Origin of the sequence: Reyranella sp. (assembly GCF_004297405.1) — a bacterium.
Classification (GTDB): domain Bacteria; phylum Pseudomonadota; class Alphaproteobacteria; order Reyranellales; family Reyranellaceae; genus Reyranella.
The window spans coordinates 168,406-523,909 of sequence record NZ_SCVC01000021.1 but is presented as its reverse complement, the minus strand read 5'-3'; the positions used below and the strand labels follow the sequence as shown (position 1 = coordinate 523,909).

General features: G+C 64.5%; 341 protein-coding genes, 1 tRNA gene, 2 pseudogenes and 3 riboswitches (1 of these 347 cut by a window edge). Of the genes and pseudogenes, 145 read left to right on the top strand and 199 right to left on the bottom strand.

Annotation, left to right across the window (positions count from 1 at the left end):
- The coding region (locus EPO50_RS16160; protein WP_296345790.1) for a hypothetical protein at positions 1–297 on the bottom strand (297 nt) is incomplete at its 3' end.
- 305 nt (positions 298–602) lie between these two features.
- Here EPO50_RS16160 and EPO50_RS16155 point away from each other — a divergent pair.
- Complete coding sequence (locus tag EPO50_RS16155) at positions 603–884, top strand: PepSY domain-containing protein (RefSeq protein WP_296345788.1); 282 nt, start codon at positions 603–605, stop codon at positions 882–884.
- Positions 885–1,217: 333 nt separating this feature from the next.
- Here EPO50_RS16155 and EPO50_RS16150 read toward each other — a convergent pair.
- Together EPO50_RS16150 and EPO50_RS16145 are read right to left on the bottom strand one after the other, a co-directional pair.
- Positions 1,218–1,436 (bottom strand): annotated as a pseudogene (locus EPO50_RS16150) (hypothetical protein); the annotation flags it as partial.
- Entirely contained in the window at positions 1,393–1,656 is a 264-nt protein-coding gene (locus EPO50_RS16145) for a hypothetical protein (RefSeq protein WP_296345786.1), read from the bottom strand. The gene EPO50_RS16145 and the pseudogene EPO50_RS16150, both read right to left, overlap by 44 nt.
- 146 nt (positions 1,657–1,802) lie before the next feature.
- On the opposite strand from EPO50_RS16145, the gene EPO50_RS16140 reads away from it, so the two are divergent.
- Together EPO50_RS16140 and EPO50_RS16135 are read left to right on the top strand one after the other, a co-directional pair.
- A complete protein-coding gene (locus EPO50_RS16140; RefSeq protein ID WP_296345784.1) occupies positions 1,803–1,985 on the top strand; it encodes a ferritin-like domain-containing protein in 183 nt (60 codons plus the stop codon).
- 78 nt (positions 1,986–2,063) lie between these two features.
- Complete coding sequence (locus EPO50_RS16135) at positions 2,064–2,537, top strand: hypothetical protein (protein ID WP_296345782.1); 474 nt, start codon at positions 2,064–2,066, stop codon at positions 2,535–2,537.
- Between the two features lie 92 nt (positions 2,538–2,629).
- Here the strand turns inward: EPO50_RS16135 and EPO50_RS16130 are convergent, their stop codons facing one another.
- The 9 genes from EPO50_RS16130 to EPO50_RS16090 form a co-directional block, all read right to left on the bottom strand.
- A complete protein-coding gene (locus tag EPO50_RS16130) occupies positions 2,630–3,088 on the bottom strand; it encodes a carboxymuconolactone decarboxylase family protein (RefSeq protein WP_296345780.1) in 459 nt (152 codons plus the stop codon).
- A 47-nt stretch (positions 3,089–3,135) separates the two neighbouring features.
- Entirely contained in the window at positions 3,136–3,561 is a 426-nt protein-coding gene (locus EPO50_RS16125; RefSeq protein WP_367268044.1) for a hypothetical protein, read from the bottom strand.
- A gap of 103 nt (positions 3,562–3,664) precedes the next feature.
- A complete protein-coding gene (locus EPO50_RS16120; RefSeq protein ID WP_296345778.1) occupies positions 3,665–4,426 on the bottom strand; it encodes an SDR family oxidoreductase in 762 nt (253 codons plus the stop codon).
- 39 nt (positions 4,427–4,465) lie between these two features.
- Positions 4,466–5,218, bottom strand: a complete 753-nt coding sequence (locus tag EPO50_RS16115) for an SDR family NAD(P)-dependent oxidoreductase (protein ID WP_296345776.1) — start codon at positions 5,216–5,218, stop codon at positions 4,466–4,468.
- Between the two features lie 11 nt (positions 5,219–5,229).
- Positions 5,230–6,015, bottom strand: coding sequence for an alpha/beta hydrolase (locus EPO50_RS16110; RefSeq protein ID WP_296345774.1), 786 nt, complete (start codon positions 6,013–6,015; stop codon positions 5,230–5,232).
- Positions 6,016–6,481: 466 nt separating this feature from the next.
- Complete coding sequence (locus tag EPO50_RS16105; protein ID WP_296345772.1) at positions 6,482–8,608, bottom strand: ATP-binding protein; 2,127 nt, start codon at positions 8,606–8,608, stop codon at positions 6,482–6,484.
- A 97-nt stretch (positions 8,609–8,705) separates the two neighbouring features.
- Positions 8,706–9,059 carry a response regulator gene (locus EPO50_RS16100; RefSeq protein ID WP_296345770.1) on the bottom strand — a complete coding sequence of 118 codons (354 nt, stop codon included), beginning with the start codon at positions 9,057–9,059 and terminating at the stop codon, positions 8,706–8,708.
- An 81-nt stretch (positions 9,060–9,140) separates the two neighbouring features.
- The gene (locus EPO50_RS16095; protein ID WP_296345768.1) at positions 9,141–9,797 is read right to left on the bottom strand and encodes a response regulator transcription factor; all 657 of its coding nucleotides are present in this window, start codon (positions 9,795–9,797) and stop codon (positions 9,141–9,143) included.
- 265 nt (positions 9,798–10,062) lie between these two features.
- Complete coding sequence (locus EPO50_RS16090; protein ID WP_296345765.1) at positions 10,063–11,598, bottom strand: winged helix-turn-helix domain-containing protein; 1,536 nt, start codon at positions 11,596–11,598, stop codon at positions 10,063–10,065.
- A 183-nt stretch (positions 11,599–11,781) separates the two neighbouring features.
- Between EPO50_RS16090 and EPO50_RS16085 the strand changes: the two genes are divergently transcribed.
- The gene (locus EPO50_RS16085; protein ID WP_296345763.1) at positions 11,782–12,297 is read left to right on the top strand and encodes a GNAT family N-acetyltransferase; all 516 of its coding nucleotides are present in this window, start codon (positions 11,782–11,784) and stop codon (positions 12,295–12,297) included.
- A gap of 59 nt (positions 12,298–12,356) precedes the next feature.
- On the opposite strand, the gene EPO50_RS16080 is transcribed toward EPO50_RS16085, so the two are convergent.
- Positions 12,357–13,274 (bottom strand): MBL fold metallo-hydrolase, encoded by a 918-nt coding sequence (locus tag EPO50_RS16080; RefSeq protein ID WP_296345762.1) that lies wholly within the window; start codon positions 13,272–13,274, stop codon positions 12,357–12,359.
- A 282-nt stretch (positions 13,275–13,556) separates the two neighbouring features.
- Between EPO50_RS16080 and EPO50_RS16075 the strand changes: the two genes are divergently transcribed.
- The 14 genes from EPO50_RS16075 to EPO50_RS16010 all read left to right on the top strand — a co-directional run bounded on the left by EPO50_RS16075 (position 13,557) and on the right by EPO50_RS16010 (position 32,671).
- Complete coding sequence (locus tag EPO50_RS16075; RefSeq protein ID WP_296345760.1) at positions 13,557–13,943, top strand: aldehyde dehydrogenase family protein; 387 nt, start codon at positions 13,557–13,559, stop codon at positions 13,941–13,943.
- A 595-nt stretch (positions 13,944–14,538) separates the two neighbouring features.
- Positions 14,539–16,221: a dihydroxyacetone kinase family protein gene (locus EPO50_RS16070; RefSeq protein WP_296345759.1), complete on the top strand. Its 1,683-nt coding sequence runs from the start codon at positions 14,539–14,541 to the stop codon at positions 16,219–16,221.
- Between the two features lie 104 nt (positions 16,222–16,325).
- Positions 16,326–17,468, top strand: a complete 1,143-nt coding sequence (locus tag EPO50_RS16065; RefSeq protein WP_296345758.1) for a CaiB/BaiF CoA-transferase family protein — start codon at positions 16,326–16,328, stop codon at positions 17,466–17,468.
- 257 nt (positions 17,469–17,725) lie between these two features.
- Positions 17,726–18,361 carry an FkbM family methyltransferase gene (locus EPO50_RS16060; RefSeq protein ID WP_296345756.1) on the top strand — a complete coding sequence of 212 codons (636 nt, stop codon included), beginning with the start codon at positions 17,726–17,728 and terminating at the stop codon, positions 18,359–18,361.
- Positions 18,362–19,190: 829 nt separating this feature from the next.
- On the top strand, positions 19,191–19,976 hold the full coding sequence (locus EPO50_RS16055; RefSeq protein WP_296345754.1) for a response regulator transcription factor: 786 nt from the start codon (positions 19,191–19,193) through the stop codon (positions 19,974–19,976).
- Between the two features lie 136 nt (positions 19,977–20,112).
- Entirely contained in the window at positions 20,113–21,498 is a 1,386-nt protein-coding gene (locus EPO50_RS16050; RefSeq protein WP_296345753.1) for a sensor histidine kinase KdpD, read from the top strand.
- A 98-nt stretch (positions 21,499–21,596) separates the two neighbouring features.
- Entirely contained in the window at positions 21,597–23,060 is a 1,464-nt protein-coding gene (locus EPO50_RS16045; RefSeq protein ID WP_296345751.1) for a mannose-1-phosphate guanylyltransferase/mannose-6-phosphate isomerase, read from the top strand.
- Positions 23,061–23,173: 113 nt separating this feature from the next.
- The gene (locus tag EPO50_RS16040; RefSeq protein WP_296345750.1) at positions 23,174–23,806 is read left to right on the top strand and encodes a polysaccharide biosynthesis/export family protein; all 633 of its coding nucleotides are present in this window, start codon (positions 23,174–23,176) and stop codon (positions 23,804–23,806) included.
- A 113-nt stretch (positions 23,807–23,919) separates the two neighbouring features.
- The gene (locus tag EPO50_RS16035) at positions 23,920–26,100 is read left to right on the top strand and encodes a polysaccharide biosynthesis tyrosine autokinase (protein WP_296345749.1); all 2,181 of its coding nucleotides are present in this window, start codon (positions 23,920–23,922) and stop codon (positions 26,098–26,100) included.
- Positions 26,097–27,320: a glycosyltransferase family 4 protein gene (locus tag EPO50_RS16030; RefSeq protein WP_296345747.1), complete on the top strand. Its 1,224-nt coding sequence runs from the start codon at positions 26,097–26,099 to the stop codon at positions 27,318–27,320. The genes EPO50_RS16035 and EPO50_RS16030 overlap by 4 nt, the downstream gene beginning before the upstream one ends.
- Positions 27,298–28,521, top strand: a complete 1,224-nt coding sequence (locus EPO50_RS16025; RefSeq protein ID WP_296345745.1) for a glycosyltransferase — start codon at positions 27,298–27,300, stop codon at positions 28,519–28,521. Before EPO50_RS16030 ends, EPO50_RS16025 begins: the two co-directional genes overlap by 23 nt.
- A 94-nt stretch (positions 28,522–28,615) precedes the next feature.
- The gene (locus tag EPO50_RS16020) at positions 28,616–30,127 is read left to right on the top strand and encodes an undecaprenyl-phosphate glucose phosphotransferase (RefSeq protein WP_296345743.1); all 1,512 of its coding nucleotides are present in this window, start codon (positions 28,616–28,618) and stop codon (positions 30,125–30,127) included.
- Positions 30,128–30,161: 34 nt separating this feature from the next.
- A complete protein-coding gene (locus tag EPO50_RS16015) occupies positions 30,162–31,334 on the top strand; it encodes a glycosyltransferase (protein WP_296345741.1) in 1,173 nt (390 codons plus the stop codon).
- On the top strand, positions 31,334–32,671 hold the full coding sequence (locus EPO50_RS16010) for a hypothetical protein (RefSeq protein ID WP_296345740.1): 1,338 nt from the start codon (positions 31,334–31,336) through the stop codon (positions 32,669–32,671). The genes EPO50_RS16015 and EPO50_RS16010 overlap by 1 nt, the downstream gene beginning before the upstream one ends.
- 81 nt (positions 32,672–32,752) lie before the next feature.
- Here EPO50_RS16010 and EPO50_RS16005 read toward each other — a convergent pair whose 3' ends face one another.
- Genes EPO50_RS16005 through EPO50_RS15990 form a run of 4 tightly spaced genes read right to left on the bottom strand, consistent with a single transcriptional unit; the run spans position 32,753 to position 37,462 of the window.
- Positions 32,753–34,288, bottom strand: a complete 1,536-nt coding sequence (locus tag EPO50_RS16005) for a lipopolysaccharide biosynthesis protein (protein WP_296345738.1) — start codon at positions 34,286–34,288, stop codon at positions 32,753–32,755.
- Positions 34,254–35,225 (bottom strand): GDP-L-fucose synthase, encoded by a 972-nt coding sequence (locus EPO50_RS16000; RefSeq protein ID WP_296345736.1) that lies wholly within the window; start codon positions 35,223–35,225, stop codon positions 34,254–34,256. Before EPO50_RS16000 ends, EPO50_RS16005 begins: the two co-directional genes overlap by 35 nt.
- Positions 35,191–36,282 carry a GDP-mannose 4,6-dehydratase gene (gene gmd, locus EPO50_RS15995; RefSeq protein WP_296345734.1) on the bottom strand — a complete coding sequence of 364 codons (1,092 nt, stop codon included), beginning with the start codon at positions 36,280–36,282 and terminating at the stop codon, positions 35,191–35,193. The genes EPO50_RS16000 and gmd overlap by 35 nt, the downstream gene beginning before the upstream one ends.
- A gap of 16 nt (positions 36,283–36,298) precedes the next feature.
- On the bottom strand, positions 36,299–37,462 hold the full coding sequence (locus EPO50_RS15990; RefSeq protein ID WP_296345733.1) for a glycosyltransferase family 4 protein: 1,164 nt from the start codon (positions 37,460–37,462) through the stop codon (positions 36,299–36,301).
- Positions 37,463–37,668: 206 nt separating this feature from the next.
- Here EPO50_RS15990 and EPO50_RS15985 point away from each other — a divergent pair, with 206 nt between their 5' ends.
- Positions 37,669–38,820 carry a hypothetical protein gene (locus EPO50_RS15985; RefSeq protein WP_296345731.1) on the top strand — a complete coding sequence of 384 codons (1,152 nt, stop codon included), beginning with the start codon at positions 37,669–37,671 and terminating at the stop codon, positions 38,818–38,820.
- A 13-nt stretch (positions 38,821–38,833) separates the two neighbouring features.
- Here the strand turns inward: EPO50_RS15985 and EPO50_RS15980 are convergent, their stop codons facing one another.
- Positions 38,834–39,589: an FkbM family methyltransferase gene (locus EPO50_RS15980; protein WP_296345729.1), complete on the bottom strand. Its 756-nt coding sequence runs from the start codon at positions 39,587–39,589 to the stop codon at positions 38,834–38,836.
- Between the two features lie 307 nt (positions 39,590–39,896).
- On the opposite strand from EPO50_RS15980, the gene EPO50_RS15975 reads away from it, so the two are divergent.
- The 5 genes from EPO50_RS15975 (at position 39,897) to EPO50_RS15955 (ending at position 45,926) form a co-directional block, all read left to right on the top strand.
- Positions 39,897–41,165 (top strand): outer membrane beta-barrel protein, encoded by a 1,269-nt coding sequence (locus EPO50_RS15975; RefSeq protein WP_296345727.1) that lies wholly within the window; start codon positions 39,897–39,899, stop codon positions 41,163–41,165.
- 31 nt (positions 41,166–41,196) lie between these two features.
- A complete protein-coding gene (gene galE, locus EPO50_RS15970) occupies positions 41,197–42,195 on the top strand; it encodes a UDP-glucose 4-epimerase GalE (protein ID WP_296345725.1) in 999 nt (332 codons plus the stop codon).
- A gap of 109 nt (positions 42,196–42,304) precedes the next feature.
- On the top strand, positions 42,305–43,144 hold the full coding sequence (gene panB, locus EPO50_RS15965; protein ID WP_296345723.1) for a 3-methyl-2-oxobutanoate hydroxymethyltransferase: 840 nt from the start codon (positions 42,305–42,307) through the stop codon (positions 43,142–43,144).
- A 44-nt stretch (positions 43,145–43,188) separates the two neighbouring features.
- On the top strand, positions 43,189–44,826 hold the full coding sequence (locus tag EPO50_RS15960; protein WP_296345721.1) for a GMC family oxidoreductase: 1,638 nt from the start codon (positions 43,189–43,191) through the stop codon (positions 44,824–44,826).
- Positions 44,826–45,926: a phospholipase gene (locus EPO50_RS15955; RefSeq protein ID WP_296345719.1), complete on the top strand. Its 1,101-nt coding sequence runs from the start codon at positions 44,826–44,828 to the stop codon at positions 45,924–45,926. The genes EPO50_RS15960 and EPO50_RS15955 overlap by 1 nt, the downstream gene beginning before the upstream one ends.
- Here the strand turns inward: EPO50_RS15955 and clcA are convergent.
- The 12 genes from clcA to cbiE all read right to left on the bottom strand — a co-directional run bounded on the left by clcA (position 45,923) and on the right by cbiE (position 58,448).
- Complete coding sequence (clcA, locus tag EPO50_RS15950) at positions 45,923–47,290, bottom strand: H(+)/Cl(-) exchange transporter ClcA (RefSeq protein WP_296345718.1); 1,368 nt, start codon at positions 47,288–47,290, stop codon at positions 45,923–45,925. The two genes, EPO50_RS15955 and clcA, sit on opposite strands and share 4 nt — an antisense overlap.
- A 49-nt stretch (positions 47,291–47,339) precedes the next feature.
- On the bottom strand, positions 47,340–48,083 hold the full coding sequence (locus EPO50_RS15945) for an ABC transporter ATP-binding protein (protein ID WP_296345716.1): 744 nt from the start codon (positions 48,081–48,083) through the stop codon (positions 47,340–47,342).
- On the bottom strand, positions 48,080–49,060 hold the full coding sequence (locus tag EPO50_RS15940; RefSeq protein WP_296345714.1) for an iron ABC transporter permease: 981 nt from the start codon (positions 49,058–49,060) through the stop codon (positions 48,080–48,082). The genes EPO50_RS15945 and EPO50_RS15940 overlap by 4 nt, the downstream gene beginning before the upstream one ends.
- The gene (locus EPO50_RS15935) at positions 49,057–49,890 is read right to left on the bottom strand and encodes an ABC transporter substrate-binding protein (protein ID WP_296345713.1); all 834 of its coding nucleotides are present in this window, start codon (positions 49,888–49,890) and stop codon (positions 49,057–49,059) included. Before EPO50_RS15935 ends, EPO50_RS15940 begins: the two co-directional genes overlap by 4 nt.
- 59 nt (positions 49,891–49,949) lie before the next feature.
- The gene (locus tag EPO50_RS15930) at positions 49,950–52,154 is read right to left on the bottom strand and encodes a TonB-dependent receptor (RefSeq protein ID WP_296345710.1); all 2,205 of its coding nucleotides are present in this window, start codon (positions 52,152–52,154) and stop codon (positions 49,950–49,952) included.
- A complete protein-coding gene (locus tag EPO50_RS15925) occupies positions 52,151–52,885 on the bottom strand; it encodes a methyltransferase domain-containing protein (protein WP_296345708.1) in 735 nt (244 codons plus the stop codon). Before EPO50_RS15925 ends, EPO50_RS15930 begins: the two co-directional genes overlap by 4 nt.
- 217 nt (positions 52,886–53,102) lie before the next feature.
- Positions 53,103–53,307, bottom strand: a riboswitch (cobalamin riboswitch).
- Positions 53,308–53,332: 25 nt separating this feature from the next.
- Positions 53,333–53,977: a 5,6-dimethylbenzimidazole synthase gene (bluB, locus tag EPO50_RS15920; protein WP_296345706.1), complete on the bottom strand. Its 645-nt coding sequence runs from the start codon at positions 53,975–53,977 to the stop codon at positions 53,333–53,335.
- On the bottom strand, positions 53,965–55,287 hold the full coding sequence (locus tag EPO50_RS15915) for a cobyrinate a,c-diamide synthase (protein ID WP_296345704.1): 1,323 nt from the start codon (positions 55,285–55,287) through the stop codon (positions 53,965–53,967). Before EPO50_RS15915 ends, bluB begins: the two co-directional genes overlap by 13 nt.
- Positions 55,284–56,072 carry a uroporphyrinogen-III C-methyltransferase gene (cobA, locus tag EPO50_RS15910; RefSeq protein WP_296345702.1) on the bottom strand — a complete coding sequence of 263 codons (789 nt, stop codon included), beginning with the start codon at positions 56,070–56,072 and terminating at the stop codon, positions 55,284–55,286. Before cobA ends, EPO50_RS15915 begins: the two co-directional genes overlap by 4 nt.
- Positions 56,069–56,830, bottom strand: a complete 762-nt coding sequence (cobM, locus tag EPO50_RS15905; protein WP_296345700.1) for a precorrin-4 C(11)-methyltransferase — start codon at positions 56,828–56,830, stop codon at positions 56,069–56,071. The genes cobA and cobM overlap by 4 nt, the downstream gene beginning before the upstream one ends.
- Positions 56,827–57,228, bottom strand: a complete 402-nt coding sequence (locus tag EPO50_RS15900; protein WP_296345698.1) for a cobalamin biosynthesis protein — start codon at positions 57,226–57,228, stop codon at positions 56,827–56,829. Before EPO50_RS15900 ends, cobM begins: the two co-directional genes overlap by 4 nt.
- Complete coding sequence (cbiE, locus tag EPO50_RS15895) at positions 57,207–58,448, bottom strand: precorrin-6y C5,15-methyltransferase (decarboxylating) subunit CbiE (RefSeq protein WP_296345696.1); 1,242 nt, start codon at positions 58,446–58,448, stop codon at positions 57,207–57,209. The genes EPO50_RS15900 and cbiE overlap by 22 nt, the downstream gene beginning before the upstream one ends.
- Before the next feature lie 14 nt (positions 58,449–58,462).
- Between cbiE and EPO50_RS15890 the strand changes: the two genes are divergently transcribed.
- The gene (locus EPO50_RS15890) at positions 58,463–59,218 is read left to right on the top strand and encodes a cobalt-precorrin-6A reductase (protein WP_296345694.1); all 756 of its coding nucleotides are present in this window, start codon (positions 58,463–58,465) and stop codon (positions 59,216–59,218) included.
- On the opposite strand, the gene cobJ is transcribed toward EPO50_RS15890, so the two are convergent.
- The 9 genes from cobJ to EPO50_RS15845 all read right to left on the bottom strand — a co-directional run bounded on the left by cobJ (position 59,188) and on the right by EPO50_RS15845 (position 69,004).
- A complete protein-coding gene (gene cobJ / locus EPO50_RS15885; RefSeq protein ID WP_296345692.1) occupies positions 59,188–59,934 on the bottom strand; it encodes a precorrin-3B C(17)-methyltransferase in 747 nt (248 codons plus the stop codon). The two genes, EPO50_RS15890 and cobJ, sit on opposite strands and share 31 nt — an antisense overlap.
- On the bottom strand, positions 59,931–60,689 hold the full coding sequence (locus EPO50_RS15880) for a precorrin-2 C(20)-methyltransferase (RefSeq protein ID WP_296345691.1): 759 nt from the start codon (positions 60,687–60,689) through the stop codon (positions 59,931–59,933). The genes cobJ and EPO50_RS15880 overlap by 4 nt, the downstream gene beginning before the upstream one ends.
- Complete coding sequence (locus EPO50_RS15875) at positions 60,686–61,318, bottom strand: precorrin-8X methylmutase (protein WP_296345688.1); 633 nt, start codon at positions 61,316–61,318, stop codon at positions 60,686–60,688. Before EPO50_RS15875 ends, EPO50_RS15880 begins: the two co-directional genes overlap by 4 nt.
- Positions 61,311–62,549 (bottom strand): precorrin-3B synthase, encoded by a 1,239-nt coding sequence (gene cobG, locus EPO50_RS15870; protein WP_296345685.1) that lies wholly within the window; start codon positions 62,547–62,549, stop codon positions 61,311–61,313. The genes EPO50_RS15875 and cobG overlap by 8 nt, the downstream gene beginning before the upstream one ends.
- Before the next feature lie 9 nt (positions 62,550–62,558).
- Complete coding sequence (gene cobN, locus EPO50_RS15865) at positions 62,559–65,882, bottom strand: cobaltochelatase subunit CobN (protein WP_296345683.1); 3,324 nt, start codon at positions 65,880–65,882, stop codon at positions 62,559–62,561.
- 5 nt (positions 65,883–65,887) lie between these two features.
- Positions 65,888–66,922, bottom strand: coding sequence for a cobalamin biosynthesis protein CobW (gene cobW / locus EPO50_RS15860; RefSeq protein WP_296345680.1), 1,035 nt, complete (start codon positions 66,920–66,922; stop codon positions 65,888–65,890).
- A complete protein-coding gene (locus EPO50_RS15855; RefSeq protein ID WP_296345819.1) occupies positions 66,919–67,296 on the bottom strand; it encodes a DUF1636 domain-containing protein in 378 nt (125 codons plus the stop codon). Before EPO50_RS15855 ends, cobW begins: the two co-directional genes overlap by 4 nt.
- Positions 67,297–67,315: 19 nt before the next feature.
- The gene (locus EPO50_RS15850; protein WP_296345678.1) at positions 67,316–67,942 is read right to left on the bottom strand and encodes a HupE/UreJ family protein; all 627 of its coding nucleotides are present in this window, start codon (positions 67,940–67,942) and stop codon (positions 67,316–67,318) included.
- Between the two features lie 125 nt (positions 67,943–68,067).
- Positions 68,068–68,261: riboswitch (cobalamin riboswitch) on the bottom strand.
- Positions 68,262–68,305: 44 nt separating this feature from the next.
- Positions 68,306–69,004, bottom strand: coding sequence for a HupE/UreJ family protein (locus tag EPO50_RS15845; protein ID WP_296345676.1), 699 nt, complete (start codon positions 69,002–69,004; stop codon positions 68,306–68,308).
- An 81-nt stretch (positions 69,005–69,085) separates the two neighbouring features.
- Here EPO50_RS15845 and cobO point away from each other — a divergent pair, with 81 nt between their 5' ends.
- A complete protein-coding gene (gene cobO, locus EPO50_RS15840; RefSeq protein WP_296345675.1) occupies positions 69,086–69,697 on the top strand; it encodes a cob(I)yrinic acid a,c-diamide adenosyltransferase in 612 nt (203 codons plus the stop codon).
- A gap of 29 nt (positions 69,698–69,726) precedes the next feature.
- A complete protein-coding gene (locus EPO50_RS15835; RefSeq protein ID WP_296345817.1) occupies positions 69,727–71,187 on the top strand; it encodes a cobyric acid synthase in 1,461 nt (486 codons plus the stop codon).
- On the opposite strand, the gene cbiB is transcribed toward EPO50_RS15835, so the two are convergent.
- Positions 71,171–72,145, bottom strand: coding sequence for an adenosylcobinamide-phosphate synthase CbiB (gene cbiB / locus EPO50_RS15830; protein WP_296345673.1), 975 nt, complete (start codon positions 72,143–72,145; stop codon positions 71,171–71,173). The two genes, EPO50_RS15835 and cbiB, sit on opposite strands and share 17 nt — an antisense overlap.
- Between cbiB and cobD the strand changes: the two genes are divergently transcribed.
- Together cobD and EPO50_RS15820 are read left to right on the top strand one after the other, a co-directional pair.
- Positions 72,144–73,145, top strand: a complete 1,002-nt coding sequence (cobD, locus tag EPO50_RS15825) for a threonine-phosphate decarboxylase CobD (protein ID WP_296345671.1) — start codon at positions 72,144–72,146, stop codon at positions 73,143–73,145. The two genes, cbiB and cobD, sit on opposite strands and share 2 nt — an antisense overlap.
- A gap of 7 nt (positions 73,146–73,152) precedes the next feature.
- A complete protein-coding gene (locus tag EPO50_RS15820) occupies positions 73,153–74,979 on the top strand; it encodes a sulfatase-like hydrolase/transferase (RefSeq protein WP_296345669.1) in 1,827 nt (608 codons plus the stop codon).
- A gap of 15 nt (positions 74,980–74,994) precedes the next feature.
- Here EPO50_RS15820 and EPO50_RS15815 read toward each other — a convergent pair whose 3' ends face one another.
- Positions 74,995–76,482, bottom strand: a complete 1,488-nt coding sequence (locus EPO50_RS15815) for a YdiU family protein (RefSeq protein ID WP_296345667.1) — start codon at positions 76,480–76,482, stop codon at positions 74,995–74,997.
- Positions 76,483–76,500: 18 nt separating this feature from the next.
- Positions 76,501–76,860 carry a hypothetical protein gene (locus tag EPO50_RS15810; RefSeq protein ID WP_296345666.1) on the bottom strand — a complete coding sequence of 120 codons (360 nt, stop codon included), beginning with the start codon at positions 76,858–76,860 and terminating at the stop codon, positions 76,501–76,503.
- 77 nt (positions 76,861–76,937) lie between these two features.
- Here EPO50_RS15810 and EPO50_RS15805 point away from each other — a divergent pair, with 77 nt between their 5' ends.
- On the top strand, positions 76,938–77,876 hold the full coding sequence (locus EPO50_RS15805; protein ID WP_296345664.1) for a histone deacetylase family protein: 939 nt from the start codon (positions 76,938–76,940) through the stop codon (positions 77,874–77,876).
- A gap of 4 nt (positions 77,877–77,880) precedes the next feature.
- On the opposite strand, the gene EPO50_RS15800 is transcribed toward EPO50_RS15805, so the two are convergent.
- From EPO50_RS15800 to EPO50_RS15785, 4 genes are all read right to left on the bottom strand, one after another.
- Positions 77,881–78,594, bottom strand: a complete 714-nt coding sequence (locus tag EPO50_RS15800; RefSeq protein ID WP_296345662.1) for an MgtC/SapB family protein — start codon at positions 78,592–78,594, stop codon at positions 77,881–77,883.
- Between the two features lie 47 nt (positions 78,595–78,641).
- Positions 78,642–79,967 (bottom strand): AAA-associated domain-containing protein, encoded by a 1,326-nt coding sequence (locus EPO50_RS15795; protein ID WP_296345660.1) that lies wholly within the window; start codon positions 79,965–79,967, stop codon positions 78,642–78,644.
- Between the two features lie 11 nt (positions 79,968–79,978).
- Positions 79,979–81,727: an ABC transporter permease subunit gene (locus EPO50_RS15790; RefSeq protein ID WP_296345658.1), complete on the bottom strand. Its 1,749-nt coding sequence runs from the start codon at positions 81,725–81,727 to the stop codon at positions 79,979–79,981.
- 309 nt (positions 81,728–82,036) lie between these two features.
- Positions 82,037–82,321, bottom strand: a complete 285-nt coding sequence (locus EPO50_RS15785) for a metal/formaldehyde-sensitive transcriptional repressor (protein ID WP_296345656.1) — start codon at positions 82,319–82,321, stop codon at positions 82,037–82,039.
- Between the two features lie 278 nt (positions 82,322–82,599).
- Between EPO50_RS15785 and EPO50_RS15780 the strand changes: the two genes are divergently transcribed.
- Together EPO50_RS15780 and EPO50_RS15775 are read left to right on the top strand one after the other, a co-directional pair.
- Positions 82,600–84,846 carry a carbohydrate porin gene (locus tag EPO50_RS15780; RefSeq protein WP_296345654.1) on the top strand — a complete coding sequence of 749 codons (2,247 nt, stop codon included), beginning with the start codon at positions 82,600–82,602 and terminating at the stop codon, positions 84,844–84,846.
- Positions 84,847–84,883: 37 nt separating this feature from the next.
- Entirely contained in the window at positions 84,884–85,579 is a 696-nt protein-coding gene (locus EPO50_RS15775) for a hypothetical protein (RefSeq protein WP_296345630.1), read from the top strand.
- A gap of 7 nt (positions 85,580–85,586) precedes the next feature.
- On the opposite strand, the gene EPO50_RS15770 is transcribed toward EPO50_RS15775, so the two are convergent.
- Genes EPO50_RS15770 through aqpZ form a run of 3 tightly spaced genes read right to left on the bottom strand, consistent with a single transcriptional unit; the run spans position 85,587 to position 88,810 of the window.
- Positions 85,587–87,674 (bottom strand): adenylate/guanylate cyclase domain-containing protein, encoded by a 2,088-nt coding sequence (locus EPO50_RS15770; protein ID WP_296345629.1) that lies wholly within the window; start codon positions 87,672–87,674, stop codon positions 85,587–85,589.
- A 33-nt stretch (positions 87,675–87,707) separates the two neighbouring features.
- Complete coding sequence (locus EPO50_RS15765; protein WP_296345627.1) at positions 87,708–88,073, bottom strand: hypothetical protein; 366 nt, start codon at positions 88,071–88,073, stop codon at positions 87,708–87,710.
- A 50-nt stretch (positions 88,074–88,123) separates the two neighbouring features.
- On the bottom strand, positions 88,124–88,810 hold the full coding sequence (gene aqpZ / locus EPO50_RS15760; RefSeq protein ID WP_296345815.1) for an aquaporin Z: 687 nt from the start codon (positions 88,808–88,810) through the stop codon (positions 88,124–88,126).
- Between the two features lie 197 nt (positions 88,811–89,007).
- Between aqpZ and EPO50_RS15755 the strand changes: the two genes are divergently transcribed.
- Genes EPO50_RS15755 through EPO50_RS15735 form a run of 5 tightly spaced genes read left to right on the top strand, consistent with a single transcriptional unit; the run spans position 89,008 to position 94,458 of the window.
- A complete protein-coding gene (locus EPO50_RS15755) occupies positions 89,008–90,642 on the top strand; it encodes an ABC transporter substrate-binding protein (RefSeq protein ID WP_296345626.1) in 1,635 nt (544 codons plus the stop codon).
- A gap of 9 nt (positions 90,643–90,651) precedes the next feature.
- A complete protein-coding gene (locus EPO50_RS15750) occupies positions 90,652–91,668 on the top strand; it encodes an ABC transporter ATP-binding protein (protein WP_296345624.1) in 1,017 nt (338 codons plus the stop codon).
- Positions 91,665–92,651 (top strand): ABC transporter ATP-binding protein, encoded by a 987-nt coding sequence (locus tag EPO50_RS15745; RefSeq protein WP_296345623.1) that lies wholly within the window; start codon positions 91,665–91,667, stop codon positions 92,649–92,651. The genes EPO50_RS15750 and EPO50_RS15745 overlap by 4 nt, the downstream gene beginning before the upstream one ends.
- Positions 92,651–93,577: an ABC transporter permease gene (locus tag EPO50_RS15740; RefSeq protein WP_296345621.1), complete on the top strand. Its 927-nt coding sequence runs from the start codon at positions 92,651–92,653 to the stop codon at positions 93,575–93,577. Before EPO50_RS15745 ends, EPO50_RS15740 begins: the two co-directional genes overlap by 1 nt.
- Positions 93,578–93,585: 8 nt before the next feature.
- Positions 93,586–94,458 (top strand): ABC transporter permease, encoded by an 873-nt coding sequence (locus EPO50_RS15735; protein WP_296345619.1) that lies wholly within the window; start codon positions 93,586–93,588, stop codon positions 94,456–94,458.
- A 4-nt stretch (positions 94,459–94,462) separates the two neighbouring features.
- On the opposite strand, the gene EPO50_RS15730 is transcribed toward EPO50_RS15735, so the two are convergent.
- The 6 genes from EPO50_RS15730 to EPO50_RS15705 are packed head-to-tail and all read right to left on the bottom strand — an operon-like array spanning position 94,463 to position 100,229.
- Positions 94,463–95,191 carry an ABC transporter ATP-binding protein gene (locus EPO50_RS15730; RefSeq protein ID WP_296345617.1) on the bottom strand — a complete coding sequence of 243 codons (729 nt, stop codon included), beginning with the start codon at positions 95,189–95,191 and terminating at the stop codon, positions 94,463–94,465.
- Positions 95,188–95,913: an ABC transporter ATP-binding protein gene (locus EPO50_RS15725; RefSeq protein ID WP_296345615.1), complete on the bottom strand. Its 726-nt coding sequence runs from the start codon at positions 95,911–95,913 to the stop codon at positions 95,188–95,190. The genes EPO50_RS15730 and EPO50_RS15725 overlap by 4 nt, the downstream gene beginning before the upstream one ends.
- Positions 95,903–96,889 carry a branched-chain amino acid ABC transporter permease gene (locus EPO50_RS15720; RefSeq protein WP_296345613.1) on the bottom strand — a complete coding sequence of 329 codons (987 nt, stop codon included), beginning with the start codon at positions 96,887–96,889 and terminating at the stop codon, positions 95,903–95,905. The genes EPO50_RS15725 and EPO50_RS15720 overlap by 11 nt, the downstream gene beginning before the upstream one ends.
- A complete protein-coding gene (locus EPO50_RS15715; protein ID WP_296345611.1) occupies positions 96,886–97,749 on the bottom strand; it encodes a branched-chain amino acid ABC transporter permease in 864 nt (287 codons plus the stop codon). The genes EPO50_RS15720 and EPO50_RS15715 overlap by 4 nt, the downstream gene beginning before the upstream one ends.
- 28 nt (positions 97,750–97,777) lie before the next feature.
- A complete protein-coding gene (locus EPO50_RS15710; protein ID WP_296345609.1) occupies positions 97,778–99,034 on the bottom strand; it encodes an ABC transporter substrate-binding protein in 1,257 nt (418 codons plus the stop codon).
- Positions 99,035–99,092: 58 nt separating this feature from the next.
- The gene (locus tag EPO50_RS15705) at positions 99,093–100,229 is read right to left on the bottom strand and encodes a mandelate racemase/muconate lactonizing enzyme family protein (protein WP_296345608.1); all 1,137 of its coding nucleotides are present in this window, start codon (positions 100,227–100,229) and stop codon (positions 99,093–99,095) included.
- A 59-nt stretch (positions 100,230–100,288) separates the two neighbouring features.
- On the opposite strand from EPO50_RS15705, the gene EPO50_RS15700 reads away from it, so the two are divergent.
- The 4 genes from EPO50_RS15700 to EPO50_RS15685 are packed head-to-tail and all read left to right on the top strand — an operon-like array spanning position 100,289 to position 104,105.
- A complete protein-coding gene (locus tag EPO50_RS15700; protein WP_296345606.1) occupies positions 100,289–101,302 on the top strand; it encodes an NADP-dependent oxidoreductase in 1,014 nt (337 codons plus the stop codon).
- A gap of 8 nt (positions 101,303–101,310) precedes the next feature.
- Positions 101,311–102,498: a CaiB/BaiF CoA-transferase family protein gene (locus EPO50_RS15695; protein ID WP_296345604.1), complete on the top strand. Its 1,188-nt coding sequence runs from the start codon at positions 101,311–101,313 to the stop codon at positions 102,496–102,498.
- 9 nt (positions 102,499–102,507) lie between these two features.
- Positions 102,508–103,569: an SDR family oxidoreductase gene (locus EPO50_RS15690; protein ID WP_296345602.1), complete on the top strand. Its 1,062-nt coding sequence runs from the start codon at positions 102,508–102,510 to the stop codon at positions 103,567–103,569.
- Complete coding sequence (locus tag EPO50_RS15685) at positions 103,566–104,105, top strand: HutD family protein (protein ID WP_296345600.1); 540 nt, start codon at positions 103,566–103,568, stop codon at positions 104,103–104,105. The genes EPO50_RS15690 and EPO50_RS15685 overlap by 4 nt, the downstream gene beginning before the upstream one ends.
- Positions 104,106–104,114: 9 nt before the next feature.
- Here EPO50_RS15685 and EPO50_RS15680 read toward each other — a convergent pair whose 3' ends face one another.
- Entirely contained in the window at positions 104,115–104,396 is a 282-nt protein-coding gene (locus tag EPO50_RS15680; RefSeq protein WP_296345598.1) for a hypothetical protein, read from the bottom strand.
- Positions 104,397–104,486: 90 nt separating this feature from the next.
- Between EPO50_RS15680 and EPO50_RS15675 the strand changes: the two genes are divergently transcribed.
- Genes EPO50_RS15675 through EPO50_RS15665 form a run of 3 tightly spaced genes read left to right on the top strand, consistent with a single transcriptional unit; the run spans position 104,487 to position 106,646 of the window.
- Positions 104,487–105,410 carry a 2-dehydropantoate 2-reductase gene (locus EPO50_RS15675; RefSeq protein WP_296345597.1) on the top strand — a complete coding sequence of 308 codons (924 nt, stop codon included), beginning with the start codon at positions 104,487–104,489 and terminating at the stop codon, positions 105,408–105,410.
- A 7-nt stretch (positions 105,411–105,417) separates the two neighbouring features.
- Positions 105,418–106,164, top strand: coding sequence for a substrate-binding domain-containing protein (locus tag EPO50_RS15670; protein ID WP_296345595.1), 747 nt, complete (start codon positions 105,418–105,420; stop codon positions 106,162–106,164).
- A 2-nt stretch (positions 106,165–106,166) separates the two neighbouring features.
- Positions 106,167–106,646 (top strand): peroxiredoxin, encoded by a 480-nt coding sequence (locus EPO50_RS15665; protein WP_296345593.1) that lies wholly within the window; start codon positions 106,167–106,169, stop codon positions 106,644–106,646.
- Here EPO50_RS15665 and EPO50_RS15660 read toward each other — a convergent pair.
- Together EPO50_RS15660 and EPO50_RS15655 are read right to left on the bottom strand one after the other, a co-directional pair.
- Complete coding sequence (locus EPO50_RS15660) at positions 106,630–107,922, bottom strand: aminotransferase class III-fold pyridoxal phosphate-dependent enzyme (RefSeq protein ID WP_296345591.1); 1,293 nt, start codon at positions 107,920–107,922, stop codon at positions 106,630–106,632. The genes EPO50_RS15665 and EPO50_RS15660 overlap by 17 nt on opposite strands.
- Before the next feature lie 15 nt (positions 107,923–107,937).
- Positions 107,938–108,288, bottom strand: coding sequence for a hypothetical protein (locus EPO50_RS15655; RefSeq protein WP_296345589.1), 351 nt, complete (start codon positions 108,286–108,288; stop codon positions 107,938–107,940).
- A gap of 49 nt (positions 108,289–108,337) precedes the next feature.
- Between EPO50_RS15655 and EPO50_RS15650 the strand changes: the two genes are divergently transcribed.
- Positions 108,338–109,000: an HAD family phosphatase gene (locus EPO50_RS15650; protein WP_296345587.1), complete on the top strand. Its 663-nt coding sequence runs from the start codon at positions 108,338–108,340 to the stop codon at positions 108,998–109,000.
- Positions 109,001–109,018: 18 nt separating this feature from the next.
- Entirely contained in the window at positions 109,019–109,405 is a 387-nt protein-coding gene (locus tag EPO50_RS15645; RefSeq protein ID WP_296345585.1) for a RidA family protein, read from the top strand.
- A gap of 4 nt (positions 109,406–109,409) precedes the next feature.
- Here the strand turns inward: EPO50_RS15645 and EPO50_RS15640 are convergent, their stop codons facing one another.
- Positions 109,410–110,111, bottom strand: coding sequence for an SDR family NAD(P)-dependent oxidoreductase (locus EPO50_RS15640; protein ID WP_296345583.1), 702 nt, complete (start codon positions 110,109–110,111; stop codon positions 109,410–109,412).
- An 80-nt stretch (positions 110,112–110,191) separates the two neighbouring features.
- Here EPO50_RS15640 and EPO50_RS15635 point away from each other — a divergent pair, with 80 nt between their 5' ends.
- On the top strand, positions 110,192–110,863 hold the full coding sequence (locus EPO50_RS15635) for a DsbA family oxidoreductase (protein ID WP_296345581.1): 672 nt from the start codon (positions 110,192–110,194) through the stop codon (positions 110,861–110,863).
- On the opposite strand, the gene EPO50_RS15630 is transcribed toward EPO50_RS15635, so the two are convergent.
- From EPO50_RS15630 to EPO50_RS15615, 4 genes are all read right to left on the bottom strand, one after another.
- The gene (locus EPO50_RS15630; RefSeq protein WP_296345578.1) at positions 110,860–114,096 is read right to left on the bottom strand and encodes an AsmA family protein; all 3,237 of its coding nucleotides are present in this window, start codon (positions 114,094–114,096) and stop codon (positions 110,860–110,862) included. The two genes, EPO50_RS15635 and EPO50_RS15630, sit on opposite strands and share 4 nt — an antisense overlap.
- A 62-nt stretch (positions 114,097–114,158) precedes the next feature.
- Positions 114,159–115,814, bottom strand: a complete 1,656-nt coding sequence (locus tag EPO50_RS15625) for an iron ABC transporter permease (protein ID WP_296345576.1) — start codon at positions 115,812–115,814, stop codon at positions 114,159–114,161.
- Between the two features lie 10 nt (positions 115,815–115,824).
- A complete protein-coding gene (locus EPO50_RS15620) occupies positions 115,825–116,817 on the bottom strand; it encodes an ABC transporter ATP-binding protein (RefSeq protein WP_296345574.1) in 993 nt (330 codons plus the stop codon).
- A 2-nt stretch (positions 116,818–116,819) separates the two neighbouring features.
- Entirely contained in the window at positions 116,820–117,824 is a 1,005-nt protein-coding gene (locus EPO50_RS15615) for an extracellular solute-binding protein (protein ID WP_296345572.1), read from the bottom strand.
- Between the two features lie 331 nt (positions 117,825–118,155).
- On the opposite strand from EPO50_RS15615, the gene EPO50_RS15610 reads away from it, so the two are divergent.
- Positions 118,156–119,664, top strand: coding sequence for an ABC transporter substrate-binding protein (locus tag EPO50_RS15610; protein ID WP_296345570.1), 1,509 nt, complete (start codon positions 118,156–118,158; stop codon positions 119,662–119,664).
- On the opposite strand, the gene EPO50_RS15605 is transcribed toward EPO50_RS15610, so the two are convergent.
- The 5 genes from EPO50_RS15605 to EPO50_RS15585 all read right to left on the bottom strand — a co-directional run bounded on the left by EPO50_RS15605 (position 119,661) and on the right by EPO50_RS15585 (position 123,874).
- On the bottom strand, positions 119,661–120,134 hold the full coding sequence (locus EPO50_RS15605; protein WP_296345569.1) for a YaiI/YqxD family protein: 474 nt from the start codon (positions 120,132–120,134) through the stop codon (positions 119,661–119,663). The two genes, EPO50_RS15610 and EPO50_RS15605, sit on opposite strands and share 4 nt — an antisense overlap.
- Before the next feature lie 111 nt (positions 120,135–120,245).
- A complete protein-coding gene (locus tag EPO50_RS15600; protein ID WP_296345566.1) occupies positions 120,246–120,812 on the bottom strand; it encodes a hypothetical protein in 567 nt (188 codons plus the stop codon).
- Positions 120,813–120,887: 75 nt separating this feature from the next.
- Positions 120,888–121,994, bottom strand: coding sequence for an enolase C-terminal domain-like protein (locus tag EPO50_RS15595; protein ID WP_296345564.1), 1,107 nt, complete (start codon positions 121,992–121,994; stop codon positions 120,888–120,890).
- On the bottom strand, positions 121,994–123,529 hold the full coding sequence (locus EPO50_RS15590; protein WP_296345563.1) for a carboxylesterase/lipase family protein: 1,536 nt from the start codon (positions 123,527–123,529) through the stop codon (positions 121,994–121,996). The genes EPO50_RS15595 and EPO50_RS15590 overlap by 1 nt, the downstream gene beginning before the upstream one ends.
- A gap of 9 nt (positions 123,530–123,538) precedes the next feature.
- Complete coding sequence (locus tag EPO50_RS15585; protein WP_296345561.1) at positions 123,539–123,874, bottom strand: MmcQ/YjbR family DNA-binding protein; 336 nt, start codon at positions 123,872–123,874, stop codon at positions 123,539–123,541.
- A gap of 91 nt (positions 123,875–123,965) precedes the next feature.
- Here EPO50_RS15585 and EPO50_RS15580 point away from each other — a divergent pair, with 91 nt between their 5' ends.
- Both EPO50_RS15580 and EPO50_RS15575 read left to right on the top strand, forming a co-directional pair.
- Entirely contained in the window at positions 123,966–124,691 is a 726-nt protein-coding gene (locus EPO50_RS15580) for an ABC transporter substrate-binding protein (RefSeq protein WP_296345559.1), read from the top strand.
- A gap of 27 nt (positions 124,692–124,718) precedes the next feature.
- The gene (locus tag EPO50_RS15575) at positions 124,719–125,411 is read left to right on the top strand and encodes a hypothetical protein (RefSeq protein ID WP_296345557.1); all 693 of its coding nucleotides are present in this window, start codon (positions 124,719–124,721) and stop codon (positions 125,409–125,411) included.
- Here EPO50_RS15575 and EPO50_RS15570 read toward each other — a convergent pair.
- From EPO50_RS15570 to EPO50_RS15535, 8 genes are all read right to left on the bottom strand, one after another.
- Positions 125,408–126,151 carry an amino acid ABC transporter ATP-binding protein gene (locus tag EPO50_RS15570; protein WP_296345555.1) on the bottom strand — a complete coding sequence of 248 codons (744 nt, stop codon included), beginning with the start codon at positions 126,149–126,151 and terminating at the stop codon, positions 125,408–125,410. The two genes, EPO50_RS15575 and EPO50_RS15570, sit on opposite strands and share 4 nt — an antisense overlap.
- On the bottom strand, positions 126,138–126,785 hold the full coding sequence (locus EPO50_RS15565; protein WP_296345553.1) for an amino acid ABC transporter permease: 648 nt from the start codon (positions 126,783–126,785) through the stop codon (positions 126,138–126,140). The genes EPO50_RS15570 and EPO50_RS15565 overlap by 14 nt, the downstream gene beginning before the upstream one ends.
- The gene (locus EPO50_RS15560; protein ID WP_296345551.1) at positions 126,782–127,465 is read right to left on the bottom strand and encodes an amino acid ABC transporter permease; all 684 of its coding nucleotides are present in this window, start codon (positions 127,463–127,465) and stop codon (positions 126,782–126,784) included. The genes EPO50_RS15565 and EPO50_RS15560 overlap by 4 nt, the downstream gene beginning before the upstream one ends.
- Before the next feature lie 19 nt (positions 127,466–127,484).
- On the bottom strand, positions 127,485–128,288 hold the full coding sequence (locus EPO50_RS15555) for a transporter substrate-binding domain-containing protein (RefSeq protein ID WP_296345549.1): 804 nt from the start codon (positions 128,286–128,288) through the stop codon (positions 127,485–127,487).
- 14 nt (positions 128,289–128,302) lie between these two features.
- Positions 128,303–129,094 carry a transporter substrate-binding domain-containing protein gene (locus EPO50_RS15550; protein ID WP_296345548.1) on the bottom strand — a complete coding sequence of 264 codons (792 nt, stop codon included), beginning with the start codon at positions 129,092–129,094 and terminating at the stop codon, positions 128,303–128,305.
- Positions 129,095–129,131: 37 nt separating this feature from the next.
- Positions 129,132–129,578: a ribose 5-phosphate isomerase B gene (gene rpiB / locus EPO50_RS15545; RefSeq protein ID WP_296345546.1), complete on the bottom strand. Its 447-nt coding sequence runs from the start codon at positions 129,576–129,578 to the stop codon at positions 129,132–129,134.
- Positions 129,575–130,324 (bottom strand): FadR/GntR family transcriptional regulator, encoded by a 750-nt coding sequence (locus tag EPO50_RS15540; RefSeq protein ID WP_296345544.1) that lies wholly within the window; start codon positions 130,322–130,324, stop codon positions 129,575–129,577. The genes rpiB and EPO50_RS15540 overlap by 4 nt, the downstream gene beginning before the upstream one ends.
- Positions 130,325–130,406: 82 nt before the next feature.
- The gene (locus EPO50_RS15535) at positions 130,407–131,726 is read right to left on the bottom strand and encodes a histidine-type phosphatase (RefSeq protein WP_296345542.1); all 1,320 of its coding nucleotides are present in this window, start codon (positions 131,724–131,726) and stop codon (positions 130,407–130,409) included.
- 105 nt (positions 131,727–131,831) lie between these two features.
- Between EPO50_RS15535 and EPO50_RS15530 the strand changes: the two genes are divergently transcribed.
- Together EPO50_RS15530 and EPO50_RS15525 are read left to right on the top strand one after the other, a co-directional pair.
- Complete coding sequence (locus tag EPO50_RS15530; protein ID WP_296345540.1) at positions 131,832–132,212, top strand: hypothetical protein; 381 nt, start codon at positions 131,832–131,834, stop codon at positions 132,210–132,212.
- Positions 132,213–132,268: 56 nt separating this feature from the next.
- Positions 132,269–134,125: an ABC transporter ATP-binding protein gene (locus tag EPO50_RS15525; protein WP_296345539.1), complete on the top strand. Its 1,857-nt coding sequence runs from the start codon at positions 132,269–132,271 to the stop codon at positions 134,123–134,125.
- 1 nt (position 134,126) lies between these two features.
- Here the strand turns inward: EPO50_RS15525 and EPO50_RS15520 are convergent, their stop codons facing one another.
- Complete coding sequence (locus tag EPO50_RS15520; protein ID WP_296345538.1) at positions 134,127–134,552, bottom strand: OsmC family protein; 426 nt, start codon at positions 134,550–134,552, stop codon at positions 134,127–134,129.
- Positions 134,553–134,665: 113 nt separating this feature from the next.
- Between EPO50_RS15520 and EPO50_RS15515 the strand changes: the two genes are divergently transcribed.
- Both EPO50_RS15515 and EPO50_RS15510 read left to right on the top strand, forming a co-directional pair.
- A complete protein-coding gene (locus EPO50_RS15515; protein ID WP_296345536.1) occupies positions 134,666–135,589 on the top strand; it encodes a hypothetical protein in 924 nt (307 codons plus the stop codon).
- A 1-nt stretch (position 135,590) separates the two neighbouring features.
- The gene (locus EPO50_RS15510; protein ID WP_296345534.1) at positions 135,591–136,565 is read left to right on the top strand and encodes a tripartite tricarboxylate transporter substrate binding protein; all 975 of its coding nucleotides are present in this window, start codon (positions 135,591–135,593) and stop codon (positions 136,563–136,565) included.
- Positions 136,566–136,682: 117 nt separating this feature from the next.
- Here the strand turns inward: EPO50_RS15510 and EPO50_RS15505 are convergent, their stop codons facing one another.
- The 5 genes from EPO50_RS15505 to EPO50_RS15485 form a co-directional block, all read right to left on the bottom strand.
- Entirely contained in the window at positions 136,683–136,901 is a 219-nt protein-coding gene (locus EPO50_RS15505) for a hypothetical protein (RefSeq protein ID WP_296345533.1), read from the bottom strand.
- 77 nt (positions 136,902–136,978) lie between these two features.
- A complete protein-coding gene (locus EPO50_RS15500; RefSeq protein ID WP_296345532.1) occupies positions 136,979–137,884 on the bottom strand; it encodes a carbohydrate ABC transporter permease in 906 nt (301 codons plus the stop codon).
- The gene (locus EPO50_RS15495) at positions 137,877–138,833 is read right to left on the bottom strand and encodes a carbohydrate ABC transporter permease (RefSeq protein WP_296345530.1); all 957 of its coding nucleotides are present in this window, start codon (positions 138,831–138,833) and stop codon (positions 137,877–137,879) included. Before EPO50_RS15495 ends, EPO50_RS15500 begins: the two co-directional genes overlap by 8 nt.
- Before the next feature lie 77 nt (positions 138,834–138,910).
- Entirely contained in the window at positions 138,911–140,239 is a 1,329-nt protein-coding gene (locus tag EPO50_RS15490) for an extracellular solute-binding protein (RefSeq protein WP_296345528.1), read from the bottom strand.
- Between the two features lie 47 nt (positions 140,240–140,286).
- On the bottom strand, positions 140,287–141,339 hold the full coding sequence (locus EPO50_RS15485) for an ABC transporter ATP-binding protein (RefSeq protein WP_296345526.1): 1,053 nt from the start codon (positions 141,337–141,339) through the stop codon (positions 140,287–140,289).
- Positions 141,340–141,547: 208 nt separating this feature from the next.
- Between EPO50_RS15485 and EPO50_RS15480 the strand changes: the two genes are divergently transcribed.
- From EPO50_RS15480 to EPO50_RS15460, 5 genes are all read left to right on the top strand, one after another.
- Complete coding sequence (locus tag EPO50_RS15480; protein ID WP_296345524.1) at positions 141,548–141,946, top strand: DoxX family protein; 399 nt, start codon at positions 141,548–141,550, stop codon at positions 141,944–141,946.
- A 101-nt stretch (positions 141,947–142,047) separates the two neighbouring features.
- The gene (locus EPO50_RS15475) at positions 142,048–143,031 is read left to right on the top strand and encodes a tripartite tricarboxylate transporter substrate binding protein (protein ID WP_296345521.1); all 984 of its coding nucleotides are present in this window, start codon (positions 142,048–142,050) and stop codon (positions 143,029–143,031) included.
- Positions 143,032–143,058: 27 nt separating this feature from the next.
- A complete protein-coding gene (locus EPO50_RS15470) occupies positions 143,059–143,397 on the top strand; it encodes a Lin0512 family protein (RefSeq protein ID WP_296345519.1) in 339 nt (112 codons plus the stop codon).
- Positions 143,398–143,411: 14 nt separating this feature from the next.
- Positions 143,412–143,756 (top strand): Lin0512 family protein, encoded by a 345-nt coding sequence (locus EPO50_RS15465; protein WP_020698164.1) that lies wholly within the window; start codon positions 143,412–143,414, stop codon positions 143,754–143,756.
- Positions 143,757–143,775: 19 nt separating this feature from the next.
- The gene (locus tag EPO50_RS15460; protein ID WP_296345517.1) at positions 143,776–144,561 is read left to right on the top strand and encodes a glutathione S-transferase family protein; all 786 of its coding nucleotides are present in this window, start codon (positions 143,776–143,778) and stop codon (positions 144,559–144,561) included.
- On the opposite strand, the gene EPO50_RS15455 is transcribed toward EPO50_RS15460, so the two are convergent.
- From EPO50_RS15455 to EPO50_RS15425, 7 genes are all read right to left on the bottom strand, one after another.
- Positions 144,558–144,782: a hypothetical protein gene (locus tag EPO50_RS15455; protein WP_296345515.1), complete on the bottom strand. Its 225-nt coding sequence runs from the start codon at positions 144,780–144,782 to the stop codon at positions 144,558–144,560. The two genes, EPO50_RS15460 and EPO50_RS15455, sit on opposite strands and share 4 nt — an antisense overlap.
- A gap of 76 nt (positions 144,783–144,858) precedes the next feature.
- Entirely contained in the window at positions 144,859–145,383 is a 525-nt protein-coding gene (locus EPO50_RS15450; protein WP_296345514.1) for a UGSC family (seleno)protein, read from the bottom strand.
- A 27-nt stretch (positions 145,384–145,410) separates the two neighbouring features.
- The gene (locus EPO50_RS15445) at positions 145,411–146,466 is read right to left on the bottom strand and encodes a hypothetical protein (protein ID WP_296345512.1); all 1,056 of its coding nucleotides are present in this window, start codon (positions 146,464–146,466) and stop codon (positions 145,411–145,413) included.
- 82 nt (positions 146,467–146,548) lie between these two features.
- Positions 146,549–147,463 carry a LysR family transcriptional regulator gene (locus tag EPO50_RS15440; RefSeq protein ID WP_296345510.1) on the bottom strand — a complete coding sequence of 305 codons (915 nt, stop codon included), beginning with the start codon at positions 147,461–147,463 and terminating at the stop codon, positions 146,549–146,551.
- Positions 147,464–147,476: 13 nt separating this feature from the next.
- On the bottom strand, positions 147,477–148,565 hold the full coding sequence (locus tag EPO50_RS15435; protein WP_296345508.1) for an LLM class flavin-dependent oxidoreductase: 1,089 nt from the start codon (positions 148,563–148,565) through the stop codon (positions 147,477–147,479).
- Between the two features lie 13 nt (positions 148,566–148,578).
- Positions 148,579–149,052 carry a tripartite tricarboxylate transporter substrate binding protein gene (locus tag EPO50_RS15430; protein WP_296345814.1) on the bottom strand — a complete coding sequence of 158 codons (474 nt, stop codon included), beginning with the start codon at positions 149,050–149,052 and terminating at the stop codon, positions 148,579–148,581.
- Positions 148,997–149,545, bottom strand: coding sequence for a tripartite tricarboxylate transporter substrate binding protein (locus tag EPO50_RS15425; RefSeq protein WP_296345506.1), 549 nt, complete (start codon positions 149,543–149,545; stop codon positions 148,997–148,999). The genes EPO50_RS15430 and EPO50_RS15425 overlap by 56 nt, the downstream gene beginning before the upstream one ends.
- 106 nt (positions 149,546–149,651) lie before the next feature.
- Here EPO50_RS15425 and EPO50_RS15420 point away from each other — a divergent pair, with 106 nt between their 5' ends.
- A complete protein-coding gene (locus EPO50_RS15420; protein WP_296345504.1) occupies positions 149,652–151,265 on the top strand; it encodes a gamma-glutamyltransferase family protein in 1,614 nt (537 codons plus the stop codon).
- Between the two features lie 9 nt (positions 151,266–151,274).
- Here EPO50_RS15420 and EPO50_RS15415 read toward each other — a convergent pair whose 3' ends face one another.
- Positions 151,275–152,867 carry an ABC transporter substrate-binding protein gene (locus EPO50_RS15415; protein WP_296345502.1) on the bottom strand — a complete coding sequence of 531 codons (1,593 nt, stop codon included), beginning with the start codon at positions 152,865–152,867 and terminating at the stop codon, positions 151,275–151,277.
- A gap of 145 nt (positions 152,868–153,012) precedes the next feature.
- On the opposite strand from EPO50_RS15415, the gene EPO50_RS15410 reads away from it, so the two are divergent.
- From EPO50_RS15410 to EPO50_RS15360, 11 genes are all read left to right on the top strand, one after another.
- The gene (locus EPO50_RS15410) at positions 153,013–154,608 is read left to right on the top strand and encodes an ABC transporter substrate-binding protein (RefSeq protein ID WP_296345500.1); all 1,596 of its coding nucleotides are present in this window, start codon (positions 153,013–153,015) and stop codon (positions 154,606–154,608) included.
- A 90-nt stretch (positions 154,609–154,698) separates the two neighbouring features.
- Complete coding sequence (locus EPO50_RS15405) at positions 154,699–155,634, top strand: ABC transporter permease (protein WP_296345498.1); 936 nt, start codon at positions 154,699–154,701, stop codon at positions 155,632–155,634.
- 83 nt (positions 155,635–155,717) lie between these two features.
- Positions 155,718–156,485: an ABC transporter permease gene (locus tag EPO50_RS15400; protein ID WP_296345812.1), complete on the top strand. Its 768-nt coding sequence runs from the start codon at positions 155,718–155,720 to the stop codon at positions 156,483–156,485.
- The gene (locus EPO50_RS15395; RefSeq protein WP_296345496.1) at positions 156,482–157,459 is read left to right on the top strand and encodes an ABC transporter ATP-binding protein; all 978 of its coding nucleotides are present in this window, start codon (positions 156,482–156,484) and stop codon (positions 157,457–157,459) included. The genes EPO50_RS15400 and EPO50_RS15395 overlap by 4 nt, the downstream gene beginning before the upstream one ends.
- The gene (locus tag EPO50_RS15390; RefSeq protein WP_296345493.1) at positions 157,452–158,429 is read left to right on the top strand and encodes an ABC transporter ATP-binding protein; all 978 of its coding nucleotides are present in this window, start codon (positions 157,452–157,454) and stop codon (positions 158,427–158,429) included. Before EPO50_RS15395 ends, EPO50_RS15390 begins: the two co-directional genes overlap by 8 nt.
- 15 nt (positions 158,430–158,444) lie before the next feature.
- Positions 158,445–159,659, top strand: a complete 1,215-nt coding sequence (locus EPO50_RS15385) for an adenylate/guanylate cyclase domain-containing protein (RefSeq protein WP_296345491.1) — start codon at positions 158,445–158,447, stop codon at positions 159,657–159,659.
- 68 nt (positions 159,660–159,727) lie between these two features.
- The gene (locus EPO50_RS15380; protein ID WP_296345489.1) at positions 159,728–160,210 is read left to right on the top strand and encodes a Dps family protein; all 483 of its coding nucleotides are present in this window, start codon (positions 159,728–159,730) and stop codon (positions 160,208–160,210) included.
- Positions 160,211–160,340: 130 nt separating this feature from the next.
- Positions 160,341–161,666, top strand: coding sequence for an ABC transporter substrate-binding protein (locus EPO50_RS15375; RefSeq protein ID WP_296345487.1), 1,326 nt, complete (start codon positions 160,341–160,343; stop codon positions 161,664–161,666).
- Between the two features lie 54 nt (positions 161,667–161,720).
- The gene (locus tag EPO50_RS15370; protein WP_296345485.1) at positions 161,721–162,647 is read left to right on the top strand and encodes a carbohydrate ABC transporter permease; all 927 of its coding nucleotides are present in this window, start codon (positions 161,721–161,723) and stop codon (positions 162,645–162,647) included.
- A 16-nt stretch (positions 162,648–162,663) separates the two neighbouring features.
- Complete coding sequence (locus tag EPO50_RS15365) at positions 162,664–163,515, top strand: carbohydrate ABC transporter permease (RefSeq protein ID WP_296345484.1); 852 nt, start codon at positions 162,664–162,666, stop codon at positions 163,513–163,515.
- A gap of 4 nt (positions 163,516–163,519) precedes the next feature.
- Positions 163,520–164,614, top strand: coding sequence for an ABC transporter ATP-binding protein (locus tag EPO50_RS15360; protein WP_296345482.1), 1,095 nt, complete (start codon positions 163,520–163,522; stop codon positions 164,612–164,614).
- Between the two features lie 22 nt (positions 164,615–164,636).
- Here the strand turns inward: EPO50_RS15360 and EPO50_RS15355 are convergent, their stop codons facing one another.
- The 13 genes from EPO50_RS15355 to EPO50_RS15295 form a co-directional block, all read right to left on the bottom strand.
- Complete coding sequence (locus EPO50_RS15355; RefSeq protein ID WP_296345480.1) at positions 164,637–165,335, bottom strand: substrate-binding domain-containing protein; 699 nt, start codon at positions 165,333–165,335, stop codon at positions 164,637–164,639.
- A gap of 15 nt (positions 165,336–165,350) precedes the next feature.
- Positions 165,351–166,196, bottom strand: coding sequence for a 5'-nucleotidase, lipoprotein e(P4) family (locus EPO50_RS15350; RefSeq protein WP_296345478.1), 846 nt, complete (start codon positions 166,194–166,196; stop codon positions 165,351–165,353).
- On the bottom strand, positions 166,193–167,167 hold the full coding sequence (gene add / locus EPO50_RS15345) for an adenosine deaminase (protein WP_296345476.1): 975 nt from the start codon (positions 167,165–167,167) through the stop codon (positions 166,193–166,195). Before add ends, EPO50_RS15350 begins: the two co-directional genes overlap by 4 nt.
- Complete coding sequence (locus tag EPO50_RS15340) at positions 167,164–167,976, bottom strand: phytanoyl-CoA dioxygenase family protein (RefSeq protein ID WP_296345474.1); 813 nt, start codon at positions 167,974–167,976, stop codon at positions 167,164–167,166. The genes add and EPO50_RS15340 overlap by 4 nt, the downstream gene beginning before the upstream one ends.
- Positions 167,973–169,292 (bottom strand): thymidine phosphorylase, encoded by a 1,320-nt coding sequence (deoA, locus tag EPO50_RS15335; protein WP_296345472.1) that lies wholly within the window; start codon positions 169,290–169,292, stop codon positions 167,973–167,975. Before deoA ends, EPO50_RS15340 begins: the two co-directional genes overlap by 4 nt.
- Positions 169,293–169,297: 5 nt before the next feature.
- Positions 169,298–170,089, bottom strand: coding sequence for a purine-nucleoside phosphorylase (locus EPO50_RS15330; protein ID WP_296345471.1), 792 nt, complete (start codon positions 170,087–170,089; stop codon positions 169,298–169,300).
- Positions 170,086–170,481, bottom strand: coding sequence for a cytidine deaminase (locus EPO50_RS15325; protein WP_296345469.1), 396 nt, complete (start codon positions 170,479–170,481; stop codon positions 170,086–170,088). The genes EPO50_RS15330 and EPO50_RS15325 overlap by 4 nt, the downstream gene beginning before the upstream one ends.
- 1 nt (position 170,482) lies before the next feature.
- Positions 170,483–171,403: an ABC transporter permease gene (locus EPO50_RS15320; RefSeq protein ID WP_296345467.1), complete on the bottom strand. Its 921-nt coding sequence runs from the start codon at positions 171,401–171,403 to the stop codon at positions 170,483–170,485.
- A 3-nt stretch (positions 171,404–171,406) separates the two neighbouring features.
- Complete coding sequence (locus EPO50_RS15315) at positions 171,407–172,519, bottom strand: ABC transporter permease (protein ID WP_296345464.1); 1,113 nt, start codon at positions 172,517–172,519, stop codon at positions 171,407–171,409.
- Complete coding sequence (locus EPO50_RS15310) at positions 172,516–174,045, bottom strand: ABC transporter ATP-binding protein (protein WP_296345462.1); 1,530 nt, start codon at positions 174,043–174,045, stop codon at positions 172,516–172,518. The genes EPO50_RS15315 and EPO50_RS15310 overlap by 4 nt, the downstream gene beginning before the upstream one ends.
- Positions 174,033–175,049, bottom strand: coding sequence for a BMP family ABC transporter substrate-binding protein (locus EPO50_RS15305; RefSeq protein WP_296345460.1), 1,017 nt, complete (start codon positions 175,047–175,049; stop codon positions 174,033–174,035). Before EPO50_RS15305 ends, EPO50_RS15310 begins: the two co-directional genes overlap by 13 nt.
- Before the next feature lie 72 nt (positions 175,050–175,121).
- A complete protein-coding gene (locus EPO50_RS15300; RefSeq protein ID WP_296345458.1) occupies positions 175,122–176,621 on the bottom strand; it encodes an amidohydrolase family protein in 1,500 nt (499 codons plus the stop codon).
- A gap of 50 nt (positions 176,622–176,671) precedes the next feature.
- Positions 176,672–178,123: an amidase gene (locus tag EPO50_RS15295; RefSeq protein WP_296345456.1), complete on the bottom strand. Its 1,452-nt coding sequence runs from the start codon at positions 178,121–178,123 to the stop codon at positions 176,672–176,674.
- A 133-nt stretch (positions 178,124–178,256) separates the two neighbouring features.
- On the opposite strand from EPO50_RS15295, the gene EPO50_RS15290 reads away from it, so the two are divergent.
- Together EPO50_RS15290 and EPO50_RS15285 are read left to right on the top strand one after the other, a co-directional pair.
- On the top strand, positions 178,257–179,477 hold the full coding sequence (locus EPO50_RS15290) for a CaiB/BaiF CoA-transferase family protein (protein ID WP_296345454.1): 1,221 nt from the start codon (positions 178,257–178,259) through the stop codon (positions 179,475–179,477).
- A 10-nt stretch (positions 179,478–179,487) separates the two neighbouring features.
- Positions 179,488–180,447, top strand: a complete 960-nt coding sequence (locus tag EPO50_RS15285; RefSeq protein WP_296345452.1) for a tripartite tricarboxylate transporter substrate binding protein — start codon at positions 179,488–179,490, stop codon at positions 180,445–180,447.
- Here the strand turns inward: EPO50_RS15285 and EPO50_RS15280 are convergent.
- Genes EPO50_RS15280 through EPO50_RS15260 form a run of 5 tightly spaced genes read right to left on the bottom strand, consistent with a single transcriptional unit; the run spans position 180,434 to position 185,577 of the window.
- Positions 180,434–180,796, bottom strand: a complete 363-nt coding sequence (locus tag EPO50_RS15280; RefSeq protein WP_296345449.1) for a nitrile hydratase accessory protein — start codon at positions 180,794–180,796, stop codon at positions 180,434–180,436. The genes EPO50_RS15285 and EPO50_RS15280 overlap by 14 nt on opposite strands.
- Entirely contained in the window at positions 180,786–181,445 is a 660-nt protein-coding gene (gene nthB, locus EPO50_RS15275; protein ID WP_296345448.1) for a nitrile hydratase subunit beta, read from the bottom strand. The genes EPO50_RS15280 and nthB overlap by 11 nt, the downstream gene beginning before the upstream one ends.
- A complete protein-coding gene (gene nthA, locus EPO50_RS15270; RefSeq protein ID WP_296345446.1) occupies positions 181,442–182,089 on the bottom strand; it encodes a nitrile hydratase subunit alpha in 648 nt (215 codons plus the stop codon). The genes nthB and nthA overlap by 4 nt, the downstream gene beginning before the upstream one ends.
- A 24-nt stretch (positions 182,090–182,113) precedes the next feature.
- The gene (locus EPO50_RS15265) at positions 182,114–183,337 is read right to left on the bottom strand and encodes an MFS transporter (RefSeq protein ID WP_296345444.1); all 1,224 of its coding nucleotides are present in this window, start codon (positions 183,335–183,337) and stop codon (positions 182,114–182,116) included.
- Positions 183,334–185,577: an arylsulfatase gene (locus EPO50_RS15260; protein WP_296345442.1), complete on the bottom strand. Its 2,244-nt coding sequence runs from the start codon at positions 185,575–185,577 to the stop codon at positions 183,334–183,336. The genes EPO50_RS15265 and EPO50_RS15260 overlap by 4 nt, the downstream gene beginning before the upstream one ends.
- Before the next feature lie 86 nt (positions 185,578–185,663).
- Here EPO50_RS15260 and EPO50_RS15255 point away from each other — a divergent pair, with 86 nt between their 5' ends.
- From EPO50_RS15255 to EPO50_RS15230, 6 genes are read left to right on the top strand one after another with little or no spacing between them, the layout of a single operon-like run.
- Positions 185,664–186,428, top strand: coding sequence for an alpha/beta hydrolase (locus EPO50_RS15255; protein ID WP_296345440.1), 765 nt, complete (start codon positions 185,664–185,666; stop codon positions 186,426–186,428).
- 5 nt (positions 186,429–186,433) lie between these two features.
- Complete coding sequence (locus EPO50_RS15250; protein ID WP_296345439.1) at positions 186,434–187,153, top strand: DNA-3-methyladenine glycosylase I; 720 nt, start codon at positions 186,434–186,436, stop codon at positions 187,151–187,153.
- 3 nt (positions 187,154–187,156) lie between these two features.
- On the top strand, positions 187,157–187,903 hold the full coding sequence (locus tag EPO50_RS15245) for an aspartate/glutamate racemase family protein (RefSeq protein ID WP_296345437.1): 747 nt from the start codon (positions 187,157–187,159) through the stop codon (positions 187,901–187,903).
- Between the two features lie 9 nt (positions 187,904–187,912).
- Positions 187,913–188,755 (top strand): fumarylacetoacetate hydrolase family protein, encoded by an 843-nt coding sequence (locus EPO50_RS15240; protein WP_296345435.1) that lies wholly within the window; start codon positions 187,913–187,915, stop codon positions 188,753–188,755.
- Complete coding sequence (locus tag EPO50_RS15235) at positions 188,739–190,007, top strand: MFS transporter (protein ID WP_296345434.1); 1,269 nt, start codon at positions 188,739–188,741, stop codon at positions 190,005–190,007. The genes EPO50_RS15240 and EPO50_RS15235 overlap by 17 nt, the downstream gene beginning before the upstream one ends.
- Positions 189,979–190,818 (top strand): nitroreductase family protein, encoded by an 840-nt coding sequence (locus EPO50_RS15230; protein ID WP_296345432.1) that lies wholly within the window; start codon positions 189,979–189,981, stop codon positions 190,816–190,818. The genes EPO50_RS15235 and EPO50_RS15230 overlap by 29 nt, the downstream gene beginning before the upstream one ends.
- On the opposite strand, the gene EPO50_RS15225 is transcribed toward EPO50_RS15230, so the two are convergent.
- The 7 genes from EPO50_RS15225 to EPO50_RS15195 form a co-directional block, all read right to left on the bottom strand.
- Positions 190,815–191,270 (bottom strand): GNAT family N-acetyltransferase, encoded by a 456-nt coding sequence (locus tag EPO50_RS15225; protein ID WP_296345430.1) that lies wholly within the window; start codon positions 191,268–191,270, stop codon positions 190,815–190,817. The genes EPO50_RS15230 and EPO50_RS15225 overlap by 4 nt on opposite strands.
- Complete coding sequence (locus EPO50_RS15220) at positions 191,267–192,397, bottom strand: zinc-dependent alcohol dehydrogenase family protein (protein WP_296345428.1); 1,131 nt, start codon at positions 192,395–192,397, stop codon at positions 191,267–191,269. The genes EPO50_RS15225 and EPO50_RS15220 overlap by 4 nt, the downstream gene beginning before the upstream one ends.
- Entirely contained in the window at positions 192,397–193,143 is a 747-nt protein-coding gene (locus tag EPO50_RS15215; RefSeq protein WP_296345426.1) for an SDR family NAD(P)-dependent oxidoreductase, read from the bottom strand. The genes EPO50_RS15220 and EPO50_RS15215 overlap by 1 nt, the downstream gene beginning before the upstream one ends.
- Before the next feature lie 86 nt (positions 193,144–193,229).
- On the bottom strand, positions 193,230–193,571 hold the full coding sequence (locus tag EPO50_RS15210; RefSeq protein ID WP_296345424.1) for a helix-turn-helix transcriptional regulator: 342 nt from the start codon (positions 193,569–193,571) through the stop codon (positions 193,230–193,232).
- Positions 193,561–194,013 carry an SRPBCC family protein gene (locus EPO50_RS15205; protein WP_296345422.1) on the bottom strand — a complete coding sequence of 151 codons (453 nt, stop codon included), beginning with the start codon at positions 194,011–194,013 and terminating at the stop codon, positions 193,561–193,563. The genes EPO50_RS15210 and EPO50_RS15205 overlap by 11 nt, the downstream gene beginning before the upstream one ends.
- Positions 194,014–194,080: 67 nt before the next feature.
- Positions 194,081–194,941, bottom strand: a complete 861-nt coding sequence (locus EPO50_RS15200) for an NAD(P)-binding domain-containing protein (RefSeq protein ID WP_296345420.1) — start codon at positions 194,939–194,941, stop codon at positions 194,081–194,083.
- Positions 194,942–194,953: 12 nt separating this feature from the next.
- Positions 194,954–195,721 (bottom strand): SDR family oxidoreductase, encoded by a 768-nt coding sequence (locus EPO50_RS15195; protein ID WP_296345418.1) that lies wholly within the window; start codon positions 195,719–195,721, stop codon positions 194,954–194,956.
- Between the two features lie 108 nt (positions 195,722–195,829).
- Between EPO50_RS15195 and EPO50_RS15190 the strand changes: the two genes are divergently transcribed.
- The 4 genes from EPO50_RS15190 (at position 195,830) to EPO50_RS15175 (ending at position 203,064) form a co-directional block, all read left to right on the top strand.
- Positions 195,830–196,162 (top strand): helix-turn-helix domain-containing protein, encoded by a 333-nt coding sequence (locus EPO50_RS15190; protein ID WP_296345417.1) that lies wholly within the window; start codon positions 195,830–195,832, stop codon positions 196,160–196,162.
- An 80-nt stretch (positions 196,163–196,242) separates the two neighbouring features.
- On the top strand, positions 196,243–199,614 hold the full coding sequence (locus EPO50_RS15185) for a DUF2126 domain-containing protein (RefSeq protein ID WP_296345415.1): 3,372 nt from the start codon (positions 196,243–196,245) through the stop codon (positions 199,612–199,614).
- A gap of 67 nt (positions 199,615–199,681) precedes the next feature.
- The gene (locus EPO50_RS15180) at positions 199,682–202,180 is read left to right on the top strand and encodes a circularly permuted type 2 ATP-grasp protein (protein WP_296345413.1); all 2,499 of its coding nucleotides are present in this window, start codon (positions 199,682–199,684) and stop codon (positions 202,178–202,180) included.
- A 5-nt stretch (positions 202,181–202,185) separates the two neighbouring features.
- Positions 202,186–203,064, top strand: coding sequence for a transglutaminase family protein (locus tag EPO50_RS15175; RefSeq protein WP_296345411.1), 879 nt, complete (start codon positions 202,186–202,188; stop codon positions 203,062–203,064).
- Between the two features lie 3 nt (positions 203,065–203,067).
- On the opposite strand, the gene EPO50_RS15170 is transcribed toward EPO50_RS15175, so the two are convergent.
- Entirely contained in the window at positions 203,068–203,928 is an 861-nt protein-coding gene (locus EPO50_RS15170) for an isocitrate lyase/PEP mutase family protein (RefSeq protein WP_296345409.1), read from the bottom strand.
- A gap of 191 nt (positions 203,929–204,119) precedes the next feature.
- Between EPO50_RS15170 and EPO50_RS15165 the strand changes: the two genes are divergently transcribed.
- From EPO50_RS15165 to EPO50_RS15140, 6 genes are read left to right on the top strand one after another with little or no spacing between them, the layout of a single operon-like run.
- Positions 204,120–205,487 (top strand): MFS transporter, encoded by a 1,368-nt coding sequence (locus EPO50_RS15165; RefSeq protein WP_296345408.1) that lies wholly within the window; start codon positions 204,120–204,122, stop codon positions 205,485–205,487.
- Positions 205,488–205,514: 27 nt separating this feature from the next.
- On the top strand, positions 205,515–206,714 hold the full coding sequence (locus EPO50_RS15160; protein ID WP_296345406.1) for an acyl-CoA dehydrogenase family protein: 1,200 nt from the start codon (positions 205,515–205,517) through the stop codon (positions 206,712–206,714).
- Positions 206,715–206,735: 21 nt separating this feature from the next.
- Entirely contained in the window at positions 206,736–207,161 is a 426-nt protein-coding gene (locus EPO50_RS15155; RefSeq protein WP_296345404.1) for a VOC family protein, read from the top strand.
- Positions 207,162–209,045: an alpha/beta hydrolase domain-containing protein gene (locus EPO50_RS15150; protein ID WP_296345402.1), complete on the top strand. Its 1,884-nt coding sequence runs from the start codon at positions 207,162–207,164 to the stop codon at positions 209,043–209,045.
- 11 nt (positions 209,046–209,056) lie between these two features.
- Positions 209,057–209,821: an alpha/beta fold hydrolase gene (locus tag EPO50_RS15145; protein ID WP_296345400.1), complete on the top strand. Its 765-nt coding sequence runs from the start codon at positions 209,057–209,059 to the stop codon at positions 209,819–209,821.
- 12 nt (positions 209,822–209,833) lie between these two features.
- The gene (locus EPO50_RS15140; RefSeq protein WP_296345398.1) at positions 209,834–210,898 is read left to right on the top strand and encodes a ketopantoate reductase family protein; all 1,065 of its coding nucleotides are present in this window, start codon (positions 209,834–209,836) and stop codon (positions 210,896–210,898) included.
- Positions 210,899–210,904: 6 nt separating this feature from the next.
- On the opposite strand, the gene EPO50_RS15135 is transcribed toward EPO50_RS15140, so the two are convergent.
- The 4 genes and pseudogenes from EPO50_RS15135 to EPO50_RS15120 all read right to left on the bottom strand — a co-directional run bounded on the left by EPO50_RS15135 (position 210,905) and on the right by EPO50_RS15120 (position 213,212).
- On the bottom strand, positions 210,905–211,264 hold the full coding sequence (locus tag EPO50_RS15135) for an enoyl-CoA hydratase-related protein (RefSeq protein ID WP_296345396.1): 360 nt from the start codon (positions 211,262–211,264) through the stop codon (positions 210,905–210,907).
- Positions 211,265–211,323: 59 nt separating this feature from the next.
- Positions 211,324–211,698 (bottom strand): annotated as a pseudogene (locus tag EPO50_RS15130) (enoyl-CoA hydratase-related protein); the annotation flags it as partial.
- Positions 211,699–211,701: 3 nt separating this feature from the next.
- Complete coding sequence (locus tag EPO50_RS15125; RefSeq protein WP_296345395.1) at positions 211,702–212,505, bottom strand: glutathione S-transferase family protein; 804 nt, start codon at positions 212,503–212,505, stop codon at positions 211,702–211,704.
- Positions 212,506–212,510: 5 nt separating this feature from the next.
- Positions 212,511–213,212, bottom strand: a complete 702-nt coding sequence (locus EPO50_RS15120; protein ID WP_296345393.1) for an SDR family NAD(P)-dependent oxidoreductase — start codon at positions 213,210–213,212, stop codon at positions 212,511–212,513.
- A gap of 148 nt (positions 213,213–213,360) precedes the next feature.
- On the opposite strand from EPO50_RS15120, the gene EPO50_RS15115 reads away from it, so the two are divergent.
- The 4 genes from EPO50_RS15115 to EPO50_RS15100 are packed head-to-tail and all read left to right on the top strand — an operon-like array spanning position 213,361 to position 216,241.
- On the top strand, positions 213,361–214,104 hold the full coding sequence (locus EPO50_RS15115) for an SDR family oxidoreductase (protein ID WP_296345391.1): 744 nt from the start codon (positions 213,361–213,363) through the stop codon (positions 214,102–214,104).
- 3 nt (positions 214,105–214,107) lie between these two features.
- Positions 214,108–214,713, top strand: coding sequence for a 2-hydroxychromene-2-carboxylate isomerase (locus EPO50_RS15110; RefSeq protein WP_296345389.1), 606 nt, complete (start codon positions 214,108–214,110; stop codon positions 214,711–214,713).
- A 29-nt stretch (positions 214,714–214,742) separates the two neighbouring features.
- The gene (locus EPO50_RS15105; RefSeq protein ID WP_296345387.1) at positions 214,743–215,264 is read left to right on the top strand and encodes a helix-turn-helix domain-containing protein; all 522 of its coding nucleotides are present in this window, start codon (positions 214,743–214,745) and stop codon (positions 215,262–215,264) included.
- Positions 215,261–216,241 carry a nitronate monooxygenase family protein gene (locus tag EPO50_RS15100; protein WP_296345385.1) on the top strand — a complete coding sequence of 327 codons (981 nt, stop codon included), beginning with the start codon at positions 215,261–215,263 and terminating at the stop codon, positions 216,239–216,241. The genes EPO50_RS15105 and EPO50_RS15100 overlap by 4 nt, the downstream gene beginning before the upstream one ends.
- A gap of 2 nt (positions 216,242–216,243) precedes the next feature.
- On the opposite strand, the gene EPO50_RS15095 is transcribed toward EPO50_RS15100, so the two are convergent.
- The gene (locus tag EPO50_RS15095; protein ID WP_296345383.1) at positions 216,244–216,690 is read right to left on the bottom strand and encodes an Lrp/AsnC family transcriptional regulator; all 447 of its coding nucleotides are present in this window, start codon (positions 216,688–216,690) and stop codon (positions 216,244–216,246) included.
- 139 nt (positions 216,691–216,829) lie between these two features.
- Here EPO50_RS15095 and argG point away from each other — a divergent pair, with 139 nt between their 5' ends.
- From argG to EPO50_RS15055, 8 genes are all read left to right on the top strand, one after another.
- A complete protein-coding gene (argG, locus tag EPO50_RS15090) occupies positions 216,830–218,089 on the top strand; it encodes an argininosuccinate synthase (protein ID WP_296345381.1) in 1,260 nt (419 codons plus the stop codon).
- Positions 218,090–218,297: 208 nt separating this feature from the next.
- Positions 218,298–219,884, top strand: a complete 1,587-nt coding sequence (locus tag EPO50_RS15085; protein WP_296345380.1) for a TIGR04028 family ABC transporter substrate-binding protein — start codon at positions 218,298–218,300, stop codon at positions 219,882–219,884.
- The gene (locus EPO50_RS15080) at positions 219,884–220,828 is read left to right on the top strand and encodes an ABC transporter permease (protein ID WP_296345379.1); all 945 of its coding nucleotides are present in this window, start codon (positions 219,884–219,886) and stop codon (positions 220,826–220,828) included. Before EPO50_RS15085 ends, EPO50_RS15080 begins: the two co-directional genes overlap by 1 nt.
- A complete protein-coding gene (locus EPO50_RS15075) occupies positions 220,825–221,694 on the top strand; it encodes an ABC transporter permease (RefSeq protein WP_296345378.1) in 870 nt (289 codons plus the stop codon). The genes EPO50_RS15080 and EPO50_RS15075 overlap by 4 nt, the downstream gene beginning before the upstream one ends.
- The gene (locus EPO50_RS15070; RefSeq protein WP_296345377.1) at positions 221,691–223,349 is read left to right on the top strand and encodes an ABC transporter ATP-binding protein; all 1,659 of its coding nucleotides are present in this window, start codon (positions 221,691–221,693) and stop codon (positions 223,347–223,349) included. Before EPO50_RS15075 ends, EPO50_RS15070 begins: the two co-directional genes overlap by 4 nt.
- The gene (locus tag EPO50_RS15065; RefSeq protein ID WP_296345375.1) at positions 223,346–224,380 is read left to right on the top strand and encodes a putative FMN-dependent luciferase-like monooxygenase; all 1,035 of its coding nucleotides are present in this window, start codon (positions 223,346–223,348) and stop codon (positions 224,378–224,380) included. The genes EPO50_RS15070 and EPO50_RS15065 overlap by 4 nt, the downstream gene beginning before the upstream one ends.
- Complete coding sequence (locus tag EPO50_RS15060) at positions 224,377–224,952, top strand: CMD domain protein (RefSeq protein ID WP_296345373.1); 576 nt, start codon at positions 224,377–224,379, stop codon at positions 224,950–224,952. Before EPO50_RS15065 ends, EPO50_RS15060 begins: the two co-directional genes overlap by 4 nt.
- On the top strand, positions 224,949–225,566 hold the full coding sequence (locus tag EPO50_RS15055) for an alkylhydroperoxidase domain protein (RefSeq protein WP_296345372.1): 618 nt from the start codon (positions 224,949–224,951) through the stop codon (positions 225,564–225,566). The genes EPO50_RS15060 and EPO50_RS15055 overlap by 4 nt, the downstream gene beginning before the upstream one ends.
- Positions 225,567–225,585: 19 nt before the next feature.
- Here EPO50_RS15055 and EPO50_RS15050 read toward each other — a convergent pair whose 3' ends face one another.
- Both EPO50_RS15050 and EPO50_RS15045 read right to left on the bottom strand, forming a co-directional pair.
- Positions 225,586–226,575 (bottom strand): tripartite tricarboxylate transporter substrate binding protein, encoded by a 990-nt coding sequence (locus EPO50_RS15050; RefSeq protein ID WP_296345371.1) that lies wholly within the window; start codon positions 226,573–226,575, stop codon positions 225,586–225,588.
- Between the two features lie 96 nt (positions 226,576–226,671).
- On the bottom strand, positions 226,672–227,055 hold the full coding sequence (locus tag EPO50_RS15045; RefSeq protein ID WP_296345369.1) for a hypothetical protein: 384 nt from the start codon (positions 227,053–227,055) through the stop codon (positions 226,672–226,674).
- Positions 227,056–227,244: 189 nt separating this feature from the next.
- On the opposite strand from EPO50_RS15045, the gene EPO50_RS15040 reads away from it, so the two are divergent.
- A complete protein-coding gene (locus EPO50_RS15040) occupies positions 227,245–227,637 on the top strand; it encodes a RidA family protein (protein WP_296345368.1) in 393 nt (130 codons plus the stop codon).
- 70 nt (positions 227,638–227,707) lie between these two features.
- On the opposite strand, the gene EPO50_RS15035 is transcribed toward EPO50_RS15040, so the two are convergent.
- The 8 genes from EPO50_RS15035 to EPO50_RS15000 all read right to left on the bottom strand — a co-directional run bounded on the left by EPO50_RS15035 (position 227,708) and on the right by EPO50_RS15000 (position 235,731).
- Complete coding sequence (locus EPO50_RS15035; RefSeq protein WP_296345366.1) at positions 227,708–228,133, bottom strand: hypothetical protein; 426 nt, start codon at positions 228,131–228,133, stop codon at positions 227,708–227,710.
- Positions 228,134–228,154: 21 nt separating this feature from the next.
- Positions 228,155–229,771 (bottom strand): GMC family oxidoreductase, encoded by a 1,617-nt coding sequence (locus EPO50_RS15030; protein ID WP_296345364.1) that lies wholly within the window; start codon positions 229,769–229,771, stop codon positions 228,155–228,157.
- A gap of 43 nt (positions 229,772–229,814) precedes the next feature.
- Entirely contained in the window at positions 229,815–230,789 is a 975-nt protein-coding gene (locus EPO50_RS15025) for an ABC transporter ATP-binding protein (protein WP_296345362.1), read from the bottom strand.
- On the bottom strand, positions 230,782–231,771 hold the full coding sequence (locus EPO50_RS15020; protein ID WP_296345360.1) for an ABC transporter ATP-binding protein: 990 nt from the start codon (positions 231,769–231,771) through the stop codon (positions 230,782–230,784). Before EPO50_RS15020 ends, EPO50_RS15025 begins: the two co-directional genes overlap by 8 nt.
- A complete protein-coding gene (locus EPO50_RS15015; protein WP_296345358.1) occupies positions 231,768–232,661 on the bottom strand; it encodes an ABC transporter permease in 894 nt (297 codons plus the stop codon). Before EPO50_RS15015 ends, EPO50_RS15020 begins: the two co-directional genes overlap by 4 nt.
- Positions 232,662–232,671: 10 nt before the next feature.
- Complete coding sequence (locus EPO50_RS15010; RefSeq protein ID WP_296345356.1) at positions 232,672–233,619, bottom strand: ABC transporter permease; 948 nt, start codon at positions 233,617–233,619, stop codon at positions 232,672–232,674.
- Between the two features lie 29 nt (positions 233,620–233,648).
- Positions 233,649–235,250 (bottom strand): ABC transporter substrate-binding protein, encoded by a 1,602-nt coding sequence (locus tag EPO50_RS15005; RefSeq protein WP_296345355.1) that lies wholly within the window; start codon positions 235,248–235,250, stop codon positions 233,649–233,651.
- A gap of 88 nt (positions 235,251–235,338) precedes the next feature.
- The gene (locus EPO50_RS15000; protein WP_296345353.1) at positions 235,339–235,731 is read right to left on the bottom strand and encodes a VOC family protein; all 393 of its coding nucleotides are present in this window, start codon (positions 235,729–235,731) and stop codon (positions 235,339–235,341) included.
- 56 nt (positions 235,732–235,787) lie between these two features.
- On the opposite strand from EPO50_RS15000, the gene EPO50_RS14995 reads away from it, so the two are divergent.
- A complete protein-coding gene (locus EPO50_RS14995; RefSeq protein WP_296345351.1) occupies positions 235,788–236,573 on the top strand; it encodes an aldolase/citrate lyase family protein in 786 nt (261 codons plus the stop codon).
- Positions 236,574–236,613: 40 nt separating this feature from the next.
- Here the strand turns inward: EPO50_RS14995 and EPO50_RS14990 are convergent, their stop codons facing one another.
- Positions 236,614–238,266, bottom strand: coding sequence for a thiamine pyrophosphate-binding protein (locus tag EPO50_RS14990; protein WP_296345349.1), 1,653 nt, complete (start codon positions 238,264–238,266; stop codon positions 236,614–236,616).
- 63 nt (positions 238,267–238,329) lie between these two features.
- On the opposite strand from EPO50_RS14990, the gene EPO50_RS14985 reads away from it, so the two are divergent.
- The 3 genes from EPO50_RS14985 to EPO50_RS14975 are packed head-to-tail and all read left to right on the top strand — an operon-like array spanning position 238,330 to position 242,032.
- A complete protein-coding gene (locus EPO50_RS14985) occupies positions 238,330–239,799 on the top strand; it encodes an FAD/NAD(P)-binding protein (protein ID WP_296345348.1) in 1,470 nt (489 codons plus the stop codon).
- Positions 239,800–239,813: 14 nt separating this feature from the next.
- Positions 239,814–241,409, top strand: coding sequence for a GMC family oxidoreductase (locus tag EPO50_RS14980; RefSeq protein ID WP_296345346.1), 1,596 nt, complete (start codon positions 239,814–239,816; stop codon positions 241,407–241,409).
- Positions 241,406–242,032 (top strand): GyrI-like domain-containing protein, encoded by a 627-nt coding sequence (locus EPO50_RS14975; RefSeq protein WP_296345344.1) that lies wholly within the window; start codon positions 241,406–241,408, stop codon positions 242,030–242,032. Before EPO50_RS14980 ends, EPO50_RS14975 begins: the two co-directional genes overlap by 4 nt.
- Here the strand turns inward: EPO50_RS14975 and EPO50_RS14970 are convergent.
- Entirely contained in the window at positions 242,029–243,006 is a 978-nt protein-coding gene (locus EPO50_RS14970) for a tripartite tricarboxylate transporter substrate binding protein (RefSeq protein WP_296345342.1), read from the bottom strand. The genes EPO50_RS14975 and EPO50_RS14970 overlap by 4 nt on opposite strands.
- Before the next feature lie 61 nt (positions 243,007–243,067).
- Here EPO50_RS14970 and EPO50_RS14965 point away from each other — a divergent pair, with 61 nt between their 5' ends.
- Together EPO50_RS14965 and EPO50_RS14960 are read left to right on the top strand one after the other, a co-directional pair.
- Positions 243,068–244,234, top strand: coding sequence for an acyl-CoA dehydrogenase family protein (locus EPO50_RS14965; RefSeq protein ID WP_296345340.1), 1,167 nt, complete (start codon positions 243,068–243,070; stop codon positions 244,232–244,234).
- A complete protein-coding gene (locus tag EPO50_RS14960; RefSeq protein ID WP_296345337.1) occupies positions 244,234–244,674 on the top strand; it encodes an ion channel in 441 nt (146 codons plus the stop codon). Before EPO50_RS14965 ends, EPO50_RS14960 begins: the two co-directional genes overlap by 1 nt.
- A gap of 12 nt (positions 244,675–244,686) precedes the next feature.
- Here EPO50_RS14960 and EPO50_RS14955 read toward each other — a convergent pair whose 3' ends face one another.
- From EPO50_RS14955 to EPO50_RS14935, 5 genes are all read right to left on the bottom strand, one after another.
- Positions 244,687–245,379: an alpha/beta hydrolase gene (locus EPO50_RS14955; protein ID WP_296345336.1), complete on the bottom strand. Its 693-nt coding sequence runs from the start codon at positions 245,377–245,379 to the stop codon at positions 244,687–244,689.
- A 73-nt stretch (positions 245,380–245,452) separates the two neighbouring features.
- The gene (locus EPO50_RS14950) at positions 245,453–246,871 is read right to left on the bottom strand and encodes a cytochrome B6 (protein WP_296345334.1); all 1,419 of its coding nucleotides are present in this window, start codon (positions 246,869–246,871) and stop codon (positions 245,453–245,455) included.
- 108 nt (positions 246,872–246,979) lie between these two features.
- A complete protein-coding gene (locus tag EPO50_RS14945) occupies positions 246,980–248,821 on the bottom strand; it encodes an ABC transporter ATP-binding protein/permease (protein WP_296345332.1) in 1,842 nt (613 codons plus the stop codon).
- The gene (locus EPO50_RS14940) at positions 248,822–249,619 is read right to left on the bottom strand and encodes a class II aldolase/adducin family protein (RefSeq protein ID WP_296345330.1); all 798 of its coding nucleotides are present in this window, start codon (positions 249,617–249,619) and stop codon (positions 248,822–248,824) included.
- 69 nt (positions 249,620–249,688) lie between these two features.
- Positions 249,689–250,429 carry a sulfite exporter TauE/SafE family protein gene (locus EPO50_RS14935; RefSeq protein ID WP_296345328.1) on the bottom strand — a complete coding sequence of 247 codons (741 nt, stop codon included), beginning with the start codon at positions 250,427–250,429 and terminating at the stop codon, positions 249,689–249,691.
- Between the two features lie 93 nt (positions 250,430–250,522).
- Here EPO50_RS14935 and EPO50_RS14930 point away from each other — a divergent pair, with 93 nt between their 5' ends.
- Positions 250,523–251,410 (top strand): LysR family transcriptional regulator, encoded by an 888-nt coding sequence (locus tag EPO50_RS14930; RefSeq protein ID WP_296345325.1) that lies wholly within the window; start codon positions 250,523–250,525, stop codon positions 251,408–251,410.
- On the opposite strand, the gene EPO50_RS14925 is transcribed toward EPO50_RS14930, so the two are convergent.
- The 18 genes from EPO50_RS14925 to EPO50_RS14840 all read right to left on the bottom strand — a co-directional run bounded on the left by EPO50_RS14925 (position 251,407) and on the right by EPO50_RS14840 (position 281,510).
- Entirely contained in the window at positions 251,407–251,886 is a 480-nt protein-coding gene (locus tag EPO50_RS14925; protein ID WP_020698253.1) for an Lrp/AsnC family transcriptional regulator, read from the bottom strand. The two genes, EPO50_RS14930 and EPO50_RS14925, sit on opposite strands and share 4 nt — an antisense overlap.
- A 33-nt stretch (positions 251,887–251,919) precedes the next feature.
- A complete protein-coding gene (locus EPO50_RS14920; RefSeq protein ID WP_296345323.1) occupies positions 251,920–252,192 on the bottom strand; it encodes a hypothetical protein in 273 nt (90 codons plus the stop codon).
- Positions 252,193–252,319: 127 nt separating this feature from the next.
- Entirely contained in the window at positions 252,320–253,273 is a 954-nt protein-coding gene (locus tag EPO50_RS14915; RefSeq protein WP_296345321.1) for a TAXI family TRAP transporter solute-binding subunit, read from the bottom strand.
- A 71-nt stretch (positions 253,274–253,344) separates the two neighbouring features.
- Positions 253,345–254,121, bottom strand: a complete 777-nt coding sequence (gene soxA, locus EPO50_RS14910; RefSeq protein ID WP_296345319.1) for a sulfur oxidation c-type cytochrome SoxA — start codon at positions 254,119–254,121, stop codon at positions 253,345–253,347.
- A complete protein-coding gene (gene soxZ, locus EPO50_RS14905; protein ID WP_296345317.1) occupies positions 254,118–254,438 on the bottom strand; it encodes a thiosulfate oxidation carrier complex protein SoxZ in 321 nt (106 codons plus the stop codon). The genes soxA and soxZ overlap by 4 nt, the downstream gene beginning before the upstream one ends.
- On the bottom strand, positions 254,438–254,881 hold the full coding sequence (locus EPO50_RS14900) for a SoxY-related AACIE arm protein (RefSeq protein ID WP_296345316.1): 444 nt from the start codon (positions 254,879–254,881) through the stop codon (positions 254,438–254,440). The genes soxZ and EPO50_RS14900 overlap by 1 nt, the downstream gene beginning before the upstream one ends.
- Complete coding sequence (soxX, locus tag EPO50_RS14895; RefSeq protein WP_296345314.1) at positions 254,882–255,310, bottom strand: sulfur oxidation c-type cytochrome SoxX; 429 nt, start codon at positions 255,308–255,310, stop codon at positions 254,882–254,884.
- 4 nt (positions 255,311–255,314) lie between these two features.
- Positions 255,315–256,577: an NAD(P)/FAD-dependent oxidoreductase gene (locus EPO50_RS14890; protein ID WP_296345312.1), complete on the bottom strand. Its 1,263-nt coding sequence runs from the start codon at positions 256,575–256,577 to the stop codon at positions 255,315–255,317.
- A 6-nt stretch (positions 256,578–256,583) separates the two neighbouring features.
- Positions 256,584–256,892, bottom strand: a complete 309-nt coding sequence (locus tag EPO50_RS14885) for a cytochrome C (RefSeq protein WP_296345310.1) — start codon at positions 256,890–256,892, stop codon at positions 256,584–256,586.
- On the bottom strand, positions 256,892–259,060 hold the full coding sequence (locus EPO50_RS14880; RefSeq protein ID WP_296345308.1) for a molybdopterin cofactor-binding domain-containing protein: 2,169 nt from the start codon (positions 259,058–259,060) through the stop codon (positions 256,892–256,894). The genes EPO50_RS14885 and EPO50_RS14880 overlap by 1 nt, the downstream gene beginning before the upstream one ends.
- A gap of 16 nt (positions 259,061–259,076) precedes the next feature.
- A complete protein-coding gene (locus EPO50_RS14875) occupies positions 259,077–259,526 on the bottom strand; it encodes a (2Fe-2S)-binding protein (protein ID WP_296345304.1) in 450 nt (149 codons plus the stop codon).
- Positions 259,527–259,618: 92 nt separating this feature from the next.
- The gene (locus tag EPO50_RS14870) at positions 259,619–260,947 is read right to left on the bottom strand and encodes a membrane dipeptidase (protein ID WP_296345302.1); all 1,329 of its coding nucleotides are present in this window, start codon (positions 260,945–260,947) and stop codon (positions 259,619–259,621) included.
- Positions 260,948–261,066: 119 nt separating this feature from the next.
- Complete coding sequence (locus tag EPO50_RS14865; RefSeq protein ID WP_296345300.1) at positions 261,067–275,526, bottom strand: autotransporter-associated beta strand repeat-containing protein; 14,460 nt, start codon at positions 275,524–275,526, stop codon at positions 261,067–261,069.
- A gap of 363 nt (positions 275,527–275,889) precedes the next feature.
- The gene (locus tag EPO50_RS14860) at positions 275,890–276,960 is read right to left on the bottom strand and encodes a TlpA disulfide reductase family protein (RefSeq protein ID WP_296345298.1); all 1,071 of its coding nucleotides are present in this window, start codon (positions 276,958–276,960) and stop codon (positions 275,890–275,892) included.
- 70 nt (positions 276,961–277,030) lie between these two features.
- Positions 277,031–278,665: a thiamine pyrophosphate-requiring protein gene (locus EPO50_RS14855; RefSeq protein ID WP_296345296.1), complete on the bottom strand. Its 1,635-nt coding sequence runs from the start codon at positions 278,663–278,665 to the stop codon at positions 277,031–277,033.
- A gap of 16 nt (positions 278,666–278,681) precedes the next feature.
- Positions 278,682–279,863, bottom strand: coding sequence for a VWA domain-containing protein (locus EPO50_RS14850; protein ID WP_296345294.1), 1,182 nt, complete (start codon positions 279,861–279,863; stop codon positions 278,682–278,684).
- Positions 279,864–279,881: 18 nt separating this feature from the next.
- Complete coding sequence (locus EPO50_RS14845) at positions 279,882–280,730, bottom strand: MoxR family ATPase (protein WP_020698268.1); 849 nt, start codon at positions 280,728–280,730, stop codon at positions 279,882–279,884.
- 81 nt (positions 280,731–280,811) lie between these two features.
- Positions 280,812–281,510, bottom strand: a complete 699-nt coding sequence (locus EPO50_RS14840; RefSeq protein WP_296345291.1) for a cytochrome b/b6 domain-containing protein — start codon at positions 281,508–281,510, stop codon at positions 280,812–280,814.
- Positions 281,511–281,698: 188 nt separating this feature from the next.
- Between EPO50_RS14840 and EPO50_RS14835 the strand changes: the two genes are divergently transcribed.
- Positions 281,699–282,154, top strand: a complete 456-nt coding sequence (locus EPO50_RS14835) for a cytochrome c (protein ID WP_296345288.1) — start codon at positions 281,699–281,701, stop codon at positions 282,152–282,154.
- Between the two features lie 183 nt (positions 282,155–282,337).
- On the opposite strand, the gene EPO50_RS14830 is transcribed toward EPO50_RS14835, so the two are convergent.
- The gene (locus EPO50_RS14830) at positions 282,338–282,988 is read right to left on the bottom strand and encodes a TetR/AcrR family transcriptional regulator (protein WP_296345286.1); all 651 of its coding nucleotides are present in this window, start codon (positions 282,986–282,988) and stop codon (positions 282,338–282,340) included.
- Between the two features lie 861 nt (positions 282,989–283,849).
- Between EPO50_RS14830 and EPO50_RS14825 the strand changes: the two genes are divergently transcribed.
- From EPO50_RS14825 to EPO50_RS14815, 3 genes are read left to right on the top strand one after another with little or no spacing between them, the layout of a single operon-like run.
- Complete coding sequence (locus EPO50_RS14825) at positions 283,850–284,311, top strand: hypothetical protein (RefSeq protein WP_296345284.1); 462 nt, start codon at positions 283,850–283,852, stop codon at positions 284,309–284,311.
- A complete protein-coding gene (locus EPO50_RS14820) occupies positions 284,308–285,504 on the top strand; it encodes a tetratricopeptide repeat protein (protein ID WP_296345282.1) in 1,197 nt (398 codons plus the stop codon). The genes EPO50_RS14825 and EPO50_RS14820 overlap by 4 nt, the downstream gene beginning before the upstream one ends.
- Positions 285,505–285,972, top strand: a complete 468-nt coding sequence (locus EPO50_RS14815) for an MmcB family DNA repair protein (RefSeq protein WP_296345280.1) — start codon at positions 285,505–285,507, stop codon at positions 285,970–285,972.
- Here the strand turns inward: EPO50_RS14815 and EPO50_RS14810 are convergent.
- From EPO50_RS14810 to EPO50_RS14790, 5 genes are all read right to left on the bottom strand, one after another.
- Complete coding sequence (locus EPO50_RS14810; RefSeq protein ID WP_296345278.1) at positions 285,965–288,058, bottom strand: peptidase domain-containing ABC transporter; 2,094 nt, start codon at positions 288,056–288,058, stop codon at positions 285,965–285,967. The two genes, EPO50_RS14815 and EPO50_RS14810, sit on opposite strands and share 8 nt — an antisense overlap.
- Before the next feature lie 188 nt (positions 288,059–288,246).
- On the bottom strand, positions 288,247–289,533 hold the full coding sequence (metK, locus tag EPO50_RS14805; RefSeq protein WP_296345276.1) for a methionine adenosyltransferase: 1,287 nt from the start codon (positions 289,531–289,533) through the stop codon (positions 288,247–288,249).
- Positions 289,534–289,737: 204 nt separating this feature from the next.
- Positions 289,738–290,163, bottom strand: coding sequence for a helix-turn-helix domain-containing protein (locus tag EPO50_RS14800; protein ID WP_296345274.1), 426 nt, complete (start codon positions 290,161–290,163; stop codon positions 289,738–289,740).
- Between the two features lie 234 nt (positions 290,164–290,397).
- Positions 290,398–291,906 carry an apolipoprotein N-acyltransferase gene (lnt, locus tag EPO50_RS14795; protein WP_296345272.1) on the bottom strand — a complete coding sequence of 503 codons (1,509 nt, stop codon included), beginning with the start codon at positions 291,904–291,906 and terminating at the stop codon, positions 290,398–290,400.
- Between the two features lie 13 nt (positions 291,907–291,919).
- Positions 291,920–292,756 (bottom strand): hemolysin family protein, encoded by an 837-nt coding sequence (locus EPO50_RS14790; RefSeq protein ID WP_296345270.1) that lies wholly within the window; start codon positions 292,754–292,756, stop codon positions 291,920–291,922.
- 164 nt (positions 292,757–292,920) lie between these two features.
- On the opposite strand from EPO50_RS14790, the gene EPO50_RS14785 reads away from it, so the two are divergent.
- The gene (locus EPO50_RS14785) at positions 292,921–293,751 is read left to right on the top strand and encodes an aldo/keto reductase (protein WP_296345268.1); all 831 of its coding nucleotides are present in this window, start codon (positions 292,921–292,923) and stop codon (positions 293,749–293,751) included.
- Positions 293,752–293,754: 3 nt separating this feature from the next.
- Here the strand turns inward: EPO50_RS14785 and ybeY are convergent, their stop codons facing one another.
- The 6 genes from ybeY to EPO50_RS14755 form a co-directional block, all read right to left on the bottom strand.
- Positions 293,755–294,246 (bottom strand): rRNA maturation RNase YbeY, encoded by a 492-nt coding sequence (gene ybeY, locus EPO50_RS14780; protein ID WP_296345267.1) that lies wholly within the window; start codon positions 294,244–294,246, stop codon positions 293,755–293,757.
- Positions 294,215–295,144, bottom strand: coding sequence for a PhoH family protein (locus tag EPO50_RS14775; protein WP_296345810.1), 930 nt, complete (start codon positions 295,142–295,144; stop codon positions 294,215–294,217). The genes ybeY and EPO50_RS14775 overlap by 32 nt, the downstream gene beginning before the upstream one ends.
- 47 nt (positions 295,145–295,191) lie before the next feature.
- Positions 295,192–296,616, bottom strand: coding sequence for a tRNA (N6-isopentenyl adenosine(37)-C2)-methylthiotransferase MiaB (gene miaB / locus EPO50_RS14770; RefSeq protein ID WP_296345265.1), 1,425 nt, complete (start codon positions 296,614–296,616; stop codon positions 295,192–295,194).
- 44 nt (positions 296,617–296,660) lie between these two features.
- The gene (locus EPO50_RS14765; RefSeq protein WP_296345264.1) at positions 296,661–297,542 is read right to left on the bottom strand and encodes a 1-acyl-sn-glycerol-3-phosphate acyltransferase; all 882 of its coding nucleotides are present in this window, start codon (positions 297,540–297,542) and stop codon (positions 296,661–296,663) included.
- Positions 297,526–298,377: a GNAT family N-acyltransferase gene (locus EPO50_RS14760; protein WP_296345262.1), complete on the bottom strand. Its 852-nt coding sequence runs from the start codon at positions 298,375–298,377 to the stop codon at positions 297,526–297,528. The genes EPO50_RS14765 and EPO50_RS14760 overlap by 17 nt, the downstream gene beginning before the upstream one ends.
- A 66-nt stretch (positions 298,378–298,443) precedes the next feature.
- Positions 298,444–298,881 (bottom strand): Fur family transcriptional regulator, encoded by a 438-nt coding sequence (locus tag EPO50_RS14755; protein ID WP_296345808.1) that lies wholly within the window; start codon positions 298,879–298,881, stop codon positions 298,444–298,446.
- Positions 298,882–298,927: 46 nt separating this feature from the next.
- Here EPO50_RS14755 and EPO50_RS14750 point away from each other — a divergent pair, with 46 nt between their 5' ends.
- Positions 298,928–299,170 carry a sulfurtransferase TusA family protein gene (locus EPO50_RS14750; protein ID WP_296345260.1) on the top strand — a complete coding sequence of 81 codons (243 nt, stop codon included), beginning with the start codon at positions 298,928–298,930 and terminating at the stop codon, positions 299,168–299,170.
- Here the strand turns inward: EPO50_RS14750 and EPO50_RS14745 are convergent, their stop codons facing one another.
- Both EPO50_RS14745 and tsaB read right to left on the bottom strand, forming a co-directional pair.
- Positions 299,171–299,644, bottom strand: coding sequence for a GNAT family N-acetyltransferase (locus EPO50_RS14745; RefSeq protein WP_296345258.1), 474 nt, complete (start codon positions 299,642–299,644; stop codon positions 299,171–299,173).
- On the bottom strand, positions 299,641–300,351 hold the full coding sequence (tsaB, locus tag EPO50_RS14740) for a tRNA (adenosine(37)-N6)-threonylcarbamoyltransferase complex dimerization subunit type 1 TsaB (RefSeq protein ID WP_296345256.1): 711 nt from the start codon (positions 300,349–300,351) through the stop codon (positions 299,641–299,643). The genes EPO50_RS14745 and tsaB overlap by 4 nt, the downstream gene beginning before the upstream one ends.
- Here tsaB and ddpX point away from each other — a divergent pair.
- On the top strand, positions 300,350–300,907 hold the full coding sequence (gene ddpX, locus EPO50_RS14735; protein ID WP_296345254.1) for a D-alanyl-D-alanine dipeptidase: 558 nt from the start codon (positions 300,350–300,352) through the stop codon (positions 300,905–300,907). The genes tsaB and ddpX overlap by 2 nt on opposite strands.
- Positions 300,908–300,925: 18 nt before the next feature.
- Here the strand turns inward: ddpX and EPO50_RS14730 are convergent, their stop codons facing one another.
- The 6 genes from EPO50_RS14730 to EPO50_RS14705 form a co-directional block, all read right to left on the bottom strand.
- Complete coding sequence (locus EPO50_RS14730) at positions 300,926–301,891, bottom strand: glucosaminidase domain-containing protein (RefSeq protein ID WP_296345252.1); 966 nt, start codon at positions 301,889–301,891, stop codon at positions 300,926–300,928.
- A gap of 274 nt (positions 301,892–302,165) precedes the next feature.
- Positions 302,166–302,711 carry a NifU family protein gene (locus EPO50_RS14725; RefSeq protein WP_296345250.1) on the bottom strand — a complete coding sequence of 182 codons (546 nt, stop codon included), beginning with the start codon at positions 302,709–302,711 and terminating at the stop codon, positions 302,166–302,168.
- 302 nt (positions 302,712–303,013) lie between these two features.
- On the bottom strand, positions 303,014–303,496 hold the full coding sequence (locus EPO50_RS14720; protein WP_296345249.1) for a universal stress protein: 483 nt from the start codon (positions 303,494–303,496) through the stop codon (positions 303,014–303,016).
- A gap of 37 nt (positions 303,497–303,533) precedes the next feature.
- Positions 303,534–304,379 (bottom strand): TIGR02186 family protein, encoded by an 846-nt coding sequence (locus EPO50_RS14715; RefSeq protein ID WP_296345246.1) that lies wholly within the window; start codon positions 304,377–304,379, stop codon positions 303,534–303,536.
- Positions 304,376–305,302, bottom strand: a complete 927-nt coding sequence (locus EPO50_RS14710) for a sulfite exporter TauE/SafE family protein (RefSeq protein WP_296345243.1) — start codon at positions 305,300–305,302, stop codon at positions 304,376–304,378. The genes EPO50_RS14715 and EPO50_RS14710 overlap by 4 nt, the downstream gene beginning before the upstream one ends.
- Before the next feature lie 8 nt (positions 305,303–305,310).
- A complete protein-coding gene (locus EPO50_RS14705) occupies positions 305,311–306,351 on the bottom strand; it encodes a DUF2333 family protein (protein ID WP_296345242.1) in 1,041 nt (346 codons plus the stop codon).
- A 96-nt stretch (positions 306,352–306,447) separates the two neighbouring features.
- Between EPO50_RS14705 and EPO50_RS14700 the strand changes: the two genes are divergently transcribed.
- Both EPO50_RS14700 and EPO50_RS14695 read left to right on the top strand, forming a co-directional pair.
- Positions 306,448–307,401, top strand: coding sequence for an alpha/beta hydrolase (locus EPO50_RS14700; RefSeq protein ID WP_296345241.1), 954 nt, complete (start codon positions 306,448–306,450; stop codon positions 307,399–307,401).
- 10 nt (positions 307,402–307,411) lie between these two features.
- Positions 307,412–308,548 (top strand): MFS transporter, encoded by a 1,137-nt coding sequence (locus tag EPO50_RS14695; RefSeq protein ID WP_296345239.1) that lies wholly within the window; start codon positions 307,412–307,414, stop codon positions 308,546–308,548.
- On the opposite strand, the gene gloB is transcribed toward EPO50_RS14695, so the two are convergent.
- Complete coding sequence (gene gloB, locus EPO50_RS14690) at positions 308,545–309,321, bottom strand: hydroxyacylglutathione hydrolase (RefSeq protein ID WP_296345237.1); 777 nt, start codon at positions 309,319–309,321, stop codon at positions 308,545–308,547. The two genes, EPO50_RS14695 and gloB, sit on opposite strands and share 4 nt — an antisense overlap.
- Before the next feature lie 84 nt (positions 309,322–309,405).
- Here gloB and EPO50_RS14685 point away from each other — a divergent pair, with 84 nt between their 5' ends.
- From EPO50_RS14685 to EPO50_RS14665, 5 genes are all read left to right on the top strand, one after another.
- Positions 309,406–310,182, top strand: coding sequence for a class I SAM-dependent methyltransferase (locus tag EPO50_RS14685; RefSeq protein WP_296345235.1), 777 nt, complete (start codon positions 309,406–309,408; stop codon positions 310,180–310,182).
- 23 nt (positions 310,183–310,205) lie between these two features.
- Complete coding sequence (locus EPO50_RS14680; protein WP_296345233.1) at positions 310,206–311,138, top strand: DUF1932 domain-containing protein; 933 nt, start codon at positions 310,206–310,208, stop codon at positions 311,136–311,138.
- Complete coding sequence (locus EPO50_RS14675) at positions 311,128–311,616, top strand: YbaK/EbsC family protein (protein WP_296345231.1); 489 nt, start codon at positions 311,128–311,130, stop codon at positions 311,614–311,616. Before EPO50_RS14680 ends, EPO50_RS14675 begins: the two co-directional genes overlap by 11 nt.
- Entirely contained in the window at positions 311,609–312,076 is a 468-nt protein-coding gene (locus EPO50_RS14670; protein WP_296345229.1) for a GNAT family N-acetyltransferase, read from the top strand. Before EPO50_RS14675 ends, EPO50_RS14670 begins: the two co-directional genes overlap by 8 nt.
- Before the next feature lie 77 nt (positions 312,077–312,153).
- On the top strand, positions 312,154–312,990 hold the full coding sequence (locus EPO50_RS14665; RefSeq protein WP_296345227.1) for an arylamine N-acetyltransferase: 837 nt from the start codon (positions 312,154–312,156) through the stop codon (positions 312,988–312,990).
- Here the strand turns inward: EPO50_RS14665 and metW are convergent.
- Both metW and EPO50_RS14655 read right to left on the bottom strand, forming a co-directional pair.
- Positions 312,987–313,592, bottom strand: a complete 606-nt coding sequence (gene metW, locus EPO50_RS14660) for a methionine biosynthesis protein MetW (protein WP_296345225.1) — start codon at positions 313,590–313,592, stop codon at positions 312,987–312,989. The genes EPO50_RS14665 and metW overlap by 4 nt on opposite strands.
- On the bottom strand, positions 313,589–314,755 hold the full coding sequence (locus EPO50_RS14655) for a homoserine O-acetyltransferase (RefSeq protein ID WP_296345806.1): 1,167 nt from the start codon (positions 314,753–314,755) through the stop codon (positions 313,589–313,591). The genes metW and EPO50_RS14655 overlap by 4 nt, the downstream gene beginning before the upstream one ends.
- Before the next feature lie 72 nt (positions 314,756–314,827).
- Positions 314,828–314,903, bottom strand: a riboswitch (SAM riboswitch).
- Positions 314,904–315,005: 102 nt separating this feature from the next.
- Between EPO50_RS14655 and EPO50_RS14650 the strand changes: the two genes are divergently transcribed.
- From EPO50_RS14650 to EPO50_RS14635, 4 genes are read left to right on the top strand one after another with little or no spacing between them, the layout of a single operon-like run.
- Positions 315,006–315,857 carry a chorismate mutase gene (locus EPO50_RS14650; RefSeq protein ID WP_296345224.1) on the top strand — a complete coding sequence of 284 codons (852 nt, stop codon included), beginning with the start codon at positions 315,006–315,008 and terminating at the stop codon, positions 315,855–315,857.
- 24 nt (positions 315,858–315,881) lie between these two features.
- Positions 315,882–316,970, top strand: coding sequence for a histidinol-phosphate transaminase (hisC, locus tag EPO50_RS14645; RefSeq protein WP_296345221.1), 1,089 nt, complete (start codon positions 315,882–315,884; stop codon positions 316,968–316,970).
- Positions 316,967–317,851, top strand: coding sequence for a prephenate/arogenate dehydrogenase family protein (locus EPO50_RS14640; protein ID WP_296345220.1), 885 nt, complete (start codon positions 316,967–316,969; stop codon positions 317,849–317,851). The genes hisC and EPO50_RS14640 overlap by 4 nt, the downstream gene beginning before the upstream one ends.
- Positions 317,848–318,423, top strand: coding sequence for a gamma-glutamylcyclotransferase (locus EPO50_RS14635; protein WP_296345218.1), 576 nt, complete (start codon positions 317,848–317,850; stop codon positions 318,421–318,423). Before EPO50_RS14640 ends, EPO50_RS14635 begins: the two co-directional genes overlap by 4 nt.
- Here the strand turns inward: EPO50_RS14635 and EPO50_RS14630 are convergent.
- The gene (locus EPO50_RS14630) at positions 318,374–319,003 is read right to left on the bottom strand and encodes a TetR/AcrR family transcriptional regulator (protein ID WP_296345216.1); all 630 of its coding nucleotides are present in this window, start codon (positions 319,001–319,003) and stop codon (positions 318,374–318,376) included. The two genes, EPO50_RS14635 and EPO50_RS14630, sit on opposite strands and share 50 nt — an antisense overlap.
- 198 nt (positions 319,004–319,201) lie before the next feature.
- Between EPO50_RS14630 and EPO50_RS14625 the strand changes: the two genes are divergently transcribed.
- The gene (locus tag EPO50_RS14625) at positions 319,202–320,356 is read left to right on the top strand and encodes an aminotransferase class I/II-fold pyridoxal phosphate-dependent enzyme (RefSeq protein WP_296345215.1); all 1,155 of its coding nucleotides are present in this window, start codon (positions 319,202–319,204) and stop codon (positions 320,354–320,356) included.
- Here the strand turns inward: EPO50_RS14625 and EPO50_RS14620 are convergent.
- Both EPO50_RS14620 and EPO50_RS14615 read right to left on the bottom strand, forming a co-directional pair.
- Positions 320,353–321,345, bottom strand: coding sequence for a proline racemase family protein (locus EPO50_RS14620; RefSeq protein ID WP_296345213.1), 993 nt, complete (start codon positions 321,343–321,345; stop codon positions 320,353–320,355). The genes EPO50_RS14625 and EPO50_RS14620 overlap by 4 nt on opposite strands.
- A complete protein-coding gene (locus tag EPO50_RS14615; protein ID WP_296345211.1) occupies positions 321,342–322,511 on the bottom strand; it encodes an acyl-CoA dehydrogenase family protein in 1,170 nt (389 codons plus the stop codon). The genes EPO50_RS14620 and EPO50_RS14615 overlap by 4 nt, the downstream gene beginning before the upstream one ends.
- A 57-nt stretch (positions 322,512–322,568) precedes the next feature.
- Between EPO50_RS14615 and EPO50_RS14610 the strand changes: the two genes are divergently transcribed.
- A tRNA-Gly gene (locus EPO50_RS14610) sits at positions 322,569–322,643 on the top strand.
- 43 nt (positions 322,644–322,686) lie between these two features.
- Positions 322,687–324,042 carry an enoyl-CoA hydratase/isomerase family protein gene (locus EPO50_RS14605; RefSeq protein ID WP_296345209.1) on the top strand — a complete coding sequence of 452 codons (1,356 nt, stop codon included), beginning with the start codon at positions 322,687–322,689 and terminating at the stop codon, positions 324,040–324,042.
- Positions 324,043–324,049: 7 nt separating this feature from the next.
- On the opposite strand, the gene EPO50_RS14600 is transcribed toward EPO50_RS14605, so the two are convergent.
- Genes EPO50_RS14600 through pyrC form a run of 7 tightly spaced genes read right to left on the bottom strand, consistent with a single transcriptional unit; the run spans position 324,050 to position 330,988 of the window.
- Positions 324,050–324,712: an ABC transporter ATP-binding protein gene (locus EPO50_RS14600; protein ID WP_296345207.1), complete on the bottom strand. Its 663-nt coding sequence runs from the start codon at positions 324,710–324,712 to the stop codon at positions 324,050–324,052.
- Positions 324,709–326,241, bottom strand: a complete 1,533-nt coding sequence (locus EPO50_RS14595) for an ATP-binding cassette domain-containing protein (RefSeq protein WP_296345205.1) — start codon at positions 326,239–326,241, stop codon at positions 324,709–324,711. The genes EPO50_RS14600 and EPO50_RS14595 overlap by 4 nt, the downstream gene beginning before the upstream one ends.
- Before the next feature lie 14 nt (positions 326,242–326,255).
- Positions 326,256–327,221: a branched-chain amino acid ABC transporter permease gene (locus EPO50_RS14590; protein ID WP_296345203.1), complete on the bottom strand. Its 966-nt coding sequence runs from the start codon at positions 327,219–327,221 to the stop codon at positions 326,256–326,258.
- Positions 327,125–327,715, bottom strand: a complete 591-nt coding sequence (locus EPO50_RS14585; RefSeq protein ID WP_296345201.1) for an ActR/PrrA/RegA family redox response regulator transcription factor — start codon at positions 327,713–327,715, stop codon at positions 327,125–327,127. The genes EPO50_RS14590 and EPO50_RS14585 overlap by 97 nt, the downstream gene beginning before the upstream one ends.
- A gap of 23 nt (positions 327,716–327,738) precedes the next feature.
- Positions 327,739–329,085 carry an ActS/PrrB/RegB family redox-sensitive histidine kinase gene (locus EPO50_RS14580; protein ID WP_296345199.1) on the bottom strand — a complete coding sequence of 449 codons (1,347 nt, stop codon included), beginning with the start codon at positions 329,083–329,085 and terminating at the stop codon, positions 327,739–327,741.
- A gap of 4 nt (positions 329,086–329,089) precedes the next feature.
- Positions 329,090–329,887 carry an NUDIX domain-containing protein gene (locus tag EPO50_RS14575; protein WP_020698322.1) on the bottom strand — a complete coding sequence of 266 codons (798 nt, stop codon included), beginning with the start codon at positions 329,885–329,887 and terminating at the stop codon, positions 329,090–329,092.
- A 42-nt stretch (positions 329,888–329,929) separates the two neighbouring features.
- The gene (pyrC, locus tag EPO50_RS14570) at positions 329,930–330,988 is read right to left on the bottom strand and encodes a dihydroorotase (RefSeq protein WP_296345195.1); all 1,059 of its coding nucleotides are present in this window, start codon (positions 330,986–330,988) and stop codon (positions 329,930–329,932) included.
- Between the two features lie 49 nt (positions 330,989–331,037).
- Here pyrC and EPO50_RS14565 point away from each other — a divergent pair, with 49 nt between their 5' ends.
- From EPO50_RS14565 to EPO50_RS14540, 6 genes are all read left to right on the top strand, one after another.
- Entirely contained in the window at positions 331,038–332,093 is a 1,056-nt protein-coding gene (locus EPO50_RS14565) for a serine hydrolase (protein WP_296345193.1), read from the top strand.
- Complete coding sequence (locus EPO50_RS14560; protein ID WP_296345191.1) at positions 332,090–332,980, top strand: alpha/beta fold hydrolase; 891 nt, start codon at positions 332,090–332,092, stop codon at positions 332,978–332,980. Before EPO50_RS14565 ends, EPO50_RS14560 begins: the two co-directional genes overlap by 4 nt.
- Positions 332,981–333,080: 100 nt before the next feature.
- The gene (locus EPO50_RS14555) at positions 333,081–334,151 is read left to right on the top strand and encodes an HlyD family efflux transporter periplasmic adaptor subunit (RefSeq protein WP_296345189.1); all 1,071 of its coding nucleotides are present in this window, start codon (positions 333,081–333,083) and stop codon (positions 334,149–334,151) included.
- The gene (gene rbbA, locus EPO50_RS14550; RefSeq protein WP_296345186.1) at positions 334,148–336,898 is read left to right on the top strand and encodes a ribosome-associated ATPase/putative transporter RbbA; all 2,751 of its coding nucleotides are present in this window, start codon (positions 334,148–334,150) and stop codon (positions 336,896–336,898) included. Before EPO50_RS14555 ends, rbbA begins: the two co-directional genes overlap by 4 nt.
- A 2-nt stretch (positions 336,899–336,900) precedes the next feature.
- Positions 336,901–338,013 carry an ABC transporter permease gene (locus tag EPO50_RS14545; RefSeq protein WP_296345184.1) on the top strand — a complete coding sequence of 371 codons (1,113 nt, stop codon included), beginning with the start codon at positions 336,901–336,903 and terminating at the stop codon, positions 338,011–338,013.
- Between the two features lie 82 nt (positions 338,014–338,095).
- Complete coding sequence (locus EPO50_RS14540) at positions 338,096–338,812, top strand: MBL fold metallo-hydrolase (RefSeq protein ID WP_296345183.1); 717 nt, start codon at positions 338,096–338,098, stop codon at positions 338,810–338,812.
- 10 nt (positions 338,813–338,822) lie between these two features.
- Here the strand turns inward: EPO50_RS14540 and EPO50_RS14535 are convergent, their stop codons facing one another.
- Positions 338,823–340,010 carry a glycoside hydrolase family 5 protein gene (locus EPO50_RS14535; protein WP_296345181.1) on the bottom strand — a complete coding sequence of 396 codons (1,188 nt, stop codon included), beginning with the start codon at positions 340,008–340,010 and terminating at the stop codon, positions 338,823–338,825.
- A gap of 74 nt (positions 340,011–340,084) precedes the next feature.
- On the opposite strand from EPO50_RS14535, the gene EPO50_RS14530 reads away from it, so the two are divergent.
- Positions 340,085–341,275, top strand: a complete 1,191-nt coding sequence (locus EPO50_RS14530) for a hypothetical protein (protein ID WP_296345179.1) — start codon at positions 340,085–340,087, stop codon at positions 341,273–341,275.
- Here the strand turns inward: EPO50_RS14530 and EPO50_RS14525 are convergent, their stop codons facing one another.
- A complete protein-coding gene (locus EPO50_RS14525) occupies positions 341,276–342,256 on the bottom strand; it encodes a tripartite tricarboxylate transporter substrate binding protein (RefSeq protein ID WP_296345178.1) in 981 nt (326 codons plus the stop codon).
- Between the two features lie 83 nt (positions 342,257–342,339).
- Between EPO50_RS14525 and EPO50_RS14520 the strand changes: the two genes are divergently transcribed.
- Complete coding sequence (locus EPO50_RS14520) at positions 342,340–343,800, top strand: MFS transporter (RefSeq protein ID WP_296345176.1); 1,461 nt, start codon at positions 342,340–342,342, stop codon at positions 343,798–343,800.
- A gap of 89 nt (positions 343,801–343,889) precedes the next feature.
- The gene (locus EPO50_RS14515; RefSeq protein WP_296345174.1) at positions 343,890–345,104 is read left to right on the top strand and encodes an MFS transporter; all 1,215 of its coding nucleotides are present in this window, start codon (positions 343,890–343,892) and stop codon (positions 345,102–345,104) included.
- Positions 345,105–345,107: 3 nt separating this feature from the next.
- On the opposite strand, the gene EPO50_RS14510 is transcribed toward EPO50_RS14515, so the two are convergent.
- Entirely contained in the window at positions 345,108–345,389 is a 282-nt protein-coding gene (locus EPO50_RS14510) for a hypothetical protein (RefSeq protein ID WP_296345172.1), read from the bottom strand.
- A gap of 162 nt (positions 345,390–345,551) precedes the next feature.
- Here EPO50_RS14510 and EPO50_RS14505 point away from each other — a divergent pair, with 162 nt between their 5' ends.
- Complete coding sequence (locus EPO50_RS14505; RefSeq protein ID WP_296345170.1) at positions 345,552–347,021, top strand: FAD-dependent monooxygenase; 1,470 nt, start codon at positions 345,552–345,554, stop codon at positions 347,019–347,021.
- Between the two features lie 74 nt (positions 347,022–347,095).
- Complete coding sequence (locus EPO50_RS14500; protein WP_296345168.1) at positions 347,096–347,473, top strand: STAS/SEC14 domain-containing protein; 378 nt, start codon at positions 347,096–347,098, stop codon at positions 347,471–347,473.
- A 13-nt stretch (positions 347,474–347,486) separates the two neighbouring features.
- Here the strand turns inward: EPO50_RS14500 and EPO50_RS14495 are convergent, their stop codons facing one another.
- From EPO50_RS14495 to EPO50_RS14485, 3 genes are all read right to left on the bottom strand, one after another.
- Positions 347,487–347,942 (bottom strand): nuclear transport factor 2 family protein, encoded by a 456-nt coding sequence (locus tag EPO50_RS14495; protein ID WP_296345166.1) that lies wholly within the window; start codon positions 347,940–347,942, stop codon positions 347,487–347,489.
- Positions 347,943–348,029: 87 nt separating this feature from the next.
- Positions 348,030–348,476 carry a copper chaperone PCu(A)C gene (locus EPO50_RS14490; protein ID WP_296345163.1) on the bottom strand — a complete coding sequence of 149 codons (447 nt, stop codon included), beginning with the start codon at positions 348,474–348,476 and terminating at the stop codon, positions 348,030–348,032.
- Between the two features lie 9 nt (positions 348,477–348,485).
- Positions 348,486–349,133 (bottom strand): hypothetical protein, encoded by a 648-nt coding sequence (locus EPO50_RS14485; protein ID WP_296345161.1) that lies wholly within the window; start codon positions 349,131–349,133, stop codon positions 348,486–348,488.
- 173 nt (positions 349,134–349,306) lie between these two features.
- Between EPO50_RS14485 and EPO50_RS14480 the strand changes: the two genes are divergently transcribed.
- Positions 349,307–349,639 (top strand): hypothetical protein, encoded by a 333-nt coding sequence (locus tag EPO50_RS14480; protein ID WP_296345159.1) that lies wholly within the window; start codon positions 349,307–349,309, stop codon positions 349,637–349,639.
- Positions 349,636–350,205, top strand: coding sequence for a thermonuclease family protein (locus EPO50_RS14475; RefSeq protein ID WP_296345157.1), 570 nt, complete (start codon positions 349,636–349,638; stop codon positions 350,203–350,205). Before EPO50_RS14480 ends, EPO50_RS14475 begins: the two co-directional genes overlap by 4 nt.
- Positions 350,206–350,217: 12 nt before the next feature.
- On the opposite strand, the gene EPO50_RS14470 is transcribed toward EPO50_RS14475, so the two are convergent.
- Both EPO50_RS14470 and EPO50_RS14465 read right to left on the bottom strand, forming a co-directional pair.
- The gene (locus EPO50_RS14470; RefSeq protein ID WP_296345154.1) at positions 350,218–350,667 is read right to left on the bottom strand and encodes an SET domain-containing protein; all 450 of its coding nucleotides are present in this window, start codon (positions 350,665–350,667) and stop codon (positions 350,218–350,220) included.
- A gap of 77 nt (positions 350,668–350,744) precedes the next feature.
- A complete protein-coding gene (locus EPO50_RS14465; protein ID WP_296345151.1) occupies positions 350,745–351,611 on the bottom strand; it encodes an isocitrate lyase/PEP mutase family protein in 867 nt (288 codons plus the stop codon).
- A 164-nt stretch (positions 351,612–351,775) separates the two neighbouring features.
- Between EPO50_RS14465 and EPO50_RS14460 the strand changes: the two genes are divergently transcribed.
- A complete protein-coding gene (locus tag EPO50_RS14460) occupies positions 351,776–353,362 on the top strand; it encodes an ABC transporter substrate-binding protein (protein ID WP_296345150.1) in 1,587 nt (528 codons plus the stop codon).
- 18 nt (positions 353,363–353,380) lie between these two features.
- Here EPO50_RS14460 and EPO50_RS14455 read toward each other — a convergent pair whose 3' ends face one another.
- Together EPO50_RS14455 and EPO50_RS14450 are read right to left on the bottom strand one after the other, a co-directional pair.
- Complete coding sequence (locus EPO50_RS14455; RefSeq protein WP_296345148.1) at positions 353,381–354,094, bottom strand: LytTR family DNA-binding domain-containing protein; 714 nt, start codon at positions 354,092–354,094, stop codon at positions 353,381–353,383.
- Positions 354,082–355,170 carry a sensor histidine kinase gene (locus EPO50_RS14450; protein WP_296345146.1) on the bottom strand — a complete coding sequence of 363 codons (1,089 nt, stop codon included), beginning with the start codon at positions 355,168–355,170 and terminating at the stop codon, positions 354,082–354,084. The genes EPO50_RS14455 and EPO50_RS14450 overlap by 13 nt, the downstream gene beginning before the upstream one ends.
- A gap of 225 nt (positions 355,171–355,395) precedes the next feature.
- Here EPO50_RS14450 and EPO50_RS14445 point away from each other — a divergent pair, with 225 nt between their 5' ends.
- On the top strand, positions 355,396–355,504 hold the beginning of the coding sequence (locus tag EPO50_RS14445; RefSeq protein ID WP_296345145.1) for a Calx-beta domain-containing protein. The gene runs 3,383 nt beyond the window's last position; only the first 109 of its 3,492 coding nucleotides appear in the window; the start codon lies at positions 355,396–355,398; its stop codon lies beyond the right edge, outside the window.

Sequence of the window (355,504 nt, the reverse complement as noted above, 5' to 3'; positions counted from 1 at the left end):
ATTCGGCTTGTCACGTTCCTGTTGCTGGCCCGGCGGCCCACCCGCGCCCGGATTGAGGCATTCGTATTCCTTCTCGCGAGGAAGGCCAGACGGCGATGGCTTACGACTCGTGCCGGACGCCCCTTTCGACGATTGCTGTGGGCGGCCCTTTTTGGCCTGGCCGGGAGCATCTTTCGACGGGTGGCCAGAAACGCCATGGTCGCGCTGCTCATCGCGCCGGCTTTTATCTGCCTGGTCGGATGCGCTGTATCGGCCATAAGCGCGCTTGATGTCCGGCCGCGCCTTATTGCCAGCCATGGATCATCCTCCACTGAGCACAATGGCAATGGAGAAAATGAGTGACGGCGGACTTGGTTGCGACCCGGCGGCACATCGGCGGGACGAAAGCGTGCTCACACGACAAAAGCCCCGCACCGGGATCACCGGGCGGGGCTTCGACATATGAGGGAGATGGGACAGGCTATTTCAGGGTGGCCTCCTGGCCAGCGGGGAGCTACCTGCGCGACAGCGTGCGACCGGCGGACAGTGGCGCCTCACAGACACATGATCGCAACCCCTTCAACAGCGCTCAGTTGTCATGAGATCAACAGAAGGAGGCACGAATGAAACTCATGCTGCCGACGATCCTCGCCGCCGCGATCGCCCTGCCGGCAACGATAGCGATGGCCAAGGACCGCCCGATCACCGATGCGGAACGCCCAAAGCTCGAGGCCGCACTCAAGGAGGTGGGCTGCAGTGGCGGCAAGATGGAGTTCGACGACGACAAGGCCGCCGCCCATCCAAACGGCAAGTTCGAAGTCGAGGAGTCGACCTGCCAGGAAGGGAAGAAGTACGACCTGACCTTCGATGCAGACTTCAAGCTCCTGACCAAGAAGCCAGATTAGCGACATAAGAAAGGGCCCGCGGGGGAGCGGGCCCTTTCCTTTCTCGGGGGAGCAGTTCGCAGCAGCAATGGATGACAACTGCCCGAATACCGACCCAATGCACGACCACGCTGAGAGGTTGCACGTCCTGCTACGATTCCCGTGGTAGTCCGGTAGAGATCGGAATCGGGAGAGTGGGCCCGCCCACCCCACTGGAACGGGCCCTCCCAAGTACTCCAAACTTGGGCCCTTCGGTCCCGCGAGGGACGCAGACCGAAGAAGACAAGCGAACGCACCGCCCGCTCCGCGGTTGCATGCAGGCCTAAATGCGCTCCCAACCCGCTGAGTTGAGGGTCGATCCCCGCGATCACCCTGACCGCGCTTCGCCACTGTCTTAGCCTTGCGCCGAAGATCGGCGGCCAGCGACCGGCCGACATCCTCGACTTCCTTGAACGAGGTGCCGCGCGCGTTGCGCCGCACGAACAGCTTGTTGATGCCGGTGTCGATCAGTTCACGCTTGGCCGCTTTCCTACGCGCGGTTTTCTTGCGAGGGGCCTTCTTCTTTGCTGCCATTGGGTTCCTGCCCTCTTGGGTAAGTTCTGCACCAGGCGATCCCGAGTGCCGTCGGTAGAAACCCGTGGACACCCGGCGACATGATCAAACGAAGATGGTTCAGCCTGATCAGCGCAGCCGCGCGGAAATCCGGCCCTCGGTCCCCTTGCACGATGGCCCGCAGGACATCGGCTTCCTCAGTGGTGAGGATCTCGATTTCGACGGACCTCGAGCTGGCCATTCGACATCTCCTAAAACCAGAGACCTTCAAACTGCGGGTCGCAACCCAAAGAAGGACATTGAACGAAGGCCCAGGTCCTCGGTTGCGCCCTTGCGCACAAATGCTCGAGACGGCTTGCAACCCTTTGAGCACTAAGCTCCAGAACGATGCTGGCCGAACTGCGCGACGACAACCGACAGCTCCTCTCGATTCTGCGCCAGCAACACAGGCTTTGCGAGGAGCATGGCGATGCCGCCACGATGAGCCTAGTCGACGGCTGGATCGGCGAGACAGAGAGCCGGATCTGGTTCCTGTTCGAAAGCGGCCAGGCTTCGGGTGGACATTCCTGACGATCCGATACCTTTGGACAGGGTCATCGGTGCCTTCGACCAATCGACCGCCGTGCCTCTGCCCGGTAGGAGGCACGGATGGATCCCGCCTATATCTCCACCCTGGCCGCATTGACCGGATCTGCGATCGGCGCATTGGCATCCTTCGCCACCACATGGACCACGCAGGCATCGCAGGCACGCGCCACCCAGCGGGCGCAGGAGCGAGCCCATCGGGAAGCGCTTTATGGCGAATTCATACGGGAAGCCTCGCGGCTCTTTGTCGACGCCTTCGAGCATGACCTTGAGGATCCAGCGAAGCTCGTGTCCCTTTATGCGATCGTGAGCACGATTCGCCTCTTCGGCGGACCAGGTCCCCTGCGGGAGGCCGAAAAGGTGATGTCACAGATCGGCGCGACCTACTTTGCGCCGAACAAGGATGTCCGCCTGTTTGCCGAGATCGCTCCCGCCGGCGAGCTCGATCCGCTCTTCGCCTTCAGCGCGGCGTGCCGGGCCGAACTCCAGTCCCATGGCGACAGGCACCCGCGAAGCTTCCTGCAGACGAAGGGCTGATTTCCGACGCGCCCGCATGCCGCAGCAACCACATCTGCCCAACCGCGCAACGAAGGTGCGGTCCCGAAGACCGCACCCATATCGCTTGCTGCTCAGGCAGCCTTGCCCCCCTCGACCGGGTGGATCCAGCGCAAGCCGACCTGGACGCGGTTCCAGACGTTGATCGCACCGATCAGCAGCGTGAGATAGGCGATCTCGGTCTCGTTGAAGTGGCCCTTGAGCAGCTCGTAGTCCTCATCGGGCGCGCCGGCGTCTGCGATCCTGGTCAGCCTCTCCGTCCAGTTGAGCGCGGCGCGCTCGCGGGCGGTGAACAGCGGCGATTCCCGCCAGGCATTCAGCAGGTGGATACGCATGTCGGTCTCGCCGTGCTTAACGGCGTCCTTGGCATGCATGTAGATGCAGTAGCCACAGCCGTTGATCTGCGACGCGCGCAGCTTCACCAGCTCGGCCAGGCCATGCTCGAGGCCACTCTTCTCGATGGCTGCCTCGACAGCGATCATGCCTTTGGTGCCCTCGGGCGCCACTTGGAAAATGTTCATGCGTGGCTTCATCGGACTTCTCCTTGCAGTTGGTTGTGATGAGTGGTGGAAGGTGCGCGTTACAAAGACGTGCGGGCACTCTCGGCGGCACGAGCCGACTGAATGGCCCAGAGGGTCAGAACCGTGCCGACGAGGGCGGGAAAAGTGACGGCGGGAAAATCCCGCGCGAGAACCGACGGGCCGCAGATGCCGACGGCGACTTCCCAGAAATGGAAGAGGGCGTGCCCCCAGAGCCAGAGCGTGGGCGTCGTCCAGAGGATGACACGGAGCCCGGGCAGGAAGGCTCCAGCCAGGAACGCAGTGCCCACGAACAGGAAGATCAGCCCTATATCGCGGACGAAGTGCTGGTTGAACGGGCCCGTCGTCGTCACGCCCGGCACCGCCAGGTACCAGGCTTCGGGCGACCAGAGCATGAAGATGCCGTTGGCCTCGGCGGCGACACCGAGAGCGGCCGCAACTCCAAGACAGATTGTCTTCAGCATCATCTGACTCCTCGTCTTCAGAACGGTCGGCCGCTCCGACCTGGCGTAGATCTCGCGAATCTCGCGGATCTAGGCACATTGTGGACGTTCCCCTTTGCCCATCGGGTTACCGCTTCGGCGGCGGCGGCACGTGGGTCAGCCACCAATCGAACTCGGTACCGCCCAGCCGCGCGTTCTCACCGGGCATGAGGGACCCATCGTCGAGCCTGACGCCGAAGTAGAGAGCTTCGGGATCTGCGACGATGCGGCGGGGGTCCTTGTCAAAGGCGAGGACGCGGCCGACCAACTCATCGATGGAGAAAGTCTTCGGTCCGGCGACCTCGATCGTGCCGTTCGCAGGCGCCGCCAGGGCGGCCTCGGCCACGGCGGAGGCGACATCCTGGGCAGCCATGGGTTGGAACAGAGCGTGCGGAAGCCGCACGTCGCTGCTGTTGCTCCCCGATTGCGCGATGCTGCGCAGAAACTCGAAGAACTGGGTCGCGTGAAGCAGCGTGTAGGGAATCGGAGAAGCCTTGATCTGGCTTTCCTGTGCCTGCTTGGCGCGGAAATAGCCGCTGGCCTGCAAACGGTCCGTCCCGACGACGGAGAGCGCCACGTGATGCGCTACGCCGGCTTTCACCTCGGCCGCGGTCAAGTTCTTTCCGGCCGTCTGGAAGAAGTCCATCGCCGCCTTATCCTCGAAGGACGGCGAATTCGCGACATCGACCACGACCTGGGCACCGGCCAACGCCGCATCCAGTCCCTCACCCGTGATCGTATTCACGCCGGTATTCGGGGCGGCCGCGATCGTCTCGTGACCCTTGCCCTTCAGGATATCGACGACCTTCGAACCGATAAGGCCGGTTCCGCCGATGACGACAATCTTCATGACGACTTCTCCTTGTTGATGCGTTGATGCGCTGATTGGTCAGGTGAGCGCGAGGCCACCGTCGACTCCGATCACCTGTCCGGTGATCCAGCCCGAGCCGGGCTCGGCGAGTCGGATGATCCACCACGCGACGTCTTCGGGCCGGCCGCGCCGCCCGAGCGGGATCTGTTGCCGCTCCTGATCTTCGATCGCTGCTGCCTGCTCCGACGACAGTCCCATCATCCCGGTCAGCGCGCCCGACTCCGTAGGACCGGCCGCAACGGCATTGACACGAATGCCGCGCGGCGCGAGTTCGAGAGCCCAACAGCGTGTGAGGTGCTCCAGTGCCGCCTTGCTCGCCGCGTAGTGCGAGAGACCAGCGCCGGGCTTCTGACCGAATGTGCTGGAGACATTGATGACCGCACCCTTCTCGGCTTCGAGATAAGGCAGCGCGGCGGCCGTCAGCAGGCTTGGACCGACGACATTCACGGCGAAGATCCCTGTGATGGCCGTGGCACTCACATCGGCCAGGGGAAGGATCGCGCCCGCTCCGGCATTGTTGACCAGAACGTCCAGCCGGCCCCATCTCTCGACCGCCATTGCGATCGTCCGCGCGGCGTCCTCGGGCCTCGCAACGTCGGCCACGAACCCTTCTATGTTGGGATGGTCCGCGACGGCTTCATCGAGCTGCGCACGACGTCGTGCCGTGACGAGCACCTTAGCCCCTCGCGTCGCACATCCGAGCGCCGCCGCACGGCCAATGCCGGAGCTTCCGCCGGTGACGATGACGACCCTGCCGGTCAGCGTTGACATGGGATTTCCCTTCACTGCGCCGTGGTGGCGTCTTCGATGAGGGAAGCGACCTTGTCGGGGTGCGAGACCATCAGGGCGTGGGACGCGCCGTCGACCGCGACGATCCTTCGGGCCTTCGCTCGTTCCGCCATGAACTTCATGACGGCGGCAGGAATATTCTGATCGCCCGAGCCGTAGATCACGTAGGACGGCAGGCGCTTCCAGGCGGGGTCGACTGCGCGTTCGGCGAGAGCCGCTTCCGTCACCGGCCGCTGCGTCGCCGCCATGAGGGCCGCCTGTGGGATTGGCAGATCTGCCGCGAACTGCGCGTGAAACTTCGCCGACGCGATGTAGAGGTCCTGGCCGCCGCCCGGCAACGCGACCGGAGCCAGCGCATCGCCGAGGGTACTGCCGGGAAACCTCGCTGACAGGTCCAGGCTCGACTCGCCGGCATCAGGCATGCAGCCCGCGACATAGACCAGAGCCCTGACATTGGAGTTGCCATTCGCCGCCTCGGTGATGACGGAACCGCCGTAGGAATGGCCGACCAGGATCACCGGAGACCAGATCGCTTTCACGACGGCGGAGACATTGCCAGCATCGCCTGCGACGCCACGCAGTGGATTGCCGGCGGCGATCGCCCGGTATCCGCGCGTGCCGAGCGCGGCAATGACGCCATTCCAGCTCGACGACTCCGCGAAGGCGCCGTGCACCAGCATGATCGTCGGCAGGGGCTGCACGGCCGGCGACTGTGCCTCGGCATGAGTGGCCAGTCCGGCGGCAGCGGCCACAGACGCAACCAAGAGCAGCTTTCGCATTTCACCTCCTCGACGGCCTGACCGACCAACTGGGCGGAGAATGGTCGAAGGCGTTCTGCGCGCCCATTCATCCGAGGATTCGGTGAGCTAATCCCAGGGTTTAATCCGACCACACCTTCCGGCGGATGGTTCGCGCGCGACGCAGGAGCGCAAATGCTCGCAAGAGCGACGCATCACGCGCACCGCTCGTCACCCGCACAAGGAATCACGAAATGCCTACGACCAAGGGATCACTGGCGATGCCCACCATGCCAGCGCCTGTGTCGAGGTGATGTCCGTCCGTTACAATGGGACGATCCACGACTTCATGATGCTCAATCCTGTCGCCGAAACGCCGGCAACGCGTGCTGCCGTCGCGGAGGCCTGCCGGTACCTGCGTGCAGTGTTCGCCAGGCGGTGATTGAGCATGAGCACGGCGGGGCGGTCGTTCATCCCGCCGGTCGCCTTCCGCCGACATCGTCAGACATCAGTCCTGCGCCTGCATCTCGGCTTTCGAACCGACCGCCCCTTCCTGAATGGCCGGAAGAGCGAAGGAAAAGTGCGCCCCACCCGCGGGCTGGTTGACGGCCCGGATGTACCCTCCATGCGATCTGATGATGGACTGGCAGATCGCGAGGCCGATGCCGACGCCGCCCGATTTGGTCGTGAAGAAACTCTCGAAGACACGTCCCAGCGCTTCGTTGGCGATACCGGGGCCGGAATCGCGGACCGAGAGCTCGACCGAGTCGCTGTCGACGGCCGTGACGGAGACGTTGATCCGTCGGTCCGGCCCGTCCCCCTGCGAGATCGCCTGTATGCTGTTCACGAGCAGGTTGACGATCACCTGCTGAAGCTGCACGCGATCTCCAAGCACCATCGGCAATCCCGGCACCGCATTGATCGACCAGGCAATGCCCCGGGACTCGATTTCATGGCGCACGAAGGCCAGCGCTTCCTCCGCCACTTCGTGGAGATCGAGCGTGTTTCGCTCCGGCTCCTTTCGCGCCGCCAGACTCCGGATACGCTGGATGATGTCGTTGGCGCGATAGGCGCTCGACACGATCCGGTTCGTGAGGTGCTTGACCTTGCCCACGTTCGGATCGCCACGCTCCAGCCACCGAAGGCAGGTCTCCGCATTCGTCACAATGGCCGCGAGCGGCTGCTTCACCTCGTGAGCGATGGAAGTGGCAAGCTCGCCCAGGGTTGAAATCCGGGCCGCATGAGCATAGTCCGCCTCGAGACGCTGGAGTTGAGCCTCGGTGCGCAATCGCTCGGTGATATCGAGCATGGTGATGAACGTCATGTCGAGTTGCTCGGGCGGCGTGGAATAGGTCACCGAGAACACCACGTCCCTCACCCGGCCATCGAACGTGAGGACCTTGGTCTGTTCGATGTAGTTACGTCGCCCCTCGAAGTGGGCGGTCATGACACGCTTCGCCATGTCGGGCGTTGCGGTGAACAGATAGCGGACCGGGCGAATGAGGTCCGCCGCGCTTCGACCGCCGAACAGCGCCACGGCCTCGCGATTGACCTCCGTCACCCGGACGACGTCCTTGGCCAGCTCGACCAATTCAGCATGGGCGTCGAGGAAGGCCGCAATGTCGGTCACGCCTTCCGACCTGAGCCGATCGAAGACTTCGCCTGCCGCGCGCGCATCGACCTGCCAGAGCGCGGTCGGCATGTGATGGATCAGCTTGCGATAGCGATCCTCGCTGGCATGCAACTCCCAAGCGGAACGGTCGTCGCTCAGGATGCCGTTGATCATGAGGTAGATCGTGTTGGTGCGACTTTGATCCAAGGAGCGCCAGGCCGCGACGGAGGCGTTTCGGAAAAGGCCTTCGGCCTGCAGGGCGCGGGTCTGCGTGATCCGCCATGATTGCTGTGCCAGCACCGTCGCCAGCAGTTCCACCAAGATAGGACGGCACTGCGGTGGCCAGAAATTCAGGATTGGCTGCGCCAGCATCGTCATGCGGTCCGCATTGCCGCCGAAAAGGCGCACCGCCTTGTCGTTCACGTTGACGATCCGGCAGCGCGCGAGCAGTTGGTCCAGCCGACCGGGATCCTGGGCAAACGGCGATCCCATATCGTCACCCGCAAGCACAACGATCCGCTCCAGGTCGTCACGCACCTCGGCGACATCGAGTTCCCAGCAAGCCGCCGTGGCGCGATGCGGCTCGGCGAGTTCGGCATGGCCTGTCTTCGCCACGCCGAGACTGATGCCCTTGCCATACTCCACGATGTCGTGTGGCAGGCCCGACGTCTGGTATCGGACCGTCTGCCTGACCGATGTGGTAATCGGCACCCCGGCGGCAGTTTGCCGACGGACAGGGCCTTGCCACGTCCCTTCCCGCAGCAACTGCCGCCAGTGACCTTCTTCCAGATCGTGTCCGGAGAAAAGTTCGTCCAGCCGATGGCCGACTACGGCCAGGGCGGGCCAGCCATAGATCGCTTCGGAAGCAGGGTTCCAGTACCGGATGACGCCCTCCGGATCGCAGACGATGACACTCTCCGAGGCCAGGTCGGCCAGCCCCGTCTCGGTACCGGCGCCCACAGTGCTCTCGCCTGCCGAGGCTGGCGTGCCGCGCTGATGGGAAAGGCCCTGGTTGTGCAACATCTCGTCACCCCCTGCTCGCGACGAGGAAACCTCCGTATCGCGATCGCTTGATGAATCCGTTCACAGACACAGGCGCGGAGCCCTCAGGTAGCTGGCACTACAGCGCCAACGCCGCGTTCAGATGCCGAGTCAGGAGCTCTTCGCTCACCGGCTTGGTCAGATATGCAAAAGCGCCACCTGCGATCGCTTCCGACTGGCTTTCCACTTCCGTCGACGATGTGATGACGATCACCGGGAGCCGCGATCCACGAGCCTTCAGCTCCCGGATCAAGCCCATGCCGCTCATGCCGGGCATGCGCAGGTCCGAGATCAGGCAGTCGAACGTCCCTGGTGAGTAGGCCGCGAGAAACGATTCCGCCCGCTCGAAGGTCCGGCAATCCATGGACAGCACCTGAAGAAGCTCCGACAGGGCGTCACGCATTGCTTCGTCATCGTCGACGACCGCAATCACGGGGAGGCTGGGCAAACCGATGATCCTCGTTGATGGGGCTCGCACGAGCCCGATTGATGCCGCCTGATGGCTTTCCTGTGCTCAGATACGATGTTCGGCCGGCCGATCGGCCCGCAATTGGGCCGGCAACGCCTCCCAGGCGCGGACGAGCTCTCCGACCGACGTCGTCTGCATCTTCCGCATCATGTTGGCGCGATGGACTTTCACCGTGATCTGACTGATCCCGAGGTCGAACGCGATCTGCTTGTTCAAGCGCCCGCGCGCCACTTCCTTCATGACCTGGCGCTCGCGCGCGGTCAGCGTGGCGAAGCGGTTTGCTTGAGTCCTGATGATACGGGTTACAGCGCGCTGGGCGATGTCGCGCTCGATCCCGAGCTTGACCGCGTCCAGCACCGCCTGGCCTCGAACGGGCTTCGTCAAGAAATCGATCGCCCCCGCCTTCATTGCCTGGACAGTCATGGGAATATCGCCATGGCCGCTGACGAAGATGACGGGCTTCGCATCGCCGCTCGAGGCCAGTTGGTTCTGGAGATCTAACCCGCTCAGGCCGGGCATACGCACGTCCAGGACGAGACAACCGGGCCGATCGGGCAGATCCGCCTCGAGCAGCTCGCGGGTCGAGCCAAAACTGACCGCATCGAGCTCCACCGATTCCATCAATTCGACGAGAGCCAGCCGAACCGCCTCGTCATCGTCGACAACGATGACAAGCGGTGCTTCCGCGCCAGAAGGCGCCATTCTAGACGCGGGTTGCGCCCCGCCGCTGCCCTGTGCCCGCACAGCGCGAGCCGATCCATGGTCGGCTTTCCATGACGAGATTGGCCGGCTTTCCGAAAGAGCTTCCGTATACCCGGGCATGGTACGTCCTCATCGCAGGATGGCCCGCATTGGCGGAACTCGCGCGGCGAGTCGGGCGGGCTGGAGGATGGAACCTTAGGGAAGCAGCCTGCCGAGGTCGCTAAGGAGCTTGCTAAGACTTGCTAAAACGACAACGTACGATCACTCACGCCTCCGGCACCGCGAGCAGCCTCAGCCCGCGATGCATGCGGTCATGACAGGCGAGATAAGTCGGATCGTCGGAGAAGACCTGCGCGCGCAGGTGATCAATCGTGAGATCGAAACCGCCCATCGCCTCGCACCATGAATCGAGCGTCCGGCGCGCCTCGATCAGGCGGCCGGCATGAGCGAGCGCGGCGACCAGAAAGGTCATGGGATAGACGAGGCTCGGGCACAGGTCAGTGCCCTGCACGAAATACGGGATCGCGAGTTCGTCGCGCCCATGCCAGAAATGATATTGCCCCAGGAAGTGGTGCCAGAGGCCAACGCCCCGATCGCGCGGACAAAGCGTCAGCGCATGTTCGAGCGGCGTGCGCATCTCCTCGAGCTGCCCCGTCAGGAAGTGAATATGGCCGATATAGGCCAGGCACTCCGCATCGCAGGGATCCAGGGAGAGCCCACGCTGAAACGCCGTGAGGGCTGCTTCGAACAGGCCCTGCCGCAACCTGACATACCCGCGACAGAACCAGGCTCGCGGCCAGTCCGGTACTCGCGCGACCGCCTGCATCGAAAGTTCGTCGGCGCGGCGCACCTCGGGCACCATGGCGGCATTCGAGCGCGAGGCCCGGAGATCGGTAGTCGCGCGGATGTTGCCCGCGACGATCGCATAGGCCAGTCCCGCCATTGCCGAAGCGTTCAGCGGATCATCGACCAGCGCCTGTTCGAAGCGCTGCCTCGCCTCGTCGAGGTCCTGGTGGACCAGCAGGCCCCGATTGAGAGCACTCCACCCCCGAAAGACCGACTGGGCGACGCGCGCGGCGCCCTCCAGTTCGGGAGGCCGGGCCGCTTCGCGGTCGACCAGCTCCGTGACGACGCCATGGCACAGCCGGCTCGCGATCTCGCTCTCGATCACGGCGAGCCCGACATGCCGATGCTCGAACCGGTCCGCCCAGATTGTGGCGCCGCTCGATGAATCGTCGATCATCACGACGACCTGCGCATCACGATGGCCCGGCCGCACCGCGGTCCGAAGCACGTAGCGGGCAGCCGGCTCGCCCGAAGCCGACGCCTTCCCCGCCGCCGCATCATCGAGACTGTCGCTTTCGGCCGGCATGCCGACCACCACGAAGCCCGGAATGCGGGACAGGTGAACGGCGAGGTGCCGGCGAATCTCGGCTGCGAATGTCCGCGACTTGTCGTCGTTCGGCAGGCACTGGACGGGTGAAACAAGGATGGACATCCCGTGCACGACCGGCCGGCCCGCCGGCGTCACGACGTCGATCAGCCCGCCGGGCTCGCCCTGAGTGATCTCGACCGGCATGACGAAGCGATAGCCGCGCCCGTGTTCGGTGCGGATGTAGCGATCGGGATCGCCGTCCGTGCGCAGCACGCGGCGCAGCGCGGCTATGTGCACGGTGAGATTGTTTTCCGCAACCACCCGATTGCCCCACGCGGCCTGCAGAAGATCGTCCTTCGAGACGAGTTCCCCCGCACGCCTGAGCAACAGCATCAGCAGATCCGTCGCCCGGGAATTCAGCACCACCAGGTCACTCTGCCTCTCGAGGCGGCGACTAAGCGTATGGAAGACAAACGGGCCGAAGGCGAAACTCGAAGGTTCCCCCATGAAATCGATCCAATTAGCAGATTTTAGCAACTCTATCGCAGCGTCTCTCGATTACACCATAGAGAGTAGCGGGAGAACGGTCAGCTGCTCGCGAGGCGAACGATGAGTGACGAATTGCAGATCAGGTCCCTGATGCGCACGGACCTGCCCGAACTGCTGCGACTGATGGAAGGCATCGTCACTTACGAGCGAGGGACGAGATTCCGGCTGACTGAAGGTGAATTGCTACGCCGCGGGTTTAGCGATCGACCCGAGTTCGGTGCCTTCGTCGCCGATCGCGGCGATGGCCGACTCGGTGGTATGGCCGTGCACTACGAGATCCCGTTCATGCACACGTTGCAGCCATTGCTGATGATGAAGTGGCTGTTCGTCGATCCCGACTTGCGCAGCGCAGGCGTTGGCCGGCTATTGATGCAGCGCATGGCGCGTCATGCACGGGAAACGGGCCATGACAAATTCTGCTGGTTCGTGCTGAAGGACAATGCGCGTGCCCAGGCATTCTATCGCGGGGTCGGTGCAGCGCCTGACCCGGATTGGGATCGCTGGATGCTCGGAACCGACGCGATTACGTCTCTTGCGAATGACGAGAAAGGGCCCGCTGGCAAAGCGTACGGCTGATCGGTTCGCCGGGCGCAGCTTTGAAACTGCGCCCGGTCCGGCCTTAAGCGAACGGGGGCTCAGTAGTCCCAGAAGACCGGGACCCAGCGGAACGCGTCGCCATCGACCGCCACCCGGCCGACGGACGGAAACGGCAGATGGGTGGCCACCAATTGCTCGCCCGAAGCTGCCAGCTCCTGCAGCAGCCGAATCCGGACGCGCGCCGATTCCTCGGGATCGTGTTCGAAACCGTTGTACCAGTCGGGATGATCGAATCCGACCGCGAATATGGCGTCGCCGGCGAACGTCAGGGCCTCGCTGCCGGAAGCGATGCGAACGACGCTGTGACCCGGCGTGTGGCCGCCGGTGCGACGGACGACCACTCCTGGCGCCACCTCGTGCTCCTCGTCGAATTGCCGGAGCTGGTTGCTGTAGGCTTTCGCGAACCGATTGGCGGCAGAGCGAAGGGCGTCGGGAAAACCGGGCGGCATGTGGACATGGCTGAAGTCGGGCGACTCCCAGAACTTGACCTCGGCGGCCGCCACATGGATCCGCAGGTCCGGACGAAGCTTGTCCTTGAAGTCGTCCTCGAGGAGCCCGCCAATGTGGTCCATGTGCATGTGGGTGAGGACCACGTCTGTCACGGACGCAAGGTCGATCCCGGCGGCCTCCAGACGTTGAGTCAGCTTCCCGGCCCGTGACAGGTTCAGGTTCGGGTCGGCCCCCAGCCCGCTATCGACCAGGATAGTCTGATTGCCGCTCCGGACCACGAGCACGTTGAGCGCCCAGTCAAAAGCGTCCGGCGGCAGGAACATGTCGTTCAGCCAGGTCGCGCGCGCAGCGGCGCCGACATTGTGTCCCAGCATCTCGGTTGGAAGCGGTAGCACGCCGTCGCTGATCACCAGCACGTCGACCTTGCCGATCCGCACGGCGTAGCGCGACGGAACCAGCTCTTCGGTGCCCGGCCTACCGGGGCGTGGTGCGATATCCAAGCTCATGTCTGTTTCCTTCTGATCACCGCTCTACACACGGCTCAACGACGCTACGGGCAGCCGTCCGTACGATCGATTGGGTCGAGGGATAAGGCGAGCGATACCTTGATTTAGGTCCTGTTCGTCATGCAGGGAGGCATCGGCTACGCCTATCGGGACGCTGAGACCGACGGCTGGCGCGACCAGTCAGGCAGAGACCGCCGCAGCAAGGAGCGCTGACGACGCCGCAACCTATGCATTTCTCGAACCCACGATCACCAACCTCGACATCGATGTCATCGTGTTGTCGTGCGAGCAGACGGAGCGAAACGTCGGCCTGCAACTCAGGCTCTATCCTTCCAAGCCAGGCCCCTGTGTTCGTCGCACTCGGCTTCGGTCGATCTACAAGAAGGCGTGTTCTCGCTCATCGCCGGCGCCGGTAACGCGGCCGTCGAGGCACTCGTCGATCATCCGGCCATCAAGGCCGTTGCCTTCACCGGCTCACAGGCCGGCGGCATGGCGCTGGTTCGCCGGGGGCAGCAGCGCCCCGAACCGATCCCCGTCTTCACCGAGATGACTAGCGTAAACCCCAACTTCGACATGCCGCATGCGGTCGCATCGCGCGGCGCTTGGCGGGCTCTCGGGAAGCAACGAGATTTCCCACGTCGAGGGGAGCACGACCCACCGGTCCAATAGCGAGAGCGAGGCTCTGAGCCTGACCGAGCGAAGGGGCGAACTTTCTTTGCACGCGCTGATGGAGACATTCGGTGGTCGGGCGGCTGACGGATTGGACCGACAGAAGCTGAGTGCCGACGACGCCGCGAATTGCCTCTGGCGGAGGTTCGTCTCCGACCTCGAGCGCTAACAGCGAACTGACCGGTGCACCGTCCAGGCAGCAAGAAATTCCCTGTTGTCGACGCAAAATTCCCTGTTCTCGGGTCTGGAAACTCCCTGTTCCGAGCGACGGGTGTTGCACGGCAACAATGCTGCAGAAGCCGGCGGCACGGGCGCCTTTCGAGTCCTGTCCACTCTCGGCTAACTCGTTTTCCCTGCAATTTCCCTGTTAAACAGGGAATCGCTCGGAGAATAGTTCGCGCGCGACTGGCTGCACCGCCATTTGCCGCCGCTCAAGCGGCCCTTTCGAGAAAGTCGAAAGAGGATCGCTCCATCCAGGCATCCGGCCGTTCGAGACTTTGGGAAAGTAGCGACTTACCTCGCGGCAAGACCTTGCAAAGTTCCCTGTTAATCTCCTTGCTAACAGGAAAGTCGCCGCGGAGAGGTATCGAGTCTCGTGAAAAAGTTGATCAACGATCCTCGCGCCGTCGTTCGCGAAATGCTTGAAGGCCATGTCGGCCTGCACGCCGGGCAGACTCTACTGGCCGATGAGAACGTGGTGCTGCGTGCCGACCTGGAACCACCGGCAGCACGACAGGTCGCCATCATCTCCGGTGGCGGCAGCGGACATGAACCCGCGCACACGGGCTATGTCGGTGCCGGCATGCTGCACGCCGCCGTAGCAGGCGATGTCTTCACCTCGCCGTCCACCGACGCCGTGCTGGCCGCCATCCGCGCCGCCTCTGGACCCGCCGGCGCCCTGCTGATCGTGAAGAACTATACGGGCGACCGCCTGAACTTCGGTCTGGCCGCCGAACTGGCGCGCGCCGAAGGCATTCCCGTCGAGACCGTCGTGGTCGCCGACGATGTGGCGTTGCGTGACACGGTGGCGCCGGAACGGCGGCGTGGCCTCGCGGGAACCGTGCTGGTGCACAAGGTGGCCGGCGCCGCATCGGCCGCGGGCCTCGATTTGGCAGCCGTCGCGGCGGAGGCACGTCAAGCAGCCTCTGCATTGGGTACGATGGGCGTGGCCCTCGGAGCCTGCACTGTTCCAGGCGGCAGCGCGGGCTTCACGCTTGCGGCCGACGAGATGGAACTGGGTCTGGGCATTCACGGAGAAGCAGGCGTGCGGCGCGCCAAGCTGGTGTCGGCGGACGAGATCGTCGATCAATTGCTGGCGTCGATCCTCAGCGACCTCGCGCCGTCGCCCGGTGCACGTACGGCGTTGCTGGTGAACGGGCTAGGCGGCACGCCGCCAATGGAGCTGGCCATCGTCGCACGCAAGGCTCTGGCCCAGCTGCGCGCCTCCGGCTTGCACGTCGCGCGCGCCTGGTCGGGAAACCTGATGACGGCCCTGGAGATGCCGGGCGTCTCGCTCAGCCTTCTCATCGTTGACGACTCACGATTGGCACGATTGGACGCCGCTACTGCAGCGCCGGCCTGGCCGGGGCAGGGTCGCCTCGCGGATGCCCTGTCCCTTCAACCGGCGCCTCCGGCGCCTGCGCCCACGACACCGATCCTCACGCCGACAAGGGCCGGCCGCATCATGCGTCAGTCGGCCCTGAAGGCTGCCGAGGCGCTGGCGGCGGCCGAAGTGCAGCTCACGGAACTGGACGCCGTCGCCGGCGACGGTGATCTCGGCCTCAGCATGACTCGCGCCGCCTCAGCGATCCGAGCCATGCCGGCGTCCGATTGGGCCACGCCATCCACGGCATTGAAACATCTGGCAGCTGCCCTCGGGCGCGCCATTGCTGGCAGCTCCGGCCCCTTCTACGCGACGGCCCTGGTCCGCGCCGCGCGTGGCCTGTCCGACGATCCCGGCCCGCAGGACTGGGCCGAGGCACTCGATGCCGCAGCCGCCGCGATTGCCGAGCTGGGTGGCGCCAAGCCCGGCGATCGCACCATGCTTGATGCGCTGGTGCCTGCCGCAACGGCCTTCCGCGCCGCTCTCGAAGCCGGCAGGACGCCTGCTGACGCATGGGTCGAGGCCCTCGACGCCGCTCGTGATGGGACGGCGGCGACGGCAGGCATGTATCCTCGCGTGGGTCGTGCGGCCTACCTCGGCGATCGCGCGCTCGGCCATCCTGACGCCGGCGCCACGGCGTTGACCATCTGGCTGACCGCAATAACGCCCACCTGACCTGACCACTCGCAGGCCGACATTGAAGCGGCGCGAACGATGACAATCGGTCCAGCCTCAGGGCAATGTCGCGAGAGGAAGACAGAGCACGAGAAGGAACGATTGTGACACTACCGCTCGAAGGAGTTCGCGTTATCGAAGTGGGTCAGGCACTGGCCGGGCCTCTCGCCGGCGTGCTGCTGGCCGACATGGGTGCCGACGTCATCAAGATCGAGAAGCCGGATGGCGGTGACGATGCGCGCATCTGGGGCCCTCCGTTCGGCCCGGATGGTGTGACCTCGCTCTACTTCCACAGCCAGAACCGCAACAAGCGCTCCGTCGTCCTCGACCTGAAGCTGGCGGCCGACGTCGAAGCGCTGCATCGTCTCTGTGAGAACGCCGATATCCTGATCCAGAATCTCCGGCCAGGTGTCGTCGACGAAATCGGCATCGGCCCGGATACGATGCTCGAGCGTCATCCGCGGCTCATCTATTGCTCGATCTGGGCCTTCGGTTATCAGGGGCCGATGCGCATGAAGCCGGGTTTCGATCCACTGCTGCAGGCCTATGGCGCCATGATGAGTGTCACCGGTCGGCCCGAAGATCCGCCGACCTTCTGCGGTGCCTCGATCAACGACAAGGCGACGGGCATGTTCTGCACGATCGGCGCGCTGGCGGCATTGCGGCTGCGCGATCGCACGGGCAAGGGCTGCCTCGTCGACACTTCACTGTTCGACTCGGCCGTGCATTGGGTCGAGGGGCAACTCAACAACTATCTCTCGGACAATCAGCCACCCAAGCGGCATGGCACTGGTTCCGGCGCCATCGTTCCTTACCAGCTCTTTGAAACGACCGACGCTCCGGTTTGCCTCGCAGCGGGCAACGATCGCCTGTGGGCGCGGTGTGCCAAAGTGCTGGGCCATCCGGAATGGGGAACGGATCCGCGCTTCGCCACGAGCGCGCAACGCGTGCGCAATCGCGCCGAACTGGTGCCGTTGATCGCGTCGGTAATGCGCCACAAGAGCCGCGCGCACTGGCTGGCAGCCCTCGAAGAAGCGGGCGTGCCCTGCAGCCCAGTGAACGATATCTCCGAACTCGCCGCGACCGAACAGTTGGCTGCGGCAGATCTGGTGCATCAGCTTCCCGATGGTGGTCCTCGCGTCGTTGGTCTGCCGATCTCCTTCGATCGCAAGCGCCCGCGTTCGACACGCCCGGCGCCAACGCTCGGCCAGCATACGCAGGAAGTGCTGGGTCGTCCGGCAAAGTAGCGATCGGCAAATTGAGGACCAGCGCGCGAGGACGGATAATTCTTGTCTGTCCCCGCCACCTATTGATCACACACCGCCGCGCTCCAGACAGCTAGCATCTCCGCCTGCTTGAAACAGCCGTGGAGATGACCTTGACGTCGATCGACGCGAAGGGACCGGAGCATGGCCCGACGATGAAGGGCCGCCTGAAGGACGTATTACGTCCTTTCGCTGCGGCTCTGCCTTCATTCTCGGGATTGCCGTCGTGGGCCCGCACCATGCGCGTGCTGCAGCACCACGGCTTCGCGCCGCAGACAGTCTTCGACATTGGCGTCGGCTATGGCACTTTCCCGCTCTACCGTGCGTTTCCGAACGCGTTTTATCATTTGGTCGACCCGGCACGGGAGTCCTACGCCTACATGCAGCGCCTTGCGAAGCAATTGCGCTGCGAGTTGCACGCAGTCGCGCTAGGGGATCGCGACGGCGATGCCGCACTCGAGGTACGTGGCGACATCCAGGAGTCGACTCTTCTCGAAGAGGTCGGGCCACGGCGCGTGCGACGAATCGATCGCGTCCCGTTGCGCCGCTTCGACAGCCTGTTTGGACCGATTACCGGTCCGTCGCTTTGCAAGATCGACGTGCAGGGTGCCGAACTCATGGTGCTTGCCGGTATGACAGGCCGGCTCGCCGAGATTGATGCGCTGGTCATCGAAACCAGCACGATCGCCACAGTGAAAGGCGGCGCTGAAGTGCGCGACGTGGTGAGCTTCCTCGGCGATCACGGCTTCGTCCTTGCCGACATCGTCGGATTGCGCCGGCGTCCGCTCGATGACGCCACCGCGCAACTCGATCTGCTGTTCGTGCCACACGATAAAAACTTGCGCGCTGACCGACGGTGGGCTGCGTCGGCTTGAACATCTAAGTCGCAGGCGTGCTCACAAGAGTCGTTGCCGTATCGGGGACACCCAAGACTTATCATTGCGCGTTCAGTGGCCAATCTGTGATCGCCCGTCGCGAAGTCGGGCGCCTCTTGCCCTGTTGCTGTGCAGACGCAACATCGCATCTGCGTCGCAAGCCAGAAGGACGCCGCCGCAAACTCCTGCGACGAGTTGTCAAGCCTCCTGCATGCAACCGGAATGATTTCGGTGTCGTTTCTTCGTTCGTGGGGCATGATGCCGTAAACCCGCCATATGGCGGCTATAATCGTCGTAGGTGTGGAATTTTCTGGAAACGGGATGAGGATCACGAACCTGGTGAAGCAGACCGTGGGGGTCGGATTGCTGCTCTTGTCGGGGTGTGAGGTAGCTCGCTCGGCACGTGATGATCTCGCCCGTCTGACGGGCCCCTCAACAGCGCCTTCGCAGGTGCGAAAGAATACTCCGCCGAAGCCGCAGCCAGCCGCACAGGCAGCCAGCGTTCAGGCGGCCAGCATACGGCCCGGCGCTTCGACATCGACGGTCGAGGCGTCGGCCGCTGCAGCCCCATCGGACCGCGTTGCGGCCGCTCAGGGAACAGCCGTAGCGGTGCCGGGGACAGACGACGCAGCAGTCCTGCGTACAGGTACCAGTGAAAGGGAGCTCCGGGCGATGCTCGGCCCCCCAACAAGCGAGGAGGACCATCCGCCGGGTAAGCAGTGGCGGTATCAGGACGGCAAGTGCACGATCGACATCCAGCTCTACCCGGATGTCGAGACCAAACAGTTTGGAACTCTTGCGTACAAGGTGAAGAGCGATGACAACACAGATGAAGGCAGACGTCTCTGCGTGGCCCAGCTCCAATCCCGTGTTCAAGCCCGTCGTTGACGGCGAGAGTGAGGGGAAAATTCGCGTCGTCTTTGCTGAGGATGATGACGATTTCCGGGAAGCCGTGAGCTGCGAGCTCGCCGACTATGGCTTCGACGTAATTCCTTTCGCCGACGGCAAATTCCTGCTCGATGCTTTCGCTCAGGGGATCGATGCCGATATCATTCTGCTCGACTGGAGCATGCCCAGCGTGTCGGGCATCGACCTGTTGCCAAAGCTTCGGCATATGGGCGTCGTCCTGCCGGTCGTATTCCTGACCGGTCGCACACTACCTGCCTACGAAAAGGAGGCGTTCGACCGCGGAGCCCTCGACTTCGTCGACAAATCGCGCGGGGTACCGATCCTCGCGCAGCGCCTGCGCTTGATCGCCGATTCGCATAAGAAGTCAGCTGACCCTGAGTTCGAAGGTAACTTCCACTGCGGCCGGTTGCTGTTGAAGCCTGGCATCAGCCGTGCTTACTGGGACGACGCTGACGTCAACCTGACGTTGACCGAGTTCAAGATCGTGCATTTGCTCGCCTCGAGCATCGGCACCTATGTCACGTACCGCGCCGTCTACGATTGCATGCACTACGTGGGCTTCATCGCGGGGAGCGGCGAGAATGGCTATCGAACAAACGTCCGCTCCTGCATCAAGCGGATCAGAAACAAGTTCCGAGCCATCGATCCCGATTTCGGCGAAATCGATAACTATCAATCCTTCGGCTACCGCTGGGGTAAAACCTAGTACAGCAACGCGAGGTTGGCGGCCGGCACTACGCCGGCTCGCCGCCTCGCTGACACTGAAGCTCATCGTCCTCGTCGGCATCTTCCTGGCTCTGCCCGTTGTGCTCTATGGGCAGTTCGAAAGTGCCGATAGCCAGATGCGCGCACTTGTGACGCGTGCCATCCAAGACCGCTCCGCCCTGATCGCCGAGGCGCTGACGCCGATCCTCAAAGAGACCGATCCGACGGCGCCGATGGCGCTGAACTATGAGCTCGCCAAGTACGGCAGCGACGGTACGGTCCTCAAGCTGATGTTCCAACCGCCGGCCGACAAGGCGACCGGACGGTTCTATCTCGTTGGTTCAGCGCCAGCGATCCGTCCCGAGGCGATAGCCGCCGAACTCGACGAGCTGCGTCAGCGCGGCATCCTGCAGCGCCTTTCCGAGGCCTGCATGTGGGATGCGTCCAACGAGATCCGCTACAAGCAGGCCGACGGTTCGATCGAACTTTTGACCTCGATCATCCCGATTCGGGCGCGCGGCAATTGCTGGGTGCTCACCTCCACGCACGTCACGTCGGAGTTCCTCAACACGTCGATCGGCCGGCCCTACTGGGAAACGCGCGAGATCCGGGTCGCTGCTGCAATCTATCTGGTGGTCGCTGTGCTTGCCTTACTGATTGCGATCAGCATCCGGCTGAGCCTCGGCCGGTTCCGCAATGTTGCCAACGAGATCAGCCAGGGCCGCATCGGCGATTCTGCCTTCACCCGGCAGAACGTCGTTCCCGAACTCTCGAGTGTGGCGCGCGATTTTGACAAGCTGGTGCACGAACTGCGCCGCGTGTCGCGACAGATCCGGCAATCGGCCGAGGACAATGCGCACTCGTTCAAGACGCCGCTCGCCGCCGTGCAATCGGCACTGCGACCGGTGCGCCGCGCGGTGCCCGAGACGGACCAACGTGCCCGACGGGCGCTGGAGATTGTCGACTCCTCCCTCGCCCGCCTGCTCGCCCTGGTCAACGCCGCGCAACACTACGATACGGCGACGGCCGATTTGATCGAAGCACCACGCGTGCCGACAGATCTGACGCAGCTTGTCGGCGACGCAGCGCGGCACTTCCGTGAGATCCTGGCCGCACGTGACATCAGGCTGATCCGCCGGCTCGACGAGCGTGCGATGGTCCGCGCTGGCCACGGCATGCTCGAAGTGGCCCTGCAGAACGTCCTCGAGAATGCCATCAGCTTCTCGCCCCAAAGCTCAGCCATCATCGTAACGCTCACGGCCAACGACGAGACGGTGGAGCTGCAAGTCGACGATCAGGGACCCGGCATCGATCCTGCCAAGGTCGATCATATCTTCGAGCGCTACTTCTCCTCACGGCCCGAGGTCGGGATCGGGTCGGACGGAGCGGTCGAACATTCGGGGCTGGGCCTATGGATCGTACGGCGCAATATCGAAGCCCTGGGCGGTCAGGTCAGCGCCGTGAACCGCCTCGGCGGCGGCTTGTCGATCGTCATCGTCCTGCCACGTAACGGCCACCAATAAAGGCTCGAAAGCGCGGTCTGCGAGACACAGCTTGATCACTGGTCGGCGCAGTGGGCGCTCCTTAGCTTCGTGCAAGCAAATGCCTCGCGCGGAGTTCCATGGACACCATCCCCGACCTCGGCCGCTTTCATCAGCAGGGTTCGGCCCAGATTCATCCCGTCATCCTGTCCGGCGGTGCCGGCACACGCCTGTGGCCACTGTCGCGCGCATCCTATCCCAAGCAACTTCTGAAGCTGGTCTCTGATCGCACGCTGCTCCAAGAAACGGCAATGCGCGGACTGGTTGATGTCGGGTTCGCCGCGCCTGTTGTCGTCTGCAACCTCGAGCATCGCTTCCTGGTCGCCGACCAACTCGAAGAGGTCGGCATAAAGCCGCAGACGCTGCTGCTGGAACCTCTGGCACGCAACACCGGGCCGGCAATCGCCACCGCCGCGCTATGGCTGCTGCGACAGGATCCCGAAGCGCTGATGCTGGTGCAGCCGTCCGATCATGTGATCGCGACACTGCCGCCGTTTCATCAGGCCGTCATGCAGGGCATGGCGGCGGCTCGAGCGGGACGCCTCGTCACCTTCGGCATCAAGCCAAGTCGGCCCGATACCGGTTACGGCTATATCCAAGGCGGCACGCCACTCGAAGGCAACGATGGTGTGCTCGATGTCGAGCGCTTCGTCGAGAAGCCGGATCGCGATACGGCACAGCGCTTCGTCGACAGTGGCGCATTCTTCTGGAACAGCGGGATCTTCCTCCTGGGCGCCCGCGCTTATCTGGACGAGCTGGCGAGCATCAATCCCGCCATGCTCGACGCGTGCCGCACCGCTCTCGAATCGGCTCGCGGCGAAGCAGATTGCCATCACCTCGATGCCGAGGCCTTCGGGCGGGCGCCGGCACTGTCGATCGACCATGCCGTGATGGAGCATACAGACCACGCTGCCGTGGTTCCCGTCGACATGGCCTGGAACGACGTTGGTTCGTGGCCCGCCCTGCATGGCGTCGCTACGGGCGATGCCGACGGCAACGTGATCCAGGGTGACGTCGTGCAGGATGGCGTCAGCAATTCGTATCTGCGATCCGAAGGCCGTCTGCTGGCAGCCGTCGGCCTCGACGGCATCACGGTCGTCGCGACCGACGACGCCGTACTGGTCGCCGGTGCCGACTCTGCAGGCGCCGTCTCGCGCATCGTCCAACGTCTGCGCCGTGAGAACAGGTCTGAACCGCTCAGGCATTCGACCTGTCACCGGCCCTGGGGCAACTACCGCACCATCGATGCTGGCAATCGCTTCCAGGTAAAGCACATCTCCGTGAAGCCGGGCGGCAAGCTCAGCCTGCAGAAGCACTACCATCGCGCCGAACATTGGGTCGTGGTGCATGGCACGGCCATCGTCCAATGCGGCGAAGAGCGCCGGCTGCTGCACGAGAACCAGTCCATCTACATCCCCATCGGCACGGAACATCGTCTCGAGAATCCGGGAAAGCTGACGCTGGAGCTGATCGAAGTGCAGTCCGGCGGCTATCTCGGCGAGGACGATATCGTGCGCTTGTCCGACAACTACGGCCGCGTCTGATGCTTTTTGAAGGCAATGCCCCGGATTGGTCACACCCTCCGACTGCCCTGGGCGGTATCTCCAGCGTTGTTCCTCGGAGGGACGCCTTTTCAATCCTCGATTGAGGTGAAGCCATGTCGACCAATATCGTCGCCGCCTCGTTCCGCGTTTGCGGCATCGTCTGCGCTCTCGGTGTGCTTGCTGCCTGCGAGAGCGATCCCACACCGATCGTCAATGACTCTCAGAGTCTCAACCTTGCACCGACCGGTCGTACCGGCGGCAACGGCGGCCTAGGCGCGGTCTCCAGCGACTATCGTCTCGGTCCCAATGACCGGACGCGCATCACCGTGTTTGGCCAACCGAACCTGACGGGCGAGTTCATGCTCGATGGCAATGGCTCGGTCGCCTTCCCACTGATCGGCAACATCAATGCCGACGGTATGACGCCGCGCGAACTGCAGCAGGCGATCGCAGGCAAACTCGACCCTGACTATCTGCGCAATCCCAGCGTCAGCGTCGAAGTGCTGACGCGCCGTCCCTTCTATGTGCTGGGTGAAGTCCAGAAGCCCGGCAACTACCCCTATGTCACCGACATCACGGCGCTGAACGCCGTGGCGATGGCCGGCGGCTATACCTACCGCGCCAAGACCACCGAGTTCTACATCAAGCGCCTCGACAAGGAGGGCAAGATGGTTCGCGTCGTCGCTAAGCCCGAGACCATCGTCCGTCCCGGTGACACCCTCGAAGTTCGCGAGCGGTATTTCTAATGGATCATGGCTCCGGCGCTCCCTCTCAGCTTCCGCGGCGGCGCACGGCTCTGCGTGCTGTGCCGCCGCCCGGGAGATATTTGCCGGAGGCACAACCGTTTCGCCTTCCACCGATGCCGGAGCCGGATGGTCTCGGTGAAACCTTGCGCAAGCTGTGGCGGCACCGCAGTCTAATTCTTGCCTGCACGATCGTACTCGGCGGCGCGGCTGTCTTCGCCGCCTGGTCAATGCCTTCCTATTATGTGTCGGAAGCCCGCGTTCTCGTTGGCCTCCAGGCGCCGCGTGTGCTCAACGTCGAATCCGTCCTCGCTGACGTCAGCCCGGATGCCGAACGCGTCCAGAACGAAGGCTTCATCCTGCAGTCGCGCGCCATCGCGCGGCAGGTCATCGACCAGCTCCAGCTCCGCGACGATCCCGAGTTCAATCCGGCTCTGCGCAAGCAATCGAGTTGGGCGCGTTTCACCGACCTCAACAATCTTTTGCCTGAGCCGCTCAAGGCATGGCTGGGACGCACGCCGGCCAAGGAAACGCCGGCCCTCAGCGCCGAGGACAGCGACAACCGCATGATCGACACGCTGCTGTCGCGCGTCGATGTGTCGACGCTCGGCCGCTCGCATGTACTCAGCGTCAAGGCCGAGGCGCAGAGCCCCGCGATGGCAGCCAATCTCGCCAACGCATTGGCCGAGCGCTATCTCGACTATCAGCGCCAAGAAAAAATCAGCTCGATGGACCGGATCGACAAGTTCCTCATGGGTCGCATCGCCGAGCTGCGCGAGCAAGTGACGAAGTCGGATCAGGCAGTCGAGGACTATCGCCGCAAGAATGAGCTCTACAAGAGCACCGGAAGCGGCGTCACAGCCCAGCAGCTCAATGAACTCAACAGCCAGCTCATCGCGGCCCAGACCGCCAAGGCCGAGGCCGATTCGCGGCTCGCCGAAGCACAAGAGATGCGCAAGGGCGGGTTGGGCGGCGAGAGCGTGCCCGACGTCCTGCGTTCACCGCTGATCGGAGCGCTGAAGCAACAGCTTGCGGATTCCGAGCGTCGGGCAGCGGAGATGGCGGCATCGCTCGGCGCCCGCCACCCCTCGATGGCCAAGGCACGCGCCGAAGTGGGCAACATCAATGCCCGCGTCAATGCCGAGGTCGCCAAGATCATCGATGGTCTGGCGCGCGAGGCGCGGACCACAACGGCTCGCTATGATGCCTTGTCCCAGAACTTCGAGCGCCTGAAGCAGCAGATGGGTGCGGTGAACGACAAGTCCATCCAGCTCGAGGCGCTGGAACGCGACGCCACCGTGAACCGCAACCTCCTCGAAGCGATGCTGGTGCGCGCCAAGCAGACAATGGGCACCGAGAACATTCTCGACGCCAATGCCAAGCTGGTCTCGGCCGCAGCCCCGGCGCAAGCACCCAGCTACCCGCCCAAGAGCCTGATCGCGCTGTTGGGAATCGCCGGCGGCCTGATGGTGGGAGCAGCGATCGCCCTGATGCGCGAAAGTGGCGATCATACCTTTCGCCGCGCCGACCAAATCGAAGCGATGACCGGCCTACCTGTCATTGCGATGATCCCCCAGATCAGCGGCCGCACGCCGCCTGCCATGCAGGTGCTGCGTCAGCCGACATCCATCTATAGCGAGGCGCTGCGTCGCCTCCATATCGGCGTCGAGTTGTCGGAGACCGCCGAGTCGCCGCGCACCATCATGTTCAGCTCGGCCACGCCGTCGGAAGGCAAGTCGGTGATGGTGTCTTCGCTCGGCCGGCTGCTGGCCAGCAACGGCAAGCGCGTGCTGCTGATCGACTGCGACTGGCGTAGCCCACGGTTGCACCAGATCTTCCACTGCGGCAATCGAGCCGGTCTCGCCAGCCTGCTGACCGACAAGCCGGCAAGCCTCGACGAGGTTATTCATCACGACGCGCTTTCCGGCCTCGATGTCATGCCGGCCGGCCCTTGGAACCCGCGCCAGGCCCATCTGCTGAGCTCGGATCGCATGCGCCAGCTGCTCGACGCCTTGGCCTCGCATTACGAGTTCGTACTGCTCGACACCCCTCCCACACTGGTCACGGCCGATGTGCTGGCCCTGTCCCGCCTGGTCGAAAAGGTCGTGTTCGTCGTGCGGTGGGGCCATACGCGGCAGGAGAGCGCTCTCGAGGCACTGAAGCAGATCGTCGACGCCCAGGGCAGCGTCGCAGGTGTCGTGATGTCCCGAGTCGTCGCCAAGCAATATCGGCAGTACGGCTATCTCGCACCTTTCTACGAGTCTGCGCGGTCGACCCGCGCGAGCTTTCGCTCATGACCCCCGCCTCAAACGTCCTGTTCGTCTCGCGCTATTTCTGGCCCGAGCTCATCGGGTCAGCGCCGTTCAGCACCGACATTGCCGAATGGCTGACCCGACACGGGCGGCGCACGACAGTGGTGAGCGGCTTGCCGCACTATCCCGAACCGGAGGTCTTCCCGGCCTACCGTGACGGGAAGTGCCGGCGCGAGATCGTGGGCGGCAGCGCGGTCGAACGGTTGCCTGTCGGCGCACCAAGCGGCGGCGGCGCTCGCGCACGCATCGCCAATGAAGCCGAGTTCCTGCTGCGCGGCCTCGCGGCCCTGGTGACCGGTCGCGTCGACCGCCATCCCATCGTGCTGGCGCTCTGCCCGTCGATCCTGTCCGTGGCTCTCGGGATTGCCTCCAAGCGACGCAACGGTGTCTGTGTCGCCGTGGTGCACGATATCCAATCAGGCCTCGCCGAGAAGCTTGGCATGACGGGCGGTGGCAGTGGCCTTGCACGCCTGATGAGGACCTGCGAACGGCTCGTGCTCAATCGCACCGATCTCGTGGTGGTCCTGTCCGCCGAAATGAAGGACCAGCTCCGCCGCATCGGCGTGACCGTGCCCATCGAGGTCGTGCCGCTTTGGGTCGATACCGACCAGATCAAGGTTGTCGAACCCGTCGCACGCAGCTCTGTAAAAGTGCTCTACAGCGGGAATCTCGGCCGCAAGCAGGGGCTGGGCCAGATCGTCGACCTGGCTGCCGAACTCGCGGTGAGCCGCCCCGATATCGAGATCATCCTGCGGGGCAATGGCAGCCAGGGCCGCGAACTCGCCGCCGAAATCGCCCGTCGGCGTCTCGCGAACGTACATATCACCGAGCTGCAGCCGAACGAGGCGCTGGGGCCTGCGCTCTCGGCCGGAGATATTCATCTGGTGCCGCAGAATCCCGAGGCAGCCGCTTTCGCCGTGCCGTCCAAGGTGTTCAACATCATGGCGGTCGGCCGCCCCTTCGTCGCCACGGCGCTACCGGGCAGCGTGCTCTGGGAGCTGCAGCGCGAGAGCGGTGCTTTCCTTTGTGTGCCGCCCGGCGAGCCGTTGGGTTTTGCCGAAGCCGTGCTACGTCTGGCCGACGATACCTGGCTGCGCCAGGAACTCGGCCGCCGCGGCCGCGAATTCGTCGAGCTGAACTATGCCAAGCCGCGTGTCCTGGGCGCATTCATGAGCCGGCTCGATGCCCTCACCGCGCAACGGTGAGACTGTGTCGCGCCGCGTTCTGGTCTTCGAGCCGGATGCAGAGGGCCATTCGCAAGAGTGGCTACAGCATCTGATCGAGTTCGCAGCGGCTGACCGCGCCCGGCCGGCGATCTCCGTGGCAGCACCGGAAAAACTGTGTCTCGCACTTGCTCGATCGCTTCCTGCCGAGGTGATGGGAAGGGTCGAATTGCGGCCGCTCTCACCACAGGAACTGCGCTGGTGTACCGACCGGCGGCTTACGCTTGCAGCCCTTGCACGCTGGTGGACGATGCGGCGGCATCTTCAACAGAGCGGCGCCGACAGCGGATTCTTTCTTTCGCTCGACCTCCTCGCCCTGCCTTTGGCGCTTGGTCTCGGCGCCAAGGACAAAACAGTGTCGGGCATCCTGTTTCGACCTTCCGTGCATTACGGCAGCTTCGATGGTCATTGCACGCGCGGTGGCGAACGCTTGCGCGACGTGCGCAAGAATCTCTTCTATCGGTTGATGCTGCGTAATCCTGCGCTCGATCGGGTTCTCTCGCTTGATCCGTTCTTTCCTGCCTATGCTGCGCGACGCTACGCCAAAGGCCACAAGGTCGAGCATCTGCCGGATCCGACGCATCCGGTCGCGACCACGGTCCCGGCGGGCAATGACAACGGTCCGAAATCGAACGGCCGCACGACCTTTCTGTTGTTCGGTTACCTGACTGAACGCAAAGGCCCCCTGGTCGTTCTCGACGCGCTCGAACGTCTTACTCCTTCAACCGCCGCCAAGGTCGGCGTCGTGCTGGCTGGCCGTGTCGACCCGGCGTTGCGCAGCCGCCTCGAGGAGCGTTGCGCGCATCTTTCGACACTTCATCCGCGACTTTCACTGAGCATCGAAGACCGACGCCTCGACCAGGCGGAACTCGAGAGCCTGGTTCAACGCAGTGACGTTGTGCTGGCGCCCTATCAGCGCTTCGTCGGCTCGAGCGGTGTGCTGCTCTGGGCCGCTCGTGCCGGCAAGCCCGTGTTGGCGCAAGCGTACGGCCTCGTCGGGCACCTGACACGCGAACATCATCTCGGTCTCTCCGTCGATTCATCTGACCCTGTGGCAGTCGCTGCCGCGATCACACAAATGGCACAGGTCGGTCCATCATCGTTCATCGACCTCTCCGCTGCCCAAGCCTTCGCAGCTTCACAAACGCCACAACGCTTCGCCGCGACCGTGCTTGCCGCCTAGGCTGTGAAGCGGCCTCAGCATGATCACAACACATGCGCGAGCAGGCGTAGACAATCACCCCATATCGTCGAGACCCGCCCGTACGGAGCCTCTGATGAATTCTCGCTACAAGTCGCAATCGGCCGCTATGCCGATGGCGCATTCTCTCCCCGACGTCGTTACTGATGCCGTCGACACGACGGCACCCGTACTCGGTGCCGGTGGCCGCACGATCTCGGAAGCGATCGTGACGCGCCTCGTGGCGACGTTCGACGGTGCATGCATTCTCGGAGCTGGCGTCGCCGCTCTGCAATGGCGCGGCGCGACCATCGACTGGCGTCTCGAAGTCCTCGTCGTGTTGCTCGGCACCGTGCTCGGCCTCAACTTTCTGCACCTCGCTGGCGCGCATCGCTTCGCGCAGTTTGCCCATCTCGACAGCTCATTGGGACGCATGCTGCTCGGTTGGCTGGGGACCCTCTTCGTGCTGTTCCTGGCAGCCCTGTTCATCGAACCCATCAATGCCGCCGATGGCTCATGGATCGCGGCTTGGTTCGCGGGCAGCATCACCCTCTTGGGTGCAGGCCGCATCTTCCTGCGCCGACGGATGCAACGTTGGGCGCAGGAGGGCCGCTTGGGTGAGCGCATCGCGGTCGTCGGCGCCGGGCCGGTCGCTCAGCATCTGTTGCGCGATCTGAACGGCACCTCGGCAACCTCGAACCTGCGAGTTGTCGGCGTCTACGATGATGAAGCGGGAAACCTGCCGCACCGCTGCATGGGTCACGACATCCTTGGCCGCGTCGACGATCTGGTCAATGACGTCCGCCGCCACGGCATCGACACGGTAATCGTTGCATTGCCACTCGGCGCCGATCGCCAACTCGTCGAGACGCTGAACAAACTCGCCCTTGTGCCGGTCGATGTTCGGCTTTGCCCCGACGTTTTTGGTCTTCGGCTCGGTGCCGTCTCCGTGAGCCATATCGGCGGCCACACATTCCTCAATGCCATCGATCGGCCGCTGCGCGACTGGCGATGGATTGCTAAGGGCATCGAGGATCGGCTGATCGCGGCCGGTATCGTCACCTTGATCTCGCCGCTCCTGCTGGCGATTGCCATCCTGATCAAGCTCGATAGCCCAGGGCCGGTGTTCTTCCGCCAGAAGCGCTATGGCTTCAACAACAGGCTGATCGAGGTGTGGAAGTTCCGCACCATGTACCACGAGAAGAGTGACGCGAACGCCGAGCAGCTCACGCGGCGCGGCGATCCTCGCATCACTCGCTTCGGCGCCTTCCTGCGCCGTACCAGCCTCGACGAGCTTCCGCAATTCCTGAACGTGCTGCGCGGTGACATGTCGGTCGTCGGCCCGCGCCCGCACGCTACGGCCGCCAAAGCTGGCACTCTCCTCTATCAAGAGGCGGTCAAGTACTACGACGCCCGTCACCGCGTGAAACCGGGCATCACTGGTTGGGCCCAGGTCAATGGTTGGCGAGGCGAGACCGACACCGTCGAACAAATACGGAAGCGTGTCGAGCATGACCTCTACTACATCGAGCATTGGTCGATCGGCTTCGACCTCAGAATCATCTTCCGCACCGCGTTCGGCGGCTTCACCGGTCGCAACGCCTTCTGAAGAGCGGCTGGGTCGGCCACCGCGCTGCCTGTGGTTGACGCTCGCGGACCCCGAGCCACGCCACAATGGTCAGTTCATCTATTCGGGTGGCTTGATCGATGCGATGCGCTCGGCCGGCAGCGAAGTCGAGGTGTTAGGCCTGCGCCGCGCCGAGTCAAATAAAGGCAACGGCTGGCGCGAGGATCACATCGTCTGGTGGCTGCCAGACGACACGCCACATTCACGTTGGGGAAGCCTCGCTTCCGCGCTGCCGCACACCGCTTATCGTTGCCGCACCTCGGGCATGCGCCGCACGCTCGATGAGCTGCTGCAGTACGGTGATTGGGATGGCGTCGTTTTCGATGGCATTTCGGTGGGCTGGGCGCTGCCGCGTGTGCTCGACTTCTATGCCGGCCGACCCAATCGGCCGCGGCTGATCTACGTCTCGCACAATCATGAAGAAAGCGTGCGAGCGCAGATCGCCGAAAGCCAGCCACTGTTCTTGAAACGTCAGGCCGTGCGTCTCGACGCGCTCAAGGTGTCGTGGTTGGAGCGCGACCTGGTCGACGCGGTCGATTTCGTTACCGCCATCACACCAGAAGATCTTTCCCTCTATCGCCGCCGCCGCTGTGACAAACCCATGGGCGTGCTGACGCCAGGCTATTGCGGCCGCCGCATTGAGAAACGGCAGCTCTCGGAGGACCTGCCGCGCCGGGCCGTCATCGTCGGCAGCTACGACTGGATTGCCAAGCGCATGAACCTGGCCGAGTTCGTCGGCATCGCCGACCCGATGTTCGCCGAAGCGCATGCCGAGTTGCAGGCCGTCGGCAGCGCCGATGAGACCTTCCTGGCTCAACTTCGCCAGAAGGCCAATGCCACCGAATTCACCGGCACCGTTCCGGAGATCGGGCCCTTCCTCGACAATGCCCGGATCGCCATCGTGCCCGAGCGCAACGGTGGCGGCTTCAAGCTCAAGGTGCTGGAGTATGTCTTCAACCGCGTGCCTGTCTTCGCACTGACGGGGTCCTTCGCAGGTGTACCCCTGCGCCACAACGACAGCGTCATGCTGTTTCCCGACCACGCCGCTTTGGCACATGGCGTGCTCGAAGCAATCGACGACCTTGACTTGCTGAACCGTCTGCAGGAACGCGCCTTTGCGGCGTGCCGCGATCAGTTCGACTGGTCGAGCCGTGGCCGCCAGATCTTGTCAGCGATCGCCGAGCCGTGATGACAGCAGAAGCGATAGGCCTGGAGACTCCTGCGCGACGCCTGACCGGAATCGATCTGGCATTGATCGCGCTCTTCCTGATCGGCCTCTATCTCGGCGTTTCTCTCCAGATCACTTCCAAAATTCCCCTCACCTGCGCTCCATCGGGCTTTGCCGGCCTGATCATGCTGTGGCGCCGACGAGACGATATCCAGCCCCGTCATCTCGCTGGCCTTCTGGGGGTGGTCGCGCTCTATCTCGTCTCGATCCTGATTGCGACCGACCTCGCCTTCCTCAGCAAGCGATTCACTGGCCTCGTGCAGCTCACTTATGGGCTGGTGATCGGCTATGGCCTGTTTCTGACCTTGCTTCGTGCGGAGCGGCGACAGATCGCCGGGATTTTGCTGGGTTTCTGTATCTTCATCATCATCGGCTGCGTTCTGGAGAATCATACAGGTCTGCGCGCGATCAGCGACAGGGTACGCGAGAAGATCTACGACTCGGGCGTCGTCTATGATGCCGATCTCCGCGACCAACTCCTCTATGGTCACATCAGACCGAAGCTGTTCACCTCCGAACCCTCGGCCGTGACCTTCGCCTACACGCATTACTGTGCGGCCTGGCTGGTGGTGAGCCCGTGGCGCTGGAAGCTCCCGATCTATCTCGGACTCGTGGGCCTCGCGATGATCGTGCTGCCAGGCCCGACCCTCGTCCTGATGTTGCTCCTGATGATCCCCTACCTCATCCTGCTCTCCGGAGCGAACCGTCGGCGCTCACCGACGCGAATCGTGGGCATGATCGCGCTTTCCGTAGTGGTGCTGGGCATTACCGTAGCTGTGGGGCAGTCGCTGTTCGCCGCCCGCCTGGCCGAGCTGTCGCGCGGCGAGGATGCGAGCTTCTTCTATCGCTTCACCGGACCGATGTTGGTGGCCTTCGACATCTTCCGTCACTTCCCCGTGGCCGGCGCAGGCCTCACCGGCGAATCCTTCATCACGGACAATGTGATGAACGTCTACATGAACTCGCCGTCTTTCCAGGCCGCCTGGCGCATCAGCCGAATCGGCGACGTGTTGACCAACTATTTCTGGCTGCACTGGATCTATCTCGGCCTGGTGGGGGGCGTGATCATGTTCGCGGCGCTCTCCGTGTGGCTGCGGATGCTGGGTGTACCGAGCGTTCTCTACTGCTGGGCTGTATGGCTGATCCTGGGGCAGGCTTCGGGTTCCTACGTTGGCCCCAAGACCTGGGCCGTGCTGCTGATCGCCGCTGGCACCTCGATCCTGAGCACACGCGCAACCCGCGAACAGCTCGCCATGTCGCGCTGGCAATCTCTCGTCCCTCCGAGGTTCGCGACATAATCCGATCGGCATATGGATGTCGCCTTCGCCCCCAGACGGGCCAGCCTCTCACGCCACCTGCGGGTCGACCGCCAGGGGCGGCTAAGGCTCGAGAACGGCGCGCCGGCGTCGGATGAGGATGGCAGCGTGGTGGGCGGCTGAGCGGATCTCGCGCCGCGTTTCCGGCCACAGCAGCAACACCAGCACAATGACCGCGGAGGCGGCCGCCCCGACGGCCGTCACGGATTCCACCGATAGATTGCGCGGCACAACGGCTCGCACAAAGGCCACGGTAACCGCCGCGGCAAGCGCCGCCGAAGCCGGTGGCGCGATGGCCCGCCATACGTGGATGTTCCGTACCGGGCCATGCCGCGTGGCAAGCCAGAAGGAGAGCGGCGTACGCAGCGCGAGACCGGCAATCGCCAGCGCCGCGGCGACACCCACCCCTCCCCAGGGCAGGCCCGCGACGATCGCCAGCAGGCAGAGCCCGGCATCGATCAACGTCGCCCGCAGCAGCTCGGCTGTGCGACCTTGCGTCATGTAGAGCAAACCCATCGACATCAGCACGGGCAGGAAGATCGCCGACACGCTGAACAGCGCAGCGAGCGGCACGGCAGCCGTCCACGAGGGACCAAACAGGATCTCGACCATCCAGTCAGACGTCAGCGCAGCAACGGCGAAGACCGGCATGGTGAGCAGGCCGAGCTTCTGCACGATCTGGCGGAACATCGCGCGGTAGCGCTCCGGCTGGTCGACGAGACGGCTCAGGGCCGGCATGCCGGCGGAGTAGACCGGTGCGTTGATGGTGTTTATCGGCAGCAGCAGCAGCCGCGTCGTGCGTTCGTAAAGGCCGAGTGCCGCCGGCCCCCACAGCCAGCCGATCATCACCTGGTCGAAACTGCGCGCCACGGCCGTGGCGAGGCCACTGCCGGTAACGGACGCGCCATACCGCAGCAGGTCGCCCAGCTCTGGTGCAGCCGCAGGCCGCGCCGGCCGCCAGCGGCAGACGATCCAGCTTCCGATCATAAGGACGCCCGGCGTGACGAGGCGCTGGGCGACCAGGGCCCAGTAGCCCTCACCCGCCAGAGCAAGGCCGATGGCCGTCGCGTACCCTGCGTAGTCTGCCGTAGTCTCCAGGCCAGCGATGGCGGCAAACCGCATCTGGCGGCGCAGCAGCGCCCAATGCTGCACCGTGAGGCCACTCATCACAAAGCCGAGGGCAAGCCAGCGGGCCACCGGCGCGAGCTCCGGCTGACCGTAGAAGGCCGCCAGCAGCGGCGCCGCCAGGACAAGGGTGACCGCCAGCAACGAGCCGGCGGCAGCATTGATCCAGAACAGGGCCGAGACCTGTGCCTGCGTCAGGTTGGCTTTCTGAATTGTGGCCGAGGAAAGGCCGAGCTCCTTCAGGAGGTCGAGCACAAGCCCAACCGCGGCGACCATCGCCAGCAGGCCGAAGGCGGATGGCGGCAGCAGGCGCGCCAGAACAACGAGCGTGGCTAGCTGTCCCACGACACGCACGGCCTGCGCACCCATGAGCAGCGCGCCGCCGCGGCGAGAGCGCCGACTTAAATCGGCGTCGAGATGGCCTGTCGCGAGCTCCGCCTCAGGCGACGGCGCGTCGCTTCTCGGAAGCGACATTGTCTACATACCAGCGGTAGGTCGCCTCGAGACCGGCCTGCAGAGGCGTGCGCGCCTTCCAGCCGAGCGAGGCTGCATAGGACGTATCGATCATCTTGCGCGGGGTGCCGTCCGGCCGCGACGTGTCGAAGCGGATGCCTCCCTTGTAGCCGACGACCTTACAGATCAGCTCGACAAGATCGCGGATCGGCACGTCCGAACCCTGCCCGAGGTTGACGATCCCCTCGTCCGAAAAGTGCTGCATCAGGTAGACCATGCCGTCGGCGGCATCGTCGACGAACAGGAACTCGCGGCGAACCGCACCCGTTCCCCAGACCTCCATCGTCGGCGCCTGGGACAGCTTGGCCTGGTGCGCCTTTACGAGCAGGGCCGGCACGACGTGGCTCTGCATCAGGTCGAAATTGTCACCCGGGCCGTAAAGGTTGGTCGGCATGACGGAGATGAAGTCGCAGCCATATTGCCGGCGGTAGGCCTGACCGAGCTTGATGCCGGCGATCTTGGCGACGGCATACCACTGGTTGGTCGGCTCCAGAGCACCCGTGAGCAACGCCGATTCCGGGATCGGCTGCGGCGCCAGCCGCGGGTAGATGCAGGACGACCCCAGCAGCATCAGCTTCTCGACGCCGACGCGACGCGACGCTTCGACGACGTTCGACTGGATCATCAGGTTGTCGTAGATGAACTCGGCCGGTCGCGTGTCATTGGCATAGATGCCGCCGACCCGCGCTGCTGCCAGGAACACGGCCTGCGGCTTCGCCTCGCGCATCCAGCGCTCGACCTGATCGGGGTGGCGCAAGTCCACAGTATCGCGCGGCGCCACGACAATCTCGCAACCCTCGCTCTGCAGGCGGCGCACAAGAGCGCTACCTACCAGGCCGCGGTGACCCGCGACCCAGACTCGCTTATTGCGCAGCGTGTAGCGTGGGGTACTGGGCATAACGCTCTCCCATTCCTTTCAAGATGACACGGTCGGCTTCGACCATCTCGGCCACGAGTTGCGGGAAGCTGGTGCGATGGCGCCAGCCAAGCTTGCTGATGGCTTTCGCCGGATCGCCGAGGAGAAGATCGACTTCGGTCGGCCGGCGATAGGCCGGATCGAGGGCGACCAGCACCTCGCCGGTACGTTTGCAGCAGCCGCGTTCGTCCTCGCCTGTCCCTTGCCACTCGATGGTCCGGCCGATCTGGCCGAAAGCAAGCTCGACGAACTCGCGCACCGTGTGGGTCTCCCCGGTGGCGAGTACGTAGTCGTCGGGTTCCTCCTGCTGAAGGATGCGCCACATGCCTTCGACATAGTCGCGAGCATGACCCCAGTCACGCTTGGCATCAAGGTTGCCGAGATAGAGGCGATCCTGATAGCCGCGCTCGATGGCGGCGACGGCTCGCGTGATCTTGCGGGTCACGAAGGTTTCGCCGCGGATCGGCGATTCGTGGTTGAACAAGATCCCGTTGGAGGCGTGCATGTTATAGGCTTCACGGTAGTTCACCGTGATCCAGTAGGCATAGAGCTTCGCTACCGCGTAGGGACTGCGCGGATAGAAGGGAGTCGCCTCGCGCTGCGGCGTCTCGTGCACCTTGCCGAACAGCTCGGACGTCGAAGCCTGATAGAAACGCACACGATCCTGCATCTTCAGGATACGGATCGCCTCCAGCATGCGCAGCGTTCCGAGAGCATCGGTATTGGCCGTGTATTCCGGCGTCTCGAAGCTCACCTGCACGTGGCTCTGGGCAGCAAGATTGTAGACTTCGGTCGGCTGGACCTCGTTCAGCAACCGGAGCAGGTTGGTCGAATCGGTCATGTCGCCGTAGTGAAGAAACAGGCGAACGTCGCTTTCGTGGCGGTCGCGATAGAGATAGTCGATGCGCTCGGTGTTAAGCGAAGAAGAGCGCCGCTTCACGCCATGCACCACGTAGCCCTGGCCTAACAGGAAGTCGGCGAGATAGGCGCCGTCCTGGCCGGTGATACCGGTGATGAAGGCGATTTTGTCCTTGGACATGCTGATGACCTTCCGTTCAGGAAAAGACGATCTGTTCAGCGACGCGGTCCCAGGAATAGGAACCGATCGCATGACGTTGTGCGGTGGTGGCCATGCGTTCCAACCGCCGGGGGTCGGAGAGCGCGCTCAGGATGGCCTCCGCGAGAGCTGTGGGTTCGGCGCGATCGACCAGGAAGCCGTGGCGGCCACCATCGACCAGTTCGGGCAGGCCGTTGCGGCAGAGGCCCATCACCGGTGTGCGTGAGACCATGGCCTCGAGATAGACCTGGCCCCAGGGATCGTTGAGCATGGGCTGCACGAGCAGCGTCGACTGGCGGTAGAGATTCTGCAGCTCCACCCATGGCAAGTGCGCCCGCAGCTCGACGCCGGGCTGCGCATCGACGAAAGCACGGCTGCGCTCGTCGCCAACGATGGTGAGCTTGAGATCCGACCGCTGGCGACGCGCCTCCGCGAACGCCTGCAGCAACAGCAGGCCGCCCTTGGCCTGGAAGAGATGCTTGGCAACGAAGAGCAGCGCCGGTCGAGAGAAGTCCTTTGGGCCGAACCAAGGCTCGATCGCACCCATCCCCGACCCGACCGCCGTCACGCGATCGGCCGGCAGGCCATAGTGAGCGATCAGATTGTCCCGGACATAGGAGCCGAAAGTGAAGACATGAGTGAGGCCGGCCAGCGCCTCGCGCTCGGCCGTTTCGAAGGCGTGCAGGGCTTTGCCGGAATAGCGGTCGGCATGCACGTGATGGCGGCGCGCCAACTCCCAACTATGGTCGCAATAGAGATAGTGCCGGGTGCCGCGGATGAGATCACATGCCGGCAGATCGAGTGTGCCCGTGTGAAGTACGTGACGCACACCGAGTGCTTCGGCTTGCCGTGCCACCTCATGCGCCATGAGGCGACGCGCCCGCAAACTACGTAACACCTGTTCACTTGAAATCGGCCGTCCATAACCGCTCAGCATGTCGCGTAGTGCGACGCCGAGCTTGGCCGCCTTTCCGAGCTTCGGATTGATCGCTTCGACAGTGACTCCCAGACGCTCCATCGCACTCGACACGTTGGCCGGGGCGCCGGACCACGAACGCAGATCACGTGGATTGCCGAATACGCAGCTTACGGCCACACGGTCGAAGCGCGGCGAGCGATCGGCAAGATGCGTCTCGTGAGCATGGATGACAGCGGTGTTCATGTGGGTACATCGAAGCACTGCGCATCGTGCTGCGGCTAGTGATTAACCTGTGACTGTCCGGACGCGTCACGAGCAACGACACAGATTGGTCACGCTGTAAACGCTACGCTTCTCCGATACTCCGCGCTGGAGGCGAAAGCATGCACGGATCGGTCGACATCCAAGATCAGAAGGTGACCGTCGATTGCACAAACGACAATGACAAAATGGATAGCATACGCGTCACGAATACTGACGGACGCGAGCTGGTGTTCTTTTGTCCTGATGTCACGGATGCGAGCACGCTGAAGCGCGTGCAGCAGTTCACTGATCATGGCTATCGCGTCACCGTGTTCGGCTTCCGTCGCCATCGCTACAACAGCTCGTATCAGCCGACATGGCCGCATGTGCCGCTCGGCCTCACCAGCGACGGCCGCTATGGCCAGCGGCTGGGTGCCTTGCTGCGCGCCATTCCCACCATCATCGCGCATCGTCGACAACTGAAGACAGCCTCTGCCTATTATGCGCGCAACATCGACCAGCTCGTGCTGGCGATGCTGGCGCGGCTCATTACCTTCTCGCGGGCGCCACTCACTTACGAAGTGCTCGATATCCCACCCATCCTGATCCGTGACGGGATGGCGTCACGCCTGATCCGCGCCGTCGAGCGGCTATGCCTGCGCGACACACGGCTTCTGGTTCTTTCCTCTCCGGGTTTTCATCGCGCCTTCTACGAAGCTATCCAGCGCTACCACGGCGACTGGTTCCTGCTGGAAAACAAGCTGCATCCGTCGATCTCGCGTCGCGCGGAGGCACCGATGCGCAGTGATCGCGGCCAGCGGCCCTGGGTGGTCGGCTACTTCGGCTTGATCCGCGGTGAAGAGACGTTCGACCTCATGACGCGCCTTGCCAAGAGATTGGAGGGCCGCGTCATCTTCAAGTTCCGTGGCGTGCTGACGACTGTCGATCAGGCGCGCTTCGATGAGGCTCTGAGACGTCATCCCAATATTGTCTATGGCGGCCCTTATCTGCCCCACCAGGACCTCGAAGAAATGTATGACGAGGTCGATTTCGCCTGGGCCCTGGACCTCGAACACACCGACCATAATTCGCGCTGGCTGATGCCTTGCCGCTTCTACGAAGCAGGTTACTTCGGCGTCCCTTGCCTCGCGGTGCGCGGCTTCGAGGTCGGTTCAGTTCTCGAACAGCACAAGATCGGTTGGACCTTCGACACGCCTCTCGAAGATTCGCTGGTCCGCTTCTTCGAGACGTTGACGCCCGACGAGTACGATAGCGTGCTAGGCCGCCTTGGCGCGTCGCCGCGCAGCATGTTCGTCGCCGGGGAGGATGTACACCGACTTTGCGGGATGCTTACCTAGAGAGGAGACCTCTCTAGGACGCAACGACACGCCGATTGACCATCACACAGTCGAACTCGACCAACCGCAGCGCCGCGTCGCGGCTCACGGCGTACATGCCGGTGATGTCGAAGCCCAATCCATCGAGGTGGCGTAACGTGTCCAGGTAGCCCGGCATCCCCTTGTAGATGCCGAGAACCGACGCTTCGGTCTGCAGCGCCCGCACCGTCTGCAGGCTATCGCCCGCCCCCCGCAGCACCTCGATGTCGAAGCCCTGGGTGTCGAGCTTGAGGTATGGCCGATCGAACCCAAGGCGTTCCCGCAGCATCGGCAACACGACATCGAGCGTGCGTACCGTTACGGCCTCCTTGGCGCAGGGCACATTGAGCTCCGAGAATTCCTGTACCTGGCGATGATCGGGTTCGAGAAAGGAGCTGAACTGATCGGACACCATGACGTTGATGGCCATCTGCTCATCGCGGGCGCCCAGCGCATAGCCTTCGATGTGCCAGTTGGCATCCTCGCGTGCGCGGGCCTGCAGCAGTTCGACATGGCGCGCCACCGGCTCGAACGAGACGATGGTCCCTTCGTAGAAAACGCGATCGCGCAGGAAGTCCCGGTACTGGCCGACATTGGCGCCGACATCGAGTACGCAGTCGATGTCCAGTCGCGTCAGCAGCTCGCGCAGGTGCAGTGCGAAGTCGCGTTCACGCATCTCGCGCAACGGTACGATGTCATAGCCCAGCGACCGACTGACCTTGAGTACAGAATCCTTGACGATCTTGAGCATGAACGATCTCCGGGCGGGGAACAGGAAGGCGAACATTCGCCAAGCCCGAGCAGAACAACAGTGATCAATGGGTGGTCCTAAGTATCGGTCTAACTCCTTGCATTTTCAGCGAATTCGCCGTGACCAGTTGGTGATCGTGACATCCCCAGATTGAGCGCGATGGCTAGTCGATTTAACAAGCGCGTATCGTATTGAGACTGTTCTGCGCTGATGGTTGAATGTCGCGCTCGGCCAAAGCAATGGAGTGAGTATGACCACAAGATGTGGCGCAAGAGCTCTTTGGGGTGCGGCCGTTCTACTTTCAATCGTGAACACAGGTGTAGAAGCGCAGCAGATGCCGGGCAGCCCCGGGCTGCCCCAGCAGCGTCTCGAACGCCAGGACGAGCGTACGGAGTCCGCCCGCGAAGCGGAGAGCTACGATGCGAAGGGGGTGCGGGTTGGCAGTTTTCTGCTCTTTCCCGCGCTCGAGCTTGACGAAGTCTTCAACGACAACGTTTTCGCCCAATCTGCAGGAAGCGGCCCCACCGCGAGCTTCATTCAAGTGATCAAGCCGACGCTGGAGCTGCGTTCCACCTGGGCAACCCACATGCTGAACGTCTATGCCCGTAGCGCCATTGGCTTCTATACCAATGCGTCGGCCCTGGACTATCAGGACGTCTCGGTGGGGACCGACGGCCGCATCGACATTCAGCGCAACTGGAATATCTACGGTGGCTTTTCGTTCAATCGAAAGCATGAGGATCCCGGCCTTCCCAACACGGTGACCGGACCGACCAACGTCACGATTTACAACCAATTGTCCGGCAACGCGGGTTACTACCAGAAGGTCAACCGTTTCAGCACTCGCGCGGAGTTCTTCGTCGACAACTACACCTACTTCGACAACGGCCTTGGCCTTGCCGAGGGTGTCGTGCCCAACACCGACCGTAATCGCACCGAGCTGCGCGAGTCTCTACGCTTCGGCTACGAGTTCCTCGATGGCTACGAATTCTGGGTGCGAGGCAGCCTGAATCAACGCATGTACAACACGGCTGTCGACGCAACAGGTTTCGCGCGCAATTCCAATGGTTGGGACATTGTGGGCGGCATCACCCTCGATCTCGGCGGCCTGATTTCCGCCGAAGCCTTCGCCGGTTATCTGCAGCAGAACTACGTGAACCAGGGCACGCCGCCTTTGCAGGGTCCGATGTTCGGCCTGCTGGCACACTGGAATCCGCTGAAGGAGCTCTGGTTTAGACCCTACGTCAAGCGCACGGTGAACGAGGCCGCGTTCGTCGGCGATTCGGGCTATCTCAATACGTCGATGGGCTTCACCACCACCTACAATCTACAGCCCAACGTCCAGCTCGGCGGCCTCGCCGACTACACCATCGCGGACTATCAGAGCTTCCAGAGTTTCTCGTCCACTAGTCCGCGCTATGACCAGTACGTCACCCTAGGCGCCAGCATCATGTACACGCCCGTGCGACAGTTCTTCGTCGGGCCGAGCTATCAGTATGTCTACCGGACATCCAATCAGCCCGGCCTGAATTATTCGCAGAACGTCATCATGCTGCGCCTCGGCGCGCGTCTGTAACAACTCAGCTTTAACGATTGGATTATGTAACGTGTTCGAGCCCCCTATTCCCGGACCGGTCCTGGTGACCGGCGGTGCTGGCTACATCGGTAGCCACGTCTGCAAGGCATTGGCCGAAGCCGGTGTGCAGCCGATATGCCTCGACACTCTCGAGAAAGGTCATGACTGGGCCGTACGCTGGGGGCCACTCGAACGCGGTGATATCGGCGATGGTCGCTTCGTCGAAGAGGTCTTCGTGCGCCACAAGCCGCGCGTTGTGATCCATCTCGCGGGCTACATTGAAGTCGGCGAGTCTGTCACGCAGCCTCAACGCTACCTGCACAACAATGCCGGCAAGAGCCACGTGCTGATCGGCGCCGCCGTGCGCCATAGCGTCGAGGCTTTCGTCTTCTCCAGCACCTGTGCCGTCTACGGCCTGCCGCAAACCGAACAGCTGGCAGAGTCCCATCGCCTCGCGCCGATCAATCCCTATGCCTCCTCCAAGGCGAGCGTCGAACAAGCCCTGGCCGCTGCCGCGTGGCGCGGTCTGCGGGCGGCCTCGCTGCGCTATTTCAACGCTTCGGGCGCCGATGCCGGCGGCCTGATCGGCGAAGCGCACGATCCCGAAACGCACCTCATTCCGCTCGCCATCGACGCCGCCCTGGGACTACGCCCTTGTCTCGTCGTGCACGGTTCCGACTATCCGACCGAGGATGGGTCCTGCGTGCGTGACTATGTGCATGTGACGGACCTGGCCGATGCCCATCTGCGCGCCGTGCGCTGGCTGTTGCTCCAAGGCAAGACCGGACGGCACGATGCCTTCAATCTCGGCTCCGGCATCGGCTATAGCGTCAGGCAGGTCGTCGATTGCGTCGGCAAGCTCGCCGGCCAGCCTGTGCCCCATGTGTTCGGCGCCCGCCGGCCGGGCGATTCGCCGCGCCTGGTCGGGGCCATCGCCAAAGCCCAGGAGCAGCTCGGCTGGATCCCCCAGCGCGGCCTCGAAACGCAGATCGAGGATGCTTTGCGCTGGCGCCGTGCATTGATGCGCTGAGCACCCGCCCGGCGGCTCCGGGCTTCGACTGGCGGCATGGACGGCGATTTTGCCTTTTGGCGGCCATGCGGACATGGGAAACCAGGGTTCCACCAGCCCGCAGGTCAAAATGAGCGCCGTCAAAGCCGCCAAGAGAATCAGCACGCCACAGATCCGTGCCCGCAAGGGTCAGGAGCCGATCGTCTGCCTTACGGCCTATACGACCGAGATGGCCCGCCGGCTCGATCCCCATGTCGACCTGCTGCTGGTCGGCGACTCGCTCGGCATGGTGATCTACGGCTTCGACAGCACTCTGCCCGTCACCCTCGACATGATGATCGCCCATGGGGCGGCCGTGGTCCGCGGCGCCTCGCGCGCCTGCGTGATCGTCGACCTGCCGTTCGGCAGCTATCAGGCGAGCCCGGAGCAGGCCTTCCATAGTGCGGCACGCGTCATGGCCGAGACCGGCGCCAGCGGCGTGAAGCTCGAAGGTGGCGAAGCGCTCGCCGAGACGGTGCGATTCCTGACCCAGCGTGGCGTGCCGGTTTGCGCCCATGTCGGCTTGATGCCGCAGGCGGTGAACGTGGCCGGTGGCTTCAAGGCCACAGGACGATCCGACGAGGAGGCCCGGCAGGTTACGCGCGACGCCGAGGCGATGGCCGAGGCCGGCGCCTTCACGATCGTCCTCGAAGGCACGCTCGAGCCCGTAGCCAAGGCGATTACCGAGGCGCTGCCGATCCCCACGATCGGCATTGGCGCGTCGCCGGCCTGCGATGGCCAGATCCTGGTCATCGACGACGTCCTGGGTCTGTACAGCGAGTTCACGCCGAAGTTCGTGAAGCGCTATGCCGAGATCGGAAACCAGATCTCCGAGGCCGCCGCCAGCTATGCAGCCGATGTGCGAGCACGGCGATTTCCTGCAATGGAGCATTGCTTCCTGCCCAAATCCGGTGGTCAATCACGCTCATAAGAAACGGGGCTCAGAGAGCCGACCTGGGGCGGAAAAGAGCGGGAATGGACAGCTTTGACTATGTGATCGTGGGTGCTGGCTCCGCTGGCAGCGTACTGGCAAGCCGGTTGAGCGAAGATCCGAACGTCACGGTCTGCGTCCTCGAAGCCGGCCCCCGGGACTGGCATCCCTTCATCCATATTCCGGCCGGCTTCATGTACACGCTGGTCGATCCCAAGGTGAACTGGCTCTACAAGTCCGAACCCAGCGAATGGACCGGCGGCCGCGCCATCTCGGCGCCTCGCGGCAAGACTCTGGGTGGTTCGAGCTCGATCAACGGCCACATCTACAATCGCGGCCAGCGTCTTGACTTCGACGGCTGGGCGCAGCGCGGCAATCGCGGCTGGGGCTATGCCGACGTTCTCCCCTACTTCCGGCGCAGCGAACGGCGCATGGGCGAGGCCGATGCGGCCTTCCGTGGCAGCGACGGCAATCTGCCCATCACCGATCTCGAATGGCGCGACCCCCTGTGCGAGGCCTTCATCGAAGGCGCGGTCGAGATGGGAATCCCGCGCAACCGCGATTACAACGGCACGATGCAAGCGGGCGTCAGCTACGTGCAGCGCATCGTGAACAATGGCCGGCGCGTCAGCGCCGCCCGCGGTTTCCTCCATCCCGCGATGAAGCGGCGCAATCTCACAGTGAGCACCAATGCGCACGCCACGTTGATCGTTCTCGAAGGAAAACGCGCCGTCGGCGTGCGCTACCTGAAGGGTGGCCGCGGCGGCGCGCCGGTCGAGGTACGGGCGAACAAGGAAGTCATCTTGTCGGGTGGCACGGTGAATTCACCGCAGCTCCTGCAGCTTTCGGGCATCGGCCCGGCGCCGCTGCTGCGGTCGCTGGGCATCGACGTGAAGCACGAACTGGCCGGCGTCGGCGAGAATCTGCGCGACCACTACGCGCCGCGCTTTGTCGCGCGCGTCAAGAATGCCATCAGCATCAACGAGCGCTCCAAGGGCCTGCGGCTGGTCGGCGAGGTGTTGAAATACGCCGCGACGCGACGCGGCATCCTCTCGCTCAACCCGACCCTGATCTACGTTTTCTGGAAGTCCGACGAGCGGGTCGACAACTATGATCTGCAGCTCACCTTCACGCCGGCGAGCTACAAGGAAGGCGTGCAGTCGACCCTCGACGACTTCCCCGGCATGACCATCGCCTCCTGGCAGCAACGTCCCGACAGCATCGGATATGTCCGCGCCCGCTCGGCCGATCCGTTCGAACATCCCATCATCCAGCCGAACTATCTGGGGGCGGAAAGCGACCGTCAGGTGCTGCTGGCCGGCATGAAGCTGGCGCGCCGCCTGCTGGGCTCCCGGCCGCTCAGCAAATACTACGATCGCGAGGAGTTTCCCGGTTCGCAGGCACAGTCGGATGAAGATCTGATGGCGGCCGCCAAGGAACGCGGCACCACAACCTTCCATCTCATGGGTACCTGCCGCATGGCGCCCGACAGCGACCCCACGGCCGTCGTCGATGATCAGCTACGTGTCCGCGGCCTCGAGGGGCTGCGCGTGGTCGATGCCTCGATCATGCCGACCATGCCGTCCGCCAACCTCAATGCCTCGGTATTGATGATCGCCGAGAAGGCCGCCGACATGATCCGCGGCCGGCCAGCCCTCGACGCCGTGCTCCTGAAAGACTGATGGCCGACGCTGCCACCGAGCCCGCCATCGACGCCATCTCCGCGTTGGTGCCCGCGACATTGCGCGCGCTACATGCCATCGAGTTCGCGAGCCGTCACCTCTCGCCAACCTCCCTGCCGCGAATCATCGACGCCCTTGCCGGCCGCAACGACGACCTCGCTCCGGCCCTCGCCGCATCTCGGGCACTGGAGTGGCCCGGCCGGCTCGCCCCCGTGCGCGACCATCTCGAACGTGCCGCCGAAGCCGCTGGCGAGGCACTGGCCGGCATACTCGCCGCCCCCGATGCGTCTCAGCCCATTATCGCTGCTTATCGCAGCCTGCGTGGCTATGCCCGTGCCTGCGAGTCGCTCTATCCCCTGGCGGCGCATCTGCGGCCGGTCAGCCATTTCTTTCTCGAGCAGCCGGCGCGCGCCGATACCGCACTGGTAGATCGTATTGCCGCGGCCGACCCGACACGCGAAGGCGTGGGTTTCATGCATGTCGGCGGGCCGTCTGGAACGCGGGGCGCCTTCTCGCTCTATGTACCTGAGTACTACGATTCGAGCCAAAGCTGGCCGCTGGTCGTGGCCCTGCATGGCGGCAGCGGCAATGGCGGCGCCTTCCTCTGGAGTTGGCTGCGCGAAGCCCGCACACGGGGTTTCATCCTGATTGCTCCGACGGCTGCCGGCTCAACCTGGTCTCTGATGGAGCCCGAGGTCGACGGCCCGCGCATTGACCGCATGGTCGAAGACGTCGCCAACGAGTGGAACATCGACGCCTCGTACAAGCTGCTGACCGGCATGAGCGACGGCGGCACTTTCAGCTATGTGCTGGGTCTGCGCGGTGGTTGCCAGTTCACGCACCTCGCCCCTATCGCCGCGAGCTTCCATCCCCTGCTGATGACGTTCGCGGATGCGACGCGCCTCCGCGATTTGCCGATCCATATCGTGCATGGCGCACAGGACTGGATGTTTCCGCCGGAAATGGCGCAAGGCGCGGAGCGCACCTTGAAAGAGGCTGGCGCCGCCGTGGTCTATCGTGAGATCGCCGATCTCTCCCATACCTATCCGCGTGACGAGAATGCGCGGATCCTCGACTGGTTCCTGCCAGATAAGGCCTAAGGCCGTGGCGGGTCGTCGACGCCGACCGGTGCGGAAGCGCCAGCCCGTGACGGCGGCATGGCTTGGCCAGAGAGCCGCAACGTGCGCTCCAGCAGCAGCTCGTAGATCGGCCGGCCACCCAATGCCTGCGCCACGGCATTGGACGTCATGCAGGTCACGATCAGCGGCAGGATCAGCGCATAACCACCAGTCAGCTCCGCCGCCAATACAACGCCGACTAACGGCGCGCGGACGGTGGCGGCGAACAAGCCTCCCATGGCGGCAATGGCGAAGGCTGCACTGGTGAGTGGCGGCGTCGGCAACGCGGCCTCGACCAGCAAGCCAATGATCAGGCCGAGTGCCGTCGCGAGGGTCAGCATCGGCGAAAAGATGCCCCCCGGCACGCCCACCGGATAACTCACCATCGCGCCAATAAAGCGGAGCACGACGAGCACGGCCAAGGTTGCCAGCGGCAGATGGCCGGCGACCAGCCCTGGAATCAACAGCTCTCCGCCACTGACCGCCTGGGGCAGGATAAGAGCAAGTGCACCCACCACGGCGCCGACGACCAGTGCCGGCACGAACGGCACCTTTCGGAAGGTCTTCGCCGTCCAGTCCAGCATGAAGAGGATGGTGCGATTGAACAGCCAACCGACGCCTCCCAGCAACACACCGAGGGCAAGAAAGGCCGGCAGCATGGACAAGGGCATCTCGGCATTGTCGAGCTTCAGCTGAGGCGCCGTGCCTCCCACCAGTTCCATCGCGATCGCGCTCGACGCCGAGGCGATAATCACGGCGGTGTAGGCGCGAAACGTATAGGCGAACTGCTTGCGCGTTTCCTCGATGATGAACAGGATGGCCGCCAGCGGTGCATTGAAAGCCGCCGCAAGTCCTGCCGCCGCGCCGGCGGCGAGAAGGCCGCGCAGCTCGGTTGTCTGAAATTTCAAGCGCTCGGCAATCGCCGCGGCGATCGAGGCCCCCATGTGGATGGTCGGCCCTTCGCGACCGGCGACCAGCCCCGACGACAGCGACAGAACACCGGCGACGAACTTTACGGGCAGGATACGACGCCAGCGGACCTCGCGCAGGCCCTCCATGGCGCCTTCGATCTCCTGAACACCGCTACCCGCTGCCTCGGGGGCGATCCGGCGAGTCAGGAAGAAGGCAAGAACCAGAATTGCCGAGGCAATAGCGGCCGCCAGCAGAATGGCGCCGATACCGTGACCGAAACGCGCCACTATCCACGATGGCCAGACCATCAACGTGTCGACCACGAGGTGGAAGGCCGCCCCAACCACGCCGGTGAGAGCACCGCAGATCGCGGCAAGGAGGTAGAACAGGCCGTCGGAGATCGGCGCCCTTGCTGGTCGATCTCCTGCTGTCACACGCGCCCTCCAATGATGGCCGGCAATAATGCCCGTCGATCTCGTTCTGTCAAAGGCGGGCGCGCAGCAGCCAGCCGTCATCGGTCTGTAGTCGCTCGAACCGAACACCGAATACGGCATCGAGTTGCGGATCGTCGAGCAGGGCTTGCGCCGGCGCATCGGCCACGACCGTCCCGCGGTCGACCAGCACGATGCGGTCGAAGAAGCTGAAGGCGAGATCAAGATCGTGCACGACCACGATCGAGAGACGATCGCGGCCGCGCGCGGCCAAGGCCTGGATCACGTCCAGCCGATGACGAATATCGAGACTGGCCGCGGGCTCATCCGCCAGCAACACCGGCGGATCGACGACCAGCACCATTGCCAGCAGCACCCGTGCCCGCTCACCACCCGACAGGGTCGACCAGCGTCGATGCCCCAACCCCGAGAGTTCGAAGGCGGCGATGGTCCTGTCGACAGCCTCCTGCGGCACCCTTTCGCCGCGTTCCGCCCCCAGCCGCACCAACTCGCCGACGCTCAAATCCCAGTGCGGATCGAAATGCTGCGGCACGAATCCCAGCGCATGGGCGCGCGCCGCATGCGAAAGCGAGGCGAGGTCGCGGTCACCCAACAGTATCCGGCCAGAGGTCGGCGTCTCGATGCCCGCCATCACCTTCAGCAGAGTCGATTTGCCCGCACCATTGGGGCCGATGACGGCAATGGACCCGGTCGGCCCCAAGGACAGCGACAGGCCATCGAGCAAAGTGGCATTCCCGCGCTTCACCGTGAGCTTGTCAGCGACGAGCGCGGTCATGTGCGCAACCTGCGAGCCAGCAGCAGAATGAAGAACGGCCCGCCCGCGACTGCGGTCACGAGGCCGAGCGGAATCTCCGCCGGCGGCAGAGCCGACCGTGCGATAGCATCGGCCACGGTGACGACGATGGCACCCACCAGAGCCGAAGCCGGCAGCAAGGGCCGATGCAGCGGCCCCACCAGCCAGCGCGCAATATGAGGCGAGGCAAGGCCCACGAAGGCCACGAGACCACCGAACGCCACGGCGGCAGCGACCACGACCGACCCTGCCAGCACCGCCAGCATGACGAAACGGGTCACGTTGAGCCCGAACGACGTCGCCATGGTCTCGCCGAGCCCCAGTATGTCGAGGTTGCGCGCCAGCACGAGAGTGAGGCCGAGGCAGGCCGCCGAGATCGCCGCCATCAGGCCCAGCACAGGCCAGCTCGGAGTCTGCACACCACCCAGCACCCAACTCAGCACGATCTGCAGGCTCACCGTCTCGTCCGAGAGCGCCAGCATGAGGAAAGAGCGCAAAGCTCCCAGGATCGCAGCCATGGCGACACCTGCCAGCAACATGCCGGCGGCATCGACCGCGCCGGAGACGCGCGAGATGCCGATCACCAGGATCGTAGCGCCCCAGGCACCGGCAAAAGCGAGTACCGGTAGGAGCAGCGACTGCGGCACGGCGAGCGGCACCAGCAGCGCCAACGTGGCGCCCAGCGCCGCACCGCCAGCCGAGCCCAGCAGATAGGGTTCGGCCAATGGGTTACGAAAGACACCTTGGAAAACCGTGCCGCCCAACCCCAATAGAGCCCCGACCAAGGCGGCGGCCAGCACGCGCGGAATGCGCCACTCGACCAGCAAGCGCGCCCCGAGCGATGGATCGCCAGCGATCGCCCGAAGCACGTCTCCCGGCGAAGCCCAGTCATGACCGGCGCAAGCAGCGACGATGATCGCCAGCAAAAGCGCCAGAGCGAGAGACGCCCAAACCCTCATTGCTTGACCGTCGCCAGCGGATGCAGCACCGCCGCAAGCTTCTCCACACCGGCAATCGTACGCGGTCCGGGGATCAGCAACTCGGCGCGGACAACGGTGAAGGCCCGACCGCCACGAACCGCGCGCATATCGGCCCAGCCCGGCCGAGCGATCAGCTCTTTCAGGTCCTTGTCGCTGCCAGCGAACAACAGCACGTCGGGATCGGATTTCAGCACCGCCTCGGGAGAAATCTGCGCAATAGCGCCGCTGTCCAACGCGAAACGGCCGCCGGCCATCAGCACGGCATCCCCCGTGTAGGTGCCGGGGCGGGCGATCAACAGCAGGCCGTTGCCCAATCGGCCGGTGATCATCACCACGCTCGGCCGCGGCAAGCCTTCGACCTGCTTCTTGACCTTGTCGAGCCTGGCCTGCAGTTCCGCCGCCAGCGCTTCGCCACGCTCCGGCACGCCACATATTTTCCCGAGCAGCCGGATGTTATCGAGAATTTCCGGCACGCGACGATGCAGCAGTACCAGCACCGGAATGCCGAGCCGTTCCATCGGTTCGACGAGCTGGTTGGCGGCCTGGCGAGCCGGCGTCACCACCACGAGATCAGGCTTGCGGTCGACTACGGCATCCACCGAGAAGCCGAGTCGGCCACCAACCAGTGGCTTGCCCAACACCTCGGGCGGAAACCGCGTAAAGGCCTCGATGCCGACGATTCGATTGGCAAGACCGAGCGCTGCCACCATTTCGGTGTTGGAGGCGAAGATCGTCACGATACGCTGCGGTGGCGACGGTACGGTGACTTCACGACCGAACGCATCGCGGACCGTTATGGGTTCCGCCACAGCGTTCGCACTCGAGAGTGCGAACGCTGTCACCAGAAGCGCAAGCCCTGCCCTCCGCATCAGAACCGGAACTGGAAGCCCATGATGAACTCACGGCCGGCCAGCGAGGTGCCGCAGGCGCCGTTCTGGTTGGCCTGAATGGCCACGCACGGGACCTGGTCCTGGGCGATGAAGATCGGATGAGCGTTCACGTTGAAGATGTTGTTCACCGCGGCGAAGATTTTCACGCCCCTGTAGACCTCGACCTCGCCGCGCATCTTCCAGATCCAGAACGGATCCTTCTGATAGACCGTCGTGCTGCGGATCTGGCCCGGGAAGAAAACCGGGGAAAGGCTCTCCTCGGTGTTGTACCACATCGGACCGCGCAGAATGCCGAGAAGCTGGAAGTTCCAGGGTATTCTGGTGCCGGTCTGGCCGAACTGCGTGCCGATATCCATACCGTACTGGTTGATGCGCGTGGCCATGTTGGAGCCAGCCGCCGCCGGCGCACCATAGTCGACCATCTTGAAGTTGTAGTAGCCGTTGCCGAAGACCTTCCAGTTCCAGCTCTCCTCGAAGGGCAGCTTGAAGCTTCTCACCAGGTCGGCCTCAGCCTGGAACTCGAGGCCCTGGACCACGATGTTGGCCGGATTGTTCTGATAGATCTGGATCGTGCGGCCGCCGACAGAGGAGGCCGTAACCGCCGAGATGCGATTGGCAATCGTGTTCTGGAACACCACGGCATCGAAGCGGCCACCATCCCAGGTGAGGGTGGTCCCCGCCTCCATCTGCTGAGCGGTTTCCGCGCTCAGTCCGGGATTGCCGAAGATCGTCGTGCCAATTGGCGTGATCGTGAAGTTGGCGCCGAGTTCGGTAGCCGTCGGGGCGCGGAAGCCCGTCGAAGCGCCCGCGCGGAAGCCCAGCCAGTCGGTCGCCTGGAACGTCGCTCCGGCCATCCAAGTCGTGACCTGGTAGTTGGTGCTGCCGGCGATCAAGGTCGGCGAATAGGGCGTCCAGTCGAGCGCCGTCGTGCCAAAGGTCTGACGGATGCCGCCACGTACGACGAGACGGTCATCGATCAGGCTCTGCGAGTCTTCCAGGTAGAAGGCGAAGACGTTGTCCGTCTGGTTGTTGTCCTGCGGCGAGGTCTGCGTCACCGCCGCGCCACCCACCCGGTTGCGGTCGGACCGCAGCCAGCTTCTTTCCCAGTCGACGCCGACCAGAAGCTGGTTGCCTTTCCAAACATTGAAGCTCGGCTGGAAGCGCGTTCCCACGACGTCGAGCTGGCGCCGGTTGTAGTCGGTAAAGGTCCGGTTCGGGATGGTGTTGAGGGCGCTCAGCGGTGAGGGATTGTTCAGCGCGTCGACATCGTTGACGTAGTAGGCCTGGAAGAAATAGTTGGCCACCTTGTCCGGCGTGTTGCCGGTGATGCTGATATCGAAAGACGCATTGGTGCGGGTATCGAAGGCGAAGATGTTGGCCGCCGAACCACGGAAGCCGGCATTGTAGATGCCGTCCGTGCGCGCCGTCATGTCGATGCGGTTGTTTTCGTTGATCTGATAGCCGAATGCACCGGTGGCGCTGAAGCGGGTCCAGGCCGTGTTCTCTTCAGACTTGCCGCCGGGAATGGCGTAGTTGTTGCGCGTGCTCGACGCAACGCCACCGTAATAGTCGAAGCCGCCCTTCGTGACACCGCCATACTGGCCTTGGCCTTCGAAGAGATCCCAGGAGCCGGCGGAGCCCTCGATGAAACCACCGGGTGCGGTGCGGCCATTCTTAAGGATGATGTTGATGACACCGCCCATGTTCTGGCTGCCGTAGACCACGGAGCTGGGTCCACGCACGATCTCGATGCGCTGGATATCAGCATTCGACAGTTTGGAGACGTTGGCCGTGCCAGCGCGATGGCCATTGATCAACACGAGCACCTGGCTGCGGAAATCGCGGCCCTGGCCCTCGGTCTGCGCGCCACGGATATTGATCGAGGTCTGACCGGGCGTCCATTCGCTCATGAAGCCCACGGCGTTTTCCGACAGGAGTTCGGCGACCGAACGCGCTGTCGACTTCTCGATGCGATCCTGGTGGATGATCTGCACCGTGCCGGCAATGCGATTGATCGGCTCGTAGCGGCCGGTCGCGGTGATGAAGCCTTCAGGCAGCGTATGCGTGGCGTCCTTCGCCGGTGCTGGCGTCGGCGCCTGCCCTTGCGACTGATCCTGGGCGATGGACGGGACCGAGGTGAAGGCAATGCTCCCCCAGACGAGCGAGGCATAGAGCCGGTTCATTTATTCCCCCAAACAAGAACGGCAGTTCTTCTGAAAATGTCGAGACGAAAGCCCTGGCTGGTGCGCTTAGCCTTGCTGGCGAGGTGCGCATGCAGAAGGGTGCGGCGTTCATCGGCGCCGGACCAACCGAGACGGGTGGCCATCCAATGCGCGAGCTGGTCGAGGTCGGATACGATGCCCGTGAACGTCCAATCGACGAAGGCCGCTTCCTGCGGCCGCGACGCTGATGACAATCCCCGCATCACGATATCGATGCCGGGCGTCTCGTCCTCGCGATGCCACTCCGACGGCAGGCATCCCGCGAAGCATAGGCCCTTGGGGCCAGCATGCGCCGGCACGACCCAGACGATGGTGTTGCGAGCCCAAGCCCGGCAGCGCGCGAGAAAGGCTTCGGGCTGTTCGAAGAACGCCGGCATGGTCGCTGCGAGCACCGTGTCGTGTGCAGCGGTGGCGACATCCGCCTCTGCCCAGCCGGCCTCGACGACGCGCGGCGGGTTCTTCAAACGCACAAGACGACGACGCATTGTCGGTGACGGTTCGACGGCCGTCCATGGCAGCGCCGGATCACGCAGAGCCGCGCCAAGCTGGCCGCCGCCGGCGCCGACATCGAGCAGCTCGCCGACCGTGGGCACCATGCGACGCACCAGCGGCGCGATCTTTGGCACGTAGTCCGACGCGTCGATCGCCGACGCATAAAGCTCAAGCGGGTCGAGAGTGATTTCAGCGTGCATTTACGAAACTTCTAGTATGTTATGTTATAACATAACTATCACTCGAAATCACAAATGGCGATGAGTAAGCGCTTGTGGTGAAGCATAAATTCGTCACGTCAGACTCGCGGCGTACGTCTCGACGTCACTGCGAACCGTAGCCTTCCCGTGTCGTGCCGCTTCAGGCGGCCGACGACAGATCGGTTGCTACATCGGAACACCCCGCCCAATGCGTTCGCGCGTGACCGCGGCTGGTGGCAGGTCTCCTGGCTTGCGGGTCGCAGCCTTCGCCCGCCTTCCCAGGAACCTCACGGTGCCCAGTGGCATCTTGGTCGAAAGCTCGCCGCTCACAGTTGCGGGGGCAGCCACGGAATTGCTCGCCGAAGCGAACGCACCGCATTCCCTATTGATCCCTTGCGGGAACCACCGCCGACTGTTCTGGCAGTGGAGCTGAAATGCGTCAAGGCGTCAGCGTGTGAACACGACGTCCTTGAGGTCGCTGCGTACCTCCCAGTGGTGCCGCTCCAGTTCGGGATCGAGATGCTCCTCAGCCGGAAAGCCAAGACAGAGATAGGCGACGAGGCTCCAGCCGGCCGGCACGTCGAGTACGCGCGTCACAGCTTTGGGATCGAGAATCGAAACCCAGCCCATGCCGATGCCGTCGGCGCGCGCGGCGAGCCACAGTGTCTGGATCGCCGCGACGACCGAGTAGTGCAAGGTCTCCGGCATGGTCTGTTGACCGAGCCCGCTGCCGCTATGGGTGCCATCGTCGGAAAAGACAGCAAGATGCACGGGGGCTTCCTTCAGCCCGGCGAGCTTCAAGCCGGCATAGATCGCGTGCTTCTCACCGGCATAACCAGCCAATGCCTTCTCGTTGGCTTGCGTGAAGCTCTCGACTACGGCGCGCCGACGATCAGGTGAATCGACATGGACGAACCGCCAGGGCTGGCTGAGCCCGACCGACGGCGCATGGCTTGCGATTTCGAGCAAGCCGTCGATCCGCTCGCGCGCCACCGGATCGGTGCGGAAGCGTCGCACATCGCGCCGCCACAGAACGAGATCGCGAAACTCCTTACGAAAGGCGGCGTCGAAGTCGGGTGTCATGTCTGCCATCTATCGATTGCGTGAAAGAAAGTGCCACTCACCGAACGACGGCGGGCCCCCGCTTCAGCAACGGCACCACCCGTTGCATCGCGGCAGTCGACCAATGGTTCATCACCCACCGACTGGATGCTGGCATAATGGAACTCATGTCCCGCGATCTCGGTTCCGGCATTTCCCAAGACATTATCGGCCAGAAGCTTCGCACGGCGATAGCCGAGATGGAGTCGTCGCTTGGCGAAGGACGATTCGAGCCGCAGTAACCCCGCCATCGCATGATGCACGCCGCCGGCATCTTCGAGCCCCTGCCCCAGCACCATGTAGCCGCCGCATTCGCCATGGATGGGCACCGACCTGGCCGCGTGCGCGCGCAGACCGTCCATGAACCGATTGGCGGCCGCCAAAGTGCCTGCATGAAGCTCGGGATAGCCACCGGGCAACCACACGGCGTCAGCGCTGGCGTCGGGCGCCTCGTCGGCTAATGGCGAGAAGGGCACGATCTCGGCGCCAGCCATGCGCCAGCTCTCGAGCAGATGCGGATACATGAAGGTGAAGGCGCGATCCTGCGCCAACGCAATCCGCTGCCCCGGCGGCGATAGTCCTGCGGTGCTGCCTGCTGCGGGCAGTGTAGCCGGTCGTGCGGCGGCCTCGATGGCAGGGAGATCGAGCGAAGCCTCGACAGTGTCGGCAAGCACGTCGAGGCGTTGGGGAACGTCGGCCATCTCGACAGCCTGCACCAGACCGAGATGGCGTTCGGGCAGAGCGAAACGATTGTTGGTCGCGATGGCGCCGAAGAGCTTCAAGCCTTCGCGCTCCAGCGACGGCGCGATCGTGGCGAGATGCCGGGGACTGGCCACGCGATTGAGGATGATGCCGGCCACGGTGATGTCATCGCGATAGCGCGCCAAGCCGGTAGCGACAGCCGCGGCGGTCTCCGCCTGCCCCGATACATCGAGGACCAGCACGATCGGCCAGCCCGTCAATGCTGCAAGATCGGCCGTTGCACCGCGTGCGGTCTGGCCGACAGACGCGACGCCGTCGAACAGGCCCATCACCCCCTCGACCACGACCAGGTCGGCGGCGTGGCGCTGCACCAACCCCGCGAGCGTCGGCGGCGCCATCGACCAGGTATCGAGATTGAAGCTGGGCTTGCCCGCCGCCACGCCATGGAAGGCGGGGTCGATATAATCGGGGCCACACTTGAAGGTCTGCACGACATGGCCGCGGCGGGCGAGCGCGCGCATCAGGCCCAACGCGATGACGGTCTTGCCCGCGCCGGACCGGGCGGCAGCAACGATGAAGCCGCGCGGGCCACCGCTCATTGCCAGCCGACCATCGACGACAGGAGCTCCTTGCGCAAACCTGCAATGGCGCCAATGACAACAATAGAGGGCGAGCCAATGCCCTCGCGCGAAGCATCGGCGGCAAGCGTGCCCAACGTGCTTTCGACGACTCGCTCGGCGCCGGTCGTCGCGGATTGAATGAGAGCGGCCGGCGTGCCGGCGGAAAGCCCGCCTCGCGCCAGGGCGGCTGCGATCTCCGGCAACTGTGCCATCGGCATGTAGAGGATGAGCGGCTGGCCAAGCCGCGCCAGTGCCTCCCAATCGGCGGCAGAGCGGCCATCCTCGGCGCGATGGCCCGCCGCCAGTACCACGGCGTGGTTGGTGTCGCGCGAGGTCGCAGGAATACCGACAAGAGCCGTGCCGGCGAGGCCAGAGGTAAGGCCCGGAATCACGCGAAAGCGAATACCCGCTGCGTGGAGCGCCAACGCCTCGTCCCAGCCACGTCCGAAAACGAAAGGATCGCCGCCTTTCAAACGCAGCACGCGACGTCCAAGGCGCGCCCGCTCAATCAGGATTTCATTGATATCGCGCTGGTGCGGGGATGGCCGTCCACCGCGCTTGCCGACCTTGATGAACTCTGCGTCCGTTCGCGCGAGCTTCAGAACTCGCGCATCGACCAGCGCGTCGTGGACGATATCGTCGGCCTTCGACACAGCATGCCAGGCCAGGACCGTGAGCAGGCGCGGATCGCCGGGACCGGCACCGGCCAGCCACACTTCGCTTGCCGGGAAATCGGGAAGATCGGGGAAATCGTCGAGGATCATACGCCACGACCACGGAAACGGCGCTGATAGGCGGCGTCGTAGAGCGCGCTGTTGCGGAAGTCGCGCGCGCCCAGGACCTTGCCGACCACGATCAACGCCGTGCGCTCGATCGGGTTCTTGGCCACCTCAGCGGCGATGGTGCCCAGGGTGGCGCGAATGATGCGCTCATCCGGCCAGCTCGCGCGGTAGACCACAGCGGCCGGACAGTCGGCGCCGTAGTGTGGCACCAGTTCGGCCACGACCTTGTCGAGCACATGGATCGAAAGATGGATCGCCAAGGTCGCGCCCGTCGCGCCGAACGCCTGCAGGGCTTCACTCGGCGGCATGGCCGATGCACGGCCCGAGGTGCGCGTCAGCACCACCGACTGCGCAAGCTCCGGCAAGGTAAGCTCCTGGCCGAGCGCAGCGGCGGCGGCGGCAAAGGACGGCACGCCCGGCGTGATCGTGTAAGGAATGCCCTCTTCGTCCAGGCGGCGGAGCTGCTCACCGAGCGCGCTCCAGACCGAGAGATCGCCCGAGTGGAGCCGCGCCACGTCACGCCCCTGCTTGGTGGCCGCACGGCACGCCGCCACGATCTCATCGAGCGACATCGGCGCGGTATCGACGATCTCCGCTCCCGGCGGGCAATGATCGAGCAGCGCCTGCGGCACCAGCGAACCGGCGTAGAGGCAAACCGGGCAGCGCGCGATCAGGTCACGGCCACGCACCGTGATCAGGTCGGGAGCACCTGGGCCCGCCCCGATGAAATGAACAGTCAACGTCCTTCTCCAATAGCAATGGCGCAGGTCGCGCGCTCCGTGGCGACGCGTGTGCCGAGCAGCCGACCTTCACGGCCTGCCACTACGAGCGCCGACGCCTCCGCGATCGACGGCAGCCCCTTGGCTTCCAGCACGAGTTTGGATCGCGTGAGCACGCGGCCTGCAACCTTGTCGAGATCGAGCGCCGTGCAGGCGACCAGCTTCACCGAGAGCCGCTGTGCCGCCTCTGGAAACGCAGGCTCCCTCGCCTTCTCCGACTCGGTGGCAATGGCGTCCAGCCGTTCGACAGCAAGGTCGAACATACCGAGCGCCATGCGCACGACCCGCTCGATTTCGTCGGCTGACGTATCTCGCCGGCATCCCACACCCGCCACGATCATGGCTTCCTCGCCCGCCACTGGGTGACGGGAGTTGCGTGACGCCAGACGAAGACATTGCCGGCGCCGGCGTGGCCAGCTTTGGCGACCTGCAGCCGCGTGATCTCGCCACCATGCTTCTGGAAGCAGTCGATCAGCCGCGCCTCCGACTGCAGCGACACAGCATTGGCTACCAGACGCCCGCCGGGTTTCAGGGCAGTCCAGGCGGCGTCGAGCAGGCCGGGATCGGAGAGGCCACCGCCGACAAAGATCGCATCGGGTGTCGGCAATCCTGCAAAGGCCTCCGGTGCGGCGCCCCGCACGATCTGCAGGTCGGGTGTGCCGAGTGCTGCAGCATTACGGGCAGCACGAGCGGCTCGCTCCGCACCCTCCTCGATGCCAATCGCGCGCATCGAGGGATGACGCAGCAGCCATTCGATGGCGATGGAGCCCGCGCCCAGTCCGACATCCCAAAGAAGCTCGCCCTGTCGGGGCGCCAGCGACGAGAGCGTCACGGCGCGGATGTCACGTTTGGTGAGCTGGCCATCGTGCTCGAACAGCGCATCGTCGAGGCCAGGCGCCAGGGTCACGACTTGCGCCTCCGCCGAGGCGACGACGTCGAGAGCAATGATGTTGAGGGGCACGACGTCGGTGAAGGCGAAGGCGTCAGCCGTCGTCGTCCGCACGCGTTCCTTGGGTCCGCCGAGTGACTCCAGCACCGTCAGCGTCGAGGCCCCCATGCCACGCGCCACTAAAAGCGCCGCAAGCTTCGCCGGCGTTCCGCCATCCCACGACAACGCCAGGAGACGCGCCCTGGGCTGAAGATGGCGCACGACATGCTCCAGGGCCCGCCCATGCAGGCTCACGGGGGTCACGTCCTGCAGCGACCAGCCGAGCCGCGAGGCAGCCAAGCTGAAAGACGAGGGATGCGGCAGGCAGATCGTTTCCTCGACGGCAATCGAGCGCATCAGCATGTCGCCGACGCCGTAATGAAACGGATCGCCGCTGGCCAGCACCGCCACGGGCCGACCGCGCTGCTTTTCGATTTCGGGCAACACCTTGCCGATCGGACTCGGCCAGGACACCTGGCGGCCACGGATCAACTCGCCTGCCAGGGCAAGGTGACGCTTGCCGCCAAGCACAAGTTCGGCCGAGGAGATGAGCTGCCGCGCGACTGGCGACAGACCGGCCACGCCATCCTCACCGATCCCGACAATGGACAGCCAGCGCGTCGCCGGGCAGGTTGCGCCCTCAGCCGTCATCGATCGATCCTGCAATGCGCGTTCTCATTCTCGGCGGCACCACAGAAGCCGCGTCGCTTGCCCGGCAGCTCGCCAACGGCACCCACTTCGAGGCGACTCTGTCGCTGGCTGGCCGCACATCGGCGCCCGCCGCTCAGCCGCTGCCGACGCGGATCGGCGGCTTTGGCGGTGTCGAAGGTCTGGTGCGCTATCTCGAAGCCGAAAAGATCGAGACGGTTGTCGACGCCACGCACCCCTATGCCGCGCAGATGTCGGCGCATGCCGTTGCCGCCTGCCGACAGACCGGCCTGCCGCTTGCGTCGCTGACGCGCGCGCCCTGGACCGAACAAGCTGGCGATCGCTGGCAGCATGTGTCGAACACCGAAAGCGCCGCGATGGTCTTGGGGGAACCTCCGCGTCGCGTGTTCCTCACCATCGGCCGCCAGGAGCTTCCCGTCTTCGCGTCCGCGCCGCAGCACCACTATCTGGCGCGCCTGATCGATGCACCCAAAGGTGAACGCTTGCCGCCCGACTTGGTGCTGCTTCAGGCACGCGGACCATTCGACCTCGCGGCCGAAACGGCGCTGATGCGCGATGAGCGGATCGACGTGGTGGTCTCCAAGAATGCCGGTGGTGACCCGACTTACGCCAAGATCGCCGCGGCCCGCACCCTCGGCCTGCCGGTGATCATGATCGCGCGACCTGACAAGCCTGCTGGCCATGTCGTGACCAGTCCGGCGCAGGCCGTTCAGTGGCTCGATCATGTGCGGCGCTCGCTGCGCGGCGTGTAGATCCAGCGGCCGACCTGCCGCGTGGTGCTGGCGCCGATGATCACCAGCGTCCGCATATCCGCCACGGATGCATCGGCTGCACCGAGCGTCGTTGCCACGACCTTGGCCTCGGCTGTGCCCGCCGCCCGCACGAACAGCACCGGCGTGGCGGCATCCTTCAGCTTGCGCAGCAGATCGAAAGCCTGGCCGAGCTGATGCGGCCGCGCCTTGGAGGCGGGATTGTAGAGCGCGATCACAAAATCGCCTTCGGCCGCCGCCGCCAGACGCCGTTCGATGGTCGTCCACCCCTTGAGATTGTCGGACAGCGAGATCGCGCAGAAATCGCCGCCGAGGGGTGCGCCGACTTCCGCCGCCGCCGCCAGCATGGCCGTCACGCCGGGCTCGACCTTGATGTCGAGCGTCCGCCACGCCGGATCGCCAGCCTCGACGGCCTCGAACACGGCCGCCGCCATGGCGAAGACGCCGGGATCGCCGCCAGATACCACCACGACCTGCCGGCCCGCCGCGGCCAGTTCCAGCGCGTGACGCGCACGGTCGAGTTCGACACGATTATCCGAAGCGTGGCGGCATTGATCGGCGCGGATCGCCGGAACGCGATCGAGATAGGGTCCATAGCCAACGAGATCGGTGGCGCGATTGAGGGCGGCGCGCGTAGCCGGTGTCATGAGGTCTGCCTTGCCCGGCCCGGTGCCGACCACGACGAGCGAGCCGGTCACAACGCTCTCCCTTGGCCGGGAATCAGGATCATCGCGAAATAGGCGCCAGCGGGCTCACCACACTCGGCCAGCGGCAGGATGCGTTCTTCCTGCATGGTGCCGCGCTCGACATAGACGGCGCGCGACAGCAGGCCGGCCGCCTCGACGGCGCGTCGCACCTTTCCCAGGTTGCGGCCCACTTTCATGATCACCGCGGCGTCGGTCAGACGCAGGCGATTGGTAAGTTGCGTCTCCTCGAGCGTCCCCGGTAACACGGCGAGCGTGTCATTGCCCCAGGTGATCGGCAGATTGGCGCGCGTCCAGCAGCCGGACATTCCAGTGACGCCTGGCACGACCTCGACCGGGAAATCCGCCGCCAGCCGCCGCCACATATGCATGAAGGAGCCGTAGAAGAACGGATCGCCCTCGGCGATCAGGCCGATCGATCGGCCTTGTTTCAGAAGCGACGCCAGCCGCTCCGCCGACTCGCGATAGAAACCCGCGATCAGGCTCTGATAGTCGGGATGCTCGGCCGGGATCTCATCCGTGACGGGATATTCCAGCCGCAGTTCGGTCCGTCCCTCACCCATCAAGGGCGCCACGATGCGCCGGGCGTTACCCTGCGAGCCCTTCTTGGCGAAGAACGCGACGATATCGACCGCGCGCACCAGTCCGGCGGCGCGCAAGGTGAGATAGCGTACGTCACCCGGCCCGACCCCAATGCCATAGAGCGTGCCGGCTTTGGCAGTACCGGCGAGACTGTCGAGGCTTGTCATTCGATATCGCTGGCGAGCGCGTTGACGGCAGCCACGGCCATAGCGCTGCCGCCTTTGCGGCCGCGCACGATCAGGAACGGCACGCGACCATCAGCCGCCAGCGCTTCCTTGGATTCCATCGCACCGACGAAGCCTACCGGCAGGCCGATCACGGCCGCGGGCTTAGGGGCGCCGGCGTCGAGCATTTCGAGGAGGCGAAACAACGATGTTGGCGCGTTGCCGATCGCAACGACGGCGCCGGCCAGGCGGTCACGCCACAACTCCATCGCTGCGGCCGAGCGCGTGTTGCCAATCTTCCGCGCCAACTCCGGCACTGTAGGATCGTCGAGGGTGCAGACAACGTCGTTTTGGGCAGGGAGGCGCGAGCGCGTGATGCCGTTGGCCACCATCTTGGCGTCGCACAGGATGGGCGCACCGTCTCGTAGGGCCTGCCGTGCGTCCCGGGCGAAGGCCTCGGACATCGCGATATCGCGCACGATCTCCGGCATGCCGCAGGCATGGATGATGCGCACCGCGACGCGCTCCTCGACGGCATCGAAGCGGCCGAGGTCCGCTTCAGCACGAATGATCGCGAAGGAGCGGCGATAGATTTCCGCGCCGTCCCGAACGTAGTCGCGTGGCTCAGCCACAGAATGCCTCCGAGAATATCGACTCGAGATCGTCGGCATCGACCAGCCGTTCGACCGGTCCTCGCGTCGTCGCATGACGTATCACTTGATACCGACCGGCATTGCCCACCAGCACGAGGTCCGACGGCGCCGACCGCGCGCATCCCTTGGCGCAGCCCGAGACATGGATGGAGCCTGTGAAGCCTTTTGCCGAGGCAAGCCTGGCCATGCGCCGTGCATCGCCGCGCGCATCGACGCTGCTCGACGTGCAATCCGGTGCGCCGGGACAGGCTTCGATCCGCAGGATGGGATCGTCGTCGCGCACGATCAGGCCAATTGTCTCCGCGCCGTCCAGCAGAGCGCGTCCTGCTGCATCATCGCGGACCGCCATGTAGAGCGTGCGCCACGGCGACAGGCGCAATTCACGTGCGCCCGCTGTTGCTGCGAGATCGGCAAGACGGTGGAGCTGGATCGCCTCGAGACGCCCGAACGGTGCGGCAATGCCGGCGCCGCCCTGAACGAGACCGAGAACGCGGCCGCCGGTCGTCTCGAAGGATGGCAGCTTTGAGAGCAATGGCGACACGGCCGCTTGCACCCGAGCCTGATCCACTCCCGCTAAATCGCGCAAGCGGCGGTGCGGTGCGCAGTCGAGAAAGGCATGCATCACCGTCGAAACCACAGTCACCGCCGCGTCCGGCGCACACGCTCCCAGCCAACGCGTACCCTCGCGTGTATCGAGGCCGACGGCGAAGTTTTTGCCAACAGCACGCAGGCAGATATCGGCACGCTCGCCCGCGATGGAAACCGGGCCACCATCGTCGATCGACAGGCCGAACTTCGTCGGGAGGTCGAGCAAGCGCCGGTCGCCGGCGAGCAGCGCTTCGACGGCGATCGCGATCCTGCGCACGTCCGATCCGACACCGGCAAGCGGCGCCACCATGACGTTACGCACAGCTTCCGTTTCGGCATCGCTGTCGACGAGCCCCAGGCGGCCGAGTTCGGCCTGCAGCTCGGCCAGAGCCTCTTCCTCGAGGCCGCGGATCTGCAGATTGGCGCGGCGCGTCAAGTCGATATGGCCGTTGCCCAACCGCTCGGCGAGATCGGCCAGGGCCCGCGCCTCGTCGAGCGAAAAGACGCCGGTGCGCGGACGCACGCGCACGATCAGCCCGTCGCCGCTCTGCATCGGTCGCAGAACGCCGGGGCACCATCCCTTTACGTCGCTTCTGGCTTCTATGGCCGCTGCCATGCTCATTGTCCGGTCTTATTCAACCGCCCGCGCCGGCTCCGCAAGTCCGATTGCCCGTACCAGTTCACGCTCCACGGCATTGCGCCGCGTTACCCAGAGACCACGCTCCAGCGCATCGCGCAGCCGCCCTGCAATAGCGGCTGTGGCGGCCGGATTGCGCGCCATCATGGCGTCCAGGACCGCCTCGTCGGCGATCAGGGCCGCATGGGTCGCATCGAAGAGCGGCGCCGGCACCGCTTCGGCCGTGGCGGCAAAGGCGTAGAGCGCGTCGACCGACTGGGCGATCTCCGCCACGCCGCGATGGCCGTGCTCCAGCATGCCGCCAATCCACCGCGGATTGGTGAGCCGCCCCCGCACGATGCGCGCGATTTCCTCGGCCAGACGACGCGCCTTGGGCTGCTCGGACCGGCTGGTATCGAGATGATAGAGCTCGGGTTCGTTGCCCAGCAGGGCCGCCGCGGCGGCGAAGCCCCCGGCGAAATCGGCGACACCGTCGCCGTCCAGGATGTCGCGCTCGCGATCATCCTGCGGATGCACCAGAATCTCGGCTTCCGACACGCGGCTGCGAAAGCCCACGCCGGCGTCGCGCACGCTTTCGGCGCCGCCATAGGCGTGGGTCACGGTGGCGAGATAGGCCTCGCCCAGGTCGGCCCGCGTGCGCCAGTCGCCATCGAGCGCCAGGTCGGCCGCCTGCGCACCATAGCTTCCCGGCGCAGAGCCAAAGACGCGCGCAAGATCGGCGCCTTTGCGATGGGCTTCAGCTAGCGGGTTGTCTTCCGCCGGCTCGTCGAGCGCCGCCACCTTGCGCACCGCCATGTCGAACAGCGCGATCTGCGCCTCGAAGATGTCGCGGAACAGACCGGAGATGCGCAGCGTCACGTCGATGCGAGGCCGGTCGAGGGTGGCAAGCGGCATCACCTCAATGCCGGTAACTCTGCCGGACACCGCATCCCATGTCGGCTTCACGCCGAGATAGGCCAGCGCCTGCGCGAGATCGTCGCCGCCGGTCCGCAGCGAGGCCGAGGCCCAAAGGTCGATCACCAGGGCGCGCGGATGGTCGCCATGATCCTGCAGGTAGCGCCGCACGACTTCCGCCGCCGCGCGTGTGCCGATGGCTGCAGCGGTACGGGTCGGAATGGCCCGCGGATCGATCGAGGTGAGATTGCGCCCGGTCGGCAGCACGTCGGCACGGCCGCGCGTCGGCGCGCCGGCAGGACCAGGCGCGACACGCCGGCCGTCGAGAGCCGCGATCAAGGCACTGCGCTCACGTCCCGCAGAAGCGCGGACCGCGGCTTCCTGGCCTGTCGCCTGGGCAAGCGCACTCACCCTCGCCTCATCCGGCGTACGGCCAAAGATGTGCAGGCCGTCGCGAATGCTGAGTTCCTTGATGTCGCAAAGCTGCGCGTCGAGCTTGGAAATGGCCTGGCGATTGGGTTCGTCCTTCATCAACCCGCACTCGGCGGCGAGCCCGTTGCTCCAGGCACGCTCCACGATCTCGTCTTCGAGGAAGCGCAAACGTCGGCGATCGAGTCCATCAGCCGCGGCATATTCCTCGATGATGCTTTCCATCTCGGCCAGCGCGCCGTGCAAACCGGCGGCACTGAGCGGCGGGGTCAGATGGCCAATCGTCACGGCGCCCAGGCGGCGCTTGGCCTGCACGGCCTCGCCGGGGTTGTTGACGATGAAGGGATAGACGACCGGCAACGCGCCCAGCACGGCCTCGGGCCAGCATTCCGCCGACAGTGCCAACGCCTTGCCGGGCAGCCATTCCAGGGTGCCATGCGTGCCGAGATGAACCAGCGCGTCGATGCGTTCCTGCTCGCGCAGCCAGGCGTAGAGCGCGACATAGGCGTGGCTCGGCGGGCAGCTCGTGTCGTGATAGCCCGACTTGCGATCGAGGCTCGTACCGCGATCGGGTTGCAGCAGAACCAGCACCTTGCCACAACGCAGCACCGGCAATCGGAAATCCTGCGCCGGCTCGCCCCAGGTCTCGACGAGATCGCGCTGCAGGCTCGGCGGCAGCTCGGCACGCCATTCGTTGTAGCGCGCCAGAGGAATATCGATGTGATCGACGGCGCCTGCCAGCAACCGCTCGACATCGGCTGGCTGCCACGGTTCGGTGCCGACATCGTAGCCTTCGTCGTGCAGCAAGGAGATGATCTCGATCACGCTGGCGGCCGTGTCGAGCCCGACGGCATAGCCGGTGCGGCCACCGCGAGCCGGGTAATCGGAGAGAACCAACGCCAGCCGGCGATCATGGCGCGACTTGATCCCGAGCTTCGCCCAGGCCGCGCCAAGGCGCGCGACATAGTCGATGCGATCGGGATGAGGTGCGTGATGCACACTCGCGAACTCGAGGCGTGGATCGACCGCCGTCTCGGCCTTGAAGGAGATGGCGCGCGCCAGCAACCGCCCGTCGAGCTCGGGCAGGACGACGTTCATTGCCAAGTCCGATGGCGACAGGCCACGCGGCGAGCCTTCCCAGGCCTCGCGCGTGCTGCCCGACAGCACGACCTGCAGTACCGGCGCATCGGCAGCATCGAGCACGGTCGTCTCGTCCTGGCGCAACGCCGAAAAGGCCGTGGTGTTCAGGATGATCTTTGGTGAACGCTCTCGGATCAGCCGATCGAGATCGGCCTGGATCGCCGGATCCTTGAGGCTGCCGACGGCTACCGCGAAAGCCGAGAGCCCTTCGCGATCGAGTGCCTGCGACAGCGCCTCGATGGGCGCCATATCCGCTGCCATCAGGTTGGCGCGATAGAACACGACCATCGCCGCGGGACGGCCGTCGGCGGGCGGTCCGATGACGGAGAGAGCACCGACCGGCTGGGGTGGCTCCCCAATGAGATCGCTTCCCAGCAGATTGGCGGCATAACGTAGCGCCTGGCGCAAATTCTCCGTACCGCCCGCCCGGAAGTAGGCATCCAGGCCCGCAAGCTTTTCGGCCGCCAAAGTCGAAACAGCGGCAAGGCGCGGATCTGGCCGGTCGTCGCCAGGCAGGGCCGCGAACAGTATGCCCTTGTCGCGTGCCAGATCGCCGATGCGCTCGAAGCCGTAGCGCCAATAATCGAGGCCGCCCAGGCCGCGCACGATGACGAGCCGTGCGTCGGACAATACGCGATCGACATAGAGATCGACCGACATCGGATGCCTGAGCTTCTTCAGGCTGGCGAGCCTCAAGGTCGGCAGCAGATCGACGTCGTGGCGCCAGGCCGCCGCCAGCGCCGAGAGGTCGCTGTCCGAAAAGGACAGCACGACGACCTCCGCCGGCGACTGGCCGAGGTCGATGGCGGTCTCGACTTCTTCGAGGCTCGCCAGCTCGGTCGCGAGGACGTGCATTTGGCCTACCCTGCGAGAAGCGTCCGGATCGCCGCCTGGTCGAAACCCTTCTCACCGATGACGACGAGGCGGCCCTGGCGCTGCTTGCCGTCCGGCCAGCGGCGATCGAACTGATGCTGAATGCGCGCGCCGACGCCCTGCACGAGCAACCGCATCGGCTTGCCTTCGATGTCGACGAAGCCCTTCATGCGCAGCACATCGTGCGTCTCGGCCGCTTTCACCATGCGCTCAACTAGCTGCTGCGGCGAGGCGAAGACCGGGAGATCGATGATGAAGGTGTCGAAATCTTCATGATCGTGCTCGCCTTCGAGTTCATGATGCGAAGGCCGCGCCTCGAGGTCGGCTTCCGCCGCGGCGCCAAGACCCAAAAGCACCTTCACCGGCACCTGGCCGTTGCGCGCCTCCACGAGTGCAACAGCGCGCGGCAAAGTCTGGCTGATCTGATCGATCACCGACTTCTTCTCGGCGGCATCGATGAGGTCGGCCTTGTTCAGAATGACGAGATCGGCACAGAGGAGCTGATCCTCGAACACTTCTTCCAAGGGATTGTCGTGATCGAGCGAGTCGTCGGCCGCACGCTGACGGGCGATCGCCTCGGGATCGTCGGCAAAGCGGCCGGCCGCCACCGCGGCGCCGTCGACGACGGCCACCACTCCATCGACCGTGACGCGCGAGGCGATCTCGGGCCAGTTGAAGGCCTTCACCAGCGGCTTGGGCAGCGCGAGGCCCGAGGTCTCGATGACGATATGCTCGGGCGGCACGGGCCGGTCGAGCAGCCCCTTGAGGGCCGGCACGAAATCGTCCGCGACGGTGCAGCAGATGCAACCGTTCGCCAACTCGACAATCGCGTCCTCTGGGCAGCTCTCGATACCGCACCCCTTCAGAATTTCGCCGTCGATGCCGACATCGCCGAATTCGTTGACGATGACCGCCAGACGGCGGCCGCCGGCATTCTCCAGCACGTGACGAACCAGTGTCGTCTTCCCGGCCCCGAGGAAACCGGTGACGATGGTGCACGGTACTTTGGCAAGCGTACTCATGGGGACTCCTTCAGGGCTATCGGCGGGACACGCGCTATGGTGTTCTTTCGGATGTGTTCGGGACGCTCGCGCCACACGGGCAGGCCGAGTTCATGGGCGCTGTGCTGGCGGGCAAAAGCGAGAATGTCGGGGGCGTGCTGCTCAGGATCGAGATTGCCGATCACATAGGTCCACTTGCCCGGAGCGGCGACGGCAGCGCTGCAGCTTCGCGAGCAGTTGGACAGACATTCGACGCCGATGACGGCGACACCTTCGCCAACTTCTGCCGATCCATGTTCAATCGCCGCCAGGAGACGCGCACCGGGCCGCGGCTCACCGGCGGATATGTCGCCATTGCCGCGACACGTCACGCAAACATAAAGCGTGGAAGACATCGTCATGTAGCGATTCCGATCAGGCTGCGAGGCCAGCTGCAGACGCAGCAACCGCACCGCCGATCAGCGCAACCGCAGTGCCCGCCGCCGAAAGCGCTAGGGTGCGGGCCCGACTGGCAAGGCGCTGAGCCGCGAGGCACGCGCCAAGACCGATCGCGGTCTGCACGATGAAGAGACCCGCGAGATAGGCCACGATCGGCGCAGGCTCCGCCCCGACGATCGATTCGCCCAGCGCATGGCCGTGTATCAGTCCCGCGACGGCGAACAGAGCAACCGCAAGCACTGGCGAGATCACGATGCGCAGGATCAGGAGTGCGCCGATCCCCAGTGTCGCCAGGCCAACCAGCAATTCACCACCCGGCAGATCGATCCTGCCGAGATGCATCGCAACGCCCGCCATCATGGCCGCACTGAACGCCAGAACGGGCGCCACGCCGCGGCCAGCGATGCCCGCCAGAGCGCCGACGCCGACAATGGCGGCCAGATGATCGAGGCCGATGATGGGATGGGCGAGCCCCGACAACAGGCCCTGCACAAAAGTCTGCGGCAGGTCACCATCCATTGCATGGTGCGCATAGGCGGGCACCTGCCAGGCGAGCATGAGAAAAGCTGTCAGGATGGCCGTTCGCCGGATCGGGGTCGTCATCGCCTGCCTCCGTCGTCGCGAGCCCGACTGGACTCGTCTCGCTGCCGTCTCCGACGGAGCCCGCCTCCGGTCAGGACCGGATGTCGGGTGGACCTCGCTCCCGGCGGTTCCCCGCGCCAGGACTCGGATGCGGCACTTTCGACGGCAGGTTTCCTGGCTCTCGGCTCTCCGCCTCAGGCCACCTTCCCGGTTTCCCAGTGGTATCAAGGCCTTCGGCTTGCCGATTACAGTTGCGGGGGCAGCCTCGGATTGGGGCCTAAACCCGTCACCGTGTTCCCTTTTGATCCCCTCGCGGGGCACCGTCCTGCGCTTGATACGGGTCGCGGTGAAGCGCCGTCAACGGGAATCGAGCCGCAGCAACCCTCAGCTGAAGAGGCCGATCGAGTTGGCCGCGGCGACGGCGCCCGCCACAGTCACCACGGCGCCAATGAGGGTCAGTCCCCGAATCTGAGTCGGCCGACCGGAGATCTTGATCGCGAATGCACAGGCGATCGCGCCGACGCCAATCTGGACCAGGAGCATGCCACCGATATAGGCCAATAACGGTGCCGTTGGCGCTTTGGCGATTGATTCGCTCAACGAGTAGCCATGGAAGAGACCCGCGATGGCGAAAAGAATGGATGCAATCTGCGGATGAATCGTCTGTCGCCGCACGACCAGTGCGCCGATACCGATTGTCGTCAGGGCGACCACTGTCTCGTCGAAGGGAAGCGTGGCGGGACTGATCTGGATGGCCACGCCGATGATAGAAGCTGCGCTGAAAGCCAGTAGCGGAACGAGTCCTCGCGCAGCGATACCCGCCAGGATGCCAATGCCGACAATTGCCGCCAGGTGATAATATTCGAAGATCGGATCGCCCACACCCGAAGCCAAGCCCTCCGCAAAGGTACGCGGCAGTTCTTCGTCGACGGCAGATTGGCCGAAGGCGACGCTTTGAAGGGCGACCATTAACACGGCCGCCAGCATGCCCATTCGACGGACCGATGCCGACATAGCCTCCCCGATTTTTGCAGCGAGCCTTCCCAATCTCACCGTTGTTCTTTTGATACGGGTGATGGCCAAGAGCCGTCAACAATCTTCGGTCTACCTTGCTGTCGTGTGCCCCGGCGATCATTCTGTACTCCCATCGCACAGCAGGCAGCCATGACGATCGAACAGGACGAAGAAGCTCGCCATAAAGCAAAAATGGCCAACCGAAAGGCCATCCAGGACAAAGAGGTTGCCCTCAAGACTGTCGAGAAGGGCCTCCTCGTCGTCCACACCGGCAAGGGCAAAGGCAAGTCGACAGCAGCCTTTGGTCTGTTGCTACGCGCCATCGGTCGAGGTCTGCGTTGCGGTGTCGTGCAGTTCGGCAAGGGTGCCTGGCAAACCGGGGAGAGGCTTGCCGTCGAACGGTTTGGCGATCAGGTGCAGTGGTTCACACTAGGTGAAGGCTTCACCTGGGAAACCCAGGATCGCGAGCGCGACGTGGCAGCCGCCGAGCGCGCCTGGGCGAAGGCACTGGAGCTGATGGCCGATCCGTCGATCCGCTTCATCGTGCTCGACGAACTCAATATCTCACTGCGCTACGACCACCTCGACATCACCAAGGTCGTGGCCGCCCTGAAGGCGCGGCGTTCCGACCAGCATATCGTCGTCACCGGCCGCAACGCCAAGCCCGAGCTCATCGAGGCAGCCGACCTGGTGACCGAGATGACCTTGGTGAAGCACCACTTCGCGGCCGGCGTAAAAGCCCAGGAAGGCATCGAGTTCTGATGGCCGAAAGGACCACCGCGCGCGCCCTGATGATCCAGGGTACGGGCTCCGATGTCGGAAAGTCGTTGCTGGTCGCGGCCCTGGCCCGCGCCTACACGCGGCGCGGTCTCAAGGTGCGGCCGTTCAAGCCACAGAACATGTCGAACAATGCGGCCGTCACGGCCGATGGCGGCGAGATCGGACGTGCCCAGGCGCTGCAGGCACGCGCGGCCGGCATCGCGCCCAGCGTCCACATGAATCCGGTGCTCCTGAAACCCCAGAGCGATGTCGGCGCGCAGGTGGTGGTGCAGGGCCGCGTCGTCGGCAATGCCAAGGCACGCGAATACCAGACGATGAAACCAGGATTGCTGGGTGCCGTGCTGCAAAGTTTCGGCAAGCTCGCCGCCGAAGCGGATCTTCTTCTGGTCGAAGGCGCAGGCTCGGCTTCGGAAGTAAACCTGCGTGCGGCCGACATCGCCAATATGGGATTCGCCCGCGCCGCTAACGTGCCCGTCGTGTTGGTCGGTGACATCGACCGTGGCGGCGTGATCGCAAGCCTGGTCGGCACCAAGACAGTGATCGATCCTGCCGATGCCGCCATGATCGTAGGCTTCATCGTCAATCGATTCCGTGGTGATCCCGCTCTGTTTGCCGATGGCATGAAGCTGGTCGAGCAGCATACGGGATGGCAGGCGCTGGGATTGGTCCCCTTCTTCGAGGACGCCCACCGGCTGCCTGCCGAAGATGCCCTCGGCCTGCCGAACAACGTCCGCACTGCCAGCGGCGCAGTTCGCATTGCCGTGTTGGCCTATCCGCGTATCGCCAACTTCGACGACTTCGATCCACTGCGGCAGGAGCCGGAGATCGACGTGGTGTTCGTGCGCCCCGGCGAAGCGATCCCCGGTGATGCCGCACTCGTCATCCTGCCGGGCTCGAAGGCGACCATCGCCGATCTCGCGGCCCTGCGTGCCGCGGGCTGGGAGATTGATTTGCGCGCGCACCTGCGCCGTGGCGGGCATGTGCTGGGAATCTGCGGTGGCTATCAGATGCTCGGCCGCCATATCGCCGACCCTGATGGCATCGAAGGCCCGCCCGGCAGCGTCGAGGGGTTGGGCTTGCTCGATGTCGAGACCGTGCTAGGCGGCGACAAGGTGCTGGTCGAAGTCACAGGCCAGACGGAAGCAGGCGGCGTCCCCTTCAAAGGCTACGAGATGCATATCGGCCGCACGACCGGCGATATGCGACCGCTGCTGACGCTGGACGGCGGAGGCAGCGACGGCGCCGTCGACGAGAGCGGACGGATTGCCGGCTGCTATGTTCATGGGCTGCTGGCCGACGACCGGCAGCGTCGCCACTGGCTGCAAAGGATCGGCGCGGCCAGCACGGGCTTCGACTACGAAGCCGGCATCGAAGTCACGCTCGATCGCCTGGCCGAACACATCGAGCAGCACATCGATCTCGACCGGCTCTACGCGTTGGCGCGCGCGCCCGATCTCACGCCAGCACGATGATGGCGGCCAACAAAGCGATGACCGCGATTTGTATGCCGCAGGCCGTGCGATAGAGCTGCAACGCAGCGCGGATGTCGTTGGCCGTCAGCTCGGCCCGACCATCACCCATCCAGCGATCATCGACCGTCACGCCACCGTAGATGCGCGGACCGGCGAGCCGGATACCGAGTGCGCCCGCCATGGCGGCCTCCGGCCAACCGGCGTTGGGCGAGCGATGATGCCGGGAATCACGACGCACAGCCGCCATCGCATTCGCCGGCGAACAGCCCGGCAGCAATGCCGCCGCCGCGATCAACCAGAGGGCCGTCAGCCGCGAGGCCGGCAGGTTCACCAGATCGTCGAAGCGAGCGGAGGCCCAGCCGAAGGCGCGATAGCGATCGGATTTGTGACCGACCATGGAATCGGCCGTGTTGACCGCCTTGTAGGCCAACGCGCCCGGCAGGCCCGCCACGACCATCCAGAAGAGCGGCGCCACGACGCCGTCGGAAAAATTCTCGGCGAGGCTCTCGATCGCCGCACGGCAGATGCCGGCTTCGTCGAGGGCCTCGGTATCGCGGCCGACGATACGCGAGACCATGTTGCGCCCACCGACCAGCCCGTGCTCATCGAGCCCGCGCGCTACATCTGCAACATGCGCGGCGAGGCTCCGTTGCGCGATCAACGAACTCGCCAGCAGGCCGCAGAGCAGCGCACCAAAGAGATCGTCGAAGATGTCGTCCAGCAGGTCCGCCACGAAGACACCCACGGCGATGCTCGAGCCCAGAAGCACGAGAAGCAGGACGACGCCCATCCCGCGGCGTTGCTCGAACGAGGCCGTGGGCGAATTCCACGCGTCGTCGGCCCATGCTATGAGCCGCCCGATCCAGGTCACTGGATGGCCGATCGCACGATAGAGCGGGTCGGGATATCCAACGGCCGCTTCGATGGCGACGGCGACAAGGGCAAGACCGGCGAACATGAATGCTCTGCCTAACACGGCGCTTGCACTCGGAAAACGGGTAGAGCATGGCGGCGACTTGTCCGCGGTCCGCGCCCGCTTTCCCGACGCGCCGGAGCCCTGGATCGACCTGTCGACCGGCATCAACCCGGTGTCCTATCCCGTGCCGGCGCCGTCTGCAGAAGCATGGGCACGACTGCCCGAACGAGCCGAGGAAGAGGCTCTGATTGCTGCCGCCGCCCGTCGCTATGGCGTCTCCCACCCGGCCACGATCGTCGCCGCCCCCGGCACGCAGGCCCTGATCCAGATGTTGCCGCGCGTCCTGCCGCCGAGCCGGGTGGCCATCATCGGCCCGACCTATGAGGAGCACGAAATCTGCTGGCGCCGGCAGGGACACGAAGTCTCGACCGTCACCGATCCCGATCAGGCGAAAGAGGCCGAGGTCGTGGTGGTGGTCAATCCAGACAATCCCACGGGCCGCCTTCTGGCCGCCGATGAATTGCCGTCTCCGTCCAAGCTGCTGGTGGTCGACGAAGCCTTCATCGATCTCCTGGCGCCGGCCAGCAGCCTCGCGGGCAGTTTGCCGCCGCGCACGATCGTGCTGCGTTCCTTCGGCAAGACCTATGGCCTGGCCGGCCTGCGCCTGGGCTTCGCCATCGCCGGCCGCGAGCTTGCCGAGAGGCTGCGCGGCGAACTTGGTCCCTGGGCAGTTTCAGGTCCCGCATTGGAGATCGGTCGAGCGGCACTCGACGATGATGCCTGGCTGAGCGCAACGGCAGAGCGCCTGACGGCGGATCGCCAGCGACTCGACGACGTTCTCCTCGAGGCAGGCTGCGCCATCAAAGGCGGTACGCCACTCTTCTGCCTTGCCGAACATTCCGAAGCGCCGGTCATGGTCGAGCGGCTTGGCCATCACGGCATCCATGTCAGGAGTTTCCGACAACAGCCGACCTGGCTGCGCTTCGGCCTGCCCGGCAGCGATGCTGCCTTCGAACGCCTTCGCACCAGCTTCAACGATTGAGGATCCCGTGGCTCGTTCTTCACGCAGAACCTTTATCAAAGCCGCCTCGGCCGCTGCAGCCGCTTCGACGGTCGCGGCCTGCGATGCCCCGGCGACCAATACGGCGCAAGGCGTACGCATCACCGGCGGCACGGAGTCCAAATTTCCATCTGCCGATGCGCCAGGGTCGAACGACGGCGGCTACAACATTCTCTTCATCTTGACGGACCAGGAACACTATATGGGTCCGCGCTGGCCGGTGCCGCTGCCGGGACACGAGCGGCTGCGTCGTACCGGCACTTTCTTCGAGAATCACCAGATCGCCGCCGACATGTGCTCGGCCTCGCGGGCGGTGATCTATACCGGCCTGCACATGCCGCATAACGGCATCTTCGACAATGCCGGCGTGCCCTACATGAAGAGCCTGGACCCCAAGCTGCCGACCATCGGCAAGGTCCTGCGCAAGCTCGGCTACTACACGGCCTACAAGGGCAAGTGGCATCTCAACGGCGCGATGGCGATGGAGAACCATCCCGACGACATCAAGGCGCTGTTCGAGACCATGATGGATCGCGACTACGGTTTCTACGACTACACCGGCGTCGGCGACTTCATCGAAGGCGCTCGGGGTGGCTATCAGTACGACCAGATCACGACGGCGCAGGCAGTGCAGTGGTTGAAGGCCAAGGGCCGGCCGATGGCCGACAAGCGCCAGCCCTGGTATCTCGCGGTCAACCTCGTCAACCCGCACGATGTGATGTGGGTGAACACCGACACGCCGGGCCAGCCCCCGCAGCAGGCGGTCGAGGCCAAGCTGAGCATCGCCTTCCCGCCCAACGATGCGCTCTACAAGCGGCAATGGAACGAGATCCCGCTGCAAAAGACCTGGCAGCAATCGCTCGACACGCCCGATCGCGTGCCGGCGCACCGGATCTATTATGCCGCCAACGGCATCCTGACGGGATTGATCCCGCAGGAGGAAAGCCGGGTGCGGATGCGCCAGAACTACTATTTCAATGCCGTCCGCGATGTCGACCAGCAGATCGTGCAGTTGCTCGACCAGCTCGACCGGCTGAGCCTCACCGACAACACCATCGTCATCTTCACGTCGGACCATGGCGAATTGCTGGGCTGCCACGGCGGCCTGTCAGGCAAAGGGACGACGACCTATCGCCAGCAGAACCACGTGCCGATGCTGGTGGTACATCCCGCAATCAAGGGCGGACAGCGCTGCGTCGAGACGACATCGCATCTCGATTTCGTGCCGACGATCGTCTCGTTGACCGGCAAGCCGACGGCGCCGGTGGCCGACGTCATGACGCGGATGAAGGGCCAGGACTTCTCGCCGCTACTGCGCCAGCCGGTGAATCCCGACTTCACGCAACGCCGTGGCGGCGTGCTGTTCTGCTACAGCCAGCTCATGGTGCACGATCCGCAGTTCACGAAGACGCTCTACGAGACCCTGCAGAACAAGTCGATCGCGCGGTCAGCGCTGTTCCGCACGATCGAAACCTTCCCGGTCAATTGGCCGCTGCGTGTCTGCATCCGGTCGATCGTCGACGAGCGCTACAAGTTCAGCCGATACTTCTCGTTCCGCGGCTTCAACACGCCAGCGACATTGGAAGAACTGCGCACGAAGAACGATCTCGAACTCTATGATTTGCGCAACGACCCCGACGAGATCGTGAACCTCGCCTACGACTTCGACCGCAATCGCGACCTCATCGCCGCGATGAACGCCAAGCTCAATGCCTTGATCGCGCGCGAGATTGGCGTCGACGACGGCAGCTTCATGCCGCTCAAGGACTGGATCAACTGGAACGAGGCAAGGCCGGAATCCGCCGTCAACATCTGAGACGGCGACCGATCCTCACGTGCCGCAGAACGTCCGATAGACGCGCTGATCTGGCGGCGGCGGTTCCTCGTAGGCTGCAAATTCGGATCGTGCCTCGTAGGGCTTAGCGAGCACGGTCAGCAGTTCCTCGAAGGGGGCGTAGTCCTCGCGCTCCGCAGCGGCAGTAAGAGCCGCCTCGACGCGATGGTTGCGCGGGATATAGACCGGGTTGACCGCATCCATCGCCGCCTTGCGGGCGGTGCCATCCATCGGATCGGCCGCCAGCCGCTGACGCCAGCGCACCGCCCAGTCGTCGAACGCTTCCGGCTTGTTCCCGAACAGGCTGCGGATCGTGGCGTCGGCAGCGGGATCGGCCGCCGCATCGCCCAGACGACGGAACGCCAGGGTAAAATCGGCCTGGCCATCGGTCAGGGCATTCAGGAAGGCCTGTGAAAGCTCGGAGTCGCCTTCCTGTTCGGTGGTCAGGCCCAGCTTGGCGCGAAGGCCACCCGTCAGCGCCTCGACGTAGTGGCCGCGGAACGTCGGCAGCACTTCGTTGGCGATCGCGAGCGCGGCGTCGCTGTCCTCGGCCAGCAATGGCAGCAACGTCTCGCCAAACCGCGCCAGGTTCCAGTGCGCGATGCTCGGCTGATGGGCATAGGCGTAGCGGCCCTGCTGGTCGATCGAGCTGAACACCGTCTCGGGATTGTAGGCGTCCATGAAGGCGCAGGGACCGTAGTCGATCGTCTCGCCGGCAATCGAGCAATTGTCGGTGTTCATCACGCCATGGATGAAGCCAACCAATAGCCACTTGGCGACCAGCGACGCCTGACGGGCGATCACCCGCTCGAACAGGACGCGATAGGGCTGGTCGGAGTCGCGTGCCTCCGGGTAGTGGCGCGCAATCACATGGTCGGCCAGCAGGCGCAGCGCTTCGGTATCGCCGCGCGCGGCAAAGAACTGGAAGGTGCCGACGCGGATATGGCTCGACGCGACACGGGTCAGCACGGCGCCAGGCAGCTCGCCGTCCCGCCAGATCGGCTCGCCGGTCGTGACCGCCGCCAGCGAGCGTGTGGTCGGAATGTTCAACGCCGCCATGGCTTCGCTGACGATATATTCGCGCAGCACCGGCCCCACGGCGGCGCGGCCATCGCCTCCACGCGAAAACGGCGTGCGGCCCGATCCCTTGAGCTGGATATCGCGGCGCTGGCCGTCACGGTCGATGACCTCGCCCAGCAGGATGGCGCGGCCATCGCCGAGCTGCGGCACGAAGTTTCCGAACTGATGGCCGGCATAGGCGAGCGCGATCGGCTCCGAGCCCGGCGCGACGCGGTTGCCGGCCAGCATCTCGACACCTTCCGGCGACGCCAGCACCTCGGGATCGAGGCCAAGCTGGAAAGCCAGCGCCCGATTGAGCTTCACCAACCGAGGTGCTGCGACCGGAGTCGGTGCCAGCCGGGCATAGAAACGCTCCGGCAGCTTGATGTAGCTGTTGTCGAAAGGCAGGCCGGCCGGGTTCGCCATGGTTTACTCGCGGTGGGTTTACTCGTCGTAACGGGCAGTCGTGATGCCGCTGGCTCGGTCGTAGTGCAGCGAGATCTTCTGCAGAGTGCAGAGGTTCAGATATTGCCATACGGCGGGCGCGCCATCGTCGGCAAAGCTCACCTTCAGATCACCCATGCAATAGTCGGTGGGCGCGCGATAGGAGACTTCCCGAGCTTCGCCCGGCTTGATGACCGGTGGCCGCAAGAAGTTGGGGCCCCAGAAATTGAGCTGGGTCGGCGACACGGAAAGCTGGCTAATCGGGTAACCCGTGGCATTCTTCAACCGGAACATGGTTTCTTGGGCAAACGCCTCCCCCGAACCGAGGACCAGGGCGGCAACAGCCAGACTGCGCAACATGAACAATGAACCTCACGAGGGAAGAAGCGTTGCGGTCGACTCTGTCGCAGATCGTCGAACCGCGCTAGAGGGGCCCTATGACGCTGTTGATCAGCCATCCATCCTTTCTCGAACACGACACTGGCGACTACCACCCCGAGCGACCGGACCGGCTGCGCGCGGTCATGGCCATCCTGGCCGACGAGGAATTCGCCGGCCTGAGACGTCTCGTGGCGCCCGAAGCCACCATCGAGCAACTTACGCGCGTCCATCCGCAGGGCTATGTCGATGCCATCCTGGGCATCCGGCCACCGCCCGGTGAGCTGGTCCACATCGACGCCGACACGGTGATGAGTGCCGGCAGCGCCAATGCCGCCCGCCATGCGGCGGGCGCCGTCGTGGCGGCGGTTGACGGTGTTCTGGGCGGCGCAGCGCGGACCGCCTTTGCCGCCGTCAGACCGCCGGGCCATCACGCGACGCCGGATGTCCCCGGCGGTTTCTGCCTCTTCAACAACGTCGCGATCGGCGCGCGGCATGCGCAGGCAGCCTTCGCCGTCGAACGTGTGGCGATCATCGATTTCGACGTTCATCACGGCCAGGGAACTCAGGCCGTCGTCGAGCCGGAACCGACGCTCTTCTACGCCTCGACGCACCAATATCCGCTCTATCCCGGCACCGGCTTTCCGCGCGAGCGTGGCATTGCAGGCAACGTGGTGAACGTGCCGCTGGCCGCCGGCAGCGGCAGCGCCGAGTTTCGTACGGCCTGGGGCGAGCGCATCCTGCCCGCGCTCGACGGCTTCGCGCCCGAGCTCGTGATCGTCTCCGCCGGCTTCGACGCGCACCGTCGCGATCCGCTGGCGCAGCTCGACATCGAGACCGAGGATTTCGTCTGGCTCACCGAAGAGCTGCTGGCCATCGCCGGACGCCATGCCGGCGGCCGCCTCGTCTCGGTGCTCGAAGGCGGCTACGACCTCGCCGCTCTCGCCGAATCGGTCGCCACGCACGTGCGGACGTTGATGGCGGCCGACGCCGCCTGACGGTTCAGGACTCGGGGATGGCGCGGTCGATCTGCCAGGTCGCCGCGCTGACATGCGACTCGAGGCTGAGCCGGCCGACGATCTGTTCCAGCGCCGCATCGTTGCGCTTCGCCGCCACAGCCTGCGCCGTCACCATGACCTTGGACGTATCGGGAATATCCTCGCTGTCGAGACGGCGAAGGCCGAGGCCCGCCTGGGACAGCGCATGCAGGAGCAGGGAGCGCATATGCGCCTCCTCCGCGCCACGACAGGCGATCTCGACCGTGTAGTAGGTTTCCGAGTCGGTCGAGGTCAGCAGCCTGAAGTTCATGCGCCGCACCAGCGGCCGCAGGAAGAGATTGGTGCCGATCACGAAGACGGCGGCGAGGATGCTCGGACCACCATGACCCGCACCCGCCAGGGTACCGACCATGGCCGAGCACCAGAGCGTCGCTGCGGTGTTCAGCCCATGGACGTTGACGCCTTCGCGCAAGATCACGCCCGCGCCCAAAAAGCCGATGCCGGTCACGACCTGGGCTGCGACGCGCGTCGGATCGCCCTGGCCGACTAGGCCGGAGAACACGACGAAGCCCGCCGCGCCCAGCGCCACGAGGGCGTTGGTGCGCAGGCCGGCCATCTTCTGGTGCCACTGCCGCTCGAAGCCAATCGCGGAACCCAGCACCAGGGCGAGCGTAAGGCGCAGGGCGGGATCGCCCAGGGCCACAAGATCAAAGGACATGGCCCCTCCATGATCGGGGCAGGTTGCAATTTGATGACAGCCCGCGTTCAGGCCGGGTTGTCGAGGCTGAAGACGCCGGTTGCCTCGTCGTAGGCGAAGGCCTCGGCAAAGCGGCCCCACGAGATGGCGGCGCGCAAGGTCTGCTCGGCGAACTGTTCGGACATGTGATCCTCGAGCTCGTCGCGGAAGCGGCTGGCCGGTGCGCGATGCGCGCCGCGCTCGTCGAGCACCCGCTTGATGTGGCCGGCGAGCGGCACGTAGGCCAGGAGATGCTGGGCGAACAGCCGCTTGCGATCATCGGGATCGAGATCGACGAAGCGGCGTCCTGCCTCGGTCAGCTTGATGTCGCCTTCGGCCAGCTCAGCGAAGCGCAGGAGCTGCAAGGTTTCGGCGATCGGGAACAGGTCGTCGATTTCCATCTGCAAGGTCTCCGCCAGCGCAGGCAGGTCGGCGCGGCCGCGGTAGGGGTCGCCCGCCACGGCTTCGAGAAATCCGGCCAGCAGATTGGGCGAGAGGTGCGGCAACAGCATGGAGATGCCGCTGCCGGCGAAGGCACCCGGTGCCTTTCCCGCCGGCCGTGCCGTCATCAGCGCATAGATGTCGTCGACGAGTTGACGGAAGGTCGGATCGAGGCGATTGCGCGGCTGCGGCAGGGTGACCGGAATCTCAGCCACGAGGCGCCCGGGATTGGACGAGAAGACAAGGATGCGGTCCGACATCAGCACCGCCTCCTCGATATTGTGCGTGACCAGCAGGATCGACGAGATCGGCATGCGCCCCTCGCCCCAGAGATCGAGCAGGTCGGTGCGCAAGGTCTCCGCCGTCAGCACGTCGAGCGCCGAGAAAGGCTCGTCCATCAGCAGGAGTTTGGGGTGAACGACCAGCGCCCGCGCCAACCCGACACGCTGGCGCATGCCGCCCGACAGTTCCTTCGGATAGGCGCTCTCGTAACCGTCGAGGCCGATCAGATCGATGGCTGCGAGGGCCCGCCGATGCCGTTCAGCGGGCGCAATGCCCTGCGCCTCCAGGCCGATTTCGACGTTCTCCTGCACGGTAAGCCACGGAAAGAGCGCGAAAGTCTGGAACACCATCGCGACGTCGCCAGCTGGCCCCGCCACCGGCCGGCCGGCGATCGACACCTGGCCCTCGCTGGCCGGCAGGAGGCCCGCGATGATGCGCAACAGCGAGGACTTGCCGCAGCCGGAGCGACCGAGCAGTGAGACGATCTCATTGTTGCCAAGCGTCAACGAGATGCCGTCAAGAACGAGCAGGTTCTCGCCGCTGCCCTTGGGATAGAGCTGCCGCACTTTGTCGACGACGACCAGGGGCGACGGAGACGGCGCCAGCGGCCGCGTGAGGAGGTTGGTGTCCATTGTCGTCTCCTTCAAGTCAGGCGGAAGCGTCGTTCGGCGAGGCGATAGAGCGGTCGCCAGACCAGGCGATTGCAGGCGACGACCATGATCGACATGACGGCGATGCCGAGGACGACGCGCGGATAGTCGCCCGCCTCCGTCGCCTGCGCGATATAGGCGCCGAGCCCGGAGGCTTCGAGCTTGGTATCGCCCCAGCTCGCGACCTCGGCCACGATGCTTGCATTCCACGAACCGCCCGAGGCCGTCAGCGCCCCCGTCACGTAGTACGGCAGGATCCCCGGCACGATGACCTTGCGCCACCACTGCCAGGAGCGCAGCCGGAACAGGGAAGCGACCTCCCGCATGTCGGTCGGAAAGGCGCTGGCACCGGCAATCACGTTGAAGAGGATGTACCACTGCGTGCCCAGGATCATGAGCGGGCTGAGCCAGATGTCCGGATCGAGCTTCCACGACACGATGGCGACGACGGCAATCGGAAACAGCACGTTGGCCGGGAATGCCGCCAGGAACTGTGCAATCGGTTGCACGCGTGTGGCGATCCCCGGACGCAGGCCGATCCAGACGCCGATCGGAACCCACACGAGACTGGCGAGCGCGATCAAGACGGCGACCCGCAGCAGCGTCAGGAAGCCAAGGCCCACGGCCTTCGCAACGTCATCGAGCGTGAGCGTCTGATCGGCGAACAGCACGATCCGCCACAGTGCCCAGGCGACGGCGATCAGCACCACGGCCAGCCACACGAAATCGGCTCTCCGCCCAGCACCAACCGGTCCCACCCGTTGCGGCGACGGCGCACGACGCGGTGCGACGGTGGTGATGTGCGCCGACAAGGCACCGATCAGGGCGGAGACTCGGCGGATCAGGCGACCGCGTCGCCACAGGTCATAGACCCAGGAACGCGGCCGTTGCTGCGCGGCGGTCTGCTCGAAGCGGAATTTATCGGCCCAGGCAACGATGGGGCGGAACAGGAGCTGGTCGTAAGCCAGGATGACGGCCGCCATGGTGCCAACGGCCATCAGCACGGCCGCTACATCTCGTTGCGCGATGGCAAGTGCCAGCCACGAGCCAATACCCGGCAGCTTGATCGTGGTGTCGCCTACCGTGATCGCCTCCGAGGCGACGACGAAGAACCAGCCACCCGACATTGACATCATGGTGTTCCAGATCAGGCCGGGCGCGGCGAACGGGACTTCGAGTCGCCAGAAGCGCAGCCATGGCGAAAGCTGGAAGTGACGTGCCGCTTCGTCGAGGTCACCCGGCACGGTCCGCAAGGACTGATAGAAGCTGAAGGCCATGTTCCAGGCCTGGCTGGTGAAAATCGCGAAGATCGCCGCGCATTCAGCGCCAAGCTGGCTCTGCGGAAACAGGCCGATGAAGAACACGACGGTGAACGTCAGAAAGCCCAGCACCGGCACGGACTGTAGGATGTCGAGAGCCGGTAGGATCACCAGCTCGGCGCGGCGGCTCTTGGCTGCAAGTGTTGCCACGACGAAGGTGAAGACCAGCGATGCCACGATGGCGGCGAACATGCGAAGGGTCGTGCGCAGCGCATAGTCTGGCAGATTGGCCGGATCGAGCGTCACGGGATCGCTGGCGAGCCACGCTGCCGGCGCGACCATGCCGCGCGCGCCATGTGCGATGGCGACGAAGACACCGGCGATCAGGATGAAGATTGCGAGGTCGTGGAAATTAAGCCACAGCCGCGCTCCGCCCAAGCCGAGCGGTGTCGGAAGCCGGCTCTTTTCCTTGCGGTTGTCCATACTTGCCCCCTCAGCTCGCCGCCGCGCGGCAAACTAGAGGACAGATGTTGCGAATTGCCTTCATCCGCGCCTCCTTCAGATCGGATCGTGTGTTCGACCCGGGCGGCGCGACCTGAGGAGAGCCTAAAGCAGCAGGCTGGTCCTCGGGATCTCGATCTCCCGGGCAAGAATCCCGGCCGTCGTCACGGTCGCAGAGCGACTGTGGCAATCGGACGAGGTGTTGCTAGATCGCGGGTTCATCGAATCCCTTACGGTTGCTTTCGTGCGGCCCAATACGCCTCGGCCGGAGACCGGTCAAGTGCAGTAGCGTCACTTGAAGTACGAATGAACGATCTCGACGAGTTCCTCTGCCGCCTGCACGCGCATGTCATCGCGCTTGGACGTGCGATTGACGAAGTTCTCCAGAATATGGTCCTCGATCACCTCGGCGATGAAGCCGTCAAGCGCGCCGCGGCACGCTGCCGCCTGCTGCAGTACGGACGAGCAGCTCGCATCTTCCTCGAGTCGCCTTTCGACGGCATCGAGCTGCCCCCGGATACGCCGCACACGCATCAGGAGTTTTCGCTTTTCCTTTTCTCGCAGGGTGTCCGACATTCTGCTTGATCCTATCCTGGAGGGGGGTATATACGCCTCATCGGCGCGACCTGTCCATTTGCCGGATGGGGCACACCGAATCCACCCAACAGCAAGGTCCCGATGAACCCGCGATCTAGCAGCAACTCGACGGAAGGACATAGTCGTCGTTCGACTGGTCCTGATGTCGACGCCGGCATGAGCGGCGGCGTGGGTTCTCGAGGGTCGGCCTGACCTGACCTCCTCCTGATCCGCGCCCCTCCCGGTCGGTGCAACCGATCTGATTGAAGGAGGCGCGGATGACCATCGTCCGCAAGATCAGCCCAACCGTGTTTCCGGGCATCCCCGTTCTCTCCTGTTACTGGAAACTGCGTCCTGACGGCCGCCTGGAGTGCATCTGGCAACGTCTGCCCAGAAGGATCGGCAACGTCGTGCGGCTCAACGACCGGCGCGTTCCGGTCACGTTACACAAGAGCGTAACTGCACCCGACGAAGATCGGCTACAGCACGAAGATGCGGAACCGGGCCGCAAGGCGCATAATGGGGCGAGAACAATGAAGAAGGCAGCCAGGGCAACACATAAGGTTCTGGGCAGGCTGGCGGCCGCCGCAACGGCGCTCGCCGCCCCATCCATTGCTTCGCCTGCCTGGGCAGCAGATCCGGAGCTGCCGCGTTCGGGCTTCTATGTCGGCGGCCATGTCGGTTACCTGTTTGGCAATGCGACGGCGACCTTCGCCGATCCTATTGGCGTCGCGACGGCTGGTGGCACGTCCCCCTATGGCACCTTCTTCGGCGGCGTGCAGGCGGGCTACGAGCACTATTACTCGCGCCTGATGCTGGGCCTCGAAGTCGACATGTCCTTCCCCGGCGCCGAAGACCTGGCGCAGGTCCTGTCCTATCGCGCGACGGCCGCGGGAACGGCTAACCAGCAGCTCGAGTATCTCGCGAGCCTGCGTGGCCGCATTGGCTATGGCATTGGTCCCTGGACGCCCTTCGTCACCGGCGGCATCGCCTGGGCAAGCACGCGGTCCAGTCGTACGGACCTCACCACCGGCAACGAGGATGCGAGCCCCAGCAATATCCGGGCGGGCTACGTCTTGGGTGCCGGCATCGACTACAAGCTCGACTCGAACTGGTCGGCGCGTGCCGAATATCTCTACACCAGCCTGCCGCTCAACGGCTTCGTTTTCGCCACGCCGGCCCGCTACGATTCTCTCTACGACCTGCATCGCATCCGGTTGGGCCTGAACTACAAGTTCGGGGCCAAAGAAGACTCCAAGTCCGAAAGGCCCGATCGTGGATTCGGTTCGTGGGAAATCCACGGGCAGACGACCTTCATCTTCCAGGGCTATCCGCCGTTCAACGCCGCCTACTCCGGCGCCAACAGCCTGCCGCCAGAGGGTCAGAGCCGCGAGACCTGGACGGCCTCGGCCTTCCTCGGAATCCGGCTCTGGCAGGGCGCCGAGCTCTACTACAATCCCGAGCTGCTGCAGGGTTTCGGCGTTGCCAATACGACCGGCGCCGGCGGCTATCCCAATGGCGAGGCACAGAAGTCCAACTTCCCCTACCCGCGCTACAACACCTCGCGGCTCTTCCTGCGCCAGGAGATCGGTCTTGGTGGCGAACGCGAGAAGGTCGCGAGCGACTATGGCCAGCTCTCGGGTGAGCGCGACGTGTCGCGAGTGACTTTGCAGATCGGCAAGTTCTCAGTGAAGGACGTCTTCGACGGCAATACCTATGCCGAAGATCCACGCATGGATTTCCTCAACTGGTCGATCTGGGCGTCGGGCGCCTTCGACTATCCCGCCGACCGGCTGGGCCTCACCTGGGGCTTCCTGGCTGAACTCAACCAGCCCAACTGGGCGGTACGCGCCGGCTACTTCCTGGTGGGCAACGAGCCCAATGCCAACACCTTCGATCTCGCGCTCTTCTCGCGCGGCGGCTATGTCGGCGAGCTCGAGTTGCGCTACCGCCCGTTCGATCGGCCGGGCGCCATCCGCTTCGGCGCCTGGATGAACAGCGTCTTCTCCGGTTCCTACAATGAAGCGGTGGCGTTGGCGCTCGCGAACGGCGTTGCGGCCGACGAAACGATTGCCCAGACCCGGCAAGGCCGCACCAAGTTTGGATTCTACGTCAACCTCGAACAGGAGCTGACCGACGACATCGGCCTGTTCAGTCGCTTCAGCTGGAACAACGGCAAGTCGGAGATCGTGGCCTTTACCGACATCGACACCAGCCTGTCGCTCGGCGTCTCGATCAAGGGCACACGGTGGGGCCGCGAGCAGGATCGCATCGGCATCGCCGGCGCCTGGAACTCGATCTCCGGCGACCACAGCAGCTTCCTGGTCGCCGGCGGCCTCGGTGTCCTGGTCGGCGACGGCAACCTCACCTATGGCTCCGAAGGCGTCGTCGAAGCCTACTACGCCTTTCAGATTGCCAAGGGCATTACCGCCACCGCCGACTACCAGTTGCTGGTCAACCCTGCGTACAACACCGTGCGCGGCCCGGTGCATGTCTTCAGCGGCAGGTTGTCGGCACGCTTCTGACACTGGAGCGCAATAGAGCTCGACGATAGTCGGCGACATGCACAAGTGTGTCGCCGGCATCGTCGCCGGATTTCTCCTGGCGTCGAGTTTGTTGTTCTCGCCGTCGATGGGACAGGCTGCTGGCGGCGCACACATCGTCGATGATTCGGAAGTTGAAACGCCAGGCGGATGCCACCTCGAAATGTGGGTGACGCGCTTCATTCCCGGCGACGGTTACGCCAATTTCGAACCAGCTTGCACACCTGTCAAAGTCCCCTGGCTAGAAATCGCCGTCGCCTATCAGCACTACTGGGACCAGATCATCGGTGCGCCCCTGCTGGGCCCGCAAATCAAGATCAACCTCCAAAGCGATACCGAGGGTGTCGGCGTTGGTCTGGGATTCAACGCAGCGGTCAATCTCGAGACGGGGAGCGTGAACCTCGGATCGATCATTGGCCTGGTGACGATCCCCATCGGCAAGAACCTCCGGATCAACATCAACGGCGGCTGGAGTTATCTCGCTGGCGACCAGCCCAACGCTTTCTTCTGGGGTGGACAGGCGGAAGTCGATATCGGTGGAGATATCTCCCTCATGCTGGAGGCTTTCGGTCGCCATCCCGGAACGATCGGCAATCAGATGGGCCTGCGCTACACGCCGAACAACGGTCGGTACGATTTCGACCTTCTGGTCGGCACAACCTTCGACGACACCAATACACTGTTCGCCACGATAGGCGTGACCATCCGATTCTAGAGAGAGCTTACTTCCGGTCCATGTGCCAGGTACCGTCCCAGCCAGCCGGCATGCCGTCTCGCAGCAGGGCTTCGCAGCGGCCGATGAAGACTCGGCACGGCGCATCCGACTCGCGCAACGCGGCGGCCGACCGGAACGCAGCAAGGGCCTCGTCGAACCGGCCGGCAACATAGGCTTCACGCGCCGCATCCCACCGAGCGAGGAACGCCGCATGCTCCGGAGCACTGGCAATCTCCCCCAGCGGTTCGTGCACATCGTGCGCCTCGGTCGTGCCTACGGCGACAACGCGGTCGATATGGCGCCACACGAAAAGCTCGGCGGTCGGCTGGGCGACCTCGCCGCTCGCCAGAATTTCCGTGCCATAGACCTTGTTCATGCCTTCGAGCCGCGACGCCTGGTTGGCAACCTGCCCCACCAGCGTGTAGTTGATGCGTTCGCGGGCGCCGACATTGCCGACCACGGCTGGCCCGGTATGCAGGCCGAAGCGCGTGCGGAAGCCCGGCCGGCCGCGCTCACGCCATTTCTCGGAAAGCTCGCGGCCAGCGGCGGCGGCCTGCAGCGCACCGCGGCAGGCATTGGCGATGTGATCGGGATCGGGCACCGGCGCATTCCAGAACGCCATGATGCTGTCACCGATATACTTGTCGATCATGCCGCGATTGGCCGAGATCGCCGAGCCCAGCGCCTCGAAATAGCGCGACAGGCGGCTGGTCAGCAGCTCCGGCTCCATCGTTTCACTCAACATCGAGAAGCCCTCGATGTCGGTGAACATCACGGTGATCTCGCGACGTATGCCCCCGACGCCCGACGTCGAGGGTGAACGCATGATCTGATGGACAAGATCCTTCGACACGTAGCGGCCGAAGATTTCCAGCCCCTCGCGCATGCGTTCGACGGCGTCGGACAGGCGCACGATCTCGGTAATGCGGCTCTCGACCGGCGTCTGATCGGAGAAGTCGAGCTGGCGAATCTGGTCGGTCTTGACGGCAATACGGGCAAGCGATCGCGACACCAGGATCGACGCCACGAATGCCGCCAGGATGGCAAGCAGGACCGTTATGGCCGCAGCGCCGGCGGCGCGCTCGACCAAGGTACGCGAGTCGGCGTTGAGTTCCGACAACGGCACGGCAACGGCAATCACAAACCGCTGGCCGAGCGTCTCCTGCATGCGATGCGTGATGACGCGGTAAGCGCGATCCGCCACCTGTACTTCGCGATCGAACTTTGTGTCGGTCGAGAGGGCCTGCCTGATCGACTGACGCAACCGCTCTCGCACCGCGGCGTCCCCGGGCAAGCAACCCGGCGTATCGGTCGCACAGGGTTCGGATTCGATATCGACCGAGCCAGGACCGGTCCCGATCATGATCACCGAGTTGCTGGTGATCTTGTAGGCAGTCAGAAGCTGGGACAGGGTCGACAAGGTGAAGTCGAAGCCGACGACCCCGTGGCCATCGCGCAGGGGAACGCCAGCGGATATCCCCTTATCGTTTGTCTGAGCGAAACGATAAGGCTGAGTCAGGATCGGCCCATGCACCTTCATCGCCTCGATGTACCAAGGACGTGTGCGTGGATCGAAGTCGGTCAGGCGTTCCTTCGCGGGGCCGTGTTTGCCGTCCGGCGCATAGAACCACCAGCTCTCCCGCCCATCGGCGATGATGCGCACGATGAGCGATTCGCCATCGGGAGCGTCGAATTCGAGGCGCTGGGCAATCGAGAAGGAGCCCAACCGGCCAGCGTAGATGAAGCTGCCGTCGTCGTAGCCGACGAAGCCGGCCTGAACCACCGGATGCCGGCCAAGCATCGCGATGAGCTGCCGCCGACGCTCTTCGTCGATCATCGGGTTTTCGGTGGCATTGAAGCTCGGACCATCGGCCAGCGTCTGGCCAACCGAGACGACAGTGCGCAGCCCCTCCGTCATGAAGCGCTCGACCGCCATTTCGAGCGCGGCGACACGCTGGTTGGTACCGCGCTGCTCCAGCGAATTGACCGAGCGCCAGCCAAGCCAGAGCAACGCCAGAGCGAGCGGCAGCACAATCAGCGCCATCAGCGTCAGGATGGTGACGCTGAATGAAATAGACCGACGAACTTGCTTCATCTCACTCGATGCTGGAGGCAATACCCTGCCGGGCTATTCCCTCACCGCCGCCCACTTGCAGCCGAGATTCTGCGTCGTGACGGTCAGCATTCTTGGCTGGGACGCAACATTGGCCACGATGTTGAGGTTCATGCGCCCCAGATCGAAGTCACCAGTATAGACGCCATTGGCCCGCTGCTTCAGCTTCACGTTGATGCCGCCTGCCGATTTGATCTCGGCCTGACCGTTCACCATGTGGAACGTGTGCTCCCGTGTGAATGATGGATCGGCCGAGATGCAGCCCTGGATGTTCTTGGGGTCGGCCTTCAGCCAGAACTTCACATCCGCGTCCTGCGCCGAGGCGGCCACAGGAACCGCTCCCACAAGCGCGAGAGCGGCAAGCTTTGCAATCTTCATCATTCGGTCTCCCTCCGGTCCCGCCAACACTCTACAGCGGCGGAACCGCGCCGTCAGTCTTTACGGCCGAGCAACCCATAAGCAAAGCCGGCAATCAGGCCACCGACAATCGGCGCCACCCAGAACAGCCAGAGCTGCGAAATCGCCGCCCCTCCGACGAACAGCGCCGGCGCCGTGCTGCGCGCGGGATTAACCGACGTGTTGGTGACGGGAATGCTGATCAAGTGGATCAGCGTGAGACAGAGGCCGATCGCGAGGCCCGCCATCGCCGGATGGGCCTTCTTGTCCGTGGCGCCGAGAATGACGGTGACGAACCCGAAGGAGAGGACGATTTCGATCACCAGAGCCGCGGTCATTCCGTACTTGCCGGGCGAATGGTCGCCGTAGCCATTGGTGGCAAAGCCGCCAATATCGGCACCGGCCTTGCCGGTTGCGACGACATAGAGAATGGCCGCTCCCGCGATACCACCCAGGACCTGCGCGATCACATACTGGATGACTTCGCTCCAGGGAAAGCGACCGCCGGCAGCAAGGCCAACCGTCACGGCTGGATTAAAGTGCCCCCCCGACACGCCGCCGACGGCATAGACCATCGTGAGCACGGTAAGGCCGAAGGCGAGCGCGACGCCAGCGAAGCCGATCCCGAGCTGGGGAAAGGCCGCAGCGAGAACCGCACTTCCACAGCCGCCGAGCACCAGCCAGGCGGTTCCAAGAAACTCAGCATAGAGACGATTGGCGATGGGCATCTTCAGTTCCCCCGAACATTAAACGACACCAGACATCCCACTCCCCCGAGCCGAGTTTAGCATTCTTTTCCGCCAAGTTCTTCAACCGTGTGGATGACTTGCCGCGCTGCACAAGCGAAGCGTCACCGAACCGAAACTCGGCGGTCATGAAAGCGTCCTAGCGTCCGCTCCTCATCGAAGGAGTTTGCGCCATGTTCCTGCGCCGCCGCTTGATCGCCGCCTCGGGCCTCGCCGCTACCAGTTTCGCCCTCCCCCGAGTCGCCATCGGCCAGACTGATCAACGGCCGAGCGTCACCATCGCCGTACAGCAGATCGCCAACAGCGCCGCGCTGGAGCCCTTGCGCGAGCAGTCGAATGTCGGCCAGCGCGCCTTCTCCTTCCTCTTCGAAACGCTGATCATGTCGAACCTGCTCGGCAAGCTGGAGCCCAAGCCGGGCCTCGCCGAGAGCTGGAAGCGGATCGACGACCGCACCGTGGAGTTCAGCCTGCGCAAGGGCGTGAAGTTCCATAATGGCGACGAGCTTACGGCCGACGACGTAGTGTTCACCTTCAGCCGCGACCGCATGTTCGGCCCCGACTACGACATCGCCTCGACCAAGACGCTGTTCACCTCGGTGCTGATCCGCGACGCGAACCAGGGCAAGAACCTGCCGCCGGAAGTGCCGGCTGTGGCCAAGCGGCTGTTTCCGGCGCTCGAGAAGGTCGAGGCTGTCGACAAGTACACCGTGCGCTTCACCAACCGCACACCCGACGTCACGCTGGAAGGCCGTATCGGACGGTTGGGCAGCGACATCATCTCCCGCCGTGCCTACGAGGAAGCCAAGAGCTGGCTCGACTGGGCGCGCGCACCGGTCTCCACTGGTCCCTACAAGGTGCGTGAGTTCCAGCCCGACCAGGTGCTGGTGATGGACGCGCACGACGACTACTGGGGTGGCCGACCGCCGCTCAGGAGCGTGCGCCTGGTGGTGGTCCCGGAGGTCGCAACCCGCATCAACGGCCTGCTGGCCGGCCAGTTCGATTTCATCTGCGACGTGCCGCCCGACCAGATTCCCGGTATCGAGAAGAACCCGAAATTCGAGGTGCTGGGCAGCACGATCGTCAATCACCGCATTACGGTGTTCGACAAGAACCATCCGCGTCTCGCCGACCCGCGCATCCGCCAGGCCTTCACCCACGCAATCGACCGTCAGGCGATCGTGGAAGCGCTGTGGTCGGGCCGCACCCGCGTGCCGGCGGGTCTGCAGTGGGAATTCTACGGGCCGATGTTCGTCGAGAACTGGACGGTGCCGTCCTTCGATCTCGCCAAGGCCAAAGCGCTGCTGAAGGAAGCAAACTACAAGGGCGATCCGATCCCCTATCGCCTCCTGAATAACTACTACACCAACCAGGTCTCGACGGCGCAGGTGCTGGTCGAGATGTGGCGCCAGGCCGGCCTCAACGTGCAGATCGAGATGAAGGAGAACTGGCAGCAGGTCTTCGACACCAACAGCCCGCGCGCCGTGCGCGACTGGTCGAACAGTGCCGGCTTCAACGATCCGATCTCCTCGATCGTGGCGCAGCACGGCCCGCAGGGGCAGCAGCAGCAGGTCGGCGAATGGACCAACGAGGAGATGAACAAGCTCTCCGTAGCCCTGGAAGTCGAAACCGACATGCAGAAGCGCCGGGCGATGTTCAAGCGCATGCTTGAGATCTGCGAGCGCGAAGATCCCGCCTATACGGTGCTGCACCAGAACGCGACGTTCACCGCCAAGCGCAAGGACATCAAGTGGAAGGCCTCGCCGTCCTTCGCGATGGAGTTCCGCAACACCAACTTCGCCAGCAACTAGGTATTGGCGATGAGCGCTCCCCTCGTCGCCCTGCGCGGCCTTACCGTCGATTTCGAGAATGGCGGGCGCATGTCGCGCGCCGTCGACGGCGTCGATCTCGAGATCGCGCCTGGTGAAGCGCTGGGCATCGTGGGCGAATCGGGTTCGGGCAAGAGCGTGACCTGGCTGGCAGCGCTCGGCCTGCTGCCAGCGAAGGCACGTGTTGCGGGCTCCGTCCGGCTCGAGAAACAGGAGCTGATCGGCGTACCGGCGCGCGTGCTCGAGGACGTGCGTGGCAAGCGCATCGCGATGATCTTCCAGGACCCGTCGAGCTGCCTCAATCCGGTTCATCGCATCGGCTGGCAGCTCGTCGAGGCGTTGCGCCTTCATCGCGGCCTCCATGGAAAGGCGGCCGAGGCCGAGGCGCTGCGTCTGCTCGATCAGGTCGGCATTGCCGACGCACGTCGACGCCTGCAGGACTATCCGCATCTCCTTTCCGGCGGCCTGAACCAGCGCGTGATGATCGCCATGGCGCTGGCAGGCCAGCCCGACCTGCTGGTGGCCGATGAGCCGACCACGGCACTCGACGCCACCATCCAGGCGCAGATTCTGGCGCTGCTGGGCAGCACCCGCCGCGATACGGGCATGGCGCTGATTCTGATCAGCCACGATCTCGGCGTCGTCGCCGAGAATGTCGATCGGGTCGCCGTGATGTATGCCGGTCGCCTGGTCGAAGAAGCGCCCGGCACCGATCTGTTCGGCGCGGCGCGTCATCCCTACACGCAGGGCCTGCTCGCGGCCCTTCCCTCTCTCATCGGTCCGCGCCGACGGCTCGCTGCGATCCCCGGGACGGTGCCCGATCCGTGGAACGTGCCGGCCGGTTGTCGCTTCGCCCCACGCTGCCCGGTCGCCGAGATGCGCTGCACCAATGTGCCGCCGCCCGCCCGCTCCGTGGGCTTCCGCCATGTCGCGACCTGCCATCGGCAGGTCGAGGCCGGTTACTCGGTCTGGTCCTTGCCGCAGGCGTTGCCACAGGCGGCGGAATGAGCGCGCTGCTCGAAGCCACCGATCTTCGCCGTCACTATCAGGTTCGCGCCGGAAGCGGCCTCTTCACCGCCAAGGCAACATTGCGCGCCGTCGATGGTGTTTCGCTGACGCTCGCGCCGGGACGAACTCTGGGCCTTGTGGGCGAGTCCGGTTGTGGCAAGTCGACCACCGGCAAGCTCGTGCTGGGGCTGGTGCCGCCGAGTGCGGGGACGGTGCGCTATCGCGGCGAAGCTCTTCCTGCCGTCGGCACGCCGGTCTGGCGGGCGCTACGTCGACGCATTCAAATGGTCTACCAGGATCCGCTGGGCGCCCTCGACCGCCGGTTGCCCGTCGGCCGGCAGATCGAGGAACCGCTCGCCATTCACGAGCAGACCACGCCGGCAGAGCGCCGCGACCGCGCCCTTGCCGCCATGAATAATGTCGGTCTGCAGCCGCACCAGTACGACCGCTATCCGCACGAACTGTCCGGTGGCCAACGTCAGCGCGTCGTGCTGGCGCGTGCCCTGATGACCGGTCCCGACCTGCTGGTGTGCGACGAGCCGATATCGGCGCTCGATGTCTCGATCCAGGCGCAGGTCGTGAACCTGCTGCTCGACCTGCAGGAGCAGCTCGGCATCGCCTATCTCTTCATCAGCCACGACCTCAAGGTGGTGCGGCAGGTGAGCCACGATGTGGCCGTGATGTATCTCGGCCGCATCGTCGAACAGGGCGAAGCCGAAAGCCTGTTCGCAGCACCGGCGCATCCCTATACGCGTGCCCTCGTCTCGGCGATCCCCACCATCGGTCCCCGCCGCGAACGTCTATTGCTGCAGGGCGATCCGCCCAATCCGGTGAACGTGCCATCGGGCTGCGCCTTCCATACGCGCTGCCCCTTCGCGACCCCGCAGTGCCGTGCCGAGACGCCGACCTTGCAGCCGATGGCCAACGGCCGACTGGTCGCCTGTCATCGCGTTCATGAACCCGCGCTGCAGGTCGCTGCCTGATGCTGACGTTCGTCATCTCGCGCCTGCTGCGCGCCGGTCTCACCATCCTGTTCGTGATGACCTTCGCCTTCATCGTGCTGCGACTGTCGGGCGATCCGGCACTGCTCATCATGTCGGTCGATGCACCGCCCGAAGCGGTGGCCGCCTTTCGCGAAGCCTGGGGCCTCAATCGCCCGATCTGGGAACAGTATTTCTCCTATATCGGCCATGCCTTCACCGGCGATTTCGGCAAGTCGATGCGCGACGGACGGCCCGCCATCGACCTGGTGATGGAGCGCGTGCCCGCGACCCTTGCCATCACGATGCCGGCACTGGCCCTCAAGATCGGCCTCGGGATTCCGGCGGGCATCTATGCCGCCCTGCATCGCAACTCGATGGCCGACCGGCTGACCATGGCCGCTTCCGTGGCGGGCTTCACCATGCCGAGCTTCGTACTGGCCCTGCTGCTGGTCCTGGTCTTCGCCGTCCAGCTCGGCTGGCTGCCGGCGAGTGGCAGCGGTTCGCTCGACCATGCCATCCTGCCCATCATCACGCTCGGGACCGGTGGCGCTGCCATCATGGCGCGTTTCACACGCTCGGCCATGCTCGAAGTACTGGGCCAGCCCTATATCCGCGCGGCTTCGGCCAAGGGCGTGAACTGGCACCGCGTCGTCTCGCGCCACGCGCTCCCCAACGCCGCCATTCCCACCGTGACCATCGTGGGCTTCATGGTGGGCAGCCTGGTGGCTGGCGCCGTGGTCGTCGAAAGCGTCTTCGCCTGGCCGGGCATCGGTCGGCTGCTGGTCTCCGCCGTCGCCAACCGCGACCTTGCCGTGGTGCAGGCCATCCTGATGGTAATCGCGACCTGGATGGTGGCCGCCAACTTCACCGTCGACCTCGCCTATGGCTGGCTCGATCCGCGCGTGCGCAACGCGACGGCGCATTGAGGACCGTCATGGCCATTGCAGAGCACGCACCCGAAACGATCTCCCGTCGCCGTCGATTTCTCAAGCTGCCGGTCGGCGTCTCCCTGGCATTGGGCTGGCTCGGGCTGATGATCGTGGTCGCGTTCGGCGCCGAGCTGTTGACGCCCTATTCCTTCACGGCACTCGATCTCAAGGCACGCCTATCGCCGCCGCTGCTGATGGGTGGCAGCTTGGCCCACCCGCTGGGTACCGACGAACTCGGCCGCGACGTGCTTTCGCGGCTCATCGTGTCGATCCGCATGAGCCTGCTGATCGCCCTGTTTGGGACCATCATCGCCGCCAGTCTCGGCACTGCCCTTGGCTTCCTGGCTGCCCATTTCCGCGGCAAGGTCGAGCAGCTCGTGCTGATGGCGATCGACTTTCAGGCCAGCATGCCGTTCATGATCATCGCCCTGTCGGTGCTGGCCTTCTTCGGCAACAACCTCGTGCTATTCATCGCGCTGATGGGCTTCCATTCCTGGGAGCGCTATGCCCGCATCGCGCGCGGCCTCACCCTGGCCGCCAACGAGCAGGGCTACGCGGCAGCGGTACGTCAGCTCGGTGCCGGACCCGGCCGCATCTACGGCCTGCACATCCTGCCCAACATCGCCTCGACCCTGATCGTCTCGATGACGCTCACTTTTCCCGAGATCATCCTGCTGGAGAGTGGCCTGTCCTTCCTCGGCCTCGGCGTACAGCCGCCGCTGACCTCGCTCGGCAACATGGTGGGCTATGGCCGGGAGTACATCACGCGCGCGCCCTGGATAATGCTGGCGCCAGCGAGCGCCATCGTCGTGACGACGCTCTCGATCAGCCTGTTGGGTGACTGGCTGCGCGACCGGCTCGATCCGACTCTGCGCTGATCGCCTATTCGACGCCGAGATAGATTCGCTGGACGTCAGGGTTGTCGAGCATCGCTTTGGCTGGCCCTTCGAGCACCGTGCGGCCGACCTGCAGGACATAGGCATGGTCGGCGGCTTCGAGGGCGAGATCGACCGACTGCTCCGCCAAGAGGATCGTCTGGCCGGCTTTGTGGAGGGCGGCAAAGCTGTCGTACATCGTGTCGACGATGGCGGGCGCCAGACCAAGGCTAGGCTCGTCGAGCAACAGCAGTCGCGGCTCGCTCATCAGGGCCCGGCCGACCGCCAGCATCTGACGCTCGCCGCCCGACATGGTGCCGGCCTGCTGCAGCCGCCGTTCCTTCAGTCGCGGAAAGACGCCGTAGACGCGATCGAGCAGGTCGGGAATGCGCTTGCGGTCGGCGAGCGGCGTGGCGCCGAGCAGCAGGTTGTTCTCCACGCTCTGCTGGGTGAACAGCCGCCAGCCTTCCGGCGAAAGCGCGAGCCCCTTGCGGACGATCGCATAGGCCGGTTGGCCGGCAATGTTCTCGCCGGCGAAGTTCACTTCACCCTTCGAGACTGGCACGATGCCGGCGATGGCATTCAAGGTCGTCGTCTTGCCGGCGCCATTGGAGCCCAGCAGCGCCACGACCGAACCCTGGGGCACTTCGAGCGAAACATCGGCGACGCCGATCAGGTCGCCGTAGCGCACCTCGAGATGGCTGATCTTGAGCAATGTGGGCGGCGGCTGGCTCATCCGTGCCGTACCTTGCGACGACCGAGATAGGCTTCGATTACCATCGGATCGCTCGTCACCTCGCGCGGCGTGCCGCGCGCGATCTCACGGCCCTGATGGAACACCACGACACGCTTCGCGAGCGACACGATCACTTCCATGATGTGCTCGACGATCACGATGGTGATGCCACCGCCGTGGATGCGCCGCACCAGCTCGATCGCCTCGCGCACTTCGGTCGGCGTCAGGCCCGCCATCGCCTCGTCGAGCAGCAGCGCCTTGGGCTCCGAGGCAAGGGCGCGCGCGATCTCCAGGCGTTTGCGGCCGGGCGTGCCGAGGCTCCGCGCCGGTGCATCGGCGAACAGGCCGAGTCCGACTCTGTCCAGCACCGCCCGCGCCTTGGCCCGTGCGTCCTTGGCATTGGGATGGCGCAGCAGCGCGCCGATCATCGCATTGTCGAGGACCGTCATGGATTCGAAGGTGAGCGGCACCTGGAAGCTGCGTGCGAGGCCGAGCCGCGCCCGCGCTTCCGGTGGCTCCCTGGTCACATCGGCACCAGCGAAATGCACGCTGCCCGAAGTCGGCGGTAAGTCGCCGGTCAGGCAGTTGAAGAAGGTCGATTTGCCCGCACCGTTCGGTCCGATCAGCCCCAGGATGTCGCCCTCCTCGACCGTCACCGAGGCATTGTCGACGGCCTTGAAGGCGCCGAACGCCTTGGTGATGCCGCGGGCGTCAATCAGCATGGCCGTCCACCGTCTTCGAGGCACGGGGCGCCGTCGGCCGCCGCCGATCGAGCAGGGAGAGCAGGCCGCTCGGCAGGAAGCGCGCGATGATCACGATGATCGCACCATAGACCACGAAGGTGAGGCCTGCGCCCTGCCCGCCGAGATAGCTGTTCGAGAGTTCCTCCAGCGGCACCAGGATCAGCGCGCCGACCAGCGGACCAAAGAGCTGGCCGGCACCGCCGAGTGCGGCCATCACCACCATCTTGACCGAAATCAGGATGCCGAAGCCCGACTCTGGATCCACGAAGCCGAACATGGTGAGGTAGAGTGAGCCGGCAAGCGCGGTGAAGGCCGCGCTCAGCATGTAGGCATAGAGCTTGTAGCGACCGGCCGACACGCCCAGCGAGCGCGCGGCACGTTCACTGTCCTTGATCGCGCGCAGATAGAACCCCATGCGGCCGCGTTCGATCATGTGCGTCAGCCAGAGCAGGCCCGCTAGGACAGCAAGAAAGATGTAGTAGTAAGGCGTCGCCGAGATGAAGGAGAGATCGAGCACGCCCCGCGGCACTGGCGGCCCGCCGAGACCCTGCGCACCGCCCAAGAACTCGGACGTCGAACTCAGCACGCGCACCAGCTCGGCGACAGCGATGGTCGCCATGCTGAAGTAATGGCCGGAGAGCTTCAACGTCGGCACGCCGATCACGGCAGCAACGAGAACGCTTAACGCCATACCGATCGGCGCCCCGGCAATCGGCGGCAGGCCGAGATGCGTATAGGTCACGACGGCCGAATAAGCGCCGATGCCGAAGAAGACGGAGTGGCCGACCGAAACCTGGCCGGCATAGCCACCGACGATGTTCCAGGCGGAGGCACCGATCGCCGCCAACAGGACCAGTGCCCCGAGCCGCGCCCAGACAGGCGATCCTGCGACCACCAGCGGATAGGCGAGCACCAGCACCACGAGCACGATCTGGAGCAGGCGGTAGCGCGTCATGCCTTCCCCATCAGGCCCTGTGGCCGGAACCACAGGACCAGTACGAACAGGATGTAGACGATGACGTCCTTGTAGACGGGGCCGATCAGATAGGCCGACAGCGACTCCACGACACCGATGACGAGGCCAGCGACCAGCGCGCCCAAGACGCTGCCGAAGCCGCCGAACGACACAGTGACGAAAGCCACGATGGCGAGCGTCTCACCGACCGTCGGCGAGGTGTAGAAGAAAGTCGCGATCAACGCGCCGGCAATGCCCGTCGCGGCACCGGCCATGCCCCAGGCCAGCGCCTGCATGCGCTGCGGCCGTATCCCCATGAGCTGGGCCGCCGTCGCATCCTCCGAGACGGCCAGCATGCGGCTGCCGATGGCCGTGCGCGTCAGCAACAGGTGGAGCAGCAAAGTAACCACCAGGCCGACGACGCCGGCCAGGACCCTCGCGCCCTCGAAGCGGATGCCCGCCAGGATGAACGAGTGGCCGACCAGATCGTCGGGCAGCGTCTTGAAGTTGGCGCCAAAGGTCCAGAGCGCGCCATAGCGCAGGAACAGCGCAAGGCCGAAAGTTCCCAGGATCTGCGCCAGCATCGGGCCGCGCATGATGTGGCGGACCAGCAGGAAATAGCTCGCGATGCCCAAGGTTGCGATCAGCATGGCGGCAGCCGGCACCGACGCCCACGGGCCGCCGCCCAGCGCCGTCCAGATCATGACGGCGGTGTACATGCCCAGCATGACGAAGTCGCCGTGAGCGAAGTTCACGACGTTCATCATGCCCCAGATCAGGGTGAGGCCGGACGAGAAGAGCGCGTAGACCGCGCCCAGCAGCAGGCCGCTGACCACGACCTGCACGAGGGTCATCGACATCGCGGGACGCTTCCCGCCGCGACCGTGCCTACCAGCCCTTGTAAGGCAGGATCAGCTCGTGGGTGGCGCGCGATTTCGGCCAGACCGATACGTAGTTGCCGTTGCGCATCTGCGTGATCAGCGTCGAGGCCTGCACATTCTGGCCCTTGTCGTCGAACTTCACGCCGTCATAGCCCGCCACGAGCTGTTCCGGCTTCATCTCGACGGCGCGGAGCGCATCACGGATCTTCGCGGGATCGGCGGAGCCTGCGTTGTTGATGGCCTCCGCCATCACAAAGAAAGACTGCAGCACGCGCGCCGAGACGTCATCGAGGCCGTCGCCGCCAGTCTTCTTCTTGTAGAGCTCGTCGAGGATGGCCGCGACGCTGCCCGGCTTGCCGGCGGCAAAGACCGAGCGGCTGATCAGCCCCTCGGTGACCGAACCCATCGCCTTCACGAAGGCCGGATCGTTGAAGCCACCATCGTCGGCGATCAGGATCGCCGGTTTCCAATTCAGCTCCTTCATCGTCTTCGCGTAGAGGATCGCGTCCGACGTGTAGGAGATGAAGATGACGACGTCGGGGTTCTTCTCCTTGAGTTGCAGCACCTGCGGCTGCACGTCGGTGGAGTTGGCCGAATAGGCGATCTTCTGCGTGACCGGCAGGCCCGCCTTGCCGAAGGCATCTGCCAGCACGCTGGAGACCGAGTTTCCGTACTCGGTGTTCTCATGGACGATCGCAATTGAATCGACTTTGCGGCCCGCCGCCTTTTGCTCATTGAGGAAGGTCGAGTAGGCCTTGGCGAAGTCGGCGGCGACCGGCGTCGTGCGGAAGAACCACTTGAAGCCGCGCTCCGTCAGATTGGCGGCAACGGACTCGGCGTTGAGAAAGGGAATGCCGTAGCGCTCCGCGACGGCGCTCGCCGTCAGCGTGATGCCCGACTGGTAGCAGCAGATGACGGCGGCAACCTTTTCCTCAGTGATGAGGCGCAGCGTCTGGTTCTGTCCGGCCGCGGGCGTACCCTGGTTGTCGGCGATCACCATCTGGATCTTGGCGCCCTTGAGGCCCGGCAATCCGCCACCTTTCGCCAGCGGCATCACCTTGGCGAGTTCGGCATTGCCGTTGTTGATGATGTCGGCCCCCATCTCGAAGGCCATCTTGGCGTAGTTGCCGGTGCTCGCGGAGTTGCCGCTCAAGGGATAGACCGCACCGATTTTGACGACCTGCTGGGCGCCGGCGGTCCCGCCAAGTCCCAGAAGAGCAAGCGCGGCAAACGCCGCCACAGTCCGACGCATAGCCTTGATCATTGATGTCCCCCAGATCAGACGTGCCCGCACAACGAAAGTCTGGCACGCCCCTAGGCCATCAGCAAATCCGGTAACGCTCGACGGCGGCAGGATCGAGTTCGACGCCCAGCCCCGGCCCCTCGGGTAGCAGGACATGCCCGGCTTCTAGCCTGGGTGGCGTATTCAGCAATTGCGTACGGAGTGCATTGTCGCTCATGTCGTATTCCAGCATCTGCGGATAAGGCGGATGCTCGGTGTGCGGCGAGGCCGGCAATGACGCGATGAAATGGCAGGCTGTCGCCAGTCCGACGCCGCCACCCCAGACATGAGGCGCCAGTCGCAGGTTCTGTGCCAGTGCCAGCGTCGCGATACGCTTTGCCTCGGTGAGCCCGCCGACACCGGGAACCGAAGGCTGCACGATATCGATGCAGCGCCCGTCGATCAGGGCGCGGAAGTCGCGGATCGTGTGATGCGCCTCGCCGGCCGCCAGCGGTATCGGCGAACGAGCGCGCAGCTCGGCATAGCCGCGGAGGTCGCCCGGCGGCAGCGGTTCCTCGATCCAGTGGATGCCGAAAGGCTCGATCGCTCGGGCGCATTCCAACGCCACGTCGGCGGTGTAGGCGCCGTTGATATCGACCATCAGGAGCTTGTCGGGTCCCAGCGCTTCGCGGCTGCGGCGCACGCGAGCGACGTCGTCGCGGATGCCGCGGCCGATCTTGATCTTGGCGCCGGCGTAGGGATGGTCCGCCGCCTCGGCCAGCATGTGGTCGAGCTGACGGTCGGGATCGTCGGAGAAGAAACCGGTCGAAGCATAGGCGGGAATCCGCACCGTGCCGCAGCCGCCGATCAGGTCACAGACCCTGACGCCGAATCCGCGAGCGATGGCATCCCACAACGCGACGTTGATGCCGGCCAGGCAAGCGGTGAGTTGATTGCCGACACCGAGATGATACATGGCGTTGCGGACACGCGCCTCGACATGGTCGAAGTCGAACACGCTGCGACCGACGAACATCGGCTCGAGCATGCGGAAATACTCGCGCGAGACGAACGGATTGCCGAACACCTCACCGATGCCCTTTACACCCTGGTCGGTTTCGACCTCGATGAGGCCGCCCTGACGGCGGAAGCCACCGCCACGCGACATTCCGTAGGCCTTTTCCGGCGCAAAGACGTACTCCAGACCAGTGAACGACAGACGCTTGATGGTGGGCATGGATGCTTCCTCTCCTCTCGGTCTATGGTGCGCGCCAAACTGGATTGGAGACAACGCCCATGAGCATTCCCAAAACCCATCGCCGTGTCGTTCTCGTGCGCCGGCCGCCGGGCGAACCTGCCGAAACTGACTTCCGCGTTGAGGAAGCGCCAGTGCCCGAGCCGCGGCACGGCGAGGTGCTGGTGAAGGTCCACTATCTCTCGCTCGACCCCTATCAGCGTGGGCGCATGCGCGATGCCGCCTCCTATGCGTCCCCAGTCGGCCTCAACGAGGTGATGACCGGTGGCACCGTAGGAGAAGTGGTGAAGTCCGAGCATGCGGGCTTCAAGGTTGGCGACATCGTCGAGGATCGCCTCGGTTGGCAGGAATATGCGATCGGTGGTGGCCCCACCCTGCGCAAGGTCGATCCCACGATCGCGCCGATCTCGACCGCCAACGGCGTGCTCGGCATGCCAGGCATGACCGCCTATTTCGGCCTGCTGCATGTCGGTCAGCCCAAGCCCGGCGAAACCGTCGTGGTTTCGGCCGCCTCGGGTGCCGTCGGCCAGGTGGTGGGCCAGATCGCCAAGCTCATGGGCTGCCGCACCGTCGGCATCGCGGGCGGCGCCAAGAAGTGCGCCTTCGTGACCGGCGAACTCGGCTTCGATGCGTGCATCGACTACAAGGCCGAGAAGGATATCGATGCGGCTCTGCGCGCCGCCTGCCCCAACGGTATCGACGTCTATTTCGATAATGTCGGCGGCGCGATCTCCGACGCCGTGCTGCGCAACCTCAACTTCTTTGCGCGCGTGGCGCTCTGCGGTTCGATCTCGCAGTACAATGCCACCGCCGCCGAAATGGGCCCGCGCCTGATGGGCACCTTCGTCGGCAAGCGCGTGACAGCCCGCGGCTTCATCGTCACCGACTTCGCCCAACAGTATGGACCGGCGATGCGCCAGATGGGCGAATGGGTTCGCGCCGGCAAGGTGAAGTACCGCGAGGATGTCGTTGCCGGCATCGACAAGGCCCCGCGCGCCTTCATCGGCATGCTGCGTGGCGAGAACTTCGGCAAGATGCTGATCAAGCTCGTCTGAGTTTTGCCATGAGCTACGACGCGCCCCTCGCCGGCCTCAAGGTCGTCGATCTCAGCCAGGGAATCGCTGGCCCCTATTGCGCCATGCTGCTCGCCCAGCATGGTGCGGAAGTGATCAAGGTCGAGAGTATCGGAGAGGGCGATTGGGCGCGCGCGCTGGGCGTGCGCTACGAGAGCCACACCGCCTTCTCGATCATCGGCAACATGGGCAAGCGCAGCATCTCGGTCGACCTCAAGAGCGAGGCCGGCAAGCAGGTGTTGTGGCGTCTCCTCGAGGGCGCGGACATCTTCCTCGAAGGCTTCCGGCCCGGTGTGATCAAGCGGCTGGGCTTCGACTACGAGGCGGTATCGGCCCGCGAGCCGCGCATCCTCTACGTCTCGATCTCGGGCTTTGGCCAGACCGGCCCGCTCGCCGAGCGGCCGGCGATGGATCCGGTGCTGCAAGCCTATACTGGCATGATGGCCGAGAATCGCGGCGAGGATGGGATTCCCCACCGCGTGCCGGTGATCGTGGTCGACATGTCGACCGCGCTTTACGCCTATCAGGCGCTGAGCACGGCCCTTTATGCACGACGGGACGAAGCCCGGGGACGCTACATCGACGTCAGCCTCATGCAGGCGGCGACGGCGCTGCAGTCGATCCGGCTGATGGCCTGCCATCTCGAAGGCGGCACAATGAAACCCGGCGGTGTGCCGGGCGGCGTGTTCAGGACGGCCGACGGCTGGATGTCGATCATCGCGATCAACGACCGCGACTGGGCGAGCCTGTGCACGGCGATGGACATGCCGGCACTGGCCCAGGATGCCCGCTTTGCCACGCCGGCTCTGCGGCTTGCCAACGAGGCTGCCGTCTATGCAATCGTCCGCCCCGCGATTGCCGCCAAGTCGTCGGCACACTGGAGTGCACGTCTCACTGAAGCGCGGCTGATGCACGAGCGCCTGAACAGTTACGCCGATTTTCTCGACCAGCCTCAGGTGCGCGAAACCGGGTTGATCCATTGGCTCGAACAGGCCGGCCTGCCGCAGAAGGTGCCGGTGCCAGCGCTTCCCGGCATGCCGCCACCCGCTCCAGGCACGTCACGGGCCGACGCCCCCGTGCCGGGTCAGCACAGTGCCGCAATCCTGGCAGAGCATGGATACACACCCGCCGAGATTGCGTCCCTGCTGGGCAATGGCACTGTCGCCGCAGCGAGGTAGAGTGCCGCCATGAAGAAGAAAGCCGTTGTTGTCGGCGCGCTGGGCGTGATCGGCCGCTATATCGTCGAGAAGCTCGTGGCCGAAGGCGACTGGCAGGTGGTCGGTCTGTCGCGCCGTCCCGCAAAGGATGGCCCACGCTACAGACACATCCCCGTCGATCTGCTCGATCTCGAAGATGTCGCGGACAAGCTCGGGAAGCTTCGCGACGTCACCCACATCTTCTACGCCGCCTTCCAACCCGGCACCGGCAACGCCGCAAACTATGCGGCGGTGATCGCACCCAACCGCGACATGCTGGTGCATTCAGTAAGCGCCATCGCCAAGGCCTCACGATCGCTGCAGCGGGTCGTGCTGGTGACGGGCACGAAATACTACGGCACGCATCTCGGGCCGCTGAAGACGCCGATGCGTGAGACCGACCCGCGTCACATGCCGCCGGATTTCTATTTCGATCAGATCGACTGGCTGACGGCCTTCCAGCGCGGCAAGAAGTGGAGTTGGACGGAACTTCGCCCCCAGACGCTCTGTGGTTTTGCGCCGGGCACGGCGATGAGCATTCTTCCGGCGATTGCCGTCTATGCGGCCATCTCCAAGGAACTCGGCCTGCCGCTGCGCTTTCCCGGCAAGCCCGGCGCCTATGGCACGATCTATCAGGTGACCGAGTCCTCGCACTTCGCCAGCGCTGCGCTGTGGGCGGCAACGGAGAAGCGGACGGCCAACCAGGCCTACAACATCACCAACGGCGACTACTTCCGCTGGCGCAACGTCTGGCCGCGCATCGCCGATGTCTTCGGCATGAAGGTGGGTGACGTGCAGACCATCAGCCTCACCCAGCACATGGCCGACAAGGCGGACCTGTGGACGGCCATGACGAAGAAGTATGGCCTCAAAAAATTCGACTTCGACCAACTCGTCGCCTGGCCTTTCGCCGACTATGTATTTGGTTCGGACTGGGATGTGATGTCCGATGTCACCAAGAGCCGCCTGCATGGTTTCCAGGAGGTGGTCGACAGTGAGGTGATGTTCGAGCGTCTGCTGACGCGTTTCCGCAAAGAGAGAATTGTTCCGTGATTACCCTGCTCGATCCGGCCAGCTATCAGCGTACCCCGTGGAAGAACGGCGGCGGCACGACCGTCGACATCGCCCTCTCGGGCGAGAGCTGGCGGTTCGGCCGCACGCCGATTGTCCAGCCCGGCCCCTTCTCCGACTACACGGGCTACGATCGCGTACAGGCATTGGTGGCGGGCAGTGGCCTGGTGCTGCAGACGCCCCAGGGCGAGATCGATGTGCGCCAACCGTTTCGGCCCGTGCGCTTTGCCGGTGAGACGCCGATCGTCAGCCGGCTGGAAGCAGGGCCCGTCGAGGTCGTGAACCTGATCGGCGCGCGGGCGGAGGTGACCATCGACATGGTCGTGCTCGACGAGGGCCACACCCTCAATCTCCAGCCCGGTCTTCACATCGCCTACAATCCCCGCGGCGAGGCGACCGTTGCCGTGCAGGGCGACGAACGACCCTTGGGCGCCGACTATGCGCTGAGGTTGCAGCTCACGGGGCCGCTGCGCCTCACCGGCATCACAGGCTGCCTGTTGGTTGCCAGCATCATCTGAGGAGCCGCCTCACTTGCACTTCACCTCTTCCTTGTATTCGCCGTTGGGTTTCCATTCGCGCTTGATCTCGCAACCACCCTGGCGGAATTCTTCCTTGCCTGCGCCGACATACGCCCGGCCATAGCCGGGCTTGCAGTCGACCTTGGTTTCGGACTTTCCATCGTCATCGAACTTGCGTTCGACCTCGCAGCCATTGCTGCGATATTTCTGTGATCGGCCATCGGCCAGCGCACTCGCCGCCGATGCCAGGACCAACAGAGCCGGCATGACAGACAGAAGACTGGCTTTCATAGCGGTTTCCCTCAACGTTCGGCAGGGATCGAGCCTCGACCGAGAATATGGCCCGCGAGTGACTAAGCCTGGGCACCTGGAGGATTTTCGATGCGGATTGCAGTAGTCGGCGCCGGCGGCGTCGGAGGCGGTTTTGGCGCTGCCCTTGCCCATGCTGGAGCGGAGGTCACGTTTATCGCGCGTGGCGCTCATCTCGCCGCCATGAAAAACCATGGCCTCAGGATCGAGAGCGAACGCGGCAACACTCATCTGAAGCCGACCCGAGCCACCGACGATCCCGCGACGGTGGGCGTGGTCGACTATGTGCTGTTCTGCGTCAAGCTGTGGGACGTCGAAAGCGCGGGCGAGGCCATCAAACCGATGGTCGGCCCGTCGACGGCGGTGATTACCCTGCAGAACGGCGTCGACGCGCACGAGCGGCTGATCCCGATCCTTGGACCGCAATCGGTGATGCCGGGCGTCGCCGGTATCAGCGCGACCATCGCCGAGCCGGGCCTGATCCGTCAGACGGGGAAGGCCATGCGCATGACCTTCGGTGAGCCCGATGGCAGCCGCAGCCCGCGCGCCGTGGCTTTTGCCGAGATGTGCAAGAAGGCCGGCATCGATGGCGTGCTGAGCGAGGCGATCCTGACCGACCTGTGGCTGAAGTTCCTGATGCTTGCCGCCAATGCCAGCGTATCGGCCTTGACCCGTCTGCCGCTCGGCAAGATCCGCGGTGACAAGGACATCGATGCCCTGTTCCACGCCGCCTATCGTGAAGTCGTCGACGTCGGTCGTGCCGTCGGCATTGCCCTTCCGGCGGACGCCATGGATCGGGCGGTGTCGTTCACCCGAAAGGCGCCTCCCCACCTCATGCCCTCGATGGCGACCGACCTGCTGCGCGGCAATCGTATCGAACTGCCCTGGCTGTCGGGCAAGCTCATAGAACTCGGCGCCAAGCACAATGTCCCGACACCGACACATGCGGTGATGTATGCTGCGCTCAAGCCCTACATCATGGGCACGCCGGCCTGAGGGAAAAATGCGCTTTCTTCTCGTTCTCCTTTCCATTCTTGTCGCTGGTGGCAGCGTCTCGGCTGCCGATCTCAAGCTCCTGACGGCCGGCGCCTACAAGCCGGCAGCACTCGAACTGGTCGCTGCGTTCGAGAAGAAGACTGGGCACAAGGTGACGATCGACAACGGCACGGCAGGCGCGTTGCAGAAACGCGTCACCGATGGCGAGTATTTCGATGTGGTCGTGATCCCGCCGATCCCCATGGCGTCGCTCCTCGGCAATCGCGTCGATGAAAGCAGCGCCAAGGAGCTGGCGCGCGCCGGCATCGGCGTCGGCGTCAAGCAGGGTGCACCTGTGCCCGACCTCTCCGATGTCGACGGCTTCAAGAAGGCGCTGCTGGCCGCCCGCGCCGTGGCCTATATCGATCCCGCCGCTGGCGGTTCGAGCGGCATCTATCTTGCCAAGCTTTTCGAGAAGATGGGCATCGCCGACCAGATCAAGGCGAAGGCCGTGCTGGTTCAGGGCGGTCTGGTCGCCGACCGCATCGTCGACGGCAAGGCCGACATCGCCTTGCAGCAGAGCAGCGAACTCATGGGCGTGCCGGGTGTTCAGTTCGTCGGCCCCATCCCGCTCGACGTTCAGAACTACACGATCTATTCCGGCGGCGTCTCCGTGGCCTCGCGCAACCGCGCCGCGGCCGACGCTCTTCTGCTGGCGCTGGCCGATCCCAGCAACGGACCGATCCTGAAGAAGAAGGGGCTGGACAGCCCGTGACCATGACCGAAACGCTTGTTTCTGCACCACCGATCGAAGCGGAACGCTGGTTCAACACCGACCTGCCTCTCAGCCTCGAGATGTTCCACGGCAAGGTCGTGGTGCTGCACGCTTTTCAGATGCTCTGCCCTGGCTGCGTATCGCAGGCCGTGCCGCAAGCGCGGCGTCTGCATGAGATCGCCAAGAACATCGACGATCTCGTGGTGCTGGGCATACACACGGTGTTCGAGCATCACGCGGCGATGACGCCGGTGTCGCTCGAAGCCTTCCTGCACGAATACCGCCTGACCTTTCCGGTGGCCGTGGACCGGGCCTCTTCCGATGGCCCGATCCCTCAGACGATGGCGGCTTACGGCTTCAAGGGAACGCCCTCGACGGTCGTGATCGATCGTGAGGGACGCATCGCCCGCCACAGCTTCGGCGCCGAGGACGATCTCGTCCTCGGCTTGATGCTGGGCAGTCTTCTCAGCGCCCGGCCTTGAGCTCGTCGATCGCCTCTTTCCACGCACCAATCGTGTGATCGAGATCGGCGCGGGTATGCGCCACGCTGACATAGTACTTGCTCTCGCCCTTCATGATGCCGCGGGCGCGCAAATGCTGGTTGAAGCGCTTCAGCATCGCGGCATCGCCCTTCAGCGTATCGCGATAGTCCTTGATCGGGTGGTCGGTGAAGACGATGTCGAACAGCGGCGGCTCGCCAACGACCTGCGCCTTCAGGCCGGCCTTCTGGATGAGCTCGGTCAGCGTGCCCATCAACTGCCGGCCTGCCTCAAAGACCTTGTCGTAGGTGCCTGGCTGCTTCAGCACCTGCATCGTAGCGAGACCCGCGACAGCGGCCACCGGATTGCCGGAGAGCGTGCCGACCTGGAAGATGAAATCTTCGTCGGTCATGGCGAGCCGGTCGAAGTGCTTCATGATGTCGGCGCGGCCGGCGATTGCGGCAAGTGCAAAGCCGCCGCCCACGATCTTGCCTAGGGTGCAGAGATCGGGCGTAACGCCGTAATATTCCTGGGCGCCGCCATAGGCGAAGCGAAAGCCGGTCACGACCTCGTCGAAGATCAACGGAATGCCATGCTTGGCGGTCACGGCGCGTAGCGCCTGCAGGAAGCCGGGCTTGGGCGGGATCAACCGCTGGAACGGCTCGACGATGACGCCAGCCAGTTCATCCTTCTGTTCCTCGATCAGGCTCTCGACCATCTCGATGTCGTTGAAGGCGGCAACCACCATCTCGTCGACCACGGACTTGGGGATACCCGCCGAGTCCAAGGAACCGCGCGGAAAGTTGCCGGGGTTCTTGGGCGCCAGCGAGACCAGCGCGTAGTCGCTCATGCCGTGGTAACCGCCCTCGAACTTCAGGATCTTGTCGCGCTTGCGGAAGGCACGAGCCGCACGCATCGCGTAGAGATCGGCTTCGGTGCCGGAGCAGACGAAGCGCACCTGCTCGGCGCAGGGCACGGCGTCGACGATCGCCTCGGCGAGCGCAATGCCATGTCGATTGTTGCCGAAGAAGGTCGTGCCCAGGGGAAGCTGCGCCTGGACGGCGGCCGTGACGTCGGGATGGGCATGACCGATGAACATCGGCCCCGAGCCCAGGAGGAAGTCGACATACTCCTTGCCGGCCTCGTCGTAGATGCGGCCGCCCTTGCCTTCCTTGAGGATCACTTCGGCCGGCATGTTGCCGAAGCTGCCACCCGGCAGCACGCGCTTGGCCTGTTCGACGAGTTCGTTGGTCGGATCGATCTGGGTCTGGATGTTCATGGCTTCCTCTAAGCGCTACTCGATCGGGACGAAAATGGAATGGCGCAGCTTACCTGCGACCGCTTTGGAGAAGTGGCCCTTGCCGTGCGTGTCCTCCACCAGGATGACCTCGCCGGGACCAATGATGCGTGTCTCGCCGTCGCTCGCCTGAATGGAAACGCCGGCATCGAGATTGATGATGTACTGCCGACGCGGGGCCGGATGCCATTCATAATCGTAGGTGCCCGGTGTCTCGCGAAAGATGATGCCGGTTGCGGGAAGGGTAGCCGACGTCTTGCCGCCGCGCCCTTCGTTCTTCCATTCAACTTCGATATCGCGGAAGTGCGTCTCGCCATCGGCGTCGACATATAGGTTATGGATGCGCATGAATTTTTCTCCGCCTTGCCCTGCCAAGAATCGAGCTTAGAACGAAAGCATGCTGAGAAAACCTATTGAGGCCGCCCTTTTCGACATGGACGGTCTGCTGATCGACACGGAAGCCGTCTATGTCGAGGCGCTGCAGGCGGCGGCGCAAAGCCTCGACCTCGAAATGCCTCTGGCCTTCTGCCATTCGATGGTCGGCATTCCCGGCAAGGAATGCGACGTCATGATCCAGGACTTTTACGGTGCAGGCTTTCGCATCGAGGAGTTCCGGATGCAATTCTCCAGCCATGCCAAAGGTTTGCTGGAAGCAAATATCCCGGTTAAGCCGGGCGTGGTCGAACTGCTCGACTTCCTGGCGGATCGTGGCCTACCGCTGGCGGTCGCCACGTCGGCCGGCCGGGCCACGGCAGAGCGCCATCTCGGCCGCGCCGGCCTGCTCGACCGCTTTCAGGCGGTCGCGACACGCGACGACGTCGTGCACGCCAAACCCGCACCCGACATCTACCTGGAGGCCGCACGCCGCCTCGGCATCGCGCCGGAACGCTGCGTCGCGTTCGAGGATTCGAATGTCGGCCTGACAGCTGCGCACGCCGCCGGGACCATGGCGATCATGGTGCCCGACATCCTGCTGCCGCTCCCCGAGGTTCGCGACAAATGCATCACCGTGCTGGGCAGCCTACACGAAGCACGCCGGTTGCTCGAAGCCGCCCTCTAGGAAGAGATCGGAGCCCGCATGAAGATGATCCAGCATAGCCCCGAGGCGGGCATCTATCCGGCGACGCCCGACTACCTGCACGCACTCGAGGTGCGCAACCCGAGCCGCTTCCTGTACGTCAGCGGCACGATGGGCCTCGACGAGCGCGGCATCGCCGGCAAGACACTTGCGGATCAGCTCGAGCTGATCTGGTCCAACCTGCGAACCATCCTGGCCAGCGCCGACATGTCGGTCGACAACATCGTCCGGGTCACCAGCTATCTGCGTGACCCGTCTTACGCAGAGGCCAATCAGAACGCGCGCGTCGCCGCCCTCAAGGGCCGTGTCGTCCCGACGACCGCCATTGTCGTCCAGACTCTCGTTGCCGACTGGCTCGTCGAACTCGAAATCGTCGCGGCTGCCTGAGCGTTCAGAAGTTTTCGACCCACGGCCGCACCTCGACCTCCCAACTCCAGGCGCTGCGATGCTGTTGCAGCACGGCCCAATAAGTTTCGGCGATGGCGTCGGGATCGAGCAGGCTGTCCGGTCGATCGGTTGGCACCGGCCGTGCCGCACTACGGATGCCACCGTCGATGACGAAATGAGCAACATGGATGCCCTTTGGGCTGAGCTCGCGCGCCATCGATTGCGCCAGGCCGCGCAACGCGAACTTGCCCATGGCGAAGGTGGCTGAAAGCGCGAAGCCCTTTACGCCGGCAGTCGCGCCCGACAACAACACCGCGCCGTGCTGCTTGGGCAGCATGCGCTTCACCGCCTGCTGGGAGACGAGGAAGGCGCCGAAGGCGCTGATCTCAATCGCCCGCTTCACGTCGTCAGGCACCAAATCGACGAATGGCGCGCGCACCCGGTTGCTGGCGTTGTAGACCACGACATCCGGCGTCCGGCCGGCAGCATCGAGCGCGCCGAACAGGGCGGCAACATCTCCCGGGTCGGCGGCGTTGCAGGTATGGACGGCCGCGCCTGTTTCCTTCGCAAGTGCGGAAAGCTTGTCTGTCTGGCGAGCTGCAAGGTCGATAGTAAGGCCGTTCCGGGCAAAGAGGCGGGCGAGCGAGGCACTGAGGCCAGGGCCCGTGCCCACGATCAGCGCAGAGCGGTATTTCGGCTTGTCCATGAAGCTCTCCAAAGGGTTCGGATCATTGCTCCCAATTCGACGCGGGTATACGATTCAGCGCAATAGGGAAGGAAACAACCATGGATCAGGCCCATCCGATCGGCCGCATCGACGTCATCTCCGACGCGATCTGTCCCTGGTGCTACATCGGCAAGCGCCACCTCGAGCGCGCGCTCGATATCCTGGCCGAACACCATTGCAAGATCGCCGTCGCCTGGCATCCGTTCCAGCTCAATCCCGACATGCCCGCCGAAGGCGTGGAGCGGGAGAAATATCGCATCGCCAAGTTTGGTGGCCTCGAACGCTCCCGGCAGATCGACCAGCGCCTCACCGAGGCAGCCGCGCATGTCGGCCTGGAGTTCCACCTCGAGAAGATCGTCCGCACGCCCAACACCATAAACGCACACCGGCTGATCCGCTTCGCAGGCCAGAAGGGCGTGCAGGATGCCGTCGTCGAGGAGCTGTTCGAGGGTTACTTCTGCAAGGGTGCCGATATCGGCGACTCGAAGATCCTCGCAGACCTCGGCGCCGAAGGCGGCCTCGATCGCGCCGAGGTGCTGGCCATGCTGGCAAGCGATCAAGGTCGCAAGGAAGTGTTGGCCGGCGACCAGATGGCCCGCAATGCCGGCATCCAGGGCGTGCCGAGCTTTGCGTTGCAGGGCCACGTGCTCTTTTCCGGCGCCGTGCCGGCTGAAGAGATGGCCAGCAGCTTCCGCCGGGCCTGGGACATCCTCAAGAACCGCGCAGCCTAACGGCCACCGACATTCATCGTCGGTGACGACACCGGCCCCTTCACCGTCATCACGTAGTCGATCGAACCGCGCGATCCGGTATCCAGGGAGATCGTTGTCTCGGTCGTGGCCGCCGTCAGACTGGTGCGACTGTTGATCAGCGCCACGGCGTTCTGCCCCTGCACCGTATGATTCTGCAAGGCGAGCATACCGTTGGAAATATCGAGATCACCCGCGACGCTGCTCTGGACATTGATGAAGCTCGAAAGGACGGCCGAACCGAATCCCATTTCGGTGCTGAAGATGCTGCCGATACCGGTCGCGAAGGAAGCGAGCCCCAACGATCCCGCGGCGACCGAGGGATAGAGATAGCCGCTCACCTTGCCACGCCCCGTCAGCGAGTCGCGGATCTGCTCGGGTGAATTGCCTTGGCTATGTACTTCGATCTGCATGACGTTGATCTTGCCGTCGACCGCCACCATCAGATGGTCATTACCGAAGGTGCTGGTACTCGCAGCACCACGCAGCAGCTCGCCGAGATAGATGCCCTGCAGCGAGCCGGTGAGATCGATCGACATTGACGCTTTCGAGGCATCGACTGTGCCGACAAAATCAACGGCGCCGCCATAGAACTGGCCGGTGAGCTTGGAAATCTTGAAGACGCCGTTGCGCAGGCTCGCCGTCATATCGCCATAGAGGACCTTGAGCGACGAGAGTTCGAGGGCACTGGTTTCGAGATTGAGCGTGGCATCGAAGGCGCGCAAAGCCGAGAGGTCGATCGGTTTGCCAGTTGCAACGCGGGCCGGGGCAGTCCGCACCGGAGCCGGTGCAGCTTCGCCGCTATTGCCTGCAGCGGCCGGCGGTGGTGGCGGGGCGCCGTCAGCGACACCCAGCCAGCTGTCGAAATCCAGCGTTCCCGGAATACGAAGATTGGCTGTGATGTTCGGCCGCTCCGCCAAACTGGCCTCGATGCGGCCGATCATCGGCGTGCGCATTGCGGTCAGATTGCCTTCGAACGACACGTTCTTCTCATTGCCTTTGAAGGCACCGGCGGCTTCAAGCCCGCCAATGCCAGATTGGTTGCGCCCTGTGGCGACCGACACCAACTGGCTGGCATCTCGCGCCTGCAGGCCGAAGCTCGGGAAGTCGAAGGCGAAATTGTCTCCCAGCACCAATGAGCCGGTGGCCCGCGCCGTGGCACCGGCCATGGTGACAGTGGCATTGCGCACGGCGACCGTGTCCATCGTGCCGACCACTCCGCCGCCTGCCGTCGCCGCGCCGATCTTGCCATTGATGAACTTCGGCAGGCCGGCATAGATCAGCAGCTTGTCGGTATCGGGCATGTTGGCCGTGAAGGTGAGGTCGAAGCGCGGCTCCGTCCCGAAGTCCGCGATCTGCCCCTTGAGGTCGAGCTTGGCACCCAAAAGATCTGCGACCTTGAGACCGTTCAGCTTCAGAAGGTTGCCCTGAAGACTCACATCGGCATCGACGCCGTTCAGCGTCTCGCCGCGATAGACGAGCTTGGCCACCTTGGCCTTCATTCCCAGGACCAGTGCGCTCTTGTCTGTCACCGCCGGCACTGCAGGAGCCACCGTTGCCGGCACGACAGGCGGTGCAGTGGGTGGCGCCGTTGCAGTGGACTTCGGCACATAAGCATCGAGATCAAATCGATCGAACTGGACCATAGACACGACAGTGAGCGGCAGGCCAAAAGTTATGCTGCCGCTGCCCGTCGCGCGCTGACCATCGAGATCGAGCACCAGTTCGTCGATCTTCACGGCGTTGGAGGTCGAGGCGATCTTGCCATCGAACCCGAGCGTCTGGAGCTTTCCGGCCGGCACTCCCGACATGTCGATCCCGATCCAGGCGAGAGTCTTGCGCGGCTTCGTGCTCACCAAGCTAATGGTGCCGGCGGACTGGACAGCATCGGCGGCGGGCTTGCCAGCAGGGGCGCCGGGCTTGGAGGGTTTAGCAGGCGTGGCGGAGGCATTGGCTTGCAGAATGGCTTCGCCCGGCAGGACAACGCGGAGCCGGGGGACCTCGATGATGCCCTGGCTGATCGCGACGGCCATGTCGAGGTCACGTACCGTGCCCTTCCGATAGATCACCTCCTTGGCCTCCACCGCCAAGGATACGCTGACCTTCGGCGGGAACGGCGACAAGGATGTCACCGGTGGCGTTGGCGATGGCGGTGTGGCCTGTGGTTGAGGTTGCCCCGGCTTGGACATCACCTCCAGCCAGCGATCGACATCAACCTTCTGCATCGACAGGCGGCCCTGTATCGACGGCGCGGCGGCGCCCGTGAGAGTCAGGTTGCCAGAGGCGGTATCGCCTCCCATCGACATCCTGAAGTCGGTGAGCGCCAGACGATCGGCCTTGAGTTCAACGCCTCCGTCGAACGTAGATCGGCCTACCAGTGACGCGGCGATGGCCGGCGGGGCCTGGCCTATGGCGCGCGACACCGAGGTGACGAAATCGGTCAATCCCCCCGTCGCCACGGACAGCTTGCCGTTCACCTCGGCATCGGCGGCAATGCGACTGATGCGGCCGTCGAAATCCAGAGTGCCGCTCTCGACCTTGAACTTCAGCACTGCAGGATGGCCTTTCTCGGTCGGGCCACCGACGATCGCATCGAGACTGAGCGGCACACCGTTCACAGTCGCCGTACCGATCAGGGTGAACGGCCCTTCGAGCGAACCGGCCGACGCGGTTACATCGACCCCTTGCGCGGTCAGAGTCTTGCCGGTCGCCGGGATGGTGTAGGTCAGCGTGCCCTGCACGATCCGCAGGCGACCAATGGCAAGGTGAAACCCGGCGCTGGGCGCTCCCGCCGGCTGGACAGCGCCGGCACCAGGGTCGAACTGCCAATTGGGACGACCCTCGGCGTCAGCTTCCAGGATAATGGTCGGCTTGTAGAGCGTGAGGCGGCCGACCTCGAATTCACCCCGCAGCAGCGGCCACCAGGCCGGCGACGCGCCGATCCATTCCACATCGGCCATCTGTGCGCCCTTGGTGCCCAGCGCGTTGGCGAAGCGGACCTTGCGCGCGCTGACACGCGGCTGCGGAAACATCGAGAGCTTCAGAGGGCCTTCGATCACCAGCTCGCGGCCAGTCGCCTCCTTGACCGCCTGGACGATGGCTGGCCTGTACGCGTCGACATCCACCACATGGGGCGCGGCCACGCCGGCAAGAGCCAGCACGCCGAGTACCGCAGCGATCGCCAGCACGATCCGGGTCCGCACTTTTCTGGCCATGGCCCCGTCAAAACGCTTCCAGGGCCGTCAGGATGCCCTGAACCGCAATCTTTGGCACGCGATCACGTCGAAAGTTCGTAGCGGCGCACCAGCCGATAAAGCAACGCGATCGGCAGCAGGGTCACGATGATCAGGGTCGAGGCGGCCGCCGTTGCGATGCCGCCGCCGCCGCCTTCGAGGGCCTGGAACATAACCACTGTCAGTGTCCTCCACTGGCCGCTGTACAGCACCACGGTCGCGCTGAGCTCCGAGGCGATCGTCACCCACGTCAACACGAAGCCGCTCAGGATACCGCCAAGCATTAGTGGCACCAGAATGCGGCCAAAAGTTTGCAGCGGCGAGCGGCCGAGGCTGATGGACGCCTCCTCCAGCGAGGGATCGATCTGATGCAGGATCGCGCTCGAGGAGCGCACCGCGAACGGCACCTTCCGCACCGTATAGACCAGCACCATGATGAATGGTCCGCCTGTCAGAATCAGCCAACCGCTGTTGAACGACACGACGAAGCCGATGGCGAGCACGGTGCCCGCCACCGCAAACGGCAGGGTAGCGATCACATCAAGCAGGGAGGCCATGGCAGAGCGCATGCGGGTCACGACATAGGCGATCGGCACACCGACCAGGGTGACGCCGACCGCCGCTAGCGTGGCGAACATCAGCGTGTTCAGGAGCGGCCGGGTCGACCGCTCGAAGAGGGCCGTGAAATTGGCCAGACTGAAATTGGGATGGAGCACCGGACCACGGAACTCCATGAACGACAGCACGACGATGGCGAAGAACGGCACCAGCGCCAGGAGCACGATCGCCCAGCAGTAGGTCGTGGCCAGGATGCGCAAGCCCAGCCCCACGCGCAGAATCGGCGGTGCGGAGCGTGCGCCCGTCGAGAAGCGCCGGCTGGACAGGAAGCGGCGCTGGATCAGCAGCACCAGCGATGTCATGGCGATCAGCAGCACGCCCAACACACCGGCCGAAGACGGGTTCGGCGCCGTCTCGCCCACGAACAGCTTGAAGGCTTCGACGGCGAAGATCGGCATGTCCTCGGCCAACACGAAGGGCACACCGAAATTTTCCAGGGTCTCGATGAAGACCAGCAGGCCGCCTGCCAGGATGGCCGGAATGACGATCGGCAAAGTCACCGTCCACAAGGTGCGGCGCGGCGAGGAGCCGAGGCTCTGTGCGGCTTCCTCGACAGAAACATCGACTGCCTTGAAGGCCGCCATCGTCGGCAGCAGCACGTAGGGATAGAGGGTCAGCGTGTAGACCAGCACGATGCCGCCGGCTCCGTAAATCGAGCCGAAGCCGATGCCCCAGGATTGCAGCCATTGCGTCACGATGCCGGCCCGCCCCAGCAGCAGTACGATCGCATAGGCGCTGACGAAGGACGGCAGCACCAGTGGCATGGCCGCGAGCGCGATGATCGCGGCCTTGCCCGGCACCGGCAGACGAGCCAGCGCAAAGGCGAACGGCACGGAGATGAGGATCGTGGTGATCGTGGCGGCAACACCGATCGTCAGCGTGTTGATGACCGCGCCGCGATAGAATGGCCGGCCGAGGATCTTCACGTAGTTGGCGAAAGTGAATTTCTCGCCCTCGCCATCCAGCACGCTGGCGCTGAAGACATTGAACAGCGGATAGAGCAGGAACAGGCCGAGAAAGAGGAAACCCAGCGCGGCGATCGCCAGTGGCAGGCGTTGTTGATGCGGGATCGCCAATCTCATGACGATCTCGTCACGGCAGCACGGTGATCCGCGCCGGATCGTAGGCCAGTGTCACCGACGTGCCTGGTGTCAAAGTGCGGTGTGGCTCGTCGAGGGCAGCGACCTTGAGTAACGAACCGTCGCCGAGACGGACGTCGAACCGCGTGATCGGCCCCAGCACCTCGACATGGGCTACCGAACCGCCAAGCCGCGGCCAACCGGCCGGCGCATCGGCATCGAGGCGCAGTGCCTCGGGCCGCAGCGAAATCATGCCCGCGCCCCCGCGGCCGAGTGCCCGTGCCTCGACCAGGTTCGTCGTTCCCATGAATTCGGCAGCGAAGCGCGAGGTGGGATTGCGATAGATCTCCGCCGGAGCGCCGACCTGCTCCAGCCGGCCACTCTGCATGAGGGCGATCCGGTCGGAAACCGACATCGCCTCTTCCTGGTCGTGCGTGACGTAGATCGCCGTAATGCCGAGCGATTTCTGCAGCTCGCGAATCTCGCCACGCATGCTGACCCGGAGCCGAGCGTCAAGATTGCTGAGCGGTTCGTCGAACAGCAGCACCTGCGGACGAATGACCAGCGCGCGGGCAATGGCGACGCGCTGGAGCTGGCCGCCCGAGAGTTGGTGCGGCCAGCGCTCGCCGTACCCCGCGAGTTGCACCAGGGCGAGGGCCTCGTCGACACGGCGCGCCACATCGGCAGCAGTCACCCGACGGGCCTTCAGGCCATAGGCGACATTGCCCGCCACGGTGAGGTTGGGAAACACCGCGTAGTTCTGAAACACCATGCCGATGTTGCGCGTGTGCGCTGGCAGCCGGTCGATGCGTTTGTCGCCAAACCGAATCTCGCCAGCGTCGAGCTCGCAGAAGCCGGCGATCATGCGCAATAGAGTGGTCTTGCCGCAGCCTGACGGGCCCAGCAGGGTGAAGAACTCACTGTCGCCGACGGTGAGGTTCACCCCATCGACGGCGCGGACAGTGCCAAACGACCGGGTCGCGCCTGCGATAACGATGCCAGTCACGCTCAGCGCGACTCCTGGATCAGGTCTTTGATGCGCTCCAGGGTTTCCTTGCGCTTGTCGGTCCAGGCATCCTCTTTGTAATCGAGCATCTTGACCTGCTGGAGCGACGGCAAGCCGCCGGGCAGGCTCGACAGGTCGAGATCGGTGCGCGTCGGCCGGCGGAAGGTCGCCTTCAGGATCATCTCGCGCACGTCCTTGCGGTTCACGAAGTCCACGAACGCCTTCGCTTCTTCGGGATCGGGGCCGTTCTTGATGATGGCAACGCCTTCCATCGAGGCGATAGTGCCGTCGTTGGGATAGATCGCCTTCACTGGCGCGCCGCCCGAGGCCCACATCGGCCCGGCATATTCGAGCGAGATGCCCAATGGGTACTCGCCGTTACCGACGCCCTGGAAGACCAGCGACGAGCGGTTCAACACCTTGAGGTTCCTGAACAGCGCCCCGACCTTCTTCCATCCCGCATCACCGCCGCCCCACAAGTCGACCAGCATGGTGACGGTCGCATAGGCCGAACCCGAATTCGCCGGATCGGTGAAGGCGATCTTGCCCTTCCATTTCGGGTCGAGCAGGTCGTTCCAGCCCTTGGGACCCTGGTCTGCCGGAAGGATCTTGGTGTTCTGAAGAATGACCAGCAGATGAAGGTTATTGCCGATCCAGAGGTCGGTCGGATCGCGATACTCGACCGGGATGGCGTCCTTGTTCTTGGATACGTAAGGCGAGAACAGAGCCTTGTTCGTTTGCAGCAGCGAACGGCTCACGCCCCAGACGATATCACCCAGCGGCCGATCCTTCTCCGCCTGCAAGCGCCGGATCACGACGCCCGAGCCGGCGACGACCGGTTCGACGGCGATGCCGGTTTCCTTGGTGAAGGCGCCGAACACGAGATCGTTCAGCGTGCTTTCGTTCGATGTGTAGACCACGACCTTCTTCTGCGCCGCAGCAACGCCGGGCAGCAGAACCGTCAAGATCAAACCGAGTATTGCGAGTGCGCGCGTCGCGACCGTCATTTGCCCCTCCCCCTGAACCCCGAACTCTACATTATCGCGCTGAAAACCGGGAAACGACAAAGGAAGCCGATCGTCCGAAGCCTACTCCGCGTTTGTATGCATTGTTTCTTCAGCTTCTCTGATTGCATCCAAAGTGGAAACGAATCGATTGGATGTGCATGAATGAAACTACCGAGGGCGCACCGACGCTGTAAGCTTCTCCAGAAGCTGCGGCGCCAGGCCCGGCAACGCGCGTGAAGGTCGAGGAATGCGTTCGAGGGTCGCAATCTGGTGTTTGGCAGCAGTCATATTGGGCTGGTGCGACTCGGCGCTAGCGCAGAAGAGCGGCGGCGTGCTCCGCATTTTTCACCGCGACAACCCCGTCAGCGCCTCGATCCTCGAGGAGACGGCGGCGTCGACGGTCGTGGCGTTCATGCCGGTGTTCAACAACCTCGTGATGTTCGACCCGTCGGTGTCGCAGAATACGCCGGAATCGATCATTCCGGACCTCGCCGAGTCCTGGAGCTGGAACGACGACAAAACCGAGCTGACATTCAAGTTGCGAAAGGATGTGAAGTGGCACGACGGCTTTCCCTTCACCTCCAGCGATGTCGAATGCACCTTCAACCTGTGGACCGGCCGCGCGCGCAACAAGCTGCGCAGCAATCCGCGGGGAGCCTGGTTCGGCAACATCAACTTCGTCCATGCCCCCAACGACTATGAGGTGACCATCCACCTCAATCGGCCGCAGCCGGCGCTGCTCAGCATGCTGGCCTCGGGTTTCTCGCCGATCTATCCGTGCCATGTGCCGCTCGCCCAGATGCGCACCAAGCCGATCGGCACCGGCCCCTTCAAGCTCGACTCCTTCAACCAGTTCGACCGCATCCGCCTGGTGCGCAATCCCGACTACTGGAAGGAGGGCCGGCCCTTTCTCGATGCCATCGAATTCTCCGTCGTCACCAGCCGTTCGACGGCGCTGCTGAGCTTCGTCGCCGGCCGTTACGATATGACCTTCCCCAACGACGTGACGATGGCGCAGTTGCGCGACGTCCGCCGTCAGTCGCCGCGCGTCCAGTGCGAAGCGACGGGCATGAACAACAACACCAATTTGATGCTGAACCGCGACGCGCCGCCGTTCGACAATCCGGACATAAGGCAGGCGCTTGCCCTCGCCCTCGACCGCAATGCCTTCATGGAGGCGCTTACCGGCGCCAGCGGCGCGATCGGCGGGCACCTGCAGCCCCCGCCCGATGGTCTGTGGGGCATGTCATCCGAGATGCTGGCCAGCGTGCCGGGCTTTGGGCCGGATATCGAGAAGAACCGAGAAGCGGCTCGCGCGCTCATGCGCAAGGCAGGTTACGGCCCAGAACGCGCGTTGCCGCTCAAGATCTTCACGCGGGCCATTTCGCTCTACCGCAGCCCGGCTGCCGTGCTGGCCAACCAGCTCCAGGAAATCCATATCGACGCAACCCTCGATGTCGTCGAAACGTCTCATTGGTTCACGCGCCTGGAGCGCCGCGACTATGCGCTGGCGCTCGAAACCACGGGCAACGCCATCGACGACCCCGACCAGACTTTCTACGAAAACTTCTCCTGCCGCTCGGAGCGCAACTATAATCACTACTGCAATCCGGAAATCGAGCGCTTGTTCGAAACGCAGTCAGCGGAGCTCAATGTCGACAAGCGCCGCCATCTCGCCCAGGAAATCGACGCCAAACTGCTGACCGATGTGGCGCGCCCGCCGATCGTGTGGAACCGTGCGGCAACCTGCTGGCAGCCCACCGTCAAAGGCTACGTGCCTCAGGTCAACAGCTCGTACAACGGCTTCCGCTTCGAGGATGTTTGGCTGGACCGACGCTAGCCTCCGGCAGCGCCACGCCGCTTCAACTTCTGGATGACCTCGTCGAGCGCCGACAGGAAGCGTGATCGGTCCCGCGCGGTCATCGGCTTCGGTCCACCCGTCGCCTCCCCCATGGCGCGCAGGTTCGACATCAGTTCGCGACTGGCCATCGCCATGCCGATCGAGGAGGTGGTGAAGGGCACGCCGGTCGAGCCGATCACCGCCGCGCCCTTCTTCAAGCTGCGGTCGGCGAGCGGGATGTCCGAGGTGATCACGATATCGTCCGGGCCGACGCGCTCAGCGATCCAGTCGTCGGCAGCATCGAAGCCATCGCTCACCACGACTCGCTCGATGCGGGGATCACGCGGCACGTTGATGTAGGAATTGGCCACGACATAGACCTTGAGCCCGTAGCGCTCGGCCACGCGATAGATCTCGGCCTTCACCGGGCATGCATCGGCATCGACATAGATCGCGGTCGGAAGATTCATCGACCGGTTCTGCCGTGATCGCCTGGCGCCGTCTACCGCTCGGACGGTCAGGACCGTGGAATGGTCCTGACCATCTCTGCCGAATGGTTCCAGAGGCAGTTTGAACTGTCGTTACTTCGTCTGCGGCGAGATCACATAACCGCGCGCATCGAGGCGGTTGCCCATGGCGTCGTAACGGAAACCGAACTCGTCCTTGAAGGCGACCGGGTGCGGTCCCGACCCGATCTGCGAGTTCGCACCGGCCCCGGCAGATACCGGCGGCATCGCCGAGCCCATGGAAGCGCTCGTCGTCCCCGTCATTCCCGTGGTGCCTTTCTGGTCGCCCGGCTGACGGACCCAGTCGTTGCGGCCAATCAACGGCCGGCCATATGGATCAAGCGGTTCGCCCGCGGCAGGCGCAGTCGTCTGCATCGGCATGGCCGTGGTCGACGGCGGCATGGTTGCGACACTGCCCGTCATAGGCATGGAGGTCATGGGAGCGGGGGTCATGGTGGTGGTGGTCGTGGTCATGCCGGCGCCAACACCTGTGCTCGGACCGGGCTGATCGCCTGGTTGGCGAACCCAGTCATTGCGGCCGAGCAGTGGTCGACCATACGGATCGACGGGATTGGCCGTCTGCGCATGAACGGCGCCAGCCGAAGCTATCAGCGCCATGGCAAGCAACGTGCGGTGCAACATGGAGGCCTCCTTGGGATCAGGATGCCTCTGAAACGCAACCCACTATCCGTGGGTTGCGCTCGCAAACAACCGGAGTCAGCTCAGTACGGCAATTTTCTTTCGCTCGATCAGGGCGAAATCGATGGCCGCCCCGAGCCCGGGACCATTGGGCACGTGCACCTGCCCGTCCCGCCCGACCACGATGTCCTGTTCCAGTCCATACTTCTGCGCCGCGTCAGGCAGCAATACCTCGAAGAACTCGGTGTTTCGGATCGAGGCGATGACGTGGAGATTGGCGACGTTGTTCAGTGAGTTGCCGCCGTGATGGACCTCGTAGTTCATGCGGAAGGCCTCGGCGAGATGCGCCGTCTTCACCAGAGTGGTGATGCCGCCCTTCACCGCCACATCGCCGCGCAGATAGTCGGTGGCCTGCTGCATGATCCACGGCTGATAGGAATCGAGGCCGGTGATCGGATACTCCGTCGCCAGGATCGGGATTGAAAGCTGCTGCTTCAGCTTCACGTAATTGTAGATGTCCTGATCGGCGAGCGGGTCCTCGTACCAATGAAAGCCCAGTTCCTGCACGGCGAGACCGACGCGGACCGCAGCGGGATAGTCGTAGCTCCAGGTCGAGTCGAGCATGATCGTGTAGTCGCCGACGGCGTTGCGTACTGCCTCGCAGACCTTGATGTCTTCCTTCCAGCGTGTCGGCGGATGGATCTTGTAGGCAGCCCAGCCATTTTCCATGAACTGCACCGCTTCCTCGGCATAGGCTGCCGGCGAGGCCAGCACGGCGGAGCTGGCATAGGCCGGCACCGACTCGCGGTAGGTGCCGAGCAGTCGATGGATCGGCTGGCCCATCGCCTTGCCAACGAGGTCCCAGAGCGCCACATCCACCGCACCGATCGCGCGTACACCAGCGGAGCGTTGACGTTTCCAGATTTCCTGATTGAGAAGTTCGCGCTGCAGCGGGTTCTTGCCCATCAGCACCGGCTTGAGATGGGTGATCAGCCCCTGCCCGTCCGTCGTCGCGGGATTCATCGCCGAGCCCAGGAAGGCATGACCTTCGAGGCCCTGGTCGGTCACCAGACGCAGAAGGCCGAGAGCGCTCTTGCCGGAGAAACGGCCGGTGTGGGCGCCGTAGGTCGTTGGCGGAATATCGTCCCAGGCGAACAGGGTGAGCGTTACATCGATGATCTTCATTATTTACTCTCCCAGACCCGTCGTTCTGCTGCATAGGGATCGATGTCGAGCCGGCAGACGGCATCGAAAATCATCGTGGTGCGCATGCTCGTGGAATAGGCCGGCCAGACCGGCAAACCGCTATGGCCGGGATCGCCATTGCGTGCGAAGGCGATCCAGGCGCGGCCCATCGTTTCACCAAGGGACAACCGGGCAGGATCGTCGCCGGTCAACTCGGCCGTCTCGAGATTGCCGAAGACAAAGGGAATCTCGAGCGTATGGCAGGACCGCAACCTGCCGTTCAGCACCGGCGTCTCCCAGGCAAAGAGATAGACGAACACCGGCGCGCCACCCTGGGCGATCTTGCGCTCCGCCATCAGGAGAGAGGGCGCGCGAATGCCCTGATCGGAAACGATGGCGATGGCGATCTCGTCGGGCCGCAGCCGCGGCTGAGCTCTACGGTAGATGCCGACGATCTCGGAAGCCCGCTCACCGAGATACGGCGCAAGCGCTTCCGGCAGATTGTCGAACGTGGCGTCGCTGACCCAGGGCATGTGTCCCAGGAACAAGGTCATCTCGTCCTTGTTGCTGCCGATCATCAACGGCACGTTGGCCGAGGCGAGCGGCGCATGCGGTGCAAAGGGGCCACCAGGAAAGAGGTGGCCGTCGATCACCGGATTGAAGCCAAGCCGTCGCCGGTCTGCGAACGCCGCCCGGCTGACATTGGCCAACACCTTCACCTGCGCTTCCAGAAGCTTCTCCGCCGGCAGTTCCCGCAACGTGCCGGCCTGCGCGGCATCGAGGCCCAGATGTTCGAGCATCTGACGGGCCGTCTTCGTGCCGTCGTCGTGATTGGCCATCTGCACGGCCGGGCCGCTCTGGATGATCGCCTTGTGAAAGAGGCCCTTGGCTGAAGGCATCGCCATCAGCACGCTCACCTTCGCGCCGCCGCCCGATTCGCCGAAGATAGTGACATTGCGCGGATCGCCGCCGAACCGGGCGATATTGTCCCGCACCCACTCGAGGGCCGCCACGATGTCGAGCACGCCAGCGAGGCCACCTCCGGCAAAATCGGCACCGGCAATATCCTCGAGGTGCAGATAGCCCAATGCGCCCAGGCGGTGGTTGAACGAAACGACGACGACATCGTCGAGGCGACAGAGATTGGCGCCGTCGGACCAAGGCGAAGAGCCGGACCCGGTGATGAAGGCGCCGCCATGGCACCAGAACAGGACCGGCCGGTGGCTGCCCTGCCGACCTGAGCTCCAGACATTGAGATAGAGGCAGTCCTCATCGAGCTTCTGGCGGCCCGCGAGGGTGAAGATCTTGAGCAGATCGTCCGGCAGGCCGAACACGTTGAGGCTCTGCACCGCCATGTTGCCGTAGGCCTGAGCGTCACGCACACCAGCCCACGGCTCCGGCCTTTCGGGTGGCCGGAAGCGCCGTTCGCCAAGCGGTGGCGCCGCGTAAGGGATGCCCTTGAAGATGTCGACGCCACGTTCGGCGGTGCCGCGCACGCGGCCGGCCGTCGTCTCAACGATGATTTCAGCACTCATGGCAGCAGTCTAGCGCGAGGAAAGGGCGCGTGGCGCGGCTTCATCACCCACAAGTGCAGCGAGCTTCTTGGGCGCCGTGAGCCGGTAGCTGCGTTGCACCACCTTGGCCACTTCGCTCCAGTCGGGCTTGCGGTCGAGCCGCATGCCGATCCAGCCCTTGTGCCCGACATAGGGTGGAATGAAGAAGGTCTCAGGGTCGGCACCGACCAGGATCGCCTGACTGCCGGGCGCCGCCTTGCACCAGATCGAAATGCGGCCATCGCCACGTTTCTCCATGGCGAAAATCTTGTCGCGCACCCGGAAGGTCGGATCGCCCCACGCCTCTTTCTCGACGGTCTCGGGCAAGGCCAGGCAGATAGATCGCAGACGGGCTGTCGGCTGAGAGGACATGCGGTCGAGCCTATCATCGGACCGCGGTTGACCATAGACTGGCGCTATGTCCGACAAAGCCCGAAGCGAACTTGCCCCGACTGGCGTCCTGCGCGCCGGCATCAACCTCTCCAACTTCCTGCTGGTCACCGGCCGCACGGAGAAATCCGAGCCGGTCGGCGTAGCGCCCGACATGGCCCGCGAGATCGCCGACAAGCTCGGCGTTCCCGTGACCTACGTTCCCTTCAAGACGCCCGGCGAACTCGCCGACCAAGCCGGCAAGAACGTGTGGGACATCGGCCTGATCGGCGCCGAGCCGCAGCGCGCGGAGAAGATCAGCTTCACGGCGGCCTATGTCGAGATCGAAGCGACCTACATGGTGCCGGCGGGATCGCCGATCACCTCCATCGCCGACGTCGACAAGAAGGGCGTGCGCATCGCCGTGTCGGCGCGCTCGGCCTACGATCTCTGGCTCGAGAACAATATCCGCAACGCCACTCTGGTGCGGGCGAGCGGGCTCGATGCCGCCTACCAGACCTTCATGGCCGACAAGCTCGATGTTCTGGCGGGCCTGCGTCCCGGCCTCCTGAAGGACGTCGAGAAAGCACCGGGCCTCAAGATCCTCGACGGCAAGTTCACGGCCGTGCAACAGGCCGTCGGCACGGCGAAGCCCAATGTGGCAGGCGCCGCCTTCCTTGCGGAATTCGTCGAGACGGCGAAGAAGTCCGGCCTGGTCGCCAGCCTGATCGAGCGCCACAAGGTCAAGGGCCTCTCCGTGGCGCCGCCAGCCTGAGATCGCGCTCCGAGTTCGCGCCGCGCCATGGAACTCAACGTCAAGACGCTCTTCCTGGTCGGTGGCATCGTCATGACCTGTGGCGCCGGGGCGGCCCTTCTCACCTGGTACCATCATCGTGATGCGCCGGGACTGCGCGCCTGGGCCGCCGCGCTGCTGCTGAGCAGCCTCGGCGCGCTGATCCTGCGCTTTCCCTCCGCCGCTTCCTCGACCTGGATCGTGCTGGCCGCCAATGCCGTGATCGTCGCCGGCTTTGCCGTGCTGTGGACCGGCGTTCGCCAGTTCAACGACGACAGTGTCGACGCTCGTCGCTTCCTGCTTCTCGTAGCGGCGATCGTTATCGCCTACCTCGCAATCTGCGGCGCCGCACAATCAGCCGGTGCCGGCCGCAATGCTGCGTCCATACCCTTCTCTTTGTTTCTTGGCCTGCTTTCGAGCGGTGCCGCCTATGAAGTCTGGCAGGGCCGCCACCGAGATGGCCTCACCAGTCGGCTGCCAACAGCGCTCGCCCTGGCGGGGCTCGGCCTGGCGAGGCTCGTTCGCGCGGCGACGCTTGCCCTGCAGTCGGCAGAATGGCTGCCTCCCGGCCGGGTGGCCGAGTTCCATCCCTATACGCTCTACGCCACCATCGTGTTCGTGCTGGCGACCACTTACGGGCTCGTGTTGATGGCCAATGAAAGTGCCGTCCGGCGCGACGCGGCACTCTTCGCCGACCGCTAAAGCTCGCTGCCGACGAACTGGCGGAACTCCGCCGTCCGAGGATTGGCGAACAGCTCCGCCGTCGGGCCGATCTCCCAGACCTTGCCCTTGTGCATGAAGACCACCAGGTCGGCGACCCGGCGTGCGAAGCCCATCTCGTGGGTAACCGTGATCATGGTCATGCCACGCTGCGCCAGGTCCTCCATCACGCCCAGCACCTCGGCCGTCAGCTCGGGATCGAGGGCCGATGTGACTTCATCGAACAGCATGACCTGTGGCTGCAACGCCAGCGACCGGGCGATCGCCACGCGCTGCTGCTGACCACCGGATAGCTGCTCGGGATAAGCACCGATCTTGTCGGTAAGGCCGACCAGCCCCAGCACCTCGGCCGCCCGCTTCTTGGCCTCCTCGCGAGGCTGCTTCTTCACGAGAGTCAGCGCCAGGGTGATGTTCCGCTCGACCGTGAGGTGCGGAAAGAGATTGTAGCTCTGGAAGACCATCCCGACATCGCGCCGGAGCTGGGCGCGCGCCGCACTGCCGGGACGGCCGACCGGATGGCTGCAAACCTCGATCTCGCCACCCTGGATGGTCTCGAGACCGGCCACGCAGCGCAGCAGAGTGCTCTTGCCCGAGCCGCTGCGGCCGACAATCGCCACGGTCTGCCCGCGCACTACCTCGAAGCCCACGCCGTCGAGCACGCGCAACGGGCCGAACTCCTTGATGACGTCGCGGACGCGGACGACTGCCTCACCTTCCGGCATTGGCCTTCCTCTCGAGATGGCGGCTCGCCACTGACAGCGGGTAGCAGATGGCAAAATAGATCGCGCCGACCACGGCGAAGATCACGAACGGCTCGAAGGTCGAGTTGTTGACGATCTGACCGGCGCGGGCGAGCTCGACGAAACCGATCACCGAGGCGAGCGACGTGTTCTTCACGATCTGGACCATGAAGCCCACGGTCGGCGGCGTCGCAATACGTACGGCCTGTGGCAGGATCACATAGGCATATTGCTGAACCGGATTCAGGCCCAGGCAGTCGGATGCTTCCCACTGTGTCTTGGGCACCGCCTCGATGCAGCCGCGCCAGATCTCGCCCAGGAAGGCCGCGGCGTAGATCGTGAAGGAGATACCGGCGGCGACCAGCGGATCGAGCTTGTAGCCCAGGATGCCCAGGCCGAAATAGGACAGGAACAGGACGATCAGCAGCGGCGTGCCTTGCACGATCTGGATGTAGACGCTCGCCAGACCGCGCAGCAGCTTCGACCGCGAGACCCGCATCAGGGCGAGCGGCAGTCCGACCAAAGCTCCGCCAGCGAACGCGATCAATGACAGCAGCACCGTCCAGCGCGCCGCTTCGATGAGGTAGAGGATGTGGGTCGAGCTGAGCTGGATCACAGCGGCGTCCCCAGCCGGCGCCGACGCTCGAACAGCACGAGACCGATCGCCCACAAGGCAAAGCGATAGAGCGCCGAGAGAGCGAGATAGACGACAGCCACGATCACGTAGACCTCGAAGCTGCGGTAGGTGTCGGACTGCACGAGATTGGCGGTCGCCGTCAGCTCCTCAGCCGAGATCTGCGAGGTGATCGAGGAAGCCAGCATCAGCAACACGAACTGGCTCGATAGCGCCGGATAGACGCGTTCCATCGCCGGCAGCAACACGACGTGCAGGATGGTTTGCAGTCGGGTCAGGCCGAGACAATCGGCGGCTTCGAGCTGGGTGCGCTGGATCGACTGGATACCGGCCCGCATGATCTCGGTCGTGTAGGCACCCATGTTCACGGTCAGCGCCACGATGGCCGAGACCTCGGCACTCAACTTCAACCCAAGGCTGGAGAGGCCGAAATAGACGATGAAGATCTGGATCAGCAGCGGCGTGTTGCGGATCGCCTCGACATAGACGCCGACGATCCGGCGCAGCACCGGCCCGCCATAGACGCGGGCCAGGGCGCAGACCGTTCCGACCAGGAAGCCGAGCGCAATCGACGCCACGGTAAGCTGGATCGTCAGCCAGGCGCCCGCCACGAAGTCCGGCCAGCGCTCGGCCAGGAACTCGAAATCGAACTTATACGACATGGCTCAGCCGCATCGGCGGTCAGCCACCGGCCTTGAGGAGCATCGCCGGGTCGATATCGACGCCGTGATGGGTCTTGTAGATGGCGACCAGCCTGCCGTTCTGCAGGTTGGTCCGCACCCAGTTGTTCACCCATTCGAGCAGCCGCGGCTCGCCCTTGCGCATGCCAATGGCGAGATAGAAGGTCTGCATGGTGATCTTGGGTTCGAGCGTGCGCGCCGGGTTCTTCTTGCTGATGGCAGGCAACAGCGAACGCGCCGTGGCGAGAACGTCGACCTGCCCCGAGGCAAAGGCCAGTGCCATGGTGGCGTCGTCCTCGTAGCGCACGAGTTGCGCGCCCTTGGCCTGTCGCGTCAGGTCGGTGTCCTGTGTCGTGCCGCGCACGACCGCGACCTTCTTGCCGTCGAGGTCGGACATCTGCTTGATCGTGTCCGACTTCATGCCGGCGACGACCGACGGATGGTCCGCATAGGGAATCGAGAAGTCGACCACCTTGGCGCGCTCCGGCGTGATCGACAGGGTCGAGACCACGAGGTCGGCCTTGTTGGTCTGCAGGAACGGGATGCGCGTCGGGCCCGTCGTGGTCACGATCTCGAGCTCGACGCCGAGATCCTTGGCCAGCAACCGCGCCAGATCGACGTCGGACCCAGTGGGCTGCATCTTGTCGTCGGTCATGCCGAAGGGCGGGATCGCGAGGTCGATCGCGATCCGTACCTTGCCCGCCTTCTTGATGTCGTCGAGCGTATCGGCCTGCGCCGGCAGGGCGAACAGGACCGCCGCAAAGGCTACGCCCAGGAGCGAGCGCAGCACCGTACCGGTCTTCATGGAAGAACCCGCTGTTACTGGTTCAGGATGACGTCAGGCAGGCCGTTGCCGTGGTACTTCTTGTAGATCGCGTCCAGCTTGCCGTTCTTGAGGTTGGTCTCGATCCACTTGTTCACTTCTTCGAGCAACCGCTTCTCGTCCTTCTTGACGCCGACGGCGAGCTTGAAGGTGTCGAGCACGAACTTCACCTCGACCTGGCGGGCCGGGTTCTTCTTGTCGATCGGCGCGACCAGCAGCTCGGCCGTCGAGAAGATATCGACCTGGCCCGAGAGGAAAGCCTGTGCTTCGGTCGCATCGTCCTCGTAGCGCACCAGCTTCATGCCCTTGGGGCCTTCCTTGGTGAGCTGCGTGTCGTGGGTGGTGCCACGCACGGTCCCGACGGTCTTGCCGTCGAGATCGGCCATGCTCTTCACGTTCACGCTCTTGGGTGCGGCGATGACCGTGCGCAGCACGGCATAGCCCTTCGAGAAGTCGATGACTTTGGCGCGTTCCGGCGTGATCGAGAGCGTCGAGATCACGAGGTCGGCCTTGCCGGTCTGCAGCGATGGGATGCGTGAGGCACCGGTGGTCGGCACATGCTCGAACTCCAGACCCCAATCCTGAGCCAACAGCTTTGCGGTCTCGATATCGGAGCCGGTCGGCTGCATCTTGTCGTCGGTCATGCCGTAGGGCGGCACACCGAGGTCGACGGCGATGCGGATCTTCTTGGCTTTGCGGATATCGTCGAGCGCATCGGCATGTGCCACCGCGTTCACACCCATGACTGCCACCGCGGCAAGCGCTACGGCCAACAACATCTTCTTCATCGTTTCCTCCGTTTTGATTTCGTTGTTTGCTTGAACTCTACCGGCCGGCATCCATGTCGGCGAGCTTGGCCACGCGGCGCCGGAATTCCTCCGCCGTCGAGAATTTCGCGTCGAGGTAGGCGGCAATCAGGTCCTTAGCGAGCCAGGGCCCCACGATCTGCGCGCCGATGCACATCACGTTGACGTCGTCATGCTCGACACATTGATGCGCCGAATGCACGTCGTGGCAGACGGCTGCGCGAATGCCTTTCATCTTGTTGGCACCGATCGAGGCGCCGACACCGGTGCCACAAACCATCAGGCCACGCTCGGCCCGGCCGGAGGTGATTGCCTCAGCCACTTTGCGGGCGACATCCGGGAAATCGACCGGATTGGGATCGTAGGAGCCGACATCCTCGACCTCGTGGCCGCGCTCGCGCAGGAAGGCGAGCAGCTCCGCCTTCATCGGGAAGCCTGCGTGATCCGATCCGACGACGATTTTCATGAAGCCTTTCCTTGTCCTTGGTACGTGGAGATCAGGTTCTTGCGACGAAGTTCGTCGCCGATGGCGAAGTGAGCGCGCAATCGGCGCTCGGCCTCGTCGGGATCGCGCTGCGCCAAAGCCAGGAACACCTGGCGATGCGCTTCGACCAGGCCTGAGGTGATGGCAGGCTCGCGGAACGTGTCGCGGCGGCGCTCGACATGGCTGCGCATCAGCAACGGCGAGATCGCTTCGTAGATCTTCATCAGCGCGCTGCTGCCGCTGGCCCGCACGATGGCGAGATGGAAGGCGTAATCCGCGCCACCGCCGGTCTCAGGATCGTTGAGCGAATCGACCAAGGTATCGAGCAAGGCGGCGATTGCCTGCAGATCACGTTCGCTGGCCCGCAGACAGGCGAGCCGGATCGCCTGGCATTCGATCGCAATACGGGCCTGCAGCACATCGTCGAGAATGTTGGGTTCGGGCGCGAGGCAGAGCGTCAAGGCCTGACCCAGCACGGAGGCGTCGGCCGACCGCACATAGGCGCCGCGTCCATGGCGAATGTCGAGCAGACCCAGCATGGCAAGCGAACGCAGCGCCTCGCGCAGGACCGGGCGGCTGACGCCCAGCGTCAACGCGAGCTCTCGCTCACCCAGCAGCCGATCACCCGCCTTCAGTTCCCCCGACAGCAGCCGATCGCGGAAGAACGTGAAAACACGATCAGCGCCACTGGGGTTCTCGTCGGTGTCCTGGCGGACGATATCGAGCATGCGAACCTTGGTCAGTCCGTGGTCTGACCACTTTAGACAGGCGCTTCGGCCGCTGGCAACCGCTCGTGTGAAGGAAGTCCGGCTAGGGCGTGCCGGGCGTCAGGCACTGCGAGTTGAGTGCCGCCTTGGCGATCTCCAAAAATCGCTCGAGCGGACAGGCGTGCAGATGCGACTGCGCCTTGCAGGCCGGCAGTTCGACGGTCTTCATGCCCGGCGGATCGCGATAGTCGAGCCGCTTGCGATTGCGCATCTCGTCCAGCGTCTGGGCATAGTAGGCGATGCGGACATAGCGCTGGTTGCCGGTGCGAAACTGCTCGAAGGCCAGTGCGCCACCCGGGGATGCCTCACCCGGAAGGAATCCCTGCACCTGCCAAGTGAGGTCGAGCAAGGCGGCCACGTTGTAGATGTTGGTCTCGTGACCGACGAACAGCCCGAAGCGGACAGGCTGACCGACCGGCAGGGCACCGGGAAATTTGTGCCCGCTCTCCAGGGTAGTCGCGATCTGGTTCAGCATGTTCGAGCCATGCTCGCGCGCGATCTCGGGCGTCTTCTCGGTGAGGTCCATGTCGAGCAGGTGCAGCGTCAGCAATTCCTGCAGCGAGGCATCGCTGGCCAGCCGGCCCCAGGCCACCTGGTCCTTCGGCAGGCCTTCCGCGGCCTGCATGAGGAAGGCTTCCGAAGCTGTCGAACCCAGACCGAGCGGCCCTTTTAGGCGGGTGCGCCCGTCCGGGCCGGTCTCCAGCGCCGTGGGTGCGGTCGCGTCGCCGCAGGTCCCGCCGCCAGCCGCCGTAGCCGTCGTGCCATTGGGGCAGAGCACCGACTGCATCATGCGAAGCGGCCCGGCATTGTCGCGCTGCACTGACGCGAAGCTGCCGCCGATACGCGCCATGATCGCCTTGCGCGTTGCCGCCGGATCCATGGGGCAGGAAGCCGAAGGCTGCGGGTGAAACAGCGGATCGGGAACGTCGAAGTTGGCCTGGTTGCGCAAGGCGAGGTTGCCGCAGCGCGGGTACATGCCTGCCAGCAGCGCAGCCCCGCTGGCGCGCGTGCGCTGGTCAGTATCGGTCCAGGCGGCCACCGTGCCAGGGGCCGGGCAATCATCGGCCTGGATGAGACCGCGCGCGCCATAGAGCAGACGGTAATAACCGCCCATCAGGCGCATCAACTCCTCGCCGCGCGGCGACAGGAAGCCCGGCGCCACCGGCCAGGTCGGCCAGGCTTTCGCGGCGAGCCGGTCGAGCTCGGCATTCGTCTGTGTCGGCGACCGAACGCCGTGACGGCTGAGCACAATGGCGCGCTCGATCTGCCAGCCAGGCGGCGTCGGCTCGAGCTGCGCCGCAGCCGGCATCAAACCTGCCAGCAACGAGGCGACGACAGTGGCAACGAAGACGCGGACATTCATGAAACTCTCCCCCGGGGTGGCAAATATGCCGTCCCTCGCGGCTGGCCGCCACGCATTCCGTTGCCCGCCGCGGGACGATAGAATGACGGAAAGAGGAAGCCGCCCATGCCCGTGCACTGGACGATCTCACATGCCAACAAGCTGGTCGTGGCCGTCGCCAAGGACCAGGTGACGGTGTCCGACATCGAGAAGTATTTCGCCGGGATGACCGCTGACGGCGCGATGGCCTACCGCAAGATTTTCGAGATCACCCATACGCCGACAGCACTCAGCGAAGAGAACCTCCGCGCCCTGGGCGAACGGGTGGTCCTCTATGCCCAGCACGGCCAGATCGGTCCGGTGGCGATCGTCGCTGCCTCCGACGAAAGCTTCAATCAAGCGCAAATCTTTGCCGCCGCCGCGACGGCACGCCGGCCGCTCGCCATTTTCCGGGAGCTGCATGCGGCGCGGCAGTGGCTCGACGCCCAGCCGCTGCCCGAGGGCTGATCTTCACGGCCCCGAGGCCGCAATCTTGAGGCCACAATCGAGGATAAGGTGGCGGCATGCCCGGGCCTTCAGCCGCCACTCCCACGTCCTTCAAGCAGCGCGTCGGCGCATTGCGCAACCTGCGGCCCTTCCTCGCCATGGTGTGGCGCACCAGCCCGCAGCTCACCGCCCTGTCGATGGTGTTGCGCACCTTGCGCGCTTTGCTGCCTGTGGCGACGCTGTTCGTCGGTAAGCTGATCATCGACGACGTCGTGCGGCTCGTGCAGCTCCCCGACAAGCCCGCGACGCTTCAGCAATGGCTGGATAGCGGGCATCTCAACGAGCTGGGGCTCCTGCTCCTGGCAGAGTTCGCCATCGCGGTTCTGGCCGATGTACTGGGCAGAGTCGTCTCCCTGGTCGACAGCCTGCTGGCGGAGCGCGTCACCAACGCGTCCAGCGTGCGGCTCATGGCGCATGCCGCGACCCTGGACCTCGAGGATTTCGAGGATGCCGGTTTCCAGGACCAACTCGAACGCGCCCGTCGCCAGACCAGCGGCCGCATGACCCTGATGAGCCAGCTCTTCAGCCAGGCGCAGGATCTCGTCACCGTGGCGAGCCTCGCCGCCGGCCTCATCGTCTTCGCGCCCTGGCTGATCGTGCTGCTGCTGGTGGCCCTTGTGCCGGCCTTCCTCGGCGAAGCGCATTTCAATGCCCAGAGCTACACGCTCGATTTCGGTCGGACGCCGGAGCGGCGCGAACTCGACTATGTTCGACAGACTGCGGCGAGCATGGAGACGGCCAAGGAAGTGAAGATCTTCGGCCTCCACGGCTTCCTGATCGACCGCTATCAGCGGCTGGCCTCGGCCTTCTATGCTGCCAACCGCCGCCTGGCGTTGCGCCGCGCAGCCTGGGGCGGCCTGTTCACCACCATCGGCACGGTCGCCTACTACCTGGCCTACGCCTATATCGCGTGGCGCACATTGACGGGCGAATTCTCGGTTGGCGATCTCACCTTTCTCGCCGGCTCGTTCCGCCGTTTGCGCACGTTGCTCGAACAGCTGCTGCAGGGCTTCTCGTCGGTCGCCGGACAGGCGCTCTATCTCGACGATCTCTTCTCCTTCTTCGAGGTGCGACCGGAGATCCTATCTCCGAGGAATCCGCTGCCCTTCCCGAGGCCGATCAAGCACGGCTTCGTCTTTGAGAATGTCGGCTTCGCCTATCCGGGCGCCGAGCGTTGGGCGGTGCGTAATCTCTCCTTCACGCTGAAGGCCGGTGAAGTCGTCGCCCTGGTCGGCGAGAACGGCGCGGGCAAGACGACCCTCGTGAAGCTGCTGACGCGGCTCTACGACCCCAATGAAGGCCGCATCCTGCTCGATGGACACGACCTTCGCGCCTACGACCTCGGCGAGCTGCGCGGCAGCATCGGCGTCATCTTCCAGGATTTCGTGCGCTACAACCTCACGGCCCGCGACAACATCGCGGTCGGCCGCATCGACGCGCGCCGCGATCAGGACCGCATCGAGCAGGCGGCGGAACGCAGCCAGGCCGACGAGGTCGTCGCGCGCCTGCCCGGCCAATACGACCAGATGATTGGCAAGCGCTTCAAGAACGGCATCGAGCTCTCGGGCGGCGAATGGCAGAAGCTGGCGATCGCCCGAGCCTATATGCGCGAGGCTGAAGTGCTGATCCTCGATGAGCCCACGGCCGCGCTCGACGCACGTGCCGAGTTCGAAGTCTTCCAGCGCTTCAAGGAACTGAGCCAAGGCAAGACGGCGGTGCTCATCTCGCACCGCTTCTCCAGCGTCCGTATGGCCGACCGCATCCTCGTCCTTGCCGACGGCAAGGTCGAGGCTCAGGGCACGCACGACGAGCTGGTGGCCCAGGAGGGCCGCTATGCCGAGCTCTTCGAGCTACAGGCTGCCGGATACCGGTAGCCTACTTCTTCAGCGTCTTGGTGAGCGTGATCTCCGCGTTCAGCACCTTGGAGACGGGACAGCCCTTCTCGGCCGCTTCCACCAGCTTGTCGAAGGTAGCCTGATCGAGGCCCGGCACATCGGCCACCAGCGTGAGTGCAGACTTGCTGATCTTGAAGCCGGCGCCTTCCTGATCGAGCGAGACGGCGGCCTCAGTCGACAGCGAAGTCGGTGTGAAGCCCGCTGTCTGAAGCTGGAAGGCGAGCGCCATGGTGAAGCAGCCGGCATGGGCGGCGGCGATCAGCTCCTCGGGATTGGTGCCCTTCTCGCCCTGGAAGCGGGTCTTGAAGGAATAGGCCGTCTTGGAGAGCACGCCGGAATCGGTGGTGAGGTCGCCATTGCCGTCCTTGCCAGTTCCGCGCCATTCGGCATGTGCCTTGCGAATCATGATCGTCTCCATAACTGGTCGTTTACCGGCGCAGCCTGCACCGGCTTTGTGACAGCGTCGATTCGTTCTTTGGTCGATGCTAGGGTCTCCTCACTCAAAGCGGGGAGAATTTCATGCGGTCGGTTTGGCGGGCGTTCCTGGGAGCGCTGCTCGTGGTCTGTCTGGCGGCAACGGCGTCGGCACAGAACGGGCTGGAGCGCTTCGAGAAGGACATCAAGCCTCAACTCGAACTCAAAAAATTCACCTATGCCGACGCGCGCCCGCTCGGCACCTCGGGCTTCATCCTGAACAACGTCGTGGCCGTCGTGCCGGCCAGCGAGGCGACCAACGACAAGGAAACCACGGTTAAGATCGAGAAGCTCACGGTCGACGAACTGGACTTCGACCGCCTGAAGAAGAACTCCAAGGACGACGCGTCACCTCGCTTCGCCAAGCTCAAGATCGAAGGCATGACGGGCGACGACGAGCTCTTCTCCTCGCTCGAGCCTTACGGCGTGCCGAAAGTGCCGGTCGACCTCGCCTTGGACTATCGTATCGATCCTGCGGCGAAGGTACTGACGCTGAATACGCTGGAGATCAATCTGCGTGGTCAGGCCAAGATCAACCTGGCGCTGGTCATGGATGGCATCAGCGACAAGAGCGACATGGGCAGCGCCAAGGACGACGGCCGCCTGCGCTCGGCGTCGCTCACTCTCGACGACAAGGAGTTGCTGGCCAAGCTGGTGCCGGCCTTCGCCAAGGAGGAAGGCTCGACGGCAGGAGAGCTGGTAGGCGGTGCGCTGGATGCGTTGGCTGGCTTCGCACAGATGCAGACCGGCGAAACGCTGAAGGCGCTCGATGCCGTCTCCTCGTTCCTGCTCGACTGGAAGGCGCCGAAGGGGCCGCTGGTCGTGGGGTTGAAGCCTACCAAGACCGCAGGCCTCGACGATCTCGACAAGATCGCCGTGCCAAACGCGCTCAGCACGATCTTCGGCTTCACCGCGACCTATCCCGCGACGCGGGCCGGCGCGGCGAAGGCCGGCTCGAAGGAGAAGTAACATGCAGCGCCGCACCCTGATCGCCGGCACGGCCCTGCTGCCGCTGGCTTTCAGTGCGGCGGCTCAGGACGCCTTTCCTTCCCGGCCGATCCAGATGATCGTGCCCTTCCCGCCCGGCGGTGTCGCCGACATCACCGGCCGGCCGACGGCGCATGTGATGGGCAAGCTGCTGAGGCAGTCCGTCGTCGTTCAGAACAGGCCGGGGGCCGGCGGTTCGGTCGGCGCAGCGCAGGCCGCGCGCTCGACGCCGGACGGCTACACCATCCTGATGGCACTCTCTTCGATCTCTGTGCTGCCGGTGGCGGATCGCCTGCAGGGCCGCACGCCAGCCTATGAACTCAACCAGTTCGCACCCATCGCCCTGATCAGCGCCGACCCCACGGTGCTCGTGGTGCGTGAGGACGGCCCCTACAAGATGCTGAAGGACTTCGTCGATGCCGCCAAAGCCAGGCCCGGCACGATCAACTACGGTTCTTCAGGCGTTTACGGCACCCTGCATGTCGCCATGGAAATCTTTGCGGGCGCCGCCGGCATCAAGCTGTTCCACATCCCTTACCAAGGCGGCGGTCCCGCCGTAGCGGCGCTTCTCGGCGGCCAGATCGACGCGTTGGCGTCGGGGCCGTCTGCGGCGATCGGCCAGATCAAGGCCGGCAAGATGCGCGCCCTCGCCGTCTGGGGCGACAAGCGGCTCGCCTCGCTGCCGGACGTGCCCAGCATGAAGGAGCTGGGTTACGACGCCACCTTCTATATCTGGTCAGGCCTGTTCGCGCCGACTGGCACACCACAACCCGTCATGACCATCCTGCGAGACGCGGCCCGGCGCACGGCCGAGGATCCAGAATTCAAGGAAGCGATGGCCAAGGTCGAGACACCGATCGCTTATCTTGACGCACCTCAGTTCAAAACTTTCCTGGACCGTGATTCCGAGAGGCTTCGGGTCGCTGTCGAACGGATCGGAAAAGTACAAGAAAACTAGACATCTCAGCGCGCAACCACGCTCCGACGCGGGGCGTTTTCTCCTCAGCGGCGCCATTCTGGCAGCCGCGGCGAACATGGAGACAACGCCATGAACGACCCCAACAAGCACAATCCCTCACAGCAGCCGGACCGCGATCGCCAGCAGCGCGAACAGGTCCAGCGCGAACAGCAGCAGCGGCAAAATCAGAAGCCCGGCCAGAAGCCGGGGCAGCAGCCGCAGCAGCGTCCGGATGACAAGGACGAGTAGTCCGTCACCGCCACGGGAGGTCCCGCCCGTGCCGCCGGTTCCCGGCAAGGTGGATCCAATTCCACCCGAAATGCCGGTGCCCGGCATGCCCGAGCCGGAGGACGTACCCCCGCCGGTACCCCATCCGCCAGGTCCGCCGACTCCGGCGGCCTGGCGGATATTCGTTACTCCTTCACCGCTCCGGTGAGGGAGGAGACGTAGTAGTCGACGAAGAACGAATAAAAGATCGCGACCGGCAGTGAGCCGAGCAGAGAGCCCGCCATCAGCGCGCCCCACTGGTAGACGTCGCCCGATACCAGCTCGGTCAGGATCGCGACGGGAACAGTCTTCTTTTCACCGCTCTGGATGAAGGCCAGGGAATAGATGAACTCGTTCCAGGACAGCGTGAACGAAAAGATGCCGGCCGAGATCAGTCCCGGCACCGCCAACGGCAAGGTGATGCGCCGCAGGATCTGCAGCCGTGTGGCACCGTCGATCAGCGCACACTCTTCAAGCTCATACGGGATCGACTTGAAGTAGCCGATCAACAGCCAGGTGCAGAACGGCACCAGGAAGGTCGGATAGGTCAGGATCAATGCGAACGGCGTATCGAACAGGCCGAGCTGATAGACCGTGGTCGCCAGTGGGATGAACAGGATCGATGGCGGCACCAGATAGGCGAGGTAGATGCCGAGGCCGACATACTGGCTGCCCTTGAAGCGCAGGCGCTGGATGGCATAGGCCGCCAGCACGCTCGACAACAACGACAGGAAGGTGGCGCAGACGGCGACGCCCATCGTGGTCATCAACCACCGCGGATAAGCCGTCTCGAACAGGAGCTTGTAGATATGGTCGAGTGTGGGGCTATCGATCAGGAACGGGTTGTAGCGCTTGTAGTCGTAGAGCTCCGCGTTCGGTTTGAACGACGTGATCGTCATCCAATAGAACGGGAAGAGCAGGATGATGACGAAGCAGGCGAGCGGCACATAGATCGTCACCATGCGCCGGGCGCGGCTGTCCCACGCCATCTGCTCCGGTACGGCCGTGGCGGTCGACTGGGTTTCGGGCTGGTTGGCAGTGGCGTCAGTCATTGGCCTCTCCCTGCTGCCACTTGCGACGGGCCAGCGCGAAATAGCTGAACAGCGTGGCGAAGACGAGGAACGGGATCATCGCAACGGCGATGGCCGCCCCCTCGCCCAGCTCGCCGCCAGCGATGCCGCGCTGGAAGGCAAGCGTTGCCATGAGGTGGGTCGAATTCACCGGACCGCCGCGCGTGATCGCATAGACGAGCTGGAAGTCGGTGAAGGTGAAGATGATCGAGAAGGTCATCACGATCGCGAGGATCGGTAGCAGCAGCGGGAAGGTGATGTAGCGGAAGCGCTGCCACGCCGTGGATCCGTCGAGCAGTGCGGCCTCGTAAAGCGAGGGCGAGATGGTCTGCAAGCCGGCCAGCAGCGAAATCGCGACGAAGGGAATGCCGCGCCAGATATTGGCCGCGATCAGAGACCAGCGCGCGGGCCAGGTCGATCCCAGGAAGTCGAAGTAGGTGGTGCGCACGCCCAACACATCGACCGCAAGGTAGGAGATGATCGAGAATTGCGGGTCGTAGATCCACCAGAAGGCGATGGCCGAGAGAACCGTCGGCACGATCCAGGGCAGCAGGATGATGGCACGCAGCAGGCTCTTCATCGGCAGATGGTTGTTCAGCAGCAACGCCAGCCAGAGACCCAGCGCGAATTTTCCGAAGGTCGCCACCGCCGTATAGAAAACGCTGTAGAACACCGCCTTCCAGAACAGCGGATCCTCCAGCAGATACTCGAAGTTCTCCCAGCCGATCCACTGGCCTGTGCGCCCGATCTTGGTGTCGGTGAAGGCGAGCCAAACGCCCAGCCCTAGTGGATAGGTGAGGAACACCGTCAGCAACCCGCCGGCGGGCAGCAGGCAAAGGAAGATCAGGAACGCCTTGTTGTCGAACAGCCGACCGAGCCAAGTCGGTTGCGGTCGGGTGCGCGTCCAGTCGGTCAGGGTGACGGCAGTCATCGTGTCTCCGGAACTCGGTCGCCAGGATGTGGGCGGAAGACGCGGCCGGGATCACCCGGCCGCGCTCCGTTCCCTTCTTAGCGGTAGTACCGGCGCGCGCGGCGCTCGGCTTCCTTCGCCGCCTCGGCGGGCGTTGCCTGGCCCGCAGCCACCGAGGCGCACATCTGCACCAGGATGTACTCGGCCGCGACCGTGCCGGCCGCCTGGGTGATCGGGCCCTTGTAGCCACTCCAGAACGGGTTGTTCATGCCCTCGCGATAGACGGCGAGCTTGGGATCGCTGTCCCACACCTTGCTCTTGCCGTAGGCGGCGAGCGGGTGCGACCAATAACCGAGGCAGCCCGTCAGCCACGGATCGTACTGCTCGGCTTCCATCATGTATTGCATGTAGGCCTTGGCAGCGTTCGGGAACTTCGAGTGCTTGAACACCATGCCGTTCAGGATCAACGCCGACTGTGGCGGCTTGCCCACGACACCCGGAGGCAAAGGCGCGTGGTCGGTATCGTCGGCGATCGGCTTCGTCGCCGGGTCGTTCTTCAGCGCGAAGTACATCGACACGCCGTTGGCCGTCAGGAACAGCTCGTTGGCCGCGAAAGCGCGGTTGTTGCTGACGTCACCCCAGGAGAGCGTACCCGGCACGAAGGTCGGGTAGAGTTCCTTCAGGTAGTTGAGGGCTGCCACCGTCTCCTTGCTGTTGATCGAGACCTTGCCGTCCTCGTCGACAAGGAAGCCGCCGTGGCTCCAGACCAGCCAGTTGGCGAAGCCGTTGCCGTCGCCGACCGCATTGCCCAGCGCGAAACCCGCCGGCTTGTTGTTCTTCTTGAGGGCCTGGCAGAGCTTCAGGAAGTTGGCGTGATCGCCCGGTACCTTGTCGAAGCCGGCGGCCTTGACGGCCGACTGGCGATAGACGATCGGGCCGGTCGAGCCGCCGAACGGCAGGCCGATCCAGTTGTTGGTCTTGGCCTTCTTGCCGTACTTCTCACCGAGGAACATCCAGCCGCCGTACTTCTTGCCGAGATACTCGGCGACGTCGGTGACCTCGAGCAGCTTGTCGGAATAGATGTGCGGATCCTCTGCCCAGCCCAGCACGATGTCGGGGCCGGCGCCGGTATTGGCCGACACCGCCGTCTGCTGGCGGATATCTTCCCAGCCGACGAAGTCGACACGGACCTCGACACCCTTCTCCTTGGCGAACTTGGCGGTGTTGGCGCGGAAGATCACTTCATCGGGCTCGACGAAACGCGCGGGACGCAGAATGCGCAGAGATGCGCCTTTCTCGATGTCGAGCTTGGGCGGCGTCGCGGTCGCCGTCGGAATGCTCTGGCCGTTGGCCGAGCGGGCCATCGCCAGCGCCGCCGCGGCAGCGCCGAGAATTACGGCTTCGCGCCGCTTTATGATGAACACCATTGTCGTTTCCTCCTGATTGCTTGCTTTGCTTGTTTTCTTCCCCGATCTCAGAGGCGCTGGCCGGATTGCTGGTCGAACAGGTGGACCAGGGCGGGATCGGGCCGGACAGGCAGGATCTCACCGGGCTTCGCCGAAACACGTTCACGGAAGGCGCCGATCATCGACTGGCTGCCGACCTTCATCAGCACCTGGGTCTCGGAGCCGGTCGGTTCGACGACCTGAACCGTCGCCTTAATTCCTTCGCTGTCGATCCTGAGATGCTCGGGCCGCACGCCGTAGATAGCCGGCCCTTCCTTCGGCCGTGCGCCGTTGACGGGCAGCGGCCAGTTCGTGCCGTCGTCCGTGCGCAACGTGCCGCCGCTGACTGTGCCCTTCAGCATGTTCATGGCCGGCGAGCCGATGAAGCCCGCAACGAACAGGTTGGCCGGACGGTCGTAGAGCTCGAGCGGCGGTCCCGCCTGTTCGATATAGCCATTGTTCATCACGACGATCTTGTCGGCCATGGTCATGGCCTCGATCTGGTCGTGGGTGACATAGACCGTCGTCACCTTGAGCCGTTGATGCAGCTCCTTGATCTCCGAACGCATCTGCACACGCAGCTTGGCGTCGAGGTTCGACAGCGGCTCGTCGAACAGGAAGACCTGCGGGTTGCGCACGATGGCGCGGCCCATGGCAACGCGCTGACGCTGGCCGCCCGAGAGCTGGCGCGGGAAGCGATGCAACAGTTGCTCGAGGCCGAGAATCTTGGCCGCCCGACCGACTTCCTCGTCCATCAGCGATTTCGGCGCCTTCGCCAAGGTCAGCGAGAAGGCCATGTTGTCGTAGACGGTCATGTGCGGATAGAGCGCGTAGTTCTGGAAGACCATCGCGATATCGCGATCCTTCGGTGGCACGGAGTTCACCACCCGCCCGCCGATCGCGATCTCGCCCGATGTGATGTTCTCGAGGCCGGCCAGCATACGCAGCAGGGTGGACTTGCCGCAGCCCGACGGGCCGACCAACACAACGAACTCGCCGTCCGCAATATCGACGCTGACTCCATGCAGCACTTCGACAGGCCCAAAGGCCTTCCGCACGTTACGGACTTCGACCGTCGCCATTTTTCCTCCACGCGGGCGGTGATACCGCCTTGTACTTGTACAACTGCCGGCTCTTGCGACCGGTCTGGCGCCGCGGATCATATGCAATGCGCATGTAACGCGCGAGCGCATACTGAGAGATCAGTGACTTAGTCACCGATAGCCGCTTGTCGAAAGTGCGAGCCGCATTCAGGATGAATTGTTGCAACTAGTTCGGGGGAGTCTTCACATGAATTTCGACGCGCTTGCCGCATCATGGGCACCACGTCTGCTCAGCATCATGCGCATCATGACGGGCTTGCTGCTCCTGCAGCATGGCACAGCCAAGCTGTTCAAGATCCCGGTCATTCCGATGTTCGCCAATCTCAGCATCACGTCGCTGCCGGGCATTGCCGGCATCCTGGAACTGGTGGGTGGCGTGCTGATTATCCTTGGCCTGTTCACCCGTTCGACGGCGTTCATCCTCTCGGGCATGACGGCGTTTGCCTATTTCATCGCGCATGCCCCGAAGGGCTTCTATCCGATCCTGAACGGCGGTGAGCTGGCGGCGCTTTACTGCTTCGTGTTCCTCTATCTCGCGGCGGCAGGCCCCGGCCCATGGAGCATCGACGCAGGCCGCAAGAAGTAACGCTTAACGCGCTTTCACCAAGCCTGTATGGAACGTCGGACGGCTGCCTCGTGGCAGCCGTTTCGCTGTGCACAAATGCGTACCGTGTGGGAGGAAGCGCCTTGTCCAAGCCAATCATCGTCAATCGTCGTCGTTTTGCCGTTCTTGCGGGCGCCGCCACATTGGCTGCCCCGATGGTCGCGCGCGGCCAGGCACGCTGGAAGCCCGAGAAGCCGATCACGATCTACAACCCCTTTGCCGCCGGTGGCGTGACGGACGTGCATGTCCGGCTGCTGGGCGAGACCGTCAGCAAGGTCCTGGGCCAGCAAGTCGTCGTCGATATCAAGGCCGGTGCGGCCGGCACTTTGGCGCCGGCGATGCTGCTCAACGCCAAGCCCGACGGCCAGACGCTCGCCATCATGTCCATCAACAGCTTGCGCTATCCCCACTACCAGCAGACCAACTGGGATCCGCTGAAGGATTTCACCTACATCACCGGCCTGTCGGGCTACACGATGGGTATCGTCGTGAAGTCCACCTCGCCCTGGCAGACGCTCGAAGACATGATCGCTGCCGGCAAGAAAGAGCCGGAGAAGTATAACTACGGCACCAGCGGCGTCGGCGGCACCGGCCAGCTCATGATGATCGAAGTCGAACAGGCAACCGGCACCAAGTACACGCACATCCCCTACAAGGGAGGTGCCGAGTGGATGCAGGCGCTGCTCAGCGACCAGGTGCATTTCCTGGCTGACGCCGCGCAATGGGCGCCGTTCGTCGACGACGGCAAGTGCCGCATCCTCGCCATGGCGACCGAGAAGCGTATCCCGCGATACAAGGATACGCCGACGCTGATCGAGCGCGGCATCAACGTCGTGGGTCAGAGCCCGTATGGCCTGGTCGGCCCCAAGAACATGCCGCCGGAGATCGTCGATTCGATCTACCAGGCCTTCAAGCAGGCGTCGGCCGAACCGAAAGTGACGGAGTATCTCGCCAAGTTCATCCAGGTTCCCTGGGACAAGAACCCGGCCGAGTATCGTGCCTTCGCCGAGAAGTATTACGTCGACGTGAAGCCGTTGCTGATCAAGGCAGGCCTCGCCAAGTCCTAAGGGACAACAAGTCGTAGGGAGAAAGCCATGGCGCTGAAGAAGGTGGCTCTTGAGATCGGCATGGGCACCGACATACGCGGCGGTGACTATACCAAGGCCGCCGTGCGGGCGTTGCGCGATGCGCTGTGGCACAACTCGCTCACCGTCGCCACGGCACTGGGCAAGTCGAGCGACGATATGCAGGTCGAAGTCCTGATCGGCGTGCCGAAGCCCGATCAGGTCGACACTAAGGAAGTGCTTGCGGTGCTGCCGCACGGCACCGGCTCGGTGAAGGTCGTCGAAGGCGGCCTCGAAATTCCCAACGAGGCCGGTACGGACAAGACGGTGATCGCCCAGGCGGCGGCCATCGTCCGGCTCGACCTGTAGGCGGAGGCGGCACCATGGCGGCGAAACGCGTTATCCTCGAGCTGGGCACCGGCAACGATCTGCATGGCGGTGACTACACCAAGGCGGCCCTGCGCGCGGTGCAGGACGCCCTGCATCATTCCTCGCTGGCGATGATCCGGACGCTCAAGATCAATCCCAAGACCGACATGTTCGTCGATGTCACGATCGGCGTGCAGCAGCCGGACAAGGTCGATGCGGAAAAGGTACGTGCCTCTCTGCCGCACGGCATCGTCACGGTAAAAGTGGTGAAGGGCGGTCTCGACATCGCCGATCCCGATCACAATGACCCTGCCGTGATCGCCAGCGCTGCGGTTGCCGTCCGGCTGGAGTTGCCCTGAACGTTCGGGAGATGGTGCCATGCTGCTCTACGAGCATCCGCTTTCCTCCTACGCCCAGAAAGTGAAGATCGCCCTGCGCGAGAAGGGCCTCGATTTCGACGTCGAGACGCCTGCAGCACTCGGTAGCGGCAATGCCGGCGGCGCGTTCGCCGCCGCCAGCCCACGCAACGAGGTGCCGACTCTCATCGACGGCGAGGCTCGCATCTTCGACTCCACGATCATCCTCGAATATCTGGAAGACAAATACCCGTCGCCCCCTCTCCTGCTGCGCGATCCGGTGGCCCGCGCGAATGCACGCATGATCGAGGATGTCTGCGATACCCTTTATGAAGCCGTGAACTGGGGCTTGAGCGAAGTCCGCTGGTTCAAGCGGGCCGAAGGCGAGCAGGCGGAAAAGATGAGGGCAACGGCGGCACGTCAGACCGCCGAGTTGCAGGCCTGGCTGACCGAAAGGCTCGGCAAGTCTCCGTGGTTCAATGGCGACGCTTTCGGCTGGGCCGATCTCAGCGTGGCACCTTATCTCAATCGCTCGTTCTTCTACGGATTGGGCACGCCGGCCGATTCACCGTTGGCGCAATGGCGAGATCGCCTCTGCCCCAGGCCATCCGTTGCCGCGACCTTCAAGGAATTCGAAGCCGCAGCAGCAGGCATGGCAAACGCGGCCGACCGACTAGCGTCGGGCACAATTCGACGCGAATATCGCGATCATCGTCTGGAATGGATGATGAAGTCGGGCGGTGTGCAGATCGTTCTCGACGGTCTCGCCAAGAACAACATCCGCTTCACTTGGCCTCTCGGGAATTAACCTCGGGCTCGACGTCCCATGAAGAGCATCGCAGCGCCGGCTACCACCGCGACCACGCCAACGATGCTCGGAATCGGGATGGTGCGCTGCTCATCGGCCGTGACCTTGAGCGGGCCAGCATCGACAATGGTCTTGCGCTCAGTGAACGAGATGTTGTCGATCGCCAAACCGGCGATGCCGATCGCGATCAGCAGGATTCCAAAGATTATCGCCGGCTTCATGCCCTGAACTCCCTTTCCTTGCGGCTGACCAAGGCAACGTGAGTTGCTGCCTGAGGTTGCACGCAAGGACCGGTGCTCAAGCCTTGAGCAGCATACTCTTGCCCTGCTCGATCGCCGTGCGTGCCATGGCGCGCAACTCGTCGTCGGTGGCGCTGCTGACCGGATGGCCGATCTGGGCGAAGCGATAATCCGGCATGCCCAGCACGCGGCTCATCATCTCGGCCGCACTGGCGAACCGGGTCGTCATCACGCTGAAAGCAGGAACCTGGAGTCTCTCAGCCGTTACAGAGTCGTGCAGACTGCACGATGAACAGCTTCCTCAATCCCCTAAGCCTGAGACGACGGCATCCCAGCCTTTGATCTCCGCCACGATATGGGCATCGGCCGGCGCGCTGTAATTCGACTTGGTGCGGCTCACGACCTTGGCCACGCCGTACTCTTCACGCAGGATCTGGTCCAGGTGCGTAAAGAAACCTTTGGTGCCTTCCTTGCCGTTGGAGATGAAGCCCACGGTCTTGCCCTGGAGCGTGTCGAGGCGCGGCGCGAGCTGGCCGAGCGGAGCAGCCGTTCCGGGCGTGGGGTCGAGAACACGAAAGGTCATGGCAGTCCTCTACTCTCTATATCTCTGTCACTTCTTCGGCGGTTCGCAATCGACGCAGACGCCGATGGGCAGGGTCACGGCATGGCTCTTATTCCCGAGCCAGGGTGGAATGACGGCACCGAAACCACCGGCCGGCCCGCCGGCCGCAATGACCAAAAGCTGGTCGGCCGACTCCATGGCCGGATAGACGCTGTCGCCGCGGTCCCGAACGACTGCGCCCTTGCCCACTTCAGCCCATTCGCGGCGGTGGATGCGCGCACGCTCATGGATGAAGCCCGCGATGTCACTCTTGGTCCACCCTCCGGCCTGGAGATGTTCCCGCAACTGCTTGGGAATGATCAGCGCGTAGTTGCCGGGATGGATCGAATAGTGCCGCAGGTTGGCGCGCATCTCGGCCGCGAAGGTTTCGAGGATCTCCTCGGGCTTGGTCGTCCACTCGTTCATGAGCTGACGCGGCGCACCGGCAGCCATCACCGTCACGGAAGACGCGCCTTTGGGAACGCCACGCTGCTCGGCGAGCGGCAGCCACGTCGTGTCCTCCTCGTCCTCGGCAACGCAATAGCTGAACTTGCCAGGGTGGCCGAGAGTCGACCGGTCGATCACGCCCGGCCGCACATCCATCAGGTTGATCAGGCAGAGCCGGATGGCTCGCCCGATAACGGCCGTGGCGCGATCGGAATTGCCCAGCGCATTGAACGTACCGCCGGCGCCCAGTTCGAGCCGGATCGGACCATTCAGCACGACCAGTACGGCGCAGCCGCCGGTGCTCGCCGTGGCACCGTGCATCAGGAATTCCTCCTGCATCATGGCCATCCAGGCGGTCACGACGACCGGGAAATGCATGGGCAGACAGCCCGCCATCACGGCATTGATCGCAAGCTTTTCGGCTGTGATGGCGAGCCCGCGCACCGGCTCGATGCCGATGAGCTGGTCGGGCGGCATCATCACCCATTCGAGGCAGGCTTCGACCGCCTCCTGCGTCGGCGGCACGACAGGCAGCCCATCGGTCCAGCCGTTGGAGTGGTAAAGCTCCTGGACGGCGGAAATGCTGTCGACGTCGTAGGTGCGTGAAGCGAGTTGCACGATGGTCCTCCACGGCCAGCATAGCCACCGCGATCGCTATGCCAAGATCAAGCTGATAGACAGGATTGTTGCACTCGACGCATCAATCGGCACGGGCCCATTCGCGCCGCAGGAAGGCAAGCAGGCCGGATGCTGCCGGCGTTGGCTCCCGCTCGCGCAAGGCGATCAGGCCGAGGCGATGGACCAGCCGCGGTTCGCTGAGCGGCACCGCCCGCAGGCCACGCGCCAACGGTCCGCGCGTGGTGCCTCTCGGCACGAGACCCACCCCCACGCCGGCGCCCACGAAGGCCAGCATGGTGGCGAGCTGGGTGACCACGACCATCTGGCGCAGCGGCACGCCGATCGTCGCCGCCGCCGCGTCGATGGTGCGGCGAGTGCGCGAGCCAGTCGGCAGGGCCACGATCGTTTCGCTGGCCAAATCAGCTAGGCTGACCTTTCGCCGTCCCGCCAGCCTGTGACGCGCCGGCATGACGGCGCAGAAAGTCTCGCGACCGAGCGCCGTGCCGACGACGAAGTCGGGCAGCTCGTCGACATAGCCGATACCGAAATCGGAGACACCACTTCGGACATCCTCGAGCACCGTCGCATGCACGCCTTCGCGGATATGAATCTCGACACCCGGACGGTCGGCGCGATAGGCCGCGACAATCGACGGCAGTCGCCCACCGGCCACCGACATGATCGTCGACAGCACGACGAGACCGCGACGCTCCTCGGCGACTTCGCGGACGCTCTGCACCGTGATGCCGAGATCGTTCAGCATGCGCTCGGCGACCGCAGCAAACTCGCGGCCCGCCGCCGTGATCTGGACACGCCGCGTGCTGCGATCGAACAGGCGTACGCCGAGCGCCGTTTCCAGCCGCTTGATGGCTCGCGTCAGGGCCGGCTGCGAGAGACGCAGCCGCGCCGCTGCTGCGACGAAGCTGCCATATTCGGCGAGAGCAAGGACGGCCTCGAGCTGACGGGCGCTGAAATCCGGAAGGGTCGCCCGCCGCATCTGGTCACCGGCCTCAGGCCGCCAGCATCCGCTCGCGATTGCGGTCGCGCAGGATCGGCATCACCCACTTGCCGAAGCGCTCCGCCTCCTCGTCGTGCAGGTAGCCCGAGAGGCAGAAGGAGTGGCAACCGAGGTCGATGAACTTCTGCAGCGTGTCGGCGCACTGCTCGGGATCGCCGACTATCGCAATCCCCGCACCGGGCCTGACCTGGGTAATGCCCGTCCACAGATGCGGCTCGATGGTCTCGCCGATCGCAGCCAGCTCGCGCACGCGGCGGTTGGCCTCCGACGTCGCAAAATGCTGCGTCACAAACTGCTTTTGGCCTTCCGTCGCATGTGCGACGAGCCCGTGGGCAAACTCCCAAGCCTCTTTCTCGGTCGGCCGGCAGACGATCTGCAGGCGCATGCCAAAGCCGATCTCGTTCTCGCGACCGTGCTGCGCTGCCATCGACTTGATCTCGGCCATGTTGGCGCGGATGCGATCGTAAGTGTCACCCCAGAAGAGATGAACATCCGAATGCTTGGCCGAAATCTCCCAAGCCTGCTTCGAACCGCCGCCGAGATAGAATTTCGGATAGGGCTTCTGCAGCGGATAAGGCCGGATCTGCGCGCCTTTAAGCTGATAGAACTTACCGTCGAAATGCACGGGACCGCGCGTGGTCCAGAGCGCCTTCAGGATCGAGACTTCCTCGTCCATGATCTCGTAGCGCTCTTCCTTGCCCCACTTGATGCCCTCGGCGGCATTCTCGGTCTCGCTCTGGCCCGCGATCAGGTTGATGCAGATACGCCCGCCCGAGAGCTGATCGAAGGTCGTGATCATCTTGGCCAGCAACACCGGATTGATGTAGCTCGGCCGCGCGGCCACCAGCATGCGCATCGACTTGGAGCGCGCCACCATCATGGCGCTGGCAATCCAGGCCTCCCAGCAGGCCGTCTGCACCGGCACCAGCATGTATTCGAAGCCGGCCGCCTCGGCAGCATCGACGATCTTGTCGAACAGCGGCATCGACGGCGCCACCTGTGCGCTCGCCAACCCGTAGGCCGTGGTATCGCCGGCGGTCGGCAAAAACCAGCCGAACTCCAGACGCTTTTCTCTACTCATCTCTACTCTCCCGTCATTCCGGATCGATGCCGGCCGCCTTGACCAGCATCGCCCATTTTTCCTTTTCCGCCTTGATGAAAGCGCGGATCTGATCCGGCGCCATTGGCTCGGGCTCGATCGAAATCGCCCGCAACCGCGCCGCCGCCTCCGGTTCGGCAACGATCTCCGACACATGACGGCCGATCTTGTTGATCACATCGGGCGGCGTGCGCGCCGGCGCCACTACCACGAACCAGGCATCGAGCGCGAAGGCGCCAAGCCCTGCTTCTGCGAAGGTCGGCACATCCGGTATCAGCGGCGAGCGCTTGTCGGAAGCAACGACCAGCGCCTTCAGTTTGCCTGCCTTGAACTGCGGCATACCGGTGCCGACGTCGATGAACGTCATGTCGATCTGGCCCGAGAGCACGTCCGCCATCGCCAGAGGCGCCGCCTTATAGGGCACATGCACGAGTTCGGTACCGGTGCGTTGGGCGAGCGTCGTGGAGATGACCCGCGCCGACGGCGTGCCGGCCCCGTAGGTCAGCGAAGGCTTGGCCGCCTTTTGCGCGCGCCACGAAGTCCGCGACGGTCGAAATGCCAGAGTCCGTTCGCACCGCCAAGGTAAAAGGGATTGAGCCGCAAAAGCCCGTGGGTGCGAAGTCAGCCAGCGAATCGTAGGGCACCGCCTTCATCAGATTGGGATTGCCGGCGTGCGTCGCAGCGGTCGCCATCATCAGCGTGTAGCCGTCCGCAGGCGCACGGGCGACGATACCGCCCGCAATCGAGCCATTGGCGCCAGCCTTGTTGTCGACGATCACCGGCTGGCCGAGCCGCGGTGACAGTCGCTCCGCAATGATGCGCGTGAGCGTGTCGGTGGCGCTGCCGGCCGTATACGGCACGACGATCGTCAGCGGCTTGGCGGGCCAGGATTGGGCGCGCGCGCCGAGGCCGGTCGAAGCTAGGGCGAGCGAGGCCAGAGCAGTGCGTCGAGTGAGGGACATGGCTGCATTTAAACAAGCGCAGGACAGAATACGCAATTCGCTCTGGTGACCGCGTTCCGAAATCGGCACGATCCATCCCTTGTGCTCAAGGGGGAGACACCGAGGGATGCTGCAACACGGCAAACGTCCGACAATCGCATCGCGGCACGGCATGGTGGCCGCGGCCCATCCGCTAGCCGCCGCCGCCGGAGCACGCATCCTGTCGAACGGCGGTAATGCCTTCGACGCTGCGGTCGCCACGGCAGCAGCGTTGAATGTCGTGGAACCCTACATGTCCGGACTGGCTGGTCGTGGCGTAGCGACCTGCTATATCGCCAAGGAGAAGCGGGTCCGCACGCTCGACTTTGTCGGACAGATCTCCAAGAACTTTCCGATCGACAAGCTCAGCGACCGCAGCCAGCTCCAGCGCGGCGCCGTGGCGGTTGGCGCACCGGGCAATCTCGCGGGCTGGTGCGAACTCAACAAGGCGCACGGCAAGAAGAAGCTGCCGGAATTGTTTGCGCCCGCGATCGCCATCGCGCGCGACGGCTTCCAGCTCATCGAGTTCAATCTCGAGGAAATCCAGGGCGTGGCCGGCGAGCTTGCGGGCTACAAGGCCCTGCATCCCGAGTGGTCGCGCGTTTACACCGCGGGCGCGGGCACGGTGAAGCCGGGCTTCGTGCTGAAGCAGCCCGACCTTGCCCGCACTCTGGAAGCACTGGCCACCGAAGGGCCCAGCCTCCTCTACGGCGGCGCGCTCGGCCAGAAGATCCTCGACCGGCTGACCGAACTCGGCGGCTGCATGGTCATGGACGACATCCTGTCGGCCAAGGCGACCTGGCGCGATCCGGTGGCGGTCACCTATCGCGGCCGCACCGTGCATGTGCCGCCACCGCCCTGCGAGGGATTCCAGTTCCTGCTGACCCTGCGCATCCTCGATGGCTTTGACCTCGCCAAGATGAAGCGCAACTCGACGGAGCATCTCGATACCGTGCTGCGCGCCATCCGCCTGGCCGCCGGCGTGCGCATCGCGACCGGTATTCCGGCGCCGCAGAAGCTCGCGGAAATTTTGTCTGACAGCCATGTCGAAAGCCTGCGTGCCCGTGTGCGCGACGGCAAACCAGTGATCGGACCGACCGAACAGTGGACGCCGACCAACGAACCCGTGTCGGCCGTCGACGAAAGCCACACGACGTCGTTCTCCGTGGCCGACAACGAGGGCAATCTCATCTGCCTGACGCAGAGCCTCGGCAGCGTCTTCGGCTCGGGCGTCGTGGTGCCCGGCACCGGCCTCTGCCTCAACAACTTCCTCTACTGGGCGGACGTCAACCCGGAGAGCCCCAACCGCGTGAAGCCTGGCGAACAGCTCCCGATGTGCATGGCGCCCTCGATCTCGATCAAGGACGGAAATCCCGTCCTGGCACTGGGCACGCCGGGCAGCTACGGCATCCTGCAGACCCAGGCGCAGGCGATGGTGCAGTACGTCGATTTCGGCCTGCCGCTGCAGCAAGCGATCGAAGCTCCACGCGGCCGCCTGACCGACGGCGCAGAAGTGCTGTTGGAATCGCGGCTGCCGGCCGACATACACGCCGACCTGCGCAAGCTCGGCCATAACGTCACGACCGGTCCGGACTGGACCATGAAGGTAGGCGGCATGCAGGGCGTGGCGGTCGATCCCGAGACCGGCATGTTCACGGGTGGCTGCGACCCGCGTCGCGACGGCTACTGCGTGCCGGCCTGACGAACACGCTCAGCGCGACGTCTTCTCCATGTTCCAGAAGACGGTCGCGGCGGGTGTGGCGAGAATGCCGTGGACCTTGGTGCTGTAGGCGCCAATGTTGAACCACTCACCCAGCGGGAAATACATTCCCGCCCTGACGGCAAGCGCCTGGATTTCAGAAGCGATCGCCTTGCGCTTGGCCGGATCCTGTTCACGCGCAAAGCGGTCGCGAAGCTCTTCCATCGTCTTGTCGCACGGCCAGCCGCCCGTGGCCTTGTCGCAAGCGGCATTCAGGAAGGCAGAGACCACGGGATCGACCACGTCGAGGGCGCCCCAGCTTGCCGTCACCAGGTTCCAGCCGCGCTGATCCGGTGGATCGCGACGCACGAAGCGGCTGATCTGCGTCTGCCAATCCATCGACTGCATGTCGACCTTGAAGCCCGCACGCTCGAGCTGGGCCTTCGCAACGGGCGCCAGCCTGGCGATGGCAGGAATATCCGTAGCGTGCAGCAACACGATGGGCTCGCCTTTGTAGCCGGCCTCGGCCAGCAGCTCCCTGGCCTTGGCGACATTGCCTTCCAGGCGTCCTTCCATCCCGGCATCGCCGGCGAGCGGCGTGCCGCAGACAAAGTAGGATTTGCAGACCCGATAGAAACGCGGATCGCCGATGGCCGCGACGACGAAGTCGGGCTGGTTCACGAGGTAGCCCAGCGCCTCACGCACCTTGGGATTGTCGAATGGCGGATGCAGCCAGTTGGGCCGCAGGCTGAACTGATTGGGAAGGGTGCTGCGCACGATGGCCAGCGACTTGTCGCCCTCGACCAGTGGCAGCAGATCGACCGAGATCAGCTCGACAGCATCGACCTCGCCCGCCTGCAAGGCACTCACGGCGGTCTGCGGATCGGCAATGGCGACCCATTCGACCCGGTCCAGCTTGGCGACCTTGCCGCCAGCGAAGTTGCTCGGCGGTTCCGGCCGCGGCTTGTAGGCTTCGTTCTTGACGTAGACGGTCTTCTCGCCGGGCTTCCACTCGTCGGCCTTGAACTTGAAAGGTCCGGAGCCAACCGACTCGGTGATCTGCTGAGTGCCGGGCGTCTTGGCGAGTCGCTCGGGCATCATGAAAGGCACGACGCCACCGGGCTTGGCCAGCGACTCCAGGACGAAGGCATAAGGCCCCGAGAGCGTGAGCCGGATCGTGCGGCCATCGACCGCCACGAGCTCCCGCATGTTGGCCAGTAGCTTCTGGCCCATCGTGTCGCGCGGCATCCAGCGCTGCAGCGAGGCCACGCAATCGGCTGCCGTCACTGGCGTGCCGTCATGCCAGGTGAGGCCTTCGCGCAAGGTGAAAGTATATTCCAAACCGTTCGGGCTGACCGTGTGGCGTTCCACCATCTGCGGACGGGGCTTGAGATCGGCGTCGACGCTGAACAGCGTGTCGTAGACGAGATAGCCGTGCGTGCGGCTGATCTGGATGGACGACCAGACCGGATCGACGATCTTGAGATCCGAGGACATGACGATCCTGAGCGTGCTCTCGGCCCGCCCCTCAGCCGGCAATGCTGCAGCGCCGAACGCGACAGCGCACAGCGCCGCCTTCACCCACTTTGTCGACCGCTCGATCACGCCTTGGCCTCTCCTTTGCAAGTCTCCGTTCTAGCATGGCTGGCCCGCGACTCGTGTCCCTAACGTGGATCGACGCGTTCGCCTCTTGCGACAGGGAGCGTGCAGTGTTCAGATCGCTCCAACGAGAACTGAAGGGATGGGAGATATGAAATCTTGGAGTTGGCTGGCAGGAGCGGCGCTGGCCGTCCTCGCGTTCGGAACCGCGGAGGCGCAGGAAACGCCGCGCAAAGGTGGCGTGCTTCGCATGACGGCGCCCTATGCCGCAAGTTTTGGCAGCCTCGATCCCCATGTGACGCCCCGCGCCCAGGACGACATCGTCAACAAGGCGATCCATCGCACGCTTTATAATTGGGACACCAAAGAGGGAAAGCTGGCCCTCGAACTGGCGAAGTCGGTATCCGTGTCGGCCGACGGCCTCACCTATACCTACAAGCTGCGCGACGACGCCTTCTTCCATAATGGCCGTAAGATGACGGCCGACGACATCATCTGGTCGTTTACCCGCATCATGGACGGCAGCAAGGGCTATCCCGCCGCCCGCTATGTCCGCGTGATCAAGGGCGCGGTCGATGTCGAGAAGGGTCAGGCCAAGGAAATCTCCGGCCTGAAGAAGATCGACGACTTCACCCTCGAAATGACGATCACAGATCGCGTCGACCCGGGTTACTATTTCTTCGCCGGTTCGACGGCCATCCTGCCCAAGGAAGAGGTCGAGAAGGGCAATTTTGCCTCCAATCCGGTCGGCCTCGGCCCCTTCAAGTTCAAGGAGCACATTCCGGGCTCGCGCGTTAGCACCGAGCGCTTCGACAAGTTCTACAAGGCCGGCAAGCCCTACCTCGACCGGGTCGACGTCATGATCATGGCCGAAGCCGCCGCGCGCGACGTCGCCTTCCGCAACAAGGAGATCGACACCTCGATCCTGGGGCCTGCGCAGTACGTCGCCTACCGCGCCGACCCGCAGCTCTCCAAGGGCATCCTCGAAGTAGCCGAGATGTTCACGCGCTCGATGCACATCAACCTGTCCTCGATCAAGCCGTTCCAGGACAAGCGCGTGCGTCAGGCGATCAACTACGCGATCGACTCCAACCTGATCATCTCGCGCCTGGTCAAGGACAAGGCCTACCGTGCGACAAGCTGGCTGCCGCCCTCGGCCGCCGCCTTCGACAAGACGATGAAGGCCTATCCGTTCGACCCCGAGAAGGCCAAGAAGCTGCTGGCCGAGGCGGGCTATCCCAACGGCTTCGAGTTCGAATGGACGACCAGCCAAAACGAGAGCTGGGGCCTGCCGATCGTCGAAGCGGTGATCCCGATGTTGGCCAAGGTCGGCATCAAGGCCAAGCCCAAGCTGGTCGAGGTCACAGTGCTGACCGAGCTGCTGATGAAGGGCGAGCACCAGTCGCTGATCGCTTCGAGCCTCACCGGCCCCGATTCGCTGGCGACGCTGCGCTGCTATTACTCCAAGACGCCGCGCACGGCTTGCAACTACACCGGCTTCAACAATCCGGAGTTCGACAAGCTGCTCGACGATGCCGCCCAGGAAGGCGACATGGCCAAGCGCGAAGAACTCCTGAAGAAGGCCAACAACCTGCTCTACGAAGAAGCCCCGGTGTGGTTCTTCAACTACAACAAGGCCGTGCTGGCCTATCAGCCGTGGGTGCACGGCCTGCAGGCCAACCCGACCGAGATCACGCATCAGTATCCTGAGGACATCTGGGTCGACGCGAAATCGCCCGCCAAGTAACAAGAAAGAAGTGAGGGTTTCCTCGCTCCGCTCGGGATGACAGCGCCGTTGTCATCCTGAGCGTCAGCGAGGGCCTTCAGAGTCTGTACAATGCTTCTTGTCCTCGGCCGCCGCCTCGCCAACGTCATCCCGACGCTGCTCGCCGTCATCGCCCTCGTCTTCCTGTTGTTCTCCGTCCTGCCCGGCAGCTTCATCTCCGGCATGAACGAGGACGGCCGCTCGACCATCGACCCCGCCGTGATGGAACGCATGCGCAAGGAGATGGGCCTCGACGACCCTCTGCTTGAGCGGTTTGGCAAGTACGTCGCCGCCACCGTCACCGGCGATCTCGGCACGTCTTTCCGGACACGCGAGCCCGTGACGAAGATGCTGAGCAATCGCATCTGGCCGTCGCTGAAGCTGGTCCTGGCCGCCATGACCTTCGCCATCGCGGTCGGTGTCACGCTCGGGTTCCTGGCCGCTCTCAAGCCCGGTAGCTGGATCGACACGGCCTCGATGGTGGGTGCCATTTCAGGCCTGTCGCTGTCGCAGTTCTGGTTCGGCCTGATGCTGATGTATCTGTTCGCGCTCAAGCTCCAATGGCTGCCGAGCTTCGGCTACGGCGATGGCGGATTGCGTCACCTTATCCTACCGGCGGTCGCACTGGGGGTTGGACCGATGGCCTTGCTGGCCCGCACGACACGTGCCGCGGTGCTCGATGTCCTCAACGCCGATTTCGTTCGCACCGCCCGGAGCAAGGGCATGAGCGAGCGCCGGGTCGTCGAGTGGCACGTGCTGCGCAACGCCCTCGTCCTGGTCATTACCATTGTCGGCCTGCAGTTCGGCTCGCTGATGGGCCAGGCCGTCGTCGTCGAAAAGCTGTTCGCCTGGCCAGGTGTCGGTTCGCTGATGGTCGACTCGGTGTTCCAGCGCGACATGCCGACGGTCCAAGGCTGCATCCTGATGATCGTGCTGTTCTTCCTCGCCATCAACACATTGGTCGACCTCGCCTACGTCGTGATCGATCCCCGGATCCGCTACCAATGAGCATTGCAATCAAGCGGCCGCGCCTCCGCCTAAAGGGCGGGACGTCTCTCTGGATCGGTGGCGGCCTGGTCGCCACGGCCATCATGGCGGCGGTCCTGGCGCCGTGGATCGCCCTCACCGACCCGGTGATGGACGCCAACCTGATGAACGCCGAGATTCCGCCCGGCCTCGAATATCCGTTCGGCACCGACGCACAGGGCCGCGATATCTACTCGCGCATCGTCTATGGCGCCCGCATCTCGCTGAGCGTCGGCATCATCAGCCAGATCTGCAACAGCCTGATCGGCGTCACCCTGGGACTCACGGCCGGCTACTGGGGCGGTTGGTGGGACGATCTGGTGAGCGGACTCACCAACCTGATGCTGGCGATCCCCTCGCTGGTCTTCGCGCTCGCCATCATGGCGATCCTCGGCCCCGGTCTGGTGAGCCTGGTGATCGCGCTCGGCCTCACGAGCTGGTCCTACTCCTGCCGCATCGCGCGCGCCCAGGTCCTGTCGCTGAAGAGCCAGGGCTATGTCCAGGCTGCACGCATCCTGGGCTATGGCGACCTGCGCATCATGTTTACGCAGATCCTGCCGAACATCCTGGGGCCACTGATCGTGATCGCCACGCTAGGCATGGGCGGCGCCATCCTGTCCGAGGCGGCGCTGTCGTTTCTCGGCCTCGGTATCCGCCCGCCCTTCCCGAGCTGGGGCAGCATGCTCTCCGAGGCACGCGACCAGATCACGACGGCGCCGTGGCTCTCGGTCTTCCCCGGACTCGCCATCTTCTTCACCGTTCTCGGCCTCAACCTGCTGGGCGATGGCCTGCGTGACATCCTCGATCCGCAGTCAACCACGAGGCGGGCATGACCGTCCCTCTTCTCAAGGTCGACAATCTGCGCATCGCCCTCGCCGGCGACGGCGCGACCTACAATGCCGTAGAAAACGTGTCGTTCGAGATCGGCCGCGGCGAGGCCTTCGGCCTGGTGGGCGAATCGGGCTGCGGCAAGAGCATCACAGCATTGGCCGTCATGGGCCTGCTGCGCCGGCCCTTGTCCCTGGGTGGCGGCCGCATCGCCCTCGACGGCGAGGAGATCCAGGATGCCTCGCCCGCCGAGATGCGCCGGCTGCGCGGCAAGCGCATTGCGATGATCTTCCAGGAACCGATGACGGCACTCAATCCGCTGTCGCCGGTTGGAAAGCAGATCGCCGAGATGTTCGTGCTGCACGAAGGCATGGGCTGGAACGAGGCAATGGACCGCGCCGAGGAGGCGCTGCGGCAGGTTCGCGTGCCGTCGCCCGAACGGCGAATTAAAGACTATCCCCACCAGCTCTCAGGCGGCATGCGTCAGCGGGTGATGATTGCTATTGCCCTGGCCTGCGGCCCCGACCTGCTGGTCGCCGACGAACCGACAACGGCGCTCGATGTCACGGTGCAGGCGGAGATCATCGACCTGATGGCCGAGCTATGTGCTGCCAAGGGCACTGCGATCCTGATGATCAGTCACGATCTCGGCCTGGTCGCCAACATGTGCAAGCGGGTGGCCGTGATGTACGCCGGCCGTATTGTCGAGAGCCAGGCGGCAGAGGCCATTTTCGCCACGCCGAGCCATCCTTACACGCGAGGCCTAGTCGATTCGCTGCCGCGATTGGGCGAACGCTCCAAGCGCGGACGCCAGCGGCTGCGTGAAATTTCGGGTGTCGTGCCCTCGATCGCAGCCTATCCGGCGGGTTGCCGGTTCAACCCGCGCTGCCCTTCCGTGACCGACGTTTGCCGCGAAATGGTGCCCGAGGCGACGCCGCTGCCGGCCGAAGGTCTTGTCAGGTGCCATCACCATGGCTGAGCCACTACTTTCCCTCGATGACCTCGCTGTCCATTTCAAGATCGGCAACATGTTGGGCGGCGGCATCAAGACTCTGAAGGCCGTGGACGGCGTCACCCTGGACGTAAAGCCCGGCGAGTGCCTGGGGCTGGTCGGCGAATCGGGCTGCGGCAAGTCGACCCTGGCGCTTGCGATTATGGGCCTGCTGCCGCCGACGCGCGGCACCATCGGCGTCGATGGCCAGGAGATCTCCGGCAACAAGGCGCCGGACCGCATGAAAATGGCCCGCACGGTGCAGATGGTCTTCCAGGACCCCTACGCCTCGCTCAATCCACGCCAGACGGTGCGTCGCACCTTGGCCGATCCGTTGCGCCTGCATGGCGTTACCGACAAGGCCGAAGTCGAAGCGCGCGTCGCCGACATGATGGCGAGGGTCGGCCTCCGGCCCGAGCAGGCCGATCGCTATCCGCATGAGTTCTCGGGCGGCCAGCGTCAGCGCATCGGCATCGCCCGTGCGTTGATCCTGAAGCCCAAGCTCGTGCTCTGCGACGAACCGGTCTCGGCACTCGACGTGTCGATCCGCGCGCAGATCATCAATCTGCTGCTCGAGCTTAAGGACGAGTTGGGGCTGTCCTACATCATGATCAGCCACGATCTCGGCGTGGTCGAACATGTCAGCGACCGCGTGGCGGTGATGTATCTCGGCCGCATCGTCGAGCAGGGCGGCTGGCAGGAAATCTTCGAGAATCCGCGCCATCCCTATACGCGTGCCTTGATCGCTGCGATCCCCGACCCCTTCCACCGCGCCGCCATCAGCGCCAAGGCCAAGGCGCGCGGCGAGATCGCCAGCGCGCTCAACCCACCGCCAGGTTGTCACTTCCACCCGCGTTGCCCGCTCAAGGCTGACATCTGCGTGTCACAGGATCCCGTCCTCGCCGCTGTTGCCGAGGGGCATCGCGCGGCTTGCCATTTCAGGGATCGCGTGAGTTGATGGGGCGATAGCCCCATGAAAGCCTCAGACGTCGACCGCATCACCAACTGGATCGTCCGCCGCGGCCTGGAGGGTGCGCAGGAATCCGATCTGCTGCGCGAGTTCTGCGAGAAGTGTAACGCGGCAGACCTTCCGGTTGCGCGGGCGCTGGTCGTCATCGACACGCTGCATCCGGTGCACGAAGGCACCGTCTTCCGCTGGCGCAATGACGATATCGAGGAGAAAGCGGCCACCACCTACGGCCGCACGACCGAAGGCGCGGCCGCAGACTCCTGGCACCGCAGTCCTTTTTATCACCTGCTGCAGACCGGCGGCGAGGAACTGCGTCGCCGCATCGGCTTCGGCGAGCCTGCCGACTTTTCCATCATCGAGGAGATGAAGGAGCTGGGCCACACGGACTACATCGTCTTCGTGTATCGCTTTGCGACCAACGCTACGATCGGCGAGATGGATTGCGTCTATTCGGGCTGGTCGACACGCAACCCCGGCGGTTTCAGCGACGTGTGCATTGCCGCGCTTCGTCAGCTCGTGCCCGTCCTGGGGCTCGCCATCAAGAGTGCGGCGCTCGCAAACGTCGCGCACACGCTGGTCGAGACCTATCTCGGTCGCGACGCCGGCAGGCGGGTACTGGGGGGCCGTACCCAACGCGGCGTCGCCGACCGCATCGAGGCCGCGCTCTGGTTCTCCGACCTGCGCGGTTACACGACCATCACCGACACCGCACCGCCCGGTGAGATCATTCCGCTGCTGAACGACTATGCCGAGGCGGTCATTACCGCGATCCACGAAGCGGGTGGTGACGTGCTGAAGCTGATCGGCGACGGCACGCTGGCGCTGTTCCGTGCCGACGACCCGGCGGAGGCGTGCCGGCGCGCGCTGCTGGCTGAAGAGAATCTCCGGGTGCGTATCAAGGAGCTGAACGAGAAGCGCCTGGCCGAAGAAAGACCCGTGACCTCTGTCTATCTCGGCCTGCACGTCGGCGAGGTATTCTACGGCAATGTCGGCAGCTTCGACCGCCTCGACTTCACGGTGGTGGGCCCCGCCGTCAACGAGACCAGCCGCATCGCCTCGATGTGCCGCTCCGTCGACCGGCCCGTGCTGGTTTCCTCGGCCTTCGCGACCTCCTTGTCAGCACGCGAGCGGGCTGGACTCGTTTCAGTCGGTCGCTTCGCGTTACGCGGCGTCGGCCGTGCGCAGGAACTCTTCACCCTCGATCCGGAATTGATCTAGCCGTTCATATAGTTGTCCCTACCACTGGGCCTGATACTTTCCAGACCAGACAACATCTGGAGCAGCCCATGGCAAAGACGCCCGCAATTTCGATCGGCATCAAGGAAGCAGACCGCAAGAAGATCGCCGAAGGGCTGAGCCATCTGCTGGCCGACACCTACACGCTCTATCTCACGACGCACAATTTCCATTGGAACGTGACCGGGCCGATGTTCACGTCGCTCCACACCATGTTCATGACGCAGTACACCGAGCTCTGGAACGCCGTCGATCCGATCGCCGAGCGCATCCGGTCCCTGGGCTATCCGGCGCCGGGTTCGTACGGCCAGTTCGGCAAGCTGAGCTCGCTCGCCGACGCGCCTGCCAAGCCGCCGAAGGCGCTCGACATGGTGCGCATCCTGGTGGACGGCCACGAGGCCGTGGCGCGCACGGCCCGCGGGGTCTTCCCGGTGGCCGACAAGGCCAGCGACGAGCCGACCGCCGACCTGCTGACCCAGCGCCTGACGGTGCACGAACAGTCGGCGTGGATGCTGCGCTCGCTGCTGGAGTAGAAACCGCAGAGCGAATCCAACTCTCGCTGGTAAAAATTCCGTATCCCGGCTTGCGTCACCTCCTCCCAGGTGCCTACGATGACGGCAACAACGAAGCCGTCCAACGAGGCGGCAGTCCTGGGAGGACAACATGGCCAAGACCAAGCGTCGTAGCGTGCTTAAGCTTGCCGGCGGCACGGCCGCCGTGTCGTTGGGCGGCCTGGCGGGAATTCTTGCCACTGGCCGCACTCCCGCGTACGCGCAGCAGAAGACGGTCCACTGGCTGAAGTGGGTCGACTTCGTCCCGGCCACCGACCAGCTCTTCCGCAAGGAAATGATGCCGGAAGCCGAGAAAGCGCTGGGCATCAAGGTCAACCTGGAGACGGTGAACGGCAACGACCTGCAACCGCGCGTGACGGCAGGCATCCAGTCCGGCGCCGGGCCGGACCTGATCATGTCCTTCAACAACCAGACCTATCTCTATGCCAACAGCGTCGTCGATCTCACCGAGATCGCCGAGGCGGTCGCCAAGCGAGAGGGCGGTCTGTTTCCCTACGCCCGTTCGATCTGCAGCGACGGCAAGATGTTCATGGGTATGCCCTGGGCAGTGATCGGCGGCATGATCGCCTATCGCAAGTCGTGGCTCGAAGAGGCGGGCTACACTAAGTTCCCCGACACGTGGGAAACCTATCGCGAAGCCGCCAAGAAGCTGAAGGCCAAGGGACGGCCGATGGGCCAGACGCTCGGCCACACGTTCGGCGACGCGCCGGGCTTCACCTACCCCTACATGTGGTCGTGGGGCGGCAAGGAAGTCGAGGCCGACGGCAAGACCGTCGTCATCAACTCCAAGGGCACGATCGACTCGGTCAAGTTCATGCAAGGCCTATGGAAGGACGGCATGGATGAAGGCGGCCTTGCCTGGGACGACACCAACAACAATCGCGCGTTCCTGTCGCAGACCATCTCCGCGACTCTGAACGGCGCCTCGATCTACATCGAAACCTTGCGCAAGCCCGACCAGTACAAGACTGAGAAGGGCATGCCGATGAACAAGGACATCCTGCACGCGCCCCTGCCCAAGGGTCCGGCGGGCCAGTTCGGCTTCCATCTGCTGCAGTCGAACATGCTGATGAAGTACTCGAAGAACCAGGATGCGGCGAAGGAGTTCCTGAAGTGGCTCCACACCGAAGCCAACTATGCGAAGTTCTTCAATTCGCAGAAGGGCTTCGCCACGCCGTGCACGGTGAAGTGGGAGTCCGACAAGCTGTGGGATGAAGATCCCGTGATGACGCCCTACAAGGTCGCGGCCCGTCTCGGCCAGGCTCCGGGCTTCAGCGGACCACCCAATGCCAAGGCGGCGGAGGGCCTGTCGAAGTACATTATCACCGACATGTACGCCAAGGCCGTGCAGGGCATGCCGGCCGAGGACGCCGTGAAATGGGCTGAAGCCGAACTCAAGAAGATCTACTCGGCGTGACGCCCGCAGCGAGGTTCGAAACGACGTTCGCGTAGTCCAACCGGTGAGTGGATCATGGCGGTGACCGCAGTTTCGGGCTCGGTAGCCCGACCAATCCCGCGACTGCGGCGCATGGAGGATGAGCGCTGGCTCGCCTTCGCGCTGCTCGTGCCGACAGCCGTGCTGCTCGGCTTGTTCATCGCCTATCCCTTCGTCGAGGGCGTGCTGTTGTCGCTCAACAGCACGCGTGTCGGCATCAAGGGCGAGTTCGTCGGTCTCAAGAACTTCGACAAGGTCTGGAACGACAGCATCTTCCGGACGTCGGTCTGGAACACCTTCTGGTACACGGGCGTCACGACCGTGTTCAAGCTGGCGCTGGGCCTGTGGCTGGCGATTCTGCTCAACCGCCACTTTAGGGGTAAAGCGCTGGTCCGCGCCTTCATCCTGCTGCCCTTCATCATTCCCACGGTGCTGTCGACCTTCGCCTGGAAATGGATGTTCGACCCCACCTTCAGCGTCATCAACTGGACGCTGTTCCAACTCGGCTTCATCACCCAGCGCATCAACTGGCTGGGCGATCCCGATCTCGCGATGACCTCGATCATCATCGTCAATGTCTGGCGCGGCGTGCCGTTCTTCGCGATCAGCCTGCTGGCCGGCCTGCAGACGATCAGTCCCGAACTACAGGAAGCTGCCGCCATCGACGGCGCCCGGCCCTGGCAACGCTTCTGGCACGTCACCTGGCCCTTGCTGCTGCCCGTCACAATGGTGGTGGTGCTGTTCTCGGTGATCCAGACCTTCGCCGACTTCCAGCTCGTCTATGTGATGACCGGCGGCGGCCCGGCCAATGCCACCCATCTCTTCGCCACCTATGCCTACCAGCTCGGCATCGGCACCGGTCTGCTCTCGGAGGGGGCGGCGGTGTCGCTCGCCATGTTCCCCTTCCTGTTCCTGATCGTGGTGGTGCAGCTCCTCTACATCCGTCGCGTTGAAACCCGATGAGCTGGGAGACCCGGTGATGATCGAAGGTGCAGCCTGGCGTAAGTGGGTCTTCTACAACATCCCGCTCATTCTCTTCGTGTTCGTCCTGCTCTTCCCCTTCTACTGGATGATCATCACGACTTTCCGGCCGGACGGCGAGCTCTACCGGCCGTGGAATGCAGCGAACTACCAGCCGTTCTGGACCAACAATCCGACGCTGGATCATATCCTCTACCTGTTCGAGGAGACGTCGTTCGGGCGCTGGATGCTGAACACGATGTTCATCGCCGCGGTATCGACGGTGATTTCGCTCTTCTGTGGTGTGCTCGCGGGCTACGCACTGGCCCGCCTCAACTTTCCCTTCGCCGGTGGCCTCGGCACGGTGATCTTCGTCACCTACCTGGTGCCGCAGACGCTGCTCTTCATCCCGCTGGCCGAGATCATCCGCAACTTCCGGCTCGGCGACACGCCCTGGTCGCTGATCCTCACCTACCCGACCTTCCTGATCCCGTTCTGTACCTGGCTGATGATGGGCTACTTCAAGGCCATCCCGAAGGAACTCGAGGAATGTGCCCGCATCGATGGCGCGTCGCGCTGGAAGGCGATGATCTACATCATCCTGCCGGTGGCGGTGCCGGGCATCCTGTCCGCCGGCATCTTCGCCTTCACCCTCTCCTGGAACGAGTTCATCTACGCCCTCGTCTTCCTGTCCTCACCTGACCAGAAGACCGTGCCGGTCGGCGTCACATCGGAGTTGATCCGCGGCGACGTCTTCTTCTGGGGGCCGCTGATGGCCGGTGCGCTGCTGGGCTCGATCCCGGTGGCGATCGTCTACTCCTTCTTCGTCGAACACTACGTTTCGGGCCTCACCGGCTCGGTCAAGGGTTGAAGCCATGGCACTGGTCAGCATCCGTAGCGTCAACAAGGTCTATGACGGCAATGTCCATGCCGTGAAGGACGTCAGCCTCGAGGTCCGCGACAAGGAGTTCATGGTCTTTGTCGGCCCGTCGGGCTGCGGCAAGACGACGACGCTTCGCATGGTCGCCGGCCTCGAATCGATCACGTCGGGCGACATCCTGATCGGCGACACCGTGGTGAACAACTTGCCGCCGATGGATCGCGACATCGCAATGGTGTTCCAGAACTACGCGCTTTATCCGCATATGAGCGTGTTCCACAACATGGCCTTCGGCCTGAAGATGCGGAAGTTCGAGAAGCCCGAGATCGACAAGCGCGTGCGCAACGCCGCCGCCATCCTCGGCATCGAGACCTTACTCGACCGCAAGCCGCGCCAGCTCTCGGGCGGCCAACGCCAGCGAGTGGCGCTGGGCCGCGCCATCGTGCGTCATCCGCAGGTCTTCCTGTTCGACGAGCCGCTTTCCAACCTGGACGCCAAGCTGCGCGTGCAGATGCGCGTCGAACTCAAGAAGCTGCATGAGCGGCTGGGCACCACAGCGATCTACGTCACCCACGACCAGGTCGAGGCGATGACGCTCGGCGACCGCGTGGTCGTCATGAAGGACGGCATCGTGCAGCAGGTCGGTGAACCGCTCGAACTCTACAATACGCCGGCCAACAAATTCGTGGCGGGCTTCATCGGGTCACCGGCGATGAACTTTGCCGATGTCACTCTCGCCGAGAGCGACGGCAAGCTATGGGCCGAGGCCCAGGGCCTCAGGATAGGCATACCCGGGGAGATCGCCCGCCGCGCCAACGGCCGCAATGGCGCCCATGCCACTTTGGGCATCCGGCCCGAGGACATCCATCTTGCGGGACCGACCGATCCCACCGACCTCTGCTTCGATGCCGAAGTCGAGGTGATCGAACAGCTCGGCTCGGAGATCGTGCTCGATACGAGAGTCGGCAATTCGGCCTTCGTGGCGAGCGTCGATCCGACCCTGCGCTTGAAAGTGCACGACCGGCTGAAGCTCGCGATGAACCCCGCGCGCCTTCACCTGTTCGATGCAGGCTCCGAGGCCGCGATCTAGAGCACGGGATGTCGGCTCGATCTCACGCAGGATCGAGCCCCTTGGCGCGGAAGACCTCCGTTGCCGAACCGGTATGCAAAAAGTCGATCAACGCTTTCGCACTCCCAACCTGCGAGCTTGAGGCTTCGACGCCGGCAACAAAGACCGTAACCATGTGCAGGTCGCCTGGCAGCGTTCCCAGGATCTCAATGCCGGGAACTTGTAACAGTTCGGGCTTCTGCTGGACGGCGAGATCGGCGTCGCCGGTCAGCAGGAAATCGCCGCTGAGCCCGGCCGGCGGCGGGAATTTGGTCTTGGCATTGACCTCGTCGGCGATACCCAAGCGCTCCAACAGTTTCGCGAAGTAGATGCCGCTGGCGCCACCGGCGGCCGGATCGGTGTAGGAGATCGCACGGGCAGCGAGTAGCGTCCGCTTCAGCGCCTCGGGCGTTGAGATGTCTGGCCGGGCCGCACCTGCCTTGATCGCAATGGCCGTAGCTGAACTCGCCAGCGTGACCTCGGAGCCGGCCAGCACCCGCCCCTCGCGGGTCATGGTGTCGATGCCCGCGCGATTGAGGATCAGCACATCCGCCGTTTCGCCGCCCTGTAACCGCTTCACCAGGACAGGGGCGGTATTCCACTCGATGCACAGGCGAAGATCGTTCTGCGCCTCGAATTGCGGCGCGAGCACTTCAAGGACGCTCTGCATAGCGATCGTGCTGAAGATCTTGAGTTCTTGCATCCCGCGGCCTTGCGACTACTTCGCGGGCCCAGCCCAACTCTCGAGCACGTCCCGCTTGGCCTTGCGCTGGTCTTCACGCGACTTCTTGAAGTCGTGGCCATAGGGCGCAGTGTCGAACGAACCATAGGTCGGATTGGCGAGCATCAGCCATTGCTTGCCCCAGTAGGCCATGTCGGCTTCGTAGGCCTTGAGACGGTCGGCTTCGCTGCTGCGGTAACGGTCGTCGAAGTCGCCGAAATTGTCGCCGATATTCAGCAACACGCGATAGTCCTTCGTCACCACGGCGCGGCGCGTGCTCTTGGCGCCGCCCCAGCCCGGCTTCTCGTTCTGCATCAGGAACGTGTCGACATTGCCGCCCAGCGGGAAGCCGAGCTTCTGCATATTCTCGCGCGTATCCTTCTCGGTCTCCGCAGCGCGATTGGTGATGTAGAAGATCTTCACGCCCTTGGAGTCGGCATACTTCACGAACTCCAGCGCTCCCGGAATCGCGGTCGAAATTTGCGCGGCGCAGAATTCGTTCCAGGTTTTGGTGCTGAATGTCTGGTCGCTCTTCATCATCCAGACTTGGTATTTCGAATTGTCGAGCAGTGTCTCGTCGATATCCAGGATGACCGCCGGTGGCAGCGCCTGATAGTCGCCGACTTGCTCCGCCGGCGCCGCCGTCCAGCTCTTGTCGGCCAGCGCTTCGTCGAGGCGGATGCGCGCCAAGGCAAAAACCGTCAATGCGTTGGCCTTGTATTCGACGGACCGCTGCGTCCAGAGCACCGCCAGCAGCAGGTCGCTGGCGTCCTGGGCGCGTGCAGCAGCACCGGACAAGGCAATCAGGACGGCGACGAGCGCCAGGCTCGTTCTTGCGATCATGGCGTCACCTTCTCCAGCAATCGGCGCTTGGTATCGGCATCGAGGAAGGACGCCTCGATCGTCCGGCGTGCGATGCGACGCAACTCTTTCTCGCTGAGTCCGGCCATGTCGTACTCCGTGCCGAGCGTGGTGTGAAAGAACGGCGGATCGTCGGAGTTCAGCGTGACTGGAACACCGGCGTCGATCAACCGGTGCAGCGGATGCGCCTCCCGATCGGCGTAAAGACCCAACGCCACGTTGCTGCCGGGACAGACTTCGAGGACGATGCCGCGCCGTGCCAGCTCCTCCATCAGGGCCGGATCCTCGGCCGAACGCACACCATGGCCAATGCGCGTCACAGGCAGATCGCGGATCGCCGCCCAGACGCTCTCCGGCCCGACGACCTCGCCGGCATGGACGGTGCAGCCATAGCCCTTCTCGTGAACCAGGCGATAGGCCGGCGCGAAGTCGATCGGGCTGAACCGCGCCTCGTCGCCTCCCATGCCGAAGCCGACAACATAGGGATGCGGCTCGGCGACCATCGCCTTCGCCATGGCGAAGGCGCGATCCGGCCCCAGGTGACGAATGCAGATGATGATGATGCGGCCGACGATGCCGAACTCGCGACCGGCCCGATCGATACCGTCGGTGAGTGCGGCGAGCCAGGCGGTATAGGAAATGCCAAGCGCCGCCGGTCGCTCCGGCGAGCAGAACATCTCGACATAGACCGCGCCGTCGCGAGCCGCCGAAGCGAGGTACGAATAGATGACGTCACCGAAGTCGCGGGGGGTCTTGAGCACTGTGCAGACGCGATCGTAGGAATCGAGAAAGCTTAGAAAGTCTTTCCAGGCGTAGTGGCCCTTCGCATCGAACAGCTTGGCCGGCAGCGAAAGCCCGTTGCGCTCGGCCAGTTCACGCGCCAGGACCGGCGGGATCGACCCTTCGAGATGGCAGTGAATTTCGGCCTTGGGAATCTGAATCTTGGGAGTCACGTGAAGCCTCGAAGCGGCAACCCAGGCCGTTGCAGCCAGTTGTCGGACAGATAATCGGCACGAGCATCGATCAGGTGCAAGGCATAGGCGTGGCGTTGCCGTGGCGAACGGTTAGGGGCGCTGGCATGCGGCAGGAGCCCGTGCAGCACGACCAGCGTGCCGCGTTTTGCTTCCAGGGCTACGGGCTCGATGTCAGGCCACGATGTCGTATCGAGTACCTCGGTTACCATCTCGTTCCCGACTTGCCGGAAACGCTGCCGCAGCGGACCGCGATGAGCGCCCGGCAAGGCCATCAGGCAGCCATTGTCCCGATCGGCATCGTCGAGGGCGAGCCAGAAGCCGGTGACGGTCGATGGCCGCGTATGGAGGTAGGTCGCATCCTGGTGCCAGCCGACCTCGGCGCCGATCCGCGGCTGCTTGAAGAGGTACATCGACTGCAACAGCAGCGGCCGCTCGAAACCCAGGGTATTGGCCAAGGCAGCGAATTGCGGTCGGCGGGAGATACGGTCGAACATCGGATCGAGATCATGCAGAGCATGGCCGATCTTGTTCAGAGCCAGCGATACGGGCTGGTCGGTCGCTCCCTCCTCGAAGAAGAAATGGATCGCCTGGCCGGACTCCTGGAAGTAGCGGTCTCGTGCATGCCCCTGGTCGCGCGCCGAGAAGACGGTCCGCACGGGCCCTGGATCGAATCCTGCCACCAACTCTGCCGCTCGCACCTGCAAAGCATCGCAATCTGTCTGGGGGATGAAATCCTCGAGCACGAGAAACCCGTCCCGCGCATAGGCGTCGAGATCGACCGCCGTCACGCCACTCGCTCCATCAGGACGGGCTTGGGCGCAGGTGCAACCTCCCCAATCCGGATCGCCCGGCGCACTTCGGTGATCGCTTGCTCGGCCGCTGCGTCGGTCGCGGCGTGGACAATACAAAGCGGACTGCCCGCCCGGACGTGCGTTCCGACGTCGACCACCTCGGTGAGACCGACCGAAGGATCGATAGCATCGTCGGCATGCGTGCGGCCACCTCCCAGGTTCACGACCGCAATGCCGACATCGCGGGCATTCATGCCGGTGACATAGCCCGTATGCTCGGCCGAACAGGAGCGGATGACCGGCGCCGGCGACAGGTATCGACCGGGATGCTCGAGGAAATCGGTCGGGCCACCCAGCGCCGCGACCATCCGGCCAAACGTCTCAGCTGCTCGACCGTCGGCGAGGGCTGCTTCCGCGTGGGCCCGGCCAGCCGCCGCATCGGGCGCCAGCTTGCCGAGCACCAGCATCTCGCCCGCCAGGGCCATCGTCACCTCGTGCAGTCGCGGCTCACGCGTGCCTTCGCCTGTGAGATAGGCGACCGTTTCGGCAACTTCGAGCGCGTTGCCGACATCGCGGCCCAGTACGCGGTCCATATCGGTGATCAGTGCCACCGTCGGCAAGCCGGCCTGGTTGGCCACCGCGACGAGGCTTTCGGCGAGGTCGCGCGCCATCTCTTCGGTGTCACAGAAAGCGCCGGAACCGCACTTCACGTCCATCACCAGCCCGTCGAGACCTTCGGCGATCTTCTTCGACAGAATCGAACTCACCAGCAGAGGGATCGACTCGACGCTGCCCGTCACATCGCGCGTCGCATAAAGCCGCCGGTCGGCGGGCGCCAGATCGTCTGTCTGGCCGATCACGCCACAGCCGACCTCGCGCACGACCCTGCGGAAGGTGGCGATGTCGGGTTGCACGTCGTAACCCGAGATCGAAGCGAGCTTGTCCAGGGTGCCGCCGGTATGACCGAGGCCGCGGCCGGAGATCATGGGCACGAAGGCGCCGCACGCCGCCACGATCGGCGCCAGCATCAGGCTCACCTTGTCGCCGACACCGCCACTCGAATGTTTGTCCAGCACGGGCCCCGGCAGATCGAGATCCGCCCAGTCCAGCATGAGACCAGACCGTGCCAGGCCCAAGGTGAGCGCGACCCGTTCGGGCGTCGTCATGCCGCGAAAGAAAACGGTCATCGCAAAGGCCGCGACCTGGCCTTCGCTCAGATTGCCATCGTGGATTCCACGCACGATGAAGCCGATTTCCTCGGCCGAGAGTTCGTGGCCGTCGCGCTTACGACGAATGATCTCCTGCGGCAGCATGGCGCCTAGCCGTAACGCTCCAGGAAGGTACGCAGCAATCGGCGCACATTACCGGACGCTGCTCCCGCCACGGCAAGGGTCTGTTCGTGCCCCAGCACGCCAGGCACGAGGCCAGCGGCATAGTTGGTCATCAGCGACAGGGCCACGACTTTGAGACCGGCATGGCGCGCCAGGATCGTCTCGGGAGCCGTCGACATGCCGACAGCGTCGGCGCCCAGCACGCGGGCGGCGCGAATTTCCGCAGGCGTCTCGAAACTCGGTCCACTGAAGAAGATGTAGACGCCGTCGTGGCACGTCACGTTGGCCTCGTGGGCGGCAGCCATCAGCTTTTTGAGCAGGGCCGGATCGTAGGCGTCGACCATATCGACAAAGCGGCTGTCGCCCAGCCCGACGCCAAATAGCGGATTGATGCCGGCGAAATTGATGTGATCGCTGATCGCCATCACCGATCCTGGCGGCATGTCGAGCCGCAGACTGCCCGCGGCATTGGTCTGCAACAGTGTCTCGCAGCCGAGATCGGCAACGGCACGGATCGCGCCCCTCATTTCGTCGGCTTTGCCGCGTTCATAGTAGTGCGCGCGGCCCTGCAGGACGGCGACCGGCGTCGGCCCGACATGGCCCAGGACCAAGCGGCCGGCGTGGCTGCCGACCGTGGTCTGCGGAAACCCCGGCAGGTCAGCATAAGGAAGAACAGCGACCTGCTTTACGTCCTCGACGAAACTGCCCAGGCCGGACCCCAGGATCACCGCGACTTTCGGTTCGAAGCCGGGAGCAACCCGCGTGATGGCGTCGATCATGATTGGGCGATGTGATGTGGACCGAACGACATCGGCAAGAGCTGTCCCAAGGTTACTGTGCGATGCAGCCCATCCGGGCCGCAGAGGTGGACCAGCGTGTCGTCGGCCGCAAACTCGCGCAGTTTCTGGCGGCAGCCTCCGCAGGGCGTGATGGTCTCGGGGCCCGGTCCCATGACGACACATTCCAGGATGCGCTTATGGCCGGCCGCGACGAGAGCCGCGATAGCGCCTGCCTCGGCACAGATCCCTTGCGGGTAGGCGGCGTTCTCGACGTTGCAGCCGCCATGGATCGAGCCGTCTTCAGCGCGTAGTGCTGCCCCGACGTGGAACTTCGAATAGGGCGCATGAGCATGAAGCATCATGCGCTGCGCGACATGGAGCAGATCGTCCACCTCAATGCTCCTTCTCATAGGGCACGCCGGCTGCTTTGGGCGCCACCGCGTTGCCGATGAAACCGGCCAACAGAAACAGAGTGAGAAGATAGGGCAAGGCCTGGATCAGTTGCACTGGAACTTCACCAACGCCGGGCACCTTCACGCCTTGCAGCCGGATGGCAACAGCATCGAGCAGACCGAAGACCAGGCAGGCACCGAAGGCCGGGAACGGCCGCCACTTGCCGAAGATGATGGCGGCCAGAGCGATGAACCCCTGCCCCGCCGTCATGTCGCGGCTGAAACCGGCGTTCTGGGCAATCGAGAGATAGGCACCGGCGAGGCCCGAAAACAGGCCACACAGGAGGACGGCGCGATACCGCAGCCAGGCGACCGAAACACCGGCCGCATCGACCGCCAGCGGCATCTCGCCGACGGCACGCAGCCGCAGACCGAAGCGTGTGCGCGCGATCAACCACCAGGTGAACGGCACCGACAACAGCGCCACGTAGACCAGCACATTGTCGCCGGCCACCGGGAAGAAGATCGGCTTCAGCCGCTCACCGTCACCGAGCGGTGGTGTCTGGCCGCCGCGCGCGAACCAGGCCGTGCCCAACACAACGGTCAGCCCCGCCGCCAATATGTTGAGGGCAATGCCGCTCACGACCTGGTTGCCGCGATGGGTGATGCAGGCAAAGCCATGCAGCAGCGCAAGCGCCTCAGCCGCAACGATAGCGGCAACGACACCTGCCCAGGCCGAGCCTGTGAGCGATGCCGTCGCGGCCGCGAAGAAAGCAGCCATCAGCATCTTGCCTTCGAGCCCGACATCGATGATGCCGCTCTTCTCCGAGAACAGCCCGCCCATGGCGCAGAGCACCAGCGGCGTCGCCACGCGCAGGGTTGCCGCGAGAGTCAGGGTGATGAAGGTGAGCGTCTCCTCCATCGCTCAGCCCCGGCGCCCGAACAGCGCCTGCAACCAGGGCCGCGGCAGATGTGCCAGGGCCCCGCAGAACAGGATGACCAGTCCCTGGATCACCACGACCATCTCGCGCGTCATGGCGGGAATTTCGAAGGAGAGCTCCGCGCCTCCCTGTTGCAGGGCGCCGAACAGGAGAGCCGCCAGCACGATGCCCAACGGATGGCTGCGCCCCATCAACGCCACGGCGATGCCGGCGAAACCGTAGCCGGCCGGAAAGTCGAGCACGATACGATGATGGACGCCCAGCAGCTCGTTGACCGCGACGCCGCCAGCCAGGGCACCAGACAGGCACATCGCCAGCATGGTCATGCGCCGGATGCTGGTGCCGGCATAGATCGCGGCCTCGGCGTTGTGCCCCATGGTCCGCAGCGCGTAGCCCCAGCTCGTACGCCACAGGAAAATCCAGACGGCGACGCTGCTGAGCAGGGCCAGGACGAAGGCGAGATTGAGGGCCGACGGCGCCACCGCGATGCCAATCGATTTCAATACCGCCTGCATCGACGGCAGCGATGCCGAGTCGGCGAAGCCACGGCTCTGCGGCGTCATCGAGCCCGGCGCGATCAACACATTCACCATCAGGTAGACCATCAGCGCCGAGGCGACGAAGTTGAACATGATGGTGGTGATGACGATGTGGCTGCCCCGCCAAGCCTGCATCCAGGCCGGCACCGCCGCCCAGGCCGCGCCGAACGCCGCCGCTGCCAGGATGGCGAGCAGGATCAGCAACGGCCCCGGCAGATAGCGATCGAGCGCCAGCACGGCGAGCCCGCAGCCCAGGCCCCCGATATAGGCCTGGCCCTCACCCCCGATGTTGAACAAGCCGGCGTGGAAGGCGACCGCCACGGCAAGTCCTGTAAAGATGAAGTTGGTGGCGTAGTAGAGCGTGTAACCGATCGATTCCGACGAGCCAAAGGCACCAACCAGCAGGAGCTTCAGCGCATGGAAGGAGTCGACACCGATAATGCGCGCGATGATACCGACCACCAGGAAGGCCAGCGCGACATTGACCAGCGGCAGCACACCGATTTCGACCCAGCGCGGCAACGGTCGGCGAACAGACCTCGGGACGACGAGGCTCATGCGTCGGCCATCATGCGGCCGAGCGCCCGTTCATCGGCCTGATCCGCCGCGACCTCGCCGATGATCCGTCCACCCGACATCACCAGGATGCGATCGGCCAGCGACAGGATCTCTTCGAGTTCGACCGACACGACCAGGATAGCGCAGCCTGCGTCGCGGCTCTTCACCAGCTCGCGATGGATGAACTCGATGGCGCCGATATCGACACCGCGCGTCGGCTGCCCGACCAGCAGCACTTTGGGAATCCGTGACATCTCGCGGGCCAGGATCAGCTTCTGCTGATTGCCACCAGAGAAATGCGACGAACGCAATCCCGGTGTCTGCGGCCGCACATCGAAGCGCTGCATCAGATCGGCACAATGCCTGCCCACGGCGGGCGCATCGAGCAGGTGATTGCGACAGTAGGGCGGCTGGTCCTGGTAGCCCAGGATCGACGTTTCGGATGCCTCGAAAGCGGCGACCAATCCCTGCCGCAGGCGATCTTCCGGAACATGGGCGAGGCCGAGTGCGCGCATCTCGGCCGGGTCGATAGGGCGCGCCGGGTCGATCACCCGGCCACAGACTTCCACCTGGCCCGCGGTCGGTGGCCGAATGCCGGACAGGACTTGCAGCAGCTCCGTCTGGCCATTGCCCGAGACGCCGGCGATGCCGACGATTTCGCCGGCGCGCAACTCGAGGTCGATACCGTCGAGCAGGCGCACACCGCGGCGGTCGACCAGCGAGAGACCGCGTGCCGCCAGCATCGTCTGGCCGCGCTCAGCTGGCGCCTTGTCAAGGTCGAGCCGGATCTTGCGGCCGACCATCAGCTCCGCCAGTTCGCCGGTGCTGGTTTCGACGGTGAGCCGCTCGGCAACGACGGCGCCCTGGCGCATGACAATCACCCGATCGGCCACGGCCATGATCTCGCGCAGCTTGTGGGTGATCAGCACCACGGTGACACCGCGGGCGCGCAGGCTCTTCAGGATCTCGAACAGCCGGTCGGTCTCCTGTGGCGTTAGCACGGCGCTGGGCTCGTCCAGGATCAGCATGCGCGCGCCACGGAACAGGACCTTCAGGATCTCGACCCGTTGTTGCTCGCCCACCGAAAGATCAGCCACGCGCGCATCAGGATCGACGCTGAGGCCGTATTCCCGACCAAGCCGCGCCAGCTCGGCACGCGCAGCCGCGAATCCACCGGCCAACAGGGGACCGCCTTCGGCCCCCAGCATCAGGTTTTCGAGGACGGTAAAGGTGTCGACCAACATGAAATGCTGGTGAACCATGCCGATGCCATGGGCGATGGCATCGCGCGGACTTGCCATATCGACGGGACGGTCATCGATCAGAATCTGACCGGCATCGGCGCGATAAAGCCCATAGAGAATGCTCATCAAGGTCGACTTGCCGGCACCGTTCTCGCCGACAATACCGGTGATGCTGCCGCGTGGGATGGCAAGCGACACACCGCGCACGGCGTGCACAGCACCGAACGACTTGTCTATGCCTCTCAGTTCAATGGCTGCAGCAGCGGCCGTCAGCGATTGCACGAATTGTTGCTCATATAGTCGTGCACGACGATCTTGCCCGAAATGATATCGGCTTTGGCAGCTTCGACCTTGGCCTTCATCTCCGGCGTCACGAGCTTCTCATTATCCTTGTCGAGCGCCCAATCGACCCCGCCTTCCTTAAGGCCCAGCACCTGCGTACCGCCCTTCCACTGATGGTCCTGGGCCGCCTTGAAGCTCTCGTAGGTCGCCACATCGACGCGCTTCAGCATCGAGGTCAGCATGTTGCCGGGATGCAGATGGTTCTGGTTGGAGTCGACGCCGATGCCGAGCTTGCCGCGATCCTTGGTCGCCTGGAGGATACCGAGCCCGGTGCTGCCCGCGGCGGCATAGACGACGTCGACACCGCGATCGATCTGGCCACGCGCGAGTTCGGCGCCTCGGCCCGGATCGTTCCACGCGGCAGGCGTCGTCCCCGTCATGTTGGTAATCAGCTCAGCGCTGGGGTTGGCATACTTGATGCCCTGCTCGAAGCCGCACTGGAAACGCCGCACCAGCGGAATGTCCATGCCACCCACGAAGCCGATCTTGCCGGTCTTGGAGGCGAGTGCCGCCAGCACGCCGACCAGAAACGAGCCTTCCTGTTCGCGGAACACGACGGACTGTACGTTGGGCAGGTTCACCACGCTGTCGATGATCGTGAAATGGATGTTGGGGAATTCCTTGGCGACTTTTTCCAGCGCCACGGCCTGGGCGAAGCCGACGGCGATGATCGGGTCCTGGCTCCGCTGGGCGAAGCGGCGCAGCGCCTGCTCGAACTGCGTCTCATTGCTGGGTTCGAATTCGGTGACAGCAATCCCCGTATCCTTCTTGAAGCGTTCGGCACCCTGCCAGACCCCTTCATTGAAGGACTTGTCGAATTTCCCACCGGTGCTGAAGACGATAGCGGGCTTGATCGTGGCCTGAGTCTGCGCCTGTGCAGGCGCGGATAATCCCAGGCAAACGACGGCAAAGACCGCAATCAGCGGTCCGACCCAGCGTTTCATGACGGCTCCCTTGTTCTGGGCCAATCTTGGACTGCGGCGCGCGCCGGGTCTAGGCACGCCTCCGCAGTGCAATCAGCCCGGAACGACGAACCCGTACCTCAGGTTAGAGGGATCACGCCCCACATGCTCATAGTGCGACTTGATGGCCGCGAAGCGATCGTCCCGCCATGCCGCCTTCTTGATGTCATAGCGATACATCTTCGCTGAATTCTCACCGAAGATGGCCCGCTTCACCGGTCCATCGGCCGGACCGAGCGGCGCATAACCGAACTTCTTCTGCATGTCCTCGGGGATTTCGAGCCGGCGCAGGGCCTCGATCTGCCACTGTGGCGCCCCGGTCCAAACCGCATCGGTTCCCCAGACGACATGGTCGGCGCCCATGCCCTTTACCAGCATGCCCATCAGCGCCGCACAAAGACGCGGTTCGGTCACCGTCGTCTGGGCGAAGATCTGGCCGAGATCGGCATAGACATTGCTGACGCCATATTTGGCCGGGATCTCGGCAAGATCGCTGGTCCACTCAACCCGGCCGGTCTTCTCGAACTGGTCGTAGCCGCCCGCCGCGGCACCCGGCGCGCCAGTCCAGCGGAAGGCCGAGTGATAAACGACGAAGCGGATCTGCGGCCAGTCCTTGGCCGCCTTGCCGACATCGTCGACGGTCGCATAGGGCGTCAGATGCGGCCAGCGTTGCGCGACCGAAGGCGGATAGAGGCCCTTGTGAACGCAGACGATGTCGTAGCCCGCCTTCACGATCTTCTCGTAGAAGGGATAGACAAGCTTCTCGTCGTCCATGCGCCAGGGATGACGCGCCAGATCCTTGTTGGTGTTGTCGCCGACCGTATAGCCTTTCCACGAGTCCGGTTTGAGTGTGGCGATGCACTTGTCGACCTCGTCCATCCAGCCGTCGTAGCCCGGTGTAAAAATGGCGTGCGACAGGAGACGCCTGGAGCCGGCTTCGCGATTCACCTTCTCGCGGGCGTCGGCTTTCATCTCGTTGGTCAGGAACCAGTCGCGTGGGTCCTCCGACGCCGAGCCACTGATCAGTGCGACCTTGGTGTCGCTGTCGAGATAGATCTCCTTGAACCAGTTGGGATACTTGAGATCGTCGGTGGTCTGTGGCTTGCCGACCAATCCCGGGTTCCAGCCGGCCTTGCCGACCGCCTCACGCCCCCGCACGAACCCTTCGAGCCGCGTGTCGTCGCGCAGGAAGTGCGTATGCACATCCATGACGAACTGATCCTTGAGACCGTCGGCGCGTGCCTGGGCAAGATCGACGCTTTTGGCTTCGGCTGGTGCGGCGCCATAAAGCGGGCCGTAGACCTCGTTCATGGCGACGAAGGCCGTCGCCATGCCAGCAGCGGTCTGGAAGAAACGCCGCCGCGACAAGCCATTGCGACGGCCATACTCGTCGCCCAGTGCGTTCATACGTGCCTCGACTTGCTTCTGGCGCTCGGTTCGGGCGATCGGCAGAAACTCGTCGCTTGATACGACCTGGGTCGGCACCGGTGTCGTACCACCGGCCACGCTGGCAGGAGCAAGCCGGCCGCGTTCGTCGTCGCTCAACAGACCCATTGCAATCCTCGAAGCTACAGGGAAGAGTCGGCGTCCGACGCGAGCTTACTTCAAGCTTGGAGAGGCGGCACCGTCCCTTGCTTGGGGTCAATGGGCAGCAGACGGTCGAGGCCCACGAGCTTTTCATAGAGAGCCCCGGCCTGCAGCAATGCCGCCTCGCCGCGCGGTTTGCCGACGAGCTGCAGCCCGACCGGTCGACCGTACTGATCGAAGCCACAAGGTACGGCCAGAGCCGGGCTGCCGGTCACGGTAATGGCTGAATTCAATGTCGAGCCCGCCATGTAGTTCTCGAGCTTCTTGCCGGCGATGGTCTCAGGCGCCCGCAGATTGACGTCGAAAGCGGCCGTCGGCGCTCCCGGTGTCACGAACAGATCGTATGTCCGGAAGAACTCGTTCATGCGCCGATACAGAGCCGCGCGTTCGCGCTCTGCCCAAGCCAACCGGCTTGCGGTCTGCTTCAGGCCAAGCTCGGTGTTCCAGATGATGTCCGGCTTGATCAGATCGCGATGCTGTTCGATCTGCTGCTCGCGATCGACCACGAACTGCTGGCTGCGCAGCGCCATGAAAACGTCGTCGACCGGCCCAAAGTCAGGCGACACTTCCTCGACGATGCAGCCCAGCTCCTCGAAGCGACGCGCCATCTTGGTGCAGATCTCGCGGATCTCACGATCGAGTTCGAATCGGCCGCCGAAGTCGGCACTGAAGGCGACCCGCTTCGGCGCTACTGGATTGGCGACCGCCGCGCTGAACGAGACGGCCGGCGCATCGAAGGTCATGGCGTCCTGCGGACAGAAACCGGCCATCGTGTCGAGGAACAGCGCAAGATCGGGCACGTTACGCGCCATCGGCCCCTGCACCGACTGCGGCGAATAGAGATTGTTCGAGGTGCCGCGCGTCACGCGGCCGGCCGACGGCCGCAGCCCTACCGTGGAGCAGTAGGTGCCGGGACGCCGCAGCGACCCGCCATGGTCGGAACCGTGCGCCAGCCAGACCTCGCCCGCCGCGACCGAGACCGATCCGCCGCCCGTTGAACCGCCGCAGGTCAGCGACGTGTTCCAGGGGTTGCGCGTCCGGCCAAACACTTCGTTGAAGGTGCTGCCGCCCGCGCCGAACTCCGGCGTATTCGACTTGGCGACGACGATGCCACCCTTGCGCTCAATCCGTTCGACCAGGGGATGCGACTTGGCGGGCACGTGATTGGCAAAGATCGGCGAGCCATAGGTCGTCCGCACACCGGCGACATCCGTCAGGTCCTTGATCGACACCGGCAGGCCGGCAAGCCAGCCCGCTTCGCCTTCGGCCTCGTTGGCCTTACCGGCCATGATCCGTTTGGCGTGATCGCGAGCGCGATCGAGGCAGAGCGTGGGCAGCGCATTCAGCGCCGGTTCGACTTCCGAGATCCGCTGTGCCGAGGCGTCGATCAGGTCGAGCGGGGTGATCTCCTTCTTCTTCAGTCGATGTACGGCCTCGACGGCACTCAGACGCCACAGTTCGCTACTCATGATGTTCCTCCTCGGCCCGGAGTGTGCCAGCACCGACCAAACTCTGTCTGCCATCCATATCCGGCAAACCTAGTTTAGCTGCCTTGACTGTTCTGCATGCGAGCGGGACGACCTAAAATTCCGACTCGAGGGAATGCCTGTGATCGAAAACAAGAAGCAAGCTCCCGGCCCGCTGGCTGGCCTGCGCATCGTCGATATTTCCACCGTTGTCGCCGGACCCTTCGCGGCCGGCCTGCTGGGTGATTATGGCGCCGAGGTCGTGAAGGTCGAGATGCCGGGCATCGGCGACTCGCTGCGCGCGCTCGCACCACACAAGGACGGCGTGCCGCTGTGGTGGAAGGTCACCAATCGCAACAAGAAAGGCATCACGCTCGACCTGCGTCAGCCCGACGGCCGAAACTTGTTCGCGAAGCTCATCGCCGACGCCGATGTGCTGGTCGAAAATTTCCGCCCCGGCACCCTCGACGGCTGGGGCATCACCCGCCCCTGGCTGCAAGGGATCAACCCACGGCTCACCATCCTGCGTGTTACGGGCTTCGGTCAGGACGGGCCGTACGCCGGCCGGCCGGGCTTTGCCCGCATCTTCGAGTCGATGAGCGGCTTCACACAGATCTGCGGCGAGGAGGATGGCCGGCCGCTGCATCTCGGCTACCCCATCTCCGACGCCGTTGCAGGCCTCTTCGGTGCCCTGGGCATCCTGGCCGCCCTGCATGACCTCGCCCGCCATCCCGAACGGCGCGGCCAAGAGATCGACTGCTCGGCCACAGAAGCGATGCTGCGTACGCTGGAATTTCTCGCCATCGAATACGACCAGCTCGATGCTGTGCGTACGCGCTCGGGCAACCGCAGCCAGTACGCCGCGCCCGGCAATGTCTACCGTACGGCCGACGACAAATGGGCGTCGATCGCTGCCTCAACGCAGAGCATCTTCGATCGTCTGTGCACGGCACTCGACCTCCGTCATCTCCTCGATGATCCACGGTTCGCGACCAATCCGGCGCGCGTGCAGAACTACCGCGAGCTCGACGACATCGTAGGCGCTGCAATCGGGCGGCTGACTCTGGCCGAACTACGCGAAAGCTTTGCCCGCCATGAGGTCGGCTTCTCGCCGATCTACGACATCGCCGACGTCTTCGCCGATCCGCAGTTCGCCGCACGCGACGCCATCGTTAGCGTGCCCGACGGCGAACTGGGCGCGGTGCGCATGCAAGGCGTGGTGCCACGCTTCTCGGAAACGCCAGGCCAGGTCCGACATGCCGGCCCGGCGATCGGGCAGCACAACGACGAAGTCTATGGTGGCCTGGGACTGTCCGCGGCGGAGATCGCGGCCCTCAAGGCACGCAAGGTCATCTAGGGAGGACCACATGCTGAGACGCCATTTCGCGGCGCTGTCGCTGGCAACGCTCTGCCCCTTGCCCGTTGCCGCACAGGGCAACAAGGTCCCCCGAATTGTCATCGGCTTTCCCGCCGGCCAGGGCATCGACCTGGTGTCGCGCATCGTCGCGGATGCCATGAAGGAAGAGGTCGGCGAGACGGTCATCGTCGAGAACAAGCCGGGCCAGGGCGGCAGCATTGCCCTCGGCCAGGTAGCGCGCGCCACGCCCGATGGCGCCACCATCCTGATCTCTGCCATGGCCGCGCTCGTCGTGGCACCGCACCTCTACAAGAACGTGACCTACGATACTTTGACCAGCTTCGCGCCAGTCGGCCGGGTCGTCGACATGCCGATGGTTCTGGTGGTGCATCCCTCGCTGCCGGTGAAGACGCTGCCGGAGCTGATCGACTATGTGAAGGCCCGGCCCGACAAGCTTTCGCACTCTTCGTCAGGCAACAGCACGGTGAGCCATATCGCCATGGAGGAGCTGAAGCACGCGACGGGCATGAAGATCCTGCACGTGCCCTATCAAGGCAGTGCCGCGGCGATGAACGATCTGATAGCCGGCAACGTTCAAATCGCGATGGATACGGTCGCCGCCACCCAGGCGCATATCAAGGCCGGTCGTCTACGCCTGATCTCGGCAGGCAGCCTCGAACGAATGCCGTTCTTCCCCGATACACCGACCATCGCCGAGCAGGGCTTTCCGGGTTTCGAAGCCAATGCCTGGATCGGCATGCTCCTGCCTGCCGGCACGCCGCGCGAAACCGTGGATCGGTTGGCCACGGCCCTGAACAAGATCGTTCGGACACCCGCCAATCAGCAGAAATTCATGGCCGTCGGCGCACTGCCCAAACCGAGCACCACGGCGGAGTTCGATGCGTTCCTCAGGGCTGAGTATGCCCGCTGGGGCAAGGCCATTGCGGCGTCGGGTATCAGGGCCGACTGACGCTGGAAGCCTGCTGCAGTTCCACGGGCTGGCCGTGCGGCGTCGTGCGATAGGCTTCGGCCCAGGCATGCACCCGCGCATCGAGCGCCCGCGGCTCCGTCAGCGATTTCGCGACGCACAAGCGTTCGAGAGCCGAGAGCCAATGGTCGTAGTAGGCCGAACCATCGTCGGATGGCGCCTCCCGCAACACAGCTGACAGCGTCTCCACCCACTCCGCCCAGGTGAAATGACCAGCCTCGCAAAGCTTCAAGGTCAGCGCGAAGGCCTGCGCCTGCCAGGGCTCGGCGAAGACCGGGCCGTTCGCATCGACAGGGAGGCCGGGCAGCACCGCGACCTGCTCACGCTGCATCGAGATAGTCCTCCCACAGATCGAGATGGACGGAATCCGATGCGTGGGCACTGTCGCCCCACAATTCGCGGGCGGCAAAGCGCACCGTGTAGAGATACTGCGGATTCTCGCCCTCGAAGCGGGAGTTGGAATCAGGGAAGACGTGCGCGCCGTGATGGCACTCGATCACGCCCTGCCGGCCGCGCACATAGCGTGGCAGTCGCGTATGGCCGGTCGGATTGATGTCGCGCGCCCGGACAGCAGCGCCAGCGGCAAAGCGCGGCTGGGCCGAAATCTGCCGCAGGGTCGGACCACCGGCGGCGATTGCCACCGGCACCTTATCCGCCGTCAGTGGCGGCGTGGCGATGGGTGACGTCGGGTCACGCCGTCCTGTCGCCAGTTCCTGCGGTGTGATGAGGCCGGCATCGAGCAGCAGCCTGATAGAAGATGCGAACCACTTCTCGTAGTAGCTCATGCGCAGATAGTCGGCTGGCGGCAGCCGTTCGATGCTGTGGCGACCCGCATCGATGTTCCAGCGTCGCCAGGCGCTCGCGGCACGCCGCAGCGCCAGCACTCGTCCTTCCCAAGGGGCATGAAAGACCGGCTCGTTGGCCTCCGGCTCGACGGGCCCGAAGCCGTGCATGCCGCCCATATCGTGCACGCCGTTCATGCGCCCTCCTTCGCGGCCGGGCCCGCCACTTTGGCTACACCGACCATCGCATCGCGCGTCACCAGCGCTGCCAATGCCTCGGCATCCATGCCGTCGGTCCCGGCAGGACGCTCGGGCAGGACGAGGTAGCGAATCTCGGCCGTCGAATCCCAGACGCGCACGGCCACATCGTCCGGCACAGAGAGGCCGAACTCGTTCAGGACGCCGCGCGGTTCGATCACGGCACGCGAGCGATAGGCCGACGATTTGTACCAGACCGGCGGCAATCCGAGCACAGGCCATGGATAGCAGGAGCACAGGGTACAGACGACGAGGTTGTGTACCTCGGGCGTGTTCTCGACGACGACCATGTGCTCGCCTTGCGCGCCGGTGTAGCCCATCTCGGCGATGGCAGCAGTCGCATCGCCCATCAAGCGGGCCTTGTAGTCGGGGTCGGTCCAGGCACGGGCGACGATGCGCGCGCCATTGCGCGGGCCGATCTTGTTCTCATAGGTGTCGACGACCGCATCCAGCGCCGCAGGATCGACCAGGCCCTTCTCGATCAGGAGCGATTCCAGCGCCTTTACCCTGAGCGCCGTATCCGACGGTATGTCCTGCCCGTGATCGTGGTGATGATCATGGTCATGTTCGTGATCGTGGCTCATGGCAACTCCTCGGGATGTAGAAGCCTACACCGGCACCGCGGCACCTGTCCGCCGGCGTTGGGCGAAATAGAGAATGCCCAGCAGCATCAGGTTCAGCAGGTTGAAGGCGAGCGCTGCCTGGAAAGCCGACTGGTAGGAGAGCGTGGCGTCGAAGATCGCGCCGCCCAGCCAGCCACCTGCCGCCATGCCGGCCATGGCGAACAGCATCACCACGCCCAGTCGCCAGCCTGCGATCGTCGGCCCGTAAAGGAACCGCAGGTTCAGCGCATAGCCCTGGACGATGGCGATGAACGGAATGCCGTGCAGCAGCGACAGGGCGTAAATGCTCGTGATGTCGCGGGCATAGAGGAAGCCAACCAGCGAGCCGATCTGGATCACCGAACAGAGCAGGCTGACGGGCAGCGGCCCGATGCGGTCTGCCAGGCGCGCCATCACGAAGGTCGCGACGATGGCCGAGAGCAGGACCAGCGAAACCGCCTCCGTACCGCGCGCCGCCGGATAGCCGAGGTCGCCACAGAAGGCCACCATATGGACAAAGGGAATGGCCATTGCCGCGCAGCAGCAGAAGCCGGCCGCCGACAGCAAGGTCATGATCGCCGACGAGGGCAGCGGCAGGGGCACTTTATCCTCGCGCCGGCGGCCGCCGGGCCCGCGCAGGATCGGCGCCGGCCGCACGTAGAGCGCACCCAGCAGCAGCAGAATCCCCGCCGACAGGCCGTAGACCACCAGCGTATCGCGCCAGCCGATCTCGGGAAGAAGCAGACGGTAGATCTGCGGCCAGACCGAACCCGCGATCGCGGGGCCGATGGAGATGATGGCGACGGCGATGTTGCGGCGCTTGTCGAACCAGCCCTGGACGTTGTTCATCGCCGGCGTGAAGGTGCCGGCATTGCCGAAGAAGCCCAGCAGGACCGCGTAGCCGGCATAGAGCGCGATCTCGCCGCCGCGCGAGGCGGCAAAGCCACCGATCGCGATCGAAATGCCGGCGATCACCAGCGGCACGCGCGGGCTGGTCCGGTCCGCCAGCCAGCCCATGAAGACACCGCCCACGCCCATGCCGAAGAAGCCGACCATATAGGCGAAGGATGGCACCGCGCGCTGGTCGCCGAAATCGGCCGCCATCTCCTTCAGTCCGACCATCGGCAGATAGATGCCGCCGCCGCCCAACGCGATACAGGCCATCGACACCAGCGCCAAACGCCAGGCGTAAGGCCCGTCAATACCCGACCGGTTGGGGGTGGTGTTCACTCCCGTGCCAGCGCTGCCGTTGCCGCTGCGACGGGATCGAGCGCCTGGTCGTCGTCCATCAACACCGTCACCTTGCGCAGCTTGCCGGTGAAGGCGAACGGCGCTTCGTAATGCGAGACCGGGCTGGAGCGGTCGCGGCCGATATCGAGGCCCGACCAGGAGATGAAGCTCACGAAGCCGTTCTGGGTGTCGAAGCTACCGGCTGGCTCGCCGTCGATCAGCAGGGTCGCGAGGTTGCGACCCTGATTGCGCCGCATGCGCACGCCGAGCCGCCGGTTGCCGGCCGGCACGGGCCGATCGGAAACGATCAGGTGGTGCTCGCCGCCGATGTTCATGTCGTAGGTCAGCCGGCCGTCCTTCATGTAGAGCGAGTAGCCGGTCGTGGCGTCGCCGTGTGCGATCAGCACACCCTCGGTGGTCGGCCCATCGACATGGGCGTCGGCTTCGATCGTGTAGGTGCGGTTGCGCACGTCGGGCGCCACGTCGGTTGGCACATGCCCCATCCCCGCATGGAAGACGAAGCGGTTGCGCGGTCCGTGGAAGCGCTTGGCATTGTCGGCGAAGCGTGGCGCAAAGCGGTCGTCGAGCGGCAGCACCTTGCTGCGCTCGGCCTGCCGCCACCATTCCTCGATCATCGCCTTGAGCCGCTCCGGCTCCTTCTCGGCGAGATCGTCGACCTCGTTGAAGTCGCGCGCGAGGTTGTAGAGTTCCCACTTGTCGTTGGCGAAGTCGGACCCTGGCGGATGATACGACACCGCCTTCCAGCCACCCTGCACCAGACCGCGATGGCCGAACATCTCGAAATACTGCGCCTTCGATTTGGAGCGCGCCTTGGCGTTGGCAAGGCTCGGCGCAAACGAGGTGCCCTCTAGCGGCATCTGCTTCACGCCATTGATCACCTTGGGTGGCTTGATGCCCACGACGTCGAGCAGGGTCGGCACGAGATCGCTGGCATGGCAGAACTGGTGGCGCAGCTCGCCCCGCGCCTTGACGCCCTTGCCCCAGGCCATCACCAGAGGATCGCGGATACCGCCGCCGTGGGTGTTCTGCTTATAGCGGCGCAACGGCGTATTGGCCGCCATTGCCCAGCCCCAGGGGAAGTTGGAGTGCGTATCGGGGCCGCCGATATCGTCGATGCGGGCAATCTTCTCGTCCAGCGACTCACGGCGGAGATTGTAGGGGCCCATGGCATTGATCATGCCGAACGGACCGCCCTCCTGGCTGGCGCCATTGTCCGACATGACGATGACCAGCGTGTCTTCGAGCTGACCCGCCGTCTCGAGAAACTGCATCAGGCGGCCGATATGCTGGTCGGCATGCTCCAGCATGGCGGCGTAAGCGGACTGCAAGCGCGTGAACATGCGCCGCTCGGGCTCTGCAATCTCGGCCCAGGGACGCACAGAATCGTTGCGCGGCGGCAGTTGCGTCTTCTTCGGGACAATGCCCATCTCGATCTGCCGCGCGAGTCGCTTCTCGCGCTCGACATCCCAGCCCTCCGCAAAGACCGAATCGTACTTCGAGATCATGTTGAACGGCGCCTGGTGCGGCGCATGACAGGCGCCCAAGGCCACCCAGGTGAGCCAAGGCGTCCCGGGATTGTCGCCGACATGATCGGCGAGGTAGCGAATCGCCTGGTCCACGAGATCGGATGTCAGATGGTAGCCCGTGGCGAAGGTGCCCGGCGGATCGACCGGTGTGTTGTCGCGCACCAGCTCCGGTGCGTACTGGTCCGTCTCGGCATCCATGAAGCCATAGAAGCGATCGAAGCCGCGCCCGAGCGGCCAGCCGTCGAACGGGCCGGTCGCGCCCGATTCCGTGAGCGGCGTCACATGCCACTTGCCCAGCATGTAGTTGCGATAGCCATGCGGACGCAGCATTTCGGCGATGGTGCCAGCCTCGCGGCTGATCTTCCCGCGATAGCCGGGATAGCCCGAATCGAAGTTGGCGAGGCAGCCGACGCCGACGGAGTGATGGTTACGGCCGGTCAGCAGCGCCGCCCGGGTGGTCGAGCACATCGCCGTCGTGTGGAAGCCGGTGTAGCGCAGGCCGCGCTTGGCAATGGCGTCGATAGACGGCGTCGCGATCGGCGAGCCGTAGCACCCGAAGTCGGAGAAACCGACATCGTCGAACAGGATGACCAGGATATTGGGCGCGCCTTTGGGCCGCTTGGGAGCTTCCGGCCAGTAGGGCTGGGAGTCCTGAACAGTCTTACCGATCTTGCCGTGTCCGTCGCCCGTCATGCGTTTCCCTTTGTTTCACCGGTTGTCCGATACTTACATCCGGCGATCAACCTTGTCGCAATTCATGCCCCGGGTTAGGGAAAGTCATGGCTCAATTCACGTCCGACGGGCTTGCCCTCGCTTATGACGAATTCGGTCCAGCCGACGCGCGCAAAGCGATCGTGCTGGTGCACGGCTTCTCCGCGAATCGCTACGAGAACTGGAAGCGCATGGGCTGGTACGATGCCATCGCCTCCAAGGGCCTACGCGGCTTCGCGCTCGACAATCGTGGCCATGGCGAGAGCGCCAAGCCGCACGATCCCGCGCAGTACAGCCGCGAGGCGATGGCACGCGATGTATTTGCATTGATGGACCATGCTGGCGTCGAGCGTGCTCACCTGCTCGGTTTCTCCATGGGTTCGCACATCGCTCTGACTGCGGCTCTGACGGACTCCGGCCGTATCGACCATCTCGTGGTGGCGGGCGTGGGCGGCAAGATCTTCGATCCGCCGCGCGAGGAAGGCGCCATGGCCGCCGCCATGGAAGCGACCAACCCGGAAGAGATTTCCGATCCGATGTTGAAGAGCTTCCGCCACTTCGCCGACGAGCAGAAGGAGGACCGCCTGGCCCTCGCTGCCTGTTCGCGCGGCGATCGCACGCCACTCACTCGTGACACTCTGATGGCAATCCGTCGCCCCACGCTCGTCGTCGCCGGCGCGCGCGACCAGCTTGCCGGCTCCCCGCAGGGCCTGGCCGATGCCATTCCCGGCGCCAAGGCGGTCACCCTGCCGGGATGCGATCACTTCTCCTGCATCGGCCATCCGCTGTTCAAGGCCAGCGTCTTCGACTTCTTCGATGGCTGGCTGGAGTAGCCGCCATGGCAAAAGTTCCGTTCAAGCGCATTCGCGAACGCGCTGCCAAGCGCAAGGGCGGCGAGAAGGTGCTGACGACGCTTTTGCCGAAGAAACGAGACAACAAAGCCCTGGCCAAGCTGAGAGATGATCGCGTGCTCTCGGAAATGGCGCGCCGCGTCTTCTCCGCGGGGTTCGTGTGGAGCGTCATCGACAAGAAATGGCCGGGCTTCGAAGAGGCCTTCCTCGGCTTCAACCCCAAGCGGCTGCTGTTTCAGCCGGCGGAGTTCTGGGAGAAGCTTGCCTCGGACAAGCGCATCGTGCGCAATCCGCAGAAGATCAGGTCGGTGCGCGAGAACGCCAAGTTCGTAAGCGACATCGCGGCTGAACACGGCAGTTTCGGGAAGTTCCTCGCGACCTGGCCTGCCGACGATCAGATCGGCCTGCTCGAAATCCTCGACAAGCGCGGCTCGCGGCTGGGTGGCTTCTCCGCCCAGTACCTGCTGCGCTTTCTCGGTCGCGATTCGTTCATCCTGACCAACGACCTGATCCTCTGCCTGCGCGACAGCGGTGTGCCACTCAGTGCCAAGGGCACCTCGAAGAAAGACATGAAGCTCGCCCAGGCGCAGATCAACGAATGGGCCGAGGAAACCGGCCTGCCGCTTACCCACATCTCCCGCATCTGCGCCATGTCTATCGGGGAGAACCATGACGCGGTGCGCTTGAAGCAGACGATGCAGGAGTAGCCCGTGGTCGAGATATTGCTGATCAACCCCAACACGACGGCCTCGATCACCGATCTGGTTCTGAAAACCGCGAAGCAGTTTGCTGCGAAGGACACTCACCTGCGCGCCACCACCGGTGCGTTCGGTCCGCGCTACATTGCCTCGCGTGCCGCCTATGCGATTGCTGGCCATGCCGCACTCGATGCTTTCGCCAACGACAAGGGCCGCAAGGACGCTGTCGTACTGGCCTGCTTCGGCGATCCCGGCCTGGCCGCTCTTAAGGAAGTGAGCAAGGTGCCGGTCGTGGGCATGGCAGATGCCTCGGTCCTGCAAGCCTGCGCGCTCGGCGGCCGCTTCTCCATCGTGACCGGCGGGGAACGATGGAAGTCGATGCTCGAAGAATTCGTCGCGAGCCGCGGCCTCTCCTCCCGGTTGGCGTCGGTGCGCACCGTCGCGCCGACCGGCGCCGATATCGCGCGCAACCCAAAGGCCGCGATGGCATTACTAGCTAAAGGCTGTAAGGCGTGCGTACGCGAAGATGGCGCCGACGTTGTGATCCTGGGAGGCGCCGGGCTGGCGGGCCTTGCAGCAAGGCTGAAGGGTATGGTCGATGCCCCTCTGCTTGATGGGGTTGCTTGCGCGATCTCCATGGCAGAAGGTCTCGCACAGCAGAAGCCTATCAAGGCAGCCGTCGGCATTCTTGCCGCTCCCGCCCCTGTGCCAAGCGTCAATCTTTCCAAAGGTCTTTCGAAGCTGCTCGGATCGCCTTAGGGTCTTCCGATGCGTTTTGTCAGCTTTCGCCATGCAGGCTCGCCCAAGTTTGGCGCGGCCGTTGACGGCGGCATTGTCGATCTCTCCGAGCGTACCGGTGCCCGCTGGCGGAGCCTGCGTGCGGCGATTGCCGCCAAGGGACTCGATGAGCTTGCGGCGGCGGCCAAGGATGCCAAAGCCGATCTGCCGTTCGACGAGGTAGAGCTGCTGCCGGTCATTCCCGATCCCGACAAGATCTTCTGCATCGGCCTCAACTATGCAAGCCACGTTGGTGAAGTCGGCCGACAAGTGCCAACCCAACCCAGCGTCTTCTCGCGCCTGCACAACACGCTCGTTGCGCACGGCGGTGACATCGTGCGGCCGCGCGCCTCGATCGACTTCGATTTCGAAGGTGAGCTGGCGATCGTGATCGGTGAGCGCTGCCGCCATGTCTCGCGTGCCAGCGCCCTTTCGGTGATCGCGGGCTACACCTGCTTCCTCGACGGCAGCGTGCGCGACTTCCAGAAGCATTCCGTGACAGCGGGCAAGAATTTCCCGGCAACCGGCCCCCTCGGCCCCTGGATGGTCACCACCGACGTAATCACCGATCCGCAGCGGCTGGAACTCACGACGCGCTTGAACGACACCGTGGTGCAGCACGACACGACCGATCACATGATCTTCGATGTCGCCACCATCATCGAGTATCTTTCGACCGTGACCTGGCTGGAGCCGGGCGACATCATTGCCACCGGCACCCCCGACGGCGTCGGGACCGGCCGCAAGCCGCCTCTCTGGATGAAGCCCGGCGACAAGGTCGACGTGGAAATTTCGGGAATCGGGACTTTGAGCGTCAATGTCGTCGACGAGTGACCCTTTCGATGTGCCGCTGAGCGTCGGCACGGATCGCGAGCGCGGCCGCGAGATCAAGGTAATCGCCCTGATCGCCATCGCGCATTTCGTGAGCCATGTGCACATCATGCTGCTGCCGCCGCTGTTCGGCGAAGTGCGCGAGGCCTTTGGCGTCAGCTACATCCAGATCGGTCTGGCACTGACGGCCTTCAACGTCGTGTCGGCGCTCCTGCAGACACCGGCCGGCTTCATGGTCGACCGCGTCGGGCCGCGCGCCATGCTGACCGGCGGACTTCTCCTGGGAACGGTCGCCGTGGTCGCCGCCGCGATGCTGCCGGGCTACTGGACCTTCGTCATTGCCTACGGCGTCCTGGGTTTGGCCAACACCGTCTATCACCCGGCCGACTATTCCATCCTCTCCGCCACCATCGATCACCGGCGGATCGGCAAGGCCTTCTCGATCCACACGTTCGCGGGCTACCTCGGTTCAGGCATCACCCCGGCACTGGTTCTGGCCTGCGCGGCGATCTGGGGCTGGCGCGGCGGCTTCCTGGTCGCGGCGGGCCTGTCCTTTGCCACGGCGATGCTGCTGATCGTGGCCGGCAGCGTCCTGCCGCGGATTTCGCACAAGCCCGGCCAGCAGGCCGCAGCCGGCGGCGCCAAGGTCGGCCTCGACCTGCTGCTAAGTGGGCCAGTCCTGCGCAATCTCCTGTTCTTCTTCTGCCTCGCCATGGCCAATGGCGGCATCCAGACCTTCACCGTGGTCGGCATGGGCGAGATCCACGGCACGCCCTTTTCGGTCGCCAACGTGGCCCTCTCCGGCTTCCTACTGTGCAGCGCCTTCGGCGTGCTGGTCGGCGGCATCATCGCCGACCGCACGCCCCATCACGAGCGTGTGGCCGCCGTGGGCTTTGCCTGCACCTCGACCATGGCGATCCTGATGGCCTGGGTGAACATGCCGGCTGCAGCGTTGATCGTCCTGATGTCCGTGGGCGGCTTGCTGAACGGTATCATCCAGCCGTCGCGCGACATGATGGTGCGCGCCGTCACGCCTCCAGGCTCGTTCGGCAAGGTGTTCGGCTTCGTCAGCACCGGCTTCAATCTCGGGGGTATGGTGGCGCCGCTGCTCTTCGGCTTCCTGATGGACCAGCACGAACCACGCGCCATCTTCATGATCGTGGCGGGCTTCATCCTCCTTGCCTTGGTCACCGCCATCACCCGGACCAAACCACAGAGCACGCCCCATGGACTCGCTGACACCTCCGCCCGTTGACACGACCGAGGCCCTGACACGCCGCTATGGCGCCGATGCGATCCCGCCAGCGGGACCGTGGAACGAGACCATCGCGGTCATGCTCGACCACCGCTCGGTGCGCACCTACAAGCCCGACCCGCTGCCACCAGGTGCACTCGAGACATTGATTGCCGCCGCGCAATCGGCCGCTACCAGCTCGAACATGCAATGGTGGTCGGCGGTCGCGATAACCGATCCCGAGAAGAAGAGGGTGCTGGCCGAGGTCGCCGGCGGCCAGAAGCATATCGAGCAGTGCCCGCTCTTCATCGCCTGGGTCGCCGATATGTCGCGCAACCAGCGCATCTCGGACGCCGAGAAGACGGCCTTCGAGACGATGCCGTGGCTCGAGACTTTCATGGTGGCCTGCATCGATGCAGCGCTTGCCGCGCAGAACGCCGTGGTGGCCGCCCAGTCGATCGGCCTGCGGACAGTCTATATCGGCGCCATGCGCAACGACCCAATCCGGGTCGCGAAGCTGCTCGACCTGCCGCACCAGTCGTTCGTGGTGTTCGGCCTCTGTGTTGGCTACGCGACGGAGAAGGGCGAGGGCGAGGTCAAGCCGCGCCTGCCGCAGAGCACCGTGTTGCACCATGAGCGCTACGACGCCACGCATGAGGCGACCCAGCGCAAGGTGTACGACGCCGAAATGAGCCGGTTCTCGGCGCGCCATGAACTCCAGGCGGCGACCTGGACCCAGCGTGTGCTGAACCGCCTGGCCCCTCTCAAGTCGATGAACGGCCGCGAGACGATCCGCGCGTCCCTGGCCAAGCTCGGCTTCGAAATCCGCTAGAGAGATTTTTCGTAGAACACTGACCACTTCGAGTCGGGGTAATCGAGCACCGGCCCGCAGCGCGTGAAGCCGGCCCGCTCATAGACGGTCCAGGCGGCAGGATGCTGGTCGCCTGTTTCCAGCACCAGACGTTTCACGCCTTTCTCGCGCGCCAACGCCTCGATGCGTTGCACGATTTCTGCGCCGATCCGGCGACCGCGATGCGATGGTCGCGTGTACATGCGCTTGACCTCGCCGATGCTGTCCTCATGCCGCTTCAGCGCCCCGCAGCCAACGGCCTTGCCGCCGTCGCGGGCGATGAAAACCGTCGTCGCCGGCTCCGCCATTTGCTCCACGGTCATGTGAAACACGAACTCCGGCGGCGTCAGCTCCAGCAGGGTGGCGTTCAACTCGGCGACGAGTTCGCGAACGTCATCCTGCAAGGGGCTTTCGACGGCGACGGCAATGCTCATCCGTGCGGCACCAGCACCTGCCGCACCGTCGCCACGTCCTGCAGGCGGTCGAAGCCTTCGTTGAGCTGGTCGAAGCCGATGCGCTGGCTGACCATGCGGTCCACCGGCAGCTTGCCCTGCTGGTAGAGCGCGATAAAGCGCGGGATGTCGCGCACCGGCACGCAGCTTCCCATGTAGGAACCCTTGATGGTCTTCTCCTCGCTGACCAGCATGCTCTGCTTGAAGGAGAAGTCGGCCGCGATCGGCGACAGGCCGGCCGTCACCGTCGTGCCGCCCCAGCGCGTGACGAGATAGGCCGTCTCCATCGCCTTGATCGTGCCGGCGAGATCGAAGGCGTAATCGACGCCGCCATTGGTGAGGTCGCGCACCTGCTGCACGTGATCGGCATCCTTGGCGTTCACCGTGTCGGTAGCACCGAGTTGGCGCGCCAGGCCGAGCTTGTCATCGGAAAGGTCGATGGCGACGATGCGGCCGGCGCCCGCCAGCACTGCCCCCATCAGGCCGCTCAAGCCCACACCGCCCAAGCCGACGATGGCGACCGTGCTGCCGGGCTGGATCTGCGCGGTGTTGATCACCGCGCCGACGCCGGTCACGACAGCGCACCCGAACAGCGCCGCCACGTCGAGCGGCAGGCTCTTGTCGATCACCACGACCGAGCCGCGATCGACCACGGCATATTCGGCGTAGCAGGAGACGCCGGAATGATGGTGCACCGGCTTGCCGTCATGGTGCAGGCGGTGATGGCCGGAGAGGAGCTGACCGGCTGCGCGCGGGCTGATCGAGCGCTCGCAGATATAGGGTCGCCCTTCGAGGCAGCGCCGGCAGCGACCGCAGCTCACATTGAAGGTGAAGCAGACATGGTCGCCCTTCTTGACGTCGTTGACGCCCGAGCCGACCTCGACGATCTCGCCCGAGCCTTCGTGGCCCAGCACGATCGGTACCGGCCGCGGCCGGTCGCCGTTGATCAACGACAGGTCGGAGTGGCAGAGCCCGCCACCGCCGACCTTGACCAGTACCTCGCCCTCGCCGGGCGGATCGAGATCGACCTCGATGACATGAATGGGCTTGCTCTTGGCGAAAGGCCGCGGCGCGCCGCAGACCGTGAGGACTCCAGCTTTCATCTTCATCAGGCAATCCCTCCGTCGACCCGGACCAGAGATCCGGTGGTGAAGCTCGATTTACTCGAGGCGAGATAGAGCGCGGCGGTCACGATCTCCTCCGGCAGGCCGCTGCGCTTCAGCGCCGCCGTCGGATTGAGCTTGTGCTCATCGCTCCATGCCTTGGAGACATCGGTGAGGAAGCGGCCGGGCGAGATGGTGTTCACGCGGACCTTCGGCCCGTACTCGAAGGCGAACGCCTCGGTGATGGCATTGAGCGCCGCCTTGGCGCCGGCATAGGGCGCAATCTGTGGCCGCGGCCGCAGCGCACCGGCGCTCGAGATATTGATGATCGAGCCGCCTTCGCCTGCCGCCATGCGGCTGCCGACCAGCGACATCAGGCGGAACGGTCCCTTGAAGTTCAGCGAGATTATGCGATCGAAAAGCTGCTCCGGCGTCTCCAGCGACGACGGCGCCAGCGGCGAGGAACCGGCATTGTTCACCAGGATGTCGACCTTGCCGAAGGCCGCGTAGGCCGCATCGGCCAGCCCGTCGAGTTCCTGCCAGTTGGCGACGTTACAAGCATAGGTCGCCGCCTTGCGGCCTATGGCGCGCACTTCGGCCGCGACCTTCTCGCAGGTCTCGAGTTTGCGACTGGTGATGAAGACATCGGCGCCATGCTGCGCGAAGGCCTTCACCATCTGATAGCCAAGACCGCGGCTGCCGCCGGTGACGAGGGCAACTTTGCCCGTGAGATCGAAATAGGTTCTGCTCATGGTCCGGAGCATATCGGACCTTGGCGGCGGAGGCCCATACACCACCTCAGCATTGATCCGCGGTCCGAAACGTACCCGTTGCCCGACTAGCTGGTTTCGACCAACGCCTTCAGCCGCGCCAGGGCATTGTCCCATTGCCGCGAAACGTGATCGAGATAGGTCCGGGCATCGACCAGCGGCTTGGGCTGCAGCTCGAACAGGCTCTCGCGTCCACTGCGCTCGGAGCGCACCACCCCCACCTCTTCGAGGACGCGCAGATGCTTGGTCACCGCCTGTCGCGTCAGCCGCGTGTTCGAGGTGAGCCGCGTGATCGATTGCGGTTCCCCCTTGGTCAGCTCCGCCAGCAGCGCGAGCCGTGTCTCGTCGCCTAATGCCGCAAAGATCGAGGCATTGGTCTTCAGCGCCGTGGCAGCAGCGCTACGCGGCATGTTCGAGGTGCCGTGCGATGTTTTCCATCTGGGCGGTCCAGCCGCCTTCGTTCATGCGGAACGCCAGATCGCGGCGCTCGGGCGGCAGCTTGTCGAAACCCGATTCGCAGGTACGCAACAGCGTCCCCGTCGGCGTCTTCTCCAGCCTGAACTCGATCAGGGTCGAAGGTTCACCGCTGTAGTCCCTGTCGGGCTCGACGGCATAGGGATGCCAGGTGAAGGAGAAGTACCGCTCCGGCTCCATCTTCTGGACCACGACCTCCATCGTCAGATGGTCGTAGCCGGGATGGGTGATCCGCCCGCGGGCGACCTGGCCTGGTACAAAGGGCCCTTCGAGCTGGACGCCGAACCACGAGCCGAATTCGGCATGGTCAGTCAATGCCTGCCAGACACGCGAGATCGGCGCCTTGAGCTCGATAGACTTCTCGATGCGATCAGTCATATGCAACCTCCTGGTTGCCTGTATCTATAGAGACCCCCACGGAAACAGGCAACCATTTAGTTGCTATTTATGCGCGCAGCACTTTGATCATCGCCGCGAGCTTCTCCTCACCCAGACCAGCCGCCATGGCGCGGCGAAACAGGCCGTCGGCAAAAGTCGGGAACTCCGACCCGATGCCGGCCTCGCGCGCCTGACGCAGGAAAAGCGTGCCCGAGCCGGCGCAGATTTCCATCGAGCTCTCGGGATGACCATAGTCCTCGGCCGCGATGGCCTTGCCCTGGCTGCGGACCATCTCGCCGATCACCGGCGAGATCTGGCCCATCATGTCGCCGAAACCCTCGACGCTCAGCCCCTCGGCTTCGCAAACGCGCACGCCGTGGAAGAACCCGAACATCGCGCCGAACATGCAGGAAAGGGCCGCGATGTCCCAGGCCGCCGCGGCTCCCGCCTCGCCGCCGCGATACATCAAGCCACCACCCATCGCCTTCAACGCCGGCTCGGCCTTCCGGTAGGCACTTTCGGCGCCGGACAGGAAGATCGGCGTATCGGGCCGGCCGATCTGGCTCGGCGTGGCGAGCAACGCCCCGTCGAGATAATCGGCGCCGTGCGCCTTGGCCCAGCGCTCGCCCTCGCGGGCGTCGAGTGGGCTGCCGGTACTGAGTTGAACCAGCACCTTGCCCACCAGGGCGTCGCCCACTTCTTCGAGGATCGCGCGCGAAGCCTTGTAGTCGTAGACGCAGACCACGATCACAGGACTCGCCGTCACTGCCTGCCGAACGCCGCTGGCTTGGGTGGCCCCACGCTGCACCAAAGGCGCAGCGCGGTCAGCCGTGCGATTCCACACCGTTATCGACTGGCCGGCTCTGAGGAGAGCGTCGGCGAGCGCAGTACCCATGGCACCAAGGCCGATGACCGTTACATCACTCATGACACACCCCTCTCAGCCATTGCCCAGGATCGACAGACGCTGGTTCAAACCGCCATCGACGACGATTTCCGAACCGGTCGTGAAGGTGGCATCGAAGGCGAGGTACAGGACGGCCTTGGCCACCTCCTCCACCGTGCCGTGGCGACCCATCGGTGTGACGGCATCGCCAATCTTGCGAAAAGCGGCCTGTTCCTCCGCCGTCGCCTCGACCACGCCCATGGTCGGCGTGTCGATGAAGCCCGGACTCACCGAGTTCACGCGGATGCGGCGCGGTAACAATTCGGCCGCCATGACCTGCGCGAAGGAACTGACGGCTGCCTTGGCGCCGGCATAGACGCACATGCCCGCCGCGCCCGAATCATTGGCAACCGATGTCGTGAAGACGATCGAGCCGCCATCGCACATCAGCGGCAGCAGGCGCTGCACGGTGAAGAACGCACCCTTGGTGTTGATAGCGAAGGTCCGGTCGTAGATCTCCTCGCTCACCTCGGCGACTGGATCGAGCCGCGAGTAACCCGCGTTGACGAACAGGAAATCGATATGGCCGATCCCGTCGGCGACCCGGAGCGCCAGCGCCGCGATATCGCTCATGTCGGCGATATCGGAAGAGACGACCTCGGCCTTCTTGCCAAGCTCGCGCCGTGCCGCCTCTACGTTGCGCGCGTTGCGGCCCGTCACCACGACCTCGGCCCCCTCTGCGATCAGCGCATCGACCACCGCGCGGCCCATGCCGTGCGTGCCGCCGATCACCACAGCCTTCTTTCCTTGATACTTGCCCATCTTGCTCAAGCTCCATTTCGATAGAAGGCAAGATGGGCCTCACTTGACATCGGACAAGTACTGACAAAATTATCAGGTACTTACCTTTTTGTTTGTAAGGAGGAGGCGATGGCCAAACCCGACAGCTGCGGCCTGGGGCCGGCATTCCAGGTGATCGGTGGCAAGTGGAAGGCGCTGATCCTGTGGCAGGTGCACCGAGAGCCGCGCCGCTTCGGCGAACTGAAGCGGCTGATTCCCGAGATCAGCGAGAAGATGCTGATCCAGACCCTGCGGGAGATGGAGGCCAGCGGGCTGGTCCATCGCGAGGTCTTCCATCAGGTCCCGCCAAGGGTCGAGTATTCGGCGACCCGCCTCGGTGCGTCGCTGGACGAGGCGCTGGCGCCGCTCGCCAATTGGGGTACGAAATACGCCAAGAGGCTGGAGGCGACACAAGACCGCTGACACGTGCTGGCTGACACTGGCCGGCTGACACTGGCATGTCACTTGCTTAGGCTAGTCTCAGAGGGAGCCCATCGGTCGTCATGAGCATCCACGTCGCGCTGCATCATCGTACGACCTACCGATACGATCGGCCGGTCGCTCTGGGACCCCAGATCGTGCGTCTCAGGCCGGCGCCGCACAGCCGCACGCCTGTCCTCTCCTATTCGCTCAAGGTCACGCCGGCCCAGCATTTCATCAACTGGCAACAGGACCCGCAGGGCAATCACCTGGCGCGCCTAGTTTTCCCGGAAAAGACCGACTTGTTCGAGGTGACTATCGACCTCGTCGCCGACATGTCGGTGAACAATCCGTTCGACTTCTTCCTGGTGCCCGAGGCTGAGCAGTGGCCTTTCGCCTACGACGCTTCGCTGGCGGAGGAGATCGCCCCGTTCCGCAAGCTCGAGCCGCCGGGACCGCTGCTGAAGGCCTGGCTCGCCAAGGTCGACCGCAGCCCGCAACGCACTGTCGATTTCATCGTCGGGCTGAATGCGCGGCTGCAAAAAGAAATCGGTTACATCGTGCGCCTGGAGCCGGGCGTGCAGACCTGCGAGGAGACGCTTGGCCTCGCCAAGGGCTCGTGCCGCGACACCGGCTGGCTGCTGGTCACCATTCTGCGTCACCTGGGCTTCGCGGCACGCTTCGCCTCGGGCTACCTGATCCAGCTCATGCCCGACGAGAAGCCGCTGGACGGCCCCGAAGGGCCGACGCACGACTTCACCGATCTCCATGCCTGGTGCGAGGTTTACCTGCCGGGCGCCGGCTGGATCGGCCTCGACCCGACTTCGGGCTTGCTGACCGGCGAAGGCCATATCCCGCTCGCCTGCACCCCCGAACCCTCCAGTGCGGCGCCAGTCGAAGGGCTGGTCGAAGAGGCCGAGGTCGAATTCGCGCACGAGATGTCGGTGGCGCGCGTGCGCGAGACACCGCGCACCACCAAGCCCTACACCGACGCACAGTGGGCGAGCCTGCTCGAAGTCGGCGAGGCGATCGAACACGATATCGGCCAGCACGATGTGCGGCTCACCATGGGTGGCGAGCCGACCTTCGTGTCGGTCGACGATATGGACGGCGCCGAGTGGAACACACTGGCGCTGGGACCGGAGAAGCGGCGCCTGGCCGGCGTGCTGTTCCGCAAGTTGGCGGACCGGTTTGGCCAGGGGCCGCTGCTGCATTTCGGCCAGGGCAAATGGTATCCCGGCGAGCAGTTGCCGCGCTGGGCGCTGAACTGCCATTGGCGCAAGGATGGCCAGCCGATCTGGCGCAATCCGCATCTCTATGCGCTAGAATCGAAGCCGACCAACGTCACGCCTGAAACAGCGCATCGCTTCGCGCTCGCCTTCGCGCAGCGCCTGCAACTCGATCCTGGCTATCTGTTCGGCGCCTTCGAGGACACCTGGTACTACCTGTGGCGCGAGCGGCGGCTGCCCAGCAACGTCACGGTCGACGAATCGAAAGTGAAGGATCCGCTGGAGCGCGAGCGGCTCGCCCGCATCTTCGAGAAGGGCCTCGAATCGGCCGTGGGCTATGTGCTGCCTGTCGCGCGCGAGAACGGCAAGGCACAGAACGGACACAGCGGACGCTGGAAGAGCGGACCGTGGTTCCTGCGTTCGGAGAAATGCTATCTCATCCCCGGCGATTCGCCGGTCGGCTTCCGCTTGCCGTTGGATTCGCTGCCATGGGCAGCACCCTTGGATGCCGGCTTCATCGTCGAACCCGACCCGATGGCGCCGCATCCCGATCTGCCGCCGCTTGACGCTTTTCGACGCGCGCCTGTCCTGCGCCGGCAGGAACGTAATATCGCCACCGATGCCAACGGCGACGGTGATGCTGCGCGCCGCGAAGCGTGGCAGCGCGCCCTGGCGCCGGATCTCGCGATGCAGCCGGGCGTCGGCTCATCGCCGTCCTGGATTGTGCGCACCGCCATGGTCTTCGAACCACGCGACGGCCACCTCTATGTCTTCATGCCGCCGACCGAGCATACCGAGGACTATCTCGAACTTGTCGCGGCAATCGAGGATACGGCCGAGGAGTTGCGCCAGCCGGTCTTCCTCGAAGGCTATCCGCCGCCCGGCGGCGATTCACGCCTGCAGAGCTTCAGCGTCACACCCGACCCCGGTGTGATCGAGGTGAACATCCATCCCTCGACCAACTGGCGCGAACTCGTACAGCGCACCGAGATCGTCTACGAGGAGGCGCGCACGACGCGGCTCGGCGCCCAGAAGTTCATGATCGATGGCCGTCACACTGGCACCGGCGGCGGCAATCACTTCGTGTTGGGTGGCCCCTCCGCACCCGACTCGCCGATGCTGCGCCGGCCCGACCTGCTGAAGAGCTTACTGGGCTACTGGCTCAACCATCCCTCGCTCTCCTATCTCTTCTCCGGCCTGTTCATCGGCCCGACCAGTCAGCATCCCCGGGTCGACGAGGCGCGCAACGATGCGCTGCACGAGCTGGAGATCGCCTTCCGGCAGATCGAGCCGGGCCGCCAGACACCGCCCTGGCTGGTCGACCGCATCTTCCGCAACCTGCTGGTCGATGCGACCGGCAACGCGCATCGCACCGAGTTCTGCATCGACAAGCTCTTCACGCCCGACTCCGCCGCCGGCCGTCGCGGCCTGCTGGAATTGCGCGCCTTCGAGATGCCGCCGCACTGGCGCATGAGTGTGGCGCAGCAGGCCCTGTTGCGCGGCCTGGTCGCAAAGTTCTGGGACCGGCCCTACGAGCGCCCGCTCAGCCGTTGGGGCACGCGCCTGCACGACGATTTCATGCTGCCGCACTTCGTCTGGCAGGATTTCACCGACGTGCTTTCCGATCTGGCCGAGGCTGGCTACCACTTCGCGCCGGAATGGTTCGCGCCGCACTTCGAATTCAGGTTTCCGCGCCTCGGCGAGATGGCCCAGCGCGGCATCGAGCTGGAACTGCGCCACGCCCTCGAGCCGTGGCATGTGCTGGGCGAGGAACCGGGGGGCGGCGGCACGGTGCGTTACGTCGACTCCTCGGTCGAGCGACTGCAGGTCAAGGTCACTGGACTGAACGATCAGCGCCACACCGTCGCCTGCAACGGCTGGCGCTTGCCGCTGCGCGCCACGGGCATCGCCGGGGAATATGTCGCCGGCGTGCGATATCGCGCCTGGCAACCGGCCAATGCTCTGCATCCTACCATCGGCGTGCATGCGCCTTTGATCTTCGACATCCATGACAGCTGGAACGGCCGATCGATCGGTGGCTGCACCTATCATGTCTCCCACCCCGGCGGCCGCAACTACGACCGCGTGCCGGTCAACGCCAACGAGGCTGAGGCCCGCCGGCGTTCCCGCTTCTTCCCGATCGGCTATACCGGCGGCACCACTTCCGAACCGCGCCCGCTCGACAATCCCGAGCATCCACTGACACTCGATCTGCGTCGCGCCTGATGCGGTAGACCTCGCCCGCTCCCCGTGCGATTCTGGCCAATCTAGTCGATTTTCCTTTCGCGGACCCATGGAGTCGTTGCGCGGCCTCATCTCTTCGCCGGCAAGCGCGTATGACGAACTGGTCACCGGCCAGAAGTCGATCCGCTACCACTGGCAAGGCATTCTGAGCGTCATCCGCTCGCTTCCGGGCGGGCTGAGCGAACGCGTCGAGAGTGCGCGCCGGCAGCTCGAAGAATCGGGCGCCACCGTCAACCTGCTCGACGATCGCGGTGCGCCGCGCTGGACCTTCGATCCCCTACCCTTCGTGATCGCGCCCGATGAGTGGTCGGCGCTGGAAGCGGGTCTTATCCAGCGCGCCCATTTGCTCGATGCGATGCTGGCTGATCTCTACGGCCCCCAGCACCTCCTGAAGGAACATCTGCTGCCGCCCATGCTGGTGCATGCCAACCAGCATTTCCTGCGCCCCGTGCAGGTCACCGACGGCAAGGCGCCCGAGCGCCACCTCGCCAACTATGCCGTCGATCTCGTGCGGCTGGGTGATGGCCGCTGGTACGTGCTGGCCGATCACACGGAGGTTCCCTCGGGCATCGGCTATGCGATCGAAATGCGTCGTGTCCTGGCGCGCAGCCTGCCCGAAGCGTTTCGCTCCGTCCCGATCCGTCACCTGCGGCCCTTCATCGACCGCTGGCACGACTCCTTGCAGGCGATGGCGCCTGCTGCAGTCGCCCAACCCAACATGGCGGTGCTGACACCCGGCTCCTTGTCGGCGACCTATTTCGAGCATGTCTATCTCTCGCGGCTGCTCGGCGTGCCCCTGGTCGAGGGTGGTGATCTCGTGGCCCGCGATGGTCAGGTCTCGATCAAGACGCTAGCCGGTCTCAGACCTGTCCATGTGCTGCTGCGCCGGCTGAACAGCGCTTTCGCCGATCCACTGGAGCTGCGTGCCGATTCGGCCCTCGGCGTCACCGGCATGGTCGAGGCGACCCGCAACGGCCGCATCGCGCTCGCCAATGCCCTGGGCTCGGGCCTGGTCGAGACGCCAGCGTTGATCCCCTTCCTGGATCGACTGAGCCAGCGCCTGCTGGGTCATGGCCTCGACCTGCCGTCGCTCGACGTCTGGTGGCTGGGAGAGCCCTCGGCCCTCACCTTCGCGCTGGCCAACCTCGACCTGATGATTGTGCGGCCCTGCCTCGGCGCCGATCGCGAACCGATCGTCGTCGGCATGCTCGAACCGCCGGACCGCAAGGCGCTGGAAGAGCGCATTCGCGCGCAGCCTGGCCAGTTCGTGGCGCAATATCCGATGACGCCATCGCTGACGCCCAAATGGGACGGCCAGACTCTGGCACCATCGGCCGTCGTCCTGCGCGCCTTCGTGGTCGCCGACGGCGACAGCTACCGCGTCCTGCCGGGTGGACTGGCACGCGAACCCATCGGCGATACGGCGCTGCGTTCGCTGGGACGGCTGAACGGTACGCTGAAGGATGTCTGGGTGCTGGCTGAGGATGCAGCCGACGTCCAGGTGCCGCCGATGCGGCGCTTCCACCAGCTCGCCGTAGAGCGTGGCAGCGCCGATCTGCAAAGCCGCGTTGCCGACAATCTCTTCTGGCTGGGTCGCTATATCGAGCGGCTGGACAACGACGCCCGCCTGCTGCGCACCACGGCGATACGCGTCGCGCAAGGCACCATGGGTCCGCGTGATATGGTCGAGTTGCGGTTGCTCGGCCGTCTGCTCGAACAGGCCAATTTGATGGATCACACGACCGCGCTGGCCGCGCCCGACAGCGCCGCCTTCCAGCAGGGTCTGGCGACTGTCGTGGCTGACGATCGCGGTCTCGCCACCGTGCTCGATGCCATACAGCGTCTCGCCGCCACCATGCGTGATCGTTTCTCGGCCGACATGACGACGGCAGCCGGCCCGCTGATGAGCGAAGTGCGCCACCGCCTGCTGGCGGCGCGCGGCAACCTCGATCCGTTGCTCGACGCGCTCGACGAGATCGTCCGCTTCGTCGCCACGCTGTCGGGCCTGGCGCAGGAGAACATGACCCGCGGTACAGGTTGGCGCTTCCTCGACCTCGGGCGTCGGCTGGAGCGTGCGCAGCATGTGCTGAATAGTGCACTGACCCCTTTCATCCAGTCGCCGATCGATTGGGAAGCCGCGATGCGCCTCGCTCTCGAACTCTGCGACAGCACCATCACCTACCGGACGCGTTATCTCGGCCAGCTCCAGCCCGCGCCGGTGCTCGACCTGGTCGTGCTGGATGACAGCAATCCGCGTGCGTTGATGTTCCAGCTCCACACCATCAACGGCCATCTCGCCTATCTGGCGCGTGCCTCCCACGTCCGCGTGCCCTCGCTGCCGACGTCACTCGAGAAAGACTTCGAAGCCACCGTGCGCCAGTTCGCCGGCGACGAGCAGGCCTGGCGCCACGAAGGGCTGGCCCTTGCCATGCTGCGCGACGTGGTGTCCGACGCCGACCAACGGCTCGACCAGCTCTCCGAGGCGATCACGCGCGCCTATTTCAGTCATGTACCGGCCGCGCAAGCTGTCGGTTCGTTCGGCGGCTGACCCCCATGCGCTACCTGCTCTCGCACCGCACCACCTACGCCTACGCCAGCGCGGTCGACTCCGCGCATCACATTGCCCATCTGCGCGCCCGCGACTTTCCCGGCCAGAAGGTAAGTTCGATCGGCATCGAGACCGACCCCGTGCCAGCGTTGGCGGCACAGCATGTCGATCATTTCGGCAACCTCATCGACATCTACCGCATCGACAAGCCGCATACCCGCTTCGACATAGAAGTACGTGCTGAAGTCGATGTGCGCTTTCCTGAGCCGCCCCCCATGGCGTCGACGCCTTCCTGGGAAGAAATCCGTGCTGCGCTGAACGGCAATGGCTTTCCCGTCCCGGTCGAGGCGAGTGAATTCGTCTACGACTCGCCGCTCGTCCCTTCGGTCTCGGCACTACGTGCGTACGGCGCCCCATCTTTCACCGCCGGTCGGCCGATTCTCGAGGCTGCCCGCGAGCTCACGTCGCGCATCAAGGCCGACTTCGAATATCACCCCGGCGCGACCGATATCAGCACGCCCCTCGCCGAGGTCTTCGCTGGCAAGGCCGGTGTCTGCCAGGACTTTGCCCATGTCGAGATCGCCGCGCTGCGTGCCCACGGCCTCGCGGCCGGCTACGTCTCGGGCTACATCCGCACCGTTCACTCCAAGGATGAGATCGCCTTGCGTGGCGCCGACGCCAGCCATGCCTGGGTCGCTGTCTGGTGTGGCGAACAAGCCGGCTGGGTCCATCTCGACCCGACCAACGATCTCGTGGCGCAGGAGGATCACGTCGCCGTCGCGTGGGGTCGCGACTTCTCCGACGTGAGCCCGCTGCGCGGCGTCATCCTCGGTGGCGATTCACACTCTTACGGCGTAGCCGTCACCCTCGTCCCCACGGATTGACGCTCAGCCACCCAGGAAGTCCTTCGTCCAGTGCGCGTAGTCGTCGTCGCGCGTGACCCGCTTCATGAGGTCTGCACTCGCGACACCTTGCAGTTTCGAAGGCTGGGTGCCGTCGCGCAGGGCCTTCAGGGTCTCATAGACCGCCTTCACCGCGGCAGCGAAGGGCTGGTGCCCCTGCAGGGCGATGCGCACCCGCCGCGCGCCGAGATAGGAAAGATCGGTCAGGTCACCGGAGACGCCGCCCAGGATCAACGGCAACGTGGTCGCCTCAGAGATGGCATCCAGTTCAGCACGTGTGCGCACGCCGACGAAGAACAGCGCATCGACGCCCGCCGCCTCATAGGCCTTGCCGCGGGCGATCGCATCTTCGAGGCCAGTGATCGCAACGGCGCTGGTACGGCCCGCGATGCAAAGGTCGGGATCCTGGCGGCCGCCCAGCGCCGCCTTCATCTTGCCCACGCCCTCCTCGATCGAGATCAACCGCGGCTTGGCCGTGCCATAGGGCGTCGGCAGATCGGTATCTTCGAGGCTCAGGCCTGCGACGCCCGCGGTCTCCAACTCTTCGACCGTGCGTCGTGCGTTCAGGGCATTGCCGTAGCCATGATCGGCATCGACCATCAGAGCCAGATTGCCGGCGCGATTGATGCGATAGGCTTGGTCTGCGAACTCGCTCAACGTCAGCACGATCAGATCGGGCGCACCCAGCACCGTCATCGAAGCAACGGAGCCCGCAAACATGCCGATCTCGAAACCAAGATCCTCAGCGATACGCGCGGAGATCGGATCGAACACCGATCCTGGGTGAACACAGCGCTGTCCGGCAAGCAGTGCGCGAAAGCGCTTCCGGCGATCGGTCCAATGCATGACAAACTCCCCCTCTTCCCTGCCTTGTAGCAAAGCTGCGAGCCGCCATGCAGCGGCATGTTTCGACGCGCAAACGCAAAAGACGTACGGCGCTTGTCGCTCGTGACGGCGAGAGCGTAGCGTTGCCGCTCAGGGTTGTGATGGATCATGCGCTCATCCGACCCATGACAAGGCGCATTGGGGAAATGTCCATGTTCGACGTTCTCGACCGGCAGACGCGGCTGACCGGCAATCAGAAGAAAATCATTGCCGCGGCGGTGATCGGCGACGCTCTCGAGTTCTTCGACTACTTCCTGATCGGCTTCGTGCTCGCCTTCCTGATCGGACCCTGGAAGCTCACCTTCGGTCAGTCGGCCATCGTGCTGCTGTCGTCCGGTGTCGGCGCAATCCTCGGCGCCTATATCTGGGGCTGGCTCGCCGACCGCATCGGACGCCGCAAGGTGTTCATCGGTACGGTGCTGAACTTCTCGATCGCCACCGGCCTGCTCTATTTCACGCCAGAGAACGGCTGGATCTACATCACCATCATGCGGTTCTTCGTCGGCTTCGGCGTCGGCGGACTTTATTGCGTGGACCTGCCGCTGGTGCAGGAGTTCGTGCCGGCCCGCAAGCGCGGCTGGGTCGGTGGCCTCGTCACTTGCGTCATCCCATTGGGTGTCGGCCTCGGTGCGGTGCTGGGCGCCTTCATGGGTGCCGATCAGTGGCGCCTGCTGTTCGCCATCGGCGTGCTGCCGTCGCTGCTCGTCCTGCTGGTCCGCCTCTGGGTGCCAGAATCGCCGGTGTGGCTGGTCCGCCAGGGCCGCTACGAAGAAGCCCGCAAGTCGCTCGCCTGGGCGCTTCAGATGAAGCCCAGCGACCTGCCGCTGCCCAAGGCGCCGCCGGCAGAACCACCCAAGGCGAGCTGGTTCGAGCTCTTCAAGTATCCGCGCAGTCTGCTGGTTTCGTGGCTCGGCAATGCCGGCGCCCAGACGGGCGTCTACGGCATCACGCTGTGGGCGCCGTCACTGTTCGTGCTGCTGCTGAAGGTGACGCCGCAGGAAGCTGCCAAGATGATGATCCTGCTCACCGTCATGGGCTTCATCGGCCGGCTTTCCTTCTCCTACCTTTCCGACAAGATCGGACGGCGCTCGGGCGGAGGGCTGTTAGGCATCGGCGCGGGCGTTCTCACCATTGTCGCAGGTTACAACTACGACTCTGTACTGTTGGGCGTATCCGCCTTCTGGCTGCTCCTGGCGCTGACCTTCTTCTTTGCTGACGGCGGCTTCGCCATCGTCGGGCCGTACGCGGCGGAAGTCTGGCCCTCGCATCTGCGCACCACAGGCATGGGTTCGGCCTATGGCTTCGGGGGCATCGGCAAGATCATCGGGCCGCTCGGCCTAGCGCTGATCGTCGGCTCGAACAACTACCTTAAACCTGATGTGCCGCTGCCGCAGATTCCGACGGCCTTTCTCTATCTCGGCTGCTGGTTCCTGATGGCCGGGCTGGTCTATTATTTCTTCGGGCTGGAAACGAAGGGCAAGTCGATCGAACAGATCGACAAGGAACTGGCGACCACCTGACACAACCGTGTTCGACGAGGAATTACCGTGGATACGTTGATCCCGACTTCTGCCGACCTTGCGGGCGACCAGACCGTAATCTCCCGCGCCGAGGCCGTTCGGCCGGCCGTCGAGGCCGCTTCGAACGAGATCGAGGACAAGCGCCGGCTGCCGCCGGCACTGCTCGACAAGCTGCACGAAGCAAGGCTGTTCCGCCTGCTGCTGCCACGCTCGTCGAACGGAATCGAGACCGATCCTGTTACCTTCTTCCACGTCATCGAAACGATTGCCCGCGGCGACGCCTCGACGGCCTGGTGCCTGAGCCAGGCGGGTGGCTGCGCCATGTCGGCCGCCTATCTCAACCTGCCCGTTGCGCAATCGATCTTCGGCAGTGATCCGCGCGCCGTGCTGGCCTGGGGCCCCGGTCCTCGGGTCAAGGCCATCGAATGCGAGGGCGGATACAAGGTCACCGGCATCTGGGCCTTCGCTTCGGGCGGCCGGCATGCGACCTGGCTTGGCGCCCATTGCCCGATCTACCAGGCTGACGGCTCGCCGCGGCTCGACGTGAACGGTGTGCAGCAGGAGCGCACCATGCTGGTGCGGACCGAGGACGTGCAGTGGACCGACATCTGGAACACGGTCGGACTGCGCGGCACCGCCAGTGATCAATTCGCCCTGACCGACTTCTTCGTCCGCGCCGATCATTCGATCACGCGCGACTTTGAGAAGGAATGTCGCGAACCTGGCCCGCTTTACCGCATGGGTGCCGGCACCTGCTATCAGGTGGGCTTCGCGGGCGTTGCCTGCGGTATCGCGCGTGGCGCACTCGACAGCTTCGTCGACGTGGCTCGCAACAAGGTGCCGCGCGGGATGAAGAGCCCGATCCGCGACAATGCGGTGGTGCAAGCCGGTCTCGCGCAGGCCGAGGTCGGCCTGCGCTCGGCACGTGCCTATGTGCTGCAGACGATGGCCGGGATCTGGAAGGATCTCGCGGCCGGCGCCACGATCAGCATCGAACAGCGCATCACCGTCCGCATGGCCGCGACCCATGCCATTCACAAGGCGAAGGACGCGGTCGATTTCGCCTACAACGCTGCCGGCGCCACGGCGATCTTCGAAAACCATCCGCTGGAGCGCCGCTTCCGCGACATCCACACCGTGACCCAGCAATTGCAGGGTCGGCTTTCCCATTTCGAGACCGTCGGCGCCTGGATGATGGGCGTCGACGCCGACCTCACTTTCGTCTGACCAGAGCCACGGAGACGGGCCATGCCACTTGGCATTCTTCAGCATTACACGATCGAGCCTTCCAACCTCGAAGCCACCAAGAATTTCTACTGCGACGTGCTCGGCCTCGAGAACGGCGACCGGCCGCCTCTGGGTTTCCCCGGCTACTGGCTCTACTCGGGCGGCGTGGCGACCGTGCACCTGCTCGGCGAGCGCAAGCCGCGTGAGGGCATCGTGGTCCGCGGCACCGAGAAGAAATTCGAGGATACCGGCCGCTTCGACCATATCGCCTTCGCCGCCACCGACTTGTCTGGTGTGCGCAAGCGCCTGCAGTCCAAGAACGTGACGTTCCGCGAGCAGATCGTGCCGCGCACCGGGGCGGCGCAGATCTTCCTCTATGACCCCGACGGCGTCGGCGTGGAACTCAACTTCCCGCCGGATGAAGCCAAAGCCGGCGCCAGGGCTTAAGTGCTCCTCGCCCTCGATATCGAGCGCGTAGAGCCCCTCGCCGACGGCGCCCCGTTCGGCGAGGCCGGTCCCTATGAGCGCGTGATCGCGTCCGCCCGTGGCGAGGTCGATCCGGCGCATCCCGGCAACAAGGGGATCGCGCTGATCGACAAGGCGCCGCGCAACGCCGCCGGCAAGGTCGAGTACAAGACCGACATCTTCATCCTGCGGCCGCGCGATCCTGGCCGTGGCAACGGCCGCATCCTCTACGAGGTCAACAATCGCGGCCGCAAGATGCTGTTCGGCAACATCGCCGATGGACCGCAGGGCGTAAACGATCCCAAGACCCTGGCCGATCTCGGCAACGCATTTCCGCTGCGGCGAGGCTACACGATCGTCTGGTCGGGCTGGGATCCCGACGCCCCGCGCGCCAACATGGGACTCGCCCTTACGGCCCCCGTTGCCACGACCAACGGCCAACCGATCGTGCAGACCGTGCGTGAAGAGTGGGTTTCAGGGACGCGTGTCGGCGTGCTGGAAACGTTCAAGCTCTCGTACGAAGCCGCGAGCCTGGAGCAGAACCGCGCCCGCCTCACGGTGCGGGAACGCGCCGACGACGCACCACGGGAACTGCCTCTCAATCAATGGTCCTTCGTCGATGGCCGTTCGATCAAATTGCGCGACGGCACGAAGGCGCAACCCGGTTATCTCTACGAATTCCACTACGACGCCAAGAATCCCAAGGTGCAGGGGCTGGGCTTCGCCGCCACACGCGATCTGATTAGTTGGTTGCGCCACGACCCGGCCGCGGCCAAGGCAACCGGCGGACCGATCACGCATGCGCTAGCCATCGGGTTCTCCCAGGCCGGCCGCTATCTGCGCAACCACATCTCCGAAGGCTTCAACCGCGACGAACAGGGCCGCCGGGTCTTCGACGGCGTCCACAGTCATATCGCGGGCGTCGGCCGCATCTTCTTCAACATGCCGTTCGCCCAGCCCGCGCGGACCAACACCCAGCACGAGGATCACGGCTTCCCCGAGAACGAGTTTCCGTTTTCGACCGCAAGCCTCGACGATCCGTTGACCGGCAAGACGGGCTCGCTGTTCCGCGGCGACGGCTGCGATCCGCTGCTGATCGAAACCAACACCTCGACCGAGTATTGGCAGAAGGGCGCCTCGCTGCTGCACACCGACCCGCTCGGCACTCGCGACATCGAGCTGCCGGCCAACTCGCGTGTCTACATGATCGCCGGGACCCAGCATGGCGGCCGCGCCGGCGCCACGACCGACCCCGGCCCCAACATCAATCCACGCAACCCGCACAATCCGATGCCGGCCGTTCGCGCGCTCCTCGTCGCACTGGACGAGTGGGTCGTCTCCGGCAAAACGCCGCCACCCAGCAAGGTGCCGACACTCGCGGCCGGCACCCTGGTCGATGCAGCCAAGACCGAGTTCCCCGCGGTGCCCGGCGCGGCCGAGGTCCGTGTCACAAACAGCGTCTCGCCGCCCGGTGACTGGACAACTCCCAAGTCTGCCGACAAGACCTATCGCACGCTTGTCTCCAGGGTTGACGCCGACGGCAACGAGGCCGCCGGCGTACGCCTGCCCGACATCGCGGTGCCTCTCGCCACTTACACCGGCTGGAACGAGTACAAGCCGCCCTACCCGAAGGGTGAGATCGCCGATCGCGATGGAAGCTGCCTGCCCTTCCCGGTCGACAAGATGGCCCGCGAAAGCTCGGGCGATCCCCGACCCTCGATCGCGGAACGTTACAAGAGCGGCGCCGACTATCTCGCCAAGGTTCAGGCCGTCGTCGATCAGTTGCTGGCCGAGCGGCTGATCCTGCCCGAAGACGCCGCGCTCTACATCGAACGCGCCGGTCGCGAGCCGCGCGTCGCACCCTAGAGGAGATCGCCATGGCCAAGCTCGATCGCGACGGCGTGAAGATCCACTACGAGGTTCACGGCAAAGGACCGACGATCCTGCTGAGCCACGGCTACAGTTCGACGTCGCGGATGTGGGACGGCCAGGTCGCCGCCCTGAAGGATCGTTATCAGGTCGTGGTCTGGGACATGCGCGGCCATGGCGACAGCGACTATCCCAAGGATCCGAGCCGCTATTCCGAAGCCCTCACCGTCGGCGACATGGCCGCGCTGTTGGACACGGTCGGCGCGAAGAGGGCGATCATCGCGGGCCTGTCGCTCGGCGGCTACATGTCGCTCGCCTTCAATGCCACGCATCCCGAGCGCGTTGGCGCGCTGATGCTGTTCGACACCGGTCCCGGCTTCAAGAAAGACGAGGCCCGCGCCAAATGGAACGAGACGGCGCACCAGCGTGCCGCCCGTTTCGACGCTGAGGGACTTGCCGCGCTCAACAGCAGCGACGAGGTCAAGATCGTCCGCCACCGCGATGCGTCGGGTCTCGCTGGAGCCGCGCGCCGCATGCTGGCCCAGCAGAACGATCGCGTGATCCAGTCGCTCGACAAGGTCGCAGCACCGACCCTGGTTCTGGTCGGCGCCAACGACACCAACTTCCTCGCCGCCACCGACTACATGGCGGCCAAGATCAAGGGATCGACCAAGGCGGTCATCCCCGACGCGGGCCACGCAGCTAACCTGCACCAGCCTGCCCTCTTCAATCAGGCAGTCGAGGCGTTCCTCGCCAAACTGCCCCAGACCTAAAGGAGAAGAACAATGAGCAAGCGGATCGCGGTCGTTGGCACCGGCGCCCTGGGTGGCTATGTCGGCGGCTATCTCGCCAAGGCCGGCCTCGACGTCACCCTGATCGACTTCTGGCCGGAGAACATCGAAATCATTCGCAGCCGCGGGCTCGAGCTCGATGGCGTGACGCCGGAAGAGAAGTTCACGGTCAAGAACGCCAAGACCATGCACCTCACCGAGATGCAGGACCTGTCACGCCAGAAGCCGATCGACATCGCCTTCGTCGCGATGAAGTCCTACGACACCGAATGGGCGACGGCGCTGATCAAGCAGTATCTCTCGCCCGACGGCTATATCGTGTCGCTGCAGAACTGCCTGAACGAGGAGCGCATCGCGGGCGTCGTCGGCTGGGGCAAGACCGTGGGCATGGTGGCCTCGCTGATCTCCGTCGACATGTACGAGGCGGGCCGCATCCGCCGCACTGTCGCTAAGGGCGGCGACAAGCACACCGTGTTCCGTGTCGGCGAAGTCCATGGCCGCATCACCAAACGCGTCGAGGAGTTGCGCGAGATGGTGGCCATGATCGACAGCGCCAAGACCACCACCAACCTGTGGGGCGAGCGCTGGGCCAAGCTCTGCCAGAACGGCATGAAGAACGGCGTCTCGGCCGCCACCGGCATGACCGGCACGGACTGCGACCGCAACGATGCGGTGCGCCGCTTCTCGATCCAGCTCGGCGGCGAAGCCGTGCGGGTTGGCCAGGCGCTGGGCTATCACATCGAGAAGATCGGCAAGCTCGAACCCGAGATGCTGGCGAAAGCGTCGGAGAACGACAAGGCCGCCCTCGACCAGGTCGAGGCGATCCTGCGGCCCGGCTCCAACACCAATCCCAACCCGCGCGCCGACATCCAACGCCCCTCGATGGCGCAGGACATTTTGAAGGGCCGCCGCACCGAGATCGAGTTCATGAACGGCTATGTCGCCGAGCGCGGCACATACATCGGCGTGCCGGCGCCCACCCACACCAAGCTCACCGAGATCGTGAAGAAGGTCGAGCGCAAGGAGCTGAAGCCCGCCGCCGCTCTGCTGGGCGGCTGACGGAAATCATCTGCCGGTGAAGACCGCGGCGCGGCGATCGACGAAGGACTTGATGCCTTCGGCGGCGTCGGCCGAGCCCATCACGCGCTCCCGGATATGCGGGATCGCGTCGATGGCGGCCTTCTCGCCGGCTTCGATGAACTTGCGCCCCGCCTCCTTGGTGACCTGGATGCCGAGCGGCGCATTGCGCGCGATGATCCGCGCCAACTCCATCGCCCGTTCGACCTGACGACCGGTCGGCACGACCTCCTGCACCAGGCCGATGCGATGCGCTTCGGTCGACGAGAATTCGTCGCACAGCAGCAGGTGGTACATCGCGTCACCCCAGCCGGCACGCGTGATGAAACGGAAGTGGGCGCCGCCCAACGGGCAATGCCGCGCTTGGCCTCCATCTGGCAGAAGCGGCAATCGTCGGCGGCAACGACGATATCGCCTGCCAGCATGAGCTCGATACCGACCGTGAAAACGATGCCCTGCACGGCCGTGACGATTGGCTTGCGGCACTGGTTCGCCAATCCAAAGGGATCAGTGTTGCCCTCCGGCCGCGGTTTGCGCGTCGCCGTCGGCCCGAAGAACTTGGGCATGTCGAGACCGGCCGTGAAATCCTTGCCCTCGGCGCAGAGCACGCCGACCCAGAGGCCGTCGTCCTTGTCGAGGAGGGTGAGCGCGTCGGACAGCTCCGCCATCATCTCCGGGCTGAAGGCGTTCTTCTTGGCCGGATTGTCGATCACGATCTTGAGGATATGGTCGTGACGCTCGTGGAAGACCCGGCCCTGGCTTGGGTTCGCGCTGGTTGACATTCGTTACTTCTCCCTCCCCGTGAGCTTGCTGAGATAGGGCCCGACATCCGGGGCGAAAGCCGGATGGAGGGCAAGCCGGTCGAAATGGGCCGCGGCGCGCGGGAACTGCGACGGCCAGTCTTTCGATAGAACGGGAGCCAAACCACGCTCGATCAGGCTCGTGTGCCGCAGGCGTTCGTTCGAGAAGAGGCAGATCTCGGCGACGAAGCAGATGTCGGCCAGGCTGAGCGTATCGCCCACCAGGAAAGCGCGAGCAGGCTTCAAGGCCTGGTCGATTCCGGCCAGGTAGATCGCAAACGCCTCGGCGGCGCGGGCATGGACGTGCGCCGGGAAATCGGGTTCGCGCAACGCCAGAAGATAGATCTGGCTGTCGCGCGCGAAGACCAGACTGGCGTCGAGGAAGCTGTCGATGCGCGACGCCTCGTAGGCATCCCCACCATAGAGCTGACACTGTGCGGCCCCCAGCCGCGCGACCGTCCGCATGATGCTGTTCGACTCGAAGATGCCGACCGTGCCGTCTCCGCTGAAGGCGGCCGGCACCGTGCCGAACGGGTGCGCGTCGAGGAACGCCGGCGTCTTGACCAGCAAACCGCCTTTGAAGCCGACCCGGCCTTCGGTCGCCGCAGGAGCACCGCCCGCGAGGTCGGCGTCCGACAGAGGTCGCGCCTCGAAGTCCCACAGCCAGTCCTTCAACTCGGCAGGCTTGGCGCCACGGATCTCTATCTCTACGCCACACATTCGGGCGGCGATCGTCGCCTTCCAGAGACGGGGATTGGGCAGGTAGGAAAAGATGCGCATGTCGGCCATGCGACTCACCACTTCTCGCCGAAGGGTCGGACCTCGACGTTGAACGACCAGGCGCTCTTGTCCTGGTGAATCACGTGCCAGATTTCATCGGCGATCGCCGCCGGCTTGATGAAGAAACTGTCCGGCACCTCGGCGTAGCGCTTGCGCGTCCATTCGAGATCGATCACCGCATCGATCACGATGTAAGCGACGTGCACGCCCTTGGGACCAAGGTCGCGCGCCATGGCTTCGGCCAAGATGCGTTGCGCTGCCTTGGTTGGCGCAAAGCCCGCGAAGCTCGCCCGGCCCCGCAGTGCCGAGGTGTTGCCCGTCGCGACAATGGCCCCCTCACCGCGCTCCACCATGGCAGGCGCTAAGCGCCGCACGAGGTGCAGGAACGCCATGACATTTACCTGAAAGTTCCTTTCCAGGATCTGCGGATCGATCTCCTGAAACGTACCGAAAGCCCCGCCGACGGCGTTGTGCACCACGACCGATGGCATCCCGAACTCGCTCTGCAGCGCGGCGACGGTACGATCGAGCTGCTGCTCATCGGTCACGTCGCAGGCATAGCCCTTGGTGTTCGCGATCTCACGCTCCAGCGACGCAAGGCGTTCGCCGCTGCGCGCCAGCATGGCGACGCGATGGCCGCCGGCAGCGAGGCGACGGACGATGGCACTCCCGGTGCCTGGACCGACACCCGTAACCAGAGCAAGAGGACGGCTCATCCCGGTGATCTCCTTCGGCTCTGATAGTCAGTTTGAAAACAACACTATTCAAATGCCAAAAACTCATGACACTGTAAAATCTATGTTCCTGACCAGAATTGACAGGTGTTGAAAAAGAACTGACATTTCTCGGCGCTCAGGAGGGAACATGACAGCACGCAACGCATCGGCAGCGATCATCGGTGCCGGCGACTTCATCGGCGCCGCGATCGCGCGCAAGTTCGCTGCCGAGGGGTTTTCGGTTCTTGCGGGACGGCGTAACGGCGACAAGCTCAGTCCCCTGCTCGCCGACATTGCCAAGGCCGGCGGCACCGCCAAGGGTCGGTCGCTGGACGCCCGCAATGAAGCCGACATCACCTCCTTCCTGCAGGAGGCGGAAGCCCAGGCGCCCCTCGAAGTCTGCATCTTCAATATCGGCGCCAACGTGAACTTTCCCCTGATCGACACGACGGAACGCGTCTTCCGCAAAGTCTGGGAGATGGCCTGCTACTCAGGTTTCCTGGCGGGCCGTGAAGCCGCCCGTCTGATGCTGCCGCGCGGCAAAGGCGCGATCTTCTTCACCGGCGCGACTGCGAGCCTGCGCGGCGGCGTGGGCTATGCCGCCTTCGCCGCGGCCAAAGCGGGCCTGCGCGCCGTCGCCCAATCCGCCGCCCGCGAACTCGGCCCCAAGAACATCCACGTCGCCCACCTGGTGATCGATTCCGGTGTCGATACCGCCTGGGTGCGCGATCGTATCAAGCAGCGCGAAGGCGATGAGGCGCTTGCCGCCCTGCCGCCCGACCGGCTGATGCGCCCCGAAGCCGTTGCGGAGGCTTACTGGTCGCTCTACCAGCAGCCGCGCGATGCCTGGAGTTCGGAACTCGAGATCCGTCCCTTCGGCGAGAAGTGGTGACCCATGCCCAAGGTAGAATTCCTCTTCGATTTCGGCAGCCCCAACGCCTATCTCAGCCACCTCGTCATTCCGGAGATCGAGAAGCGCACGGGTGCGAAGTTCGTCTATCTGCCGGTGCTGCTGGGCGGCGTCTTCAAGCTGACCAACAATCGCTCACCCGCCGAGACCAATGCCGGCATCAAGAACAAGCCGGAGTACCAGCGCCTCGAAACCGAGCGCTTCGTGCGCCAGCACGGCATCACGCGCTACAAGCACAATCCGTTCTTCCCCGTGAACACGCTCATGATCATGCGGGGCGCCGTGGCGGCGCAGCAGCTCGGCATCTTCGAACGCTATGTCGACGAGGTTTATCGGCACATGTGGGCCGAACCCAAGAAGCTCGACGACCTGGCTGTATTGCGCGCGGCCCTGCTCGAATCTGACCTGCCGGCGGATCGCCTGTTCGAGCTTGTACAGACGGCGCCGGTAAAGGAAGCTCTGATGGCCGAAACGCAGCGTGCCGTCGATCGAGGCACCTTCGGTTCGCCGACTTTCTTCGTCGACGACGACATCTATTTCGGCAAGGACAGGCTGCGCGACGTCGAAGAGGCGATCGTCGCCAAACGATAGAGTGAGGATGCCAGAGCGCCGAAACCGCCATGCAGTGGAATAACCTCGAAGACGAGGCCTGTTCGCTGGCACGGACCGTCTCGGTCATCGGCGATCGCTGGACCCTGTTGATCCTGCGCGACTGCTTCCTGCGCATCCGGCGCTTCGAGGATTTCCAGGCCCGACTCGGCGTGACGCGCCCCATCCTCGCCAGCCGTCTGCGCAAGCTGGTCGACGATTTCGTCCTGGCCAAAGTGCCTTATCAGGAGCGGCCCCTGCGCTACGAATACCGGCTGACGCAGAAGGGCCTCGACCTCTACCCCATCGTCATGTCGATCGTTCACTGGGGCGACGTCCATATGTCCGGCAAGAAGGGCCGGCCGCTGCTGCATCAGCATCTCAGTTGTGGCAAGGATTTCGACCCCGTTATGATCTGCTCGCAATGCGGCGAGCCGCTCGATCCTAAGCGGGTACATGCCCATCGCGGCCCCGGTGCGCGAAGCCCGCAGCATCTGCCGCCAGCGTCCGGCACCAAGAAACCAGTCACGCGTTCAAGGGAGAGAAACCGATGAAGACCAGGATCACCGAGCTGCTGGGAATCGAACATCCGATCATCCAGGGCGGCATGCACTATGTCGGTTTCGCCGAACTGGCGGCCGCCGTCTCCGAAGCGGGCGGGCTCGGCATCATCACCGGTCTCACGCAGCGCACGCCGGAAGCGCTGGCTAACGAAATCCGGCGGTGCCGCGAGATGACCAGCAAGCCGTTCGGCGTCAATCTCACCTTCCTGCCCTCCATCAACCCGCCCGACTATCCGGGTTACATCCGCGCCATCGTCGAGGGTGGCGTCAAGATCGTCGAAACGGCCGGCAACAATCCGCAGAAGTGGCTGCCGGCATTGAAGGAAGCCGGCATCAAGGTGGTCCACAAGTGCACGTCGGTGCGCCATTCGCTGAAGGCGGAATCGATCGGCTGCGACGCCGTCAGCGTCGACGGCTTCGAATGCGGTGGCCATCCCGGCGAGGACGACGTGCCGAACTTCATCCTCCTGCCGCGTGCCGCCGAGGAGCTCAAGATTCCCTTCGTGGCGTCTGGTGGCATGGCCGATGGCCGTTCGCTGGTCGCCGCCCTGTCACTGGGTGCCGACGGCATGAACATGGGCACGCGCTTCATGGCGACCAAGGAAGCGCCGATCCACGAGCATGTGAAGCAGGCGCTGGTGGCCGCGAGCGAGCTGGACACGCGGCTGGTCATGCGGCCTCTGCGCAATACCGAGCGCGTGTTGAAGAACGCCGCCGTCGACCGCCTCATCGAAAAGGAGAAGGAGCTGGGGTCGAAGATCAAGTTCGAGGATATCCTCCCCGAGGTCGCCGGTGTCTATCCGCGGATCATGCAGAAGGGCGAGATGGATGCGGGCGCCTGGTCCTGCGGCATGGTCGCAGGCCTGATCCGCGACATTCCGACGGTAAAGCAGCTGATCGACCGGACGATGGCGGAAGCCAACGCCATCATCGGCGAGCGGCTGGCGAAGTTCGCCCGCGCGGCCTAGCTCTAGCGGACCCTCGCCAGCATGATCTTGGACGAGGTCCGTTCGACTCCGGAAATGGCGACGATCTCCCCGATCGTCGCGTCGATGGCCGCCGTGTCGGCGCCATCGACGATGGCGAGAAAATCATCGTTCTCGCCGGCGGTTTTGTAGAGTTCGCGGATCCCCTTGATCCGCGACAGCGCCCGGCCCACGGCGGCGCTCGCTTTTAGGTTCACCTTCACAAAGACACAGGCCGTGATCTGGGGAGCGGTCGCTTCCGGCTTCACCTCGATCGTGAACCGAGAAATCACGCCGTTTCGCTTCAGGCGGTCGATCCGCTCCTGGATGGTCGCACGGGCAAGGTTCAGCTTTCGCGCCAAGGTCGTGACGGGTTCGCGGGCGTTCGCCGTCAGTAATCGAATGAGCTCCTGGTCGGTGCTGTCTAATCCGCCACGTTGCCTGCTGCCCACCGATTGATCTCCAAACCGACAATCTGACGGCAACCTAGCACAATGCCAGGATGAACTGCCGTCCGCCGGCACATTGCGATCTACAAACCGGCAGGCCACGCCGATAGCAAGGAGGAGACAGAACGAACCGGAGGCAGGGATGAACGTACACGACCTCAAGGGCAAACGGATTGCGTTCGCTGCTTCCGGTGGCCTCGACAGTTGCACCATCACGCATTGGCTGACCGCCCAGGGCGTCAAGGTCGTCTGCATGACGGCCGATCTCGGACAACCGGACGAAGCGAGCGTCGACGAGATCAAATCCCGTATGTTGGCAAGCGGTGCGGAAGACTTCGTCAGTCTTCCATTGCAGGAGACGATTGCAGAGCTGGGCCTCAAGGTCGTGCAGGCCCAGGCTTGCTACGAAGGTCGTTACTGGAACACGACAGGTGCCGGGCGACAGGCGATCGTCCAGGGCCTGGTCGGGGAAATGCACAAGCGCGACCTCTCGATCATGAGCCACGGTGCGACCGGACGAGGCAACGACCAAGTTCGCTTTCAGATCATTGCCACCATGCTCGACCCCGATATCCAGGTTTACGCCCCCTGGCGAGATGCAGCGTTCCTGCAACGCTTCAGCGGCCGACAGCAGATGATCGACTATTGCGAGCAGTACGGCATCCCGGTCAAGGCGACACGCGGCAAACCCTACTCGACCGATGCCAATTTGCTCGGACTTACCCACGAAGGCGGATTGCTCGAGGCGCTGCAGACACCGGCCGACCTCGTGATCCCCATCATGGGCCAATGGCCGGAGAATGCGCCGGATCGGGCCACGACCATTGAACTACGTTTCGAGAAAGGGCGGCCTGTCTCCCTCGACGGCAAAACGTTGCCACTCCCCCTGCTCTTTCAACGGCTCAATCTCGTGGCCGGTCGGCACGCGATCGGGATCGGCCTGCACATGGTCGAGAATCGGTTCGTCGGCGTGAAATCACGCGGCATCTACGAAGCACCCGCAATGGAGTTGCTCGCCACCGCCTATGCCTTTCTGACCCAGATCGTGCTCGATCGGCGAGCGACCGAACTCTTCGCTGGTCTGTCCGACTATCTGTCGCGTCAGCTCTATCAGGGATACTGGCAGGACCTCGGATCACGCATGGCGCGTGCCGCCATCGCCGAAACGGCCGCTCTGATGACAGGGACGATCAAGGTCTCGCTTTATCGCGGCACCGTTCGCTTCGTCTCCGCTTCGGACGTCGCGCATTCACTGTTCAATGCGGACGGCTCGATGGAGGCAGAAGGATCGTTCGATCACAGCGACGCCGAAGGACTGTTGAGAGTTCTGACGTTGAGCGCGCGAACACTTGCCCGTGCCGGGCAGACGCGCGGCGTGGGTGATTCTTCTGAGTTTGCCTAGAAAGAGAGCAGGATTTCCTTCGGCCAGTTCGTGAATTTGGTAATCTGCTCTGTGTCTTTGCCGCATTAGTTTGACCATATCTCTGGCCCGCACGGGCGAGCTTCGGTCCAAATACTGCATGGCGACTCCTGTGCCGCAACGGCAGAAGGGGTGAGTCGTGTCCCAGTCAAAGTCTCGGCGCTTCGTTATCGGCGCAGTCGCGTCACTCGTGTCCATTCCATTGCTCGCCAGCAGCGCGACTGCGCAAACGCCGGTCAAAGGCGGCACGCTGATCTATCTGGAACAGCAGGCGCACACCAATCTCTACCCGCCGGCCGGCGGCTTCTATCCCAACGGTGGTGTGCTCAACCAGATCACCGACAAGCTCACCTACCAGAATCCGAAGACGCTCGAGATCGAGCCGTGGATTGCGGAGAGCTGGACGGTCAACGCCGACGCCACGGAATTCACCTTCAAGATCCGGCCGGGCGTCACCTTCTCCGACGGCACGCCGCTCGACGCCGCTGCGGTCGCCAAGAACTTCGACACCTACGGCCTCGGCAACAAGGAGCTCAAGCACCCGGTTTCGGAAGTGATCACCAACTACAAGGGCAGCCAAGTCGTCGACCCGCTGACGGTGAAGTTCTTCTTCTCCAAGCCGTCGGTCGGCTTCCTGCAGGGCACGTCGGTCATCGGCTCGGGCCTGGTCTCGCTCAAGACCCTGTCGCTGCCCTTCGAAGCGTTGGGCGACGCCACCAAGATCATCGGCTCCGGCCCGTTCGTCGTGGCCAGCGAGGTGCTGGGCCGCGAACTCACCATGACGGCGCGCAAGGACTACGCCTGGGGTCCGAAGACCCTCGAGCATCAGGGGCGCGCCCTGCTGGACGGCATCAAATACATCGTGACAGCGGAGGACAGTGTGCGCATCGGCGCGCTGCTGGCGGGCCAGGCGCAGGTCATCCGTCAGGTCCAAGCCTATGACGAGAAGCAGGTCCAGTCCAAGGGCTTCATCATCTATGCTGCGCCGACGCGCGGCATCAACAACAGCATTTCCTTCCGCCCCGACAATCTCCTGGTATCCGACGTGAAGGTGCGCCGGGCGCTGCTGCACGCCACCAACACCAAGGAAATCGTCAGCACGCTCTTCTCGGCCAACTACCCGCAGGCCAAGTCGATCATCGCCTCGACGGCGCAGGGCTATGTCGACAACTCGGCCAAGCTCGCCTACGACCCGGCGCTGGCCGCCAAGCTGCTCGACGAGGCCGGCTGGACAGTCGGCCCACGCGGCCTGCGTCAGAAGGACGGCAAGGAACTCGTCCTGACGGCGTACGAATCCCTGCCGCAGCCGCAGAACAAGGAGACCCTGCAGCTCGTGGCGCAGCAGTGGGCCAAAGTCGGCGTGAAGCTGAATGTGCTGGCAGGCGATGCTGGCAGCCGCGTTGCCGACAATCTCGACCCGGCCAAGACGCCGGTTTCGCCAGGGATGGTCGGCCGCGCCGATCCCGACGTGATCCGCAGCCAGTATTATCCCACGACACGCAACGTACTGCTGCAGAAGGGTGGCGTCAGCGCCAAGGTACAAAACTTCAGCGACGACAAGCTGAACACCCTGCTCGAGGACATTGCCGCCGCCACCGATCCGGTGAAGCGCCTGGCCCTGGTCGGCGAAGTCCAGGCCTATGTGATCGACCAGGGCTATGCGATCCCGATCTTCGAGGAGCCGCAGGCCTTCGCCGCCTCGCCACGCGTGAAGGGCTTCACCTTCGAGGCGGTCGGCCGGCCGAGCTTCTATTCGACCTGGATCGCGCAGAAGTAATGCCCAGCTATCTCCTCGGTCGCCTCGGGCAAGCGCTGGCGGTGCTGGCGCTTACCTTCACCGCAGCCTTCCTGCTGCTGCAGGTGCTGCCGGGCGATGCGATCATGATCAAGTTCATGGCGCCCGAGATGGGCCTCACGCCTGATCAGATCGCCGATATCCGCGCCGCCTATGGCGCCGACCTGCCGTTGTGGGAACGCTATCTCAGCACGGTCGGCCAGTTCATCACCGGCAATTTCGGCTATTCGATCCAGGCCGGCGTGCCGGTGAGCCAACTGCTCGCCACCAACCTGCCGTCGACCCTGCTGCTCGCGTCTCTGGGCTTCGTGGCGGCGCTGATCCTGACGATCATCCTCGCCGCCGCGTCGAATATGACCGGCATGGGCTGGTTGCGTGCGGGGCTGCAGTCACTGCCGTCACTGTTCATCTCGGTGCCGGTCTTCTGGCTCGGCATCATGCTGATCCAGCTCTTCTCCTTCCAGCTCGGCCTGGTATCGGTGATCAGCCCCGGCCCGGTCGAGAAACTGGTCCTGCCGGTGATGACACTCGCCATTCCGATCTCCGCGCCACTGGCGCAGATCCTGATGCGCAACATCGACCAGGTGCTGGCCCAACCGTTCGTCGCCGTAGCCCGCGCCAAGGGTGCTTCGCGCAACTGGGTGCTGTGGCGGCATGTGGCGCGCAACGCCATCCTGCCGACCCTGACCATTGCCGGCGTCCTGTTCGGTGAGCTGCTGACCGGCGCCGTCGTCACCGAGGCGGTGTTCGGCCTGAGCGGCCTGGGCGGCCTCACCTATCAGGCGGTCGGCAATCACGACACGGCCGTGCTGCAAGCCATCGTGGTGATCTCGGCGCTGGCCTTCGTCGTCATCAACCTGATCGTCGACCTCCTCTTCCCTATCCTCGACCCGCGTCTCGGCATCAAGGTCGGAGCCACGACATGAGCAGCGAGACGGCAAACGGCGCCAACGCGTCCCTTTCGGCTGACCTTCCCACCGGCTGGACCACGCGGCTGAAGCGCCTCTCCCCTACCTTGGTTCTCGCCTGGACCGTGGTGCTGATCGTCCTGCTGTGGGCCGCCTTCCCGTCGGCCTTCACCTCCTACAGCGGCACCGAGGGCGTGCCGGGCACGCAGCTCCAGGCCCCCAGCGAGGAACATGTGCTGGGCACTGACGGCCTCGGCCGCGACCTCTATGCCCGCATCGTCTATGGCGCGCGTCATTCGCTTTCCGGCGCCTTCGTCGCCGTCAGCGTCGGCCTGCTGCTTGGCACTTTGCTGGGCTTGATTGCTGGTGCGCGTGGCGGCTGGCTCGACGCCTTCATCATGCGGCTGGTCGACGCCATGCTGGCCGTGCCCTCGCTGCTGCTTTCCCTCAGCATCATCGTGTTGCTGGGCTTTGGCACCGTGAACGTAGCAATCGCCGTCGGTGCGGTTTCGGTGGCGCGTTTCGCCCGTCTTGCCCGGTCCGAAGTGTTGCGCGTGCGCCGCAGCGACTATGTCGAGGCAGCCTTCGGAAGCGGCGGCACCTTCTGGGCCGTGCTGTACCGGCATGTGCTGCCCAATTCGCTGACTTCGGTAATCGCGCTGGCAGCCCTGCAATTCGGCTCGGCGATCCTTGCCATCTCGACCCTCGGCTTCCTGGGCTACGGGGCACCACCGCCGACACCGGAATGGGGTCTGCTGATCGCCGAGGGCCGCAACTACCTCTCGCGCGCCTGGTGGCTCACCGCCGCCCCCGGCTTCGTCGTCGTCCTGGTCGTCCTCTCTGCCGACCGCATCTCCAAGGCCATCGGCCGGACCGAACCATGAGCACCGCCCCCCTTCTCGAGGTCGAAGACCTCGCCATCTCCTACCGCACCGGCAATCGCGACCAGAGGGTGGTCCATGGCGTCTCCTTCAAGGTGATGCCCGGCGAAGTCGTGGCGCTGGTGGGCGAGTCGGGCTCGGGCAAGACCACGACGGCGCAGGCCGTGCTGGGCCTGCTGGCCGGCAATGGCAAGGTCGAGGGCGGCGCCATTCGCCTGAACGGCACCGACATCGCGCACTGGTCGCAGAAGCGGCTCGACGGCATTCGCGGCGCCGTCGTCAGCCTGATCCCGCAGGACCCCGGCAGCTCGCTGAACCCGGTGCGGACCATCGGCTCGCAACTGGCCGAAGTGCTGCAGATCCACAAGCGCGGCGACCGCAAGACGATCCAGGCTCGCGTCATCGAACTACTGGAGAGGGTCGGCCTGACGCCTGCAGAGATGCGTGCACGGCAGTACCCACACGAGCTTTCGGGTGGCATGCGGCAGCGTGTGCTCATCGCCATCGCCGTGGCGCTCAATCCGGCATTGATCGTGGCCGACGAGCCGACCAGCGCTCTCGACGTCACGGTGCAGCGCCGCATCCTCGACCTGATCGACGAGCTGCGCCGCGAGAACGGCACGGCCGTCCTGCTGGTGACGCACGACCTTGGCGTAGCTGCCGATCGCGCCGACCGGCTGGTGGTGCTGCAAGGCGGCCGTATCCAGGAACAGGGCGCGGTGAAGGACGTGCTGGCAGCACCCAGCAGTACCTATACGCGACGTCTGCTCTCCGATGCGCCCTCGCTCGGCAAGCCGCGGCCGGTGCGCATCCTGGTCGATAATCAGGATTTCGCCATCGATGTCGAGGGACTGACGCACGACTTCCCGCTGACAGGCGGCGCGGCCAAGACCTTTCGTGCCTTGGACGGCATTTCCTTCAAGGTCCGGCGTGGCAGCACCCATGCCATCGTGGGGGAGTCGGGCTCGGGCAAGACCACCGCGGTGCGCAGCGTCGTCGGCTTCCTGAAGCCCACCGCCGGTCGCATCCTGGTCGACGGCGTCGATCTCACGACGTTGAAAGGCGAGGCGCTGCGTCGCTTCCGCAAGCACATCCAGCTCGTCTACCAGAACCCCTATGGTTCACTCGATCCGCGCCAGACCATCGCGCGAATCGTCGAAGAGCCTTTGCTGAACTTCGAGCCCATCCCCGCCGCCGATCGCGCGCGCAAGGTGCGCGACATGCTGAACCGTGTCGGCCTTTCGGAGAGCTTCCTCGAACGCCATCCCCGCGCCCTGTCGGGTGGCCAGCGCCAACGGGTGGCCATTGCCCGCGCCCTGGTCCTCGATCCGCGCGTGCTGGTGCTCGACGAGGCCGTCTCGGCGCTCGACGTGACGGTGCAGGCCCAGATCCTCTCCCTGCTCGACGAACTGCAGAAAACGCTCGGCCTCACCTATCTCTTCGTTTCGCACGATCTCGCCGTGGTGCGGCAGATATCCGATACGGTCTCGGTGATGCACAAGGGACGACAGGTCGATGGCGGCCCCATCGAGGCGGTGTTCGGCCGACCCGACAGCGCCTACACGCGCGAGCTGATCGACGCCATTCCTGGTCGCAGTATGCCTGATGTCGCTGCACTTGCTTCCCCGCCCGGTCTTCACGCAAGGTTGAGCCCATGACGATGTTTCCGATCAAGCGCCTCGGCTTCTTCACGCGTCTGCTCGACCAGACGACCGCCTCGGAGCGATACCGGCTCGCCACAGAGCAGATTGTGCATGCCGAGAAGAACGGCTTCGATTCGGCCTGGATCGCGCAGCATCATTTCCACGAAGGCGAAGGCGGCTTGCCGGCACCTTTCGTCTTCCTGGCACATGCAGCCGCCCACACGTCGCGCATTCGGCTCGGTACGGGCATCGTCACCCTGCCGCTGGAATTGCCGATCCGCGTTGCCGAGGATGCCGTCGTCACCGACCTGGTGAGCGGTGGCCGCCTCGAAGTGGGCGTCGGGCCCGGCGGCAACCTGACGGCTTTCACCGCTTTCGGCCTCGACAGCAACGATCGCCACAAGCTCTTCGACAGCCACCTCGACACGCTCAAAACGGCCTGGTCGGGCCGCGAGCTGGAGGGAGGCGACAAGCTCTACCCATCGAGCGCGAGCCTGGTCGACCGCATCTGGCAGGCGACCTTTACCGTATCGGGCGCGCGCCGCGCCGGCGCCGCTGGCGACGGGTTGATGCTGTCGCGCACTCAGCCGCGTCCGCCGGAAGCGCCGCAGGCGTCGCTGGCCGATATCCAGAACCCCATGCTCGACGCCTATCTCGAAGCGCTGCCCAAGGGACGTGAGCCGCGTATCCTGGCCTCGCGAACCGTATTCGTGGCCGATAGCCATGACGAGGCAATGCGGCTTGCCGAAGTCGGGCTGTCGCGCATGCGCCACCGGCTGGCGGCCACCGGCAATCTCTCTTCGGGCAATCTGGTGGGCGACCTGATCGCCGCCATGGACGTGCACATCGGCACGCCCGATGAGGTGATCGCCTCTCTGCAGGCCGATTCCACCCTGCAGCGCGCCACCGATCTCACCATGCAGGTTCACTCGATTGATCCGCCGCATCCCTATATCCTGCGCTCGATCGAACTTTTTGCCGGCAAGGTTGCGCCGGCTCTGGGCTGGACGCCCCACAAGGAAGCGGGAGCACGACAAGTCGCATGACCGATGTGATCGATACGCTGGTGGGCATCGCGCCCGGCTCCAAGCTGGATGCAATCCGCGCCCAGCGCTCCGAGGCGCGCAAGCACGCCCAGGCAAGCTATACGTCCCTGTTCGAGCCGAAGGATCTGGGCACAGTCACGGCCGACGAACGCCACGCCATCGCGGCATTCGTGGCAGGGCTGCACGGCGAGCCGAAGACGAGCGCCTTCTACGCAGCCAAGCTACCGGCGGGCCTCGGCGCCGCCGTTGCTGCTGAAGTCGCTGCGGCAAAGAGCAAAGGCCCCTACGGCCACTTCCCCAAGGGGCCGCTCTCGGCAGAAGACGCACCGGGGCCGACCTGGGAGGTGAGCGACGCCGGCCGCAAGATACTGGGGCCACGCCTTACCGCTGCCTTCGAGCACACCCACATGCTGGTTTTCCATCCGCGCGACGCGGCGGCGCCGTCGCTGCAATCGCTGTTGGATGCCGGCTGGTCGACCACCGACATCGTGACGATCTCCCAGCTCGTCTCCTTCCTCTCCTATCAGATCCGGGTCGTTGCCGGCCTGAGCACGCTTGCGAGCACGCTATGAGCGAGACCAAGACTTCCGAAAAGACGCTGACGCCGCCGCCGCACACCGAGCCGGTGGTCTTCACCCGCGACATGCTCGACTGGCTGCCGTGGCTGGAGCCGATGGCGGAAGCCGACATGACCGAGCGGCACCTGACCAGCCTGGTCGATGCGGCGCGTGTGAAGTCGCCCTATTTCAGGCTGCTGGCGCGCGATCCCGACGTGCTGGAAGCGCGCACCCGTACCGACAAGGACATCTTCTACAATCCGGAAGCCGGCCTGCCACGCGCCGAGCGCGAACTCGCCGCCGCGGCGACGTCGCGGCTGAACGGCTGTATCTACTGCGCTTCGGTCCATGCGCGTTTCGCGGCGACCTATTCCAAGCGCGTCGACGACGTGCAACGCCTGCTCGACGAAGGTGTCGGCGCCAAGCTCGACGAGCGCTGGGAAGCGATCGTGGCCGCCTCGGTGGCGCTCACCACCATCCCGATGACCTTCGGCAAGGAGCATGTCGAGCGCCTGCGTAAGGTTGGCCTCGACGATGCCGCCATCGCCGACCTGATTGGCGCCGCCTCGTTCTTCAACTGGGCTAACCGGCTGATGCTGTCGCTGGGCGTGCCGGCAACGCAGGGATAGCTCGGCGCGAGAGGCGAGGTTACGACGGCAGTAACTTCAGCCGCCGCAGGAGTTCCCGCTCGTCTTCGAGCGTGCGGGCCATCTCGTCGCGATAGGCGGGGCCGTCGAGCAGGATCAGAGGCTGATCCATATTGTCGAGGAACTGTAGGTGTTGCGGCTCCTCTGCAGCAGTACGGAAGGCATCGGCCAGCACCTTCACCACGGCAGGATCCATGCCGCGCGGGCCGATCAGGCCGCCGGGGCTGTCGACGACCACGTCGAAGCCGAGTTCGCGCACCGTCGGCGCATCGGGAAAGCGCTTCGCCCGCTTCGCGGTGAAGACCGCCAGGAGCCGGAGCTTGCCCGCGATGACCATGGGCGCCCAGCCCGAGGATTCCGAGGCAAAGTCGATTTCGCCGCCCAGGAGGGCGCGCATCGTGTCGGCGGTGCCCCGATAGGGCGCATGTGTCCAGGACAAGCCCTGCATCATGCCGAGCCGCTCCATGGCGAGATGCTGGGTCGAACCGATGCCCAGGGTGCCCCAGTTCAGCTTGCCAGGATTGGCTTTGGCATAGGCCAGCAGTTCCGGCAGCGTCTGCCAGGGGGCATCGGCACGCACCACGACGCCCATGACGAAGCCGGTGATTTGCAAGATGTAGGTGAGATCCTCGATCGGATCGTAGCGAAGCTGCGTATTGAGAAGGGGCTGGCGCAGCACGCTCATGTGCATCTGGGAGATAGTATAGCCGTCGGGCTTTGCATCCTGCAGCGCCAACGCACCCAGCACGCCCGAGGCGCCGCCCTTGTTCTCGACGACAACCGGTTGGCCGAGCTTCTTGGCCGCCGACTCCGCCAGGATACGGAAGCCGCCATCGGCCGGCCCGCCGGCTGCCCAGGGGATGATCAGCTTGATGGGCCGGTCGGGAAAGCGCCCCTGAGCCTGGACAGATAGCGGCGAAACGCCAGCTGCAACGATGGACGCACCAGCCAGTGCCGCGCGCCGTGTGATCAATTGCTTGTCGCGAATCATGGTCTTCGAGCTCCCACCCCGTTGGCTCGACTCTGGCCCTTCCACCCCGGTTCTTGCAAGTTGGACCGAATGGCTTCCGTGAGCTCACCCTGAGGGTCAGAGTGGCTTTCGAGTCGGCTTCGTCGCGAGCCAGGCACGCGCGTCCGCCTCCGTGCTGAACAGCTTCGCAGGCCGCTTGGACGGCGAGATATTGACGAACCGCTTGAACGCCATCTGCGCGTCCTCACTTTCGCCCACGACTGCCAGCGGCCCGTTGTCGAAATTGGACGTATAGGCGCTCAGTCTAGCGCCCAGCATCATGACGTCGTGGTCGTCGTAGACAGGTTCGAGAAGAGTGGCATCGAACAGCTTGGAATAGGACAACGCATTGGCCACTACGATGGCGTCGAAATGCTCTTCCATCTGCTTGAGGGTGACCGGTCCTTCCGCAACGACGTGCACGAGTTTCTCGGAATGAAGGATTTCCCAGCGCAACGGCATTGTTTGATCCTCGCGAAGGCTTCCTGGACGTGAACGTTGATGCAGTGTTTCACCGGATCGAAATCTACGCCAGCCCTCCGGCAAGCAATCGCCTGCGTTTCACTATCCCGCCTCTCGCGCGTTGCAGCGCGATACTGCTTCCTCCACTCTTGACCACCAACCCCTCAGGTTGTGCGGAGTCACTTCATCATGCCCAAACGTGTCGTTTCATCTCCCCGTGTCTTCAAGGGTAAGCTTCCCTTCGCTCAGGCTACAATCGCCGGCGGCTTCATGTTCGTCTGCTGCACCGGTCGGGACCTCGAGGGACGTTTCGCGACCGGCGACGTCAGGCGCCAGACCCAGCAGTGCATCGACAATATCGCGGCCCTGCTTCGGGAAGCTGGAGCCGATCTGCGCGACGTCGTGAAGTGCACTGTCTACGTCACCGATCGCGCCAACTGGGAGCCGATGAACGAAGTCTACTTCAAGAACTTCGCAGACGACGCGCCGCATCGCGTCTCCTGCATCGTCAGCGGCCTCGGTTCGCCGGATTGTCTCGTAGAGATCGACGCCACCGCCTACTTGGGCGAAGCCGGTTCCTAGTCGCCCAAATCCTTAACTGGCCACCCTCACGACATCTTCGGAGTCGCGAGGCTGGTGCCTATGGCGCGCCTCAGTACGGCAGGCCGTAGTAGCCCGGGTTGCCCCACTCACCCCAGTCCCAGTCACTGTCGACCTGGGCATCCATCGCGGACGGGCTGTAGGGATCGTCCTGGTAGTTGGCCTTCATGGCCTGGGCAATCATCTGGCGGGACGCTTCCTTGATGTAGGCGTTGTAGGCGTCCTGCGTGCCCATGTAGAGGCAGCCGCACATGGTCGGGTCGGCATATAGCCAGACCGTCTTGCCCTGGTAGGTTTTGCGCGTGAGCTTGTGCGGCGGCAGCTTCTTGAACGAAGCCGCCTGGCCCGGCGTCTTGAGGGAAACGACCTTGAAGCCCGAATCCGCCAGCATGTCCTGCTTGGATTCCGGCTTCGACGAGCAGGCCGCAGCGGTGGCGCCAACCGCCAGGATGGCAAGGATTGTCCTGATCGGCTTCATCTCGTTCCCCTCTGTCCCCTGTCAGGCAGCGACCTTGAGCCCCGCCTTGGCGTCCTCTTTGATCATGTCTGCCCCCTTCTCGGCAATCATGATCGTGGGAGCGTTGGTGTTGCCCGATGTCACGGTCGGCATGATCGAGGCGTCGATCACGCGCAGGCCGGCCAGCCCGTGCACCCGCAGCCGATCGTCCACCACGGCCATCGGGTCGGAACCCATCTTGCAGGTGCCGACCACGTGATAGGTCGTCTGGCCGGTGCGGCGGGCGAAATCGAGCCACTCGTCGTAGCTCTGGACCTTGTCGCCGGGATTGTTCTCGTAGGCGATGTACTTGGCGATCGCCGGGTGCTGCACGATCTTGCGGGCGATCTGCATGCCGGCAACCGTGCAATCGCGGTCGGTTTGGCTGGAGAGAAAGTTCGGCCGGATGGCGGGTGGTGCGCCGGGCGTCGCCGACTTGATATGGATCGAGCCACGCGATTCGGGCCGGCACTGGCCGATCACCACCGTCATGCCGGGCTCGCTCTCGAGCAGGCGGGTGGCGGCGGTATCGTAGCTGGCGTGCGCCATGTGGAACTGCATATCCGGGCCTTCGAGGCCCGGCCGCGTCCGCACGAACCCGTACACGACGCCAGCCGTCCAGGTGAGGATGCCGCGGCGGGTCGTGTAGTACTTCACGACCTCCTTCACGAGGCTGAGGCCGCGCGACTGTTCGTTCAGGGTGAACTTGTTCTTGACCCGCCAGTTCATGCGCGGCGCGAAGTGGTCGCCGTAGTTCTCGCCGACGCCCTTCAGCTCGTGGCGGACTTCGATACCGTGGCTCTTCAGCAGCTCAGGCTGACCGATACCCGAAAGCTCGAGGAGTTGTGGCGACTGAACCGCGCCACAGGAGACGATGACCTCGCGGTGGGCACGCGCCTGCTTTTCGCGACCGTGGACCGTATAGGCGACGCCGACGCACCGCTTGCCTTCGATCAACAGACGGCTCGCCAGCGCATCGGTCTCGATGTCGAGGTTGGGCCGATGACGGATCGGGTCGATGAAAGCGCGCGCCGTCGACCAGCGCTTCCCGCCTTTCATCGTGGTCTGGTAGTAGCCGAAGCCTTCCTGCTTGCCGTTGTTGTAGTCGGGGTTGCGTGGATAGCCCATGCCTTCGGCGGCATCGACGAAGGCATCGCAAAGCTCGTGACGCTCGATCATGTCGGCGACGTTCAGCGGCCCGTTCTTGCCGCGGCTTTCGTCGCCCTTGCCCTCGTAGTGCTCCGACTTCTTGAAGTAGGGCAGCACCTGATCGTAGGACCAGCCGCGATTGCCCTGTTGCGCCCAGGTATCGTAGTCGAGCGGCTGGCCGCGCACGTAGAGCATGCCGTTGATTGAGCTCGAGCCGCCCAGGGTACGGCCGCGCGGACAGGGAATGGCACGGCCTGCCACATTGTCCTCCGGCTCCATCTCGAAGGCCCAGTTGAACTTGGTGCCGCGCATGAGCTGGGAGAAGCCGACCGGCAGGTCGATCCAGATCGACTTGTCGCGTGGGCCGGCCTCGAGCAGCAGCACCTTGACGTTGGGGTCCTCGCTCAGCCGCGCCGCCAGTACACACCCTGCCGAGCCACCGCCTACGACGATATAATCCCAATCAGCCATGATACTCCTGCCTCCCGCCTTGGTTGTTTTGGCGGGAGACAGTCTAGCGCAGATGACAGGAAACGTGATGCCCCGGAGCGATTTCGCGCAGCGGTGGCGATTCCACTTTGCAGCGCGCCTCGGCATAGGGACAGCGGGTGTGGAAATGGCAGCCCGAGGGCGGCTTCACCGGGCTCGGCACGTCACCTTGCAGCACCCGCTTCTGGCGCTTGATGGCCGGGTCTGGCACCGGCACGGCCGACAGAAGCGCCTCGGTATAAGGGTGCTGGGCGCGCGTAAAGATCGAGCGCGTATCGGCGTATTCGACGATGCGGCCGAGATACATGACCGCAATCTGGTGGCTGATATGCTCCACCACCGCGAGGTTGTGCGAGATGAAGAGATAGGAAAGCTGGCGTTCCCGCTGCAGATCCATCAGCAGGTTGATGACCTGCGCCTGGATCGACACGTCGAGCGCCGACACCGGCTCGTCACCCACGATCAGCTTCGGCCCCAGCGCCAGGGCACGAGCGATGCCAATGCGCTGGCGCTGGCCACCCGAGAACTGGTGCGGGTAGTTGCTCATCTGTGCAGGCCGGAGCCCTACGCGCGCAAATAGCGCCGCAACCTGCTCGCGCCGGTCTTTGGCGCTCGCGACTTCGTGGACCAGCAACGGCTCAGCCACGATGTCACCCGCCGTCATGCGCGGATTGAGCGAAGAGAACGGGTCCTGGAAGATGATCTGCATCTGCCGGCGATAGGGCCGCAGTTCCGCCTTCGAGAGACCTGTGATCTCGGTGCCATCGACCTGGATGGATCCCGATGTCGGCTCGGTGAGCCGCAACACGGCACGGCCGGCTGTCGTCTTGCCGCAACCTGATTCGCCGACCAGACCCAGAGTCTCGCCGGATTTGACGGCGAAACTGACACCGTCGACGGCATAGACATGCCCGACGGTGCGGCGCAGCAATCCCTTCTTCACCGGGAAGTGCTTCTTGAGGTCCTTGACCTCGATGACGGGGGCGTTGGCGTTAACCATTGGTGTGCCAGCAGGCGGCCCAATGGCCGGACTGCTTCTCCTCATAAGCGGGCCGCTCGCGGCGGCAAAGATCGTCGGCACGCTGACAGCGCGGCGCGAAGGCGCAGCCCGTTGGCAGGTCGAACAATGGCGGCACGATGCCGGGAATTTCCTGGAGCCGCTCCTGGCTGCGATCGGTCTGCCCGCGCATCAGGTCGAGGCGCGGGATCGAGGCCAGCAGACCCACGGTGTAAGGATGCAGCGGCTTGCTGAACAGTTCGCCCACCGTCGCCTCTTCGACCTTGCGGCCGGCATACATGACGATGACCCGACGCGCCGTCTCGGCGACGACACCGAGATCGTGGGTGATCAGGATCACCGCGGCGCTGAACTCGCGTTGCAGGTCGACGATCAGTTCAAGGATCTGCGCCTGAATGGTGACGTCGAGGGCCGTGGTCGGCTCGTCGGCGATCAGCACCTTAGGATTGCAGGCGAGCGCCATGGCGATCATGGCACGCTGGCGCATGCCGCCCGAGAGCTGGTGCGGATATTCCTTGGCCCGTTGCGCCGGTTCGGGAATGCGCACCAGATCGAGCATCTCGACGGCGCGCTTGAGGGCTGCCCTGCGGTCCATGTTCCGATGCAGGATCAGTGCTTCGGAAATCTGCTTGCCGATAGTCATCACCGGATTGAGCGACGTCATCGGCTCCTGGAAGATCATCGAGATCTCGTTGCCGCGCACGCTGCGCATCTCGTCTTCGCTGATCTTCAGGAGATCGCGACCGCCGAGCTTGATCGAGCCGGAAACGATGCGCCCCGGTGGACTCGGGATCAGGCGCATCAGCGACAGCGCCGTCATGCTCTTGCCGCAGCCGGACTCACCGACGATCGCCAGGGTCTCGCCGGAGGCGACCTGGAAGTCGACGCCGTCGACCGCCTTGACGATACCCTGCCGCGTATAGAACCAAGTGCCGAGGTCTGAGACCTCCAGAAGAGAACTCATGTACGCTGTCTCGGATCGAGGATGTCACGCAACGCATCGCCCAGCAGGTTCGTGCCGAACACGGTGAGGCTGATGGCGACGCCCGGGAAGATCACCAGCCACGGCGCGGTGCGGACATACTCCGCCGCCGACTCCGACAGCATGCGGCCCCACGACGGATAGGGCTCGGGAATGCCGAGCCCCAGGAAGGAAAGCGAGGCCTCGGTCAGGATGGCCGAGCCGAGCTGCGCGGTCGCCAGCACGATCAGCGGGGCCAGCGTGTTGGGCAGCACATGGCGCACGGCGATGCGCACCTCGCCCATGCCGACGGCACGCGCCGCCTCGACGAAAGGCTGCTCACGCAACGACAACGTACTCGAACGCACCACGCGCGCCACGCTCGGCACCAGCGGGATGGCAATGGCAATGATGGTGTTCTCAAGCGACGGCCCCAGCGACGCCGCCATGACCAGCGCCATGACCAGCAGCGGCAGGGACTGCATGATGTCCATCACGCGCTGCGTGGCGAGGTCGAACCAACCGCCGAGATAACCGGACATCAGACCGATCGCGACACCCAGCACGCCGCCCAGCAGAGTGGCCCCGGCGCCGACCGCCAGAGAGATGCGCGCGCCGTAGACGATGCGGCTGAACATGTCGCGGCCCATGAAGTCCGCGCCCAGCCAATAGACGCTGCCCGGCTTGGCCAGCGAGGCTTTGGCATTGGTCGTCGTCGGGTCCATCGGCGCGATGAAATTTGCGAAGACGGCCGTGAAGATAAACAGCAGGACGATCAATGCCCCGACGGCGCCGAGCGGATAGCGGCGCGCCAGGAACAGGATCTGGCCCCTGGTCGACGAGACGTTTGCGCCCGCGCGGGCGAGTTCGGCTTCGTGGTTGATGATGGCCATCTATGCCCCCTCAATCCGCAAACTTGATGCGGGGATCGAGGGCCATGTAGGCCATGTCGACCAGGAAATTCACCACCACCACGATGAAGGCGATCAACATCACCAGATTCTGCACGATCGGATAGTCGCGCCACAGGATCGCCTCGACGAGGAAGCGGGCGACGCCCGGAATATTGAACACTGTCTCGGTGACGATCAGACCGCCGACCAGGAAGGCCGCCTCGATGCCGATGATGGTGACGACGGGCAGGAGCGCGTTGCGCAATGCATGTTCGTAGTTCACCGAAGTCTGAGAGGCGCCCTTGGATCGCGCGGTGCGGATATAATCCTGGCGCAACACTTCGAGCATCGAGGAGCGCGTCAATCGCATGATCAACGCCGAGCTACGGAAACCCACCGCCGCGGCAGGAATGCTGAGCAGAAGCACCTCGTCGATGAAACTTCGCGGTTCGTTGGTGTAGATCGGGATCATCCCAAACCACTGGACCGAGGCCATCAGGATCAGCAACCCCAGCCAGAATGATGGCAACGACAGACCGCTGAGACTCAAGATACGCAGGAAATAGTCGAGGCCAGTATTCTGGCGTACCGCGCTGATGACGCCGAGCGGTACGCCCAGGATCACGGAGAAGAACAACGCCAAACCCGCCAGTTTGGCGCTGATCGGGATACGAGGCCCGATCTCCTCGATCGCCGGTCGCTCGGAGACATAGGCGAAACCGAGGTCGCCGCGCGACAGACCACTGATCCAATGCAGATACTGATCGAAGATCGGCTGATCGAGGCCGAGCTCCGCGGCAATCTTGGCCTTCTCCTTCGGATCGGCAATGCCCGCCGAATCCACGAGGATGTCGGCGACATTACCCGGCACGAGACGCAGCATCACGAAGATGAGTATCGACATTCCGAAGAGTGTCAGCATCATCAGCAGAAAGCGGCGAGTGAGATAGGCTCCCATCTTTGTTCCCTAGCGGCGGCTGGTCATGGTCAGCGGTCGAGCCATACGTCCTCGAACCGCCAGCCGTTGTAAATACTGTTGTGTTGCAGAACGAGACCCTTCATCTGCGGTGTCCAGCAGGTGTTGGCGACGTTGTGGACGATCACTGGCCGCGCGCCATCCTCGGCGAGCTTCTTCTCGATCTCCCACACGATCTTCTTGCGCTTCTCGCGATCCATCTCCGCCGACTGCTGGTCGATCAGCTTGTCGATTTCGGGATTCTTGTAGGACGTGTAGTTGCGGTCGGAGGTCGAATAGAAGTTCTCGTAGAAGTTCGTATCCGGATCGTCGACACCAAGGCCCGTCAAGTTCATGCCGAGCTGGTAATCCTTGCGCTGGATCTTGGTGTACCAGACTGTCGTGTCGATCGGATCAAGCTCGGCCTCGATATACACATTCTTGAGCTGGTCGATCAGAATGACAGCGGGATCGCGGTAGATCGCGATATTGCGCGTCGACACCTTGACCTTGAGCGGCTTGTCCTTGGAGTAACCCAGCCCTTCCATGATCTTGCGGGCTTCCGCGCGGCTCTTCTCGACGTCGGTGGCGAAGCCAGGCAGCGTCTGCAGCATCTCCTTGGGCATACCCCAGACACCGGCGGGCGGCGGCAGCATGGCCGCACCACTCAGTGCGTGGCCCTGGAACAAAATGTCGTTGAACGGCTTCTGATCGATCGACATGGCGACCGCACGACGTACCTCGGGCTTGTCGAACGGCGGCGCTTCCGGATTGATCAGGATGTTCTGATTGACGTTGCTTGGCCTGCCTTCGCAAACCGCGTCGGGCTTCTGGCTCTTGATGTCCTTCAGCAGCGGGAAGGTGACATCGGAGTCGAACGTCATGTCGAATTCGCCAGCGGCGAAGCCCAGCATGCGCGTGCTGCGATTGGGCACGATCTTCCAGTCGATGGCATCGAGGTAGGGCCGCCCCTTCTTCCAGTAGTCGGGATTGCGCACCAGCTTGATCGACTCGTTGCGCTTGAAATCGACGACCTTGAAGGGACCAGTACCGATCGGCTTGGACCGCATGTCACGGCCCTGCGCGTGGCAGGCGTAGACGGGCGAGTAGCCCGCGGCCAACATCGACAGGAACGAAGGCTGCGGCCGATTGAGCGTGAAGGTAACCTCGGTGTCTGAACCGACCGTGACCTCCTTCAAATTGTTGTACCAGACCTTGCGCGGGTTCTTGCGGATCAGGTCCGACTTCTCGTCAGCCTTGCCGCTGAGCGCATCCCAGGTGCACTTGACGTCCTTGGCGGTGAACGGCTTACCGTCATGCCACTTCACGCCAGAACGCAGCTTGAAAGTGAGCTTGGTCTGATCGGGATTCCAGCTCCAGCTTTCGGCGAGGTCCGGCACGATCTTGTCCGGGCTGTTGATCTTCTCCTTGGGATCGAAGACCACGAGATTGTTGAACACCGCCATGAAAGGCTGGATGACCGAGACCGTCGCTTCCTCGTGGATTGAGGCACTTGGTGGATTGTCGCGATGAGAGACGCGAAGCGTTCCACCTTGCTTCTGTGCAAACGCAGGTGACGCAGCAACAACAAAAGCGGCTAAGCCGCTGGCAACGAATGCCAGACGAGTGCGCATGAAAGTCCTCCCAGACTCGACACGTGCGGGCGTGTTTGTTTTTCCCCGTTGGCCGAGAGGCTATCACATCATGTGCAGCGGCCAAGCCTTAATGCGCGCTCGGCTCGCTCGACGGACCTTTCAATTCGATCTGATTGCCTTCGGGATCATCGAAGTAGACGGAAGGTCCGTTGCCTTCCGCACCGTAGCGCTCGACGGTTTCGCCGACCGATACCCCGAACGGCGCCAGCCGAGTGACGATGGCGTCACGATCGAATGGCTCAACGCGGAAGCAGAGATGATCCATGTTCGGCGCACCGTTCGCACGCTCTGCGGCGATCAAATCCAATAGCGAGGCGCCGGCGCGCATCTGCACCAGCCCCAGTTTCTCCAACCGACGCTCTTCCTTGAATCCCAGGGTTTGTTCGTAGAAACGGACCATCGCGTCGAGGTTACGCACACGCAACACGACATGGTCGATTCGTTCGACATGGAAGCTCATGGTGACTAGCCTACCTTCCAAAGGGCCAATGCCCGCGCATCGCATCGGGAGGAGATATGGCAATCGCTGTCAATGCTGCCAAGGCGCGGCTGAAGAAGAACGAACTGTCGATTGGCATCGGCATCCGGCTTGTCCGCAATGTCGACATCATCAAGGTGATGAAAGCGGCAGGCTTCGACTGGCTGTTCATCGACCTGGAGCATGGTTCGATGTCGATCGAGACCGCCTGTGAGATCTCCGTGGCCGCCCAGGATTCCGGCATCGCACCGATCGTGCGCGTGCCCTACGGCGAACTCACGATGGCGACGCGCGTGCTCGATGGTGGTGCGCTGGGCGTCGTGATCCCGCATGTCGACACGCCGGAGGAAGCAAAGGAGATCGCCGACAAACTGCGCTATCCGCCGCGCGGCCATCGCTCGGTCGGCGGTGGTCAGGCACAGTTCGACTATGCGCCCATGCCACTCGGCGAGATGACGACGAAGATCGACGACAACACGTTGATCACCGTGATGATCGAGACGCCCAAGGCGGTCGAGAATGCCGAGGCCATCGCCGCCGTTCCCGGCATCGATTGCCTGCTGATGGGATCGAGCGATCTCTCGATGGAAATGGGCATTCCCGGCGATACCGGCAATCCGAAGATCCAGGCCGCCGTCGACAAGGTCGTGGCCGCCTGCAAGAAACACGGCAAGTGGCCGGGCATGGGCGGCGCTTACACGGAAGAGCTGCTGAAGCTCTACACGGAGAAGGGCATGCGCTTTCTACTCTCCGGCAATGACCTGCCCATGCTCACCGCCGCCGCGCGGGCGCACCAGGCGAAGGTCAGGGCATTCCAGAAGTAAGGACGAGAAGGGCGCGCGATTGTAGTCGCGCGCCCTTGCCCTAGCGCTTTCCTTCGATCTCGATCTCGATCAAGTGCGGCTTGCCCGACTCGAAGGCGGCCGCCACCGCCGCCTTGATGTCGTCCGCCTTGGCGACATAGGTGCCGGCAACACCCATGCCCTTGGCCATGTCGACGAAGCCCATGGTCGGACCGTTCAGGTCCATGTGCATGTAGGGCTTGTTCGATTTCACGTCGAAGCGGGCGCGGTAGGCATCGATATTGTGCTTCAGCACGCGATACTCGCGGTTCGCCAGGATCACGAACACGATCGGCAGGTCGTGATGCGCCGCGGTCCACAGGGCCTGGATGGAGTACATCGACGAGCCGTCGCCCGAGATGCAAAGGACCGGCCGCTTGCTCTCCGCCACCGCAACGCCGATGGCTCCCGACAATCCCTGCCCGATGCCGCCGCCGCGGCCGCTGTAATAGTCGCCCGGGCCGGCGAAGGTGAAGGCCTTGAACAGGTCGAGATTGGCCGTGATGGTCTCGTCGACCACGATCACGTCCTTAGGCGCACCGGCGCGGATTTCCGCCATGGCGCGCGCCATCGACGTCGGCGTGCGCGCCCAGGCCTTTTCGACACGGGCTTTCTGGGCCGCGTCCTCGGCTTCCTTCTGGGCCTTGAGCGCATCGTTGCGCTGCTTCGCGCCCGCGACCTCCTGGGCTCCCAGCGCGCTCATCAGCGCCTCCAGCCCGGCGCCAACATCCGACACCACGCCGGCATCGAGCGCGAAATTGTAGGCAAGCCGCGACGGTGCTGCTTCGATCTGCAGCACCTTGGTGCCTGCGGCGAATGGCGAGCCCGGCGCGTACCAGACTTCCTCGAAGAAGGGACCACCCACCATCAGCACGAGATCGTTGCCGGCGAGTTGCTTGGCAATGCCCGGCGCGTCGAATGCCAAGGTGCCGCGCGCCGCCGGATGATCCGTCGGAAAGGAGTTCTGACCGCGCAGGCCCTCGAACCACACAGAGGCGCCGACCTTCTCGGTGAGCTTCACCAGGGTCCGGTGCGCGCTGGCCCGGGCGATATCGTCGCCTGCGACGATGGCCGGCGCCTTGGCCGCCGCCAGCAGCTTGGCCATCGCGGCGATACCGGCCGGATCGGGGCGCGTTGCCGTAAAGGAATGGCCGGGCCTGCCCGCCGGCACGTTGGTCTCTTGCTCCATCACGTCGATGGGCAGCGCCACGAAGACCGGGCCGGCCGGCGCCTCGTTGGCGATCTTGAACGCGCGCTGCAGGATTGGGCCCAGTTCGTCGGCGCGCTCGACCTGCACGCTCCACTTGGTGACGGGTGCTGCGATCGCGGCAAGGTCGTGGCCGAGAACGGGATCGCGCAGCCGTAGCCGCGTATCCTGCTGGCCTGCCGTCACGACCATGGGCGAGTTGTTCTTCCACGCGCTGTAGATGGCGCCGATCGCATTGCCTAGACCCGGCGCCACATGCAGGTTCACGAACGCGGTCTTGCCGCTCGCCTGGGCATAGAAGTTGGCGGCGCCGGTCGCGACGCCTTCGTGCAGATGAACGACGTACTTGATCTGCGGATGATCGAGCAGCCCGTCGAGCAGCGGGCTCTCGGTGGTGCCAGGATTGCCGAAGATTCGATCGACACCGTGATTGGCCAGCGTCTCGAAGAAAACCTGACGACCGCGCATAGACTCTTCTCCCTTCCGCTCTGCGTCCCTGCTATGGAACCAGAATAGGGTGAGAAACACGGTATGGTCGCTCTTGTCGAGCCGCAATCGCTAGGCCTGGATGCGCTGGAAGAAACGGCGCGCCACGATCTTCTAAGGCTGAACTACCCGCCGGCCAATTGGGTGCCCGAGCGCACGGGACCCAACGGCAAGCGCGTCCTCGACGTGCTGGTGGTGGGCGCCGGCATGTGCGGCCAGACGGTGGGCTATGGCCTGTTGCGCGAAGGAATCCGCAACATCCGCGTGATCGAGCGCAATGGTAATGGCCATGAAGGCCCGTGGAACACCACGGCGCGCATGCCGATCCTGCGTTCTCCCAAGCACCTCACCGGCCCCGATCTCGGTGTACCCTCCCTCACCTTTCGCGCCTGGTATGAAGCGCAGCACGGGCGGGACGGCTGGGAGAAGCTCTACAAGATCGATCGGCTCGACTGGCTGCGTTACCTCCTGTGGGTCCGCCGGGTCGTCGATCTGCAGGTCGAAAACGATGTTGGCTTGCAGAAGGTCGAGCCGGCTGGCGATCTCCTGAAGGTGACACTCTCGACCGGCGAAACGATCCATGTCCGCAAGCTGGTGATGGCCAATGGCCGCGACGGCGCCGGTGGGTTTCGCTGGCCGTCCTTTCCGTCGTTCGACCCAGCGGACCCCAAGCGCGCCGGTCGCGTGTTCCATACCCTGGAAGAAATCGATTTCGGCAAACTCGTCGGCAAGCGCATCGGGGTGTTGGGCGTGCTCGCAACGGCCATCGACAATACCTGCACGGCACTCGAAGCCGGCGCGCGCGAAGCGATCTGCTTTGCCCGTCGATCGCATCTGCCGCAGGTCAACAAGGCGAAGGGCGTATCGTTCCCGGGCTTCCAGCGTGGCCAGGGCATGCTGGACGACGACTGGCGCTGGAAGATCTACACCTACATGCTGGCGGCCGGCTCGCCGCCGCCGCACGAATCGGTCCTACGGGCGCAGAAGCTCCAGGGCTTCTCCTTCCGCTTCGGCGAACCCTGGCTTGATCTCACGACCGACACTGACGGTGTCACGGTGAAGACCACCAAGGGCACCGAGCGTTTCGATGTCGTGCTGATGGGCACGGGCTTCGATGTCGATCTCGCGCGCGTTGCAGAGCTGGCAGCCTTCGCGCCTGACACCAAGCTGTGGAGCGACGTGCGAACACCGGAGGAAGCCAGGGCGAATGCCGAAGCCGCCCGCTATCCCTATGTCGGTCGCGGGTTCGAGCTGATCGAGAAAGAACCGGGCCGCGCCCCCTTGCTTGCCAACATCCACCTCTTCAACTGGGGCAGCATCCTGAGCCACGGCGCGCTGGCCGGTGACATCCCGGGATTGTTCGTCGGCTCCACCCGGGTCGTGCAGGCGATCTCACACGATCTCTTCACCGCCGATGTCGCACGCCACGTCCAGAACATGGTCGAGCAGGAGGACCCGGAACTCGCGCCGACCAACTACTTCGTCGCGCGCGAGAAGCGCTCGGGCACGCTCTGAAGGGAGTAAACGCCATGCAGGCGGATTATGTCGTCGTAGGAGCCGGATCGGCCGGCTGCACCGCCGCCGCGCGGCTTGCCGAAACCGGCGCGTCGGTGATCCTGCTCGAAGCCGGCCCGCGCGACAGCCATCCCATGATCCATATCCCGGCCGGCGTGCGCTCGCTGATCCGCCATCCGGTCGTGAACTGGAACTTCACCACCGAGCCGGAGAAGAGTTCGGGCGAGCGCCGCATCGACTGGCCGCGCGGCCGCACGCTGGGCGGTTCGAGCTCGATCAACGGCATGCTCTATGTGCGTGGCGCACCGGCCGACTTCGACGGCTGGGCGCAGATGGGTTGCCGCGGCTGGAGCTGGGACGAAGTGCTGCCCTACTTCATGAAGTCAGAGCAATACGCGCAGGGCGGCGACGCGAGCGTGCGTGGCCAGAGCGGACCACTCAAGGTCGAGGACTATCGCACCATCCTGCCGCTCACCCATCGCTTCGTCGAAGGCGCGCAGCAGGCGGGTTTTCCCTTCAATCCCGATCTCAATGGCAAGCAGCGCTACGGCGTCGGCTACTCGCAGATGACGCGGCGCGGCCGTTGGCGCGGCTCGACGGCGCAGACCTATCTACGCGAGGCCCGTCGCTACCCGAACCTCAGGGTCGAGACCGACGCTCAAGCCGGCAAGCTCCTGTTCGAGGGCAAGCGCTGTGTCGGCGCCACCTTCCAGCGCAACGGCACGCTCACAGAAGTGCGCGCCAACCGCGAGGTGATCGTGGCGGGCGGCGCGGTGAACTCACCGCACATCCTGCAGATCTCCGGCATCGGCCCGGCGGCGCATCTGCAGTCGCTCGGCATCCCCGTCGTCCACGACCTGCCGGGTGTAGGCGCGAACCTGATCGACCACTACGTGGTGCGTGTCGTCCATCGCGTGCAGGGCGCAGAGACGATGAATCAGATCGCCCGCTTCCCGCGCGTGGTGCCGGAAGTGCTGCGCTTCGCCCTCACCGGCCGCGGCGCGCTGACCTTCGGCGTCACCTCGGCCCAGGTCTTCTGCGACAGCCGCGAAGGCCTTGCCTCGCCCGACCTGCAGCTCCTGTTCACACCGGGCAGTTCGCATCCCGTGAAGTTCGGCGAGCTCGACGAGCTGCCGGGCATGAGCTGCGTGGTCTGTGTCGTGAAGCCCGATAGCCGCGGCACCATCATGGCGACCTCGGCCGATCCCTTCGCCCGGCCGGCCATCCATCCCAACTATCTCTCGGCACGCACCGACGAGCTGGCCCTGCTGAGCGGCATCGAAAAGGTGCGCCGCGTCTTTGCGGCACCGGCGCTGGCGCAGCACAGCGTGGGCGAGATCCAGCCCGGCCCCGATATCCAGAGCGATGCCGACCTGCTGGCCTATGCTCGCCGCGCCGGCAACACGCTCTATCACCCTGTCGGCACCTGCAAGATGGGCGAAGACCCACGCGCCGTCGTCGATTCGCGGTTGCGTGTACACGGCTTCCAAGGCCTGCGCGTGATCGATGCTTCGGTGATGCCGACACTCACCACCGGCAACACCAACGCCCCTACCATCATGATCGGCGAGAAGGGTGCGGCGATGATCCGCGAGGACGCCCGGGCGTGACGCCGCTCGCGAAGATCGATTTCAAGAAGGCGCTGCCTGCTCTCTATGCGGCGCCGCGCGACCGCTTTGTCTCGGTTGACGTACCCGCGATGCAGTTCGTCATGGTCGATGGCGCGGGAGATCCCAATACGGCCTCCGCCTACAAACAGGCGATCGAATGGCTCTATTCGACGAGCTACGCCATGAAGTTCGCCACCAAGGTGGCCCACAAGAAGGACTATGCGGTGCCACCGCTCGAAGGCCTGTGGTGGGCCGACGATCCGGCGGACTTCGTCGCGCGCCGCAAAGACCGCTGGCGCTGGACCATGATGATCATGGCGCCTGATTTCATCGTTCGCCCCCTGTTCGAAGCCGCCGTCGAGAAGTCGAAGAAGAAACTCGGGGCGCCACCGGCAAGCCTGCGCTTCGAACGTTTCGATGAAGGCCCGTCCCTGCAGATCCTGCACATTGGCAGCTACGACGACGAGGCGCCGACGCTTGCCAGGCTGCATGACGAGGTGATGCCGTCGCAGGGCCTGACCTTCGCCGGGCGGCATCACGAGATTTATCTCAGCGACTCCCGCAAGACCGAGCCTGCCAAGCTCAAGACCATCCTGCGGCAGCCGGTAAAACCGCGCAGTTAATCGACCTTGGCGCCGACCTGCTTCACGACCTCGGCCCACTTGGCGCGATCGGCTTTCACCGTCGCCTTGAACTGGTCCAGGGTCTCGTAGCGCGGCGTATTGCCGAGTTCGGCGAGCTTCTTTTGTGTCTCGGGATCGTCGAGCGCCGTCTTGATGGCGAGATTCATCTTCTCGGCGATCGGCCGGTCGAGACCTTTGGGCCCGAAGATCGCAAACCACGTGTAACTCTCGTAGCCCGGCACGCCGGCCTCGTCGATCGTCGGCACATCGGGGATCGCCGCGACTCGCTTCTTCGTCGTGACACCGAGCAGCCTCACCTTGCCGGCCTTGGCGTGCTGCAACACCGTCTGCACCTGATTGAAGATGCAGCAGACATCGCCTTTCAACACCGCCTGGATGGCGTCGGGTCCGCCCTTGTAAGGGACATGCACCATGTCGAGGCCGGCCTTGTGCACGAATTCCGCGAAGGCAAGATGTGTGCCCGTGCCGTTGCCCGTCGACGCGTAGTTGTACTTACCGGGTGCAGCCTTCACCTTGGCGATGAAATCCTTCACCGACGTAGCATCGATCACCGTGGGGTTGATCGTCAGTACATTGGAAACATCGACCAGGGTCGAGATCGGCGTGAAGTCAGCTTCAACGTCGAACGACAGTCGGGGATAGAGCGCCGGGTTGACGCCGTGTGTCGCGGCCGTCCCCAAAAGGAAGGTGTAGCCATCGGGCTTGGCGTGAGCCACGGCTTCCGAGGCAACGTTGCCCCCGGCGCCCGGCTTGTAGTCGATGACCAGGCGTTGACCGAGAGACTTCTCGAGGGAGGGCTGCAGCATGCGCGCGATGACATCGACGCCCGAGCCCGCCGGGAAGCCCATCAGCACGGTGATCGGCTTGCTCGGCCATTCCGCTGCCTGGTTTTGCGCCTGAACAGATGTCGCAGTGAGGAAAGCCGCAAATGCTCCCAGCAACGATCTCAGCATGCGCGTCTCCTCACGCAGGGCGAATTGGCTACTATGCTGCGGCAATGTGAGGAGAAACGCCATGGGGTACATGACCGAAGAGCGCCGCCTGATCCAAGAGACGGCCCGCGCCTTCGCCATGAAAGAGGTCTTGCCAGTCGCCAACAAGCTCGATCCGGAGAAGGGCGACATCCCACCCGAGCTGATCCAGAAGCTGGCCGACATGGGCTATTTCGGCATCGTGATCCCCGAGGAATATGGCGGGATGGGGCTGGGCGTCTTCGAATACTGCCTGATCGCCGAGGAACTGGCGCGCGCCTGGATGAGCGTCGCCTCCATCATCGCGCGCGGCAACGGCCTCAGCGCCGGGCGCGGCATGACCGACGCGCAGCGCGCCGTCTTCCTGCCCCGCGCTGCTCGCGGCGAATTTCTGGGCGCCGCCGCCATGTCGGAACCCAATGTCGGCTCCGATCTCGGCAGCATTTCCTGCCGGGCGCGCAAGGATGGCGACGACTGGGTGATCAACGGCAACAAATACTGGTGCACCTTCGCCGACGGCGCGGACTACATCATGCTGGTCGCCCGCACCTCCGACGCCCCTGACGCCAAGCGTAAGCATGTCGGCCTCTCCTCCTTCCTGATCGAGAAGCCGCGCGGCACCCTGCCCAAGGGCGTCAAGGGCGCGCCTATTCCCAAGATCGGGTACTTCGGCTGGAAGACCTGGGAGCTCGCCTTCGACGATTGCCGCCTGCCCGGCTCTGCCCTGATCGGCGAGGAAGGCCGCGCCTTTTACTACATCTCAGCCGGCCTGGAGCGCGCCCGCGCCCATACCGCCGCCCGCTCGATCGGGCTCGCCCGTGGTGCGCTGGAAGATGCCACCGCTTACGCCCAGGAACGCCGCCAATTCGGCCAAGCAATCGGCGATTTCCAGAACACGCGCTTTCGTCTTGCCCGTATGGCGACAGACATCGAAGCGGCGCGGCAGCTCATGTACTTCGTCTGCGACGAGATCGACCAGAAGCGTCGCTGCGACAAGGAGGCCGCCATGGTGAAGCTCTTCGCTTCGGAAATGGCCGAGCGCGTCACCTCCGAGGCACTGCAGGTGTTCGGTGGCGCGGGCTACACGACATTGCATGCCGTGGAGCGTTACTGGCGCGATGCCCGCCTCACCAAGATCTTCGAGGGCACCTCGGAGATCCAGCAGCGCATCATCTCCGATCACTTGCTGGGTAAGCAAAAGGCAGCCTGATGGAGGAACTGTCACCTCTTGGGCGCATTCTGCGCGGTGTCGCCATGGTCGGCGCCACCGGCATGGTGCAGGCGATGGCGCAGCTAGCGCTCAGCTGGCTGATGGATGTCATCCCGACACCGCGCGCGACGGTGCACAAGACCTCCTACATGTTGCTGCACAGCGTACTGGCGGTGCTGGTGTTGATGGCGGGCCATGTCCTGCAGGTCATGATGTGGGCGCTACTCTACTACGATTGGGGTGAGCTCGGCAGCTTCGCCCATTCGTTCTACTTTTCGCTCGCCTGCTTCACGACACTGGGCGCCAGCGAGCTGAACCTGTCCCCCGCCCACCGCATCGCCGGCGCGATCGAGTCCGCCGTCGGCATCATGATGTTTGGCTGGTCGACGGCGCTGCTGGTCCGGGTCGTCCAACGCACGGATCGTCACTACGATTCTTGATCAACGTGCGTGCTACGTGGCTGAGTTGGCAGCTTCCTCGATCAGGGCGACGATGGCATCGGGCTGCGAGGCCAGCGATGCATGGCTGGCAGGCAGCGTGACGGTCTTGCGTGCCCCTATGCGCTCGGCCATCCAGGCTTCGGTTTCCGGCGGGATCATGTGGTCGGCGGTCGACACCTGATACCAACTCGGTTTGGTCTTCCAGGCGGGTGGGCCGCTCTTATCCTCGAAGCAGCGCGCGGCGATCGGCTTCTGCGTTACAGCCATCACCAGCGCCTCGGTCTCGTCGACGTCCTGGCCGAAGCTCTCACGGAACTTGTCGGCTGCGATCCACAGGAATCCGTTCTTGTCGGGCCGGATATTCGCCGCGCCCGCCGGTGCGTCGCGCCGGGCGAAGATGCTGCCCAGGCTGTCGCCTTCATCCGGCGCAAACGCCGCAACATAGACCAGGCCTACGACGTTCGGGGCGTGGCCGGCGCCAGTAATCACCGCGCCGCCATAGGAGTGACCGACCAGCAAGGTCGGGCCTTCCTGCATCGCGACCAGCTTGGCGGTGCGGTCGATATCATCGGTCAGCGAAGTCAGGGGGTTCTGCACCGCCGAGACGCGATAACCCTTGGCGTGAAGCGGTGGAATGACGCGACGCCAATGCGAGCCATCACCCCAGGCACCGTGGACCAGAACGATGTTCTTCACCGATGGCATGGGCCGCCTCCCTTCAATCAGGCATGGTTCCGACGCTTATTTATGGAATGGAGCTGAAGCCGCGAGCTGGAACCTAGAGAGCGCGCAGGAACTGCACCAAATCCTGTTTCTCCGGCGTCGTCAGCTTGGTGCCGAGCACGAGATTGAAGAACTCGACCGTATCCTCAAGCGTGAGCAACCGTCCGTCATGCAGATAGGGCGGCGAGTCCTTGATGCCGCGCAGCGGGAACGTCTTGATCGGACCGTCAGCGGTGGCAAACCTGCCATTGATCATCACCGGTTTAAAAAAGCGCTCGGCTTGAAGATTGTGCATCAGGTTGTCGGTGTAGAACGGCGCGACGTGACAGGTGCCGCACTGGCCTTTTCCGAAGAAGATGTCCTGCCCGCGCAGCTCGGCGGCACTTGCTTTCGCGGGATCGAGCTTGCCGAGCACGTTCAGCTTTGGCGCCGGCGGGAAGTCCAGTAGCGACTGGAATTCCCCCATGAAATGGACCTGGCTACCGCGCTCCAGGATGTTGACGCCCTTCTTGGTCGCGATCACCGGGTCGCCGTCGAAATAGGCGGCGCGCTGCTCGAACTCGGTGAAGTCCTCGACCGTCTTCAAGGCCCGCTGCGACCCGAACAGCCGCTGTATGTTGACGCCGCGGAGGGGCGGCGTGTCGATGCGATGGCGGAACTCCTGTGGACGGATGTCACCCACCAGATGCGTTGCCGCATTGGTATGACCGTTGGCATGGCAGTCCAGGCAGGCGACGCCACGGCTCGCCTTCTCCGACCGGCGATCCTCGGTCTGATTGAATTGCTGCTGGGGGAACGGCGTCACCAGCAGCCGCAGTCCTTCGATCTGCTTGGGATTCAGGATGCCGTTGAACAGCTCATAGTAGTTATCGATGGTGACCAGCTTGCCTTGCGACACATCGCCGAGATCGGGCCGCGTCGTCAGGAAAATCGGCGCCGGGAATTCTGGCAGAACATGGTCGGGCAGATCGAATTCCAGGTCGAATCGCGTGAGGTCGCGAGCCTCCTGCTTCTTCAGCTCCTCGATCTCGAACTTGGGGAACAGCATGCCGCCTTCAGCGTGGTTGGGATGCGGAAGGGGCAGGAAGCCTTTGGGGAAGAGGTTTCTGTCGCGGATTTCCGTCGGACTGAAGTTGGCGAGCTGATCCCAGGTCGTCCCGGTCGGCAGCTTGACTCTCACTCCCTCCTGCACCGGCTTGCCGCGCGTCATGGTCACGCCCGACGCCGCTCGGTTGGCGAGATCGTAACGTTCGGCGAGGAGATCAGCTTGCCGCTTCTGAATCTCCGGTTGCGCCGCCTTCATACGCGCCAGGGTCGTTGCGAACGGCTCCTTGATGTCGACCGGCGCATAACTGGTCGCCCCGCGCTGCGGTGGCGCCGCTACGGGCGGTTGCTGAGCGTATGCAATGGTGAGGCTCGCCAGTGCGGCGCTGGCCATAAGCAGCGTCCAGTATCCGGGCTTGGATAGGTTCATGGAGGCTCCCCCGCTTGCAGGAGAATTCGCAAGCAACCAGCTCGATAATTACGGAGCGGGCAAAAAGTTCCCTACCGTCGGAAATTTCGCCGCTCCGGATGACGGCGCTCAACGGCCGATCAGGTTCGCCCTGACATTGGCCCAGAAACCAGGCTCGCGCGGCGTCGAGCGGCTGTGCATGGCCATGCGGCGGTAGAGGTCGCTGAGCGACCGGGGCTTGCCATGCGGCTTCAGCTCCGCACCTTTCTTGCCGGGCTCGAGCTCGAGTTCGCGGGTATGGAACAGTTCGAGGCCTGGCCGGTGGCCAATGCTCACCACCGCCGTTTCGGGTAGTTTCTCCATCAGGAGCCGCATCACGTTCTCCTGCCCTACCTCGTCGAGCGCCGAGGTCGCCTCATCCATGAAGATCCAGTCCGGCTTGTGGATGAGGGTGCGGGCGAAAGCGACGCGCTGCTGCTCGCCGCCGGAAAGAATGTGATCCCAGCGCTCATCCTCGTCGAGGCGGCCGCGCAGATGGTCGAGCCCGACTTCGTGCAGCGCTTCGCGCAGATCGTCGTCGGAGATGCCATTCGGCTCCTTGGGATAGAGCATCGCCTCGCGCAAGGTGCCGAGCGGGAAGTAGGGTTTCTGCGGCATGAAAGCGATCTCGCCACGTGGCAGCTCGACCGATCCGCTGCCCCACGGCCAGACGCCGGCGACGGCGCGCATTATGGTGCTCTTGCCGCTGCCGGACTTGCCGCGAATAAGAACGCGCTCGCCGCGGCCAATCTCGACCTCCGCCTCGGCCACCAACGTTTCGCCGTCGGGTCGCGACAACCCGACTTCGCGGAGGATCAACCTGTCACCTTCGCCTGGCGTCACGTCGATGCGTTCGCCGTTTGGTGCCTCTACCGTCTCCTCAAGCTCGTGAAGCGCTACGTGAAGGTGGACCACACGGTCAGTCGAGGCGCGCCAATCGGCAAACTTCGAAAAATTGTCGATCAACCATGACAACGCCCACTGCACACTCGAGAAGGCCTGAGCTGTCTGCATGAGCCCACCGAGCTGGAGCTCACCGCCAAGATAGCGTGGCAGGGCAACGACCAGCGGCACGACCGGCGCGAGGTAGGCGAGCGAGCTGGTCAGCAGCGCCAGACTGCCCTGGCCACGTGTCTGAACATGCCAGGCTTTACGTAGGTCACCGACCGACTCCTTGAGCCGATCACGCTCATCCTGCTCGCCACGCATCAGGGCGATGCCTTCGGCATTCTCGCGGGCACGGATCAGGACCGACCGCATGTCGGCCTCGCGCCCCTGACGTACGTTGCCAGCCTCGATCAGACCTCGACCGAGCGCATAGGTGAGGATCGAACCAAACAGGGCATAGAGCACGGCGGCCCAGACCATGTAGCCCGGCAAGTTGAACGCCATGCCGCCGATGGTGATGGGCAGGTCACCCGACAGGACCCAGAGCACACCCAGGAAGGTGATGAGCTGCAGAACGCACTGCAGGATGCTCTGGGCGAACTCGACCGCGAACTCCGTGGAAATACGGATATCCTCGGCGATACGACCATCGGGATTGTCGCATTCCTCGGCCAGGAGGCTGAGCTGATACTGCCGCCCCGAGTTCAGCCAGCGCAGCGTCGTGACGTGGGTCAGCCAGGCGCGCCAGTTGAATTGCAAGCGGCGACGGATGTGAAGCTGGATGGCGACCGCAATGCCTGCCGACGCGACGATGGCGGCCAGGATGTAGAGCTGCTCGACGAGCTCAGTGGTGTCGCGCTTCTCCAGGGCATTGAAGAAGTCGCGATTCCAGATGTTGAGCCACAGCGCGATCGCGACATTGACGATGCCGAACACCGTCATGCCGGCGGTCAGCAGCCAGGCGACGCCCCGGTAGCCGGGCGCCGTCCAGTAGCCGCAGGCGACGGCCGCGAAGGCCCGCAGAGAGCTGTGCGGTGTATCCAATCAGTCGCGGAAGCCGGGATCGATCCGGTCAAGCTTCCGCAGCAGCGCCGGCCAGTCCAACAGGCCGAACGGCCGGCGGACATGGGGCTGGTAGTTCATGTAGGTCGCCTCGACCACCTCGGCTGGAACCTCGATCAGTTTGGTATTGCACGACATGGCCGCGATCTGCGTCTTGCAGGACAGCTCCAGCCGATGCATGGCGTTGAAGGCCTCGGGGATCGTGGCGCCGGTCGTCAGCAGGCCGTGGTTGCGCAGGATCATGGCGTTGTTGTCGCCGAGGCTCTCCACTAGTGCTTCGCGGGCCGCCGTGTCCAGCACGACGCCGTCGAAGTCGTGGTAGCTGATCTTGGCAAAGCGCATCGAGGTCTGGGTGTTGGGCAGCAGGCCGCATTCCATGGTCGAGACCGCCATGCCCGGCCAGGTGTGCGTGTGGATCACGCAGGCGACGTCGTGCTTGGCCATGTGGATGGCGCTGTGGATCACAAAGCCCGCGCGGTTGACGCCGTATTCCAAGCCGCCCTGGAATTCCGGCTTGGCGAGAATGTTGCCCTCGTGGTCGATCTTCAGCAGGCTCGACGCGGTAATCTCTTCGTAGAGAAGGCCGTAGGCGTTGATCAGGAAGGCATTGTCTTCGCCGGGCACGCGGACCGAGATGTGGTTCGCGATCAGGTCGGACATGCCGTAGAGGTCCATCAGCCGATAGCAGGCGGCGAGATCGACGCGGGCTTGCCATTCCTCGGGCGAGACCTGCGATCGGAGGCTGGCGACTTTCGCTGTCTTGAGGGCGTGCACGGCCATGGAAACGCTCCGGGGCGGAATTCGATCCCGGACCGTAAACCCGGCACGGCCTGACCGTCCATCGGCCGGTTAGATCAGCCCGCGCGCTGCGAGATAGGCGCCGAGGGCCAGCAACCCGGCGAAGAACCAGAACCGGAAGGTCTGTGGTGACAGGCGGGCCCGGACGGCCTGGCCGAGCCGCATGCCTAGAAGCGCAATGACGACCGCCGCAAGGGAGGGCCAGGCCAGCTCCCAGGTGAAGGCCCGTTCGCCGGCCAAGGTCACCGCCAGAGCCAGGGTCGAGACCGTGAAGGAGAGGCCGAGCGCCTGCACCAGCGCGTCCTTCTGCAGCCCGATCGCCTGCATATAGGGCACGGCCGGGATCACGAAGACGCCCGTCGCCGCCGTGATGGCGCCCGTTACGCCGCCGGTCAGCGGGCCGAGCCAAGGCTCCGTGCGGCGAGGTACAGCGAGCTTCAGGGCGGCCAGGCCCGAAAGGGCATAGGCCATCAGCGCCACCCCCAGAGCCAAAGCCCCGTAAGGACCGCCCAGGCCCGACAGGAAGGCCGCCCCTCCCCAGGTGCCGACGCAGACCCCGAGATTGAGCGGCCAGAGGCGGCGCAGGACGGAGCGGAGGTGGGGGCCGTCCACCATCTGCCAGACATTCGTGACGAGCGACGGCAGGATCAGCAGCGCAGCAGCCTCGGCCGGAGGCAACACTACCGCCAGCAGGCCCATCGAGATCGTGGGCAGACCCAGGCCGATGATGCCCTTGGCGAAGCCGGCCAGGACGAAAACCGCCAGGACGAACACGAGAACGGTCGCCGTCATGGCCCACACATGGCGGGAGACGGCACGACCGGCAATGTGGAGAATACGGAGTATGCCTTCGTTCTATACGAAGGCTGACTCAGAGAGGAGCATATGCGCTTCGATCTCACCGACCTCCGCCTGTTCCGCCATGTCGTCGAGACAGAAAGCATCACGCGCGGCGCCGAACGGACACACCTGGCGCTGGCGTCGGCCAGCGCACGCATCCGGGGCATGGAAGAGGTGCTGGGCGTGCCGCTCCTCAAGCGGGGCCGGCGCGGCGTCCAGCCGACCGATGCCGGCCGCGCCCTGCTCGACCATGCGCGCATCGTGCTGCAGCAGATCGAGACGATGCGCGGTGAGCTGGGCGCCTATTCGCGCGGCCTCAAGGGTCACGTGCGGCTGCTCGCCAACACCGCCGCCATGTCGGAGCACCTGCCCGCGCTGCTGGCGGACTTCCTGGCGGCCAATCCAAGCATCGATCTCGATCTCGAGGATCGCGAAAGCCCGGCGATCGCCGCCGCGATCTCAGCAGGCGACGCCGATATCGGCATCGCTACCGAAGCCTCGCTCGTGCCCGGCCTCGAAAGCCATCCCTTCCGCCCCGACCGGCTGGTACTGGCCGTCGCCTCAGGCCATCGCCTTGCCGGCAAGCGTCAGGTCGGGTTCGCCGAGCTGCTCGACCTCGACTTTGTCGGCCTGACACGCGGCACGGCACTCGACGAGCATGTGGCCCGGCACGCGGCGCGGCTGGGGCGAGCGATGCGGCTCAGGGTCAGGGCCAACAGTCTCGATGCCGTATGCGCCATGGTGGCGGCCGGGGTCGGTGTGGGCATCGTGCCGGAGGCGACGGCCCGCCGTCAGCGGCGCGCCCTGCCGCTCGCCATGGTGCGCATCGCCGAGCCCTGGGCCGCACGCCAGCTCACCCTCTGCGTCCGCGATTCCCACCACCTGTCACGACCGGCGCGACGGCTCTTCGACGCCCTCAGAAGGAGAGCCTAGCGCTTGCGCGTCGGCTTGAGGTCCGTAGCGATCGGATAGGCCGTGGTCGACTTCACGCGCTCCATCGAGAAGCGCGAGGTCACGTTCTTGAGCGGCATGGTGTCGATCAGCTTCTTGTAGAAGGCGTCGTAGGCCTGCATGTCGGTCACCGCGACCCGCAGCATGTAGTCGATATCGCCGGCCATGCGGTGAAACTCCATCACCTCGGGCATGGCGGTGACGGTCTGGGCGAACTTTGACAGCCAGGCCGAGGAATGGTCGCCGGTTTCGATGGAGACGAATACGGTCAGCCCCATGCCGATCGATTCTGGCGATATCAGCGCCACCCTCTTCAGAATGATGCCGGCCTTCTCGAGGCGCTGGATTCGCTTCCAGCACGGGCTTTGTGACAGCCCGACCCGATGCGCAATCTGCGCCAGTGAAAGGCTCGCATCCTCCTGGAGGAGAGCCACGATCTTCCTGTCGATCGCATCCATGATTGAAATACCTGTGGTCGGCCTGCGGCCAGTCTAGACCGGAAGCGACTCCAGACGCACGGGGGCGCCGAGCCGAAGGCTGAGTGTCTCGGCCAACCCGTCGATGTCGCCATCCACCGGACCGGCATGGCTCGCCAGCCGCGGATCGGCGCCGTTGAACCAGGACAGCCGCCATGCTCCAGCCTCACAGACCAGCGAGCCGACCACGCGGCCGTGCACGGAGATGGTCCAGAGGGAGGGCTCGTCCTGAGCCGCCTGGATCAGGCGGGCAGCACGGGCAACGAGACTGGTGGCGAGGCTCAACATAGCCTGACTGTAGAGGCCAGCTCACAGCAGCAGCAATGAAACGCGCGGTCGAATTGCCGGCGCCCGGCGGTAGAAATACCTCTGCCAGCGTGTCGAGAGAGAATTTCCTCTCCCAGGGGGCCGCCGCCTACTTGATCAGCCCCTGCTCTTGATAGAAGCGCCTGACGCCAGGATGCAGCACGTCGGGTGACGATACGGCCGCGAGCGTGTTCTTTGCCGTGCTCTGTCCGAGCTGGCGTGGGCTGAGACCGGCGCGCTCGACGCGATGAAGGCCCGCCGCCAACCGATAGCCGACGGTTTCGTCGAGGTCGGCCCGTGCCAGGATGAAACTCCACGAGCCCACGCTCTGGATCGGCTCGGATTGCCCTGCATAAAGACCAGCCGGCACCGTGAAGCGGCGAAGGAAGTCGTACTTCGCCAGGATGCGATCCGTTTCCTCTGGCGTCGGTACGACGAAGCGCACGCCGTTGGGATTATTGGCGATAGTGACAAAGCCCGGCCAGCGCAGGCCGCCGCCCCATAGCGCCGATGCCGTACCGTCGATCACCATGGCTGGCCCGTCGGAAAGCTGTTCCGGGTAGACCGAGTCGAAGTACGTGTCGACGTCGAGGCCCATGCCGCTCATCACGTAGCGTCCCTGAACGGCAAGCCCCGAGCCGCGCGCATTCCAGACGACCGGTCGGCCCTGAAGATCGGTGATCGAGCGGTAGCGGCTGTCGGCCCGCACGGCAAACATGCCGGGAGTGGGATACATGACCGAGATGACGGTGAGCTTCGTCGTCGCTCCGCCGACGCCCGAGAACAACTCGTGCACCACTTCGCCGAATACGAATCCGATATCGAGTTCGCCACGTTCCAGCATCGGCACATTGTCGAGCGTGCCGCGCGTCATGCGCTCCCGCATCTCGAGCGATGGCTCTACCGATTTGAGGGCGTCGATCAAAGCGCCGCCGTAGAGGACGAAGGCACCTCCCTCCGAGGCAGTGCCGACACTCACCTTCGTGGGCGCTGCAGCCGCATCGCGCAGCAGCATCAGTCCCGGCAGCGACGCGAGCATCGAACGGCGAGCAACAGAAGCCATACGCCATGTATATCGGCAATCCGGAAGGCTTCTAAGCGCGACCTACGCCGCTGCACTGCACAACAAAACTCTCAAGGCCTGACGCCCGGTGACTCCATGACCATGCCTTTGGCGCGGTCCATGAGATAAAGCTCCAGGGCGACATACTCGGGCGCTCCTGCCGGGTAGGGTTCGGCGCGGATGCCGATCAGGCAGTTGCGCAGCCGCCGACGTAGCGTGCCCGGCCCCTGCCATTCGAGGCGGTAGATCGGATAGCCGGTGGGGTGGGCCTGGGGGATAGTCACCCCTGCGAGCTTCTTGCCGGCATTGTCGTCATGGCAGATGGCGCAGGAGAGGTTGAGCTGACCCTGCCGGCGCCCGTAGATCTCCGCGCCCTGCTCGCGCCAGGCCGCCAGTCGTGAATCGTCGGGCGGCGCAATGGGAAGGCCCCGCGATTGCCGCGACACGAATGCAAGAAGTGCCAGCATGTCCTGGCTTTCAAGCGGCAGTGGTACAGCTTTCTGGTTGTCGACGCGACAAAGGTTGATGCGCCCTTCGAGATCGACGGGCTTGTCGGCGCCAGGCGGGATCGCCGGATAGCGCGCCGCCACGCCCTTCATGCTGACGTTCGCTGCGGCGTGGCAGTCGGCACAGGACTTGTCGGCCGCGCCAACGCGCTGCTCCCACAGTTTCGCGCCCTGCTGAACGAACAGCATGCCGGGATTGGCCGTGTCGTCGTCCTGCATCTGCTGGAGGGCGGCGCCCATATCCTGATAGCCGGATCGGCGCTTGTCTTCACCGCCCTGCGCGAGAGCGAGCGACGTACCGAACACGACGAGAAGCGCGATACTGAAGCGCAGGGCAGTCATTCGACGGTGATCGCGACCTGCTCCTCGACGGCGAAACCCTGGTCGCCGGTCCAGCGCAGACGGATCTTGCCGCTTTCGGTCGCGACGGCGAAGAAGGAGATGAAGGGGTTGGCCGAAATCGCGGGCGACATCTCGATCGCAAAAATTTCTGCGTCGTTCCAGGTCGCGGTGAAGTGCTCAATGATGTTGCGCGGAATGATCTGACCGTTGGGGCCGGGCCGGAAACCGGTCTCCATGGGGTGCATGATCAGCGCCTTGATCTCGACCACATCGCCGCGCTTGGCCGTCTTCGGTGCATTGACGAGGATGTTGGCCATCAGGTCGACTCCTCGAGGCAGGCGGCCAGAGTCACGATCACATCGGCGCTGGCGCTCCAGAACTTGCCGTCGCTGGTTTCGGCGATGGCCACGATCTTCTGGCTGTCGCCCAGCTTGATCCGCGTGCCGACCACCGCCCTGCCGGTGCGCGGCGAGAGCTTCGCTGAAAGGACGTTGGGCTGCGGATTCTTCTCGTTGAAGACGTGGATGGCCTTCACATAATCGCCGTCCGTCATCGGGCTTTCGACCGACACGGTGAGCGGAACGGTGTTGCCGTTCTCGATCAGAGGCGGCATGTCGAGCTTGACCCGCTCCTCGCGCACGACTGCACCACCGACGACCTTGCGGATGGCTTCGGCCATGGCGTCGGGCGTTGCCGCTGCGCGGTCGAACGGCAGGAGGGCAAGAACGGCAGTGCCGGCAAGGAAACGACGTCGATCCATTCAATCCTTCAGGGTCACGAGATAGGCCACGACATCCTCGACCTGGGCAGCCGTCAGGATGGTCTTGCCTTCGAAGTTGCGGGCGACGCGCTGCAACCCGGTCGTCCGATAGTAGGGCGGCATGATCGTGTCGGCATTGAGACGCGAACCATCGACGATGCGCAAGCGCAACTGGCCCGCCGACCAGCGCGTCCCTGCCCCGGCCAGGCTTGGCGCGAGATCGCCCTGGAAGCGCTCCTCCGCGATCGGACCGCTGTGGCAGAGCAGGCAGAGGCCGACACTGCGATTAGCCACAATGGCGCGTCCACGCGCGGCATCGCCAGGCTGACCGGTCAACGACTTGGGAATGGCATCGCCCACGATCTCCTGAGCCAGCGCAGCCGGCGCCGCCAAGGCCAATGCAAGGGCGAGCAGATGCCGGCTCCACATGGCGTCAGCCGTAGACCTCGGCGGTGATGGTGCGAAACCAGCTCGACGCGTAGAGCGCTTCCTGACCCCGCAGGCCGCCCACGGCCTCGAGCGGGCTGACACCACCAGCGCCCGGGATGTCGGCGAGCTGGCCGTTGGTCGGCCGATAGACGCCGGCGATGGAGATCCCGTAGTCGGCCGCGACAAGGCTGTAACAGGTGTTGATCAGGATCGGATCCGGGGCCTTGCGGCCAGCCAACAATTCGACGATCGCGGCGGCGCAGACCTTGGCCTGGGCGTTCGCGGCAAAAGCCGACTTGGGCATGCCACCCATGATCGCCGCATCGCCCAGCACATGGATGCCGGGACGCAGGGTCGACTCGAAGGCGACTGGCTCGATGGGACACCAGCCCGTGCGGTCCGCCACGCCGGCCTGCGCGGCGATGGCTCCGGCGCGTTGCGGCGGGATGACGTTGGCAACGGCCGCCTTGTGGCTGCCGAACTCGGTGACCAAAGTCAGCGTTGCGGGATCGACCGATGTCACTTTGCCGCCCTGGCTCAATGGCACCCATTCGATCATGCCGGGATAGAGTTCCGCCCAGCCGTTCTGGAACAGGCGCTGCTTGGAGAAGGCGTCCTTGGCGTCGAGCAGCAGCAACTTCGACTTCGGCTTCCAGATCTTGAGCCAATAGGCGATCAGGCTGGCGCGCTCGTAAGGACCTGGCGGGCAGCGGAACGGATTGGCCGGTACCGACATGACGACGAGACCACCATCCTGCATTGATTGGAGCTGCTGGCGCAGCAACACCGTCTGTGCGCCGGCTTTCCAGGCATGTGGCATCTTCTGCGCCGCCGCCTCGTCGTAGCCGGGAATGGCGGTCCAGTTGAAGTCGATACCCGGAGACATCACGAGCCGGTCGTAGGAAAGCCGGTTGCCGTCGGCCAGGGTCACGGCCTTGGCATCGACGTCGACCGCCGTCGCGCTGGTCTCCGCGACGGTGACGCCGGCACGTTTGACGCCGTCATAGCGGAATTGCTGCTGCTCGATCTCGCGCAGGTTGGCGAGCACCGAGTTGCTGAAGGGACACGAGGTGTAGACGGGATTGGGTTCGACCAGCGTGACGGTGAGCTTGGGCTCCAGCGTCTTCAGGGTGCGCGCGGCCGTGGCGCCAGCGAAGCCGCCACCGATCACGACGACACGGCCTGCGCCGGCGCCCTGCGCCGAAACGACGGCAGGTGCCATAGCCGCTGCTGCACCGAGCTTCAGGAAATGTCGACGCGTCGACATGCAACGCTACTCCGGCTGCGCGGCAAACCAGGCCGCAATGGCGTCGATCTGCTGGTCGTCGAAGCCCTTGGCAATGCGCCCCATCACGCTCGACGGCCAGGCGCCGCTTCGATACTCGCGCATGAAGGTGACGATGTCCGCCGCCTTGCGCCCGGCGATGCGCGGGATCACCGAATCGGTGATCTTCGCGCTCGCATGGCAGCCAGTGCACGAACTCGCGCCCGGCGGTCCTCCGGGCGGCCCGTCAACCGCCCAGGTCGAACCGCCCGCCAACAGCAATGCCGCAGCCAGGCCCGGCAGCAGCAGACGATGCATCAAGCACCCTTCTTGAGGTCTTGATTCATCAGCGGCAGGTTGCGCACTCGCTTGCCCGTCGCCTTGGCGATCGCGTTCAGCACTGCAGGTGCCGCCACCGCAATCGTCGGTTCGCCGACGCCGCCCCAGAAATCATGGGTCGGCACCAGCACCGTTTCTACCTGTGGCATCTCGTCGATGCGCATCACGTTGTAGCTGTCGAAGTTGGTCTGTTCTACGACGCCATCCTTGACGGTGATCTCGCCGTAGAGCGCCGCCGACAGACCGTAGACGAACGAGCCCGCAACCTGGCGCTCGATCTGCGCCGGGTTCACGACATGGCCCGGGTTGGTCGCTGCCGTGATCTTGTGGATCTTGAGCGTACCATCCTGGCTCACCGAAACCTCGGCAACGCCGGCGACGTAGCTGCCGTATCCCATGACCTGCGAGATGCCGTGGAAGTGGCCCGCTGGCAGTGGCTTGCCGTAGCCAGCCTTGTCGCACGCCGCCTTCAGCACCGCCGCCCACTTGGGCTTCAGGTACTTCATGCGGAAGGCCAGCGGGTCCTGGCCCGCGGCTGCGGCCAGCTCGTCCATGAAGCATTCCATGTACACGGCGTTCTGGTTCACGTTCACACCGCGCCAGAAGCCCGCCGTGATGTGCGGGTTGCGCATGGCGTGATCGACCAGCAGGTTCGGCAGCTCATAGCCATAGGCTGCCTCAACACCAGACTGCATCAGCCCCTGGAAGACCACCGGGTCCATGCCGTTCTGCAGGTTCTGCGGTAACAACGAGGCCAGGATCGACTGGCCCGAGATGCGGATCTGCAGCCCGACCAGATTGCCTTGCGCATCGAGGCCGCCGGTCAGCTTGGCCATCGTGATCGGATGGTACTGACAGTGCGTCATGTCCTCTTCGCGCGACCAGATCAGCTTGATCGGCGTGCCGGGCATCTCCTTGGCGACCAGCACGGCCTGGCGGACATAGTCCGAGCGGCCACGACGACCGAAGCCGCCGCCCAGCAACAGCTTGTAGACCTCGCACTTGGCAACAGGCAGGCCGGAGGCCTCGGAGGCTGCCGCGAGGGCTGCTTCACCGTTCTGCGTGCCGCACCAGACCTCGCACTTGTCGGCCGTGTAGCGCGCCGTGGCGTTCATCGGCTCCATGGTGACGTGATGCTGGTAGGGGAAGCTGTAGGTTGCTTCCACTTTCTTCGCGGCACCGGCAATCGCGGCCTTGGCGTCGCCCGCCTTGTTGCCGACGAAAGCTTCGCTGGCGTCGAGGCCTTCCTTCAGCATGGCATTGATCGTCGCCTGCTGGACCTTGCCCAGTTCGCCGACATCCCATTCCGTGGTCACGGCCGCAAGCGCCGCCTGGGCGTGCCAATAGGTATCGGCCACGACGATGACGGCATTGCCGTCGATCGCGAGGACCTTCTTCACGCCCGGCATCTTCTCGGCCTTGGCGGCGTCGAAGCTCTTCAGCTTGCCGCCGATCACCGGGCAGGCACGCACAGTGGCGATCAGCATGCCGGGCATGGTGTAGTCCATGCCGTAGATCTGCTTGCCGGTGACCTTGTCGACCGTGTCGAGCCGCAGCAGCGGCTTGCCGGCGATCTTCCAGTCCTTGGGGTCCTTGAGCTTCACTTCCTTGGGCGGCTCGAGCTGGGCTGCCGCCGCGGCAACCGCGCCATAAGTGAGCTTCTTGTCCTTGTGCGTGATCACGCCCTTGTCGACGCTGCATTCGCTCGCCGGCACTTTCCACTGCGTGGCGGCAGCGGCGATCAGCATCTCGCGCGCCATGGCGCCGCCTTCGCGGACATACTGGTTGCTTTCGCGAATGCCGCGGCTGCCACCAGTCGAGAAGTTCTTCCAGACGCGGTTGCGGGCCAGGTTCTCGCCGGGAGTGGGATATTCCCAGGTCACCTTGTTCCAGTCGCACTCGAGTTCCTCGGCCACGAGCTGGCAAAGGCCAGTGAGCGTGCCCTGCCCCATCTCGGAGCGGGCGATACGGACCACCACCTTGTCGTCGGGATGGATCACCACCCAGGCGTTGAGTTCCTTGACGGCCTGGGCGTTCGCCACACCGTCATCGAGGAAGGGAACGTGGAAGCCGAGCGAGAAACCGCCGGCGACGGCCGCGCTGCTGACCAGGAAGTTGCGCCGGCCGAGGGATGTCTGGATCGTCATGATGCGCCCTCCTCCCTTAGGCCTTCGCCGCGGCGTGGATCGCTTCGCGCACCTGCTGATAGGTGCCGCAGCGACAGATGTTGGTCATGGCCGCGTCGATGTCGGCGTCGGTCGGCTTGGGATTGGTGGCCAGCAGCGCCGTCGCCGCCATCACCATGCCGGTCTGGCAGTAGCCGCATTGGGGCACGTCGAGCGCGACCCAGGCCTGCTGGATTTTGTTCAAGGTGCCGTTCGTTGCCAAGGCCTCGACGGTCACGATCTTCTTGTCGGCCACCGCACTGACCGGCACGCCACAGGACCGCGTCGCCACGCCATCGACATGCACCGTGCAGGCGCCGCATTGGGAGATGCCGCAGCCATATTTGGCGCCGGTCAGGCCGAGTTGTTCGCGCAGCACCCAAAGCAGGGGGGTATCCGGCTCGGCGTTGTGATCGAGCGCCTTGCCGTTGACGTTGAGAACAGCCATCCCATTCTCCGTTGTTCAGGATTTATGGAAATAAGCCTAGCGCGCGATATTGGCCTCGCCTAGCGGCGGTGGTTCACGGTGCCGTGAGCCTGTCAGGCAACGCTGGCCTCGAAGACTCGCCGGTAATTTCCGCCGAGCAATTTGGCCGTCTCCGCCTCATTGAATTTTGTCCGCAAGGCGGCGGTGAGTTGCGGCAGGTCGGCGTAGCTTGGTAGGGCGCTTGCCCCGACCAGACCGAGTTGATCGGTGCCGAGGCCGACATGATCGATGCCGACCAACTCCGCGGTTCTGGCGAAGGCCTCGGCATAGGCCACTACGTTGGGGAAATAGGCCGTGACCGGCCAGAGGCCAATGACACCGCCGGTCGCTGCGATGGCGCGCGCATGATCGGGCAGTATGCGCCGCGTCCAGGCTACAGGCTTCTCGGTCAACGAGGTGTGCGACAGGATCAGCGGCTTGGTCGTGACAGCGGCTGCCTTCTTCACCAGTTCGTAAGTGCCGTGTGCCACGTCGACCACGATGCCCATCTGATTACAGCGCCGGATGACATCGGCGCCGAACGCCGTCAGGCCACCGTGCACACTCGGCTCCGTCTGAATGTCCCCGAGCTCGTTCGGCCGATAGTGCGTGAGCTGCAGATGGCGTAGCGCCCAACGTTGAAACGCCTCGTCGAGACGCTCGATCCTGCCCTCGAGAAAGTCGGCGCCTTCGGCAGAAACGATGACCGACGGCCGGCTGGCTCGCACTGCGCGCAAATCCGCGGCCGTCTTGATGATCGGTAACCCTTGCTCGCGCGCCAGCGCGTGCAACGCCGGAAATGATCGCTGGCTGAATTCGTAAAGCTCGCCGGGCCGCGGATCGCGGCTGGGCCGTAGGCGGCCATCGGTGAGCTTGATGATCGGTGAATCCGCCACGACGGCGAGAGCGATCGCCGACATGCCGCCCTGGCGCATCGGATCGGCGACCGGCACGGACTGGCCACGGCCGAAGCTCAACCAGATCAGATTTCCGGCGTGGCTATGAATATCGACGGCCGCGCCGTCGCCCGCCTGCGCCATCGCCGGCACCGGCAAACAGAAGAGTGCGCTTGCGGTGATCGCGGCGCGGCGCGTGAGACCCGGTGTCACCTCGGCGCCTTCGAGCCGATAGCGCCAACCTTCGGAATCGGGCGAGACGCACCATGTGCCTCTCAATCGCAAGGCTCCGTTGCCGAGCTTCAGCGGTCGATCGGCGGAGACTTCAACGACAGCCAACGGATTGGCCGGCACACAACCCTGGCAGCAACCAGGCTCGGCCATCATCAGAAAATGGTCGGCGCTCCTCGCCAAAAGGGACGTGAGCGGAAAGCCCGCGATCTCCACTCTCTTGCCGGCGGCTCTGTCGGCGCGCGGCGTTCCGAGATCATTCCAGCGGAGCTGCATCGACTTCCCCTTGAGGTAGCCTCAAGGGGAAGGAGCTTAGAGCATGTCTTGCATGGCTGGAATCAGCCGAACGGAACATGCCGATACACTCGATATGCGATCTACACTCGAGAAGAACGCTACCACGTCATGCGGAAGCCGGCCGAAAAAGCGTGCGTATCGTCACGACCGTTAAGCTCGCCGTCGTAGCGGACATAGGCTGAGATCGAGTCGGTGATCCTGGTGCCGAGGTTGAGGCCGATCACCGCCGCATCGCGCAGGGGCTGCGCGCCATAGACGGTGAAGGGCACCGTCGGCGCTCCGGCGAATGATGCCGTCATCGGACGGCCCGTATCGGCATATTCGTGTGCCCAGCCGAGGCGCAGCGCGATATCCAAGGTCCGGTCGCCCAGGGGCAGGTTGGCCGCCAGATCGGCACCGAGAACGGTACGTACCGAGGTGGTGTTCTGCTGCTGCACCATCAGGTTCAGAGAATCGGCGCCCCATTCGGTGAAGGCGCGTTGCGAGGCCGCCACCGTCTGGAAGCGCGCGAACGGCGTGATGCTCGCCTGCGCCGTCCCGGACGATCCGAATCCTGCCGGGCCGAACCCAATCTTGTAGCCCGCCTCGATCTGGCTCAGGAACAGGTTCGCTCCTGTCGTGCCGCTGGCGTAGCGCGTCGCCAAGCCAGGGATCGACAGGATCCGTTGCTGACGATTGTCAGAGTAGGCATAGCCCGCCAGCGCATCGGCGTAGAACCCACCCTGATTGAATGAGGCATAGAGCGCGACGCTGTAGTTATCCGTCCAGCCCGTGCCCTGGAAGTTAGCCACCCACTGCCGGCCACTCGAGTAGCCGACCGCCAGGCCCACGAGGAACCGGGGATCGAGGCGATAGTCGACGCCGACCGCCGTACCGCCGAAGTTATAGTTCAACGCGCCGGCATTGTTGTTGCCGCCGACCCCACCCACGCCGCCGTAACCGCTCATCCAGGCGCCCCAACGCGGCGGCTCCGGCGTGTCGCAGGCAATGACACAGGCTTCCGCCAAGGCAACACGCTGCGTGCCGTCGGCACCGACGCGTGCGTTCGCTGTCTGCTGGCCGACCACGTTGAGGAACGACCGTGCCGCGAGGATATTGACCGTGCCAAAGCCGGTATAGGGCTGGCCGCTGATCGTATCGAGCGCCGCCGGACCCTGCGCCGTGCTGAGGCCCGCCAGCGCCGTCAGCACCGTTGTGAAATCCCCCGTCGCCGTCGGCGAGGCGGTGTCCAGTGCCATGCCCACGGCGTATTGGTTGGCGGTCTGTGCCCCTGAGGCAAAGGCGCTCGCCATCTGCTCTAGCAGCAGATAGACGTTGTTAGCGTCGTAGCTCAGCGAGGGCGTCAGGAAGGCGAGATTGCTAGTGACACCGTCGTAGGTGCCGGTGAGCCCGCCCGTTGCCGTGACGATGGTGTAGGTCGTGTTGCGTTGATAGGCGCCTTGGGTGGCCAGCACCTGTACTGTGGTGCCGCCACCGAGCGTGGCCGTGCCGGTGGCGACGATCTTGTCGTTCTGGCCGCCGCTATTGACCTCGACCTGATAGACGCCGCCGGTCTGCGTGAAGTTACCCGTGACATTCAGCGTCCCGATCGAGTTGCCGGGCGCCAGCGTGCCGCCGGTCACTGCCAGAGCACCGATCAGCTGGCCGCTACCGCCCAGCACACCACCATTGGTCACCGTGATGCTGCTGGTCAGCGAGCCGTTCACCGCCAGGACACCACCCGATATCGTCGTGCCGCCGCCCACCACGTTGGCGCCGGTCAGCACCAGCGTGCCGGCCCCACTCTTGGTCAGCGAACCACTGCCGGTCATGGCGCCGGCATAGGTGCCGTTATTCGCCTGGTCGAACACCACTGCGGCATTGTTCAGGATGTTGCCCTGCAGGCTCGCGCTGTTGCCGATCAGGCTGCCGGCATTCACCGTCGTGCCACCGCCGTAGCTGTTGGCGCCGGTGAGCGTTAGCGCGCCGGCACCGTTCTTGGTGAGGGCGCCGCTGCCATTCATCGAGCCGGCGTAGGTGCCGTTCGTGACTTGATCGAAAGCGACGGCCGCATTGTTCAGGATATTGCCCTGCAGGCTCGACGCCGTACCGGTCAGCGTGCCGCCCGATACCGTCGTGCCGCCCGTGTAGGTGTTGGCACCGGTCAGCGTGAGGGTGCCCGTGCCGGCCTTCACCAGCGCGCCGCTGCCCGACATCACCTCATTATAGGTGCCGTTCGTCCCTTGATCGAAAGCCACCGTCGCGTTGTTGACGATGGCTCCCTGCAGGCTCGACGTCGTACCGGTCAGCGTCCCGCCCGATACCACGGTGCCGCCGCCGTAGCTGTTTGCTCCTGTCAGCGTAAGGTTACCCGCACCGCTCTTGGTGAACCCGCCCGCGCCGGACATGATGCCGGCGTACGTGCCGTCCGTGCTCTGGCTGAACACCACCGCGGCATTGTTCACGATGTTGCCCTGAAGGCTCGACGTGTTGCCCGTGAGCGTGCCGCCCGACACCGTCGTGCCGCCGGTATAGCTGTTGCTGCCGCCGAGCGTGAGATTGCCGGCGCCGGATTTCACCAGAGCACCGGTGCCCGACATGGTGCCGGCATAAGTACCGTTCGTCCCCTGATCGAAGGCCACCGTCGCGTTGTTGATGATGGCGCCTTGCAGGCTGGCGCTGTCGCCCTGCGCCGTGCCTGCCTCGACCGTCGTGCCGCCGGTATAGCTGTTCGTGCCCGTCAGGATCAGCGTGCCCGCGCCCGTCTTGGTCAGCGCGCCGACGCCCGTAATCGCCCCCTGCAGGGTGAGCGTGTTGCCGTTGGTGTCAAAAGTGCCGCCCATGACCAGCAACTGCACCGTCCGGTCGCTGGTGAAACTCGCCAGCGCCTCCACCGTGGCACCGCCACCGAGCGTCAAGCTTGTGCCGGCTGCACCGAAGGCGCTGTCGGAACCCGCCTGCACCGTGCCGCCGCCGATCGCCGTGCCGCCGGTAAAGGTATTGTTGCCGGTCAGCGCGACCGTTCCCGGCCCCATCAACATGATGCCGCCGGTGCCGCTGATGTCATCGGCAAAGGTGATCGCGTCCGACCGGTTGAAGGCCAGCAGGCTGTCGGCGCCGTTCACGACCACATTGCCCGTGATCATGCCGGTCGTACCGCCGTTACCCAACTGCAGAACGCCTCCGCTGATGGTCGTGCCACCGCCATAGCTATTGTTGGCCGTCAGGATCACCGTGCCGTTGCCGGTCTTGGTGAGCGTGCCCGAACCCGACATCACCCCGGCATAGGTGCCGCTGGTCGTCTGGTTGAACACCACCGCGGCGTTGTTGGCGATGTTGCCCTGCAGGCTCGTCGTCGTGCCGGTCAGCGCGCCAGCCGACACCGCCGTGCCACCCGAATAGGTGTTCGTGCCGGTAAGAGTGAGGTTGCCGCCGCCCGTCAGCGACAGCGAACCGGTGCCAGACATGTTGCCGGAGTAGGTGCCATTGCTGCTCTGATTGAACACCACGCTGGCATTGTTGACGATGTTGCCCTGCAGGCTCGTCGTCGTGCCCTGCAGCGTACCGCCCGACACTGTCGTGCCGCCGGTATAGGTGTTGGCGCCCGTCAACGTGAGCGTGCCGCTGCCCTGCTTGACCAGGGACCCGCCCCTGCCGCCGTCAAACCCATCGTCAGCGATCACACCGGCGAAGGTCGTGCTGTTGGCCGTGCCGACCGTCAGGCTGTTGCCGCCCAGAAAAAGGGTCGCGCCAGCGACGCCGGCGAGATCCTGGATCGTACGGCCGCCGTAGGCGCCGGAGATGTCGAAGCTCGCGCCGATCCCTGAGAGAGAGACACCGCTCGACGCGGCGATGCTGCCGTCGTCGTAGAGCATGAGCGTCGCGCCTGCCCCGATCGTCGTCGTGCCGGCATAGCTGTTGACCCCGGCCAACGCTTGCGTGGCATTGGCCGCGAGCGCGAGGCCGCCGTTGCCCGAGATGATGCCCTTGAAGGCGCCGCTGCTTCCGGTGACGGTGAGCGTCTGGCTTCCCAATACGACGCGACCGAGGCCCGCGCTGCTCGTGTCAAACAGGCCACCGACCGTGGCGCCGCCGGTGGTGCCCGAGATGTCAAAGGTCGCCGCGCCGGCGGTGCTCGGTGAAAAGGCCACGTAGCGCGTGTCGGCAATCGAACCCGCTCCCGTCAGCACCAGGCTCGCCCCCTGGTAGATCCGCGTGATGCCACCGTAGGTCGACATGCCCGACAACGTCAGCGTGCCCTCGATGATCGTCAGCGCGCCGCGCGTACTGCCGGCACCGGCATCGACGACTGCCCCGGAGAACGTACCCGTGGCGGCGCCCACCACCAGTTCGTTGCTGCCAAGCTTCACCGTGCCGCCGCCGGCCAGGTCCGTGACCAGGTTTTCCGAGTAGTCACCGCCGCTGATGTCGAAGGTGGCGCCGCTTGCCACCGTGACGCTCGAATAGGCGACGCCGCCCGCACCCACGATCGCGAGCGTGCCGGCGTTGATCGTCGTCGCTCCGCTATAGCCGTTATAGCCATCGAGCGTCAGCGTGCCGCTGCCCTGCTTGGTCAACCCGCCGGCGCCCCCGATCATGCCGCTGAAGGTCGTTGAGGTTGCCGTGCCGACCGTCAGGGTGTTGCCGCCGAGCACGATCGACGTGCCGGCAACACCGGTGAAATCCTGGATCGTCTGATTACCGCTGGCACCGGAGATGTCGAAGGTCACGCCGCTCGCCGTGAGAGCAACGCTGCCCAACGCTGAGATACTGCCTCCCCCCGAAAGCGCCAACGTACCGCCAGAAATCGTCGTCGTACCGGTGTAGGTGTTGGCGCCGGTCAGCTCCAGCGTGCCCGCACCCTGTTTGGTCAGGCCGCCGTTACCCGAGATCGCGCCCCGCAGGGTCAGCGTGTTGCCGTTGGTGTCGAAGACACCGCCGCCCGCCTGCAACTCGACCGGTCTGTTGCTGATGAAGTACGCCAGCGCCTGAACCGTTGCGCCGTTGGCGACCACCAACGAAGCGCCGGTGACGCCAAATGCGGCATCGTTGGCCGCCGCAACGACACCTCCGCTTACGATGGTGCCGCCGTGGCTGTTGCTGCCGCCGAGCACCAGCGTGCCGTTACCGATCTTGGTCAGCGTGCCGTTGCCGGTGATACTCTGCGCGATCGTCGTGTTGAAGCCGTTGGTGTCGATCGTGCCGCCACCGGTATCGAGAGCGATTGCACGCGCACTCGACAGGGCGAAGCCCGCATCGAAGCGCAACCCGCCGCCGTCGAATGTCAGGCCGCCGACATTGTCGCCGAGATTGGCGTTGGACGAGATCGAGACAACGCCGCCCCTGATGGTCGTGCCACCGGAATAAGTGTTGACACCCCCCAAGGTCAGGACGCCTGCGCCGCTCTTCACCAGCACGCCGCTACCCGACATCGAGCCGCCATAAACGCCATCGGTTGCTTGATCGAAGACCACCGTCGCGTTGTTGACGATCCTGCCCCGCAGGCTGGTCGTGCTGCCTGTCAGGGTGCCGTCGCTGACCGTCGTGTCGCCCGTATAGGTGTTGATCCCAGCGAGGATCAGATTGCCCGCGCCCGTCTTGGTCAGACTGCCCGTGCCCGACATCGGACCGGCATAGGTATCGTCGGTCGCCTGGTCGAACACCACCGAGGCGTTGTTGATGATGGCGCCTCGCAGGCTGATGCTGTTGCCCATCACGATGCCGGCTTCGACGGTCGTGCCGCCGGTATAGCTGTTCGTGCCGGTAAGGATCAGCGTGCCGGCGCCGATCTTGGTCAGCGCGCCGTCGCCTGTGATCGTGCCCTGTAAGGTGAGCGTGTTGCCGTTGGTGTCGAACTTGCCGCCGACGCCCAGCAGCTCGATCGGTCGGCCGCTCGTGAAGCTTGCCAGCGCCTGCACCGTGGCGCCGCCCGCCACCGTCAACGTCGTGCCGGGAGCACCGAAGGCCGCATCCGAGCTTGCCTCGACGGTTCCGCCGCCGATCACCGTGCCGCCGGAATAGCTGTTGGTGCCCGTCAAGGTTACCTTGCCCGGCCCCATCAGCATCAACCGGCCGACGCCGCTGATGTTGCCGCCGAAGATGACGTCGTCGGAGCGGTTGAAGGCCAGCATGGCGTTGTTGCTCATCGCCACATTGCCCACGATCCAGCCAGTCGTGCCGCCGTTGCCGAGTTGCAGCGTGCCGCCGCTGATGGTCGTGCCGCCGCTATAGATATTGCTGGCCGTCAGGATCACCGTACCGCTGCCGGTCTTGGTGAGCGTGCCCGTGCCCGACATTACCTCCGAATAGGTGCCGCTGGTCGTTTGGTCGAACACGATGGCGGCGTTGTTCAGGATGTTGCCCTGCAGGCTCTCCGTCGTGCCGGTCAGGGTGCCGCCCGATACCGTCGTGCCGCCTGAGTAGGTATTTGTGCCCGAGAGGGTGACGTTCCCACCGCCCGTCTTGGTCAGCGAACCACTGCCCGACATGTTGCCGGAATAGGTGCCGTTGCTCGCCTGATCGAAGACCACCGCCGCGTTGTTCGTGATGGCACCTTGCAAGCCCGTCGTAGTGCCCTGCAGCGTGCCGGCGCTCACGGTCGTGCCGCCAGTATAGGTGTTGATGCCCGCGAGGGTCAGTGTGCCGCTGCCTTGCTTGGTCAGGCCACCAGTGCCGCTGATCCCGCCCGCAAAACTCGTGTTGTTGGCCGTCCCGACCGTCAGGCCATTGCCACCAAGCGCAATAGACGTACCGGCGACACCGGCGAGGTCCCGGATCGTGCGGCTGCCGTTGGCACCCAAGATGCTGAACGTCGCGCCCGCCCCCGTGAGATTCACACCGCTCGAGGTTGCGATGCTGCCTGCCCCCGACAGCGCCAGCGTGCCGGCGCCGATCGTGGTCGCGCCGGTATAGGTATTGGCGCGGTTGAGGGTCAGCGTACCGGCTCCGGCCTTGGTCAGTTGGCCAGCGCCGGTGATCCCCCGGTCGAACATCGTGACAAAGCCGTTGGTATCGATCGTGCCACCACCGGCGTCGAGGGCGACCGTGCGCGCGCCAAATACGTCGAAGCTCGACAGGAACCGCAAAGTACCGCCGTCGAAGGTGAGCCTGCCGAAGATCGAGCCGAGACTGGCATCGCGCGAGACGGCAACCACGCCTCCCCGGAACGTCGCGTCGCGATAGCTGTTGGTACCGCTCAAGGTTAGGACGCCTGCGCCGACTTTGGTCAAAGTCACGGCGCCGGTGATCGCTTGATTGATCGTCGTGTCGAAGCCGTTGGTGTCGATCGTGCCGCCGGACCCGCCCAGCGCGATCTGGCGCGTCGCGTCGAGATCGAAGCTCGCCAGGAACCGAAGCGCGCCATCGTAGAGATAGAGGGTACCCGACGTGGCTCCGAGGCTGGCGTCGCTGGTGATCGCAACGGTGCCGCCCTGGACGAACGTGTCGCCGACATAGGTGTTGACGCCTCCCAGGGTCAACGTCCCCAAACCGACTTTGGCCAGTTGGCCGGAACCGCCGATCGTCTGTGAAATGATGGTGTCGAAGCCATTGGTGTCGATCGTGCCGACGACGTCGAGCGTGATCGCGCGGGTCGCGACGAGATTGAAGCTGGCGCCGAGCCGCAGCGTGCCGCCGTTGAAGGTTACGCCGCCCGACGCGGCACCGAGATTGGCGTCGCTCGACACGATGAGCGTACCCGACGTGATCGTCGTGCCGCCACCATAGGTGCTGGTGCCGCTGAGCGTCAGGGTCGCCGAGCCGTCCTTGATCAGGCCGCCACTGCCCTCGATCCCACCGGCGAAGGCCGTATCGTTGAACGAAAGCACCGAGAGGCTGTTGGCGCCCAGCACGACCTTCGAGCCGGTGAACGCACTCTGCAGGTCCCGGACTATCTGCGGCCCGGAGACGGTGCTGCCGGAGATGTCGAGCGTGGCGCCAGCGCCCGCGAGATCGACCTTGGACGACGTCGTGATGTAGACGCTGCCGTCGAGGAAAAGTGTCGCGTTGGCCGCGATCGTCGTTCCACCGCCATAGGTGGCGGCACCGCTCAGCCTCTGCTGGGCACCGGCCGCGAGTTGCAGACCGCCGCCGCCCTGGATCACGCCGCTGAAAGAGGCACCGGCGCCGCTGATCGTGAGGTCGCGACTGCCGAGCGACACGAGACCACCGCCTTCCAGCCCGCCGACGGTCGCTCCCGACGTGGTCTGCGAGATGTCGAACGATCCCGACGAACCAAATACGACCTTGGCCGTGGAGGCGATCGAACCACCATCCTTCAGCGCCAGGGTCGCTGTCGGGCCGACGAAGGTATCGCCCGTATAGGTGGACGCTCCGGTAAGGGTCAGTGTCCCGTCCAGGACGGAGAGTGCCGTACCGGTACCACTTCCGCCGATCGTGCCGGCGAACTCACCGGCCGCCTGGGTGATCTGCAGTTCTCGGGCGCCCAACTTGACCGTGCCCGTGCCGGTCAGGTTCTTGATCGCCGTAGCGCTTGCGATGCCGCTCACATCGAACGTGGCACCACTGGCGACCGAGACTTCACTCGAGCCCGACACGCTCCCGCTACCTGCAAGTGCCAGCGTACCGGCCGTGATCGTCGTCGTTCCGATGTAGACGTTGGCCCCTCCGAAGGTGAGCTGGCCCGTGCCCTGCTTGGTGAAGCCACCATCGCCGGAGATGACGCCGCCGAAGGTCGTATTGTTCGCGGTGCCGGCCGTGAGCGTCCTGCTGCCGAGCACGATCCTGCCGTCGACGCCGCCGCTCAGGTCCTTGATGGTCTGATCGTTCGTGCTGGCGGAAATGTCGAAGGTGCCGGTGCCATCGAGCTGGACGCCGCTCGACTGTGCGATGCTGCCCGCGCCCGATAGCGCCAGAGTGCCGGCGAGGATCTGGGTTGCGCTGCCATAGGTATGGCTGTTTGCCGTCAGGGTCAGCGTGCCCATGCCCTGCTTCACGAGACCCGCCGCGGCGAGGCCGTCGATCGTGCCGCTGAAGGTGGTCGAGCGCGATGTGTCGATGGTGAGGGTCTTGCCGTCGAGCGCGACGGTCGTCCCGGCGACACCGTCAAGCCCGCGGATCGTGCGATTGCCGGTCGCGCCGGACACATCGAAAAGCGCCCCTGCGGTCGCGAGTTCGACGCCGCTAGAGTTTGCGATGTCACCGGCACCGACAAGCGTCAGGGTGCCGCCCTCGATTCTGGTCAGGCCGGTATACTCGTTGACACCATCGAAGGCCTGAGTTTCCGAACCCTTCTTGGTGACGCCACCACTGCCCTTGATGACGCCGCCGAATATAGCCGAGGTCGCGGGATCGAGGACGAGCGTATTGGCGCCGAGCTGAACGACCGTGCCGGTCCCGCCCTCGAAAGTCTTGAGGGCAACCTCGCCCGTGGCACTGGAAATATCGAGCACCGCCGTTCCGAACAGGACGAGTCCGCTCGACGAGGCAATGCTGCCGCTGCCACCGATCGCCAAAGTGCCTTCCTCGACCCTCGTGGCGCCGGTGTAGGTGTTGACGCCTTCCAAGGTGAGCTTGCCCAGCGCGTCCTTCAGGATGAGGCCACCGCTGCCTTCGATGATGCCGCTGAAGGTCTTTTGGCCGTTGAGCGTGCCGGTCTTGAGGTTGTTGGCCCCGAGAACGATCCGTGAGTCGGCAACACCCGAGAGGGCCTTGATCCAACGCTCGCCATCTGCAGCGGAGATATCGAAGACGGCCGTGCCGCTGGCGAGGTAAACGCCATTCGAGAAGGCGATATTGCCGGTGCCACTGAGCTTCAGGGTGCCGCCGCTGATCGTCGTCAGGTCGTTATAGGCGTTGAAGGCCGCCAAGGTGAGGGTGCCGGCGCCGGCCTTGGTCAGACCGCCGACGCCGTTGACTGACTGCGAGATCGTCGTGTCGAAACCGTTGGTGTCGATCGTGCCGCCACCGGCCGCCATGGTGATGGTGCGCGTGTTCTCCAGATCGAACTGCGCCAGGAACTTCAGCGCACCGCCGTTGAACGTGAGGCTGCCACTGGTGTCACCGAGATTCCCGTCGTTGAAGACGGCGAGCGCCCCGCCCTTGAACGTCGTACCGCCGGTGTAGCTGTTGGCGCCGCTCAAGGTCAGCGTGCCGCTGCCCTGCTTGATCAGCCCGCCATTGCCGCCAAAATCGTCGATCACGCCGGCGAAGGTCGTCGAGTTCGCCGTGCCCATGGTCAGGCTGTTGATGCCGAGGCGGACCACCGTACCTGCGACACCCTGCAGGTCGTTGATCGTCTGCGGGTTCGTGCAGCCGCAGGAAATGTCGAAGACGGCTCCGCTTCCGGCCAGGTCGACGAGGCTGGACTGCGCGATGGTGCCGCTGTCGTCCAACTCCAGCACGGCATTGGTACCGATCGTCGTGACGCCGGTGTAGGTGTTGGTGCCGCTGAGGCCGAGGCTGGCACCATTGGCGAGGGTAAGCCCACCCGTACCCTGAATGACACCACCAAAGTCTCCGCCATTGACGACAGTCAGGGTCTTCGCACCCAAATTGATGATGCTGCTATCGAATGTGCCGCCGAGTGAAGCGACGGAAGCACCGCTACTTGTCTGCGAGATGTCAAAGACCGCGTCCGTGCCATCCAGGATGACGCCGCTCGACGAGGCAATGCTGCCGCTGCCCGACAGCGCCAAGGTGCCGGCGGTGATCCTCGTCTCACCGGTGTAAGTGTTGACGCCCGTCAGCGTCAGCGTGCCGGTGCTCTGCTTGGTCAGCGACCCGCCGCTGCCGGCACCTATTCCGCCGTCCTGGATGATGCCATCGAAGGCACCCGATGCGACGGTCAAGGTCTTGCTGCCCAACGCCACCGTCGAGCCCGCTACGCCGGTGAGGTTCGTAATGGTGGTGCCACTGGTCGTCTGGGAGATGTCGAAGACGCTCCCTGTCGTTGCGAGTTCGACATCACGCGACGCGGCAATACTGCCGGCGCCCGAAATCGCCAAGGTACCGGCGATGATCGTGGTCGCGCCGGTGTAGGTGTTGACGCCGGCCAAGGTCAGCGTGCCTGCCCCCTGCTTGATCAGGTTGCCGGTCCACGCGTAAGTGCCGTCACCTTCAATGATGCCGCTGAACGTCGTGTTGTTCGACGTGCCGACCGTGAGGCTGGTGAAACCCAGGATCACCGTCGAATTGGCGACGCCGGAGAGATCCTTGATCGTGCGAGGATTGCCGCCGACAGCGGAAATATCGAATGCTGTGCCGGCAGCATCGAGGCGAACGCCGCTCGACTGATCGATACTGGCATTGCCCGTCAACGCCAGCGTGCCACCGGCAATCACCGTCTCACCAGTGTAGGTAAAGGTGCCAGCGAAGGTGACCTTCCCCGTACCGCGCTTGGTTACGCTGCCGCTGCCGGAAATGTCCCCAGTCAAGAAGTCGTCGAATGCCTGGTCAAAGACGAGTGCAGCGTCGTTGACGATGCCGCGCCAAAGGCTCGTCGTGGTACCGATCAGGGTGCCGCCCGAGATCGTCGTACCGCCGAAATAGTTATTGGCACCTGAGAGCGTGACCGCACCTGCGCCAGTCTTGATCAGTCGGCCGCTTCCCGTGATGGCGCCAGCATAGATGCCGTCGGTTGCCTGGTCGAACGTCACCACCGAATTGTTCAGGATGTTGCCTTGGAGGCTGGTCGTCGTGCCGACGAGCGTACCGCCCGAAATCGTCGTGCTGCCCGAGTAGCTGTTGGTTCCCGAAAGCGTCAATGTACCGGTGCCGGTCTTGGTCAGGCTGCCGCTGCCTGACATGTCGCCCGCATATGTGCCATTACCTGACTGGTCGAACGTCACCGCCGCATTGTTCAGGATGTTGCCCTGCAGGCTTGTTGAACTGCCTGCGAGGGTACCGCCCGAGACCGTCGTACCGCCCGTGTAGGTGTTGGCGCCGGTGAGGGTCAGCGTCCCCGTCTCCTGCTTGACGAGCGAGCCACCCGTGCCTGCGATGACGCCGCCAAAGGTCGTCGAAGAAGCGGAACCGAGGGTCAGCGTCTTGTTGCCCAGCACCACATTCGTGCCGGCCACGCCCGAGAGGGCCTGGATTGTCGTGCCGCTGCCGCTGACGCTCGAGATATCGAAGACCGCACCGGACGAGGCGAGGTCGACGCCGGCCGACGGTGCGATGCTGCCGGTGCCCGACAGCGCCAGAGTGCCGCCGTTGATCGCCGTCGAGCCGGTGTAGAGATTGCTGCCGCCGAGGGTGAGCGTGCCGGTCCCGATCTTGGTCAGCGCCCCCGTACCGGCGATGGCCTGGCTTATCGTCGTATTGAAAGTGCCGGTGTCGATGGTGCCGCCGCCGCTGTCGAGCTTGAGGGCCCGCGAGGCGACGAGGTCGAACGATCCCAGGAACTGCAACGTGCCACCGTCGAAGGTTACGCCGCTGGTGGCATGGCCGAGACTGGCATCGTGGGTGATCGCCAGCACACCTTCCTTGATGACCGTCTCGGCGGTGTAGTTGTTGGTGCCGGACAGAACCAGGGTGCCAGCGCCGGTCTTGATGAGTTGAACGTCGATGAAGCTGATGATGGAGCCGCTCAGCGTAAGCGTCGTGCCTGCCGCCGTTTCGATCGTGTCCCCTAAGGTGCCACCCAGCGTGATCCCGCGCGCCGAAGCGAATGTCGCTGTTGTCTGTAACGTGCCGTTGCCGATGGTAATCCCGCCAGAGCCGCCGAGATTGGCGTCGCTCGAGACCGAAAGCGTGCCCCCACTGATCGTTGTGCCACCGGTATAGGTATTGGTGCCGGTCAGGGTCAGCGTGCCGGTGCCGGTCTTGCTCAGTTGCAACAGACCAAGGCCATTTTCCAGCGTACCGCTGAAGATCGTGGAGCCGTGGGTCCCGCCGACCCGCAGAGTATCTACCACGCTCGATCCTGTTGCCCTGACAGTGCCTGCGCCGCTCAGCGACCCGATGGATTGATCATCGGAGACGGTGAGGATGGCGCCCGTTTCGATCGTGTAAGCGCTGGCGGCCGAGAGCTGGCCACCGAGGGTACCCTGCCGGACAATGGTCGCACCGGCATAGTTGACCCCGGGCGGAGAGATGGTCCCATCCAGGATCAGCGTCCCATCTCCGGTCTTGATCAGGCCACCGGCGCCGTGGACACCGTTGTTGAGAGTGAGCGTCGTGCCCGTGGCCGTCTCGATGGTGCCGCCGGTGCCATTCAGCGTCAGAGTACGTCCGGCCGTGAAGCTCGCCGTGGCCTGCAGGGTGCCGCCACTGAGCGAGATGCCGGTGCCCGCCTTGCCGAGATTGGGATCGGCCGACACCGAGAGTGTGCCGTCGTTGATCTGAGTGCCGCCGGAGTAGCTGTTCGTGCCGCTCAGAACCAATGTCCCGGCACCACTCTTGAGGAGTGCGTAGCTGCCGGTGCCGCCCGAGCCGTTCTGATCGGCGATGGCGTCGGACACTGTCTGCGTCTGGCCACTGTCCGGGCTGAATTGGATCGTGCCGTCGCCTTGCAGGAACAGGGCTCCGCCGAAGCCCGACCCGGCGCCGGCACCGTTGCCGCCGCTGGTACCGCCCGCGACGGTGTTGCCGTTGATCGCCAAGGTCCCGCCGAAATTGAGGGTTCCGCCCTCTTGGACGAAGATCGCGCCGCCAAGGCCCGCACCACCACCGCCTGCCGCGTTGCCCGAGCTATTGCCGGCGCCAGCGCCGAAGCCGCCGACTGCACCCGCGCCACCGGTGCGACCGCCGCCGCCGCCGCCGAAGCCACCAACACCGCCTGCCGTGCCAGTGCTGCCGCCGCCACCGCCGCCGAAGCCGCCGGTTCCGCCGGTCCCCGTCGAGCCACCGCCGCCACCACCGCCAAAACCACCGCTGCCGCCATCGGCATTCGTGCCGTTGCCGCCGGCGACGCCACCGCCGCCACCGCCTGCGCCGGTGCCACCGCCACCTCCACCGCCGCCGCCCTGAGCACCGGCCCCGCCCGAGGTACTGCCGTTGCCACCGTTACCGCCCGGCATGGCACTCGATATTGTTCCAGTCGAGCCGTTCTGCCCTCCATTGCCGCCATTGGCGCCGCCGCCCCAACCGCCGCCGCCGCCTTGTCCATCGGCTGCCGTGCTACCGCCGTTGCCGCCCATGCCGCCGCCGCCACCGGCATCCGAGCCGCTCGACAACCCGCCGTTGCCGCCGGCCGCCGTGTTGTTGACCAGGTTGACATTGCGGACGGTCAGATTGCCCTTGTCGGCTACGAACAACGCACCACCCAAGCCGGCACCGCCGCCGCCACCCTGCGCGCCGCTGCCGCCCTGGGCTTTGGTGTTGGCAATCGTCAGGTTCTCGACCGTGACGCTGACCGCCACTGGCGTCGTGGCGAAAAAGGCGCCGATCGACAGGCCGCGGTACAGGTTGTTGCCCGAGATCGTGGCGCCGTTGCCGGAGATCGTGGCGCTGGACATGACCTGCGGTAGGTCGCTGCCGAGCACGATGGTGCCGACGCCTGAGTTGATCGTGATGGAGTTGGGGCCAGCGAAGGAGTTGGAATCGATGATGGCCTGGCGCAGGGAGCCGGGCCCGCCATCGTTATTGTTGGTAACAGAGAAATTTTCGGCATTGGCCACGCCGGCCGTGAGGACCAAGGCCCCCAATGCACTGCTGGCGAGCAAGCCCGTCCGCAGCGAACGCCAAGCCGGCTGTCGCCCCTTTGGCGCTGTCGCCTCAGGCGAAAGAAATGGCAGCATCCCCCTGCGGAGCGTGCCGCTCCGCTTGCCGCTTCGCTCCATTACCCCACCCCGGTTTCCAACTTTCCCGCCGGACCTTAACGAAGGGAAGCCGAATCCAAGGTAGTATTCACGTCAAGATTGCATCAAGATTCTCGGTGGACGGGATGTCAAAGAGGCCACCGCAATCATCTACATGACTAATTGCAGTACAGGCCACGGACGAACGCCGCGCGAAAAGCACCCAACAATGTCACGCAACAATTAGAGTTTCGGTGGTGGGTAGTAGGGTCGGTTTCCCAACGCCTGCACGCGTTTCCAGAAGTCGGGGCCCGACGCCTTGCCGACTTCCTCGAGGTCACGCGCCTGCCGCCACATGCTCCACGAGTCGGGATGCAACCGGCTCGCCTCTGCCATCTGACGATCACCTTCGTCGGCACGATCATGGCCACGCAGCCACACACCCAACCTGAAGCGAGCCCTCGCCTCGGCGATCTCGGGCGTCACCTTGGGCAAGCGGGCGCGGGCGACATCCGGAGGCATGGCGTGCAGGCCAGTATTCACCCATTCGCGAACGGCATCGAGATAGGCTTGGCGTGCGGCAAGGCGTGCGGCTTGATCAGCCGCCGACATCGTACGGGTCGAGAGATCCATGCGCCGGAAATGATCGGTCGAACCGGCCGTCTCCGGCGGCCGAACGATGCGGCCCCGTTCGTCGATCCACACGGCCTGCGGCACGTTCACGAGATTGTAGAGATCTTCGAGGCGGTGCTCGGTGTCGATGAGCTGCCAGTAGCTGGACAGGCTGCCTGCCCGCGCCTGGTCGATCCAGGGACGCGCATGCTCGGCACCACGGCTTTCTTCCGCCACGGCCACGACCATGAACCCCTTGTCCTTCAGCTCATCGTAGAGAGTCTGCCACACGGGCAAGTCGAAGCGGCAGCCTCACCAACTGGCCCATGTAGCAAGGAAGACCTTGGTGCCCCTGAGCTGCGACAGCGAACGCGGCACGCCGTCGACATCGGGCAAGGTGAAGTCCGGCGCCATGAGCCCTTCGAGGGCGTGATTGCGGTCATCGGCCGGTGCGCCCAGCGCCCATACGTCGCCCGCCTCGCTGGCGATCGCCGGCCCACCGAGCTTCGTCCAGAAAGCCGCAACGTCGACGTCGGCACCCCTCACGGCCGAGGCCGGCAGAGGTACGCAAAGCTCCGCGCGACACATTCCTTCGGGCTTCAGGGTCCAGCCGGTGACCTTCTCCGCATCGGCCGCACTCATCCAGAGGCCGTCGCGCGTCGCGACGTCGTGCTCACCGGTCGGCGTAAGGATGGTGGTCATGCCCGACAGCGAAGCACCTTTCCCCTTAGGGGGAAAGGTTCGTCGCTACGGCCTGGACGACAACTTGTCGTTACTTCGGAACCGAAATCGTCACTTCCTTGGAGGTGATGAATTCCAGCAGGACCGGCACGCCCTTCTTGGTCTGCTCGATGCCACGCTTGATGGCCGGCACGATGTCCTCGACCTTGGTAATGCGCTCACCGTAGCCGCCGAAAGCGCGCGCCATGGCGGCGTAGTCGCCGGAGATGTCGGTCGAGCGGTACTTCTCGGTCGAGATCTTCATGATGTGAAGCTCGATCGCCATCGAGAAGTTGTTGAGCAGGATCGACATGATCGGGATGCGCTCGCGCACCGCCGTCTCGAAATCCATGCCGGTGAAGCCAATGGCGGCGTCGCCCCAAACATTGATGCAGAGCTTGTCCGGGCAGGCGAGCTTGGCGCCCATCGCGAGGCCAAGGCCGTAACCCAACTGCGTGGTCTTGCCCCAGCCGATATAGGTGTGCGGCGCGGTCGTCTTCCAGAAGGGCGAAAGCTGGTCGCGCGGGCTGCCGGCGTCGTGCGTGATGATGGTGTTGGCGACGTCGACCGTGTGCTGCAGATCCCACAGCACGCGATAGGGATTGAGAGGCGCCTCGTTGTTGGTCAGCTTCGGCATCCACTCCCGCAGCCACTCGTCGGCGATCGGCTTGATCTCGGCCACCACCGGGCCGGCATCGCGCTTCTGGCCCCCCACGAGCTTGCTGCATTCGTCGATCATGGCTCTCAACGCGAGCTTGGCGTCACCGACCAGGCCGTACTTGCAGCGCACGTCCTTGTTCAGGTGGTTGGGATCGAGCGTCGTGTGGATCACCACCTTCCCCTTGGGCATCGAGACGCCGAAGTTGGTTTCGGTGAAGGAGCAGCCGATGCCGAACAGCACGTCACAATTGTCGAGGAAGTAGCGCACCGCCTTGGGATAGGCGCGACCGCCCGAGCCGAGCGACAGTGGATGGGTCTCGTCGAAGCTGCTCTTGCCTTGCAGCGACGTGCAGACCGGAATCGCCAGCAGTTCGGCCAGTTCCTTCAGCTCGTCATAGGCCTCGGCCCAATGCACGCCATGGCCAGCATAGATGACCGGTCGCTTGGCCTCGACCAGCGCCTTGGCGGCTTCCTTCACCGCGGCGGGATCGGGACCGTATTTGGTGGCGACGACGGGCTGGTAGGTCAGCGGATCGGGCGCATCCTCACCGTTGGCCTCGGCGGGAAACTCGATGATGACCGGCGCACCACGGCCGTTGCGCAGCAGGCTGAAGGCCCGGCGCATGATGTTCTCGATGTCGGCGCCCGAGCTGATCGGCTCGGCATGCTTGGCGACGTGGGCCATGGTGATCGTCGAATTGAAATTCGGCGGCACGTGCGCGATGCGGCGCGAATAGCCTGCGGGGATGACCAGCAGCGGCACCGATTCGCCGAACGCCTGGGCGACGCCGCCATAGGCATTCTCCGAGCCCGGCCCGCTCTGCATGCAGAACACGCCCATCTTGCGGCCCTTGGTCAGCCGCGACATGGCATCGGCCATGTGCAGGCCGATGCGCTCCTGGCGCACGATGATCGGACGGATGTCGATCGCCGCGCAATGCTCGATCAAGTGGTTGACGGGGTAAGCGAAGAGATACTCGACGCCCTCGCGCTTCAGGATTTCGGCGACGGCCGGTCCGGTCTTCATCTTCGCTCCCCCAATACTACTTGTTCAGTTCCTTCATCGCGCTATCGAGGCCGCCCAACGTCAGCGGGAACATGCGATTGCTCGAGAGCTGCTGCAGGAGCTGGATTGACGGCGTGTAGCTCCAGTGCCGCTCGGGCACCGGGTTCAGCCACACCATGCTGCGATAGGTGTCGGCCATGCGCTGGATCCAGACCTGACCCGCCTCCTCGTTCCAGTGCTCCACCGAGCCGCCGGGATAGGCGATCTCGTAGGGGCTCATCGAGGCGTCACCGACGAAGATGACCTTGTAATCGGGCGGATAGGTATGCAGGAGCTGCGCCGTCGAGAAGGTATCGACGTGGCGACGGCGGTTGTCCTTCCACAGCTTTTCGTAGAGGCAGTTGTGGAAGTAGAAGAATTCGAGGTGCTTGAACTCGGTGCGCGCCGCCGAGAACAGCTCCTCGCAGACGCGGATATGCGCATCCATCGAGCCGCCGATGTCGAACAGCAGCAGCAGCTTCACCTTGTTGCGCCGCTCCGGGACCATCTTGATGTCGAGGTAGCCCGCGTTGCGCGCCGTCGAGCGGATCGTGTCGGGCATGTCGAGCTCGACCTCGGCGCCCTCGCGCGCGAACTTGCGCAGCCGGCGCAGCGCGATCTTGATGTTGCGCGTGCCAATCTCGACCGTGTCGTCGAGATTCTTGTACTCGCGCTTGTCCCACACCTTGACCGCACGGCCTTCGCGATTCTTATCCTGGCCGATGCGCACGCCTTCGGGATTGAAGCCGTAGGCGCCGAACGGCGACGTGCCGGCCGTGCCGATCCACTTGCTGCCGCCCTGATGGCGCTTCTGCTGCTCTTCGAGGCGCTTCTTCAGCGTCTCCATGAGCTTTTCCCAACCACCCATCGCCTCGATCTGCTTCTTCTCCTCTTCGGTCAGAAGCTTCTCGGCGAGCTTGCGCAGCCACTCCTCGGGAATCTCGGCGGTGATGCCTTCGGCAGGCAGCGCCTCCAGTCCCTTGAAGACATGGCCGAACACGCGGTCGAACTTGTCGAGGTTACGCTCGTCCTTCACCAGTGCGGCGCGCGACAGGTAGTAGAAGTCGTCGACGCTGTATTCGGCGACACCCTTGTCCATCGCGTCCATCAAGGAAAGGTATTCCTTGATGGAGACCGGCAACTTGGCCTGACGGAGCTCGAGAAAGAAGTTCACGAACATGGCGTGACTCCTATGGAGTTATTGGCGCTGCTCCCGGCGCGCCATGAAGGCCAGACGCTCGAACAGGTGGACGTCCTGTTCGTTCTTGAGCAGCGCACCGTGCAGCGGCGGGATGAGCTGCTTGGAATCCTTGGACCGCAGCGACTCGGGCGACATGTCCTCGACCATGAGGAGCTTCAGCCAGTCGAGCAGCTCGGAGGTCGAGGGCTTCTTCTTGAGGCCCGGCACTTCGCGGATGTCGTAGAAAACGTTCAGCGCCTCGCGCAGCAGGTTGCGCTGCAGGTCCGGGAAGTGGACGTCGACGATTTGCGTCATCGTCTCGCGATCGGGGAAGCGGATGTAGTGGAAGAAGCAACGGCGCAGGAAGGCGTCCGGCAGTTCCTTCTCGTTGTTCGAGGTGATCATCACGATCGGGCGCTGCTCCGCCTTGATCGTCTGCTGCGTCTCGTAGACGTAGAACTGCATGCGATCGAGCTCGAGCAGCAGGTCGTTCGGGAACTCGATGTCGGCCTTGTCGATCTCGTCGATCAGCAGGATCGGCCGGGTCTCGGCGGTGAAAGCCTCCCACATCTTGCCGCGCTTGATGTAGTTCGAGATGTCCTTCACGCGCTCGTCGCCCAACTGGCTGTCGCGCAGACGCGACACCGCGTCGTACTCGTAGAGGCCCTGCTGAGCCTTGGTGGTCGACTTAATGTGCCACTCAATGATCGGGGCGTTCAGCGCCTTGGCGACTTCATGCGCCAGCACGGTCTTGCCGGTGCCCGGCTCGCCCTTGATGAGCAGCGGACGCTGCAACGCGATGGACGCATTCACGGCCACGCGCAGGTCGTCGCTGGCAACGTAGGAGTCGGTACCGGTAAATTTCATGGTGCAAAATCCAGATTTCACGAGATCAGTGAAGATCACCCTAGAGGGGTGATTTGGGGCCAGCAAGACCGCGCGCGCAGGTCAGCCGCCCGCGCGGACGATGAAATAGACCAACGCTGCCGATACCAGTAGCAGCGATATCGCGAGGCGGTTCGAAACGAAGACGAGCTTCGGCGTAGCCGCGCCCGGCTCGACCACATCATCGGCTGGTTTGCGTCCGGTGAACATGGCGCCGATCAGGTTCTGCCGTTTCCAGACCAGGTAGAAGAGAACGGCCAGCACATGCAGACCCGTCAGGATCAACAGCACGTTGATCCAGAAGGAATGAAAATCGGTGGCGCGCTCGACCCACTTATCCGCGACCTTCAAGGCCAGCGGGCCATTCACCATGCCCATGTCGGTATCAGCGGCGAAGAGCCCAGTCGCGGCCTGCGCCAGCACGGCAAGAATCAGGACGACCACCATCGCGCCGCCCAGCGGATTGTGGCCAGCATCGCGCGGACGACCGCGGCCCAGCAGATGGCCGAGATGCGCAAGCGCTGCCGAAGGCCCCTTGAGGAAGCTCGAGAAGCGCGCCGTCGTGCTGCCGAGGAAGCCCCAGGCGATACGGAAGAACAGCAGCGTGAGAATCGCGTAACCCGACCAGAAGTGCAGCTTCATCCAGTCGCCGCCGGCGCGGGCGGTGAAATAGGAAACCACCAGCAGCAGCGCGAGGGTCCAATGGAAAAGACGGACGGGAACATCCCAGACGAGGATCCGTGTCGAAGTCTTGCCGGCCATGCGATCGTTCGTCTCCCTTTCGCGGCCATTGTCAGGCCGGTGTCCCTTCACGCAAGTCCCAGCACACGCAGTCGTGATGGGGCGTTCCGCAGAAGTCTTGTTCGCTTCCGGCTCAACCTCTGCAACAAATACCCCATCGGCTAGGCATAAATTGCCCGCCGATCCGTTGAATTTATAGGGGATGGCCTATGAGGAAGACTCTGGTTGTGGCACTGATCGGCGCGCTTGCTGCCGGTGCGATGGTGGGCGGCGCGACGATCGCCATGGCCCAAGGCGACGTGATCGCCGAGCGCAAGGAGAACCGCAAGCAGGCCGCCGCCGCGATGCGCGCGATCAAGGGCATCATCGACGCCAAGGGAGCGACCAGCGGCGCCGTCGAGCAGGCGGCCAAGCTCAAAACCCTCGAAGCCTCCTTCGTGAAGATGTTCCCGGCCGGCTCCGACAAGGGCGAGACCAAGGCTCTCCCCGCGATCTGGACCGACATGGCCGGCTTCCAGGCAGCCAACAAGGCAGCCGACGCCGCCTACGACAAGCTCGCCGTCGCCGCCGGGTCGGGCAATCTCGAGGCATTGACGGCAGCCTTCGGCGAGACCGGCAAGGCCTGCGGTGCGTGCCACGACAAGTTCCGCGCCAAGGCGAACTAAGCCCAACCGATATCGGCGCTTTCGAGATGAAGGCGACGGCAATGCCGTCGCCTTTTTCTTTGCCGAAACGGAAGAGGCCGGCCGCTTGGGGAACGGCCGGCCTCCGCGATGGCCCGTGACTGGTGTGGGAGGTTTGAAACGAAGCCTTTGGGGTGTTGGGAGGAGCTTCGCCTCGGTGGCTGACTAGGCCACCGCCACGGGCAGATCGGGAACTGTGAGCGCCTGCAGGACGATTGCCTGCGCGGTGAAACGCCAGGTCCGCGAGGCATGCATCGGCGAAAGACGAAGCTGTTCGCGCATGTTCATCCAGCTATCGAGGCCGAAGGCCAGATCGAGCGAATCGAGCACGAGATCGTGCGAGCCTGGATCGAGATTGCTCAGTTCGACCTCGAACCATGCGGCGATCCTTTCGCGTAGAAGCCGGCGAAGCTGCACGACCCCCATGCCGACGGCGGGCGCCACGCTGCGCACGCGCTCGGCGAAGTGCCAAACCGGCAGCCACTCCTCGAAGAGCTGCGCGCGATCGGAGACCAGCAATTCGATGCGACGGGACAGCGGCGCCGTAGCGTCGACGGGCCGGTTGCCATCGAAGGCGCGGCCGACCGCAAGATCGAAGGCCGCCGCGTAGAGATCGGAGAGGCTGGTGAAGTGCTGGAAGAGCGCGCGGCTCGAAACACCGGCGATGGTGGCGATGGCGGCGGACGTCGGTTCGACGTCACCGGCTTGGATGAGGTCGAGGGTTGCCTGGATCAAGGCTTGGCGGGTCCGCAGGCCACGAACGATGCGGCCATCCTGCGAACGCGTTACGTCGATTGGGAATCCGACAATTTTCATAGGTGAACCGATAAAATAAGATTTGCTTTAATGGCTGAATCTTAACATGCCGCCGCACCGCCGTAATCTGCAAAAATGCATATCTTGTCAAATAATATGCCTGATTTTCGCGGTATTTTTTCTCCGAGATAGGCGTTTTTGGGTGATCTGACATTGCAGAAGGCGCGCAGAATTGATGCGCCCGTCGGCGCGGATCCAGCCTTTTACTAGTATCTCGGAAGGGTCGACCACGTCCCGCAAACAGGTCAAAAATACGAAAGGCCGGCCGCTTGGGGAACGACCGGCCTTCCTTAGAAACCCGCCTGGGTGTGGGGTTGTCGAAGCCCTGGGGTGTGTGGGAAGGGGGCTTCAACGAGCGGCTTGGGAGGCCGCCGGCGGGCATTCGGATCTTGGTGTACGGCGCGCTCCAGAGAAGCGCAGCCAGCTTTGAATTCCTTCCAGATATGAATTTCGACGACGCTGAAGCGTCTCTTATGAGGGCACCCTAACAAATGAGAACCCACTCCCGTTAGTTGCAAAATTGCATATCTGAATTTGGCGAGGTCTCCAAAAGACTAAGGATTCCTGCACAATTCGCTCATCAGATAGTCGGGAAGGGGAATGCAGGCAACGCGCACAATAAGGCGGTCGAGAAAGAAAATGTCGTGTTTGCAATAGGTTAATGAGAATTTGCAGTGCACAAGCCGTCAGAACTCAATGCAAACTACAGATCGTGCCGCGCGGATCGGCGGCGTTTCGTGTTTCAGCCCTAATTCCATGCTAGACGACGCGGCGTCATGCCAATATCGGCCGGCACGACCGGCCACAGACATCGGGAGCTTCTCCGTGCGCCTTGTCCGTTCCTGCCGTGCTCTTCTTCCTTTGGCCAGCGCTGTCGTGATGTTGGGCGCGCTCGCCCTGCCCGCCTCCGCCAACATGGAAGAAGCCGTAAAGGCACTGCAAGCCGGCGATGTCGTCGCGGCGGAAAAGGACCTGCAGGTCCTTGCCAAGGAACGCGATCCGCGCGCCCAGTTCCTGCTTGGCCTCTACATCTACGGCAACGCCGAATCCAAGCTCTTCGACCTCAGCAAAGCCGCGCCACTTCTGCTCGATGCTTCCGAGCGCGGCTATCTGCCGGCGATGATCCCGTTGGCTGGCGCTTATGCCGAAGGCAAGGGCGTACCGAAGAGCCTGTTCGAGGCCTACAAGTGGTGCGCCATTGCCGAGAAGTGGAACGTACCCAACGCCCAGCTCGCCCTCGATCAGGCGGCTCGTGAACTGAAGCCCGACGAAGTCGAGAAGGCCAAGGCCGCAGCGATGGCCTTCCAGTTCAAGACGAAATGATTGCCGCACGAGCGGCGCTGGTCGCGGCGCTGCTCGTCGCGAGCACAGCCGCTCAAGCTCAGCGAAGCGATGCGTCGGATGTCGCGGCGGCACTGCGCCCTGCGGTCACGGCCTATCGCCAGGGCGACGTGGCCACGGCCGAGCAGGCGCTGCGCGCGCTGCGCAGCGCCGATGCAGACGCCTGGCTTGGCGCCATCCTGATCGAGCGCGGCGCTACGGCCGAAGGACTTCGGCTGATCCAACGTGCAGCCGATGCCGGATCGGCCGAAGGCCAACACCGACTTGGGTTGGTCTATGCCCGTGGCGACGCCGGCCAGCCGCGCAAAGACACGCGCGCCGCCGAGCTGTTCACCAAGGCCGCCGAGCAAGGCCATCGCCGCGCCCAGACCAATCTCGGCCTGCTCTATCTTCGCGGCCAAGGCGTGCCACGCGATCTCGTCCAGGCGCGCGCCTGGCTCGAGAAGGCAGCTTCCGACGGCGACCCCTATGCGCTTTACACCCTCGGACGCGCGATGGACGAAGCCGCTCCGCCGGTGGCGGCCGATACGACGCGCGCCGCCGATCTGTTCCGCCGTGCTGCGGAGAAAGGCCATCCCACGGCCGCGCTGCGCTACGGCCTCGCCCTGTCCGAAGGCGCCGGCGTCAAGAAAGATCTCTCGGCGTCCCATCGCTGGCTGGTGCAGGCTCAGGAGAACGGCGTACCAGAGGCCGCACTCGCGCTCGGCGACATTGCCGTGCGCATGCCTATGCAACGCGACAAAGCTGCCAACGACAAAGCGCTGAAGATCGCCATCGCTTGGTACGAACTCGCCGCCAACGGCGGCGTGCCATCGGCGCAGTTCAAGCTCGCCAATGCCTATCTCGGCGGCGTCGGTGTCCCGCGCGATCCGGCGCAAGCCCAGCTCTGGTACAACCGCGCTGCGCAGCAAGGGCTTACCGAAGCGCAGCAGGCGCTGGGCGTATTGCTGGTAAGTGGTGCTGGCGGCGCGACTGATCCGGCCGAAGGCTACAAATGGCTACTGCTCGCCGAACGCAGCGGCCGCCCCGACGCCAGCGCAGCGCGCGACAAGCTCGCCGACAAAGTTTCCGATCGCGACCGCAAGCGCGCCGAAGCCCTCGCCCAAGCGTTCAAGCCGACCTCCGAGCTGCCGCAAGACGACGGCCAGCCCCGCCTCATGGCGCCACGCCGATAGGTGGAAACGCCACCCTCTTCAGCGCGATCGACGCGCCCCGAGATCACCCTCGCCGTCTGTCGCGGCACCTGCCGGTTGCTACGCCAGGCCGGCTACTCCGTGCTCCTCGAGCTGCCCCTACCGGATGGTCGCCGCGCCGATGTCATGGCGATCAGCGCCAACGGCGAGCTGACGATCGTCGAGGTGAAATCTTCGATCGAGGATTGGCGTGTCGACCAGAAGTGGTCGGACTACCTCGCTTGGTGCGACCAGCTCTTCTTCGCCGTGCCGATCGACTTTCCGCAGGAGCTGATCGCTCAAGAGGTAGGCCTGATTGTGGCCGACGCCTACGGTGGCGAAATCCTGCGCCGACCGTCACGACATCCCGTGGCTGCGGCCCGGCGCAAGGCATTGCTGATCGACTGCGCGCGACTGGCGTCGGAGCGGCTCGCCCGTCTCAACGATCCGGACTTCGCCGACTTTACCTAGCACTGGGTGTCCGTCCGCGGCTCGCCTCGGCCATGCGGATGCGAGCATAGGCCATGATCTCGGTCGGCGGACCGACGCGCTCGATACGTCCGTCCATCACCAGAGCAACACGGTCGGCGATGGCGAGTGGCGCCAGCCGATGGGTGATCATGATCACGGTGCGGCCACGCGTATTGCCCTTGAGCTGGCGCAGAAGCTGTTCCTCGGTAGCGGGATCCAGCGCGCTGGTGGCTTCGTCGAGGATCAGGATGCGCGGATTGCGGATCAACGCGCGCGCGATGCAAAGGAGCTGGCGCTGGCCGGTCGACAGGCCCTGCCCGCGTTCGCCCAGCACGGTGTTGTAGCCCTGCGGCAGGCGCTGAATGAATTCGTGCGCACCGACGAACTTGGCGACTGCAACGACGCGGCCAGGATCTTTGTCGGCGACACCCATCGCGATGTTCTCGCGCACCGACCCGGTGAAGAGCTGGACGTCCTGCGGCACGGCGCCAATCTGCGCACGCAATTGCGCTGGCGATATGTGGGCGATATCGGTGCCGTCGACCAGCACGCGGCCATCGATTGGCAGCACGAGGCCCTGAATCAAATTGGCGATGGTGCTCTTGCCGGAACCGGAAGGTCCGACGATGCCCAGGATCTCACCCGCCATCACATTGAGGTCGGCATCGCGCAGGATCGCCGGCCCGCGCTCGTCGGCGCGGTAAGTCAGACGATCGAGCGTGATGTCGCCTGCCAGTGGCGGCATGGGCGCGAACTCGCCCGGCGGGCTCTCTACCGGTTCGCTCATCAACTCGTCGATACGCTTGAAGGCAGCTCCCACGGCCTGAAGCTGGTGCCAGGCGCCGACCAGTTGCCGCATCGGCTGCAGAGCTCGCGCCGCCAGCATGTTGGCCGCGATCAGCCCGCCGACAGTCAGCTGATGATCGGCGATCTCGCCGACACCGATCACGACGATGGCGAGCGACGCCACAAGCTGCAAGGTGCCCGAAGCACTGGCCGCGATATTGGCCAAGTTGTTGGCGCGCAAGCTGGTGTGGGCTGATTGCTCGACCCGCGTCTGCCAGCGCCTCTCGACCTCGGCTTCGAGCCCCAGCGCCTTGATAGTGGCGGCATTGGTCACCGTCTCGGTGAGCGTCGAACTCTTGGCCGCGAGCGCCTGGAAACTTTCATCGGCCAGCCGGCGCTGAGCACGATGCATGACGAGCGACACGCCGATCAGCACGGGAACGGCAAGGGCGGCAACGAGTCCCAGGATGGTACTGATGGCGAAGGTGGCGATGAGGAACAGCGCCACGAAGAGAAGATCGATCGCCAGCACCGGCATCTGGCCAGTGAGGAAGGAGCGCAACACGTCGAGCTGACGCAACCGCTCGGCAATGATTCCCGATGGCGTGCGCTCGAAGTGCCGAAAGGGCAACGCCACGAGGTGATGCAACACCTCCGCGCTCATCAGCGCATCGAGCCGCGCGCCAGTCCGCGCCGACAGCCAGCCACGCGACACACGCAGACCGAAATCCGCTGCATAGGCTATCAGCATGCCGATGCAGAGGACGGTCATCACCGACGACAGGCTCTCCGGCGGATGGCGGCCGATCACCGTATTGACGGCTAGCATCACGAAGAGCGGTGTCAGGAGACCAAGCACGTTGATCAGGAACGAGGCGGCCGCGAGCTTGAGCACGACAGGCCGCACGCGCGCCCACAACGGCATGTACCATTGCTCTGTTGCCTGCCTGAGCGCGGGCTCACGCAACACCAATGCACGCGAGCCCAGCGCCGACAGCTCGTCGTCACCGAGTTGCCAGGCGCGGCCCTCGACCACGTCGAGGACGGTCCAGCGATGGGCCCGACCGGAGACGACGACATGCACTGTCCGATCAGGCGCCAGCAGGGCAAAAGGCAGAGACAGCTCGTCTAGTCTCGCTATCGTGAGATCGACAGCATCGGCGGCCAGGCCAAGTCGCGAACCGGCCATCAGGAAGGCCGCTTCATCCAGGCCCGAAGCCGGAACCGCCGCGAGGCGCCGCACATCGGCTTCGCTCACCGGCCGGCCGATCTGCTGGGCGATGTACAGCAGGGCCCTCATGAGCGAGTCGACGCGGGGACGGCTCGCACTGTCCCACAGGGACTGCTGAAAGCCGCCGTTCTCAAGCGGAGCCATTTCCGGAGGGTACCCGGAAAGACATTAAGACTCAATTAGTTGGCGCCGAGTCCTCAAGCAAAAGGCGCGCGAGGCAGAACCCCGCGCGCCTTTCGAAGAGTAGGCTTGCCGCTTTAGCGGGCGCTGAAGGCGCGCTTCAGTTCGGGCACGAGGTCGGTGCGCTCCCAGGAGAAGCCGCCGTCCTTCTCCGGCTTGCGGCCGAAGTGGCCGTAGGCCGCAGTGCGCCGGTAGATCGGCTTGTTGAGCTCGAGCGAGCGGCGGATGTTCGTCGGCCGCAGCGGGAAGAGGTCCGAAAGGATCTTCTCGAGCTTGCGCTCGTCGACCTTGCCGGTGCCCTGCGTGTCGACATAGAGCGACATCGGATCGGCGACGCCGATCGCATAGGCCACCTGGATCAGGCAGCGATCAGCGAGGCCGGCAGCAACGACGTTCTTGGCGAGATAGCGCGCGGCATAGGCAGCCGAGCGATCGACCTTGGTCGGGTCCTTGCCCGAGAAGGCGCCGCCGCCATGCGGGGCATAGCCGCCGTAAGTGTCGACGATGATCTTGCGGCCCGTGAGGCCGCAATCGCCATCGGGGCCGCCGACGACGAAGTTGCCCGTCGGGTTGACGAAGAAGTCGGCCGCCTTCTTTGGCATCCAGCCCTTCGGCAGCGACTTCTCGACGTGACCGGCGATCATCTCGCGGATCATGCCCGAGTTGTACTTCTTGCCCTTCTTGTTGGCTTCGCGGTGCTGCGTGGAAACCACGACCTTGGTGGCGCCGACGGCCTTGCCGTCGATGTAACGCACCGTCACCTGACTCTTGGCGTCGGGCTGCAGGTCGGGCAGCTCACCCGAGCGGCGCGCCTTGCTCAGCACCTCGAGAATCTTGTGCGAGAAATAGATCGGGGCCGGCATGAACGAGCCCTTCTCGTACTCCTCACTGTCGCGGCAGGCGAAACCGAACATCAGGCCCTGATCGCCCGCGCCCTCCTGCTCGCCGAGATTGCCGCCCTTCTTCTTGGCATCGACGCCCATGGCGATGTCCGGCGACTGACCGTGCAGCAGCACGTCGATGTCGGCGCCATGGAAGGAGAAGCCGTCCTGGTCGTAGCCGATGTCACGCACCACATCGCGGGCGATCTCGGAGATGGCCTCGCGGTTCACGATGGTGTGCTTGCCGTACTTCTTCATGTACGGCTCCGACGCACGGCCTTCGCCAGCGATCACGATCTTATTGGTCGTAGCCAGCGTCTCGCAGCCCAGACGGGTGTTGGCGTGGCTGTCGTCGGCATGGCCGAGCTTCACGTCGTTGGCGATGAACGCGTCAAGAATGGCGTCCGAGATCTGATCGCAGACCTTGTCCGGATGGCCTTCGGAAACCGACTCGCTGGTGAAAATATAGTCTTTGAGCGCCACTTTAAGCCCTCCACGGTTGTCGCTGGACTCCCGGGCAGGGCGGAAAGACCGCCAACGTCCGGCTTAGCCTTTATTAGCGCGGTGGCAAGTCGTCCAAATCCGTCCGCGGCGACTTCGACCATCGAAGCCGCGCCGTTAAAAACTCCAACTGACAGGAGAAATCAAGAGGCTCGCATGCCTCAGGCGGTGGCCTTTCGGCGACCGCTAGTCCTTGTTGCGGCCCTTGCGGCCCCCGAGGACCTCGGCATGGCTGGCCGCTCCGACTGCCTTGACCATCTCGAAGATGCGCTTGCGCACGCGGCTTTCGCGAATCTTGTAGTAGGCGCGCACCAATTCGAGCGTCTCGCGCTTGATCAGCGGATCCTTCTCCTGCTCGAACGGCGTGGCCGCCTCGCCGAAGCCGCTCTTGCGGCCACGGCCTGACATCGGCCGACCGGCGAGAGCATTGGACGGCATCTCGTCGAAAAAATAGGAGACTGGTACGTCCAGCACCTTCGCGAATTCGAAGAGCCGGCTGGAGCCGATGCGGTTTGAACCACGTTCGTACTTCTGAATTTGCTGGAAGGTGAGGCCGACCGCCGTCCCGAGCTTCTCCTGGCTCATGCCAAGGAGAGTGCGTCGCTGGCGCATACGCGCTCCGACGTGAACATCAACGGGATGCGATCTCGCCATGGGGTCCCCATCTTTCCGGATACAAATCACGAGGTTAAACGCCGCTTCGGCACAAAAGTGCCGAACGGGCGTCTCAAACCGTCCCGACTTCACATGTGCAGAAATGCATATCTATGCGCGCATGTCGCATATCACTTTAGCCCCTTTCGAGCATAATGCAAGCCGAACCTTGTTCGTTAAGCGCCTGAATTTCTAAGCGTTTTCAGACTTGGCGAAACGAGATGAGACAACCAGCACAATTGTGGCGGCTGCAAGAAGGACGAGCAGAACCCAGTCGCCCCACCGCCCGTAGGGCGTCATGTCACGGGCCACCGGCAGCGGGTGATCGATGACCCCCTCCTGCTGCATATCAAGTGCAGCTAGCACGCGGCCATAAGCATCGATTATGGCCGAGACGCCGGTGTTGGCGGCGCGGACCATGGGTAGCCCCTCCTCGACTGCCCGCATCCGGGCGCTGGCGAGGTGCTGGTAGGGCCCACTCGACAGGCCGAACCAGGCATCGTTGGTGACGTTCAGCAGCCAGCGCGGTCGGGCGCCCGGGCCGGTGACCGCCGCCGGAAAGATCACCTCGTAGCAGATCACCGGCGAGACCGATGGCAGGCCCGGCAGGTCCAGAGTTACCCGCGCCTCGCCTTCTTCGAACGAGCCGCGACCGATGAAGCCCGCAACCGGAGCGAGTTGGCGATGGAAGGGGATGTATTCGCCGAGCGGGACGAGGTGGACCTTGTCGTAGTGCGCCACGATCGCGCCCGTAGGATCGATCACCAGCAGCGAATTCCAGACGCCATCACCCCGGATGCCAGTCCCTCTCGCCGCACCAGTGAGCAGATAGCCGCCCGGCGGAGCGGCCGCAGCCATTACCTTGAGGGCCGGTGAGCCTGGTTCGACGATGAACGGCGGCGCCGTCTCCGGCCAGACCACGGCGCTCAGCCGATCGAAGCCCGCACGCCGGCTCATCTCCACGAGCTTGGCCAACTGTGTCGCGCGATTCTCCGGCAGCCACTTTTCCGCCTGGGGCGTGTTGGGCTGCACGATGCGCACCAGCGGGCCTTCGGCCGCGTTGACCGGCGCCATGGCCATCTGTCCACCAAAGCCCGCAAGACCAACCAGCACCAGTGCCGCGATCGATGCCCGCCAGCCAGCCGCCGGGGCAGCAAGCACAAGGAAGCTCATAAGGCCTAGCCCATAGACACCGAACAGCGCGGCACTCTGGATCAGCGGTGTGGCGAAGGCCCAGACATGGCCGAGCGGGTTCCATGGGTAGCCGGTGAAGACATGTCCGCGCAGCCATTCCGTCGCCGTCCAGGCGATGGCGAGCAGCAGCAGCCGGCAATGGCGTCCACCGAGCCGCGGCCAGCGCAGCGCAGCCGACTTTGCCGCTGCACCCGCGAGGCCAGGGAAGAATCCCAGAAGCGCGGCCAATCCGATCACGATCGGCGGCCCCGCAAAGGCGTAGTCGGCCGGTGGCACGAAGAAGGCGTCGAGGATCCAATAGGACCCGACCGCGAAATGGCCGAGACCCCAGGCCCATCCGCGCCAGAGCGCGCTCTTGGGGCCTGATGCCGCATCCCACTGCCAGACGAAGACCACGACACCCAGGACGGCCAACGGCAGCCACTGCAACGGCGGCATGGCGAGCGCGGCCAAGGCGCCAGCGATGAAGGCGACGCCGGCGGCGCGCCAGCCCGTGAGGTTCTTCACGATGATGCTGCGATCAGGCGACCGGCGCCGACTGGGTCGGCGGCCGGACTCGCAGGCGGCGAATGCGCCTGGGATCGACGTCGAGAATCTCGAACTCGACACCAGAGGGATGACGAACCACTTCACCGCGCTCGGGAATGCGGCCGAGCAGCGAGAAGATCAGGCCGCCCACGGTGTCAATCTCGCGCCGCTCGTCGTCGGACAGGACGCGGCCGATCTCCTCCTCGAGGAGCCCGATGGGTGTGCGGCCGTTGACGTCGATCGTACCATCGACGCGACGTGCGACCGTGGGCGTCTGCGCCACGTCGTGCTCGTCTTCGATCTCACCCACGATCTCCTCGACGAGATCCTCGATGGTGAGAAGCCCGTCGGTGCCACCGAACTCGTCGACCACCAGCGCCATGTGCGTGCGCGAGCGGCGCATATCGAGCAGCATGTCGAGTACCGGCAAGGTCGGCGCGACGAAAACGACGCGGCGAAGAATATCCCGCAGATTGAATTTCTTGGCGGTGCCCCAGTAGGCCAGCACGTCCTTGATGTGGATCATGCCGATCACATCATCGAGTGACTCGCGATAGATCGGGTAGCGCGAATGCGCTTCGGCCTGGATCAGGCGCACGACCTCGTCGAGCGGCGTATCGGCGGCAATCGCGGAGATATCGACCCGCGGCACCATGACGTCGGCCACGGTCTTGTCGCGCAGCTTCAGAATGTTGGCGAGGAGAACGCGCTGATCTTCACTGATCGGCGTATCGCTCTCCGGCGTCTCCTCGATCAGCTCCTCGATCGCTTCGCGAACAGCTTCGTTCTTTTCGCGCCGCCGGAGGCGACGCAGGATTGCACGCAGCAACCCGCCATTAGAGGGCGCCTCGGGGACCAGTGATGGGGTCGAAACCGCGGGCTCGCTTGTAGACGCCGGGCTGTGGGAGCCCGGCCGTGTACTGTGCGCTGTGGAGTCCGGCATGATCGCTAAGATAGGCTATCGCTCCCGCGTTGCAATCATGGAAGTTCCTGATGCGTTCCTGCAATTTGCCTTCCGGCAAGACAATGCCGGTCCTCGGCCTCGGTACCTGGCGCATGGGCGAGAGCGCGCGGCGGCGTGTCGAGGAGCTCGACGCGCTGAAGTACGGCCTCGATCTCGGCTATCCGATGATCGACACGGCGGAGATGTATGGCGAAGGCGCCGCCGAGGAGATCGTCGGCGACGCGCTCCAGGGCCGAACCTCGCCGCCCTACATCGTGAGCAAAGTCTATCCGCACAACGCTACCCGCAGTGGCACGATCGCCGCCTGTGAACGCAGCCTGAAGCGGATGCGGCTGGAACGGATCGATCTCTATCTGCTGCACTGGCGCGGCGGCGCACACCTCGAAGAGACGTTCGAGGCATTTCATCGCCTGCGCGACGCCGGCAAGATCGCTGACTTCGGCGTCAGCAATTTCGATCTCGACGATATGGAAGATGCCGCCCGTCTCGATAAGGGCCTGACCGCCAGCAATCAGGTGCTCTACTGTCTGTCGCGCCGTGGACCAGAGTTCGACCTGCTGCCGTGGATGCGCAAAAGGTCGATTCCGCTGATGGCTTATTCACCACTCGACCAAGGCGGGCTGCTGCGCAAGGCGCCGCTCAAGAAGCTCGCCGATGAGGTAGGTTGCACGTCAGCACAACTCGCGCTCGCCTGGCTGCTCGCCCAGCCGGGCGTCGTCACTATTCCGAAATCAGCGAGCCGCGACCGCGTGAAGGAAAACTTCGGCGCCCTCGACGTCAAACTCTCACCGCAGATCCTGGCCGAACTCGACCGCGCGTTTCCACCACCCAAGGGCAAGCAGCCGCTCGAAATGCTCTAGCGCTCAGCGTGCAAGGTAAGGATCGGCGATCCCGAGCTTCGCCAGCACGCGCCGCTCCAGCGCTTCCATACGTTCGGCATCGGCTTCGCCGGTTTCGTGGTCGTAGCCCAGCAGGTGCAATGTGCCGTGCACGACGAGATGCGTGAAATGGTCGGACGGTGACTTGCGCTGATCACGTGCCTCTCGCCACACGGTCTGCCGCGCCAACACGATGTCACCCAGGAATTCACGCTCGCCCGACGGATAGGACAGGACGTTGGTCGGCTTGTCTTTCTTACGATCGCGCGCGTTCAGCTTGCGCACAGCCTTGTCGTCCGCCAGGGCGACGTTCAGGGAACGCCGGCCTCGCCGCCGTGTTCCCGCAAAGGCCGCACGCGCGGCGCGGCGCGCGAGCCTTGCAGCGTCGGGAAGCGCTTTCGACCAGCCCTCGTCGAGCACGACGATCGTGCAGCCAAGTGATGGTTCAGCTTTTGGCTTTTTTGTCGCGCGCGTCATAGGCTTCGACGATGCGGGTCACGAGGTCGTGGCGCACGACGTCCTTGGAAGTGAGTCGCACGAAGCGCACGCCGTCGACGTCCTTCAACGTGTCGACCGCGTCGTTGAGGCCGGACTTCTGTCCACCCGGCAGGTCGGTCTGGCTGGGATCGCCGGTGATCACCATGCGCGAGCCCTCGCCTAGCCGGGTCAGGAACATGCGCATCTGCATCGGCGTGGTGTTCTGCGCCTCGTCGAGAATGACAAAGCAATGCGCGAGCGTGCGGCCGCGCATGAAGGCAAGCGGCGCAATCTCGATCTCACCGGACTCCATGCGATGAGCAATCTGCTCCGCCGGGATCATGTCGTGCAGCGCGTCGTAAAGCGGCCGGAGATAGGGGTCGATCTTTTCCTTCATGTCGCCGGGCAGGAAGCCCAGCCGCTCGCCCGCCTCGACAGCCGGTCGCGACAGAACGATGCGTTCGACCTTGCCGGCCAGCAGCAGCGAGACGCCCATCGCCACGGCAAGATAGGTCTTGCCCGAGCCCGCCGGCCCCAAAGCAAAGACCATGTCACGCTCGCGCAAAGCGGCGAGATAGGTGCGCTGGCCGGGTGAGCGCGCCTGCACGGTACGACGCCGCGTGCGGATGCCTTCGCCGTCGCCGCCCTCGTTGCTCGTGCGGGCAAAGCGCACGGCGGCATCGACGTCGGCGGACTCGATGGACAGGCCACGCTTCAGCCGCTCGTAGAGGCCCGAGATCGCCTTCTGCGCCACCGCCGCATCATCGGGGGCGCCGGCGATGGCGAGCTGGTTGCCTCGCGCGCTGAGCTGCGCGTTCGTGAGCTGCTCGATGCGCACGAGATTGCGGTCGTGATTGCCGTAGAGCACGGCAAGCAGCGCATTGTCGTCGAAGGTCATGCGGCGCACATCGGCCGCGCGGGCGGGAGCGTTCGCCGATGGATCGCTCACGCGGCGACCTCGTAGGAGCCAGTCACGATCTCGCCGGCCAGACTGTTGGCGTGCCCCTCAGTCAGGCGCACATCGACGATCCGACCGATCAAGCGCGAATTGCCCTCGGCATAGACCGACTGCAGCCAAGGCGTCTTGCCGATGATCTGGCCAGGTTTGCGGCCTGTCTCGGCGAACAGCACCGGCACCGTGGTTCCGGCCTTCGAGACATTGAACTCCCGTGCCTGACGGCCGAGCAGCGCCTGAAGGGCGGCGAGCCGTGCCGCCTTCACGCTTTCGGGCACCTGGTCCGGCAAAGCGGCGCCCGGCGTGCCGGGGCGGCGGCTGTACTTGAAGGAGAAAGCCGACGTGAAACCCACCTGATCGATCAGGTGCATCGTATCGTCGAAATCGGCATCGCTTTCGCCCGGGAAGCCGACGATGAAATCCGACGACAGAGCGAGATCGGGCCGCGCACTGCGCAGGCGGTCGACAATATCCAGAAAGAGGTCTCGCCCGTGGCGACGGTTCATCGCCTCGAGAATGCGATCCGATCCCGACTGCACCGGCAGGTGCAGGTAGGGCATGAGCTGCGGCACCTCACCGTGCGCCCGGATGAGGTCGTCATCCATGTCGCGCGGATGCGAGGTGGTGTAGCGCAGCCGCGCCACGCCCTCGATCTCGGCCAGCTCGCGAATCAGGCGGGCGAGCGACCAGGTCGAGCCATCTGCCGCTTCGCCGTGATAGGCGTTGACGTTCTGGCCGAGCAGCGTGAGCTCGATGGCGCCCGCCGTAACAAGCTGCTTGGCTTCGGCGAGCACAGCCGAGACAGGCCGCGAATACTCGACGCCGCGCGTATAGGGCACCACGCAGAAGGTGCAGAACTTGTCGCACCCTTCCTGGATCGAGAGAAAGGCGGAACCCGCCCGCACGCCCTGCGGCGACGGCAGGTGGTCGAACTTGCTTTCCGCAGGGAACTCCGTGTCGAGCACACCCGCGCCCGGCAACCGCTTGCCGGCACGCAGAATCGACGACTTGCGCTCGGCCTCGGCCAGCAGCTCAGGCAGGCGATGGTACGCCTGCGGACCGACGACGATGTCGACTGCGGGTTGGCGCTTCACGATCTCCTCGCCCTCGGCCTGGGCGACGCAACCCGCGACGGCGATGGTGAGGTCGCGCCCCTCGGCGCGCCGCTCAGCCTTGGTGTCGCGCAGCCGGCCCAGCTCCGAATAGACCTTCTCGGAGGCATGCTCGCGAATGTGGCAGGTGTTCAGCACGACGAGGTCCGCCTGCTCCGGCGTGTCCGCGAGCGCATAGCCCAGCGGCCGCAGGACGTCGGCCATGCGGTCGGAATCGTACACGTTCATCTGACACCCGTAGGTGCGGATGAACACGCGCTTGCGTTGACACTGGCCTTCGGAGCCTGTGCGGACGTCTTTCATCGGTCTCCGTTGCTGGAACGGCGCGGTTCTATCACCACCGACCCTCAGGGTCGAGGGGTCGCGCCCGCCGAATCGAGGGCGGGCTGATCCAGGGATGGCAGCAAATCCGGGCGGCCAGCATTCGCCGACTGGACGCCGGCGGAGACCTGCTGAAAGCAATATTCGGCAAGCTTCTTGCGGTCACCGAGCCTGTCTATGTCGACCGGCGGAAAAAAGGTCACGACCGCCTCGGTTTCGCCGAGGCAGACCATCTGCCAGAGGTGCGGCACCAGGTCGAGGTCGCCGAACCAGGCGAAGAGCGGCCGCCAGTAGCGGCCGAGCGGAATGCCGTCGAGACGCGTATAGGAGATCGCCACCGGCTGGACGACGATCGGCCTTTCGTCGCGGCGGAGCTGGGCCACGGCGAAAAGCGCGCTGCGAAAAGGCAGCACACGCGTGCCATCGCTGCTGGTGCCCTCGGGAAACAGCATGAGATTGTCGCCGGTATCCAGGCGCTTCAGCATCTCGTCGCGGCTGTTGCTGGTCTTGCTCGAACGCCGGTCGACGAAGATCGTGCGCTGCGCCTTGGCAAGCGTGCTGAAAAACGGCCAGGTCGCGACTTCCGCCTTGGCGACGAAGCAGCCGGGAATGCGTCCCCCCAGCACTTCGATATCGAGATAGGAGACGTGGTTGCAGACGAAGAGCGTCGGCATCACCGTCGAACGCTGGCCGTTGACCTTCACCTTGATGCCGAGGATCACGCAGACCATGCGATGATAGAACACCGGCAGCCAACGCACGACCGGCCTCACCCGCAGCGCCAAAGCGAGCAGATGGAACGGCAATGCGATGATGGTGAGCAGGAGGTAGCTCACGAGCCGGAACGCGCCGCGCAGGGGGGAACCGATCCACATCGCTGCAAGCGGTGCGTCAGTCGTGCTGGTCACGCATCCCGCGTTCGTAGTGGCGGATGTACTTCTCCGTCACCAGCTCGGTCTTCACGGTGATGAAGACGTCGGTGCAATTGAATTCGTGGTCGATGACCGCGCCGTCACCCACGAAGCCACCGAGCCGCAGATAGCCCTTGATGAGCGGCGGCACACGCGCCATCGCCTTGCGCGGATCGTAGGAACCGGGCTCCAGCATATCCATCTTGATGTAGCGGCTGTCGACGGCGCGCACGCGAATTTCCGGCGGCGCCAGATGGTGATGCTGCAGGTAGCTCAGCGCCATGGCGTGCTGCGAAGGATCGATGCCAGGCAAGCTGGCACAGCCGAACATCACCTGAATGTTGTAATGGTAGGCGTAGAGCGCGATGCCCCGCCACAGCATCTGCATGGTCGCGGTGTTGCGCGCGTCCTTGGCGATGCAGGAACGACCAAGCTCCAGGACCTCTCCCGGGTAGTCGATCATCGCGCGGATGTCGTACTCCGAGGCGGAATAGAATGTCCCGATCTGCGCGGCCGCGGCACGGCGCATCAAGCGATAGGTGCCGACGATGCCCTCCGGCCCCTCGCCGCGGCGACGGTCGAGCACCAGCAGATGGTCGCAGACAGTGTCGAATTTGTCGAAGTCGCGCCGGCGCGCCGCCACCTCAGGCGTCGGGTGCGCCGCCATCTCCTCGAAGAAGATCTGATAACGCAAGGCCTGTGCTGCATCGATCTCAGCAGCGCTCTGTGCCAGGCGAACCTCGAAGTCGCCAGCAACGACCTTCACGATCTCCGCGTTGGAGACAGGTGGGCCGAGAAGCTCGGCTTCGCTGTCAGCGCGGTCGATGCGCATGTGTGATCCGCAAGGGGGCCGCCCCGATCATGTGCCCATTATCGAGGTGTCTCGGGCTCCGTCCACTCATTTTTGGCGGTCGGATTTGCTGTCCAGCGGCACCCCGTAGAGCTCGAGGCGGTGACCGACAAGGCGGTAGCCGGCCTTTTCAGCAATCTTGCGCTGCAGTTCCTCGATCTCGTCGTTGTGGAATTCCACAACCTTGCCGCTCTGAATGTCGATCAGGTGATCGTGGTGCTCTTCGGGTGTTTCTTCATAGCGCGCGCGACCGTCGCCGAAATCGTGCTTGGCGAGAATGCCGGCCTCCTCGAACAGCCGCACCGTCCGGTAGACAGTGGCGATCGAAATATTGGCATCGATCGCCGTTGCCCGACGATGCACAGCCTCGACATCGGGATGATCCGAGGCTTCCGAAAGGACGCGCGCAATGATGCGGCGCTGGTCGGTCATCTTCAGGCCGCGCTCGGCGCAAAGAACTTCGAGTTTGGATTTCCGGTCAGGCATGACGACATACCCTACACTGGCCGGAGTTCGCGGTATAGTTGGGGACATGTCCGACAAGCCTATACAGGCAGACCATGACATCGACATTACCGGTGAGGTCTGTCCCATGACCTTCGTGCGCACCAAGCTGCGTCTGGAGCGCCTGAAATCGGGGGAGACCCTGAGCGTCCGGCTACGCGGCGAGGAGCCGTTGCGCAATGTCCCCCGTGCGGCCCGCGACGAGGGCCATACAATCCTGGGGATCGAAGCCGATGGCGACACCCATATCGTGACGATCCGCCGGGCGTAATCAGTTGAGAGTGAGACGCATGATAACGGCGTCAGCTGGCGGGGCATCGACACGCGCATAGTAGCCTGCGCGACGGCCGGCAACGATGAAGCCAAGAGAATCATAAAGAGCGCGCGCGGCTGGATTATCCACGCCGACTTCAAGGAATAGGGTCCGGGCGCCGGCAAGCCGGACCTGTCCGATCACGGCCTCCAACAACCGGCGACCAGCCCCGCGACGACGATGGTGCGGGTTCACCGCAACAGTCAGCAGTTCTGCCTCATCGGCAGCGACGCGGCAGATCGCCATGCCGACATCGCCGCTTTTCCCCTCCAGCAAGAACCCGGCCGTTCCCGGCGAGGCGAGAAGGCCGGCGATATCCTGACGCGTCCAGCCACGCTCCCCCATCGGCACGAAGGCTTCGCGATGAAGGCGTGCAGCACGATCGAGGTCGAGAGCGCCCAAAACGCACGGGGCAGGTTCGTCGCTGGTCATTCGACCGTACGACGGGCGCCGTCGGGCAGGGTGATGTTGACCCCTCTCAGATAGAGCGGCCGCGGCAGGCCCTCCTCGCGATTCTGCACAGCCCATGCCTCGACGCTCGAACGCAGGGCCAAGCCGGCGAGTATCACGGGATCAGGCGGAGTATCCGACGCGGTCGCATCCGTGCCATCGGCGACCAGCGCTTCCACGAGAGGCTTCACCCCATGACCGATGACGAGGCAGGCGCGTCCCGAGAGCCGGGCCACCAGGTCTTGCGTCGACGTCGCAAATGGCAAGGCCTCGCCTTCACCGAGCGCACAGAACCAGTCGCCGAGATGCGTATCGACAGCCGCAACAGCCAGACGTTCGGTCGTCGATGCCTGCGCGAGCAGGACCGAGGTTGTAGATACTCCCGCCAGCGGCACGCCCAGCCCGACGGCGAGGCCGCGCGCCGCAGCGAGCCCCACCCTCACGCCGGTAAAGCTGCCCGGGCCGACCGTCACGGCGATCAGATCGATCTCACGTCGCCCGATGCCGGCTCGTTCGAGGGTTTCGCCGATCGCCGGCAGGAGCCGCGCCGCCTGGTCGCGGCCCTCCTCACGCGCCACCGCGAGGCAGGCACCATTGCGCACGACCGCCACGCTCTGCCCGCTGACGGCGCAATCAAAGGCGAGGACGGTGCTGGCGCCGCCTCGAGGGGCTGGGCAATGTGTGGTCATGAAGCTCGACTTGGTTGCGATCGCCCCGCCCGACTTCGATGTCGACGTGACACTGGCCTATGCGACGGACGCAAATCTAACGGGACGACCGGTCTACCGGAATGCCGAATGCTGGCTGCATCGCGAGGCCGCCGAAAAGCTCGGCGCAGCGATCGCGCTCGCGCGCGCCCTCGGTTTTCGGCTGCGTATCTTCGACGCGCTGCGGCCGACCGAGGCGCAATGGGCCCTGTGGAAGGCCTGCCCGGATCCTGAATTCCTTGCCGATCCGCGCCGCGGTTCGCCGCATTCGCGCGGCGTAGCCGTCGATCTCACTTTGCTCGATGCCGAAGGTAAGGAACTCGACATGGGCACCGCCTTCGATGCCTTTACGCCGCTCTCGCACCATGCGCGAACCGACGTGTCGGTCGAGGCGCAGCGCAACCGCCTGCTGCTGATGGGCCTCATGACCTCGGCGGGATGGGATTTCTACCGCAACGAATGGTGGCACTATCAGCTCTTCGAAGCGCGTCGCTATCCGCTGGTCAGCGACGCCGACCTGCCGCGCCCAATGATGTGATACGCCAGTGCGCTCGATCTAGAAGCTCGAGAGCCGCGCCCGATCGAAGTCCGTGAGCTCGTTCTCGCGCATGATCTGGCGCACGAACTGCACGTAACCTTGGCCACGCTCCGAGTAACGCAGCAAGGTGCCGATCAGGCGGAAGCCATCGGGATGTTCGGCGCGCTCGCGCATGGCAGCGCGCTCGGCGCGGAAGCTGGCATAGGCAGGATGCGTGTTGAGATTGATGACATAGGCGTCGGTCGACTCGCCGACATCGGCGAAAGGCTGTGGCATGCCCGCCCCCGGCTTCCAGGGAACTTCGACGCTGTGGCGGCCGGTAACCTGGATCTGACCGAAGAGGGCATTGCCGTTGCGCGCGGCGAAAGAGGTGCCCCAGCCCGATTCGACACCGGCCTGCGCGATCGCCATCGACGGCGGTACGATATCGACGCGACGGACCAATTCATCGAGCTTGTCGATCGAGCTCTCGTAGCGGTCGGCCAAGTCGTCCAGCCAGACACGCTCGACGGCCGTCAGCATCCGCGGGTCGGTGGTGAGCTTGTTACGCAGATAGAGGAGTTGCTCGCGGTCGGCGAGCACACGCTGGTTGGCCTCGAGGATGACGGGCAGCAACGCCGTGATGAACAGCATCTTGCGCTCGTTGCCGTCCTTGGCGCTGAGATCGCCCGGCACGCGATCGACCTTGAGCGGCGGCACTGCTTCGCCCAGACGGACGTCGGTCAACGTATAGGCAACGTCGCGGAAGAAACCGGCGAGTTCGTCGGCGGAACGCGGGCTGATCGCGCGGACCTGCACCTGCCGGCGGACGGCATTGCCGGGAGCGGCAAAGCGGCCATGGCCACCGGAGGAACCATTCACCGAAGCATTCGCGGAATCACGGGACGTGCGCGGCGTATCGGCGACTTCGGCCATCTCATGGCGCACGAAGATGAGCGCGGCCGGATCGGCATTCACGGCCAGAAACACTGGTTCGCCGAGCATTTGAGTCTGCGCTTGCGCAGAGCCCACTGTCACAAAGGAGAGGTAGGATGCCACGTCGATCGACGGTGCGGGTTCGTGAAAGCCCACGCCTGCGGTAAACATCGCAGCCCAGGCGGCAGGGAAAGCATATTTGCGCCCGCTTTGCATTGCAGGTCGAATAGATAGTCGCATTGCCACACTCTTCGTTTCGTTTTCGAACGAACGACAGATCGCGCGGCCGCCCCCACGGCCGCGAACCCCTCCTACGCTTACGCTTAGATCGGAAGGCGGCCCGCTACTGGGCCGCCTGCACTTCCACAACTTCTGGCACGTAGTGCTTCAGAAGATTTTCGATGCCCATCTTCAACGTGGCCGTCGAACTCGGGCAGCCCGAGCAGGATCCCTGCATGTGCAGGTAGACGATGCCATCGCGGAAGTCGTGAAAGACGATATCGCCGCCATCCTGGGCCACAGCGGGCCGGACGCGGGTATCGAGCAACTCCTTGATCTGCGCGACGACTTCGTCGTCATCGGCAGAAACGGAAGCTGCCTGTTCTTCGGCGATTACGGGATCGCCCGAAGTGTAATGCTCCATGATGCCGCCGAGGATCGACGGCTTGAGGATCTGCCAGTCCCGGTCGGCCGTCTTGGTGACGGTCACGAAGTCGGAACCGAAAAACACACGCTCGACGCCTTCCACCGCAAACAACCGCTTGGCAAGCGGCGACGGCGTGGCAGCCTCGACGTTGGCAAAGTCCGCTGTCCCCTTCTCCATGACCACCCGGCCCGGGAGAAATTTCAGGGTAGACGGATTTGGCGTCTGCTCGGTCTGGATGAACAAACCTACCTCCGTGTCGAACGCTCCGCGGAGATCCCGCTTCGCGTCGCTCAGGCTGGGGGACAGGACGTCTCCGCCCCCACTCGATAGCCTTGGACGTAGGAACCGCCGCAAAGCCGATCAAGACGATTCTTCGAAACAATTGTATAAATATTATGGAAAATTCACTTATTATTATTATTTTCCAAAAGATTAACTATTCATTCCCTGAACGCAACCCTGACCCCGGCACTAGATACAAAGAAGCGTGAGAAGCAGATCGACGCAGATTTCGCAACCAAACATGACACATGGGTCATGAGAGATCAGGAAATGGCGTCGATCTCTGCCTCGGTAAGCGCGCCGGGAACGATGGTCAGCGGGATGCGAAGCTGTCCACCGAGCTTGCCTGTGAAAGCAGTGACCAGCGGCCCCGGACCTTCGACGCCGGAGGCGCTTCCCAGCACCAGAACGGAGATCGACTTGTCCTCGCTCAGCAGCTTGATCAGTTCGTCGCGACTCTTGCCCTCACGGATGTAAGTCGCCGGCGGCTGGCCGGTGAGGGAGACGGCGACATCGGCGTGGCGCGCCACAACCAGCTCGGCCTGCTGGCGCGCCTCCTCGCGCATCAGCTCGACCACTGCGCCCCATTGCTGGCCCTCCGGCGGCTCCATGACATAGAGCATGGCGACACGGCCGCCCGTCCGCTTGGCGCGGCGACAGGCGTAGCGCAGCGCGTTGGGCATTTCCGGGCTTTCATCGACGACCACGAGGAAGACGCGCTCGTCGGTCCTGGGCTGCACGCTCATGATCCGCTTCCCCCTTACTAAAAAAGACGTCGTACGATCAGAGACGCCGCACGATGGCGCCGCCCAACCATCCGGCAATCAACGCCATCAGGATTGCGCCGAGGCCATAGAGCGGCCCGTCGTGGACCGACCAACCGGCGAGTTGGGCACTGAACCCGACTTTGCCCACCGGCAGAGGCCGCGACACCGCTGCCACGATCACGCCATCGCGCAGCAGGTAGGCCTTTACCTCGTAGATCCCCTCCGGCAACCGCGACGGAAACGGCAGGTCGACACGAAACAACCGACCGGCCTGCACCGTCACCTGACCAATCGCCGCGGGATAGAGACCCTCCCGCCGCTTCACTTCGACCAGGCCGGACCGGAACTTCGCCAGTTCCTCGGAGAGGCGCGGAGTCGCCGGCTTGATGGTCGAGAGCCGATCCTCCAGTGACAGGATCTCGCCACCCGCACCACGCGCCAGGAGGCGCTGCAATGGCTGGCTGGCGGCGATGGCGTAGTAGGCTGGGACATCGTCGAACGACTGCCGGCCGGTATTCAGCCACAGGCCCAGCACGCGCTGCTTGCGCATCACCGTCTCGCGCGCCGCCGGCCCCTGCACCACGACCACGATCTCGCCCGGCGGGTCGAACATGCCGAACATCAGGATGCTCTCGCCCTGGAAGGCCGAGGTGATCGACACGCGGGCGAGCGAAAGATCGACGATCAGTTCCGGCGTCGTCGGCTCGGTCGGCACGGAGGGCGGCACACTGGCATCGGGCGGGCCGCCCATGGGCGGCAAATTCGCCGGCGGCGGCTCGACACGTTGGGCAAATGCCGGTGACGCAAAGGCTGCCGGCAGTGCGGCCAGCAGAACCCAAAGGGCGAGCCGGCGGCAGTTCACGGCAACACCTCGCGGGTGCCGAGGGAATAGATCGAACTTGGCGTGCGCAGCAGCTCGGTCAAAAGTTCGGCGGCCACGGCCAGGACCAGGATCGACATCAGCCCGCGCAGCGCCACGCCCGGCAACTTGGCCGCGATCCGCGAGCCAATCGGCGCGCCGACCACGCCGCCCAGGATCAGCAGCAGCGCCAGCACCACGTCGACGGTGCCGTTGGTCACGGCCTGCAGGAAGGTGACGTTGGCCGCCACGAACAGGATCTGGAAGTTGGACGTGCCGATCACCACCGAGGTCGGCATGCCGAGCAGATAGATCATGGCCGGGACCAGCACGAAGCCGCCGCCCACGCCCAGGATCGCCGACAGGATGCCGATCAAGAAGCCCAGCCCGAGGGGCAGCAGCGCGCTGATGTAGAGTTTCGACTTGTAGAAGCGCAGCTTCAGCGGCAGGCGGTGCACGAGATAGTGCGTGTGCAGCTTGCCGCGCGGTCCCTCGGGATTGCGCCGGCGCTTGAGATAAGTACGCAGGCTCTCGGCCAGCATCAGGAGGCCGATCGACGACAGCATCACGACGTAGAGAACCGCGATGACGAAATCGATCTGGCCGATGCGCTTCAAGTAAGTGAACAGCGAGACACCGGCCGACGAGCCGATCATGCCCCCCAACAGGAGCACCAGCCCCATGCGCAGGTCGACGTTGCCGCGTCGCCACTGCACCTGCAGCGAGGACACCGAATTGGCGATCACCTGGTTGGCCTGACTGGCGACGGCAACCGCCGGTGGGATACCGACGAAGATCAGCAGCGGTGTCGCAAGAAAGCCGCCGCCGACACCGAACATGCCCGCCAACAGGCCGGCTGCAGCCCCCAGTCCGAGCAGGATGAACACGTTCATCGACTGCTCGGCAATGGGCAGATAAATCTCCACTCTGGCGCCTACTTCAGGAGGATGTTGCTGATTTCACGCAACTGCGTGCGTGCCCGCAGCAGGTAGAAGCCCTGCGCGAGGAGGTGGTTGGGGATCAGGAGCGCGTCGGGATAGCCGTTCCAGACGACCCAGGGATCGAGCTGGGCTGCCACTCGGAAGGTTTCCATCGTGCCGTTCCACGCGTTGGTGAGCTCGCGATCGCGAATGACGTTCTGGAAGTCGATGCCGAGATCGCGCAGCAGCAGGTAATAGGCGTAGATGCGGCCCTTGTTGAAATAGAAGATGTCGTCGCAGGTCGAATCGAACAGATCGCCCGCCTTTTCGATGACATGCTGGTCGATCGTCGCAGAGTCCGAGCCGATATCGTTGGAGATGCGGTCGAGCAGGGCCTGCAGATTGTCGGCGCGGCGCTCGAAGATGGCCTGCCCCGAGCCCAGGCGCTTGTTGTAGGCCAGGAGCTTGTCGCGGCCGGCGCGATACTTCTGCGCCGAGGTCGTCGACGGCAACAGCGAAACGCTGGGCTGCCACAACCAGATATTGGGCTGTTCGTTCAGGAAGCCGCGCGCCTGCTCGAGGTCACGGTCAGTCTGGCTGGAGCCGCGCGTACGGCCGAGCTGGTCCATCAGCTCGGTGCTGAACCGGCCCAGCGCCGACATGATGCCGCGCTGGAAGTTCGGCATGTTGTCGAGCAGGCCCGCCGGCGTGAAGAACGGCATCATCGGCGTCCAAGTGTGGACGTCGACCTCGCGCGTCACGAGATCCGCCGCGGTCGCTACGGCGCGGCTTTCGCCAGGCGCAACCCCACGCGCCGTGAATTGCGGATCGTCGTCGATATCCTCGGTGATGATCGCGCCGACCGGATAGTAAAGCAGGATCAGGACGACGAGGACGCGCCAGGTCCAGCCCCATATCGATCTGCGGCCTGCAGGTGCTGCGGTCGCCGACGCCGCAGACCGTCCCGGACGCCATGACCGCGCGCGTTCCCAGGTCCGCCGCCACCAGGAAGGCGCTGCCGGTTGTGGTGCGCCGTAGTCCGGTTCGAATGTCATAGCCCACCTTACCATTCGGCTCGTGACGAAACAGGGGCGCTGCCTGCTAGAGTGCATGTTTGTCGGTTGAATGAAGTTTGTAGGGAGTTTTGCGACATGGCACTCGATCCGGAATCACAGCGGCTGATCGATCTGATGGCGGCGGCTAACCGTCCGGCCTGGAACACGCTGAGCCCGCAGGATGCACGCGCGCAGTATCTCGCACTGCGCCCCGCCGCGCAGGGACCGCGCCCGGCCGAGGTGAAAGTGGTCGACCGCACCATTCCTGGACCGGCGGGCGAGCTGCCCGTGCGCATCTATCGGCCGACCTCGGCGCCGGCCGACTCCAAGCTGCCCGCTTTGGTCTACGCCCATGGCGGTGGCTGGGTGTTCGGCAACCTCGACAGCCACGATGTGCTCTGCGCCCAGCTCGCGATCGAAGCCGGCATCGTGGTCTTCCATATCGACTATCGTCTGGCACCCGAAGCGCGCTTCCCCGGCGCTTTCGATGATGTCGTGGCCGGGCTGAAGTGGGTGGCCGCAAATGGCGGCTCGGTCGGCATCGACACCTCGCGGCTTGCGATCGGTGGCGACAGCGCCGGCGGAAATCTCGCGGCGGCCGTGTCGATCTGGGCACGCGACAATGGTGGACCGAAGCTGCGCCTGCAGCTCCTCGCCTATCCCGTGACGGACGCGGTCGCGCGCTCTGAATCCTACCGCCGGTATGAAGACGGCTACGGCCTCAATGCCGTGACCATGGAATGGTTCTTCGACCACTACACGCCCGAAAAGGCAACGCGCGGCGACTGGCGCGTCTCGCCGATCCGCGCCGCCTCGCTCGCCGGCCTGCCGCCGGCGCTGGTGGTCACGGCGGGATATGACCCGCTGCGCGATGAAGGCCGGGCCTACGCCTTCCGCCTGCACCAGGAAGGCACGCAGGCCGATCTCGTGGAGTTCGGCGGCATGCTGCACGGCTTCCTGAGCTCACCAATGCTGCTGCATGGCGCCCGACGCGGCACGACGCTTTGCGCCGCGGCACTGCGCGAGGCGCTGGTCCTGCGCGACCAGTGAGGCCTCCGGCGTGAGCGCAACCGCCGCGCCCAACACGCCCCCCGGCGCCGCCCCCGTCGGCATGGCGCTGCCGGGGCTGGTGATCGCCATCGGCATGATTGGCGACACGCTGCTCTATGCCGTGTTGCCGCTCTACCATGACCAGTTCGGGTTGAGTCTGGCCATGGTCGGCGTGCTGCTGTCACTCAACCGCTGGATCCGCCTGCTCGCCAACTCAGCCGTCGCTCATATCGGCGAACGCATCGGCCCGCATGCGCTGATGATCGCCGCCGCAGTCGGTTCGGCCATTTCGACGACGGCCTACGGCTTGTTCGAGGACGCGACCGTCCAGATCTTTGCGCGCATCCTCTGGGGCATCTCCTATGCCTCGCTCAATCTCGCCACCTTGGCCTATGCAGTGAGCGACCGCGCCAACGCCGGCAAACGTGTCGGCGCGAGCCGTGCGGCGATCGGCCTGGTGCAGGCGGCCTCGCTGGTCGGTGGCGCCTGGATCGTCCTGCAGCTCGATGCTCGCTCGGTCTTCCTGATCTATGGCGGGCTGACCTTGATCGCGCTTGCCGCCGCCTTGATCCTGCCGCGCCTGCCACCCGAACCGATCGCCAAGAATGGCTTCAAGCTGCCCGTCCCGCACCGGCTCGAAGTCTGGGGCTTCGTGATGGGCTTCGCCGGCGACGGCGTGTTCCTGCTCACCCTCGCCTTCCTGATGAAGGACTCGATCACCTCGATGGCGGCCATCATGGCGACGGCGATGCTGCTGGCGCTGCGCTGGCTGGTCGAGGTCACGACGGGGCCGATCGGTGGCTGGATCGGCGACCGCTTCGGCGCGCGACGCATCGCGATCGCCAACGCCATCCTCCTGGTGGGCGGCTTCGTGCTGATCGCCGCCGATCACGAACTGCTGGGCGCGCTTCTGATCGTCATGACGCGCGGCATGTTCAACACGCTGATCCCCGTGCTGGTGATCGAGCGCGGCCATGGCGGCGTGCTCTCCAGCCAGGCCAGCTATTCGACGTGGCGCGACTTCGGCGCCGCTGTCGGCCCACTCACCGCGCCCTGGCTGTTCCTCAACGTGCCGCAAACGCCGCTCTACGCGGCGCTCTCTTTAGCCTTGGGACTCGCCGGCTACTTCTGCCTAGTCAGGCGCTAGCGGAACACATCCTTGCGCTGACGCACTTCGGCGAACACCGCGACCGGGTCGCCGCCCACCATGCCGACCGCCGCCTGCACTGCCGGCACGTCGGCGCGCAGGAAGGGGTTGGTGGCCTTCTCTTCGCCCAGGAGCGACGGCACGGTGGCCTCGCCCTTGGCCCGCGCGGCATCGATGGCGGCGGACCGCTCGAATAGCTTCTTGTTGTCGCGTTCGACGGTCACGGCGAAACGTGCATTCGACTGCGTGTACTCATGGGCGCAGTAGACGCGCATTTCGTCTGGCAGCGCACGCAGACGGCTGAGCGATGTCCAGAACTGCTTCGGCGTGCCTTCGAACATGCGCCCGCAGCCGAGCGCAAACAGCGTATCCCCGCAGAACAGCGCCTTCTGCTCGCGGAAGGCATAGGCGATGTGGCCGCTGGTATGGCCGGGCACGAAGAAAATCTCCGCCTCGGCCTCGCCGAAGCGGTAGCGGTCGCCGTCATCGACCTCGATATCGATGCCGGGAATGCGTGCGCGATCCTGTCGCGGGCCGACGATCGTGCAGCCCGTCGCCTGCTTGATCTCGAGATTGCCGCCGACATGGTCGCCATGATGGTGGGTGTTCAGGATATGCGTGATCTTCCAGCGGCGCTTTTCGGCCTCGGCCAGGATCGGCCCGGCCACGGCAGGGTCGACGACGCCGACCGCTCCACTCTGCGGCTCGCGCATCAACCACACGTAATTGTCGCTCAGGACCGGAATACGGACGATGTCTAGTGTGGTGCTCATGATGCGCAACGCTAGCAGAGCTGTGATGCGCAGGCCATCGCCGGACCGTGGCAGCAGGGGCGCGATTTCTGCTAGGATCGAGCCATGTGGAGCGACGTCCTCGACCTTGAGGAGTTCTACGGCAGCACCCTGGGCCAGATGACGGCCCGCCTGCTGCGCGCACGGCTGCGCGACGTGTGGCCGAATGTGCGCGGCGAGGCCGTCCTGGGTCTGGGCTATGCCACGCCGCTGCTGCGCCCATTCGTCGAGGAAGCCAGCCGCACCTTGGCCTTCATGCCGGCCCAGCAGGGCGTCACGCGCTGGCCACGCGAAGGCCGCAATCACGCGACCCTGGTCGATGAACTCGACCTTCCGCTGCCCGACCGCTCCGTGGACCGCGTGCTGCTGGTCCATGCCGTCGAGTGCACCGAACAGCTCCGCCCGATGCTGCGCGAGATCTGGCGCGTCATGTCCGATGGCGGCCGCATGATCGTCGTGGCCCCGACTCGCGCCGGCTTCTGGTCGCAAATCGACCGCTCTCCCTTCTATCAAGGCCATCCCTATTCGGCGGGCCAGCTCGCCGCGCTCCTGCGGGCCAACATGTTCGCGCCGCTGCGCCAGACGCGCGCGCTTTATATGCCGCCGACCAACTCTCGGCTCCTGATGGGCATGGCCCCTGCCGTCGAGCGATTCGGCCAACGCTGGCTCGGTCGCTTCGCCGGCGTCAGCGTCATCGAATCCGGCAAGCAGCTCTATGCCGGCATCGCCGAGCGCGCCCATACGCCCGAGCTCGCCGTCGTCCGGCCCAAACTTCGGGTCGCCACATCGCGCGACACGCAAGCGGCGCGCAACAGCAAGGACGGCGAAGCGCCCGCCTCCTGACCCCTCACCTCCGGATCGATAACATGGCTTTCTCTCCGCGCGTGATCGCGCTGCTCGGGTTTGGCGAAGCAGGCTCGGCTATTGCCCAGGGCCTTTGCGTCGAAGGTGGTTGGCGGGGCGTACCCGCGCTGGGAGACAATGCGCCGCGACGCCTGATCGCGATCGACACCGCCCTCGACAAGGACGCGCGCGGTACCGCGTTGGGCAAGGCGGCGCGCGCCCTCGATGTTGCGATCTCGGACAGCTACACCGAGACGTTGCGCGACGCTGATCTCGTGATCTGCGCCGTGCAGGGTGAGCATGCGCTCGAAGCGGCAGCCGCCGCTGCACCACTACTCAAGAAAGGCGTGCACTTCCTCGACCTCTGCACCGTGACCGGCAAGATGTCCGACGAGGACCGCGCCGAGATCGAGAAGGGCGCAGGACGCTACATCGACGTTGCCGTGATGGGCGGCTTCTTCAAGCAGGGCATCAAGGCGCCGATGCTCGTCGCGGGAGAGGATGCCACTGAAGCCGTGGCCTGGATGAACGCCAACGGCTTCGACGCGAAGCTGCTGGGTCCGAAGCCCGGCAGCGCTTCCTCGGTAAAGATGCTGCGCAGCACCTTGATCAAGGGTGTCGAAGCGCTCGGCGTCGAGGCGCTGGTGACGGCGAAACGCCAGGGCATCCTGGAAGAAGTGCTGGCCTGCCTCTCCGATGCCGACCAGATGCCATTCCGCGACTTCATCGCCATGCTGGTGCAGACGCACATCGTGCACGCCCATCGGCGCTGGGAGGAGATGGGCCTCGTGGCGCAGACCCTGCGCGAGACCGGCGTCGATCCGCTGATGACCGAAGCCATCGAACGCAACCACCGGCGCACGGTCGATGCCGGGATCGCACCGGCCAACGGCCAGGTGCCGAGCCTCGACGATGCACTGACGATCCTTTCCGAGAAGGTGATCCGTGGGGTCTGATGTCTTCGACCGGCTCGTGGCACTGCTGAACGACGCAAAGGCGAAGTTCCGCGTCATCGAGCACGAGGCCGAAGGAAAATCCGAGGCAATCAGCGCCATCCGCGGCAACCGTCCCGATCAAGCGGCCAAGGCGATGGTGCTCGATGTGCGCGGCGGTGGCGGTGGCCGGCGCCATGTGCTGGCGATCCTGCCGGGCAATCGCAAGCTCGACTTCAACGCCGTGGCCACGCTCTTCGAGGCGCGCAAATGCGGCTTCGCCTCGCCGGACACCGCGCAGGAGCTGACAGGTTGCGTGATGGGCGCAGTGCCGCCCTTTGCCCTGAACCCGGACCTTGCGGTGGTGGTCGAGGAAGATCTGCTCGCCAACGAAACGCTGTTCTTCAATGCAGGCCGCCTCGACCGCTCGATGGAGCTCGACACCAGAGACTGGATCGCGGCGGCCCAGCCGCGCATCGCGCGGATCGCCGCGCGTGGTTGACGGTGAGGCTCCAGAATGGCGATTCGCACCGGCGAGCGAAGCCGACTTCGAGCCGCTGCTGGCGATCCGCATCGACGTCATGCGCGAACACTTGGAGCGCGTCTTTCGCTACGAGCCGTCGCGGGCCCGGCGGGTCTTCCGCGAGCATTTCGATCAGCCGGGTATGCGCCTGATCCTGATCGGCGACACGCTGGCAGGCTGCGTCGCCTTCCGGCCCGGTAACGACGCGATCTCGATCGACTCCTTCTATCTCGACCGTCGCTTCCAGAATCGCGGGCTCGGCGCGACGATCCTCAAGGTGCTGCTGGCCGAAGCCGATGCGCTGGCCAAGCCGGTGCATCTCGACGTGCTGCAGGGCAGCCCCGCCGATCGCTTCTACGAACGCCACGGCTTCCGGAAGATCAAGGAAGACGAAATCGAGCGCACCTATGAACGGCCGACGCCGACGGCAACTCGGTAACCAGGTCGTAGGCTGGACGAGCCTGAGCCGAGGCACCATCCTGAGAGGCAGCGCTGTTTCGTTGCGGATGTGTGACCATGGCCGACCAGTCTCGTCTTCATTTCGATGCTACCGATCTCGCAGCCTATCTCGACCGCATCGGCTATTCGGGGCCGGTGGCGCCCGATCTTCCAACGCTCCGCGCCCTGCATGCGCATCATGTGGCCGCAATCTCCTTCGAGAACATCGATCCGATGTTCCGCCACACGCCCGACCTGTCGGCGCACGGGCTGATGGCGAAGCTCGTCCATGGCGGCCGCGGAGGCTACTGCTACGAGCAGAACGGCCTCTATCTCGGCATGCTGCAGCATATCGGCTTCGATGCGCATGGCTTGATGGGACGAGTGCGTTGGGGCGCCCCTGCCGACAACGTAACACCCCGCAGCCACATGATGATCCACGTGACGCTGCCTGAAGGTCCCTACCTCACCGATGCAGGCTTTGGCGGCATGACGCCGACGGGTCCGCTGAAATTCGTGGCCGATATCGTCCAGGAAACGCCACATGAGCCGTTTCGGCTGTTGCGGGATGGCGCCGATTGGCTGCTGCAGGCCCAGGTCGCCGGCACCTGGAGCGATGTCTACCGGTTCGATCTCAATGCGCAGATCCCGATCGACTACAAAGCGAGCAACTACTATCTCGCCAACAGCGACGATTCCTTTTTCACCCAAGGCATCATCGCAGCACGTCACGTTGCAGGGCAGCGCATGGCCCTCGGCAACCATAACTTCACGATCTATCCCACCGGCAAGTCCCCGCAACGGCGGATGCTGAAGGACGCCGCCGCCATCTGCGACACGCTGGAAAAGGAATTCGGCATCCGTCTGCCTGACCGGGATGCCCTGATCACGCGGATCGAAGCGAAGGGCGCCTAGTCCCGGCGCAGCATGAACACCGCCTGCTCGCCGATCAGGTTGGCAAGCAGCGGCGGCATCTGGATGCGACGGCTCGTGCTGTTCAGGACAATTGCCCGCTCGACCCGCACGCCCATGTCGCGGCAGAGCGCACGGAAATCGTCGATGCTGCAGAGATGGATGTTAGGCGTGTCGTACCACTTGTAAGGCAGCGACGGCGTCTCGGGCATGCGCCCACCGAACACCAGCCGCAGCCGGACCTGCCAATGGGCGAAGTTGGGGAACGACACGATGGCGTGCTTGCCGACCCGCAACATCTGGCGCAGCACTTCGCGCGGCTCGCGCGTGGCCTGCAGAGTCTGGCTCAGGATCACGTAGTCGAAGGCATCGTCGGGGTAGTCGCGCAGGTCGGCATCGGCATCGCCCTGGATCACCGACAGCCCGTTGGCGACACAGGCATTCACGCCCGCCTGGCTCAATTCCATGCCGCGGGCATCGACGCGCTTGAAATTCACCAGATAGGCCAGCAGCGAACCGTCGCCACAGCCGACGTCGAGCGCGCGCGTGCCCGGCTCGACCATGTCGGCGATGAGCTGGAGATCGACGCGAATGGTGGCGGTCACGACACGGCACCGAGGCCGCGCACGGCGGCCGCGCCCTTGAGGAAGCCTGACAGGGTACGGAACATCTCCGGCTCGTCGAGCAGGAAGGCATCGTGGCCCTTGTCGCTCTCGACCTCGACGAACGACACGTTGGCCGCGGCTGCATTCAACGCATGCACGACTTCCCGGCTCTCGCGGGTCGGGAACAGCCAGTCGCTGGTGAAGGACATCAGGCAGAAGCGCGTGGGCGTGCCCTTGAAGGCGTTGGCCAGCACGCCACCGTTCGCGCCGGCAAGATCGAAGTAGTCCATGGCGCGCGTGATGTAGAGGTAGGAGTTGGCGTCGAAGCGATCGACGAAGGTCGAGCCCTGGTGGCGCAGATAACTCTCGACCTGGAAGTCGGCATCGAAGCTGAAGCCCAGCACGTTGCGGTCCTGCAGGGCGCGGCCGAACTTGCGCTGCAACGCCTGCTCCGAAAGATAAGTGATGTGCGCCGTCATGCGTGCCACTGCGAGCCCGCGCGCCGGCACGGTCTGGTGCAGGCGATAGTCGCCGCCCTTCCATTCCGGATCGGCCATGATCGCCTGGCGGCCGACCTCGTGGAACGCGATGTTCTGCGCCGAATGATGCGCGGCGCAGGCGATCGGCACGGCCGAAAAGACCCGGCTGGGGTAGGTCGCGGCCCATTCGAGCACCTGCATGCCGCCCATCGAACCGCCGATGACGCAGAACAGGTCCGGGATGCCGAGGTGATCGAGCAGTGCCGCCTGGGCGCGCACCATGTCGCCGATGGTCACCACCGGAAAGCGCAGGTTCCAGGGCTCGCCGGTCGCCGGATCGCGCGCCAGCGGCCCGGTCGTGCCCATGCAATGGCCCAGCACGTTGACGCAGATGATATAGTAATGCGCCGGATCGAGGACCTTGCCCGGCCCGACCAGACTGTCCCACCAGCCTTCCTTCCCGGTCACGGGGTGCCGCTCGGCGACGAACTGATCGCAGGTCAGCGGGTGGCAGATCAGAACAGCATTGCTTTTGGCTGCATTGAGGGTGCCGTAAGTCTGGTAGGCGACCCGATAGGGGCCGAGATCGACACCGCAGTCGAGCCGCAGCGGACGCTCCACGCCCAGAACCGCGTGGCGGCACTGGGCGAGCGCCTTGCGCTCGGCATCGGTCAGGTCGTCCAGCACATGACCTCTCTACTGGCCTTCACAACAGAAAGGCCCACGAAAAAGCCCCCGACCGGAAGGGCGGGGGCTTTTTCGAGCGCTCCGACCTTTTAGCGGTGTTTAACGTGGCCGCAAGCCGGTCGGCTCAAATTCCACGGTGAGTTCTATACGGACCCCTGCGGCTGGGCGCAAGCGCCTTGCATTTGTTTGGCTTTACGCCGGCAGGCCGAACGTAGTATCGCCGCTGCGCACAGGAACAACCGGCCTTATGGACGCTTCGACCCTCGACAATCTGCGACTGGAAATCGACGCCATCGATGGCGAACTGCACGGCCTGATTCGTCGTCGCGCAGCCCTCGTCGGTGAAATCTCTGCCGCCAAGCCGGCCGGCGGCCTGGCCTTGCGCCCGGGCCGCGAAGCCCAGGTCATGCGTCAGCGGCTGGCTGCCCACGATGGCGGCTTCCCCGTGCCCGCGATCTATCGCATGTGGCGCGAGATGGTGAGCTCCTTCACCCTGATGCAGACACCGGGACTGAAGATTGCCATCTGCCGTCCGGTCGACCAGCCGGGCTACTGGGACCTCGCGCGCGATCACTTCGGTTGCCAGATCCCTTTCGTCGCCCACGATACGCCGGCTCAGGTGCTGGCGGCAGTGCGTGCCAGCCCGACGACGCTCGGCGTCGTGCCAGCCCCTATCGAAGCCGATAGCGCACCGTGGTGGCCGTTGCTTGCCAGCGGCGAGGCGACGTTGCCCAACGTCGTGGCACGACTGCCCTTTCTCGTCATGCCCAACGCCCGGGCACGCGGTATTTCAGCCTTCGTGCTGGGCCGTATCGAGCCGGAACCCAGCGGCGACGATCGCGCCCTGATCTCGATCGAAGCCAAGAACGGCCTCAGCCGTGACCGTATTGCCGGCGCTGTGGCCAAGGTCGGCCTGCCGCCTTTCACTTCCGCGCTGGACCAGGTTGTAGCCGGCGTGCATCACTATCTCGTCGAACTGCCGGGCGTGATCGCCGACGATGACCAGCGCCTGCGCGACCTCGGAGCGGCATTGGGCCTCGAAAACGGTCTCGTTGCGGTGCTCGGCGCCTACGCTGTTCCGGCCGATATCCGGCCGTAACCTGAACCATTACGGGAGACTGCCATGAGCGCGCTCACCCCGCGTCCGGGCATCATGAAGATTGCGCCCTATGTGCCGGGCAAGGACTCGGTCGAGGGCAAGGAAACCATCGCCAAGCTCTCGTCCAACGAGGGTGCGCTGGGTCCCTCGCCCAAGGCGATGGCCGCCTACGCCAAGATGGCGACCGAACTGCACCGCTATCCCGACGGCGGCACCGACAAGCTGCGTACGGCGATCGGCCGTCACTACGGGCTCGACGCCGCGCGCATCGTCTGCGGCGCCGGCTCCGACGAGCTCCTGAACCTGCTGGTGCGCGCCTACTGCGGGCCGGGCGACGAGCTGCTCTACAGCCAGTTCGGCTTCCTGATGTATCCGATCAATGCGCTGGGCGTCGGGGCGACGCCAGTGGCGGCGCCGGAGAAGGACTATCGCGCCGATGTCGACGCGATGCTGTCCAAGGTGACCAACAAGACGCGCATCGTCTGCCTCGCCAATCCGAACAATCCGACGGGCACCTACATCACCAAGGACGATGTCCGCCGCCTGCATGCCGGCCTGCCGAAGGACGTGCTGCTGGTGATCGACGCGGCCTATGCCGAGTATGTCAGCCGCAACGACTACGAGTCGGGCGTCGAGCTGGTCGACCAGGCCGAGAACGTCGTGATGACGCGCACCTTCTCCAAGATCTACGGGCTGGGCGGACTGCGGCTCGGCTGGATGTACGGCCCCGCCGGCGTCATCGACGTGATGAGCCGGCTGCGTCAGCCGTTCAACGTCAACCTGGCGGCACAGGCGGCCGGCGTCGCGGCGATGGAAGATATTGCCCACACCGACGCCAGCCGCACCAACAACGATATCTGGCTGCCCTGGCTCAGCACCGAGCTCACGAAGCTCGGCCTGAAGCCGCTGCCCAGCGTCGGCAACTTCCTGCTGGTCGGCTTCGGTTCCAAAGAACGGGCGGCCGCTGCCAACGACTGGCTGATGAACGACGGCCTGATCCCGCGCATGGTCGCAGGTTACGGTCTGCCCGAACATCTGCGCATCACCATCGGCACCGAGACCGAAGTGAAAGCTATCGCCGCCTCGCTCACGAAGTTCGTAGCAGCGAAATGAGCCAACCGATCTTCGAAAAGATCGCGCTGATCGGCATCGGGCTGATCGGCGGCTCGATTGCCCTGGAGGCACGCAAGCGCGGCTTGGCCAAGAGCATCGTTGCCGCCACACGCAGCCCGGAAACCGCGGCTCTCGCTAACAAGCTGAAGCTCGCCGACCATTGCGGCACCGACCTTGCGGCAGCCTGCAAGGATGCCGACCTGGTCATCGTCTGCACGCCGGTCGGCGCTTGCGGACCGGCCACCCAGGCTATCGCGTCGAGCCTGAAGCCCGGCTGCATCGTGTCGGATGTCGGCTCGGTGAAGCAGACCGTGATCGCCGACATGGCGCCGCACATTCCCAAGGGCGTGCACTTCGTGCCGGCCCATCCCGTGGCCGGCACGGAGAACTCCGGCCCCGAAGCCGCGCTGCTCGACCTGTTCGAGGGCCGGTGGTGCATCCTGACGCCGCTACCCGACAGCGATGCCGCTGCGGTCGCAAAGCTCGAAGCCTTCTGGAAGGGACTGGGCAGCCAGGTCGAGCGCATCGATCCCAAGGACCACGACCGCATCCTGGCGATCACCTCACACCTGCCCCACCTGATCGCCTACACGATCGTGGGCACGGCCGACGATCTCGGCGGTCACCTCAACAGCGAAGTGCTGAAATTCGCCGCCGGCGGCTTTCGCGATTTCACGCGCATCGCCGCCTCCGATCCCACGATGTGGCGCGACGTGTTCATGAACAATCGCGAGGCCGTCCTCGAAGTGCTGCAGCGCTTCCAGGAAGATCTCTTCTACCTGCAGCGCGCCATCCGCTGGGGCGAAGGCGACAAGCTGTTCGACCTCTTCACGCGCACACGCGAAATTCGCCGCGCCCTGATCCATCTCCATCAGGCGTGAGTGCAGCCAAACCTCGCTGGGTCTTCGGCTACGGCTCGCTGATGTGGAATCCGGGCTTTGCCACGCCCGAAACCCAGCCCGCCCGCCTGCAGGGCTGGCACCGCGCCTTCTGCATCTACTCCGAGCATTATCGCGGCACGCCCAAGCAGCCAGGGCTGATCCTGGGCCTGCTGCCGGGCGGCGCCTGTCGCGGCCTGGCCCATCGCCTGCCGGCGGCCGCCTATGACGAAGTGCGGCGCTACCTGATCCATCGCGAGATCGACAATGACGGCGTCTACGAGGAGACGGTCCGACCGATCCATCTCGACGACGGGCGGACGGTCCCGGCGCTGGTCTATCTCGCCGATCGCAAGCACCGGCAGTTTGCCGGCAAGCTGCCGCTTGCTACGGCAACAGCCTTGGTACGCCGCGGACGCGGCGCTACCGGGACCAATCTCGACTATGTGCTGAACACGGTCGCCCATCTGGACGACCTCGGTTTGCGCGATCCAGCGCTCGAAGCACTGGCGAAGCAGGCCGCGGCTAGCGGCGCGCCGTCTCGTTTGCGAACACGGACTTCACGACGAACTTGAGTTCGTCGCGTGCCTCGTCGACCGACAGGCCGAGCCGCTGGCGCAACACGACCCAGCTCTCCGGGGCGATGGCCAGAGCCAGCGCCGTCAACGTCCGCTCGCGCGATTCGGCCGGCAGCGCGGCCAGCTCGTTGGCGAAGGCCTGCGAAAGGTGCGCCGTATTTGCGCTGTAGATCTGAGAGATCATGTCCGCAGCCTCGGAGGAGCGACGCTGCAGCGTCTCCACGAAGGTCCACATCGGGCGGAGCTGCTCGTAACGATCGGCGCACTGACTAACCAGGTAGTTGATGCGGTCCTCGAAGGCGAAGCTGCCGACCAGCTCGGGCGCTTCGCCGACCAGGGCCGCGAGCATGCGGCCGAGAACCGCGACATAGAGTTCCGCCGTGTCCGCGAAATGCTGGAACACCGTGCGCGCCGACACGCCCGCCATCTGCGCAATGTCGCGCACGATCGGCGCGACCTGCCCCGCCGCGGCGAGGGCAAGAGCGGAGGCGACGATGGCTTCGCGGGTACGGGCGACGCGATCACCGCGGCCGGCATTCTGCAGCGGCTTCGATTGAGTCAGGGCTTGACCGTCCATGCACTGATCCCCCGGCAAGTGGTTGCGGCCTCTCCGACAACCTTCTTTCGACACATCTATAGCGTGTAGGCTACTCGGCTTGAACGAAGATACTAGTGCATCTCCGCCGCCGATGCGACGATGCGCTATAAGGGCGCGATCGCCGTAAGCAACCTGTAAGCTAGCCATCGAGCCACGCCCGTCAATCAAGGTGTCCAGATGTCCGAGAAGATCTTTGCTCCTGCGTCGCTCGCCGCGCAAGCTATGGGCTGGATCGACCCGGTCACCAAGGCCGTGGTGCCGCCCATTCACATGGCGAGCACGTATTTACGGGACGAGGACAATGGCTATCGCTCCGGCCGTATCTACGCCCGTGCCGATAACCCCACGTTCGATCAGGCCGAAACAACTCTGGCTGCTCTCGAGGGCGGGGCCAAGGCCCTGATCTTCTCCTCGGGCATGAGCGCGGCCACCGCCTGCTTTCTCGCTCTCACACCGGGCGACCATGTCGTGGCCTCGAAGGTCATGTACTGGGCGCTGCGCAACTGGCTGATGACCTTTGCCACGCATTGGGGCCTCAAGATCGATTTCGTCGATGCCGATCGCACCGATGACGTTGCCGCCGCCGTCAAGCCCGGCGCCACCAAGCTGGTCTGGATCGAGACGCCGGCCAATCCGACCTGGTGCGTGGCCGACATCGCCGCGATCGCCGAGATCGCGCACAAGGCTGGCGCCCTGCTGGGCGTCGACTCGACAGTGGCGACACCTGTGTTGACGCGACCGATCGAGCATGGCGCCGACATCGTCATGCACTCGGCGACCAAATACCTGAACGGACATTCCGACATCATCGCCGGCGCGCTGGTCGGCGCGCGCGACGACGCCTATTGGGCCAAGCTCCGCACCATCCGTGCGCAGCTCGGTACGATCCTCGGCCAGACCGAAGCTTGGCTGCTGATGCGCGGCATGCGGACTCTCTTTCCCCGGGTCGCCTGGGCTTGCCGCTCGGCCCAAACGCTCGCCGAAAAGTTTGCGGCCCATCCGATGGTGGCCGAGGTGCTCTATCCCGGACTGCCTTCCTTCGCCGGCCATCAGGCCGCTGCCCGTCAAATGACCGGCGGCTTCGGCGGCATGCTGTCGGTGCGCGTCAAGGGCGGCGAGCGTGCGGCCATCGCGACGGCAGCGCGGGTCGAGCTGTGGAAGCGGGCGACATCGCTGGGCGGCGTCGAAAGCCTGATCGAACACCGTGCCAGCATCGAAGGTCCCGGCACGCCCTGCCCGCCCGACCTGCTGCGCCTCTCCGTCGGCGTCGAGGAAACGAACGACCTGTTCGACGATCTCGACCAGGCGCTGAAGCGCGCGCACAACGCCTAGGTGCTGAGAGTAAACCCTTCGCGCAACGGATCGTCCGCGTCGAAACGGAAGCGGCTTTCGCCGGTGATATGGGCTTGGCCACCAACCTCGACGATCAACGCCTTGCGTGGGCCGACGGCCGGCGCGTCGCGCACGATACGGCCGCTGAAATGGGCGCCAGTACAGCTTTCGAACAGTCGCTCTTCATCGCTGCGAACCTGCCGCCGCGCCGCCATCAGCGCCATGCGCGCGGTAACGCCGCTGCCAGTCGGGCTGCGGTCGATCTGGCGGCCGGCAAAGATGCAGACGTTGCGGCTCGCCTGTCCGTTCGCGCCGTCGCCATCATCAGTCAGGATCGTGCCGTAGAGAAAGGCGAGGTCGGGCTCCGATGGATGCTCGATCGGGATGGCCTTAGCCGCCGCCAATGCTATCTCCTCGCCTGCATCGACGATGGCCCGCATCGGCGACGTCCTGAGATCGAGCCCGATCGAGTCCACGGCCAGGATCGCGTAGAAAGCGCCGCCATAGGCGATATCGACGGTCACCGGCCCCCAGGTTGCGGTCGGCGCGATACGGTCCAGCACGTAGGCGAAGGCCGGCACGCTTTCGAAGCGAACCGTGCCGTCGGGTGCGACGCGCGCCGTGACGAGGCCACAGGGACACTGCAGGCGCACGATGGTCTCGGGTTCGGTACGCGCCACTCTTCCGCTCTCGACCGCCCAGCGCGCCAGAGCGATCGTCGCGTGGCCGCACATCGTGCTGTAGCCCTCGTTGTGCATGAACAGCACGGCGAGATCGGCGTCGGGATGATCGGGCTCGACAACCAGCGCGCCGTACATGCCATCGTGGCCGCGCGGCTCCAGCATCAAACCACGGCGCAGTTGATCGAAACGCTCCTTCGCCTCACGCCGCTTGTCGAGCAGCGTCTTGCCGGAAAAGACCGGCCAACCGTCGACGATGATACGCGTGGGCTCGCCGCCCGTGTGCATCTCGACGGTCGAGAGGATCAAGCGCCCGCCTCTTTGGCGACGCCGAACACCTGGCCGAGGCCGGCGCCGATACGTTCGTTCATCATCTCGATCGAGCCGTCGGTGTAGGCCGCGATCTTGGCACCTGCGAGGTGGCGCGCCAGCGGATAGTCGGCACGCAGGCCGTTGGCGCCCATCGCCTGGATGCAATCGGCGATGCGCTGAACGGCCATGTCGGTGGCGAACTTCTTGGCATAGGCCGCCGGCAGGACGGCATCGGCGCCCTCGTCGATCAAACGAGCAGCGCGATAGGTGAGAAGCCGCGCGGCTTCGAGATCGGTCGCCGCGTCCACGAGCTTCCAGCGCACGCCCTGATGGTCCAGCACCGGCTGGCCGAAGGTCTTGCGTTGCTGCGTGTAGCGCACCGCCGTTTCGAGCGAAGCCTGCAGCATGCCGCAGCACATGGCGGCAACGTAGGCGCGCGCGCCGTTGATACCGGCAAGGGCGGCCTTGAAGGCCTCGCCCGGCGGATGCAGCACCGCCTCGTCCGGTGCGAAGTAATCGACAAGCCGAAAGCCCCCGACGCCAATGGCGTGGCCGCCATGCAGTTCGAACGGCTTTTCGCGATGGAAGCCCGGCCGCTCCGCCTCGATCGCAAAGCAGGCGATGCCACGGTAGCCCTTCGCCCTGTCGGTCTGCGCGTAAGCGACCGACAGGCCTGCAACCGCGGCATTGGTGATCCACGCCTTGGCGCCGTTCAGCTTCCAGCCACCGTCGACACGGACGGCTTCCATTTCCAGCCCGCCGAAATCGCTGCCGACACCGGGTTCGCTGAGGCCGGCACAACCGATCAGGTCGCCGGTCAGCATGCGCGGCAGCAGCCGCGCGACATGCGCCGGCTGGCCGTCGCGGGCAAATCGTGCGCAGGCATTGTGATGATTGATCATGGCGAAGGCGAAAGCAAAATCGGCTTTGGCGATCTCCTCGAAGGCGCGCAGCTTGCAGGAGAACGACAGCCCCTGGCCGCCATGCTTCTTGGCTAGCTCGATCGTGTTGAAGCCCTGCGCACAGCCCGCCTTGATCGTCTCCAGCGGATAGTGCCGGTCCCACTCCCAGCGGGCGGCGTTCGGGGCGACATGCTCTTCGGCAAACGCCCGGGCACGCGCTACGACGGCGCGTTCTTCGACGGTCATGATCTCGTCCAGCATCGGCTTGAGATACACGATTGGACCTTGAGCGCAACCGCGGGCTAGAATGTTGTCAGCGCGGGTGTAGCTCAGGGGTAGAGCGTCGGCTTCCCAAGCCGTAGGTCGCGGGTTCAAATCCCGTCGCCCGCTCCAAAAATCTTCGCCAAAGATTCTTAAGGCAGGAAGCGTCGGCATCATGGGGTCGGTAATTTCGCCACCGGTCGAGTCGATTCCGGTTCCCGACGGCGGTGACTTCGAATTCGACGGGCCGCGCTTCACCGCCTACTGGCAGCATCTCGCCGGTAAGCTCGCCCAGCTCCCGCCCAAGCCACAACGCGACGACAAGACCTATGCCGAGGCGGAGACGCTGAAGCAGGCGGCGCGCGACGCCCGGTTCGCCTTCCTGCGCCGTTACGCCATTTCGATCTACGATAGACTGACCGCCAACCGGACCAGGTTCGTGCGTATCGAGCGGCTGGTCTATGACGCGGCCGACCTTGTGCCCGGCCTCGTTCCGACCCGCGCCGAGGTCGCCGCCGAAGCCGAACTGCGTCAGTCCGAAAAAGAAGGCGTGGAGATCGACCAGGGCATCCTCTGTAATCAATTCCTGGCGGATCCCGGCTGCGGGATGCACCTCTGCCACGCCATGCTGCTGCCGCGCGAGGAATCGGCCGACGCGCTCGCCAAATTCCAGCGCGACGGCCGGCTCGACCTCGGCTTTGCGCGGGTCGAGCGCCAGGGCAAGGCGGCGGTGCTGCTGCTCGCCAACCGCCGCTTCCTCAATTCCGAAGACAATTCGACCCAGGCCGCGACCGAGATCGGCGCCGATGTCTGCATCCTCGACCGGCAGAGCGAAGTCGCCGTGCTGCGCGGCGATGTGGTGCCGGAAGGCAAGTATGCCGGCCGCCGCGTCTACAATGCCGGCATCAACCTCACGCATCTCTACTACGGCAAGATCCCGTTCCTGTGGTTCCTGGTCCGCGACCTGGGCTTCGTGAACAAGATGTTCCGTGGCCTCGCCCGGCCCGATGTCTCACCCGATGAAGTCGCCGGCGATTCGATCGAAAAGCTCTGGATCTCGGCGGTCGAGACTTTCGCCATCGGCGGTGGCTGCCAGATCCTGCTGGCGACCGACTTCAATATCGCCGGCCGCGATGCCTACATGACCCTGCCCGCACGCAAGGAGGGCATCATCCCGGCGATGGCCAATCTCCGGCTCGCGCGCTTCGTCGGCGACCGCATCGCCCGCCAGGCGATCATGTACGAGCGCCGCATCGACTGCGATTCAGATATCGGCCGCATGATCTGCGACGAGGTCGTGGCGCCAGCCGAGATCGACGCCACAATCGGCAAGGTCATCGACCGGCTGACCGGATCGGGTGCTGTCGGCGCCATCGGCAATCGTCGGGCGCTGCGCCTCTCGGCGGAACCGCTCGATCTCTTCCGCCGCTACGCCGCGCTCTACGCGCGCGAACAGGCCTACTGTCATTTCAGTCCGGCGCTGATCTCCAATCTCGAGCAATACTGGAACGCTCAAAGCCGACGCGCATAGAGCTTGATCAAGCTCCGGCCATAAGGTCGGCAAGAGTTGGATCGGCGGCGAGGTCAGACGCCGTACCGGAGCGTACGATCCGGCCACGGCTCAAGACGAGTCCGCGCTGGGCGACACGAAGCACGAGCCCTGCGCGCTGCTCCCCCACCAGAATCGCCATGCCCTCCGCCGCCATGGGACCGAGCCGGCTGAGCAAGTCATTGACCACCAGCGGCGCGAGACCGAGGGTCGGTTCGTCCAGAAGCAGCAGGCGCGGCCGGTTCATCAGCGCGCGCGCCAATGCCAGCATCTGCTGCTGGCCGCCCGACAGCAGCCAGGCGCGTGCATCTGGTCGCTCGCCGAGCATGGGGAACATCTCCAGCATTTCCTCGACTCGACGCCGTCGTTCGACAGGCACCAATGACGAGGAGGCTTCGAGGTTTTCGCGCACGGTGAGGCCTGCGAAGACACGACGCCCTTCCGGCACATAGCCGACGCCCGCCAGCACGCGCCGCTCGACCGGCCAGCCCGTCACGTCTCGTCCGAACAGATGAACAGGTCTCACCGACGCCCGGAAACCCAGGATCGTCTCGAATAGGCCCGTCTTGCCGGCGCCATTGCCGCCCAACAGCGCCACGATATCGCCGGCCGCGAGAGCGAGGCCACCGACCTGCAGGACAGGCGCGCTCATTCCGCGGCCTCTTCGACGCCAAGGAAGCTGGCGCGTACAATAGGATTGGCACGGACCTCGGCAGGCCGACCGATTGCAACCACGGCGCCACGATCGAGGCAGATCAACCGATCGCAGGTCCGCGACAGCAGCTCGATATCGTGATCGATGATCAGCACACCGCGGCCAGCCGCACGCAATCGTGCGATCAAGCTCGCGAGATCGGACCGTTCACGGTCCGTGGCGCCCGCTGCCGGTTCGTCGAGCAACAGGAACGATGCGCCGGTCTCGATAGCATGCGCGATATCAGCAGTGCGCGTATCGCCGGTCAATGCGAGGCTCTGAAAGCTGCGACCGACACCGACCCGCGCGATGGCGTGGGGCGCGAGGTGGTTGATGCGGCGCTCGTCGAGCATGATTGTGCCGCCATCCGCACACTCGAGTCCCCCGATCACGTTCAGCAGAGTCGTCTTGCCCGATCCGTTGGCGCCGATCAGGCCGACGACCTCGCCACGCTCCAGCGTGAACGACACGCCCTGCAAGGCCGCGACGCCGCCGAAGTGCTTGGCGACGCCATCGAGCGTGAGCCGCTGCGGTCCGTCGACGGCCTCCAGGTGCGCCGGGACTACGGGCGATACCGGTGGCACGGGTCGGACGCCGCGCCAGCGATCGATCAGCGTCGCCAACCCTTCGGGCGCCCAGAGCACGACCAGCAGCGTCGCGGCGGCATAAGCCAGCAACCATGCGCTCTGCAGATCACGCAGAAGCTCGGGCAGGCAGACGGCGATCGCCGCCCCCAGTACCGCCCCCATCGGATGACGTGCGCCACCCAGAACCACGGAGGTGAGGCAAAGGACCATGATGGGAAAGCCGGTGATCTCGGGTGAGACAACGCCGCTCACGGCCGCCGAGAGTCCACCGGCAAGACCCGCCAACGCACTGCCGATCACAAAGGCCACGAGACGCCAGCGTCCACCATCGATACCGAGAGTCGCCGCCACCAGGGGCGCTTGGCGCAGCAGTCGCGCCCGTTCACCCATCGGTCCAGCGAACAAGCGGGCCTGCACGACAATGGTGAGGATCAAACAGATCCAGACGATGACCAACAGGATCGGTCCGCGCGGCAACAACGCCGTGAAACCCGCCAACCCATTGGCGCCACCAGTGATGCTCTCGACATGGACCGCGGCGAGATGGATCAGCGACGCAAGCGCCAGCGTGGCCAGCGCAAAGTAGTGCGACTGCAGACGCAGGATCGGGCCGGCGACGATCGCCGCCGGCAATGCTGCGGCCAAGATCGCGACGGGTAACGACAGCAGCCCCAGCGTCGGTGCGGTCAACGCAACGGTGTAGGCGCCGACGCCGAACAGCGCGCCTTGCGCGAGGTTGAGCGCGCCGAGCTGACCGAACACGAGCTGATAGCCCACGCCCATCAGGGCATAGACGCCGACCAGGATCACCATGCGTTGACCGAACGGCGGCAACACGAGCAGGGCCAGCACCGGCAGCAGGATGAGAACAGCGAGCCAGAATTTGTCCAGGGCTCGCATCTCAGGCGTCCCTCTCAGGCACGTCGGCCGACCGGCTCGCCGAACAGGCCCTGCGGACGCAGGACCAGCACCGCAAGCACGGCAAGATAGAGCGCCGCCGAAGCCCAGGCATCGCCGACGGCCGCCGACACGAAGGTCTCGAACAGGCCGATGCCCAACGCGCCCAGCAAGGCGCCCGGCACGCTGCCCCAGCCACCGATGGCGACGGCGATATAGGCCTTCAGCATGTGGCCGGCCCCCTGGGTCGGCGCCACCAGGAACTGGTGACCGAGGAGGAAGCCCGCGATGCCGGCCAAGGCGCCGGCCAGCGCCAACGACAGGACGACATAGCGCGCCACGGGAATGCCCACGGCCCGCGCCATGTGGCGGTCGGCCGAAACCGCGCGCATGCGCCGCCCGACCTGCGTGCGCTCCAGCAGGAACCACATGGCAACGACCAGCGTCGCGCCGACAACCACGATGGCGATCGGTTGACGGCCGAGTGTAATACCGGCGATTTCGACAGCGCCGGTTCCCAACAGTGGCGGCGCAGTGCGCGGCGCGGCGTCCATCGTGACGGTAAGGCCCTGCTCGATCATGGCAGCGAGCGCGATGGTGGCGACGAAGGTCGCTTCAGGCGGACGAGCGACCAGCGGCAGGATCGCCACGCGCGCCGCGACGATGCCGGCAATACCGAGCGCCAGCGCCACGAACGGCAGCAGCAACGGCCCCGGCAAACCGGTCCACAATCCGATGACGACAGCCGCGGCGCCACCCAGCACGACAAGATCGCCATGGGCGAAGTTGACGGCGCCGGCAGCATTGAGAGCGAGGACGAAACCCAGCGCCACCAGCGCATAGGCCATGCCCAACGCCAATGCGTTGAGCAGAAGCTGGGCCGTGATCAGTGCTCGCGGGGGGCGTGCTTGCCCAGGATCCGCTGCAGCGTGCGCCGATGCATGTTGAGTCGGCGCGCCGTCTCCGAGACGTTGCGATCGCACTGCTCGAACACGCGCTGGATATGCTCCCAGCGAACGCGGTCAGCCGACATCGGATTGCTGGGCGGCGGCGGCAGCTTGCGGCCATGCGCCGTCAGCGCCTGCTCGATCGCGTCGGCGTCGGCAGGCTTGGCGAGATAGTCGACAGCGCCTTCCTTCACGGCGGCGACGGCGGTGGCAATGTTGCCGTACCCTGTCAGCACGACGATGCGAATGTCCGGTCGCGCCTGACGCAGCGGTCCCACGAGCTCCAGCCCGTTGCCATCGCCCAGTCGCAGATCGAGGACGGCAAAGGCGGGGGGGCGCGCGGTCTGGGCCAGCGCCTCGGCAACCGAGCCGACAGCGGTCACGATGAAGCCGCGCTGCTCGAGCGCGCGGGCAATGCGGTTGCGGAACGCTGCATCGTCGTCCGCGATCAGCAAGGTACGGTCTTTGTTGCTCACCGCACCGGCGATCACGGGCGACACGGGGCGGTTGCCACCGGTGTCCTGGGTCATAGGGACTCCTTCGACATCGGCCGCTATGTAGCCTTGAAGACGGGGTTTGGCCAGCGCACGGACACTGCGGCGCCACCCGCACCAGCCGTGCGGTTTCCAAAGGTGACACTGGCGCCGGTGCGCTCCAGTAGTGTTTTGGCGATGAAAACGCCCAATCCCATGTGGCCTTCCTCACCCTGGCGGGTCGAAATGAAGGGGGTGCCGAGTTCGTCCAGCAATGCCTCCGAGAAGCCCGGACCGTCGTCGCTGACCTCTACTTCGGACCATTCAGATGTCCAGCGGGTCGAAATCAGCACCTCGCGCCGGGCGAACGACACGGCGTTCTGCACGATATTTCCGATACCCTGCATGATTTCCGGGCTACGCACCTGGATCGGCGCCGTGCTGGGCGCCCCCTCGCCTGCGGGTCCCGCTTCGAAGGCGATCTTGATCTCCTCACGCTGATAATTCTGCGCCGCGGCTTCGATCAGCGCCGGCAAGGGCACCAGGGTATAGGCATCGGACACGTCACCGGCCGGATCGACCGAGAGCCGCGCCAGGATCGACCGGCAGCGGTCGGACTCGGCCGCTAAGAGCTCGACATCCTCGCGCAGCGGATCGTCGGCCTCGATTTCGCGCTGCATCTCCTTGGTGACGACGGCGATGGTCGAAAGCGGCGAGCCGAGTTCGTGCGCGGCGGCTGCAGCCAGCGCACCCAGTGCCGACATGCGCTGCTCGCGCGCGAGGGCAGCCTGCGCCGCCGCCAACGCATCGGCCATCTGCCGTGCCTCCTCGGCGAGCCGCCAGCCATAGAGCGTGATCAGCAAGGTCGTGAGCGAAAGACCAGCCCAGACGCCGACCTGGTAAATCTCCGGCAGGTGGAGCGGCGGTCCTCTCCACGGCAGCGGCTGATAGAAGAGGCCGAGAACGGCGATGCTGGCAATGGTGAGCAGGGTGAGGGCGATGTTGCTGGCGAGCGACAGGATCGTGGCACCGATCGCGACCGGGGCCAGCAACAGAAGCGAAAACGGATTGATCAGGCCGCCGGTGAGATAGAGCAGCACCGCCAGTTGCAGGATATCGAAGGCGAGGAAGATCGCAGCCTCGCGATCGTCGATGCGCGCCGACGCCGGGCGGCCGATGCTGACAGTAAGATTGAGCAACGCCGACAGAGCGATGGCGCCACCAACCGCCAGCACGGGCAGGCTGAATCCCAAGCCCCAATGGACCACGGCGGCAGTGAAGACCTGGCCGGCGACCGCGGCCCAGCGGATCAGCACCAACGCGCGCAGGCGCACGCCGCCGCGCGGCAGAATGCTCATGGCATTGGACGGCCGCGTCACGACCGGAGGGACAGATGGCGGCGAGGCATTTTCGGCGCGCGCCGCCACGCTGCTACTCCTCGATCATCAGGTGCTTGCGATGCACCGTCGTGAAGAGCGGGATCTTGCGCTGCTTCTTGCGATTGGGCGGCTCCTTCACCAGCCGGCCGATCTCACCCAGGATCAGTCCCGTAATGGTGGGCAGCGGCAGTTCCCGTGCCTCGTCGAGACGCACCCAGCGAACATCGCCAAGCTCGCTCGAATGACGGATCTCGCCGGTTGCGTCCTCGGCGCGTGCCATGAAGAAGCGCGCATTGAAGCGGCGCGGTCGGCCAGGGGGCGTCACCGCGCGGGCAATCAGGTCGAGGCAATCCAGTGCCGGTGCAAAGCCCTGATCGAGAAAGCCGTGCCAGTGCTCGCCGTAGTCCTGCCTCGGTGCGCCGCCCTTCAACGGCTTGGCCAGCATCAGGCCCGTTTCCTCGAAGGTCTCGCGCACCGCCGCGACGGCAAGCGCGCGCGCCCGCTGCGGTGATGCCGCGCGCTGCAGACGTTCGTCGACGAAGCGATCGAGCGGCGTCGCCACCGGCACGCGCGCATCGGCGAGATCGACCCGGCCACCGGGAAACACGTAGCGGTTGGGCATGAACGCGTGCTTGGCGTCGCGACAGCCCAGCAGCACTTCGGGCACCTTGCCCTTCTGGCGCACCAGGATCAGCGTCGCGGCATCGCGTGGCCGCATGTAGGGGTACTTCTGGTCGACCTTTTCGACCGGCCGCTCGCTGCCGGGTTTCAAAGTGGTTTTGACCGGATCGTCGTAGCCTTTGTCGGTGCCGCGCACGACAGCACCAGCGGGAATGCCTCTTTTGCTCATACACCTAAGATAGAGCAATTCACGGAGGGCACAAAATTTCGCCTAGAACGACCACTCCACGGGCGTATCCGGGCGGAACACAGTGATGGTCTTGGCGAGCGCCGGCACCTCGATGTGATCAGGCGCATCGAGGACGGCAGCACGCAAGGTCACGCGCTCCTCGCTCGGCGGCAGTCCGTAGAAGGCCGGCCCATTCAGCGAGGCGAAGGCTTCGAGCCGGTCCAGCTTGCCCTCTTCGGCAAAGATCTGCGCATAGACCTGCATCGCTACCGGTGCATTGAACACGCCGGCGCACCCGCAGGCGCATTCCTTCGTGTCGGTGGTATGCGGCGCCGTATCGGTGCCGAGGAAGAACTGCGTGCTGTCCGAGGTCGCCGCCCTTCGCAGAGCGAGACGGTGCTCCTCGCGCTTGGCGATCGGCAGGCAATAGAAGTGCGGACGGATGCCGCCCTTGAAGATCGCATTGCGGTTGTAGCTGAGGTGATGCGGCGTGATCGTGCCGCCCAGCCGGCCGGGATGGGCCTCGACGAACGCCACGCCTTCTCGCGTGGTGATGTGCTCCAACACGATCTTGAGACCCTGATGGCGCTTCAGCAGTGGCGCCAGAACCTTGTCGAGGAACACCGCCTCGCGGTCGAAGATATCGACGTCGGGATCGGTCACCTCGCCATGGACGAGAAGCGGCATGCCGGCCTTCTCCATGGCCTCCAGCCCTTTCGCAACGCGATCCATCGACGTGACGCCATGCGCGGAGTTGGTCGTGGCATGCGCCGGATAGAGCTTGGCGGCGACCCACACGCCTTCGGTCTTGCCGCGCGTCAGCTCGGCCGGATCGGCGCCATCGGTCAGGTAGCATGTCATCAGCGGCTCGAAGCTCAAATCCTTCGGCACCGCAGCGCGGATTCGTTCCCGATAGGCGCTGGCCTCCGCCACCTTCGTCACCGGCGGCACCAGGTTCGGCATGATGATGGCACGGCCGAACTGGCGGGCCGTGTGCACGGCGCAAGCAGCGAGCAGGTGCCCGTCGCGCAGGTGAACGTGCCAGTCGTCGGGGCGGCGGATCGTGATCGAAGCGGCGGAAGGCGCAGTGGGCAAAGGCATTGCGCTTTCTACGCTTGCTCCCGGGCAGGCTCCAATGTTGATTGCGTGCATGACCGATCTGAAAGACGCCATCGCCTTCGCCCAGGCCGCCGAATCCAAGTGGCCCGCCAGCATGCACATGCCGGACGGGCAGTTCGTCATGACCTACGATTCCGGCGAGAAGGCCCCGGACAACGAGGTGCTGGGGCCCGTCACGCCGCGCGGCGGACATTCGGGCATCGTCTATCGCGGCGGCCACAAGCTCGCCGAATGGGGAGACGTCGACCGTCCCGATATGACCTTCAGCGTCGCCAAGAGCTACCTCGCTTTGCTCGCCGGGCTGGCGTTGGGCGACGGGCTGATCAAGAGCCTCGACGACAAGGTCGGCGACTATGCCCTCGATGATGGCTTCAAGAGTGAGCAGAACCGGGACATCACCTGGCGCCATCTACTGACCCAGACCAGCGAATGGTCGGGCAGCGTCTTCGGCAAGGAAGACCGCATCGACCACAATCGCGTGGTCGGCCTCGCCGTCGCCGACGCGCCCAAGGGCACGCGCCGGGCGATGAAGAAGGCCGGCACCTTCTACGAATACAACGACGTGCGGGTGAACCGTCTCAGCTACTCGCTGCTGCAGGTCTTCAAGGAGCCGCTGCCGTCGGTCCTGAAGCGACGCATCATGGATCCGATCGGCGGCTCGCAGTCCTGGAAGTGGGACGGCTACAAGACCTCGACCGTGACGATCGACGGCAAGGAGATGATTTCCGTGCCCGGCGGCGGCCATTGGGGTGGCGGCATCGTGATCTCTGCACGCGATCTCGCCTTGATGGGCCTTCTGGTCGCCCAAGGCGGCGTCTGGCAGGGCAAGCAGATCCTGCCCAAGGGCTGGACGGAGGAACTGGTGAAGCCCTGCCCCGTCGCGCCCTTCTACGGATTGATGTGGTGGCTCAACACCGACCGGCGCCAGTTCGCGGCAGCGTCGGAGAAGAGCTACTTCGCGCTGGGCTGGGGCAGCCACATCGTCTGGATCGACCCCGAGCATGACCTCGTGACGGTGCTGCGCTGGATCGATCGCAAGCAGGCGCCGGGCTTCGTCGAACGGCTGTTGGGTGCGATCTCGAAATGAGTCTCGACTACTCCGCCGTCCCGCGCATGCCGGACGGCCGCACCGCCGCCGAAACCATCGACTCCGTCGCCGCTCTCTCCCAGGCCGTCCGCGTGCCGATGGGCAATGGCGGCACGATGATGTGGCACGTCTTCGGCGCCGACCAGGGCAACAAGCCGATCCTGCTGCTGTTCCATGGCGGCTCGGGCTCGTGGATTCACTGGATCCGCAATGTCGTGCCGTTGTCGCAGCATTTCACGGTCTATGCCGCCGACCTGCCGGGTCTCGGCGAGAGCGACCCGCCCGATGACGTACGCGACATCTGGTCCGTGACGAACTGCGTGAAGACGGCGATGGATGCGCTGATTCCCAGGGACCGCGACTTCGCCATTACCGGCTTCTCTTTCGGCGGCATGGTGTCGGGCCATGTCGCCACCTTGGTTGGTGACCGGCTGCGTCGCCTCGTGCTGGTCGGAGCCGGCGGCTTGAAGGCAACGCGCAAGCCCGGACCGAAGCTGCGCAAGCTGCTGCCCGAGATGACGCCCGACGTGCTGGCGGCCGAGGCACGGCGCAATCTCGAAATCCTGATGCTGCATGATCCTGCCAAGGTCGATGGCGTGGCCATCCACATGCAGATCCTGAACACGACGCGCGCCAAGACGCGCAGCCGCGAGATGGGGCAAGCCTTCCGGCTGAGCGAAGTGCTGCCGCGAGTGAAGACACCACTCACCGGCATCTGGGGTGAATACGATTCGACGACCTATCCGCACATCCAGGAGCGAATCGATCTCTTCCGTGCCCTGCAGCCGGACTTCGAGATGAATGTCATTCAGGACGCCGGACACTGGGTTGCCTACGAAGCCGCCGAGGCGTTCAACGCCAAGCTGATGGATATCCTGCCCCGTTGACAGCGGCCCCTTGCGGGCGCGCAAATGCCGATGGCTTCACGGTCGTTTAGCGCCGGCCTCACCGCCGGGTGCTCGGCCTAACCGAAGAGGCGGCACAGCGATGACTCCGACCTGGAAACGTTGGCTTCCCCTCATCCTCGTCGTAATCCTCGGTGGCGCCGCCTACTACGCTTGGGACAGGTTTGGAGACCATGGGCTGCCCGCCGGGATCGCCGGCGGAAACGGCCGCATCGAGGCGATCGAGATCGACATCTCGGCCAAGATCCCTGGGCGGGTCAAAGAAATCCTCGTCAACGAGGGTGACTTCGTCACAGCAGGGCAAGTACTCGCCCGCATGGACACCGAGCAGTTGCAAGCCCAGCGCCGCCAGGCCGAGGCGCAACTGCAACGGGCGATCATCAATGTCGATACGGCCAAGAGCTTCGTGGCGCAGCGGGAAGCCGAGAGGACGGCAGCCATAGCTGTCGTGGCACAACGCGAAGCGCAGCTCGACGCCGCGGAACGCAAGTTCGTGCGAACGGAGCAGTTGGCCAAGACCAACACAGTATCGCAGCAGCTTCTCGACGACGATCGTGCGACCGAGCAAGGTGCGAAAGCTGCGGTTGGTGCAGCCAAGGCGCAGCTTGCCGCCACGGAAGCCGCCGTCAGCGCCGCCAAAGCGCAGGTGATCGATGCAGGTGCTGCGATCGAGGTCGCCAAGGCCGCCGTCGAGAGCATCACCGCGGACATCAACGACAGTACCCTCAAGTCGCCGCGAGATGGCCGCGTGCAATACCGAGTGGCGCAGCCGGGAGAGGTTCTGTCCGCAGGCGGACGGGTGCTCAATCTCCTCGACCTCGGCGATGTCTATATGACCTTCTTCCTGCCGACCGCAGACGTGGGGCAGGTGCCGATCGGAACGGACGTACGGCTCGTCCTCGATGCGGCCCCTCAGTATGTGATCCCCGCCAAGGTGACCTTCGTCTCGGACGTCGCACAGTTCACGCCGAAGACGGTTGAAACCGAAAAGGAACGCCAGAAGCTCATGTTCCGGGTCAAGGCGCAGATCTCTCCGGAACTGCTGAGAAAATACATCCAGCACGTCAAGACCGGCTTGCCGGGCATGGCCTACGTCCGACTGACTCCTCAGGCCGAGTGGCCATCCAGCCTCAGCGGCAAGCTGCTCGAATGAACGCGCCGGTCGTGCGGCTCGAAGCGGTGGGGCTGTCGTATGGCAAGACCCAGGCCCTCAAAGCCGTTACGCTCGACATACCATCGGGGCGGATGGTCGGACTCATCGGGCCGGACGGTGTCGGCAAGTCGAGCCTTCTCTCCCTGATCGCCGGCGCGCGGTCCGTCCAGAAGGGGCGCGTCGAGGTGCTCGGCGGCGACATCGCCAACGCAACGCATCGACGTCTGACCTGTCCGCGAATCGCCTACATGCCGCAAGGCCTCGGCAAGAACCTCTATCCGACGCTTTCCGTGTTCGAGAATGTTGATTTCTTCGGACGGCTGTTTGGTCTCGGCCCGCACGAGCGAAGGCGTCGCATCACGGAGCTTCTGGAAAGCACCGGACTCGCGCCCTTCACCGATCGGCCGGCCGGCAAGCTCTCGGGCGGCATGAAGCAGAAACTCGGCCTCTGCTGTGCTCTCATTCACGATCCCGATCTCCTGATCCTCGATGAGCCAACGACGGGCGTCGATCCCTTGTCGCGTCGCCAGTTCTGGGAGCTGATCGACGGAATCCGTACCGATCGCGCCGGCATGAGCGTGATCGTGGCGACTGCCTACATGGAGGAAGCCGCGCGTTTCGACTGGCTGGCGGCAATGGATGGCGGTCGACTGCTCGACACCGGCACGCCCGACGAGCTGCTGACGCGAACAGGAGCAGCGACCCTCGACGCAGCGTTCGTCGCGCTGCTGCCGGAGGAGCGCCGCCGCGGTCATAAGAACGTCGTCATGCCGCCCCGAGCGCCCGATGCCGCAGACGCGATCGCCATAGAAGCCGAACACCTCACCATGCGTTTCGGCGACTTCACGGCGGTCGACGATGTGAGCTTCCGCATCGGACGTGGCGAGATCTTTGGCTTCCTGGGCTCGAACGGCTGCGGCAAGACCACGACCATGAAGATGCTGACCGGGCTCCTGCCGGCCAGCGCGGGCGTGGCACGCCTGTTCGGCCGGGAGGTCGATCCCCACGATATCGAAGTGCGTCGCCGGGTCGGCTACATGTCCCAGGCCTTCTCGCTCTATTCCGAGCTGACGGTCCGGCAGAACCTCGATCTCCACGCCCGCCTCTTCGCCATGCCGCCGGAAGCCATTCCGAGCCGGATCGACGATCTGGTGGGACGCTTCGGCCTTGCCGACGTCATGGACGCGCTGCCCGACGCGCTTCCGCTCGGCATCCGCCAGCGCCTGTCTCTCGCGGTGGCGTTGATCCATTCTCCCGACATCCTGATCCTCGACGAACCGACTTCGGGCGTCGACCCTGTCGCGCGCGACGGCTTCTGGCAGATCCTGTCCGACCTCTCGCGCCAGGAAAACGTGACGATCTTCGTCTCGACCCACTTCATGAACGAGGCCGAGCTCTGCGACCGTATTTCGCTGATGCATGCCGGCAAGGTACTGATCAGCGACACGCCGGCAGCCATTGTCGAGAAGCGCTCTGCCGCCACGCTGGAGGAGGCGTTCGTCGCCTATCTGGAAGATGCGATCAAACAGGTCGGCCCAGCATCGCCGCCTGTGCCACCTCCGGCGGCGAGCGCGGCAAAGATCGAGGAGGCCCATGCGCCTCAGGGTGGCACGAGGCAGTTCCTGAATTTCCGTCGCATGTTCGCCTACTCGCGACGCGAGGCACTCGAACTGCGGCGCGATCCGATCCGCGCGACACTCGCCATGGTCGGCAGCGTCATCCTGATGTTCGTGATCGGCTACGGCATGAACATGGACATCGAGAATCTCACCTTCGCTGTCCTCGATCGCGACGACACGACCGTGAGCCGAGACTATGCGCTGCAGCTCGCCGGCTCGCGCTATTTCACGGAAAAGGCACCGATCACCGACTACGCCGACCTCGACCGCCGCATGCGCAACGGCGAACTCAGTCTGGCGATCGAGATTCCACCAGGCTTCGGCCGTGACGTCGCGCGCGGTCGCAAGGTCGAGATCGGCGCCTGGATCGATGGCGCGCAGCCGTCACGCGCCGAAACCGTACGCAGCTACGTCCAGGGCGTGCACCAAACCTGGCTGAACCAAAAGAGCCGCGAGCTTCGCGGCAAAGGAGCAGCCGTCGGCAGTTTCGATCTCGCCGTCCGCTTTCGCTACAACCCTGGAATCGAGAGCCTGGTGGCGATGGTCCCCGCCGTCATACCGCTCTTGCTCCTGATGATCCCTGCCATGCTCGCTGCCCTCAGCGTGGTGCGCGAGAAGGAGCTCGGGTCGATCATTAATTTCTACGTGACGCCGGTCACGCGGCTCGAATTCCTGATCGGCAAGCAGCTCCCCTACGTCGTCCTCGGAATGCTGAACTTCCTGATGCTGGCGGCGTTCGCGGTCTTCATCTTCCGCGTCCCCTTCACCGGCAGCTTCCTCGCCTTCGCCTCCGCTGCCTTCCTCTATATCGTCATCGCGACCAGCATGGGACTGGTCATCTCCTCCTTCATGAAGAGCCAGATCGCCGCCATCTTCGGCACGGCGCTCATCACGCTTCTCCCCGCCACCCAATATTCGGGGATGGTCGATCCGGTCTCTTCGCTGCAGGGCTTTGGCGCCTTCATCGGACAGATCTACCCGACGACCTACTTCGTGACGATTTCGCGAGGCACCTTTTCCAAGGCGCTCGAATTCGCCGACCTGACGAACGCATTCCTGGCCTTGTTGATTGCCGTTCCCGTCCTGCTCGGCCTCGGCGCGATGCTTCTCAAGAAGCAGGCGAGCTGAGCATGCGTATCGCCAACGTCCTGAGGCTCGGCGTCAAGGAATTGTGGGGGCTCGCCCGGGATCCGTTGATGCTGGTGCTGATCGTCTATTCTTTCACGATCTCTATCTATACGGCCTCGAAAGCCATTCCGGAGACCCTGAACAATGCGGTGCTCTCGATTGTCGACGAGGATCACTCGCCCTTGTCGGCGCGCATCGCCACCTCGTTCTACCCGCCCTACTTCGTCGTTCCGCGTCTCATCTCCCCGGGCGAGATGGACAGCCGGATGGATGCCGGACTCGACACCTTCGCCCTCGACATTCCGCCGAACTTCCAGCGCGACCTCCTCGCCGAACGCACGCCGACCATTCAACTCAACGTCGATGCGACCCGCATGACGCAGGCCTTCAACGGCGCCGGCTACATCCAGATCATCGTTACCGACGAAATCGCGAAGTTCATCGATCGCTACCGGGGCGTCACCGCGCCGCCCGTCGAATTGACGCTGCGCGCACGCTTCAACCAGGAACTCAACAAGGCATGGTTCGGCTCCATCAACAACGTCATCTCGGCGATCACCATGCTGTCGATCGTCCTGACCGGCGCCGCCCTCATCCGCGAACGCGAGCATGGTACGATCGAACACCTCCTGGTCATGCCCGTCACGCCCTTCGAGATCATGCTGAGCAAGATCTGGTCGATGGGCTTGGTCGTCTTTGTCGCGTCCGCATTCTCCCTGATCTGCGTCGTGCAGGGATTGCTGTCGGTGCCGGTCCAGGGCTCGGTCGCCCTGTTCCTGCTCGGTGCAGCCCTGCAAATCTTCGCCACGACCTGCATGGGCATATTCCTGGCGACAGCCGCAGGATCGATGCCGCAGTTCGGCCTGCTGCTGATGCTGTTTCTCCTGCCGCTTCAGATGCTGTCCGGCGCCACCACGCCGCGCGAGAGCATGCCGGAGATCATTCAGAACATCATGCTCGCGGCGCCCAACACTCACTTCGTCATCCTTGCGCAGTCGGTCCTGTTTCGTGGCGCCGGCCTGGATATCGTGTGGCCACAGCTTCTCGCACTGATATTTATCGGATCAATCCTCTTCTACTTCTCACTGCAGCGCTTCCGGCAGTTCCTGCGATAGCCGAGCGGACCTGCCGCCGGTTGACAAGCTACCTCGACGGGGCGCGCAATCTCCGCCAGCACCGCTTCACAAGGCAGAACCCATGAAAACCGAAGTCTCCGAGATCGCAGACAAGGTCTATCGCCTCTCCACGTTCGTGCAGGCCGTCGGACCGACTGGCTTCACTTTCAACCAGTTCCTGATCGACGCCGACGAGCCGCTGCTCTTCCATTACGGCCAGCGTTCGCTGTTTCCGTTGATCTCCGAAGCGGTGAAGCGCGTCATCCCGCTGGAGAAACTGCGCTGGACGACGTGCAGCCATGTCGAAGGCGATGAATCGGGCGCGCTGAACGAATGGCTCGCCGCCGCCCCCAACGCCACGCCGGCACACGGCCAGCTCGGCTGCAACATCTGGCTGACCGACATGGCCAACCGTCCGCCTCGCGCACTCAAGAACGACGAGGTGCTGGACCTTGGCGGCAAGAAGGTGCGCTGGCTCGACACGCCGCACGTCCCGCACAACTGGGATGCCGGCCTTATCTACGAGGAGACGACGGGGACGCTCTTCTCGAGCGACCTCTTCACTCAGGTCGGCCCGGCCGAGCCGACGACGGAAAGCGATATCGTGGCGCCGGCCATCGCCGTCAGCGACCGGCTGCCCTTCATGCCACCAACGCCCATGACCGAAGCGACCATGCGCCGGCTGGCAGGACTCAAGCCGACCACCATCGCCCTCATGCATGGCCCGACCTTCAAGGGCGACGGTGCTGCCGCGCTGAACGGCCTGGCGGATCACTACGCCAAGTCGTTCGCGCACTAGCCGCGAATAGCTACGGCGCGCTCTTCAGGCCGAGCGAGGCGAGATAGCTCCAGCGAACTGTGCCGTTCTTCAGCTTGATTCCGTCGAGGTATTGCGCAATGGCGCGATCAATGAGGTCCTGGGACGGCTTCTCTTTTTGCTTACCATCGGCGAAGGCCACGATCTCGCTCCAACCCTCGGGACGCGGGATCGACACGATAGTCGAGGGCGTGTCGAGATTCTTGTAGGTCCAGAACGACCAGCCGATATCGTGGAACTCGTGCAGGCGGCGGAAACCTTCGTTCCATTCGTCGGTGAGCTCGCCGGTCTCTCCCAGGAACAACGGCACGTTGTAGAGGTTGGCGAAGTTAAGATGCCGCTGGATCGAGTCGCGCTTCGTCGAGGCCCAAAACGAGTGATAGGTGTAGGCAAGGTTCTTGGCGAAGGGCGGGCCGAGCATGGCGAAGCTCGAGCTCCATTGCCCACCGGCCAGAATCACGATGCGCTCGGGATCGACTTCGCGGATCGCCGCCGTCGCGCGCTTGTAGAAGGGCTCGAGCCGCGCGTTGAGCGTCGCCACATCATGATAGGGCGCAGCCGGCTCGTTCAGGATGTCGTAGCCGAGCATCGTAGAGTTGCCGCGATAGCGCTCGGCGATGGCTCGCCACAGCTTGATCGTGAGATCGCGGTCGCGCGGCACATAGAACATCAGCGGATAGCCCGGCCCGTCATCGTGATTGATGCCGGTCTGACCGCCGGGCGCAGCATGCAGGTCGGGGATCACATAGAGGCCCGACGCCTGGGCCCAGCCCACCACGCGGTCGAGCAGCGCCCAGCCATCGCCGCCGATCTGGCCGTCGGTATCCATGAACAACCGCCAGTGCAGCGGCACGCGCACCATGTTGAAGCCGACCGATTTGATGAAACGGATATCGGCTTCGGTCACATAAGTGTCGCGATACTGGCGCCAGAAGGTCTCTGCACGGTCCTTACCCAGCAAGCGCTCGAAGGCGCCGTAGATTTGACGCGGCGCCTTGGCGACCTCGAATTTGAACATGTAGCCCTCGGGCATCAGCCAGTTTCCGAGGCTGATTCCTTTCAGCCGCAGCACGCTGCCGTCGGGGGTGATGAAATTCTTGCCTTCGATACGCACCAGAGAATCGGCGGTGGCAGGAGCGGCAAAACCGAACAGCAGAAGCAAAGCGACGAGAAGGCGCATCGGCCCACCGTATCACAAGCTGGGCGCGTGACACTGGAGTCGTGCGCCTCCGGCGGTCTAATGTCCTCGCCGCCATGATTCTCGCGTCCCTCCTCTTGCCGATCGCTGTCGCCGCGATCGTGTTCCTGGTCCAAAAGGTCCGTCTGCCCGTCTTCCTCGCCGTGATGGCGACGGTGGTGGTCTACGGCATCGCGGCCGACATGACCTTCCAGTCGGTCGGCAAGGCCTTCGGTCTGGGATTCGCCACGGCCCTGGAGCAGACCGGCCTGCTGGTGGTCGCCGGCGCTCTCGTGGGCGCGGTGGTGCTGCGCGCACCGCTCGGCACCGGCACGTCGGCTGCGGCAGGCGTGCTGGCCGGATTGGGCGCTTCGGCGTCCGGCGGCCTGGCGTTGCTGCAGCCAGCCGGTCAGGACGCGCCGCGGCGGGCACTAGGACTGGCGCTCACCCTGCTCGCGGCCGCCGCGTTGCTGGCGCCCTCGCCGCTCGCCGTTGCGGCGGCCTCGGTGATGAAGGCGAGCATCCGCACCGAGTTGATGATCGCCGTCCCCGTCGCTGCCGTGGCGATCGCGCTCGGCTGGTGGCATGTGGCGCGGCAGATACCGTCTACCGACGAACCGGGCCGGCTCAACTGGGCCTGGCTCTGTGTTGCGATCCCACTCGTGCTGCTGGTCGTGCAATCGATTGCACAGATGCCCAGCGAGCCCTTGGGCAAAGGCGGCTCGCGCGAATTCTATATCGGCATCTCCAAACCGCTGATGCTGGCCGCGATTGCCATCACCCTGGCCATCGTGCTGGCACGGCGCTGGGAACCGTCGGCGCTGGCCGGCCGCTCCTGGGCACCGTTGCTGTTGGCGGTCGGCGCCTCGGGTGGACTGGCGCGTGTATTCGACGAGACCGGCATGGCCGAGCTTCTGGCCGAGTACGTCCTTCACCCGCGCTACGGCGTGCTGACGCCGTTCCTAGCAGCGGCCATCGTGAAGACCATGCAGGGCAACTCCCTAACGGCCGTGCTGACGGCCTCGGGCATGGTCGAGCCCATGCTGCCCGCGCTCGGCCTCGACAGCGCGTCCGGCCGCGCCATCGCCGCCGCCGCGGTCGGCGCCGGCTCGATGGCGATCTGCCATGTCAACGATCCGTTCTTCTGGATCGCTGCTCACATGGGCCGTCTCTCGCCGGGCCGAGCGCTCTATGTGGTCTCGCTCGGCAGCGCCGTCATGGCGATCGGCGCCCTGATCGTGATCGCGGCGATCCGGCAGTTCATCTGATCAATCGAGCTTCACGCCAGACGCCTTGACCGCGGGCTCCCAGAGCTTGCGGTCCTGGGCCAGGAATTCGTCGAAGCCCTTGCGGCCGGCGGGCGGCAGATCGAGGCCGAGATCATCGTTCCAGCGCTTCTGGATGTCCGGACTTTTCAGCGCGTCCGCCAGCGCCGTCTCGAGACGGGCCAGGATGGGCTCCGGTGTCCCGGCTGGAGCCCCGACACCGTACCAGGAGGTCGCGACATAGCCCGGCACCGTCTCGGCGATGGCCGGAATATCGGGCGCCGCCTTGGAACGCACGGCCGAGGTAACACCCAGCCCCTTCAATTTGCTGCTGCGGACTTGGGGCAGCATCGAAGGCATGTTGGCGAACATCATGTTCACGATGCCGGCCATCAGGTCGGTATAGACCGGGCCTGCGCCCTTGTAGGGCACATGGATGATGTCGACATCGGCCATCTTCTTGAAGAGCTCGCCGCTCAGGTGCAGCGACGTGCCGGGACCGGACGAGGCGAAGGAGTATTTGCCCGGCGACGCCTTGCAGAGCGCGATCAGCTCCGCGACGGAATTGGCTGGCAGCGACGGCGTTACCCCAAGCAGGTTGGCGAGCGTGGCGACCCGCGAGACGCCCACGATGTCCTTGTCCGGATTGTAGGGCAGCTTGCTGTAGAGCATGGGATTGAGCGTATGGCTCGCCACCGAGATCAGGCCCAGCGTGTAGCCATCCGGCGCGGCACGGGCGATCTCCGTGGTGCCGATATTGCCGCCGGCGCCGCCCTTGTTCTCGACGATGAACTGCTGGCCGAGCAGCTTGGCGAGCTGATCGCAGATCAGCCGGCTCACCGTGTCCGTGCCGCCGCCCGGCGCGAAGGGGCAGATGAAGCGCACGGTCTTGTTGGGCCAGCCTGCGGTCTGCGCCCGCAGAATGGCCGGCGCAGCCACGGTTGGAGCGGCCAAAGCTGCGGCGAGCAGCATACGTCTTTTCATAGAATGCCTCCTAAATGGCGTTTCCTCGACGTTTCTTCGTTTTGTGGACACCTGAGCGTAACGGTGTCCGCTAATCTGTCCAGATGAACGAACCGCAAAGCGTGCAAGGCTACATCGACCAGACGCCGTCATGGCCCGATGGAACGCCCACGCCCTCGGTTCCCATGACGCGTATGCAGTGGCGCATTTGGATCCTGGCGACGGCCGGGAAGTTCTTCGAGGGACTGGTCGTGTTCATGACCGGCGTCGCCCTGCCGCTGATCGTCAAGGAATTCGGCCTGTCGCCGACCGAGAAAGGCATCGTGGGTGCCGCGCCGCTGGCCGGGATCATGGTGGGCGCCATCACGCTCGGTGGGCTGGCCGACATCTATGGTCGTCGCCGCATGTTCGTGGTCGAGATGCTGGTCTTCGCCATCTTCCTGGTGGGGCTCGCTATTGCCCCGGGCTTCGGCTGGCTGGTCTTCTTCCTGTTTGGCATGGGCGTCGCGCTGGGCTGCGACTATCCCACGGCGCACCTGGTGATTTCCGAGAGCATCCCGAGCCGCGACCGCGGCAAGCTGGTGCTGGGCGCCTTCGCCTTCCAGGCGGTGGGAGCGCTGGTCGGCACGATGATCGGCTACCTGATCCTGGCCAACATTCCCGAGCTCGGCGCCTGGCGCCTGATGTACGCCGTGGTGATCGCGCCGGCGGTGCTGATCGTGATCGCGCGCCTCTTCGTAACAGACAGCGGCCAGTGGCTGATGTCCCGCGGCCGGCGCGCCGAAGCCGAGCGCGAGCTGCAGCGCCTGCTGGAGCGTGAGCCACCCTACCCCAAGAAGGTCCATCTCGCGGAGATCGACCCGGACTCCGCCCTGCACAGTCACGATGCGCGGCGCGGCCGCTGGCGCGACCTCTTCAACAAGAAGAACCGGCGCGCCACGATCCTGGCCTCGGTACCGTGGTTCCTGCAGGACCTCGGCACCTACGGCATCGGCATCTTCACACCGACGATCCTGTCGCACACGATCGGGCACGAGATCACGAACGCGCAGACCGTGGCGGGTGTCGTCGCCCGCGACATCGCAGGCGCGAAGGGCGCGGCTCTGGTCGACACGCTGCTGATCGCGGGCATCCTCGCGGCCGTCCTGCTGGCCGACAAGGCGGGGCGCATCAGGCTGCAGGTGCTGGGCTTCATCGGCTGCGCCGTCGGTCTGGCGCTCGCCCTCCTGCAGACCCATGCCGAGGAACCGCTGCGGATGCTGCTGCTGTTCGGCGGCTTCATGATCTTCAACTTCATGACCAACCTCGGCCCCAACGCCCAGACCTACCTGCTGGCCGGCGAAGTCTTCCCCACCAACATCCGCGGCAAGGGTGCAGGCTTCGCCGCGGCCTTCGCCAAGATCGGCGCCGTGCTCACAGCGTTCGTGTTCCCCTTGGTTCTCGACGCCGCCGGCACGAATTTTCTGCTTGCCGGATTGATCTTCACATCGCTGCTCGGTGCGCTGGTGACCTGGTGGTTTCGCATTGAGACAAAAGGCGTGAACCTGGAGGAGATCGGGCGCTAGTGCGGCTTCCGGTCAGTGGAACCGTTTGCGGTTCCACTGACCGGAAACGCGGCGCTCCAGATGCGCTCGGCTGATGTAAGCTCGCGTCAATGGACTCGCCCATCCGGGAGCTGCTGCGTTCGCCCGATTTCCTGCGGCTGTGGTTGGTCGGCGCTTTCGCCAACGCGATGCGCTGGCTGGAGCTGCTCGTCTCGGGCCTGTTCGCCTGGGAAGTGACTCACTCGGCCTTCGCCGTCACCGTCGTGGTGGCGCTGCGCCAGATCCCGCAGCTCCTGTTCGGCGCTTTCGCCGGAGCGATTTCCGAGGCGCTGAATCGCAAGCTGATCGTGATGGCCTCGCTCGTCGGTCCCGCCGTCATATCGACCGCCCTGGCGACGCTTGCCACCATGGGGCAGCTCGAACTCTGGCACGTCGCCGTCGGCAATCTTCTCAGCGGCACGATGTGGGCTTCGGAGATGTCGACGCGGCGACGCATGGTGGGCGAGGCAGCGGGACCGCATCGTATCGTTAACGCCATCGCGCTCGACAGCGCGACCTCGGCCGCCACCCGCATGGTGGGTCCGCTGCTGGGGGGCATCGCCTTTGAATGGCTGCACATGAAGGGCGCCTATACGCTGACGGCCCTGGTGCAGTTTCTCGGCGCCTTTGCGATGTCGGGCCTCGTCTATGCGCAGGTGACGCGCCGGCTCAACCTGATGCGCATCCCGCACGAGATCGTCGAAGGCCTGAGCTTTGCCTGGACCAAGCCCACCATCCTGCTGGTGTTCGGCGTCACCATCGTCACCAATGCCTTCGCCTTCGCCTACTCCGGCCTGGTGGCGCCCTTGGGCCTGGCGGCGTTCAACGTCTCGCCCGCGCTGGTCGGCCTGCTGGCCGCCGCCGAGCCGCTGGGCGCACTGATCGGTGGCGCGCTGATCGCGATGGGCCTGGTGCGCATGGATCGACGGCTGGCCTTTGCCGGCGGCGCGGCGCTCTTCATGGTGGCGCTGATCGTGATGGCGCTCAGCCCCTCCTTCTGGTTCGCCTTCGCAATCCTCGTCCTCGGCGGCTTCGGTACCGCCGGCTTCGGCAACATGCAATCGACCCTCATGCTGACCGAAGCGCCGCACGAGGTGCGCTCTCGCCTGATGGGAGTCGTCACGGTCTGTATCGGCACCGGCCCGCTCGGCCAGCTCGCCGCCGGCGCGATCTCCGACCAGATCGGCCCGCGCAGCGCCGTGATCGCGATGGCGGTGATCGGGTTGGTGCTTACGGCAGCGATGGTGTGGGCATTGAAACAGCCACCAGGCAAACCATCAGCGTGAGCCCTACGCTGGTGGCGGGATCGTGAACTTCTTGCGCTGGAGCAGGTCCTCCATGGTCGCAATGCCCTGCTGATACTGGTCCCTCTCGCAATCGATGCTCGCCGAAATCCGGGTCATGTTACGGGCGCCGTCGGATTGCTCGCCGCGGCTCGAGCCATAGCGATCATAGTAGGCGATGAGCTGGTCGCAGCGGACCTCCAAGTCACTCGCCCGCGGCGCTGTTATCAGCAGGGTGGTGGCGCTTGCGACGAGGACAAGATGACTAAGGATCGAACGCAGAGACATCGAGGCTCCCGGAAATAGGCGGGCTCATCTTCCCGCCCTTGATTAAGCCGGGCGACCCTCCCGTGTTCCTTCAGCGCCAGTAAAGAATCGGCACTTCTTCTGGACACTCGCGATCCCGCAAGTAGGGTTCGTCCCGGAACAAACAGGGGGGAGTGCAGACAGGTGACTGCCAATCCGACGGTATTCATTGCAGGCGCTGGCCCGGTTGGTCTCACGCTTGCCAACGAGCTGGCCCGGCACGGTGTTCCGATTCGCATCGTCGACAAGGCGGCCGAGCGCACGGACAAGTCGAAGGCGCTGGTTCTGTGGAGCCGAACGCTCGAGCTGTTCGACGATGCAGGTTACGCCGGCAAATTTCTGCCGGCGGGCATGGTCGCGCACGGCGCGCAGATTTCGACAGGCAACGAAGTCGTGGCCCGCGTCTCCTTCGACATGCTCGACAGCCGGTATCCCTATGCCCTGATGATCCCGCAAAGCGAGAGCGAAAGGGTGCTCGAAGAACAGCTCGCCGCCCGCGGCGTGACGGTCGAGCGCCTGGTCGAACTGACGGGCTTCGCCGAGAAAGGCGACAAGGTCGAGGCCACGATCAAGAAGGCCAACGGCGAAGCCGAGACCGTAAGCGCCGATTGGCTGATAGGCTGCGACGGCGCGCATTCGGCCGTGCGGCACGGACTCGGCTTCGCCTTCGAGGGCTCGACCCAGCAGAGCGACTGGATCCTGGCCGACGGTTACCTTTCCGGGCTGGAACCCAAGGACCGAATACACATCTTCTGGCACCGCGAGGGCATCCTGGCCTTCTTCCCCATCGGCAGCGAACGCTGGCGCGTCGTCGCCGACCTCGGCATGGCGACGAGCGAGACCCGGCATCCCGATCCGACACTGGCGGAGGTCCAGGCACTGCTGACGCTGCGCGGCTCGCCCGGAATAACGATGTCCGATCCCGTCTGGCTCACCGCCTTCCGTATCAACGAACGCAAGGTGAAGGACTATCGCAAGGGCCGCATCTTCCTGGCCGGCGACGCCGCCCACATCCACAGCCCGGCCGGCGGCCAGGGCATGAACACCGGCATGCAGGATGTCTTCAACCTTGCCTGGAAACTCAAGATGGTGATCGCGGGCACCGCCAAGCCCTCGCTGCTCGACAGCTACTCCGTCGAGCGCAGCGCCGTGGGTGAGACCGTGCTGCGCAATGCCGGACGCATGACCGATGCCGCGATCCTGCGCAACCCGATCGCCCAAGGGCTGCGCAACACGGTCGTGAAGTTCGCGACCGGCTTCCCGATCCTGCAGCACGCCATCGCCGACCAGCTCTCCGAGCTCAGCATCGCTTACCCATCGAGCCCACTGACGGCCAAGAACGGCCACGTCGCCAACGGCCCGAAGCCCGGCATGCGGTGGCCCGACCGGCTTTCAGGTGACGCCGCCGGCCGGACCTTCACGGCGCTGGGACCAAAAGCCGTCGTGACTGCACTGGCGCAAAAATTCCCGAAACTGGTGATGCCTGTCTCGGCTGATGATCCGGCCCATGCCAGCGCATTGCGCCTGATCCGGCCCGACGGTTATGTCGGCTTCGTCGGCACAGCCAAGGATCAGATCCACGCCGAAGCCTATCTGGCAGAAATCTCCTCATGAGTGCGTGAAGTTCCGACTTTATACGATGGTCGTGCTGGTCCTTCGCCGGGGGCGCTGGCAGTGTGCGCCCCGCAATGCCGTTCCACTGGACGATCGACTCGCAGGAAAAACTGATCACCGTCGTGGCCGACGGTGACGTGACACGTGCCGAGGTCGACGCCTTTCTCGACGTCCTGGATGGTGTCGAAGGCTTCAGCTACCGCAAGTTGTTCGACGGCACCACCGGCGACACCAAGATGCCGCCGGAAGAGTTATTGGCACTGGGTGTGCGCATGCGCGCCGCACATACGGAAGACCGAACGTTCGGGGCGCTTGCCGCGGTCGTGCCCGACGACAAGGTCGAACTGGTCAGCCGCATATTGGGCATGCTGGCCGCGGCCAAGCGGCCGATGCGCGTATTCAGCACGCTGTCGCCGGCGCAGGAATGGATCGAGCGCCAGCCAAGAGTTTAGTCGCCGGGGCTCATTAGACCTTGAACGCCTGACGGGCGAGCAGCTTCCAGCTCGTGCCCTGCTTCTGCCAGACCTGCAGCACGCCGATCTTCGACACGTTCCACTTGCCGTCGCCCGTGCCGCTCTCGCTCTCCCAGGCATGGCGCACGATGGCGTCGTTGCCGGCGACAACGATGGTCTGCTTGGAGAGCTCGATCGATTTGTAGACGGTCTTCTTCGTGACGATGACGTTCACGAAGTCGGCCTTGTCCTGGATGGCGCCGCCGGAATGGCCGTAGCTCAATTGATCGGCGGTAAGCGCTTCGAGTTGCGCCTTGTCGGGCGTCAGCATGGCCTTGGTGAGGGCGGCCACGGCCTGGGCCACGGCGGCAGCGTCTGCCTCGTTGGCATGCGCAGAAGAGAGAACGAACGCCGGCGTACCCGTAGCCAGAAGCGCGACGGCGGCCAGATGGCGGCGGCTGATGGTCATAGTTTCCTCCGGTTGCTGCCCGGGTTGGTGGACCAACCTTGCGGGACCTGTCCGGAGGCTATCACTCACGAGGGCGCGCGAGAACGATCAGGGAGCGTGCAGGACCTTTTCGCCGATCTGGCCTGGCGGCTTCACTTCGAATGACACGTCGACGCGGCCAGCCCGTTCGAAGGCAAGCGTAATTGGCAGTCGTTCACCGACCACCAGCGGCGCGGGGAGCTGCAGCATCAGATGATAACCGCGCGGCTTGAACACGATGGTTGTCCCGTAGTGCAGATAGAGGCCGCCCTCGAGCCGGACCATCGAGATGCCGGGCCCGGTAACCCGGATACCATGGAGTTCGCAGGAACTCGCCGCCGGGCCCGTCGCGCCGAGCAGTCGATCGGGCTCCGAACCGCCAATCACGAGAGTCATGAAGGCGCCGGCGGTCTGGGGCATCTCCGGCAAAGTGCGTGCCCAGGGTTCCTGGATTTCGATCTGGCCGACACGCGCAGCCGTTTCCGCCTTCTTGGGGCGGCGCAGCGAAGAGAACATCGAAGTTCTTTACTCGGTTGGCAGCAGCCGGTCGATGGCTGAGCGCCAGACGCCTTCAGCGGCATCGGGTGAGAGGCCAAAGCCGCCACCCCGCATCTGGTCCCAGCTTTCGAAGCTGGTCAGCGTCGCCAGCGTGACCAGGAGCTGTTCGCGCTGCAGGGAATCCAAGGTTGCCAACTCCGGCCGGTACATCAGCTCCAACCGCTCAACGTTGGCGCGGCGCACCGCCTTGGCGCGTATCGCCAGCTCCGCGAGCTGCGTCTGGGTCGCCGGCGAGGTCAGGATGCGCCACAGCGGCAACCACCTCTCACAGGCCTGCGCCCGGATGTGGACATGCGACGCGATGCGCGTACGGCGATCGCCGTCGACATCCTGTGCCGGCGCCTGGGCTTGGCCGGCGGCGATGGCGAAATCTGCCGCCGCAAGGCTCAGAGCATCGAGATCGGGGAAGCGCTCGAAGATCGACCGCACTGAATAGCCCGCAGCGTGAGCAATCTCGTTCGCCGTCGGCAAGCGGCCATGCTCCCTCACGAGCTGAAGGTAGGCCTCGATCATGAGCTGACGGGTGCGCTCGCTGCGCAGATGGCGGCCGTCGAAACGGCGGCTCTTCGGCCGATCTTCGATGGTAGACTGGTCCTCGGACAGGGGCATGATCATCGTCTCTCCCTTCTTAGGGGATCACCCGCTATGACGCGACTTCGGGACGCTCGTGGGAGACACAAATCGACGCCGGATTGGATTGAATTCGCCTTGCGATCCGGTCTGCAACCGTGGGCCGGCGCAAGGTGGGATAGCCACCACAGAACCATTCGCCTAGGCTCCATCCTGCCATGAAGCGAATTCTTCCAATCCTGCTGGCCATATTCGGCCTTGCCGCCTGTAACGACAAGGCCACGCTCGATAATTCACGGGTGCGATACATCACCTACGAAGGCCGGAAGTTCGAGGTCCGAGTTGCGGCGACGGACGTGCCGAACGAGTACCGTCTGCTCGTCGTGCGCGCCACGCTGGTGGTCAATCCTGATCCGGAACGTGAGCGCGCACGGGATTCGGCTGTTGCCTGGGAGGCTATTCAGCAGGTCTGCAAAGGCGGAAACCCGCAGGTCCTCGAACACAACCTGATAGACAATGTTAACTTCATGACCCGGTTTCGCTGCGCATGAAGCGCCCCCTTCTCCTGATGCTTTTTCTTGCCGTTGCGGCAAGCTCTGTGTCGGCGCAGCAGCGCCGGCCACCGCCGTCTGAGCCCGAGAAGACGGACAAGGCGGAGAAGCCCGGCGAGTGTGGCGCGATGCCGAAGGACTGGAGCGGCGAGGCTTATGCACTGGACGGGATCACGTTGGGTGGAGTCGGCCTGAAGCCGCAGATCAGGCTCTGGGGGCTGCAGGCTGGCGAACTCCGCGACAAGCAAACTGGCCTGGAGACCGTGAGCGGCATGCAGGCGCGCGCCGCACTCGAAGACATGCTTGAAAAGAGCGAGCACAAGGTGAAGTGCCGGCCCGCCCGGTGGGACCGCGAGTGCCGTCTCGTCGCCCAGTGCATGGTCGAGACCTCGCCGTCGCCGATCGACCTCGGTGGCTACATGCTGGCGAGCGGCGTGGCCTACGGCTTCCATCTCGACGAAGTACTGCCTTGGGAGCCACGCGCCAGCCAGCGCTACGCCGGTGCGGAGTCGGAGGCGCGCAAGGCCAAGCGCGGCCTGTGGCCGGTCTGGCTGGGCGAGAAGTAGCCCGGCCGGCTGTCAGCGCCGTCGCGACGCTGGGCTCTTCTTTCCCTTAGAGATCGCAGGCACCTGAACGTCACGCGTGAGATTGTCGTGACGTTCGTCCATTCGGCGATAATCCATGGTGAGTTCTTCGCCCGCCGGGATGTCGCGCACTGCGAAGTAGGTCACGTCCTCATCGTCCGACGACAGGTTCGGATCGGCGTCGTGGTTCATGTACCAACCGGTCGAGATGCGCAGGAAATCGATCGGGCAGTAATAGCCGCCGGTCGTGCGGATGCCGAAGCGCTTGAAGAGGTGGCGCTGCGGCGAGGCATGCGCCTGCTGGGTCGTGACCCAGCGGCTGTCCTCGCCGTCCCACACGCGAACGGTTTCTCCCTTCTTGATGGCGCGATCGGCAAAGCAGCCGACGCCTTGGATGGCGGAAGGGCCGAGATAGACAAATGCCTTGCTGGTCTTGCGCTTCATGAAAGCTTCATACTCGCGGAAATGCACGCACTGCCCGAGTGCTTAACGTGTGGCGCTGTGGAGAGGCAACGAAGAGATCAGGCTTTCAGCAGATAGGGCTTCGCCTCGGTGTCGTAGTCAGCATAGCCCAGCGCCGCCCGCAGGTCGGCAGGCGGCAGCGCCATCTTGCTTTCAGCTTCTCCAGCCTTGAGCGCCGCGAGGCCCGCTTTCATACCGGCCGCGACAGGCGAGAGCAGGCCGGTCGGATAGGTGCCGATCTTGAAGCCGAGCTTGGCCGCCTCGGTCTGCGAAGGTGTAGCGCGCGGTGCCCCGGGCGAGAGCACGGCGAAACTCGGCCGTCCCTTGGCGGCCGCGACAGCGCGCTTGACCTCCGCGTCGTCGGCCGGCGAATCGAGAAAGAGGATATCCGCCCCCTCCTCGACATACATCTCGATGCGCGCCACGGCCTCGTCGATACCCTGGGTCGGACGGCAATCGGTGCGAGCCAGTACGAGGATGCCGGACTCCTTCGCCGCCGTTACGGCGGCGCGGATCTTCATGCGCGCCTCCTCGCGTGGCAGACAAGGCTTGCCGGCCGATGTCAGCGCGCGCGGCGTGATCTTGTCCTCGATCAGCACGGCGGCCGCGCCAGCCCGACCATAGCCGCGCACTGTGCGCTGCACGTTCATGGCGTTGCCGTAGCCATGGTCGCCATCGGCCAGCACCAGCAGGTCGGGGGCCGCGGCATGGACCATGTTGAAGGAGTCGAACATCTCGCCGAACGAGACCAGGTCGAGATCGGGACCGCCCAGCCGGCTGGCCGCGACGCAGGAACCGGAAAGGAATGCGGTCTTGAAGCCGGCCCCATAGGTCAGCTTGGCGCTGAGCCCGTCCCAGACCGCCGGCATGACAACAAAAGCCGGATCGGCCAACAGGGCGCGCAAGCGTTGCGGGGCAGTCGTCACGGGAATCTCCTCCGGTAAATCTTTCGGCCGGGACGATAGCAGATCGTCCCCTGCAGTCGACACATCGAGTGAATCGGCGCTAGGCTTCGCACCGACTGCACTCACCAGGGAAGAACGAAAGAAGACGAACAACAAAAACACAAAGACATCACCGGGAGGACGACATGGTTCGCAACATGTGTCTGGCGTTGATTTGCGTGGTGGTGACGAGCGTTTCGACGGCAAGTGCCGCGTGGGCACAGAAATCCGGCGGTGTGCTGAAGATCCAGCACATGGATACCCCACCCAGTGCCTCGATCCATGAAGAAGCGACGGTCTCTGTCGCTGTCCCGTTCATGGCCCTCTACAACAACCTGGTGATCTTCGATCAGCACGTGGCGAAGAACAGCCTCGACTCGATCGTGCCCGACCTCGCAACGAGCTGGTCGCTGAAAGAGGATGGACGCAAGCTGGTCTTCAAGCTGCGAGAGGGCGTGAAGTGGCATGACGGAAAGCCCTTCTCCGCCCAGGACGTGGCCTGCACCTTCGACCTGCTGCTGAGCCCCGACAAGCTCAGGCGCAATCCGCGTTCGGCGTGGTACAGCAATGTCGAGAAGGTGACGGCCGATGCGCCGTTCGAGGCGACCTTCCACCTCAAACAACCGCAACCCTCGTTGCTGGCGCTGCTCGCCTCGGGATACTCGCCGATCTATCCCTGCCACGTGCCGGCCGCTGACATGCGCCGCAAGCCGATCGGCACTGGCCCTTTCAAGCTGGCCGAGTTCAAGATGAACGAAAGCATCAGGCTGGTGAAGAACCCGGACTACTGGAAGAAGGGTCGGCCCTATCTCGACGGCATCGAGTACACGATCATCCCCGATCGCTCGACACGCATGCTCTCGTTCGTCGCCGCGAAGTTCGACATGACCTTCCCCACGGACGTCTCGGTGCCTCTGCTCAAGAACATCAAGAGCGATGCCCCTCAGGCGCAATGCACCATGCGCGAGACAGGCGTCAGCACCAACCTGATCGTCAATCGCGAGGTGACGCCGTTCGACAACCCCAAGATCCGCCGCGCCATGGCGCTGACGCTCGACCGGCAAAGCTTCATCACCATCCTGAGCGAAGGCGAAGGAAAGATGGGCGGCGCCCTGCTGCCGCCTCCCGACGGCGTCTGGGGTCTGCCGCCCGACAAGCTCAAGACCATCATCGGCTACGGTGACGTCGAGAAAAGCCGCGCCGAAGCGCGCGCGCTCATGAAGGAAGCGGGCTACGGGCCGGACAACCGGCTGAAACTCAAAGTCAGCACGCGCAACATCGCGACCTTCAAGGATCCGGCAGTGATCCTGATCGACCAGCTCAAACACATCTGGATCGACGGCGAACTCGAGATCATCGACACTGCGGTCTATTACAATCGCGTCTTCAAGAAAGACTATGTCGTGGCGCTGAACCTCACCGGCTCGGCAGTCGACGATCCCGACGTCACACTATTCGAGGGCTACGCCTGCGGATCGTTGCGCAACTACAACAACTACTGCGACGCCGAGATGACCAAGCTCTTCGAAGAGCAATCGCGCGAAACCGATCGCAAGAAGCGCCACGAGCTGGTGTGGGAAATCGATCGGCGTCTACAGGAAGATATCGCCCGACCGATCATCAGTCATGGCCGCGCCGCCGGCTGCTGGCATCCCCACGTCAAGGGCGTGACCATTCACATCAACAGCATCTACAACGGCTGGCGCTTCGAGGATGCCTGGTTGGATAGATAAGGCTGGATAGATAGGTGATCATTTCCCCGCCAGCATCTCGCGCAGGCGGGTGGCGGCAGCGCGGCTGATGGACAGCGGTTCGGCCAGCCCCTCCAAAGTGAGGCGGCCGGCCGCCCGCGACGGCGCTTCGATCCCACGCAGCCGGTCGCGGTTGATCATCACCGACCGGCCGAGCCGCACGAAAGGCGGCGCCGGCAAGAATGCCTCGAACTGCCCCAGCGAACGCAGGATCAACAATGCTGGCTCGGCCGTCACAAAGACGCGTGTGAAGTCGCCTTCAGCGCATAACGCCACGATGTCGGCGGGTGCGGTGAGCACGGTGCGCTTGGGTGTCCTCAGTTCGATGACTCCCGGACCCGGCGGTAGAGCCGCCAGGGCGAGTTGGCGCGCGGCACGCGCCAGCGCCACCGCAAGACGCGCCGGATCGACTGGCTTCAGGAGATAGTCGGCTGCATCGACGGCAAAGGCGTCCACGGCATACTGCGCGAAGGCGGTGACGAAGATCACGACCGGCGGTCTCGGCAGGCCTTCGAGCAGATCGAAGCCGTCGCCAGCACCGCCATCCAGCTCGATATCGAGAAAGATCAGATCCGGCCGCAGCGTCTCCACTGCCTGCCGCGCGTCCGCGAGGCCATCTGCCTCCCCCGCGATTTCGACTTCGGGATGTCCGGCAAGCAGGCGGCGCAGGGCACTGCGCGCCAGCGGCTCATCGTCGACGATCAGGACCCGCACGGCTCGCCTTCCAGGATCAGGGTGGCAATGACTTTCTTCCGGTCCGGCGTCTCGGCCACTTCGCGCAAGTCGAAGCTGTGACGGTCGGGATAATGAAGGGCCAGCCGTCGCCGCACATTCTGGAGCCCGATACCGGAACGGCGTCGATGCGTGCCGGCGCCGGGCGACACCAGCGAGCCGTTGTTCTCGACGGTCACGTGCAGCGCATCGCCCGCAACGCGAATGCCGACGAGGAGATCGAGTCCGTGCTCGCGCCGGCCGTGCTTGACGGCGTTCTCGACCAGTGGCTGCAGCAGGAAGCTCGCGATACGACGCGGAGCCGCCGCCGGCTCCAGGGCAATCTGCGTGCGCAGGCGATCGCCGAAACGCGCTTTCTGAACGCCGAGATAAGCGGTGAGCCCACCGACCTCCGCCTCGACTGTCACCACCGTATGGTCGATGCCGTCGAGTGAATGCCGCAGGTAGGCCGTGAGGTCGCGGAGCATGGCGAGGGCCGCCTTGGGGTGCTCGGGAATTTCCTCGGCCACGCCGTTCAGGGCATTGAAGAGAAAGTGCGGATCGAGTTGCAGGCGCAGTTCCTCCAGTTCGGCGCGCAATGCTTCGGCCTCGGCAACGACGGCACGGCGATGTTCGCTCTGCTCCGCGACCTCGGCCTGAATCCAGAAATAGGCCAGGCTCCAGCCCGCCAGCGCGAAGAAATAGTGAACCTGCGGGAGCAGGAACTCTTCGAGACCGCGGTGGTCGGGCGACACCATCCACGGCACGAGCTGATGAACGAGGACGATGGCCGTCGCGATGGCCGACGACCCCAGCAGCGACAACAGGAAGATCAGCACAACCGCTTTTGCCGTCACACGGCTGGTCGGCAGGTGCGCATCGTAGAAGGACCGCATCGCCGTCGACATCATCACCAGGCAGACCGTGACAAGGGCCGTGCGTGCGCAGGCGACCTGGAGGCTCTGGTAGAGCAGACGCTGGCCGATCAGATCGGCAATGGCGAAAAGGCTCCAGCCGGCCAGCTGGATCCTCCAGAAGACAGGCAGGCCGTTCAACCGGTCGAACAACAAAGCGGACAAGGGGCTGATTCCGGGGACTTCGGCGGGTTGGGCGGCTGACTCTTTCGCAGAAGCAGAGGAATTTGCAAGCACCGGGCAGAAGCCCCGGCTCGGGCGGCGGATACCGCATTCGTCGACTTTCTGGCCATGCTCACCGACTAACCGGCATCCCGTTGATGTGTCGTCACAATGTCGGTGCCAATTCTTGACGCACGCAAGACGCAACCAACTGAGTGGGAGAGCACCATGGCCACCGTTAATTATGACGTGAAGGACAATTGGGGCTCGGGTTTCGTCGGCAACATGACCGTTGCAGCCGGTGCCACCGGCCTGCGCGGTTGGACCGTCGAGTTCG

Excerpts from the sequence above, each read along its gene's own strand:
- EPO50_RS16155 (WP_296345788.1), top strand. The coding sequence starts at position 603 with ATGAAACTCATGCTGCCGACGATCCTCGCCGCCGCGATCGCCCTGCCG.
- EPO50_RS16145 (WP_296345786.1), bottom strand. The coding sequence starts at position 1,656 with ATGGCCAGCTCGAGGTCCGTCGAAATCGAGATCCTCACCACTGAGGAA.
- EPO50_RS16140 (WP_296345784.1), top strand. The coding sequence starts at position 1,803 with ATGCTGGCCGAACTGCGCGACGACAACCGACAGCTCCTCTCGATTCTG.
- EPO50_RS16135 (WP_296345782.1), top strand. The coding sequence starts at position 2,064 with ATGGATCCCGCCTATATCTCCACCCTGGCCGCATTGACCGGATCTGCG.
- EPO50_RS16130 (WP_296345780.1), bottom strand. The coding sequence starts at position 3,088 with ATGAAGCCACGCATGAACATTTTCCAAGTGGCGCCCGAGGGCACCAAA.
- EPO50_RS16125 (WP_367268044.1), bottom strand. The coding sequence starts at position 3,561 with ATGATGCTGAAGACAATCTGTCTTGGAGTTGCGGCCGCTCTCGGTGTC.
- EPO50_RS16120 (WP_296345778.1), bottom strand. The coding sequence starts at position 4,426 with ATGAAGATTGTCGTCATCGGCGGAACCGGCCTTATCGGTTCGAAGGTC.
- EPO50_RS16115 (WP_296345776.1), bottom strand. The coding sequence starts at position 5,218 with ATGTCAACGCTGACCGGCAGGGTCGTCATCGTCACCGGCGGAAGCTCC.
- EPO50_RS16110 (WP_296345774.1), bottom strand. The coding sequence starts at position 6,015 with ATGCGAAAGCTGCTCTTGGTTGCGTCTGTGGCCGCTGCCGCCGGACTG.
- EPO50_RS16105 (WP_296345772.1), bottom strand. The coding sequence starts at position 8,608 with ATGTTGCACAACCAGGGCCTTTCCCATCAGCGCGGCACGCCAGCCTCG.
- EPO50_RS16095 (WP_296345768.1), bottom strand. The coding sequence starts at position 9,797 with ATGGCGCCTTCTGGCGCGGAAGCACCGCTTGTCATCGTTGTCGACGAT.
- EPO50_RS16085 (WP_296345763.1), top strand. The coding sequence starts at position 11,782 with ATGAGTGACGAATTGCAGATCAGGTCCCTGATGCGCACGGACCTGCCC.
- EPO50_RS16080 (WP_296345762.1), bottom strand. The coding sequence starts at position 13,274 with ATGAGCTTGGATATCGCACCACGCCCCGGTAGGCCGGGCACCGAAGAG.
- EPO50_RS16060 (WP_296345756.1), top strand. The coding sequence starts at position 17,726 with ATGCGCGTGCTGCAGCACCACGGCTTCGCGCCGCAGACAGTCTTCGAC.
- EPO50_RS16055 (WP_296345754.1), top strand. The coding sequence starts at position 19,191 with ATGAAGGCAGACGTCTCTGCGTGGCCCAGCTCCAATCCCGTGTTCAAG.
- EPO50_RS16050 (WP_296345753.1), top strand. The coding sequence starts at position 20,113 with ATGCGCGCACTTGTGACGCGTGCCATCCAAGACCGCTCCGCCCTGATC.
- EPO50_RS16045 (WP_296345751.1), top strand. The coding sequence starts at position 21,597 with ATGGACACCATCCCCGACCTCGGCCGCTTTCATCAGCAGGGTTCGGCC.
- EPO50_RS16040 (WP_296345750.1), top strand. The coding sequence starts at position 23,174 with ATGTCGACCAATATCGTCGCCGCCTCGTTCCGCGTTTGCGGCATCGTC.
- EPO50_RS16035 (WP_296345749.1), top strand. The coding sequence starts at position 23,920 with ATGCCGGAGCCGGATGGTCTCGGTGAAACCTTGCGCAAGCTGTGGCGG.
- EPO50_RS16030 (WP_296345747.1), top strand. The coding sequence starts at position 26,097 with ATGACCCCCGCCTCAAACGTCCTGTTCGTCTCGCGCTATTTCTGGCCC.
- EPO50_RS16025 (WP_296345745.1), top strand. The coding sequence starts at position 27,298 with ATGCCCTCACCGCGCAACGGTGAGACTGTGTCGCGCCGCGTTCTGGTC.
- EPO50_RS16020 (WP_296345743.1), top strand. The coding sequence starts at position 28,616 with ATGAATTCTCGCTACAAGTCGCAATCGGCCGCTATGCCGATGGCGCAT.
- EPO50_RS16010 (WP_296345740.1), top strand. The coding sequence starts at position 31,334 with ATGACAGCAGAAGCGATAGGCCTGGAGACTCCTGCGCGACGCCTGACC.
- EPO50_RS16005 (WP_296345738.1), bottom strand. The coding sequence starts at position 34,288 with ATGTCGCTTCCGAGAAGCGACGCGCCGTCGCCTGAGGCGGAGCTCGCG.
- EPO50_RS16000 (WP_296345736.1), bottom strand. The coding sequence starts at position 35,225 with ATGCCCAGTACCCCACGCTACACGCTGCGCAATAAGCGAGTCTGGGTC.
- gmd (WP_296345734.1), bottom strand. The coding sequence starts at position 36,282 with ATGTCCAAGGACAAAATCGCCTTCATCACCGGTATCACCGGCCAGGAC.
- EPO50_RS15990 (WP_296345733.1), bottom strand. The coding sequence starts at position 37,462 with ATGAACACCGCTGTCATCCATGCTCACGAGACGCATCTTGCCGATCGC.
- EPO50_RS15985 (WP_296345731.1), top strand. The coding sequence starts at position 37,669 with ATGGATAGCATACGCGTCACGAATACTGACGGACGCGAGCTGGTGTTC.
- EPO50_RS15980 (WP_296345729.1), bottom strand. The coding sequence starts at position 39,589 with ATGCTCAAGATCGTCAAGGATTCTGTACTCAAGGTCAGTCGGTCGCTG.
- panB (WP_296345723.1), top strand. The coding sequence starts at position 42,305 with ATGAGCGCCGTCAAAGCCGCCAAGAGAATCAGCACGCCACAGATCCGT.
- EPO50_RS15960 (WP_296345721.1), top strand. The coding sequence starts at position 43,189 with ATGGACAGCTTTGACTATGTGATCGTGGGTGCTGGCTCCGCTGGCAGC.
- EPO50_RS15955 (WP_296345719.1), top strand. The coding sequence starts at position 44,826 with ATGGCCGACGCTGCCACCGAGCCCGCCATCGACGCCATCTCCGCGTTG.
- EPO50_RS15945 (WP_296345716.1), bottom strand. The coding sequence starts at position 48,083 with ATGACCGCGCTCGTCGCTGACAAGCTCACGGTGAAGCGCGGGAATGCC.
- EPO50_RS15940 (WP_296345714.1), bottom strand. The coding sequence starts at position 49,060 with ATGAGGGTTTGGGCGTCTCTCGCTCTGGCGCTTTTGCTGGCGATCATC.
- EPO50_RS15930 (WP_296345710.1), bottom strand. The coding sequence starts at position 52,154 with ATGAACCGGCTCTATGCCTCGCTCGTCTGGGGGAGCATTGCCTTCACC.
- EPO50_RS15925 (WP_296345708.1), bottom strand. The coding sequence starts at position 52,885 with ATGCACGCTGAAATCACTCTCGACCCGCTTGAGCTTTATGCGTCGGCG.
- bluB (WP_296345706.1), bottom strand. The coding sequence starts at position 53,977 with ATGGCAGACATGACACCCGACTTCGACGCCGCCTTTCGTAAGGAGTTT.
- EPO50_RS15915 (WP_296345704.1), bottom strand. The coding sequence starts at position 55,287 with ATGAGCGGTGGCCCGCGCGGCTTCATCGTTGCTGCCGCCCGGTCCGGC.
- cobA (WP_296345702.1), bottom strand. The coding sequence starts at position 56,072 with ATGATCCTCGACGATTTCCCCGATCTTCCCGATTTCCCGGCAAGCGAA.
- cbiE (WP_296345696.1), bottom strand. The coding sequence starts at position 58,448 with ATGACGGCTGAGGGCGCAACCTGCCCGGCGACGCGCTGGCTGTCCATT.
- EPO50_RS15890 (WP_296345694.1), top strand. The coding sequence starts at position 58,463 with ATGCGCGTTCTCATTCTCGGCGGCACCACAGAAGCCGCGTCGCTTGCC.
- EPO50_RS15880 (WP_296345691.1), bottom strand. The coding sequence starts at position 60,689 with ATGACAAGCCTCGACAGTCTCGCCGGTACTGCCAAAGCCGGCACGCTC.
- cobG (WP_296345685.1), bottom strand. The coding sequence starts at position 62,549 with ATGAGCATGGCAGCGGCCATAGAAGCCAGAAGCGACGTAAAGGGATGG.
- cobN (WP_296345683.1), bottom strand. The coding sequence starts at position 65,882 with ATGCACGTCCTCGCGACCGAGCTGGCGAGCCTCGAAGAAGTCGAGACC.
- cobW (WP_296345680.1), bottom strand. The coding sequence starts at position 66,922 with ATGAGTACGCTTGCCAAAGTACCGTGCACCATCGTCACCGGTTTCCTC.
- EPO50_RS15855 (WP_296345819.1), bottom strand. The coding sequence starts at position 67,296 with ATGTCTTCCACGCTTTATGTTTGCGTGACGTGTCGCGGCAATGGCGAC.
- EPO50_RS15850 (WP_296345678.1), bottom strand. The coding sequence starts at position 67,942 with ATGACGACCCCGATCCGGCGAACGGCCATCCTGACAGCTTTTCTCATG.
- cobO (WP_296345675.1), top strand. The coding sequence starts at position 69,086 with ATGACGATCGAACAGGACGAAGAAGCTCGCCATAAAGCAAAAATGGCC.
- EPO50_RS15835 (WP_296345817.1), top strand. The coding sequence starts at position 69,727 with ATGATCCAGGGTACGGGCTCCGATGTCGGAAAGTCGTTGCTGGTCGCG.
- cobD (WP_296345671.1), top strand. The coding sequence starts at position 72,144 with ATGAATGCTCTGCCTAACACGGCGCTTGCACTCGGAAAACGGGTAGAG.
- cbiB (WP_296345673.1), bottom strand. The coding sequence starts at position 72,145 with ATGTTCGCCGGTCTTGCCCTTGTCGCCGTCGCCATCGAAGCGGCCGTT.
- EPO50_RS15815 (WP_296345667.1), bottom strand. The coding sequence starts at position 76,482 with ATGGCGAACCCGGCCGGCCTGCCTTTCGACAACAGCTACATCAAGCTG.
- EPO50_RS15810 (WP_296345666.1), bottom strand. The coding sequence starts at position 76,860 with ATGTTGCGCAGTCTGGCTGTTGCCGCCCTGGTCCTCGGTTCGGGGGAG.
- EPO50_RS15805 (WP_296345664.1), top strand. The coding sequence starts at position 76,938 with ATGACGCTGTTGATCAGCCATCCATCCTTTCTCGAACACGACACTGGC.
- EPO50_RS15800 (WP_296345662.1), bottom strand. The coding sequence starts at position 78,594 with ATGTCCTTTGATCTTGTGGCCCTGGGCGATCCCGCCCTGCGCCTTACG.
- EPO50_RS15795 (WP_296345660.1), bottom strand. The coding sequence starts at position 79,967 with ATGGACACCAACCTCCTCACGCGGCCGCTGGCGCCGTCTCCGTCGCCC.
- EPO50_RS15790 (WP_296345658.1), bottom strand. The coding sequence starts at position 81,727 with ATGGACAACCGCAAGGAAAAGAGCCGGCTTCCGACACCGCTCGGCTTG.
- EPO50_RS15785 (WP_296345656.1), bottom strand. The coding sequence starts at position 82,321 with ATGTCGGACACCCTGCGAGAAAAGGAAAAGCGAAAACTCCTGATGCGT.
- EPO50_RS15780 (WP_296345654.1), top strand. The coding sequence starts at position 82,600 with ATGACCATCGTCCGCAAGATCAGCCCAACCGTGTTTCCGGGCATCCCC.
- EPO50_RS15775 (WP_296345630.1), top strand. The coding sequence starts at position 84,884 with ATGCACAAGTGTGTCGCCGGCATCGTCGCCGGATTTCTCCTGGCGTCG.
- EPO50_RS15770 (WP_296345629.1), bottom strand. The coding sequence starts at position 87,674 with ATGAAGCAAGTTCGTCGGTCTATTTCATTCAGCGTCACCATCCTGACG.
- EPO50_RS15765 (WP_296345627.1), bottom strand. The coding sequence starts at position 88,073 with ATGATGAAGATTGCAAAGCTTGCCGCTCTCGCGCTTGTGGGAGCGGTT.
- EPO50_RS15755 (WP_296345626.1), top strand. The coding sequence starts at position 89,008 with ATGTTCCTGCGCCGCCGCTTGATCGCCGCCTCGGGCCTCGCCGCTACC.
- EPO50_RS15750 (WP_296345624.1), top strand. The coding sequence starts at position 90,652 with ATGAGCGCTCCCCTCGTCGCCCTGCGCGGCCTTACCGTCGATTTCGAG.
- EPO50_RS15745 (WP_296345623.1), top strand. The coding sequence starts at position 91,665 with ATGAGCGCGCTGCTCGAAGCCACCGATCTTCGCCGTCACTATCAGGTT.
- EPO50_RS15740 (WP_296345621.1), top strand. The coding sequence starts at position 92,651 with ATGCTGACGTTCGTCATCTCGCGCCTGCTGCGCGCCGGTCTCACCATC.
- EPO50_RS15735 (WP_296345619.1), top strand. The coding sequence starts at position 93,586 with ATGGCCATTGCAGAGCACGCACCCGAAACGATCTCCCGTCGCCGTCGA.
- EPO50_RS15730 (WP_296345617.1), bottom strand. The coding sequence starts at position 95,191 with ATGAGCCAGCCGCCGCCCACATTGCTCAAGATCAGCCATCTCGAGGTG.
- EPO50_RS15725 (WP_296345615.1), bottom strand. The coding sequence starts at position 95,913 with ATGCTGATTGACGCCCGCGGCATCACCAAGGCGTTCGGCGCCTTCAAG.
- EPO50_RS15720 (WP_296345613.1), bottom strand. The coding sequence starts at position 96,889 with ATGACGCGCTACCGCCTGCTCCAGATCGTGCTCGTGGTGCTGGTGCTC.
- EPO50_RS15715 (WP_296345611.1), bottom strand. The coding sequence starts at position 97,749 with ATGTCGATGACCCTCGTGCAGGTCGTGGTCAGCGGCCTGCTGCTGGGC.
- EPO50_RS15710 (WP_296345609.1), bottom strand. The coding sequence starts at position 99,034 with ATGATCAAGGCTATGCGTCGGACTGTGGCGGCGTTTGCCGCGCTTGCT.
- EPO50_RS15705 (WP_296345608.1), bottom strand. The coding sequence starts at position 100,229 with ATGCCCACCATCAAGCGTCTGTCGTTCACTGGTCTGGAGTACGTCTTT.
- EPO50_RS15700 (WP_296345606.1), top strand. The coding sequence starts at position 100,289 with ATGAGCATTCCCAAAACCCATCGCCGTGTCGTTCTCGTGCGCCGGCCG.
- EPO50_RS15695 (WP_296345604.1), top strand. The coding sequence starts at position 101,311 with ATGAGCTACGACGCGCCCCTCGCCGGCCTCAAGGTCGTCGATCTCAGC.
- EPO50_RS15690 (WP_296345602.1), top strand. The coding sequence starts at position 102,508 with ATGAAGAAGAAAGCCGTTGTTGTCGGCGCGCTGGGCGTGATCGGCCGC.
- EPO50_RS15680 (WP_296345598.1), bottom strand. The coding sequence starts at position 104,396 with ATGAAAGCCAGTCTTCTGTCTGTCATGCCGGCTCTGTTGGTCCTGGCA.
- EPO50_RS15675 (WP_296345597.1), top strand. The coding sequence starts at position 104,487 with ATGCGGATTGCAGTAGTCGGCGCCGGCGGCGTCGGAGGCGGTTTTGGC.
- EPO50_RS15670 (WP_296345595.1), top strand. The coding sequence starts at position 105,418 with ATGCGCTTTCTTCTCGTTCTCCTTTCCATTCTTGTCGCTGGTGGCAGC.
- EPO50_RS15665 (WP_296345593.1), top strand. The coding sequence starts at position 106,167 with ATGACCGAAACGCTTGTTTCTGCACCACCGATCGAAGCGGAACGCTGG.
- EPO50_RS15660 (WP_296345591.1), bottom strand. The coding sequence starts at position 107,922 with ATGAACATCCAGACCCAGATCGATCCGACCAACGAACTCGTCGAACAG.
- EPO50_RS15655 (WP_296345589.1), bottom strand. The coding sequence starts at position 108,288 with ATGCGCATCCATAACCTATATGTCGACGCCGATGGCGAGACGCACTTC.
- EPO50_RS15650 (WP_296345587.1), top strand. The coding sequence starts at position 108,338 with ATGCTGAGAAAACCTATTGAGGCCGCCCTTTTCGACATGGACGGTCTG.
- EPO50_RS15645 (WP_296345585.1), top strand. The coding sequence starts at position 109,019 with ATGAAGATGATCCAGCATAGCCCCGAGGCGGGCATCTATCCGGCGACG.
- EPO50_RS15640 (WP_296345583.1), bottom strand. The coding sequence starts at position 110,111 with ATGGACAAGCCGAAATACCGCTCTGCGCTGATCGTGGGCACGGGCCCT.
- EPO50_RS15635 (WP_296345581.1), top strand. The coding sequence starts at position 110,192 with ATGGATCAGGCCCATCCGATCGGCCGCATCGACGTCATCTCCGACGCG.
- EPO50_RS15630 (WP_296345578.1), bottom strand. The coding sequence starts at position 114,096 with ATGGCCAGAAAAGTGCGGACCCGGATCGTGCTGGCGATCGCTGCGGTA.
- EPO50_RS15625 (WP_296345576.1), bottom strand. The coding sequence starts at position 115,814 with ATGAGATTGGCGATCCCGCATCAACAACGCCTGCCACTGGCGATCGCC.
- EPO50_RS15615 (WP_296345572.1), bottom strand. The coding sequence starts at position 117,824 with ATGACGGTCGCGACGCGCGCACTCGCAATACTCGGTTTGATCTTGACG.
- EPO50_RS15605 (WP_296345569.1), bottom strand. The coding sequence starts at position 120,134 with ATGAATCTTCCGACCGCGATCTATGTCGATGCCGATGCATGCCCGGTG.
- EPO50_RS15600 (WP_296345566.1), bottom strand. The coding sequence starts at position 120,812 with ATGTTGCACCGCACGTTGCTTGCCATGGCGCTGATAGCTTCGGCTGGC.
- EPO50_RS15595 (WP_296345564.1), bottom strand. The coding sequence starts at position 121,994 with ATGAAGATCATCGATGTAACGCTCACCCTGTTCGCCTGGGACGATATT.
- EPO50_RS15590 (WP_296345563.1), bottom strand. The coding sequence starts at position 123,529 with ATGAGTGCTGAAATCATCGTTGAGACGACGGCCGGCCGCGTGCGCGGC.
- EPO50_RS15580 (WP_296345559.1), top strand. The coding sequence starts at position 123,966 with ATGTCCGACAAAGCCCGAAGCGAACTTGCCCCGACTGGCGTCCTGCGC.
- EPO50_RS15575 (WP_296345557.1), top strand. The coding sequence starts at position 124,719 with ATGGAACTCAACGTCAAGACGCTCTTCCTGGTCGGTGGCATCGTCATG.
- EPO50_RS15570 (WP_296345555.1), bottom strand. The coding sequence starts at position 126,151 with ATGCCGGAAGGTGAGGCAGTCGTCCGCGTCCGCGACGTCATCAAGGAG.
- EPO50_RS15560 (WP_296345551.1), bottom strand. The coding sequence starts at position 127,465 with ATGTCGTATAAGTTCGATTTCGAGTTCCTGGCCGAGCGCTGGCCGGAC.
- EPO50_RS15555 (WP_296345549.1), bottom strand. The coding sequence starts at position 128,288 with ATGAAGACCGGTACGGTGCTGCGCTCGCTCCTGGGCGTAGCCTTTGCG.
- EPO50_RS15550 (WP_296345548.1), bottom strand. The coding sequence starts at position 129,094 with ATGAAGAAGATGTTGTTGGCCGTAGCGCTTGCCGCGGTGGCAGTCATG.
- rpiB (WP_296345546.1), bottom strand. The coding sequence starts at position 129,578 with ATGAAAATCGTCGTCGGATCGGATCACGCAGGCTTCCCGATGAAGGCG.
- EPO50_RS15540 (WP_296345544.1), bottom strand. The coding sequence starts at position 130,324 with ATGCTCGATATCGTCCGCCAGGACACCGACGAGAACCCCAGTGGCGCT.
- EPO50_RS15535 (WP_296345542.1), bottom strand. The coding sequence starts at position 131,726 with ATGAATGTCCGCGTCTTCGTTGCCACTGTCGTCGCCTCGTTGCTGGCA.
- EPO50_RS15530 (WP_296345540.1), top strand. The coding sequence starts at position 131,832 with ATGCCCGTGCACTGGACGATCTCACATGCCAACAAGCTGGTCGTGGCC.
- EPO50_RS15525 (WP_296345539.1), top strand. The coding sequence starts at position 132,269 with ATGCCCGGGCCTTCAGCCGCCACTCCCACGTCCTTCAAGCAGCGCGTC.
- EPO50_RS15520 (WP_296345538.1), bottom strand. The coding sequence starts at position 134,552 with ATGATTCGCAAGGCACATGCCGAATGGCGCGGAACTGGCAAGGACGGC.
- EPO50_RS15515 (WP_296345536.1), top strand. The coding sequence starts at position 134,666 with ATGCGGTCGGTTTGGCGGGCGTTCCTGGGAGCGCTGCTCGTGGTCTGT.
- EPO50_RS15510 (WP_296345534.1), top strand. The coding sequence starts at position 135,591 with ATGCAGCGCCGCACCCTGATCGCCGGCACGGCCCTGCTGCCGCTGGCT.
- EPO50_RS15505 (WP_296345533.1), bottom strand. The coding sequence starts at position 136,901 with ATGCCGGGCACCGGCATTTCGGGTGGAATTGGATCCACCTTGCCGGGA.
- EPO50_RS15500 (WP_296345532.1), bottom strand. The coding sequence starts at position 137,884 with ATGACTGACGCCACTGCCAACCAGCCCGAAACCCAGTCGACCGCCACG.
- EPO50_RS15495 (WP_296345530.1), bottom strand. The coding sequence starts at position 138,833 with ATGACTGCCGTCACCCTGACCGACTGGACGCGCACCCGACCGCAACCG.
- EPO50_RS15490 (WP_296345528.1), bottom strand. The coding sequence starts at position 140,239 with ATGGTGTTCATCATAAAGCGGCGCGAAGCCGTAATTCTCGGCGCTGCC.
- EPO50_RS15485 (WP_296345526.1), bottom strand. The coding sequence starts at position 141,339 with ATGGCGACGGTCGAAGTCCGTAACGTGCGGAAGGCCTTTGGGCCTGTC.
- EPO50_RS15480 (WP_296345524.1), top strand. The coding sequence starts at position 141,548 with ATGAATTTCGACGCGCTTGCCGCATCATGGGCACCACGTCTGCTCAGC.
- EPO50_RS15470 (WP_296345519.1), top strand. The coding sequence starts at position 143,059 with ATGGCGCTGAAGAAGGTGGCTCTTGAGATCGGCATGGGCACCGACATA.
- EPO50_RS15465 (WP_020698164.1), top strand. The coding sequence starts at position 143,412 with ATGGCGGCGAAACGCGTTATCCTCGAGCTGGGCACCGGCAACGATCTG.
- EPO50_RS15460 (WP_296345517.1), top strand. The coding sequence starts at position 143,776 with ATGCTGCTCTACGAGCATCCGCTTTCCTCCTACGCCCAGAAAGTGAAG.
- EPO50_RS15455 (WP_296345515.1), bottom strand. The coding sequence starts at position 144,782 with ATGAAGCCGGCGATAATCTTTGGAATCCTGCTGATCGCGATCGGCATC.
- EPO50_RS15440 (WP_296345510.1), bottom strand. The coding sequence starts at position 147,463 with ATGCGGCGGGCGACCCTTCCGGATTTCAGCGCCCGTCAGCTCGAGGCC.
- EPO50_RS15435 (WP_296345508.1), bottom strand. The coding sequence starts at position 148,565 with ATGAGTAGAGAAAAGCGTCTGGAGTTCGGCTGGTTTTTGCCGACCGCC.
- EPO50_RS15425 (WP_296345506.1), bottom strand. The coding sequence starts at position 149,545 with ATGTCCCTCACTCGACGCACTGCTCTGGCCTCGCTCGCCCTAGCTTCG.
- EPO50_RS15420 (WP_296345504.1), top strand. The coding sequence starts at position 149,652 with ATGCTGCAACACGGCAAACGTCCGACAATCGCATCGCGGCACGGCATG.
- EPO50_RS15410 (WP_296345500.1), top strand. The coding sequence starts at position 153,013 with ATGAAATCTTGGAGTTGGCTGGCAGGAGCGGCGCTGGCCGTCCTCGCG.
- EPO50_RS15405 (WP_296345498.1), top strand. The coding sequence starts at position 154,699 with ATGCTTCTTGTCCTCGGCCGCCGCCTCGCCAACGTCATCCCGACGCTG.
- EPO50_RS15400 (WP_296345812.1), top strand. The coding sequence starts at position 155,718 with ATGGCGGCGGTCCTGGCGCCGTGGATCGCCCTCACCGACCCGGTGATG.
- EPO50_RS15395 (WP_296345496.1), top strand. The coding sequence starts at position 156,482 with ATGACCGTCCCTCTTCTCAAGGTCGACAATCTGCGCATCGCCCTCGCC.
- EPO50_RS15390 (WP_296345493.1), top strand. The coding sequence starts at position 157,452 with ATGGCTGAGCCACTACTTTCCCTCGATGACCTCGCTGTCCATTTCAAG.
- EPO50_RS15385 (WP_296345491.1), top strand. The coding sequence starts at position 158,445 with ATGAAAGCCTCAGACGTCGACCGCATCACCAACTGGATCGTCCGCCGC.
- EPO50_RS15380 (WP_296345489.1), top strand. The coding sequence starts at position 159,728 with ATGGCAAAGACGCCCGCAATTTCGATCGGCATCAAGGAAGCAGACCGC.
- EPO50_RS15375 (WP_296345487.1), top strand. The coding sequence starts at position 160,341 with ATGGCCAAGACCAAGCGTCGTAGCGTGCTTAAGCTTGCCGGCGGCACG.
- EPO50_RS15370 (WP_296345485.1), top strand. The coding sequence starts at position 161,721 with ATGGCGGTGACCGCAGTTTCGGGCTCGGTAGCCCGACCAATCCCGCGA.
- EPO50_RS15365 (WP_296345484.1), top strand. The coding sequence starts at position 162,664 with ATGATCGAAGGTGCAGCCTGGCGTAAGTGGGTCTTCTACAACATCCCG.
- EPO50_RS15360 (WP_296345482.1), top strand. The coding sequence starts at position 163,520 with ATGGCACTGGTCAGCATCCGTAGCGTCAACAAGGTCTATGACGGCAAT.
- EPO50_RS15355 (WP_296345480.1), bottom strand. The coding sequence starts at position 165,335 with ATGCAAGAACTCAAGATCTTCAGCACGATCGCTATGCAGAGCGTCCTT.
- EPO50_RS15350 (WP_296345478.1), bottom strand. The coding sequence starts at position 166,196 with ATGATCGCAAGAACGAGCCTGGCGCTCGTCGCCGTCCTGATTGCCTTG.
- deoA (WP_296345472.1), bottom strand. The coding sequence starts at position 169,292 with ATGCTGCCGCAGGAGATCATTCGTCGTAAGCGCGACGGCCACGAACTC.
- EPO50_RS15330 (WP_296345471.1), bottom strand. The coding sequence starts at position 170,089 with ATGATCGACGCCATCACGCGGGTTGCTCCCGGCTTCGAACCGAAAGTC.
- EPO50_RS15320 (WP_296345467.1), bottom strand. The coding sequence starts at position 171,403 with ATGGAGGAGACGCTCACCTTCATCACCCTGACTCTCGCGGCAACCCTG.
- EPO50_RS15315 (WP_296345464.1), bottom strand. The coding sequence starts at position 172,519 with ATGAGCCTCGTCGTCCCGAGGTCTGTTCGCCGACCGTTGCCGCGCTGG.
- EPO50_RS15305 (WP_296345460.1), bottom strand. The coding sequence starts at position 175,049 with ATGAAACGCTGGGTCGGACCGCTGATTGCGGTCTTTGCCGTCGTTTGC.
- EPO50_RS15300 (WP_296345458.1), bottom strand. The coding sequence starts at position 176,621 with ATGGGTCTGTTGAGCGACGACGAACGCGGCCGGCTTGCTCCTGCCAGC.
- EPO50_RS15295 (WP_296345456.1), bottom strand. The coding sequence starts at position 178,123 with ATGAGTAGCGAACTGTGGCGTCTGAGTGCCGTCGAGGCCGTACATCGA.
- EPO50_RS15290 (WP_296345454.1), top strand. The coding sequence starts at position 178,257 with ATGCCTGTGATCGAAAACAAGAAGCAAGCTCCCGGCCCGCTGGCTGGC.
- EPO50_RS15285 (WP_296345452.1), top strand. The coding sequence starts at position 179,488 with ATGCTGAGACGCCATTTCGCGGCGCTGTCGCTGGCAACGCTCTGCCCC.
- EPO50_RS15280 (WP_296345449.1), bottom strand. The coding sequence starts at position 180,796 with ATGCAGCGTGAGCAGGTCGCGGTGCTGCCCGGCCTCCCTGTCGATGCG.
- nthB (WP_296345448.1), bottom strand. The coding sequence starts at position 181,445 with ATGAACGGCGTGCACGATATGGGCGGCATGCACGGCTTCGGGCCCGTC.
- nthA (WP_296345446.1), bottom strand. The coding sequence starts at position 182,089 with ATGAGCCACGATCACGAACATGACCATGATCATCACCACGATCACGGG.
- EPO50_RS15260 (WP_296345442.1), bottom strand. The coding sequence starts at position 185,577 with ATGACGGGCGACGGACACGGCAAGATCGGTAAGACTGTTCAGGACTCC.
- EPO50_RS15255 (WP_296345440.1), top strand. The coding sequence starts at position 185,664 with ATGGCTCAATTCACGTCCGACGGGCTTGCCCTCGCTTATGACGAATTC.
- EPO50_RS15250 (WP_296345439.1), top strand. The coding sequence starts at position 186,434 with ATGGCAAAAGTTCCGTTCAAGCGCATTCGCGAACGCGCTGCCAAGCGC.
- EPO50_RS15240 (WP_296345435.1), top strand. The coding sequence starts at position 187,913 with ATGCGTTTTGTCAGCTTTCGCCATGCAGGCTCGCCCAAGTTTGGCGCG.
- EPO50_RS15235 (WP_296345434.1), top strand. The coding sequence starts at position 188,739 with ATGTCGTCGACGAGTGACCCTTTCGATGTGCCGCTGAGCGTCGGCACG.
- EPO50_RS15230 (WP_296345432.1), top strand. The coding sequence starts at position 189,979 with ATGGACTCGCTGACACCTCCGCCCGTTGACACGACCGAGGCCCTGACA.
- EPO50_RS15225 (WP_296345430.1), bottom strand. The coding sequence starts at position 191,270 with ATGAGCATTGCCGTCGCCGTCGAAAGCCCCTTGCAGGATGACGTTCGC.
- EPO50_RS15220 (WP_296345428.1), bottom strand. The coding sequence starts at position 192,397 with ATGAAGATGAAAGCTGGAGTCCTCACGGTCTGCGGCGCGCCGCGGCCT.
- EPO50_RS15215 (WP_296345426.1), bottom strand. The coding sequence starts at position 193,143 with ATGAGCAGAACCTATTTCGATCTCACGGGCAAAGTTGCCCTCGTCACC.
- EPO50_RS15210 (WP_296345424.1), bottom strand. The coding sequence starts at position 193,571 with ATGCCGCGTAGCGCTGCTGCCACGGCGCTGAAGACCAATGCCTCGATC.
- EPO50_RS15205 (WP_296345422.1), bottom strand. The coding sequence starts at position 194,013 with ATGACTGATCGCATCGAGAAGTCTATCGAGCTCAAGGCGCCGATCTCG.
- EPO50_RS15200 (WP_296345420.1), bottom strand. The coding sequence starts at position 194,941 with ATGAGTGATGTAACGGTCATCGGCCTTGGTGCCATGGGTACTGCGCTC.
- EPO50_RS15195 (WP_296345418.1), bottom strand. The coding sequence starts at position 195,721 with ATGGGCAAGTATCAAGGAAAGAAGGCTGTGGTGATCGGCGGCACGCAC.
- EPO50_RS15190 (WP_296345417.1), top strand. The coding sequence starts at position 195,830 with ATGGCCAAACCCGACAGCTGCGGCCTGGGGCCGGCATTCCAGGTGATC.
- EPO50_RS15185 (WP_296345415.1), top strand. The coding sequence starts at position 196,243 with ATGAGCATCCACGTCGCGCTGCATCATCGTACGACCTACCGATACGAT.
- EPO50_RS15180 (WP_296345413.1), top strand. The coding sequence starts at position 199,682 with ATGGAGTCGTTGCGCGGCCTCATCTCTTCGCCGGCAAGCGCGTATGAC.
- EPO50_RS15175 (WP_296345411.1), top strand. The coding sequence starts at position 202,186 with ATGCGCTACCTGCTCTCGCACCGCACCACCTACGCCTACGCCAGCGCG.
- EPO50_RS15170 (WP_296345409.1), bottom strand. The coding sequence starts at position 203,928 with ATGCATTGGACCGATCGCCGGAAGCGCTTTCGCGCACTGCTTGCCGGA.
- EPO50_RS15165 (WP_296345408.1), top strand. The coding sequence starts at position 204,120 with ATGTTCGACGTTCTCGACCGGCAGACGCGGCTGACCGGCAATCAGAAG.
- EPO50_RS15155 (WP_296345404.1), top strand. The coding sequence starts at position 206,736 with ATGCCACTTGGCATTCTTCAGCATTACACGATCGAGCCTTCCAACCTC.
- EPO50_RS15145 (WP_296345400.1), top strand. The coding sequence starts at position 209,057 with ATGGCCAAGCTCGATCGCGACGGCGTGAAGATCCACTACGAGGTTCAC.
- EPO50_RS15140 (WP_296345398.1), top strand. The coding sequence starts at position 209,834 with ATGAGCAAGCGGATCGCGGTCGTTGGCACCGGCGCCCTGGGTGGCTAT.
- EPO50_RS15125 (WP_296345395.1), bottom strand. The coding sequence starts at position 212,505 with ATGGCCGACATGCGCATCTTTTCCTACCTGCCCAATCCCCGTCTCTGG.
- EPO50_RS15120 (WP_296345393.1), bottom strand. The coding sequence starts at position 213,212 with ATGAGCCGTCCTCTTGCTCTGGTTACGGGTGTCGGTCCAGGCACCGGG.
- EPO50_RS15115 (WP_296345391.1), top strand. The coding sequence starts at position 213,361 with ATGACAGCACGCAACGCATCGGCAGCGATCATCGGTGCCGGCGACTTC.
- EPO50_RS15110 (WP_296345389.1), top strand. The coding sequence starts at position 214,108 with ATGCCCAAGGTAGAATTCCTCTTCGATTTCGGCAGCCCCAACGCCTAT.
- EPO50_RS15105 (WP_296345387.1), top strand. The coding sequence starts at position 214,743 with ATGCAGTGGAATAACCTCGAAGACGAGGCCTGTTCGCTGGCACGGACC.
- EPO50_RS15100 (WP_296345385.1), top strand. The coding sequence starts at position 215,261 with ATGAAGACCAGGATCACCGAGCTGCTGGGAATCGAACATCCGATCATC.
- argG (WP_296345381.1), top strand. The coding sequence starts at position 216,830 with ATGAACGTACACGACCTCAAGGGCAAACGGATTGCGTTCGCTGCTTCC.
- EPO50_RS15080 (WP_296345379.1), top strand. The coding sequence starts at position 219,884 with ATGCCCAGCTATCTCCTCGGTCGCCTCGGGCAAGCGCTGGCGGTGCTG.
- EPO50_RS15075 (WP_296345378.1), top strand. The coding sequence starts at position 220,825 with ATGAGCAGCGAGACGGCAAACGGCGCCAACGCGTCCCTTTCGGCTGAC.
- EPO50_RS15070 (WP_296345377.1), top strand. The coding sequence starts at position 221,691 with ATGAGCACCGCCCCCCTTCTCGAGGTCGAAGACCTCGCCATCTCCTAC.
- EPO50_RS15065 (WP_296345375.1), top strand. The coding sequence starts at position 223,346 with ATGACGATGTTTCCGATCAAGCGCCTCGGCTTCTTCACGCGTCTGCTC.
- EPO50_RS15060 (WP_296345373.1), top strand. The coding sequence starts at position 224,377 with ATGACCGATGTGATCGATACGCTGGTGGGCATCGCGCCCGGCTCCAAG.
- EPO50_RS15055 (WP_296345372.1), top strand. The coding sequence starts at position 224,949 with ATGAGCGAGACCAAGACTTCCGAAAAGACGCTGACGCCGCCGCCGCAC.
- EPO50_RS15050 (WP_296345371.1), bottom strand. The coding sequence starts at position 226,575 with ATGATTCGCGACAAGCAATTGATCACACGGCGCGCGGCACTGGCTGGT.
- EPO50_RS15045 (WP_296345369.1), bottom strand. The coding sequence starts at position 227,055 with ATGCCGTTGCGCTGGGAAATCCTTCATTCCGAGAAACTCGTGCACGTC.
- EPO50_RS15040 (WP_296345368.1), top strand. The coding sequence starts at position 227,245 with ATGCCCAAACGTGTCGTTTCATCTCCCCGTGTCTTCAAGGGTAAGCTT.
- EPO50_RS15035 (WP_296345366.1), bottom strand. The coding sequence starts at position 228,133 with ATGAAGCCGATCAGGACAATCCTTGCCATCCTGGCGGTTGGCGCCACC.
- EPO50_RS15030 (WP_296345364.1), bottom strand. The coding sequence starts at position 229,771 with ATGGCTGATTGGGATTATATCGTCGTAGGCGGTGGCTCGGCAGGGTGT.
- EPO50_RS15025 (WP_296345362.1), bottom strand. The coding sequence starts at position 230,789 with ATGGTTAACGCCAACGCCCCCGTCATCGAGGTCAAGGACCTCAAGAAG.
- EPO50_RS15020 (WP_296345360.1), bottom strand. The coding sequence starts at position 231,771 with ATGAGTTCTCTTCTGGAGGTCTCAGACCTCGGCACTTGGTTCTATACG.
- EPO50_RS15015 (WP_296345358.1), bottom strand. The coding sequence starts at position 232,661 with ATGGCCATCATCAACCACGAAGCCGAACTCGCCCGCGCGGGCGCAAAC.
- EPO50_RS15010 (WP_296345356.1), bottom strand. The coding sequence starts at position 233,619 with ATGGGAGCCTATCTCACTCGCCGCTTTCTGCTGATGATGCTGACACTC.
- EPO50_RS15005 (WP_296345355.1), bottom strand. The coding sequence starts at position 235,250 with ATGCGCACTCGTCTGGCATTCGTTGCCAGCGGCTTAGCCGCTTTTGTT.
- EPO50_RS15000 (WP_296345353.1), bottom strand. The coding sequence starts at position 235,731 with ATGAGCTTCCATGTCGAACGAATCGACCATGTCGTGTTGCGTGTGCGT.
- EPO50_RS14995 (WP_296345351.1), top strand. The coding sequence starts at position 235,788 with ATGGCAATCGCTGTCAATGCTGCCAAGGCGCGGCTGAAGAAGAACGAA.
- EPO50_RS14990 (WP_296345349.1), bottom strand. The coding sequence starts at position 238,266 with ATGCGCGGTCGTCAGGTTTTCTTCGAGACGCTGGCCAATCACGGTGTC.
- EPO50_RS14985 (WP_296345348.1), top strand. The coding sequence starts at position 238,330 with ATGGTCGCTCTTGTCGAGCCGCAATCGCTAGGCCTGGATGCGCTGGAA.
- EPO50_RS14980 (WP_296345346.1), top strand. The coding sequence starts at position 239,814 with ATGCAGGCGGATTATGTCGTCGTAGGAGCCGGATCGGCCGGCTGCACC.
- EPO50_RS14970 (WP_296345342.1), bottom strand. The coding sequence starts at position 243,006 with ATGCTGAGATCGTTGCTGGGAGCATTTGCGGCTTTCCTCACTGCGACA.
- EPO50_RS14965 (WP_296345340.1), top strand. The coding sequence starts at position 243,068 with ATGGGGTACATGACCGAAGAGCGCCGCCTGATCCAAGAGACGGCCCGC.
- EPO50_RS14960 (WP_296345337.1), top strand. The coding sequence starts at position 244,234 with ATGGAGGAACTGTCACCTCTTGGGCGCATTCTGCGCGGTGTCGCCATG.
- EPO50_RS14955 (WP_296345336.1), bottom strand. The coding sequence starts at position 245,379 with ATGCCATCGGTGAAGAACATCGTTCTGGTCCACGGTGCCTGGGGTGAT.
- EPO50_RS14950 (WP_296345334.1), bottom strand. The coding sequence starts at position 246,871 with ATGAACCTATCCAAGCCCGGATACTGGACGCTGCTTATGGCCAGCGCC.
- EPO50_RS14940 (WP_296345330.1), bottom strand. The coding sequence starts at position 249,619 with ATGGCCGTGCACGCCCTCAAGACAGCGAAAGTCGCCAGCCTCCGATCG.
- EPO50_RS14935 (WP_296345328.1), bottom strand. The coding sequence starts at position 250,429 with ATGACGGCGACCGTTCTCGTGTTCGTCCTGGCGGTTTTCGTCCTGGCC.
- EPO50_RS14930 (WP_296345325.1), top strand. The coding sequence starts at position 250,523 with ATGCGCTTCGATCTCACCGACCTCCGCCTGTTCCGCCATGTCGTCGAG.
- EPO50_RS14925 (WP_020698253.1), bottom strand. The coding sequence starts at position 251,886 with ATGGATGCGATCGACAGGAAGATCGTGGCTCTCCTCCAGGAGGATGCG.
- EPO50_RS14920 (WP_296345323.1), bottom strand. The coding sequence starts at position 252,192 with ATGTTGAGCCTCGCCACCAGTCTCGTTGCCCGTGCTGCCCGCCTGATC.
- EPO50_RS14915 (WP_296345321.1), bottom strand. The coding sequence starts at position 253,273 with ATGGCTTCTGTTGCTCGCCGTTCGATGCTCGCGTCGCTGCCGGGACTG.
- soxA (WP_296345319.1), bottom strand. The coding sequence starts at position 254,121 with ATGACTGCCCTGCGCTTCAGTATCGCGCTTCTCGTCGTGTTCGGTACG.
- soxZ (WP_296345317.1), bottom strand. The coding sequence starts at position 254,438 with ATGGCCAACATCCTCGTCAATGCACCGAAGACGGCCAAGCGCGGCGAT.
- EPO50_RS14900 (WP_296345316.1), bottom strand. The coding sequence starts at position 254,881 with ATGGATCGACGTCGTTTCCTTGCCGGCACTGCCGTTCTTGCCCTCCTG.
- soxX (WP_296345314.1), bottom strand. The coding sequence starts at position 255,310 with ATGTGGAGCCGGCATCTGCTCGCCCTTGCATTGGCCTTGGCGGCGCCG.
- EPO50_RS14890 (WP_296345312.1), bottom strand. The coding sequence starts at position 256,577 with ATGTCGACGCGTCGACATTTCCTGAAGCTCGGTGCAGCAGCGGCTATG.
- EPO50_RS14885 (WP_296345310.1), bottom strand. The coding sequence starts at position 256,892 with ATGCATCGTCTGCTGCTGCCGGGCCTGGCTGCGGCATTGCTGTTGGCG.
- EPO50_RS14880 (WP_296345308.1), bottom strand. The coding sequence starts at position 259,060 with ATGACGATCCAGACATCCCTCGGCCGGCGCAACTTCCTGGTCAGCAGC.
- EPO50_RS14875 (WP_296345304.1), bottom strand. The coding sequence starts at position 259,526 with ATGGCTGTTCTCAACGTCAACGGCAAGGCGCTCGATCACAACGCCGAG.
- EPO50_RS14870 (WP_296345302.1), bottom strand. The coding sequence starts at position 260,947 with ATGCAGCTCCGCTGGAATGATCTCGGAACGCCGCGCGCCGACAGAGCC.
- EPO50_RS14855 (WP_296345296.1), bottom strand. The coding sequence starts at position 278,665 with ATGAAGACCGGACCGGCCGTCGCCGAAATCCTGAAGCGCGAGGGCGTC.
- EPO50_RS14850 (WP_296345294.1), bottom strand. The coding sequence starts at position 279,863 with ATGTTCGTGAACTTCTTTCTCGAGCTCCGTCAGGCCAAGTTGCCGGTC.
- EPO50_RS14845 (WP_020698268.1), bottom strand. The coding sequence starts at position 280,730 with ATGAAATTTACCGGTACCGACTCCTACGTTGCCAGCGACGACCTGCGC.
- EPO50_RS14840 (WP_296345291.1), bottom strand. The coding sequence starts at position 281,510 with ATGGCCGGCAAGACTTCGACACGGATCCTCGTCTGGGATGTTCCCGTC.
- EPO50_RS14835 (WP_296345288.1), top strand. The coding sequence starts at position 281,699 with ATGAGGAAGACTCTGGTTGTGGCACTGATCGGCGCGCTTGCTGCCGGT.
- EPO50_RS14830 (WP_296345286.1), bottom strand. The coding sequence starts at position 282,988 with ATGAAAATTGTCGGATTCCCAATCGACGTAACGCGTTCGCAGGATGGC.
- EPO50_RS14820 (WP_296345282.1), top strand. The coding sequence starts at position 284,308 with ATGATTGCCGCACGAGCGGCGCTGGTCGCGGCGCTGCTCGTCGCGAGC.
- EPO50_RS14810 (WP_296345278.1), bottom strand. The coding sequence starts at position 288,058 with ATGAGGGCCCTGCTGTACATCGCCCAGCAGATCGGCCGGCCGGTGAGC.
- EPO50_RS14800 (WP_296345274.1), bottom strand. The coding sequence starts at position 290,163 with ATGCGCCAGCGACGCACTCTCCTTGGCATGAGCCAGGAGAAGCTCGGG.
- EPO50_RS14785 (WP_296345268.1), top strand. The coding sequence starts at position 292,921 with ATGCGTTCCTGCAATTTGCCTTCCGGCAAGACAATGCCGGTCCTCGGC.
- ybeY (WP_296345267.1), bottom strand. The coding sequence starts at position 294,246 with ATGACGCGCGCGACAAAAAAGCCAAAAGCTGAACCATCACTTGGCTGC.
- EPO50_RS14775 (WP_296345810.1), bottom strand. The coding sequence starts at position 295,144 with ATGACCTTCGACGACAATGCGCTGCTTGCCGTGCTCTACGGCAATCAC.
- miaB (WP_296345265.1), bottom strand. The coding sequence starts at position 296,616 with ATGAAAGACGTCCGCACAGGCTCCGAAGGCCAGTGTCAACGCAAGCGC.
- EPO50_RS14760 (WP_296345262.1), bottom strand. The coding sequence starts at position 298,377 with ATGCGCATCGACCGCGCTGACAGCGAAGCCGAGCTTCTCGGCCCACCT.
- EPO50_RS14755 (WP_296345808.1), bottom strand. The coding sequence starts at position 298,881 with ATGCCTGACCGGAAATCCAAACTCGAAGTTCTTTGCGCCGAGCGCGGC.
- EPO50_RS14750 (WP_296345260.1), top strand. The coding sequence starts at position 298,928 with ATGTCCGACAAGCCTATACAGGCAGACCATGACATCGACATTACCGGT.
- EPO50_RS14745 (WP_296345258.1), bottom strand. The coding sequence starts at position 299,644 with ATGACCAGCGACGAACCTGCCCCGTGCGTTTTGGGCGCTCTCGACCTC.
- ddpX (WP_296345254.1), top strand. The coding sequence starts at position 300,350 with ATGAAGCTCGACTTGGTTGCGATCGCCCCGCCCGACTTCGATGTCGAC.
- tsaB (WP_296345256.1), bottom strand. The coding sequence starts at position 300,351 with ATGACCACACATTGCCCAGCCCCTCGAGGCGGCGCCAGCACCGTCCTC.
- EPO50_RS14730 (WP_296345252.1), bottom strand. The coding sequence starts at position 301,891 with ATGCTCGGCGAACCAGTGTTTCTGGCCGTGAATGCCGATCCGGCCGCG.
- EPO50_RS14720 (WP_296345249.1), bottom strand. The coding sequence starts at position 303,496 with ATGAGCGTGCAGCCCAGGACCGACGAGCGCGTCTTCCTCGTGGTCGTC.
- EPO50_RS14705 (WP_296345242.1), bottom strand. The coding sequence starts at position 306,351 with ATGACATTCGAACCGGACTACGGCGCACCACAACCGGCAGCGCCTTCC.
- EPO50_RS14700 (WP_296345241.1), top strand. The coding sequence starts at position 306,448 with ATGGCACTCGATCCGGAATCACAGCGGCTGATCGATCTGATGGCGGCG.
- gloB (WP_296345237.1), bottom strand. The coding sequence starts at position 309,321 with ATGAGCACCACACTAGACATCGTCCGTATTCCGGTCCTGAGCGACAAT.
- EPO50_RS14685 (WP_296345235.1), top strand. The coding sequence starts at position 309,406 with ATGTGGAGCGACGTCCTCGACCTTGAGGAGTTCTACGGCAGCACCCTG.
- EPO50_RS14680 (WP_296345233.1), top strand. The coding sequence starts at position 310,206 with ATGGCTTTCTCTCCGCGCGTGATCGCGCTGCTCGGGTTTGGCGAAGCA.
- EPO50_RS14665 (WP_296345227.1), top strand. The coding sequence starts at position 312,154 with ATGGCCGACCAGTCTCGTCTTCATTTCGATGCTACCGATCTCGCAGCC.
- EPO50_RS14650 (WP_296345224.1), top strand. The coding sequence starts at position 315,006 with ATGGACGCTTCGACCCTCGACAATCTGCGACTGGAAATCGACGCCATC.
- hisC (WP_296345221.1), top strand. The coding sequence starts at position 315,882 with ATGAGCGCGCTCACCCCGCGTCCGGGCATCATGAAGATTGCGCCCTAT.
- EPO50_RS14640 (WP_296345220.1), top strand. The coding sequence starts at position 316,967 with ATGAGCCAACCGATCTTCGAAAAGATCGCGCTGATCGGCATCGGGCTG.
- EPO50_RS14630 (WP_296345216.1), bottom strand. The coding sequence starts at position 319,003 with ATGGACGGTCAAGCCCTGACTCAATCGAAGCCGCTGCAGAATGCCGGC.
- EPO50_RS14625 (WP_296345215.1), top strand. The coding sequence starts at position 319,202 with ATGTCCGAGAAGATCTTTGCTCCTGCGTCGCTCGCCGCGCAAGCTATG.
- EPO50_RS14615 (WP_296345211.1), bottom strand. The coding sequence starts at position 322,511 with ATGCTGGACGAGATCATGACCGTCGAAGAACGCGCCGTCGTAGCGCGT.
- EPO50_RS14605 (WP_296345209.1), top strand. The coding sequence starts at position 322,687 with ATGGGGTCGGTAATTTCGCCACCGGTCGAGTCGATTCCGGTTCCCGAC.
- EPO50_RS14600 (WP_296345207.1), bottom strand. The coding sequence starts at position 324,712 with ATGAGCGCGCCTGTCCTGCAGGTCGGTGGCCTCGCTCTCGCGGCCGGC.
- EPO50_RS14595 (WP_296345205.1), bottom strand. The coding sequence starts at position 326,241 with ATGCGAGCCCTGGACAAATTCTGGCTCGCTGTTCTCATCCTGCTGCCG.
- EPO50_RS14585 (WP_296345201.1), bottom strand. The coding sequence starts at position 327,715 with ATGACCCAGGACACCGGTGGCAACCGCCCCGTGTCGCCCGTGATCGCC.
- EPO50_RS14575 (WP_020698322.1), bottom strand. The coding sequence starts at position 329,887 with ATGAGCAAAAGAGGCATTCCCGCTGGTGCTGTCGTGCGCGGCACCGAC.
- pyrC (WP_296345195.1), bottom strand. The coding sequence starts at position 330,988 with ATGCCTTTGCCCACTGCGCCTTCCGCCGCTTCGATCACGATCCGCCGC.
- EPO50_RS14565 (WP_296345193.1), top strand. The coding sequence starts at position 331,038 with ATGACCGATCTGAAAGACGCCATCGCCTTCGCCCAGGCCGCCGAATCC.
- EPO50_RS14560 (WP_296345191.1), top strand. The coding sequence starts at position 332,090 with ATGAGTCTCGACTACTCCGCCGTCCCGCGCATGCCGGACGGCCGCACC.
- EPO50_RS14555 (WP_296345189.1), top strand. The coding sequence starts at position 333,081 with ATGACTCCGACCTGGAAACGTTGGCTTCCCCTCATCCTCGTCGTAATC.
- rbbA (WP_296345186.1), top strand. The coding sequence starts at position 334,148 with ATGAACGCGCCGGTCGTGCGGCTCGAAGCGGTGGGGCTGTCGTATGGC.
- EPO50_RS14545 (WP_296345184.1), top strand. The coding sequence starts at position 336,901 with ATGCGTATCGCCAACGTCCTGAGGCTCGGCGTCAAGGAATTGTGGGGG.
- EPO50_RS14540 (WP_296345183.1), top strand. The coding sequence starts at position 338,096 with ATGAAAACCGAAGTCTCCGAGATCGCAGACAAGGTCTATCGCCTCTCC.
- EPO50_RS14535 (WP_296345181.1), bottom strand. The coding sequence starts at position 340,010 with ATGCGCCTTCTCGTCGCTTTGCTTCTGCTGTTCGGTTTTGCCGCTCCT.
- EPO50_RS14530 (WP_296345179.1), top strand. The coding sequence starts at position 340,085 with ATGATTCTCGCGTCCCTCCTCTTGCCGATCGCTGTCGCCGCGATCGTG.
- EPO50_RS14525 (WP_296345178.1), bottom strand. The coding sequence starts at position 342,256 with ATGAAAAGACGTATGCTGCTCGCCGCAGCTTTGGCCGCTCCAACCGTG.
- EPO50_RS14520 (WP_296345176.1), top strand. The coding sequence starts at position 342,340 with ATGAACGAACCGCAAAGCGTGCAAGGCTACATCGACCAGACGCCGTCA.
- EPO50_RS14515 (WP_296345174.1), top strand. The coding sequence starts at position 343,890 with ATGGACTCGCCCATCCGGGAGCTGCTGCGTTCGCCCGATTTCCTGCGG.
- EPO50_RS14510 (WP_296345172.1), bottom strand. The coding sequence starts at position 345,389 with ATGTCTCTGCGTTCGATCCTTAGTCATCTTGTCCTCGTCGCAAGCGCC.
- EPO50_RS14500 (WP_296345168.1), top strand. The coding sequence starts at position 347,096 with ATGCCGTTCCACTGGACGATCGACTCGCAGGAAAAACTGATCACCGTC.
- EPO50_RS14495 (WP_296345166.1), bottom strand. The coding sequence starts at position 347,942 with ATGACCATCAGCCGCCGCCATCTGGCCGCCGTCGCGCTTCTGGCTACG.
- EPO50_RS14490 (WP_296345163.1), bottom strand. The coding sequence starts at position 348,476 with ATGTTCTCTTCGCTGCGCCGCCCCAAGAAGGCGGAAACGGCTGCGCGT.
- EPO50_RS14485 (WP_296345161.1), bottom strand. The coding sequence starts at position 349,133 with ATGATCATGCCCCTGTCCGAGGACCAGTCTACCATCGAAGATCGGCCG.
- EPO50_RS14480 (WP_296345159.1), top strand. The coding sequence starts at position 349,307 with ATGAAGCGAATTCTTCCAATCCTGCTGGCCATATTCGGCCTTGCCGCC.
- EPO50_RS14475 (WP_296345157.1), top strand. The coding sequence starts at position 349,636 with ATGAAGCGCCCCCTTCTCCTGATGCTTTTTCTTGCCGTTGCGGCAAGC.
- EPO50_RS14470 (WP_296345154.1), bottom strand. The coding sequence starts at position 350,667 with ATGAAGCGCAAGACCAGCAAGGCATTTGTCTATCTCGGCCCTTCCGCC.
- EPO50_RS14460 (WP_296345150.1), top strand. The coding sequence starts at position 351,776 with ATGGTTCGCAACATGTGTCTGGCGTTGATTTGCGTGGTGGTGACGAGC.